Origin of the sequence: Brevibacterium atlanticum, assembly GCF_011617245.1 — a bacterium.
In the GTDB taxonomy this organism is placed as follows: domain Bacteria; phylum Actinomycetota; class Actinomycetes; order Actinomycetales; family Brevibacteriaceae; genus Brevibacterium; species Brevibacterium atlanticum.
Genome location: NZ_CP050152.1, coordinates 1,553,322 through 2,011,785, shown reverse-complemented (window position 1 = coordinate 2,011,785; position 458,464 = coordinate 1,553,322). Strand labels below are relative to the sequence as shown.

At 65.4% G+C, this 458,464-nt stretch carries 421 protein-coding genes, 7 tRNA genes, 1 pseudogene and 1 riboswitch (2 of these 430 only partly in view); of the genes and pseudogenes, 152 read left to right on the top strand and 277 right to left on the bottom strand.

What is annotated here, in order from left to right; genetic code table 11:
* The 8 genes from GUY23_RS08955 to GUY23_RS08920 form a co-directional block, all read right to left on the bottom strand.
* On the bottom strand, positions 1–224 hold the beginning of the coding sequence (locus tag GUY23_RS08955; RefSeq protein ID WP_166971589.1) for an amino acid ABC transporter ATP-binding protein. Its footprint begins 526 nt before the window's first position; the window shows 224 of its 750 coding nt (coding positions 1–224); its start codon is at positions 222–224; the stop codon falls past the left edge of the window.
* 148 nt (positions 225–372) lie between these two features.
* Positions 373–2,064 carry an AMP-binding protein gene (locus GUY23_RS08950; protein ID WP_166971587.1) on the bottom strand — a complete coding sequence of 564 codons (1,692 nt, stop codon included), beginning with the start codon at positions 2,062–2,064 and terminating at the stop codon, positions 373–375.
* A gap of 32 nt (positions 2,065–2,096) precedes the next feature.
* Entirely contained in the window at positions 2,097–3,788 is a 1,692-nt protein-coding gene (locus tag GUY23_RS08945; protein WP_166971585.1) for an ABC transporter permease, read from the bottom strand.
* Complete coding sequence (modA, locus tag GUY23_RS08940; RefSeq protein ID WP_166971583.1) at positions 3,788–4,558, bottom strand: molybdate ABC transporter substrate-binding protein; 771 nt, start codon at positions 4,556–4,558, stop codon at positions 3,788–3,790. Before modA ends, GUY23_RS08945 begins: the two co-directional genes overlap by 1 nt.
* A 95-nt stretch (positions 4,559–4,653) precedes the next feature.
* The gene (locus GUY23_RS08935; RefSeq protein WP_166971581.1) at positions 4,654–5,055 is read right to left on the bottom strand and encodes a TOBE domain-containing protein; all 402 of its coding nucleotides are present in this window, start codon (positions 5,053–5,055) and stop codon (positions 4,654–4,656) included.
* Positions 5,052–5,519, bottom strand: coding sequence for a molybdenum cofactor biosynthesis protein MoaE (locus tag GUY23_RS08930; protein WP_166971579.1), 468 nt, complete (start codon positions 5,517–5,519; stop codon positions 5,052–5,054). The genes GUY23_RS08935 and GUY23_RS08930 overlap by 4 nt, the downstream gene beginning before the upstream one ends.
* Positions 5,501–5,971 (bottom strand): cyclic pyranopterin monophosphate synthase MoaC, encoded by a 471-nt coding sequence (gene moaC, locus GUY23_RS08925; RefSeq protein ID WP_166975864.1) that lies wholly within the window; start codon positions 5,969–5,971, stop codon positions 5,501–5,503. The genes GUY23_RS08930 and moaC overlap by 19 nt, the downstream gene beginning before the upstream one ends.
* Positions 5,968–7,197 carry a molybdopterin molybdotransferase MoeA gene (locus GUY23_RS08920; RefSeq protein ID WP_228282815.1) on the bottom strand — a complete coding sequence of 410 codons (1,230 nt, stop codon included), beginning with the start codon at positions 7,195–7,197 and terminating at the stop codon, positions 5,968–5,970. Before GUY23_RS08920 ends, moaC begins: the two co-directional genes overlap by 4 nt.
* Positions 7,198–7,237: 40 nt before the next feature.
* On the opposite strand from GUY23_RS08920, the gene moaA reads away from it, so the two are divergent.
* Both moaA and GUY23_RS08910 read left to right on the top strand, forming a co-directional pair.
* Entirely contained in the window at positions 7,238–8,326 is a 1,089-nt protein-coding gene (gene moaA / locus GUY23_RS08915) for a GTP 3',8-cyclase MoaA (RefSeq protein ID WP_166971577.1), read from the top strand.
* Positions 8,327–8,572, top strand: coding sequence for a MoaD/ThiS family protein (locus GUY23_RS08910; protein WP_166971575.1), 246 nt, complete (start codon positions 8,327–8,329; stop codon positions 8,570–8,572). It abuts the gene before it with no gap.
* A 14-nt stretch (positions 8,573–8,586) separates the two neighbouring features.
* Here the strand turns inward: GUY23_RS08910 and GUY23_RS08905 are convergent, their stop codons facing one another.
* Entirely contained in the window at positions 8,587–9,861 is a 1,275-nt protein-coding gene (locus tag GUY23_RS08905; protein WP_166971573.1) for a ThiF family adenylyltransferase, read from the bottom strand.
* A gap of 98 nt (positions 9,862–9,959) precedes the next feature.
* The gene (locus GUY23_RS08900; RefSeq protein WP_166971571.1) at positions 9,960–11,171 is read right to left on the bottom strand and encodes a molybdopterin molybdotransferase MoeA; all 1,212 of its coding nucleotides are present in this window, start codon (positions 11,169–11,171) and stop codon (positions 9,960–9,962) included.
* A gap of 86 nt (positions 11,172–11,257) precedes the next feature.
* Here GUY23_RS08900 and GUY23_RS08895 point away from each other — a divergent pair, with 86 nt between their 5' ends.
* Positions 11,258–12,106, top strand: a complete 849-nt coding sequence (locus tag GUY23_RS08895; protein ID WP_228282814.1) for a CPBP family intramembrane glutamic endopeptidase — start codon at positions 11,258–11,260, stop codon at positions 12,104–12,106.
* A gap of 86 nt (positions 12,107–12,192) precedes the next feature.
* Here GUY23_RS08895 and GUY23_RS08890 read toward each other — a convergent pair whose 3' ends face one another.
* Together GUY23_RS08890 and GUY23_RS08885 are read right to left on the bottom strand one after the other, a co-directional pair.
* A complete protein-coding gene (locus GUY23_RS08890) occupies positions 12,193–13,662 on the bottom strand; it encodes a peptide MFS transporter (protein ID WP_166971569.1) in 1,470 nt (489 codons plus the stop codon).
* A 192-nt stretch (positions 13,663–13,854) separates the two neighbouring features.
* Positions 13,855–15,156 (bottom strand): MFS transporter, encoded by a 1,302-nt coding sequence (locus tag GUY23_RS08885; protein ID WP_166971567.1) that lies wholly within the window; start codon positions 15,154–15,156, stop codon positions 13,855–13,857.
* A gap of 301 nt (positions 15,157–15,457) precedes the next feature.
* On the opposite strand from GUY23_RS08885, the gene GUY23_RS08880 reads away from it, so the two are divergent.
* Entirely contained in the window at positions 15,458–15,877 is a 420-nt protein-coding gene (locus GUY23_RS08880; RefSeq protein WP_166971565.1) for a phage holin family protein, read from the top strand.
* A gap of 74 nt (positions 15,878–15,951) precedes the next feature.
* The gene (locus GUY23_RS08875) at positions 15,952–16,182 is read left to right on the top strand and encodes a hypothetical protein (RefSeq protein ID WP_166971563.1); all 231 of its coding nucleotides are present in this window, start codon (positions 15,952–15,954) and stop codon (positions 16,180–16,182) included.
* 72 nt (positions 16,183–16,254) lie between these two features.
* On the opposite strand, the gene GUY23_RS08870 is transcribed toward GUY23_RS08875, so the two are convergent.
* Both GUY23_RS08870 and GUY23_RS08865 read right to left on the bottom strand, forming a co-directional pair.
* Positions 16,255–17,124, bottom strand: coding sequence for an alpha/beta fold hydrolase (locus tag GUY23_RS08870; protein WP_228282813.1), 870 nt, complete (start codon positions 17,122–17,124; stop codon positions 16,255–16,257).
* Between the two features lie 14 nt (positions 17,125–17,138).
* Entirely contained in the window at positions 17,139–18,044 is a 906-nt protein-coding gene (locus GUY23_RS08865; RefSeq protein ID WP_166971561.1) for a universal stress protein, read from the bottom strand.
* Between the two features lie 818 nt (positions 18,045–18,862).
* On the opposite strand from GUY23_RS08865, the gene GUY23_RS08860 reads away from it, so the two are divergent.
* The 5 genes from GUY23_RS08860 to GUY23_RS08845 all read left to right on the top strand — a co-directional run bounded on the left by GUY23_RS08860 (position 18,863) and on the right by GUY23_RS08845 (position 21,085).
* Positions 18,863–19,090, top strand: a complete 228-nt coding sequence (locus tag GUY23_RS08860) for a hypothetical protein (protein ID WP_166971559.1) — start codon at positions 18,863–18,865, stop codon at positions 19,088–19,090.
* A gap of 114 nt (positions 19,091–19,204) precedes the next feature.
* Positions 19,205–19,277: transfer RNA gene (locus GUY23_RS08855), tRNA-Ala, on the top strand.
* Between the two features lie 352 nt (positions 19,278–19,629).
* Entirely contained in the window at positions 19,630–19,758 is a 129-nt protein-coding gene (locus GUY23_RS18780; RefSeq protein ID WP_266096813.1) for a hypothetical protein, read from the top strand.
* A 90-nt stretch (positions 19,759–19,848) separates the two neighbouring features.
* Complete coding sequence (locus GUY23_RS08850; protein ID WP_166971558.1) at positions 19,849–20,094, top strand: hypothetical protein; 246 nt, start codon at positions 19,849–19,851, stop codon at positions 20,092–20,094.
* A 607-nt stretch (positions 20,095–20,701) separates the two neighbouring features.
* Positions 20,702–21,085: a hypothetical protein gene (locus GUY23_RS08845; protein ID WP_166971556.1), complete on the top strand. Its 384-nt coding sequence runs from the start codon at positions 20,702–20,704 to the stop codon at positions 21,083–21,085.
* A gap of 950 nt (positions 21,086–22,035) precedes the next feature.
* On the opposite strand, the gene GUY23_RS08840 is transcribed toward GUY23_RS08845, so the two are convergent.
* The 7 genes from GUY23_RS08840 to GUY23_RS08810 all read right to left on the bottom strand — a co-directional run bounded on the left by GUY23_RS08840 (position 22,036) and on the right by GUY23_RS08810 (position 28,358).
* Complete coding sequence (locus GUY23_RS08840; protein ID WP_166971554.1) at positions 22,036–23,151, bottom strand: hypothetical protein; 1,116 nt, start codon at positions 23,149–23,151, stop codon at positions 22,036–22,038.
* Positions 23,152–23,220: 69 nt separating this feature from the next.
* On the bottom strand, positions 23,221–23,910 hold the full coding sequence (locus tag GUY23_RS08835) for a CPBP family intramembrane glutamic endopeptidase (protein ID WP_166971552.1): 690 nt from the start codon (positions 23,908–23,910) through the stop codon (positions 23,221–23,223).
* A 53-nt stretch (positions 23,911–23,963) separates the two neighbouring features.
* A complete protein-coding gene (locus GUY23_RS08830) occupies positions 23,964–24,911 on the bottom strand; it encodes a SagB/ThcOx family dehydrogenase (protein WP_166971549.1) in 948 nt (315 codons plus the stop codon).
* Positions 24,901–25,554: a hypothetical protein gene (locus GUY23_RS08825; protein WP_166971547.1), complete on the bottom strand. Its 654-nt coding sequence runs from the start codon at positions 25,552–25,554 to the stop codon at positions 24,901–24,903. Before GUY23_RS08825 ends, GUY23_RS08830 begins: the two co-directional genes overlap by 11 nt.
* A 156-nt stretch (positions 25,555–25,710) precedes the next feature.
* Complete coding sequence (locus tag GUY23_RS08820; protein WP_166971545.1) at positions 25,711–26,637, bottom strand: hypothetical protein; 927 nt, start codon at positions 26,635–26,637, stop codon at positions 25,711–25,713.
* A gap of 33 nt (positions 26,638–26,670) precedes the next feature.
* Positions 26,671–27,003: a hypothetical protein gene (locus GUY23_RS08815; RefSeq protein ID WP_166971543.1), complete on the bottom strand. Its 333-nt coding sequence runs from the start codon at positions 27,001–27,003 to the stop codon at positions 26,671–26,673.
* Positions 27,004–27,083: 80 nt separating this feature from the next.
* Positions 27,084–28,358, bottom strand: coding sequence for a YcaO-like family protein (locus GUY23_RS08810; protein ID WP_166971541.1), 1,275 nt, complete (start codon positions 28,356–28,358; stop codon positions 27,084–27,086).
* Between the two features lie 1,029 nt (positions 28,359–29,387).
* Here GUY23_RS08810 and GUY23_RS08805 point away from each other — a divergent pair.
* Positions 29,388–30,335 (top strand): ABC transporter ATP-binding protein, encoded by a 948-nt coding sequence (locus GUY23_RS08805; protein WP_208085528.1) that lies wholly within the window; start codon positions 29,388–29,390, stop codon positions 30,333–30,335.
* Positions 30,322–31,128 carry an ABC transporter permease gene (locus GUY23_RS08800; RefSeq protein WP_166971539.1) on the top strand — a complete coding sequence of 269 codons (807 nt, stop codon included), beginning with the start codon at positions 30,322–30,324 and terminating at the stop codon, positions 31,126–31,128. Before GUY23_RS08805 ends, GUY23_RS08800 begins: the two co-directional genes overlap by 14 nt.
* A 328-nt stretch (positions 31,129–31,456) precedes the next feature.
* On the opposite strand, the gene GUY23_RS08795 is transcribed toward GUY23_RS08800, so the two are convergent.
* The 5 genes from GUY23_RS08795 to yczR all read right to left on the bottom strand — a co-directional run bounded on the left by GUY23_RS08795 (position 31,457) and on the right by yczR (position 36,694).
* Positions 31,457–31,936, bottom strand: coding sequence for a methylated-DNA--[protein]-cysteine S-methyltransferase (locus GUY23_RS08795; protein ID WP_228282812.1), 480 nt, complete (start codon positions 31,934–31,936; stop codon positions 31,457–31,459).
* A 143-nt stretch (positions 31,937–32,079) separates the two neighbouring features.
* The gene (locus GUY23_RS08790; RefSeq protein ID WP_166971537.1) at positions 32,080–33,540 is read right to left on the bottom strand and encodes a DNA-3-methyladenine glycosylase 2 family protein; all 1,461 of its coding nucleotides are present in this window, start codon (positions 33,538–33,540) and stop codon (positions 32,080–32,082) included.
* Between the two features lie 32 nt (positions 33,541–33,572).
* Positions 33,573–34,550, bottom strand: a complete 978-nt coding sequence (locus tag GUY23_RS08785) for an arsenic resistance protein (protein ID WP_166971535.1) — start codon at positions 34,548–34,550, stop codon at positions 33,573–33,575.
* A gap of 13 nt (positions 34,551–34,563) precedes the next feature.
* Positions 34,564–35,124, bottom strand: a complete 561-nt coding sequence (locus GUY23_RS08780) for a YggS family pyridoxal phosphate enzyme (RefSeq protein ID WP_166971533.1) — start codon at positions 35,122–35,124, stop codon at positions 34,564–34,566.
* 121 nt (positions 35,125–35,245) lie between these two features.
* The gene (gene yczR, locus GUY23_RS08775) at positions 35,246–36,694 is read right to left on the bottom strand and encodes a MocR-like transcription factor YczR (protein ID WP_228282811.1); all 1,449 of its coding nucleotides are present in this window, start codon (positions 36,692–36,694) and stop codon (positions 35,246–35,248) included.
* An 88-nt stretch (positions 36,695–36,782) separates the two neighbouring features.
* On the opposite strand from yczR, the gene yczE reads away from it, so the two are divergent.
* On the top strand, positions 36,783–37,466 hold the full coding sequence (yczE, locus tag GUY23_RS08770; protein WP_166971531.1) for a membrane protein YczE: 684 nt from the start codon (positions 36,783–36,785) through the stop codon (positions 37,464–37,466).
* 9 nt (positions 37,467–37,475) lie between these two features.
* On the opposite strand, the gene GUY23_RS08765 is transcribed toward yczE, so the two are convergent.
* Positions 37,476–38,849: a pyridoxal phosphate-dependent decarboxylase family protein gene (locus GUY23_RS08765; protein WP_166971529.1), complete on the bottom strand. Its 1,374-nt coding sequence runs from the start codon at positions 38,847–38,849 to the stop codon at positions 37,476–37,478.
* Positions 38,850–39,010: 161 nt separating this feature from the next.
* Here GUY23_RS08765 and GUY23_RS08760 point away from each other — a divergent pair, with 161 nt between their 5' ends.
* From GUY23_RS08760 to GUY23_RS08745, 4 genes are all read left to right on the top strand, one after another.
* Positions 39,011–39,925, top strand: a complete 915-nt coding sequence (locus tag GUY23_RS08760) for a TetR family transcriptional regulator (protein WP_166971527.1) — start codon at positions 39,011–39,013, stop codon at positions 39,923–39,925.
* Positions 39,922–40,833 (top strand): BKACE family enzyme, encoded by a 912-nt coding sequence (locus GUY23_RS08755; protein WP_166971525.1) that lies wholly within the window; start codon positions 39,922–39,924, stop codon positions 40,831–40,833. Before GUY23_RS08760 ends, GUY23_RS08755 begins: the two co-directional genes overlap by 4 nt.
* Positions 40,830–42,383: a 3-hydroxyacyl-CoA dehydrogenase NAD-binding domain-containing protein gene (locus tag GUY23_RS08750; protein ID WP_166971523.1), complete on the top strand. Its 1,554-nt coding sequence runs from the start codon at positions 40,830–40,832 to the stop codon at positions 42,381–42,383. The genes GUY23_RS08755 and GUY23_RS08750 overlap by 4 nt, the downstream gene beginning before the upstream one ends.
* A gap of 141 nt (positions 42,384–42,524) precedes the next feature.
* Positions 42,525–43,076 (top strand): YdeI/OmpD-associated family protein, encoded by a 552-nt coding sequence (locus GUY23_RS08745; protein WP_166971521.1) that lies wholly within the window; start codon positions 42,525–42,527, stop codon positions 43,074–43,076.
* Between the two features lie 22 nt (positions 43,077–43,098).
* Here the strand turns inward: GUY23_RS08745 and GUY23_RS08740 are convergent, their stop codons facing one another.
* The 3 genes from GUY23_RS08740 to GUY23_RS08730 are packed head-to-tail and all read right to left on the bottom strand — an operon-like array spanning position 43,099 to position 46,946.
* Positions 43,099–44,379: an MFS transporter gene (locus tag GUY23_RS08740; protein ID WP_228282810.1), complete on the bottom strand. Its 1,281-nt coding sequence runs from the start codon at positions 44,377–44,379 to the stop codon at positions 43,099–43,101.
* Positions 44,376–45,728 (bottom strand): GH1 family beta-glucosidase, encoded by a 1,353-nt coding sequence (locus GUY23_RS08735; RefSeq protein WP_166971520.1) that lies wholly within the window; start codon positions 45,726–45,728, stop codon positions 44,376–44,378. Before GUY23_RS08735 ends, GUY23_RS08740 begins: the two co-directional genes overlap by 4 nt.
* A gap of 12 nt (positions 45,729–45,740) precedes the next feature.
* Positions 45,741–46,946, bottom strand: a complete 1,206-nt coding sequence (locus tag GUY23_RS08730) for a PEP/pyruvate-binding domain-containing protein (RefSeq protein WP_228282809.1) — start codon at positions 46,944–46,946, stop codon at positions 45,741–45,743.
* Between the two features lie 47 nt (positions 46,947–46,993).
* Between GUY23_RS08730 and GUY23_RS08725 the strand changes: the two genes are divergently transcribed.
* Together GUY23_RS08725 and GUY23_RS08720 are read left to right on the top strand one after the other, a co-directional pair.
* Positions 46,994–47,392, top strand: a complete 399-nt coding sequence (locus tag GUY23_RS08725; protein ID WP_166971518.1) for an RNA polymerase sigma factor sigma-70 region 4 domain-containing protein — start codon at positions 46,994–46,996, stop codon at positions 47,390–47,392.
* Complete coding sequence (locus GUY23_RS08720; RefSeq protein WP_166971517.1) at positions 47,389–48,048, top strand: transcriptional regulator; 660 nt, start codon at positions 47,389–47,391, stop codon at positions 48,046–48,048. The genes GUY23_RS08725 and GUY23_RS08720 overlap by 4 nt, the downstream gene beginning before the upstream one ends.
* A gap of 51 nt (positions 48,049–48,099) precedes the next feature.
* On the opposite strand, the gene GUY23_RS08715 is transcribed toward GUY23_RS08720, so the two are convergent.
* Both GUY23_RS08715 and GUY23_RS08710 read right to left on the bottom strand, forming a co-directional pair.
* Complete coding sequence (locus GUY23_RS08715; RefSeq protein ID WP_166971515.1) at positions 48,100–48,453, bottom strand: DoxX family protein; 354 nt, start codon at positions 48,451–48,453, stop codon at positions 48,100–48,102.
* A gap of 118 nt (positions 48,454–48,571) precedes the next feature.
* Positions 48,572–48,644: transfer RNA gene (locus GUY23_RS08710), tRNA-Ala, on the bottom strand.
* Positions 48,645–48,808: 164 nt separating this feature from the next.
* Here GUY23_RS08710 and GUY23_RS08705 point away from each other — a divergent pair.
* Positions 48,809–50,020, top strand: coding sequence for an NAD(P)/FAD-dependent oxidoreductase (locus tag GUY23_RS08705; RefSeq protein ID WP_166971513.1), 1,212 nt, complete (start codon positions 48,809–48,811; stop codon positions 50,018–50,020).
* Between the two features lie 46 nt (positions 50,021–50,066).
* The gene (locus GUY23_RS08700; protein ID WP_166971511.1) at positions 50,067–50,783 is read left to right on the top strand and encodes an alpha-ketoglutarate-dependent dioxygenase AlkB; all 717 of its coding nucleotides are present in this window, start codon (positions 50,067–50,069) and stop codon (positions 50,781–50,783) included.
* A 47-nt stretch (positions 50,784–50,830) separates the two neighbouring features.
* Here GUY23_RS08700 and GUY23_RS08695 read toward each other — a convergent pair whose 3' ends face one another.
* Genes GUY23_RS08695 through GUY23_RS08670 form a run of 6 tightly spaced genes read right to left on the bottom strand, consistent with a single transcriptional unit; the run spans position 50,831 to position 56,744 of the window.
* Positions 50,831–51,238: a cation:proton antiporter gene (locus GUY23_RS08695; RefSeq protein ID WP_166971509.1), complete on the bottom strand. Its 408-nt coding sequence runs from the start codon at positions 51,236–51,238 to the stop codon at positions 50,831–50,833.
* The gene (locus GUY23_RS08690) at positions 51,238–51,498 is read right to left on the bottom strand and encodes a monovalent cation/H+ antiporter complex subunit F (protein ID WP_166971507.1); all 261 of its coding nucleotides are present in this window, start codon (positions 51,496–51,498) and stop codon (positions 51,238–51,240) included. Before GUY23_RS08690 ends, GUY23_RS08695 begins: the two co-directional genes overlap by 1 nt.
* A complete protein-coding gene (locus tag GUY23_RS08685; protein ID WP_228282808.1) occupies positions 51,495–51,872 on the bottom strand; it encodes a Na+/H+ antiporter subunit E in 378 nt (125 codons plus the stop codon). Before GUY23_RS08685 ends, GUY23_RS08690 begins: the two co-directional genes overlap by 4 nt.
* Positions 51,869–53,386, bottom strand: coding sequence for a monovalent cation/H+ antiporter subunit D family protein (locus GUY23_RS08680; protein WP_166971505.1), 1,518 nt, complete (start codon positions 53,384–53,386; stop codon positions 51,869–51,871). The genes GUY23_RS08685 and GUY23_RS08680 overlap by 4 nt, the downstream gene beginning before the upstream one ends.
* A complete protein-coding gene (locus GUY23_RS08675; RefSeq protein WP_166971503.1) occupies positions 53,383–53,715 on the bottom strand; it encodes a sodium:proton antiporter in 333 nt (110 codons plus the stop codon). The genes GUY23_RS08680 and GUY23_RS08675 overlap by 4 nt, the downstream gene beginning before the upstream one ends.
* Positions 53,712–56,744 (bottom strand): DUF4040 family protein, encoded by a 3,033-nt coding sequence (locus tag GUY23_RS08670; protein WP_166971501.1) that lies wholly within the window; start codon positions 56,742–56,744, stop codon positions 53,712–53,714. Before GUY23_RS08670 ends, GUY23_RS08675 begins: the two co-directional genes overlap by 4 nt.
* Before the next feature lie 112 nt (positions 56,745–56,856).
* On the opposite strand from GUY23_RS08670, the gene GUY23_RS08665 reads away from it, so the two are divergent.
* Positions 56,857–57,996 (top strand): glycosyltransferase family 4 protein, encoded by a 1,140-nt coding sequence (locus tag GUY23_RS08665; RefSeq protein WP_208085525.1) that lies wholly within the window; start codon positions 56,857–56,859, stop codon positions 57,994–57,996.
* A gap of 12 nt (positions 57,997–58,008) precedes the next feature.
* On the opposite strand, the gene GUY23_RS08660 is transcribed toward GUY23_RS08665, so the two are convergent.
* The 12 genes from GUY23_RS08660 to GUY23_RS08605 form a co-directional block, all read right to left on the bottom strand.
* The gene (locus tag GUY23_RS08660) at positions 58,009–58,608 is read right to left on the bottom strand and encodes a histidine phosphatase family protein (RefSeq protein ID WP_166971500.1); all 600 of its coding nucleotides are present in this window, start codon (positions 58,606–58,608) and stop codon (positions 58,009–58,011) included.
* Positions 58,605–59,012, bottom strand: coding sequence for a ribosome silencing factor (rsfS, locus tag GUY23_RS08655; RefSeq protein WP_228282807.1), 408 nt, complete (start codon positions 59,010–59,012; stop codon positions 58,605–58,607). The genes GUY23_RS08660 and rsfS overlap by 4 nt, the downstream gene beginning before the upstream one ends.
* Positions 59,013–59,049: 37 nt before the next feature.
* On the bottom strand, positions 59,050–60,633 hold the full coding sequence (locus tag GUY23_RS08650) for a hypothetical protein (protein ID WP_166971496.1): 1,584 nt from the start codon (positions 60,631–60,633) through the stop codon (positions 59,050–59,052).
* On the bottom strand, positions 60,626–61,231 hold the full coding sequence (nadD, locus tag GUY23_RS08645; protein ID WP_166971494.1) for a nicotinate-nucleotide adenylyltransferase: 606 nt from the start codon (positions 61,229–61,231) through the stop codon (positions 60,626–60,628). The genes GUY23_RS08650 and nadD overlap by 8 nt, the downstream gene beginning before the upstream one ends.
* A gap of 1 nt (position 61,232) precedes the next feature.
* A complete protein-coding gene (locus GUY23_RS08640; protein ID WP_166968546.1) occupies positions 61,233–61,394 on the bottom strand; it encodes a hypothetical protein in 162 nt (53 codons plus the stop codon).
* Between the two features lie 174 nt (positions 61,395–61,568).
* On the bottom strand, positions 61,569–62,858 hold the full coding sequence (locus GUY23_RS08635) for a glutamate-5-semialdehyde dehydrogenase (RefSeq protein WP_166971492.1): 1,290 nt from the start codon (positions 62,856–62,858) through the stop codon (positions 61,569–61,571).
* Positions 62,859–62,861: 3 nt separating this feature from the next.
* On the bottom strand, positions 62,862–64,028 hold the full coding sequence (gene proB, locus GUY23_RS08630) for a glutamate 5-kinase (RefSeq protein ID WP_208085523.1): 1,167 nt from the start codon (positions 64,026–64,028) through the stop codon (positions 62,862–62,864).
* The gene (gene obgE / locus GUY23_RS08625) at positions 64,025–65,593 is read right to left on the bottom strand and encodes a GTPase ObgE (protein WP_166971490.1); all 1,569 of its coding nucleotides are present in this window, start codon (positions 65,591–65,593) and stop codon (positions 64,025–64,027) included. The genes proB and obgE overlap by 4 nt, the downstream gene beginning before the upstream one ends.
* A 100-nt stretch (positions 65,594–65,693) precedes the next feature.
* Positions 65,694–65,945 carry a 50S ribosomal protein L27 gene (rpmA, locus tag GUY23_RS08620; RefSeq protein WP_166971488.1) on the bottom strand — a complete coding sequence of 84 codons (252 nt, stop codon included), beginning with the start codon at positions 65,943–65,945 and terminating at the stop codon, positions 65,694–65,696.
* A 15-nt stretch (positions 65,946–65,960) separates the two neighbouring features.
* A complete protein-coding gene (gene rplU, locus GUY23_RS08615; protein WP_166971486.1) occupies positions 65,961–66,269 on the bottom strand; it encodes a 50S ribosomal protein L21 in 309 nt (102 codons plus the stop codon).
* 252 nt (positions 66,270–66,521) lie between these two features.
* On the bottom strand, positions 66,522–66,839 hold the full coding sequence (locus GUY23_RS08610; protein ID WP_166971484.1) for a chorismate mutase: 318 nt from the start codon (positions 66,837–66,839) through the stop codon (positions 66,522–66,524).
* 98 nt (positions 66,840–66,937) lie between these two features.
* Positions 66,938–68,467: an alanine/glycine:cation symporter family protein gene (locus GUY23_RS08605; protein ID WP_166971482.1), complete on the bottom strand. Its 1,530-nt coding sequence runs from the start codon at positions 68,465–68,467 to the stop codon at positions 66,938–66,940.
* A gap of 142 nt (positions 68,468–68,609) precedes the next feature.
* Here GUY23_RS08605 and GUY23_RS08600 point away from each other — a divergent pair, with 142 nt between their 5' ends.
* Complete coding sequence (locus tag GUY23_RS08600) at positions 68,610–69,887, top strand: SPFH domain-containing protein (RefSeq protein ID WP_228282806.1); 1,278 nt, start codon at positions 68,610–68,612, stop codon at positions 69,885–69,887.
* A 165-nt stretch (positions 69,888–70,052) separates the two neighbouring features.
* On the opposite strand, the gene GUY23_RS08595 is transcribed toward GUY23_RS08600, so the two are convergent.
* Positions 70,053–73,013: an Rne/Rng family ribonuclease gene (locus GUY23_RS08595; RefSeq protein ID WP_208085521.1), complete on the bottom strand. Its 2,961-nt coding sequence runs from the start codon at positions 73,011–73,013 to the stop codon at positions 70,053–70,055.
* A 301-nt stretch (positions 73,014–73,314) separates the two neighbouring features.
* On the opposite strand from GUY23_RS08595, the gene GUY23_RS08590 reads away from it, so the two are divergent.
* The gene (locus GUY23_RS08590; RefSeq protein ID WP_166971478.1) at positions 73,315–73,962 is read left to right on the top strand and encodes a vitamin K epoxide reductase family protein; all 648 of its coding nucleotides are present in this window, start codon (positions 73,315–73,317) and stop codon (positions 73,960–73,962) included.
* 72 nt (positions 73,963–74,034) lie between these two features.
* On the opposite strand, the gene ndk is transcribed toward GUY23_RS08590, so the two are convergent.
* The 6 genes from ndk to GUY23_RS08560 form a co-directional block, all read right to left on the bottom strand.
* On the bottom strand, positions 74,035–74,448 hold the full coding sequence (gene ndk / locus GUY23_RS08585; RefSeq protein ID WP_166971476.1) for a nucleoside-diphosphate kinase: 414 nt from the start codon (positions 74,446–74,448) through the stop codon (positions 74,035–74,037).
* An 82-nt stretch (positions 74,449–74,530) separates the two neighbouring features.
* Positions 74,531–74,896, bottom strand: a complete 366-nt coding sequence (locus tag GUY23_RS08580; RefSeq protein ID WP_166971474.1) for a DUF4233 domain-containing protein — start codon at positions 74,894–74,896, stop codon at positions 74,531–74,533.
* Complete coding sequence (locus GUY23_RS08575; RefSeq protein WP_166971472.1) at positions 74,893–76,278, bottom strand: bifunctional folylpolyglutamate synthase/dihydrofolate synthase; 1,386 nt, start codon at positions 76,276–76,278, stop codon at positions 74,893–74,895. Before GUY23_RS08575 ends, GUY23_RS08580 begins: the two co-directional genes overlap by 4 nt.
* Positions 76,275–79,541, bottom strand: coding sequence for an isoleucine--tRNA ligase (gene ileS, locus GUY23_RS08570; RefSeq protein ID WP_166971470.1), 3,267 nt, complete (start codon positions 79,539–79,541; stop codon positions 76,275–76,277). Before ileS ends, GUY23_RS08575 begins: the two co-directional genes overlap by 4 nt.
* A 354-nt stretch (positions 79,542–79,895) precedes the next feature.
* The gene (locus tag GUY23_RS08565) at positions 79,896–80,651 is read right to left on the bottom strand and encodes an SDR family oxidoreductase (RefSeq protein ID WP_166971468.1); all 756 of its coding nucleotides are present in this window, start codon (positions 80,649–80,651) and stop codon (positions 79,896–79,898) included.
* A gap of 59 nt (positions 80,652–80,710) precedes the next feature.
* Complete coding sequence (locus tag GUY23_RS08560) at positions 80,711–81,847, bottom strand: acyltransferase (protein WP_166971466.1); 1,137 nt, start codon at positions 81,845–81,847, stop codon at positions 80,711–80,713.
* 127 nt (positions 81,848–81,974) lie between these two features.
* On the opposite strand from GUY23_RS08560, the gene valS reads away from it, so the two are divergent.
* Together valS and GUY23_RS08550 are read left to right on the top strand one after the other, a co-directional pair.
* On the top strand, positions 81,975–84,620 hold the full coding sequence (gene valS, locus GUY23_RS08555) for a valine--tRNA ligase (protein WP_166971464.1): 2,646 nt from the start codon (positions 81,975–81,977) through the stop codon (positions 84,618–84,620).
* Positions 84,621–84,847: 227 nt separating this feature from the next.
* Positions 84,848–85,540: an AIM24 family protein gene (locus GUY23_RS08550; RefSeq protein ID WP_166971462.1), complete on the top strand. Its 693-nt coding sequence runs from the start codon at positions 84,848–84,850 to the stop codon at positions 85,538–85,540.
* 97 nt (positions 85,541–85,637) lie between these two features.
* On the opposite strand, the gene GUY23_RS08545 is transcribed toward GUY23_RS08550, so the two are convergent.
* From GUY23_RS08545 to GUY23_RS08515, 7 genes are all read right to left on the bottom strand, one after another.
* Entirely contained in the window at positions 85,638–86,924 is a 1,287-nt protein-coding gene (locus tag GUY23_RS08545; RefSeq protein ID WP_166971460.1) for an MFS transporter, read from the bottom strand.
* 12 nt (positions 86,925–86,936) lie between these two features.
* Positions 86,937–88,223 (bottom strand): ATP-dependent Clp protease ATP-binding subunit ClpX, encoded by a 1,287-nt coding sequence (gene clpX / locus GUY23_RS08540; protein ID WP_166971458.1) that lies wholly within the window; start codon positions 88,221–88,223, stop codon positions 86,937–86,939.
* Between the two features lie 220 nt (positions 88,224–88,443).
* Positions 88,444–89,088, bottom strand: a complete 645-nt coding sequence (locus tag GUY23_RS08535) for an ATP-dependent Clp protease proteolytic subunit (protein WP_166971456.1) — start codon at positions 89,086–89,088, stop codon at positions 88,444–88,446.
* 26 nt (positions 89,089–89,114) lie between these two features.
* Positions 89,115–89,711, bottom strand: coding sequence for an ATP-dependent Clp protease proteolytic subunit (locus tag GUY23_RS08530; RefSeq protein ID WP_166975828.1), 597 nt, complete (start codon positions 89,709–89,711; stop codon positions 89,115–89,117).
* A gap of 204 nt (positions 89,712–89,915) precedes the next feature.
* Positions 89,916–91,277, bottom strand: a complete 1,362-nt coding sequence (tig, locus tag GUY23_RS08525) for a trigger factor (protein WP_166971454.1) — start codon at positions 91,275–91,277, stop codon at positions 89,916–89,918.
* A 213-nt stretch (positions 91,278–91,490) separates the two neighbouring features.
* Entirely contained in the window at positions 91,491–92,882 is a 1,392-nt protein-coding gene (locus GUY23_RS08520) for a hypothetical protein (RefSeq protein ID WP_166971452.1), read from the bottom strand.
* Between the two features lie 93 nt (positions 92,883–92,975).
* Positions 92,976–93,049 (bottom strand) — tRNA-Gly (locus GUY23_RS08515).
* A 135-nt stretch (positions 93,050–93,184) separates the two neighbouring features.
* On the opposite strand from GUY23_RS08515, the gene GUY23_RS08510 reads away from it, so the two are divergent.
* Positions 93,185–93,258, top strand: a tRNA-Pro gene (locus GUY23_RS08510).
* A gap of 102 nt (positions 93,259–93,360) precedes the next feature.
* Here GUY23_RS08510 and GUY23_RS08505 read toward each other — a convergent pair.
* The 4 genes from GUY23_RS08505 to GUY23_RS08490 form a co-directional block, all read right to left on the bottom strand.
* Entirely contained in the window at positions 93,361–93,810 is a 450-nt protein-coding gene (locus tag GUY23_RS08505; protein ID WP_166971450.1) for a hypothetical protein, read from the bottom strand.
* A gap of 332 nt (positions 93,811–94,142) precedes the next feature.
* Positions 94,143–95,255 (bottom strand): alcohol dehydrogenase catalytic domain-containing protein, encoded by a 1,113-nt coding sequence (locus tag GUY23_RS08500; RefSeq protein ID WP_166971448.1) that lies wholly within the window; start codon positions 95,253–95,255, stop codon positions 94,143–94,145.
* Between the two features lie 84 nt (positions 95,256–95,339).
* Positions 95,340–95,813: a ribose-5-phosphate isomerase gene (locus GUY23_RS08495; protein ID WP_166971446.1), complete on the bottom strand. Its 474-nt coding sequence runs from the start codon at positions 95,811–95,813 to the stop codon at positions 95,340–95,342.
* 77 nt (positions 95,814–95,890) lie between these two features.
* Entirely contained in the window at positions 95,891–96,496 is a 606-nt protein-coding gene (locus tag GUY23_RS08490; protein ID WP_166971444.1) for a mycothiol-dependent nitroreductase Rv2466c family protein, read from the bottom strand.
* 204 nt (positions 96,497–96,700) lie between these two features.
* On the opposite strand from GUY23_RS08490, the gene pepN reads away from it, so the two are divergent.
* From pepN to GUY23_RS08475, 3 genes are read left to right on the top strand one after another with little or no spacing between them, the layout of a single operon-like run.
* Positions 96,701–99,355: an aminopeptidase N gene (gene pepN, locus GUY23_RS08485; RefSeq protein WP_166971442.1), complete on the top strand. Its 2,655-nt coding sequence runs from the start codon at positions 96,701–96,703 to the stop codon at positions 99,353–99,355.
* 12 nt (positions 99,356–99,367) lie between these two features.
* Positions 99,368–100,549, top strand: a complete 1,182-nt coding sequence (locus GUY23_RS08480) for a mechanosensitive ion channel family protein (protein ID WP_228282805.1) — start codon at positions 99,368–99,370, stop codon at positions 100,547–100,549.
* Complete coding sequence (locus GUY23_RS08475) at positions 100,533–100,937, top strand: globin (protein ID WP_166971440.1); 405 nt, start codon at positions 100,533–100,535, stop codon at positions 100,935–100,937. The genes GUY23_RS08480 and GUY23_RS08475 overlap by 17 nt, the downstream gene beginning before the upstream one ends.
* Before the next feature lie 19 nt (positions 100,938–100,956).
* Here the strand turns inward: GUY23_RS08475 and GUY23_RS08470 are convergent, their stop codons facing one another.
* Positions 100,957–101,619 carry a hypothetical protein gene (locus GUY23_RS08470; RefSeq protein ID WP_228282830.1) on the bottom strand — a complete coding sequence of 221 codons (663 nt, stop codon included), beginning with the start codon at positions 101,617–101,619 and terminating at the stop codon, positions 100,957–100,959.
* A gap of 2 nt (positions 101,620–101,621) precedes the next feature.
* A complete protein-coding gene (locus GUY23_RS08465) occupies positions 101,622–102,164 on the bottom strand; it encodes an acyl-CoA thioesterase (RefSeq protein ID WP_166971436.1) in 543 nt (180 codons plus the stop codon).
* A gap of 97 nt (positions 102,165–102,261) precedes the next feature.
* Between GUY23_RS08465 and GUY23_RS08460 the strand changes: the two genes are divergently transcribed.
* Together GUY23_RS08460 and GUY23_RS08455 are read left to right on the top strand one after the other, a co-directional pair.
* Positions 102,262–103,170: an acyl-CoA thioesterase gene (locus GUY23_RS08460; RefSeq protein WP_166971434.1), complete on the top strand. Its 909-nt coding sequence runs from the start codon at positions 102,262–102,264 to the stop codon at positions 103,168–103,170.
* Positions 103,167–103,400, top strand: coding sequence for a hypothetical protein (locus tag GUY23_RS08455; RefSeq protein ID WP_166971432.1), 234 nt, complete (start codon positions 103,167–103,169; stop codon positions 103,398–103,400). Before GUY23_RS08460 ends, GUY23_RS08455 begins: the two co-directional genes overlap by 4 nt.
* 159 nt (positions 103,401–103,559) lie before the next feature.
* On the opposite strand, the gene ettA is transcribed toward GUY23_RS08455, so the two are convergent.
* From ettA to GUY23_RS08410, 9 genes are all read right to left on the bottom strand, one after another.
* On the bottom strand, positions 103,560–105,242 hold the full coding sequence (ettA, locus tag GUY23_RS08450) for an energy-dependent translational throttle protein EttA (protein WP_166971430.1): 1,683 nt from the start codon (positions 105,240–105,242) through the stop codon (positions 103,560–103,562).
* 126 nt (positions 105,243–105,368) lie between these two features.
* Entirely contained in the window at positions 105,369–106,052 is a 684-nt protein-coding gene (locus GUY23_RS08445; protein ID WP_166971428.1) for a DUF6993 domain-containing protein, read from the bottom strand.
* Positions 106,053–106,129: 77 nt separating this feature from the next.
* A complete protein-coding gene (locus tag GUY23_RS08440; protein ID WP_166971426.1) occupies positions 106,130–106,816 on the bottom strand; it encodes a single-stranded DNA-binding protein in 687 nt (228 codons plus the stop codon).
* A 169-nt stretch (positions 106,817–106,985) separates the two neighbouring features.
* The gene (locus GUY23_RS08435) at positions 106,986–108,566 is read right to left on the bottom strand and encodes a GTPase (protein WP_166971424.1); all 1,581 of its coding nucleotides are present in this window, start codon (positions 108,564–108,566) and stop codon (positions 106,986–106,988) included.
* On the bottom strand, positions 108,563–110,260 hold the full coding sequence (locus tag GUY23_RS08430) for a dynamin family protein (RefSeq protein ID WP_166971422.1): 1,698 nt from the start codon (positions 110,258–110,260) through the stop codon (positions 108,563–108,565). The genes GUY23_RS08435 and GUY23_RS08430 overlap by 4 nt, the downstream gene beginning before the upstream one ends.
* Positions 110,261–110,384: 124 nt before the next feature.
* Positions 110,385–110,458: transfer RNA gene (locus GUY23_RS08425), tRNA-Arg, on the bottom strand.
* 108 nt (positions 110,459–110,566) lie between these two features.
* A complete protein-coding gene (locus tag GUY23_RS08420) occupies positions 110,567–110,773 on the bottom strand; it encodes a hypothetical protein (protein WP_166971420.1) in 207 nt (68 codons plus the stop codon).
* A gap of 81 nt (positions 110,774–110,854) precedes the next feature.
* Positions 110,855–111,169 carry a thiamine-binding protein gene (locus GUY23_RS08415; protein ID WP_166971418.1) on the bottom strand — a complete coding sequence of 105 codons (315 nt, stop codon included), beginning with the start codon at positions 111,167–111,169 and terminating at the stop codon, positions 110,855–110,857.
* Positions 111,170–111,280: 111 nt separating this feature from the next.
* Positions 111,281–112,471 carry an acetyl-CoA C-acetyltransferase gene (locus GUY23_RS08410; RefSeq protein ID WP_166971416.1) on the bottom strand — a complete coding sequence of 397 codons (1,191 nt, stop codon included), beginning with the start codon at positions 112,469–112,471 and terminating at the stop codon, positions 111,281–111,283.
* A gap of 228 nt (positions 112,472–112,699) precedes the next feature.
* Here GUY23_RS08410 and GUY23_RS08405 point away from each other — a divergent pair, with 228 nt between their 5' ends.
* Both GUY23_RS08405 and nucS read left to right on the top strand, forming a co-directional pair.
* Positions 112,700–114,439: a cell division protein gene (locus GUY23_RS08405; protein WP_166971414.1), complete on the top strand. Its 1,740-nt coding sequence runs from the start codon at positions 112,700–112,702 to the stop codon at positions 114,437–114,439.
* A 536-nt stretch (positions 114,440–114,975) separates the two neighbouring features.
* The gene (gene nucS / locus GUY23_RS08400) at positions 114,976–115,671 is read left to right on the top strand and encodes an endonuclease NucS (RefSeq protein WP_166971412.1); all 696 of its coding nucleotides are present in this window, start codon (positions 114,976–114,978) and stop codon (positions 115,669–115,671) included.
* A 161-nt stretch (positions 115,672–115,832) separates the two neighbouring features.
* Here the strand turns inward: nucS and GUY23_RS08395 are convergent, their stop codons facing one another.
* From GUY23_RS08395 to guaB1, 31 genes are all read right to left on the bottom strand, one after another.
* Positions 115,833–116,711, bottom strand: coding sequence for a hypothetical protein (locus GUY23_RS08395; protein WP_166971410.1), 879 nt, complete (start codon positions 116,709–116,711; stop codon positions 115,833–115,835).
* A gap of 497 nt (positions 116,712–117,208) precedes the next feature.
* Positions 117,209–118,522, bottom strand: a complete 1,314-nt coding sequence (gene murA, locus GUY23_RS08390) for a UDP-N-acetylglucosamine 1-carboxyvinyltransferase (protein ID WP_166971408.1) — start codon at positions 118,520–118,522, stop codon at positions 117,209–117,211.
* Positions 118,522–118,989, bottom strand: a complete 468-nt coding sequence (locus GUY23_RS08385; RefSeq protein WP_135538628.1) for a DUF2550 domain-containing protein — start codon at positions 118,987–118,989, stop codon at positions 118,522–118,524. The genes murA and GUY23_RS08385 overlap by 1 nt, the downstream gene beginning before the upstream one ends.
* A gap of 22 nt (positions 118,990–119,011) precedes the next feature.
* Positions 119,012–119,272 carry a F0F1 ATP synthase subunit epsilon gene (locus tag GUY23_RS08380; RefSeq protein WP_166971406.1) on the bottom strand — a complete coding sequence of 87 codons (261 nt, stop codon included), beginning with the start codon at positions 119,270–119,272 and terminating at the stop codon, positions 119,012–119,014.
* Positions 119,273–119,275: 3 nt separating this feature from the next.
* The gene (atpD, locus tag GUY23_RS08375; RefSeq protein ID WP_166971404.1) at positions 119,276–120,724 is read right to left on the bottom strand and encodes a F0F1 ATP synthase subunit beta; all 1,449 of its coding nucleotides are present in this window, start codon (positions 120,722–120,724) and stop codon (positions 119,276–119,278) included.
* 26 nt (positions 120,725–120,750) lie between these two features.
* The gene (locus GUY23_RS08370; RefSeq protein ID WP_166971402.1) at positions 120,751–121,683 is read right to left on the bottom strand and encodes a F0F1 ATP synthase subunit gamma; all 933 of its coding nucleotides are present in this window, start codon (positions 121,681–121,683) and stop codon (positions 120,751–120,753) included.
* Between the two features lie 31 nt (positions 121,684–121,714).
* Complete coding sequence (gene atpA / locus GUY23_RS08365) at positions 121,715–123,349, bottom strand: F0F1 ATP synthase subunit alpha (protein ID WP_166971401.1); 1,635 nt, start codon at positions 123,347–123,349, stop codon at positions 121,715–121,717.
* Positions 123,350–123,430: 81 nt separating this feature from the next.
* Positions 123,431–124,237 carry a F0F1 ATP synthase subunit delta gene (locus tag GUY23_RS08360; RefSeq protein ID WP_166971399.1) on the bottom strand — a complete coding sequence of 269 codons (807 nt, stop codon included), beginning with the start codon at positions 124,235–124,237 and terminating at the stop codon, positions 123,431–123,433.
* The gene (locus tag GUY23_RS08355; protein WP_166971397.1) at positions 124,237–124,788 is read right to left on the bottom strand and encodes a F0F1 ATP synthase subunit B; all 552 of its coding nucleotides are present in this window, start codon (positions 124,786–124,788) and stop codon (positions 124,237–124,239) included. The genes GUY23_RS08360 and GUY23_RS08355 overlap by 1 nt, the downstream gene beginning before the upstream one ends.
* A gap of 19 nt (positions 124,789–124,807) precedes the next feature.
* Positions 124,808–125,032 (bottom strand): F0F1 ATP synthase subunit C, encoded by a 225-nt coding sequence (atpE, locus tag GUY23_RS08350; protein ID WP_166971395.1) that lies wholly within the window; start codon positions 125,030–125,032, stop codon positions 124,808–124,810.
* A 79-nt stretch (positions 125,033–125,111) separates the two neighbouring features.
* Complete coding sequence (gene atpB, locus GUY23_RS08345) at positions 125,112–125,858, bottom strand: F0F1 ATP synthase subunit A (protein WP_166971393.1); 747 nt, start codon at positions 125,856–125,858, stop codon at positions 125,112–125,114.
* Positions 125,859–126,212: 354 nt separating this feature from the next.
* On the bottom strand, positions 126,213–126,659 hold the full coding sequence (locus tag GUY23_RS08340) for a hypothetical protein (RefSeq protein ID WP_166971391.1): 447 nt from the start codon (positions 126,657–126,659) through the stop codon (positions 126,213–126,215).
* The gene (locus tag GUY23_RS08335) at positions 126,656–127,765 is read right to left on the bottom strand and encodes an MraY family glycosyltransferase (protein WP_166971389.1); all 1,110 of its coding nucleotides are present in this window, start codon (positions 127,763–127,765) and stop codon (positions 126,656–126,658) included. Before GUY23_RS08335 ends, GUY23_RS08340 begins: the two co-directional genes overlap by 4 nt.
* Entirely contained in the window at positions 127,766–128,416 is a 651-nt protein-coding gene (locus GUY23_RS08330; protein ID WP_166971387.1) for an L-threonylcarbamoyladenylate synthase, read from the bottom strand. It lies immediately after the preceding gene.
* A gap of 39 nt (positions 128,417–128,455) precedes the next feature.
* Complete coding sequence (gene prmC, locus GUY23_RS08325) at positions 128,456–129,343, bottom strand: peptide chain release factor N(5)-glutamine methyltransferase (protein ID WP_166971385.1); 888 nt, start codon at positions 129,341–129,343, stop codon at positions 128,456–128,458.
* Between the two features lie 25 nt (positions 129,344–129,368).
* Positions 129,369–130,445 carry a peptide chain release factor 1 gene (gene prfA / locus GUY23_RS08320; protein WP_166971383.1) on the bottom strand — a complete coding sequence of 359 codons (1,077 nt, stop codon included), beginning with the start codon at positions 130,443–130,445 and terminating at the stop codon, positions 129,369–129,371.
* A gap of 1 nt (position 130,446) precedes the next feature.
* A complete protein-coding gene (gene rho / locus GUY23_RS08315) occupies positions 130,447–132,483 on the bottom strand; it encodes a transcription termination factor Rho (RefSeq protein ID WP_166971381.1) in 2,037 nt (678 codons plus the stop codon).
* 223 nt (positions 132,484–132,706) lie between these two features.
* Entirely contained in the window at positions 132,707–133,609 is a 903-nt protein-coding gene (gene thrB / locus GUY23_RS08310) for a homoserine kinase (RefSeq protein ID WP_228282804.1), read from the bottom strand.
* Between the two features lie 2 nt (positions 133,610–133,611).
* The gene (thrC, locus tag GUY23_RS08305) at positions 133,612–134,697 is read right to left on the bottom strand and encodes a threonine synthase (RefSeq protein ID WP_166971379.1); all 1,086 of its coding nucleotides are present in this window, start codon (positions 134,695–134,697) and stop codon (positions 133,612–133,614) included.
* A 2-nt stretch (positions 134,698–134,699) separates the two neighbouring features.
* On the bottom strand, positions 134,700–136,043 hold the full coding sequence (locus GUY23_RS08300) for a homoserine dehydrogenase (protein WP_166971377.1): 1,344 nt from the start codon (positions 136,041–136,043) through the stop codon (positions 134,700–134,702).
* Positions 136,040–137,482, bottom strand: a complete 1,443-nt coding sequence (gene lysA / locus GUY23_RS08295; protein WP_166971375.1) for a diaminopimelate decarboxylase — start codon at positions 137,480–137,482, stop codon at positions 136,040–136,042. Before lysA ends, GUY23_RS08300 begins: the two co-directional genes overlap by 4 nt.
* Complete coding sequence (locus tag GUY23_RS08290) at positions 137,482–138,261, bottom strand: DALR anticodon-binding domain-containing protein (protein WP_166971373.1); 780 nt, start codon at positions 138,259–138,261, stop codon at positions 137,482–137,484. Before GUY23_RS08290 ends, lysA begins: the two co-directional genes overlap by 1 nt.
* Positions 138,262–138,383: 122 nt before the next feature.
* Positions 138,384–139,559 (bottom strand): MFS transporter, encoded by a 1,176-nt coding sequence (locus tag GUY23_RS08285; protein ID WP_166971371.1) that lies wholly within the window; start codon positions 139,557–139,559, stop codon positions 138,384–138,386.
* Between the two features lie 45 nt (positions 139,560–139,604).
* Positions 139,605–142,154 carry an ABC transporter permease gene (locus GUY23_RS08280; RefSeq protein WP_166971369.1) on the bottom strand — a complete coding sequence of 850 codons (2,550 nt, stop codon included), beginning with the start codon at positions 142,152–142,154 and terminating at the stop codon, positions 139,605–139,607.
* Positions 142,151–142,996: an ABC transporter ATP-binding protein gene (locus tag GUY23_RS08275; protein WP_166971367.1), complete on the bottom strand. Its 846-nt coding sequence runs from the start codon at positions 142,994–142,996 to the stop codon at positions 142,151–142,153. The genes GUY23_RS08280 and GUY23_RS08275 overlap by 4 nt, the downstream gene beginning before the upstream one ends.
* Before the next feature lie 122 nt (positions 142,997–143,118).
* Positions 143,119–143,194: transfer RNA gene (locus tag GUY23_RS08270), tRNA-Arg, on the bottom strand.
* A gap of 113 nt (positions 143,195–143,307) precedes the next feature.
* Positions 143,308–144,351, bottom strand: coding sequence for a M15 family metallopeptidase (locus GUY23_RS08265; RefSeq protein WP_166971365.1), 1,044 nt, complete (start codon positions 144,349–144,351; stop codon positions 143,308–143,310).
* Between the two features lie 306 nt (positions 144,352–144,657).
* Positions 144,658–145,719: a hemolysin family protein gene (locus GUY23_RS08260; RefSeq protein WP_166971363.1), complete on the bottom strand. Its 1,062-nt coding sequence runs from the start codon at positions 145,717–145,719 to the stop codon at positions 144,658–144,660.
* A complete protein-coding gene (locus tag GUY23_RS08255) occupies positions 145,716–147,053 on the bottom strand; it encodes a hemolysin family protein (RefSeq protein ID WP_166971361.1) in 1,338 nt (445 codons plus the stop codon). The genes GUY23_RS08260 and GUY23_RS08255 overlap by 4 nt, the downstream gene beginning before the upstream one ends.
* Entirely contained in the window at positions 147,053–147,175 is a 123-nt protein-coding gene (locus GUY23_RS18775) for a hypothetical protein (RefSeq protein WP_266096812.1), read from the bottom strand. The genes GUY23_RS08255 and GUY23_RS18775 overlap by 1 nt, the downstream gene beginning before the upstream one ends.
* 9 nt (positions 147,176–147,184) lie before the next feature.
* A complete protein-coding gene (gene guaB1, locus GUY23_RS08250; protein WP_166971359.1) occupies positions 147,185–148,642 on the bottom strand; it encodes a GMP reductase in 1,458 nt (485 codons plus the stop codon).
* Between the two features lie 102 nt (positions 148,643–148,744).
* On the opposite strand from guaB1, the gene GUY23_RS08245 reads away from it, so the two are divergent.
* The 3 genes from GUY23_RS08245 (at position 148,745) to GUY23_RS18935 (ending at position 153,251) form a co-directional block, all read left to right on the top strand.
* Positions 148,745–152,491, top strand: coding sequence for a multifunctional oxoglutarate decarboxylase/oxoglutarate dehydrogenase thiamine pyrophosphate-binding subunit/dihydrolipoyllysine-residue succinyltransferase subunit (locus GUY23_RS08245; RefSeq protein ID WP_166971357.1), 3,747 nt, complete (start codon positions 148,745–148,747; stop codon positions 152,489–152,491).
* Positions 152,488–153,102, top strand: a complete 615-nt coding sequence (locus tag GUY23_RS08240; RefSeq protein WP_166971355.1) for a GDSL-type esterase/lipase family protein — start codon at positions 152,488–152,490, stop codon at positions 153,100–153,102. Before GUY23_RS08245 ends, GUY23_RS08240 begins: the two co-directional genes overlap by 4 nt.
* A 74-nt stretch (positions 153,103–153,176) precedes the next feature.
* Positions 153,177–153,251, top strand: a complete 75-nt coding sequence (locus GUY23_RS18935; protein ID WP_373563657.1) for a 50S ribosomal protein bL37 — start codon at positions 153,177–153,179, stop codon at positions 153,249–153,251.
* Between the two features lie 117 nt (positions 153,252–153,368).
* On the opposite strand, the gene rsrA is transcribed toward GUY23_RS18935, so the two are convergent.
* Both rsrA and GUY23_RS08230 read right to left on the bottom strand, forming a co-directional pair.
* Entirely contained in the window at positions 153,369–153,635 is a 267-nt protein-coding gene (rsrA, locus tag GUY23_RS08235; protein WP_166971353.1) for a mycothiol system anti-sigma-R factor, read from the bottom strand.
* Positions 153,632–154,240, bottom strand: coding sequence for a sigma-70 family RNA polymerase sigma factor (locus GUY23_RS08230; protein ID WP_166971351.1), 609 nt, complete (start codon positions 154,238–154,240; stop codon positions 153,632–153,634). Before GUY23_RS08230 ends, rsrA begins: the two co-directional genes overlap by 4 nt.
* Before the next feature lie 194 nt (positions 154,241–154,434).
* Between GUY23_RS08230 and GUY23_RS08225 the strand changes: the two genes are divergently transcribed.
* Genes GUY23_RS08225 through GUY23_RS08205 form a run of 5 tightly spaced genes read left to right on the top strand, consistent with a single transcriptional unit; the run spans position 154,435 to position 159,385 of the window.
* Positions 154,435–154,932: a DoxX family protein gene (locus GUY23_RS08225; RefSeq protein WP_166971349.1), complete on the top strand. Its 498-nt coding sequence runs from the start codon at positions 154,435–154,437 to the stop codon at positions 154,930–154,932.
* Positions 154,925–156,259: a 3-phosphoshikimate 1-carboxyvinyltransferase gene (aroA, locus tag GUY23_RS08220; protein WP_166971347.1), complete on the top strand. Its 1,335-nt coding sequence runs from the start codon at positions 154,925–154,927 to the stop codon at positions 156,257–156,259. The genes GUY23_RS08225 and aroA overlap by 8 nt, the downstream gene beginning before the upstream one ends.
* Position 156,260: 1 nt before the next feature.
* Positions 156,261–157,319: a ribosome small subunit-dependent GTPase A gene (gene rsgA / locus GUY23_RS08215; protein ID WP_166971345.1), complete on the top strand. Its 1,059-nt coding sequence runs from the start codon at positions 156,261–156,263 to the stop codon at positions 157,317–157,319.
* Between the two features lie 9 nt (positions 157,320–157,328).
* Positions 157,329–158,120, top strand: coding sequence for a histidinol-phosphatase (gene hisN, locus GUY23_RS08210; protein WP_166971343.1), 792 nt, complete (start codon positions 157,329–157,331; stop codon positions 158,118–158,120).
* Positions 158,120–159,385 (top strand): aminotransferase class I/II-fold pyridoxal phosphate-dependent enzyme, encoded by a 1,266-nt coding sequence (locus GUY23_RS08205; RefSeq protein WP_166971341.1) that lies wholly within the window; start codon positions 158,120–158,122, stop codon positions 159,383–159,385. The genes hisN and GUY23_RS08205 overlap by 1 nt, the downstream gene beginning before the upstream one ends.
* An 85-nt stretch (positions 159,386–159,470) precedes the next feature.
* On the opposite strand, the gene GUY23_RS08200 is transcribed toward GUY23_RS08205, so the two are convergent.
* Positions 159,471–160,019: a YceI family protein gene (locus GUY23_RS08200; RefSeq protein WP_166971339.1), complete on the bottom strand. Its 549-nt coding sequence runs from the start codon at positions 160,017–160,019 to the stop codon at positions 159,471–159,473.
* A gap of 199 nt (positions 160,020–160,218) precedes the next feature.
* Here GUY23_RS08200 and GUY23_RS08195 point away from each other — a divergent pair.
* A tRNA-Met gene (locus GUY23_RS08195) sits at positions 160,219–160,292 on the top strand.
* Between the two features lie 340 nt (positions 160,293–160,632).
* Here GUY23_RS08195 and GUY23_RS08190 read toward each other — a convergent pair.
* A complete protein-coding gene (locus GUY23_RS08190; RefSeq protein ID WP_166971337.1) occupies positions 160,633–163,665 on the bottom strand; it encodes a UPF0182 family membrane protein in 3,033 nt (1,010 codons plus the stop codon).
* Positions 163,665–164,804 (bottom strand): YlbL family protein, encoded by a 1,140-nt coding sequence (locus GUY23_RS08185; RefSeq protein WP_166971335.1) that lies wholly within the window; start codon positions 164,802–164,804, stop codon positions 163,665–163,667. Before GUY23_RS08185 ends, GUY23_RS08190 begins: the two co-directional genes overlap by 1 nt.
* A 171-nt stretch (positions 164,805–164,975) precedes the next feature.
* Between GUY23_RS08185 and GUY23_RS08180 the strand changes: the two genes are divergently transcribed.
* Positions 164,976–166,424: a zinc-dependent metalloprotease gene (locus GUY23_RS08180; RefSeq protein WP_166971334.1), complete on the top strand. Its 1,449-nt coding sequence runs from the start codon at positions 164,976–164,978 to the stop codon at positions 166,422–166,424.
* Positions 166,425–166,979, top strand: coding sequence for an NUDIX hydrolase (locus GUY23_RS08175; RefSeq protein WP_166971332.1), 555 nt, complete (start codon positions 166,425–166,427; stop codon positions 166,977–166,979). It begins immediately after the preceding gene.
* Positions 166,980–167,069: 90 nt separating this feature from the next.
* On the opposite strand, the gene GUY23_RS08170 is transcribed toward GUY23_RS08175, so the two are convergent.
* On the bottom strand, positions 167,070–167,621 hold the full coding sequence (locus tag GUY23_RS08170; protein ID WP_228282803.1) for a M48 metallopeptidase family protein: 552 nt from the start codon (positions 167,619–167,621) through the stop codon (positions 167,070–167,072).
* A gap of 534 nt (positions 167,622–168,155) precedes the next feature.
* Here GUY23_RS08170 and GUY23_RS08165 point away from each other — a divergent pair.
* The gene (locus GUY23_RS08165) at positions 168,156–169,058 is read left to right on the top strand and encodes a hypothetical protein (RefSeq protein WP_166971330.1); all 903 of its coding nucleotides are present in this window, start codon (positions 168,156–168,158) and stop codon (positions 169,056–169,058) included.
* Here the strand turns inward: GUY23_RS08165 and GUY23_RS08160 are convergent.
* Positions 169,035–171,074: an ATP-dependent DNA helicase UvrD2 gene (locus GUY23_RS08160; protein WP_166971328.1), complete on the bottom strand. Its 2,040-nt coding sequence runs from the start codon at positions 171,072–171,074 to the stop codon at positions 169,035–169,037. The genes GUY23_RS08165 and GUY23_RS08160 overlap by 24 nt on opposite strands.
* On the bottom strand, positions 171,071–172,048 hold the full coding sequence (nudC, locus tag GUY23_RS08155) for an NAD(+) diphosphatase (RefSeq protein ID WP_166971326.1): 978 nt from the start codon (positions 172,046–172,048) through the stop codon (positions 171,071–171,073). Before nudC ends, GUY23_RS08160 begins: the two co-directional genes overlap by 4 nt.
* A gap of 171 nt (positions 172,049–172,219) precedes the next feature.
* Between nudC and GUY23_RS08150 the strand changes: the two genes are divergently transcribed.
* Positions 172,220–173,578 carry an aminoglycoside phosphotransferase gene (locus tag GUY23_RS08150; protein WP_208085519.1) on the top strand — a complete coding sequence of 453 codons (1,359 nt, stop codon included), beginning with the start codon at positions 172,220–172,222 and terminating at the stop codon, positions 173,576–173,578.
* Positions 173,579–173,644: 66 nt separating this feature from the next.
* Here the strand turns inward: GUY23_RS08150 and GUY23_RS08145 are convergent, their stop codons facing one another.
* Together GUY23_RS08145 and GUY23_RS08140 are read right to left on the bottom strand one after the other, a co-directional pair.
* Complete coding sequence (locus GUY23_RS08145; protein ID WP_166971324.1) at positions 173,645–176,830, bottom strand: ATP-dependent helicase; 3,186 nt, start codon at positions 176,828–176,830, stop codon at positions 173,645–173,647.
* The gene (locus GUY23_RS08140) at positions 176,830–180,174 is read right to left on the bottom strand and encodes a PD-(D/E)XK nuclease family protein (protein WP_166971322.1); all 3,345 of its coding nucleotides are present in this window, start codon (positions 180,172–180,174) and stop codon (positions 176,830–176,832) included. Before GUY23_RS08140 ends, GUY23_RS08145 begins: the two co-directional genes overlap by 1 nt.
* Positions 180,175–180,286: 112 nt before the next feature.
* On the opposite strand from GUY23_RS08140, the gene GUY23_RS08135 reads away from it, so the two are divergent.
* Together GUY23_RS08135 and GUY23_RS08130 are read left to right on the top strand one after the other, a co-directional pair.
* Positions 180,287–180,880: a TetR/AcrR family transcriptional regulator gene (locus GUY23_RS08135; RefSeq protein WP_228282802.1), complete on the top strand. Its 594-nt coding sequence runs from the start codon at positions 180,287–180,289 to the stop codon at positions 180,878–180,880.
* Between the two features lie 95 nt (positions 180,881–180,975).
* Positions 180,976–181,197: a DUF3107 domain-containing protein gene (locus tag GUY23_RS08130; protein ID WP_166971320.1), complete on the top strand. Its 222-nt coding sequence runs from the start codon at positions 180,976–180,978 to the stop codon at positions 181,195–181,197.
* Between the two features lie 245 nt (positions 181,198–181,442).
* Here GUY23_RS08130 and GUY23_RS08125 read toward each other — a convergent pair whose 3' ends face one another.
* On the bottom strand, positions 181,443–182,075 hold the full coding sequence (locus GUY23_RS08125) for a ferritin-like fold-containing protein (RefSeq protein WP_166971318.1): 633 nt from the start codon (positions 182,073–182,075) through the stop codon (positions 181,443–181,445).
* Between the two features lie 61 nt (positions 182,076–182,136).
* On the opposite strand from GUY23_RS08125, the gene GUY23_RS08120 reads away from it, so the two are divergent.
* Both GUY23_RS08120 and GUY23_RS08115 read left to right on the top strand, forming a co-directional pair.
* A complete protein-coding gene (locus GUY23_RS08120; protein WP_166971316.1) occupies positions 182,137–183,666 on the top strand; it encodes a DEAD/DEAH box helicase in 1,530 nt (509 codons plus the stop codon).
* Positions 183,667–183,806: 140 nt separating this feature from the next.
* Positions 183,807–184,943 (top strand): acyltransferase, encoded by a 1,137-nt coding sequence (locus GUY23_RS08115; RefSeq protein ID WP_166971314.1) that lies wholly within the window; start codon positions 183,807–183,809, stop codon positions 184,941–184,943.
* A 9-nt stretch (positions 184,944–184,952) separates the two neighbouring features.
* Here GUY23_RS08115 and GUY23_RS08110 read toward each other — a convergent pair whose 3' ends face one another.
* Positions 184,953–185,810: a PHP domain-containing protein gene (locus GUY23_RS08110; RefSeq protein WP_166971312.1), complete on the bottom strand. Its 858-nt coding sequence runs from the start codon at positions 185,808–185,810 to the stop codon at positions 184,953–184,955.
* A gap of 79 nt (positions 185,811–185,889) precedes the next feature.
* Here GUY23_RS08110 and GUY23_RS08105 point away from each other — a divergent pair, with 79 nt between their 5' ends.
* Both GUY23_RS08105 and GUY23_RS08100 read left to right on the top strand, forming a co-directional pair.
* Positions 185,890–187,404: an aminopeptidase P family protein gene (locus tag GUY23_RS08105; RefSeq protein ID WP_166971310.1), complete on the top strand. Its 1,515-nt coding sequence runs from the start codon at positions 185,890–185,892 to the stop codon at positions 187,402–187,404.
* Positions 187,401–188,486, top strand: coding sequence for a P1 family peptidase (locus GUY23_RS08100; RefSeq protein ID WP_166971308.1), 1,086 nt, complete (start codon positions 187,401–187,403; stop codon positions 188,484–188,486). Before GUY23_RS08105 ends, GUY23_RS08100 begins: the two co-directional genes overlap by 4 nt.
* 131 nt (positions 188,487–188,617) lie before the next feature.
* On the opposite strand, the gene GUY23_RS08095 is transcribed toward GUY23_RS08100, so the two are convergent.
* A complete protein-coding gene (locus tag GUY23_RS08095) occupies positions 188,618–190,543 on the bottom strand; it encodes a calcineurin-like phosphoesterase C-terminal domain-containing protein (protein ID WP_166971306.1) in 1,926 nt (641 codons plus the stop codon).
* A gap of 265 nt (positions 190,544–190,808) precedes the next feature.
* Between GUY23_RS08095 and GUY23_RS08090 the strand changes: the two genes are divergently transcribed.
* From GUY23_RS08090 to GUY23_RS08075, 4 genes are all read left to right on the top strand, one after another.
* Positions 190,809–192,083 (top strand): magnesium transporter MgtE N-terminal domain-containing protein, encoded by a 1,275-nt coding sequence (locus GUY23_RS08090; protein ID WP_166971304.1) that lies wholly within the window; start codon positions 190,809–190,811, stop codon positions 192,081–192,083.
* A gap of 2 nt (positions 192,084–192,085) precedes the next feature.
* Positions 192,086–192,637 carry a DUF1003 domain-containing protein gene (locus GUY23_RS08085; RefSeq protein ID WP_228282801.1) on the top strand — a complete coding sequence of 184 codons (552 nt, stop codon included), beginning with the start codon at positions 192,086–192,088 and terminating at the stop codon, positions 192,635–192,637.
* Between the two features lie 52 nt (positions 192,638–192,689).
* On the top strand, positions 192,690–193,811 hold the full coding sequence (locus GUY23_RS08080) for an Mrp/NBP35 family ATP-binding protein (RefSeq protein ID WP_166971302.1): 1,122 nt from the start codon (positions 192,690–192,692) through the stop codon (positions 193,809–193,811).
* A 103-nt stretch (positions 193,812–193,914) separates the two neighbouring features.
* Complete coding sequence (locus tag GUY23_RS08075; RefSeq protein WP_166971300.1) at positions 193,915–195,360, top strand: polysaccharide deacetylase family protein; 1,446 nt, start codon at positions 193,915–193,917, stop codon at positions 195,358–195,360.
* Between the two features lie 40 nt (positions 195,361–195,400).
* On the opposite strand, the gene GUY23_RS08070 is transcribed toward GUY23_RS08075, so the two are convergent.
* Positions 195,401–195,877 carry a twin-arginine translocase TatA/TatE family subunit gene (locus tag GUY23_RS08070; RefSeq protein ID WP_228282800.1) on the bottom strand — a complete coding sequence of 159 codons (477 nt, stop codon included), beginning with the start codon at positions 195,875–195,877 and terminating at the stop codon, positions 195,401–195,403.
* A gap of 79 nt (positions 195,878–195,956) precedes the next feature.
* Between GUY23_RS08070 and GUY23_RS08065 the strand changes: the two genes are divergently transcribed.
* Complete coding sequence (locus GUY23_RS08065) at positions 195,957–196,292, top strand: MGMT family protein (protein WP_228282799.1); 336 nt, start codon at positions 195,957–195,959, stop codon at positions 196,290–196,292.
* A gap of 36 nt (positions 196,293–196,328) precedes the next feature.
* Positions 196,329–196,964, top strand: a complete 636-nt coding sequence (locus tag GUY23_RS08060; RefSeq protein WP_166971298.1) for an O-methyltransferase — start codon at positions 196,329–196,331, stop codon at positions 196,962–196,964.
* Between the two features lie 77 nt (positions 196,965–197,041).
* Here the strand turns inward: GUY23_RS08060 and GUY23_RS08055 are convergent, their stop codons facing one another.
* From GUY23_RS08055 to dapE, 6 genes are all read right to left on the bottom strand, one after another.
* Complete coding sequence (locus tag GUY23_RS08055) at positions 197,042–197,212, bottom strand: DUF3117 domain-containing protein (RefSeq protein WP_135538791.1); 171 nt, start codon at positions 197,210–197,212, stop codon at positions 197,042–197,044.
* A 117-nt stretch (positions 197,213–197,329) separates the two neighbouring features.
* A complete protein-coding gene (locus tag GUY23_RS08050) occupies positions 197,330–198,565 on the bottom strand; it encodes a hypothetical protein (RefSeq protein WP_166971296.1) in 1,236 nt (411 codons plus the stop codon).
* Positions 198,562–199,005: a DivIVA domain-containing protein gene (locus tag GUY23_RS08045; protein ID WP_166971294.1), complete on the bottom strand. Its 444-nt coding sequence runs from the start codon at positions 199,003–199,005 to the stop codon at positions 198,562–198,564. Before GUY23_RS08045 ends, GUY23_RS08050 begins: the two co-directional genes overlap by 4 nt.
* A gap of 63 nt (positions 199,006–199,068) precedes the next feature.
* Positions 199,069–199,968 (bottom strand): dihydropteroate synthase, encoded by a 900-nt coding sequence (folP, locus tag GUY23_RS08040; protein ID WP_228282798.1) that lies wholly within the window; start codon positions 199,966–199,968, stop codon positions 199,069–199,071.
* The gene (locus GUY23_RS08035) at positions 199,965–200,741 is read right to left on the bottom strand and encodes an LOG family protein (RefSeq protein ID WP_166971292.1); all 777 of its coding nucleotides are present in this window, start codon (positions 200,739–200,741) and stop codon (positions 199,965–199,967) included. The genes folP and GUY23_RS08035 overlap by 4 nt, the downstream gene beginning before the upstream one ends.
* Before the next feature lie 5 nt (positions 200,742–200,746).
* Positions 200,747–201,913: a succinyl-diaminopimelate desuccinylase gene (gene dapE / locus GUY23_RS08030; protein ID WP_166971290.1), complete on the bottom strand. Its 1,167-nt coding sequence runs from the start codon at positions 201,911–201,913 to the stop codon at positions 200,747–200,749.
* A gap of 41 nt (positions 201,914–201,954) precedes the next feature.
* Between dapE and dapD the strand changes: the two genes are divergently transcribed.
* Complete coding sequence (dapD, locus tag GUY23_RS08025) at positions 201,955–202,899, top strand: 2,3,4,5-tetrahydropyridine-2,6-dicarboxylate N-succinyltransferase (RefSeq protein ID WP_166971288.1); 945 nt, start codon at positions 201,955–201,957, stop codon at positions 202,897–202,899.
* A gap of 187 nt (positions 202,900–203,086) precedes the next feature.
* Here dapD and GUY23_RS08020 read toward each other — a convergent pair whose 3' ends face one another.
* The 3 genes from GUY23_RS08020 to fdxA all read right to left on the bottom strand — a co-directional run bounded on the left by GUY23_RS08020 (position 203,087) and on the right by fdxA (position 206,033).
* Positions 203,087–204,370: a citrate synthase gene (locus GUY23_RS08020; protein WP_166971286.1), complete on the bottom strand. Its 1,284-nt coding sequence runs from the start codon at positions 204,368–204,370 to the stop codon at positions 203,087–203,089.
* Between the two features lie 214 nt (positions 204,371–204,584).
* Positions 204,585–205,706 (bottom strand): succinyldiaminopimelate transaminase, encoded by a 1,122-nt coding sequence (dapC, locus tag GUY23_RS08015; protein ID WP_166971284.1) that lies wholly within the window; start codon positions 205,704–205,706, stop codon positions 204,585–204,587.
* Between the two features lie 3 nt (positions 205,707–205,709).
* A complete protein-coding gene (fdxA, locus tag GUY23_RS08010; protein WP_166971282.1) occupies positions 205,710–206,033 on the bottom strand; it encodes a ferredoxin in 324 nt (107 codons plus the stop codon).
* Between the two features lie 190 nt (positions 206,034–206,223).
* Between fdxA and GUY23_RS08005 the strand changes: the two genes are divergently transcribed.
* Entirely contained in the window at positions 206,224–207,303 is a 1,080-nt protein-coding gene (locus tag GUY23_RS08005; RefSeq protein ID WP_166971280.1) for a GNAT family N-acetyltransferase, read from the top strand.
* Between the two features lie 2 nt (positions 207,304–207,305).
* Here the strand turns inward: GUY23_RS08005 and GUY23_RS08000 are convergent, their stop codons facing one another.
* The 7 genes from GUY23_RS08000 to GUY23_RS07970 form a co-directional block, all read right to left on the bottom strand.
* Entirely contained in the window at positions 207,306–209,066 is a 1,761-nt protein-coding gene (locus tag GUY23_RS08000; protein ID WP_228282797.1) for a VanW family protein, read from the bottom strand.
* Positions 209,067–209,113: 47 nt separating this feature from the next.
* A complete protein-coding gene (locus GUY23_RS07995) occupies positions 209,114–210,472 on the bottom strand; it encodes a PIG-L family deacetylase (RefSeq protein WP_166971278.1) in 1,359 nt (452 codons plus the stop codon).
* Between the two features lie 38 nt (positions 210,473–210,510).
* Positions 210,511–212,421: a translational GTPase TypA gene (gene typA / locus GUY23_RS07990; RefSeq protein WP_166971276.1), complete on the bottom strand. Its 1,911-nt coding sequence runs from the start codon at positions 212,419–212,421 to the stop codon at positions 210,511–210,513.
* Between the two features lie 105 nt (positions 212,422–212,526).
* Positions 212,527–214,449 carry an ABC transporter ATP-binding protein gene (locus GUY23_RS07985; protein ID WP_166971274.1) on the bottom strand — a complete coding sequence of 641 codons (1,923 nt, stop codon included), beginning with the start codon at positions 214,447–214,449 and terminating at the stop codon, positions 212,527–212,529.
* Positions 214,449–215,480 carry an ABC transporter permease gene (locus GUY23_RS07980; RefSeq protein WP_166971272.1) on the bottom strand — a complete coding sequence of 344 codons (1,032 nt, stop codon included), beginning with the start codon at positions 215,478–215,480 and terminating at the stop codon, positions 214,449–214,451. The genes GUY23_RS07985 and GUY23_RS07980 overlap by 1 nt, the downstream gene beginning before the upstream one ends.
* The gene (locus GUY23_RS07975) at positions 215,477–217,021 is read right to left on the bottom strand and encodes an ABC transporter permease (protein WP_166971270.1); all 1,545 of its coding nucleotides are present in this window, start codon (positions 217,019–217,021) and stop codon (positions 215,477–215,479) included. Before GUY23_RS07975 ends, GUY23_RS07980 begins: the two co-directional genes overlap by 4 nt.
* A 105-nt stretch (positions 217,022–217,126) precedes the next feature.
* Positions 217,127–218,932 carry an ABC transporter family substrate-binding protein gene (locus tag GUY23_RS07970; protein ID WP_166971268.1) on the bottom strand — a complete coding sequence of 602 codons (1,806 nt, stop codon included), beginning with the start codon at positions 218,930–218,932 and terminating at the stop codon, positions 217,127–217,129.
* A 309-nt stretch (positions 218,933–219,241) separates the two neighbouring features.
* Here GUY23_RS07970 and GUY23_RS07965 point away from each other — a divergent pair, with 309 nt between their 5' ends.
* Positions 219,242–219,781, top strand: a complete 540-nt coding sequence (locus GUY23_RS07965) for a hypothetical protein (RefSeq protein WP_228282796.1) — start codon at positions 219,242–219,244, stop codon at positions 219,779–219,781.
* Here the strand turns inward: GUY23_RS07965 and GUY23_RS07960 are convergent, their stop codons facing one another.
* From GUY23_RS07960 to GUY23_RS07945, 4 genes are all read right to left on the bottom strand, one after another.
* Positions 219,782–220,435: an MBL fold metallo-hydrolase gene (locus GUY23_RS07960; RefSeq protein ID WP_166971266.1), complete on the bottom strand. Its 654-nt coding sequence runs from the start codon at positions 220,433–220,435 to the stop codon at positions 219,782–219,784. It lies immediately after the preceding gene.
* 52 nt (positions 220,436–220,487) lie between these two features.
* The gene (locus tag GUY23_RS07955; protein ID WP_166971264.1) at positions 220,488–221,558 is read right to left on the bottom strand and encodes an NADH:flavin oxidoreductase/NADH oxidase; all 1,071 of its coding nucleotides are present in this window, start codon (positions 221,556–221,558) and stop codon (positions 220,488–220,490) included.
* 28 nt (positions 221,559–221,586) lie between these two features.
* Positions 221,587–222,405, bottom strand: a complete 819-nt coding sequence (locus tag GUY23_RS07950) for an alpha/beta fold hydrolase (RefSeq protein ID WP_166971262.1) — start codon at positions 222,403–222,405, stop codon at positions 221,587–221,589.
* Positions 222,406–222,469: 64 nt separating this feature from the next.
* Positions 222,470–223,111 (bottom strand): thymidine kinase, encoded by a 642-nt coding sequence (locus tag GUY23_RS07945; protein WP_166971260.1) that lies wholly within the window; start codon positions 223,109–223,111, stop codon positions 222,470–222,472.
* A 172-nt stretch (positions 223,112–223,283) separates the two neighbouring features.
* Between GUY23_RS07945 and GUY23_RS07940 the strand changes: the two genes are divergently transcribed.
* From GUY23_RS07940 to GUY23_RS07930, 3 genes are all read left to right on the top strand, one after another.
* Positions 223,284–225,512 carry an NADP-dependent isocitrate dehydrogenase gene (locus GUY23_RS07940; RefSeq protein ID WP_166971258.1) on the top strand — a complete coding sequence of 743 codons (2,229 nt, stop codon included), beginning with the start codon at positions 223,284–223,286 and terminating at the stop codon, positions 225,510–225,512.
* A gap of 121 nt (positions 225,513–225,633) precedes the next feature.
* On the top strand, positions 225,634–226,104 hold the full coding sequence (locus GUY23_RS07935; protein ID WP_166971256.1) for a LapA family protein: 471 nt from the start codon (positions 225,634–225,636) through the stop codon (positions 226,102–226,104).
* Between the two features lie 3 nt (positions 226,105–226,107).
* Positions 226,108–226,752, top strand: coding sequence for a 4'-phosphopantetheinyl transferase family protein (locus GUY23_RS07930; protein ID WP_166971254.1), 645 nt, complete (start codon positions 226,108–226,110; stop codon positions 226,750–226,752).
* A 228-nt stretch (positions 226,753–226,980) separates the two neighbouring features.
* On the opposite strand, the gene GUY23_RS07925 is transcribed toward GUY23_RS07930, so the two are convergent.
* Both GUY23_RS07925 and pdxR read right to left on the bottom strand, forming a co-directional pair.
* A complete protein-coding gene (locus tag GUY23_RS07925; protein WP_166971252.1) occupies positions 226,981–227,400 on the bottom strand; it encodes a hypothetical protein in 420 nt (139 codons plus the stop codon).
* The gene (gene pdxR, locus GUY23_RS07920) at positions 227,397–228,821 is read right to left on the bottom strand and encodes a MocR-like pyridoxine biosynthesis transcription factor PdxR (protein ID WP_166971250.1); all 1,425 of its coding nucleotides are present in this window, start codon (positions 228,819–228,821) and stop codon (positions 227,397–227,399) included. Before pdxR ends, GUY23_RS07925 begins: the two co-directional genes overlap by 4 nt.
* 233 nt (positions 228,822–229,054) lie before the next feature.
* Here pdxR and pdxS point away from each other — a divergent pair, with 233 nt between their 5' ends.
* The 3 genes from pdxS to GUY23_RS07905 are packed head-to-tail and all read left to right on the top strand — an operon-like array spanning position 229,055 to position 232,126.
* The gene (pdxS, locus tag GUY23_RS07915; RefSeq protein WP_166971248.1) at positions 229,055–229,936 is read left to right on the top strand and encodes a pyridoxal 5'-phosphate synthase lyase subunit PdxS; all 882 of its coding nucleotides are present in this window, start codon (positions 229,055–229,057) and stop codon (positions 229,934–229,936) included.
* On the top strand, positions 229,930–230,535 hold the full coding sequence (gene pdxT / locus GUY23_RS07910) for a pyridoxal 5'-phosphate synthase glutaminase subunit PdxT (RefSeq protein ID WP_166971246.1): 606 nt from the start codon (positions 229,930–229,932) through the stop codon (positions 230,533–230,535). The genes pdxS and pdxT overlap by 7 nt, the downstream gene beginning before the upstream one ends.
* Positions 230,525–232,126: a helicase HerA-like domain-containing protein gene (locus GUY23_RS07905; RefSeq protein WP_166971244.1), complete on the top strand. Its 1,602-nt coding sequence runs from the start codon at positions 230,525–230,527 to the stop codon at positions 232,124–232,126. Before pdxT ends, GUY23_RS07905 begins: the two co-directional genes overlap by 11 nt.
* On the opposite strand, the gene GUY23_RS07900 is transcribed toward GUY23_RS07905, so the two are convergent.
* From GUY23_RS07900 to GUY23_RS07875, 6 genes are all read right to left on the bottom strand, one after another.
* Entirely contained in the window at positions 232,109–233,098 is a 990-nt protein-coding gene (locus GUY23_RS07900) for a diacylglycerol/lipid kinase family protein (protein ID WP_166971242.1), read from the bottom strand. The genes GUY23_RS07905 and GUY23_RS07900 overlap by 18 nt on opposite strands.
* A 12-nt stretch (positions 233,099–233,110) precedes the next feature.
* Entirely contained in the window at positions 233,111–234,220 is a 1,110-nt protein-coding gene (locus GUY23_RS07895; RefSeq protein ID WP_166971240.1) for a winged helix DNA-binding domain-containing protein, read from the bottom strand.
* Between the two features lie 122 nt (positions 234,221–234,342).
* A complete protein-coding gene (locus GUY23_RS07890; protein ID WP_166971238.1) occupies positions 234,343–235,650 on the bottom strand; it encodes a carboxylesterase family protein in 1,308 nt (435 codons plus the stop codon).
* Positions 235,651–235,659: 9 nt separating this feature from the next.
* Positions 235,660–236,163, bottom strand: a complete 504-nt coding sequence (locus tag GUY23_RS07885; RefSeq protein WP_166971236.1) for a phosphoribosyltransferase — start codon at positions 236,161–236,163, stop codon at positions 235,660–235,662.
* Positions 236,164–236,222: 59 nt separating this feature from the next.
* Positions 236,223–236,660, bottom strand: a complete 438-nt coding sequence (locus GUY23_RS07880; protein WP_166971234.1) for a DUF2087 domain-containing protein — start codon at positions 236,658–236,660, stop codon at positions 236,223–236,225.
* 219 nt (positions 236,661–236,879) lie between these two features.
* Positions 236,880–237,263: a YchJ family protein gene (locus tag GUY23_RS07875; RefSeq protein WP_166971232.1), complete on the bottom strand. Its 384-nt coding sequence runs from the start codon at positions 237,261–237,263 to the stop codon at positions 236,880–236,882.
* Positions 237,264–237,317: 54 nt separating this feature from the next.
* Between GUY23_RS07875 and GUY23_RS07870 the strand changes: the two genes are divergently transcribed.
* From GUY23_RS07870 to GUY23_RS07860, 3 genes are all read left to right on the top strand, one after another.
* Positions 237,318–237,905, top strand: a complete 588-nt coding sequence (locus GUY23_RS07870) for an HhH-GPD-type base excision DNA repair protein (RefSeq protein ID WP_166971230.1) — start codon at positions 237,318–237,320, stop codon at positions 237,903–237,905.
* Positions 237,906–238,038: 133 nt separating this feature from the next.
* Positions 238,039–238,680, top strand: a complete 642-nt coding sequence (locus GUY23_RS07865) for a hypothetical protein (protein WP_166971228.1) — start codon at positions 238,039–238,041, stop codon at positions 238,678–238,680.
* Between the two features lie 284 nt (positions 238,681–238,964).
* Positions 238,965–239,525, top strand: a complete 561-nt coding sequence (locus GUY23_RS07860) for a hypothetical protein (RefSeq protein ID WP_166971226.1) — start codon at positions 238,965–238,967, stop codon at positions 239,523–239,525.
* Positions 239,526–239,586: 61 nt separating this feature from the next.
* Here the strand turns inward: GUY23_RS07860 and GUY23_RS07855 are convergent, their stop codons facing one another.
* Positions 239,587–241,095, bottom strand: a complete 1,509-nt coding sequence (locus tag GUY23_RS07855) for a DHA2 family efflux MFS transporter permease subunit (protein WP_228282795.1) — start codon at positions 241,093–241,095, stop codon at positions 239,587–239,589.
* Between the two features lie 126 nt (positions 241,096–241,221).
* Here GUY23_RS07855 and GUY23_RS07850 point away from each other — a divergent pair, with 126 nt between their 5' ends.
* Positions 241,222–242,448, top strand: a complete 1,227-nt coding sequence (locus GUY23_RS07850; RefSeq protein WP_166971224.1) for an oleate hydratase — start codon at positions 241,222–241,224, stop codon at positions 242,446–242,448.
* Here the strand turns inward: GUY23_RS07850 and GUY23_RS07845 are convergent.
* Positions 242,418–243,086: a hypothetical protein gene (locus GUY23_RS07845; RefSeq protein WP_166971222.1), complete on the bottom strand. Its 669-nt coding sequence runs from the start codon at positions 243,084–243,086 to the stop codon at positions 242,418–242,420. The genes GUY23_RS07850 and GUY23_RS07845 overlap by 31 nt on opposite strands.
* Before the next feature lie 100 nt (positions 243,087–243,186).
* Between GUY23_RS07845 and GUY23_RS07840 the strand changes: the two genes are divergently transcribed.
* A complete protein-coding gene (locus tag GUY23_RS07840; protein WP_166971220.1) occupies positions 243,187–243,903 on the top strand; it encodes a PIG-L deacetylase family protein in 717 nt (238 codons plus the stop codon).
* An 83-nt stretch (positions 243,904–243,986) separates the two neighbouring features.
* Here the strand turns inward: GUY23_RS07840 and tpx are convergent, their stop codons facing one another.
* The 5 genes from tpx to GUY23_RS07815 form a co-directional block, all read right to left on the bottom strand.
* On the bottom strand, positions 243,987–244,487 hold the full coding sequence (tpx, locus tag GUY23_RS07835; protein ID WP_166971218.1) for a thiol peroxidase: 501 nt from the start codon (positions 244,485–244,487) through the stop codon (positions 243,987–243,989).
* A 116-nt stretch (positions 244,488–244,603) separates the two neighbouring features.
* Entirely contained in the window at positions 244,604–246,793 is a 2,190-nt protein-coding gene (locus tag GUY23_RS07830; RefSeq protein WP_166971215.1) for a bifunctional metallophosphatase/5'-nucleotidase, read from the bottom strand.
* A 115-nt stretch (positions 246,794–246,908) separates the two neighbouring features.
* Positions 246,909–247,307: a DinB family protein gene (locus GUY23_RS07825; RefSeq protein ID WP_407647388.1), complete on the bottom strand. Its 399-nt coding sequence runs from the start codon at positions 247,305–247,307 to the stop codon at positions 246,909–246,911.
* 57 nt (positions 247,308–247,364) lie between these two features.
* Positions 247,365–247,736 (bottom strand): VOC family protein, encoded by a 372-nt coding sequence (locus GUY23_RS07820; RefSeq protein WP_166971211.1) that lies wholly within the window; start codon positions 247,734–247,736, stop codon positions 247,365–247,367.
* Between the two features lie 105 nt (positions 247,737–247,841).
* A complete protein-coding gene (locus tag GUY23_RS07815) occupies positions 247,842–248,660 on the bottom strand; it encodes a thioesterase family protein (protein ID WP_166971209.1) in 819 nt (272 codons plus the stop codon).
* Positions 248,661–248,815: 155 nt separating this feature from the next.
* On the opposite strand from GUY23_RS07815, the gene GUY23_RS18600 reads away from it, so the two are divergent.
* Positions 248,816–249,796 carry a GNAT family N-acetyltransferase gene (locus GUY23_RS18600; RefSeq protein ID WP_228282793.1) on the top strand — a complete coding sequence of 327 codons (981 nt, stop codon included), beginning with the start codon at positions 248,816–248,818 and terminating at the stop codon, positions 249,794–249,796.
* A gap of 72 nt (positions 249,797–249,868) precedes the next feature.
* Here GUY23_RS18600 and GUY23_RS07800 read toward each other — a convergent pair whose 3' ends face one another.
* The 3 genes from GUY23_RS07800 to GUY23_RS07790 all read right to left on the bottom strand — a co-directional run bounded on the left by GUY23_RS07800 (position 249,869) and on the right by GUY23_RS07790 (position 256,529).
* On the bottom strand, positions 249,869–252,205 hold the full coding sequence (locus GUY23_RS07800; RefSeq protein WP_166971205.1) for an LPXTG cell wall anchor domain-containing protein: 2,337 nt from the start codon (positions 252,203–252,205) through the stop codon (positions 249,869–249,871).
* A 267-nt stretch (positions 252,206–252,472) separates the two neighbouring features.
* The gene (locus GUY23_RS07795; protein ID WP_166971203.1) at positions 252,473–254,347 is read right to left on the bottom strand and encodes an LPXTG cell wall anchor domain-containing protein; all 1,875 of its coding nucleotides are present in this window, start codon (positions 254,345–254,347) and stop codon (positions 252,473–252,475) included.
* 259 nt (positions 254,348–254,606) lie between these two features.
* Positions 254,607–256,529 (bottom strand): LPXTG cell wall anchor domain-containing protein, encoded by a 1,923-nt coding sequence (locus GUY23_RS07790; RefSeq protein ID WP_166971200.1) that lies wholly within the window; start codon positions 256,527–256,529, stop codon positions 254,607–254,609.
* 265 nt (positions 256,530–256,794) lie between these two features.
* On the opposite strand from GUY23_RS07790, the gene GUY23_RS07785 reads away from it, so the two are divergent.
* The 3 genes from GUY23_RS07785 to GUY23_RS07775 are packed head-to-tail and all read left to right on the top strand — an operon-like array spanning position 256,795 to position 258,554.
* Complete coding sequence (locus GUY23_RS07785) at positions 256,795–257,274, top strand: META domain-containing protein (protein WP_166971198.1); 480 nt, start codon at positions 256,795–256,797, stop codon at positions 257,272–257,274.
* Entirely contained in the window at positions 257,271–257,591 is a 321-nt protein-coding gene (locus GUY23_RS07780) for an META domain-containing protein (protein ID WP_166971196.1), read from the top strand. Before GUY23_RS07785 ends, GUY23_RS07780 begins: the two co-directional genes overlap by 4 nt.
* Positions 257,592–258,554, top strand: coding sequence for a DUF808 domain-containing protein (locus GUY23_RS07775; protein WP_166971194.1), 963 nt, complete (start codon positions 257,592–257,594; stop codon positions 258,552–258,554).
* 75 nt (positions 258,555–258,629) lie between these two features.
* Here the strand turns inward: GUY23_RS07775 and GUY23_RS07770 are convergent, their stop codons facing one another.
* The 6 genes from GUY23_RS07770 to GUY23_RS07745 form a co-directional block, all read right to left on the bottom strand.
* On the bottom strand, positions 258,630–259,442 hold the full coding sequence (locus GUY23_RS07770; RefSeq protein WP_166971192.1) for an ABC transporter ATP-binding protein: 813 nt from the start codon (positions 259,440–259,442) through the stop codon (positions 258,630–258,632).
* Entirely contained in the window at positions 259,439–260,506 is a 1,068-nt protein-coding gene (locus GUY23_RS07765) for a FecCD family ABC transporter permease (protein WP_166975788.1), read from the bottom strand. The genes GUY23_RS07770 and GUY23_RS07765 overlap by 4 nt, the downstream gene beginning before the upstream one ends.
* Before the next feature lie 32 nt (positions 260,507–260,538).
* Complete coding sequence (locus tag GUY23_RS07760; RefSeq protein WP_166971190.1) at positions 260,539–261,606, bottom strand: iron chelate uptake ABC transporter family permease subunit; 1,068 nt, start codon at positions 261,604–261,606, stop codon at positions 260,539–260,541.
* Between the two features lie 84 nt (positions 261,607–261,690).
* On the bottom strand, positions 261,691–262,182 hold the full coding sequence (locus tag GUY23_RS07755) for a SufE family protein (protein WP_166971188.1): 492 nt from the start codon (positions 262,180–262,182) through the stop codon (positions 261,691–261,693).
* A complete protein-coding gene (locus GUY23_RS07750) occupies positions 262,182–263,090 on the bottom strand; it encodes a sulfurtransferase (RefSeq protein WP_166971186.1) in 909 nt (302 codons plus the stop codon). Before GUY23_RS07750 ends, GUY23_RS07755 begins: the two co-directional genes overlap by 1 nt.
* A 73-nt stretch (positions 263,091–263,163) precedes the next feature.
* On the bottom strand, positions 263,164–263,952 hold the full coding sequence (locus GUY23_RS07745) for an alpha/beta fold hydrolase (protein WP_166971184.1): 789 nt from the start codon (positions 263,950–263,952) through the stop codon (positions 263,164–263,166).
* 35 nt (positions 263,953–263,987) lie between these two features.
* On the opposite strand from GUY23_RS07745, the gene GUY23_RS07740 reads away from it, so the two are divergent.
* A complete protein-coding gene (locus GUY23_RS07740; RefSeq protein WP_166971182.1) occupies positions 263,988–264,446 on the top strand; it encodes an NUDIX hydrolase in 459 nt (152 codons plus the stop codon).
* A 45-nt stretch (positions 264,447–264,491) separates the two neighbouring features.
* Here the strand turns inward: GUY23_RS07740 and GUY23_RS07735 are convergent, their stop codons facing one another.
* The 3 genes from GUY23_RS07735 to GUY23_RS07725 all read right to left on the bottom strand — a co-directional run bounded on the left by GUY23_RS07735 (position 264,492) and on the right by GUY23_RS07725 (position 268,409).
* Positions 264,492–265,451 (bottom strand): ABC transporter substrate-binding protein, encoded by a 960-nt coding sequence (locus tag GUY23_RS07735; protein ID WP_166971180.1) that lies wholly within the window; start codon positions 265,449–265,451, stop codon positions 264,492–264,494.
* A gap of 105 nt (positions 265,452–265,556) precedes the next feature.
* Positions 265,557–267,035, bottom strand: a complete 1,479-nt coding sequence (locus GUY23_RS07730) for an amino acid permease (protein ID WP_166971178.1) — start codon at positions 267,033–267,035, stop codon at positions 265,557–265,559.
* Between the two features lie 120 nt (positions 267,036–267,155).
* On the bottom strand, positions 267,156–268,409 hold the full coding sequence (locus GUY23_RS07725) for an alpha-hydroxy acid oxidase (protein WP_208085516.1): 1,254 nt from the start codon (positions 268,407–268,409) through the stop codon (positions 267,156–267,158).
* A gap of 179 nt (positions 268,410–268,588) precedes the next feature.
* On the opposite strand from GUY23_RS07725, the gene GUY23_RS07720 reads away from it, so the two are divergent.
* Positions 268,589–269,785 (top strand): Fic family protein, encoded by a 1,197-nt coding sequence (locus GUY23_RS07720; protein WP_166971174.1) that lies wholly within the window; start codon positions 268,589–268,591, stop codon positions 269,783–269,785.
* Between the two features lie 55 nt (positions 269,786–269,840).
* Here GUY23_RS07720 and GUY23_RS07715 read toward each other — a convergent pair whose 3' ends face one another.
* Positions 269,841–270,515 carry a response regulator transcription factor gene (locus GUY23_RS07715; protein WP_228282791.1) on the bottom strand — a complete coding sequence of 225 codons (675 nt, stop codon included), beginning with the start codon at positions 270,513–270,515 and terminating at the stop codon, positions 269,841–269,843.
* A complete protein-coding gene (locus GUY23_RS07710; protein ID WP_166971172.1) occupies positions 270,512–271,696 on the bottom strand; it encodes a sensor histidine kinase in 1,185 nt (394 codons plus the stop codon). The genes GUY23_RS07715 and GUY23_RS07710 overlap by 4 nt, the downstream gene beginning before the upstream one ends.
* 152 nt (positions 271,697–271,848) lie before the next feature.
* On the opposite strand from GUY23_RS07710, the gene GUY23_RS07705 reads away from it, so the two are divergent.
* A complete protein-coding gene (locus GUY23_RS07705; RefSeq protein WP_166971170.1) occupies positions 271,849–273,162 on the top strand; it encodes a DedA family protein in 1,314 nt (437 codons plus the stop codon).
* On the opposite strand, the gene GUY23_RS07700 is transcribed toward GUY23_RS07705, so the two are convergent.
* Together GUY23_RS07700 and thiE are read right to left on the bottom strand one after the other, a co-directional pair.
* Positions 273,116–274,105: a ketopantoate reductase family protein gene (locus tag GUY23_RS07700; protein ID WP_166971168.1), complete on the bottom strand. Its 990-nt coding sequence runs from the start codon at positions 274,103–274,105 to the stop codon at positions 273,116–273,118. The genes GUY23_RS07705 and GUY23_RS07700 overlap by 47 nt on opposite strands.
* Positions 274,102–274,785, bottom strand: coding sequence for a thiamine phosphate synthase (gene thiE, locus GUY23_RS07695; protein ID WP_208085514.1), 684 nt, complete (start codon positions 274,783–274,785; stop codon positions 274,102–274,104). The genes GUY23_RS07700 and thiE overlap by 4 nt, the downstream gene beginning before the upstream one ends.
* 11 nt (positions 274,786–274,796) lie before the next feature.
* Positions 274,797–274,900, top strand: a riboswitch (TPP riboswitch).
* Between thiE and thiO the strand changes: the two genes are divergently transcribed.
* From thiO to GUY23_RS07675, 4 genes are all read left to right on the top strand, one after another.
* Entirely contained in the window at positions 274,890–276,074 is a 1,185-nt protein-coding gene (gene thiO, locus GUY23_RS07690; protein ID WP_166971164.1) for a glycine oxidase ThiO, read from the top strand. (Overlaps the previous riboswitch by 11 nt.)
* Complete coding sequence (thiS, locus tag GUY23_RS07685) at positions 276,071–276,328, top strand: sulfur carrier protein ThiS (protein WP_166971162.1); 258 nt, start codon at positions 276,071–276,073, stop codon at positions 276,326–276,328. Before thiO ends, thiS begins: the two co-directional genes overlap by 4 nt.
* Position 276,329: 1 nt before the next feature.
* A complete protein-coding gene (locus GUY23_RS07680; protein ID WP_166971160.1) occupies positions 276,330–277,097 on the top strand; it encodes a thiazole synthase in 768 nt (255 codons plus the stop codon).
* A complete protein-coding gene (locus GUY23_RS07675) occupies positions 277,094–278,281 on the top strand; it encodes a ThiF family adenylyltransferase (RefSeq protein ID WP_166971158.1) in 1,188 nt (395 codons plus the stop codon). The genes GUY23_RS07680 and GUY23_RS07675 overlap by 4 nt, the downstream gene beginning before the upstream one ends.
* Before the next feature lie 103 nt (positions 278,282–278,384).
* Here the strand turns inward: GUY23_RS07675 and GUY23_RS07670 are convergent, their stop codons facing one another.
* Positions 278,385–278,873: an SRPBCC family protein gene (locus GUY23_RS07670; RefSeq protein ID WP_166971156.1), complete on the bottom strand. Its 489-nt coding sequence runs from the start codon at positions 278,871–278,873 to the stop codon at positions 278,385–278,387.
* A 23-nt stretch (positions 278,874–278,896) separates the two neighbouring features.
* Here GUY23_RS07670 and GUY23_RS07665 point away from each other — a divergent pair, with 23 nt between their 5' ends.
* On the top strand, positions 278,897–279,541 hold the full coding sequence (locus GUY23_RS07665; RefSeq protein ID WP_228282790.1) for a mismatch-specific DNA-glycosylase: 645 nt from the start codon (positions 278,897–278,899) through the stop codon (positions 279,539–279,541).
* Between the two features lie 75 nt (positions 279,542–279,616).
* Here GUY23_RS07665 and GUY23_RS07660 read toward each other — a convergent pair whose 3' ends face one another.
* The 11 genes from GUY23_RS07660 to GUY23_RS07615 all read right to left on the bottom strand — a co-directional run bounded on the left by GUY23_RS07660 (position 279,617) and on the right by GUY23_RS07615 (position 289,056).
* Positions 279,617–281,281, bottom strand: coding sequence for an HNH endonuclease (locus GUY23_RS07660; protein ID WP_166971152.1), 1,665 nt, complete (start codon positions 281,279–281,281; stop codon positions 279,617–279,619).
* A 184-nt stretch (positions 281,282–281,465) separates the two neighbouring features.
* A complete protein-coding gene (locus tag GUY23_RS07655) occupies positions 281,466–282,086 on the bottom strand; it encodes a thymidine kinase (protein ID WP_166975782.1) in 621 nt (206 codons plus the stop codon).
* 31 nt (positions 282,087–282,117) lie between these two features.
* Positions 282,118–282,579 (bottom strand): VOC family protein, encoded by a 462-nt coding sequence (locus tag GUY23_RS07650; protein ID WP_166971150.1) that lies wholly within the window; start codon positions 282,577–282,579, stop codon positions 282,118–282,120.
* Positions 282,576–282,707 carry a hypothetical protein gene (locus GUY23_RS18770; RefSeq protein ID WP_266096811.1) on the bottom strand — a complete coding sequence of 44 codons (132 nt, stop codon included), beginning with the start codon at positions 282,705–282,707 and terminating at the stop codon, positions 282,576–282,578. The genes GUY23_RS07650 and GUY23_RS18770 overlap by 4 nt, the downstream gene beginning before the upstream one ends.
* A 61-nt stretch (positions 282,708–282,768) precedes the next feature.
* On the bottom strand, positions 282,769–283,482 hold the full coding sequence (locus tag GUY23_RS07645; RefSeq protein WP_166971148.1) for a dual specificity protein phosphatase family protein: 714 nt from the start codon (positions 283,480–283,482) through the stop codon (positions 282,769–282,771).
* A gap of 121 nt (positions 283,483–283,603) precedes the next feature.
* Positions 283,604–284,101 carry an HXXEE domain-containing protein gene (locus tag GUY23_RS07640; protein ID WP_166971146.1) on the bottom strand — a complete coding sequence of 166 codons (498 nt, stop codon included), beginning with the start codon at positions 284,099–284,101 and terminating at the stop codon, positions 283,604–283,606.
* A 68-nt stretch (positions 284,102–284,169) separates the two neighbouring features.
* On the bottom strand, positions 284,170–285,627 hold the full coding sequence (locus tag GUY23_RS07635) for an ATP-binding cassette domain-containing protein (protein WP_166971144.1): 1,458 nt from the start codon (positions 285,625–285,627) through the stop codon (positions 284,170–284,172).
* A 1-nt stretch (position 285,628) separates the two neighbouring features.
* Complete coding sequence (locus tag GUY23_RS07630; protein ID WP_166971142.1) at positions 285,629–286,519, bottom strand: energy-coupling factor transporter transmembrane component T family protein; 891 nt, start codon at positions 286,517–286,519, stop codon at positions 285,629–285,631.
* A complete protein-coding gene (locus tag GUY23_RS07625) occupies positions 286,516–287,400 on the bottom strand; it encodes a histidine kinase (protein ID WP_228282788.1) in 885 nt (294 codons plus the stop codon). The genes GUY23_RS07630 and GUY23_RS07625 overlap by 4 nt, the downstream gene beginning before the upstream one ends.
* Positions 287,397–288,548 (bottom strand): nucleoside hydrolase, encoded by a 1,152-nt coding sequence (locus GUY23_RS07620; RefSeq protein WP_166971140.1) that lies wholly within the window; start codon positions 288,546–288,548, stop codon positions 287,397–287,399. The genes GUY23_RS07625 and GUY23_RS07620 overlap by 4 nt, the downstream gene beginning before the upstream one ends.
* Before the next feature lie 43 nt (positions 288,549–288,591).
* Positions 288,592–289,056, bottom strand: coding sequence for a DUF2695 domain-containing protein (locus GUY23_RS07615; RefSeq protein WP_166971138.1), 465 nt, complete (start codon positions 289,054–289,056; stop codon positions 288,592–288,594).
* A 118-nt stretch (positions 289,057–289,174) separates the two neighbouring features.
* On the opposite strand from GUY23_RS07615, the gene GUY23_RS07610 reads away from it, so the two are divergent.
* The gene (locus GUY23_RS07610) at positions 289,175–290,080 is read left to right on the top strand and encodes a carbohydrate kinase family protein (RefSeq protein ID WP_166971136.1); all 906 of its coding nucleotides are present in this window, start codon (positions 289,175–289,177) and stop codon (positions 290,078–290,080) included.
* Here GUY23_RS07610 and GUY23_RS07605 read toward each other — a convergent pair.
* From GUY23_RS07605 to GUY23_RS07595, 3 genes are all read right to left on the bottom strand, one after another.
* The gene (locus GUY23_RS07605; RefSeq protein ID WP_166971134.1) at positions 290,070–290,567 is read right to left on the bottom strand and encodes an SRPBCC domain-containing protein; all 498 of its coding nucleotides are present in this window, start codon (positions 290,565–290,567) and stop codon (positions 290,070–290,072) included. The two genes, GUY23_RS07610 and GUY23_RS07605, sit on opposite strands and share 11 nt — an antisense overlap.
* The gene (locus GUY23_RS07600) at positions 290,560–290,892 is read right to left on the bottom strand and encodes a VOC family protein (protein ID WP_166971132.1); all 333 of its coding nucleotides are present in this window, start codon (positions 290,890–290,892) and stop codon (positions 290,560–290,562) included. The genes GUY23_RS07605 and GUY23_RS07600 overlap by 8 nt, the downstream gene beginning before the upstream one ends.
* A 236-nt stretch (positions 290,893–291,128) precedes the next feature.
* The gene (locus tag GUY23_RS07595; RefSeq protein ID WP_166971130.1) at positions 291,129–291,620 is read right to left on the bottom strand and encodes a winged helix-turn-helix transcriptional regulator; all 492 of its coding nucleotides are present in this window, start codon (positions 291,618–291,620) and stop codon (positions 291,129–291,131) included.
* Positions 291,621–291,740: 120 nt separating this feature from the next.
* Here GUY23_RS07595 and GUY23_RS18840 point away from each other — a divergent pair, with 120 nt between their 5' ends.
* Together GUY23_RS18840 and GUY23_RS07590 are read left to right on the top strand one after the other, a co-directional pair.
* Positions 291,741–291,929: a hypothetical protein gene (locus GUY23_RS18840; protein ID WP_323127159.1), complete on the top strand. Its 189-nt coding sequence runs from the start codon at positions 291,741–291,743 to the stop codon at positions 291,927–291,929.
* Positions 291,930–291,953: 24 nt separating this feature from the next.
* Complete coding sequence (locus tag GUY23_RS07590) at positions 291,954–292,379, top strand: dihydrofolate reductase family protein (RefSeq protein ID WP_323127158.1); 426 nt, start codon at positions 291,954–291,956, stop codon at positions 292,377–292,379.
* Between the two features lie 135 nt (positions 292,380–292,514).
* Here GUY23_RS07590 and GUY23_RS07585 read toward each other — a convergent pair whose 3' ends face one another.
* The 3 genes from GUY23_RS07585 to GUY23_RS07575 form a co-directional block, all read right to left on the bottom strand.
* Positions 292,515–293,201, bottom strand: a complete 687-nt coding sequence (locus GUY23_RS07585) for an SDR family oxidoreductase (RefSeq protein ID WP_166971128.1) — start codon at positions 293,199–293,201, stop codon at positions 292,515–292,517.
* Positions 293,202–293,298: 97 nt separating this feature from the next.
* The gene (locus GUY23_RS07580) at positions 293,299–293,442 is read right to left on the bottom strand and encodes a hypothetical protein (RefSeq protein WP_166971126.1); all 144 of its coding nucleotides are present in this window, start codon (positions 293,440–293,442) and stop codon (positions 293,299–293,301) included.
* A gap of 106 nt (positions 293,443–293,548) precedes the next feature.
* Positions 293,549–293,812 carry a hypothetical protein gene (locus GUY23_RS07575; RefSeq protein WP_166971124.1) on the bottom strand — a complete coding sequence of 88 codons (264 nt, stop codon included), beginning with the start codon at positions 293,810–293,812 and terminating at the stop codon, positions 293,549–293,551.
* A gap of 60 nt (positions 293,813–293,872) precedes the next feature.
* Between GUY23_RS07575 and GUY23_RS07570 the strand changes: the two genes are divergently transcribed.
* From GUY23_RS07570 to GUY23_RS07555, 4 genes are read left to right on the top strand one after another with little or no spacing between them, the layout of a single operon-like run.
* Positions 293,873–294,493, top strand: coding sequence for a hypothetical protein (locus GUY23_RS07570; RefSeq protein ID WP_166971122.1), 621 nt, complete (start codon positions 293,873–293,875; stop codon positions 294,491–294,493).
* Positions 294,494–294,526: 33 nt separating this feature from the next.
* Entirely contained in the window at positions 294,527–295,132 is a 606-nt protein-coding gene (locus GUY23_RS07565) for a 1-acyl-sn-glycerol-3-phosphate acyltransferase (protein WP_166971120.1), read from the top strand.
* A 1-nt stretch (position 295,133) separates the two neighbouring features.
* Complete coding sequence (gene arfB / locus GUY23_RS07560) at positions 295,134–295,577, top strand: alternative ribosome rescue aminoacyl-tRNA hydrolase ArfB (protein WP_166971118.1); 444 nt, start codon at positions 295,134–295,136, stop codon at positions 295,575–295,577.
* Positions 295,578–295,637: 60 nt separating this feature from the next.
* On the top strand, positions 295,638–296,132 hold the full coding sequence (locus tag GUY23_RS07555; protein ID WP_166971116.1) for a mycothiol transferase: 495 nt from the start codon (positions 295,638–295,640) through the stop codon (positions 296,130–296,132).
* Positions 296,133–296,156: 24 nt separating this feature from the next.
* On the opposite strand, the gene GUY23_RS07550 is transcribed toward GUY23_RS07555, so the two are convergent.
* From GUY23_RS07550 to GUY23_RS07540, 3 genes are all read right to left on the bottom strand, one after another.
* Entirely contained in the window at positions 296,157–296,669 is a 513-nt protein-coding gene (locus tag GUY23_RS07550) for a GNAT family N-acetyltransferase (protein WP_208085512.1), read from the bottom strand.
* Between the two features lie 243 nt (positions 296,670–296,912).
* Positions 296,913–297,410 (bottom strand): GNAT family N-acetyltransferase, encoded by a 498-nt coding sequence (locus tag GUY23_RS07545; RefSeq protein ID WP_166971114.1) that lies wholly within the window; start codon positions 297,408–297,410, stop codon positions 296,913–296,915.
* Positions 297,411–297,489: 79 nt separating this feature from the next.
* The gene (locus GUY23_RS07540; protein WP_166971112.1) at positions 297,490–297,885 is read right to left on the bottom strand and encodes a hypothetical protein; all 396 of its coding nucleotides are present in this window, start codon (positions 297,883–297,885) and stop codon (positions 297,490–297,492) included.
* Positions 297,886–297,967: 82 nt separating this feature from the next.
* On the opposite strand from GUY23_RS07540, the gene GUY23_RS07535 reads away from it, so the two are divergent.
* Positions 297,968–298,441 (top strand): phage tail protein, encoded by a 474-nt coding sequence (locus tag GUY23_RS07535; protein WP_166971110.1) that lies wholly within the window; start codon positions 297,968–297,970, stop codon positions 298,439–298,441.
* On the opposite strand, the gene GUY23_RS18930 is transcribed toward GUY23_RS07535, so the two are convergent.
* The 4 genes from GUY23_RS18930 to GUY23_RS07515 all read right to left on the bottom strand — a co-directional run bounded on the left by GUY23_RS18930 (position 298,416) and on the right by GUY23_RS07515 (position 302,385).
* Positions 298,416–298,625, bottom strand: a complete 210-nt coding sequence (locus tag GUY23_RS18930; protein ID WP_228282787.1) for a YtoQ family protein — start codon at positions 298,623–298,625, stop codon at positions 298,416–298,418. The genes GUY23_RS07535 and GUY23_RS18930 overlap by 26 nt on opposite strands.
* A 190-nt stretch (positions 298,626–298,815) precedes the next feature.
* Positions 298,816–299,169: a DUF1801 domain-containing protein gene (locus GUY23_RS07525; RefSeq protein ID WP_166971108.1), complete on the bottom strand. Its 354-nt coding sequence runs from the start codon at positions 299,167–299,169 to the stop codon at positions 298,816–298,818.
* A gap of 221 nt (positions 299,170–299,390) precedes the next feature.
* Complete coding sequence (locus GUY23_RS18595; RefSeq protein ID WP_228282786.1) at positions 299,391–300,620, bottom strand: alpha/beta hydrolase; 1,230 nt, start codon at positions 300,618–300,620, stop codon at positions 299,391–299,393.
* Between the two features lie 817 nt (positions 300,621–301,437).
* Entirely contained in the window at positions 301,438–302,385 is a 948-nt protein-coding gene (locus GUY23_RS07515) for a LysR family transcriptional regulator (protein WP_166971104.1), read from the bottom strand.
* 123 nt (positions 302,386–302,508) lie between these two features.
* Here GUY23_RS07515 and GUY23_RS07510 point away from each other — a divergent pair, with 123 nt between their 5' ends.
* On the top strand, positions 302,509–303,501 hold the full coding sequence (locus tag GUY23_RS07510; protein WP_166971102.1) for a putative oxygenase MesX: 993 nt from the start codon (positions 302,509–302,511) through the stop codon (positions 303,499–303,501).
* Between the two features lie 17 nt (positions 303,502–303,518).
* Positions 303,519–304,559 (top strand): methionine synthase, encoded by a 1,041-nt coding sequence (locus tag GUY23_RS07505; protein WP_166971100.1) that lies wholly within the window; start codon positions 303,519–303,521, stop codon positions 304,557–304,559.
* Between the two features lie 174 nt (positions 304,560–304,733).
* Here GUY23_RS07505 and GUY23_RS07500 read toward each other — a convergent pair.
* The 9 genes and pseudogenes from GUY23_RS07500 to ychF form a co-directional block, all read right to left on the bottom strand.
* Positions 304,734–305,022: pseudogene (locus GUY23_RS07500) on the bottom strand (DUF933 domain-containing protein); the annotation flags it as partial.
* A 125-nt stretch (positions 305,023–305,147) separates the two neighbouring features.
* Positions 305,148–305,741 carry a helix-turn-helix domain-containing protein gene (locus GUY23_RS07495; protein ID WP_166971098.1) on the bottom strand — a complete coding sequence of 198 codons (594 nt, stop codon included), beginning with the start codon at positions 305,739–305,741 and terminating at the stop codon, positions 305,148–305,150.
* 22 nt (positions 305,742–305,763) lie between these two features.
* Positions 305,764–306,513, bottom strand: a complete 750-nt coding sequence (locus tag GUY23_RS07490; protein ID WP_228282785.1) for a phosphotransferase — start codon at positions 306,511–306,513, stop codon at positions 305,764–305,766.
* A complete protein-coding gene (locus GUY23_RS07485) occupies positions 306,510–306,812 on the bottom strand; it encodes a HigA family addiction module antitoxin (RefSeq protein ID WP_166971096.1) in 303 nt (100 codons plus the stop codon). The genes GUY23_RS07490 and GUY23_RS07485 overlap by 4 nt, the downstream gene beginning before the upstream one ends.
* A complete protein-coding gene (locus GUY23_RS07480) occupies positions 306,799–307,080 on the bottom strand; it encodes a type II toxin-antitoxin system RelE/ParE family toxin (RefSeq protein ID WP_166971094.1) in 282 nt (93 codons plus the stop codon). The genes GUY23_RS07485 and GUY23_RS07480 overlap by 14 nt, the downstream gene beginning before the upstream one ends.
* A 93-nt stretch (positions 307,081–307,173) precedes the next feature.
* On the bottom strand, positions 307,174–307,740 hold the full coding sequence (locus GUY23_RS07475; RefSeq protein ID WP_166971092.1) for a GNAT family N-acetyltransferase: 567 nt from the start codon (positions 307,738–307,740) through the stop codon (positions 307,174–307,176).
* Positions 307,722–308,147: a type II toxin-antitoxin system VapC family toxin gene (locus GUY23_RS07470; protein ID WP_166971090.1), complete on the bottom strand. Its 426-nt coding sequence runs from the start codon at positions 308,145–308,147 to the stop codon at positions 307,722–307,724. Before GUY23_RS07470 ends, GUY23_RS07475 begins: the two co-directional genes overlap by 19 nt.
* Positions 308,144–308,377: a FitA-like ribbon-helix-helix domain-containing protein gene (locus GUY23_RS07465; RefSeq protein WP_166971088.1), complete on the bottom strand. Its 234-nt coding sequence runs from the start codon at positions 308,375–308,377 to the stop codon at positions 308,144–308,146. Before GUY23_RS07465 ends, GUY23_RS07470 begins: the two co-directional genes overlap by 4 nt.
* A gap of 125 nt (positions 308,378–308,502) precedes the next feature.
* Positions 308,503–309,588: a redox-regulated ATPase YchF gene (gene ychF / locus GUY23_RS07460; protein ID WP_166971087.1), complete on the bottom strand. Its 1,086-nt coding sequence runs from the start codon at positions 309,586–309,588 to the stop codon at positions 308,503–308,505.
* Positions 309,589–309,660: 72 nt separating this feature from the next.
* Here ychF and GUY23_RS07455 point away from each other — a divergent pair, with 72 nt between their 5' ends.
* The 3 genes from GUY23_RS07455 to GUY23_RS07445 all read left to right on the top strand — a co-directional run bounded on the left by GUY23_RS07455 (position 309,661) and on the right by GUY23_RS07445 (position 312,628).
* The gene (locus tag GUY23_RS07455) at positions 309,661–310,854 is read left to right on the top strand and encodes a DNA recombination protein RmuC (RefSeq protein ID WP_166971085.1); all 1,194 of its coding nucleotides are present in this window, start codon (positions 309,661–309,663) and stop codon (positions 310,852–310,854) included.
* Between the two features lie 145 nt (positions 310,855–310,999).
* Complete coding sequence (gene xseA, locus GUY23_RS07450; RefSeq protein ID WP_166971083.1) at positions 311,000–312,298, top strand: exodeoxyribonuclease VII large subunit; 1,299 nt, start codon at positions 311,000–311,002, stop codon at positions 312,296–312,298.
* 90 nt (positions 312,299–312,388) lie between these two features.
* Positions 312,389–312,628: an exodeoxyribonuclease VII small subunit gene (locus GUY23_RS07445; protein ID WP_166971081.1), complete on the top strand. Its 240-nt coding sequence runs from the start codon at positions 312,389–312,391 to the stop codon at positions 312,626–312,628.
* A 26-nt stretch (positions 312,629–312,654) separates the two neighbouring features.
* On the opposite strand, the gene GUY23_RS07440 is transcribed toward GUY23_RS07445, so the two are convergent.
* The gene (locus GUY23_RS07440) at positions 312,655–313,305 is read right to left on the bottom strand and encodes a DUF4245 domain-containing protein (protein WP_228282784.1); all 651 of its coding nucleotides are present in this window, start codon (positions 313,303–313,305) and stop codon (positions 312,655–312,657) included.
* Positions 313,306–313,422: 117 nt separating this feature from the next.
* On the opposite strand from GUY23_RS07440, the gene glpX reads away from it, so the two are divergent.
* From glpX to GUY23_RS07425, 3 genes are all read left to right on the top strand, one after another.
* Entirely contained in the window at positions 313,423–314,547 is a 1,125-nt protein-coding gene (glpX, locus tag GUY23_RS07435) for a class II fructose-bisphosphatase (protein WP_166971079.1), read from the top strand.
* 75 nt (positions 314,548–314,622) lie between these two features.
* On the top strand, positions 314,623–315,249 hold the full coding sequence (locus GUY23_RS07430; RefSeq protein ID WP_166971077.1) for a carbonic anhydrase: 627 nt from the start codon (positions 314,623–314,625) through the stop codon (positions 315,247–315,249).
* Between the two features lie 100 nt (positions 315,250–315,349).
* Complete coding sequence (locus GUY23_RS07425; RefSeq protein ID WP_166971075.1) at positions 315,350–316,753, top strand: class II fumarate hydratase; 1,404 nt, start codon at positions 315,350–315,352, stop codon at positions 316,751–316,753.
* A 78-nt stretch (positions 316,754–316,831) separates the two neighbouring features.
* Here GUY23_RS07425 and GUY23_RS07420 read toward each other — a convergent pair whose 3' ends face one another.
* Complete coding sequence (locus GUY23_RS07420; protein ID WP_166971073.1) at positions 316,832–318,139, bottom strand: PhoH family protein; 1,308 nt, start codon at positions 318,137–318,139, stop codon at positions 316,832–316,834.
* Between the two features lie 257 nt (positions 318,140–318,396).
* On the bottom strand, positions 318,397–319,158 hold the full coding sequence (locus tag GUY23_RS07415) for an isoprenyl transferase (protein WP_166971071.1): 762 nt from the start codon (positions 319,156–319,158) through the stop codon (positions 318,397–318,399).
* A gap of 103 nt (positions 319,159–319,261) precedes the next feature.
* Between GUY23_RS07415 and trhA the strand changes: the two genes are divergently transcribed.
* The gene (gene trhA / locus GUY23_RS07410) at positions 319,262–320,047 is read left to right on the top strand and encodes a PAQR family membrane homeostasis protein TrhA (protein WP_166971069.1); all 786 of its coding nucleotides are present in this window, start codon (positions 319,262–319,264) and stop codon (positions 320,045–320,047) included.
* A gap of 73 nt (positions 320,048–320,120) precedes the next feature.
* Here the strand turns inward: trhA and GUY23_RS07405 are convergent, their stop codons facing one another.
* Both GUY23_RS07405 and mca read right to left on the bottom strand, forming a co-directional pair.
* Positions 320,121–320,468, bottom strand: coding sequence for a hypothetical protein (locus tag GUY23_RS07405; RefSeq protein WP_228282783.1), 348 nt, complete (start codon positions 320,466–320,468; stop codon positions 320,121–320,123).
* On the bottom strand, positions 320,465–321,490 hold the full coding sequence (gene mca / locus GUY23_RS07400; protein WP_166971068.1) for a mycothiol conjugate amidase Mca: 1,026 nt from the start codon (positions 321,488–321,490) through the stop codon (positions 320,465–320,467). The genes GUY23_RS07405 and mca overlap by 4 nt, the downstream gene beginning before the upstream one ends.
* A 123-nt stretch (positions 321,491–321,613) precedes the next feature.
* Here mca and GUY23_RS07395 point away from each other — a divergent pair, with 123 nt between their 5' ends.
* The gene (locus tag GUY23_RS07395; RefSeq protein WP_166971066.1) at positions 321,614–322,039 is read left to right on the top strand and encodes a DUF4307 domain-containing protein; all 426 of its coding nucleotides are present in this window, start codon (positions 321,614–321,616) and stop codon (positions 322,037–322,039) included.
* A 161-nt stretch (positions 322,040–322,200) separates the two neighbouring features.
* The gene (greA, locus tag GUY23_RS07390) at positions 322,201–322,695 is read left to right on the top strand and encodes a transcription elongation factor GreA (RefSeq protein ID WP_166971064.1); all 495 of its coding nucleotides are present in this window, start codon (positions 322,201–322,203) and stop codon (positions 322,693–322,695) included.
* Between the two features lie 104 nt (positions 322,696–322,799).
* On the opposite strand, the gene GUY23_RS07385 is transcribed toward greA, so the two are convergent.
* Positions 322,800–324,287: an AI-2E family transporter gene (locus GUY23_RS07385; RefSeq protein ID WP_166971062.1), complete on the bottom strand. Its 1,488-nt coding sequence runs from the start codon at positions 324,285–324,287 to the stop codon at positions 322,800–322,802.
* Positions 324,288–324,351: 64 nt separating this feature from the next.
* Here GUY23_RS07385 and GUY23_RS07380 point away from each other — a divergent pair, with 64 nt between their 5' ends.
* The 3 genes from GUY23_RS07380 to GUY23_RS07370 all read left to right on the top strand — a co-directional run bounded on the left by GUY23_RS07380 (position 324,352) and on the right by GUY23_RS07370 (position 327,881).
* Positions 324,352–325,272: an SGNH/GDSL hydrolase family protein gene (locus tag GUY23_RS07380; RefSeq protein ID WP_228282782.1), complete on the top strand. Its 921-nt coding sequence runs from the start codon at positions 324,352–324,354 to the stop codon at positions 325,270–325,272.
* Positions 325,269–325,946 carry a Maf family protein gene (locus tag GUY23_RS07375; RefSeq protein ID WP_166971060.1) on the top strand — a complete coding sequence of 226 codons (678 nt, stop codon included), beginning with the start codon at positions 325,269–325,271 and terminating at the stop codon, positions 325,944–325,946. Before GUY23_RS07380 ends, GUY23_RS07375 begins: the two co-directional genes overlap by 4 nt.
* 123 nt (positions 325,947–326,069) lie before the next feature.
* Complete coding sequence (locus GUY23_RS07370) at positions 326,070–327,881, top strand: acetyl/propionyl/methylcrotonyl-CoA carboxylase subunit alpha (RefSeq protein WP_166971058.1); 1,812 nt, start codon at positions 326,070–326,072, stop codon at positions 327,879–327,881.
* 74 nt (positions 327,882–327,955) lie between these two features.
* Here GUY23_RS07370 and GUY23_RS07365 read toward each other — a convergent pair whose 3' ends face one another.
* From GUY23_RS07365 to GUY23_RS07350, 4 genes are all read right to left on the bottom strand, one after another.
* The gene (locus GUY23_RS07365; protein WP_166971056.1) at positions 327,956–329,233 is read right to left on the bottom strand and encodes an RNA polymerase sigma factor; all 1,278 of its coding nucleotides are present in this window, start codon (positions 329,231–329,233) and stop codon (positions 327,956–327,958) included.
* Entirely contained in the window at positions 329,233–329,574 is a 342-nt protein-coding gene (locus tag GUY23_RS07360; RefSeq protein WP_166971054.1) for a YciI family protein, read from the bottom strand. The genes GUY23_RS07365 and GUY23_RS07360 overlap by 1 nt, the downstream gene beginning before the upstream one ends.
* 142 nt (positions 329,575–329,716) lie before the next feature.
* Entirely contained in the window at positions 329,717–331,138 is a 1,422-nt protein-coding gene (locus GUY23_RS07355) for an NAD(P)H-quinone dehydrogenase (protein ID WP_166971052.1), read from the bottom strand.
* Between the two features lie 89 nt (positions 331,139–331,227).
* Positions 331,228–331,779 carry a gamma carbonic anhydrase family protein gene (locus tag GUY23_RS07350; protein WP_166971050.1) on the bottom strand — a complete coding sequence of 184 codons (552 nt, stop codon included), beginning with the start codon at positions 331,777–331,779 and terminating at the stop codon, positions 331,228–331,230.
* Positions 331,780–332,041: 262 nt separating this feature from the next.
* Here GUY23_RS07350 and GUY23_RS07345 point away from each other — a divergent pair, with 262 nt between their 5' ends.
* Entirely contained in the window at positions 332,042–332,290 is a 249-nt protein-coding gene (locus GUY23_RS07345; protein ID WP_009374875.1) for a WhiB family transcriptional regulator, read from the top strand.
* A 152-nt stretch (positions 332,291–332,442) separates the two neighbouring features.
* Here the strand turns inward: GUY23_RS07345 and GUY23_RS07340 are convergent, their stop codons facing one another.
* Positions 332,443–333,957, bottom strand: a complete 1,515-nt coding sequence (locus GUY23_RS07340; protein ID WP_166975768.1) for a sensor histidine kinase — start codon at positions 333,955–333,957, stop codon at positions 332,443–332,445.
* 128 nt (positions 333,958–334,085) lie between these two features.
* Complete coding sequence (locus GUY23_RS07335) at positions 334,086–338,966, bottom strand: NAD-glutamate dehydrogenase (protein WP_166971048.1); 4,881 nt, start codon at positions 338,964–338,966, stop codon at positions 334,086–334,088.
* A gap of 141 nt (positions 338,967–339,107) precedes the next feature.
* Here GUY23_RS07335 and GUY23_RS07330 point away from each other — a divergent pair, with 141 nt between their 5' ends.
* A complete protein-coding gene (locus GUY23_RS07330; RefSeq protein ID WP_166971046.1) occupies positions 339,108–339,572 on the top strand; it encodes a DUF2505 family protein in 465 nt (154 codons plus the stop codon).
* Positions 339,573–339,592: 20 nt separating this feature from the next.
* Here GUY23_RS07330 and GUY23_RS07325 read toward each other — a convergent pair whose 3' ends face one another.
* The 3 genes from GUY23_RS07325 to GUY23_RS07315 are packed head-to-tail and all read right to left on the bottom strand — an operon-like array spanning position 339,593 to position 341,950.
* Positions 339,593–340,069 carry a DUF6912 family protein gene (locus tag GUY23_RS07325; RefSeq protein ID WP_166971044.1) on the bottom strand — a complete coding sequence of 159 codons (477 nt, stop codon included), beginning with the start codon at positions 340,067–340,069 and terminating at the stop codon, positions 339,593–339,595.
* Positions 340,070–340,079: 10 nt separating this feature from the next.
* Positions 340,080–341,303 carry an AAA family ATPase gene (locus tag GUY23_RS07320; RefSeq protein ID WP_166971042.1) on the bottom strand — a complete coding sequence of 408 codons (1,224 nt, stop codon included), beginning with the start codon at positions 341,301–341,303 and terminating at the stop codon, positions 340,080–340,082.
* The gene (locus GUY23_RS07315; protein WP_166971040.1) at positions 341,303–341,950 is read right to left on the bottom strand and encodes an SAF domain-containing protein; all 648 of its coding nucleotides are present in this window, start codon (positions 341,948–341,950) and stop codon (positions 341,303–341,305) included. Before GUY23_RS07315 ends, GUY23_RS07320 begins: the two co-directional genes overlap by 1 nt.
* A 141-nt stretch (positions 341,951–342,091) precedes the next feature.
* Here GUY23_RS07315 and GUY23_RS07310 point away from each other — a divergent pair, with 141 nt between their 5' ends.
* Entirely contained in the window at positions 342,092–342,313 is a 222-nt protein-coding gene (locus tag GUY23_RS07310; RefSeq protein WP_166971038.1) for a helix-turn-helix domain-containing protein, read from the top strand.
* Between the two features lie 33 nt (positions 342,314–342,346).
* On the opposite strand, the gene GUY23_RS07305 is transcribed toward GUY23_RS07310, so the two are convergent.
* Positions 342,347–342,862, bottom strand: a complete 516-nt coding sequence (locus tag GUY23_RS07305; RefSeq protein WP_166971036.1) for a hypothetical protein — start codon at positions 342,860–342,862, stop codon at positions 342,347–342,349.
* Between the two features lie 148 nt (positions 342,863–343,010).
* On the opposite strand from GUY23_RS07305, the gene GUY23_RS07300 reads away from it, so the two are divergent.
* Together GUY23_RS07300 and GUY23_RS07295 are read left to right on the top strand one after the other, a co-directional pair.
* Positions 343,011–343,712 carry a LysM peptidoglycan-binding domain-containing protein gene (locus GUY23_RS07300; protein ID WP_166971034.1) on the top strand — a complete coding sequence of 234 codons (702 nt, stop codon included), beginning with the start codon at positions 343,011–343,013 and terminating at the stop codon, positions 343,710–343,712.
* Positions 343,709–344,167, top strand: coding sequence for an Rv3235 family protein (locus GUY23_RS07295; RefSeq protein WP_166971032.1), 459 nt, complete (start codon positions 343,709–343,711; stop codon positions 344,165–344,167). Before GUY23_RS07300 ends, GUY23_RS07295 begins: the two co-directional genes overlap by 4 nt.
* A 15-nt stretch (positions 344,168–344,182) precedes the next feature.
* Here GUY23_RS07295 and secA read toward each other — a convergent pair whose 3' ends face one another.
* From secA to mtrA, 7 genes are all read right to left on the bottom strand, one after another.
* Positions 344,183–346,873: a preprotein translocase subunit SecA gene (gene secA, locus GUY23_RS07290; protein WP_166971030.1), complete on the bottom strand. Its 2,691-nt coding sequence runs from the start codon at positions 346,871–346,873 to the stop codon at positions 344,183–344,185.
* Between the two features lie 54 nt (positions 346,874–346,927).
* On the bottom strand, positions 346,928–348,169 hold the full coding sequence (locus GUY23_RS07285; RefSeq protein ID WP_166971028.1) for a winged helix-turn-helix domain-containing protein: 1,242 nt from the start codon (positions 348,167–348,169) through the stop codon (positions 346,928–346,930).
* 93 nt (positions 348,170–348,262) lie between these two features.
* The gene (hpf, locus tag GUY23_RS07280) at positions 348,263–348,922 is read right to left on the bottom strand and encodes a ribosome hibernation-promoting factor, HPF/YfiA family (protein ID WP_166971026.1); all 660 of its coding nucleotides are present in this window, start codon (positions 348,920–348,922) and stop codon (positions 348,263–348,265) included.
* A 66-nt stretch (positions 348,923–348,988) separates the two neighbouring features.
* Entirely contained in the window at positions 348,989–349,711 is a 723-nt protein-coding gene (locus GUY23_RS07275) for a ComF family protein (protein ID WP_166971024.1), read from the bottom strand.
* A 28-nt stretch (positions 349,712–349,739) separates the two neighbouring features.
* Positions 349,740–351,464 carry an LpqB family beta-propeller domain-containing protein gene (locus tag GUY23_RS07270; protein WP_166971022.1) on the bottom strand — a complete coding sequence of 575 codons (1,725 nt, stop codon included), beginning with the start codon at positions 351,462–351,464 and terminating at the stop codon, positions 349,740–349,742.
* A complete protein-coding gene (gene mtrB, locus GUY23_RS07265) occupies positions 351,461–353,494 on the bottom strand; it encodes an MtrAB system histidine kinase MtrB (protein WP_166971020.1) in 2,034 nt (677 codons plus the stop codon). Before mtrB ends, GUY23_RS07270 begins: the two co-directional genes overlap by 4 nt.
* On the bottom strand, positions 353,491–354,171 hold the full coding sequence (gene mtrA / locus GUY23_RS07260) for an MtrAB system response regulator MtrA (protein WP_166971018.1): 681 nt from the start codon (positions 354,169–354,171) through the stop codon (positions 353,491–353,493). The genes mtrB and mtrA overlap by 4 nt, the downstream gene beginning before the upstream one ends.
* Positions 354,172–354,362: 191 nt before the next feature.
* Between mtrA and GUY23_RS07255 the strand changes: the two genes are divergently transcribed.
* From GUY23_RS07255 to GUY23_RS07235, 5 genes are read left to right on the top strand one after another with little or no spacing between them, the layout of a single operon-like run.
* Positions 354,363–355,412, top strand: coding sequence for a hypothetical protein (locus GUY23_RS07255; RefSeq protein ID WP_166971016.1), 1,050 nt, complete (start codon positions 354,363–354,365; stop codon positions 355,410–355,412).
* Positions 355,409–356,122, top strand: a complete 714-nt coding sequence (locus tag GUY23_RS07250) for a hypothetical protein (protein ID WP_228282780.1) — start codon at positions 355,409–355,411, stop codon at positions 356,120–356,122. The genes GUY23_RS07255 and GUY23_RS07250 overlap by 4 nt, the downstream gene beginning before the upstream one ends.
* The gene (locus tag GUY23_RS07245; protein WP_166971014.1) at positions 356,119–357,372 is read left to right on the top strand and encodes a DUF4350 domain-containing protein; all 1,254 of its coding nucleotides are present in this window, start codon (positions 356,119–356,121) and stop codon (positions 357,370–357,372) included. Before GUY23_RS07250 ends, GUY23_RS07245 begins: the two co-directional genes overlap by 4 nt.
* A complete protein-coding gene (locus GUY23_RS07240) occupies positions 357,369–358,376 on the top strand; it encodes an AAA family ATPase (RefSeq protein WP_166971012.1) in 1,008 nt (335 codons plus the stop codon). The genes GUY23_RS07245 and GUY23_RS07240 overlap by 4 nt, the downstream gene beginning before the upstream one ends.
* Positions 358,377–359,663, top strand: a complete 1,287-nt coding sequence (locus tag GUY23_RS07235; protein WP_166971010.1) for a DUF58 domain-containing protein — start codon at positions 358,377–358,379, stop codon at positions 359,661–359,663.
* Between the two features lie 45 nt (positions 359,664–359,708).
* On the opposite strand, the gene GUY23_RS07230 is transcribed toward GUY23_RS07235, so the two are convergent.
* Positions 359,709–360,707 carry a stage II sporulation protein M gene (locus GUY23_RS07230; protein ID WP_166971008.1) on the bottom strand — a complete coding sequence of 333 codons (999 nt, stop codon included), beginning with the start codon at positions 360,705–360,707 and terminating at the stop codon, positions 359,709–359,711.
* A gap of 64 nt (positions 360,708–360,771) precedes the next feature.
* Between GUY23_RS07230 and GUY23_RS07225 the strand changes: the two genes are divergently transcribed.
* Positions 360,772–361,596 carry an RDD family protein gene (locus tag GUY23_RS07225; RefSeq protein ID WP_166971006.1) on the top strand — a complete coding sequence of 275 codons (825 nt, stop codon included), beginning with the start codon at positions 360,772–360,774 and terminating at the stop codon, positions 361,594–361,596.
* A 13-nt stretch (positions 361,597–361,609) separates the two neighbouring features.
* Here the strand turns inward: GUY23_RS07225 and ahcY are convergent, their stop codons facing one another.
* From ahcY to GUY23_RS07210, 3 genes are all read right to left on the bottom strand, one after another.
* Positions 361,610–363,070, bottom strand: coding sequence for an adenosylhomocysteinase (ahcY, locus tag GUY23_RS07220; RefSeq protein ID WP_166971004.1), 1,461 nt, complete (start codon positions 363,068–363,070; stop codon positions 361,610–361,612).
* A gap of 103 nt (positions 363,071–363,173) precedes the next feature.
* Positions 363,174–364,658 carry a phosphohexomutase domain-containing protein gene (manB, locus tag GUY23_RS07215; protein ID WP_166971002.1) on the bottom strand — a complete coding sequence of 495 codons (1,485 nt, stop codon included), beginning with the start codon at positions 364,656–364,658 and terminating at the stop codon, positions 363,174–363,176.
* Positions 364,655–364,990: a DUF3499 family protein gene (locus GUY23_RS07210; protein ID WP_407647387.1), complete on the bottom strand. Its 336-nt coding sequence runs from the start codon at positions 364,988–364,990 to the stop codon at positions 364,655–364,657. The genes manB and GUY23_RS07210 overlap by 4 nt, the downstream gene beginning before the upstream one ends.
* 130 nt (positions 364,991–365,120) lie before the next feature.
* Here GUY23_RS07210 and GUY23_RS07205 point away from each other — a divergent pair, with 130 nt between their 5' ends.
* Entirely contained in the window at positions 365,121–365,483 is a 363-nt protein-coding gene (locus GUY23_RS07205; RefSeq protein ID WP_166970998.1) for a metallopeptidase family protein, read from the top strand.
* A 27-nt stretch (positions 365,484–365,510) separates the two neighbouring features.
* Here the strand turns inward: GUY23_RS07205 and GUY23_RS07200 are convergent, their stop codons facing one another.
* The 3 genes from GUY23_RS07200 to GUY23_RS18975 are packed head-to-tail and all read right to left on the bottom strand — an operon-like array spanning position 365,511 to position 370,482.
* Positions 365,511–366,968 carry a DUF5719 family protein gene (locus GUY23_RS07200; RefSeq protein WP_166970996.1) on the bottom strand — a complete coding sequence of 486 codons (1,458 nt, stop codon included), beginning with the start codon at positions 366,966–366,968 and terminating at the stop codon, positions 365,511–365,513.
* A complete protein-coding gene (locus tag GUY23_RS07195) occupies positions 366,965–370,045 on the bottom strand; it encodes a glycosyl transferase (RefSeq protein WP_166970994.1) in 3,081 nt (1,026 codons plus the stop codon). Before GUY23_RS07195 ends, GUY23_RS07200 begins: the two co-directional genes overlap by 4 nt.
* Positions 370,042–370,482: a WhiB family transcriptional regulator gene (locus GUY23_RS18975; protein ID WP_456061968.1), complete on the bottom strand. Its 441-nt coding sequence runs from the start codon at positions 370,480–370,482 to the stop codon at positions 370,042–370,044. Before GUY23_RS18975 ends, GUY23_RS07195 begins: the two co-directional genes overlap by 4 nt.
* Before the next feature lie 349 nt (positions 370,483–370,831).
* Between GUY23_RS18975 and GUY23_RS07185 the strand changes: the two genes are divergently transcribed.
* From GUY23_RS07185 to GUY23_RS07170, 4 genes are all read left to right on the top strand, one after another.
* Positions 370,832–371,959, top strand: a complete 1,128-nt coding sequence (locus GUY23_RS07185; RefSeq protein ID WP_166970992.1) for a coenzyme F420-0:L-glutamate ligase — start codon at positions 370,832–370,834, stop codon at positions 371,957–371,959.
* An 85-nt stretch (positions 371,960–372,044) separates the two neighbouring features.
* A complete protein-coding gene (locus GUY23_RS07180; RefSeq protein WP_166970990.1) occupies positions 372,045–372,785 on the top strand; it encodes a hypothetical protein in 741 nt (246 codons plus the stop codon).
* Entirely contained in the window at positions 372,773–373,543 is a 771-nt protein-coding gene (locus GUY23_RS07175; RefSeq protein WP_166970988.1) for a CoA transferase subunit A, read from the top strand. The genes GUY23_RS07180 and GUY23_RS07175 overlap by 13 nt, the downstream gene beginning before the upstream one ends.
* Before the next feature lie 12 nt (positions 373,544–373,555).
* Entirely contained in the window at positions 373,556–374,218 is a 663-nt protein-coding gene (locus tag GUY23_RS07170; RefSeq protein WP_166970986.1) for a CoA transferase subunit B, read from the top strand.
* A 250-nt stretch (positions 374,219–374,468) separates the two neighbouring features.
* On the opposite strand, the gene manA is transcribed toward GUY23_RS07170, so the two are convergent.
* The 9 genes from manA to GUY23_RS07125 all read right to left on the bottom strand — a co-directional run bounded on the left by manA (position 374,469) and on the right by GUY23_RS07125 (position 386,905).
* A complete protein-coding gene (gene manA / locus GUY23_RS07165) occupies positions 374,469–375,800 on the bottom strand; it encodes a mannose-6-phosphate isomerase, class I (RefSeq protein ID WP_166970984.1) in 1,332 nt (443 codons plus the stop codon).
* A 286-nt stretch (positions 375,801–376,086) separates the two neighbouring features.
* Positions 376,087–378,828, bottom strand: a complete 2,742-nt coding sequence (locus tag GUY23_RS07160) for an NlpC/P60 family protein (RefSeq protein ID WP_166970982.1) — start codon at positions 378,826–378,828, stop codon at positions 376,087–376,089.
* Between the two features lie 264 nt (positions 378,829–379,092).
* Complete coding sequence (locus GUY23_RS07155) at positions 379,093–380,613, bottom strand: LCP family glycopolymer transferase (protein WP_166970980.1); 1,521 nt, start codon at positions 380,611–380,613, stop codon at positions 379,093–379,095.
* Between the two features lie 251 nt (positions 380,614–380,864).
* Complete coding sequence (locus GUY23_RS07150; RefSeq protein ID WP_166975759.1) at positions 380,865–382,013, bottom strand: acyl-CoA dehydrogenase family protein; 1,149 nt, start codon at positions 382,011–382,013, stop codon at positions 380,865–380,867.
* A gap of 37 nt (positions 382,014–382,050) precedes the next feature.
* A complete protein-coding gene (gene purE, locus GUY23_RS07145; RefSeq protein ID WP_166970978.1) occupies positions 382,051–382,575 on the bottom strand; it encodes a 5-(carboxyamino)imidazole ribonucleotide mutase in 525 nt (174 codons plus the stop codon).
* 64 nt (positions 382,576–382,639) lie between these two features.
* The gene (locus GUY23_RS07140; RefSeq protein WP_166970976.1) at positions 382,640–383,836 is read right to left on the bottom strand and encodes a 5-(carboxyamino)imidazole ribonucleotide synthase; all 1,197 of its coding nucleotides are present in this window, start codon (positions 383,834–383,836) and stop codon (positions 382,640–382,642) included.
* 98 nt (positions 383,837–383,934) lie between these two features.
* Positions 383,935–385,137 carry a methyltransferase gene (locus GUY23_RS07135; protein ID WP_208085507.1) on the bottom strand — a complete coding sequence of 401 codons (1,203 nt, stop codon included), beginning with the start codon at positions 385,135–385,137 and terminating at the stop codon, positions 383,935–383,937.
* Between the two features lie 2 nt (positions 385,138–385,139).
* Positions 385,140–386,318, bottom strand: a complete 1,179-nt coding sequence (locus GUY23_RS07130) for an alkaline phosphatase family protein (protein WP_166970974.1) — start codon at positions 386,316–386,318, stop codon at positions 385,140–385,142.
* Complete coding sequence (locus GUY23_RS07125; RefSeq protein WP_166970972.1) at positions 386,318–386,905, bottom strand: DUF5998 family protein; 588 nt, start codon at positions 386,903–386,905, stop codon at positions 386,318–386,320. Before GUY23_RS07125 ends, GUY23_RS07130 begins: the two co-directional genes overlap by 1 nt.
* A gap of 101 nt (positions 386,906–387,006) precedes the next feature.
* On the opposite strand from GUY23_RS07125, the gene GUY23_RS07120 reads away from it, so the two are divergent.
* The 3 genes from GUY23_RS07120 (at position 387,007) to GUY23_RS07110 (ending at position 393,461) form a co-directional block, all read left to right on the top strand.
* A complete protein-coding gene (locus GUY23_RS07120; protein ID WP_166970970.1) occupies positions 387,007–389,679 on the top strand; it encodes a bifunctional acetate--CoA ligase family protein/GNAT family N-acetyltransferase in 2,673 nt (890 codons plus the stop codon).
* A 328-nt stretch (positions 389,680–390,007) separates the two neighbouring features.
* Complete coding sequence (locus GUY23_RS07115) at positions 390,008–390,562, top strand: TetR/AcrR family transcriptional regulator (RefSeq protein WP_166970968.1); 555 nt, start codon at positions 390,008–390,010, stop codon at positions 390,560–390,562.
* 148 nt (positions 390,563–390,710) lie between these two features.
* Positions 390,711–393,461 carry a DNA gyrase/topoisomerase IV subunit A gene (locus tag GUY23_RS07110; protein ID WP_166970966.1) on the top strand — a complete coding sequence of 917 codons (2,751 nt, stop codon included), beginning with the start codon at positions 390,711–390,713 and terminating at the stop codon, positions 393,459–393,461.
* Positions 393,462–393,469: 8 nt separating this feature from the next.
* Here the strand turns inward: GUY23_RS07110 and GUY23_RS18590 are convergent, their stop codons facing one another.
* Positions 393,470–395,110: an adenylate/guanylate cyclase domain-containing protein gene (locus GUY23_RS18590; protein ID WP_228282779.1), complete on the bottom strand. Its 1,641-nt coding sequence runs from the start codon at positions 395,108–395,110 to the stop codon at positions 393,470–393,472.
* On the bottom strand, positions 395,107–396,039 hold the full coding sequence (locus tag GUY23_RS07100; RefSeq protein WP_166970964.1) for a biotin--[acetyl-CoA-carboxylase] ligase: 933 nt from the start codon (positions 396,037–396,039) through the stop codon (positions 395,107–395,109). The genes GUY23_RS18590 and GUY23_RS07100 overlap by 4 nt, the downstream gene beginning before the upstream one ends.
* 68 nt (positions 396,040–396,107) lie before the next feature.
* Here GUY23_RS07100 and GUY23_RS07095 point away from each other — a divergent pair, with 68 nt between their 5' ends.
* Positions 396,108–397,688 (top strand): acyl-CoA carboxylase subunit beta, encoded by a 1,581-nt coding sequence (locus tag GUY23_RS07095; protein ID WP_166970962.1) that lies wholly within the window; start codon positions 396,108–396,110, stop codon positions 397,686–397,688.
* The gene (locus GUY23_RS07090; RefSeq protein ID WP_166970960.1) at positions 397,685–398,017 is read left to right on the top strand and encodes a hypothetical protein; all 333 of its coding nucleotides are present in this window, start codon (positions 397,685–397,687) and stop codon (positions 398,015–398,017) included. The genes GUY23_RS07095 and GUY23_RS07090 overlap by 4 nt, the downstream gene beginning before the upstream one ends.
* Positions 398,018–398,071: 54 nt before the next feature.
* Here GUY23_RS07090 and GUY23_RS07085 read toward each other — a convergent pair whose 3' ends face one another.
* From GUY23_RS07085 to GUY23_RS07070, 4 genes are all read right to left on the bottom strand, one after another.
* Positions 398,072–399,865 (bottom strand): MDR family MFS transporter, encoded by a 1,794-nt coding sequence (locus tag GUY23_RS07085; protein WP_166970958.1) that lies wholly within the window; start codon positions 399,863–399,865, stop codon positions 398,072–398,074.
* Positions 399,862–400,572 (bottom strand): TetR/AcrR family transcriptional regulator, encoded by a 711-nt coding sequence (locus tag GUY23_RS07080; protein WP_166970956.1) that lies wholly within the window; start codon positions 400,570–400,572, stop codon positions 399,862–399,864. The genes GUY23_RS07085 and GUY23_RS07080 overlap by 4 nt, the downstream gene beginning before the upstream one ends.
* 121 nt (positions 400,573–400,693) lie before the next feature.
* The gene (locus tag GUY23_RS07075) at positions 400,694–401,491 is read right to left on the bottom strand and encodes a nitrilase-related carbon-nitrogen hydrolase (RefSeq protein ID WP_166970954.1); all 798 of its coding nucleotides are present in this window, start codon (positions 401,489–401,491) and stop codon (positions 400,694–400,696) included.
* A 139-nt stretch (positions 401,492–401,630) separates the two neighbouring features.
* A complete protein-coding gene (locus GUY23_RS07070; RefSeq protein ID WP_166970952.1) occupies positions 401,631–402,827 on the bottom strand; it encodes an MFS transporter in 1,197 nt (398 codons plus the stop codon).
* Positions 402,828–402,947: 120 nt separating this feature from the next.
* Here GUY23_RS07070 and GUY23_RS07065 point away from each other — a divergent pair, with 120 nt between their 5' ends.
* Both GUY23_RS07065 and GUY23_RS07060 read left to right on the top strand, forming a co-directional pair.
* Complete coding sequence (locus tag GUY23_RS07065) at positions 402,948–404,618, top strand: DUF885 domain-containing protein (protein WP_166970950.1); 1,671 nt, start codon at positions 402,948–402,950, stop codon at positions 404,616–404,618.
* Between the two features lie 12 nt (positions 404,619–404,630).
* Positions 404,631–405,341, top strand: a complete 711-nt coding sequence (locus tag GUY23_RS07060; protein WP_166970948.1) for a GntR family transcriptional regulator — start codon at positions 404,631–404,633, stop codon at positions 405,339–405,341.
* 3 nt (positions 405,342–405,344) lie between these two features.
* Here GUY23_RS07060 and GUY23_RS07055 read toward each other — a convergent pair whose 3' ends face one another.
* From GUY23_RS07055 to GUY23_RS07030, 6 genes are all read right to left on the bottom strand, one after another.
* The gene (locus GUY23_RS07055; RefSeq protein ID WP_228282778.1) at positions 405,345–406,133 is read right to left on the bottom strand and encodes an aspartate/glutamate racemase family protein; all 789 of its coding nucleotides are present in this window, start codon (positions 406,131–406,133) and stop codon (positions 405,345–405,347) included.
* A 70-nt stretch (positions 406,134–406,203) separates the two neighbouring features.
* Entirely contained in the window at positions 406,204–407,727 is a 1,524-nt protein-coding gene (locus GUY23_RS07050; protein WP_166970946.1) for an NCS1 family nucleobase:cation symporter-1, read from the bottom strand.
* A gap of 259 nt (positions 407,728–407,986) precedes the next feature.
* Positions 407,987–409,441 carry an MFS transporter gene (locus GUY23_RS07045; protein ID WP_166970944.1) on the bottom strand — a complete coding sequence of 485 codons (1,455 nt, stop codon included), beginning with the start codon at positions 409,439–409,441 and terminating at the stop codon, positions 407,987–407,989.
* A gap of 99 nt (positions 409,442–409,540) precedes the next feature.
* The gene (locus GUY23_RS07040; protein ID WP_166970942.1) at positions 409,541–410,797 is read right to left on the bottom strand and encodes an MFS transporter; all 1,257 of its coding nucleotides are present in this window, start codon (positions 410,795–410,797) and stop codon (positions 409,541–409,543) included.
* 143 nt (positions 410,798–410,940) lie between these two features.
* A complete protein-coding gene (locus tag GUY23_RS07035; RefSeq protein ID WP_166970940.1) occupies positions 410,941–412,317 on the bottom strand; it encodes an LLM class flavin-dependent oxidoreductase in 1,377 nt (458 codons plus the stop codon).
* A 101-nt stretch (positions 412,318–412,418) separates the two neighbouring features.
* Entirely contained in the window at positions 412,419–413,750 is a 1,332-nt protein-coding gene (locus GUY23_RS07030) for an MFS transporter (protein WP_166970938.1), read from the bottom strand.
* A 294-nt stretch (positions 413,751–414,044) separates the two neighbouring features.
* Between GUY23_RS07030 and GUY23_RS07025 the strand changes: the two genes are divergently transcribed.
* From GUY23_RS07025 to GUY23_RS07015, 3 genes are all read left to right on the top strand, one after another.
* Positions 414,045–414,575: a flavin reductase family protein gene (locus tag GUY23_RS07025; RefSeq protein ID WP_166970936.1), complete on the top strand. Its 531-nt coding sequence runs from the start codon at positions 414,045–414,047 to the stop codon at positions 414,573–414,575.
* A 96-nt stretch (positions 414,576–414,671) separates the two neighbouring features.
* Complete coding sequence (locus GUY23_RS07020) at positions 414,672–415,769, top strand: Rv2578c family radical SAM protein (protein WP_166970934.1); 1,098 nt, start codon at positions 414,672–414,674, stop codon at positions 415,767–415,769.
* Positions 415,770–415,903: 134 nt separating this feature from the next.
* The gene (locus tag GUY23_RS07015) at positions 415,904–416,623 is read left to right on the top strand and encodes a DsbA family oxidoreductase (RefSeq protein ID WP_166970932.1); all 720 of its coding nucleotides are present in this window, start codon (positions 415,904–415,906) and stop codon (positions 416,621–416,623) included.
* Positions 416,624–416,706: 83 nt separating this feature from the next.
* Here the strand turns inward: GUY23_RS07015 and GUY23_RS07010 are convergent, their stop codons facing one another.
* Positions 416,707–417,363: a TetR/AcrR family transcriptional regulator gene (locus tag GUY23_RS07010; RefSeq protein WP_166970930.1), complete on the bottom strand. Its 657-nt coding sequence runs from the start codon at positions 417,361–417,363 to the stop codon at positions 416,707–416,709.
* Between the two features lie 115 nt (positions 417,364–417,478).
* On the opposite strand from GUY23_RS07010, the gene GUY23_RS07005 reads away from it, so the two are divergent.
* Positions 417,479–419,923 carry a DUF3533 domain-containing protein gene (locus tag GUY23_RS07005; protein ID WP_166970928.1) on the top strand — a complete coding sequence of 815 codons (2,445 nt, stop codon included), beginning with the start codon at positions 417,479–417,481 and terminating at the stop codon, positions 419,921–419,923.
* A gap of 96 nt (positions 419,924–420,019) precedes the next feature.
* Entirely contained in the window at positions 420,020–420,757 is a 738-nt protein-coding gene (locus GUY23_RS07000) for an MgtC/SapB family protein (protein ID WP_166970926.1), read from the top strand.
* Positions 420,758–420,830: 73 nt separating this feature from the next.
* Here GUY23_RS07000 and GUY23_RS06995 read toward each other — a convergent pair whose 3' ends face one another.
* A complete protein-coding gene (locus tag GUY23_RS06995) occupies positions 420,831–421,397 on the bottom strand; it encodes a TetR/AcrR family transcriptional regulator (RefSeq protein ID WP_166970924.1) in 567 nt (188 codons plus the stop codon).
* A 124-nt stretch (positions 421,398–421,521) separates the two neighbouring features.
* On the opposite strand from GUY23_RS06995, the gene GUY23_RS06990 reads away from it, so the two are divergent.
* Positions 421,522–422,781, top strand: coding sequence for an ABC transporter permease (locus GUY23_RS06990; RefSeq protein ID WP_166970922.1), 1,260 nt, complete (start codon positions 421,522–421,524; stop codon positions 422,779–422,781).
* Positions 422,782–422,864: 83 nt separating this feature from the next.
* Positions 422,865–423,728, top strand: coding sequence for a hydrolase (locus GUY23_RS06985; protein ID WP_228282777.1), 864 nt, complete (start codon positions 422,865–422,867; stop codon positions 423,726–423,728).
* Between the two features lie 134 nt (positions 423,729–423,862).
* On the opposite strand, the gene GUY23_RS06980 is transcribed toward GUY23_RS06985, so the two are convergent.
* From GUY23_RS06980 to GUY23_RS06970, 3 genes are all read right to left on the bottom strand, one after another.
* Positions 423,863–425,014: a fatty acid desaturase family protein gene (locus GUY23_RS06980; RefSeq protein ID WP_166970920.1), complete on the bottom strand. Its 1,152-nt coding sequence runs from the start codon at positions 425,012–425,014 to the stop codon at positions 423,863–423,865.
* 140 nt (positions 425,015–425,154) lie between these two features.
* On the bottom strand, positions 425,155–425,859 hold the full coding sequence (locus GUY23_RS06975) for a response regulator (protein ID WP_166970918.1): 705 nt from the start codon (positions 425,857–425,859) through the stop codon (positions 425,155–425,157).
* The gene (locus tag GUY23_RS06970) at positions 425,856–427,112 is read right to left on the bottom strand and encodes a sensor histidine kinase (protein WP_166970916.1); all 1,257 of its coding nucleotides are present in this window, start codon (positions 427,110–427,112) and stop codon (positions 425,856–425,858) included. Before GUY23_RS06970 ends, GUY23_RS06975 begins: the two co-directional genes overlap by 4 nt.
* Positions 427,113–427,321: 209 nt before the next feature.
* Here GUY23_RS06970 and GUY23_RS06965 point away from each other — a divergent pair, with 209 nt between their 5' ends.
* Positions 427,322–429,451 (top strand): acyltransferase family protein, encoded by a 2,130-nt coding sequence (locus GUY23_RS06965; protein ID WP_166970914.1) that lies wholly within the window; start codon positions 427,322–427,324, stop codon positions 429,449–429,451.
* Between the two features lie 37 nt (positions 429,452–429,488).
* Here the strand turns inward: GUY23_RS06965 and GUY23_RS06960 are convergent, their stop codons facing one another.
* Positions 429,489–430,673 (bottom strand): cytosine permease, encoded by a 1,185-nt coding sequence (locus tag GUY23_RS06960; protein WP_228282776.1) that lies wholly within the window; start codon positions 430,671–430,673, stop codon positions 429,489–429,491.
* 306 nt (positions 430,674–430,979) lie between these two features.
* Here GUY23_RS06960 and GUY23_RS06955 point away from each other — a divergent pair, with 306 nt between their 5' ends.
* Positions 430,980–432,230: an SLC13 family permease gene (locus GUY23_RS06955; RefSeq protein ID WP_166970910.1), complete on the top strand. Its 1,251-nt coding sequence runs from the start codon at positions 430,980–430,982 to the stop codon at positions 432,228–432,230.
* Between the two features lie 137 nt (positions 432,231–432,367).
* Here GUY23_RS06955 and GUY23_RS06950 read toward each other — a convergent pair whose 3' ends face one another.
* On the bottom strand, positions 432,368–432,790 hold the full coding sequence (locus GUY23_RS06950; RefSeq protein WP_166970908.1) for a winged helix-turn-helix transcriptional regulator: 423 nt from the start codon (positions 432,788–432,790) through the stop codon (positions 432,368–432,370).
* A 133-nt stretch (positions 432,791–432,923) separates the two neighbouring features.
* Between GUY23_RS06950 and GUY23_RS06945 the strand changes: the two genes are divergently transcribed.
* A complete protein-coding gene (locus GUY23_RS06945) occupies positions 432,924–433,796 on the top strand; it encodes an oxidoreductase (protein WP_166970907.1) in 873 nt (290 codons plus the stop codon).
* Between the two features lie 118 nt (positions 433,797–433,914).
* Here GUY23_RS06945 and GUY23_RS06940 read toward each other — a convergent pair whose 3' ends face one another.
* On the bottom strand, positions 433,915–435,261 hold the full coding sequence (locus GUY23_RS06940; RefSeq protein ID WP_166970905.1) for an amidohydrolase: 1,347 nt from the start codon (positions 435,259–435,261) through the stop codon (positions 433,915–433,917).
* The gene (locus GUY23_RS06935) at positions 435,182–436,606 is read right to left on the bottom strand and encodes an MFS transporter (protein ID WP_166970903.1); all 1,425 of its coding nucleotides are present in this window, start codon (positions 436,604–436,606) and stop codon (positions 435,182–435,184) included. The genes GUY23_RS06940 and GUY23_RS06935 overlap by 80 nt, the downstream gene beginning before the upstream one ends.
* Positions 436,607–436,747: 141 nt before the next feature.
* Here GUY23_RS06935 and GUY23_RS06930 point away from each other — a divergent pair, with 141 nt between their 5' ends.
* Positions 436,748–437,680, top strand: a complete 933-nt coding sequence (locus GUY23_RS06930; protein WP_166970901.1) for a LysR family transcriptional regulator — start codon at positions 436,748–436,750, stop codon at positions 437,678–437,680.
* 14 nt (positions 437,681–437,694) lie between these two features.
* Here GUY23_RS06930 and GUY23_RS06925 read toward each other — a convergent pair whose 3' ends face one another.
* Positions 437,695–438,711, bottom strand: a complete 1,017-nt coding sequence (locus tag GUY23_RS06925) for a formylglycine-generating enzyme family protein (RefSeq protein ID WP_208085505.1) — start codon at positions 438,709–438,711, stop codon at positions 437,695–437,697.
* Between the two features lie 70 nt (positions 438,712–438,781).
* Between GUY23_RS06925 and GUY23_RS06920 the strand changes: the two genes are divergently transcribed.
* The 3 genes from GUY23_RS06920 (at position 438,782) to GUY23_RS06910 (ending at position 441,199) form a co-directional block, all read left to right on the top strand.
* Complete coding sequence (locus tag GUY23_RS06920; protein ID WP_166970899.1) at positions 438,782–439,525, top strand: 3-keto-5-aminohexanoate cleavage protein; 744 nt, start codon at positions 438,782–438,784, stop codon at positions 439,523–439,525.
* Positions 439,526–439,556: 31 nt separating this feature from the next.
* A complete protein-coding gene (locus GUY23_RS06915; RefSeq protein ID WP_166970897.1) occupies positions 439,557–440,348 on the top strand; it encodes a fructosamine kinase family protein in 792 nt (263 codons plus the stop codon).
* A 116-nt stretch (positions 440,349–440,464) separates the two neighbouring features.
* Positions 440,465–441,199, top strand: a complete 735-nt coding sequence (locus GUY23_RS06910) for a phosphatase PAP2 family protein (RefSeq protein WP_228282775.1) — start codon at positions 440,465–440,467, stop codon at positions 441,197–441,199.
* A gap of 33 nt (positions 441,200–441,232) precedes the next feature.
* On the opposite strand, the gene GUY23_RS06905 is transcribed toward GUY23_RS06910, so the two are convergent.
* Positions 441,233–443,089, bottom strand: a complete 1,857-nt coding sequence (locus tag GUY23_RS06905) for an acyl-CoA dehydrogenase (RefSeq protein WP_166970893.1) — start codon at positions 443,087–443,089, stop codon at positions 441,233–441,235.
* 134 nt (positions 443,090–443,223) lie between these two features.
* On the opposite strand from GUY23_RS06905, the gene GUY23_RS06900 reads away from it, so the two are divergent.
* The 4 genes from GUY23_RS06900 (at position 443,224) to rraA (ending at position 447,032) form a co-directional block, all read left to right on the top strand.
* On the top strand, positions 443,224–444,621 hold the full coding sequence (locus GUY23_RS06900) for a dicarboxylate/amino acid:cation symporter (protein ID WP_166970891.1): 1,398 nt from the start codon (positions 443,224–443,226) through the stop codon (positions 444,619–444,621).
* A 292-nt stretch (positions 444,622–444,913) separates the two neighbouring features.
* Positions 444,914–445,369: a hypothetical protein gene (locus GUY23_RS06895; protein WP_166970889.1), complete on the top strand. Its 456-nt coding sequence runs from the start codon at positions 444,914–444,916 to the stop codon at positions 445,367–445,369.
* A 127-nt stretch (positions 445,370–445,496) separates the two neighbouring features.
* Entirely contained in the window at positions 445,497–446,525 is a 1,029-nt protein-coding gene (locus GUY23_RS06890; RefSeq protein ID WP_166970887.1) for a D-cysteine desulfhydrase family protein, read from the top strand.
* 39 nt (positions 446,526–446,564) lie between these two features.
* Positions 446,565–447,032: a ribonuclease E activity regulator RraA gene (gene rraA, locus GUY23_RS06885; protein WP_166970885.1), complete on the top strand. Its 468-nt coding sequence runs from the start codon at positions 446,565–446,567 to the stop codon at positions 447,030–447,032.
* 57 nt (positions 447,033–447,089) lie between these two features.
* On the opposite strand, the gene GUY23_RS06880 is transcribed toward rraA, so the two are convergent.
* Both GUY23_RS06880 and GUY23_RS06875 read right to left on the bottom strand, forming a co-directional pair.
* Positions 447,090–447,605, bottom strand: a complete 516-nt coding sequence (locus GUY23_RS06880) for a hypothetical protein (RefSeq protein ID WP_166970883.1) — start codon at positions 447,603–447,605, stop codon at positions 447,090–447,092.
* A 43-nt stretch (positions 447,606–447,648) separates the two neighbouring features.
* A complete protein-coding gene (locus GUY23_RS06875) occupies positions 447,649–449,238 on the bottom strand; it encodes an acetolactate synthase large subunit (protein WP_166970881.1) in 1,590 nt (529 codons plus the stop codon).
* A gap of 168 nt (positions 449,239–449,406) precedes the next feature.
* Between GUY23_RS06875 and GUY23_RS06870 the strand changes: the two genes are divergently transcribed.
* Positions 449,407–450,348, top strand: a complete 942-nt coding sequence (locus GUY23_RS06870) for a VOC family protein (RefSeq protein ID WP_166970879.1) — start codon at positions 449,407–449,409, stop codon at positions 450,346–450,348.
* An 83-nt stretch (positions 450,349–450,431) separates the two neighbouring features.
* On the opposite strand, the gene GUY23_RS06865 is transcribed toward GUY23_RS06870, so the two are convergent.
* Complete coding sequence (locus GUY23_RS06865) at positions 450,432–451,157, bottom strand: CPBP family intramembrane glutamic endopeptidase (RefSeq protein WP_166970877.1); 726 nt, start codon at positions 451,155–451,157, stop codon at positions 450,432–450,434.
* Between the two features lie 61 nt (positions 451,158–451,218).
* Positions 451,219–452,010, bottom strand: coding sequence for a MerR family transcriptional regulator (locus tag GUY23_RS06860; RefSeq protein ID WP_166970874.1), 792 nt, complete (start codon positions 452,008–452,010; stop codon positions 451,219–451,221).
* Positions 452,011–452,290: 280 nt separating this feature from the next.
* Between GUY23_RS06860 and GUY23_RS06855 the strand changes: the two genes are divergently transcribed.
* The gene (locus tag GUY23_RS06855) at positions 452,291–453,352 is read left to right on the top strand and encodes a 2,3-butanediol dehydrogenase (protein WP_166970872.1); all 1,062 of its coding nucleotides are present in this window, start codon (positions 452,291–452,293) and stop codon (positions 453,350–453,352) included.
* Between the two features lie 427 nt (positions 453,353–453,779).
* Positions 453,780–455,243: an amino acid permease gene (locus GUY23_RS06850; RefSeq protein ID WP_228282774.1), complete on the top strand. Its 1,464-nt coding sequence runs from the start codon at positions 453,780–453,782 to the stop codon at positions 455,241–455,243.
* Between the two features lie 53 nt (positions 455,244–455,296).
* Here GUY23_RS06850 and GUY23_RS06845 read toward each other — a convergent pair whose 3' ends face one another.
* Together GUY23_RS06845 and GUY23_RS06840 are read right to left on the bottom strand one after the other, a co-directional pair.
* On the bottom strand, positions 455,297–456,187 hold the full coding sequence (locus GUY23_RS06845) for a universal stress protein (protein ID WP_166970870.1): 891 nt from the start codon (positions 456,185–456,187) through the stop codon (positions 455,297–455,299).
* Entirely contained in the window at positions 456,184–457,662 is a 1,479-nt protein-coding gene (locus GUY23_RS06840) for an APC family permease (protein WP_166970868.1), read from the bottom strand. Before GUY23_RS06840 ends, GUY23_RS06845 begins: the two co-directional genes overlap by 4 nt.
* A gap of 375 nt (positions 457,663–458,037) precedes the next feature.
* On the opposite strand from GUY23_RS06840, the gene GUY23_RS06835 reads away from it, so the two are divergent.
* Positions 458,038–458,464: the 5' end (the start) of an MFS transporter gene (locus GUY23_RS06835; RefSeq protein ID WP_166970866.1), read on the top strand. Its footprint extends 953 nt past the window's final position; the window shows 427 of its 1,380 coding nt (coding positions 1–427); it begins with the start codon at positions 458,038–458,040; its stop codon lies off the right edge, out of view.

Below are 458,464 nucleotides of genomic sequence, written 5' to 3'. Positions count from 1 at the left end.
TCGGCCGGCAGCTCCTTGCCGTCGATGGTGATGCTGCCCGAGGTGATGGTCTCCAGACGGTTGATCGTCCGGCACAGTGTCGACTTGCCCGATCCCGAAGGGCCGATGACGACGACGACCTCCCGCTCGGCGATGTCGAGGTTGACGTTCTTCAGGGCGTGGAATTCGCCGTAGTGCTTCTCGACGTTCGTCACCGACACCAACGGTCGTGATTCATCTCTCATGTGAAGTGATCCTAGTGAACCAGAGCACACAAGAAAAACTCAGGCCCTTGTCAGAAAGAACTGCAACCGACTTGTGACCTCGAACTCGATCCGGCCGCGACCGCGGCCGGATCGTGCCCACAGCCCGTCAACACCGTGCTCTGCGGCCTTACGCGGAGGCGCCGTGGGCGATCTTCTCGCCTTCCTCGCGCAGCTCGATCTTGCGGATCTTGCCCGAGACCGTCATCGGGAAGGACTCGCGCACCTCGACGTAGCGCGGGATCTTGAAGTGGGCGAGCTTGCCGGAGCAGAACTCACGCACCTCTTCGGCGCTCAGCGCATCGAATCCGTCCTTGAGGATGACCCAGGCCATGAGCTCTTCGCCGTATTTCTCGTCGGAGACGCCGATGACCTGGACGTCGCGGATGGCCGGGTGGTGGTAGAGGAATTCCTCGACCTCGCGCGGGTAGACGTTCTCGCCGCCGCGGATGACCATGTCCTTGATGCGTCCGGAGATGTCGACGTAGCCGTCGTCGTCCATGATCGCCAGGTCCCCGGTGTGGATCCAGCGGGCGGCATCGATCGTCTCGGCGGTCTTGTCCGGCTGCTCCCAGTATCCCAGCATGACGGCGTAGCCCCGGGTGCAGAACTCTCCCTTCTGTCCGCGCGGAACCGTCTGCCCGGTGACCGGATCGGCGATCTTGATCTCGAGGTGGGGCATCACCCGGCCGACCGTCTGCGTCCGCTTCTCGAGCGAATCGTCGACACGGGTCATCATCGACACCGGAGCAGTCTCGGTCATGCCGTAGCAGATCGCGACCTCGGACATGTTCATGTCCTCGATGACTCGGCGCATGGTGTTGACCGGGCAGGGCGAGCCGGCCATGACTCCGGTGCGCAGTGTGGAGAAGTCGAATTCGGAGAACTGGGGATGTTCGAGTTCGGCGATGAACATCGTCGGCACCCCATAGAGGGAGGTCGCCTTCTCCTCTGTCACGGCGGCCATGGTCTTCACCGGATCGAACCCTGGGGAGGGCAGGACGATGGCCGCTCCGTGGCTGAGTGCGGCCAGGTTGCCGATGACCATTCCGAAGCAGTGGTAGTAGGGAACGGGGACGACCACGGCATCGGCGGGTGTGTAGGCGAGCATCTCACCGATGAAGAACCCGTTGTTGAGGATGTTGTGGTGGCTGAGCGTCACGCCCTTGGGGAACCCTGTGGTGCCCGAGGTGTACTGGATGTTGATCGGTTCGTCGGCCGAAAGGTCGTCGATGACCTGCTGCAGCCGCACCGCGTACTTCGCACCTTCGTCGTCGAGCAGCTTCCTGCCCTGGCCGATGAGATGTTCGAAGGATTCGTGCTCGCCGATCGCCGCTCCCCCGGTGAGGTCCTCGGGCACGGTGTCGAGGAAGACGAGATCGAGCGACGGGACCTTCGCGGCCACCTCGGTGGCGATCGCGCGGAAATCCGAATGCGGAGGTGCCACGATCTGCGAGATCATCAGCGTCATGCCCGACTGTCCGACCACGTATTCGAGCTCGTGGCTGCGATAGGCCGGGTTGACGTTGACGAGGATCGCCCCCATCTTCGCCGTCGCGTACTGGACGAGCGCCCATTCGGCCACATTCTGCGCCCAGATCCCGACCCGGTCGCCCTTCTTCACCCCGCGCTCGAGGAGGCCGATGGCCAGAGCGTCTGTGTCGCGGTCGAACTCGGCGTAGGTCCAGCGCCGCGCCGAGTGCCTGTCGACCAGCGCCAAGGCCTCGGGGTGCGCCGTCGCAGTGCGCTTGAAGTGTTCGGCGATCGTGATCCCCAGCAGGGGTTCGGTCGATGTTCCCGAGGAATAGGACAGTTCTGCCATGTCGTGATGCTCCCTTGCTTCGATACGCAGGACTACTGTGATCTACTGCACAGTATTCCTTCTCGGTCCTCAGCGCAAAAGCTTGCGAGGAAGTCTCCGCCGGGCACCTGAGTCGTCGTGTCGACGGCCCCCACACGGGACACGTAGGTGGCGCGTCCGGAATCGATGAGCACGAGTGAGGAGGCCAGTTCGATGACGTCTTCGACGTCGTGGGTGACGAGCATTGCGGTGCGTCCTTCGAGTACGCGGCGCATGACCCGTCTGGTCTCGATCCGCACGTCGACATCGAGTGCGGCGAGCGGTTCGTCGAGGAGGAGCAGGGTGGGATCGATGACGAGGGCACGGGCCAGGGCGATCCGTGCCGCCTGTCCTCCGGAGACAGCGGTCGGGCGGCGCTTGGAGGTGCCGCCGACACCGAGTCGGTCGAGCATCTCCTGGCCGCGTCGGCGCGCCTCCTGCTTTCCGGCGCCGCGGCAGCGCAGACCGAAGGCGACGTTGTCGATGACGTTGAGGTGCGGGAACAGCAGCGGATTCTGGGCGAGGTGGACGATGCCGCGGGCGTGGATGGGCGGCCAGACTCCTGCGTCGACGTCGAAGATGACGTCATCGCCGATCCGCAGGCTGCCCGTATCGGCGGCCAAGGCGCCGGTGAGGATCTGGAAGAGCGTCGACTTCCCGGCCCCGTTGCGGCCGATGATCGCCGTCGTCGCGCCGCCCGGCACCGTGATGTCGAGTTGGCACCCGCGTTCGGCCAGTGACGCCTGCAGGCTGAGGTCGGGGTGGGCATCCGGGAACTCCCGCCGAGGCGGCCGTGAGGTCGCTGCCGTCGGAGCGGTGGAGCCGGCGCGGCTCTTGTGGGCTGTGGGCGCGGAATCGGTTGCGCGGGCGTCGTCGAGGTTCGCCGGTGACAGCGGTGCGGGACGGCGCACACGCGGGGCATGCGGCGAACGGTAGGCGAGGACGATGATGATGAGCGCTGCGAGGACGAGCAGAAGTGAGAGTGCGATGGCCGACTGCGGATCGGATTCGCGCACGAGGTAGATCTGCAGAGGCATCGTCCGCGTGACACCCTCGAGCGAGCCGGCGAAGGTGAGTGTGGCACCGAATTCGCCGAGCGAACGGGCGAAGCAGAGCACGGCACCGGTGATGATGCCGGGGCGCAGCAGCGGCAGACTGACGGTGAAGAACACTCTGGCAGGGGTGGCGCCGAGCTCAGCGGCGGCGAGCTCGAAGCGTGATCCCTGTGCCGCCACCGCGGTCTCGACCGACATCACCATGAACGGCATGGACACGAAGATCTGGGCGACGACGACGGCGGCCGTGGTGTACGCCAGGCCCAGCCCCGCCTCGGTGAGGGCGGAACCGAGCGGAGCCGAGCGCCCCCAGGTGTAGAGCAGGGCGAGACCGCTGACGACCGGCGGCAGGACGAGCGGCAGCAGGATGAGGGTGCGCACGATGCGCTGTCCGGCGAATCGCTTCGTCGCCAGCAGGTACCCGAGAGGGAACCCGATGGCGACGGAGACGATCGCGGAGACGGCCGAGGTCAGCAGCGACAGTCCCATCGCGATCCGCGACTCCGGTGCCGTGGCGACCGCGGAGAGGGTGCCCGGCTCGATCCTCGAGATCATCCCGATGATCGGCAGGAGCAGGAAGGCGATGCCGAACGCCGCTGGAATCCACAGCCAGGACGGCGCTGTGTCGTGTCTGCGGGTGCGTCTGCTCATCAGGGCGTGGCGAACCCGGCGTCCTTGAGCATTTTCACGGCGGTGTCGGACTGCAGGTAGTCGACGAAGGCGTCGGCTTCATTCTGGTGTTCACTGTCCTTGACGGTGGCGGCCGGGTACTGGTTGACGACCTTGTCCGCGCCTTCGAGGTCGACCATTTCGACCTCACCGTCACCGCGCGGGATGTCGGTGACATAGACGATTCCGGCATCCGCCTGCCCGGAGCTGACCTTGCCGAGCACATCGGTGACCGAGTTCTCTTCGCTCTTCGGGTCGAGTTTCACGTCGTTCTGGTCAGCCCACTTCTCCGTGGCCGAACCGCAGGGCACCTGCGGGGCGCAGATGACGAGATCCTTGCCCGCGAAGTCCTTGGGCGTCGTGATCTTCTCGGGGTTGCCCTTGCCGACGGCCAGGGCGAGGGTGTTGGAGGCGAAGATCTTCGGCTCGCCGGCGAGCAGGTCGTCGCCTTCCAGCGTCTTCATGTTCTTCTCATCCGCAGTGGCGATGACGTCGGCAGGAGCGCCCTCGGAGATCTGGGAGACGAGGTCGGAGGACCCGGCGAAGGAGAACTTCACGTCCGAGACCTCGGGGTTCTGCTTCGTGAACTTGTCGGCGATGTCGGCGAAGACATCGGTGAGCGAGGCGGCGGCGAAGACGGTGATCTCAGTCTTCTCTGCCGAACCACCACCCGCATCGGTCGAAGAGCCGGAGGAGCATGCGGTCAGGGTCAGGGCTGCGACGGCGCAGAGCCCGATGAGAGTCTTCTTCATGCTCCTATTGAACCCGCAGATGCGGCCTATTGTCGATTTCAGCACCCGATTTGAGACTCCACCTGTGGTCGAGATCCGAATTCACGGCACAGGGATCAGTCCGTGGGCACCGTGTCGACCGTGACCATCGTCGCCTTCACCGAGGCGGTGGCGAGGCTGCCCGGCTGCAGGTCGAGTTCGCGGCAGGCTTCGGCCGACATCAGGGACACCACCCTGAATGGCCCGCACTGCATGCCCACCTGGGCCATGACACCGTCCACGGCGACGTCGGTGACGAGTCCGGCGAAGCGGTTGCGTGAGGAGCTCTTGACACCGCTCGGGTCGGCCAGTGAGGCCGCCGACGATTGGGCGAGCTCGGCGAGCTCCCTGCCGTCGACGACCGCACGGTTCGAGGAGTTCTTCAGAGCGCTGAGGCGTCCGTCGCTGATCCAGCGCCGGACGGTGTCGTCGCTGACGCCGAGGAACTGTGCGGCGTCGCTGATGCGCAGCTGGGTCATTCGAGTGCTCCCACCCATTCGTCGGTGCCGTCGGTGAAGTGCTGATGCTTCCAGATCGCCACTCGTGCCTTGACCTCGTCGATGAGTTCGGCGCAGGCGAGGAAGGAGGCCTTCCGATGGGCAGAGGCCACGACGGCGGCCAGTGCGACGTCACCGACCTCGAGGTCTCCGACTCGGTGGACGACGGAGAGCCGCACTTCGGGATGGCGCGAGACGATGTCGGCGGCCGCCTCGGCGATCTGCTGGGCCGCTGATGGGTGGGCCTCGTAGTGCAGGCCCCGGACTCCGCGGCCGTCGTCGTGATCGCGGATGACCCCGGAGAAGCTGACGACGGCACCGCAGACGTCGGTGAGCACATCGGGTTCGAGGGCGGCGGTCGAGATCTCGGTCTCGACGACTCCGGTGGTGATGACGGTGCCGAGAGTCTCACTGTCGATCGCGGAGGTCAAACCTGTCGTGTCCAATCTCCGCTCCTCCCTCCGGACTTCTCGGTGACCTTGATGTCGCTGATCACAGCCTGGTTGTCGACGGCTTTGATCATGTCGAAGATCGTCAGCGCGGCCGTGGTCACGGCGGTGAGCGCTTCCATTTCGACTCCGGTCTTCGACACCGTCTTCACCACGGCAGTGATGGCCACCGCGTCGGTGAGGAGTTCGAAGTCGACGTCGATGCCGGTCAGCGGCAGCGGATGGCACAGCGGGATGAGATCGCTGGTGCGTTTGGCCCCCATCACCGCGGCGATGCGCGCCACGGGCAGGGCGTCGCCCTTGGGCAGCCCGGCCTGTGCGATCATGTCGATGACCTCGGCGCGCGTCGTGATGGTCCCGGTGGCCACCGCTCGCCGTTTCGTCACGTCCTTGTCTCCGACGTCGACCATCTGCGCGGTTCCGGTCTCATCGACGTGCGAGAGCTTCATGCGATCTTCCACGTCATCAGCCTATCGCCCGCGGCTGAGAACGGATCGTCCGGTCCCGGCGCCTCGGGTGAGACGAACACGAGGTGGGTGGCCTCGGCATAGCTGTGGAGCAGGTGCGAGCGGGAGCCGCCGATGAATTCGAGTCCTTGGTCGGTGAGCCTGGCCCGTCGGATCTGGAGCTTGCCGGCAGGCGGGGTCTCGTCGAAGCCGTGGGCCAGACGATGGTAGCCGACCTCGCGAGGGGGTTCGTCGCTGGGGATTCCGAGCAGCGCGGGACGGATGAACATCTCGAAGCTGATGAGCGTGCTCACCGGGTTGCCCGGGAGCGCGACCCAGGGGTGGTCGGCGAGTCGTCCGCAGCCCTGCGGGCCTCCGGGCTGCATGACGATCGGCTCGAAGACCATCGCCGATTCCGGGTCGGCTTCGGCTGCGAGCTTGACGACCTCGTGCGCTCCCTTCGAGATGCCGCCGGTGGAGATGACGAGGTCGGCCGAGCTTCCCCGAACCGTGGCGAGCAGCGCCTGCGGGTCGTCGGGAACGAACGCCACCTCGGTCTCCGCACCGAGGCGGCGCAGCCCGGCCGACAGTGTGACGGAGTTCGCATCGTTGATCCCGGCGGCCGCCTCGGCGGTGATCTCGTCCCCAGTGCTGACGATGAGGATCCGTGGCAGCGATCGGACGGGGAGTTCGGTGATGCCGCAGGCCGCGGCGACGCCGAGGTGGGCGGGTCGCAGCTGTGTGCCCGCCCTCAGCACGGTCTGACCGGCTCGGACATCGCTGCCAAGGGGCCGGACGAAGTTCCCCACCCCGGGAATCTCGGCGCCGGTGGGAAGCTCGAGGGTGATCGAGGCCGCCCCGAAGGCACCGGGCGCGGTGTCCTCGATGCGGACGATCGTATCGGTTCCCGGCGGCAGCGGGGCTCCGGTCATGATCTCGACCGCGGTGCCGGGTGCGACGGTGTCCCCTCGGGCGCCGGCGGCGACGCGTCCGCGCACCGGAATCGGAGCGGGGTCCGAAGCCCTTGTGTGAGCCTCCAGTGTGGCCGCGGCCAGGGCATAGCCGTCCATGCTGGAGTTGTCGAACCCGGGAACGTCGATCGGTGAGACCACGTCCGCATCGAGCCTGCGCGGGCAGTCGAGCAGGCCCGTGAGTGGGAGGCTCCGCGTCTCGGTCAGCGGATCGATCGTCTCGTATACCCGTGCTCGGTGCATCTTCGCCGTAGTCATGGGACGATGATACGAGAGGTTCTGTAAGGAGGATGCCGCTATGTCGACGATCGGACTGCCGATGCCGGTGCTGAGGACTCCGACACTCGACCCGGGCGACGCGTTCACCGCGCACGATGAGGACTCTCTCCTCGATACGTATGGCCGTCGCGCACGGGACCTGCGGATCTCGCTGACGGACTTCTGCAATCTGCGCTGCACGTACTGCATGCCCGCCGAAGGCGTCGAGTTCATGTCCCGCGATGCTGCGATGACCCGTGAGGAGATCGTGCGCTTCGTACGTATCGCGGTCGAGAAGTTCGGGGTCGATCAGGTGCGATTCACCGGTGGTGAGCCTCTGACCCGCAAGGACATCAATGAGATCATCGCCGATGTCGCCGCGCTCGCCCCTCGGCCGAACATCGCCCTGACGACGAATGCGATCGGCCTGGACAAGCGTGCGGCGAAGCTCAGGGCGGCCGGGCTCGACCGGATCAACGTGTCTCTGGACACCGTCGACCCCGAGACCTTCGAGACCATGGCCAGGAGGCCGTTCCTCCACCGAGTGCTCGAGGGCATCGACGGGGCACAGGCAGCCGGGCTCGATCCGGTGAAGATCAACGCGGTCCTGCTGCCCGGCATCAACGACCACCAGGCCCCGGATCTCCTGCAGTGGTGTCTCGACCGGGGTCTGAGCCTGCGCTTCATCGAACAGATGCCCCTCGACGCCGGCCATTCGTGGGACCGCGGCGAGATGATCACCGCCGCCGACATCTTCGCCCTGCTCGAACCCCGATTCGTGCTCACCCCGGATTCGGCGCCGCGAAACGGCGCTCCGGCGGAGAAGTTCCTCGTCGCCGATCGCCGCGATCCCGAGACCGTCCTCGGGACCGTCGGCATCATCGCCTCGGTGACCAGGCCGTTCTGCGCCGACTGCACCCGCACGCGACTGACTGCCGAGGGCCGGGTGCGCACCTGTCTGTTCTCACACACGGAGGTCGATCTGCTCACGGCTATGCGGCAGGGTGCCGATGATGAGGCGATCGCGAACCTGTGGAAGGGCGCGCACTGGAAGAAGCTCGCCGGGCACGGGATGGACACCGACGACTTCGTGCAGCCCCAGCGTCCCATGAGTGCCATCGGAGGATAAGTGCCCACCATCACCGTCCGCTTCTTCGCCGCCGCCCGTGACGCCTTCGGCGCCCGGGAGACCCGCCTCAGCGCGGGAACCGTCGACGACCTGGTCGACACCCTCGCCGAGGCAGCCGATGAGCAGGCGACGACCGTGCTGTCCCGGTCGAGCTTCCTCGTCAATTCCGTGGCCGCGACCGATCGCGGTGCGGCACTCTCCGAGGGGGACACCGTCGACGTCCTGCCGCCGTTCGCCGGCGGCTGAGACGGTTCGGCCCGTCAGCCTCGTCTGTTGTGCTGAACCGGCTGGGAGGTGTGCTGAACCGGCTGGGAGAGGTACGCGAGGTATCCCCCGCTGACCGAGCTCACGGCGATCCCGCGGGAGCGCAGGGCCGCTGCGGCACGGGCCGAGCGCACCCCGGAACGACAGTAGAGGGCGACACTCACTCCCCCGCCGCTGTTCCTGCCAGCGTCGGGTCCGCCAGCGCGGTTCCGGCTCGCGGCGAATTCGCTCGCGGCGAGATATCGTTGCGGGTCCTCAAGCAGGTCGTCCAGCGGAATATGGATCGCGCCGGGCACCATGCCGGCTGCCACCTCATCGTCCTCACGGATGTCGACGAGCAGGCGGTCTGCCTCCAGATCGGGCCATCGCAGCTGCGCCGGACCGAGCCCGGACTCGACCTCACCGTCGCCGGCCGGTCTTTGAGCGCCACCTGCCGGTGTTTCGGAGCCAGCGGCAGTTGCCTGCGCGCGCTCGGAGGCCGGCTGCTGCCCATAGTCGCCGAGGTGGACCCGCAGATCGGTCACACGTGAGCGGTCGGGTCGCCTGGACACCGGGACTCTCTCCCAGCTCGCGTCGAGACTGTCATAGATCGCGACCGCGTTCGTCAGGGGCGCTCCGATGCCGGTGAGCATCTTGATCGCCTCCATCGCCATGGCCGAACCGATGCTTCCGCACAATGGTCCGAGCACTCCGGCGGTCGCACAGTCGGGGACGGTACCGGGGGCGGGAACGTCCGGGTAGAGGTCGCGCAGCGTGGCTCCGGTGCGAGCGTCGAAGACCGCGACCTGGCCGTCGAAACCGAGGATGGTCCCCCAGACGAGGGGGATGCCGAGGATCTCGCAGGCGTCGTTGGCCAGGTACCGGGTGGCGAAGTTGTCGCTGCCGTCGATGACGATGTCGACGCCGTCGAGCACCTCGAGGGCATTGTCGGGGGTGAGCAGGTACGGCATAGTGCGGATCTCGATGTCCGAGTTGATTCCGCGCATCCGCTCCTCGGCCGAATCGGTCTTGCGGGATCCGATGGCCGCCTCGGTGTGGATCACCTGACGGTGGAGGTTGCTCCGCTCGACGATGTCCGGGTCGATGACCGTGATCGTCCCGATTCCCACGCCGGCAAGGTAGCTGAGCACCGGCGCGCCGAGGCCGCCTGCGCCGATGACGAAGACATGCGATTCCAGCAGCGCCTGCTGCGCGGTCTCGCCGAATCCGGCCAGACGGATCTGGCGGGCGTAGCGGGCCCGTTGCTCGGAATCGAGACGAGGTTCTGTCATGGCTCCATCCTAGTTCGGTCGGCCTGAGGACACTGCGGACGGTAGGCGGTCGATTCGGACTCAGATCAAGTCGGTCGGGCCGGGAACAGAAGGCGAGATCAGATGTCCAGACAGTCGATGATCGTTCCGGCGGCGAGAGTCCCCGTACCGCGCGGAATGCGGGCGATGACGTCGGCGATGGCGAAGTTCTGCAGACGAGTGCGCCCGAGGTCGCGGACCTCTCCCCCGGCGGTGAAGGCACCGGGACCGAAGGTCACAGCGCGAGGGTGCTCGGCGAGGTCGGGGCCCTGGTAGACACGCTTCGTCCATCGCTCGCGCAGCGAGTGCCCCGTCAGAAGTGACCGGACGAACAGATGGAACGACAGGAACGCGCCCTGCGGGGTGCCGGGGAAATGGAGCAGCGGAAGCGAACCGAATCGCCCGAACCCCTGCGGGGCACCCGGCCGCATACCGAGTCGGATGAATGTCGAATGCTCGCCTTCGAGTGCCTGCCGCACGACCTCGAAAGCACCGGCACTGATGCCTCCCGTGGTGATCGCCAGGTCGACCGTGTCTTCCATTCCGCGCAGAATCGTCAGGAACTCGGTCGTGTCGTCCCCACAGGTCGCTTCGACCGGTTCACAGCCGAGTGCTGAGATCGCAGAAGAGAGCATCGGCAGATTCGAATTGCGAATGGTCGGACCGGAGGAATCGGCAGCCTCTGTTCCGGGTTCGGGCGTCGCGGAACCGCCGGTGCACAATTCGTCTCCGGTGACGATGAGTCCCACGCGTGGTCGCCTTTGCACCTCGACCTGGGAGAGCCCGAGCATGGCGAGAGTGCCGACACCGGCCGCGGTCAGTCGTGATCCGCTCGGCACGACGAGCTCGCCGGCCGCGATGTCCTCCCCCACCGACCGGATGTTCCACCCGTGGACGGCGCTGGGCGGCACAGAAGCGACACGGATCGACTGCGGGGCCGAGCCCGTCGGCCGGGCGTCGGTGAATTCGACGGGGACGACTACCTCGGCGCCGGTGGGCACCGGTGCGCCGGTCATCACCCGCACAGCCGAACATCGACGCAGCGGCACGGGATGGTGGCCGGCGGGAACATCGCCGATGACGGGAACCATGTCTCCCCGACGAACCGCTGTCCATGCCTGCCGGTCGAGGGCGAAACCGTCCATCGCCGAGGTGGGGAACGCGGGAACGCCATGTGCGGCCGCGACATCTCCTGCGGTGGTGCGTTCGATCGCCTCGTGCGCCGGCACGATCTCGGTGCCGAGTCGGGGCGCGAGATCGGCGAGGAGATCGCTGTAGTCCTCTGGATCCACTGAAGTCCTTTCGATGACTCCGATCCTACGTGTCGGATCGAGTCGGTACGACGCGAGGCGGTCTCTGCTCGTCTACAGTGTGCACCGTGGAGAACAATCACGCGCCCGCTCTGGAGACACCGCGACTCGGGCTGCTCAGCTGGGAGGCCTGCGCGACGGCCCTCATCGCGATCTCGGCGATCGTCCTCTTCGGCATCGGGACCACGTTTCCCGAGGTGAGAGGCTTCGGCTATGTGCCGATGCTGGCGGGACTCGTGGTGGTCTGGAGTACTAACCGGGCCTTCGCCCGCGATCTCAGCGTCATCATCGCATGCCTGGCGCTGATCTCAGCGATCTCGGTCGAGGCCGACATCTCCTGGACGAACATCGCCCGGATGGGAGTCGTCCTCTCAGCCGTGGTCGTCGGTCCGTGGCTGGTCACCCGGTACCTGTTCGATGACCGCACGATCGTATTCCCGCTCAGGCGAGGTCAGCCGTGGTCGCGGCTGGAGTGGGGATGGCTGGCCTTCGTCGTCGTGGTCGCGTGGGCGGTGCTGCCGCAGTACTTCCTGCGCACCGGCGTCTACCTCAATTGGCCGCCGTTGACGAACTGGTCGGAGATCATCCGCCTCTTCTTCGGCGTGAACGCGGTGGGCATCTGGGACGAGCTGTTCTTCATCTGCACGGTCTTCGCCCTGCTGCGCAAACACTTCCCGTTCTGGACGGCGAACGTGTTCACCTCGATCATCTTCGTCTCGTTCCTGTGGGAACTCGGTTACCGCTCGATCGGACCGCTGCTGACGATTCCCTTCGCCCTCGTGCAGGCCTTCATCTTCACCCGCACGAAGTCGCTGCCGTATACCGTCACGGTGCACCTGCTCTTCGACGCACTCGTCTTCCTCACGATCGTCCACGCCCACCACCCGCAGGCCTTACCGATCTTCGTCGGCGTCTGACACTCGACGCCGAAGGCCCCCGCGCCCACTCCATGGCGGGTGGGTTCCAGGGGCCTTCAGGCAGTCGTTCGGACAGCAGGCTGCGATCAGCGGATGCCGCGCAGCAGCTTGAGCATCGGCTTCGTCAGCGTGAGCGCCAGCAGGCCGAGCACAATCGAGGCTCCGCCGATCGACGTCCAGTAAGGTGCCTGGTTGGCCGTGTCGAAGTAGCCGCCGAGCACGCCGGACAGTGCGGTGCCCACACCGGAGGCGAGGAAGAAGACGGCGATCATCTGCGACTGGAACACCTTCGGAGCCACCTTCGTCGAGAACGACAGACCCACCGGGGAGATCAGCAGCTCGCCGAAGACGAACACCGCGAGTGTCAGCACGACCCACAGCAGCGGGGTTTCGTTCGCGCCGGCGCCCGAGAACGGCAGGAACATGAGGAAGCCGATGCCGATGAAGACCAGGGACAGACCGGCCTTGACAGGCGTCGAGATCTGCTTCGGACCCAGCTTCATCCACATCGTCGCGAACAGCGGTGCGAAGACGATGACGAAGAATGCCGGAATCAGCTGGATCCAGTTGATCGGCATCTCCCAACCGAAGATCGAACGGTTGAGCTGCGTGTCCGAGTACACGGTCAGGACACCGAAGATCTGCTGGTACATCGACCAGAAGATGACGACAGTGATGAAGAACGGAATGTAGGCGAGCACCCGGGAACGTTCGTCGGAGCTCGTCTTCGGCGAGGTGCCCATGACGACGAAGTAGCAGACCGCTGCACCGGCGGAGATGCCGGCGATCCACCAGTCGAGGTTCTCGGGATTGACGAGCTTCGTCATCCACAGCAGGGTGGCGGCGAGCACGACGACGAGGACTTCGATGATGAAGAGGTAGAGCTTGTTCTTCGGCAGCGGGTTCACCACGATCCGGGACTCCGGAGGCAGGTTCTTCCTGCCGGTGAGGTAGATGACGAGACCCAGGGCCATGCCGACGGCAGCGGCACCGAAGCCCCAGTGGAATCCGATGTTCTGCTGCAGGAGGCCGGTGAGCAGCGGGCCGATGAGCGCACCGATATTCACCCCCATATAGAAGATCGTGAAGCCGGCGTCACGGCGCGGATCCTTCTCTTCATAGAGTTCGCCGACGAGTGCCGAGGCGTTGGCCTTCAGCCCGCCCGATCCCAACGCAACGAGGATGAGTCCGACCGCCACTCCTCCGAAGCCGGGGATGAGAGCCAAGCAGACGTGGCCGACCATGATGATGATCGCCGAGTAGAAGAGCACTCGCTCTGCCCCGGCCAGTCGGTCGGCGACCCAGGCTCCGAGGATGGTGGCGAGGAACACAGAACCGCCGTAGGCACCGACGATCCCCACGGCTGTGCCCTGCTCCATGCCCATTCCGCCGTCGGTGACGCTGAAATAGAGGTAGAGGGCGAGGATCCCGTTCATCCCGTAGTAGGAGAAGCGCTCCCACAGTTCGAGGCTGAACAGCTGCATGAGCGGCAGAGGATGCCCGAAGAAGCGAGTATCGCTGGAGACGGCCTCGGTCGTCGAGGTGCTAGATGACATGATGTGCTTTCCGTAGTGGTGTGAGAGCGCACGCTTCGTGGTGTGCTTCACGGTGGACCAGCGGACATCCTACTCTCCGGTCGGACCGCGGTCACACCGCGCGAACACTGGGACGCAACGTCCCAGAAAGCGGGCCATCCGAGTGATTCAGATCTCGTTCCAGCCGGCCTGGACGGAACCGAATCCACCGCGTCAGGTCACGGTGCGACGGCGGGTGGGCCCGCCTCGGCGCTGTAGGACCGAGACCAAAAGGTTGAGCACACCCGCGAGGAAGACGATCGCCGAGGCGGCCACCGGTACGGCCATCGCCGTGGCCGTGCCCTGATCCTCGGCGAGGATCCCGTTGATCGCCGAGGCCACGGACTGGCCGACGATGATCGCCGAACCGGCCATCGACATCACCGTCGCCGAACGTCCCCGCGGGGACCGTTCGGCCGCGAGGCTGAAGAGGGTGACGAGGCTCGGGCCGATGGCCGAGCCCATGAGCAGAAGCGCGATGACGATGATCGGCATCGACTCGGTCGCGGCGAGAACGACGGCACCGATGAGCAGGACCGGGGCGAAGCACAGCAGCCGTGCCCAGAGTGCGAACCTGGCCGGGAAGAGCGCCACGGAGATCGCGAGGATCGCGGATCCGATGCCCATGACGCCGTAGACGAGCCCGGCCTCTTCCGGGCGGCCGATGTCGTTCGTCAGCGCGGTCAGCGCCGTCAGAGTCGAACCGAAGACCATGCCGATTCCGAAGACCCCGAGGATGACGACGAAGACGCCGGAGGTGAACATGTCCTTGGCCGGGGCACGCTCGCCGACTGCCGCGCTGCTGCCGGCGCTGCGGGTCCGTCCAGTGGCGTGCAGTGCGAAGGCCGAGACGAAGACGATGGTCATGACGATGGCGCCGATGATCGGGGCAACCGGGTCGAACAGTGTCGCGAGCAGGCCGACGATGAACGGACCGAAGACGAAGATGACCTCATCGGCGGCGGATTCGTAGGCCATCGCGCCGTTGAGCACTTTCGGTCGCCGCGCCTGCGGCAGCACGGTCAGCACGATGTCGACGATCCTCGAACGCGACATCGGCGCGACCTGCGGTGAGGTGGCGCCGATCGCGAAGGCCGCGATGAAGACCACGACGTCGGGCAGCGGGCTGAAGACGACCCAGGCCATGAAGGTCAGTGCCGCGCAGTTGAGGACACCGACGACGAGCAGGACATAGCGCTGACCCCAGCGGTCCGCGGCGGCACCGATGAATGAGCCGAAGACCGCGGTGCCCAGTCCGACCATCGCCGAATTGACCCCGCCGAGGCTGAGCGAGCCGCGAGCGGCGACGACGAGGGTGAGCACGCCGACGACGATCATGGCGAAGGGCATCCGGGCGACGAACGCGATCGGGAAATAGCTGCGGCCGACCGCGGAGAACAGGGTCGGTTCGTTCGCCGTACCGACCGGTTCCTGTGCTCGGGATCCGGCTTCTGCGGGGAGGTCTCTGTCAGTCATACCAATCCAGTTTCTGCGCCCGCCGGTGCGGGCTCTGTGCCGCCGTGGTGACCTGGATCAAATCACTCGGTAGATGCACGTCGTTGTCGGGACCGTCAGGTCCGTGTTTCAGGCTACTGGTTCTGCGCTGCGGATTGAAGCCTCAGGCGGCGACATCGGTTTGAGGTTGGTCACCATCCCGGCGACGGACGGCACGAACCGCTCGCGACGGTCGGCCTGAACCGCTCGCGGTGGACGGCACAGACCTCATTCCCATCCTCGACTCAGAAATAACGCAGATCGGTCTGCGAGGATGGCGAGCATGAACTTCTTCGCTCGAGTCGTCGTCAACGCGTGTGCGATCTGGGTGGCCGCCTGGATCCTGCCGGGCGTGACGATCACGGGTAATCATGTCGTCGAGGAGCAGGCCGGGCCGATCCCGGCCATGATCATCTCCTACCTCGTCATCGGGCTCATCTTCGGATTGGCCAATGCCTTCATCAAACCGATCCTCAGCTTCGTCTCCGCACCGATCACCTGCCTGACCCTGGGGCTGTTCTCGATCGTGATCAATGCGCTGATGCTCGCACTCACGAGCTGGCTCAGCGGCTTCACCCCGTTCGAGTTCACCATCGATTCGTTCTTCTTCTCCGCCATCCTCGCCGCGATCATCGTCTCGATCGTCTCTGCGCTGCTCGGATGGCTCGTTCCGGAGCGAAGCGCCGAACGCGACCGGAGATGAGCAAAGTTCTCTACGCGATGTAGACTGGCTGACGAGTGTCAACGTGACCACCAGGAACATCTGCCGGAGGAACCATGTCCAATACTGTCGCCGCGAAGCGGACCCGCAACTCGGCATCCTTTGCCGACGTCATCGTCTTCATCATTGCGTTCGCTCTCTTCGTGTTCGGCCTCTACCTCTTCGGCGCGGCCTTCTCCTCGCCCGAGGGAACCGAATTCTGGGTGTTCTGGGGCGGTCTGCTCTCCGCCTGCTTCGCCTTCCTCGTCCCCATCCTCTACCGTTGGGCCCGCGATTCCCGTCGCTGATCAGTTCAGCCGGCGAACATCGAGGGGCCGCTGCGCTGATGCGCAGCGGCCCCTCGTCTATTCACTCGCAGGTCAGTCCCGCGCAGCGACGAAATCAATGATCGCCGAGGCGGCTTCCTCGGACCGCTCATAGTGCACCAAGTGCCCGACCCCCGCCAGTTCGACGAAACTGACCTCAGGCAGCGCAGCAACGAACTCCCTGGTCGGCCCGATGGGAGCGATCGCGTCCCGATCCCCGGCGATGACGAGAGTGGGCATGATCAAGGAAGGGGCCACCTCGGTGACGGTATGAGCGACGGACGTCGCGTACGCCTCCGCCAGCGAGTCCCGATCGGCAAATGACGAGAAGTAGCGTGCGTGCTGATCGTGGATATAGCGACGCAGCCCCGGATCTCGGGTGGTCGACATCACTTCGCTCATTGCGCGCACGATGATCCGACTGTCCAACAGAGCACGCCCCGCACGTTCGGGCAGTCGCGCGCCGAGGTCGTAGTAGGCGCGAGTGAGGGCGGTGAGGAACCGCGCCGATCCCTCGAGCGCAGGACTCGTGATCGGGTTGATGAGGACAAGCTCGGGAACCGCGTCGGGGTGCGCGTCACCGAGGTGACTGACGAGGATCGAACCGAACGAATGGCCGACGAGGATCGGTTCGGTCTCCCACCGGCGAGCCACCTCGGCGCGCAGATCCAACAGATATTCGACGTACGAACTCAGTCCGGATCCGGTTTCCAGCGGCGGGGTGGCGCCGAATCCGGGCAGGTCGGGCACGATGACCTCACGGTCAGGGATGCTGCCGGCGATGAGATCCATCCCGTGGTGGTCGCCGCGGAATCCGTGCACCATGAGCAGCGGCCGTCGGGTGGAGCTGCCCGGGTGGACCCATGCGGCAGTGGTGTGAGCGCCCAGACGCAGTTCGACCTGGTGCGAGTCTCGTGTCTTCACGGAGACGCAGGCCCTCAGTTGGCGTCGGTCGGTCGGCTCGGGCTCACCGCTCGTCGCGGGACGACGACGACCGGCACAGGCAGCACCCGCAGCAGTCTCCGCGCCCGGGCGCCGATGGCGACCTTGCCCCCGCGTCCCAGCCGACTCGACCCGATGAATGCGAGATCACCCGCCTGCCAGTCGATCCTCTCGGCGGCCTCTTCGATGTCGGCCCCGACATGAGACGTGACGGCGGCACGACCCGATTCGAGCATCTCAGAGGCGCGTTCGGCCAAGACCGCTCCGCCGTACTGTTCGGCGAACTCGGTGACCTCGGCGACTTCGTCGTCGTAGAGTCCTTCGTACTCGATCAGCGAGAGCAGGCGCAGGTCGACATCGAGGCCGGCCGCTGAGGCCACTGCAGCGCCGATGAGCGTATTCGCTCCGGGGCGTGCCCCGAAGAGCGCGGTGACACGAGAGATCGGGCCGATGTCCGACCTGCCGGGAGGTGCGAGGACAACCGGGACTTCCGAGGAGTGCAGGAGCGCCGAGGCGACTGTGCCGATGCGCAGCTGACGCATCAGTGACGCCGCGCGTGCTCCGATGACGATGCCCAGGGCGCCTTCGGCCTCGGCGACCTCCATGAGCCCCTTCGACTCATTCGCTGCGATATGGATGACTCCTTTCGCGGGGATGTCATCGGGGATGAGGGCGAGGGCCTCGTCGAGCCAGTCGTCGATCTGCTGAGCCACGATCCCCGACCCGTCCTGGGGCACAGCGCTGCCGGCGATGACGGTCGACGACTCCGGCCGGACGATGGTCACGACGAGTTCGATGTCGATCGAGCGGGCGATCGATATGGCCAGTGCGATCGCATCCCGTCCACGATCGGTGGCGATGTATCCGACGACAAGACGTCGGGCTGCGGCGGTCTCTGACATTCTGGGCTCCCCTGTAGATGCGCGTCTGGCTCGATTCTACGTCGGGGCCCAGACACGGTTGGACTCAAGCGCACGGACGTGGCGCACCTCATCCGCCGAGTCGACGCTATCCGCCCGCCCGCCGTATTCTCGAATCAATTTGAGAAAATAATGAACAAAACTTCCGAGCACAATGAATACTGTGCTAGATTCGACAGTGCAATTACGGATTCGCAGCTAAAACCTCCGATTGCATCCTGACCATTGTGGACGCTGACGCCGTTCACGCGAGAACCACGACCATGAAAGGAGCGCAGCTTCGATGATGAATATTCCATTTGCAGGGCCCGACCTTCGAACGCCCGAGTGTGGACATGCTGCCTGCCTGCATGGCGGATCGGGACTCGTCGGCTGACCACCAGCCGTCATTCGCGTCTGTCTCCGCAGGTAGGCTTCCGGTCGACTGTCGGTTCAAAGCCGCTCATCGCCCGGATTCCGGCTTGTCTTCCGCTGGCCCGTTGACTTTCTTCGGTCCAGCAACGCCCCATTCAGATGATGCTTCCCAAGCAGCTCGTCTGTCGATGTGACCTGTCGAATCGTTGAATCTTCGCCGTCTGCGGCTTCAGTCCGCTGGTGACCTGCAGAACCGTGAAGAGAACTCCCCCTTTCGACAGAGACATTCCTTTTCGCATCACCTGATTCGGGTTCATCACACCATTCTGATTCGACGCACCTCTCATTGATCTGCGCATTTTCAGAATTATTTCGCTCATCGCCATTCCGGGATATCTCCTGCCCAAATACGGATATCCCCTGCCTTTGACCATGAAGGAATCATTGTGTCGACTACATTCCCATTCACCTATCCACGCCGCTGGGCACTGAGCACCGGGATGAAGCTCATCCGGTGGGCTCGCCGCCCAGCCACCACTGCCGAAGACCGCCGCCGGAAGTCGGAGCGCAAGCGCGACGCTCGGCTGCGCGCCTATGCACGAGACCAGCGCATCCGCGAGCTGCGGGAGCGTGACATCGTCCGCTATCTCAGACAGGTCAGGCCGTACGTGTAGCCGCAGGTGGCCCGAGTCTGCCGACCTCGGGCCGCCTGTGCACCCCTGTGGCGAGCGTCACCTTCGCTCGATTTGGCCTGACACCCACACCTGGGTAATATTGATCAGGCACAAGGGGGTATGGCGCAGTTGGTAGCGCGTCTCCATGGCATGGAGAAGGTCAGGGGTTCGAATCCCCTTACCTCCACAGAGAGATTAGCCCTCTCACCAGGCACTACTCCTGGCGAGAGGGCTTGTTGGGGCATAACTTGGGGCATTTCGTGTCCAAAAATAGGTATAGGGGTAGATCTCCCTTTACCTTGTTCGAAGGCCACTACTCCCCTTTCCGTTGCGGCGCCGACCGCACGCTTGCAACGTTTTTCGGCCAGAGCGCGCCATGATTTCGTCTTCGAACTAGTCCCCTGCGCGTCCCGAACTGCGCTCACAATCAACGTCACGAAGCTGCTCCTGGAACTGCCAGTACGCGATGTCTGGCTTTGATCGAAGTCGAAAGATGCCGCGACGGTCCACTGCACGGCGCTTCTCGAATGATCGACAGCATGAAGATCGATGAGCAGGTGCTCTCAGCCTTCAAGCAACCTCGACCAAGGCATGAATCTATCGATTACCGCTTGCCGGGATCAGCGACCGAAGCAGAACCCGCCGCCGAGGAGCCCCATCTTGGCTGAGAGGCCACCGATCGAACCACGATTGCCCGCCCTCCTGCATTACGTACCGCTCGGTTTCTGGTCGACTATTCCGTCGGCGTCGGAGGCTTGATGCTCGCAAGGACGATCCTCGCCGTCTTCCGCGTCATCGAGCAGTCCACCACCCACGCCAAGCAGCTGCAGCCTGCCTTGGGTAATACCTGGTGCCATCGCGGCTCGGCCTGTGTGGCGACGATCTCTCGCATCGAGCGGAACCAGAGCCGCCGGGAGTGCGTCGACAGTTCGCGCGGACCCAGGACCGACTCGGCGTGGCTTCCCCACTCGACCAATTTCCTCGATCACGAGGCTCCGGACTAATCCCACGTCCAACGCAAGACTCGGCATCAGCACGTCACAGCGATAGTGACCGCCGATGTCATTTCTATGAATCGACCATGCACAACATGCGTCGGACAGGCAACACTTTTTGCCGCATCGATCGGCCGTCCAAAATCTCTGCGTATTCTCAAAAGCGTCACAGAAATATACGTGTGATCTGGTTCGAGCTCAGGCTCCCAACCTTGGTCCAAATATTGCACTACCTAATGGAGCACAATTGCGATGAACCTATCTTCACCTCTCGCCCGCACAGCAACCGCGGCTGTTCTCACGGTGGCTGTCTCCACCATCTCTCACGCACCGATCGCCTCGGCCGCCGAACTAACGTCCACCTCGACATGAGACAGCGGCTCCTCATCGAGAGCGGAGAAGCTCGAAAGAATCACACTGGACCATTCGGTGGTCCGAAGACGCTCTTTGAGAAGGCCGAGTCGGAGGATGTCGTACTGAAGACCGTTGAGCTGGCAGTCGGCGATAATGCTGGAGGGCTGTACAGCTACGATCCCACCTCGACTCCCTCGCAGAACGCATCATCTCTCCTGACAGGCGTTCAAGATGCCGGCGCAAGGACGCAGCGATTCTGTCAGTGGAGATCGTCTCCCGTGATTCGAAGGCATCGGTGGCCAGACAATCGGCCCCCAGCGAGGACCACGCCAAGAAGATCTTCTCAAAGTTGCCGGAAAGGATCACTGCCAAGAAGAGCATTCCGAGCATCGTAGATCGCAACGCCAAGGATCAACCCTCGGACGGCCGCATAGAAGCACAGGTTGCGAAGCCCGTCCCTGCACAGACAGAAGCGCATCCCAATTCCGTGAAGTTCAGGACCGACGACAATGTCGATGGCAAACGAAAGGTGACGATCGATGCGATCTGGAAGGGAGACAACTCGGCCCGTAAGAATCCGCTCGACTGGGGCATCGAAATTTCTCTCTACCAGTGGAACTACAAGCTATCCCAGACGGTTCATTGACCCGCGTGTCCGGCCGATACGGATGACAAATTCTGGGCAGATGCTCGGCTGCACAGCGCAACTATCATCTATATGTACAACGATGGGGTCAAGTTCAAACCGGGTCACTCCATCGAACCTTACCTCGACCAAAATCACTGGTCCGACCCCTGCGCACGGGGACGATAGGCTTCGGAGTCGGCCATCCAGAAAAGATCCCCTACTGGGGACTGAACGTTCCCAACATGCGATGGAACCAGGGCCTTTCGGCAGTCATGTACCTCAAGAAGGGCAGAGCCTCGTGGAGCCACATCAGCGCGGCATCCAAATTCGTGAAGGACAACTGTGCAGGTAAGCCCGCATCGACGGACTGCATGGGTATCGGAGGTTCGTGGCCCGCCAAAGACATGGGAGGCGATTCGGATATGTTGTTGTTGCACCCCGACAGAAAATGGAAGACTCCGACATACTTCACCTGGGACGCTGAAGCGACCAAGAGACCACAAGGTCTGAAACGGTAGTCTCGTGACCATGATCTTCAGGAAATTCGTCACTCCGCTGAGCCTCGGAATCATCGGAATCCTCATCATCATTGCCGAAATGGCGTACATGTGGTCACTTCGAATGATCCTGCTCAAGCGCGGTGGCACTAGCCCCGAGTGGTGCCCTGTACCTCCGGACAACGTGCCTCCGGAGACCGGATTCTCTTACGAGGTATCGTATTTCCCTGCGACCGTTGACTGCTCAGTCAAACTCAAAGGAAGCGAACTGGGAATCAGCACAATCCACAATGCTGAACGGATGTGTGATCATGCTCGTGCTGGGAGCTGCCCTCATCGTAGGATCGCTGGTATGGGCACTGATTCGAGAACGCCGCACCCGGAAGTCGTAGATCCAACGAGGCGGCCGGTCAGCATGGTGACCGGCCGCCGTAGTAACTATCTGTATGTCGCATCAAACACTTGTACGCCCTATTGCGAAGTAGCCACTCGAAGAGAGAGAAGGTATCGCGTCGGATCGTCGTCCTGACCTGTTTCATTAGAGATGAGTCGTTGCTCTGCGTCCTCAGGAATATCAAGAAACGTCCTCGCACCGGCTGTGGCACTGTCGAGCACGTAGTCGAGAGAACAGCCCAGATGCGCAAGCATCGCTAATTCTTCCTTGAAGCTGTATCCGGGAACGGTGGTGATCTGCGGCGCGCGACTTCCTGGAAGCAGGCGCACGGACTGATGTGTGGCCTCGCACGCCTCGAGAACGCCGTTCCAGCCGTCCTGTGCGCGTTTGGCCAGCTGGCGGTTGGGTTCCGCCAGTCCGGTGCTCTTCTTCAGCTCTCGTTTGCCGGCGAGATAGCCTCCCGTGCGATTCATCTCTCTGATGTGTCGGGTGTGCGGAAGAATCGGCTCCAGAGTCTCCAGAAACGGAGTGTTCAGGCCTTCTCGGATGAACACCGATCGTCGATGACTGACCAGCTCGGTGGTGATGCCGACTCCCCGTGTTCCCAGCCTCTGCGCCAGTTGTCGGGCACGTTGAACTCCGTCGGGGGACTCCCACTCCACAAGTGTATCGAGAGGATGTGAGACCGCTGACCGAGACAGCAACCGGACGAAGCCGAGAAACATGTCGCCTTCTGCCAGACAGTCAGCACAGTCACCTGAGCCTCGCAAAGCGACTCTTACATCATTCTTCTGCGCCTCGGTCAATACGGCCTGGACGAAGTCCGGAGAGGAGCTCTGAACTGTGATCCATGCACGATCTTCGCTGCGAGTCGTGGCTACTGCTCGTCGGATGTCACCCTGCGAGCGAATCCAACGAAGGCGGTGAGATGCCGGTAGTTCGTCGGTGACAGCTGCCCCTCCACCGCTGACGACCGGTCCGCCGCTCTCGGCCGCAATCTGACGAAATGACCAGTACTCTTCCCACGTCGAACTCGTCGAATGGATAGCGCCGACTCCATGGCGGCCCAAAGCCTCGACGATGGCCGTCGGCGCGGCGACCACCGAATCCGTCAGCCGTTCACGATATCCGCCCAGACCCATGGAGCAGTCGACCATGGGACCTACAGTGTGCTGAATGTTCGATGTATTCACGAGATCCAATCCTTCTTCCTGACATGCATGCTCCAAGAACCGGAACAGCTCATATCGAGGTCTCGACTGTCAGGGGTGAGACTTCTGCTTGCGTAGTGGTTCGAACTGCCGGTAGACCCAGTACTGATAGACGGCGTGCCCGATGATGGCGACGAACAGTCCGGCGACCATGGCTCCTACTCCAAGTCCGATCCCGAGCACGATCTTGCCCGCCACGGTGGCCGCGCCGAACACCACGTGGGTCAGGGCGTAGAGGACTGCTTGGACCGCGATGACGAGCAGCAGGCTGTGTGCGTCTGGTCCGAACCCATGAGTGAGGAACAGCCCTCGGAAGAACAGCTCTTCACCGATCACGGTCACAGCGGTCAACAGGCTGAACAACAGAGGACGAGTCGCCACTCCTGCGATCCCGAGCATGCTTTCGCCTCTGTTCGGGATGTCGAAGCCCTGCAGTGCCGCAGGGAGATTGGCGTCCTCGTTCGTCTGTCGGCGCAGCGACAGCAGCCACCGCTCGAGAGCGAAACTGAGCCACCCGATGACTATTGCGACGATCACCATCAGCGGGAACTGCCACACCAGGTGGACGCTGGCCCCAGCCAGCCCGGTGATGACTTCAATCGACCCTCGTGTGGGTAGCAGCACGGCACTGACCACCATGCAGACGACACCGAGAACGAGAGGGGCGATGACCGGGAGGCTGGGACGCGCGCGGGGGACCACCCAGATGCATACGATGGTCGCCACTCCGAGGGCGATCATCGGAATGCTCCACAGACTCAAAGACGATGACATCCATGGAGGCAGGATCCCGGTCATTCGAGGTCTGGTCTTCCGTACTCCAGAGGACGCCCCATCGCCACCAGTGCAGAGACGAACTGATCGGTTCCCGCATTGCCCAGGGCCTCATCGATGTCGTCGTCGAGGAAACCGGCGACTGCGCACGCACCGAGCTTATGAGCAGTTGCTGACAGATAGAGGTTCTGCAGCAGCGCTCCCTGATCCATGTGCGAGATTCGGTAGCCGCGCGTCATGTACTTCCAACTCACCTTGGATTGGCAGTTGTTGAGTACGAAGACGACGGGCGCGAAGAAGATCCATTCCGTCTCGAACGTGTTCCGCTGAAGGATCAGTCGCATATCGCCGCGCATGAGTGGCACCAGCCCGTGACCGATCGCGTCATATCGGTAGTAGCCGGGTTCGACACCTTCGACGTTGTTGATGATGACGCCGAGGACATTGCTGTCGAGACCGCCGATGCTCGGATAGGGGACCAGCGGAAGATCGCGAGTTCCGTACCCGTCTTCGCTGCCGTTCTTGGCGGCCGCCATGCGCAGAACACCACTGAGTTCGCTCTTCTCAAGCGGACCCTTGGCGAAATCTCGCACCGACCTCCGATCGGCAAGCACATCGGTGAGACTGACGTCGGGCAGATCGACGTCGCCGAGATCCAGTGCCGACGGATCAGAACGAGCAAATCGGATCAGGTCCTCAGGCAGCTGGGTGCTCATCGACTTTGAGGTGAAGAACTCACCGACCGATCGCCCGAGGACCCTTCTGAGGACGCGCGAAAGAGTGGGGTCCTGCTCGGACTCGAGGAGATCCTCGAGACTTCTGAGCAGCTCTTCCGCCACCTCCCCCGTCTCGGTGGTCCGAGAGTTCGTCCGTGCCTGAATCCACTCATCCAGGGCCTTCGCCAGCACATCATCCGTGCCACGCCTGCGCTCTGCCGAATCGGTTTCCGCGGTTACATCAGTGGTCATGGGGTTCGCCTCCTGCGCGAGAGCTGTCGTCGGAGTCCGAGCTTGCTGGCAGGAGAATCACTGCCATGACGGCGCGCTCCACCCCGTCGCAGCGAAGTGCCTCATTGACCGACGCATCGATGAATGTGTTCGCTGTGGCGATGGGGAGCTGAGCTGCCCGAGCCTGCTCCCAGGCGACTCCGAGCAACATGCCGCTTGCCAAGGTTGAGTTCCGGAATGACCGGTCACCGGTCAGATAGGACGACCTGCCGAGATGGTTGACCAGGAAGATCACCGGCCGGAAGGTCTCGGTGTCCGTCTGGAAGAGTCCCGCATCGAGCTTCTCGGCATCCGCGTCTGTGAAATCACCCTCGAGGACGGATCCTGGCCGATTGGGAACGACCCTCCACAGCTTGCCCCGATCAGTGAAGAGCACTTCGGTCGAGAACAGCGCAGCGATCAGGGCCGGGTTCTCGTTCAACGGACGAAGAAGGGCTTGCACAGCGGGCGGATACTCTCTCTGCGGCAGCAGCCAACGCGACTCTTGGGATGTCAGCTGGTCGAATCCGGAACCGGCAGTCGTGAAGTAGAAGTCCGTGATGGTCTCCACTTCCTCGCGAACTGCGATCCTCTTTGCCGACGCATGGGTGAGCACAGAATTCACGGAGTATGTCTCCGCGAGGTTTCCGGTGGAGCTTCCCCAGCGGCTGGTGGCTGCATCGATGGTGTCCGGATCCAACTCGTCGACTGTGGTCGGAGGCACCAATGTCTGCTCAAGCATTCGCCTGAGCTGGTCTTCTGGTCTACGCACAGGTCCTCCTCAGATGAACGGATGGCGCAGGTCGGGTCGCGATCCCACGGTCACAGGGTTTCGGGCCAGGCGAAGTACTCGATCGCGGATGACCTGCATCCGCTCGAGGTCGATGCGCAGTACATGGTCTTCGAGGAATGATCCCGGTCCCCAAAGGTGCTGTGCGACTGCCGCCGTCGTCCATCCTGCAGCCATCTGCGCGATGAACAGGGGAATCTCGGCGTCAGCTTCGATATCCGGGGTGGCCGACGCCATGTACTGGTGCTCAAACCGCAGAGTACGTGCGGACTCATCCAGAGTGTCGCGATCGAAGTAGTTCGTCGTCGAGCCGGGGACGAATGTCGGACCGACGACGATCTCGGCTCCATCGAGATACGACAGGTGCCACGGAGTCTCAGAGGCCCGAGCGTATTCGTCAGCGTCATAGAAGAACGCCTGATCGAGCCGGTCAGCGCACACGACGACGAAATCGCTCTCGTCGAATGCTGCTTCGGCGTCGTGGCTGATCTCGATCTCAGACGATGTGAGATCGGTGAGATTCGCGGCGACGGATTCGGCGATGCGCCCCGTGCCGACGACGGTCAGGATCTGATCATCGCGGTCTGGGGTGATGTGCATACCACTGATGAGCTGGCTGTACCGGGCTTGCTCCGGCGCGATGAGGAGGGAGCCCTCAGTGAGCTTCTCAATGAACTCGTCTCGTGTGTTATCGCTGATCCCGAAGTGTGCCGCGACCTCAGTAGGGTCGGCTGGGCGCACGAATGCTCGAACGAAGTCGGCGAGCACTCCGTGCCCATTCGTGTCCGTGATGCGGTAGGACGTGCGCGACCGCGATCCGAATCGAGACATGATCTCGTCATCGCTGCCGCGGATGATCGAGACGGCGGGATTGATAACAAGCTGATCCTGCGGACTCAGCGATTCTGTTTTCAACATGAATTTCCTCTGTTCAGTGACAAGTCGGTCGGATTACCAGCGAGAGCCGCGGAGCGCACCCGTGACCAGCGCCCATACGATGCCTATCGCCGCAAGCGCATTTGTCGCGAGTTGGAGAGCGCCCCACACTGTGGAGCCGTCGTTCAGCAGCTGGATTCCACCGATCGTGGAACCGATGATCAGCACAGCTGCCACAGCCATTCCCACCCACCTGCGCAAGTAGACGAGCACTGCCGCAGACAGGAGGAATGCGGCGTTTCCCAGTCCGCTGACGACAGTTCCACCTGAGTCAGGCACGATGTCGCCTGCTCCGGTCGGGTACACCGCAGTCAGCACGACGAGCGGGAGCTTGAGAGTGAAGGCCACGAGGATCAGGATGATTCCTGCGTTCCAGCGACGATTCTTGGAAGTCGTTTCGGTCGTCTGTGAGGTCGAATGTGTATTCATCATGGGTAAGGAAGGGGGTCGGTCGGCATGTCATCGAACGTCCATGGACGATCGACCAGGCCGAGCTTCTGCGGGACGTCACGGTATCGGCGATGGCCGAGCTGCGGATTGTTCGGCGGGAATGCCGGGGCAAGTTCGGGCACGAAGACCTTCGTCGTCTTGATCCGGTCGAAGTCACTGGGGGTCAGATCGAAGGCGATCGGTGTGAGACCGTGCTTCTCGTACAGAGCGAGGATGTCGGTCAGTTCTGAGTTCGGTGACTTCGGCGGTTGGTTCTCGCTCAGCTTGATGCGCGCCATATCAGGGTTCCTGAAGAACCAGTCGAGCTTGCTCTGATTCTGCGGATATCCGTAGTAGTCGACGACCTGAATGAAGTTCGTGAAGTCGGAGGGCACCGCATCCGGTTCGATCCCGAATCGCTTCTCCACACCCATCGTCAGCTCCCAGTCAGGAGTCAGCTGAGCGCTTCGTGCCATGCGCTCGGCCTGCACGACCTCAGCCAGCGCGCTTCGGATGGCGTCTTCGAGTCGCAATCCGACTCCGCCGCCTGAGACGTACATACCCGAGCTCAGCCCCGGCTCGATGCCAGCGGCTGTGACGACGAAGAACTCCGGCATGTCCATGCGATGGACGTAGAAGGTGATGTCGAGCCCGACCCTGCGCGCGCTGTCGAGCCATTCGTCGATGAGCGGATCCTCGAAGTCGGTGTCGATGTCGACGACGGAAAGCGGAACCTTCGAGAACCACGCGACGTTCAGCCCATCGCGCTCAACGACTTCCAACAGCCCATGCGCCAGTGACTTGTCCCTCGAGACATGGGTGGCAAGCCCTCCGGAGCTCGACGAGCCCACGCGAAGCTCCTCCGGTGAGGAGATGTAGAACAGGTGCACAAACTGAGCGGGCACCCAATGGGCTTCGCCAGTGATAAGGTTCTGTCCGCGATGCCAGACCAGCCTCGTCTCATCCGTCCATCTCTCGAAGAGGAATCCGGGGGAGTCCAGCTGCTCATCGGAGTACGAGTCATAGTCCTCGGGGCCAACATGGTGAAGGCCGGCTGCTCGCATCTCCGCGGCGGATGCGGTCATTCGATCGCGGGAGTCCACGGTCTGCAGCGACGAGAATGATCCGAGCATTCTCTCGACTGCCTCTCCGAGGGACGATGCTACGGAATCTGCGAAGATCAGTCCCTTGCCTCCGCCATAGATGTCGCGATCCAACCCAGCCGATATGCCGGACATGCCCAGCATCCGACGCAGCTGATGGTCGAGCGACATCGGTGTCGCTGAACCCTGGTAACCGTACGGCCCCACACTCGAGCGAAATGAGGTCAACACGTTGCGGATTGCTCCGAACGGGCTATATACCGTCAGTAGTTCTTCGAGACCTCGTGCACGTTCACCTGTGTTGTGAGCCGGTGCCCATGGGAGCGAATGGTTGATGACCCGTTCCTCAAGCATCAACAACGTCCTTTCAGCATGTTCCAAATGTCTTGGATGTCATCGTCTCTCTCTTCGACCCTGGAGAGTGGCTGGGTGGAGTTTTTACACCCCACCCAGCCACACAGCATCAGAATGAGAAGATGCTGTTATTGCACCAGCAGCAGCAGGTGCAGCACCAGCCGCCAGGGGCAACTGTGTTCTCAGTGGTGAAGTGCTTGTCTTCTGCTCGTCCGAGTGAACTCAGCATTGGATTGCTCTCCTAACTTTGATAGTTGTTTCACTGTGGTGGTGCACGTAGTTCGTAAACATCAGCTCTTGAACTACGCATCGATCACTTTATAGACGGCGGCTAACCCATTCAACCGTAGAATTGAAAGACAAATTCTCTCGTCAACACGACTGGCGCTGCCCAACCAAGTCTGTGACCTGGGAGCTTACTTACTCACTACCATTATGATCGAGCTCTCAAGCTATCGTTAATTATAGATGAACAGCCAAATCCACTTGCCGTCACGATGCCTGTGGATCTGGTAACGTTCGTGCATTGGTCTCTGGACTGGCTCGACCGCTCAACAATGTGCCGTTGCTGCCGGAATCCGGGTGTACGCGATGTGAGAGTACCTCCAGCTGAGCGCGGCTTGCAATGTCGCGATGTGTTCAACCACAGGTGAACTAATTTAATGCTTGATTAGATATCGACATTTCACGCGCGTCCAGCAGCCTGCCAGTGATCAACCCGGGAGCGCATCTCAGATTAACGGATCGTGAATTGCCGTCAACGGTGAGGTAAAGCTTGATATAGATAACTACCGTAGATCGGAGAAATACATCGATTCGCGCAGGTCTTCTCGATAGGGTGACCCCATGACCTTTACAGACCACCCTGTCGGAATGCTTGATTCAGTCACGAAGAGGTACGGCGCGAAGACTGCAGTCGATTCCGTCGATCTCGATGTTCACGCCCGTGAAGTGCTCGTCGTGGTCGGGCCGAACGGATCGGGCAAGACCACATCGTTGGAGATCCTGTCGGGTCTGCGGAGTCCGGATTCCGGTCGTGCGCGAATATGCGGCCAGCTCGAGCCTGGTGGCCGCGACGCTCGACTGACGACTGGTGTCCAGCTGCAGGAATCACGACTTCCGAGCGGAATCAAGGCGAAGGAAGCGATTCAAGCCAAAACTTGCCTGTTCAAGGATCCAGGCCCCGTCGACGCAGTGGTCGACGCCATGGGGCTCGGGCCGCATATGGGCAGATCCGTCGACAAGCTCTCAGGAGGATGGCAGCGACGTCTGGATGTCGCCATCGCCTGCATAGGCCGCCCACGACTGCTGATTCTCGATGAGCCGACCAGCGGTGTCGATCCAGATGGACGAGGGGAGATGTGGCGTTTCTTCCGCGAGATCCGGAGTGCGGGGACTGCCATCGTCACCTCGACTCACGACCTCGCTGAAGCGGAGGCCTTTGCCGATCGCATGACTGTCATGTCGGCCGGCCGTGTGGCCGACACAGGCACCGTGGCCGAGATACTGGACCACGCTGGCGGTGACTGGCGAATGCGCGTGGATACGCCCGATGCACGAGTCGAGCGCGTGGTGCAGGCCAGTGGCCTTGAGGTCGGACGCTCCCCGAATTCGCTGTCCGTGTTCGGGCCGCGCGAGGAGGTCAAGCAACTCAGCCGTACGCTGGAGGATCAGTACGAACAGGGTGAGGTCCGCTATCGAGACCTGCTGACTGGAGCAGTGCGACTCGAAGATGTCTTTGCCACCATGGTGGACACCACCAAAGCAGAACGGAGTGATCATGGCCGCGACTGAGAATTCCCTCTTTGTCCCTTCGCAACAGCCCCGCGCGGCATCCGGCGCGGCGATTCTTCGAACATGGTTCCTGCAAGAGCTGCTGCTTCTGTTGCGCCAGCCGATCGCCGTCTTCTTCAGCCTCGCCTTTCCACTGGTGATCTACCTGTTCATCGGGCTTCCGTTTGCGGAGCAGCAGGTCGATGAAGGGGTGCGGTACATCGACCTGATCTTTCCCGCTCTGCTCGGCACGGCGGTAGCGAATCTCGCCGTCATGGGACTGCCGATCTATCTGTCCGAGCTGCGCACTCGACGGTCGGATATCAGGTACCGGACGTTGCCATTGCCCCTCATCTACTTCGGTACTGCTCTCGTTCTTTCGATGCTGGTTCTCTCTATCCTGGGTCTGCTGGTCGTGTCGATCGTCATCGGAATTGCCCACGGACTCCTCCCTACTGCGGCCAATCCGTTCTTCTGGCTACTCATCTTCTTGATGATCGGTTGGCTGAGCTGCATCGGATTCTTCGTCGGCTCGCTGCCTTTCGATGCTCGAGCGATCCAGGGTATTTCCGCGGTCCTGTTCTTCGTCATGTACTTCGGCTCGGGCGCTGCCGTACCGATCACCGAGCTCCCGCAGGTCATGCAGAATATTCTCGAGTGGAACCCGCTCAAGCAATGGTTCGAGGCGCTCGGCAAGATCTACACAGGTCAAGAAATCGGCACGACTCTTGCAGCCAAGCTCTTCATCGCCTTGCCCCTCTCTGCGGCTGCAATTGCCGGCGGTCTGCTCCTGTGGAGAAAGCGCCAGGTGTAGCTAAAATCTAGTTCAAAAGTCGATGACGTACTTGGCACTCAACCCAGTTGGAAGCGACAGAAATCCCGGGGCATCATGCCCCACAGACGGCAGTTGGATTTCGCACAGATCTACAAGGATCTGCGAGAACTCGGGCTTCTCTGCACGTCATAATTGGCAAATTTTCTCTGAAACCGGCCCAAAAGGGGTTCGAATCCCCTTACCTCCACAGCAGAAGGGCCGAGTTCCGAAAAGGATCTCGGCCCTTCGTCATTCCCCATTTGCTACCTGACGGCGGCCCAGCAACCTCGCGCGAGGTTGCTGGGCCGCCGTCAGGTAGTAAGAGGGGTCAGGGGTGGGATTCTAAGGTGAGCAATCGGCGTTTCTTGTCCTCTCCCCAGGCGTAGCCGGTCAGTGAGCCGTTCGCTCCGATGACCCTGTGGCAGGGCACGATGATGCTGATCGGGTTCTTGCCGTTTGCGGCACCCACGGCCCGCGCGGCCTTGGGCCGACCCACGGCTTCGGCCAGTTCGCCGTAGTTCGCCGTGGACCCGTAGGGAATCTCCAGCAGTCCCTGCCAGACGCTGCGCTGGAATTCGGTCCCGTGCGGCGCCAACGGCAGGTCGAATCCTCGTCGGTGACCGGCGAAGTACTCCCCCAGCTGCGCCTCGGTGTCGGCGAAGACCGTCAGGTCGTCGTTCGTCTCCGGTTCTGTGCCGGAAGCGGCTGCCACCCTCGCCAGAACCGCGTCCGTGACCTCGAGATACAGTCCGGTCAGGTGCGCGCCGTCAGAGGTCAGCATGATCGGACCGACGGGTGAGTCGATCACCGTTCGATGTTGGCGGGCGGTCAGATCCGGGACTGCGAGAGCGGTCAATCGGGCCGGCGCGTGATGTGTCGCAGCGGTCGGTGACGACGCGGCCCGCGCCTTCGGCCCGGTCTGTGTCGGCATCTTCTGTCTCGGCGTCGTCCTCATGGGTCGTTCCTTTCGGCAGTGTGAGTTCGGGCGTGTTCGGCCCACAGCAGATGGGTGAGATAGGACCCCCATGGGCTGGATCGTTCCGCAAGCGTCTCGACCTCGTCAGTGAGATCGAGACCCGCCAGGGCCTTCTTCACTCCCAGATCGGTGTGGAGGAAGACATCGGGATCCCCGAGGGCACGCATGCGGATGTATCCGAGGCTCCACGGCCCGATCCCCGGCACAGCGAGCAGCGTACGACTGGCGTCCTCACGGTCACAGCCGGCACCGAGGTCGATGTCCCCGTCGGCCAGTGCGCGAGCCAGCCCACGGATGGTGGCGATCCTCTTCTGCGGCAGTGCCCACTGGTCGTCCGGGAGTTCGGCGATCACCTCGGCAGAGGGGAAGAGCGAATCGACCCCGTTCACGTACAGCTCCGCTGGAAGCGTCTCCCCCGTCCCGGCGACGAGGCGGCCCAGGTGGGTGCCTGCGGCGGCCAGCGAGATCTGCTGCCCGAAGACAGTACGAACGGCCAGCTCCACCGGATCGGAATGCCCGGGTGAGCGGATACCGGGATGCCGGTCGACCAGCTCGGCCAAGCCCGCTGCGCGCAATGTGGCGGAAACCGCTGTGGGATCGGCATCGAGATCGAGGATCCGCCGAGACCGCGCTGCCGCACTTCCCAGATCCCGGGTGTCGGCCAGGCGGAGTCGGCAGTCGATGTAGTCGCCTGTCCCCTGACTCAGCGTGACGACCGCCGGCCCGTGGGCCAGACGCATCGACCGCGTATAGGCTCCGTCTGCGACGGATTCGACTCCGGGCACCGCACGCACGCTGAGATAGTCGAGGAGGTGGTCGAGATCGAGCGGCGGGCGATAAGCCAGCCGAAGCACGAGCTCCGACGCTGCGGCACCGGACGCACTCGCGCCCCGCAGCTGCCGGGGGTTCGCCGAGTACACGTCCCGGACGGTGTCGTTGAACTGTCGGATGCTCGAGAATCCCGACGCGAAGGCGATCTCGCTCATCGGCAGCGCTGTGGATTCGATGAGGGTCCGGGCAGTGCGCACACGTTCGGTCCGCGCCAACGCCAGCGGTCCGGCACCGAGTTCCTCACGCATCAGTCGGCCGAGCTGGCGGGCACTGTAGCCGAGTTCAGCGGCGAGGCCGTCGACTCCGACCCGGTCGATGCAGCCGTCACGGATGAGCCGCACCGCGCGGGCGACGACATCGCCGCGGGTGTCCCACTCCGGCGAGTTCGGGCTGGCGTCGGGCAGACAGCGCCGGCAGGCGCGGAAGCCGGCTTCGGCGGCGGCCGCGGCGCTTCTGAAGAAGTCGACGTTCTCCCGTCGTGGGGTTCTGGCAGGACAGGACGGGCGGCAGAAGATGCCGGTCGTGCGCACCGCCGTGAAGAACATTCCGTCGAAGCGTCTGTCACGAGAGGTGACCGCCTGATAGCACTGGTCGGTGGTGAGCATGGTCCCATTCTGGTCTCTGCCGACCACGAATACTAGCGGTTTTCGGACACCGCAGTATCCGGGATGAGTTTCGGCAGGAACCGGGTGAGGACGAGGAGGAAGAGGACCTCGACCAACGTCTGCGCGACCACTGCGGCCGGGCCGATGCCGTCGCCGGTCGCGGCGCGCACGATCGGCAGCACGACGAGAGAATTCCTCGTCACCGCCGACAACACCACCGCCCGTGAGGAACCGGCCTCGAGTCGCATCCAGCGCGCCACCACCCACCCGAGGCCGACCATGATCACCGCGAAGACCACGAAGACGAGGACAACGCCGCCGAGGTGGCTCATCGAGCCGCCGATCAGCGGAGCCACCGAGGCGGCGATGACCAGCAGGGTCAGCGTCATCACGAGGTCCACCAGTGACGAGGCCGCATCCACGCCACTCTGCACACGCCCCGACCGTCGTGCCGCCAGACGAACGACGATCGCGGCGAGGAGCGGGATGATGATGAAGAGCATGAGCGCTGAGACCAGCGGACCCACCGGCAGTGCGGCGCTCAGCCTGCCCCCGGTGATCGCCCAGATGCTCACCGGCAGGACGAGAAGCTGGGCGATCATGAGGACAGGAGTGAGGGCGAGCAGCTTCTCAGCCCTGCCGTCGACGGCGCGAGTGAAGACGATGACGTAGTCGATGCAGGGACACAGCAGCACGACGAGCACGGCCAACAGCATCGGTTCGGGGAAATCGACGAGGTCACCGAGGTCGACGACCGTGACCAGTCCCGCCACAACGAGAGGCACAACGAGGAAATTCGCGCCCACCACCGCCGCCAGGAAACGCAGGTCCCCGAACGCCTTCACCGCCCCTTCGAACGGAAGATCGAGGAAAGTGAGGAAGAGCAACACGATGAGGCAGGGCGTCAGTGCCCATTCCGCTGCCGGCCCGACCCCGGGCACGACCGACCCGGCCACCAGACCGAGAGCGAGGCCGGCGACCCACCAGATGACCTTCGATGATGTGGCCAACGAACCGCTGCCCTCAGCCGTTCTCCGGCCAAAAGTCCGAATCGGGCAGAGAGCGCCTGCCGAAGATCGCCTGACCGACTCGCACGCAGTCCGCGCCCTCTTCGGGAAGCATCCCGAACTTCGAGTCTTCGGCGGACGTGTTGACCTGCACGTACACGTCAAGGCTGCGTCCCTCACTTTCGAGGCGACGGTCGAGAGCGCGGGCGACCTTGATCCGGTCGAGGGCGTGGAATTCACTCGCGAACATCTTGACGTCCTTGGCTTTGTTCGACTGCAGATGGCCGATCACGGCCCAGTCGATGTCGAGATCGGCCATCTCCTCGGACTTGCGATGGGCCTCTTGGACCTTGTTCTCTCCCAGCTTGTGACACCCGGCCGCGACCGCTGCGCGGATGCGCTCCTGGGGCACCGTCTTGCTCACCGGCAGCAGTTCGATCTCCTGCCGGTCGCGACCGGCCCGCTGCGCGGCAGCCGAAATGCGACGTTCCACCTCGGCGAGGTTGTCGCGGAAGTCCTCGACGGTCACCGCCGTCGAGTACTGCTCATCGTGAGTGAGACCGTTGTTCTCTGCCATGTTCTCATCGTACGCAGACTCGGCAGGCTCGCTCTCGGCGCCCGGTCTGCGGACTGCCCCTGCGTTCCGTCCCGCGGACCGCCTCGCAGATCGTCGCGGACGGCGTGCGTCTGTGCTGAACTCACGCGACGATGCGGGCACGCTCCTGCCGCTGCGGCGCGCGGCGTTCGAGCGCGTCCTGCCAGGCGGCGGCCAGTCGCGGAGCCACCTGGTCGAGTTCATGCTCGGCAACCGTGTAGGGCAGCCTGATCCACCCGTCGAGCCCTCCTGCCGGAGCGAAGTTCGGTCCCGAGACCAGAGCAAGCCCGTGCCGAGCGGCCGCGGCGGTGAGCGCGCCCGACCGCTCTTCGGGCAGACGCACCCACAGCGCCATCCCGCCCGAGGGGACGACGACCTGCCAATCCGGGCAGTGGGCGCGCACGGCGGCTGCGAGTCGGTCGCGCGCATCGCGCAGCCGCCGTCGAAAGTCGCCGACGATCGCATCGTGATCGCGCAGCAGTTCCACAGCGGCGAGCTGTTCGATCACGGGAGCACCGAGGTCGAGGGCGAGGCGCGCTGAGGCCACCGCGTCGAAGCGGTGCCGGGGAATGCGCATCCATCCGATCCGCAGACCGCCCCAGAAGATCTTGCTCGTGCTGCCGACGGTGATCGAGTCGGGAACGAGAGCCGCCAGCGGCGTCGGGGCCGGGGTGTCATCGAGGCCGAGTTCGACGAGTGATTCGTCGATCACCGGCACAACCGCATTGCGCTCGAGCTCTGCGGCCAGGGCGGATCGCTGTGCCTCGGGCAGGAGCGCACCGGTGGGATTGTGGTAGTCGGGGATGAGATAGGCCGAACGCACCCGGTTCGCCCGCATCACCTCCCCCATCGCCGAGGTGTCCCAGAAATGCCGTCCGGCACTGTCGATCTCGAGGGGATAGGACACACCCCGGCCGCCCGCGGCCTCGATCGTCGCGATCGCATTCGGGTAGCTCGGGCTTTCGATGAGCACGCGGGCAGGCGACGTCAGCAGTGCCCGCAGGCCCACGGCCGCACCTCCCAGGGCACCGGCGGTGATGAGGATCTGGTCAGGGTACGTCGGTGCCCCGCGGGCGGTGAAGCGGTCGGCGACGAGCTCCCGGAGTGCGGGGATGCCCGAGGGATAGTAGCCGGTTCCCGGCAGGTAGGCGGGAAGGGCGTCCAGCGCGGCGGCGAATGCCTCGCGCACTCGGGCCGGGGCGGTGGTCGCTGTGCAGGTGAGATCGATGAGACCCTCGTCGGGTCCGACGGGTGAGAGCAGGTGATCGATCCGGCCGCCGGGCACAGCGGGAATCTCCACGATGCTGCCGGAACCGCGGCGGGTGCGGATGAAGCCGTGCTCACGCAGCCGCGCGTACACGCGAGCGGTCGTCGTCCGCGACACGCCGATTCCGGCGGCGAGCTCGCGCTCGCTGGGCAGTCGGATGCCCACCGGCACCCGACCGTCGCCGATGGCGCGCACGACCGCCTCGGCGACGGATTCGTTGGCGGGGCTCGCCCAGGGCCCGTTGCCGATGATTCCTGCCAGTCGCCGCGCGCTCATCGTCGTCATGGGACCACTTTCTGACAATTGGCTATTCTTTGCAAGGCCAATCGAGGTGAGAATGGGAACGACAGTCACCTCCTCACGAAAGAGAACCATGCCACGGTCCCGCTCCCCACGCCGGGAACTCGCCAATGTCGGCCCCCTCAGCCAGCTCAGAGGCGGACGGCTCGCACGGCGACTCCCCCAACTGCTCATCGGCCTCTACCTCTACGGGGCGTCGATGGCGATGGTCGTCCTCGCCGGTCTCGGCATGATTCCCTGGGATGTTCTGCACTCCGGGCTCCTGGCGCATGTCCCGCTGACCTTCGGCACGATCGTGACGATCACCTCGGTGATGGTGCTGCTCGCCTGGATCCCGCTCAAGCAGATGCCGGGGCTGGGCACCGTTCTCAACGCACTGTCGATCGGCCCGGCACTCGACCTCACGCTCCTCTTCCTCCCGCATCCGCAGGGACTCGGCTGGCAGATCGCGTACATGGTCGCAGGGGTCGGTCTCAACGGTGTCGCTTCGGCGATGTACATCGGCTCCCAGTTCGGACCGGGGCCGCGAGATGGACTGATGACCGGACTCTCCCGCGTCACCGGGCGCTCGATCCGACTCGTACGCACCGTCATAGAGGTCAGCGTCGTCGCCCTCGGTTGGGCACTCGGCGGGGTCATCGGCATCGGCACGGCGCTCTACGCGCTGAGCATCGGGCCGGTCACTCAGGCCCTCCTGCCGTTCTTCACCGTCGCCCTGCGCCCGCAGCCGGCCGAAACCCCGACCCAGAGTGACTGAGCGAGACCGTCACTCCATGGTGTCGAGGATGTCGACGAGGTCATCGAACGTCGTCAGTGGGTTGACGATCGCGAACCGCGCGTTCGGGCGCCCCGCATGTGAGCTCGGCACGACGAACGCCCGCTGGTCGTTGAGCAGTCGGTCCGACCAGGCCTCATAGTCCGCCCGCGTCCATCCGTCGCGTTCGAAGACGACGACGGAGAGTTCGGGTTCGCGCACCAGGCGCAGGTGTTCGCGCTTCCGGATCTCCGTGGCGATCTGCATGGCCAGGTCGATCGAGTGTCCGATCGCCTCACGGTAGGTCTCGGCACCATAGCTCGCCAGCGAGTACCACAGCGGCAGCCCGCGCGGACGCCTCGTCAGTTGGATGGCGAAGTCCGAGGGACTCCACTCCTGGGCCTCGGTGAGCGTGTCGAGGTATTCGGCCTTCTGCGTATGCGCTCGCCGCCCCGCATTCGGGTCACGGTAGATCAGGGCGCACGCATCGAAGGGGGCGAAGAGCCATTTGTGGGGATCGACGATGAGCGAATCGGCCGCTTCGACGCCGGTGAACTTGTGCCGGGCCTGTGGGGCCAGCATCGCAGCGAGACCATAGGCGCCGTCGATGTGCAGCCAGAAGTCGAACTCGTCCTTGAGTGCCGCGATTCCGGCGATGTCATCGATCGTGCCGAAGTTCGTCGTCCCCGAGGTGGCCACCACCGCGATCACGGCATCGCCGTGCTCGTTCAGCGCATCACGCACCCCGTCCGGGCGCAGGATTCCGTCCTCCCCGGTGGGCACGGGAGCGATGTCGACATCCATCACCTCCGCCGCCGAGGTGATCGATGAGTGGGCCTCGGCACTGCAGACGATCACCCATCGTCCCGGACGGGAGGCACCGAGCTTCTCCTTCTGCGCGTTGCGTGCGGCCACGAGCGCGGAGAGGTTGCCGATCGTTCCGCCTTGGACGAAGACACCCCCAGCGGTCTCGGGCAGGTCGAACTCACCGGCCAGCCAGCGCAGCACCTCGTTCTCCGCATGGACGACGCCGGCGCCCTCGAGCCACGACCCGCCGTAGAGTGCACTGGCGGAGACGACGAGGTCGAAGGCGACGGCGGCCTTCGTCGGCGCGCTGGGGATGAACGACAGATACTTCGGGTGGTCGGTCGAGATGCACGCGGGGGCGAAGATATGCTCGAAGATCGCCAATGCTCGGGCCGATCCGAGCCCCTCCTCGGTCACGGTGGGACCGGCCAGTCTGCGCAGCTCCGCCTCCGAGGTCGGGTGATCGAGCGGAGTGTCCTCGGCCAGGGTGCGACGTCGGGAGTATTCGAGGACCAGATTGACCAGGTTGCGGGTCTCATCGGAGACGACGTGCATGCGGGAATGAAGACTGTCGGTCATGGGAACTCCTCGAAGGCTGATGATGGCGATGGGGATCGCCCTCCGAGTACGAGACTATCGGCAACCGAGACGTTTGCGAGGCATGCCTCAACCAATCGCAAGTTCTGATTATCAGTCATATCTCCTTGCGATCTGTCGGTGTGCTCGGGTACATTCGCCGTATGAGCGCCGACCACCCTCCCGGGTCGACACCGAGCCGGGCCAAGGAAGCCATCACCGGTGCCGGGCTCTCCCAGCGCCGCGTCGCCGAGGCGATCGGCATCGATGAGACGAAGCTGTCGAAGGCGCTGTCGGGGAGACGCCGGTTCACCGCCGACGAGCTGCTGGGCCTGGCCACCGCGACCGGCGTGACCGTGCGGTGGCTGCTCGGTGACGAGTCACGGGTGTCGGCCCCACCGCCGAGCCGCGCCGTCCTCGACTCCGACGAGGAGGCCGCACCGAAACGCGACATCGCTCAGGCGGCCTGGACGCTGTTCGGCCGGCACGGTTTCGATGCCGTGCGCATCTCCGACATCGCCGAGGCCTCGGGAGTCTCGGCGCCGAGCATCCACTACCACTTCGCCACGAAGTCCGATCTCTTCGAGGCGGCCCTCGACCATTCGGTCAAACTCGCCTTCGACCGGCAGATCGCCTGGCTCGACGGCATCGACGATCCCGCGCAGCGGCTGGCACGACTGCTCGAGCTGCAGTCACCGCTCGGGCGGGAGTCGCGCGGCGAATGGTCGATCTGGCTCCAGACCTGGGCTCGCCTGTCACTGACGGACACTTCCCTGTCCGACTATCCCCGCAGCTATGAGCGTTGGTCGCAGACCGTGCAGACCACCCTCGAGGAGGGCCAGAGGCTCGGCTGCTTCCGATCCGGCGACGCTCGTGCGATGGCCGATGAGCTGACCTCTCTGCTCGACGGGCTCGGCATCAAGGTTCTCACCGGTGTCATGGACACCGCGACCTTCACCACTCGTCTGCAGTCCTACCTCGACCGCGCCATCATCCGCACGTCCCGACCAGAGTCACAGACAGCAAAGCAGCAGACAGCAACGGCACAACCAGAACCACGAACAGAGGAGCCATCATGAACCGCACAGTCATTCTCACCTGCGCCGTCACGGGAGCCGGCGACACCACGGGCAAGAGCGAACACGTTCCGGTCACCCCGGAACAGATCGCGAACGACGCAATCGCCGCGGCCCGCGCCGGCGCCTCGGTCGTCCACATCCACGTCCGCGACCTCGAGACCAAACAGGGCTCACGGGAGATCGCCTACTACCGGGAGGTCGTCCGCCGGATCCGTGCCTCCGACGTCGACCCGGTCATCAACCTCACTGCCGGGATGGGCGGCGACCTCGTCGTCGACCCGCAGGATCCGCTGACGACGATGCCGGGCACCGACCTCATCAACGCCCTCGACCGCCTCCCCCACGTCGAAGAACTGCTCCCCGAGATCTGCACGATCGACTGCGGCACCCTCAACTTCGGCGAGGGATCGAATATCTACGTCTCCACCCCCGACATGCTCCGCGAAGGATCGAAGCGGATCCAGACCCTCGGGGTGCGGCCGGAGCTCGAGATCTTCGACACCGGCAACCTGTGGTTCGCGAACGTCCTCGTCGAGGAAGGGCTCATCGACGCTCCACCGCTGTACCAACTGTGTATGGGCATTCCCTACGGCGCACCCGCCGACCCCGGCCTGCTCGCGGCGATGGTGAATATGCTGCCGAAGGGCACCGAGTTCACCTCCTTCGCCATCGGCGCCAATCAGCTGCCGTGGGTCGCTCGGTCGGTGCTCGCCGGCGGGCACGCCCGCGTCGGGCTCGAGGACAACCTCTACCTGTCCAAGGGAGTCAAGGCCACGAACGCCGACCTCACGGCCCGGGCCGTGGCGATCATCAACAGCCTCGGCGCGTCCGTCGCCACACCTGATCAGGCGCGCGAGATCCTCGATCTGCGCGTGCAGACCCCGACCATCACGGGAGCCGATCTATGACCGAATCCACCGCACCCGATACCATCGACGCCGCAGTCCCTCCAGAATCCGCAGTCTTTCCGGACTTCGCCGCGATCACCACCGTCACCTGCATCGGCGCCGGCACGATCGGCGGCGGATGGGCAGCGTACTTCCTCGCCCAGGGGTACCGGGTGAAGATCTGGGATCCGGCCCCCGACGCCGCAGAGAAGTTCTCCCGCCTCCTCGACGCGGCCTGGCCGGCGCTGGCCGAACTCGACATGGTCGCCGGCGCCGATCCCACCGCCTGGTCGATCCACACCGACCTCGCCGAGGCGGTCGCGGGCACCGGCTTCGTCCAGGAGTCCGCACCGGAGGACCTGGCACTCAAGCGCGGACTCCTGGCCCAGATCGACGCCGTCTGCGACCCGAGCGTCGTCATCGGTTCGTCCACCTCGGGCTACAGCATGACCGAGATGGCCACCGAGGCGGTCCACTCGGAGCGTCTCGTCGTCGGCCACCCGTTCAACCCGCCCTACCTCATTCCCCTCGTCGAGGTCGTCGGAGGCGAGCAGAGTTCTGCCACAGCCGTCGACTGGGCCGCCGGATTCTATTCGCACATCGGCAAGTCCGTCATCCGCATGGACCGGGAGGTCCCCGGGTTCATCGCCAACCGCCTCCAAGAGGCACAATGGCGCGAAGCGCTGCACATGGTGGAGCACGGTGAGGCCACCGTCGAACAGATCGACCGCTCGATCACCGACGGCCCTGGTCTGCGCTGGCCCTTCCAGGGACCGATGCTCACGTTCCACCTCGCCGGGGGCGAAGGCGGAATGGCACATATGCTCGACCATTTCGGTCCCTCGCTGAAGTCGCCGTGGACCAGGCTGACGGCACCAGAGCTCAGTCAGGCGCTGCGCGACGACGTCGTGGCAGGATGCGATGTCGAAGCCGGAGAGCGAACGATTCCCGAGCTCGTCGCCCATCGCGACGCCGGGATCATCGCCCTGCGCCGGCTCACCGCCGAGCTCGCCGAAGACCCGACCACGCAACGAACCGAAGCTCGGGATGCGATATCTGCCGAGGCGGTGGAACCTGCAGGGGCGGCGGATCCGGCAGGCACCCCGCCGGCGGCGACGGCACCGGTCGCATCCGCGTGGCTCGATGACTACACCACCGAGGTGGTGCCCGAGTGGATCGACTACAACGGGCACATGTCCGAGACCTTCTACGTCCTCGTCTTCGGGTTCGCCACCGATCAGGTGATGGATCAGCTCGGCCTCGACGCGGCGTACCGGACAGCGACCCATGCTTCCCTTTATACCGTCGAGTCGCATATCCGCTACCTCGACGAGGTGGCCCTCGGCTCGCGACTCACCGTCACCGCACACCTAGTCACCGCTGGTGAGAAGAAGCTGCACCTGGCGTATGAGATGTCGGTCGATGATCGGCTCGTCGCCACGGAGGAGATCATGGCTCTCCACGTCGACCAGGACGCTGACCGAGTGGTTCCGTTCCCCACCGCCATCGCCGAGCGGATCGCGGCGATCGTCCTGTCCCGTCCCGACTGGGTGGGCCGCTCCATCGGATGATGACCGAGCGCTCCGGTGGCCCCTCCCTACCGGTCAGGAATCGAGAAGTCGATCGGAGCTCGAACCGCTATTCTGAATACGACGCTCCGACCGGCTGACCCGCGGGCGATCGTGGGTCGGCACTCATCAGAAGGATCACCGATGTCTCGCACTGCTGCTCCAGCAAAGACGATCAGTTTCTCGGCGACCGCCGAGGTGCTGAATGACCGTCCGATCCTGCGCCTGCCGCAGGACGCCAGCGATGAGCTGCCTTCTCGGGGACAGGTCGCCGTCACCGGCCAGGTCGCGGGTACCGACTTCTCCACGGTCCTCGAACCCGATGGCCGGAAGGGCCATTGGATCAGTCTCGACGATGACCTGTGGACCCACCTCGGCGAGGCCGAAGACACAGCTGTCGACGTCACCGTCACCCCGTCCAAGGAATGGCCGGAGGTCACGGTCCCCGACGACTTCGCGTCCGCGCTCGAAGCGGCCGGCGATCTCGACGAGGTGTGGCAGAGCCTCACGCCCATGGCCCGCTGGGAATGGGTGCGGTGGATCAAGGCGACGAGAAACGCGGACACGCGTGCCCGTCGCGTGGAGGTCGCGATCTCGAAATTGGAGAACGGCAAGCGCCGTCCATGCTGCTTCGACCTGTCCTCGTGCACTGACCCGGAGCTGTCGAAGAGCGGGAAGCTCATCGGCCTCTCCTGAGCCGACGGAAATCGCCAGTCGCTCACTCCCCAGCAGGGGCTGCGATGCGCGCTCGCCGCGGATGTACCGACAGTGTCAGACCGGCGCCGAGGATCGAGACTACGGTCGCTGCCAGGAACAGCAGCCAGAACCCTCCGACCAAGGCGACGAGACCGGCACCCACAAGCGGTCCGATCAGCTGTCCGAGGTTGGCAGCACTGTTGACGAGGCTGAGATCGCGGGCGTGGTCGTCCGGGTCGAGCAGCAGATCCGTGGCCAGAGCCAGACTGACTGCCATATAGGCCCCGTACCCGGCACCCATCACGCCGGCCGCGACCGCGGTGGCGGTGAAGTCCGGGCTGATGAGGATGATCACCCCCGAGGCGGCCTGCACGAGTGCCGCGACCATCGTCCACGTTCGTCTGTCGCCCGATCGGTCGGTGATCATGCCGACGACGATCGAGGCGAGGACGACGAAGATCGTGTAGATGACGATGAGGATGAGCAGTCTGTCCTCCGCCTCGGCGGCAGGGACGATGATCCCGTAGAGCAGGAAGAACAGCAGCAGAGATGTGCCGAAGGCATTGCCGACGTTGACGATGAACCTGCTGACCAGCAGCCGTGTGAAGCTGGGATCGACGAGGGAGGAGATGCGGGCGCGGGTGAGCTCACGGCGTTCCCGCAGAGCGATGACCGCCTGATGCGGCGGACGCGGATCCGGCAGCAGCACGGCTGTGGCCGAGCCGACGACGAGGATGAAGCCGGCCAGCACCACATATGATGCGGCGGTGCTCAGCCCGAGCAGAACGATCGCTCCGACACCGACGACGATGCCGACCGCCTGCGCCGAACTCGCGGCGGCCGATGCCGCTCCACGTTGGTCATCGAGCTGATCGGCGATGAGGGCGGTCAGTGCCGCCGACGCCACGGACACTCCCACCGAGGTGACTACCCAAGCAGCCCCGACGAGTGCGGGACCGTCGGCAGCACCCGTGATCAAGAGGCCGATCGCGGCGAGGATCGAGCCGCCGATCGCCCAGGGTCGGCGCCTGCCGAACCGTGAACGTGTCCGGTCCGAGAACCGGCCGGCCAGTGGGGCGACGATGATCCCGGCCAGCCCGCCGACCGAGAGCACCAGCCCCGACCACACGACTCCGTCGATCCAGTGCCCGCTCTGGGTGTCGAGCTGCAGCGGCAGCAGCAGCTGAACCGGGGTGAGCTGCACTGTCCAGATGGCCAGCCAGGCGAGAGTGAACCACACCATCCACATCCGGGTCACGCGCGCGCTTGGTGCGGTGCCGCCTCGGCGAAGGTGGTCGCTCATGCGCGTGCCGCGGTGATGAGATCCCGATACCAGCGGTACGAGGCCTTCGGGGTGCGGGTCCCGGTATCCATATCGACGTGGACGAGTCCGAAGCGCTGGGTCCACCCGTCGGCCCATTCGAAGTTGTCCAGCAGCGACCACACCGTGTAGCCGTCGATGCGGACGCCGGCTTCGATGGCTTCGAGCACGGCGCCGAGGTGGGTGCGCAGGTAGTCGATGCGTTCGGTGTCAACGATCTCGGTCGTCGTGGTCTCGGGCTCAGGAAACGATGCACCGTTCTCGCTGATGATGATCGGCGGCAGCTGTGTGCCGTAGCGGCGGTCCATGTCGATGAGGAAGTCGCGCATCGTATCGGGTCGGATCGGCCACATCGGACCGAATCCGGTGGTCGCGGCTTCCGGAGTGGGCACCATCTCGAAGGGCGGGACCCCGTCGGCGGCACGCACCGTGATCGGGTTGTAGTAGTTGAACCCGTAGACCTCGTTCGGGGCGCAGATGAGGCCCATATCCCCGTCCACGACCGGCATCTCGACGCCGAAGGCACTGAGGTCTGGATACTCGCCCAACAGCAGCGGGTCGGTGAAGAGCCGATTCATGATCGCGTCGAGCAGACCGGCTGCGCGGAGGTCGGCTTCCGTCTCAGATGCGGGAATGATGAGGCTGTGATTGAGCGTCGGTGCGGCCTGCACAGCACCGTGTTCGCGCAGCATCGGAGCGACGAGCCCGTGGGCAAGGAGCTGATGGTGGACGGTGGGCAGGGCGTCGAAGAGGAGGGTCCGCCCCGGGGCCAGCTCCCCCAGCGCGTAGCCCTGCAGGGAGGTCGAAGCGGGTTCGTTGATCGTAAACCAGTGCCGTACACGGTCGCCGAGGCGGCCGGCCACGACCGCGGCATAGTCGGCGAAGTAGTGAGCTGTGTCCCGATTCAGCCAGCCGCCGTCCGCTTCGAGGGCGACAGGAAGATCCCAGTGATAGAGCGTCGGTTCCGGTGTGATGCCGGCGGCCAGGAGACCGTCGACGAGGCGGTCGTAGTAGTCGAGACCGGTGTCGTTGACCGATCCGTTCGTGCCGGCGTCGGGGATGATACGGGTCCAGGAGATCGAGAAGCGGTAGCGATCGACACCGAGGTCGGACAGCAGGGCGATGTCCTCATGGACGCGGTGATAGCTGTCGGGACCCGGCTCGGCGGTGCTGCCATCGCTGACATTCCCAGGGATGTCGACGAAGTCATCCCAGATGCTGCGACCGCGACCCTCGGCAGTGCGAGCTCCTTCGGTCTGGAAGGCGGCAGTCGCCGCTGAGAAGTGGAGGCCCGACAGTGCCCGGGCATCGTACGGAGAAGTCCCGTCCATTCAACGAATATGTCACGGACGGATGGCGTGTGCAATAGTCCCGCCGCTGGTGAAGCTGACGGTTCCGGACGAGCCGTTCATCGTGATCCGATCACCGTCGGCGATGCGTTGGGTCGCATCGGTGACGCCGAGAACGGCCGGTATGCCGTATTCGCGCGCGACGATCGCGGCATGGCTGAGCACCCCGCCGGTCTCTGTGACGACGCCGGCCGCGATGCCGAAGAGAGGGGTCCACGCCGGGTCGGTGGAGGGGCACACCACGACATCGCCACGCCGCACCGAGGCGAAGTCAGACGGACCTCGAACGACCCGCGCCTCGGCTGTGACTGTTCCGTGCGAGCCGGGAGTACCACTCAGGGTGTTTGCCTGTTCGGGCGCGGTGAGGGGTCTTGTCGCCGGAAGAACTGCGGTGATCGGGCGGGATTGCAGGATCCAGACTGTTCCGTCCGCGATGGCCCACTCGACGTCCTGCGGCTCTCCGAACACTTCGGCGATCCGATCGCCGAGTTCAGCCAGCGCGACGGCAGTGTCGTCGTCGAGAGTCCTCGCTTCTTGTCTATCGGTGTCCACAGCAGTGGTGATAGTACTCCCCCGCTCATGATCCAGGTCGATTCGCGTCCGTTTGCTCCCGACTGAGAAGACGATCGATCCGTCCGACCAGGCCTCATACGCATCAGGAGTGACCGATCCCGCCACGACGGACAGACCGAGCCCCCACGATGCTTCGATCCGGGTGCGTTCTCCGGGCGCACGCGGAGTGAAGAGCACCCCGGACACTTCCGCCTCGATCACGGGCTGAATGATCACTGCCATCTCCGCCGAACGATGGGTCTGGTGCCCGGTGCGAGACCGATAGTCGACTGCGCGCGGGGAGTGCGCGGAGTCTCTGCATGCCGCGATCGCCCGGCAGACCTCATCTGGCCCCTTCACGCCGATGATGCTGTCGTACTGTCCTGCGGCCGACGCCGCCGCAGTGTCTTCGTCGAGTGCCGAGGACCGGACTGCCACGACGGGATCTCCCAGTCTCTCCAATGCGTGCGCAGTCGAGTCGCACAACGCGCTCTCTGCCATCGGACCGACTGCCTGTCCGCGGCTGGAGACAACGAATCCGTCAGGCACAGAGAATCCTGCACGCAGAAGCGCTCCGAGTGCGGCCGCTTTGCCGCCCGAGTCCCTCTGCATCGCCTCAGCGAGGTCGGTCAGCATCACATCACCCATCAATCGATTGTTGACAACATTATGTTGACAGTATGAGGATGTCTGTCATGGATAGCAAACACGCCCCCAACCCGAGTGGAAACACCGACCGTCGGGCGAATTCACCACAGCCGGACGCTCGCGGACTCCTTCTCGACAAAGGAGCAGATCAGCTGGAGCCGCGCCCCTGGCAGCACTACCCCGGCGGCTCGCCGACCGCCGCCGATCTGACGCAGTACGCCCTCTGGCGATCGTCCGAACTGACCCAGAATGAACTGCTCGGCGCGTTGTCACTCCTGCCGACCGCTCGTGCCGAGGCCGAGAGCGTGGAGATCGGTCTGCTGTTCGCCGCTCGCGCCGATGGGCTGACATGGGCGCAGATCGCCGAGGCCATGGGATTTCGGTCTCCGCAGGCCTGCCAGCAATACGTGAGCCGGCTCAGCGCGAAGCAGGACACCCGACCATGACTCGACTGTCCTCACCTGATCTCATGGTTCTTCACGCCGTCCGACTTTTGGGATTCGCCGACTTCGACGCTGTCGCGCAGCGCGCAGGGGCCCGGGACTCGGAGGTGATCCGTGTGCTCAGCGTCGCGGAACGCAAAGGCTGGGTGCAGCACGCCGAGTTCGCCGACCTCGGCGGTTGGTCACTCACTGATGCGGGCAGGGTCGAGAACGAACGACTGCTCGCGACAGAACGTCAGGACGCAGATCCGAATGGCATCGTGCAGGATGTCTACCGCGCGTTCCTGCCGCTCAACGCTCGTCTTCTCAAGGCAGTCACTGACTGGCAGATCAGGCCGAGCCAGGCAGACAGGTTCGCGCCCAACGACCATGCCGACGGCGTTTGGGACGCACGTATTCTCGACGAACTCACGACGCTCAATGTGCTCCTCGCTGCGCAGAACGAACGTCTGACCGAGATCCTGCCGAGATTCGCCGACTATGCGTCCCGATTCGAGTCTGCACTGACCCGAGCGAAATCCGGTGAACTCGACTTGATCGACAAGACCGACCGGGATTCCTGCCACCGCGTCTGGTTCGAGCTGCACGAGGATCTTGTTGCTACTCTCGGCGTTGACCGCGGAGGCGAGTACATCTCAGAGGCCGATTCGGAACCCTGATTGCGAAGCCCGCAACGAACCGCGGTGCACACCGGTGGACGGCACCGAACCTCAGTCCTCGGTGGCCGCACTCACCGACATCCACACCAGCGGGATCTGCAGCGGCAGCCGAGCGATCGCGATGGCGCGGGCCCTGGGTTCGTCCCAGTGTTTGACCACGGTATAGATATTGGCAGGGAACACCCCGACCATCAGTGCTGCTGAGGCCATTCCTCCGAGTCGCCGAGTGGCAGGCACTGCCAGGAGAGCGGAGCAGCCGACCTCGGCGACACCGCTGGCGTAGGTCCAGAATCGCGGGTTGCCCAAACGAGGAGGCACGATCGAGTCGAAGGGCTTCGGCCGAATGAAGTGTGTGATCCCTGCGGCTCCGAGGAGTCCGGACATGATTCCGGTCTGGATCTTCATCGCTGGTCCACCTCCGCAGCTGACGCGGCCACCTCTGTCGATGACGTGTATTCGTGCCGCTTCCACGGCGGCACCCGGCCGATCAGACCAGGACCGTTTTTTGCGCCAAGGACTATTGTGGAGCTTAGGGGAATCGAACCCCTGACCTTTTCATTGCGAACGAAACGCTCTACCAACTGAGCTAAAGCCCCTTGCGGAACATAAGCTTACGCCTTCACCCGGGCGCTGACCAAAACGACGTCCACACCCTCCGACCCGCGCTCCCACCTGGGGCCGAACCCTCCCGGGCTCCCTGGCCACTGTTCGCTTGCCCGAGTACAGTCGGGACTGAGTCCCCTCAACGAAAGGACGTGTTATGGCAGAGGAATTCGGAACCGTCATCATCGGTGCTGGCATCGGCGGCGGTACCGTCGTCGAATCGCTGCGGGACGCCGGCTACGCCGGTTCGATCGCGCTGGTCGGTGCCGATCCCGCCGCACCGTATTACCGGCCCGACCTGTCGAAGAAGGTGATGCTCGAGAATTCGGATCCTGCCGACTCGGCGCTGCGCGGCGAAGACTGGTACTCGGCCCACGATGTGACCACGCTCTTCGGCACCGCTGTCACCGCGATCGATCCGGCGGCCCAGACGGTGACGCTCGATGACGATCGACAGCTCACCTACGGACAGGCGATCCTCGCCACCGGCTCCACTCCCCGCTCGCTCGACGTGCCCGGCGCGCAGCTGGGCAACATCCACACTCTCCGCGATGCCGGTGATGCGGTGGCCATCCGTTCGCAGTTCGGCGACGGCAAGAAGGTCGCCGTCATCGGCGGCGGCTGGATCGGACTCGAAGTGGCCGCGGCAGCGAAGACCCAGGGCTGTGATGTCACGGTCATCCTGCATTCCGATGCTCCCCCGCTGGCTTCCGTGCTCGGTGATGAACTCGGCGAGTACTTCGAGCAGCTGCATTCGTCGAACGGCGTGAACTTCCTCAAGCAGGCGGATACGACCTCCTTCACCGGGACCGATGCCGTCGAATCCGTCGAGACCAGCGCGGGGAGCGTTCCTGCCGATCTCGTCGTCGTCGGCATCGGAGCGGACCCTTCCGTCGACCTCGCCGCCTCGGCGGGGCTGACCGTCGACAACGGCGTGATCGTCGACGAGCAGATGCGCACCTCAGACGGCAGCATCCTGGCCATCGGTGACATCGCGAACGCGCAGAACGTCCTCAGGAGCGAACGACTTCGAGTCGAGCACTGGGACAACGCGGTGCGCCAGGCCGAGGTCGCCGCCTCGACGGTCAGCGGCGGTTCGAAGGTCGAGGACTGGCAGCCGTACTTCTACACCGACCAGTTCGACCTCGGCATGGAGTACGTCGGCCTCGGCAGCGCCGACGACGAGGTCGTCATCCGCGGCGACAAGTCCAGCGGCGAGTTCATCGTGTTCTGGCTGCGCGGAGGCATCGTGACCGCGGCGATGAACGTCAACGTCTGGGACTACGGCGATGAGCTGCGCGCGCTCATCGGCAAGGAAGTCTCCGCCGAGCGTCTGGCTGATGAACAGGTGGCCGTCGGCGACCTCTGATCGGCACGGCACATCGGGTGAGACCCGCTCTGGCATCCTGGTAGACATGGATTCGCTCTTCGCCGATGAGGCATTCGACCGCCGGCCGCAGATCCTCGCCCCGGGCGCGGTCTGGGTCCCGGGGTTCCTCTCTCCCGAAGCACAGACGTGGATCATCGACCGGTACGCCGAATGGCAGTCGGGCCCGGTTCCACCACATGCGACGACGATCGCCGGGCACCCGATGAGCGTGAGAACGATCGGACTCGGATGGCATTGGCGTCCGGGCCGCTACGACCGACGGGCCGTCGACGTCAACGATCAACTCGTCCTGCCGTTCCCTGATTGGATGACCCGACTGGGACGACAGGTCCTGCAGGCCGCGAACACGGTCGTCGACGACGAGCTCCCAGTGGGCACGGCCGCCGACTGGGGATTCGCTCCCAGTGCCTACCGTCCTGACGTCGCTCTCGTGAACTACTACGACGAACACGCGAAGATGGGCATGCATCAGGACAAGGACGAATTCGATCCCGCACCGGTCGTCTCACTGTCCCTCGGAGATACCTGCCTGTTCAGATTCGGCAACTCAGATAACCGCAACCGCCCCTTCGACGATCTGAGGCTGGCGTCCGGGGACGCCTTCGTCTTCGGCGGTCCCGCCCGCTTCGCCTATCACGGGGTGAGATCGATCCAGCCGGGAACCGCACCTGAGCACGGACGGCTCGACCACCTCGGCGGCGGCAGGATCAACATCACCATGCGCACCACCGGCCGGGACTGAGTCCGCGGGATCAGCCTTCGTCTGCGGCCGGGACTGAGCCGACGTGATCAGCCTTCGTCGGCGTCCGGGTCGACGACGGCATCCGGATCGACGTCGATGACGCCCGTCGGCGGGTGAGCCAACCGGTTCGGGTTCGTCTTGCGGTACACAGGCTGTCCGGAGAGCACGGTCGAGCGGGCGAGCGTGTTACTGGCCACCGAGGACACGATGATCAGACACAGCACGGCGACGACGGCCATGAGCAGCGACGGCCACGAGAAGCCTGTCGAGTACAGGTCGAAGACGTAGGCGGCGGCCACGATGAGCGGCATGCCCAGGCCGGTGGCCGGGGAGAACACATTGATCCGTGACAGGGCGTCGCGGACCCGGAACATCGCCAGCGCGGAGGCGAGCAGCAGCAGCGAACCGGTGATCCCGAAGATCCCGACGAGGACGGTGGCCAGTGTTTCGCTCATCAGCGGTGCCCCCTGGTGAGGATGCGCGAGAGTGCGATCGTGGCGAGGATACCCACCATCGAGGCGAGGAACACGACGTCGATGACGATCGAGGAGGACACCGCGATGCCGAGCATCGTCACGATCGCAATCGACGAGAAGTAGATGAGGTCGGAGACCACGGCGCGTGACCCCTGGTCGCGCGCCGTCAGCACCCGGATGAGGCCGATGATGATGGCGGCGGCGAGGATGATCGCACAGATGCTGACGACGATGGTCATGACCGGTCCCCTTCGCTCTCGGTCTGCGTTCCCGGGGCCCGTCCCCTGGTCATCGCAAGCAGACGTGTCTCCATGTCGATGAGCCCGGCGAGTGCGGCTTCTTCGGAGTCCTCGAACAGAGCATGGACGAAGATCACCGGCGGACTCGCCGAGGTGCCCGCGGCGATCGCCGTGACGAGGGTGCCGGGCGTGATGGTGATCGAGGAGGCGAAGAGAGTGACTTCGAGGTCGGTGGCGCACCGCATCGGCAGCTCGACGATCATCGGTGCGGCATAGTCGGTGCGCACCAGTCGGGCGACGATGGTGAACGAGCCGGTGAGGACGGCCCAGAGGATGTAGGCCACGTAGCCGATGCCGTGGATGATGCGCATCATGGAGTCATCACCGCCTCGATGTAGTCACTGTGGTCGAGCAGGCCGTCGGCGGCCCGGTGGGTGATGTCGAGCAGCGGCTCGGGGAAGGCGAAGAGTGCCACGGAGAGTGCGATCATGATCGTGGCGGGCACGAGCAGGCGAGCGGGGATGCGCACGCTGCGCATGATGGGTTCGGCGGGTGCCCGGCCCGTCTCGGCCGAATCGGGTCGGTAGCTCTGCATGGGCGGGCCCCAGAACGTGTTGCGCCAGGTCCTCTGCAGAGCGAGCAGGCTGATCAGTGCGCCGAGGACGATGGCCGCCACCAGGGTCCAGCCGAGGCCGCCGCCGGTGTCCGTGGCGGCGGTGATGAGCCCGACCTTGCCCCACAGCCCCGAGGTGGGCGGCAGTCCGATGAGGGAGAAGAGCCCGAGGATCATCAGCACGCTCGCCCACCGTTCGCGTGAGGCCAGTCCGGTCAGTTTCGTGAACGATCCCGTGCCGTAGGTCTGTTCCACCGCGCCCATGATGAGCAGGATTCCCGACATCGTGATCATGTGGTGGATCATATAGAACGCTCCGGCGCCGAGGGCGGCCGAGGTGAGCAGGGTGACGCCGAGCAGGATGTGCCCGACTCCGGCGGTCATCTGGAAACCGAGGACGTTGCGCACGCGGCTCTGCCCGAAGCCGGAGACGGCACCGACGAGGATGCTGGCGACGGCGAGGACGAGCAGAACACTCACCCACGGTGCCGGTTCGCCGTAGATCGTGGTGCAGATGCGGTAGATCGCGTACAGCCCGACCTTCGAGTGCAGGCCGGAGAACAGGGACATCATGCCCGCCGAGGTGTTCGGATAGCTGCGCACGAGCCACCCGTGGAACGGTGCGCCTCCCGCCTTGATGAACAGGGAGAGCAGCACGATCCCCAGTGCCAGACCCGCCTGCCCGGTGGGTGTGCCCATCTGCGCGAGGACGGCGAGGTTGACCGTGCCGGTGGCGCCGTAGACGAAGCCGACGCCGATGAGCAGCATCGTCGAGGTGAGCAGGTTGACCATGACGTAGATGCGGCCGATGCCGAGCCTGCGCCACGTGCCGGTGACGGCGATGAGCGCATAGGCCGGCAGCATCATGACTTCGACGAAGACGAAGAAGTTGAACAGATCCCCGGTCAGCAGGGCGCCGTAGACGCCGGTGAGCATCATCAGGATGAGCGCGGGAACGAAGCGGTACTGGTCCTCGCCGGTGGTGATGAGGAACAGGCAGCTGATGAGGGCGACCAGGGAAGTGAGCACGAGCATGAGCGCGGTGAATGTATCCGAGACGAACACGATCGCCAACCCCGGCACGTAGTCGCCGACCGAATGGGCGATGACCGGGGTGTCGCGGTGGAGTCCGAGGAGTCCGATACCGCTGCTGCCGACGAAGAGAGGAACACCGAGCAGCAGCACGCGGTCAAAGGTGCGGGAGGTGATGAGCACGCTCAGCGCCGAGGACAGCAGCGGGATGCCGATGAGCAGAAGCAGCAGTGCGGAGCTCATGAGTCACGCTCCTCTCCGGTCTCGGGATTGCGCTTCTGGTCATCGTCGTGGCCGAGGACGGCCAGGGCGAGCATGAAGATCGTCACAGCCAGGGTGATGACGATGGCGGTGAGCACGAACGCCTGCGGCAGTGGGTCTGCGGCCGCCTCAAGGCCGCCGCGCCCGGCCAAAGGTTCGCCCCTCCAGGCGCCGACACCGGCCGAGAGGAGGATGAAGTTCGCGGCGTGGGAGATGAGGGTGAGCCCGAAGACTCCCCTGACCATCGACCGCTGCATCATCAGGTAGACACCGCCGGTGGTGAGGACTCCGATCGTGAGTGCGAGGATCATGGCCTCTCCTCCCCGTCGGTGGGCGGATCCCCACGGAGGATGTGTCGCGATCTCGCTCGCACCTTGTGCTCGGTCGAGGCCTCCGACCTCCGTCGGCTCTGCTCGGGTCGTTCCCCGCGGATCGCATCCATCGGGCCGGCGAGTTCACCGTAGAGGAGTTCGTCGGCGCGTTCGCGAGTGCGTTCGACGTCGCGGCGGATGATGCCGTTGGTGAGCACATCGTCACCGGCCGGCGTCGCGGCCGAATCCGAGACGCCGAGGATGTTGAACGACAGCAGCATGAGTCCGAGCACCGCGAGGTAGACGCCGACGTCGAAGAGCATCGACGTCGTCCAATGCTGGCCCGCGAAATCCGCATGCAGCGGCTCGAGGAAGGACCCGGCGAAGACGAGGCCGAGGATTCCTGTCACCACGGCTGTGGCCACGCCCGAGCCGATGAGGTAGAGAGGTGCGCGAGGTGGACCGATCGCGCGGTCCTTCGCCGTCGACAGATAGGCGAGACCGATGACGGCCGAACCGACGAGGGCGGCGATGAAGCCGCCGCCGGGCGAGTTGTGCCCCCGCCAGAAGATGACGAGCGAGGTCACGGCCAGAAGCGGTCCGAGGACTTTGATGGTCAGCTGCAGCGGGACGACATTCGGCCAGGCCTCGTGGACGGCGCGATAGGCCGTGGTGCCCTTCGGCCGGATCGACACCCACGGCGGGCGCGGAGGTTCAGGGATGTTCTCCGCCGGCGGATCGATGAACTTGTCCTTGACCGTCGACATCACCGCGACGATGGCGATGCCGGCCATCCCGAGCACCGTGAGTTCGCCGAGGGTGTCAAGCGCGCGGAACTCCACGAGGATGGTGTTGACGATGTTGTGACCGCCGCTGATCTCCGGTGCCCGATCGAGATAGTACCGGCCGAGGTCGGAACGTTCCCGCCGTCCGTTGAGTACGAGCGTCAGCGCGGTCACCGAGGCTCCCACGAGGATCGCGAAGATCAGCCGGGGGCTCTGCTGTCTCTTCGGGTAGCGCCAGAAGGACCGCGGCAGCTTCTGCAGCACGAGCATGATGACGATGATCGTCATCGCCTCGACGAGCAGCTGGGTCAGCGTGACGTCGGGGGCGCCGAGAGCGAGGATCTGCACCGTGGCCAGGATCCCGACGGCAGACAGCGCCACGACTGTGGTCAGGCGCGAATGCGATGAGCACACGACGAGGACGGCGACCGTGATGAGGATGAGGAGGATGATGTCGACCGGTCGGCTCAGCCCCTCCTGGAGTCGCGGCAGATCCGCGTACACGGCAGGGATCGCAGCGAGGGCGAGCAGGCTCAGCCCGGCCAGCGACATCGCGAGATACGGTCCGGAGTTCGCCGGGCGCACGAACGCCGAGAGTCCGTGCCCGAGGCGGCGCAGCCCCGAGTCGAGCCCGTCGATGACATCGGCGCCGTCGAAGCCAGGGGTGGCGCGGTGGAAGAACGCGAACACCCGGGACCGGCGGAGGATGATGACGATGCCGATCGCGATGATGAGCACTGAGGCGAACAGCTCGATGGTCAGACCGTGCCACAGAGCCAGGTGTACGGCGGAGTCCGCGGTCGGGATCGCCGCGGTGACGACCTGGTTGAGCGGGGTGTCGAAGACGAAGAGCACGAAGCTCAGCGGGATCGACGCGAGGATCGGCAGCGCCGCCGCACCGAGCATGACCGGTGAGCCGCTGTGGATCCGCTGCGGCTCCGGTTCCCGACCGTCGATGAAGCTGCCCCACACCGTCTTCGCGCAGTAGGCGAAGGTCAGCACGGAGGCGCCGACGGCGACGAGGAGGGCGATCCATCCGCCCCAGGCCCCACCGGGTGCATCGCGCAGCGCGGTGAACAGGGATTCCTTCGAGACGAACCCGAGCAGCGGCGGGATCCCGGCCATCGACGCGCAGCCGATGATCATCACGGCAAACGACACGGGTGCGGTGCGCATGAGTCCCGGGATCCGGGCGAGGTCGCGGGTGCCGGCGAGGTGGTCGACGACGCCGACCATCATGAACAGTCCGGATTTGAACAGCGCGTGGGCGATGACGTGGAGGGTCGCGGCGGCGATGGCCGCCTCGGTGCCGACTCCGATGACGGCGGTGATGAGGCCGAGCTGCGAGACCGTCGAATAGGCCATGAGCTTCTTCACGTCGTGCTGGTTGAGTGCGAACCAGCCTCCCAGGCACGCGGTGATGAGCCCGGCGACGATGAGCAGTGCGTTCCACGCGGGTGTGGCGTGGAAGGTCGGTGAGAACCGCAGCATGAGGAAGATGCCCGCCTTGACCACGGCGGCGGCGTGCAGGTACGCGGACACGGGTGTGGCCGCAGCCATGGCGTCGGGCAGCCAGGGGTGGAACGGGAACTGTGCGGACTTCGTCATCGCCGCGATGCCCACGAGCAGGGCGACGAGCGTGGTCACGGCCGGCTGGCCAGCCCATACGGGTGAGCCGATGGCGTCACTGAGACGGGTCGTGCCGGTGACGGCGATGACCACTCCGGTCGCGACCAGCAGGCTCAGTCCACCGATGAAGGTGAAGAGCATGGTCCGCAGGGCTGGCGCCTGGCCGGGTGATCCGGAGCGGGCGATGAGGAAGAACGACGCGAGGGAGGTGAGCTCCCAGCTGACGAAGAGCACGAGGATGTCGTTGCTGAGCACGAGCGCGACCATCGAGAAGGTGAAGATCACCATCAGCCAGTAGAAGCTCGTATTCCGCCCGTGTGGCAGATAGCTCGTCGAATACGCGAACACGAGCGCACCGATGATCAGCGCGATGTAGGTGAAGATCACGCCGATGCCGTCGGCGCGCAGCGCGAGATCCACGCCGAGGCTCGGAATCCACGGATAGGAGACTTCCGGAGTGTTCCCGGCCATCACCTCGGCGGCGGTGGGAGTGAACAGAGCCGCCACACCCAGATAGGCAACGGCCAGCGGCCAGCCGCTGGCCCGCCCGGCGATGCGGGTGAGGAAGGGTGTGAGGATGACGAGCGCGGCAAGTGCGATAATGGTGAGGATCATGACCGGGCCTCAGCGGCCGCGGACACAGGTGACGGTTCCTTCACTCATTGATCCTTCATCGCGATGTGCGCAGACAGACTTTCGAAGAATCACACTATCGACTCGGAGTTCCATGAGCAAAAGCACAATCAGGTCCCAACAGGCGCGACGGCTGTCGGTGTTCTTCGATGCGCGCTTCACTCGCACGACGCATCACGATGGGATCTCCCGCTACGGATCGTGTCTGCTGGCCGCCCTTCTCGAGGCCGTCGAGGGCACGGAGATCGATGTCACGGCCATCATCAGCGATGAGGCGCAGCTCGCGCTCCTCCCCGACTGTCGGTGGGTCAGGCTGAGCGATCCCACCTCCCCCGCCGAGGTGGCGATCGCCGGCCGACTCAATGCGCTGGGCGCCGACGTCGTGTTCTCCACGATGCAGACCATGGGGTCGACCGGCCGCCGCTACGGACTCATCCTCACCATCCACGATCTCATCTACTATTCCCATCCGCAGCCTCCAGCAGACCTGCCGCTGCCGATCCGACTGCTGTGGCGCGCCTACCATCTCAGCTACGGGCCGCAGCGGCTGCTGCTCAATCGCGCCGATGCCGTCGCCGCCGTGTCGGAGACGACGAAGGACCTCATCGAGGACCACCGGCTGACGAAGCGCCCGGTGCAGGTGGTGTCGAATGCCGCCGAGGTGCCCGCCGCGCAGCCGCGCACCGTGAGCCGTCATGATGCGCAGAAGCTCATCTACATGGGTGCGTTCCTGCCGTACAAGAACGTCGAATCCCTCATCCGGGCCCTCGAGCACCTGCCGGGCTGGACCCTGCACATCGCCAGCCGGATCGAGGGCAGGCGGGAAGCGCAGCTGCGTGCGCTCATCCCCGATCGGGCGCGAGTCGTCTTCCACCGCGGAATCAGCGATGAAGACTATGCGACGCTCCTCGATGAGGCGACCGCACTGGTGACGGCGTCGAGGGAGGAGGGTTTCGGTCTGCCGGTCATCGAGGCGATGGCCCGAGGAGTGCCCGTTGCGGTCTCGGACATTCCGATCTTCCGGGAGATCGCCGCCGAGGCTGCCGTCTACTTCGATCCCGACGATCCGGCCTCGATCGCCGAGGCGGTGCGTGCGCTCACGGACGAGCAGGTGTGGGAGCGTCATTCGGCGGACGGGCGTGAGCGCTCACAGGCCTTCGACTGGGACTCTTCGGCGCGTTCCCTCATCGAACTCATCCGCTCGGTCGCGGCGCAGCGGGAACAGCGGGGCTGACGGGGATGCGCCTCAGCGCAGCGTCGTGCCCCAGCTGCGCAGCACCCATCCGCGTTCGGAGAATCCGAATTCGCCGTGCCCACAGTTGCCGAGGACTCCGATCCGACCGGTGCCGGTGAGTCCGAGGAGGATCTCGGCGGCGCCGCGCAGCACGGCACCGTGGGCGACGATGGCGATCGTGTCGACGGTCGACTTCTCGACGATGTCGGTGATGGCCGCGGCGACCCGGTGTCCGGACTCGGACCGCGATTCACCGCCCGGGGGTGCGACATCGGCCCCGGAGATCCATTCGGCCAGCTCATCGGGCCAGGTTTCGGCCACCTCGGCGCGGGTCGATCCTTCCCACTGCCCGAACGCGGTTTCACGCAGCCGCGCGTCGCGGACTGTTGCGATGCCGACGATGTCAGCCAGCTTCTCGGCGGTCTCCGCGGCGCGGGAGAGATCGGAGGCGACGATGAGTTCGGGGCTGAGCTCGGAGAGACGTCGAGCCGTCTCTTCGGCCTGCCTGCGGCCGGTGTCGTTGAGCGGGACGTCGGTCTGTCCCTGGAAACGTCCCTCGACGTTGCAGTCGGTCTGGCCGTGGCGCCAGAACAGAACCGTCTTCGCGGTCATCGGGGTGCGTCGGCGCTGGTCTCGTCAGAATCCTGCTCGCCGGGCTCCTGCAGCTGGAGATCGATGACGGGTACGTCCTTCCACAGCCGTTCGAGCGCATAGTATTCGCGCTGTTCGGCGGAGAAGACGTGGACGACGATCTCACCGAAGTCGAGGAGCACCCAGTCGCCGCCGCGGCCTTCGCGCCGCAGCGGCGTGAGGTCGTGTCCGCGTTGGACCGCTTCTTCGACGGCGTCGATGATCGCGCCGATCTGGCGTTCGTTGTCGGCGGAGACGATGAGGAACGCATCGGTGATGTAGAGCGTGGAGCTCACATCGAGTCCGATGATGTCGGTGCCGAGCTTGTCGTCCGCGGCTTTCGCGGCGGTTCTCAGCAGTTGGGTGGAATCGGCGATCTCGCTCACAAGATCCTTTCGCATGGATGCGGGTGTGGAGGTGTCATCAGAGGAACATGACGAGGGCGATGACGATGAGTGCCAGGGCGAAGAACGCAGCGACTCCGAGAACGATGTACGGCATCTTCGAGGGCTCTTCGCCCATGAGGATCTGCCCGTCGTGGCCGGTCACCGAGCTCGCCCTGATGCGGTTGCCGGGAGGATTCTCGGTCTCTTCGTCCTCGTAGTCGGAGTTCGGCAGCGCCCAGGCTTCGGGCACCGCGTCCATCGGACGGGTCTCCGGATTCGCTGCGAGAGCGCGGGCGGCGTCGTCGGAACCGGTCGCGGCACCGTCGTCGGTCGCGGACCGGCCGGTGGCCGCACCATCGCCGGCAGTCGGAGTCGACGGCGCGGCGTCCGCGGACCGGTTCGAGGGCGAGTTCGGTGCCGAGCCGCGGCTGTCATCGACCTCAGGGATCTGCGCCGAGGCGGCGGTGACGACCCGCACGCCCGAGGTCGACGGGGGCTGGACGATCGGCATCCGTCGCGACCGGGAGGCCGGCTCGGCATCGTCGGCGTTCGGAACCGCAGCGGAGTCCGGTGTCGACTGCTGGGCCGATGTCGGCTGCAGGGTCGAAGATGCTGAGTCGTCGGCCGAACCGCTGGATCTGGCGGGCTCTGCACCGCCCTTGTCGGCGGTGGCCTGCGCCGCCGCCTCCGGCTCTGCGGAGGTCGAGCTTGAGCGGTCTTTCGGGTCGGTGCCGTCGAGCGCCGAGTACGGCATCGACAGCGCATCATAGGGTTCGTCGTCGAGGGTCGTCGGGCGCGGCGCGGAGGTCGGGGTCACCGGAGCTTCGAAGTCACGTGCGGCGACCTCGTCGGAGGCACCGCCGAAACCGGCGGCGTCATAGGATTCGTGCTCCGTCTGGGCGGGGTCGGCAGCCGGGGCGGCAGCCTCCGTCTTCTCCGCCGTCGTCGCGGCCTTCGCATCCGCGGCCTTGGTGCTCGTCGAGACCCTCTTCGACGGCTTCTTGCCCGCCGACGGCTTCGCCTCAGGCGCTTCGGCAGCGGAGGTCTGCTGCTCACCGGGAGCCGACGACGAAACGGCAGCGTCGTCGTCGCCGGTGGATTCGACGACTTCGGGCACAGGGCCGGTGAGTCGACCCTCCGCGGCGGCCTGGCGCTCAGCGAGTTCCTGTTCGTCAGCGACGACGGGCATCGCGCCGGTGGACAGGTCGCCGTTGAGTGAGAGTCCGTGTTGTTTGAGGTAACGCTTCTTCTCTGCCCGCGACTCGAAGTGCGGCAGGGGCGTGCGCTGCGGGTCGAGGCGATCCTCAGCCTGGACAGGAGGACGCGTCTCGACGGGATGGTCGGACGCCAGCGCTCCGCGTTCGTGGCTGGTCCGCGGTGCGGGGTTGGGGTCGATGCGCGAACTCCGGCCGTCGTCTGATGCGTCCGACTCGTCCCCGGATGCTTTCGCGCGGGGCACGGCGTCCGGTTTCTTCGGAGGCAGCGGACTGAGGAGGTCGGCTCGAGGGTTCGGAGCCTCATTCGGCTGCTCAGGAACCTCTTGTGCTTCGAACGCCTGTTCCGCCGCCAACCGTTCGGCTTCCCGCCTCGCTCGACGTGACGTGAACTGCTCCTCAGCCATTCTCACTCCTGTACAACTCGTATTTCGCGATGTACTGCACGACTCCGTCAGGTACGAGGTACCAGACGGGCGCACCATCCATCACCCGTTGTCTGCAATCCGTGGACGATATCGCCAGTGCCGGAATCTGCACGAGGCTCAGCCGATCCACCGGCAGTCCCTCGCCTCGGAGTTCGTGCCCCGGACGACTGACCCCGACGAAGTGCGCCAAGGAAAACAGCTCATCCACATTCTTCCACGTCAGGATCTGAGCCAAAGCGTCCGCGCCGGTGATGAAGAACAACTCCGTCTCCGGACCGTAGCTGCGGGCGAGGTCGCGCAGCGTGTCGATCGTGTAGGTCGGACCGGGCCGATCGACATCAGCCCGGGAGACCGTGAACCTCGGATTCGAAGCCGTCGCGATCACCGTCATCAGGTACCGGTGTTCGGGGCTCGTGACCTCTTCGACATCCTTCTGGTAGGGGCGCCCGGTGGGAACGAACACCACTTCGTCGAGGTCGAAGGTCGCTTGGACCTCACTGGCCGCAACGAGGTGGCCGTGGTGGATGGGGTCGAAGGTGCCGCCCATGACACCGACTCTGCGTCTGTGCTCTGCCATATCAGTGGCGGTGCGAAATGCCCTTCCACGACCGAGTCACAATGCCCATCGTGAGGAAGATCGCCAGGGCGGTGAGTCCGAACCAGATCGGATCCATCGGCAGCTCGTGGTGAGCGGCATGCTCCGCACCTTCGGCTGCGGCGGCCATAATGGCTGCGTTCACGTCATAACTCCTTCTGCTTGCTTCCGACGCCGTCCGGGCGACGTCGATCTCATTGCCTTCTCAGTTTCTCATGAACGACCCGGGATTCCGGCATCGACATGAATTCGTCCGTCACCGTGAACCGAGCCTGCGGCCCGATCGGGCCCATACGCCCATGTCGGTGCCGGATGAACCTCAGGAACGGATCTGCCCGTTGCCCATCATCACCCACTTCGTGGTCGTGAGCTGCTCGAGACCCATAGGACCGCGGGCGTGGAGCTTCTGTGTCGAAATCCCGACCTCGGCGCCGAATCCGAGCTCGCCGCCGTCGGTGAAGCGTGTCGAGACGTTCACACCCACCGCCGCGGCGTCGATGGCGGCGACGAAGGTGTCGGCGTTGTCGAGGTCCTTCGTCACGATCACCTCGGTGTGTCCGGAGCTGTAGGCGCGGATGTGGTCGATGGCCTCTTCGATGCCCGAGACCAGTTTGATCGCGATCTCGAGGCCGAGGTATTCCTTGGCCCAGTCCCGACGGGATACGCGCTTGATCTTCATCGACGACGGCGCATGCACAGCGACGTCGGAATCCGCGTGGACGATGACGCCTTCGGCGTCGAGACGGTCGAGGACCTTCGGGAGCACACGCTTCGCCGCCTTCTCGTGGACGAGCAGGGTCTCGAGCGAGTTGCACACGCTGGGCCGCTGGGTCTTCGAGTTGAGCACGAGGTCGACGGCGGTCTTCACCGTCGCCGTCGAGTCGATGAACATATGCACGTTGCCCACGCCGGTCTCGATGACCGGAACGATCGACTCCTGGACGACCATGTTGATGAGTTCGGCACCGCCGCGGGGAATGAGCAGATCGACGAAGTCGCGGGCATGCATGAGCACGTTGGCCCCGTCGCGTCCGTACTGGTCGATGCCGTTGATCGTATCGGCGGGCAGACCGGCGGAGGAGACCGCGTCGCGGAGGATGGTGATGATCTCGGCGTTCGAGTTCTGCGCCGCCGATCCCCCACGCAGCACCGAGGCGTTGCCGGCTTTCAGAGCGAGGACGGCGATGTCGACGGTGACATTGGGGCGAGCTTCGTAGATCGCACCGATGACGCCCAAGGGCACGCGGGCCTGGGTCAGGCGGATGCCGTTGGGCAGGGTGCGGCCGAGGACGACGTCTCCGACAGGGTCGGCGAGGTCGACGACGGCATCGACGGAATCGGCGATCGCTGCGATGCGATCGGCGTCGAGGCGCAGCCGATCGAGCAGCGCCTCGTTCATGCCGTTGTCGATGCCGGCGGCGATGTCGGCTTCGTTGGCGGCGACGATGCGGTCGGTGTTCGCCCGCAGGGCTGCGGCGACGGCGGACAGTGCCGTGTTCTTCTCCGCCGTCGGGGTCGTTGCCAGCCGGCTCGCGGCGGCTTTGGCATTGCGCGCGATCCGGGTCACACCGCGCACGGTCTTCGGGTGGATCTCGGCTGCTGCTGTCATGAGTTATCTCCCCCCGCTCACATGTGTGAGAACGAGATCGTTTCGATGGATGACCTCTTTACGGTAGTCACTTCCCAGACGGGTGCCAAGTTCCTCGGTCGTGGCCCCGAACATGCTCGGCAGCTCGTCCGAGGAGAAGTTCGTCATTCCACGCGCGATGACCTCACCGTCGAGGTTGCGGATCTCGACGGGGTCCCCCGCTTCGAAGTCCCCCTCAGCTCCGGTCACGCCCGCCGCCAGCAGCGAGGTCCCGCGGGAGAGCACCGCGTGTTCGGCTCCCTCGTCGATGGTCACCGACCCGAACGTCCGGGCCAGGTGACGCAGCCACAGCAGCCTGGTGCCGCGGCGACGATGGGTGACCGCGAAGTAGGTACCGACCTCGTTCCCGGCCAGCGCTGAGGCGGCATGCGGTGCCGATGTCAGCACAGCGGGGATCCCGGAGTCGGCGACCATGATCGCCGCATCGACCTTCGTGGCCATGCCGCCGGTCCCCGTTCCCGCGGCGCCGACCCCGCCGATGGCGATGTCGGTGAGATCATCGAGGCCGTGGACCCGATCGATGTGGCGTGAGTCCGGCCGATCGGGCGGGCCCGAATAGAGGGCGTCGACGTCGGAGAGGAGGATCAGGGCGTCGGCGTGGGACAGATGGGCGACGAGAGCAGCGAGACGGTCGTTGTCTCCGAACCGGATCTCCTCGGTGGCCACGGCATCGTTTTCGTTGACGATGGGAAGCGTGCCCAGGGCCAGCAGCTTGTCGATGGCACGCTGGGCGTTCTTGTACTGGGTGCGCCGGATCAGATCGTCGGCACTGAGCAGCACCTGACCGGGAACGAGGTCATACCGGCCGAGGGCACGAGTGTAGGCGGCCATGAGCAGACCCTGCCCGACCCCGGCGGCGGCCTGCTGCGTGGCGAGGTCTCTGGGGCGACGGTTGAGCCCCATGGGTTCGAGGCCCGCCGCGATCGCACCCGAGGACACGAGGATGACCTCGTGACCGGCCGCACGGTGAGCGCCGATGACATCGGTGAGTGCGATGAGTTTGGCCTCGTCCAGACCGCCGTCGATCGTCGTCAGCGAGGACGAACCGACCTTGACGACGATCCGGCGGGCCGAGGCGATGTCCTCACGGGCACGCGGGGCGGAGCCGAGCCCGCCGACTGCAGCGCTCACGCCTCGTCGGTCCGGTTCGCAGCGCCGGCATCGGGCTCGGCCGCGGATCGGGCCTCGCTCTGCCCACGTTCGGCCAGCCGCTCCTGCTCGAACTCGGCACGCACCGCTGCCTTCGCGTCCATCCGTTCGTGGTAGGCGGCCTTGCGCTCTTTGCGAGTCGCACGGGCCTCTTCCTCGAGTCGGGCGTCCGAACCGCGGGAGCCCAGCAGCTCGGCACCGCCGACGGTCGTCGGGTCCCAGTCGAAGACGACACCGTCGTCTCCGCCGATGACGATTGTGTCCCCCGGCTTGGCTCCGGCCTTGAACAGGGCTTCTTCGACGCCGAGGTGTTCGAGGCGGTCGGCGAGGTAGCCGACGGCTTCGTCATTGCCGAAGTCGGTCTGCCGCACCCAGCGGGCTGGTTTGTCGCCGAGAATCCGGTACACCGGGCCGTCGGCGTCGCGTTCGGCGCGGACCTCGAAGCCGCGATCGTCGACGGCCTTCGGGCGGATGACCACTCGCTGCGGCGTCGCTTCGACGGCTTCCCGGCGGGCGCGTTCGGCGAGGACGAGTTCGGCCATGGCGAAGGAGAGTTCGCGCAGGCCGGCGTGACTGACTGCGGAGATCTCGAAGACGCGATAGCCCGCGGCTTCGAGGTCGGGGCGGACGATGTCGGCGAGGTCGCGCCCGTCGGGGATGTCGACCTTGTTCAGCGCCACCAGCTTGGGTCGTTCCGAGAGTGGAAGAAGTCCGCTGCCGTCGTCGAGATCGACGGCATAGGCGGCGAGTTCGGATTCGATGATCGTGAGATCGGAGACGGGATCGCGGCCGGGTTCCCACGTGGCCATGTCGATGACGTGGACGAGTCCGGCGCAGCGTTCGACGTGGCGGAGGAATTCCAGTCCCAGACCCTTGCCTTCGGATGCCCCGGGGATGAGACCGGGCACGTCGGCGACGGTGTAGCGGGTCTCCCCCGCCTGCACGACGCCGAGGTTGGGCACGAGGGTGGTGAAGGGGTAGTCGGCGATCTTCGGCTTCGCGGCAGAGAGAGCGGCGATGAGGCTCGACTTTCCGGCCGAAGGGTAACCGACGAAGGCGATGTCGGCGATCGTCTTGAGTTCGAGGACGAGGCTGAGGCTCTCACCGGGTTCGCCGAGAAGGGCGAAGCCGGGAGCCTTGCGCTTCGTCGAGGCCAGCGCGGCATTGCCGAGACCACCGCGACCACCGGCGGCCGCGGTGAGCTCCGTGCCGTCTTCGACGAGATCGGCGACGACCGAGCCGTCGAGCGTCTTGACCACGGTGCCCTCGGGCACGGGGACGATGAGATCCTGCCCGTCGGCGCCGTGGCGCAGATCACCCTTGCCGATTCCGCCGCCGTCGGCACGCAGATGCGGACGGTGATGCAGCGGCAGCAGGGTCGTGGTCTGACGATCGACGCGGAAGACGATGTTGCCCCCGTTGCCGCCGTCGGCACCGTCGGGCCCGCCGAGCGGTTTGAACTTCTCGCGTCTGATCGAGGCACAGCCGTTCCCACCGTCGCCGGCGGCGAGGTGAACGGTGACGCGGTCTACGAACTCGGTGGCCATAGTGTCCTTATATCAGATGAAGGGTGAGTCATGTGACTCACCCTTCATGGTCCCCGCGAGGGGAGAAAAATAGTGCGATCGGATCAGATCCTGTTAAGGATCAGGCTCCGACGATGTTGACGATCTTACGACCGTTGCGCTTGCCGAATTCCACGGCTCCCGCAGTCAGGGCGAAGAGGGTATCGTCTCCGCCGCGGCCGACGTTGGCGCCCGGGTGGAACTTGGTTCCGCGCTGACGGACGATGATCTCGCCGGCCTTGACGACCTGGCCGCCGAAGCGCTTCACACCGAGGTACTGTGGGTTCGAGTCGCGACCGTTGCGGGTCGAGCTGACTCCCTTTTTGCTTGACATGTGAGAAGTCTCCTCTTACTTGATGTTCGTGATCTTCAGGCGGGTGAGGTCCTGGCGGTGGCCCTGACGCTTCTTGTACCCGGTCTTGTTCTTGTACTTCTGGATCACAATCTTGGGACCGCGGAGCTCACCGGCGACCTCGGCGGTGACCGAGACCTTCGACAGAGCGTCGGCATCGGTCGTGACCGTCTCACCGTCGACGAGAAGTACGGCATCGAGTTCGACGCTGTCTCCAGCCTTCGCCTTCATACGGTTGACTGTGATGATATCGCCGACGCTCACCTTTTCCTGGTGACCTCCGGCGCGAACGATGGCATAGACCATTGTCGAACTCTCTTTCTGCTAAAACTCAGATGAACAGCGGTTATCCCTTGGCCGCTGCGGAGTCTCCCCCGCAGGCGTCCCATTGAGAGGAATCACCAGCCGTGATGCGTCTCGCGCACCGACGCTCAATATTAGTCGAACCGGCAGGTGAACGGCAAACCCGCGAGTCGTCGATCGCGCCCGGAACCGATGACTGTGAGGCATCTCTCGTGCCCTGTCCGATTCGTTCTGCTGACGAGGGTCGGCCAGTCCTCAGCGTTCCCGCGATTCTGCGATGCGTTCGTGCCGGCGGATGACCTCGGCGACGGTGAACGCGAGGAACTTCTCTGCGAACTCGGGGTCGAGGTGTGATTCCTCGGCGAGAACCCGCAGACGGGCGACCTGGCGGGCCTCACGGGATTCGTCGGCCGGGGGAAGCCCGTGGTCGGCCTTGAGTTCGCCGACCTTCTCGGTGAGTTTGAACCTCTCGGCGAGCAGATGGATGAGGCTGGCATCGATGTTGTCGATGCTGTCGCGTAGCTCCAGCAGGCGCTGCTGGGCACGTGTCTTGTCATCAGTATTCGGATCCACGCCCTCATTGTAACGATGCCGGACGCGGAGGTGCGCCGCAGTCTCACCGGGACTGCTGCGCACCTCCGCAAACCTTCGGGGCCGGTGATGAACCGGGCTCAGACTGGTTCTTCGACAGGTACCGCGTCCTTCGTATCGGGGTCGTTGAGAGTGCCGGCCCTGCGGTCGGCCAGATACTTCTTCATCTCCTTCTTCACGACCGGCATGAGCATGTAGAGGCCGAGGATGTTGATGAAGGCGCACATGAACAGTGCGGCATCGGCGAACTCGACGACCTTCGAGAACGTGGCCACACAGCCGACGACGACGAAGAGGCAGACGAGGGTGCGGAAGACCATCACGCTGGCCTTGGCACCGCCGAACAGGTAGCTCCACGCCTGTTCCCCGTAGTAGGCCCAGGTGATCAGGGTCGAGAAGGCGAAGAGTGCGACGGCGATGGCGAGCAGGATCGGGTACCAGGAGACGACGGTGGAGAAGGCGTCGGAGGCCAGTGCCACTCCCCCGATCTCGCCGGCCCCGAGATCCTCTCGGTAGGAGGCCTGATCGGCAACGATGATGGTCAGCGCGGTCATCGTGCAGACGATGACGGTGTCGATGAAGGGTTCGAGGAGAGCGACAAAGCCTTCCGAGATCGGACGGCGCGTCTTGACCGCCGAGTGGGCGATCGGCGCGGATCCGATGCCTGCCTCATTGGAGAACGCCGAACGCTGGAACCCGATGATCATCACGCCGACGATGCCGCCGGCGATACCCTGCGGATTGAAGGCGCCGACGAAGATCTCAACGACGGCGTTCGGAATGTTGTCGAAGTTGAGAGCGAGGACGAGCAGGCAGGAGACGACGTAGAAGATCGCCATACCCGGCACCAGCTTGTCGGTGACCTTCGCAATCGAGCGGATGCCGCCGAGGATGACCAGGGCCACGAGGGCAGCGAAGACGATGCCGAAGACGAGCGAGGCGAAGGGCCCGGCGAGGAATCCGTCATCGCCGCCGGTGGCTGTGCGGACCTGTGCGAAGGTCTGGTTCGCTTGGAACATTCCGCCGCCGACGATGCCGAAGACGAGGATGGCGACAGCGAAGAGACCGGTGAGGATGGTGGCCACCGGCTTCGAGAAGCGACGGAAGGCAACGGGCAGGTATTTGAACGGGCCGCCGTGGACGACTCCGTTCTCGTCGATCTCACGGTACTTCACACCGAGGGTGCATTCGACGAACTTCGTGCACATGCCGAGCAGTCCGGCCACGATCATCCAGAATGTCGCACCGGGACCGCCGAGGGCGATGGCCACACCGACACCGGCGATGTTGCCCAGCCCCACGGTTCCCGACAGGGCGGAGGCGAGAGCCTGGAAGTGGGTGACCTCACCCGGATCGGACTTCGACGAGAACTTCCCGCGGATGATCTCCAGCGACAGTTTCGCCCCGCGGACCTGAACGAAGCCGAAGTAGATCGTGAAGACGGCGGCCGCGAAGATCAGCCAGATGACGACGAACGGGAACGAGAAGTCGCCGAAGGTGAGTGGAAAGAAGATGATGTTGCCGAACCACGTCGCGATCGGATCGAACCAGGTGTTGATGGCATCGTCGACCGGAGAGACCGGCTCTGCTGTCAGTTGTAAGGTGTTCATGGTCAGCCAAACTTCCTGAGATCCATGTCACATTCAAGCAATCTCGGAGGTCGCCCCCGGTTCGGTTATGGAAACGTTATCCAACTCCGTCGGTCCGCCGTATCTGAGACCCGCGTCTCATTCGCTGACCTAGACTGGGAGCATGACTCAGAACCCACAGCAGCAAGGTCCCCCACCGAATCAGCCCCCGCATCGCGGCCCTGCCCCAGCGGTGAGTCAGACCCCGCATTCGCAGGATGGCCATGCTCAGCCCGCCGCGTATCCGGGTGCCGAACCTGTGTCGAATCCGAACGGTCATTTCGGGTCGCAGGGTTCTCAGGTCGGTTCCTCGGCATCGGCCGACTCTCCTCATGCGTACGGCCCACCCGGCGGCGGTCAGGCACAGCCCGGCCCGGCCGGTCAGCCCGGTGCTGATCCGCAGCGGGGGAACCGCACCCCTCGTCGGTCTGCTCAGCCCGGCCCCACCTCCGCGGCGGGACCGAACGGATCGGCCCCGCCGCGCATCGTCTCCCCCGACGGTGAGCGTGTGCGCGAGAAGCCCGCAGGCGGCGTGTCCGGCTACTTCGCCATCATCGGTGCCATCGCCCTGCTCCTCCTGGCCGTGCTCCTCGCCGTCATCGGCTTCGTGCTGACATTCGCGCAGGCCGCGCTCGGGGTCATCCTCATCGTCCTCGGTGTGATCTCCTTCATCGCGTCGATGTTCCTGTTCAAGGGCTGTACTTCGGTGGCACCCGGCCATGCCGTCGTTCTCCAGCTCTACGGAAAGTATGTCGGCACGGTCCGCCAGTCGGGACTGCGCTTCGTCAATCCCTTCTACACGAAGGACCAGGTGTCGACCCGCATCCGCAACCACGAGACGTCGACGCTCAAGGTCAATGATCTCGACGGCAATCCGATCGAGATCGGCGCCGTCGTCGTCTGGCAGGTCAAGGACACCGCGCAGGCGATGTTCGAGGTCGACGACTTCGAGGAGTTCGTTGCCATCCAGGCGGAGACAGCAGTCCGTCACATCGCGAACTCCTATGCCTACGACTCCTCGGATCCGCGGCGGATGTCCTTGCGCGACAACGCCGATGAGATCACGTCGCGCCTCTCCGACGAGGTGGCCGCGCGAGTGATGGCAGCAGGGGTGACGATCATCGAATCCCGCATCACGCAGCTGGCCTACGCCCCGGAGATCGCCCGGGCGATGCTCCAGCGGCAGCAGGCGACTGCGGTCGTCGCCGCCCGGCAGCTCATCGTCGAGGGTGCAGTGGGAATGGTCGAGACCGCCATCGAAGAGATCGAGGGCCGACAGATCGTCAGGCTCGGTCAGGCCGAGCGCAGCGATCTGGTCTCGAACCTCATGATCGTCCTGTGCGGAGACCAGGCGGCACAGCCGACGATCAGCACGACGCGCAATCAGCAGTCGGCAGGCTGAGTCGGTCGCGGTCGTCCGGCGGCTGCGTCGGAGACGGCCGAGCGCGCCGGGCCGATGCGGCTCATCATCACCGAAGCGCCCCGTGACGGAGTCTCCGTCGCGGGGCGCTTCTGCGCTGTCGGGCCGGCACCGGGGCTCGGTCCCGAACCGATCACTCGGTCGGACTCAGTCTTCGCCGATGATGACGAACGAGGCGGGCAGCTGCTCCTGCTTGGGCTCTGCAGCCTTCTTCGGCGCCTCGCTCCGCTTCGGGACCGGACTGCGCTTCACGGGAGCGGCGGCCGCGACCTTCGTCTCGGTATCGGCGCCGATCATCAGCGGCAGATCCTTCGGCTCCTCAGGGACCGGCGCAGGAGCCGGTGCGACGGCCGGTTCGGCATTCTCAGCGGCCTTCGCGTTCTCATCGGCCTTCTTCTCGATCGTGGCATCGGCGCCGTGGTTCGCCTCGGAGGCGGCGCCGGTCTCGGTGTCCGGATTCGACTCCGCATTCCGGGAGTTCGAGCGGCGACGACCGTTGCGCGAGCGTGAACGGCCCTTGCCGCTGCCTTCGCCGCCGGACTTCTCGTCGCCGTTCCCGGCATCGGATTCGTCCTTCTTCAGGGTGGCTTTGGCGATCGCGGCGACGGCAGAGCGCGAAGCGTCCGAGGACACGGAGTCCTCCTGCGGCTCACTCTCGTTCTGCTTGGACTTCGCCCCGGAGTCCCCCCGCCGCTTCCGATCGCGACGGCCCTCACTGTTCGACGAACGGTTCCCGCGGTGGGCCTTCGTACCGTCCTCTTCGGATCCGGGCAGCAGGAGTCCGCGTCCGCTGAGGTCAGCGCCGGCGCTGACCATCGACTCGGCCAGTCCCGTGCCGATGCGCTTGCGGGTCATCTGCACGAGTCCCAGCGAGGTCACCTCGGCGACCTGATGCTTCGTCCGGTCACGGCCCAGGCATTCGACGAGGCGGCGCACCACGAGGTCACGGTTCGATTCGAGGACCATGTCGATGAAGTCGACGACGATGATGCCGCCGAGGTCGCGCAGACGGACCTGTCGGATGACCTCTTCGGCCGCTTCGAGGTTGTTGCGGGTCACGGTCTCTTCGAGGTTGCCGCCGGAACCGGTGAACTTGCCGGTGTTGACGTCGACGACCGTCATCGCCTCGGTGCGGTCGATGACGAGCGAACCGCCTGAGGGCAGGTTGACGGTGCGCTGCAGGGCCTTCTGGATCTGCTCTTCGATCCGATAGTGATCGAAGATGCCCTCGTCCTCGTTGTAGCGGTGGACCCGTTCGAGGAGATCCGGGGCCACGGATTCGACGTATTCGTGGATGGTGTTCCAGGCTCCGTCGCCGTCGATGACGAGCGAGTTGAAGTCTTCGTTGAAGACGTCGCGGATGATGCGCACGATCATGTCCGGCTCGCTGTAGAGCAGCTGCGGGGCGAGCACCTTCGTCGACTTCGACTTCTTCTCGATCGTCTCCCAGCGCTTGGCGAGTCGCTCCACATCGCGGGACAGGTCGGTGTCCGCGGCACCTTCGGCTGCGGTGCGCACGATGACGCCGTTCGAATCGCCGACGAGTTCCTTGAGCAGCTTCTTCAGCCGTGCTCGCTCATTGTCCGGAAGCTTCCGGGAGATCCCGGTCATCGAGTTGCCGGGGACGTAGACGAGGAACCGTCCCGGCAGCGAGATCTGACTGGTCAGACGCGCACCCTTGTGCCCGATCGGATCCTTCGTCACCTGGACGAGGACGGAGTCGCCGGGGCTCAGAGCGGTTTCGATGCGGCGTGCCTTGCCGTCCATGCCGAGAGCGTCCCAGTTGACCTCACCGGCGTAGAGCACGGCATTGCGGCCCTTGCCGATGTCGATGAACGCCGCTTCCATGCTCGGCAGCACGTTCTGGACCTTGCCCAGGTACACGTTGCCGATGAGGGAGGCCTGCTGGCGGTTCTCCTTGAGGTAGTGCTCGACGGCGATGCCGTCTTCGACGACGACGAGCTGCGTCTGGTCGCCGCTTTCGCGCACGAGCATCGTGCGTTCGACGGATTCCCGGCGAGCGAGGAACTCTGCCTCGGTGATGATGGGGCGGCGACGTCCGGCTTCGCGACCTTCCTTGCGACGCTGGCGCTTGGCCTCCAGTCGGGTCGAGCCCTTCAGCGAGGTGACCTCGTCACGGTCGGTTCCGCGGTTGCGCGACCGGCGACGGCGACGACGACGCGATCCGCCCTCGGAGTCATCGTCATCATCGGCGTCATCGGACTGCGAATCGTCGTTCTTCGATGCTTCGGACTTCTCGTCGTCGGATTTCGCGTGATCGTCCTGCGATTCGGAGTCGGACTTGTGCTTCGAGGCGCGGGAATTCGAGCGCGAACCCCGTCGCGAGGAACGTGAGCCGTCCTTCTCGGACTCGTCATCGTCGGAGGAGTCGTCCGCGGCGTCCGCGGTCTTTCCGTCTGCGTCGTCGTCGGAGTCATCGCGGCTGCGCGAGCGGCGCCCGCGTCCTCCACGGCGACGACGCGGGCCGTTCGAGGTCTCGTCGTCCTGGTCGTCACGACGCTCGGACGCGGTGTCGTCGGTGTCCTCGGAGTCGTCCCAGTCGTCATCGGAGTCATCGTCCTCGATCTGCACGACCTCGGCGTGTTCGGCGCTCGGGACCTGGAAGATCAGACCGCCGGCCGGAGGCACGGACGGAGTCGACCGCGGTTCTGCCGGGGTGGCCGCTGCAGGTGCGGGTGCGGCGAAAGGGTTGCGCGGATCGAAGCGCACCGGACTCTGTCCGGCCGCCGAGTCCCCGGCGTCGTCGCTCTCGTCTTCCTCGTCCGTATCGGTCTCATCGTCTGCCGCATCTCCGCGGACGAAGGATTCGAATACGAGTCCCCGGTTGGCGACGGCGTCGCGGGCGGGTTTCGGGTCTCGGCTGCGCTGCGCCGGCTCAACCGGTCCGTCTTCGTCATCATCGGCTTCGCCCGTACGCAGCGATTCGGCCGCCTCGGCGATGTCATCGAGTCGCGCACGCACGCTGTCGTTGACGTCGTCATGGGCATTGCCCTTGGCGTGTGCCGACTGCTGCAGATTCGCCAGATCGGCGAGGATGCCTTCGGTCGGATCGGTCGACTCTGTGCCGTCGTTCGACGTATCGTTCATCGTTTCTCCCAGTCCGAAGACGCCGTCCACACCGTACGGATCTTCGGATCCTTGCATGGTCCTCGGACGGACCGAAACTTGTGGATGGCACGTCCGGCTCGCGCTCAGCGCGTAGGCCTTCGGTGCTGCCTCATCTTGTTGTCGACCTGCGAGGTCGTACCCTCGACTCGGTGGAGGCACTTCTCCTGCTCGGTGTGAGAGCAGGTATCCGTCATCCCATTATGTCACACATGTCCGCTTCCGCTGAGGTGTCGCCGGGGCGGGGTTTGCCGCTCGGGTCGTGGGCAGGCATTCTTGAGGGGTGAACAGTGAACAGACTCTTTCCGCCGACGTCGAAACCGAATCGGCCGCCTCGGCGTGGGTGCTCCGACGCGCTCCCTTCGGCATCTTCCTCATCGTCGCCTCTGTGATCGGCTTCCTCGCGTCGTTCTCACTCTCGGCGGAGAAGTACGACAAGCTCGCTCATCCCGACGTCGTCCTCTCCTGCGACCTCAACCCCTTCTTCTCGTGCGGTTCGGTCATGGAGCATCCGGAGTCCGAACTCTTCGGCTTCCCGAATCAGCTGCTGGGCATCGCCGCCTTCGTCTTCCCGCTCCTGCTCGGAGTCCTCCTCCTCGCCGGGACGAAGCTGCCCGGATGGGTGATGGTCGGGCTCAACATCGGACTCGCCCTCGGCGTGGTCCTCGTGATGTTCCTCTTCTACGTCTCGATCTATCGGATCGGCGTCGGCTGTCCCTGGTGCATCATCGTATGGACGGTGACGATCCCGATGTTCGTCGCCGTCACCGCGCACAACGTGCTCGCCGGACGATTCGGTTCGGGTGCGGCGCAGTCTCCGATCGTGCGCGTGCTGGCCAAGGAGAACGTCGCCTTGTCGGTGCTGTGGATGCTCATCATTGTCGCCTGCATCGTCGTCCAGTTCTGGTCCTTCTTCTCCACCCTGATTTGAACAGCTGACCGAAGCGGAGAAGCTGAGGGCGCCCCACCACGTGGTGGGGCGCCCTCAGCTTTTCGGCTTGTCTCAGGCGGGGTACCAGATGCCGATCTCCCGTTCGGCGGACTCTTCGGAGTCGGAGCCGTGGACGAGGTTCTTCTGCACCTTCTCTCCCCAGTCACGTCCCAGGTCGCCGCGGATCGTGCCGGGCGCCGCCGAGGTCGGGTCGGTGGCGCCGGCGAGCGAGCGGAAACCGGGGATGACACCCTGCCCCGAGGCGATGATGGAGACGATCGGGCCCTCCGACATGAAATCGACCAGCGGCTGGTAGAACGGCTTGCCTTCGTGTTCGGCGTAGTGGGCGGCCAGCTCCTCGGACGTGGCCGTGCGCAGATTCAGCGCATCGATCCGGTAGCCCTTGGCCTCGATACGGGCGACGATCTGCCCGACGAGTCCGCGGGCGACCCCATCGGGTTTGATGAGAATGAGAGTGCGTTCCATTCCGGTCCTTCCAAGTTCGAGTGGACGTCGGTCCACAGTTTACCCGGGCGCCGAGGCGGCACTGACCGGGTGTGAGCAGGTGTCATTCGCGTGCGGCGACCTCACGGTCGATCCGCGCCGACCAGTACACCGCCACCGCCCACAGGGCGATGAAGAGGGCGGCGACGAAGAACATCGACGTGACGACGAACCCCGAGGCCAGCAGCAGAACCTGCACGATCCAGCCGATGATCACGCCTGGCCGTCGCTGCCCGATGCGACGCGGCAGCATGACCACACCGACGATCGCAAGCACGGCGATGACCGAGGCTCCGATGAGCAGCTGGCCGAGAGTGAGCGTCTGCGCCGCTTTCACCTGCAGCCCGAAGGCCGTGAGCACGGCGAAATAGACGACGAAGAGTTCGCAGATGAGGATCGATCCGCACAGAACGGGATACTTCGACTTCACTGGTCCTCTCCCTTGCCGAGCAGCAGGCGGGCTTCGGCGACGGTGTAGAGCGACCCGGTGACGACGATTCCCGGGCTCTTCGCGTCGACGGAGTTCGCGAGATCGATGGCCTTCATCAATGCGGCGTTGAGGTCGGGGGTGACGATGACGGAATCCTCATCGACCCACTCGCGGGCCGCCTCGGCGAGTTCCTCCGCCGGCAGCGCACGAGCGCTGAGCGTCTCGCTGACGATGAACACGTCGGCGCTGCGGTGGAGCTCTTCGAGCACTCCGCCGATGTCCTTGTCGCCGAGCATCGCCATGACCATGACGACGTAGTCGAAGTCGAACGCCTCGTCGAGGGTGTCGGCCAGCACGTGCGCCGCATCGGGGTTGTGCGCCCCGTCGACGACGACGCTCGGTCCGGTGCGCACGAGCTCGGCCCGTCCGGGGGACGTCACCCGTGCCAGGCCCTCGGCCACCGTTTCGGCGTCGAGAGGCTTGTCCTCGGCGCCGAGGAACGCTTCGGCGGCGACGATCGCTACCGCGGCATTGTGTGCCTGGTGGATCCCGTGCAGGGGCACGAACAGGTCGGAGTAGACGTCCCGGCGCCCCTGCACCGTGATGAGCTGGCCGTCGACGGCGCGCTGCCGGTCGAGGAGTCGGAAGTCCCGGTCCTCGCTCAGCAGCGGGACCTCACGTCGGGCCGCCTCGGCGTCGAGCACGGTCTGCGCCGCCTCGTCCTGCACCGCGCTCACCGCCACGGGGGCCGGGGCCGGGGAGGGATCGACGCTGCGATCGAGGATGCCGGCCTTGGTGGCGGCGATCTCCTCGATCGTGTCTCCGAGGAACGCCTGGTGGTCCAGTCCGATCTTCGTGAACACGCACACCTGAGCATCGGCGACGTTCGTCGAATCCCATGCTCCGCCCATCCCCACCTCGGTGACGACGACGTCGACGGGCGCGTCGGCGAAGACCGCGAAGGCGAGGACGGTGAGGGCCTCGAAGTACGTGAGCTTCGCTCGTCCTTCGGCTTCCAGCTGCTCATCGACGATGTCGAGGTACGGAGCGATCTCGTCATAGATCCGCACGAACGTCGCCTCGGGCACCGGTGCGCCGTCGACGGAGATCCGCTCGGTCACCGAGTGCAGGTGGGGGCTGGTGAACCGGCCGACCCGCAGATCGTGTGCGGTGATCAGCGAGTCGAGCATCCGAGCCGTCGACGTCTTGCCGTTCGTTCCGGTCACCGTGATGACAGGAGCCGCCGTGTGGATGTCGCCGAGGACCTCGCATGCGCGTCGGGTGGCGTCGAGGCGCAGCTCGACCTGAGTCTCTCCTGCCCTGGCCAGCAGCAGGGCGTAGACCCGAGCGAGTTCGGCGCGGGTGGCCTCCTCCTCACTCATGCCCGAGCCACCGCCAGACGGGTTCCCGCGGGCAGCTCCTCAGGGACGAAGAGATCCCCGGCCCCCTCGGCCGAGCCGAACGTCAGCGACGTGGTCAGGGTCTCCCCCGCGATGAGGTCGGCATGGGGTTCGAGGGCAGCAGCCACCTCGGGGGTGGTCTCGATCGTCACGGAGATCCGGTCGGAGATGTGCAGGTCGAGCTGTTTGCGGATGCCCTGGACGGCGCGCACGGTGTCGCGGGCCATGCCTTCGGCCTCGAGCTCCGGGGTGACCCGCGTGTCGAGCGCGAGGAATCCCGAGTCGAGGGCGGCGAGCTCCATCCCGTCGGTGCCCGATTCGGCGACGGCCTCAAGGGTGTATTCGCCGTCGAGGAGTTCGATTCCGCCGCTGACCACGGTGCCGTCGGCCGCGACCGACCAGTCGCCTGTCTTCGAGGCCTTGATGACCTGCTGGACCTGCTTGCCCAGGCGAGGTCCGGCGGCGCGGGCGTTGACGACGAGGTTCTGCGACAGCGAGAACCCCGCGGCTTCGGCCTCGGCGACATCGAGGACATCGACGGTGCGGACGTTGAGCTCATCGGCGATGATCGTCGTGAAGTCCTCACCGAGGTCGGTGTCCGTGGCCACGGTCAGGCTCGCCAGCGGCAGGCGCACACGCAGCTGGTTGGCCTTGCGCACCGAGGACGCCGTCGAGCAGATGTCGCGAGTGAGGTCCATGGCCGCGACGAGATCGGCATCGGCGGGGAACGCCTCGGCGTCGGGGTAGTCGGCGAGGTGGACGGAGCGCTGCCCGGTCAGCCCGCGGTAGATCTCTTCGATCGTGAACGGCAGCAGCGGGGCGGCGACGCGGCAGAAGGCCTCGAGGCAGGTGAAGAACACGTCGAAGGACTCGTGCGTGTCAGCCGTCCCGTCCCAGAACCGACGGCGCGAGCGGCGCACATACCAGTTCGTGAGCATGTCGAGGTAGCTGCGGACGAGTTCGCAGGCGGCCCAGATGTCGAGGCCCTCCATCGCTTCGGCGAACTCGGCGATGAGGTCGTGGGTCTTCGCCAGCAGGTACCGGTCGAGGACCTGGGTGGAGTCGTATCGGGGCTGTGCCTGATAGCCGGACTGCTCACCGTCGGGGCCGTCGGCGGCGTTGGAGTAGGTCGCGAAGAACTGCCACGTGTTCCACAGGGGCAGCACGACCTGCCTGACGCCGTCGCGGATGCCCTGTTCGGTGACGACGAGGTTGCCGCCGCGCAGGATCGACGAGGCCATGAGGAACCAGCGCATCGCGTCCGAGCCGTCGCGGTTGAACACCTCGTTGACGTCGGGGTAGTTGCGCAGCGACTTCGACATCTTCTGCCCGTCGGAGCCGAGCACGATGCCGTGGGAGATGCAGTTCGTGAACGCGGGGCGGTCGAAGATCGCCGTAGCGAGCACGTGGAGCAGGTAGAACCAGCCGCGGGTCTGACCCACGTATTCGACGATGAAGTCGGCCGGGAAGTGGTTGTCGAACCATTCGGAGTTCTCGAACGGATAGTGCACTTGGGCGTAGCTCATCGACCCCGAGTCGAACCAGACGTCGAAGATCTCCGGAATGCGGCGCATCGCGGACTTACCGGTGGGATCGTCCGGATTCGGCCGGGTGAGGTCGTCGACCCACGGACGGTGCAGGTCGACCTCGCCGTCGTCGTTGAGGGGGAGGCGACCGAAGTCGGCCTCGATCTCGGCCAGGGAGCCGTAGACATCGGTGCGCGGGTAGGACGGGTCGTCGGAGATCCACACCGGGATGGGAGAGCCCCAGAAGCGGTTGCGGGAGATCGACCAATCGCGGGCGTTCTCGAGCCACTTGCCGAACTGGCCGTGCTTGACGTTGTCGGGCACCCAGTTGATCTGCTCGTTGAGTTCGACCATCCGGTCCTTGAACTCCGTGACGCGAACGAACCAGGACGACACCGCACGGTAGATCAGCGGGTTGCGGCAGCGCCAGCAGTGCGGGTAGGAGTGCTCGTAGGATTCGTGGCGGACGAGCAGGGCGTTGCGGCCGGAGACCGGTCCGGTGTGGTTGCGCAGGTCCTTGATGATCGCCTTGTTCGCGTCGAAGACCTGCTCACCGGCGTAGTCGGGCACGGTCGAGTCGAAGCGTCCCGCATCGTCGACGGGGCGCGCGGCGGTGATGCCGTAGGAGTCGGTGAGTTCCTTGTCCTCCTCACCGAAGGCAGGTGACTGGTGGACGATGCCGGTGCCGTCCTCGACGGTGACGAAGTCCGCGGCGAGGATCGTGTGCATCCGCTCGCCGAACTCCTCCTGACGGCCCTCGAAGTATCCGAACGGAGGTTCGTAGGAGCGGCCGACGAGTTCGCTGCCTGGGAAGGTGCGCAGCACCTGCGGGTTCTCGCCGAGTTCGCGAGCGTAGGCGCCGAGGCGGGCCTGCGCGAGGATGAGGGTCTTGCCCTGGAGCTCCTCAGCACCGTCCTCATCGGCAACGACCGCGACGAGCGGGATGTCCGGGTTGACGGCCACGGCCTGGTTCGAGGGCACGGTCCATGGTGTGGTGGTCCAGATGAGGACCCATTCATCGGCGTCGGTGAGCTTGTAGCCGACCGTCACTGCCGGGTCCTGACGCATCTTGTAGACATCGTCGTCCATGCGCAGCTCATGGTTCGACAGCGGTGTCTCGTCCTTCCAGCAGTAGGGCAGGACGCGGTACCCCTCGTACACCAGCCCCTTGTCCCAGAGCTGTTTGAAGGCCCAGATGACGCTTTCCATGTATTCGACATTGAGCGTCTTGTAATCGTTGTCGAAGTCGACCCAGCGACCCTGACGGGTGACGTATTCCTCCCACTCCTTCGTGTAGCGCAGCACGGAGGAGCGGCAGGCGTCATTGAAGGCGGCCAGACCCATACGGCCGATCTCCGACTTGTCGGTGATGCCCAGCTGACGTTCGGCCTCGAGCTCGGCAGGCAGTCCGTGCGTGTCCCAGCCGAAGCGGCGGTCGACCTTCTTCCCGCGCATCGTCTGGAAGCGGGGAACGACGTCCTTGACGTAGCCGGTGAGCAGATGACCGTAGTGGGGCAGGCCGTTGGCGAAGGGAGGGCCGTCGTAGAAGACGAACTCGTTCTCGCCGTTCTCACCGGGATCGCGCTGGTCGATCGAGGCTGTGAAGGTGTCGTCCTCCTGCCAGTAGGCCAGCACGGCATCTTCGATGGCTGGGAAGTTCGGAGAACTGGAGAGGCCGAAGGCCGAGGTCGAAACCTTGGGATAGAGAGGCTGGGTCATGAGCGTCCTTCTGGGTCACTGCGGTCACTGTCACGAGGACGACAGTTGCCGCGGTACCACCTCGCTTATCCGCAGCCCGCCCCGATGGGGCCGTGCCGTGGATCGCTCATTCTCAGGACGCTGACGGGTCCACCCGTCCGGTTCTACTGAGGTCGCGGCGCATTCGTCCGCCGAGGCGGTCGTGTGCAGCCGTGGACCCGTTCTTCCGGATGCTCCCCGGTGATGGCCGGATCGACGCACTCCAATCGTATACCGTCGACTCCGCCGGAGACCACTCGGCAGGGGCTGTGCTGTTTCGACACCGAGTGGTCTCCGGTGATGGTCGGCGGACGGCCTCAGTGGAGCGGAGAGGACTCACAGCCCCTTGTTGCGTGCCACCTTGTGCTGAGCTGCCTGCGCGATGGGTCGGATGACCATGAGATCGACGTTGAAGTGGTGTGGCCGAGTCAGGGTGTAGACCACGGCATCGGCGACGTCCTCGGCGGTCAGCGGCTTCTCGACGCCCTCGTAGACCTTCGCCGCCTTCGATGCGTCGCCGCCGAGGCGTTTGACGCTGAATTCGTCGGTGGCGACCATTCCGGGGGCGATCTCGATGACGCGCACGGGTTCGCCTGCGAGTTCGAGGCGCAGTGTCGCCGCCATCGAGTGCGAACCGTGCTTGGCCGCGACGTAGCCGCCTCCGCCTTCGTAGGCCTGGTGTCCGGCGGTCGAGGACATCACGACGATGTCTCCGCGACCGGACTCGATGAGGGCGGGCAGGAGCGCCTTGACCGTCCGGAGGACGCCGAGCACGTTGATCTCGAACATGTCCCGCCATCCGTCGACGGAGGCCTCGGCCACGGTGTCGGTGCCGAATGCGGCACCGGCATTCGCGACGAGTGAGTGCACTGCTCCCCCGGCCAGGACCTGCTCGGCCATGGCTGCCACGGCGGCGTCATCGGTGAGGTCAGCGACGATGTAGTCGGCTCCGGTCTCCTCGGCGAGGGCCTTGAGCCTGTCCTCACGTCGGGCCACGGCCACAACGTCCCATCCTCGTTCACGCAGCTGCCGCACCGTGGCCGCACCGATGCCTGAGCTGGCACCCGTGACGACTGCCCTGAGAGTCTCCATCTGTGTTCTCCTTCTTCGCGGTGTCCGGTCGCGCGGGCGACCTGGTGTCGCGTTTCAGTCTACGAGTCCTCCTGCAGCTGCGCGGCGGGTTCCGCGGATCGACGCCGCATCAGTGGTGCCCTGGGCCGGGAGTGTGGATTGCGCGGTCCACCCTCGCCGAAGACCGCGCGGACGCCGGGTATCTTCACGGCCACCCAGGTGATCGCCGCGCACACGAGCGCGTACGCAAGCGGCATGACGACGGCATGGAGCAGGACCCCGGGAATCGTCGTCGGCAGTCCCATGTGATTGCGCACGGGGTAGAGGATGAGCGGATGGAGGAGGAAGACACCGAAGGAATACGGGTAGAAGCGGTGCAGCAGACCGAATCCGCGACGCAGATGGAAGTGCAGCAGCAGATAGGCCGCCAGCGACGAGACGACGACGCCGGGGGCGAGATACTCATAGGGGAACATCCACGGTTTGTCTCCGGGACCGAGTCCCGCCCACACGGCGGTGCCCGTGATCGCGGCGAGCAGAGCAAGCCAGGCGAGCACTGCCCCGCGCACCGACAGGACGATGTCGCGCAGCACCCACCCGAGGATGTAGAAACCGGCCATGGGCAGGAACCGTGTGGCGATATTGGCCTCACCGACGTCGAAGATCATCGACACCCACTGGTCGAGCATCCCGATGCCGAGGAAGATCAGGCCCGTGCCCCACTGCAGGCGTCGAGAGCCGTGCACGCTGAGCAGCCGGAAGAACGGGGTGAGCAGGGTCAGGCCCGCGAGCACGTAGAGGAAGTAGAGCTGGACGAACGGCGAACCGGTGAGGATCGCGATCCCGGGATTCCAGTCGCTGTCCGGCTGGAGGTAGAAGCGGCGGAAGAGCACATACACCAGCGTCCAGAAGACGAGCGGGATGCCGATTCGCCAGACACGCTTGGACAGAAACTTCCGCGGCTTGTTTCCGCGCTCGGGATCCAACGCCAACGCGCCGGAGACCATGATGAAGACGGGCACGGACCACCGGCAGGCGGAGTCGAGAACGTTCGCCAGCCACCAGTCCGGGCCCATATCCGCGAAGTTCGTCTCGACGATGGTGCCGAGGGAATGGATGGCGACGACGGCGACGATCGCGATCACTCGGGCAGGATTCATCCAGACCGTCGAGGTGGCCGGCGGATTCTCGGTCGGAATTCGGTCCAGGGGCGCCATAGGGCAATAATCTCATTGTCCTTCACCTTCTCGTCTCACCTGCTCTTCAGGATGTGAGACGGGCCACCTGGCCGACGGGCGCTGACCGGTTTGGCCGAATGCTCACCGGGTGAGAAAATCAGCAGTTATGAACACACCTGCCTTTTCGGACTCGACGCACGAGTCAGTGAATCTGCCTGACAAGCCGGCCCTCGAGGGCCTGCGGGACAAATGGGATGCCCAGTGGAGTGAGTCGGGCGTCTACGCATTCGATGCCGAGACCGATCGTGCGCAGGTCTACTCGATCGACACTCCCCCGCCGACAGCCTCGGGGTCGCTGCACGTCGGCCATGTGTTCTCCTACACGCAGACCGATATCATCGCCCGCTACCAGCGGATGCAGGGCAAGAACGTGTTCTACCCCCTGGGCTGGGACGACAACGGACTGCCCACCGAACGCCGGGTGCAGAACTACTACGGCGTGACGTGCGATCCCGGCCAGGCCTATGATCCGGACTTCCAGCCTCCGGAGAAGGCTCCGAAGAACTCGCGCGACTTCGTGAAGATCTCCCGCCGGAACTTCATCGAACTCTGCGAACGGCTCTCGGCCGAGGACGAACAGGTCTTCGAGGACCTCTTCCGCTCCACCGGCCTGTCCGTGGACTGGACGTACACCTACCGCACGATCGACGATGATTCGCGTGCCGTGAGTCAGCGGGCGTTCCTCACCGATCTCGCCCGCGGCCACGCGTATTCCCAGGACGCGCCGACGATGTGGGATGTCACCTTCGGCACCGCTGTGGCACAGGCCGAACTCGAGGACCGGGAGAAGGAAGGCGCCTACCACAAGGTGAAGTTCTTCCCCGAGGGAGCCGACGGACTGGCCGACACCTCATCGGAGCCGATCATCATCCTCACTTCGCGACCGGAGCTCATTCCCGCCGTGGTCGCCCTCGTCGCCCATCCCGATGACGAACGCTATGCGTCGCTGTTCGGAACGAACGTCGTCTCACCACTCTTCGGCGTCAGCGTCGAGGTCCGCGCTCATGAGCTCGCGAAATCCGACAAGGGCACCGGCATCGCCATGGTCTGCACCTTCGGCGACCTCACCGACGTCACCTGGTGGCGCGAACTCGACCTGCCGACCCGCGCGGTGATCAACCGCGGCGGTCGTCTGGGACTCGAGGTGCCCGAGTGGATCGCCGCCTCGCCGAAGCCCGACGCTGTGGCCAACTACGAGGCCCTGGCCGGCAGGACGACGTTCACTGCGCGCAAGGACATCGCCCAGATGCTCATCGACTCCGGTGACCTCATCGGAGAGATCGAGCCCATCACCCATCCGGTGCCGTTCTATGAGAAGGGCGACAAGCCTCTCGAGGTCGTCACCAGCCGTCAGTGGTACATCCGCAACGGCGGTCGCTCGGCGGAGCTGCGGGATGCGCTCATCGCTCGCGGCCGTGAGATCGAATGGCACCCGTCGTTCATGCGCTCTCGCTACGAGAACTGGGTGGAGAACCTCAACGGCGACTGGCTCGTCTCCCGGCAGCGGTACTTCGGTGTGCCGATCCCCCTGTGGTACCGCCTCGATTCCGATGGGACCCCGGACTACGACAACCCGATCGTGCCCGAATCGCTGCCGGTCGATCCCATCGCCGAGGCGCCAGCCGGTTTCACAGAGGACCAGCGTGATGTGCCCGGCGGCTTCACCGCCGACCCGGACGTCCTCGACACCTGGGCGACCTCGTCGCTGACTCCGCAGCTCCTCGGCGGCTGGTCGCGTGACGAGGAGTTCTTCGACAAGGTCTTCCCCTTCGATCTGCGTCCGCAGGGACACGACATCATCCGCACCTGGCTGTTCTCGACCGTCGTCCGGGCGAATTCGCTCAACGACGCGGCTCCGTGGAAGCATGCGGCACTGTCCGGCTGGATCCTCGATCCCGACCGGAAGAAGATGTCGAAGTCCAAGGGCAATGTCGTCGTCCCCTCCGACATCCTCGCCGAGGCCAAACCCGGCTACGGTCCCGACGCCGTGCGCTACTGGGCCGCCAGCGCCAAGCTCGGCGCGGACACCGCCTATGACGTGACACAGATGCAGATCGGCCGACGCCTGGCGATGAAGCTGCTCAATGCTTCGAAGTTCGCCCTCGCACAGGGCGTCCATGAGGGGCTCATCGGGCAGCTGGGGTCCGTCACTCACGACCTCGACCGGGCGCTCCTGGCGAAGCTCGCCGAGGTCGTCGATCAGGCCGGTACCCACATGGCCGCGTACGACTATGCTCATGCCCTCCGCGCGGCCGAGAGCTTCTTCTGGGAGTTCACCGACGACTACGTCGAACTCGTCAAGGACCGTTCGTACGGGGCGACCGGCAGCGATGACCAGGTCTCGGCGCATGTCACGCTCGCCACCGCGCTCGATGTGCTGCTGCGCCTGTTCGCGCCGTTCATGCCCTTCGTCACCGAAGAGGTCTGGTCGTGGTGGCGCACCGGCTCGGTCCACCGCGCGACCTGGCCGGCCGATGAGTCGCTCAGCGTCCCGGAGGCCTCGGTGGATCCGGAGCTGCTCGCCTCGGTCGCGGCCGCGCTCACCGAGATCCGACGGACGAAGACCGAGGCCAAGGTCTCGCAGAAGACCGGCGTCGCCGCAATCACGATCCAGGCTCCGGCCGCGATCGTGTCGGCGATCCGCTCGGCGGAAGGCGATCTTCGCGCCGCCGGCCGCATCGAGAAGCTCGTCACCGAGGAGTCCGGGGACACGATCACGATCGGCGATGTCAGCTTCGTCGAACCGGCCTGATCGCCGGACTCGGCTGGGAGACCCCGCGGTCTTGCGCTTCCCGTTGTAGGCGGGAAGCGCAAGACCGCGGGGTCTCCTGCATCTGTGTCACAGCGTCAGACCGCCTCGGCGCGCTTGTTCCCGGATCGGCACACGAAAGCCGCTCTCACCGTTCGGGCGTCCACGTAGGATGGATCCGACAACCGAAGAAGTACGGAATTCCGTCCTGACCGAAAGGCCTGTGGAACATGAGAAGCGAACTCTTTTCCCAGCGCAATGCCGAAATCCAGAACCAGGATCGCTGGACCCTGCAGTCGAAGAAGATGCTGCGCACGGTGATCACCCCGAACGCTCCGATGATCGCCACCAAAGGCGCCATGGTCGCCTATCAGGGCGATGTCCGCTTCACCCACCAGGGTTCGAAGTCGGTCGGGCAATTCATGAAGAAGGCCGCGACCGGTGAGGGCGGCAACGTCATGCGCGTCGAGGGTCACGGAGAGATCTTCTTCGCCCGCGAGGCCTCGAACATCTTCATGATGGCCCTCGAAGGACCCCAGGATGCCCTGACGGTCAACACCTCGAACCTGCTCGCCTTCGACGATGCTCTGAACTGGGAGATCAAGCGGATCAAGGGCGGAGTCGGTGCCATGGTCAGCGGCTCGGGACTGTTCAACCTCGAACTCGCCGGGCAGGGCACCGCTGCCATCTGCTGCAAGGGCGAGCCGATGGTGCTCGACTGCTCTCAGCAGCCGACGTTCGTCGACCCGCAGGCGGCCGTCTGCTGGTCATCGGCCCTGGCCCCGCAGATCAAGACCGATGTCAGCGTCGGCACGTTCTTCGGCCGCGGCTCCGGCGAATCGATCCAGCTGGCCTTCCACGGTCCGGGCTTCGTCGTCGTCCAGCCCGCCGAGAACGCCGTGTATTCAGCCGCTCAGGGCTGACCCCGGACTCTTCGAGACACCGCCGGAGCGCCGAGACCACTGTGCACACGCCGTGGTTTCGGCGCTCCGGCGGTGTCTCGCAGTCTGCGGGCAGCGGTCAGTCGGCGACCACGGTATGGTCGCGGCCGCCGCGTTCGACTCGGTACTTCACGAAGGCGGGGAAGATGACTGCACACGTGAGGACGAGGACGATGACGGCGATTCCGCCGCCGGCCGTGGCGATGGTGGTGTTCGAGACGGCGGCGACCGAACCGTGCAGCACGTCGGCGATCCTCGGTCCTCCGGCGACGACGACGATGAACACACCCTGCATGCGACCGCGCATGTCATCGGTGGCCGCCTCCTGGAGCATCGTCGACCGGAAGGCCGAGGAGATGATGTCCGCTCCCCCGCCGACAGCCAGGCCGCAGAGCGCAATGATGAGTGCGGCCAGCCAGAAGCCCGAGGCGAGTTCGAGGGAGAGCCCGAAGACTGTCATTGCGCCGCCCCAGACACTGATCGCGACGATCACTGCCAGCCCCTGGCGTTCGACCTTCGAGACCCAGCCGGAGAAGATCCCGGCCAGGGCGCTGCCGCCGGCCAGCGCGGCGAAGAGCAGGGAGAAGACGATGCCGCCTTCGGGTGGTCCGCCGAAGGTCTCGGCGGCGATCTGGGGAAACAAGGCGCGAGGCATGCCGAAGACCATGGCGATGATGTCGACGAGCAGGGAGACCATGACGACGGTGTTGGTCCCCAGGTACTGGAATCCGTCGACGATGCCTTTGAACCCTGAGCGTGTATCCGGCTGCTTCTTCGGCAGCAGCGACGGCAGCCGGATGACTGCGTAGAGCGTCGCGAAGAGGAACACCGCGTCGAGGATGTAGAGCAGCTGGTATCCGAAGAGAGGGATGAGCGCCCCGCCGATGACCGGGCCGACGACCGCGCCGAGGGTCATCACCGTCATGTTCAGCGAGTTCGCCGCCGGCAGCATGTCAAGCGGGATGATCGTGGGAAGCAGTGCGCCTCGGGCAGGCTGGTTGAGTCCGAAGAAGGCCTGCTGCATCGAGAACACCGACAGCAGCAGCCAGACGTTGTCGACGGCCGCCACAGCGAGCACAGCGAGGATCGCACTGGTGACGATCAGCCCGACGGTCGAGATCACCAGCAGCCTGCGACGGTCCATGACATCGGCCAGGGACCCGCCCCACAAGCCGAACACGACGAGCGGAACAAGTCCGAACGCGCCGGCGAGTCCGACGTATCCGGAGGACCCTGTGATGTGGAAGATCTGCGCGGGTATTGCGACGACCGTCATCTGGGCACCGATGACGGTGACGATGTTGGCCAGCCAGAGCCGCCGAAATGCGGCGTACTTCAGCGGGCGGGTATCAGCGATGAGCCTCATGGACTACGAGGCTCAGGCGGACTTCTTGTTCGTCCTGTTCCGCGTCTTCGGCACCAGGGTCGGTGCGACGTTGGATTCGACGACCTCCTTGGTCACGACGACCTCGGCGATGTCCTCACGCGATGGCACGTCGAACATGACCGGCTGCAGCACCTCTTCCATGATCGACCGCAGGCCACGGGCTCCGGTGCCGCGCAACAGAGCAAGGTCGGCGATCGCCTCGAGGGCTTCGGTCTCGAACGTCAAGGACACGTTGTCGAACTCGAACATGCGCTGGTACTGCTTGACCAAGGCGTTCTTCGGTTCGGTGAGGATGGACATGAGGGCCGCACGGTCGAGGTTCGACACGGTCGCCAGCACCGGGAGGCGTCCGATGAACTCGGGAATGAGTCCGAACTTGAGCAGATCCTCGGGCAGGATGTCGGCGTAGAGGTCCTCTTCGTCGTTCTTCGACTGGAGCAGGGCACCGAAGCCGATGCCGTGCTTGCCCTTGCGACCGGCGACGATCTCCTCCATCCCGGCGAACGCGCCGGCGACGATGAAGAGGACGTTCGTCGTATCGATCTGGAGGAAGTCCTGGTGCGGATGCTTGCGTCCCCCCTGCGGCGGCACGGAGGCCTGAGTGCCCTCGAGGATCTTCAGCAGCGCCTGTTGCACGCCCTCGCCTGAGACGTCGCGGGTGATCGACGGGTTCTCGGACTTGCGGGCGATCTTGTCGATCTCGTCGATGTAGATGATGCCGTGCTCGGCGCGCTGAATGTCGAAGTCCGCGGCCTGGATGAGCTTGAGCAGAATGTTCTCGACGTCTTCGCCGACATAGCCGGCCTCGGTCAGCGCGGTGGCATCGGCGACCGCGAACGGCACGTTGAGACGCTTCGCCAGTGACTGGGCCAGGTAGGTCTTGCCCGAACCGGTGGGGCCGACGAGCAGGATGTTCGACTTCGCGATCTCGACCTCGGCGTCGCTGCCGCCGAGAGTCTTCGTGTCCTCGTTCGACTGCAGTGAGCGGATGCGCTTGTAGTGGTTGTACACGGCCACGGACAGTGCCTTCTTCGCCGGCTCCTGGCCGACGACGTATTCCTGCAGGAAGTCGAAGATCTCCCGCGGTTTCGGCAGCTCGAGTTCGGCCTGATCGGTGCTCGAATCGCTGAGCTCCTCTTCGATGATCTCGTTGCAGAGACCGATGCATTCATCGCAGATGTAAACACCAGGTCCGGCGATGAGTTTCCGAACCTGCTTCTGGGACTTCCCACAGAAGTTGCATTTGAGCAGGTCTGCTCCGTCCGCACTGCGAGCCACTGTCACAACCTTTCGCCAGGGCGCTTGGCCCCAACTCTACCGCTCGTGTTTCCTGTACCTCAATAGCTTCCCATACGTCGCTGACACGAGACCCCAGCGGCGTCATTCGGTGTGTCGCTCAGCGACGGCGACCGCGACGGATCGGATGCGGGAACGGGTCCGCACGTGCACTGTCGTGCGGACCCGTTCCTCACTGCGCCTCAGTGCGCGGCGACGGTGCTCAGTCCGCGTTCTTACGCGAGGACAGCACCTGGTCGACGAGGCCGTAGTCCTTGGCCTGTTCGGCCGTGAGGAAGAGGTCGCGTTCGATGTCGTTCGACACCTGAGTCGCCTCCTTGTTCGAGTGCTTGGCCAGAGTTCCCTCGAGCCATTCCCGCATCCGCAGCACCTCGGCTGCCTGGATCTCGAGGTCGGACGCCTGGCCCTGCCCCTGCCCCTGCATGGCCGGCTGGTGGATGAGCACTCGTGCGTTCGGCAGCGCCAGTCGCTTGCCGGGGGTTCCGGCGGCGAGCAGCACGGCCGCTGCGGAGGCGGCCTGGCCGAGGCACACGGTCTGGATCTCGGGCTTGATGTACTGCATCGTGTCGTAGATCGCCGTCATCGCGGTGAATGAGCCGCCGGGAGAGTTGATGTACAGGGTGATATCGCGGTCCGGGTCCTGCGATTCGAGCACCAGCAGCTGGGCCATGACGTCGTCGGCGGAGGTGTCGTCGACCTGCGCGCCGAGGAAGACCACACGGTCGTCGAAGAGCTTCGTGTACGGATCCTGGCGCTTGAAGCCATAGGGGGTCCGCTCTTCGAACTGGGGCATGACATAGCGTGACTGCGGCATGTTCGACGCCGTCGAACCCGGCATAAAGTTCATTGAATTCATTCTTCCCTCACTCCTGCTCAGTTGTTCTCGACGTCGGATGCGCGGGTGACCATCTTGTCGATGAAGCCGTATTCCAAGGCCTCTTCGGCGGTGAACCAGTGGTCGCGATCGTTGTCCTTGAGGATCTGCTCGAGCGACTTGCCGGTCTGCTCAGCGGTCAGCTCCGCCATCTGCTTCTTCATGTGCAGAATCAGCTCGGCCTGGATCTTGATGTCCGTGGCTGTGCCTCCGATGCCGCCCAGCGGCTGGTGCATGAGGATGCGGGCGTGCGGGGTCGCGTACCGCTTGCCCGGGGTGCCCGAGGACAGCAGGAACTGGCCCATCGAGGCGGCCATGCCCATCGCCACAGTCGAGACGTCGGGCTTGATGTACTGCATGGTGTCGTAGATGGCCATGCCTGCGGTGACCGAACCGCCCGGGGAGTTGATGTAGAGCGAGATGTCCGCTTCCGGATCCTCAGCGGCCAGCAGCATCATCTGCGCACAGATCGCGTTGGCGTTGTCGTCGCGCACCTCTGAGCCGAGCCAGATGATGCGCTCCTTGAGGAGGCGGTTGAAGATATGGTCGTCCAGGCCCATTCCCCCACCGGCGTCGAGGCCGACGGGCGCTGTCATGTCGTGTGCGCTCACGTTTCACTCCTGTGTTCTGTGGATGGCTTGATATGGACTCTAACCTCTGACCATCGGGATTTAGTCCGTGGCGGTGCCTGTGTTCGCCCTCAGCGTGAAAGGCTGGCTGACGGATGCGAAGACGGTGGGCGCGGAACCGAATCCGCACCCACCGTCTGATCAGGAATCCACCGCCGAGGCGGCTCTCCCTCAGTTCTCTTCCGCGACCTCCGCGGTCGCTTCGTCCGCGTCATCGGCTGCCTCGGCCTCGACGGCCTCGGCGTCCTCATCGTCTCCGGCGGAGGTGAAGGCCTCCATGTCGACGACGTTGCCGGCGGTGTCCTTGACCGTGGCACCGGCGAGGACGGCGGCCAGAGCCTTGCGGCGCGAGACCTCTCCGACCAAGGCGTTGACCTGTCCGGAGCTGTCGAGCATCTGGGCGAACTCGTTGGGGTTCATGCCGTACTGCTGCGAGGCGGAGATCAGGTACTCGATGAGCTCGGGCTGACTGACCTCGACGTTCTCGGCTTCGGAGACGGCATCGAGGATGAACTGGGTGCGCAGGTTGCGCTCGGTCTCCTCGGTGACCTCCTTGCGGTGTTCGTCGTCATCGACCCGGTTCTCGGACTCGAGGTGACGCTCCACCTCATCGCTGACGATCTTGGCCGGAACGGGGACCTCGAGGGTCTCGATGAGGTGCTCGAGGACCTTGTCGCGGGCCTGCACACCCTGGTCGGTCTCCTTCTGCTTGGCGGCCTGCTCACGCAGATCGTCACGCAGTTCGGCGATGGTGTCGAACTCGCTGGCCAGCTGAGCGAAGTCGTCGTCGGCCTCGGGCAGTTCGCGTTCCTTGACCGCACCCAGGGTGATCTTCACGGTGCCCTGTTCGCCGGCGTGCTCGCCGCCGGCGAAGGTGGTCTCGAAGGTGGTGGTCTCCCCGGCGGAGAGGCCGTCGAGGGCCTCGTCCATGCCCTCAAGCATGGTTCCGGCACCGACCTGGTACGAGATGTCCGAAGCGGTGTCGATCTCTTCCTCACCGATGGTGGCGACGAGGTCGAGGGTGACGAAGTCGTCCTTCGCGGCGGGCCGATCGACCGCGGTGAGGGTGCCGAAGCGGGTGCGCAGCTGCTCGAGCTCGGCATCCACGTCTTCGTCGGTGACCTCGATGGGATCGACCTCGACGGTGATCGAATCGTAAGCGGGCAGTTCGATCTCGGGGCGGACGTCGACCTCGACGGTGAAGCCCAGGTCGCCGTCTTCGGTGCCGTCGAGTCCGGGCACCTCGGAGATCTCGACCTCGGGCTGACCCATCGGCTTGAGCTCGTTCTCATCGACCGCAGTGCGATAGAAGTCATCGAGGCCGTTGTTGATGGCCTCCTGGATCACTGCCGGGCGGCCGATCCGCTGATCGATGATGCGGGCAGGGACCTTGCCCTTGCGGAAGCCGGGGACGGTGACCTGCGCACCGATGGTCTTGTATGCCTCGTCGACGCTCGGTTTGAGTTCGGCGTATGGGACTTCCACGCTGACCTTGACCCGCGTGGGGTCGAGTTGCTCGACGGAGCTCTTCACAGTGCGACCTTTCAATTTCGACAGTCATGCATTTGCGGCCATCTTCCGACCTGACCGGCCCAGTTCGTGACCACAAACGGTCAGCTCACAGCCTGATCGGCCATCTCCTGGCCTGAGGGGGAGCGAAAGTCCACGAATACTTCGCGCACGTCCGCAAGACGCAATCACCCATATTACGCGAAACCCCAACCGATACGCGAAACCGGGCGCATTTCATCCGCCGCCCCCGCGCGAGGGTCCATAGAGCTCGTCGAGGGTGATGATGACATTCGCAGCCGTCCAGGACAGCGGAGCCACCGAGACGGCCCTGCCGTCGGCGCTGATCTTCTCGGGATAGGAACCGGCGACGGTGCGGTTCGCACTCAGCCAGTCGAGGACCGCCTCGCCGCGTTCGACGTCTCCGAGACGGGCGAAGCCGAGCCCCATGAGCGAGGTCGACGGTGTCCAGCTGGACCGGTCGATGATCCACCCGTGTCCGGGTTTGATCCCTCCGGCCGGCTGTTCCAGCCGGTCCCAGACGCCCGCGAGCATCGGTGACTCGAGCACGGGCGGATCCGCTCGTGGACCGTGCCCCGTCGCCGAGGCGGTCGAACCGTCGTGCGCGCCCGCCCCGGACAGCGCGAGGTAGGCGATGGCCGAATCGGGTCCGCCCGATGTCGGGTAGCGCTGCAGCCCGTTCGCCCCGAAGGTCCGGGCGAACGTCGAGGCGAAGGTCTCCGCGATCTCCGGCACCGCGTCCGCTCCCTCGCCGAGGTGGTCCCCCAGTTCCTGTGCTGCGGTGCAGAGTCCGGCCAGTGCGCCCAGACCGACGAGTGTCGGAGCGGCAAGGCCGAGTGTGACCCGGGATTCGACGACCTCCCAGTAGTCCGGACCCGCCGGCGGCAGGCTGCGCCCGTGACCGGTGTGGTCGATGAGGCGGTCGGAAGTGAGGCGCAGCAGGCGGCGAAGGTCGCCCAGAGCGAACGGTTCACCGCCGGCAGTCGACGCGGAGTGGACCTCGGAGATCGACCACAGGACCAGGCCGAGAGAGTCGAACTGCGACTGTCGGTCATCGGGTGCCAGACCCGTCTCCGGTATCACGCGGGCGGCGAACGATCCGTCTGCCGCCTGCAGCGATTGGAGGTGGAGGAGCTGCTTCCAGCCGAGTTCGGCGAAGCCGATGCGGGAGAACGCGACAGCGGCGAATGCGGCGTCGCGGGCCCAGATGTAGCGCCACGGGCCGACGCCTCCGGCCACCGTTGCGGGCAGTTCGTCGCTGAGCACCCAGAGGTCGAGCAGGGCCGAGACCGCTGACTCCCGTCGCTGTGCAGGCAGGGCGGCGAGCCAGGGGGCGCATCCGTCGAGGAAGTCCTGCTGACGGCGTGCGGGGCCCGGGTCGGCGAGGTCGGGCATCACCCGAGAGGAGGCGGGCAGGTCCCGTGCCTCGTCGGCTTCGAGACCCATGCGCTGGCCGGAAGCGGTGTAGGCGACTGTGACCGAACGGACCGGATCGGGGCGTCCTGCCTCGGCCACACTTGCGACGATTCCCCCGCCGAGCCCGAGCAGGCCCAGCCCAGCGGCGCCGCCGGTGAGGACCTGGCGGCGGGAGAGTCGCGCAGTCGGCATCCGCCTCTGTCCTCGTCCGTGCATGGCCGCATCCTACCGGGCGGAGCATGTGGGCATGAAGAAACCGGCCTGACCCGAAAGTCAGACCGGCTGTGGAGGGGATGACGGGAATCGAACCCGCACCATCAGTTTGGAAGACTGAGGCTCTACCATTGAGCTACATCCCCGTGGTGCGAGATCGACTATAGTCGAGACTGCGCACCGGCACCAAATCGGCCTTTCATGAACTAGGTCACATCGCCGTCGAGACCCGAGTTCGAGGTGCGATTGTCGACCCGGCTGTGGTTAGATAGTAGCCGTCGCGGGATGTGGCGCAGCTTGGTAGCGCATCTGTTTTGGGAACAGAGGGTCGCAGGTTCAAATCCTGTCATCCCGACGCACCGAAGCCGCCCGGACCATCAGGTCCGGACGGCTTCGTCATTCGCTCACGCCTCGGGTATCGAGGGCCGCGCAACGTCGACTAAGCTCCCTCCCCGAGTCACGAAACGATGCGGTATCCACGTCCGGCTCGCTCCTGCCAGGTGAGATAGACCAGTCCCACGAGGCCCAGAGGAATGGCGAGCAGCCACGTGTAGATGAATGCGGCGAACCGCACGATGAGGAGGAGGAGTCCGAAAGTCATCCATAACGGACTGCCGCCCCACGCGATGACTCGCGGGATGAAAGCCGTCGCCCGGAAGTAGATCTCGCGCGAGAATGGATAAAGCAGGGCGTTGGCAACGCCGAATCCCGCCAGCAGGATCAACTCCGATGGCGGCGCACTCCCGAGAATCACGGGCGGCCACGTGCACTCGAAGACCGTGAGCCAAAACCACAGGGCCGTAAGCCCGGCGTCCAGCACGAGGGTTGCAGTCAGGCTGGTGCACTTCCGATTGGCAAAGGTCCTGAGAAACAACGGAGTCTCAGAGGGCCCAAAGTCATCGCTCATGGCCAGAATCCTACCTGGTGTTCGCGAACGATCAGGGGCTCAGACCGCATCGTGACTGAGTCTGTCCGGGCCGAACGATACACAGCCGGGAAGTCAGTGCACCGCCTCACACCTGCTGACTGACCCACGACCAGCACAGCACCTCCGCCGCAGGCGTGCTGCCATCCGCACTTACGTCCGTATGATCCATGAGCACAGACCTCACCGTCGAGGTCGTACTCTGCAAACACCTCTCTGCAGTGTTGGGAACAGAGGGTCGCAGGTTCAAATCCTGTCATCCCGACGCACCGAAGCCGCCCGGACCATCAGGTCCGGGCGGCTTCGTCATTCGCTCACGCCTCGAAGTCGATGATCTGTCGCACGACCCGACCGTCGGACAGGGCGTCGAAGGCCGAATTGAGATCGTTCAGACCGATGGTGTCGGAGATGAGTTCCTCGACCGGCAGCCGGCCTGCCCTCCACAGATCGGCGTAGACGGGGATGTCCCGGCTCGGCACCGCCGAACCGAGGTAGGAGCCGATCACCGTGCGCGCCTCGGCCGTCAGCGTCACCGGGGTGATGTGCGACTGCGCATCCGGGGCGGGCAGCCCCACCGTCACCGTCGTCCCGCCCACGGCCGTCGCTGCGAACGCGGTCTCGAATGCGCGGGCATGTCCGACGCATTCGATGACGATCGGAGCCTTCCGGTCTCCGAGCTGCTCCGGGGTGTAGACCTCGTCGGCTCCGAGCTCCTTCGCTCGCACGAGTTTGTCCGGGTTCGCGTCGACCCCGATGACTCCCGCGGTGTCGATCGACAGCGCGGTGATGAGCGCGGCCATGCCGACACCGCCGAGGCCGACGATCATCACCTCGTCATCGGGGCCGGGACGGCCGGCGTTGAGCACCGCTCCCCCGCCGGTGAGCACCGCACAGCCGAGCACCGCGGCGATCGGCGCTGGAATGTCATCATCGATCGGCACGAGTGAGGCACGGTTGAGCACCGCATGGGTGGCGAACACGGACGCGCCGAGGTGGTGGAGCACCTCGGTGCCGGTGTGATCGTGCAGTCGCACCTTGTGTTCGTCGAAGGGCAGGGTCCCTGCGCCGTTCGTCGCGCTGCCCGGAGAGCACGGGAGTTTGCCGTCGGTGCGGCAGTTCGCGCATTCCCCGCAACGGGGCAGGAACACCGTGACGACCTGCTGTCCGATCTCGAGGTCGTCCACCCCCTCCCCGAGCGCCTCGACCACGCCGGCGCCCTCGTGGCCGAGCAGCATCGGCAGAGGTCGGGGCCGGTTGCCGTCGACGACGGAGAGGTCCGAGTGGCAGACGCCGGCGGCGCGCATCCGGATGAGCACTTCACCGGGGCCGGGCGAGTCGAGTTCGAGGGCCTCGATCGTCATCGGCTGCGAGGTGGCGAACGGACGGGGCCGCCCCATCTCACGCAGCACTGCGCCTCGGATCCTCACAGCGCTCCTCCGTCCGCAGCGTTTCCCGTTGCCATCGCGACCATCTCGGTTCTCGCGCGTCCCCCAGTCATGGCGGCCTGTCTGTCACAGGGCCTGCTGGCCCTGCTCCTCGTAGTCGGCCATGATGGCGATGCGGCGTGAGTGACGGTCGTCGCCGGAGAAGGGTTCGGCCAGGAACGCGTCGACGATCGCGATCGCTTCGGCCTCCGGGTGCTGGCGGGCACCGACCGCTACGATCTGCGCGTCGTTGTGCTGGCGGGCCAACTTCGAGATCTCCGGGTTCCAGGCCAAGGCCGTACGTGCACCCTTGACGAGGTTGGCCGCCATCTGCTCGCCGTTGCCGGAGCCGCCGATGACGACGCCGAGTGCGTCGATGCCGGCAGCCCGGTCGTCGACGACGCCCTGGGCGGCGGCGATGCAGAACGCCGGGTAGTCATCGAGGGCGTCGTATTCGAGGGCGCCGTGGTCGACGATCTCGTGCCCCGCCTCGTCGAGGTGGGCCTTGAGGACCTCTTTGAATTCGAATCCGGCATGGTCGGTGCCGAGGTGAACCTTCATCTGTGTGCCTTTCGGTGTCTGAGCGGTCGGGTCGGTGTCTGAGCGGTCGATGTCTGAGCGATCGAGAGGGTGGGTCTTCAGTCGAAGATCGGTCCCACGTCGCGAGTGCGCTTGAGCTCGAAGAAGCCGGGTGTCGAGGCGACCGCGAGGACACCGTCGAAGAGACGGCCCGCGGCTTCACCCTTCGGCGCCGGAGTCACGACGGGTCCGAAGAACGCGGTGCCCGCGACGCGACAGATCGGGGTTCCGACATCGTCGCCGACGAGCGACAGAGCCTCATCGTGGGAGGTCTGCAGCGCCGCATCGTAGTCGTCGGTCTCGCCGTACTTCATGAGATCTGCCGGCAGCCCCACCTCTTTCAGGGCCTCGGAGACGGCCTTCTCGAAGTCCTTCTCTCCGCCCGGGTGGATGCGGGTGCCGATGGCGGTGTAGAGCGGTTCGGCCACCTCGTCGCCGTGTTCGGCGATGGCGGCGGTGACGATCCGCATCGGAGCCAGCGCACGATTCATCAGCGCTCGGTAGTCACCGGGAATGTCCTTGTCGCGGTTGAGGAAGTTGAGGCTCATCGGCCGGAACTTCACCTCGACGTCGCGCACCTTCGCCACTTCGAGCCCCCAGCGGGAGGTCATCCAGGCCCACGGGCACGCAGTGTCGAACCACAGATCGAGTGTTTCCTTGCTCACTGTCTCTCCTCATTCTCGGGTTGTGCACGTGCCGCGGAGGGCACCCGCTGTTCTGATGCTCAATCTACCAACAAGGTCCGAACGCATTGAAAGCGGTCGGATCGCGGTCGAGTCATGCCGGGGAGAGGAATTCGGCCGCCGTGTCGGTCGTCCATGAAAGAATGGCCGAGTACACCCGGTTCCCGAAGCGAAGGTCACCTCACTGTGCCGCAATACAACCTCACCCGCGACGAAGCACGCGAACGGTCAGCCCTGGTGGACGTCTCGAGCTACGAGCACACCCTGATCCTCACAGGGGAGGGTGAGAGCTTCCGCGTGCGCTCCCGGATCCGGTTCACCGCCGCACCGGAGTCGACGACCTTCATCGATGCCATCACCGCCAGCGTCGAACGCGTGCGTCTCAACGGTCTCGACCTGGAACTCGCCGAGGTGGTCTCCCCCGCCCGCATCAGCCTGCCCGGTCTCGCCGCCGAGAACGAGCTCGTCATCGACGCGCACTTCTGGTATATGAACACTGGAGAGGGCCTGCACCGCTTCGTCGACCCGGTCGATGACGAGGTCTATCTCTATTCGCAGTTCGAGGTGCCCGATGCCCGGCGCGTGTTCCCCGTCTTCGAGCAGCCGGACATCAAATCCCCCTTCTCCTTCACCGTCGTCGCCCCCGAGAAGTGGACGGTCGTCTCGAACTCCCCGACTCCGACCCCGGGCGACCCGAAAGAGACGTTCACCGACCTCGGCGAGGTGCCGATCGAGGGAATGGCCGTGTGGCAGTTCGCTCCCACCACCCCGATCTCGTCCTACATCACCGCGATCATCGCCGGACCCTACCGGTCGGTCCATTCGGAGCTCACCTCCTCGGACGGGTCTCCGGTCCCGCTGGGCCTGTACTGCCGGTCCTCGCTGTTCGACTACCTCGACGCCGACGAACTCTTCGCCGTCACGAAGGCCGGCTTCGAGTTCTTCGAACGCGAGTTCGGAGTCTCCTACCCCTTCGAGAAGTACGATCAGCTCTTCGTACCCGAGTTCAATGCCGGGGCGATGGAGAACGCGGGCGCCGTGACGATCCTCGAGAACTATGTGTTCCGATCCCGTCCGACCGGGGCGCTCGTCGAGCGGCGAACCGTCACCGTCCTCCACGAACTCGCCCATATGTGGTTCGGCGACCTCGTGACCATGCGCTGGTGGAACGATCTGTGGCTCAACGAGTCCTTCGCCGAGTTCATGTCGACGCTGGCCACGGCGGAGGCGACGAAGTTCGCCGATGCATGGACGACCTTCGCCACGATCGAGAAGTCCTGGGCCTACCGTCAGGATCAGCTGCCGAGCACCCACCCGATCGTCGCAGCGATCGAGGACCTCGCGGATGTCGAGGTCAACTTCGACGGCATCACCTACGCGAAGGGTGCCTCGGTGCTCAAACAGCTCGTGGCCTGGGTCGGTCGCGACGAGTTCTTCACCGGGCTCAAGCGCTACTTCGACAAGCACGCCTGGTCGAACACGGAGCTTGTCGATCTGCTCGATGAGCTCGCCGCCACCTCGGGTCGAGATCTGACCAGCTGGTCGAAACTGTGGCTCGAGGAGTCCGGTGTCAATCTCATCGAAGCCGACCTCGAGACCACGGGTGAAGCCGACGCCGAGGTGATCGAGAGCCTGCGCGTCACCCAGGCTCCGTGGTCGCTCGAAGGGCAGCCGACCCCGTCCCTGCGTCCGCATCGACTCGCAATCGGCTTCTACTCCGATTCCGGCGACGGACGCCTGACCCGCACCCATTCGTTCCCCATCGACATCGACTCCGCCGCCGTCACCGTCGACGAGGCGAGGGGACTGCCCCGCCCGGACGTCATCGTCGTCAACGATGCCGACCTCAGCTACACCAAGGTGCGGTTCGACGATCGCAGCATGGCCACCGCTGCCCGCCGGCTGAGCGACTTCGACGATTCGCTCACCCAGCTGCTCGTGCTGGCCACCCTGTGGGACGAGGTCCGCGACGGACAGCGTCCGGTCCAGGACTACCTCGACACCGTCATCACCCATCTGGGTGCGATCACCCATTCGTCGGGACTGCTCACCCAGATGCGCCAGCTCGACACCGCAGTCTCGTCCTATCTGCCGCCCGAGCAGCGCACCGCGACGCATGCGCGACTCGCCGACCGGTTCATCGAGCTGCTCGGAACCATCGAGGAGGGCACCGATCAGGCCTTCCAGTTCGTCCGTGGGTTCATCAGGCACGCCGTCACCGAGGAACAGCTGCACCGGCTGAGATCATGGTTCGACCCCGCACGCGAAACGGTCTCCGGGATCGCCCTCGACACCGATCTCACCTGGGAGATCCTCATCGGCCTGTGTGCCAACGACGCCGTCGACGATTCGGCCGTCGAGGAGATGAGCCGCCGTGATCCCACCGCCACCGGCGCCCGCCAGGCCGCGACCGCCAGGGCCTCCCGCCCTACCTCGGCAGCGAAGTCCGAGACCTTCACCCGCCTCGTCGACGATCTGGACCTGCCGAACTCCGAACTCGGGGCCCTCGCGCTCGGCTTCGGCTCCGGGCTGCAGCGACCCGATGGCGGGATCATCGCCCCGCAGTCGCCGCTGCGGCCGTTCGCCGATGAGTACTTCGACCGCGTCGCCGGCTGGTGGGAGACCAGAACCCTCGAGACCGCGCAGACGATGACTCTGCGACTGTTCCCACCGGTGAGTTCCGTCACGGTCTCGGCCGCCCAGAAGTGGCTGGCTGATCATCCCGCGGCACCGAAGGGCCTGCTGAGGCTGATGAGGGAGAACCTCGCCGAGGTCGAACGAGCGCTGGAGGTTCAGCGAGTGTCCAGCGCTTCCAAGGGATCATTGAACCTCGAGGGCTAGTCTCGAGAGATCATGACTTCTGACGCAATGGATACCACTGTTCAAGCCGCAAGTGACTTCGATTGGTCGTTCCTCCTCGGTGCTCCGCTGCAGATCACGGTCATCGTCATCTTGGCCTTCGTCGTCAACCTCATCGTCCGGTACTTCATCCGCCGCTTCACCACCGCGGTCGCGAAAGGCACTGTCGGCAGCGAGAAGGCTGACGGAGCAGGGCTGACGAAGTTCTCCGCCACCGCGCTCGAAGCACAGCGGACGGGCATCGATCAGCAGACGATCAAGGAACGGCGCGCGCAGCGGGCGAAGACCGTCGGACGCATGCTGTCCTCGGTGACGACGATCCTCATCAGCGTCATCGCCGCGCTCATGATCCTCGACGCATTGAACTTCAACATCGCGCCGATCCTCGCATCGGCCGGTATCGCCGGTGTCGCCATCGCCTTCGGTGCGCAGGAGCTCGTCCGCGACTACCTGTCGGGATTCTTCATCGTCATCGAGGATCAGTACGGAATCGGCGACACCGTCGATCTGGGCGAAGCCGTCGGCGAGGTCGAGGACGTCGGTCTGCGCCGGACCCAGGTCCGCGACCTCACCGGCACCCTGTGGCATGTGCGCAACGGCGAGATCCTGCGAGTGGGCAACCTCTCCCAGGGCTGGGCCCGCGCCGTCCTCGACATCCCCATCGACTACCGGACCTCGATGGACGACTACCGTGAGATGACCGCGAACGTCACCCGCACACTGAAGAAGGACCCCGAGATCGCTCGGGCCATGCTCGAGGATCCGGAGATCGCCGGCGTGCAGTCCCTGTCCGGGTCGTACCGGGTCATCCGCACGATGGTCAAGACGAAACCGAACCAGCAGTGGATGGTCGAACGCGCTTTCCGAGCCGAGCTGATGACGGAGCTGGCCGAGCGCGGAGGACAGATCGGAATGGTCCAGGAGACCGTTCTGCGCACACTGCCGGCCACAGACGAGGAGTCTTCCGAGGAGGGCTCCGCAGAGAGCTCCGTGACCGGATCCGTCGTCACCACCTCGGTGCGGGACGAGCGTGGCCGGGACGAGCGTCGGGGGCAGAGGTCCTCGACCGCGAACAGCGACGAATCCCCCTCCCCTCTGCCCAGCGAGCAGGAGATCCGTGCCACCGCGCAGGAGGACTCACCGAGCGAAGGGTCGAGCGATGACGCAGACGAGTGACGATTCGATCTTCGCGGCCGTCGGCGGACACGGGACATTCACCCGCCTCGTCGATGTCTTCTATGAGCATGTCGACAAGGATGCTCAGCTCATTGCCATGTACCCCGACGGACATGAGCTCACCGGGGCGAAGCACCGCCTGCAGACCTTCCTCGAGCAGTACTTCGGCGGACCGTCGACCTATCAGGAGCAGCGCGGACATCCGCGCTTGCGGATGCGTCACTTCGACTACCCCATCGACTTCGACGCACGGGACCGTTGGCTGCGTTGCATGCGCGCGGCCCTCGACGACGTCGCTCTGCCTCCGCTCTACGACGAGATGTTCTGGGACTACTTTCAGCGGGCGGCGACCGCGATGGTCAACTCCGCGAACCCCAACATCCGCTGATCAGGTGAGCACGGGTGCGTCACCCGCGGGCGCGGGTGAGCAGATGGCCTCCCGGTGCGGCGATGCGCAGCCAACCCGAGGCTTCCATGACGCTCAGCTCCCGGTCATCGTCGCGCCCGGCTGTCGGGATGAAGCGCAGCGCTGCGGCCGCGAAAGCCAGGCCGCCGGGCAGTCCGGTGCCGGCGGCACCCGTCATTCGGCGTGACCACACCCGGGAACGCAGCGCTTTGACCGCATGACCTCCCGAACCCTGAGGCGCACCGGCGCTGATCTCTTCGATGCCCTCGGCCGCGGCGCTATGAAGGTCGCCCACCGTGATCGTGTCGCGCATCTGCCATCCGGTGCGCGGCGGCGCGATGCCGGTCCAGGACACAAGCACCGAATTCGGAGGCACAGGCAGCGAGGCGCCGTTCTCCTCCCGGGCGAAGCGATCGAGCAGGTTGGACAGGGGCACCGCCTCGTCGAGTCCGTCGAGTTCCGATCCGCGCAGCCGCAGCATCCGCATGCCGAGGACGAGCGGGGTCGGGTCGCCGATCCCATGCGGAAACAGCGGTGCCACCGAAGCGGCGAGGACATCGGAGAAGACCTGCAGGCGCATCACCCCGTCGGAGTCGGCGCGGTGGGCCAGCGAGGTGAAGGCGGACAGGTCGCGCATGGCCAGCGGGTCGGCGATCTCGAGCATAGTCACCGGCGCGTCCTCCGCAGCGGAACCGGGCCGCCGAGCACGGATTCCATGGCTTCGGTCTCGCCTTCGCTGAGCCGCCTCGGTCGACCGGAGGCCTTGTCGATGAAGACGACGACCGTCTCGGCGACGGTGTACGCGCGGGAACCGTCGGGTTCGCAGATGACGTAGCCGACCGTCACCGAGGCCGGGCTGACGGCACTGATGACCAGATCGACGGCGATCGGTCCGGAACGGTACGGAATCGGGGTACGGTATTCGATCGCATGAGAGGCCACGAGCAGCTCGGTCGTCGCCGAGGCGGCCGCGAAGACGTCAGGGATCTCCACCCCGCTGATCGTTTCAGAGACGCCGAACCGGCCGGGTGTGGTCGGTGCATCCGTGCTGTGTGTCGGGGACCCGATGGTGCGAACGCGTGCCTCCTCGAGCAGCCGCAGCTGGGTGACGTTGTTGACGTGCCCATAGACATCCATGTCACCCCATCTCAGGTCCAGCAATACGCGGGTGAAATCGTCGAGCAGGGGGTCGGTGGCGCCTGAGTGCATGCGTCCCATCATGCCACCTACCACCCCGTGGTGTCGCACGCGATAGGATCGTGACTCGTACGTACGAAACGGCACTGCCGTCCGAGGGAGAGAACCTATGACCGAAGAAGCACCCACCGAGGCTGAGGCGAATGTTGCACGCTTGCACGAGATCCTCGACCTGCGGCGGCTCGACTTCACCGCAGCGTCGAGCGAATCGGATTTCTTCATCGGCCACAGCCAGTACAAGCCGGACGGACGCGTCTACGGCGGCCAGGTGCTCGCTCAGTGCGTCGTCGCGGCTGCCGCAACGCTGCCCGAGGATCGACTGATCCATTCCCTGCACGGCTACTTCCTCCGCGCCGGAGACGTCAGCGAGCCGATCGAGTTCGGCGTCGAACGGCTCCGTGACGGCCGTTCCTTCTCCGCCCGCCGTGTGCATGCCTATCAGAAGGGCGCACCGATCCTCTCCCTCATCGCCTCCTTCCAGGACGAACAGCCGGGCCTCGAACACGCCGAAGAGATGCCGGCCGGGCTGCCGGCACCTGAGGACTGCCCCGAGGTGCTCGACCTCATCGGCGACGACGATTCCCCGGTGACGACGGAGTGGCTGGCCAAACGTCCTTTCGAGATCCGACCCGTCGAGACGTCCCTGCACGCTCCTCAGACGGCAGGAGCCGCGTCACGCGAGCAGCATTCCTGGATCCGCACCAGCGCCCCGTTCGGTGACGACCCGGTGCTCAATGCCGCCGCTTTGGCCTATGCCAGCGATTTCAACCTGCTCGAGCCCGTGCTTCTGCAGCACGATCTGACCTGGCGGACTCCCGGTCTGCGGGTGGCCAGCCTCGATCACGCGATGTGGTGGCACCGGCGAGTCCGTGTCGACGAGTGGATGCTCTACGTCCAGGAGTCCCCGGCATCACAGGGCGGTCGAGGCCTCGGCTATGGACGCATCTTCGCCCAAGACGGAACCCTGCTCGCCACGGTGGCCCAGGAGGGCATGGTCCGAGTCAAGGAGTCACGATGAGCGACGAAACCACGATGATGGACATCATCGGCACCATCCTCCTCCGACTCGTCACTGTGGCTCTCTTCATCGTCATCGCGATCCTCGCGCTGCTGTTCATGCGGTCGAACACCGACATGCACATGGGACTCGTCGCGGTTCTGTCCATCGTGGTCGGCGTCGTCGGCGCGGTGCTCCTCCGGCTGCTGTTCGCCGGTCTCTCCCGCCTCGGACGGCGAAGCAGTGGCTGACCACACTCGGTTGCCGGTGCGGGTCGACTGCAGAGCCGCTGATCGCGGGTGAGCGGATCGATGCCGACTTCGGAAGTTGCATCTGCCCCAGAGCCTGACACAGCGATGCCCCGGTCATGGTGACCGGGGCATCGCTGTGTCAGGCTCTGGGGCAGTCGATCAGTCGCGGGTGAGGCGACGATGCGTGACGCGATGCGGCCTGGCCGCATCCTCGCCGAGGCGCTCGACCTTGTTCTTCTCGTAGGCTTCGAAGTTGCCCTCGAACCAGTACCACTTCGCCGGGTTCTCCTCTGTGCCTTCCCACGCAAGGATGTGAGTGGCCACGCGGTCGAGGAACCAGCGGTCGTGCGAGACGACCACAGCACAGCCCGGGAAGTCGAGGAGAGCGTTCTCCAGAGAACCGAGCGTTTCGACGTCGAGGTCGTTGGTCGGCTCGTCGAGCAGGAGCAGGTTGCCGCCCTGTTTGAGCGTCAGCGCCAGGTTGAGACGATTGCGCTCACCGCCGGAGAGGACACCGGCCTTCTTCTGCTGGTCCGGGCCTTTGAATCCGAACGCCGAGACGTACGCACGCGAGGGCATCTCGACGGCACCGACCTGGATGAAGTCTAGTCCGTCCGAGACGACCTCCCACAGGGTCTTATCCGGGTCGATGCCGCCGCGGGACTGGTCGACATAGGAGATCTTCACGGTTTCGCCGATCTTGAGATCTCCGCCGTCGAGCTCTTCGAGGCCGACGATCGTCTTGAACAGGGTCGACTTGCCGACGCCGTTGGGGCCGATGACACCGACGATGCCGTTGCGCGGCAGTGAGAAGCTCAGACCGTCGATGAGCTGACGTCCGTCGAAGCCCTTCTCGATCTTGTCAGCTTCGATGACGACATCACCGAGGCGGGGCCCGGCCGGGATCTGGATCTCTTCGAAGTCGAGCTTGCGGGTCTTCTCGGCCTCCGCGGCCATCTCCTCATAGCGGGCCAGACGGGCCTTCGACTTCGTCTGCTTCGCCTTCGGGTTCGACCGCACCCATTCGAGTTCGTCCTTGAGACGTTTGGCCAGCTTCGCGTCCTTCTTGCCCTGCACCTGGAGCCGTTCGCGCTTCTTCTCCAGGTACGTGGAGTAGTTGCCTTCGTAGGGGTAGAGGTGGCCACGGTCGACCTCGGCGATCCATTCGGCGACGTGGTCGAGGAAGTACCTATCGTGCGTGATGGCGATGACGGCACCGGGGTACGACTTGAGATGCTGCTCGAGCCACAGCACAGACTCCGCGTCGAGGTGGTTCGTCGGCTCGTCGAGGAGCAGCAGGTCCGGTTTCTCGAGCAGCAGCTTGCACAGGGCCACGCGGCGACGCTCACCACCCGAGAGCACGGAGACGTCGGCGTCAGGCGGTGGGCAGCGCAGGGCGTCCATCGCCTGTTCGAGCTGAGAGTCGAGGTCCCATGCGTCGGCGGCGTCGATGGCTTCCTGCAGCTTGCCCATCTCTTCCATCAGAGCGTCGAAGTCCGCATCGGGATCCGACATCTCCTCAGAGATCGCATTGAAGCGGTCGACCTTCGCCTTGATCTCGCCGACGCCTTCCTGAACATTGCCGAGGACGGTCTTCTCCTCGTTCAGCGGGGGTTCCTGCATGAGGATGCCCACGGTGTATCCGGGGCTGAGCCGAGCCTCACCATTCGATGGCTGCTCCAGGCCCGCCATGATCTTGAGGATCGTTGATTTGCCGGCGCCGTTGGGGCCGACCATACCGATCTTCGCTCCGGGATAGAACGACATCGATACATCGTCGAGGATGACTTTGTCACCGTGCGCCTTACGCGCCTTATGCATGGTGTAGATGAATTCGGCCATAGTGGTCTCAGGCTATCGTTTTCGCACACCCCAGCGCGAATTGACGATCACCGTGAGACCGGTGCCCGGCGTGACGCTGCGGCGATACCACCGGCGGTCAACTGCACTGGCGCCTCCGGTGGATGCTCATCCCCCGCCGAGAGACGGAGCCTCACCGTCGCTGTCTCCGCCCTCTGCCGACCCCGAGGTGGAACCGCCGTCGTCTGACGATCCCTGCGAACCCGTCGATCCCTGCGAACCCGTTCCGTCATTCGATCCGGACGAGTCATCGCTGGGCTGAGGAGACTCCGTCGGGCCATCCTCCCCGTTGATGTCTTCGCCCGGCAGGTGACCGGCACCGTTCGAGTCGCCGTCCTCATCGCGCTTCTCCCCCTTGGGCGCCTTGACGCCTTCGGGCCTGTCGACTTCGCCGAACAGGCACGAGCCCGTCGATTCTGTGGGCTGCATGAGTTCAGCCGTGGCTTTGCCCGCGCGGATCTCTCCGACGACGCAGCCCTTGTCGGTCTTGACGCCGAACATCTTCGACGGCACATCGTTGCCGAGGGGCGACTCATCGAGGGTGGCTTCGAGTTGTTCGGGCTTGTACCCGGCTTCGAGCATGGTGCTGAAGAACTTCTTCGTCGACGGTACCGAGTCCTTATCGCCGGTGATCGGCTTGACTGCCTTGAGCACCTTGTCCACTTCCGCGACCGGTGTCGGATGGGTCTTCTTCGGCTCCGGCTGGGAATCATCTGAGCCGAAGCCCAACAGCGAGCAGCCCGACAGTGCCAGTGTCAGTGCTGCGGCACCCAGCACAGGAACGAGACGCATCTGAGACCTCGGCGGGAGGGGACGATTGACAGTCTCACTCTAACCGATCGGATCGATCTCTGCGGGCAGCGAATCGGTCAGAACGGCGCGGCGGCCGCCGCGGTTTCTCGCGCGATCGCATCATCACTTGACTCCGACTCCGGATTCGTCTCCGACGATCCGCTCTCCCCGGCACCCGTCTCGACGTCGGCGTCGTCGCTGGCAGCTGACGATTGCCTGCGATCATCGTCGTTCGCCTCGTCGGCCGAATAGGCACCGGGAACAGCGTTCGAGTAGCCGCCTCGCACGCCGTCCGATCCGGCAGATGCGGTCACGGGCGACGAGTCGAGTCCGTCCCAACCCTCGCCCTGAGTCGTTTCGGCATCAGTCGACGCCTGCTTTCCCGGATTCTGGGCGCGATCGGGGGTCTTCGACCTCCGGTAGTGGGCGGTGCCGTAGCGCAGATCGGGTCCGATGTGCTCGGCGACGACGGTCGGGGCGATCCCGCTGCGTTCGCCGTTGTCCCACTGACGGATCTTCAGGCTGCCGGTGACGATCACCGCAGTACCCGGCTGCAGTGACATCGAAGAATTGCTGGCCAGGTCGCCATAGCAGTCGACGCTGAACCACGAAGTGCCGTCGTCGATGAACTCGCCGGTGTCTTTGTCGATGCGCCAGTGGTTGACTGCCAGCCGGAAGGACGCACAGGCTCGCCCGGACGGCAGTGTCCGGGCAGCGGCGGCGGTGGCGATGGTGCCGGTCAGTGTGATCGGAATGGCGGACATCGGAGACTCCTTCGGGTTGTCGAGTGCACTCGCCCGTCGGTGGACGCGTGCATCATCAGTCAGCCCGGGACTTCGTCATCGTGTCCAGAGACACCGAATGCCCTGTGGACAGACGATCTCTGTCCACAGGGCATCGACGCGCGAGTCAATTCACCCGTGTGTGCAAGTCTCAGCTGAGCATCTCGAACGCCTGCCGGTGTTCGCCGATGACGCGTTTGACCGGATCGAGGTAGGAGCTCCGGGCGACCTGCCCCACAGCATCGCGCAGCTTTCCGTCGACATCGGCAGCCGCTTCCTTCGCGCCTCTGCTGCGGGCGGACTTCGACATCAGCGAGGTGACGAGCGAGCCGATGAGTCCGATCACGAGGATGCCGATGCTGAGAATCCAGCACCACGTCGGAAGCGGTCCCGAGCCGAGAGCCGCAACCAGAGCGGACACGATGACTCCGATGATGCCGACGATCGTGGCCACGAAGAAGATGATCTGCAGGGCGTTGGCCACTGACCACCAGCCCGGACTCTGCCGCGTGATATCCACAGCGGTGACGGCCGAGTCGAGGTTCTCCGAGAGTTCGGCTGTGCTCGTCTTCTCGGCCTCGGCGGCGTCGTTCTGCCACGCCTGCGGCATCGTCGCCACCGATTCGCTGATGAGTTCGTGCGCCATCAGTCTCACATGCGAGTTCTGGGCTTTCGTCGTGGCCGGAACCGAGGCCCGCACAAGCTCGTCGCGGCCCTGTCCGTGCTTGGCCCCGAGCGGGTCGGGGGCGTTGCGCTGCATCCAGGCGAGCACCGGGTAGCCGGTCCTGCGGTACGCGCGGCGGATGTAGTCATCGTGGACAGTCTGCGCCACTGCCTCGACTCCCGCGGCGTCCGACATCGTCTCCACCAGACGCGATGCTCCCGGCAGCTCGTCCGGCGGTGCCACCGGCTCCCCGAGCTCGGTGCGGATCCGTTTGGCCATCGCCTGCATGTCGGCGAGCAGACGCTCGGCCGCTGCGTCCTTCGAATCGACCGTGTCGGCGAGAATGCTGCGCAGTTCCGGAATCCCGTCGCGAGTCACTGCCGAGGACACACGGACATTCGTCTCGCTCAACCCGTCTTCATTGAGCAGATGCCGCAGGTGATCGACCGCCGCATTCTGCTCCTCGGGACTGAGTTTGTCGATCTGGTTGAGGACCACGACCATGTTCGAACTGTTCTCGGCGAGCTTGGCCAGGTAATCCGAATGCAATGAGAAATCCGCATACTTCTGTGGGTCGACCACCCAGAAGACGACGTCGACGAGCCCGACGAGGCGGTCGGACTCGACCCGGTGCTCGACGGCAGTCGAGTCGTGGTCGGGCAGGTCGAGGAGGATGAGTCCGTGCAGTCGCCGCTGGTCGTCGCCGTCGAGTGCCGATTCACGCCACGTTCGACTGCGCTCGGGCACGCGCAGCCAGTCCAGAACATCGTTGCCGCCCTCGCCCCAGACGCAGGCGGTCGGCCGCGACGTCGTCGGGCGGCGGACTCCCACACGAGCGATCTCGAGGCCGGCGACCGCGTTGAACAGAGAGGATTTGCCCGATCCGGTCGACCCGGCGAACGCGACCACGGTGAAGTCCTCCCCCAGTCCGAGGCGGTCTTCGGCACGGTCGAGCAGATTCTGAGCATCTGCACGCACGTCACCGGCGAGCTTGTCCTGACTCAGCGACAGCGAGTGCCGGATGCCTTCGGCCAGACGTCGGATCTCGGTCTGTGCGGAACTGTTCACAATGCCACCTCAAGTCGTTCACCGGACGAACGCAGCGCGTCCGCTTGCCGCGCCGGTACCGCGGATAGTCTCAGTGCGTTGTCGAAAGGCGCCCGGCAGTCGGCGACGATTCCCGCAGCGGCAGAATGGAAGCGCTGCCGGATCGAGGCGATGAGATCATGTGCCTCCGCCTCGCCGAAGATCGTCTCCGCCAGGCTCAATGCCACACCTGCGCCGTGGCGGGCGGCCGGCTCGGCGGTACCTGAACGCTGCGGATCCCAGAAGGCTGCGTATTCGAGAACCGCGCAGACGCCGGCGACGCCGAAGGAGAGGATACGCGCCTTGGACTTCTTGCCCTGGCCGAGATCGCGCACGAGCGCGTTCACATCGTCCGACCACCCGCTTACGGCCGATTTGACGGCCTCTTCGAGGCCGGAACCGACATGTCGCAGCTCCGGCTGCTCATCGATGAGCGCGGCTCCTGCCGCTGTATTGCGCCATTCGGCGTTGACGTCATCGACCACACGGATCGCCTGCTCGCGCAGAGACACGGCCGCACTGCGCAGAATGGCGATGTGCAGCGGGGTGGCGGCATCGTGCTTACCGGTCACCGCCGCAGAGATCCGGTCGCGCATGCGGGCCATGGTCGGTTCGAGTCCGCGGAACAGCTGCCCCGTTCCGACGAAGTCCTGCCACCTGGCATTCACCTCACCGTGCAGCACTCGGCCATCGGAGAACACCTCGGCGAGCCGGGAGTCGGCTGTGCGGAAGACCTCGTCCACGGAGGAGGCCAATGCGGCGTGAGCCTGTTCCTGAGCCTCGGCGTGGTCGGCGAGCGAGCGCACCCTTCCGGGCAGCGCGGCGACCGCCCCGCTCAGGGTTCGCGATCGAATGCGCTGGAGCGATCCCCCCTCTGCTCCCACCTGCGCGACCCACGAGCGGATCGGATAGATCGCCGCATGCGGAAGCAGACCGTCTTCGAGCTCGAGTTCGGCCACGGAGAAGATGGGAGAGTTGGCCAGCCCCGCCTCGGCGAGCAGACTAGAGAGGTGGTGTCTGACCTCGCGGTTGGCCTCGGGCGGAACCCTGTCCAGAACGATGGCCACCGAGGTGCTGCGCGCTGCCGCCGTCTTCAGCAGCGCCCACGGTGCGGCGTCCGCGTACCGGTTGGCTGTGGTGACGAAAAGCCACAGGTCCGCACTGAGCAGCGTCCGGCGCGAGAGTTCGCGGTTGGTCGCAGAGATCGAATCGATGTCGGGGCAGTCGAGGATCGCGGATCCCGCCTCGACGCTGTCATCGGGAATGAGGACGACGCCCGGCTGAGTGGACTCGGGGTCCGTGCTGCGCGGCAGATCCGGCAGGAAGTGCTCGGGGTCGAAGAACTTCGCATCGGCCGGATTGTGGACCACGACCGGATTGCCGGTCGTCGGTCGACGGACGCCAGCGGGGCTGACGTTCCGACCCACCAGTGAGTTCACGAGGGTCGATTTGCCCGCTCCGGTGGATCCTCCCACGGCGATGAGGAAGGGGGTGCGTGCACGGTTGATGCGCGGCAGCACATAGTCGCCCAGTTCCACGGTCAGCGCCGAGTGCGCAGCGCGACCGTCTTCGAAGTCATCGGTGCGCAGGGTGAAGCGCGTCTCGGATACGCGCTTGACGATATCGTTCAACGCTTGGCCGACCGGCGGCGTCACGGCACTCTTGCTCTCTGTCATCACGCATCCACTCTCTATGGTTTCCCAGCTCGGCACCAATTGCCACGCCGTATCCGCGCAGAATTGCCGGTACCGACCTGAGACGTCGGGAGCAGAACGATTGAGAAATTCCACGCATGAGAAGCGCCCCCGGCGGGGCTCGAACCCGCGACCTACCGCTTAGAAGGCGGTTGCTCTATCCGACTGAGCTACGGAGGCTCACACATCGTAACCGATGGCCGCGGAAGAACAGAAAGCGGCCCCGGACGGAGCGGGACTCTCTGAGTCCGCGCTCACGAACCGGGGCTCAACGCTGAAATCGGTCGGTCAGTAGCGGCGCGCCGCCTGCTCGAGGGCTTTGCGCACAGTCACGAAGGACACCACTGCGACACCGGTCAGAGCGAGGATCACTGCGACGGCTTCGATGCCGAACGCGAAGTCGACGATGATCGGAAAGAATCCTGCGAGCATGAAGCCCAGCAGAGCCAACAGGGTCAGGCCCGTAGCGATCGAGAAGCACTTGGCACCGTTCATAGTTCATCTCCTTTGTCCCGTTGGAAAAAAGGGTAGTCCTCAGCGTGAGCCTCGTCACTGTGAAAAGCCTGAAAATCAGGCTCAGTCCTCGCCGCGGGCCTCGATCGCCTTCTCAAGGCGTTCGAGCTTGCCGTCGAGCTCCCCGGTGTATCCCGGCCTGATATCCGCCTTGACCACGAGCGACACCCTCGTGCCGAATTCCCCGACGGCATCGGTCGCCGCTTTGATGACGGCGAAGACTTCGTCCCATTCGCCTTCGATCGTCGTGAACATCGCATCGGTGCGGTGCGGCAGCCCGGAACGGCGGACGATGTCCACGGCCGCTGCCACGGCGTCGTGGACCGATGCATCCGAACCCTCTCCCCCGCTGGGGGCGACTGAGAATGCTGCGAGCATGGTGTCTCTCCTTCTTCTGTGGAGTCGGGGAACCAGAACGGTCCCCCGCGGTGCCGACCCCGGTCACCTCGGGAGGACGATGCCGACGGCACCGTCCTCCCGAGGTGAGCCTCAGGCCTGCGGCGGAACGGCGACGATGAGCGAGTCGCCCTGACCTCCGCCTCCGCACAGGGCGGCGATTCCAGAGCCTCCACCTCGGCGCTGGAGTTCGAGCGCAAGGGTGAGCACGATCCTCGCCCCGGAGGCGCCGATGGGGTGGCCGAGGGCCACCGCGCCGCCGTTGACGTTGACCTTCTCCTCGTCGACGCCGAGGTCCTTCGAACTGGCCAGGCCGACGGCGGCGAACGCTTCGTTGATCTCGTAGAGGTCGAAGGAGTCCGCGGCCACGCCTTCGCGCTCGGCGGCGGCCTTGATCGCCTGCGAGGGCTGGTGCTGCAGGGTCGAATTGGGTCCCGCCGTCCAGGCGTGGGACCGGATCTCCGCGAGGATCGGCGCGCCGAGCTCCTCGGCCTTCTCACGAGACATCACCACGACGGCGCACGCACCGTCGGAGATCTGCGAGGCATTGCCGGCGGTGATCGTTCCGTCCTTGCGGAACGATGGGCGCAGCTTGGACAGTGATTCGACGGTCGTCTCCGCTCGCACCCCCTCATCGGCCGAGACCGTGACGTCTCCCTTGCGCGAGGCGATGGTGACGGGGACGATCTCGTCATCGAAGGCACCGGCTTGCTGCGCCCGGGCCGCACGCTGGTGTGAACGAGCGGAGAACGCGTCCTGTTCCTCGCGGGAGAACTCACGGTCTCCGGCATTGGCGTCTTCGGTCAGACCGCCCATCGCCTGATCGGTGAACGCATCCCAGAGTCCGTCGTAGTCCATATGGTCCTTGGCGACGACATCGCCGTACTTATACCCCGAACGCGACTTCATGAGCATGTGCGGGGCCTGGCTCATCGATTCCTGTCCGCCCGCAACGACGACGTCGTACTCACCGGCGCGGATGAGCTGGGCAGCCTGGGTGATCGTGTTGATGCCCGACAGGCAGAGTTTGTTGACGGTCACGGCAGGCACCGACATGGGGATGCCGCCGGCAACGGCCGCCTGCCGTGCCGGTCCCTGGCTGTTTCCGGCCTGGAGCACCTGGCCCATGATGACGTAGTCGACGTCGTCGCCCTTGATGCCGGCACGCTCCAGCGCCCCGGCGATGGCGTTTCCGCCGAGCTCGACAGCGCTGAGTTTCGACAGCTCTCCCTGCAGCCGTCCGAATGGTGTGCGCGCTCCGGCGACGATCACTGCGTCTGCCATTGTTCCTCCTCGGATCCGCGCGCCGGAAACCTGATCCCGGCACGTGTGGTCATCGATACCACCCAGCGTAGTCGAGGAGACTGTGGCCTCGGTCACGGGGTCCCGTCTTACGCCTTCGATCGCTTCTGACCACTGTCGAGCATTCGCACCCAACACTCATGGAGTCTCCGTTAGAGTAGGACGAGGACAGCCCAGATCACCCCTCCCAGACGACAGGAGTTCGCTTCAGTGACGCCCACCGAAGAATTCCGCACAGCGATGCGCGGCTACGAAAAGAGTGAAGTCGATTCGCGCCTGCAGCAGCTGCGCACCGAGGTCGAATCGGTCCGCAAAGCGCTGGCGGATGCGCGGAGTCAGGTCATCAATGCCGACCGGGCGAAGCTGCAGATCGCCGGTGAGCTTTCGGAGGCGAAGGCCCAGCTGAAGAAGGCCGCGAACGACAATGCCGAGGCCTCGGGTCCTCCCGGCAGCCGCATCGACCACCTGCTCAAGATCGCCGAATCCCAGGCCCGTGAGACCTTGGCCCAGGCCAACTCCGATGCCGAGACCATTCGCAACAAGGCCCGCGCCGAGGCGGCGTCCGCTCGCGCTCGGATGCACACCGAGAGCAATGACACCCTGTCGAATGCGCGGTCCGAGGCCGATGCGATCATCTCCTCGGCCGAGCTGCGTGCCGAGGAGACCGTCAAGGCCGCAGAGAAGCGCGCCGCCGAGCTCAAGGCGACGACCGAGCGGGAGACCAACCAGGCCCGGGAGGCCAACGCCGCTTCGGCCAAGGAGGCCCGCGAGAGCCTCGACCTCGAACTCTCCGAGCTGCGTGCGACCGCCGAGAAGGAAGGCGCCGATCTGCGTGCCGCGGCGAAAGCCGAGGCCGAAGAGACCGTGGCGACCGCGCAGGCTCAGGCCGATGAACTCCTCGCCACCGCGAAGGCCCGCGATGAGGCTTCGAAGAAGGCCAGCAACGACTTCGACGTCGAGCTCGCGGCCAAGCGCAAGGACGCCGAATCCGAACGTAAGAAGCGCTACGAAGAAGCACAGGCCGAGAACAAGAAGCTCATCGATGATGCCCAGGCACGCGCCGCGAAGGCCGATGCCGAGGCCAAGGAGGCGGCGGAGCGCGCGGAGGCCACGCGCACGGACGCCGTGAAGAAGGCCGACGAGATCATCGCCGACGGAAAGTCGCGCGCCCAGACTCTCATCGCCGAGGCTCGCGCCACCGCAGAGGCCACCATCGAGGAGTCGGCCGCCGAAGCCAAGCGCAATGTGGCTTCCGCTCAGTCTCAGGTGGATCTGCTCACGAAGCAGCGCAAGACCATCACGGCACAGCTCGATCAGCTGCGTTCGCTGTTCGCCATGCCAGGTGTCATGGGTGGCGACAGCATCGATCCGGCGAAAGCCGAGTCGGCCGCCCACGCAACCGAACAGATCGCCGATGGTCAGGAGCTCGAGGACCTGCTGGCCGACGACCCCGCCGAGTCCGACGGAGGAGACTCCGAATCGACCGCTGCCTCATCGGGCGACTCCGCTGCGAAGAGCGACGCGTCCGCCGAGTCCGCTGCCGTCGGCACCGAGTCCGCGGGTTCGCAGAACGCTCAGACCGGCACGACCGGTCAGAACGTCGCGAAGTCACAGGGACACCAGGACAAGAGCACCAAGGACTCGAAGGACTCCGCCGGCGCGACGGCCGGCGAAGCCGATGCGAAGACGGCAGGTGCCAAGGCGCAGGCCTCCGGCGCCCAGTCGACCGATTCGGTGGCCTCGTCCGATTCCGCAACCGCGGACTCGACGTCCGCTGAGGCGAACGGTGAGTCCGCTGAAGCCTCTGATGAATCCGCTGACAAGAGCGGGAAGGGCGAGAACCTGCCCAATGGAGCCACCGACGAGGACACCATCTCGATCGATGCCCAGGTGTCAGGTTCGAAGAACGGCAGCTCGAAGACGACACGATCACGCAACTCGCTGCGCTGAGCGCCGGGCGATCGCATCGCCGGCGCTCGCATCGCTGAGGGTTGAATAGTCCGAAGGGACCCGTTCGCGGGTCCCTTCGTCATTGCGCTGAGTCGTACGTCGGCCCACTCGGTCCTTCGGGAAATCATCGCGCCGTTCGTGAACTCGTGGGCCCACCTCGTCACTCACGAACTCGCTGCGTCGCGGTCAGGCCCCGTCGGCCGTGCTCATCACCTGAAACGATCGAAACAACGCGAATGCCAGTGCCGCCGGCTGTCGACTCCGATCTCCACTCCGTGCCTGGCTTCCTCCCGCCACGCGACGATGTGAGTCGAAGCCGCACTGACCTCACGTCCGCAACCGGGGCAGACGTAGACCTTGCCGGAATCGCTGCCTCGCACCGTCTGCACCGACCATGTCCCGTCCGAGAGCGAGCGGCTCGTGCGCATCCCGGACACCGCATCGGAGAGGTCTCTGGGACTCCGCTGCCATTTGTTCGTGCGACGCGAGGATGAAGATCGTGGCATTGGCCCATTGTCTCACGTAGGCTGAAGCGCGTGCGTCTTGTCATTGCCGAATGCTCCGTTGATTATGCCGGTCGTCTGACCGCCCACCTTCCGATGGCTACCCGCCTCATCATGCTCAAGGCAGACGGGTCGATCCTCATCCATTCCGACGGCGGTTCGTACAAACCGCTCAACTGGATGACTCCCCCGTGCACGATCCGGCACCTCGAGCCGGACGCCGAGCAGACGGCCGCGGGTCTGACCGAGTTGTGGGAGGTCTCCCAGACGAAGACCGGGGACCGTCTCATCATCTCCATCGCCGAAGTGATCTCCGATGACAGCTACGAGTTCGGTGTCGATCCCGGACTGGTCAAAGACGGCGTCGAGGCGCATCTGCAGGAGCTGTTGGCCGAGCATATCGAGACACTCGGCACCGGTTACAGCCTCGTGCGTCGCGAATACATGACGGCGATCGGTCCCGTCGACATCCTGGCCAAGGATCATGTCCAGAGATCGGTAGCGATCGAGATCAAGCGTCGCGGAGACATCGACGGAGTCGAACAGCTCACGCGCTACCTCGAGCTGATGAACCGCGATCCCCTGCTCAGCCCTGTCGAAGGGGTCTTCGCAGCTCAGGAGATCAAACCCCAGGCACGTACGCTCGCCGAGGACCGGGGCATCCGCTGCGTCGTCCTCGACTACGACGCGCTGCGGGGTATGGACGACCCGGACTCGCGCCTGTTCTGACCGGATAGTTCGCCCCGCCTCGGTGGGGTTTCTGCCGTCGTTCAAGGCCACGCGCATCCGTCGCCTGTACGCGCACGTCTCTGCGGTCGTTCAAGGCGGAACACCTCTGTCGAGTCGCGCTCCGGTCCACAGGTGCTGTCCGCCTTGAGCGAGACCGGGGATCACACTTCCCGCTGCCGTCGTTCGTCGACGACCATGCGCCGCCGCACAGCTTCTTTGATGCGCAGGAAGACACCGGCGGAGAACAGCTCGCTCCAGCGAATGCGAAAGACCATCCACCCTTCGTTGCGGAGTGCATACTCGCGACTCCTCTCGCGTTCGAACGACTGCTGTGGATCGGCTCCGTCGAGGTGATACTTCGCCGCTCCGTCGACCTCCGCGATCACTTTCGCGTGGACATCGGCGAAATCGGTCCGTGCCAGATGTCTGCCGCTCTCGTCGAAGATGTCGACCTGCGGTTCGAATCCGGACATCGAATGCTCGACGAAGCGCACCGCGCAGATCGATTCCGCCACGCTCTCCCGGCGACCGTCGACGTTGTCGAGGGCGGTGAGCATCTTCCGAGTGCCGGTGCGAACCGGGTGAGACTCGAAATGGGTCCGGATCTCGCCGAGCGTCAGGACCGACTCACGCACCGCCGAATCGAGCACTGCCACGGAGAATGCCAGCGGGCAGTCGCGAGCGATGTCGTGCACCGTCTGAAGCACGGTCGTGACCGGAATCCCATTGACGATCTCATGTGTACCGGAGTCCAGCGCTCGGCGCCTGACCAGCATGTTCGCCAGTCGCACGCCGTAGCGAGGGTTGACGGATTCGGCGAACACCTCACCCTTTTCGAGATACGGAATCGGAAGGCCGTGGACGACGAGTGCGCTGCGATGGGAGAACACCGAGTCCTGAGGAATGCGATCGACATATGACCTGAGCAGGATCCTCAGATCCTCTGCGCGCTTGCGCTGGCCCCTCGTCTCCTTGGGCAGAGTGGTCGTCGCCGCCTCGGCGATCGCAGCGACGAAACTGTGTTCCGGCTTGTCACACACCGACGCGACGAGGTATCGCCCACGCTCCAGACGCCGCAGACAGCATCGCTCAGCCGTTTTGATTCGATGACAGTCCCACCCCGCGGCGTTGAGAGCGGCCGTCGTCAGACATCCATACATGCCACCAAGCATGAGCGACCAGACCTTGTCGAGGCCACCCCGAGATTCCGTCCTGTGGATAACCGTCGACTCGTGCGCACAGATGGCGAATTCTCCGGCCCGCGAGCAGATGAGACGGCGCTTGAAGGCAGTCTGCAGGTTCAGATGTGGCCGTCGTCAAACCTCATTCAAGGCCGAGCGCACTTGACGAGCCGTCCACCGTTCCACAGACGCGGTACGTCTTGAACGAGCAAAAGAAGTCTAGACAGAAGAGCGCCGGCTTGAACGAGCGCTGCGTGGACGATCGCGCCGGTGCCGGGAAAGTTGGCTGCGGGCCGACGCCGTCGGGCAGGTTCGGTTCGAGACGGATCGTAGGTTGCCGGGGCGAAAATGGTGGGCTATTCGAAGCTGAGGACGTCGCGCTTCTCCACGCGTTCGATATCGACGCCGAGGCTGCGCAGGTTGGGCACGAAGTTCTCGTAACCGCGTTCGATGTGGTCGATGCCCGACACCTCGGTCACTCCCCCGGCGCGCAGAGCCGCCATGACGAGTCCGGCACCGGCGCGGATGTCCGAGGCTTCGACTTCGGCACCGGAGAGGCTCTCACTGCCGGTCACGAGCGCGTGGTTGCCGTCGATGCGCACCTTCGCACCGAGGCGGGCGATCTCCTGGACGAACCGCCACCGTGCCTCGAACAGGTTCTCCGACAGCAGTCCGATGCCGTCGGAGACCGAGTTGAGAGCGATGACGAATGGCTGGAGATCGGTGGGGAATCCAGGGAACGGCATGGTCGCGACCCTGATCGCGTGCGGGCGTTCGGCTCCGACGACGCGGAATCCCTGTCCGATGGTGCCATCGCCGAGGCTGATCTCCCCGAGGTCGTCGACGCTCGCCCCGGAATCCCTGAGCTTGAGTCCGATGTTCGGCATGAGATCGAGTCCGACTCCGCGGACGGTGACGTCGCCGCCGCTGAGAGCGGCGCCGAAGGCGAATGTCCCCGCAACGATGCGGTCGCCGACCGTGCGGTGCGTCACCGGTCGCAGATCCGAGACACCGGTGATCGTGAGTTCAGAGGTTCCGATGCCGTCGATGTCCGCGCCCATCTCGACGAGCATCGTGCAGATGTCGACGATCTCGGGTTCGCGGGCCGCATTCGAGATCGTCGTCGAACCGTGCGCCAGCGTGGCGGCCATGACGAGGTTCTCGGTGGCTCCCACCGAGGGAAATTCAAGGACGATCTCGGTTCCGCACAGACCGTCGGGAGCTTCGGCGACGAAGTAGCCGTGATCGAGATGCACCTCGGCGCCGAGGGCCTCGAGCCCGGCCTGGTGCATGTCGAGGCCGCGCGAACCGATGGCGTCGCCGCCGGGGAGGGCAACGTGAGCTGCGCGCATCCGTGCGGTCAGCGGACCGAGCACGGAGATCGACGCCCGCATTGCGCGGACCAGTTCGTAATCCGCCTGGATCCCGACCTCTTCGGGCACATCGATGCTCACGACACCAGCATCGGAATCGTAGTCGACTTCGCACCCGAGCCGCACGAGGAGTTCGACCATGATCCTCACATCGAGGATCGCCGGAACATTCGTGATCGTGCTCCGACCGACTGCCAGCAGGCTGGCCGCCATGAGCTTGAGGACACTGTTCTTCGCGCCCCTGACGTCGATGACACCGCGCAGACGCGTCGGACCTGTCAAACGGAAGACATCCATTAGGTGAAACGTCCCATCGTCGGGTTGAAACCTGGAGGTGAGGACTCCAGCCACGAGGCCATCGTGGACAGCGACTCGGTATCCATCGCCAACGACACCGAGCGAGGACGACCGTCTGCTTTGCCGTAGGAGCAGTCAACGACGACGGCATCGGGCAGAACGGAATACTGCTCCCCCGAGGTCGGCTTGCGACGCACGAGGATGTCGAGGTCGGCCCGCGGCAGCCGGAATGCCGCCCGGCGTGTCAGGGCGAAGACCGGGTACCAGTCCAGGGACGCCACCGAGAACACTGCGACGCCCAAACGCCAACGTGGGCGAGAAGAATACTCCTCGCCCACGTTGATGGAACAGTCGAAAGCACCCGAGAGCTTCGAGATCGACCTACGTCGGATCGTCACGACGACGATCAGAGCAAGCGCGAGTCCTACCAATGAGAGCAGAACGATCAGCAGGACAGAAGGGTTCACGGTTGCCAGTGTAACGTGCAGATCAGAGAAGTTCGGCCTGATCAGCGGCAATGATCACGCGATTGTTCTCCACCGAGAGGAAACCCCCATCGGCCTTGACCCTGATGGTCTCCTCACCGGTGGTGAGAATCCGCGCCTCGCCATCGGCGACGACACCCAGGACAGGCTCATGACCTGCCAGGATGCCGATCTCGCCATCGAGAGTGCGGGCGATGACGCGCTTGGCCTCACCGACCCACACCTCGCGATCGGCAGCCACGACATTCACTTCGAGTGTCGCCATGGCTTACTTCTGCATCTCTTCGTAGTTGCGCATCACATCGTCCAGGCCGCCGACGTTGAAGAACGCCTGCTCCGGGATGTGGTCGACCTCGCCGGAGCAGATCTTCGAGAATCCTTCGATCGTGTCGGCCAGCGGCACGGTCGAACCGGGAACCTGAGTGAACTTCTCAGCCATGTAGGTGTTCTGCGAGAGGAACTGCTCGATGCGGCGGGCACGGTGGACGACGAGCTTGTCCTCTTCACCGAGTTCGTCGACACCGAGGATGGCGATGATGTCCTGCAGCTCCTTGTTCTTCTGCAGGATCGCCTTGACCTCGTTGGCCACGCGGTAGTGCTCGTCACCGACGATCATCGGATCGAGGATGCGCGAGGACGATGCCAGCGGGTCGATCGCCGGATACAGACCGCGTGAAGCGATGTCACGGCTGAGCTCGGTGGTCGCATCGAGGTGCGCGAACGTCGTGGCCGGAGCGGGGTCGGTGTAGTCATCGGCGGGAACGTAGATCGCCTGCATCGAGGTGATCGAGTGACCACGCGTCGAAGTGATCCGTTCCTGCAGCAGACCCATCTCGTCAGCCAGATTGGGCTGGTAGCCCACGGCGGAGGGCATGCGACCCAGCAGGGTCGAGACCTCGGAGCCGGCCTGGGTGAAGCGGAAGATGTTGTCGATGAACAGCAGCACGTCCTGGTTCTGCACATCGCGGAAGTACTCCGCCATGGTCAGGGCCGCCAGGGCCACGCGCAGACGGGTGCCTGGAGGCTCGTCCATCTGTCCGAAGACCAGTGCGGTGTCCTTGAACACGCCCGCCTCGTCCATCTCCACGATGAGGTCGTTGCCCTCACGGGTACGCTCACCCACACCGGCGAACACCGAGGTGCCCGAGTGGTTGTGAGCGATGCGGAAGATCATCTCCTGGATGAGCACGGTCTTGCCGACGCCGGCGCCGCCGAACAGACCGATCTTTCCACCCTGGACATAGGGGGTCAGGAGGTCGATGCTCTTGATGCCGACCTCGAGCATCTCGGTCTTCGACTCGAGCTCGTCGAAGGCCGGTGCCGGACGGTGGATGGGCCAGCGCTCGGAGATCTCGAGCTCCTCGCCGTCGGCGAGGTTGAGGCAGTCACCGGTGGTGTTCCACACGTGGTGCTTGGTGACGTCACCGACGGGCACCGAGATCGGTGCACCGGTGTCGACGACTTCCTGACCACGGACGAGGCCGTCGGTCGGCTGCAGCGACACGGCTCGGACGAGTCCGTTGCCCAACTGGAGGCCGACCTCGAAGGTCAGCTTGCGCGTGCCTTCGGACAGCTCCACCGAGGTGGTCAGTGCGTTGTAGATCTCAGGCACGGAGTCGAGCGGGAACTCGATGTCGACAACCGGGCCGATGACTCGGGAAATCCGACCGAGGGCGGTGCCCTGTGCCGGAGAGGTTTCCGTTGCTGTGGCAGTCATGGTCTCTTTCTCTCTGCTCTCGCCGGTCAGTCGCCGGCTGCCGATGCCGCGAGGGCATCCGCCCCACCGACGATCTCGGTGAGTTCCTGGGTGATTTCCGCCTGGCGGGCCGTATTGGCCAACCGGGTGTAGGTCTTGATGAGATCGTCCGCATTGTCCGTGGCCGTCTTCATCGCGGCCTGGCGCGAAGCCTGCTCGGATGCCGATGCGCTCAGCAGAGCCGAAAGGATGCGCGAATCGATGTACCGCGGCAGCAATGCGTCGAGGACGGCCTCAGCGCTGGGTTCGAACTCATAGAGAGGGAATGCAGCAGCATCATCGGTCGACTCGGCCGCTCCACCCGTGGCCGCCTCGTCGGCGTCGACGACCTCGAGCGGCAGAAGGCGCCGGTACTCGGGATCGTGATTGACGCTCGAGACGAACTTCGTGAAGACGATGTAGATCTCGTCGAGACCTGCGTCAGGATTCTCCGGATCGAAGTCCTCCAACAGTGCCTCACCGATCTCCCTGGCCACCTCGGCGGTCGGGTTCTCGGAGAAGCCGGTCCAGGCGCGTTCGATCGGACGATCGCGGAAGGTGTAGTAGTTCTTCGCCTTGCCGCCGACCGTGAACAGCCTCACGTCCTTGCCTTCTTCATGCAGAAGCCGGACAAGCTCTTCGGCCTCGCGCAGGAGGTTCGCGGAATAGGCTCCTGCGAACCCACGGTCGGGTCCCATGACGAGCACTGCGGCCCGTTGCACGTTCTCCGATTCCGTGGTGAGCACGTGATCGACGTTCGACTCGCTTGCGACCGCCGAGACCGCGCGGGTCAGGGCGTTCGCATACGGGCTCGCCGCCTGCGAGCGGGCGATGGCCTTCTGAATCCGCGAAGCAGCGATGAGCTCCATCGCCTTGAAGATCTTCCTCAAGGACTGAGTCGAGCGGATCTTCTGTTTGAAGACCCTCTGCTGGGCTCCCATCAGTTCTTCCTTTCGCCGTTACGGAACAGGTTCAACGCTTCTGCCGAACGATCTGCTCCTGCTCGACATCATCCGCGGAGGCAGCGGCGGTGTCTTCGCTGCCGGCCTTCGATCCACCCTGGTCCGAACTGACGAACTCCTCGGAGAATCCGGCCAGAGCCGACTTGAGCTCTTCGGTGGTGTCGTCATCGAGCTTGAGGGTCTCACGAATGGTCGTGAAGATACCGGTCTTGCGTTCGATGTAGTCGTGCAGCTCGGATTCGTAGCGCAGCACATCGTCCACGGGGATCTCGTCGAGGTACCCGTTGGTACCGGCGAAGATCGACACGGTCTGCTTCTCGAACGGCATCGGAGCGAACTGGCCCTGCTTGAGCAGCTCGGTCAGACGTGCACCGCGAGCGAGATCGCGCTTGGTGGTCTCGTCGAGGTCCGAGGCGAACATGGCGAATGCCTCGAGCGAACGGTACTGGGCCAGCGAGATCTTCAGCGTACCTGAGACGCCCTTGAGCGCCTTCGTCTGTGCGGCGCCACCGACGCGGGAAACGGACACACCGACGTCGACAGCGGGGCGCTGACCGGCGTTGAAGAGGTCCGACTGGAGGAAGATCTGACCGTCGGTGATCGAGATGACGTTGGTCGGAATGAACGCGCCGACGTCGTTGGCCTTGGTCTCGATGATCGGCAGACCGGTCATCGAACCGCCGCCGAGCTCGTCGGAGAGCTTCGCGCAGCGTTCCAGCAGACGCGAGTGCAGGTAGAAGACGTCACCCGGGTAGGCCTCGCGGCCCGGCGGACGACGCAGAAGCAGCGACACTGCACGGTAGGCTTCGGCCTGCTTCGACAGGTCGTCGAACACGATGAGGACGTGCTTGCCGTCGTACATCCAGTGCTGACCGATGGCAGAACCGGCGTAGGGCGCCAGGTACTTGTAGCCAGCGGGGTCGGAAGCGGGCGAGGACACGATCGTCGTGTATTCGAGCGCGCCGGCCTCTTCGAGGGAACGGCGGACTCCAGCGATCGTGGAACCCTTCTGGCCGACCGCGACGTAGATGCAGCGGACCTGCTTCTTCGGGTCGCCGGTCTCCCAGTTGGCCTTCTGATTGATGATCGTATCGATGGCCAGAGCGGTCTTACCGGTCTTGCGGTCGCCGATGATCAGCTGACGCTGTCCGCGTCCGACCGGGATCATCGCGTCGATGCTCTTGTAGCCCGTCTGCATCGGCTCGCGCACTTCCTGGCGATCCATCACGCCTGCGGCCTGGAGCTCGAGCTCACGGCGACCGTCGGCTTCGATGTCGCCGAGACCGTCGACGGGACGACCCAGCGGATCGACGACGCGACCGAGGTATCCCTCGCCGACCGGGATCGAGAGGACCTCGCCGGTGCGGTAGACGTTCTGTTCTTCGGCGATTCCGGAGAATTCACCGAGGATGACGACGCCGATCTCCCGTTCGTCGAGGTTCTGGGCCAGGCCCAGGGTGCCGTCCTCGAAACGGAGGAGTTCGTTGGCCATGGTTCCGGGCAGACCGGAGACGTGGGCGATGCCGTCACCAGCGGTGACGACCTTGCCGACCTCGGTCTTCTCCGAGCTCTCCGGGTTGTACGAATCAACGAACTTCCCGAGAGCGTCCCGGATCTCTTCCGGGCGAATTGTCAGTTCCGCCATCTGGTTTCCCTGCTTCCTTTACTCAAATCTTGCGTCCGACGACCGGTGGGCCGCCTATGCCGGAGGAGCCGGCCACTTGTGTCAACCTGCGAGCTTGCGCTGCACATCGGCCAGTCGATCGGCCACGGTGGAGTTCATCATCTCGTCGCCCACCTGGACCCGGACTCCCCCAAGGACACTCGGGTCGACCTGGACATTGAGCACGAGTTCACGACCGTAGCTCGCCGACAGCGCCGACTGCAGCTTCTCGGTCTGGGCCTCGGTCAGCGGTTTGGCGACGGTGACGTCCGCAACCGAGCGCTGCTGCCGGGCCGCGAGGATGTCGCTGTACTGATCGAGCGCGGTCGCCACGCGGAGGCCGCGCGGATGCAGTGCCGCCTGAACGATCAGGGTGATGGTGTCGGGGCTGGCCTTGCCGGAGAGCAGATCGGAGACAAGGCTCCGCTTGGTCTCCGCCGGCGCGTCCGAATCGAGTGCACGAGCGAGTTCGTGCTCCGATTCGAGCAGGCGCGCAAAGCGGAAGACTTCCTCTTCGACCTGACCGAGTTCGCCATTGGCCTGGGCAGCGGCTGCCACGGCGGTCACGCCTGCGACCTCGAGGCTCGTGACCAGATCCTGGGTACGAGCCCAGCGCTGGCCGACGGCCGCATCCGCGATGCGCAGAACCGCATCGGCTGTCCGAGTCGAGAACAGAGTCCGCAGCAGCTGCTGCTTCTTCTCGGCCGACTCGGACGAGTCCGCCAAGGCCTTGCGCAGACCGACGTTCTCCGCCAGCACTCCCACGACGGCGAGTGTGCCTTCACCGATGCCTCGGGCGTCGCCCGCCGAGATCTCGGAGTTGGCGGTTTCGAGAACGGCCTGCAGGGACAGTCTGCTCGACTGGAGCATCACGCCCCCTTGACCGGCTGTGCGGAGGAGTCGGACTCGAGATCGGCGATGAAGCGATCAACCACGTTGGCCGAGCGCTGATCATCGGTGAGCGACTCTCCGACGATCCGCGAAGCCAGGTCCGTGGCCAAGGCGCCGACCTCGGAACGCAGCTGCACCATGGCAGCCTGACGTTCGGCGTCGATCTGGGTCTGTGCCGTTGCAATGATGCGATCAGCCTCGGTGTGAGCCTGAGCCTTCATATCGGCGATGATCTGAGCGCCCTCTTCCTGAGCCTCGGCGCGCAGTCGTGCAGCCTCTGCACGACCGTCGGCGAGCTGCTTCTGATACTCGGCCAGAGCCTGATCGGCTTCGGCCTGAACCTTCTCGGCCTTCTCAATGCCACCCTGAATGCGCTCGGCGCGCTCGTCGAGGGTCTTGTTGAAGGCCGGCAGGACGTACTTCCAGACAACCAGGAAGACGATCAGCAGGCAGACGGCACTCCAGACGATGTCGTACAGCGCGGGGAGAAGCGGGTTCTCCTCGGACGCGACGATGGTAACCGGAGTCATCTTTCAGTCCTCTTCGAGATCAGGGCAGGAAGAACGGGGTGGCGATACCGATGAGGGCCAGGGCCTCGATCAGAGCGATACCGAGGAACATGTTTCCGCGCAGGGCGCCTGCCATCTCGGGCTGACGAGCGGTTCCCTCGATGGTCTTGCCGATGACGATACCGACACCGATACCGGGACCGATGGCCGCGAGGCCGTAACCGATCGTCGAAACGCTACCTGACACTTCGGCGAGCATATCCATAGGATGCTTTTCCTTTCATAATGGAGTCGGGTGGTTGGCCCGACCGTGCAACTCGTGAGTTACGGTTCTGGGAGCTATCTCAGTGGTCGTCCGAGATAGCGGCATTGATGTAGACGCAGGCGAGCAGGGCGAAGATGTACGCCTGCAGGACGACGACCAGCATCTCGAGAAGGAAGACGAACATTCCTCCAGCGAAGGTGAGGATCGAGAAGAACTGGAACCCGTTCGACGCATCGAAGAGGAAGAAGCTGGTCGCCGAGAAGCAGAGGACGAGCAGCAGGTGGCCGACCATCATGTTCGCGAAGAGTCGGATCGCCAGCGTGAACGGCTGGGTGACGAACTTCGTGATGAACTCGATCGGGATGAGCAGGATGTGCATGGCCGGCGGAACGCCGGGAAGGATCAGAGAATCCTTGAGGTAGCGGCCGAGGCCCTTCTCGGCGATGCCTGCCCAGTGATAGGTCACATAGACGACGAGGGTGAGGACGATCGGCAGTCCGATGACACCAGTGCCGGGCATATTGAGGAACGGAATGAGCTTCGTGACGTTCCAGAACAGGATGCCGAAGAAGATCGCCACGATGAGCGGCATGAACTTCTTCGCCTTGTCCTTGCCCATCGTGTCCTCGGCGATGCCGACGGTGACGAACTCCATGGCGAGTTCCATCGCCGACTGGAAACGGCTCGGGATGAGCTTCATGCGCTTGGCCCACACCGCGAGAAGGATGACGACAGCCACCGTAGCGAGGATGCGGATGGCCATCACGCGGTTCATCTCGAATGGGGTGCCCTCGAAGAGGAAAGCCGCCGGGAAGAATTCCGCCATCGATGGCGCGTGAAAGCCGCCTTCAGCAGCACTGATCGTTGTGTTCGCGGCGTTGAGTGTTCCCACGTTGTTATTTCTCTCCCATGGTCAAGGGCCTTGATGGCCTGGCCTTGGCCGCGCAGTCGACGCACGGCTTTTGGTTCAGGAGCGACAGAGGGCGAACTCGCGCCCTAGCACCGCAACTACTCTACCAATTGTAGAGAGTCACCGACAAATTCATCAGGCTTCTCTGTGCAATTTCTGTCAGCGATTTTATCCAACACGTCACCACTCGGTCGACGAGGGCAGCGGGTGTGTGACCGATGCGTCATCTGATCGGCTGTTCGAGCCCCAACGAGCCCGGTGCCGAACCCTCTACTTCGCCTCCGGATCGACATAGGGCACGCGCCCTTTGACGACGGTGACCGCCTCGACGATGGAGCTGCCGAGCACGGCGACGACGATAGTCAGGAACGCCGTGGTTCCGTCGAGCCACGTCGCGTCCTTGATCCGCCAGATGACGATCATGAAGATGAAGGCCTTGAACAGGAAGCCGACGCCGAGCAGTCCGGCGATCGTCGTCAGTCCCATATTCCGGCCCAGATACATGGTCACCAGGGTGATGACGATGAAGACCGCGGCCAGTCCCCCACCCACGGCTCCCCCGACGAGGCCGGGCGCTCCCGCGGCGAGCCAGCCGATGCCCATACCGAGCGCGGCGACGACGATGACGAGGACGATGCCGCGTACGAGCAGCGTCCTCCAGACCCTGGTCCAAGCGGCTTCGACTTCGGTCTCGGGTCGCGGTGTCGGGTCTGTCACGAGATTTCCTCTCTGGCTTTCTGACGCATTCGCAGGGGGTAGAACGTGAAGATCAGGGTGATCGCAACGAGGCCGCCGATGACGCACGCGACGAAGAACCACCCTTTGAAGAGGAGCAGCACCGAGCCGAAGGCGATGAGCGCGGTCCAGGTGTAGAGGATGAGCACGGCACGGGCGTGTGAGTGACCGAGCCGCAGCATCCTGTGGTGGAGGTGCTTGGCATCGGCGGAGAACGGCGACTGGCCGGCCCGCAGACGGCGCACCACCGCCAGCCCCAGGTCGAGCAGCGGCAGGAACATCACTGCGATCGGGAGAATGATCGGCATGAAGGTGGCGAAAGCCCTCTCCTGTCCGATCAGGGCAGGATCGACCTGACCGGTCACCCGAATCGTCGAGGCGGCAAGCAGCAGGCCGATGAGCATCGACCCCGAATCGCCCATGAAGATCCGCGCGGGGTTGAAGTTGTGCGGCAGGAATCCCAGGCACGCTCCGACGAGGATCGCGATGATGAGCGAGGCGAGGTTGGCATACGACTCCGGTGAGGCGTCGCGGGCGAGCCAGTAGGAGTAGATGAAGAACGCGATGCCGCCGATCGCGACCACGCCGGCGGCCAGTCCGTCGAGTCCGTCGACGAAGTTGACGGCGTTGATCGTCACGAGGACGACGAGGACGGTGATGATCAGCGACATCCGCGGGGAGCCGATGATGACCCCGCCGAAGGGGATGGACAGCAACGCCACGCCCTTGATCGCCATGAAGCCGGCGGCCAGCGCCTGTCCGGCGAGCTTGGCCATCCAATGGAGGTCCCAGATGTCGTCGATGACGCCGAGCAGGCAGAGGAGCCCAGCGGCTCCGGCGATGCCGATGATCGGACCGGGTTCGACGAAGATCCGCTGCAGGAACGGCGTCTGGGAGGCGAAGACGAGGCCGACGATCAGCCCACCGAACATCGCGACTCCGCCCAGCCTCGGCGTGGGGACGGAATGCACGTCGCGGGCACGCAGAGGTGAGAAGATCCGCCCCCGTTCGGCCACCCGCTTGACCATCGGGGTCAGCAGGTACGCCACGAGGGCGGAGACGATGAGGATGAACAGGTAGGCGCGCACTCAGCCGTCCAGGTCGATGAGGTCGGGGACGATCTCGCGCAGCTGATCGACCGTGATCGGTCCGCGTCGGACGATGCGCGGGGTGTCCCCGCTGAGGTCGATGATCGTCGAGGACATGCCCGACTCGCGCACTCCCCCGTCGACGTAGATGTCGACGTCGTCGCCGAGCATGTCCTGCGCGTCGTCGGCGGTCTGGGCGGCCGGCTGGCCGGAGATGTTCGCACTCGAGACGGCCAGAGGTCCGGTCCGGGCGAGCAGGGCCAGGGCGTATTCGTCGTCGGGCATGCGCACGGCCACGGTTCCGTGGGTGTCGCCGAGGTCCCAGTCGAGCGAGGGCTGCGCGTTCGCGATGATCGTCAGCGGACCGGGCCAGAATTCGGCGGTCAGTGCCAGCAGAGTCTCACCGACGCCGTCGACCAGACCGAAGATCGTCTCCGCCCGTGGAACGAGGACCGGTGGAGGCATATCTCGCCCCCGCCCTTTGGCGGCGAGCAGCGCCGCCACTGCGGAGGCGCTGAAGGCATCTGCGGCGATCCCATAGACGGTGTCAGTGGGGATGACGAGCAGACTGCCCGTGTCGGCCACACGCGCACACTCGTCGAAGACGAGGTCGCGGATATCGGCTTGGCTGACGTCGAATCGTCTCGACACGAGTTCTCCGTTTCGAATCTCTGGGCAGTGGTTGAGCGGTCAACAGCCGTCGCTCGCCGCACGGCGAGCGACCGTATAGCGGTCGCGTCCAGTGTAGTCCGGGTAGGTCGCAGCCTGTCTCAGACTGGCCGTGGCATCGAACAGTTCGCGTGTTCCGGGCCCCTGCTCCTCACCGTGCTCCATGAGGAACAGGCCCCCGGGTCGCAGCAGCGCAGCGGCCTCGGCGATGATGAGAGCTGGAATCTCGAGTCCGGTGCTGCCGCCGTAGAGCGCGGCCGCGGGATCGTGTTCGGCGACTTCGGGATCCCTCGGGATCGCCGCATCCGGCACATACGGCGGGTTCGTCACCACGACATCGGCCCGTCCGATGAGCTCGGGATGGCTCTGTGTGATCGTCGTCGCGTCGCCGGGGAGGAATTCGACAGTCGATTCGCCGAGGCTGACCCTCCCCAGGTTCGTCTGCGACCACTCCAGGGCCGCGGGTTCGCGTTCGATGCCGAGGACGTCGACGCCCTCGGACTCGGTGGCCAGTGCCAGCGTGATCGCGCCTGATCCCGAGCACAGGTCGATGACGAACGGCCGGCCGGGTCCGTGATGGTCGGCGAGTTCGTCGAGGACAGCGCCGACGAGGAGTTCGGTCTCCGGTCTGGGAACGAACACTCCCGGTCCGACCTGCAGTTCGAGGTGTCGGAAGTGGGCGATTCCGGTGAGGTGCTGCAGGGGGATCCGCTGCCGCCTGGACTCACAGAGTTCGGCGAAGACTCGAGTGATCTCGGCCGGCACCGCCTCGTCGAAGAGCCGACGGCGGCTCAGCGTCGCTGAATCGATGCCCCATGCGTGAGCGAGCAGTGCGGAAGCGTCGGCCTCCGGTGCGGGGACCTCGGCCTCGCGCAGCAGTGCGACGGCGCCGCGAAGCAGAGCGCTCACGCGTGCAGACTGTCCGGTGTCCAGTTCAGTCCCCCAGGGCGTCGAGGCGCGCGGCCTTGTCGGTGTCGCGGCAGGATCCGATGACAGGATCGAGTTCTCCGGCGAGCACCTGGTCGAGGTTGTAGGCCTTGAACCCGGTGCGGTGGTCGGTGATCCGGTTCTCCGGGAAGTTGTAGGTGCGGATGCGCTCGGACCGGTCGACGGTGCGCACCTGCGAACGGCGGATATCGGCGGCCTCGGCTGCGGCCTCCTCGGCCTGTTTGGCCAGGATCCGGGCGCGCAGCATGCGCATGGCGGCCTCTTTGTTCTGCAGCTGGGACTTCTCGTTCTGGCAGCTCGCCGTGATCCCGGTCGGCAGGTGGGTGATCCGGACGGCCGAATCCGTCGTATTCACCGACTGTCCGCCCGGCCCGGAAGAGCGGTAGACGTCGATGCGCAGATCGTGTTCGTCCAGGTGGACCTCTTCGGGCTCGTCGACTTCGGGGAAGACGAGGACTCCGGCGGCGGAGGTATGGATGCGGCCCTGGGACTCGGTGACAGGTACGCGCTGGACCCGGTGGACGCCGCCTTCGAACTTCAACCAGCCGTACGCTCCCTCATCCTTGGCCTTCACGGCCAGGGTGACGTCCTTGTAGCCGCCGAGGTCGGAGTGAGTGGCGTCGAGGAGCTGACTCGACCAGCCGCGCGAGTCGATCCACCGCTGGTACATCCGCAGCAGATCGCCGGCGAACAGTGCGGACTCCTCGCCGCCCTCACCGGCTTTGATCTCGATGATCGCATCGCGGGCGTCATCGGGGTCGCTCGGGACGAGGAGGTCTCTGAGCTCACCTTCGAGGGCAGACATCTCCGCGGAGAGCCGTTTCGCCTCGGCGGCGAAGTCGGCATCGTCCTCGGCCAGCTCGAGGGCGGCCGAATGGTCGGCCTCGAGCTGGGAGAAGCGCCGGGCGGCCTCGGCGACCCTATTGAGTTCCGCGTACCGCCTGGTCAGCTTCTTGGCCCGGCCGGCGTCAGCGTGGACGGCGGGATCGGAGAGTTCCTCCTGCACCCGCGCATGCTCATCGAGCAGAGCGCTGACGCTGGCCGTGAGGGTGGAATCGGCCATCTCAGTTGTTGTCGGTCGAGGACTTCGGCAGAGGCGTTGTCTTCTGAACCTGCATGAGGAACTCGGCGTTCGAGCCGGTCTCCTTGAGCTTGGACATGAGCAGTTCGACGGCCTGCTGCTGCTCGAGACCCGAGAGGAGTCGACGCAGCTGCCACATCACCTTCGTCTCTTCGCCCGTCATCAGCATCTCTTCGCGGCGGGTGCTCGACGCGTTGACGTCGATGGCCGGGAAGATGCGCTTGTCGGCGAGCTGACGGCTCAGGCGCAGCTCCATATTGCCGGTGCCCTTGAACTCTTCGAAGATGACCTCGTCCATCTTCGAACCGGTCTCGACCAGCGCGGTGGCGAGGATGGTCAGCGAACCGCCGCCCTCGATGTTGCGCGCGGCACCGAAGAACTTCTTCGGCGGGTAGAGTGCGTTCGCGTCGACACCGCCGGAGAGGATGCGGCCCGAAGCCGGCTGCGCGATGTTGTAGGCGCGGCCGAGGCGGGTGATGTTGTCGAGCAGAACGACGACGTCCGAGCCCATCTCGACGAGGCGCTTGGCCCGTTCGATGGCGAGTTCGGCGATCGTCGTGTGGTCGTCGGCGGGTCGATCGAAGGTCGAGGCGATGACCTCACCCTTGACCGCGCGTTGCATGTCGGTGACTTCCTCGGGACGTTCGTCGACGAGGACGACCATGAGGTGCGCTTCGGGGTTGTTCTCGGTGATCGCGTTCGCGACCTGCTGCATGATCGTCGTCTTGCCCGCCTTCGGGGGTGCGACGATGAGTCCGCGCTGTCCCTTGCCGATGGGCGTGATGAGGTCGATGAGACGCGTCGAGTGCAGCTTCGACGTGGTCTCCAGACGCAGTCGCTCCTGCGGGTAGAGCGGGGTGAGCTTGGAGAACTCGACACGCGAGCGAGCGTCGTCGACGCTCAGACCGTTGACGGAGTCGAGGCGGACGAGCGCATCGAACTTCTCACGCTTGTTGCCCCGCTGTTCGTTCTCACGCGGCTGACGGATCGCACCAGCGACGGCGTCGCCCTTGCGCAGGCCGTTCTTGCGCACCATGGAGGCCGAGACGTAGACGTCATTCGGGCCCGGCAGGTAGCCGGAGGTGCGGAGGAAGGCGTAGTTGTCGTGGACGTCGAGGATGCCGCCGACGGGGATGAGCACGTCGTCGTGACGGATGTCCGGCTCGTCGTTGCCGCGGCCGCGACGCTTCCGGTCCCGCCCGCGTCCGCGGCGGTTGCCGCGGTCGTCATCGTCGTTGTTGTTGCGGCCGCGACGATTGTCACGGTCGTTGTTGCCGTTGTTCCGGTTGTCGCGATCGCCGCGGTTGCCGCGATCCTCACGACCGCGGCGGTCGTTGCCACCCCGGTCGTCACGGTCATTTCCGCCGCGATCATTGCGATCGTCCCGGTTGCTGCCGCTGCCGCTGCGGTCATTGCCACTGCGGTCATCGCGGTCGCTGCCGTCGCGGTCGTTCTGCCGGTTGCGGCGATCGGTGTCGCGTCCGTTGCGGTTCTCACGGTCACCGCCTCGATCCTGGCGGCCCGAACGCTCGGACGAGTCATCCTGCTCGCGGGACTCGTTCTGATCGGATCCGCGTGAGCGCGAACGGTTCCGGCGGGAGCGCTGACGGTCCTGGTCGCCGTCCTTGTCCTCGTGAGATTCCGCCGCCGACTTCTCGGGGGCGGCCTCGCCGGCGGCGGGGGCCTCGGTGCGCGGTTCGACGATGAGTGCCGGAGCATCTTCGGACTCGGCGGGCGCGGCCCGACGCGAGGAGCGACGGTTCGCCGGTTCCTGCTTGGCCTCGTCCTTCTTCTCCGCTGACTTTCCGCGAGCGGCGGAAGCGGCGGACTTCTTCTCGGCGGGGGCAGAAGCGCCCGATCCGCCCGAATGGCTGTTGATGGCGTCGATCAGTTCGCTCTTGCGAAGTCGACGGTAACCCTTGATTCCCAGGCCTGCTGCCATTTCCTGGAGCTGGGGCAGCCGAAGCGCAGTGAGGCTGCCGCTGCGCGGCGTGGAATCGTGAGTGGTGGTTTCAGACACGAAGGTCCTTCTCCCTCTTTCGGCCGTGCGGCATGTGCCGTTTGCTCACGGCGACGGAAACACCATTGACGGTGCGTTGTGAAAGAAAACCTGCAAAAGAATGAGCAGGAGATGTTCCGGAATGTATGACATCGGCATCGGACCTGTGAAGAACAGCGGGAAGCCGTGCACGTCGGAACACCGTCAGTCTACTTGTTCGTCGACGATGATGCGAATCGTTTCGTCAACTTTCTCGGAACACCCGATATCCGTCGAGGTCAATCAAGGTCCGCCTGGACACGACGCCGTCGGGTACCGCCGTGTCGGGGACGTTGTTCGCGAGCACGAGCACCGTGGGGCCGGCCCCCGAGATCACCGCCGGCAGACCGTGGGCGCGCAGGGCGTCGACGAGCGCCATGGACTCCGGATAGGCGCTGCGCCGGAATTCCTGGTGGAGCCGTTCGTCGGTGGCCGCGAACAGCGCCGAGGCATCGTTGAGGAGTCCGTGGACGAGCAGCCCCGCGCGGGCGGAGTTCTCCGCCGCGACCTGGTGAGCGATCTCCGCGGGGATGAGGCCCCGGGCGATGTCCGTGTCCAGGCGCACCGACGGCACGAGCACCGTGACCGCGTCGAGCGTGCGCACGGGTACCTGCCAGGACCTGGCCGGACCTGAGAGGGAGATCGTGAATCCGCCGAAGATCGCCGGGGCCGCATTGTCGGGATGGCCCTCGTAGTCCGTGGCGATCTCGAGGATGCGTTCGCGAGTGAGTTCTTCCCCGGTCGCCCAGTTCCCGAGTTCAGCCGCCAATGCGATTCCGGCGACTACCGCTGCCGCCGAGGAGCCCAGGCCGCGTGAGTGCGGGATCCGATTGACGCAGTCGAGGGCGATGCGGTCGAGCAGTCCTGGGTCCGCAGTGGGGAATTCTGCGGCGAAGACCTCGGCGAAGACTCGCATGACGAGATGGGTGCGGTCGCGCGGCAGACCGTCGGCGCTCTCCCCCGTCACGGTGACGCATCCGGCAGGGTCGACGGGGTGGTCGTGGACGCTCAGGGTGAGCGTGTCGACGATGTCGAGCGCGAGGCCGAAGGCGTCGTATCCCGGTCCCAGATTCGCCGAGGTGGCCGGGACCTCGAGTCGCAGGCGCACGCTCAGCTGTCCTCGAGGCCCAGGGCACGGGCGGCGCTGACGGCGTCGACCGAGACCCGTACGGGTTCGATCTCGGATCCGTCGGTGGTGTGCAGGGCCCAGGAGGGATCCTTCAGCCCGTGTCCGGTGACGGTCACGGCGATCGTCGCGCCCGCGGGGATGCTGCCGGCTTCCGCCTTCTTCAGCAGTCCCGCCACCGAGGCGGCCGATCCGGGCTCGACGAAGATGCCCTCTTCGCGGGAGAGGAACTTGTGGGCAGCGAGGATCTCATCGTCGGTGACCGATTCGATGAGTCCGCCGGAGTCCTCACGGGCGGCGACGGCCTGAGTCCAGCTGGCGGGGTTGCCGATGCGGATCGCGGTGGCGATCGTATCGGGTTCGTCGACGGGATGGCCGAGGACGAGCGGCGCGGCGCCGGCGGCCTGGAAGCCCCACATCTGCGGCAGCTTCGTCGCGACGCCGAGCTCGCGGTACTCGTTGTAGCCCTTCCAGTAGGCCGTGATGTTGCCGGCGTTGCCCACGGGCAGGACGTGGATGTCGGGAGCGTCTCCGAGCACGTCGACGACCTCGAAGGACGCGGTCTTCTGGCCCTCGATGCGGTCGGGGTTGACCGAGTTGACGAGGTGGACGGGGTAGGACTCGGAGAGTTTGCGGCACAGGGTCAGGCAATCGTCGAAGTTGCCGTCGACCTCGAGCAGCGTGGCACCGTGGGCGATCGCCTGGCTCATCTTGCCCGGAGCGATCTTGCCCGTGGGCACGAGCACCGCGCACGTCAGTCCTGCCTTCGTCGCGTAGGCCGCGGCCGAGGCCGAAGTGTTGCCCGTCGATGCGCAGATGACGGCCTTGGCCCCGTGGGCCACGGCCTTCGTGATGGCCATCGTCATCCCGCGGTCCTTGAACGATCCCGTCGGGTTGAGCCCTTCGTACTTCACCCACACCTGGGCGCCCGTGACCTCGCTGAGCTTCTCCGCTCGAATCAGTGGGGTGCCGCCCTCACCGAGAGTGACTGCGGGGGTGGTCTCGGAGATGTCGAGAAGGCTGCGGTATTCCTCGACGACGCCCTGCCACTGGTGTCTGGGGTAGTTCATTCTCACTGTCCTTCTACGCGGATCACGGATTTGACGGCGTGGACGACGGGCAGATCGCTGAGTCGATCGACCGTCTTCCTCAGTATCGAGTCGGTGTTCGAATGGGTGGCGAGCACGAGCTTGGCGTGCTGCACGCCCGCATCATCGATCTCACCGACCGTCTGGCGCATGAGCTCGATCGAGGCGCCCTCATCGGCGAAGACCTCGGACACCGCTGCCAGCACACCCGGCCGGTCGACGACGTCGAGCGTGATGTGGTACCGGGTGGTGATCGACGAGATCGGCAGGATGCGCGAGTCCGAGTGGAAGGGCCGCTCGTACTGTCCGCGTCCGCCGAGCACCTTGCGTCGGGCCACGGAGACGAGGTCGCCGAGCACGGCCGAGGCGGTCGGTGCTCCACCGGCCCCCTGTCCGTAGAACATCAGCTCACCGGCGGCTTCGGCCTCGATGAATACCGCGTTGAAGGCTCCGCGGACCGAGGCCAGGGCGTGGCTGCGGTCGAGCAGTGCGGGATAGACACGTGCCGAGAGACCCGCGCCCGTCGGGGAAGAGGCCACGCGCTCGCACACGGCCAGCAGTTTGATGACGAAGCCCTGGTCGCGGGCGGTCTGGACCATCTCCGAGGTGATCCCCTCGATGCCTTCAACGTGGACGTCATCGATCGACACCGGAGCGTGGAATGCCAGCGAGGACAGGATCGCCGCCTTCGCGGCAGCGTCGTGTCCGCCGACGTCGGCGGTCGGGTCGGCCTCGGCGAAGCCGAGCTCCTGAGCAGTCGTGAGCGCCCGGTCGAAGCCCCAGCCCTCGGAGTCCATCTGGTCGAGGATGAAGTTCGTGGTGCCGTTGACGATGCCGATGATGCGTTCGATCCGGTCCCCGGCCAGCGAATCGCCGACGGGACGGATGATCGGGATGGCCCCGGCCACGGCGGCTTCGTGCTCGAGGCGGACCCCGGCGGCGTCGGCCGTGGACATCAATTCGCCGTAGCTGGCGGCCAGCAGTGCCTTGTTCGCGGTCACCACCGACGACCCCTGCTTGAGGGCTGAGAGGATGAGTGATTTGGCCGGTTCGATCCCGCCCATGAGCTCGACGACGATGTCGGCACCGGTGATGGCCGCCTCGGCGTCGGTCGTCAGCAGTGTCGGGTCGACGCCGGGACGGGGCTTCGACGCGTCCCGGACGACGACGGCACTGAGCTCGAGCGGCGCACCGATGCGTTCGGCCAGACCGTCTGCGCGGTCCTGAATCCGTGCGGCGACCTCTGAGCCGACGACACCGCATCCGAGCACGGCAACTTTGAGTGCCTGCATATCCTCACCTTTTCCGCTGTTGAAATCGACGCTCATCTGCCCTCCGCCTCTCCCCCGGACATTCCGGGGTCGGTGGCGAACATCAGCGAGTGGTCTTCGGGCTTGACGATCCACTCAACTCTATCGGCAGCGACCGCGAGGACTCCCGGCCGGGGCAGATGGTTGTAGTTGCTGGCCAGGGAGCGGCAGTAGGCACCGGTGGAGGGCACGGCGACGAGATCGCCGGCGGCGACGTCGGCGCCCATGTATTCGTCGCGGACGATGATGTCGCCGGATTCGCAGTGCTTGCCGACGATGCGCACGATCGCCGGTTCGGCGCTCGAGGCGCGATTGGCCAGGGTGCACGAATAGTCGGCGTCGTAGAGGGCGGTGCGGATGTTGTCGCTCATTCCGCCGTCTACGGCGACATACGTCCTGATCCCGCTGTCGGTGCTCACCTGCTTGACGGTGCCGACCTCGTAGAGGGAGAACACTGCCGGGGAGACGATGGCGCGACCAGGTTCGATCGAGATCCGCGGCACGTTCGTACCCAGACCGCGGCACTCCTTGGCCACGACGGCGGCGAGCTCGGACGCCATCTCCGCCACCGGGATCGGGGTGTCCTGACTGGTGTAGCGGATGCCGAAGCCGCCGCCGAGGTCGATATCGGGCAGGTCGATTCCGTGCTCGGCCATGACCTCGGCGCGGAAGGCGAGGACTCGGGAAGCCGCGACCTGGAAACCGGAGATGTCGAAGATCTGCGAGCCGATGTGCGAGTGCAGTCCGTCGAGACGCAGGTGCGCGGAGTCGGCGACCAGCTGCGCGGCGCGGGCCGCGGTGCCGTCGGAGAGGGACAGGCCGAACTTCTGATCTTCGTGAGCGGTGGCGATGAAGTCATGCGTGTGGGCCTCGACGCCGACGGTCACCCTGAGCATGACCGGTGCGAGCTCTCCCCTGACTGCGGCGATCGCTTCGAGCCTGGCCACCTCGTCGAGGCTGTCGACGAAGATCCGCCCGACTCCGTAGTCGAGGGCGTATTCGAGTTCCGCGACGGATTTGTTGTTCCCGTGCAGACCGACTCGCTCACCGGGGACGCCGGCGGCGCGGGCGATCATCATCTCCCCCATCGAGCAGGTGTCGAGGCCGAGACCTGCTTCGTGGACCCACCGCGCCACGGCGGTGCACAGGAACGCCTTGCCGGCGTAGTAGACATCGGCGCCGGCCAGTCCCTTCTCTGTCGAGAAGGCGGCGGAGAAGGTCGAGACATAGGTCTCTGCGCGGGAGCGGAAGTCCGCAGCGTCCATGACGAGGGTGGGTGTCCCGTATTCGGCGGCAAGGTCGATCACCGAGTGGCCGGCGACTGTGAGCACGCCGTCGGCGCCCTTGTCCACATTGTCCGACCACAGACTCGGCAGCAGGGCGTTGACGTCATCGGGATAGGGCAGCCACACCGGGGCCGGGGTCGCGTGGAGCGTTCCTGCGATATGAGCGGGCATCAGATCCTCTCCGGCGCCGAGGCGCCCAGTTGTCTCAGTCCTGTCGCGAGGACGGTGATGGCGGCACTGACCAGGACGAGCCTGGATGCGTGCCGGACGGTGATGGGTTCGTCGACCGTCGGTGTGACCGGGCACCGGTGCAGCCAGTCCTCGACGGCGTCCGCGACCTCGCGCAGTGCGGTGACGAAGAGCGCCGGATCGCCGAGGCGCAGCGACCGGTCGAGGCATCCGGGGACGGCAGCGAGACCATTGAGCAGGCGGGTTTCGCTGGGGTCGACGAGGACCGAGGCGTCGCCGGTCTCGACCGTGATGCCGGCGGCATCGGCGCGGCGCCTCTCCCGAGAGGCTGCCGCATGTCCCTGTTGGAGGACGCCGACGATGTCGGCGTCGGCGGGTCGGTGGGACCACCTCGGTGCCGGTGCGACCTCTCCGTGGGCTGTGGCAGAGGTGACCGAGGAGTCTGCGGCGAGGAGGTCGAAGGCGACCCGTGCGCGGGCGGCCGGAGTCAGGGTGATGTTGATGAATCCCGGTCCGGCGACGGCGACGGCGGCCACCTCGGGACAGGTCCGCAGATGTGCGCTGATCTGCGCGGCGAGTTCCAGGCGGTGGTGAGCATCGGAGGCGGCGTACAGTGCGACTGCGCTCGTCCAGTCCCCGAGTTCCGGACGGGGCGGGGAGGTGACGGTGATGTCGGACTCCACCGGGTGAGTCGCCGTGAGATCGGTGTCGGCCAGCACCAGTGCGCGCGCGAGTGCGGTCTGCAGATCTTCCGGGGTCACTCGAACAGAGTACTCGGAGCACCGATGTCGGCACGAATCAACCGTCATCTTCGCTCTCATGACGAGACACGGTCCCGACGAGACCTCGTCGACAGGCTCAGGCATTCCGCCTCGTCGCCGCCTCAGATCGCACCCGGACGGCACGCCGCACGGCTGACGAGGAGCTTCACGACCACCGAGGCGAGCACCACGGCGAAGGCCGGGGCCACGCTGTCGAAGCTCTGGATGAGGAACGCGAAGATCAGCGGACCGGTCGCGGCCAGCAGATAACCGCCGCCCTGAACGAATCCCGACAAGGAGGCCGCCGACTCCGCGTCTCTGGAGCGCAGCGTGATGAGCGTGAGCGCCAGGGGGAATGTCGAGATTCCGATGCCCAGCAGCACCGTCCACAGCACCGGTGCGGCAGTCGGCAGCAGCCAGAGCCCGATATAGCCGACGGCCAGGCTGAGGCAGAAAGCGACGACGATGAGGTAGGCGGAGGTCAGCTTCTGCGCGAGGGCCGGCAGCACGAAGCCGAGGACCAGCGGGATGGCGGTGACGAGCGCGAGCATCGCACCGGCGAAGGCGGCGTCGAAGCCCGACCGAGTCAGCAGGGGCGGCAGCCAGGTGAAGAGGATGAAGTTGTTGAACGAGGTCAGTCCCGTCATCGTCATCAGCGCCCAGGCACGGCGGCTGCGCAGCAGCCGGGCCAGCTCGTTGCCGCCGACGACCGCAGCGGCCACCTCGGCCGACGGCGCCGGGCGGAGGAGCAGGACGACGATCCACACGCACACACCGAGGCCGGCGAAGCCGGCCCAGACGAGAAGAGAACCGCGCCAGCCGACACCGTCGGCCAGCGGCACCGCCACGAGGGGCGGGATGAACGTGCCGAACTGGAGCAGTCCGACGTGGACTGTCGACATGAGTGCCACACGGTCGGGGAAGTACGACTTGACCAGGGGCGGGAGGACGACGTTGCCGATGCCCATGCCCAGCAGCGCGAGCACGCTGAGTCCGAGGAACAGCAGCGGGGAATCGATGAGTGCCCTGACTCCGAGGCCGACCATCACCATGGCCATTGCGGCCGAGGTCAGCCCCAGGCCGGAGAAGCGGGAGTAGAGGCGCGGGGTGAGGAAGCCGCTGAGACCGTAGAGCAGCGGAGGAAGCATGCCGATGACCGCGAGGAACACCGCATCGAGGTGGATCTCTCTGCCCATGACGTCGAGCAGCGGGGAGAGACCGGTGACTCCGGGCCGCAGATTGAATGCGGCGATGACGATTCCGAGGATGATCAGAATACGAGTCCACGCAGAGTTCATGACCTCTTTCCTATCAGACCGGTGGGCCGGGCCTGCCGCGCGGGGTCAGTAGTCGAGTTTGAGACCTTCGACCGGGGACAGCCTGGCCGCGCGGCGCGCCGGGGCCAGAGCCGAGAGGATCCCGGCGACGATCGCGACGCCGAGGATGCCGATGAATGACAGCGGCGAGAAGTCGACGATGAGGTCGGTGGAGTAATCGGTGGTGAGCAGGCGGGTGCCGACGAGTCCCAGCGCACCGCCGAGGGCGAGCCCGATGAGCGCGGCGACCGACGAGATGAGCACGGCTTCGAAGGCGAGCAGGGCACGCAGCTGACCGATGCTCAGTCCCAGGGCGCGCATGAGGGCGTTCTCCCTCCGACGTTCGATGACCGAGAGGCTGACGGTGTTCGAGACGCCGATGAGGGCGATGAGGACGGAGACGAACAGCAGCGCCACGGCACCGGCGAGCATGACGTCGATGAGTTCGGAGTAGGCTCCGCGGGCGACGGCCGAACCGTCGACATCGTCGCTGGGGACATCGAGCGCCTCGGCGACCGATTGCCGGATCCGATCGATCTCGCCGACATCGACGTCATCGTCGAGGCGGATGAGCACGGCCGAGGTGGTGGCCGAGATCCCGAGCGAGTTGCCCACATCGGGCGTGGTGAAGAAGGCGAGACTCGACAGGCCCTCCCGGTGGACCGCAACGCTGCGTTCATTGAGTCCCTTCACCCGCACCGTCGCATCCGGATAGTCCTCGGGTACGACGACCCGACCGGGAACCAGATCGGCAGCGGAGTCGCCGAGGACTGTCGTCGCGGTCGCGGGGTCCAGCACGAAGACCTCCGGACGGTCGCCTTTGAACTCCTCGACCGCCTCGGCGCGGTGGGCCGACACGGCGTGCGCGACTCCGGGAATCTCCCGCACCTTCTCAAGCTGCTCGTCGTCGACGAGGCCGGACAGCGCCACGGACACATCGACGGGATAGCGCTGGTCGAGCCCGTGGCTGAGCGTCGCCTTCGTCGACATGCCGCCCACCAGGATGGTCGCGACGAGGGTCACGCCGATGATCAGCGCGGTCGCGGTGGTGGCGGTGCGGCGCGGATTGCGCAGAGTGTTCAGGGTCGCCAGCTGGCCGGGCACTCCCCACGGGCTGAACAGGACCTCACCGATCCAACCGACCACAGGTGGGATGATCTTCGCCGAGCTGACGATGAGGCCGGTGACGATGAGTCCCCCGCCGACGGCGCCGCCGATGACCCAGGCCTGAGTGGTCGAGATCGCGTAGAGCGAGACGACGATGAGCGCGACGCCGGCGATGATGAGCGCGATGCCGACGATGTGCCGCGGTCTGCTGCGTGTCGACGGCGCGAAGGAGGCGTCGAACGGCTGGAGCGCTGCGAGCGCTGTCACGGCGATCGCGCTGCGAGCGGGGCGGATCGTGGCCAGGATCGTCAGCAGCGCACCGACGGCGACACCGGCGACGAGGGCGGACGCGGGGACGGTGAGGGTGTCGTAGGGGAACTCCTCGGGCCACCACCGCACGGCGGCGGCCATCAGACCGCGGCTGACGCCGATTCCGGCGAGGACACCGACGATCGACCCGATGAGTCCGACGACGAGTCCTTCGGCGACCACCGAGGCGTACAGCTGGGCACGCGAGGCGCCGAGACATCGCAGCAGCGCAAGCTCACGACGTCGACCGGCCACGATGACCGAGAACGTGTTCGACACCACGAGGATGGCGACGACGACCGAGATGCCGGCGAAGATGAGAAGCAGCGCGGTGACCACGGCGTTGCCGCCGGAGAGCCGATCGGTCTTGACGTCCACGGCGTCGGCGACGGTGAGGACCTCGAGGCTGCCGCCGAGGTCCGAGGAGTCGACGACCGACTGCAGTTCGGAGCGCACCCGTTCGGGATCGGCACCGGCGGAGAGCGCGATCTGGATGGCGACGACGTCACCCTGCTGAGCGAAGTACTCCTGGTAGCCCGCTGCGGTCGTGAGTGCACGGTCGGTGCCGGGCAGCGCCGGGTCCTCCCCCATCTCGGCGAGGCCGACGACTGAGAAGGTGACGCTGTTGTGGCTCGGACCGCGGTAGATCGGCATGTCGTCGTCGCCGGACTCCACCGGCACCGCGTCCACGGTGAAGCGGATCTCGTCGCCGATGTCGACGCCGAGGCGCTCGGCGGTGCGGGTGTCGAGGACGAGATCGGTCGTCGAGGCGGGACGGTGGCCGGAGACGAGCGCGAAGGTGTCGAGGTTCTCATCAGCGGGAACCGGGGAGAGCGCGAAGGAGTTCTCGGAGAATTCGGTGGACCGTCCCGTGGTCACGGTCCTCGCGGAGAGGGAGGCAGAGCGGACTCCGTCGATCTCGGACATGGGCGAAAGCAGCGGGGCCGCCGAGTCCCCGCCGACGAACACATCCTGCTCGGGGATGACCGCGAGGTCGGCGTGGGAGAACGACCGCCCGACGGCGCCTTCGAGGCTCGTCTGCAGGGAGGAGTTGATGATGAGCGTTGTGGCGACGAATCCGGCGGCCAGGGCGATGCCCAGGCCGATCGCCAAGAAGCGCGCCCAGTGGATCCGGATCTGCGCCAGAGCGACAGCGATCACAAGGAGCTCAACTCGCTCAGCGCCGTCACGACGCGTTCCCGGGTGGGTTCGCGGACCTCACCGGTGGCGTGTCCGTCCTTGAGCAGAACGACGCGATGGGCGTGCGAGGCCGCCATCGGGTCGTGGGTGACCATGATGATCGTCTGGCCGTAGAGACTCGTAGCGCGGCCGAGCAGGGAGAGCACCTCGGCGCCGGCATGGGAGTCGAGATTTCCGGTGGGTTCGTCGGCGAAGATGACGTCGGGACGGGTCAGCAGCGCACGCGCCACAGCGACTCTCTGCTGCTGACCGCCCGAGAGTTCGTGCGGACGGTGTTTCAGCCTGTCGCCCAGTTCGAGCCGTTCGACGACCTCCGCCTTCCACTCTCTGTCGATCCTCTTCCTGGCCAGCGACACGGGCAGCTCGATGTTCTGCTCCGCGCTCAGCGTCGGGACGAGGTTGAAGGCCTGGAAGATGAATCCGACTCGGTCGCGGCGCAGCTGCGTCAGCTCTCGATCATTGAGGCGGGTGATGTCCTTCCCGCGCATGATGATCGACCCTGAGTCGACGCGGTCGAGTCCGGCCAGGACGTGCATGAACGTCGACTTGCCCGATCCCGAAGGGCCCATGATCGCGGTGAAGCGGCCCATCTCGAAATCGACGCTGATGTCGTCGAGAGCGTCGACAGCGGTGTCTCCGCGCCCGAAGGACTTGCGCAGATTCTTCGCCTGCAGAATCACGTCGGGAGTGGCCGAGACAGGGGTCGGCGATTCGGGCGTGGCCGAGGCGGGAGCCGAGTCGTCGGCAGAGGACGAGTCGACGGCAGGAGCCGTACGGTCGGTCTCATCGGTTCGGTTCGACATCGAGGCCTCACATCGCTTCTCACTGTTCGTCTCCGACCACCTTAGGCCCTGGCGACGTCGTCGACCACTCGATGCGGATATGCAGAACCGCCCACCTCAGCTGGTGAGATGGGCGGCGTGCGTGGTGCCCGCGACAGGATTCGAACCTACGACCTTCTGCTCCGGAGGCAGACGCTCTATCCACTGAGCTACGCGGGCAACGGATGCAATGCTATCACCGAAATGCGGCACCGCCCAAAACGACGCCGCGTGCGATCGACTCTCGATCACACGCGGCGGAAGTCGGTGCCTATCGGCTCTGAGCTCGCAGGTCAGGCGCCTTTCATGGCCTTGCGGCCGGGCACATATTCCCAGTGCCAGAGTTCGTACGAGTTGCGCTTGGCCCAGTCGGGGTTCTCCCAGCCGTACTTCTTCGCATGCGCCACCAGCCACTCATACTGCTCTCCCGAGCCGGTCTGGGTGCCACCGCCGAGGTCGAGGGCCAGGCCCCAGCCGTGATTCGACGTGCCGGGGCGTGCCGCGAAGCCCGGCTTGCGGGCAGCGACGGAGACCTGCGATTCGAGCGAGCGGTAGGAGTCGGTGACGGCGAGGTCCTTGCCGGTGTCCTTCTTGAACGCGGCATTCATCTTCGCAAACGACACGGCGGCGTCGCTGCGCAGCTTGTGGTTGCCCACGCCGATCTCGCACAGCCAGGAATCCGGGAGCTCTCCGTTGCTGACCTCACCCTTCGGGGCTTCGCCGTCGCATCCGGGCAGCACGGTCTTCGTGATCGCTCGGGAAGCGGCCTCGACCTTCGTCTGCTTCGCGCTCGGAGCACCGATCGTCATCGAGGTCTTGTCGTCTTTGTCGACCTTGATGTCGGCGGAGACGGATTCGGCCTTGATCGCCCGCGGCTGCGATTCCGCAGTCGTGTCGTCGACCTTGACTTCCTGGTTGCCGCCGAGGTTGCCGGCGACCATGACCGCCGCGATGGCGGTGCCCGTGACCGAGACGGTGGCCAGTGCGGAGAAAGTCGTGACCTGACGGCGACGAACCGAACGCAGCAGCGAACCGTCGGAACCCCGACTGCCGAGTCGGGCGGCCGCCAGCGTCGAGGTGTGTCCCGCGGGAGTCGTCACCGGCGAACCGGCGGCTTCCTTGGCCATGGCCTGACGTCGAGGCGAACCCGCTGCGGCCCTGGCCTCGGCGGCCATGGCTGCCCGGCGCGGGGACAGAGTGGTGTGAGAATCGGTGACACGTGACGGCGATGTCGCGGTCTGCTTCCTGGAGAAGATCGTCTGCGTCGATGCGTTCTGGTTGCGCAGGTCGCGCCTGCGCACAGGCGGCTCCTCGACGGTCGAGAGCTCACTCGACATAGTGCTCCATACTGTTGGCTGCGATTGTGCGGCGGGCGCCCTCCCCGGAGCGTCCCCAAAAGCTGATGTCACAACACTATAACGACCTCGTTACAGAATGTCACTTCTCCATCATGCACCGAGTGTGACCTGGGCATATGCTGTCCCAGCGATGGTCACCGAGCACTACAGATGGCCTATCTCAGGTGCCGTGGATCCCCAAGTCGTTATCATCCGTTACCAAAGTCGTTGAGGCGGTGCCCCGGCCGAAACCGGTGAACACCGCCTCAAGGCCGCCTGACCTCAGGCCGCGGACGCCGACCGGGTTCAGCTGCGGGAATCGAACCGACCCCGCTGCATGGCGTCCTGCACCTCGCCGACGAGCTCTTCGAGCACATCCTCGAGGAACAGCAGACCGAGCACCTGAGCCTGGGCATCGATGACCCTGGCGACGTGGATGCCGACTTTCTGCATCTGCGCCAGCGCCTCTTCGACCTCGTCATCGGCGGTGACCGTGAACAGCGGCCGGAACCGCTTGCCGGGGACAGGGGCGTCGAACGCGTCGTCGCTGTCGGCGTAGAGGACGTCCTTGATGTGGAGGTAGTCCCGCGGGTACCCGTCGTCGCCGACGACGAAGTAGCGCGAGAAGCCGGTCTTGCCCACGAGCGTGACGAGTTCGTTCGGGGTGACCTTGTCCGAGATCGTCACCAGCTCCGACATCGGGACCATGATGTCGGCGGCGGTCTTGTCGCTGAACTCCAGCGCCCCCTTGAGCAGTCCCGTGTCGTCGCTGAGCAGTCCTTCGCGCTTCGACTCGGCGACGATCGATTCGACCTGCTCGATCGTGTACGCCTCGTTCACCTCGTCGCGGGCCTCGATCTTGAACAGATGGAGGATCCCGTTGGCGAGACCGTTGAGCGGACGGATGACGAAGCCGAAGACACGGGCGAGGAACACCAGCGGAGTCGCCAGCACCATGATCGCCTGCCCGGAGACGGCCAGCGCAATGTTCTTCGGCACCATCTCACCGATGACGACGTGCAGGTAGGTCACGACCCCGAGGGCGAGGACGAAGGAGATGGTCGACGACAGGCCGGCCGGGATCCCGAGGCCCTCCAGCGGTCCCGCGAGCAGATGGTGGATGGCCGGTTCGGCCACATTGCCCAGCAGCAGCGAGCAGACCGTGATGCCGAGCTGACAGATCGCCAGCATCAGCGACACGTGCTCCATGGCGAACAGCGCAGTCTTCGCGGCCGAGGACCCTTCGGCCGCGCGCGGCTCGATCTGCGAGCGTTTGGCGGCGACCACGGCGAATTCGGCCGCGACGAAGAAGGAGTTGCCCAGCAGGAGGACGACCAGCCAGACCAGTCCGAACCAATCGGCGCTCATCGGCCCTCACCTTCTGACTCTGTCTCGTAAGCTGCGGCATCGGTCGCCCGCAGAACCACCCGGAGCCGTTCGATCCGACGGCCGTGCATCCGTTCGACGCGGATGAGCGCCTCATCGGTGCGCACTTGGTCCCCTGGTTCCGGGATCCGACCGAGCTCCTTGAGCACGAAACCGGCCAGGGTCTCGTAGTCGGAGTCCTCGGGGATCGAGATCCCGATCGTCGAGGAGATCTCATCGGGGCGCAGCTGACCGGGAACTATCCAGGACCCGTCCCGCGCGGGACGGGCGGCGACCCGCATCCGATCATGTTCGTCGGCGACCTCGCCGACGAGTTCTTCGACGACGTCTTCCAAGGTCACAACTCCGGCCGTACCACCGAACTCGTCGACGACCACGGCCATCTGCAGTCCGGTGGCGCGCAGTTCCATGAGCAGGGGGTCGAGCCTCTGGGTCTCCGGGATCTCCCTGACCTCGGTCATCAGACCGCCGGCATAGGCGTCGTCTCGGTTGGCCAGGGGCACCGCGAACGCCTGTTTGACGTGGACGACACCGACGATGTGGTCCTTGTCCTCTGCGGCGACGGGAAAGCGGGAGAACCCGGTCTCGCGCGCCTGTTCGATGATCTGGCGGGCAGTCGTGTCCTTCTCGACCGTCGACATGCGGGTACGCGGGGTCATGACGTCCTCGGCGGTGCGTTCGGAGAAGCTCAGCGTCCGCTCGAGCAGGTCAGCGGTCTGTTCGTCGAGCATGCCTTCGTCTGCCGAGTGTCGAACGAGGGAGGTCAGCTCCTCCGGGGACCGTCCGACCGAGCCCTCCTCCTGCGGTTCGATACCCATCGACATGAGGATCTTGTTGGCCGTGCCGTTGAGCACGGCGATGATCGGCTTGAAGACGATCGAGAATACGTACTGGATCGGTGCGGCGATCCGCCCGGTGGCCAGGGGGACCGCGATCGCGAGATTCTTCGGCACCAGCTCGCCGAAGATCATCGATCCCACGGTGGAGATGATGAGGGCGATCGTCAGAGCCAACGGCGCCGCGAGCCCGGGGCCGACGCCCCAGGCCTCGAACACCGGTGCCAGCAGCTTGCCCAGCGACGGCTCCATGAGATAACCGGTGAGCAGAGTCGTGATCGTGATGCCCACCTGAGCTGCGGAGAGCTGGGTGGACAGGTGCGTCATCGACTGCCGCAGCGTCTTCGCGCCGACGACCCCGTCTTCGACGGCCTTGTCCGCAGTGTGCCGATCGAGGGTGAGGAGGGAGAATTCAGCCGCGACGAAGACGCCGGTGCCGAGGATGAGGATCAGCGCGAGAGCGAGGAACAGCCATTCCATCAGCGGCGATCCCCGCCGATCGCGGTGTCGGGAACCAAGTGGGTGAAGGGAGTGACCCTCACGGGGTGAGGGTCGTCATCTGGGGCGCCGGCTTCCCGCCGGCCGGGACTGTCACTGGTCATGAAGAGATCTTACCAACTTCCCGACAGCGGACGGCCCTCTTCGTATCCGGCGGCGCTCTGTACGCCGACTGCGGCGCGCTGGGCGAATTCGCCGAGGTTGCGCGCCCCCGCGTAGGTGAACGAGCTGCGCACGCCCGAAGTGATCCCGTCGAGCAGATCTTCGACGCCGGGAGACTGCGGGTCGATGTACATCGTGGACGAGGAGATTCCCTCCTCGAACAGCCCCTTCCGGGCGCGTGAGAACGCCGATTCGGTGCGGGTGCGGTTGGCCACCGCGCGTGCGGAGGCCATGCCGAAGCTCTCCTTGTACTTACGTCCCTCGCCGTCGACGAGGAGGTCGCCGGGAGACTCATGGGTCCCGGCGAACCACGAACCGACCATCACCTGTGACGCACCTGCGGCCAGCGCCAGTGCGACGTCGCGGGGATAGCGGACCCCGCCGTCGGCCCAGACATGGGCACCGAGCTCACGGGCCGCCTCAGCGCATTCGAGCACCGCGGAGAACTGCGGGCGGCCGACCGCGGTCATCATCCGAGTCGTGCACATCGCACCCGGGCCGACACCGACCTTGACGATCTGCGCGCCCGCGGAGACGAGGTCGCGCACTCCCTCGGCCGTGACGACGTTGCCGGCCACGATCGGCACGCCGAGGTCGGCGTTCGCGATCGTCTGGAGCACGTCGATCATCTTCGCCTGGTGTCCGTGGGCAGTGTCGATGACGAGCACGTCAGCACCGGCTTCGACCAGAGTCTTCGCACGATCGAGAGCGGCGCCGTTGACGCCGATGGCCACGGCGATCTTCAGCCGGCCCTCGGCATCGAGGTTCGGCGTGTAGATCGACGACCGCAGCAGTGCCTTCGGGGTCAGGCTGCCGAGCACGATGCCGTCATCGTCGACGACGGCGGCGAACTCAGCCCTCGCCTCGGTCATCGATTCGAAGAGCGCCTCGAGCCGCTCGTCGTCGGCCCAGTCGATCTCACCGGCGCGGATCACATGCGGCGAGGACACGAGGAGCTCGGAGACCGAGGTGAAGCGATCGACTCCGCGCAGATCGGCGGCGTCGATGATGCCCTCGAGGCGTCCTGACCGGTCGACGACCACGCCGAAGCCGTGGGGACGCTTGGCCAGAACATGGAGAGCGTTGAGCACGGTGTCCTCCGGGGAGAAGCGCAGGGCGGATTCGAAGATCCGGTCCCGACTCTTCACCCACTCGATCGTCTCGCGTGCCGCAGTCAGCGGAATGTCCTGCGGTAGCACCGCGAGGCCGCCTCGGCGGGCCATCGTCTCGGCCATCCGCCGTCCGGAGACGGCCGTCATGTTCGCGGCGACGAGCGGAGTCGTCGAGCCCGTCGGATCGGTCGTCGCGAGGTCGACGTCGAAGCGCGAGGTCAGCGCCGACGAGTTCGGGACGAGGAAGACATCGGAGTAGGTGAGATCGCTGCTGGGATCATTTGAGATGAAACGCATAACACTATTGTCCCTTATGTGCACTTTGCGGGGCACATCGCGTTAGGCTGGGAGTTGTCGTTAAGCAGCAAGTCTTGAATCAGGAAGTAGGCGATCAACGCCGTGTCCGTCAATACTCCGAACCGCACCGTTGAAGACTTCGGGTCCAACGAGTGGTTGGTCGAGGAATTGTATGAGCAGTACAAGTCAGATAAGAATTCGGTCGACAAGTCCTGGTGGCCGTTCTTCGACAAGTACGAGAAGAACAGCGGCGGTCAGAACGCTGCTGCCCAGTCGGCTGAGAAGTCCGGCACGAAAGCTGCCGAGAAGTCCTCGGCGCAGAAGTCCGCTCCGAAGTCGGAGCCCAAGGCCTCTGCTCCCGCGCAGGCCCCTGCCGCGCCGCGCGAGACCTCGCGCGGCGTCTCGCCCTCATCGGCCGAGTCCGAGACGCTGAAGGCCGAGACGAAGTCCGTTCCGCAGGTCACCCCGAAGGAGACGGCCCCGCAGCCGGAGCCCGAAGAGACGATCACTCCCCTGCGCGGTCCTGCGAAGCTCATCGCGAAGAACATGGACGAGTCCATCGAAGTCCCCACCGCCACCTCGGTGCGGGCACTGCCTGCCAAGGCGCTCATCGACAACCGGATCGTCATCAACTCCCACCTCAAGCGCACCCGCGGCGGGAAGGTCTCCTTCACCCACCTCATCGGCTATGCCGTCATCCGCGCGCTGCAGAACTTCCCATCGCAGAACGTCTCCTATGACATCCGCGACGGCAAGCCTGTGATGGTCTCGCCCGCCCACATCAACTTCGGCCTCGCCATCGACGTCCCGAAGAAGGACGGCACCCGCACTCTGCTCGTGCCGAATGTCAAGAAGGCCGAGACGCTGACCTTCCGCCAGTTCGTCGATGCCTACGACGGACTCGTCGACAAGGCCCGCAAGGGCAAGCTCACTGCTGACGACTTCGCCGGCACCACGGTTTCGCTGACCAACCCGGGCGGCATCGGCACCGTGCACTCGGTGCCGCGGCTGACAAAGGGCCAGGGCTGCATCATCGGCGTCGGCGCGCTGGACTACCCGGCGGAATTCCAGGGTGCGAGCCAGAAGACCATCAACGATCTGGCCGTATCCAAGGTCCTGACCATGACCTCGACCTACGATCACCGCGTGATCCAGGGCGCCGGTTCGGGTGAGTTCCTCAAGCTCGTCCACAGCTACCTGCTCGGTGAGGACGGCTTCTACGACGACGTCTTCGAGTCGCTGCGCCTGCCGTACGAACCGGTCCGCTGGGTTCCCGACGTCTCCGCCGAGGACCAGGACGATGTCAACAAGACCGCGCGCGTCATCGAGCTCATCGATGCCTACCGCACCCGCGGCCACCTCATGGCCAATATCGACCCCCTGGTCTACCGTCAGCGTTCGCACCCGGACCTCGACATCAACCAGCACGGTCTGACCCTGTGGGACCTCGAGCGCGAGTTCCCCACCGGCGGATTCGGTGCGAAGCCGATGATGCCCTTCCGCAGCATCCTCGGTCTTCTGCGCGAGAGCTACTGCCGGACCATCGGCTTCGAGTACATGCACATCGCCGATCCCGTGCAGCGCCGCTGGTTCCAGGCGAAGATCGAGGTTCCCCACCAGGAGCTGACCCGATCCGAGCAGGGACACATCCTCGGCCGGCTCAACGCCGCGGAAGCATTCGAGACCTTCCTGCAGACGAAGTACATCGGGCAGAAGCGCTTCAGCCTCGAAGGCGGAGAGTCCGCGATCGTCCTCCTCGACGAGATCCTCAACCAGTCCGCTGACACCGGACTCGACGAGGTCGCCATCGGCATGGCCCACCGCGGACGCCTCAACGTGCTCACGAACATCGCCGGCAAATCATATGCGCAGATCTTCCGCGAGTTCGACGGCACCATGTCTCCCGACACCGTGCAGGGCTCAGGCGACGTGAAGTACCACCTCGGCACCCAGGGCTCGTTCACCTCGCCCTCGGGCAACACCACCGGCGTGTACGTCGCCGCGAACCCCAGCCACCTCGAGACCGTCGACCCGGTCCTCGAAGGCATCGTGCGCGCGAAGCAGGACCTCGTCGATCAGGGCGAAGCCGGCTTCACGGTGTTGCCGGTCCTCGTGCACGGCGATGCCGCCTTCGCCGGCCAGGGAGTCGTCACCGAGACGCTCAACCTCTCGGAGCTGCGCGGCTACCGCACCGGCGGAACCGTCCATGTCATCATCAACAACCAGGTCGGGTTCACGACTCCCCCCGCCTCGGCACGGTCGTCCTTCTACTGCACCGACGTGGCGAAGTCGATCAACGCCCCGATCTTCCATGTCAACGGCGATGACCCCGAGGCGGTCGTGCGGGCGGCTCGCCTGGCGTTCGAGTACCGCCAGGAGTTCAACCGCGACGTCGTCATCGACCTCGTCTGCTACCGCCGCCGCGGTCACAACGAGGGCGACGACCCCTCGATGACGCAGCCGCTGATGTACTCGCTCATCGAGAAGAAGGGATCGGTGCGCAAGCTCTACACCGAGTCCCTCGTGGGCAGGAAGTGCATCACCGACGAAGAGGCCGCCGAGGCGCTCAAGGACTACCAGTCGAAGCTGGAGTCCGCGTTCGCCGAGACGAAGGAAGCCGAGACCGGACCCTACGACGGCGAGGCCTTCAACGCTCCTTACGAGCCCAGCGACATCGAGAGCCACAACGATGCCGAGACCGCGATCAGCCCCGAGACGCTCACCCGCATCGGCGAGGCCTTCGTCGAGGTGCCCGAGGGCTTCACGATCCACAAGAAGCTGCGGGCTCTGCTGGAGAAGCGCAAGGAGATGGCGCTCTCGGGCGGCATCGACTGGGGCTTCGCCGAGCTCATCGCCTTCGGTTCGCTGCTCATGGACGGTGTGCCCGTACGTCTGGCCGGCCAGGACTCCCGCCGCGGCACCTTCGTCCAGCGCCATTCTGTGCTCATCGACTCGATCAACGGCAACGAATGGACCCCGCTGCAGAACCTCACCGAGGATCAGGCACGCTTCTGGGTCTACGATTCGCTGCTGAGCGAATACGCGGCCGTCGGCTTCGAGTACGGGTACTCCGTCCAGCGCAAGGACGCCCTCGTGGCCTGGGAGGCCCAGTTCGGCGACTTCGCCCAGGGCGCCCAGTCGGTCATCGACGAGTTCATCTCCTCGTCCGAGCAGAAGTGGCAGCAGAACTCCGGTGTCGTCATGCTTCTGCCCCATGGCTACGAGGGGCAGGGCCCCGACCACTCCTCGGGACGCATCGAGCGCTACCTGCAGCTGTGCGCGGAGTCGAACATGACGGTGGCTCAGCCGTCGTCCGGTGCGTCGTACTTCCACCTGCTGCGTCGGCACGCCGCTGCGTCGAACAAGCGGCCGCTCATCGTCTTCACACCGAAGTCGATGCTCCGGCTCAAGGCCGCCGCGAACTCGCCGGAGGACTTCACCTCCGGTCGGTTCGAAGCCGTCGTCGACGACACCGACGTCGATGCCGCTCAGGTCGACCGCGTCGTGCTCGTGTCCGGCAAGCTCTACTGGGAGCTCAAGGCCAAGCGCGAGGCGGACAATGACACGAAGATGGCACTCGTCCGCCTCGAGCAGCTCTACCCGCTCGACGAGGCGGCCATCACCGCCGTCCTCGATCGCTTCCCGGCCGACGCCGAGATCGTCTGGGCTCAGGAGGAGCCGGAGAACCAGGGCGCATGGCCGTTCATGGCGATGAACCTGCCGCAGCTGCTCGGCGACCGCCCCGTCACCGTCATCGCGCGCGCCGCCTCCGCAGCCACCTCGACGGGTCTCAAGCACTTCCATGAGGCCCAGCAGAAGGATCTCGTCGAACGGATCTTCACCCGGTGAGCAGCGACACGACCACAACCATCGCCGTGGTCGGCGGCCCTCTGGTCGCCGGCCACGGTGACGGCCGTGGTCTCGGATGGGTCGGTCGGGTGACGGCCAGGACCCTGCCGAGTCTGCCCGACCTCAAGGTCTATCCGCTGGCCGTTCCCCGTGAGGACTCCGCCGAGCTCCACGCTCGCACCATCGCCGAGGCGTCCCTGCGGTTCACCCCGGACGGGGACAATCGTCTGGTGCTGGCCTTGGGCTCCGGCGATCTCGATTCGGGTCGTTCGGTGGCCAGGGCCCGCCTCGATGTGGCCAACGTCCTCGACGAGGCTCTGGCCCGGAAGGTCTCGACCTTCGTGCTCGGACCTCCGCCCGAACACGACGGCGACCGCAATCGACGCATCGCCGAACTCAACACGAGCTTCTCCGATGTGGCCAAGCGACGCGGCATCACCTACGTCGACGCGTTCACTCCCCTGCTCGGACACCCTGTCTGGCAGCGTGAACTCGCATCCTCACGGGATCATCTGCCCGCACAAGAGGGCTACGGGCTGCTGGCCTGGCTGGTCCTCCACCGCGGATGGTTCAGCTGGCTGGGCGTCCGCGACGTCCTCGGCGACAACTGAGCGATCCCACGCTCGCGTCTTTGCCCTGTCAGGGCGAACATGAGAGAATTAACCGTCTATCGAAGGAGAACACTATGAGCAAGCGTGGCCGTAAGCGTCGCGATCGCCGTCGCAACAAGGCGAACCACGGCAATCGTCCGAACAGCTGATGCGCTGATTCGTTCAGTACACGACGAGGGCGGGAAGAGATCGAATCTCTTCCCGCCCTCGTCGTCTCTGCGAGCCTGATCAGGCCGGCCGAGTCAGTTCGATCACTCCGACCCGGATCAGCTCTGCCACATCGTCTGTTCGAGAGCGATCCGCTGCCGGATCTTCTCGCGCAGACCCATCGGGGCTCGATCATGGCTGCACGAACGTCGCACCAATTCCTTGAGCAGCGCTTCGATCTCGTACTCGTCGTGGCACGACGGGCACTGTTCGAGGTGGATCGAGATCTCACGGATCTCGGTCGTCGTCAGCTCGCCGTCGAGGTAGTGGTAGATGCGCATCAGGGATTCGGTCCTGACGCTTTCGCAGCATCCTTCGTCGCTCATTTCGCACCTCCCTCGGGATTCGCGAAACCGCGGTCGGCGGCGTAGTCGGCCAACATCTCCCGCAGCTGCCGTCGCCCACGGTGCAGACGCGACATCACGGTGCCGATCGGTGTGTCCATGATCTCGGCGATCTCTTTGTACGGCAGCCCTTCGACATCGGCATAGTAGACGACCATGCGGAAGTCCTCGGGCAGCGCCGACAGCGCGTCTTTGACGTCGGAGTCGGGCAGGTGATCGAGTGCCTCGAGCTCCGCGGAGCGTCCTCCCGAGGACGAATGGCTGTCGGCCTGGGCGATCTGCCAGTCCTCGATGTCCTCGCTGCCGTGCTCCTTCGGCTGCCGCTGCTTCTTGCGGTAGTTGTTGATGAAGGTGTTCGTGAGGATCCGGTACAGCCACGCTTTGAGGTTCGTTCCGGGCTTGTATTGGTGGAAGGCGGCATAGGCCTTCGCGTACGCCTCTTGGACCAGGTCCTCGGCATCGGCAGGATTGCGGGTCATCCGCAGAGCAGCCGCGTAGAGCTGGTTGACATATTCCAGAGCATCGCGCTCGAAACGCTCCGACCTCTCGGCCGCCGTTTCGGGGACTTCTTTGACTGATTCGGTCATCGCAGTCAATGGTACGCCCGTTCTCTCTAGGACGGCAGTGGCACTCATAGACCTTCCCTTCTGCCGATCGTTGCCAGGCGGGTCCGACCCGCCTCGTGTCTTCACCGTCTGTAACATCGTCCCGAGGTGCCACTATTCCCCGAACAGCAGTTATGCTTGCCAGTGAGATGCCCGCCACTCAAGGAAGGACCACAGTGTCTCCCATCCGTTTCATCGCACGGCCCATGTTGGCCGCCGGATACCTCCTCAACGGCGTCGACCGTCTGCGTCGGCCCGAAGCCGCAGCCGCTTCGGTCACTCCTCTTCTCAACCAGGCCCGCAAGCAGATCGATGTGCCCGTGGATGCGACGACCCTCGCACGCGCCACCGGTGTGGCACAGGTCGCCGCCGGCTCGCTTCTGGCCATCGGCCGCTTCCCGCGCATCAGCGCCACGATCCTCGTGGGCACTTACCTGCTCGACACCGTCGGAGAGCGCCTCGCGGCCGAGAAGACGACCTCGAAGGAGGAGAAGAAGGCCCGCAACGAGCGGACGCTGCTGCGGACCTCGATGCTCGGCGGTGCTCTGCTGGCCAGCGTCGACACCGCTGGACGCCCCGGACTGTGGTGGCGCACCCAGCATGCCGCCGAGGACCTCTGGTCAAGCGTCGAAGACACCTCCAAGCAGGCGCTGAACGCACTCGGAGTTGACTGACATCCCCACGCAGACTCCCCCGGCGACCGGCGACTGGCAGGCACCAGTCGCCGGTTCGTCCATCACCGCCGCCGTCACCGTTCCCGGATCGAAATCGCTGACGAACCGCTATCTCGTCCTCGCCGCCCTCGCCCAGTCCGGATCCGATCTCAAGGGCTGGCTGCGCAGCCGCGACACTCTGCTCATGATCGAGGCGCTGCGCGCGCTCGGAGCCGACATCGACGACGACGGAGATGTCCTCCACATCGAGCCGATCGACTTCGCCGCGGCCGCGGATTCACCCGCCGAGGCGGCCGAGCCGATCACGATCGACTGTGGTCTCGCCGGGACCGTCATGCGCTTCATCCCGCCGCTGGCCGCCCTGACCGGACGCGAAGTCGTCCTCGACGGCGATGAGCAGGCCCGGGTGCGACCGATGTCGGTGACCGTGGACTCGCTGAGCCGCCTCGGCGCATCGATCACCTCCGCAGACGGCCTGCTGCCGCTGTCCATCCGTCCCAGCGCCCAGCTGCGCGGCGGTCACCTCGAAATCGACGCCAGCGCCTCGAGTCAATTCGTCTCCGGACTGCTGCTGGCCGCCCCCGTCATGCCGTTGGGGCTCGAACTCATCAACACCGGCACCGGCGTGCCCAGCCGCACCCATGTCGACATGACCCTCGAGGTGCTCAGGGACGCCGGGGTCGACATCAGCGAACCCGAACCGGAACGGTGGATCGTCGAACCCGGCCTGCCGCGGGGACTCGACGTCCTCGTCGAACCGGATCTGTCCAACGCGGCCGCCTTCGCCGCCGCCGCTGTGGCCACTGACGGAACGGTCACGATCACCGACTGGCCGGTCCACACCACACAGGCCGGAGACGGCTTCCGCGACATCGCCGAGGCCTTCGGCGCGCAGGCGATCCTCGATCGAGACGGACTGCACGTCACCGGGCCCTCCGCACTTCGTGCCGTCGACCTCGACCTCTCCGCGGTCGGAGAGCTCACCCCTGTCGTCGCGGCATTGGCCGGGCTGGCCGAGGGCACCTCGCAGCTGCGCGGAATCGGCCACCTGCGCGGACACGAAACGGATCGTCTGGCCGCGCTGACACGCGAACTGAGCGCCGTCGGCGTCGACGTCGTCGAACACCCCGACGCGCTGACGATCACCGGCGGCGCCGAACTGCGTCCGGCTCTCTGGCACACCTATCATGACCATCGCATGGTCATGGCCGGGGCGATCCTCGGTCTCCGCATCGAGGGCCTGACCATCGAGAACGCAGGCACCGTGGCCAAGACCCTGCCCGCATTCACCCAGCTGTGGGAAGCCATGACCTCTCCCGGGGCCTGAGATGGCGAAGATCTACCGCGACGAGGACTACCGACCGCGACCGAACCGTCGCGGCTCCCGCCCTCGCACGAAGAACCGACCCGACCACAGCGACGCCGTGACCGGCATGGTCACCGCCGTCGACCGTGGGCGCTACCGGGTCATCCTCGCCGACAGGTCCGGCGGCTTCACCTCCCCCACTCACGTGCGCGGAGGAAAGGGGAAGAAGGACCGACGAGCCACCTCGGTGACGGCGGTGCGCGCCTCCGGCCTGCGGAAGCAGGCGATCGTGCCCGGTGACATCGTCCGCCTCGTCGGCGACACCTCTGGACAGGAGGGTTCCCTGGCCCGGCTCGTCGAGATCGTGAAGCGGCGGAATCTGCTCCGCCGCAGCGCCGATGACACGGACCCGACCGAACGTGTCATCGTCGCCAATGTCGACGTCATGGGAATCGTCACCGCGACCATGGACCCGGAACCCTCCTACGGACTCATCGACCGGGCCCTCGTCGCCGCATACGATGCGGACATCGAGCCCCTGCTCATCGTCACCAAGACGGACCTGGCTTCGGCCGAGGAGATCCGCCGCCGGTTTGCCGCCAGCGGTGTCGACATCGTCGAATCGGCCATCGGAGGCGAGCACAACACCGTCGACGCCGAGGTGCTCGAGCGGCTCACCGGTCGGATCAGCGTCCTCGTCGGCCATTCGGGAGTCGGCAAGTCCACGCTGACCAATGCGCTCGTGCCCGCCGCCGAGCGCGCGACCGGCCACGTCAACGACGTCACGGGTCGCGGACGCCACACCTCCTCCTCGGCCGTCTGCCTCCCCCTCGACGGCGGAGGCTGGCTCATCGACACCCCCGGTGTGCGCAGCTTCGGCCTCGCCCATGTCGACCGGGAGACACTGCTGTCGGCCTTTCCCGAACTCGTCGAGGCCATTGCGGACTGCCCGCGCGGCTGCACTCATCTTCCCGACTCCCCCGGCTGCCGACTCGACGAGTGGGTGGCGGCCGACCGGGCCGGAGCGGGCGGCGTCTCACGGCTGGAGTCGCTGCGCAGGCTGCTGCCTCCGACTGGATAGGCTGAGGGCATGAACGACCTCGACCTGGCGAGCGAACTCGCCGATCTCGCCGACGACATCAGCCTGGCCCGATTCACCGCTCAGGACTTCACTGTCGAGACCAAACCCGACCTCACTCCGGTCACCGAATGCGACCGCGCCGTCGAGCAGGCGATCATGGCCCGGATCGAGCAGGAACGGCCCGACGACAGCGTCCTCGGGGAGGAATTCGGCTCCCACGGTCAGTCACCTCGGCGTTGGATCATCGACCCGATCGACGGAACGAAGAACTTCGTCCGCGGCGTGCCCGTATGGGCCACGCTCATCTCCCTCTACGACGGTGAGACCCCGCTGCTGGGGATGGTCTCGGCCCCGGCACTCGGCCGGCGCTGGTGGGCCGAACGCGGTAAGGGAGCCTTCGCCTCGGTGCTGGGAGCACCCGCGAAGCGGATCTCGGTGTCCGAGGTCGACCGGCTCGCCGACGCTTCCCTGTCGTATGCGTCGCTGTCGGGATGGAAGGAACTGGGTGCCTTCGACGGGTTCCTCGAACTCTGCGAGAGCCTGTGGCGGACCCGCGGATACGGGGATTTCTACTCGTATATGCTGCTGGCCGAGGGAGCCGTCGACCTCGCCTGCGAACCCGAATTGGCCCTGTACGACATGGGTGCGCTCGTGCCCATCGTGCTCGAGGCCGGGGGCACGTTCACGAACACGGCGGGCGTGCCCGGGCCCTTCGGCGGCAATGCCGTGGCCAGCAACTCCCGCCTCCACGAGGCGGCGCTCGACCTGCTCGGTCGGGTCGAACCGAAGGAGATCTCCTGATGCCGGATGTCCGCAGGGCTGATCTGTGGCACGCAATGGCCGAGTCCGCAGGGCTGACGAATCCCGATGGGTCGATCGGTGAGACGATCTACGGGCAGATGACCAAGCTCGCCGCCCGCGTGGGAGCGATCAACCTCGGCCAGGGCGCGCCGGGTACGGAGCCGCCTCCCGAACTCATCGACGCCACCACCGAGGCGATGCGCGCCGGGTTCAACCAGTATGCCCCGGGCCAGGGTTTCCCTCAGCTGCTCGAGGCCGTCGCAGCACAGCGCGGACGGGACTTCGCGCAGCGCGTCGACCCCGCCGAGGTGCTCTACACCGCCGGTGCCACTGAAGGACTGACGGCGGCGATCCTCGCCCTCCTGCCCCGCGGCGGTGCCGTCCTCGCGTTCGAACCGTTCTATGACTCCTACCCGGCGGCGATCACCGCGGCCGGAGGCAGCCTGCACACCGTGCCGATCCTGCCCGACGGCAACGGCGGATTCGCCCCGGACTGGGAGCTCTTCGACCGCGTCGTGGCCGAGACCCGACCGGCGATCATCCTCGTCAACACCCCGCACAATCCCACGGGCTATCTCTTCACCGCCTCCGAGCTCGCCCACATCGGGGCGGCCGCCGACGAAGTCGATGCCTGGGTGCTGACCGACGAGGTCTACGAACAGCTCGTGCTCACCGAACAGGGACATGTCCCGCCGGCAGTCGCGATCGCGGATCGCGATCGGGTGGTCACCGTCTCCTCGGCCGGCAAATCGTGGAACACCACCGGGTGGAAAGTCGGCTGGGTCATCGCGGCTCGCGAGGTGCGCGAAGCCATCCAGGCGGTCAAGCAGTTCCTCACATTCACCGCCGGCGGGCCGATGCAGATCGGTGTGGCCCGGCTGCTTAACGGGGACTCTCACTTCGTTGAGGACAATCGGGCCTCTCTGGCCGCCCGCGCCGAGGTGCTGGTGCCCGCCTGCAGGACGGTGCCGGATGCGATCTCCTCCACCCCGCGTGCCGGATACTTCACTGTGATGGACTTCTCCGCCCTGACGGATCTCGATGCCTTCGCGCTCAATGACCTGCTTGCTCGCGAGTTCTCACTCGTGGGCATTCCGGTGCCAGCGCTCTGTCGGCAGGGAAGCCCGGCATATGAGGCCTACCGGTCCTCGATCCGGTATTCGTTCTGCAAGTCCGTTGAGGACGTCGACAAGGGCGCTCAGCAGTTCATCGCGCTCGGCGAGCACCTCCGGGATCATCCCGACGCGCTGAGGTCTGTGCACTGAGGGGAGAACCGCGGCGCACAACGGCAGAAGGGGCGACCACGCGCTGCGTGGTTCGCCCCTTCTTTCTGTCGTCGCCGCGGGTCGGTCAGGCCTTGACGAGCTCGAGTTCGAGTTCGATCTTGATCTTGTCGGACACGAGGAGCTCGCCTCCGCCGAGGACGGCTTCGAAGGACATGCCGAAGTCCTTGCGGTTGACGTCGGCGGTTGCCGAGAGGCCGGCGACCTGGTTGCCGTTCGGGTCGGTGGCGACACCGGCGAACTCGGTCGAGAAGGTGACTTCCTTGGTCACGCCGCGCATCGTCAGCTCGCCGACGGTCTCGAACTCGTCAGCGCCGTCGGCCTTGATGCCGGTGGAGGTGAAGGTGAGCTTCGGGTGCTCGTCGGCGAGGAAGAAGTCACCGCTCTTGAGGTGACCGTCGCGCTGTTCGTTGCGGGTGTTGATCGAGGAAGCGGCAGCCTCGGCCTTCACCGAGCTGTCTTCGAGGGTCTCACCCACGTTGACCGTACCCGCGATCTCTTCGAAGTGTCCGCGGACCTTCGAGACGCCGGCGTGGCGGGCGGTGAAGGTGAACTCCGAGTGGACGGGGTCGATGGTCCAGGTTCCGGCGGTGAGTCCCTGAGGCAGTGCAGTCATGATGTCTCCTTTAGTTGAAATTTGAAGTACGAGTGTCACTCTAGTTGAGCTTTCAACCATATGCAAGCCCTCACTCGAAGAATGTCACCCTCGAGTCCCTTCGACCGCCGAAAGGTGAATGGCAAGTGGACATGTGGCGGAGGTCACCTGTCCGCGGTTTGGCCAGCAGGTGACGGTTCATGTAGAGTTGAGAACACGCCGCGGGGTGGAGCAGTTCGGTAGCTCGCCGGGCTCATAACCCGGAGGTCGAGGGTTCAAATCCCTCCCCCGCCACGACAGTGGCAGAACCCTCAGTCAGTCAATCTGGCTGGGGGTTCTTCTCATTCACAGCCCTGTTCGGCCCGGCCCCCATGCATCAGCGCGACTGTATGCCCAGGGCGCACGCGCAGCGACGAAAATCAGTACGCGACGCTCACACTTCTCATGCACAGTCACGTGCCCGTCGCGAGCTGCACGTCGTGCGCTGATCGGCCATTCGCACACGCTCCGAGTACGACGAACGCCCCTGGGGTAACCCAGGGGCGTTCGTCTCACTCTGGCCGAGCCCAGCCGGCCCTACCCGAACGGGTCCAGCGCAGCCTCGCCGCACCGGACCCGTTCGGCAGGAGCCGACTCAGTTGCCCGAATCGCCGCCTTCGTCGGCCGGCTCCGAGGCGGGCGCTGAGGAGCTGTCCCCGGCGCCGTCCTCGGCGATCGAGGGATCGGCCGCAACTGCGTCGTCGATGGCGTTCTTCAACCGGTCCTGCGCCTTGCCGTACTCTTCGAAGTCGCCTTCCTTGAGCGCGGCATCGGAGTCCTCCATCGCCTTCCTGGCTTCCTGGAGCGCATCGTTGAGAGCCTTGTCCGACGAACCGCCGGATCCGGAACCCTCGTCGCCGGAGTCTCCGCCGGAGGAGGACGAACCGGATTCTCCATCCCCGCTGTCTTCGGTTCCTGCGTCGCCGGCCTTGGCGCCGGAGTCGCCGCCGAAGACCTGATCGAGTGCCTCGTCGAGGGTCGGAGCGAATCCGATGTCCTCACCGAAGGCCACGAGCACGTGCTGCAGCAACGGGTAGGAGGTCTCACCGGCGGACCGGACATAGACGGGCTGCACGTAGAGCAGACCGCCGCCGATCGGCAGGGTCAGCAGGTTGCCGTTCTCCACCTCGGACTCGCCCTGGCGAAGCAGGTTGAGGCTGCGCTGGACATCGGGTGCGGTATTGAAGTTGTTCTGCGCCTGACCCGGTCCGGGCACCGTCGTATTGCGCGGCAGCTGCAGAAGTCTGAGCTTGCCGTAGTTCTCCGACGTCTCGCCCTTCTTGTCACCGGCATCCGCATCAGCGGACAGGAAGCCCGTGAGGTTGTTGCGCGACTGCCCCTCTGAGGAGCGTTCGGGGATGTAGGAGCTCGTCAGCGAGAACGAGGGCGACTCCTGCCCCGGCATCTGCAGAGTCATGTAGAACGGCGGCTGTGTCAGACCGCTGCTGGCCCGCTTCGTCGGATCCGTCGGAAGGGTCCAGAAGTCCTGACCGGTGTAGAACTCACTGGCCGAGGAGACGTGGTACTTCGCGAGCAGGTCGCGCTGGACCTTGAACATGTCCTCGGGGTACCTGACGTGGCTCATGAGGTCACTCGACATCTCCGATGAGGATTTGATGAGACCCGGGAAGACCTTCATCCAGGTCTTGAGGACCGGATCGTCCTTGTCCCACTGGTACATGTCCACGGAACCGTCATAGGCGTCGACCGTGATCTTCACCGAGTTCCGGATGTAGTTGACCTCGTCATCGGGCAGTGTGGCCACGTTGTTCGGGGCGGTCGCCGTCGTCGAATCCTCGGTCGCCTGCTGCAGCGGCTGCGGGGTCGAGTACGGGTAGTCCTCGGCCGTGGTGTAGCCGTCGAGGATCCACTTGATCTTCCCGTCGACGACGGCCGGGTACGGGTCGCCGTCGATCTTGAGGAAGGGCGCCAGCTTCTCCACGCGCTCCCGCGGATGACGATCGTAGAGGATCTGCGACTTGTCGTTGAGCGCGTCCGAGAGCAGGATCTGCTCGTCCTGGAACTTCAGCGCGTAGGCGAGTCGGTTGAACAGGTTGCCCACGGTCGGGCCGCCGTTGCCGGTGAAGGTGTTGTTGACCTGGCCGGCGCCGCCCTCTTCGTCGGAGGGGTAGTCGAGTTCGCGCGGTTTTGCGCCCTCCTCGGCACCGACGATCGAGTAGTCCGGTGACGACTCACCGAAGTAGACCCGCGGTTCGTACTCGGGGAAATCACCCTTCGGCGGGATGTCGGACTCCATGAAGGTCGGTTCGCCGTCGGAGTTGCGCTGGTTGCCGTTGGCGGCGACGACACCGAAGCCGTGGGTGTAGACGATGGCGCGGTTGAACCAACTCTGATTGTTCACCGAGCTCGGAGCGAGTTCACGCACGGCGATGACGGTGTCTCGCCTGTCTCCGTCCATGTCGTAGCGATCGACGTCGAGCTTCTGTGGGAACGAGTAGTAGGGGCGGACCTGCTGGAGCTGACGGAAGGTGTCCGAGACCAGGTTCGGGTCGAGCAGTCGGATCGAGGCCGCGGTCTCCGCGTCCTTCCGCAGCGCGCCCTTCTCACCGGTCGTGCTCGGTTCGTACGGAGTCACCTCGATGTCATCGAAGTCGAAGGCGTCACGGGTGGCGTCGATGTTGTGCTGGATGTACTTCGACTCGAGGCTCTGCTGCGAGGGGTTGACCTGGAACTGCTGGATCAGCGCCGGGTAGCCGATGATCGAAACTCCGCCGAGGACGATGAGCGTGAGCGTCGCGATGATCGAGATCCGCCAATTGCCCTTCCACGCGGTGTAGACGAACAGCAATGCGACGAGCACAGCGGCGATCGCCACGATCGCCATCGCGGGCAGCGCCGCACGGTCGTCGACGTAGGTGACGCCGGGGACGATTCCCCCGGCTGCGGTGAGTCGGTCGTAGCGGGCGAGCCAGAGACGACCGGCCTGGGCGAGGATGAGCACAGCCACGGTGATGCCCAGCTGCCATTGCGCCGTCTTCGTCAGGATGACGCCCCTCTGCTCTCCCGGACGGATGCCGCCGAAGAGATAGTGGGCGACGACGGCAGCGATGAGGGACAGCAGCACAGCCATTCCCACCTGGTCGCCGATCAGCCGCAGACCGGGCAGGACGAAGACGAAGAAGGACTTGTCGAGTCCGAACTGCGGATCACTCGATCCGAACGACGTGGAGTGGAACCACTCGAGGACCGTGTTCCAATTCGCCGAGGCGGTGATGCCGGCGAGAACGCCGACGACGGCGGGAATCGCGATCGTCGCGACCTTGCGCAGCGGTTCGATGGCCTCACGGTACCGGTCGAGGTTCTCCTGACGCGGAGTCGTCGGCGCGTAGACGGGCCGATTGCGGTAGGCCAGGTGCAGGCTCACCCACACCGGGACGGCCATGACGATGAAACCGGCGAGGAAGGTCAGACCGCGGGTGATCCACATAGTGCGGAAGACCTGAGAGGCGTCGATCTGCTTGAACCAGAGCACCTCGGTGTAGACCTGTGTGAAGGAGATGAAGGCGATCAGCAGGATCGCCACCGATACGAGGGTGAGCAGCAGCGGCGAACGTCGTGGCCGATTCGCCGGCATGCGTGCGGAGGTGGGTGAGGACGAGGTGCTCACTACTGCCCTTTCTCATTGGGGTCGGCACCGTCGGCGGGGCACTTCGGAAGGTCCGAGGTGTCGCCTGCGGCGTACTGCTCCACGGTGGTCTTCGCGTCATCGAGCGTGTCGATGCGCGCCACCGTGATCTTGGACTGGTCGGCGGCCGCCATGACTTCGGCGCAGTTGTCGGCCGGGGAGAGGAACAGAGTCGCACCCTTCTCCGTCGCCGCGGCCACCTTCTGGCGCGCCCCGCCGATGGGGCTGACGGTTCCCGAAGGGTCGATCTCCCCGGTTCCTGCGACGTGTTTGCCGCCGGTCATCGCCCCGGGGGTGAGTTCATCGACGATGGCGAGGGCGAACATCGTGCCGGCAGAGGGCCCGCCGACGCCCTCGACATTGAACTTCACGTCGACCGGGAAGTCGAAGTCCTGTTTCATGTTGATCCCGATCGCCTTGCGGCCCTCGATGTCGGCGGGTTCGACGGTGATGTCTTCGGTCTTCCCGTCACGGTCGACGACGAGGTCGACGGACTTCGCCCCCTGCACCGTCTGACTCATGATCGCAGCGGCTTCGGGATCGGTGTCGAGCTTCTTGCCGTTGACCGACATCAGCCGGTCTCCCTTGCGCAGCTTTCCCTGGGCGGGTGAGTCGGTGACGATGTCGTCGACGAGCAGATGCACCGAATACTTCTTGCCGAGCTCACCCATCGCAGCGGCGATGGCGACGTCCTGGCTCGAGGACATCTCGACGGCGTTCGTCTGTGCCACTTCTTCGCGTGAGGTGTCGAGCGGATAGTACGCTTCGGTGGGAATCACGGTCTCCTGACCGTTGAGGAGCGCTCCGAGCGCCTGCGAGGCGAACACGTCGCGTCCGGGTCCCCCGCTGACGGCCACTGTGAGCATGTCGATGCGTCCGGCGGTGGGATAGGTCTTCGCCCCGGAGACGCTGATCATCGGATCACCCTGATAGTCGCCGAGAGTGTTGAAAACCGGTCCCGGCAGCTGAAGCATGTACGGAACCGGCAGGAGCACGGCCAGAGCGATGAGGACGTAGGTGAGGACACCCGAGGTCGTGGACAGACGTGGAGTTCGTCGTCGTCGCGGGCCGCGAGGTGGCTCCGCTGGCACCGGCAGGGCCCGGGGGGCGTTCTCTGTCATGTGTTCCTTTCGCTGCACCGCCCCACCAGTCTAATCGAATGCTGAGGACCGAATTCACAGACTCCTTTCGCCGGGTGCGAACATCCTGCGAAACCTCGCCGAATTGGGAAGCTTCGCACATTCGGAACCGTTAACGTGGGTGTCAAACCGATTCATGGGGGCTGGAGAACAATGACCGACGACAACAACAATGAGCAGAATCCGTTCGAGCAGATCTTCGGCATGCTCTTCGGTGCCAATGGCCCCGGCAGCGGTCAGGGCGATGACAAGAACGAGTCCGGGATGCCGCAGGGCTTCCAGATCGACCCGGCCATGATGGCCACGATCATGAACCAGATGCAGGGACTGTTCGGACAGGGCGCAGACCCTCAGGCCCAGGCCGTCTCGATCGCCCAGAAGGCCGTCCCTACCCCCGACCCCGCGGTGACGGATGAGGCCGAGCGCGCCACCGTCGACGCCTTCCGACTGGCCGAGCTGTGGCTGGCCGAGGCAACGGAGTTCTCCGTGGCCAACCGCTCCGCCCGCCCGCTGCGTCGAGCCGACTGGGTGAAGGAGACGATGCCCGGTTGGCAGAAGTTCGTGCTCCCCATCAAGGAGAACATGTCCACGGCCCTGACCGAGACCCTCGAGTCTCAGGTTCCCGCCGAGATGAAGGGCATCCTCGCTGGGGCCTCGTCGATGTTCGGCTCGATGAGCGATTCGATGTTCGCCATGCAGATCGGTCAAGCCGTCGGGGCGCTGTCGGAGAGCGTCCTCACCGGCACCGAGGTTGGACTGCCTCTGCTTCCGCATGACGCTGCCGTGCTCGTCGAGACCAATGTCGAGGCCTTCGCTGCCGAGATCGATGTCGACGTCTCGGAGGTCCGCATCTATCTCGCCGCGCAGGAGCTCGCACACTCGGCCCTGTTCGAACGGGCGCCGTGGCTGAGCGCCCAGGTCGAGACCGCACTGACCCGGTACGCACAAGGGCTCAAGGTCGACACCTCGCAGATCGAGGACATGGCCTCGAACATCGACCCGTCGAACATCTCCGAACTCAGCGACAACATCCGTCAGGGCCTGTTCAACCCGCCGACCACCGACGACCAGAAGAAGGCACTGACCTCTCTGGAGAACCTGCTGGCCGTCATCGCCGGATGGGTCGATGTCGTCGTCTATGAGGCCTGCAGGCACCTGCCCGGCCGCGACCAGATCCGAGAGGCGCTGCGCCGCCGTCGGGCGACGGCGGGACCGGCGGAGAAGACCTTCTCCGCGCTCGTCGGTCTGGAGCTCAATCCGCGCAGGCTCCGTGATGCCGCTGCCCTCTTCGCCTATCTCGAGTCACAAGGCGGGCCCGAGGCCAGAGACAAGGTGTTCTCGCACCCCGACCTGCTGCCGACGACTCAGGACCTCGACGACCCGCTCGGGTATTCGGAGCGACGCCACGCCGAATGGACGAACGAGTCGAGCATCGACGAAGCGCTCAGCCGCATCCTCGCCGAAGGTCTCGACGGAGCCGGCGATGCTGCGGCCGAGGATTCTTCGTCCGAGGATACGTCGTCCGAGACCACGGACGATGACTCCGATGACACCGGTGCCGCAGAGGACACAGACGCCTCCGACGACACCGATGATCGCTGAATGATCGATCTCGCCACTGCCCGCCGCGAGGTCGGCCTCGCACCCGCCGGTGAGTTCACGGCGGACTTCGGCGAACTCTTCGACCAACACGGCGAGGACGCACTGCATCGTAACGGCGGCGGCCGGCACGTGACGGCCAGCTGCCTCGTCTTCGATCCCGACGCGGATTCGGTGCTGCTCAATCATCACGGCAAGGCGCGGCTGTGGGGTCAGTTCGGCGGGCACCTCGAACCGGTCGACGACTCACTGCGTGCTGCCGCCCGGAGGGAGGCCGAGGAGGAGAGCGGGCTGACCGGCTTCTCCTGGGTCTCCCCCACCCCCATCGATCTGCACGTACACGACCTCTCAACCGCTTTCGGCTCCTGCTCACGACACTTCGATGTCGTCTTCGCCGCCGCAGCCTCCGTATCCGAATCACCGAACGTGTCGGCCGAGTCGCTCGACGTCGCCTGGTTCCGGCTCGATGAGCTGCCGAACGACCTCATGCCGGATCTCCCGGCTCGATTGCCTGACCTCTATCACGCCGCTGCGGCCGCCGTCGCCAACCAGACCTGAGAGGCCCCGGCGGCTCCTTCGATACGTCTCAGCCTCTTTCGAGGCGCCCCAGCCTCTGCGATGGGTGTTCGGCCGCCTCGCTGATCGGTCTCAGCTTCCTCGGCGGAAACGCTCTCCGTCGTTGAACCCAGCGAGGTACAGCTGCGCGTCGGCCTGCCGGGGGTGCCTGTTCGCCAGATCGTGGAATTCCTTCGAATGCGGACCGATCTGCAGGTGGACGAGCTCGTGGACGACTACTGTCTCGAGCACCCACCGCGGCACGGACTGGAGGCGATGGGAGATCCGGATGTCTCCGGTCGATGTCGTCGTCGACGCCCAGCGGCTGATGTTCTGATTCGTCACCCACCTGATCGAGGTCGGACTCAGTCGTCCTGCGAAATAGCGTCGGTTCATCTCCTCCGCGAGCTCGACGAGGTCGGCGGCGGAGGAATGGTCGCGGGCCGCCAGCCGGTTGAACAGTGCCGTGAGCGACCGGATGTTGCTCTCCACGCTGTAGCGGGCCGGCGCCCGCAGCACGAAGGTGTCGATCTCCTTCGACACGGCGACGGTCTTCTTCCGTCGAGTCGACCGTCGGACCTCGATCTCTCCACGGGCGATGGCCCGCAGCACCTCTTCTTCACTCCAGCTCTGTCGATTGGCCACGGGTCAATGATAGGGAACGGTTCTGACATCGCGTCACCGGGCGACCGACTCCGATACTCCTTGTGAGTTTCCTGAGTATCGTGAAGATTCTTTCCCTCATCGGCCCGTCCACAGCCGCTTCTGCGTTCGACGAACCCACCCACCCGGGCTTGAGCTCTTCGGAACAGGTGCTTATCAACACCCTCCAGCTCCCTCAAGGCACCTTTCCTCCACAGCCTGTGCGGCGATTTCCACACGTTATCCACACGGTGTTGACGTGTCTGTGCATGACGACGCATTGACGCGGGGGCGAATGCGGAATAGGTTCTATGTTTGACCCCGGAAAACCCGGAGATGCGTGCGGAAGGGGAAGCCGCACGAGTCTTCGCGAGCGCCTGGGGCACAAAGCGGTCGAGGGGAGGCCGGAACACGTTTTCCGGCCTCCCCTCGGTCGTTGTCCACAGAGTTTTCCACAGATCGCGGCACCCTCTGGCGATCCCCTCCTCCACTGACTACCGTAGAAGTCTGCAGCGGAGTCGAGGCGAAGGGTCCACGATGTTCAGAATCTTTCCCAGCGTTCCCATTACGTGGCGCTCGTCCTCGTGCATTCAGTTCGGGGCCGATGATCCGGTCCTCATCGACGGCTTGCTGCCCGCTGACGTCAGCCTCATCGAAGACCTCCGCCTCGGCATCGGCTCATCGCAGTTCTATGCTCGGGCGCAGGAACTCGGAGCCGACCTCAGCCGCGCGAGTTCGCTCATCACCCTCTTGGGCGAGGCCGGCGTACTCATTCCCGACGGATCGGACGCCGAGGAGGTCCCGAGGGGCTCCCCTGTCTTCGCCGCTGCCCGCACCTACGGTCTGCCTCCTCATCGCGTCTCCCGAGCTCTGGGTGCCCGTCCCGTCCTCGTCACCGGTCCCCTGCGTTCCATCCTCGAGGGACACCTCGGGTCCGCGGGATTCGCCGTCTCCTCGGCCCGGCGGGTCGAAGACCTCGATCTCATGTCTGCTCCGCTGGTGATCACGACCTCATATCTGGTTGCCGACCTGAATTCGGCGATGTGGCTCAATGATCGAGAGGTCGACCACTGTCAGGTCGTGCTCGGTGAACACGCGGTGGAGGTCACCGGCCTCATCCGTCCGGGACGCACCCCGTGTGCCGTCTGTTCCTGCCTGCATCGCAGGGACGTCGATTCCGGATGGTTCGAACAGTATCCGCGCCTCTGCGCTCTGCCCGAACGAGAAAGCCTGGCCGACCCGGTAGCTCGCGTGCTCGGTGCTGCCCATGCCGTTCAGCTTCTGCGCAACGCGCTGCTTGCGCATGATCCTTCTCCTGCCCGAAGGGTCATCACCCTCGATGCGGGGTCGGTCAGCGAAATGGAGCTGTCGTATCACGAGCAGTGCCACTGCCGCGCACCGGTGCCCGATTTCGGTTCAGTCGGCGAGCAGGCCCAATAGGCTCGCCCCGTAGAGTTCGAGCTTCGTCGCTCCGATTCCCGGAACCCGGGAGAGTCCGTCGAGGTCGCGAGGACGATTCTCTGCGATGACCGACAGAGACGTGTCGGTGAGCACGAGATAGGGAGGCAGACCCTGCTCCATCCCGACTCGAGTCCGCCACCGGCGCAGTCGGTCGAGCAACTCGAGATCGACCTCGGCGGGGCAGCGGGAGCAGCGTCCGAGCGCTCGATCGATCTGGGAGACGAGTGCACCGCCGCAGCGACGGCAGCGGTTGAGCCCTGCCGTGGTCGCAGTCGCCTGCGCTCTGCCCATCGACTGACCGACCTGCCCCAGCTCGGAGAGGAAACGCGAGGATCTGCGGGGCTTCTGCTCCGAATCGAAGCGGGCAAGCGACCAGCTCATCCGCAGTTCCCTGCCCGCACGGGTCAGCGCCACGTAGAACAGGCGTCGCTCCTCGGCAACGGCCCGAGGGGTCTGCGCATAGCTGATCGGCAGCAGTCCCTCACTCAGGCCGACGAGATGGACGCTGTCCCACTCCAGGCCCTTGGCCGCGTGGAACGAAGCCAGGGTGACGCCTTCGATGTCGGGGGCGAACTGGTGTTCGGCACGATCGGCCAGGTCGTCGAGGAAGGCCTCCATCGGCACGGGGAGGCCCTGCCCCGCCTGGTGCTCCTCTGCGAGATCCACGAGGGCCTTGAGCGACTCCCACTTCTGTCGGCTCGCTCCGGGGCCCGGCGGTTCCGTGGTGAAGCCGAGGGAGCCCAACACTTCGATGACGGCGTCGGGCAGCGGGCGACCATTCGAGGTGACGCGGGAAGCCTTGAGCATGAGGACGGCTTCCTTGACCTCCTTACGAGCGAAGAAGCGTTCCCCACCGCGCAGCACGTAGGGAATGCCGGCGGCGGTCAGTGCCTGCTCATAGGCGGGACTCTGACCATTCGTGCGAAAGAGCACGGCGATGTTGCGCGGACGACGACCCGCGTGGATCTCGGCCGAGATCGCCTGGACCACTCCCGTCGCCTCGGCCTCATCGGTGGGGTATTCGGTCATGCTCGGCGGCCGACCTTCGGCGTTCTCGGTCCGCAGCGTCAGCGCGGTCTTCGAGGTGTGTCTGAGCAGACTGTTGGCGGTGGACACGATCGACTGGGAGGAGCGGTAGTTGCGGACGAGGCGGATGGTCCTGGCGCCCGGCATCGCCGCGTTGAGGGAGCCGAGCAGGCTCGCATCGGCTCCGGCGAAGGAATAGATCGTCTGCGCGGGGTCCCCGACCACGCAGAGGTTGTCGCGCGGACCCAACCAGCGGGAGAGCACATCGAACTGCAGCGGCGAGACGTCCTGGAACTCATCGACGACGAAGTGCCGGTACTGGTCCCGGATCTCCGCAGCGATCGCCGGGTACTCCGCGAGGACCCCGGAGAGAACAAGAAGCACATCATCGAAGTCGAGCAGCCTCCCGCGGGTCTTGGCCTCGCCATAGGCGTCGATGATGCGAACCATATCTTCGACACCCAACTGTCCCGGCAGGTCCCGTGCGGCCGCCTTGGTCGCATAGTCGTCGACGCCCAGCAGCGAGGCCGCAGCGAATTCGATCTCCGAGGCGACGTCACGGGTGAGCTCCCGACTGGTCTCCATGCCCAGGCTCTGCATCACCGATCCGATGATGCCTGCCTTGTTCTCGATGATGCGAGGGAACTCGCCTTCGGCGAAGCGGTCCCAGAAGAAGCGCAGCTGGCGCAGGGCAGCAGAGTGGAAGGTGCGGGCCTGGACTGCCGGCACCCCGAGCCCGCGCAGCCGTGAGCGCATCTCCCCCGCCGCCTTCGCAGTGAAAGTCAGCGCCAGGACGTGGTTGGGAGGGAACACGTCGGTGGCGATTCCGTAGGCGATCCTGTGAGTCATGGCGCGGGTCTTGCCCGTTCCGGCACCGGCGAGGACGATCACCGGGGAGTCGAAATGGGTGGCGACCTCCCTCTGCTCCTCATCCAGGGCCTCGAGAAGGGCCGTAGCCGCAGCTCTCACTCGTTGTCCAACCAGCTGTACAGGAGCTGACCGGCGATGGACACAGTCGACGGCGATCTGACCGTCTCCTCGGCGATGGCCGTGCGCAGCTCATCCCGGGTGAACCACCGCAGCGAGGCGATCTCCGCTTCGTCGGCAGCGAAGTCACGGCTGAGTGCCTCGGCGGAGAACCCGAGCATGAGCGAGCACGGGAAAGGCCACGGCTGCGAACCGAGGTACCGGGGATCGGTGACCTCGAGGTGGGCTTCCTCCCAGATCTCCCTGATCACCGCGTGTTCGAGGGTCTCGCCGGGTTCGACGAAGCCGGCGAGAAGCGAGTAGCGGTCGGCCTCCCACGCGGCGTTGTTGCCCAACAGCACCCGTTCGATCCCGTCGTCGTCGGTGTTGACGATGACGACGATCACCGCGGGGTCGGTGCGGGGGAAGTGTTCGCTGCCGGTCTCGGGATCACGGCGGACCCATCCGCCGAGGACGGGAACGGTCGGTGACCCCGTGCGCGGGGAGTAGCGGTGGGCGCGGTGCCAGTTGCCGACGCCGACGATCTCACACGCCAAGGACACCTGCACGTCGTCGAGGGACTCCGCCAGGTGCCGCAGCGGCAGCCAGACGGGTTCGGAGCTGTCGACGCCGTCACCGGGCGCGGTCAGCAGATCACTGGCGTCACGAGCACGAGAGGCCTCCAGCGCCGCATCGAGGACGCCGCGACCCTCGTCGTCGAGCGAGATGCCGATGTAGCGGGTGCCCTGCGGGTCGAGACCGAGATAGACCTCCGTCTGCGCCGTGGGAACGAGTGCGTGATCGCCGAGGAAGAGTCCACCGGAGGCCACGAGCAGGTTCCCCCGATGCTCGAACACGGGCACGGCACCGGCCGCCCAGATCTCGGACAGGTCCCCGTCCTGGCCTCTCGTGAGATGATCGCGATCGATTCCGTGACGGGCGAGGCTGATCGGCTGGACCGGGGGCATTGGCTTCATGCCCTCCACGATAACTCAGGCCCCTGACGTGCCTGCAGGCACGATCGACTCGGCTGAGGGCACGGATCAACGCCGGTCCCACGACGGGACGAACCGGCGCCGGGAGAGCCGCTGACACGCTCGGCGGCGAGTCCCGTGTCTCAGCGGGACGCAGGCGGTAGATTGGGGAAGGTGGATATCAAGGCGCTCAAGTTGACTGCGATCGCGGCGACGATGCTCGACGGCTTCGCCCCGACGAAATGGACTCCTCTGCCGCCCTTGGGCGAGGGTGTCAGAGTTCTGCTCAGCGATGACCGACAGCAGCTCGTGGCGACGGCTCAGACACAGCTCGATCGCACTGCTGACATCGGATCCGCCGCCGAGGCCGGCCGCCTCTACGATGCCATGTATCCGCACGCCGACTTCGCCTGGCCGCATCTGCGAGCCATCACCGAGGTCGAGGCCGAGTACTTCGAGACTGAGACGCCGACGACTGTGACCCTGTCCGATCCGCTGCCGGGCGCCCCGTTGGGCGATGTGCCCATCGCCGACACGGCCCGTGCCAGTTCTTTGGCGCAGGCCCTGGCGACCCTGCACTCGGCTGCTCCGGAAACGGTCTCCGAAGCGAGCTTCCCGGTCGAGGACCCGGCTCGTGCGCAGTTCCTCATCCTCGAACGCCTCGACCAGGCCGCGAGCACTGGGCGAGTTCCCTCGGCGCTGCTGCAGCACTGGGAGGAGGAGTTCGAGAAGGTCGCGCTCTGGCATTTCCTCGCCACTCCGATCCACGGCTCGATCGACGAGACCAGCGTCTACACCGACCAGGAGCGGGTCCTCGCACTCTCTGAGATCGGCCGACTGCGGGTCGCTGATCCTGCGATCGATCTGGCAGCCGCCTCGGCGCTCATCGATCCCGCCGCCCTGCCGACATTCTTCGAGGAGTACCGCAACTCCCGCCCCCGTGCCGATGAACACGTGATCGATCGTGCCGAACTGCTCGCCGAGTTCGCGGTCCTCGACTGGCTGCTCGAAGCCGTCGATTCCGGCGACGAGACCGCGGTGGAGGACGCCGCCGATCTCCTGACCTCCTTCAGCAACGTCCTCTTCTCCGGTGCCGCCGGCGTGGACACGGCGGATTCCGGCATCAGAGCTTCGAAGTCTCCGGACTCCGCTGCGCAGGCCACGACCGCCGAGGCGTCCGCTCCCGTCTCGACGGACACGGCCGAGGACGTTGCCGCCCCGACAGCGCCCCGACGCGGCGCGGCAGCCGCCGACGAGGACACGACCGATGTCGAAGCCGCGATCACCGAGAAGGAACGCGGCGACGTCTACATCCCGCAGGCTCACCCGACCAGGTCCTCGGATGGCTCGCCGGACTCCGACGACACCGGTTCGGATACCGGGCCGTCCTCGGATGACACCGGAGCGGATACCGAATCATCGTCCGATGATGAACCCGGATCACCCACGGAGCCGACCGCACGTGAGCACGAGGCCACGAGCCCACGGGAGCGCGAGGACACCGGGCGAATCGCTCGGCCCGACCACGACTGACCCGTTTGCCGGCGGCCGCGCACCGCTGACCCGCGATCTCTGACCTGCGAACGTGCCCACGGATCGTCAGGCCATGTCGTTGGCCTCCAACCATCGGATGATGTCGTCCTCATCAGGCAGTTCGGTGAAGCGCACGATCTCGTCGCTGCCGACGAAGTAGAACGTGCCGGTCACCTCGGTGATCTCCGGATGAGCTCTGAGGATCGCGAACCGGTAGAGAGCCAGCTGCCACTTCATCACCTCGAGGACATCGGCAGCCGGCTTCTTCGACGTCTTCCAGTCAACGACCTCCGCATGTCCCTCGGTGATGAAAACGGCGTCGATCTTGCCGGGGACCCGGAAGCGGCCGAGGACGAGTTCGAAGGACATCTCCACATGGTCTGCCCGTCGGGTGGCGAACTCAGAGGCCAGGAACGTCTCCTGCAGCCGCTCGATCGTGGCGGCGTCGCTGCGTCGGATGATCTCGTCGTCGCCGATGTCGATGCTCGACTGTCCGAAGTGCTGTTCGACCCACGCGTGGAAACCGGTGCCGATCTCGGCTGCTCGGCTCGGAGGGGTCGGAATCGGTCGCAGCGTCTGCGTGCGGAATTCCTGTGGGTCCCGCCGCCACGCGACCAGCGCGGTCGCCGACAGGCGGTCGGGCATGCCGGACGCCGAGGCCGGCTCCGGCCGGTCGCCGATGCGCAGCGCCTGTTCCGCATACCGTCCGACGGGACCGGGCTCGTGGGCCAGGTCGTGAAGCTCTCGGACCGGGGTCGTCTCGACCCAGGCCGCGGCGCGTTCGGCGGCTGCGACCTGGCGGGTGCGCGGCACCGGCCACGGCGTCGTCTCGATCCTGTCCTCGGCGGATTCGTCCGCCGGTTCGGGAATCTCGACGTCGATGCCCAGGGCTTGGGCCGCCTCGGTGAGGAACGGTGAGGGTTGGTCGGGAACGGCGCGTGCTCCCATCAGCTCGGCACCGAGCCACAGGTGGCGTCTGGCGCGGGTGAAGGCGACATAGGCCAAGCGTCGCTCCTCGGCTTCGTGGGCGTCGGCGATCTGCGGCTTGATGAAGTCGTTGATCCATTCGTCGAGGGCCTTCTTCGTGTCGAATTCGGCGTTGCGCAGATCGAAGTCGACGAGGTGGGCGCGATCCCCGCGCAGCGGATACGGCAGGGCTGTGCGGTCCATCCACCCTTCCTTGTCACGCGGTTCGGTCGGGAAGTCCTTGACCACGAGGGACGGCACCGCGACCGCGTCGAATTCCAGTCCCTTCGAAGCGTGGACGGTCATGATGTTGATCGCATCGGCGGCCGTCGTCGGTTCTGCGGTGCTCAGCGCATCGTGTGTCTCCATGAGACTCAGCCAGGTCAGGAAGCCTGCGATCGAGGGCAGTTCGTCACCCGCAGAATACTGGCTGGCAGCGGACAGGAACGCGTCGACGGCGGAACGGTGCAGGTTGCGCAGTGAGTCGCTCAGGCCCCAGATGTCCGAATCGATTCCGGTCTCGGCCATGGCCGTGCGGATGACGGAGGTGACGGTGCCGGTGCCCGAGCGCACGGTGCGCAGCGCCTTCGCCAGTCTGACCAGACGGCCGAGTGCCTCCCGGCTCAGTCCGGCGTCCCGACAGTCGGCGACCGCGGTCTTCTCTCCGGTCGAACGGACCCCCTGGTCGAGGGCACGTTCGACGTCGATGAGCTCATCGATGCCTTCGATGATCGTCGCCTGGTCGATGGCTTCGACGATGGTCTCGTCGGACTCGAGTCCGTCTCGGGCACGTTCCGCCTGACGGCGGTCGGTCTGAGCGCGGGTGAACGCCTGCAGCGCGGCGATGTCGCCTGCCCCGAGTCCGAGCATGCGGCCGCTGATGAGTCGCATGATCTCGTCCCCGGCCATCGGGTCGACCGCGGCGGTGAGCACGGCGCGCAGGTCGGCGACGAACGGGTCGCTGAGCAGACCGGAGGAGCCGTGCACATGAACGGCGAAGCCGGCGGCTTCAAGGGCCGCGGCGATCGGGGCGAAGTGGGCGCGTTTGCGACACAGCACAGCTTTCGTGGCCGCCTCGGGGACGGTGCGGAACCAGTCGGCGAGAGCGCGCTTGCCGTTGGTCAGGTAGTCCGGGTCGTGGGCACCCGAGCTGACCTCGATGCCCACCTCGCCTTCGCCGGCTCCGTCCCGGGCCGACAGCGGAGTCTCGCTGCTGTCGGTGAGTCCCTCGGCGATGCGATTGGCCGCCTGCAGGATCGTTCGGTCATTGCGCCAGCTGGTGCTCAGGGTCAGTGATTCGACGTCGGCGAAGTCGGAGGAGAACCGGATCATGTTGTCCGCACTGGCCCCGCGCCACCCGTAGATGGCCTGCCGTGGGTCTCCGACGGCAGTGACGGCGGTGGAGCCGAAGAGGTCGCGCAGCAGCCCGAGTTGGGCGACCGAGGTGTCTTGGAATTCATCGAGCAGCACGATCTTCCAGCGGGCGCGCTCGGCTGCGGCGGCGGCCGGCACTTCGTCGACGATGCGCTGGGCGAAGCGCACCTGGTCGGAGAAGTCCATCGCAAGGTTGCGTCTCTTCGCTCGCATATAGGCATCGGCGAGACGCGCGGTCCTGATCTTCGCTTCGAGCTTCGCCCGGCGACCGTTGGGATCAACCGGCTTTCCCCTGCTCGACACGAGCGCGGCGAGGCACTGGTCGAGATAGGCGGTCACCTCGTCGACGTCGCGACCGTGGTCGTTCATCGCCGCGGCCAGGGCGATGACGTCGTCGATCATCGTCTCGCGGGAGTAGTTGCCCGGGATCTCGTCCGGGGCGGCAGCGTCGATGAGTCCCCCGGCGATGGTGTGCGCAGCCGCCTCGTCGAGCAGCACCGTCTCGGGCTCGATTCCAATGCTCACTCCGTGTTCGCTGACGATCGAGGCGGCGTAGGAGTTGTACGTCGACACCGTCGGGTTCTCCAGCCCCGGCAGGGACAGGTCTCTGCCCCGCCCGAGGTTGTGGCGCAGTCGCGACAGCAGCACCCGGATGCGTCCGCCGAGCTCTCCGACGGCTTTGCGGGTGAAGGTCAGCCCGAGGATCTCTTCGGGTGAGACGTAGTCGTTGGCGACCAGCCACACCACTCGCTGGGAGATGACGGTGGTCTTGCCGGATCCGGCACCGGCGGTGACCTTCATCGACTGGCCGGGGTCGGCCTCGATGATTACTCGCTGTTCGGGGCTGGGCGGGAACGCCTGCGCGGGATCGGCGGCGGTGAGTCGTGCGAGTTCGTCGGCGCTGAAGCGCATCAGTTCTCCTCCAGCATCTTCGGGCCGATGGCCGGGCACGATGAGCGCACCTGGCAGCTCAGGCACTTCTGCGGGTCCACCCGGGCGGGGAAGGTCGCCGCGCGCATCCGACCGGATACGTCGTCGATGAGTTCCCTGGCCCAGCCCGGGTCCTCGTCGATCTCCAACGCCCGCTGCTGCCGGACGGTGCGGGACGAGTTGCGCAGGAAGACGAGCTCGGCGCCGTAGGCACGCGCGTCAAGGGTCTGGTCCTCGCCGATGGTGATGGTGCCGGAGTTGATCGCCTCCTGGTAGACGCCGAGCTGTGCGTGGCGGTCCATCTCTTTGCCGGCGACGACGTTCTTGCCGGTCTTGAAGTCGACGATGCGCAGTCCGCCGTCGACCTCCTCGACTCGGTCGAGACGGCCGGTGACCTTCCACTGTCGGCCTTCGGCATCCTCGCCCACCGCGTAGACCTGAGCCTCCACCCCCACGAGCGCTCCCGGGGCATCGGCAATGTACTCGCCGAGGCGGTCGGCCATCTTCATCGCCACCTCGAGTTCGCGTTCGCGCTGCCATTCGGCGTCGAACTCGAGTGAGGCGAATTCGGTCTCGACATAGTTGCGGATCGCCGAGGTCGGCCCGGAGGGGAAGTTCTCCGCCGCGGCGTGGATGATGGTGCCGAGATTCTGTGCCGTCGAGCTGGGTCGGTCGCCGCCGTTGCGGGTGAGGAACCAGCGCAGGGAACAGTCGGTGAAGGATTCGACCTGGGATGGTGAGACCCGCACGGTGTCGGAGTCGGAGAAGAGCGGCTCGGTCGAAGTGATGTCTTCGGATTCGCGCCACCGGCCCGGCGGTTCGACTGCCGGACTCGCGGTCGAGAGCGCACGCATCAGCTGCGCCCATGTCTGCGTCTCGGCATCGGGGGCGGGATTCTCGGTCGAGGCGGGGTCGATGTCGGCGGCATGGAGCAGGTGGGCCCGGGCATGTGCGGCCATCTCCGGCAGTGTCAGCGGGGGCAGTTCGTCCTCGTGGGTGATCGCGTATCCGTCGGCCGCCTCGGTGCCTTTCGCCGTTCCTGCCGCGATGACGTCGAAGAATGGGGAGGGTTCGGTCTCCGAATCGGTCACTGCGGTGACGATGACCCTCTCCTGTGCCCTGCTCAGAGCGGTGTAGAAGAGCTCTCCCTCCTCTCGCAGGTTCGTGCGCTTGGCATGTCCGTGATAGCCGGGGTCCCCGGTCACCGTCTCACCGGAGGACAGCACTGCGACGAGGTCGGTGAGGCCGAGGATGCCGCCGCGCAGCTTCGGATTCGGCCACACGCCCTCGTTGACCTCGGCGATGATGACCAACGGCACGCGCACATGTGCCAGGGATGACGGTGTGCCCACCCGGACGTGGTCGGCGAACCCTGCGGTATCGGCCAGCGAATCCTGGGCGATGTCCTGTTCGGCGACGATTCCGGCGAATGACCGGGCGGTGAATCCGCCGCGGTCGGCGATCTTCTCGGCCAGGGCGAACAGCCGCAGCACCGAGTCGAGGTAGCCTCCCGTCACCGATTCGGGGTCCCGAAGCGCTTCGGACTGCCATCTCTGCGCCACTCCGGCGGCCTCCCAGATCGACCACAGCGCCTGATGCGGGTCGACCGCTCCGACGTCGGCTGCGGCGCGGAGCATGCGTGAGATCGTCACGAGTGCCTGTGGCGAGTCCTCCTCGACGGGATGGCGCAGCGCCTGAGCGAGTGACGCCGTGCTCGATGCGGCGGGGAATCGTCGCCGCACCGCGCGACGGAAGCGACGGATCTGCACGGGATCGAGCCTGACATAGATGCTGCCGGCCAGGGACAGGGCGAGTTCGGCGATGGACTCGTCGTCGTCGAAGTCCGGGGTCGTCGACAGCAGCTGCAGCAGCGGGGCGGTCGCCGGGTCCACGTTGAGCGGCTGCATGAGAGTCGCAATGGAGACCCCCGAGGCACGCAGCTCGTTCGCGATCGTGCGGGCCGTCGAGGAGTTCCGGCAGATGAGCGCGACATCGGACCAGGAGTGCCCGTTCTCGACGAAGTTCGTGATTCGGCGGGCCAGATACCGATGCCCCGAGGCGTTGCCTTCGAAGACGTGAGTCTCCACCCTTTCGTCGCGCTCAGCTGTGGGGAGGGACGCGTCAACAGCCGGGACGGTGCTGGCTGGGACAGCCGCGTCGGGAGCGTTCGGCGTTGCGTCCGCGGCATCTCCGACGTCGTGCGGGCCTGCGGCCACGGAGGTTCCTATCCCACCCGCGGCTTCGTCCGCGGGCTCGCCGGGAGTGTTCGTCCCGGGCCTGGGCATATGTCGAAGCGACCAGCGGCTGGTGATCCGGGCGCCGAACCCATCGACGACCGTCGCCAGCTCGGCATCGACATCCCATTGCCGCTCGAGGACGATGGTGCGGAAGTGGGGGTCGCCGGTGCTGCGGTCGATGATCGAGGCGTCGGCACCGTGGAAGCGCCCGGTCACGGTCTCGGGACTGCCGAACAGTGCGAGGGCGCTGCCGCGCCTGCGCAGCTGCTCGAGGATCCCCCAGCCGGCGGCGGGGAAATCCTGCACCCCATCGGCGAGCACGACGGTGGGCACCCGATCGGGGGCGAACGTCCACGGCCTGCCCGCGGTCACCTCGGCGGGTTCGCGGAAGACCTCGAACGCGGCCAGAGCCAGAACGGTGGCCGAATCGATCCCACCGTAGCCGGGCATGGACATGATGCCCAGATATTCGTCGAGGACCTCGGCCACGGCCGCCCACCTGGGATCGGGATTGTTCGCAAGCACCCGTTCCAGGGCGCTGCGACCGTAGTCGAAGACGTGCTCGCCGGCGTCGGGGCCGGACACCGACGGTTCGGGCACTCGCAGTCCGAAGTCGAACTCCATCACCCGGTTGAGGGCGTCTCTGACCTCGGTGCGGAATGCCGAGGTCGCCCGCACCTCGGCGGTGATCTCCGTCGGCCAGGCGGGGGCTCGCCCATGGCCGAGCTCATGACCGGCCAGCAGGTCGGCTAGGAACACGTCCTGATCGGCGCCGGAGATGAACTCGAGGTCCTCCCCCGTCCGAGTCGTGTGTGCGGCGCGGGCGATTCCGTAGGCGAAGGCGGACAGGCTGCGGGCGGGAGCGGCCGACAGCACTGCGTCGGCGGGCACCGGCAGCCGATTGCGCAGCACATCGGCATGGTCGCGATCCGGGGTGAGCACGAGCACCGAGGCGGGGCTGATCCGGGACACCAGCCGTGCGTAGACGGATTCGAGCTGCGTCGTCTTTCCCGTCCCCGGCCGGCCGACGATGCTCAGGTTCTGTCCGCCCAGCAGGGCGGTGCTCATCTCCTCGGGCATCTCATCCATACCCGTATTCCATCACGAGGCGCTGACACGACTCCCCCGCGGCCGGATCCGGCGCGTCGCCGAACAGACGCGGATGCAGTTACCCGACAGTGACGTCGCGTAACATTGAAGAATGTCGAGTCCACAACAGAGATTGCCCCGTGACCAACGCCGCGACCAACTGGTGGGAGTGGCCCGCTCCGTCTTCGCTACCCGTGGATATCGCACGACCTCGATGGACATGATCGCCGAAGCCGCTGGTGTGTCCAAACCTGTGCTCTACCAGCACTTCGATTCCAAACAGGATCTCTACCTCGCGCTCATCGATGCCTCGGCCTCACACCTCGATTCCAGGCTCGCCGAGGCGCTGGAGCTGACGAAGGATCCCCAGGAACAGGTACGTGCGACCTATCGCGCCTATTTCGACTTCGTCGTCTCGCACCGCGAAGAGTTCGTCATCATCTTCAACTCCGATGTCTACGAGCCGAAGGCCGAGGAGAAGCTGCGCGCCCTGCGCGAACGCTCGGCGGCACGCGTGGTCACGGCGCTGCAGCACTTCGCCAGGCTGGGCGATGATGAGGCCCGGCTGCTGTGCCGGGCCCTGATCGGGACCGCCGAGGTCGTCGTCAGGCAGATCGATTCCCAACGCGGTGTCGACGTCGACTCCGCGGTCGCCCTGCTCACGCAGATGAGCTGGGGCGGACTGCAGTCCTTCGCTCAGCGCTGAGCGGAATCCGGCGGGAAGAAAACGCCCTCCGACTGACGTTAAGCTGAGGACAGACCAACCCATCAACCATCCCGAGGATCCGCACAAGGAGCACCATGGAAATCAAGATCGGCGTCAAGCAGACACAGCGTGAGATCACCCTCGAAACCGACGAGGATGCGAAGGCCCTGGCCGCGCGCATCGAGGAGAAGATCCAGTCCGACGGGCTGCTGACCTTCACCGACACGAAGGGACGCCAGATCTTCGTCCCCGCCGGCTCGCTCGGCTACATCGAGGTCGGCGCAGAGTCCGCTCGCCGGGTCGGCTTCAGCGCCTGAGCGCTGCGCCTGCGCGCTCCCGCTCGGTACAGACCTCCGACGGGACGCGAACTCCGCACCGATACGGCAGGGCCCCGGTCACATGACCGGGGCCCTGCCGTATCCGCGGGTAATGGGCCGACATGTGAGTCGGCATCGCGTGTCGACGCTGGTCCTGTAGGCCAGAAGTGCACGCGTCACACAAATGCAGTGGGCATGCACTTTCGACGCACAGTCGTGATGTGCCCAGCCGCAGAGCGAAATTCTCAGGCGACGAGTCCGAGGGCGGACATCCGCTTCGAGTGGTTCGACGTCACCGATGGGATGAGGTCGACGACGAGGCCTTCGTCGATGCCGAGGAACGGATCGGTGAGCAGGCTGCGGGCCCGGCCGAGGGTCTCGGCGACGAGCTTGCGTCCCCACAGCGCCAGACGCGATGCCAGCTGCGTGTCCTGGGCCACTTCGGAGGTCAGACGATTGCGCGCATAATCGCTGGCCCGTGTATCATCGAGAATTGCAATAGCCAGGCTGTATCCGGGCTCCGCGAGTTCGTCCACAGCAGTGCGGTAGAAATCATTCATGATTCCGTCGAAGACGAATCCCTTCATGAGGCTTTCGTACCAGTCGCGAGGGCGAGTCCTTTCAGCCAGTGTGCTGAATGTCGGCTCGAAGTGCTGACAGAGCTCGATCACATCCTGGCCCATCTGATCGATGTGCTGTGAGAGCTGTTCGAAGTTCGCGAATGACTGAGAGGCCAGCCGCGCCAAGATGACCTTGTCATCGAGATCCGCTGCGGTCGTTGCGTTGGTGGCCATACGTTCGAAACCGGTCAGCTCGCCGAACGCCACAAGTGCGAGCGTCGCAGCATCATTACCGGCCAATGGGACAGAATCGGGCATAGTGCAAGACTACCGGTTCGCACCCATGACAAGCGCTCATGCGCTCAAAGGAGTTTGGAATATGGCGGAGACAGAAGCGGATTTCGCGGACCTGGGAGTCGCCGGACCCATCGTGGCCTCACTTGCCGCAGCAGGAATCACCCATCCCTTCCCGATTCAGGCGCTGACGCTGCCGGTCGCGCTCTCGGGCGCCGACATCATCGGGCAGGCCAAGACCGGCACCGGAAAGACCCTGGGATTCGGCATCCCCCTGCTCCAGCGGGTCGTCGGCAGGACCGAGGACTCCTCGGTCACGTCGAACCCTGAAGCCACCCCCGACAGCGTCGGCGATGCGACGGAGCAGCGGCTGCCGCAGGCACTCGTCGTCGTTCCCACCCGTGAGCTCGCGAAACAGGTCGCCGCCGATCTCGTCACCGCCTCGGTGCAGCGCGATATCGACATCATGACGATCTACGGCGGCATGGACTTCGATCCGCAGATCAACCGCCTCAAGGCAGGAGTCGACGTCGTCGTCGGCACCCCGGGTCGCCTCCTCGACCTCTACGGGCGCAAGATCCTCAAGCTCCACCGGGTCCGCACCGTTGTCCTCGACGAGGCCGATGAGATGCTCGACCTCGGGTTCCTGCCCGATGTGGAGAAGATCATCAACGCGGTGCCCGCTCACCGGCAGACGATGCTGTTCTCCGCGACGATGCCCGGCGCGGTCATCACCCTGGCCCGCCGCTACATGAACCAGCCCACCCACATCCGCGCGCAGGATCATGAGGACCTGTCGCTGACGGGCAAGAACACCACCCAGTTCGTCTACCGCGCCCATTCGATGGACAAGAGCGAGCTCGTCGCCCGCATGCTCCAGGCCGAGGGCCGCGGACGGACCATCATCTTCACCCGCACCAAGCGCACCGCCGACAAGCTCGCCGCCGAACTCGAAGACCGCGGATTCGCTGTCAAGGCGCTCCACGGCGACCTCGGCCAGGCGCAGCGTGAGAAGGCCCTGAAATCGTTCCGCGACGGCAGGGTCGATGTCCTCGTGGCCACCGATGTCGCCGCCCGCGGGATCGACATCGACGACGTCACGCACGTGGTCAACTACCAGTGCCCCGAGGATGAGAAGACCTACGTCCACCGCATCGGCCGCACCGGTCGCGCCGGGCACTCGGGCGTCGCCGTCACCCTCGTCGATTGGGACGACATGCCGCGCTGGCGGCTGATCAACAAGGCTCTCGGCCTCGATTTCGACGAACCCGCCGAGACCTATTCGACGTCACCGCACTTCTTCTCCGACCTCGGCATCCCGAAGGGGACGAAGGGCCGTCTGCCGCGCCAGCATCCCGAGGGCGGGGACGAGGGTTCGGCTGAGAAGTCCCACGGCTCAGATCGTCGACGCTCGAGTCGCTCCCGTTCGTCCGACCGCTCATCCGATCGCCGAGGCGGCTCCTCCGACCGTCGCGGCGGGTCCTCCGACACCGGTGACGGTGAGCGCAAGCCGCGCCGCCAGCGTCAGCGTCGTCGCACCCGCGGCGGCAGGACCGTCAACCGCGGCCAGGGCGGACAGGGTGGCCACTCGTCCACCGAGGCCGGCGAAGGCTGAAACCACCGTTGACAGGGCCCCGGCCGAGAGATCGGGGCCCTGTCGTTCATCCTGCGTTCAATTCGACCCCCGACACTGTTCAATTCGCTCCTCGATACTGACCGGACGTCCTGTCGCCGATCACGAACGAGAGTGAGTCATTGTTGGGTTCACGCCGCTTCGCCGCCCAGCCCCCGGAAGCACCCACCCGAGTCGTCGACTCCTCCCCTGCCGGCGAACAGCTCGCCGAGCCTTCGACAACCGACGGTGCCCCCCGGGTTGCGGCTCGCCCCCGGAAGGCCCACCGCCATGACATCGACGTCATGCGCGTCCTCGCCGGAATCACCGTCATGGTCGGCCACTCCGGAGGTGTGCTCATCGGCCGCAGCGAGGAGGGCAGCAATGCCTGGTGGCTCGGTCACCTCGCCGAGGCGGTCAATCCCTGGGCCGTGCCCATGTTCTTCATGATCGCCGGTTGGGCGGTCCTTGCGGGTGCTCCGCCGCGCACCGAGGCGAAGATGTGGGATCGCATCGTCCGGCACCTGGTTCCTCTCGCCGCATGGTCGGTGATCTTCGTCCTCGGTTTCAACCTCTTCGACACCGACGAGGTGAACGTCCGGCACGACCTCGTCCGCAGCCTCCTCGAAGCCGGTCGTCCCGCATTCCACCTGTGGTATCTCTATGCGTATATTCCGCTCATCCTCGTCTTCGGCACTCTCGTCCTGTTCTGGAAGGGCGGACGCCCCTGGAAGCTCGCGGCGTTGGCACTCGTGCTCGGGGGATCGACCGTCTGGGCCCCCTTCGTGCTCGAGATCATCGGGTCGGAGCAGAACGCGTGGAAATGGGGCTTCGCAACCTACCAGGTCGTCTACTTCGTCATCGGCGCCTTCGTCATCCAGCACGCTCATGAGCTGCGTCCGCCGATCTGGACGCTGTGCCTGCTCTTCGCCGTCTCGGCCCTCGGGGTGCTGTGGTGGGAGTCCCAGCGGGAGTATCCGATTGCGAATGCGAACCCGCTCATCATCGGCCTCGCGATCAGCGTCATCCTCATCGTCTCGCGGATCCGCCTCGGCGATCGGACCAAGAAGGTGTTCACACGACTGGCCTCGGCCTCATTCGGCGCGTTCCTCGTCCACGTGTTCTTTCTCGAGCTCTTCTTCGAGCACCTCTACGACGTCGAGGCCGGACCTGTTCTCCTCGTCGTCCAATACCTCGGATACCTCACCCTCATGGCGGCAGTGTCCTACACACTCAGCCTCGCCTGGGGCAGGCTCCACCTGCGCCGACTCCTCGGCTGAGCCTGGCTCTCAGCCCTGGATGAAGTCGACGCCGCCGGGGCGTGAGGACGCACGCTCGATGAGCTTCGCGAGCATGTGATCGGTGGTGACGTGCTCGCCGAGGCGGTTCGGCTTTCCCGTCCCGTGGTAGTCGCTCGACCCGGTGATGATGAGATCGTGTTCGTGGGCGAGCCTGCGCATCGACTCACGTTCCTGCGGTGGATTGTCCCGGTGGTCGACCTCGAGCCCGTCGAGGCCCGCCGCGATGAACTCGGCCATCGCCGAATCGGGCACCACTCGTCCGCGCATCGCCGCACGGGGATGGGCGAAGACCGAGACTCCCCCGGCCTCTCTGATCAGGCCGATCGCGGTGATCGGGTCGATCGTCGGCAGCGCCACGTGATATTTGCCGTGGCTGGACAGGATCGACGAGAACGCCTCTGTGCGATTGTCCACCACGCCCGCGGCGACCAGGGCGTCGGCGATGTGCGGGCGGCCGATCGTCGCGTCTTCGCCCGAGACCGAGAGTACGGCGTCCATGTCGATGGGATAGTCCTCGGCGAGACGCTCGATGATGAGGTGAGTGCGCTGGACCCGCGCCCTGCGCGTCTCCTGCACCACCTCGGCGAGCCCGGTGTCGTACGGATCATGGAGGTAGGACAGCAGGTGCACGCTGATGCCCTCGTAGCGACAGGAGATCTCCATTCCGCGGACGAGACCGAGCCCGTAGACCCGTGCTGCGTCGACGGCCGGCGTCCACCCCGCAGTGGTGTCGTGGTCGGTGATGCCGAGGACGTCGATGCCCTCCATCGACGCTTCGGAGATGAGTTCGGAAGGGGTCTGGGTCCCGTCCGAGAATGCGGTGTGCACATGGAGATCGATGACCATGGTCACAGTCTATCTGCAACTGTCGTTCCCGCTTTCCACCCGCGGGCGCGATGTCGGTGAGTCCGCCTAGACTGGGGTCATGACTGAGCAGAACCCCGACACTCAAGAGTCGACTCAAGCACTCGCAGACCGCGTCAACAACCGCTCGCATCGCCCGAACTCCCAGGCCTTCCGCGACTTCGTCGCCTCCGGTTGGGATCGGACCCCGCTCAACGCAGAGGCCCTCGCCGCCGCCGGCTTCACCCCCGCGCGTCGTGCCCAGGTCTCGGCCGCCTTCCCCGGCGAGCGCCTCGTCGTTCCCGCCGGTGGGCTCAAGGTCCGCTCCAACGACACCGACTACCGCTTCCGCGCACACTCGGCGTTCATCCACCTCACCGGCCTCGAGACCGATTCCGAGCCCGACGCCGTGCTCGTCTTCGAACCGAACGAGGACGGCCACGACGTCACCCTTTACTTCCGCCCTCGCGCCGGAGCCGACACCGAGGAGTTCTTCTCCGATGCGCGCTACGGCGAATACTGGGTCGGTCCGCGTGCCGATCTGCAGGCCATGTCGACGATGACCGGCATCGCCACAGAGAACTCCGCGATCGTCGACGATGCCATCACGAAGGACCTCGGGGCCATCTCGGTGCGCCTGGTCCGCCAGGCCGATGCCCGCATCGACGGCGTCATCGACCTGGCCCGGACGCAGGTCCAGGCCGATCTCGAGACGTCCGAGGCCGGTGACGAGGAACTGGCGCAGATGCTCTCCGAACTGCGACTGATCAAGGACGACCACGAGATCGACGCCCTGCGCGAGGCCGTCGCGATCACCCGTGCGGGCTTCGACAACGTCGTCGCCGCGCTGCCGAAGGCGGTGGGTCACCGCCGCGGGGAGCGCATCATCGAAACCGCGTTCGAGACCGCCGCCCGCTCCGACGGCAACGGCGTCGGCTACGACACCATCGCAGCCTCCGGTGACCACGCCTGCACCCTGCACTGGATCCGCAACGACGGGGTGGTCAGGGACGGCGATCTCGTCCTCGTCGACGCCGGAGCCGAAGCCGACTCCCTCTACACCGCCGACATCACCCGCACGCTGCCGGTCTCGGGCACCTTCACCGAAGTGCAGGCGAAGATCTACGACGCCGTCCTCGCCGCCTCCGACGCCGCGTTCTCCGTCGCCGCCGAACATGCGCAGCGTCCGGTGAAGTTCCGGGAGGTCCACGAGGCGGCCATGGAAGTCATCGCCGAACGTCTCGAAGCCTTCGGCATCCTGCCCGTCTCCGCCGCCGAGTCCCTCTCCCCCGAGGGCCAGCAGCACAGGCGGTGGATGGTCCACGGCACCAGCCACCACCTCGGACTCGACGTCCACGACTGTGCTCAGGCCAGGGCCGAGATGTACCTCGATGCCACGCTCGAACCGGGAATGGTCTTCACCATCGAACCCGGCCTGTACTTCAAGGCCGATGACCTGCTGCTGCCCGAGGAGTTCCGCGGCAACGGGGTGCGCATCGAAGACGACGTCCTGGTCACCGGCGACGGGGTGGAGAACCTCTCCGCCGCCTTCCCGCGCACCCGCGCCGAGGTCGAGGCCTGGGTCCAGGGACGATGACCGAGGACGGCGGAACGACGGCCGACCCCAGACCGGGCCCCGTCCGCGGTCGCGGGATCCTCGAGATCCCCGGCATCCGCCTCGGCCATGCCGACGAGTTCAAGCGCACCCGACTGACCGGGCTGAGCGTCGTCCTGCCTCCGCCCGGATCCACCGTCGGCGTCGATGTCCGCGGTGGCGGGCCTGCAACCCGGGAGACCGATGTCATCGCCCCGGGCACCCATTCCTACGGCGCCGATGCCATCGTCCTCACCGGCGGGTCCGCCTGGGGACTGAACGCCGTGGGCGGGGTCGTCGACACCCTCGCCGAGGCGGGGCTCGGGTTCCCGGCTCCCGGGCTCTCCGATGCCGTCGTTCCCATCGTTCCCGCGGCTGCGATCTACGATCTCGGACGCGGCGACGGCACCGTCTCCCCTCCGACTCCGGCCGAGGGAGCGCTGGCCGCGCGGACGGCGCTGTCGCAGGCGGAGGCCGAGGTGCGGGGCAGCCTCGGTGCCGGCACCGGGGCTCGTTCGGGGTTCCAGAGTCTGCGCAGCGGACTCGGGTCCTTTGCGATCCGACTGCCCGGAGGCATCACCGTCGCCGCTCTCGTGGCCGCGAACTCCCTGGGCACGATCGGCACACCGGCGGGCGGCCTGTGGTTGGATCCGCTGCTGCGATCACTGCACCTCGACCTTCCTTGCATCCACGACCTGCCGGCTGCTCCCGTGCCGGATGCCAAGACCGCAGCGAAGAACACGACGATCGCGGTCGTCGCCACCGATGCCCGCCTCGATCCGGCACAGGTGACGCGGATGGCCTCGGGGGCACATACCGGAATCGCCCGCGCGGTGCAGCCGTCGCACACGCTCTACGACGGCGACACGGTGTTCGGCATCGCCACCGGTTCCCGCGCTCTGCCATCGGACTTCGACTCCGCCAACCGCGAACTCGTGAACATCACCGCAGCCGCCGCCGACGCCCTGGGTCTGGCGATCCTCGACGCCCACTCCTCGACAGTCCCGGCCGACCCCACATGGCAGCAGCCGCCGAGCCTGAGCGAGATCGCCCCGGACTTCACCTCCGCGTTCACCGCACTCTGACCGCCACGCTGTGTCCACCGAGGTCCGGGCGTGAAGACCTGAACATGAAGGCCTGCCCACGAGAGGTCTGCTCACGAAAGGTCTGAGCACGGCGACGGGGCCCGCCGTTCGGCGGGCCCCGCTACTTCGCGTCAGTCGTTGCGAGCCGACTGTGCTTCGTCGGAGTCGAGACCCTTCGGTTCCCTGATCTCCTTCTTCTGCTGGGCGTCGAAGCCGTCCTGGCGCAGCAGCTTCTGCGATTCGGACTGTGCTGCGGATTCGTCCTCGACCACGGTGAACCTGACTGTCTGCGTGAAGTCACGACCGTAGCGGTCGGTTCCGGTCACCTCGGCGGTGTGGGTTCCCAGGTCGAGATCGGAGGGAATCGCCGTCCGCCACAGGTGCGAACTGGACTGTCCGACGTTGCCGGAGGTGCGCAGGTTCTGCGAGGCCGTATACGGGTCGGTGTACTCCCACCCCTTCGCCAGGGCCTCGCCCTTGCCCGGCTGAGTGTGTTCGGACTGTTTCGGGCTCGTGCCGTCGAAGCTGACTTCGACGCGGGCATCCGAGGTTCCGGCCAGGAAGCTCGAGGTCAGCCAGGTCTGGCCCTGCTTGAGGTCGTCGCGGGTGACGACGCGTTCGGAGATGGCCTCCGGGGCGGTGCCCTCCTTGTCCGCGTCCTGCCAGTCCTGAGCCTTCTGCGCCCAGTCGCGCCACTCCGGCGAGTTCACACCGAGCAGCAGCTGGTGGTCATCGGACTCATTGCGCACGGTGTAGCGTTCGCTGCGCGAGGCGCCGTCGAATTCGAGGGTGAGCACACCCGGTTCGGATCCGTCCTGCGTGAACGAGTACGGCAGTCCGTCGGCGTTGAGCCCACCTGAGTACCAATCGCCGGAGACGGCACCGGCGACGATCTGTGTGTTCGGCAGCTTCTCGATTCCGGCTTCCGCCCATTCCTTCCGCGTCTCACCGGCCACGAGGTTCTCCTGCGTGTGCGTGTGACCGCCGATGGTCACGGCGTTCGGGTAGTCGGCGATGACATCGTAGAAGGCCTTCGCATTGTCGACGACGACTTCTTTGTGGGTGAGGATCGGCGCATGGGTGGCGATGACGACCTGCGCGTTCTTCGGCACGTTCTTCAGGTCGTTGGCCAGCCAGGTGAGCTGCTCGTCGGTGATGTTCTCCTTGTACTTCCTATTGTTCGCCTTGCCCTCGTATTCGATGCTGTCGAGGACGACGAAGTGGGTCTTGCCCACATCGTAGGAGAAGTGGTCGGGACCGAACTGATCACGGAACGTGTCGAGTGCGTGGGCATCGTCGACGGCGTCGTAGTCCTGGTCGTGGTTGCCGGGGGCGACCCGAACGGGTCCGTTCGTCTGCGAGTAGATGTCGCGCAGTTCATCGTTGAGGCTGAGGTCGTCACCGACGTTGTCGCCGAGCAGAAGCACTCCGCAGGCACCGTAGTCGTTCCGGTCGGCCAGGTCGCCCACAGCACCGTCGCGAGCGTAGCCCATCTCGGTCTTGTCATAGCCCTGAGTATCGGCGGCGATCGGGCAGTTCTGCGCCGAGGCGGCAGAGGCCTTCGATTCGATCATCGGGAAGTTCACGGCCTTCGGAGTCTCCCCCGTCGGTTCGATGCCGCCGTACTTGAGGTCCCCGGAGCCTTCGGGCAGGTGGTTGTAGCTGAACTGTGCGACCTTGTCCTCATCGACGGGCACCTGCCATCCGGCGGGCTGGGTGATCGAGACGGTCATGTTGTCGCGCACTGGCAGTTCGTAGCGGCCTTCGCCGTCGGTCTGGACGACATCGATCCCGTTGGAGACCGCGACTCCGGCCACGCCCTTCTCGTCGCCGTCGAGCTTCGAGTTCTCGTTGACGTCGTCGAAGACCTGACCGGTGAACTTCTGTGGGTCCGCCGCCTTGCCGCGGTCGACCTGGACATGGCCTTCGTACATCTCAGCCGGCGTGTTCGCCGCCGTCGCTGCGGTCGGTGAGAGCAGCGGAGCGAAGAGCGCAAGGGCCGCGCAGGCACCCAGACCTGCGGCGGCGCTGCGGGGACGGATTCGTCGTGTCTGCATGGATTTCTCCTGTATTCGACTGTGGCGGAATGTGCCGAGTCCTGACATTAGGGAGACGGGGCGACAACGAAGTGAAGCAGGCAGGACCGCTTGATGAATAGGAGAAGTGCCTCCGTGGAACCGGATGCCCATCCACTCGCCTGCCGTGAGACGTGCGGCGCTTTCTCGGTGTATCGCACCGGCGCACAGCCGTCCCAGGGTGTGATCTGGGTTCAATTCGCGGCATCGGCGGCGCAATCACCCGGCCAGCACGTAGTCTGAGGATATGAGTGGTCCACCGAAAAGAGTCTTCGTCGCCCGACTCGTCTCCGCCCCCGTATTCGACCCGCTCGGCGATCAGGTCGGCAGGGTCAGAGACGTCGTCATCGTCTACCGGGCGACCATGCGGCAGTCCCCCCGCGCCATCGGCCTCGTCGTCGAGGTCCCGGGTCGACGCCGCGTCTTCGTCCCGATGGGCCGAGTCACCGCAATCGACTCCGGACAGGTCATCACCACCGGATTGGTGAATATGCGCCGCTTCGAACAGCGGCAGTCGGAGACTCTCGTCATCAACGACCTCCTCGATCGCCGACTGCGACTGCGCGAGGACAACTCCCCCGTCCTCGTCGAAGACGTCGGCATCGAACAGCAGGTGAACAAGGACTGGGAGGTCACTCGCCTGTTCGTGCGCCGTGTGCCCGAACGCACCGCCTTCGCCGCATTCCGCCGCCGCGGTGAGACGAAGCAGATCGATTGGACCGACGCCGACCATCCCGCCGATTCCGAAGTCGACCAGGAAGCCACCCAGGTCATCGCCGCCTACCAGGACACGAAGCCGGCAGACCTCGCCGATGTGCTCTTCGAGATGAACCCCGGCAGGCGCCTCCAGGTCGCCCGCGCCCTCGACGACGAACGTCTCGCCGACGTCGTCGAGGAGCTGCCCGCGGAGACCCAGATCGAGGTCCTCACCGGATTGGAGACCCAACGCGCTGTCACCGTCCTCGAGGAGATGGAGCCTGATGACGCGGCCGACCTCCTCGGCGAACTCAGCGACGAACAGGCCGAACGCTTCCTGGCGCTGATGGAACCCGACGAGGCCGAGGACGTGCGCACCCTGCTGGCCTATGACGATGACACCGCCGGCGGTCTGATGACGACAGAGCCGGTCATCCTCACCCCTGAGGCCACCGTCGCCGAGGCGCTCGCCCATGTCCGCCGCGAGGACCTGCCCGCCGCGCTGGCGGCCGCCGTCTTCGTCTGCCGCCAACCCGTGGAGACCCCGACGGGGAAGTATCTCGGCCTCGTCCACATCCAGGAGATGCTCCGACATCCCCCGCACGAAGCGGTCGGGATCATGCTCGACACCGAGGTCGAGCCGCTGGCGCCGAACGCTCCCCTCGGTGAGGTGTCGAAGCTGCTGGCCGCGTACAATCTGGTCTCGGTGCCGATCACGGATGAGAACGACCGCCTCGTCGGCGTGGTCACCGTCGATGACGTCCTCGACGAGCTGCTGCCCGAGGACTGGCGCACCACCGGTCGCGATGAGCCCAGGAAGGGGTAGACATGGCAGTCGATGACTTCGAAATCCCTCGGTCGAGCAAACGCAAGCTGCCGAGCTTCACCGTCTCCCCTGAGACCTTCGGTCGCGGCGCCGAGGCCTTCGCCCGCTTCATGGGCACCCCGGCGTTCCTCGTCGGGATGACCGTCTTCTGCGCCGTGTGGCTGCTGTGGAACACTCTGCTGCCCGAGTCCTGGCAGTTCGACCCGCGGTCGTTGAACTTCACGCTGCTCACACTCATCCTGTCCCTGCAGGCCTCGTACGCGGCACCCCTGATCCTGCTCGCGGAGAACCGCAGCACCGACCGAGACCGGGTGGAGTTCGAACACGACCGGCAGCGTGCCGAACGCAATCTCGCCGACACCGAGTATCTGGCCCGTGAGGTCGCGGCGCTGCGCATCGCGATGCGTGAGGTCGCGACTCGCGACTTCATCCGCTCCGAGCTCAAGGATCTGCTCAAGGAGCTCGAGGAGGAGGCGCAGCCGAAACCCGCCCCGGGGCGCAGCGGTACCGCCGAGGGTCACGGGAGTTCCGCGCATGACGGTGCCGATTCCTAAGAGGTAGTGTTGGAGCCCCGGATGCACTGAACCGGGAGGAAAGGACATGGGCATGACTGGTCTGGATACGGATGCGGTGCGAGAGGCTCTGACCGGCGTCATCGATCCGGAGATCCGCCGCAGCATCGTCGAACTCGACATGGTCGACGACATCAGGATCGACGGCGGAAAGGTCACGGTGACGGTCCTGCTCACGATCGCCGGCTGCCCTCTCAAGGACACGATCACGAAGGACACGAAGGCCGCAGTCTCCCGCCTCGACGGGGTCACCGAGGTCACGGTCGTCCTCGGCACGATGACACCGCAGCAGCGCAAGGCGATGAAGGAGAAGCTGCAGGGCAGCGGAACCCGGGAGATCCCCTTCAACCGTCCCGATTCCCTTACCAAGGTCTACGCCATCGCCTCGGGTAAGGGCGGCGTCGGCAAGTCCTCGGTCACGGCCAACCTCGCGGTCGCCCTGGCTGCCAAAGGCCTGCGTGTGGGCGTCGTCGACGCCGACATCTACGGATTCTCAATCCCCGGCATGCTCGGTCTCTCCGGCAAACCGACCCGCGTCGATGAGATGATCCTGCCTCAGGTCGCCCACCATGTGAAGGTGATGAGCATCGGCATGTTCGTCCCGCCCAGCCAGGCCGTCGTGTGGAGAGGTCCGATGCTTCACCGGGCCCTGCAGCAGTTCCTCACCGACGTGTTCTGGGGTGATCTCGATGTGCTCCTGCTCGACCTGCCTCCGGGCACCGGTGACATCGCGATCTCCGTCTCGCAGCTGCTGCCCGGCTCCGAGCTCCTCGTCGTCACCACTCCGCAGGCGGCAGCCGCACAGGTCGCCGAACGAGCGGGATCCATCGCCACGCAGACGAAGCAGGATCTCATCGGCGTGATCGAGAACATGTCATGGATGGAGATGCCCGACGGCACCCGTATGGAGGTCTTCGGGTCCGGTGGCGGGCAGAGCGTGGCGACGAACCTCTCACGCACGCTCGAGAAGGATGTGCCTCTGCTGGCGCAGGTTCCCCTCGATACTGCTCTGCGCGAAGGCTCCGACGCGGGCACCCCTGTCGTCCTCGGTCGTCCCGAGTCTCCGGCCGGTCGGGCATTCGACGACCTTGCCGAGTCCCTGCGCAGGCGCTCACGTGGACTCGCCGGGAGGTCGTTGGGGCTCAGCCCGGTCTGATCCGACGCAGCTCAGCGACAGTGATGTGCTCTAGACTGGACGGCGGGTTCCCCTTTCCCCTCCTGTCCCTCATCCCCCATGCGTTTCTGACAAGGACCAGAACTTGGCGTTCTCCCCCGATCGCAGAGACACGATCGTCTACACCGTCTTCGCCTATGCCAATGCGCTCCTCGTACTCGTCCTCCTCGCCGGAGCCATCGTCACAGCGAGGAGACCTGCCCCGCCCGATACGGACTCGATCGCGGAGGAGCAGAGAACGACCGCCGAGGCGAACCTCGCCCACCTCGCCGCGTCACTGCGCAGCTACGCGGTGGTGTCGCAGAAACGCCGACCGCAGCTGGACATCCACATCTTCGGTCTGCCCGGAGCAGCATCGCTGAACTCAGCGATCGAGACCCGGGTGCTCGAGGCGATCGACGATGCCGGCGGATTCGACGGCCGGGCGGCATTCGAACCCACCGCGACGGCACCGTCGCACCGGTGGTCGACGACGAGCTTCACATCTCCCGGCTCGCACGGAGGAGGATCGCCCTCTTCGGAGAGCGGAGAAGCGGAGCGGGCAGGCGACCCGCACACCCTGGACATCCGCACCACGGTGCTCACATCCGGCGGCAGGTTCGTCGTCACTGCCCTGCGGCAGGCGTCGCCCCGGACACACACGACCGTTCTCCTCACCGATCTCTCCGCCGACACGACAGTCGATGCCAAGAGTCTGTTCTCCGCACGCGTGGACCCGGCCGCGATCTTCGCCGATGACACCGGTTCGCTGACCGTCGACGGTCAGCCCGTCGCCGATGCCGATCTCACCGCTGCGGGCCAGGCGGTGGCCGCAGACCTGCACACTCCGCTTGAGATCCCACGCCCAGGCGATCTGCGGACCCCCGACTACTCGTGCACACTTCTGCCCTGTGTGGCTCTGACCTACGACGACGGACCTGGAGAGCCGAAGACCGAGGACGCCCTGCTCGATGCCGCCGATGAGGCGAACATCCGACTGACCTACTTCCTTCTCGGGCAGAACATCCACGAGTTCCCGGACGTCGCCGAACGGATCGCAGCAGCCGGCCACGAGGTCGACAACCACACCTTCAAACACCAGCGCCTCGACCTCCTCAGCAAAGACGCACTCACACATGAGATCGGACGCACCCAGAAGTCACTGTCCCACGTGGGCGGCGACGATCCGGCTCTGGTCCGTCCGCCCTACGGTGCCCTGGACAAGTCTGCGGCGCACGCTCTGGGCGCTCCGGCGATCATCTGGGACGTCGACACCGGCGACTGGAGGAACAAGAATCCGAAGAGGACGGTGAGGAACGTCCACTCACACACGCGTCCGGGCTCTGTCGTCCTCATGCACTCCATCCACCCGTCGACGGTGAAGGCGGCTCCGAAGGTATTCGCGACCGTCGCAGACAAGGGACTCTACGCGGTGACCGTGCGCGAACTCTTCGCCGGGATCACGTGGGAGAAGGGCGGTTCGTACTTCTGTCGCGGATACTGGGACGAGCTGTGTTCGAATCCCGAGCACCCGTCCGTGCACAAGAACTGACCTGGCCTGAAGAACTGAGCCGGCGGCGGAGGATCAGGCCTCAGGTGGCCTCGGAGTCGAATGGGGCCGTGGTCGAACGGTCGCGCAGCTCGACCTGAGCCTGGAAGCGCTCGATCGGGGACTTCTCGCGGATGTCGACGGTCCCACCTGCATCGGCTGCGGCGTCCTCATCCCCCGTACCCTGCGTCTGTGCATCCGCTGTGGGGGCCGCGGACTCGAGCGAGGAGCGCTCCCGACGCTTGGACTCACGGATCGCAGCATCCTCTTCGACGAGGGCTTCACGGACGATGCGTCGCGGATCGTACTGCCTGGGATCGAGCTTCTGCCAGTCGACGTCTTTGAAATCGTCACCGAAGTCGCGTCGGACGCTGTCCTTCGCGCCCTCGGCCATCCGCCGCATCTGGCGGACGAAGTCGCGCAGCTTCTGTGCGTATTCGGGTAGGCGCTTGGGTCCGATGACGACCAAGGCCACAACGACGAGGATCAGCATTTCGGTGCCGTTGATACCCATGAACATGCCACCAAGTCTACCGTGGCCGAAGGTAGCATCGACTCATGGTCAACTCAGGTTCGGCACTCGGCTCCGTTCGGTGCGCATGATGGACGAGGCAGCGGTCGAACGCGTCCTGCGCATCGTCGAACTCGTCCCCGCTGCGCGCGTCGTCGCCTACGGGACAGTCGGCGCCGTCGCCGGCTGCTCACCCCGGTATGTCGGGCGAGTGATGAAGGAGTTCGGTTCGAATGTCACGTGGTGGAGAGTCGTCAACGCAGCCGGAGTGCTGCCGCCGGAGATCCACGCCCGGGCGCGCCTCGAATGGGAGTCGGAGGGGACCCCGCACTCGCACCGGAAGGTCGAGCGCAGCGCATTCCTCGGGGCCGACGAACTCGATGAGCTGTGGCACACCCACGGAATCGACCCCGAATGCGGTTAGACTTGGGTGCAGTCAACACCGGAGAGAGAGGGCCGATTGTCACGCGAAAACGCAGGTGATCTCACCTTCTCCGAGCAGTACAACGGGCCCGATCCCCTGCTCGACGCGGCCAGAACGCACTCACACGAGTTCGGGCTCGCCCCCGTGTCGCAGACGACCGCATCGACGCTGACGCTCCTCGCCCGCCTCCTCACGCCTGTGGCCGCAGTCGAGGTCGGAACCGGCGTCGGCACCTCGACGCTGGCCCTGCTGCGCGGAATGCCGACCGCCGGAATACTGACCTCGATCGATACGAACTCCACTGCGCAGGGTGCGGCTCGCGACCTCGTCGAGATGGCAGGCATCCGACCCGGTCGACTGCGACTGATGAACGGCCGCGCCGAGGAAGTGCTCAAGAAGCTCGCCCCGGCTGCCTATGACATGGTCTTCATCGATTCCGAGCCGACCAACCTCGAGCGGATGATCCGACCGTCCCTGCGGCTGCTCGACTCCCATGGTCTCCTCGTCATCCACCAGACGCTGCTCAAGGGTGCCGTGGCTGATCCCGTCGACCGCAGTCCCCGCACTCAGGCAGCCCGAAGTCTGCTCAATCGCATCGCTGAGCAGGAGAACCTCCACCGGGTGCTGATGCCCATCGGAGAAGGTCTGCTGCTGCTCCAGAAGAGCCTGTGAATAGGACGACAGCAGAGACTTGAAGAAGTCTCTGCTGTTCGTGCGATGCTGTGCCGGCCCGCTTCCGGGCCGTCCGCTCAGAGTCCCAGCGTCTCGGCCAGAGTATCGTGCAGTCCGGTGGCTTCGTCTCTGCTGAGTTCGATCACCAGACGACCTCCGCCTTCGACAGGAAGCCGCATCACCATGCTTCGGCCTTCTTCGGTCACTTCCAGAGGTCCGTCGCCGGTGCGGGGTTTCTGGGCTGCCATGTGGGCTCTTCCTTCCGTTGTCATGCAAAGACGGTCCACACCAGGTGCACCGAATGTTGTACTCAAGATTATTCCACGATCCCGACGATCCGGGTAACTTTCCTTCACAAGCGGTGATCACGGGGGAAGGTCTGCCGGCGGGGTGAAGTGCCACAAGTACCCCACCCAGATGATCTGGAGGAGGATGTAGGCGACCAGCATCGCCGCCCGATATCCGCGTGAACGCACCAGGGCGAGGGTCAGCGCCATCGGGAACAGCGGCAGCAGCAGCCGCAGCGTCGACGTCTGCGGATTGAAGAAGATGAGCAGATACGCCCCGTAGCCGAGGCAGAACATCTGCATCGTCCGTCCCATGTGTGCTCCCGCCGGGGAGAAGATCAGCGCGAGCATTCCTGCGACGACGACGATGAGCAGCACCGGACCCAGCGGTCCGATGAGGCTGATCGACTGCGCCACCCATTGGACGACGAACGAGGTCTCACCTGTGTGCCAGGCCGCCTCGGTGTCGGTATAGGCGGTCAGGGATCCTGTTGCCCACCATGCGTGGACGGGGTGGACGAGGGCGGCGGCACATGACAGCACGCCCAGCGTCCACGATCGGGCCACCTCGGCGGCGGGATACGGGTCGTCCCGGCGGCGCAGGAAGCGGTCGATGAGGTGCAGGAGCATGAAGAAGGAGAACGCCACCCCGATCGGCCGCGACAGATCCATGAGGACGACGACCGGAAGAGCCAGCAGGTAGCGGCGCTCGACGACGAGGAACAGGGCCATGGCCTGCAGCAGCAGAGTCAGCGATTCGGCATAGCCGGTGGAGAAGATCGCCGCAGGCGGGAAGAACATCACCAGCGCGAGTCCCATCAGCGCCTGATCGGCGGCGACGTATTTGCGGAACAGGGAGAGGATGACGATCGCGGCGAGCCCGGCGGCCACCGTCGACACGATCGGCGAGATCACCTCATAGCTGACCCCCGTCAGTTCCGACAGGGTCGCGACCACGGAAGGATGCAGCGGGTAGAAGGCCCACTGGTTCTCGGTGACGGCACCGCTGTCGTCGACGGGCAGGACCCGCGGATACCCTTCCTCGGCGACGCGTGAGTACCAACCTCCGTCCCAGAAGTTGAGGAAGTCGTTGAGCGTGGTCGTCACCGGCGAGGACGACCAGTTCGCCGGGTCCTGACGTTTGAGCACAGCGGCGAAGATCGACAGACTCACCACACGCGAGACGAAGTACACGGCGAGAGCCTGCAGCCAGACGGGCAGTGTGAGGAACAGTGCGCCGAGGCGGGAGAGGCGGGAGGAGTCGAAGACTTCGGGGGCGAGCGTGATCCCGGGCAGGTCTGCGGGACGGCTCATCGTTCTCCGGCGGTCGTGTCCGGTGGGGTCGTCCCGTCGGTGGCGGCGGCAGCCGACGGGACGGGAGCAGCGGTGGCGGGCGTCTCGCTCGTGGGGGCGGCGGCGGGCGTCTCGCTCGCGCCGCCGGCTGCTGACGAGGCAGGCGGGGCCCATGTTTCCGGTGGCGCTGCGGAAGGCTCGTTCACGGCGGCCTCCAGTTCGCGCAGGCGATCCTGCAGGACAGCCATGGCTTCGTCGACGTCGTCCATTCGGTAGCCGCGCAACGCCGGCCGGAACGTCGCGGCTGCGAGGTCGTCGCTGGTGAAGTCCTCGGGCAGTCCGGTCCACCGGTCTTCGGCTTCGTCGCGGGTCTCGGAGGAGAAGACGTCGAAGCTCGCCGCGATGACGATCACGAGAACGAAGATCGCGGCAGCGACACCGATCACAATCCACACAGGCATGGGTTCATTTTCGCATAGGGACCTGGGCGCAGCGTTGAGCGCGGACCGCACACGGTGTGTTGTTCAGCGCAGTCCGCGCACGGTGTGTTTCGGTATGGCCTGTCCCGTGACGGCTAAGGTGACAGCGATGGCGTCGGCGGTGGCGCGGACGTCATGGGTGCGGATCATCGCCGCTCCCCGTTCGATCGCCAGTGCGGTCGCAGCGATCGTGCCGTACAGCCGGTCCTGCGGGGCGACGTCGCCGATGGCTTCGCCGACGAAGTCCTTGCGGGAGATCGCCAGCAGCACGGGGTGTCCGGTGACGGCGAAGCGGTCGAGTTCGCGCAGCAGACGCAGGGAATGGTAGGTGTTCTTCCCGAAGTCCGGGGTGGGGTCGATGACGATCCTGCTCTCGGGCACGCCGAGAGAGCGGGCCGCCTCGGCGAGTTCGATCACACCGGTGAGGGTCTCGTCGACCACGTCCCCGGCGGTGAGTCCGTAGCGGCTGCGGTGGGCATCGGTGCGCGGGCTCAGTCCTCCGGTGTGGGAGCAGACGATGCCGGCGTCGAACCGGGCGGCCACCTCGGCGAGTTTCGGGTCGACTCCGGCCCAGGTGTCGTTGAGCAGCCCGGCTCCGGCCCGGCAGGCGGCCTCGGCGACCTCGTGCCGCCAGGTGTCGACGCTGATGAGCACGTGCGGATGGGCTCGGGCGACGGCGTCGATGGTCGGACACACACGGTCGATCTCCTCGGCCACGGAGATCTCCCTCCCGCGGCCGGCCCGCACTCCCCCGATGTCGACGATATGGGCACCGTCGGCGGCGGCCGCCGCGACGGCGGTGATCGCCTCGTCGAGGGTGGCCGCGGATTCGTAGAACGAATCCGTCGTGCGATTGATCACGGCCATGATCGCCGGCGTCCCCGGCTTCGCTCGGGAGAGATCGAAGCGCTCGGTCTCCGGCTGTCCTGCGGCTGCGTCTCTCACGCCCGACCGCCCGGCCCGATCGTGTCCACGACCTCGTCGATGTCGTCGGTGAGGGTGAACAGATCGAAGTCCTTCTCGCTGATCGTGCCCGTCGCCAGCAGGGAACCGCGCATCCACTCGACGAGGCCCTGCCAGTAGCTTGTGCCGAAGAGCACGATGGGAAACGAGGTCACTTTGCCGGTCTGGACCATGGTGAAGGCCTCGAAGAGTTCGTCGAGGGTCCCGAAGCCACCGGGCATGACGACGAATCCGCGCGAGTATTTGAGGAACATGGTCTTGCGGACGAAGAAGTAGCGGAAGTTCACGCCGAGTTCGACGTAGTCGTTCAGTCCCGATTCGAAGGGCAGCTCGATGCCCAAACCGATGGACACTCCCCCGCCTTCGACCGCGCCGAGGTTGCCGGCCTCCATGATTCCCGGACCTCCGCCGGTGATCACGGCATTGCCCGATTCGGCGAGGCGTCGAGCGATCTCCCGGGCCTCGGCGTAGGCCTGAGTGCCCGCGTGCAGCCTCGCCGAGCCGAAGATCGAGACGGCCGGCCCGATCTCGGCGAGCGAACCGAAGCCCTCGACGAACTCGGACTGGATTCGCATCACGCGCCACGGATCCTCGTGGACCCAGTCCGCGTTCGACCCCGATTCGAGCAGCCGCTGATCCGTCGTGGTCTCCGGCACCTGGTCGCCGCGCAGCTGCAGCGGTCCCTTGCTGTAGTACCCGGATTCCGACTCGTGAAGGTCCGCCTCGCGGGGGTCCCGCGCGTCTCTGTCCGCCATCGTTCTCACTTGCCTTCGAGGTAGCTGCGCAGGGCTGAAGTGGCCTGCTCCACCTCGGCGACTCTCACATGCTCATCCGACTTGTGGGCGTACAGCGGGTTGCCGGGGCCGAAATTCACAGCCGGAACCCCGAGTGCACTGAACCGCGAGACGTCGGTCCAGCCGAGCTTCGGGGCCGGGGACAGCCCGAGGGTGTCGATGAAGGCCCGGGCGATCGGTCGGTCGAGACCGGGACGAGCACCTTCGGCCGCATCGGTGACGACGACGTCGAAGCCGGTGAAGAACTCGCGCAGGAATGCTTCCGCCTCAGCGGCGGACTTGCTCGGGGCGAACCGATAGTTCACGGAGACGCGGCAGGCGTCGGGCACGACATTGCCGGCGACTCCCCCGCTGATGTCCACCGCCGACAGCGATTCCCGGTAGTCGAGTCCGTCGACGGTGACGGTGTCCGTCTCGTGTTCGGCCAGCCGGGTGAGCACTTCGGCGGCGGCGTGGATCGCGTTGACGCCCATGAACGCGCGGGCGGAATGGGCACGCACTCCGGTGGTGGTGACGTCGACGCGGATGGTGCCGTTGCACCCTCCCTCGACCGAAGCGTTCGAGGGTTCGCCGAGGATGGCGAAGTCGCCGGTCAGCCAGTCCGGGTGGCTGCGCGCGACGCGGCCGAGCCCGTTGAGGGAGGCGTCGACCTCCTCGTGGTCGTAGAAGACCCAGCTGACGTCGCGGGACGGTGTGCGCAGCGCCGCCGCGGTGACGAGCTGCATGGCCACCCCGGCCTTCATATCGCAGGCTCCGCGACCCCAGATGACCTCGTCGGCGGGGTAGTCCTCACCGGTCATGGTCGTGCGCACCGGCGGCAGGTTGTCCTCGACGGGAACCGTGTCGAGATGCCCGGCCACGGCGATCCGCTCGGCCAGGCCGAGGTTCGTGCGGGCGACGACGGCATCACCGTCGCGGAGGATCTCGAGTTCGGGTCCGTCACCGTCGCTGATGCGCGTGAGCACGTCGACGACGGCATCGGTGATGGAGGTCTCATTGCCGGACACGGATTCGATCGCGCACAGGCGACCCGTGAGCTCGGCAGGGTCGTCGAGGGCGGCGAAGAGGTAGTCGCCGAACCCGGTCGTAGGCGCGAAGAGGGAATCGGTCTCAGCAGATGGATCGACAGTCATGTCCCTTAGCCTAGTACGCCGCCACCGACTAGGCTTGAGGCATGACAGAACGCATCGTTTCCGCACGTGGACTCGCCACGATCCATTCCGACACCGTCCTCTCCGTCTGGTACCCGAGGCTGAGCACGGGTGAGACACCCGAATCCGCCGAGGCGGCCGCCGCACCCCATGTCACCGACGACGGTCTCGACGCCCTCGTCGGCATCGACGATGCCCGCGGAACCCACGCCAAGGTCGTCACCACGACGATCGACCTCGACGCCGCCCCCGCCTCGGCGGCCGACGCCTACCTGCGCCTGCACGCACTGTCCCACCGCGTGGTCACACCCAACGACGTCAACCTCGACGGCATCTTCGGCCACATCGCCAACGTCGTGTGGACGTCTTTCGGCGCGTGTTCGCCGGAGGGCTTCGAGTCCACCCGCGCGAAGCTGTTGGCGCGCGGACCCGTCGCCGTCTACGGACTCGACAAGTTCCCGCGGATGACCGACTTCGTCATCCCCTCCGGTGTGCGCATCGCCGATGCCGACCGTGTCCGCCTCGGCGCTCATCTTGCTTCGGGCACCACTGTGATGCACGAGGGCTTCGTCAACTTCAACGCCGGCACCCTGGGTTCGGCCATGGTCGAGGGACGCATCTCGCAGGGCGTCGTCGTCGGCGACGGCTCGGACATCGGCGGCGGCGCTTCGATCATGGGAACGCTCTCCGGCGGCGGAACGCACCGGATCTCGATCGGATCGGGCAGCCTGCTCGGTGCGAACGCCGGTGTCGGCATCTCCATCGGCGATGACTGCATCGTCGAGGCAGGCCTCTACATCACCGCAGGCACGCGCGTCTCCGTCCCCGGCGAGGACAACGCTGTGGTCAAAGCCTCCGAACTCAGCGGTCAGAACAACATCCTGTTCCGCCGCAATTCGGTCTCCGGAGCCGTCGAGGCCATCGCCCGCGACTCCAAGGGCATCGAGCTCAACCCCGACCTGCACTGATCACCGGCCGCCGGTATCGCGGCCGGTGTCCTGAGAGGGCGCGTTCACACAACGTGGACGCGCCCTCCTCGCATTCACCGCGCGGCTGCTCGTCGCTTCCACCGCGCGGCTGCTGGTGAATGCGCGACGGCGCCGGGCAGAGGATTCTGCACCGACGCCGTCGCGTGGTTCGCCCAACCGCAGAGGCTCAGCGGTCGCTGATGTCCTTGTAGTCGCGGGAGTATTCGCCCGTGTAGATCTGACGCGGGCGACCGATCTTCGTCTCGGGATCCTTGATCATCTCGCGCCACTGTGCGATCCAGCCGGGCAGTCGGCCGACGGAGAAGAGCACGGTGAACATGTTCGTCGGGAAGCCGAGCGCCTTGTAGATCAGACCCGTGTAGAAGTCGACGTTCGGGTAGAGCTTGCGCTCGACGAAGTAGTCGTCTGCCAGGGCGATCTCCTCAAGCTGCTGCGCGAGCTCGAGCAGCGGGTCGCCGCCGGAACGGGCGAGCACCTCGTCGGCGGTCTTCTTGATGATCTTCGCACGCGGGTCGTAGTTCTTGTACACGCGGTGGCCGAAGCCCATGAGACGCACGCCGTCTTCTTTGTTCTTCACGCGCTCCATGAACTTCTTCGGTCCGTCGTCGGAGGCCGAGATCTGCTGCAGCATCTCGAGCACCGCCGAGTTCGCGCCGCCGTGCAGCGGTCCGGCCAGGGCGTTGACACCGGCCGAGATCGACTGGAAGACGTTGGCCTGCGAGGAGCCGACGAGGCGCACCGTCGACGTCGAGCAGTTCTGCTCGTGGTCGGCGTGGAGGATGAACAGCTGGTCCATCGCCTTGACCGCCAGCGGATCCGGCTCGTACTCCTCGGCGGGAACACCGAAGTTCACCCGCAGGAAGTTCTCGACCAGGCTCAGAGAGTTGTCCGGATGGATGACCGGCAGTCCCATGTTCTTCCGATGCGCCAGAGCGGCGATCGTCGGCATCTTCGCGAGCAGCCGGAACGACGAGGTGTCGATCTGGTCCTCGTCAAAGACATCGAGGTCATCTTGGTAGAACGTCGACAAAGCCGCGACCGCAGCTGCAACCATAGGCATCGGATGCGCATCGTACGGGAAGGCGCGGAAGAAGCGCCGCAGGTCCTCGTGCACGATCGTGTGTCCGCGCAGACGGGCGTCGAAAGCATCGTACTGTTCCTGCGTCGGCAGCTCACCGTAGATGAGGAGGTAGCAGACTTCGACGAAGTTCGACTGCTCAGCGAGCTGTTCGATCGGGTAGCCGCGGTACTGCAGAACACCTTCATCCCCATCGATGAATGTGATGGACGACGAGGTGGATGCGGTGTTGGCAAAGCCTGGATCGTAGGTCACGGATCCTGTCTCATTGAGCAGCGAGCCGATGCGGTATCCGTTGTTGCCTGCGGACGATGACACCTCGGGCAGTGTCAGCTCCGTGTCAGCGATCCTGAGGTTCGCCTCCGAAGTCATACGATCTCCTCACCGTAGACGCACCTCAAGAACTTCCTGAGGTGTCTTGCACAGTTCCATCAAAGACTACCGACATCTGCAGGAATGAGAAAATCACTGCACCCTGCATCTACTGGTCGGTAATACTTTTGACCTGGTCAGACGCTAGTTTTTTCAAGCTGAACGTGGCCCTAGCGTCACCTTGGCGAACGCTCAGCAGACAGCCCGCAGCGACTCAGTCGGCCGCTGCGCGGAGCCTGTCCGCGGCCGCTTCGATCCGTTCGTCGCTTGCGGTCAGGGCCACCCGGACATGATCGTCCGCAGCCTCTCCGTAGAACTCCCCCGGACCTGCAATGATGCCCAGTTCGGCGAGGTCAGCCAGGGAGTCCCAGCAGTTCTCGTCCGCCGTGGACCACAGATAGAGGCCGGCCGTCGAGTGGTCGATACGGAATCCGAAGTCCTCGAGGCCGGAGCGCAGCAGCTCCCGCCTCCGGCGGTAGATCTCCTTCTGCTCACGAACATGGTCCGTGTCGCGCAGTCCAGCGACCATCGCCGCCTGAATCGGGAATGGCACGATCATTCCCGCATGCTTGCGGGAGCGGGTGAGATCGGCGATGAGCTCAGCGTCTCCGGCGACGAAGGCCGCCCGGTATCCGGCGAGGTTCGACTGCTTCGACATCGAGTACACGCTGAGCACACCCTGATGGGTCTCCCCCGCCGCCGACAGCACGCTCGGCGCGGGTTCGTCGGACTCCCAGTTGAGCAGGCCATAGCACTCATCGGAGGCGAGCACGACTCCGGCTTCGCGGGCACGACGGACCACCTCGGCGAGGGTGTCGGCGTCGAGGACCTCGCCGGTCGGGTTGCTCGGGGTGTTGATCCACAGCAGACCGATGCCTTCGAGCGAAGCGCCGGCAGCCACCTCGGCGGCGTCGATGCGCATACAGTCGACACCGGCGATCGTCGCGCCCATCTCGTAGGTCGGGTAGGCAGCCGCGGGACAGGCCACGGACAGGCCGCGCTGTCGCAGCCCGAGCAGCGTCGGCAGCCAGGCCACGAGCTCTTTCGAGCCCACGGTGGGCAGGATCTCAGCAACCGGGTCGAGGGTCACCGAATGCCAGGTCTCGTACCACCAGGCGATGGCTTCGCGCAGCTCGGCGGTGCCGGTCGTCGTCGGGTATCCGTGGGCGTCGCCGGCGTCGGCCAGTGCCCGACGGATGACCTCGGGAGTCGGGTCGACGGGCGTGCCGATCGACAGATCGCACACTCCGCCCGGGTGCTCGGCCGCGCGCACGCGGAAGTCGGTGAGCCGGTCCCAGGGGTAGTCCGGCAGGTTCAGGCCGAAAGAGTTCGTCATCGCTCAGTCGTTGTTCTGGGGAGGCAGCGCGGAGATGATCGAGTGGTCCTTGTGCGTATTGCCGAGCTTCGCGGCGCCGCCGGGCGAACCGAGATCGTCGAAGAACTCGACATTGGCCTTGTAGTACTCTTCCCATTCCTCGGGCACATCGTCTTCGTAGAAGATCGCCTCGACGGGGCAGACCGGTTCGCAGGCTCCGCAGTCCACGCATTCGTCGGGGTGGATGTAGAGGCTGCGTTCGCCCTCGTAGATGCAGTCGACCGGACATTCGTCGATGCAGGCCTTGTCTTTGATATCGACGCAGGGCTGGGCGATGATGTACGTCACTGGACTGACTCCTTGGAAGACTCATGGATGGTGCGCATATACCCCCAACGATACGCCCTCACCCCTTGCCGGTGACCACCGGCCCGAGGTGATTCGCATTGCATCTGCGGTCCCTCCTCATGCCTGCGGCTGACCCGCCGCGCAGTGTCATAGGGTGGGAGGGCACACGTTCGACGTTGGAAGGTACGAAGTGGACGATCTGCAGCCCGGCAGACGAGTGGTCATCCGGTATTCGCTCGAACCCGGCGACACCCATTCGACCTCGGATGCGCTCGGTGTCGTCACCTCCGCCGACGAGGCGGCCGTCGAGATCGACACGAAGCGCGGTCCGCTGCGCATCCCCCGCGCCCAGATCCTCCTCGTCCACGAGGTGCCGCCTGCGCCGACCCGAGCCGGCCGCACCCACGAGATCGTCTCCGCCGTCGATCTGCGCCGCATCTCCGCGGCCGCGTGGCTGCCCGACGACGTGTCCTGGCTGCACGTGGAGAACCTGCGCAATGAAGGCGGCGAGTCCGACGCCGACCTGCTGCAGAAGGGCTGGCTGCTGCGCAGTTCGGACTCGACCACCCGACGCGCGAACAGCTGTCTTCCGGTGACCGATTCGGGTCTGGGGTGGGAGCAGGGCCTCGATGCTGTCGAGGAGTGGTACCGGAGTCGGGAGAAGCCGAGCCGGGTCCAGATCTACTCCGCCGACGATTCCTCGACCTTGGCTCCCGAGTGCGAGGGGCTGGCACCGCTGCTCTCGGCCCGCGGGTACTCCCCCTCCGAGGCCGTCCTCCTGCTCACCGGATCCACCGCCGAGGCGGCCGACGGAGCCTCGAACCCCGCCGAGGCGGCCGCGGCCGGCCTCATCATCGACGTCGCCGATGCGCCGACTTCCGAGCATTTCGCGGCGTGGACGAGTCAGCGCAGCCCCGGCGATGCGCCCGGTTCGGCCGCGGCCTTCCGCGGCCTGATCGAAGCCGACCAGCCCTGCGAGTTCGTCACCGCCTACGCCGAACATCCTGACGGCTCCCGTTCGATGGTCGCTGTCTGCCGGGTCGTCGAACGCAGCAAATGGGGCGTCATCACGAATCTCATCACCCGCCCGGACCTGCGTCGGAGAGGGGCCGGTCGTTCGGTCGTCCGCGCCGCTGCGGCACTGCTCGCTCAGCGCGGGGTGCGGTCCTACCTCGTCGACATCGAGCTGGGCAACGAGGCTTCGCTGAGTCTCTTCACCTCACTCGGTGCGACGGTGCGCCACCGTTCCTGGTACGCCGAACAGGGCTGATCTCAGCCCTTGCACTCGACCTTGTTCACCGGTCGGTAGACCGTGGTGAAGCCGTCCTTCGACGTCCGTCCTGATTCGATGTCCTTGAGCGTGCGGGTGATCCTGATCGACCATCCGCCCTTGGGTGCCTGCGGTGTGCACGATGAGCCGCTCTCGGTGATCGATCCGGCCGATGTGTGGTTGAAGCGGTCCGAGGCGTCGGCCTTGACGTCGTACTTCTTGACGCCGAAGACCTTCGCGTGGACCTCTCCGCCTTTGAGGTACATGTCGAGGACGACTGGTGTCTTCGAGTTGTTCGTGAACTTCAGGTCGATCGAGGACCAATCGAGTGTCGTCTCCCGACCCTCCGGATAGCGGGAGATGTACCGCGAGTGCGCCCGATGTTCGTCGAGATCGAAGCCGGCGAAGAAGGCGGCGTTGAACAGGGTCGTCGACACCTGTGAGACTCCCCCGCCGAAGTCCTCCTTCATCTGTCCCTCGGAGATCACACCGGCGGGCTTGTAGCCGTTGGCTGCGGTGCGCTGTCCGAGTGCCTCGTTGAGGGAGAACTGCTCTCCGGGCTTGAGCACGGTCCCGGAGACCTTCTTCGTCGCCACCCGCAGATTGTTGTCACGGTTGGGTTCGGAGTTATACCCCGTGGAGAACTCGGACACGGTGTCGGAGACGTCGGCCTTCTTCGCGTCCTTCGTCGTGAAGTCGGGTTCGACGGAGGCCAGACTCACGGTGGGCGTCGAGGAATCGTCTTCGATCGCATCGGTGACGGCCTTCGTCAGTTCCTTCGCCTTGATTCCGATTCCGTCAACGGCGGGGACGACCTTCGGCTTGCCGTCCTTGATCGTGAAGCTCGCATCCTTCGCGGGCTTGCCGATGTCCTTGTTCGCCGAGAGGACCGCTTCGGCCAGCTCGTCCTTGTCGAAGACGGGCACCAGCTTCGAGTCCTTCTTCTCGAAGGTCAGTGTCTTGGCGATGGTCTTCGGGGACACCGTCAGGTCACCGCCTTTGACCTCGGAGTCCGCATCCTTCCCGGGCTTCGCAGTGATGGTGAGGTCCTTGCTCACAGCGTCCTTCGCGAAGCCGGACGCCGTCTTCTTCGCCTCCGCGGTGGTGATGTCCGGATCGACCTTCGTCGGTTCGACCGGCAGTGCGTCCTCGTTGCGCAGCCAGTGCTCGTCGACGGCGGCGCGCACCGCGTCGGCGTCGACGGTCTGTCCGACCACTCCGTCCTTGACCTTCGGCTTCGTCGTCTCAAAGCTCAGTTCCGCGTCCTTGGGCTCGACGGCCAGCGATTCGGTGACCTTGTCGGTGGCCGTATCGAACTTCTCCCCATCGACGTCGATGACCGGGGCGACCTCATCGTCGCCGAAGAGGCGATGCCAGATGACGGTGGGATCGAGACTGAAGCCCGTCACCTTCGACACCGTCGCCTCGGCATCGAAGGTGATGCCGGCCTCGGCGGGCTCGAGCTTCGCGGTGGGCTCTCCGGCCTGCAGGGTGATGTCCTGCTCCGCTGCGTCCTTGAGGTCGTTGCGCAGAGTGTTCTCGGCCTCGGTGGCGCTCTTGCCGCCGATGTCGATGCCGGCGACGGTGGTTCCCGGCGTGAGCACCCGTCCGCTGAAGAACCCGATGACGATATAGATCGCCGCCAGGACGACCACGGCGCCGAGCACGAAAGGCCAGATCCTCCGCTTCTTCACGTCATCGCCGGCTGAACGCGGCCCTTCGGGCTTCGGGGTTCCGTCGGACAGGGTCTGGGTCGGCATCATTCTCCCGAGTGTGTCGAGACGACTGGTTCGGTTCTGTTCGGATGAGTCTAACGAGTCCGATCCGCGCGGTGCACGTCGGTCACGGGACCGACCTTGATGAAGGAGAACACGGCGGCCAGAATCATCGGTCCCAGCAGCCAAGCCACGGAGCGCAGCATGCCGGTGACGATCATATCCGCGCCCGGCAGCCAGTTCGGCTGCCCGAACACGTACGAGATGACAGCGATGACGATTGCTGCGACCAGCATCGGTGAGCTGGAACGATACATCGTCTTCACATGCCACAGGCCGGCAGCGGCGAGCAGCAGCGACAGTGCGAGTCCCCAGGGCAGGATGACAGGGGTCCCACCGAGGTGGGCGACCGTGACGTTGAGGTGCTGCATAGCGCCGAGGAAGGCGATGAGGAGTCCGAGGACGGCGGCGTGGAGGTAGGCGAAGACGCCGGGCCGCCTCGGCGACCGATCCCTGCGCAGCGGTGCGGCCTGAGCGGAGCGTGCCTGCCCGGCATGATGATCCTGCGCGTCGACGGCGGCGAGATCGAGCCCGGTGAGCACGTGCGCGGCCTGCCCATCTGACAGGGCGTCGGTGGGGACTTCGGTTCCGGCGCCGACGGAGAAGTATTCGTGGTCGCCGATCCGCTGACCGACGCCGTTCGAGAGTGCGAAGAAGTCCCCGGCCACGCTCACCTGCGTTCGGTGCGCCTCGAGGGCGGCCCGCTTGGCGGGAAGCTGGGAGGTCACGTCCTGGCCGATGACGATGCGATCGACCGGGGGTTTGGCGGGAATGTGTTCGGCGGGGGCGAACCCGGCTGCGGCGAATCCGTCTTGGTCGGGGTCGAAGGCCGCGCGGGCCACCTCGGCGGGGGTGTCGACGTAGAGCAGCCGGCCGGTGCGCCACTCGGCGAGGTCGACCGCGACGGTGGTGGCTTCATGGACGCGCACGTGGTCGGGATGACCGTACCCGCCGTTGCCGGCATAGGTGATGACCGCGTGCGGTTCGAAGGCGTCGATGACGGCGGCGATGTGCCTGGCCACAGTGGTCATGTCCGTCGCGCAGAGGGCATCGGCACTCATGGACTGTGCCGGGCGGGCGTGACCGTCCGAGCCCCACTCCATGCCCGAGTCCTCGAAGGTGCGGGTGGTGCCGCCGAGGAACGCATGCGTCCGCACTCCGAGGGCACGCATCGCCTCGGCGATCTCCTGTTCGCGGACCCGTGCCAGTCCCTGCCGGTCACCCTCGAGGTGCCCCAGCTCGTCCGGGATGACTTCGCCGCCCTCACCGCGCGTGGCGGTGAGCACCATGACCTCGGCACCCTCGGACACCAGTGCGGCGATCGTGCCTCCCGTCGTGATCGTCTCATCGTCGGGATGAGCGTGCACGAAGAGGACGCGTGGCGTGACTGACATGGGATCCTGGGTGCTCGAGGTCATTCGGTGGTGTCGGATCAGGCGTTCTGGCGACGCAGCTTGGCGTAGAGCTTTGCCCGCTCCTTCTGATCGAGTTCGACCTTGCGGATGCGGATCGAACCCGGGGTGACCTCGACGCATTCGTCCTCGCGAGCGAATTCGAGGCTCTCCTCAAGGGTGAGCTTGCGCGGCGGGGTGAGGTTCTCGAAGGAGTCCGCCGAGGCCGAACGCATGTTCGTCAGCTTCTTCTCCTTCGTGATGTTGACGTCCATATCATCGGCGCGCGAGTTCTCGCCGACGATCTGGCCCTCGTAGACCTCGGAGGTCGGTTCGACGAAGAAGGTTCCGCGATCCTGCAGGTTGATCATCGCGTACGGGGTCACGGCGCCCGCACGGTCGGCCACGAGCGATCCGTTGACGCGGAACTCGATGTTGCCGGCCCACGGACCGTATCCGGCGGAGATCGTGTTCGCGATTCCGGTGCCGCGGGTCTCGGTGAGGAACCGGGTGCGGAAGCCGATGAGGCCGCGGGCGGGGACCTTGAACTCCATGCGGACCCAACCGGTGCCGTGGTTCGTCATGGTCGACATGACGCCCTTGCGGGCGGCGAGCAGCTGGGTGACGGCGCCGAGGTAGTCCTCCGGAACGTCGACCGTGAGCTCCTCGAAGGGTTCGTGAACCTTGCCGTCGACCTGCTTGGTCACGACCTGCGGCTTGCCGACGGTGAGTTCGAAGCCCTCACGGCGCATCTGCTCGACGAGGATGGCCAGTGCCAGCTCTCCGCGGCCCTGCACCTCCCAGGCGTCGGGGCGCTCGGTCGGGACGACCTTGAGTGAGACGTTGCCGACGAGTTCCTGGTCGAGGCGGTCCTTGACCATGCGGGCGGTGACTTTCGTGCCCTTCTCGCGTCCGGCCAGCGGCGAGGTGTTGATGCCGACGGTCATGGAGATGGCGGGATCGTCGATGACGATCGCGGGCATCGGCTTCGGGTTGTTGATGTCGGTGAGCGTGTCACCGATCATGATGTCCGGGATGCCAGCCACGGCGACGATGTCACCGGCCGAGGCTTCGGTGGCAGGAACTCGGTCGAGGCCCTGCGTCTCCAGCAGCTCGGTGATCTTCACCGAGCTGATCTCGTCTCCGCGTGCCCAAGCGACCTGCTGACCCTTCTTCAGCGTGCCGCCGAAGATGCGCAGCAGCGCCAGACGGCCGAGGAACGGCGAGGCGTCGAGGTTGGTCACATGCGCCTGCAGGACACCGTCCTCGTTGATCTCCGGAGCCGGGATCGTCTCGAGGATGGTCTTGAACAGCGGTTCGAGGTCGGGGTTGTCCGGCACGGCTCCGTCGGCGGGCTGTTCGAGGGAGGCGGCGCCGGCCTTCGCAGCCGCGTAGACCACGGGCACGTCGAGGACGGAGTCGACGTCGAGGTCGGGGACCTCAACGGCGAGGTCGGAGGCCAGGCCCAGGAGCAGGTCCTGAGACTCCTCGACGACTCCGTCGATGCGGGCATCGGCACGGTCGGTCTTGTTGATCAGCAGGATGACCGGCAGCTTCGCGGCCAGCGCCTTGCGCAGCACGAAGCGGGTCTGCGGCAGCGGGCCCTCGGAGGCATCGACGAGGAGGACGACGCCGTCGACCATGGACAGGCCGCGTTCGACCTCTCCGCCGAAGTCGGCGTGGCCGGGGGTGTCGATGACATTGATGACGATGGGTTCGTCGCCGGCCGAGGGACCGTTGTAGAGCACCGAGGTGTTCTTCGCGAGAATGGTGATGCCCTTCTCGCGTTCGAGGTCGCCGGAGTCCATGATGCGTTCGGCGTAGTCGCCGTGTTCGCTGAACACACCGGTCTGCCGGAGCATGGCATCGACCAGAGTGGTCTTGCCGTGGTCGACGTGCGCGACGATTGCTACATTGCGGCGGTTTTCCCGTCGCGTGATGGCTTCAGTCATCAAGAACCTTTTGAGATAGAGAGATCGGTCCAGCCCGGACCCAACAGACAATTATACGGCCACCCGCACACTCTCGCGTGCAGGTGGCCGTATGGGTGAGTGAACTCAGGCGTTCATCGTGGCTTCGAGGACGGCGTCCCTGGCCTCCCGACGCTTACGCTGCTCCTTGGGATCCGGAACTGGAACCGCCGACAGCAGGCGCTGCGTGTAGGGGTGAACGGGGTTCGACACGACCTGAGAGGACTTGCCGATCTCGACGAGGTAGCCGTGCCGCATCACCGCGATGCGTTCGGCGATGCGCTCGACGACCGCGAGGTCGTGGCTGATGAACAGGCAGGCGAACCCGTAGTCCTTCTGCAGCCCCTCGAACAGGTCGAGGACCTTCGCCTGCACCGACACGTCGAGTGCCGACGTCGGCTCATCGGCGATGAGCAGCTTCGGTCGCAGAGTCAGGGCTCGGGCGATGCCGATGCGCTGCCGCTGTCCGCCCGAGAGCTCATGCGGGTACCGGTTGCGCATCGAGGTGGGCAGCTCGACCGCGGTCAGCAGCTCCTCGACCCGCTTGCTCAGCGCCGGTCCCTTCATCTTCTCGTGCAGGTAGAGCGGTTCGCCGATGGACTCACCGACGGGCAGACGCGGGTTGAGCGAGGAGCCGGGATCCTGGAATACGATGCCGACCTCCTTGCGCAGAGGACGCATCTGCTTGTTGCTCAGACCCTTGATGCTCGTGCCGTTGACGACCATATCGCCTTCGACGGTGGGCAGCAGACCGAGCGCGGCACGCCCGATCGTCGTCTTGCCCGAACCGGATTCGCCGACCAGCCCCACGACCTCACCGGGTGCGATCATGAGGTTGATGTGGTGGGCGGCGCGGAAGGCCTTCTTCCGTCCGATCGCCGGATACTCGATCGCGGCGTCGCGCAGCTGCAGGGCAGAGGGCTTCGAGAAGTCCGCCTGCGAACCGGGATGGTAGTACGTGTCCGTCGAATCCATCTCGATCTCGGGACGGTCCGTCTCGGTCGCCTGTTCGCGGGCTTCGGCCAGCGCCATGTCCGCATCTGCTGCCATCGAGATCTTGTCCGTGCCGGGTCCGGTTTCCGAGCGACCCACGGGATCCGAAGCGTGTTCGGCCTGATCCGTACCGATATCGCTCAGCGATGCTTCGACATCGTCGATGTTCGCACCGAAGGCCTCCCCCTCTGCGCCGGCGCCGAGGTGGGGCACCGCGTCGAGGAGCTGCTTCGTGTACGGGTGCTGCGGGTGGTAGAAGATCTCCTCCGCTGTGCCTGCTTCGACGACCTTGCCCGCGCGCATGACGATGATGCGGTCGGCCATATCGGCCACCACACCCATGTCGTGCGTGATGAGGATGATGCCGGCGTCGAGCTTCGACTTCAGCTCACGCATGAGCTTGAGGATCTCGGCCTGCACCGTCACATCCAGTGCCGTGGTCGGCTCATCGGCGATGAGCAGCTTCGGTTGGCACGCCAGAGCCTGCGCGATCATGATGCGCTGTCGCTGACCACCCGAGAGCTGGTGCGGGAACGAGTGGAACCGGTCCTCGGGGTCCGGGATCTCGACGAGGCGCATGAGCTCGAGAGCCCGTTCCTTCGCCTCGGTCGGGCCGATGTCGAGGTGGACCCGCAGGGTCTCGACGATCTGATACCCGGCGGTGTAGACCGGGTTGAGCGCGGTCATCGGCTCCTGGAAGATCACGGAGATCTCGTTGCCGCGCACATTCTGCATCTTCTCCGGCGGCATCCCGATGAGCTCACGGCCGCCGAGCTTCGCCGAACCGGTGGCCCGGCCGTTGCTCGGCAGGAGTCCGAGCAGAGACATGCTCGACTGTGACTTTCCGGAGCCGGATTCACCGACGATCGCGAGCACCTCACCGGCGTTGACCGTGTAGTCGAGGTGTTCGGCAGCCATCCACCATTCGTCGCTGACCCAGAACTGGACGCCGAGGTCCTTGACCTCGAGGATCGGAGATCCCTTCTTCGGCTGGGTAGCTGCTGTCTTCTCAGCCATCACTTCGCCCCTTTCTGCGCCATGCGCTCGGCCCTCTTCATCTTCCGCCAGCTCGGGATGGTCTTCATCCGCGGGTCGAACGCGTCGCGCAGACCGTCGCCGATGAAGTTCACGCACAGAGCGATGACGATGATGAACAGACCGGGCCACCAGAACAGCCACGGACGGGTGGCGAAGGAGGTCTGATATTCGCTGATGAGCTGGCCCAACGAGATGCCGGGCGGCTTGATGCCGAAGCCGAGGTAGGAAAGCGAAGCCTCGAGCACGATCGCCTGGCTCATGATCAGCGTCGTATTGACGATGATCACGCCCATGGCGTTGGGCAGCATGTGCTTGAACATGATCCGGAAGTCGCTGGCTCCGGCCACACGTGCCGAATCGACGAATTCGCGTTCGCGCAGAGACATGAAATCACCGCGGACGAGGCGGGCGAGACCGACCCAGAGGATGCAGCCGAGTGCCACGCCCAGCAGGGGGCCGTTCGCTCCGCCGACGAGCACGCCGAGGATCGAGCCGACGACGATCACCGGCAGGATGACGAAGCCGTCGGTGATGCGCATGAGCACCGAATCGACCCAACCGCGGTAGTACCCGGCGACGGCGCCGACGATCGTGCCGATGATCAGGCACACGATGCCGATGACGAACATGACGACGAGCGAGATCTGCGTTCCCTTCATCACTCGGGCGAAGTTGTCGCGGCCGATCTCGTCCTGTCCGAAGGGATGGTCACCGGGAGAGAAGATGTTCGACAGCGACCAGGTCGGCGCGCCGCCGGGGTTGACCACGGGGCCCGAGGCGGTGTGGGAGAACTTCCACCACCCGGGCACGGCTCCGAAGCCCTGTGCGCTGAAGGCGAAGATCGCCACGAGCACGAGGACGACGATGCTGATCATCGCGCCTTTGTGGCGGAGGAATTTACGCAGGACGATCCTGCCCTGAGACAGGCCTTCGGTTTCCTTCGACTCGATCGCGTTGTCCCCGACGTCGTCGAGAGCGAGAGCCTTCTGATTGTCGTTGTTGGTACTCATGCGTTCACTCGGATTCTCGGGTCGAGGACGGCGTAGAGGAAGTCCGCGACCAGGTTGGCGATGATGGCGAGCAGGCCCGTGATCAGGATGTAGGCCATGACCGGATCGAGCTCGGCCTGCCGCAGCGAGTCGATGAAGAGCTTGCCCATGCCGTTCCAGCCGAAGATCGTCTCCGTGATCACGGCACCGCCGATCATCGTGATGATGTCGACAGGCACGACCGAGGCCAGCGGCAGCAGAGCATTGCGCAGCGCATGTCTCATGACCACCGTGCGCTCGTTGAGGCCTTTGGCCCGAGCCGTGCGGATGTAGTCCTGCCCCATGACCTCGAGCATCGAACCCCTTGTGTAGCGGGTATACGAGGCGAAGGAGATGAGGACGAGGGCGATCGAGGGCAGCAGCAGATGCGTGAACGAGTCGAGGTTCGTGATCCAGAAGTCTCCGTCGATGTTCGGCGCCGAGGCGCCGATCGTGGCGATCGGACGATTGTTGATGGCCGGATCGTCCGAATACTCCTGCCATCCCTGCAGCACGCGATCAGAGAAGATGAGGACGGCGATGATGATGGCGGTGAAGCTGGTCGTGCGTGCGGTGTCCCACGGGTCGGGGCCGCGGAAGGCCAACCCGACGCCGATGGCGATGGCAACGGTGATGATGAGAAGACCGAACATCCACAGCCAGTTCATTCCGACGTAGTAGAACAGGTTCTGCAGAGGCCAGTACAGCAGTGCACCGATGACGACCGTGGCCAGCGAGGCATAGAGCACGCGACGGTTCTTCAGACCGGTCGACAGATACGTCATGACGATGGCTGCGCCGGCTCCGATGACGATGACGCCGACGAGACCGATGCTCGGATGCTGGAGCCAGCCGCTCGCGAGAATGTAGTAGATCACGGCGAAGGTCACGAGCGTGGCGGACGCGAACGTGATGATGCGTCGTCTCCCGCTGCCGCCGAGTGCACCCATCCAGAACAGCCCCATCGCCACACAGGCGATGATGATCGGCCACCAGGAGTCGAGCGTCGGATCGTTGATGAAGTTGTTGATGTCGATCGCACCATACTGCTTGAGCAGCACTGCCACCCAGAAGACCGGCAGCGAGTAGAGGAGGAACGAGACGAAGGTGATGAAGTAGTCGAAGCCCGAGTACTGGCGGATCGCCGAGATCATTCCGACGGCGATGCCGAGGACGATGGCCACGAGCGTCGAGGCGGTGATGAGCTTGATGGTATTGACGATCGCACCCTGGAGCTGGTCGGTGACCTCTTGACCGGACTTCCAGGCGATGCCGAAGTCACACTGGCCGATGGCGCATCCGCCGACTCCGGCGAGCCACTTGAAATAGCGCACGACCGCAGGGGTGTCGAGGTCGAGGAGTCGGCGTCGCGACTCGTAGAGTGCCTCGATGTTCGGGGAGGTGCTCGCACGCAGGTCCCAGAAGAAGTCGAGGGCGACGTTGAGCAGCAGGTAGAGGACGAAGGTGACGACGAGGAGCACGAGTGCCGTCGACAGCAGTCGTCTGAGAATGAATCTGATCATATTGGGGGTTCCTGTTTCAATCTTCCGAAAACGCCGCTGTGGGGATCACACAGTGATCCCCACAGAAGGCTTGGGTGGAGAAGAACCGATCGCGTCAGTCGCGGATCAGTTGACTTCCCACTCCCAGTAGTTCCAGAACATCGTCGGCGAGACAGACGTCGACTTCACGTTCTTGACACTGTCGCGATAGATCGTCAGTTCGGGGAACTGGAAGATCGGGGCGCCGAAGGCGTCCTCGCTCAGCTGCTTCTCCAAGTCGATGAGCAGATCCTGTTGCTGGTCCTCCTCGGACACGAGGAGCTTGTCAAGGATCTTGTTCGTCTTCTCGTTCGAGTAGCCGCCGTAGTTGTTCTGAGCCCCGGTGCGGAAGTTCGCATCGTTCTCCGTCACTCCCGTACCCTCGGACTGCCAGCCGAACAACGAGACATCGTAGGTGCCGTCGCCGAGGCGGGTGCCCCAGTTGACGTCTCCGACGTCCTTGATCTTGAAACCGGCCTTCTCGGCCGATTCCTTGATCAGTTGGAATTCCTGCTGGCGACGCGAGTTCGTGTTGTCGTACATGACTCGGACCGTCGGAGCGTCGGCACCGGCCTCCTTGAGAAGCTTCTTCGCTTCGTCGATGTCGACCGTGGTCGCGTCGACCACACCGTTCTCCTTCGTGATCGCGTCATACATCGGTGAACCGGGCACCTGCGAGTAGGAGTCACGGGTGACGGCCTTGTCGTTGAGAGGCTTGATGATCTTGTCGACGATGTCTTCGCGTGGAAGAGTCTTGAGGAACGCCTGGCGGACCTTCTTCGCTTTCTCCTCGTCACCGCCGTTCGCCTCGGGGTCGAAGGGGCCCTTGTTGTCGAACGTGAAGTCGACGTGCTCATAGGTGGCACCGTCGGCGGCATCGACGTTGACTCCGTCGAGCTTCTCGGCGGCCGAGAGCACATCGGCGGTGGCCTGCGGCTGGGTCATATCGACCTCACCGTTCTCGATCGCCTGGATCATCGCCATCGGATCGCCGTTGTAGCGGATCGTGACGGTCTTGACCTTCGGTTTGACGGGGCCGGTGTACTTGTCGTCGAGTTCGAGGGTGACGTACTGACCCTCTTCGAACTTCGTCATCTTGTACGGACCGTTGTGGACGAGCAGGTCTTCGTCGTCCGGCATCGAGGTGAAGTCGAACCCGGTGTTCCAGGTGTTCGAGATCTTTGAGAGCTTCGCGGTGTCCTTATCCTTGATGGCTTTGAGGATCGCTTCCTTGCCCTTCTCCGGATCGTCGACTCCGAGGGCCTTCTTCGCGACGATGTGAGCGGGAACGCCGACGCCGTCGGCACCGGTACCGAATTCGGTCTGCCAGTCAGCATACGGCTTCGAGTATTCGAGCGTGATCTCTTTGCCGTCGTCGGAGATCTCCGGGAACTTCTTCACCAGAGCCGAGCCGGCGGTCGAGGAGTCGAAGTAGACGGTCTTCGCGTCGTTCTTCTTCACCGATCCGTCATCGTTGTTGTTCGCTTCGACGGTGTTGAAGTTCGCTGAGGTGCCTGCCCAAGTCAGGGCGAGATCCGCTGCATCGACCGGGGTGCCGTCGGACCACTTCGCATCATCGTTGAAGGTGTACTTGACCTTGAGAGGATCCTCCGAGACCTGTTCGACCTTGCCGAGGGCTCCGTCCTGGACCTCGAGGTCACCGTCGTAGTACCCGAAGTTGTCATTCATCATGTAAGTGAGAATGGCGTTCGAGGTCGCATTGCCGTTCGCGGTCAGAGTGTTCATCGAACGGAAGGATTCGTTCCATCCGATGTTGACGGCGGTGTCCTTCGATGAGTCACTGTCGTCGCCTCCGCCAGGGGGTGTGCAGGCGGTGAGCACCATAGCGGCTGCGGCAACCGAGGCGCCGGCCGCGAGGAAGCGCTTGTTCACGTTCTCTCCTTGTTGTCTTAGGGCGAGTCACCCTCGAATGTGCACCCCGGACCGGGGTGCATTCCGATCACTGCGTCCCGAACGGAATGATCCGACCCGGATGTGATCGCGTTCATGCTTTTCACATGGATTGCCTCAAAGTTAATTCACCCGCGACTGTGACCGAGTCCACATAATGAGCGAAAATCCGAATCGTTACCGTTTCGAGACCAAGGAAACATCCAAGAAATCTCAAGTCTCAATGGATAGGATGGACAGGTGGTTAACAGTGAGATGGATCGCAATTCAGCGGGTTTTCAGCCGACGTCCGTGAGGACGACGAGTTCGACCGTGCTGTTCGTCATCGTCGGCGGACTCTGTGCTCTCGGAGTCGTCTCGATCGCGATCGGCGACTTCACGCTGCGCGGGCTCGCCATCGCCGGGATCCCCATCGCTGTCGGCGTCCTCGTCTACGTGCTCTACCGGTACCCGCGGGTCGAGCTCCACCATCGCCAGCTCGTCCTCGTCAATCCGCTCCAGACCGTGACCGTGCCGTGGAACCTCGTCGACGGCTTCGACACGCACTTCGGCCTCGGAGTACGCACGCATGAGAAGACCTTCTCCTCGTGGCCGCTGGCCGGCAAGGGGAAGAGATGGGAGAAGGACGAGCACGATATGCGCCGGCTCGTCGACGATCCGAATCCGGCTGTGGACACCGTCCTCGACCGCTACGCCGGGCTGAGCGACGACGACTTGGCCAACCCCGGCGGGAAGCGGACGATCCAGCGGGAGTGGAACCTCGGCATCATCGTCGCAGGCCTGCTCGCTCTCGTCTGGGCAGTGCTCGGCATCGCGGCTCTGCCGAGCTGATCACCAGCCGCGTTCGCGCCACTCCCCCAGCTTCGGGCGTTCCTCACCCACGGTCGTCGAGGCACCGTGGCCCGGCAGCACCAGCGTGTCATCGGGCAGCTCTGTGAAGACCCGCTCCTCGAGATCGTCCATGAGCGAAGTGAAGTCCTCCCGCGACCAGGTCTTGCCCGGCCCGCCGGGGAACAGGGAATCCCCGGAGAACAGAATCGACTTCCCTCCGTCGCGCAGCAGCAGCGCGACCGAGCCCGGGGTGTGCCCGCGCAGCCCGATCGCCTGCAGGACGAACCCGCCGAAGTCTCCGACGTCGAGGTGGTCGACCGAATGTGCGATCTCCACGCCTTCGGCCTCGGTGATGGCGGCCGCATCGTCGGCTCCTGCGATCGTCATCGCCTCCGGATACTTCGCCGCGGCGGCCGGCAGAGCGCGGATGTGATCCCAGTGCTGGTGGGTGGTGATGATCGCTCGCAGCTCCGGCTGCGCTTCGGTGTCCGCGGCTCCGGCGGTGACGAGGTCGGTGATCGCATCGATGTCGTCAGCGGCGTCGATGAGCACCTGGGAACCGGTCTCCTTCGCCGTGATCAGGTAGACGTTGTTCTCCATCTCGGAGACCGCTGCCCAGCGGATGACGACGTGTTCGGTCTCGATCGTGTTCATTTCCGTACTCCTCTTCTCACTGTGATCCGACGTTTCGCTGTGGACTGACGCTTCACCAGGCTCCGCGCGTGTATTGGGGCGGATAGGGACCGGGTTCGACACCGAGGATGTGGGCGGCCTTCTGCGGCCACGAGGGTTCGCGCAGCGCGGCGCGGGCCATGAAGATCGCGTCGGCCTGGCCGGTGCTGAGAATCGTCTCGGCCTGCTGCGGGTCGGTGATGAGTCCGACGGCGCCGGTCGGCACGCCCTCGGCACGAACTGCAGCGGCCAGGGACACCTGATATCCGGGGCCGATGGGGATCCGCACGGGATAGTTCCCGCCGGAGGAGACGTCGATGAGGTCGACGCCTGCCTCGGACAGGCCGCGGGAGACCTCAGCCGCCTCGGCGACGTCGAAGCCGCCCTCGTGCCATTCGCTGGCCGAGATGCGCACGAAGACGGGAACCTCCTCGCCGACCTCGGCGCGGATGGCCGCGTACACCTCGTTGAGCATGCGGGAGCGTCCAGCGAGGTCACCGCCGTAGTCGTCGGTGCGCTGATTCGACAGCGGTGAGAGGAAGGAGTGCAGCAGATAGCCGTGGGCGGCGTGGATCTCGACGAGATCGAACCCGGCGTCGATCGCACGGCGTGCGGCGGCGGCGAAGGCGGCGACCACCTCGGCGATGTCCTCACTCGTCATCTCCGTCGGTTCGGCCAGCTGCGGGTAGGCGATCGGGCTGGCGCCGAGCGTCGGCCATCCGCCGTCGGATTCGGCGACGCTGCCCTTGGGCTCGCCGGCGAAGGGACGGTAGGTGCTCGCCTTGCGGCCGGCGTGGGCGAGCTGGACGCCGATGACGCTGCCCTGGGAATGGACGAAGTCGACGACGGCCGACCAGGATTCGGCCTGTTCGTCGTTCCAGATCCCCGCGTCCTGTGGAGAGATGCGCCCCTCGGGGACGACGGCGGACGCCTCGGTGAGGATGAGTCCGAACCCGCCCTGTGCTCTGGCCCCGAGGTGGACGAGATGCCACGGACCGGGCATGCCGTCCTCGGCCTCGCAGGAGTATTGGCACATCGGGGCCAGCCAGATGCGGTTGGGGATCTCGATGCCCCGCAGAGTGAGCGGTTCGAACAGCTGAGTCATGGCTCAAGTCTGCCAGTTCGCGGCCAGGTCAGACAGTGTCCGTCACATTCCGGACCGCGTCGTCCTCGCCGAGTCCGCTGCAGAACTCAGCCACATGGTCGACGACGATGTCGGGGTGTTCGACCATCGGCAGATGCGCGGAGTCGGGAACCGTGACGAAGCGTGCACCGTCGACTCGGTCGGCCATCGCCGACATCGCTTCCGGGGTGCAGCCGGGATCCTGGGCTCCGGCGAGGAACAGGGTCGGCGTCGTGATCGCCTGCAGCGATCCGCTCACGTCGTAGGTCTTGAGCGCAGAGGCGGCCGCGATGTAGGCCGCATCGTCGAGCAGTGCCAGGTCGGTGAGCACGAGGTGACCCGTCGCGATGTCTTCGGAGAGGAATCCTGCGGCGAACCAGCGGTCGGCGGTGTCGTCGACGAGTCCGCGGGTGCCGTCGGTGCGCACCTGTTCGATGCGCTCGTCCCAGGACTCCGGTGTGCCGAACTTCTCGGCCGTCGCGCAGGCGATGAGCCCGGTCAGGGAGTCGGGATGGTTGAGGGCGAGTGTGAGGCCGATGCCGCCGGAGATCGAGACTCCGCAGTAGGCGAAGGTCTCCACTCCGATCCCTGAGAGGGACTCGACGAGACCGGAAGCGAGCTCATCGAGCGTCAGCGGTGCGGCCGCCTCGGCGAGTGTATCTTCTGCCGGGAGCGTGTGCCCGGGCAGGTCGGAGAGGTAGATCTGGAAGTCGTCGGTCAGCCGTGCGGCCACGGAGGACCACAAGGACATCCTCGTGCCCAGCGCATTGCCGAAGACGAGGACGGGAGAACCGGGATTGTCGTTGAAGGCACGGATGGCGATGCGCATATCAGGCTCCTCGGCAGGGTCGGTCGACCGGCGGGACATCGGGTCGAACAGGATGAAGGGATCGTCAGGAGTCTTCCGTGATCAGCCTACCGCCGGAGAAGTCGAGATAACAGCGGGGACACAGCGACTCATAGGTCACCGCGTTGCCGTCGATCGCGACCTGATCGCCGTCGAAGATGAACTCCCCGTCGACGAGGCGACCGTTGAACATCGCCTTCCGACCGCACCGGCAGATCGTCTTGAGCTCTTCGAGGGTGTGGGCGATCTCGAGCAGGCGGGCCGAACCGGGGAATGCTCGCGTCTGAAAATCTGTGCGGATTCCGTAGCACATCACCGGCACCGAGGCATAGGTGGCGATGCGCATGAGCGAATCCACCTGAGTCGGGGTGAGGAACTGCGCTTCGTCGATGAGCAGGCACGCGACCGGGGTCTTCGGGGCGTCGATGGACTCGAGCAGAGCGTCGTGATCGACGTAGTCGGCGTGTTCGGCGTAGATCGTCTCCACATCGCCGTCCTCAGGGATGAGGAAGTCGACTCCCCGGGTGACGCCGAGCCGGGAGACGATCTCCGAGGCTCCCTTCGTGTCGATGACCGGCTTGGCCAGCAGGACCCGCTGTCCGCGTTCTTCGTAGTTGAAGGCGGCCTGGAGCAGAGCGGTCGACTTGCCGGAGTTCATCGCCCCGTAGCGGAAGTAGAGTTTGGCCACTGTCGTCCTCTTTCTGTTGTCCGTGCCGACACAGAAGACTACCGGGTGAGGCGACGGCTGGGCGGTGAGGGCAGGTGTGAGCACAGTCATCGGCCCGTACCGACTACCAAAATCGTCCGGAAGGTAAGATGTCTGTGACAAACCCCAAGACGATGCGGAGTAGTCCATCACTATGGCTAAAATCATTTACACGCGCACGGATGAAGCACCGCTTCTGGCGACATACTCGCTCAAACCGATCATCGAAGCCTTCGCCACCTCGGCCGGTGTCGATGTCGAGACGCGGGACATCTCTCTCGCCGCGCGCGTGCTGGCGCAGTTCAGTGACCGTCTCCCCGAGGATCAGCAGGTCGGCGACGCCCTGGCTGAACTGGGTGCTCTCGCCCAGACTCCGGACGCGAACATCATCAAGCTGCCCAACATCTCGGCTTCCGTGCCGCAGCTCAAGGCCACCATCGCCGAGCTGCAGGGCCAGGGCTACGATCTGCCCGACTACCCGGAAGAGCCTGCGACGGATGAGGAGAAGGATGTCCGCGCCCGCTACGACAAGGTCAAGGGTTCGGCCGTCAACCCTGTTCTGCGCGAGGGCAACTCCGACCGTCGCGCTCCGGAGGCTGTGAAGAACTTCGCCAAGGCCCACCCGCATTCGATGGGCGAATGGTCAGCGGACTCGAAGACTGAGGTCGCGACCATGGGTTCGGATGACTTCCGCGACAACGAGCAGTCGGTCATCATCGACGGCGACGATACGCTGTCCATCCGCCTGCGCACCGCCGCCGGCGAGACCGTCGTGCTCAAGGAATCGCTGCCGGTCCTCGACGGCGAGATCATCGACTCGACGAAGATGAACGTCGCCGCCCTCGACGAATTCGTCAAGGAGCAGATCACCCGCGCCAAGGAGACCGGAGTCCTCTTCTCCGTCCACCTCAAAGCGACGATGATGAAGGTCTCCGACCCGATCCTCTTCGGCAAGGTCATCGAAGCCTTCTTCCCCGCCGTCTTCGCCGAGTACGGCGAGGTCCTCGCCGAGGCGGGACTGACCTCCGACAACGGACTGGCCGCCATCCTCGGCGGGCTCGACGCCCTGCCTGCCGACGCCGCCGCCGGCATCAAGGCCGGAATCGAGAAGGGCCTGGCCGAGGGACCCGACCTGGCCATGGTCAACTCCGACAAGGGCATCACGAATCTCCACGTGCCCTCCGACGTCATCGTCGACGCCTCCATGCCCGCGATGATCCGCGTCGGCGGAAAGATGTGGAACAAGGACGACGCAACCCAGGACACCCTGGCCGTCATCCCCGACTCCTCGTACGCCGGGGTCTACCAGACCGTCATCGAGGACTGCAAGGCCAACGGCGCTTTCGACCCGACGACCATGGGCACCGTGCCCAATGTCGGTCTCATGGCGCAGAAGGCCGAGGAGTACGGCAGCCATGACAAGACCTTCGAGATCCCCGAGGCCGGTGTCGTCGAGGTCGTCGACTCCTCCGGTGATGTGCTCATGAACCACGAGGTCGCCGCCGGTGACATCTGGCGCGCCTGCCAGACCAAGGACATCCCGGTCCGCGACTGGGTCAAGCTCGCCGTGACCCGTGCCCGCCTGTCCGACACCCCTGCCGTGTTCTGGCTCGACGAGACCCGCGCGCATGACAACAACGTCCGTGCGAAGGTCGAGGAGTACCTCAAGGACCACGACACCGAGGGCCTCGACATCCGGATCATGAACCCCGTCGATGCGACCCAGTTCTCGATCGACCGGATCCGCGAGGGCAAGGACACCATCTCGGTGACCGGCAACGTGCTCCGCGACTACAACACCGACCTGTTCCCGATCCTCGAACTGGGCACCTCGGCGAAGATGCTCTCCGTCGTCCCGCTCATCGCCGGCGGCGGGCTGTTCGAGACCGGCGCCGGCGGCTCGGCTCCCAAGCACGTCCAGCAGCTCGTCGAGGAGAACCACCTGCGCTGGGACTCCCTCGGTGAGTTCCTCGCCCTGGCCGAATCCTTCCGCCACGAGTTCAACGTCCACGGAAACGAGCGAGCCGGAGTGCTGGCCGACACCCTCGACGCCGCTACGGGCAGGTTCCTCGAAGAGAACAAGTCGCCGTCGCGCAAGGTCGGGGAGATCGACAACCGCGGCAGCCACTTCTACCTCACCCTCTACTGGGCGGAGGAGCTGGCGAAGCAGACCGCCGACGAGGCACTCGCTGAGGCCATCGCACCCGTGGCGAAGGCTCTGACCGAGAATGAGGAGAAGATCGCGAACGAACTCCTCGAGGTGCAGGGAAGCCCCGTCGACCTCGGTGGGTACTACTACCCGAACGATGAGAAGGTCAACACGGCGATGCGTCCGTCGGCCACGCTCAACGACATCATCTCCTCCCTGAGCAAGACGGTCTGATCCTCTGATCGACACCGCCTCTCTCCTGATCGGCATCATGTGAGAAGCGTTGGGCAACGGTTTCCGAACACTTGTCTCACACCCCGACTCATGCGCCCCATCAGCAGTTATGATGGGGCGCATGAGTACTCAAGACCCCCGCGGCGAATCGCAGACGCCCGAAGAGCTCCTGGCCGAGACCGACTCCGTGCTCGGGGAAGAGACTTCCACCGAGGCCGACCTCGGTGCCGGTGACACTCGTGAGATCTCCCCGCACGAGCAGTCGCAGGCGCCTGCCGGTCACACCGACGAACAGTCACAGCCCCAGACCGGCGAGCTGCCGTCGACGCAGGCCGGACCCGGAATGTCGGCAGGCATGTGGGTCTCCCTCATCCTCGGCGCGATCATCGTCGTCCTGCTCCTCATCTTCATCCTGCAGAACAACGTGCCTGCGGAGTTCGAATACTTCGGCTGGCAGTTCGAACTGCCGCTGGGCGTGGCCATGCTCTTCGCCGCGATCGGCGGCATCCTCATCGCCGGAATCATCGGTTCGGTGCGGATCTTCGTCCTCAACCGCAAACTGAAGAAGATCCACAAGGCGCTGGGCCGCTGATCGATGCCGTTCCACTCCAGCTTCACCGAGCTGCCGACCGATCTTCCCACTGCCCTCGTCCTCGCGGACACCGCGGCATCTGCCGCTTGGACTCGTGAGGACGATTCCGTGCTCACCGAGCAGGAGCGCAACTACGCGAAGGAATTCGATGCCGAGGCGGCCGCCACCTGGACTGCCGGTCGTGTCGTCCTGCGCCACGTCCTCGGCGCCCATCTCGAGCGGGATCCGGCCGGAATCGAGATCCGCCTCGATTCGGCGGGCAAACCCCGTGTCGACGACTGCGAGTTCTCCGTCACCCGGGCCCGCCGCCTCGTGCTCGTGGCTGTGTCCGAGGATCCGGTGGGAATCGACCTCGAGGCAGTCCCCGAACACGCTGTGGCCGCCGAGGCGATGCAGCTGCTCCACGTCAAGGAGCGCGCCGAACTTGAGGCGCTGCCGGAAGACGAGCTCGCTGCCAGCTTCGTCCGGGTATGGGCGCGCACCGAGGCGTTCCTCAAGGCGCTGAGCACCGGCCTGGCGAGAGATCCGGGCATGGACTACATCGGCACCGGCGCACAGCCGGACTCACCGCACCCGGACGTCGACATCCACGACCTCGGCGAGGGGATCCCTGCGGGCTACAGCGCCGCGATCGCCTTCAACCGCTGACCCGCCGCCCACCCCGCCGGCGCTGCTGCCACGGCATCTGCAGCGGCGTCGTTCAAGCGTCCCAGCGGCGTTCGAACCTGCCAGCGGCGCCATACGCTCGATCAAGGCGGAGCGCTGTTGTCGATCGGCGCACGGTTCCACAGACGCGCTGCGCCTTGAACGAGCGTGCTATCGCGCCCGCTGTGGTGCCAGAGCGTGCGGCGTTCAAGAGTCCCAGCGTCGCGTTTCTCAGCGCTGGGTGCCGCCCTCGTGCTCTCCGGCATCCGTGCCGTTCTCGTCGTCGCCGAAGTCCGGGCCGTTCGCTCCGGTGGTGAAGACCACCGCGAGGAACAGCGAAGCCAATCCCGTGTAGCCGAACCAGACATAGCCGGCGGCTGCGTTTCCGGCGAAAGCGAAGACGATGCCGACAACCGTCGCGATGATCCACAGGCTGTCGAAGATCGCCAGGTGTCTGACGTAGCGCTTCTCCCCCTTGCGCACTCCGAACGAGATCTCCGTGGCAGCGCTGAGGAAGAGCAGTACGGCAGCGACGATGACGAGCCACCTCGGCGAGAGGAAGAACTCCTCGAGTGCGGGCATGAACACCACGATTGCCACGGCGACAAGCAGTTTGAACACGCCGTCGGCAACGAAACCGAACCTCTTCATGACTCGATCCTACTCAACAGGGACTGCACGACTGTCAGTGCGTTCCGCAGCACCTCGGCCTCGACATTCGAGTGGGCGATGACGAGTCCGTGGCGGGCCTCATCCCCGCCGGTCCAACCACGGGCCAACGAAGCGACGAGGATCCCGCGATCAGCCAATCGACGCAACAGCCACGCGGCCTCGTCACGGCTCGTCTCGATCACGAGGGTGCGCCCCTCGTGGACGAGACCGGGGATCTCTCCGACCTCGGCGACGACCTGCTCAGCGGCTCTGAGGCGGCGCCGTCCGCGAGAGATCCGTCGGCGCAGTCCCCCTGATCCCAGGTACGACCCGATGGCTGTCTGCAGGATCGGTGAATACGCCGGGCCCAGCGCCGTGCGCATCTCCACGAGGCGGTCGGCGATCTCGCCGTGACTGACGAGGTATCCCGTCGACACCGACGAGGTGAGCAGGGTCGAGAACGTGCCGATATGGACGACCTGCGCCGGGCTTCCTGCCGACGAGGCGAGGTCGTAGAGTGTCGGCAGCACTGTGCGGGTGAAGCGCGCTTCGCTGTCGTAATCGTCCTCGATGAGGATGATGTCGTGCTCCGCTGCCCAGTCCAGGAGGCGTACACGCTGATCGACAGGCATCGGGGTGCCGTGCGGGAACTGGTGGTTCGGGGTCACGACGGCGGCACCCACCCCGACCGGTGCCGGGGCTTCTTCGGCGACGTCGAGCGGCACGAGTTCCTGGTCGGCCATCGCCTGCCGCAGGCCAGGGAATCCGGGATTTTCCACAGCGATCGACCCGTTCACGCCGATGCCCAGCAGCAGGCGCAGACCATCCCGGGAACCGCTGGTGAGGATGATCTCGTCGGGATCGACGGTCATCCCCCGAGCCAGCCGTAGATAGTCGGCGATGGCCCACCGGGCACCCGGCTGGCCCACTGGGTCGATCGGTCCGGGATCGAGGTCGAGCGATTCCCGCCACGCCCTCCGGAAGGCGGGTTCACGCAGCGGATCGTCACCACCGAAACCCGGGCGGAGGTCGATGTAGCTGCGCAGGCGCCGCCTCGGCGAAGTGGGAACACGGGGTCTGGGCTGCGGTGACCGTGCTGCGGCGGGCAGGTCCGGGTTGACCCGGGTCGCAGAGCGTTCCGCTCCGAGGAGGAATCCTTCGACCCCGAGCTGAGCATAGGCGGTCTCGACACTGCCGCGAGAGACGCCGAGGTGGCCGGCAAGGCGACGACTCGACGGAACCGCATCACCAGGGCGCAACGTCCCATCGGCGATGAGGGCTCGCAGTCCCTGAGCGATCTGATCGGGCAGAGGAGTAGCCACGCGCTTGTCCACGCTCAACGGCAGGGCGATGCCTTCGGCCCGGCCCTTGTCCTTGCTGCCGGCACCGATCACCTGCACTCGTTCGCTCCGCGCTCCCATGGCACGATGATAGTTCTGCCGAGGCAGACTGGCCTAAAATACTGAAACTCTGCTGGCCCTCTTTATAAGCCACATCTCGTTCTAGCCTGGAAGCGAACGGCCGTTCACCCCTGTCATCATCCGATCCATCGACCCGACATCCGACCGCATCGACTCGCCACTGATTGAGGCGAGGCGACGCTGTGCGCATGGTCGACCGGGATCGTGACCGCACGAGTGAATGGAAGAACCCAATGACCGAGACTCAGACCCTCCTCAACACCGGCCTGGCGCAGATGCTCAAGGGCGGTGTCATCATGGACGTCGTCAACGCGGAGCAGGCCCGTATCGCCGAGGCCGCCGGCGCGGCGGCCGTCATGGCCCTCGAACGCGTCCCCGCCGACATCCGCGCCCAGGGCGGAGTCGCCCGGATGAGCGATCCCGACCTCATCGACTCGATCGTCAACGCGGTGTCGATCCCGGTCATGGCCAAGGCCCGCATCGGACACTTCGTCGAAGCACAGATCCTTGAAAATCTCGGCGTCGACTACATCGACGAGTCCGAGGTCCTCTCTCCCGCCGACTACGTAAACCACATCGACAAGTCCGTCTTCCAGGTGCCTTTCGTGTGCGGTGCGACCAACCTCGGCGAGGCTCTGCGCCGGATCACCGAGGGCGCTTCGATGATCCGGTCCAAGGGTGAAGCCGGAACCGGTGACGTCTCCGAGGCGATGCGCCACCTGCGGACCATCAATTCCGAGATCCGTGCGCTCACGGCCAAGAGCGAGGACGAGCTCTACGTCGCAGCCAAGGAGATCGCGGCTCCCTACCACCTCGTCAAGCAGGTTGCGAGCCTCGGCAGACTGCCCGTGGTGACCTTCGTCGCCGGCGGCATCGCCACTCCCGCGGACGCGGCGATGATGATGCAGCTCGGCGCCGACGGCGTCTTCGTCGGCTCGGGCATCTTCAAATCCGGCAACCCCGAGGCCAGAGCGAAGGCCATCGTCGAGGCGACCACCCACTACGACGACCCGGCGGCAGTCGCCGCGGCCTCCCGCGGACTCGGCGATGCGATGGTCGGCATCAATGTCGCCGACGTGCCTGCCCCTCACCGACTGGCCGAACGCGGATGGTGAGAATCGGGGTCCTCGCCCTCCAGGGAGCTTTCCGTGAGCACCTGAGTGTGCTCGGCTCCCTGGGCGTCGAGGCCCGAAAGGTCACCCGGGCCGAGCACCTGACCGATCTCGACGCGGTCGTCCTGCCCGGCGGGGAATCGACGGCCATGGTGCGCATCGCCGACGGCACGGACCTCTTCCCCCAAATGCGGACACACATCGACGACGGCCTGCCCGTATTCGGCACGTGCGCCGGCCTCATCCTGCTGGCCGACCGCCTCAGCGATGATTCGCTGGGAGGGTACGGCCGCCTCGGCGGGCTCGACATCACCGTGGCTCGCAACGCCTATGGACGCCAGCGTGAGTCGTTCACCGCGCCGCTGACCGTCTCGGGCCTCGACGAGTCCTTCGACGGAACGTTCATCCGTGCACCGCAGATCCTCGACATCGGATCGGACGTCGAGGTGCTCGCCTCGCATAACAGTCAGCCCGTCCTCGTGCGACAGGGACACGTGTGGGGCGGCAGCTTCCATCCGGAATTGGGCGGGGATCCACGATTGCACGCACAATTCCTCCACCACCTCGGCGCCGTTGTGCAAAGATTGAGCCATGACAGCTGAAGCCTTGCAGACGCTCAAAGACGGATACGCATTCGACGGTGAGACCCTGGAGCTCGGGGTCGCCCTCGACGGTGAGGAGCCGTCGAAGGACACCCCCATCTCCATCCCACTGGCCATGCTCAACCGACACGGGCTCGTCGCCGGTGCCACCGGCACGGGCAAGACCGTGACGCTCCAGGTGCTCGCCGAGCAGCTGTCGAAGGCAGGTGTGCCTGTGTTCGCCTCGGACATCAAGGGCGACCTGTCGGGCGTCGGCGCTGCCGGCGTCGAGTCGGACAAGCTGCGCAAGCGCCTCGACGCCGCCGGGCAGGACTGGGCGCCGAGAGGCAATCCCACGGAGTTCTACACTCTCGGCGATTCGGGGCTCGGCACGCCGCTGCGCGCCACTGTCACCTCCTTCGGACCGATCCTGCTGTCCAAGGTGCTCGAGCTCAACGACACGCAGGAGTCCGTGCTCTCGCTGGTCTTCCACTACGCTGATCAGGCCGGACTGGCCCTGCTCGACCTCTCGGACCTCAAGGCGGTGCTCACCTTCCTCACCTCGGCCGAGGGCAAGGAGGATCTCGAAGGCATCGGCGGAGCGTCGAAGGCCACCGTCGGTGTCATCCTGCGCAAGATCTCGGAACTCGAGGCGCAGGGCGGCGATGTCTTCTTCGGTGAGCCCGAGTTCGACACCGCGGATCTGCTGCGGGTCGATGACAACGGCGCCGGCATCATCTCCGTCCTCGAGCTGCAGAAGCTCAGCCAGTCCCCCGCTCTGTTCTCCACCTTCCTCATGTGGCTGCTGGCCGACCTGTTCCAGGACCTGCCCGAGGTCGGCGATGCCGACAAGCCGTCCCTCGTGTTCTTCTTCGACGAGGCCCACCTGCTCTTCGCCGATGCGTCGAAGGCGTTCCTGCAGTCCGTCACGCAGACCGTGCGGCTCATCCGGTCGAAGGGGGTGGGCATCTTCTTCGTCACGCAGACGCCGAAGGATGTGCCCGACGATGTGCTCGCGCAGCTCGGGTCCCGCATCCAGCATCAGCTGCGGGCGCATACGCCCAATGATGCGAAGGCACTCAAGGCGACGGTGCAGACCTTCCCGAAGTCCGACTACGACCTCGAGGAGCTGCTGACGTCGCTGGGCACCGGCGAAGCCGTGGTCACGGTGATGGATCCCGATGGGGCTCCGACTCCTGTGGCACCGACGCGGATGCGTGCCCCGGAGTCGAAGATGGGCCCGATGAGCGAGGACGAGATCAGATCGGCTGTGGCCGCCTCGCCGCAGCACGAGAAGTACGGCACCGTCATCGACAACGAATCCGCTCGCGAGATCCTCGCCAAGCGGCTCGAAGGCGGGTCCGAAGCCCATGCGGAAGAGCAGCGCTCGGCATCGGCCGATTCGGCTCGCGAACCGGCCGGCGGCTCCACATCCTCGGACACGATCGACTTCCCCGAAGAGAAGGGTGCGGCAGAGAAGAAGTCGGGGAAGAAGGAAGACGAGAACATGTTCTCGCAGGTGGTGAAGTCCTCCGCGTTCAAACAGTTCACCCGCACCGCCGCTCGTGAGATCGCCCGCGGCATCTTCGGAACCTCACGGCGCCGGCGCTGACACCAACAGCTGCCTCATCCCGGCACGCACGTGCAGCTCGACGCAGTCCTCGATGAGGTCGCCGTCGAGCTGCACCGGCGCCGAGGTCCGCAGTCGGACCGTGACTCCGGTGGCCTGACGGCAGTCCATGAGCGGGTTCGATCCAGGACTGCCGCTCAGACAGTCGAGGCCGATTGACCACCACGCGCGCATCCGCTCGACAGCTGTGCGGGGCAGAGGTCCGACGCCGAGCACGGAGAATGTCTCAGCGTCGATGCGGGCATCGGGGAAGACCGAGACCGGTCCGGCGGGACGAGCAACCTTTGAGGCCATCATCGACCACATGCGCTCCGGCCGACGAGCGTTTTCGGTCGTGGCCGCCTCCCCGTCGACGGTGATGCCATCCGCAGTGAGCGTGAGGTCGGTGGCGAAGAGCGCCCTGGCCGCGCCCCAGGCGTAGCCGAGCAGTCCCGGCGCGACGTGATGGCGGGCCACCGCTCGGGCGTCCCCGCCGATGCCGGCGAGGCAGAGGAACACCGTCTGCCGTCGACTGCCGTCGCTGTGACGGATGTCGACCTCATTGATCGGCACGAACCTAATTCCGCTCGAGTGAAGTCCGGTTGCGAGGACGCGCAGGCAGTGCGCGATCGCGTGTCGAGTCGAGGTGATGCCCACGTGGCGACTGAGCACGTTCGCCGTCCCCGTCGGAATGAGGAGCACTGGTGTTTCTGCATCGGCAAGCACCGGACCGGCTGCCCTGATGGTCCCGTCGCCGCCGAGGATGATGACGACGTCGGCACCCCACGCCACGAGTTGTGCTGCCTGCCATACACCGTCGCGTTCGCTCGTCGTCGTCATCGTCCGGTAGCGGATATCAAGGGGACGCATCGCCTCGACCAGATTCGAGTAGGCCCGGTGAGTGCTGTGGTGTTTGAGGTTGACGATGATGCCGACTTCCGGCGTCGTTCGCCCTCGTTCTCTCCACCTGTGCATGGGAAACGCCGATCAGGCGAAGGCCGGGTGCGTGGCGGCCGCCGCCTCGACAGCGTCGGTGTCGACGCTCAGGCCGGGGAAAGCATCGGTGACGACGCGCGGCCCGTTCTTACGCGGTGAGCGTCTCCAGGTTCCGCACGCGCGGGCCTGGCTGATGACAGTGTTTTTGAACATTCCGTTGCCGCCGGGCACGACGAGCTTCTCGTGTTCCGGGTCGAGTGTGGCGCTGCGGTCCTTGTAGCCGAGGATGACCTCGTCGAAGCCCGGCAGCAGCAGCGTGTCCTGGGCGTCGGACTCCCATGCAGCCAAGCGGTCGTCGAGGTCGGGAGCCTGAACGTAGTCGATGTCGCCGATCTTCGTGGCGATGATCTCGCCGGCGTCGACGGCAGCGTTGACGGCGGCTCTCACCGTCGTCTTCGGCAGGCCGGTCCACCGTGTCGCGTCGTCGATGGTCACCGGTCCGTGGCTGAGGACGTAGCGTCTCATCCATTCGTGCAGGGCCGCCTCGGCGTCGAGTTCGGTGGGTGTCGGCACCCAATCGGCGGTGAGAACGTACTTCATGTCGTCCTTGCCCGCGATCATCGGGGCCTGCACGATGAGGTTCTGCAGGCACAGTGAGGTGATGAGGTACCGGGCGTGACCGTATTCATCGCCGGCCCCCACAGGGGCGAATGCCTCGAGCAGCTCTTCACGTGTCAGCATTCCGCGTTCACGGATGGCGTCGGTGGCCAGCTCGGCAGCAGTCTCGAGCATGGCATCGGTGATGCCGAAATGCTCTCGGCGCTTCGCGGTGGCCTTCATCGTCCGTGGGCCGGTCAGGCTGAGGATCCACCCGATGTCTTTGGCAGTGGTGAGATGAATGGTGCCGCGTTGAGTCCACGAACGCACGACCTCACCAGCATCGATGGCTGCTCGCACGGATTCGAGGCCGGAGGAAGGATTGTCTCCGCTGCGCAGCGCCACCGATGCCAAGGCTCCGCCGAGGGCCTGCGCTTGGACGCAGCCGAGATGTTCGACGACCGCACCCGCTGGCGATAGTCGCGTACCGGTCGGTGATTCCGGTGCTGGTCCGACGAGTCCCTGGGAGATGAGCCGGGCGGCGGAGATCTGGTGAGCGTCCATGGTCCAACGGTAGTCGACGCCGGTGACACGGGGATTGTGAAAACGCGACTCCGATCGGCTCCATCGTCAGAACGCGTGCGGCCGAGTCCGTGCGATGGGCCCGGGTGACTACGTCAGCCCCGTCAGCCCATGATGTCGATGAGCCCCGGGACGGGCACTCGCGGCAACGACCCCGAGGTGGCGAATCGGCCCCAGACCCGTCGCAGTTCGGGTCCGGCGATGGCGGTGGTCTTGCCATAGTCGAGGAAGGAATCGTGCCAGATCTCGCCCGGGAAGATCAGCGGCAGATCACCCGAATGTGCGGCGTCGAAGAAGCTGCCGTCGCCGCGGGAGACGATGAGCAGGCGTGCGCCCTGCCCGCCGGACATGCGGTGTCGGTCGTAGAACTCCCGGCCGGCTCGGGTGTAGACCGCCGAGGTGATGCCGGAGATGAGGGATTCGAGCATCGGCGAGGTCAGGGACCGATTGTGCAGCCGGCGCAGGGCCGGAACGAATCCGGCGAAGAACGCGATCTCGCGTTCGGTGCGGGTCATGAGGACGTCGAAATTCGGCGCGACGTCGGCCCATGCGGCCGCCGCCTTCGCGCGAGACGGCAGAGGGTGCCGACCGTAGTGGACTCCGAAGCACATCCCCGCGTGCAGGCCCCCGACGAGGGCCGCTCTGTGGACTTCCTCCTGGGCGTCGAGGATCTCTTTGATGCTCGCGTCGGGGTCGATCCTCTGGGCGACCTTCGCCATGGCCCAGTTCATCGGATCGGTGCCGCCGGCCAACCCCAATGGAGCTGAGGCCATGAGCACGCGGCGGAAGAGCCCTGCCGTTCCCTCGGCGATCATGAGGTGGGCGCAGGCGTCGGCACCGGCGCTCTGTCCGGCGATCGTGACGTTGTTCGGGTCTCCGCCGAAGGAGGCGATATTGGTCTGCACCCACCGCAGGGCCGAGATCTGGTCGAGCACGCCGAGGTTCGAGTGCTCGGGGTCGCCCGTGCCCAGATAGCCGAGGACGCCGAGGCGGTAGGTGACGGAGACGACGATGATGTGCTGTTCTGCCGCGAGGGTGTGCGGGTCGTAGATCTCCGCGTCACCGGCACCGGCGACGTAGGCACCGCCGTGGATCCAGACGAGGACAGGAAGCCCCGCCTCGGCGCTGGGATCGATGTCCTGGGGCATCGTTACGCTCACACGCAGGCAGTCCTCGCTGATGGGAAGCCCGCCGAGCTGGTCGAACGTCATCCCCGCGTTGGGGTCGCGACGCAGCTGCGGGCTCGCTGGTCCCGGATCAGCACCGTCGATGAAGACGACGGGCGGTTCGTCGACGGGAGGACGGAAGCGCTCGGCGCGGGCATAGCGGATGCCCCGTGCGCGGATCACGTCGCCGTTCAAGTAGGCGCGGACCCGTCCGCACGGGGCGACGAAGTCCCGTGTCTCCGTCACCGTCTCAGGTCACTTGCTGGGTTCGACCGGGGGCTCGGCCGACCAGGGGAAGACGATCCACTGATCCGTGCGCTTCCACACGAAGTCGGGGTCGACGATCGAGGCCGACTTCGCGTAGATGACGGCCGACTGGGCCTCGGCCCCGTGCTTGCGCAGGAGTTCGAGCACGAGGGCGAGGGTGCGACCGGAGTCGGCGACATCGTCGACGACGAGCAGCTTCTTGCCCTTGATCGCCTCGATGTCGAGCATAGGTGCGAGCAGGATGGGATCGGGCAGGGTCTCGTGGACGTCAGTGTAGAACTCGACGTTGATGGCGTCGGAGAGCTTGAGTCCGAGGGCATAGGCCAGGGCACCAGCGGGAAGCAGGCCTCCTCGAGCGACGGCGATGACGATCTCCGGGTCATAGTCGGAATCCGCGATCGTCTGGGCCATCTCGCGCGCCGACTGGCCGAACAGATCCCAGCTGAGGATCTCTTTGTCGTCGAGGTCGGTCGAATCGGCGTGATAGGCCATGGATGCTCCTTGTGTGTGCCCAGTGGTGGTCCGAGCTTCAAGGATACGCCGTCGCGAACTCAGCGCAGAAACGCCGTGAGCCCCGCCATCTCCTGTGCTTGGGAACCGGTATGGACGCGTGGATGCGGGTTCACCCAGTAGCTACCGGTGCCGGAGTTGCGTTCGAGGAGGCGATAGTCGATGAGTTCGCGCCGCAGGAGGGCGAAGTCAGGGTGGAAGCCGAGGAGGATCGTGTTGACATCCTTCTCTGTGTACGTCCGATCGGGTTCGAAAGCCTGGAGCACCTCGATGAGGAGGACGACGAGGGCTCGACGTTTCGTCGGAATGGCCGTGATCCGCCCTGCAGGCATGAACGTGCTCAGCGTCTTGGTGCGGAATCGTTCGATCTGGGGATCGATCTGCGAGTCGAGCAGGGCCGCGCGCGCGGACATGAAGTTCTTACCGGTCGCTGTCATCCGCGCCCGCACGAGCTTCTTGAAGTCTTTGTCCTTGGTCATGGTGTCGCTTCCTTCAGCGACCAAGTCTCCCCCAGCACGAAACCTGGTCAGGAATTCTCACCGTGCCGGTTTCGTCCGAGGATTCTCTCCCCTTCGCCATGCGGTCGATGTGCTGGGACCACGACCTCGGCTGGGCGTTGGATGCGCCGGAGACCAGTATAGGCACGCGCGCATCCGGTTTTCGAATGCGGTGCCGTCAGCGACTCAGGGTTCGGCGACTCAATGGTTCAGGGCGTCGAGATACATCCATCGGCCGGCCCTCCGAACGAATGACGAGTTCTCCTCGAGTTCCTGTTCGCCGAGGTGGTCCCGGAATCGCGCACGGAAGTGCACCGTCCCCGTGGCATCGTCTTCGCCACCGTCGGTGGTGTCGATGATGTCGAGACCGAGCCATTGCGTCTGCTCGTCGACGCCGAGGTCGGCGGGACGGGTCTTCGGGTGCCAGGTGCGGAAGAGGTGGTTCTCGTCCCCGCGGACGAAGGCGGTGTAGCGGGAGCGCATGAGCGCCTCGGCGGTGGCTGGCCAGGTCTCACCGTCGAGGGCGGGTCGGCAGCATCGGTCGAAGTCGGTGCCTGGGGGCAGTCCTGAGCAGGGGCAGATCATGGGTCGATGATAACTGGGGATGATCGACGGGCGATTGCGTGCGAGGATGGAGCAATGAGTTCAGTGTTTCTCTCCGGTGATCCCAAGGCCGATGCCCTCCTGACCGAAGACCGATTCGCCCTGCTCGTCGGTATGCTGCTTGACCAGCAGGTGACGATGGAGAGCGCTTTCGCTGGCCCGGCGAAGCTCAAGGAGCGTTTGGGCCGACTCGACGTCGAAGAGATCGCCGAGATGAATCCGGACGACTTCCTCGACACGTTCGCCGCCACACCTGCCGTACACCGGTTCCCGAAGTCGATGGCGGCGCGAGTGCAGAAGCTGGCCGCTGCCATCGTCGATGACTATCACGGTGAGACCGAAGCGATCTGGACCGATGGTGATCCCAGCGGAGCCGAGGTGCTCAAACGGCTGAAGAAGCTACCGGGGTTCGGCGATCAGAAGGCGAAGATCTTCCTGTCGCTGCTGGGCAAGCAGTTCGGGCTCACTGCCGAGGGGTGGCGTGAGGCCGCGGGTGACTACGGTGACGAGGATGCGCGACGATCCATCGCCGATGTCGTCGACGCTGTCACCCTGCAGGAAGTACGCGCTTTCAAGAAGCAGCAGAAGGCTGCGGCGAAGGCCGCGAAGGCGGCAAAGAAGTAGGTCGCTCACTCCCGCGTAAGTTATCCACAGATTCCACTTCGCCTGTTCTAAAACGGGCTGTTGTCGAATAATGTAGGGATTCCGGGTGCTGGGCGAGGGCTCGCACCGCAGTTGCAGACCACAGAGGCGTGGAATGAGAACTGGACCATCCCGAGACATTCGTCGACCTGGCTTCATCGTTGTTGTGCTTTCTGCCGTCCTCATCCTTGTTGCTTTAACGGGGTGTGACGACAATTCGCCCGTTGCCGCGCCGACATCGACCCTGCCCGAGCAGGAGCCCGATGACGATGCCACCGATGCCGGCGCCGAGGTGGACATCCCCGACTATGAGACCGACCTTGATCTCTCGGCTGAGGAAAAAGAGGCGGTGGACGGTGCGTTGGTGGCGTTCGTTGGATACATCGAAACGATCAATCGGGTGTTTTCGTCCGGCGGTGAAGATACCAATGATGACGACAAGTTTGCACACGGGGACTCGCTTCAAGCTCTTCGAGAGAGCGCGAACGATTTGAAAAAAGAACGCCAGTACATGGCCGGAGAGTACGACTTCTACGACGTACGGATTCATGAAGTGGAGCTGGATTCAGAATCCCACAAACAGCGAAGCGTTCAGATTCTCTATTGCTCTCATGATTCCGACCACGCAGTGGTCAACGTTGGTGAGACTATGCCTAGCCAAAAGAAGCGGAGCCTGACGATACTGCAGACTGCCACTTTAAAAGATGGCGACTGGAAGATCTCCAACCAAGAGCTTTGGAGCAAAAAGTGCGAGTAAGCGGGCGCGTCCTCCCACTATCACTCCTCATTGTGATGGCGACGTGCTTTTTCAGTCTTCCAGCAAATGCCACGAATGGCCCTGCGTGCAGCTCACTTCAAGAACGTGCGTGCAACGTGGTCAAACCCCCGGCTCCCGCTCCCCCGCCCGGCGGAGGCGGCGATTCCGGAGGAGCCGGAGGCGGCGGTGGCTCAGGTGGAGGAGGCACTGGCGGCGGTGGTCGTGGCGGTTCAGGTGGTGGCGGCGGCGGAGGCGCCGAACTCCCCGATTGCAGTTACGAGGAGATGGGACACATCTGCGCCAGCCTGCCCGGTCCAGGCGGCGGAGGTGGCGGTGGTGGACCGACCGCTCCAGTCCGCCCGGATCCTCCCACTCGCATTCCGGAGTCGCAGTTCCAGACCTTCGATATTCCGGCCCCGACGATCTACGCCTGGCCGAAAGACTGGGCCGTCGTCGGCAAACCTGCCGCGTTCTGGACGAACACCGAGGTCAGCTACATCGACATGACCCTGTTGACCTACGCCGTCACCGTCAAGGTCACCCCGGAGAAGTTCCATTGGGATTTCGGAGACGAGACAGGCAAGACCACCTCGTCGAAAGGGGCGAAACCGCGACCCGGAGGTGCCCCGCAGATCGGACACGAGTACCAGAAGTCCGGGAAGGTCTCGGTGTCGATGACCGCTACGTTCAGTGGAGAGTTCTCCGTCGACGGCGGACCATGGCTGCCGATCGACGGCTACGCCCACGTCGCCAGCAACAACATCGGCATCGACGTCTACCGATACCACCGCTACCTCGTCGATGAAGACTGTTACTCCGACCCTCGCGGACCTGACTGCACCTGACTGACTGCACCTGACCGACTGCTCCTCATCGGCTGCGCTCGCCCGCCCTGACAGTGAAGATTCAGCCTCCCACCCGCGATTTCGGCCGTTCGAAGAACAGAACTGCGACGAAACCGATGATGATGAGGGCCGCCGGCACCCACAACGACTGTCCCATCGCATGCGCGAATCCCGAGGCGATCGCGTCCGGCATTCCTGCCGACGCGCCTCCCGCGCCGTCGATGGACGACCCGGCCCCCGCCTCGGCGCCGGCACCGCCGACCGACCCCGTCGACGAACCGATATTCGCAGCCAAGCGCGACTCCATCGCCTCGGCGATCGCCGCACTGCCGAGCACCGCCCCGACCTGCCGAACCGTGTTGTACACGCCCGACCCGGCCCCTGCATGATGCAGCGGAAGGTTCCTCGTCGCCGTCGAACTGATCGGCGCCCACATGAATCCGTTCGCCACACCCAGCAGCAGAAGCGGCGGAATGATGGCCCACAGCGATGTGTGCGCGTCAAGAATCGCCCCCAGCCAGAACAGAGCGATCGAGAACGAGCCCAGTCCGATTCCGGCCAGGACTCGCGGGCTGCCGTGATCGACGAGGCGACCGACGAACGGGGCGAGCACACCGGAGAGGACCGCCATCGGTGCCATCAGCAGAGCCGATTGCGTCGGCGTGTATCCGAGCACGGTCTGCGCCCACAGCATGAGCGGAAACGCCATCGAGGTGATGCCGAATCCGACCGTGATCATGGCGATCGCCGCGAGCGTGAAGTTCCGATCCTTGAACAGCGAGAGCGGGACGAGCACCTCGGAGGTGTTGACCTTCTGCCACAGGACGAAGCCGATGAGGAACACGACTCCCCCGCCGATGACGAACGGTACGGTCACCGGTCCGATGAGCGGGCCCCAATCGGCACCATGCGCCTGCTGGATGCCGTAGACGAGCAGGAACATGCCGCATGCCGACAGCACCACACCGAACCAGTCGAAACGGTGCGGATGCGTCTGAAGTCTCGGTACCAGCCATACGGCCATGACGAAGGCGATGATTCCGACGGGAACGTTGATGAAGAAGATCCACTCCCACCCGAACGCATCGACGAGCACTCCCCCGAGGATCGGGCCGACCAAGGTGGCGATGCCGGCAACGGCACCCCACATGCCCATCGCAGCACCGCGCCGATCGGGTGGGAAGATCCGCGTGATCACTGCCATCGTCTGCGGTGTCATCGATGCGGCACCGATGCCCTGGACGACTCGAGCGATGATGAGGCCTCCGACGCTCGTGCTCAGTCCGCACCACAGTGAGCTCAGAGTGAAGATGACGAGTCCGACCAGATAGACCCGTTTGGGTCCGAAACGGTCACCGAGGCGGCCGGTGATGAGCAGCGGCACCACGTAGGCGAGCAGATACGCCGACGTCACCCAGATGACGGCGTTGATGTCCGCATCGAGGGAGTCCATGATGTCGCGGATGGCGACGGATACGATCGTCGAATCGACGAGGATCATGAAGAAGCCGAGACAGAGGGCCCACAGGGCTCGCCAGGGGTTGCCCACGGCATTCGTTTCAGTGCTCACCGGTTCATCATTGCCCTCCCCGTCTCCCCGGTCAATCCGGACCGCCACCTCGGAGGCGAGTGTGACGGATTCGGACGGCAGCCCCACGCATCACCGCCGTCGACGCGAACCTGGGACAATGGGCTCATGGTGTGCCGAATCAACGAGCTCCTCGTCGACTCCCACTGGTCCGTCGTCATCATCGGTGCCGGTCAGGCGGGTCTGTCCGCAGCGCACTATCTGTGGCGCGATGGCATGGTCCCGGGAAGGGACTTCGTCGTCCTCGATGCCGGAGACGGGCCCGGCGGCGCATGGCGCGAGCGGTGGGACTCTCTGACACTGGGCAGAACGAATCACGTCGCCGATCTGCCAGGATTCCCTCTCGGCCGCCCGGACCCGAATGTGCCCGCCTCCCAGATCGTCTCCGACTACTACTCACGCTTCGAACGTGAACTCGAGCTCTGCGTCGTCCGTCCCGCCGAGGTGGCCACCGTGACTTCGCGGGAGCGTGGATCCGGCCGACTCGACATCGTCGCCGACATCGACGGTGAGCGGGTGACGCTGTCGACTGACTTCCTCATCAACGCCACCGGCACGTGGACCCAACCCTATGTGCCCTTCGTCCCCGGAATCGGTGAGTTCGAAGGACACCAGCTGCACACCGTGAACTTCCGCGACGTCGAGGACTTCCGCGGTCTGCGCACACTCGTGGTCGGCGGCGGCATCTCCGCCACTCAGTTCCTCCTCCAGCTCGCCGAGGTCACCGATACGCTCTGGGCCACCCGCCGTCCCCCGAACTTCACCGCCAGAGAGTTCGACGGCCAGTGGGGACTCGAGGTGGAGCGAGCAGTGCGTGAGCGCACCCTTGCCGGCCTCGCCCCTGCCAGCGTCGTCCGCACCACCGGGCTGCCCATCCGCAGCGAGTTCCGTGACGGCGTCGAGTCCGGTGTGCTCGTCTCCCGCGGCATGTTCGACCGGGTCCTCCCCCACGGCGTGCACTTCCCCGGCACAGTCGAGGCTGCGACGACGACTGCCGAAGGATTGGGCCCCTCGGCGAGTGATCGTCTCGCACTGCCGCAATCATGGGCGCCGTTTCCGACCGAGCAGGTCGAGGACGTCGACGTGATCTTCTGGAACACCGGCTTCCGGGCCGCCCTCAAACATCTTGCCCCACTCCACCTGCGCACCCCCGACGGCGGGATCTCCATGGACACCGAGGTGGCCGTCAAGGACGATCCCCGCATCTTCCTCGTCGGTTATGGTTCCGCAAGTTCCACCGTGGGTGCCACTCGGGCAGGCCGTATCGCCGCGCGGGAACTGCTCAAACGCCTGGGCAGTACACGTCAGCGCAGGTCCGGGACCTTGAGTTCCTGATCGTCGAGGCGGACGGTCGGCAGCATCTGTCTGAACTCCTCAACGGCCTTCTCATCATCGGCAGGAGCGAGCATGTCGACGCTGACCTTGAACAGTCGGCCGTCGACAGAGATCCCGGCGACGACACCGAACATCGCCGTCTCCTCGTCCTCGACCGCACGCATGTCCTCGGGAGCGAGTGTGCCGTAGACCGTCCAATACTCTCCCCCGTCAAGGGAGCCCGAGGCTTCGCCGACTTTGGTCGATCCGGACGTGCTGAACATCTGTTCACGGGCCTTGTCCATGAGCTCCTGAACCGAAGCGTCATCCTCGTCGAGGCAGTTGACCGTGACAATCGCGTCTGTGTCGGTTTCGTAGAGCCGGTAACCGTCATACCCCTCTCCATCCGACCAATCCGCACTGATCGCCAGACTCACGTCGACCGGGCACGCACTGCCGAGATCCACCGTGGTCTCGATCATGCCTTCCGGAATGATCGGACCCGTCGGGCTCGGTGACTGGCTCGCCGAACCGTCGCTGATGCCGACTCCGGCCGGCTTCGACCCAGCCTCATCGGAGCTGCTGACTCGCAGCGCCGAGCATCCTCCGAGCACCAGACTCGCGGCCACCACGCCCACCAAGAGCAGTCTCTTCTTCATCGTCAGCCTTCACTCGCTCGGACGGTTGCCATCATCGTACCCATCTCCAGGGTGCCATCAAGCTCTGGCGCAACCGATTCCCGCGGCCTAGCCTGGTGTCATGACTGAACTCCCGCTCTTCGACGACTCCGACATCGACCGTGTGCTCTGCGTCGTCGCCCACCCTGACGATATGGAGTACGGCGGCTCGGCCGCAGTCGCGAAATGGACCGACGAAGGCAAGGAGGTCGCTTACCTTCTCGTCACCCGAGGTGAGGCCGGGATCCGCAGCATGCCTCCGGAAGAGGTCGCGCCGCTGCGAGCCGGAGAGCAGCGCCATGCCTGCACCATCGTCGGTGTCGATGACCTCGAGATCCTCGACTTCCCTGACGGACTGGTCGAACCCACGCATGAGCTGCGACGGGCCATCGCGAGGAAGATCCGCGAATTCCGACCGCAGGCCGTCGTCGTGACGAACTTCGATCTCAACACCGGATGGGGACTCAACCATGTCGACCACCGCAATGTCGGTGTCGCCGCCGTCGATGCGATCCGTGATGCGGACAATCCGTGGCTCTTCACCGAGCTCACAGACGAGGGGCTCGCGGCGTGGAAAGCGGACCGTCTCCTCATCAACGGCGCCGACCCGACTCATGCGGTAGCGCTGAGCGCCGAACACGTCGACCGGGGTGTCCGCTCGCTCGAAGCACACACGATCTACCTCGACGCTCTCAGCGATCATCCCGCGCCGAATGAGATGATCCCGTCGATTGCGACATCCGGAGGAGAGCGAGCGGGCATCGACTACGCCCTGCCGATCCGAGTCGTGGACATGTGAGAACCGGGTGGAACGCACTAGTGCATTCCACCCGGTTCGTCTGCTTATCCGCCGGTCAGTCGAGCCCGACCTGCGGCTGTTGATCAGGCGTTGACTGCAGCGATCGCCGCGTCGTAGTCGGGTTCGGTGGTGATCTCGTCAACGAGCTGTGTGTAGACCACGGTGCCCTTCTCGTCGAGGACGACGACGGACCGGGCCAGCAGTCCGGCGAGCGGTCCGTCGACCATGGTGGTTCCGTAGTCCTTGCCGAACGAGCTGCGGAATCCCGAGGCGGTGATGACGTTCTCGATGCCTTCGGCTCCGCAGAAGCGCGCCTGCGCGAACGGCAGGTCGTTGGAGATGCAGAGCACGGTGGTGTTGTCCAGACCTGCGGCGAGTTCGTTGAACTTACGCACCGAGGCGGCGCAGACTCCCGTGTCCAGGCTGGGGAAGATGTTGAGCACCACGCGCTTGCCGGCGTTGTCCTGCGAGTTCACCTCACCGAGGTCGGCCCCGACGAGGCTGTATGCCGGAGCCTGCTCGCCCTTGGCCGGCAGCTCGCCGACCGTCTTGACCGGTGATCCCTGAAATGCTGTGTTGGCCATACTTGACTCTCTCCTTCTTCAGAGCGGACTTGTCGTCCCCACTCTACGTGAGTCACTGCACAGGGGAACCCGACGTCCACCTCCTGTCCGTTGTCCCTCATCTCTGTCCGACGGTTTCAGCTGCGCCGGCGTCGAGCGAGGATGACCAGGGTGATGCCGAGGGCGATGGCCGCAGCAGCGATGCCGATGCTCGTGGCGATCTCGACGCCCGTCCGCGGCAGATCGGAACCACCGTCGGCGTCGCCAGAAGCGTCCGCGGTGTTTCCCTCCGCTGTGCCCGAGTCCCCGGCACCGCTGTCGATATCGGCAGAGCTGTCGTCTGTCCCGGCACTGCCTCCGCCGGCATTGTCGGCACCATCGGTCCTGCCATCAACCTCGGCGCTGGTCGACCCATCCTCGGTCGCTCCGCTGCCAGCGTCGGAACTGCCGGCATCGGAGCTGCCGGACGTGTCCGCTTCCGCGGAATCAGCACCGGACGAATCCGCATCGGAATCGTCATCGCCGGGAACCTGGCTGCTCGTGACGACCTGCCAGTTCTTGTCGAAGAAGTCGGCGGGGTCGACCACTTTCTGCTCTTCGACCCAATCGATGAGAGCCTGACGGACTTCGACCTGCTCGTTGTAGACCTCGTTCAACCCATCGACCGGGTAGGCACCTCCACCTGACTGGCGGTAGTTGTTGATGGCCAGGATGAACCGATCGTCATCTCCGATGGGATCGCCCTCGGCATTCGTGAGGTTTTCGATCCTCTCTCCCACGGGCTTTGACACATTGATGTCGTAGTCGACTCCGGCCAGGGCGTCGTAGTTGTAATCCGGGATCGGTGCGTCGGTGGTCTCATCGATGGCGTTGGTGCCGTCGACGGGGTCGAAGTCGGCGCCTTCGCCGGTCTGTTTGAAGTAGCGAGCCGAATATTCGAGGTAGTCGCGCAGCTGTCCGCCGTTGATCTCGACTCCGGAGAGGGTGTTGTCGTAGACATAGAGCCCGGCCACATCGCGAATGGTGATGTCTCCGGCGGGGAACTCTGCCGTGCGGCTGAACGGTGATGCCTGGGAGATCACCGGGACGTCCTCATAGTCGGTGCCCTCCAGTCCGTCTTCGACGGTCTGCGTCTGGACGTGGGAGATGAAGTCGAGGATTGCCGTGTCCTCGTAGTACGAGCTCTTGGCTGACAGAGTCTCTGTCACCGAGCCGATCTTCGTGTTCACATAGTCGATGGTCTTCTGATGCTGATCATCGACGAGATCCTTGATCTCCGGATCCTCAGCGACCTCGCCCTGAGTCACGAGCGGATCAGCCTTCGGCTCGTCCTCGTCCCAGTCGACATGGCCGGTGTCGAGATTGATCGGCAGGTTCACCTCGGAGACCGAGCGGGCCCAGTAGTTCGGTTGAGTGATGAGCGCCTTGCTGCCGTCGTCTCGGGTCACGACCTGGCTGGGTTCGTTCTGATGGGTGTGTCCGGCGACGAGGACGTCGACTCCTGGGACGGTCGCCACCGAGGTGCTCACGTTCTCCTGCAGCTTGTCCGGATCCCAGGTCTGTCCCTTCGGGTCCTTGCCGGAGTGGGAGAGCACGACGATGACGTCGGCTCCCTTCTGCTTCATCTCCGGTACGTACTTCTTCGCGGTCTCGACCGGATCGTCGAAGTGCACCTTCCCGGACAGATTGTTCTTGTCCCAGATGCGGCTGCCGGGAGTCGTCACACCGAGCACTCCGACGGTGATCTCTTGACCGTCGACCTGCTTCTTGACCATGGTGTACGGATCCAGGTGGGTCTCATTGTCGTCATCATCGATGACATTGGCGCCGAGCAGTGGGAAGTCGAGCTGCTTCTCATACGCCGAGAGCAGGTCGAGTCCGTAGTTGAACTCGTGGTTGCCCACGACCTGGGCATCGTAGTCCAGATGGTTGTAGGTCTTCGCCAGCGGATGTGTCTCACCGGTGTCAGTGATCGGCTCCTGCTTCGCGTAGTAGTAGGCAAGAGGACTGCCCTGGATGGTGTCTCCGTTGTCGACGAGCAGCACGGAGTCTGCACCCTTGTCCTCTCGGACTCCATTGATGAGAGTCGAGGCGCGCGACATACCGAGTTCCTCACCGTCAGGATAGGGCTTGTTCGCGAAGTAGTCCCAGTTGAGGACGTTTCCGTGGACGTCCGTGGTCGCCAGCAGGGTCAGTTCCCCGGTGTCGCCGGCTTGAGGATCGGCGGTCGTCGTCGCGTCGCCGAGCTCGGCTGCCGAAGCGGCCGCCGATCCGGCGACGATGAGGGTGAGCGCGAGAACCGATGAGGCGAAAGCGTGCAGTCGCATGAGTCTCCAGAGATCCGAACAGTGAGTATGAATGTGATTCAGATCTCCTACCCTAGTACGTGCTGACCGTTTCCTGGGTGGAACGTGAGCAAAATTTGAACAAACTCTGTTGTACTCAGTCGCCTGTCTGCCCGTCGATGTCTTCGCGGATGAGATCGGCGTGGCCGGCGTGCCGGGCATATTCCTCGATGAGATGGATGAGGATCCACCGGACGTTGAATCGCTGCCCCCTCGAGTCACTACGCACGCTCAGCGTGTCGAGGTCGGTCGCCTCGGCGAGGATCTCACGTGATCGAGTACAGGCCTGCGCATGGGCGGACAGGAGCTCGTCCGCGTGCGATCCGGCCGCAGTGTCGAAGTCCCAGTCGGGATCGGTCTTCCAGTCCACGCTCGACCATGGTTCTCCGAGGTCGTGGCCCAACAGAACCTCCGAGAACCAGGACTCCTCGACGAGCGTGAGGTGGCTGATCATGCCGCCGATGGTCAGCGACGACGAGGCCACCGTGTGCGAGATCTGGGCAGCGCACCCGAGTCTCGAGCAGGACGCCCTGCCAGCCAGCAGAGCTTCCTCTCAGGCTACAGTGCGCCGACCGATGTCGAAGAGGTTCCCTTCGGGATCCTTCAGCGTCGTCCACTCGATGCCGTACTCGTCGAAGGAGGCGAGCTTCTCTGCCCCCAGCGCCACCGCTCGCTCGACGTCGGCAGGATAGTTCGGATCGTCTAAGTCGATGTGGAGTGGATTCTTGCCTGCAGCACGGTCATCGACCTTGATGAAGAGCATCCCCGGTGTCAGAGAGTCCGAATTATGCACACCGCCGATGCTCGCAACGAACTCATCTGCGCCTTCGTCGAGTTCCGTTCCGAGCAGTTCGGCCCAGAACAGTGCCTGCCTTGCGACGTCGTGGCAGTCGAAGGTGATGCTCAGAGATGACAGCGACGCCATGGGTGATCCTTTCGCCAGAGGTACGCCGGTGCCTCCGACTCTAGACTCACGCACTGACGCGGAAGCTGTGCTGTTGTCATCAGAGGTTATCCCGCGTCATCTCGCTCAATCGCGCGGTTGCCGAGCCAGCTGGCGGGACTGCGCCACGAGGCGGCCGGTCGAGTCCCAGAGCTCGCAGTCCTCTTCGAACATTCCTCCGGCGATGTTGCGGGTGGAGATCCTCGCACTGATCCATCCGGGGGCCGGCAGGGCGCGCAGGTGCGCGGTCAACTCCATCGTCGGAGCCCAGTTGAATCGCCCGAGGTCGAACATCACCGGCGGGAAGGCGTCGAGGAAGCTCAGCAGCGACAGCGGATCGGGGTCGGTGTCGTCGATCAGTCGAATCCACCCCTGCAGCAGTCCGCGGCCGCTCGGCTTGCCGACAGCGAAGCCCGCCGTGGCAGGGTCGAGTCGCATATCGAAGCGGTCGATGAGCGGAGCTGCCTGGTGGAAGTCATCACTGGCCTCGGCGACGCTGATGCATTCCTCCGGTGGTGGCAGCTGGGGAGGTTCCGCAGTGGTGGCGACATCGTCGGGAAGTGCGCCGAGGTTGCCCATCGTGGCCATCGCCGAGATCGTCGGTGCCCCGTCCTGGGACAGGTCGATGCCGTAGTTCGCCGTCGAGCGCCCCTCCCGCAGGGTGCGGGTGGTGATGTCGGTGGCGCCCTCCGCGCTCGGGCCGAGGTAGAAGGTCGAGATCACGAGCGGGTCCGGGTTGGCAGGGTTGAGCGCCCTCAGCGCTCGTCCGGCGACTGCGAGGAGGTATCCGCCGTTGATGGCGTTGCCGACCTTCCACTTCCCGTCGAGTTCGGCGGTGAAGGTGGTCTCGGAGAGGCGTTCGACGGCAGTGGCACGCGCGAATTCGCTCGCGATCGTTTGACTCATGTCACATACAGTATCAATAACTTAACGATCGTACAGCCAATTTCAGGGGCGGCGAGAGCGGCATTCGTTGCCGTGGCGATAGTTTCCCGTGATCCGGGCGAGCAGCTGCTGGTCGAAGTCGTCGCTGAGCCCGAGTGGGTTCTAGTGTAGACACTATGAGAATCGAGCTGACCCGCATTGATCCGGCGGGGCCGGACGCAGCAGGGCTTGTCGACTTCTTCACCTCGGAGGACTTTCCTTTTCATGTGTATCAGGCGGCATGGTCCGATGGGATGGTCAGGGAGCGCATCGACTCCGGGTACTTCCATGACGAGGAGAATGAGTCGTTCTGGCTCGATCATCATCGATTCGGCCGGGTGGGCTTCACTCGGCTCGAGGACATCCACGACGAGACGGTGATGGTCGATCTGCGCCTGGCGAGCCGTTTCCGCGGCCGTGGTCTCGGAAACGAAGTGGTAAACGCGATCACCGATCATCTGTTCTCCGCGACGGGAGCGTTGCGGGCAGAGGGTCAGACCCGCGACGATAATCAACCGATGCGCACGGTCTTCGAGCGTGCTGGGTGGACGAAGGAGGCGCATTATCGTCGGGCCTGGCCGGTCAATGGTGCGGCGCCGAGGGATTCGGTCGCCTATGCGCTGCTTCGGGAGGAGTGGCTGACCGGCCGTCGGGTCCCGCTTCACTGGCATGACGGTCGGCGCTTTCGGGAGTCGGCTGATTCGGCGATCACGTACTCATCGAATGCTCTGCCCCCGCAAGAGGCGCTGATGGTCCTCTATGACTCGGTCGGGTGGTCGGCGTACACTGCCGATCCGGCACGGCTGGATCGGAGCATTCGGGCGTCCGCTCATGTCGTGAGTGCGTGGATTGGGGACAGCCTTGTCGGGTTGGCTCGAGTCCTCAGCGATTTCGACACTGTGGTGTACGTGCAGGATGTCCTCGTCGATCCGGAGCACCGACGCCAAGGTATCGGTGCGGGTCTCATGCAGAGAGTGCTTGAACCGTTTGCCGACGTCCGACAGACGGTCTTGCTCACCGATGACGAAGCTGGCCTGGCCGCATTCTATGTCTCACTCGGATTCAGCGAGGCATCAGTGACGGCCGGGTCGTCTCTGCGCGCATTCGTCCGGATGTGACGAAGTGCCCCTGGCCAGATGGCCAGGGGCACTTCGGTTCAAACGATCACGTGTGCATCGTTCGCGACATTCTCAGTTGTTCTTCTTGCGACGCAGGGTCAGAACAACGGCGGTTCCACCGACGAGGAGGAGTCCGGCTCCGGCAGCCAGGCCGGTGAGCTCGGCACCGGTGCGAGGCAGATCGGATCCACCATCACCGTTTCCGTCATCGTTGTTTCCGTCGTCGCTGCCGTCACCGTCGTCTCCGCCGCCGTTGCCGTCTTCGTCGGCAACAACTTCGAACGAACCGGTCAGCGCCGACTCATCGTCGGTGTCGTTGGCTCCCGTGACTTCGACGTCGTACTTGCCGAGGTAGGCCGCGGGGTTCGAGGCGCTGGTGCCGTAGATCGAGAATCCGACGACGCCGTCAGCGTTGGCGGTCTCTTCGAGGGTGATTCCCTCGACGTTCTCCGGACCGGAAGCAACCTTGAGAGTCACCTTCTCACCCTCGTCGAAGCCTTCGCCCGTGATCTGCACGCCCTTTTCCTTCTCAACGAAGTCGGAAGCGGTGACTTCCTTCGGGTCGACAGTCAGCTTGCGCTCGGCCGGAGCCTCTTCGGCTTCAACCGTCACGACGAACTCAGTGGCAGCTGAGTCCTGGCCGTTGGCGTGGACGACTGCAGTGTAGTTGTAGTCACCGGCTTCAGTGGGAGCATCTGCAGCGAACTTGCCGTCAGCATCGGTCTTGACGGTGGCACTGCCCTTGGCGGGAGCAGCCTGTGCCGCGGCCTGCGAGGAGCCTGCGTTGGCGTCGGCGGGTGCCCAGCTCAGCTTGACCTCAGCGTTCGGCTCAGCCTGGCCGGTGATCTTTCCGCCCTCGACGACGGTCTGGTCGCCGACCTTCGGAGCTTCGGGCTTCTCGTTGCCATCGGCGTCCGAGTCGGCCTTGTCGTCCTTGCCGTCGGCGTTGTCGGATCCATCGGAGTCCTTGCCGTCGGCAGCGGAACCGCCGTCAGCCTCGTCCTTGGCATCCTGGTTCGCGTCATCACCGTCGGCCTGAGCACCGGCGTCCTCGCCATCGGCCTGAGCACCGGCGTCCTCACCATCAGCCTGAGCACCGGCGTCCTCGCCATCGGCCTGAGCTCCGGCGTCCTCACCATCAGCCTGAGCACCGGCGTCCTCGCCATCAGCCTGAGCTCCGGCGTCCTCACCATCAGCCTGAGCACCGGCGTCCTCACCATCAGCCTGAGCGCCAGCATCCTCGCCGTCAGCCTGAGCTCCGGCGTCCTCACCATCAGCCTGAGCGCCAGCATCCTCGCCGTCAGCCTGAGCGTCAGCGTTTTCGTCGTCGCCACCGTCGTCAGGGTTCTTCAGAGTGAACGATTCACCGGACTTCGCCAACGAGTTTTCGAGGTCGGCAACCCACGACCATTCGCCGGTCTCGGGTCCCCCCGAGATGACACCGACAGCAGTGTCGCCCTGGTAGACGGCACCGCCCGAATCACCGTGGTCGGAGAAGCGCTTTGAACCAGATGTCACTTCGAATCCGTGCACGGCACGACCGCCGATGTTGGCGTATTCGAAAGCTTCAGGATCGTCGAGCACCGTTCCTTCGGTGACTCCGGTGGTACGACCCGACTTCTGAATTGCCGCGCCGGGCGTGACAGCGCCAACTTTGGTCACCTTCGAAGTGCTCTTCGACAGGTCATCGTCCTTGGCCGTCGTCCAGTCAGTGACCTCAGCCTTATTGGTGAACCCGTCAGCGACCTTGATCACTGCGAAATCGATGGCCTTATTTTCATCGGCCACCTCGCCGTCGACGATGTCCGAGCCGTACTGGTTGAATCCCCACGACCCTGGAGCACCGGTCCCGGCAGGCTGGAAGCCCTCTCCGCCTACTGCCTCCGCGATCGAGGGCTTCTCAAGATCGATGATCTCGTTCTGAGCTCCATTGTTGGAGTCGACGGCGCAGTGCCCGGCGGTGACAACCACCTGGTTACCCTGACCGTCCCAACCGGCGAATCCGGTAGAGCAGACTGACTGGTACTTGTCGTCCGACGGCACCGTAAACAGGTAACCTGCTCCGCCGACCAGGTCAGTCGCAGCCTGCGGTTCAGCTTTCACAAAGCGCGGATCGACGACGACCTCGACATTGTCGTATTTGGACGAGAACGTCTTGACCTGCTCGCTCTTCTTCGACACACCGATGACAAGCTTGTCACCGTCGACGCCGAAACGACCGACTTCGGAAGCCAACTGGCCGGTCTTGTCCGCGAGGTTCTCGTAGACGGCAGCCTGCACAGCGTTATCGCTGGAGACTTTCACTTCTGGCTGATCTGCAGCCGCGGGGCCGGCGACGAAGGCGCCTCCGAGGCCGAGTGCCGTCGCTGCTGCCAGCGCCAGCGAACTCTGCACGAGTTTCTTCTGCATAAGTAGTTGTCTCTCTTGTCTGAGGGATCAATGTCACGAATCGATGACCTAAGTCACGATAAGGTTACGGGCTCGCCTCAGTGACTACCAAGAAAGTGGGCCGGAAACTGTGAACTAAATGAACGAAACTTCACCAGATGTAGACAGTGCGATGTGGCGGAGTGTCGACCGGCTGCGCTCGTCAATAGACGATGCCCCCGGTCACCTAACCGGGGGCATCGCCTCTGAGTGCTCAGCAGACCGTCACAGGGCCTGACTTCACTGAACTCAGTTGTTCTTCTTGCGACGCATGGTCAGAACAACTGCGGTTCCACCGACGAGCAGGAGTCCGGCACCGGCGAACAGGCCGGTCAGCTCGGCACCGGTGCGGGGCAGATCGGATCCGCCGCCACCGTTGCCTCCGTCATCTCCGCCGCCGTTGCCGTTTTCGTCGGCAACAACCTCGAACGAACCGGTCAGCGCCGACTCATCGTCGGTGTCGTTGGCGCCGGTGACCTCGACATCGTACTTGCCGAGGTACGCCTCGGGGTTCGAGGCGCTGGTGCCATAGATCGAGAAGGCCGTCGCACCATCCGCATTTGCAGTCTCTTCGAGGGTGATTCCCTCGACGTTCTCCGGACCGGAAGCAACCTTGAGAGTCACCTTCTCACCCTCGTCGAAGCCCTTGACAGAGATCGTCACACCTTTGTCTTCCTTCACGAAGTCGGAAGCGGTGATCTCCTTGGGGTCGACGCTGATCTCCCTCTCGACAGGAGCAGGAGGCTCAGTGTCCTGCTTCTCGACAGTCACCGTGAATTCGGTGGTGTCCGATTCCGCTCCGTCGACAACAGCGACTGCGGAATAGTCATACTTGCCTTCAGCGGAGGGACCTTCAAGGCTGAAATTGCCGTCCTCATCGGCCTTGACTGTCTCGGACCCTTCCTTTGCCGCCTGCGCACCTGAGTTCGGTGCCCATTTCACCTCAACCTCGGCACCGGGGTCGGCCTTACCGGTCACCTTGCTCTTCGGAACGATGGTCTGGTCCTCAGCGACTGGAGCCTTCGGTGCATCAGGGGTCTCGTCACCCGGTTCCTTCAGCTTGAAGTCGACACCCGACTGCTCGATCGAGTGGTCCAGGTCGGCGACCCAGGTGAACGAGGTGTTCGCGTCATAGTCACCCCCGCCAGAGATCACACCGACGGCGGTGCTGTCCTGGAAGACAGCGCCGCCCGAGTCGCCGGGCTGAGAGAACGGCTTGCTGATCGGTGAAGTCACACCGAATCCATGCACCCAGTAGCCGCTGACGTTCGCGTACTCGAATTTGTCGTTGTAATCCGAGAACACCTCACCGTCGGTGAGTCCTGTGGTGCGCCCCGACTTCTGAATACCGCCGTTCTTGTGCGCTCCGACTTCGGAGATGTCGGCGGCAAGGCTGCTGGACAGGTCCTCGGAATCGGCTGACGACCAGTCGGTCACACCGTTCTTCACAGCATATTTCGAGTCGTCGACCTCGATCACAGCAAAGTCGATGTCGCTGGGCTTGGCGTTTGCCGTGTCTTCGTCATCCCCGACGAATCCACCGCTGCCGAAGCTGGTGAATCCCCACTTGCCGGCGATTCCCTTACCTGACGGCTTGAAGCCCTCTCCGCCATTGGCCGGTGCCGTCGATGGCTGCTCGGTCTCATCCACCGAAGTGTCGCCCTCGATGAGACCCGACTCTTCGTTGATGATCTTCGAGCAATGGCCGGCGGTCAAGACGACAGGGTTGCCGTCACCGTCCCAGCCTGAGAAGCCCGTCGAGCAGGCACCTGTGCCGCCTCCGGCGTCCACCAGGTAGCCGGCACCGCCGACGAGGTCGGTGTCGGCATAGGCTTCGAGCTGCTTCACCCCTTCGGTGACGGTGACATTCTCGAACTTCTTCTCAAGCTCCTCGATCTCAGGCGTCTTCTTCTCAACACCGATGTTGAGTTCGCCGCCCTGAGTTCCATATGCGTTCAAGCCCTCGACGTCGGCGAGTGCTTTCTGAATCTGAGCATCGCTCTGTACGTCGAGCTGCCGGGGAGCATCGTCAGCCATCACCGGTGATGCGACGAAGGCACTGCCGAGCCCGAGGGCAGCGGCGGCAGTCATTGCGAGCGAACGCTGCACGAGTTTCTTCTGCATGTGTGGTCGTCTTTCTGATAGGGACCAGCGAAGATCACATTTTCATGATCTTGGTCACAGTCAGATTACGGGCAGTGTTCAGCAAATGCCAAGAAGATGGCTAAGAACCGGTGATCTAAATGAACGAAACTGCGGACGCCGTCGGTAGAGGCAACCAGTTCATCAGGATTGATGTGACATGACGATGCCCCCGGTCACAGGACCGGGGGCATCACCTCTGAGGGCTCAGCAGACCGTCACAGGGTCAGCTTCACTGAACTCAGTTGTTTTTCTTGCGACGCATCGTCAGAACCACAGCGGTTCCACCGACGACGAGGAGTCCGGCTCCGGCAGCGAGGCCGGTGAGCTCGGCACCGGTGCGAGGCAGATCGGATCCGCCGTCCCCGTTTCCGTCATCGTTGTTTCCGTCGTCGTTGCCGTCTTCATCGCCGCCGTTGCCGCCGCCGTTGCCATCTTCGTCAGCGACGACCTCGAAGGAACCATTGAGGGCGTCTTCGTCTTCGGTGTCGTTGGCGCCGGTGACATCGAGGTCGTACTTACCGAGGTAGGCCGACGGGTCCGAGTCACTGGTTCCGTAGATGGAGAAGGCAGCAGCACCATTCTCGTTGGCGGTCTCATCGAGGGTGATGCCCTCGACGTTCTCCGGGCCGGAGGCAACCTTGAGGGTCACCTTCTCGCCCTCGTCGAAGCCCTTGACGGTGATCGTCACGCCCTTGTCTTCCTTCACGAAGTCAGAGGCGGAGATCTCCTTGGGGTCGACGCTGATCTCACGCTCGACGGGAGCAGGCGACTCGGACTCGTCCTTCTCAACGGTCACGGCGAACTCGGTCGTCTTGGACTCCTGCCCATCAACGGTAGCCGTTGCGGAGAACTTGTAGTCACCTTCGGCCTTCGGGCCTTCGAGGGAGAACTTGCCGTCCTTGTCAGCCTTGACCTTCTTGGAGCCGTTCTCGGCGGCCTGGGAGGAGTTCTGTCCGCTCTTCGCGGCTTCCCACTTCACCTCGACCTCGGCGCCGGCCTCAGCCTTGCCGGTGATCGTGCCTGCGGGTTCGATGGTCTGGTCGTCGACCTTCGGAGCGGCGGGAGCTTCAGGGGTCTCGTCGCCCGGCTTCTCGAGGTTGAAGTCCGTTCCGGTCTCTTCGAGCGAGTGGTCCAGGTCAGCAACCCAGGTGAACGAGGTGTTCGCGTCGAGGTCGCCGCCGCCGGAGATCACACCGACAGCGGTGGATCCCTGGTAGACGCCTCCACCGGAATCGCCCGGCTGCGAGAACGGCTTGTCGATCGGAGCGGTCACACCGAAACCGTGAACCCAGCGTCCGCCGACGTTCTGGTAATCGAAGTCGTAGGCTTCGCGCGGCAGGACTTCACCCTCGGTCTGACCGGTGGTGCGGCCCGACTTCTGGATCGAGCCTTCCTTGTGCGCACCGACCTTCGTGATCTCCTGAGTGGACTTCGCGAGATCGTCCGAGTCGGCGGTCTTCCAGTCGGTGATGCCGTTCTTGACGTTGTACTTCGACTCGTCGACGTTGATGACGGCGAAGTCGATGTCGGACTCACTGGGGCTGGGCCACTGGTCCTGGTCGTCACCCTCGAGGAGGTCGCCGCCGAACTTGTGGAAGCCCCACTTGCCGATGACGCCGGCGCCGGAGGCCTCGAAGCCTTCGCCGCCGTTGGCCTCGGAGGTCGAAGGCTTCTCAGTCTCGGCGACGGTGCTGTCGCCTTCGAACTCATTCGTCTCTTCGTTGATGATCTTCGAGCAGTGTCCTGCGGTCAGAACGACGGGCTTGCCGTCGCCGTCCCAGCCGGAGAACCCGGTCGAGCAGGCCCCGCCGCTCTCGCCGGCCTTGACGAGGTAACCGGCACCGCCGACGAGATCGTTCTTCTCGTAGGGCTTGAGTTCCTTGACGCCCTCGGTGACGTTGACGTTGTCGAACTTCTTCTCGAGATCCTTGATCTCGGAGGTCTTCTTGGCAACGCCGATGTTGAGCTCGCCGCCGTCGGCACCGTAGGCGTTGACGCCTTCGATTCCGGACAGTGCCTTCTGGATCTGCGCATCACTCTGAAGGTCCAGCTTCTGCGGGGCGTTGTCGGCCATCGCGGGAGAAGCGACGAAAGCGCTGCCCAGGCTGAGCGCCGCAACGGCGCTCAGTGCCAGTGAACTCTGAACGAGTTTCTTCTGCATACTGTTGTTTCCCTTGATCGTTGTCGGTGCTTCGATTGTCCGGCTCCTCAACACGGCCTGCCGTTCACGGCGGTCGCGCCTCCGGTGTCAGAATTTCAACCGTGTGAAAGGTTACGGTTTGGTCACGGTGCAGTGCAAGAACAATGAGTGTTGTGCGTGAACACAACTTACAGAAGTCGCCGTCTTGCTCGCGGCGGAAGTCTCTGCCGCCCCGACATCAGCGTTCTTACAGGTGACGGAGAATCCTTCCCGCTATGATCAGGGCATGCCGAACCACACTCTGCTTCGCTCCCTGCCGACGTCACGCTCGGTCTCCCGGCTCGCTCTGGGGATGGCCGCGCTCGCGTTGGCCCTGCCCCTGGCCGCCTGCGATACCGGTGTCGACCCGCGCGATCCCGATTCAGCCTCGCCGAGCGAATCGGCCTCCTCCGCCTCGCCGAGCGATGACGCCGCCGACACCGACCCGGTCGGAAAGTGGTCCTCCCCCGAAGCCGGCGATCCCTTCCTCGAATTCGCCGAGGACGGATCCCTCAAGGGCTCCGACGGATGCAATGCGATCGTGACCTCTTGGAAGGCCGAGAACGGCAAGATCACCATCGATTCCTTCATGAGCACACAGAAGGCCTGCGCCGGGGTCGACACGTGGCTGAGCAAGGCATCGTCAGTCACGATCGAAGGCGATGTCATGAAGGTCAAGGACAGCAACGGCAAGGTCATCGGCGGACTGGAGAAGGAAGACAAATGACACACGATGCGATCGGCCGCTGGGTGGCCGAGGACAACGACCGAGCATTCCTCGACTTCCAGGAGGACGGCACTCTGCGCGGCAACGACGGCGCCAATGCCCTCGTCACCTCGTGGACCGATGATTCCGAAGGGGTGACGATCAAGTCCTCGCTGACGACTCTTCGCGCCGCCCCGAATATGATCAAGTGGATCCCCAAAGCCCGCCGCGTCGAACCCGATGGAGATCGACTCCACGTGTTCGACTCAGCCGAGAACCACCTCGGCGATCTGCTCCGTCAGCCGCCGGCCGGCTCCGGCACCGACGAAGGCCGATAGATGGCCGGAGGACTGTTCGCTCTCCTCGATGACGTCGCCGCACTCGTCAAACTCTCCGCAGCCAGTCTCGACGATGTCGCCGCAGGAGCCTCCCGGGCAGGGGTGAAAGCCGCCGGAGTCGTCGTCGACGACGCAGCAGTGACCCCGAAATTCGTCGAAGGGGTCAGCCCGAAGCGCGAACTGCCGATCATCCAGCGCATCGCCCTCGGATCCCTGGTCAACAAGATCGTCATCATCCTGCCGATCATCCTGCTGCTCAGCCAGTTCCTGCCCTGGCTCCTCACTCCGCTGCTCATGGTCGGCGGCACCTACCTGTGCTACGAAGGCGCGGAGAAGATCTTCGAGAAGTTCGGGTGGATCACCCACCACGAGGAGCACAAGGACGACGACGAGCGACCCGCAGACGGTGCCGCTGCGGAGAAGAAGATCGTCCGTTCGGCCATCACAACCGACTTCGTCCTCAGCTGCGAGATCATGGTCATCGCCCTCAACGAGGTGGCCAGTGAGGCACTGCTCCCCCGGGCGATCATCCTCGCCATCGTCGCCCTCGCCATCACCGTCGGCGTCTACGGAGTCGTCGCGCTCATCGTCAAGATGGATGACATCGGCCTGCATCTGGCAACCAAGGATGCACCGGGGCCGCAGAAGTTCGGCCGATTCCTCGTCGGGGCCATGCCGAAGCTGCTCGCGCTGCTGTCAGTGGTAGGCACGTTCGCGATGCTCTGGGTCGGCGGGCATATCATCCTCGTCGGCACCGATGAACTCGGCTTCCACACGCTCTACGGATTCGTCCACCACCTCGAGGAACCCGTCGCCGTTATCGCCGCGGTCGGAGGTTTCCTCGGTTGGCTGGTCAACACCTTCTTCTCGCTCATCCTCGGCGCGATCTGGGGCGCGATCGTCGTCGGTGTGATTCTCGGGGCCAAAGCTCTCTTCCGCTCGGGGAAGCGCACCGGGCATTGAGCACGCGGCTGAGGAGGACACCGCTCGCTGAGGCAGTTGAGGCGCAAGCCTGCTGAGACGCAGCCTTATTGAGCCTCAACGCTGGGCGAAGGTCTTCTTCGGCATGCCCGCCACGATCATCGGGGCGCCGGTGACGGGATCGTCGATGACGGTGCAGTCGATGCCGAAGACTTCGTGGACGAGTTCGGCGGTGACGATCTCCTCTGGTGCGCCCTGCGCGATGATGACTCCGCCTTTCATGGCGATGATCTCGTCTGCGTAGCGGCACGCCTGGTTGAGATCGTGGAGAACCGCAACCATCGTGTGCCCGTATTCGTTGTTCAGCTGTGAGAACAGGTCGAGCAGTTCGATCTGGAAGGCGACGTCGAGGAATGTCGTCGGTTCGTCGAGCAGCAGCAGCGAGGTCTCCTGTGCCAGCACCATCGCCACCCAGACGCGCTGCCGCTGGCCGCCGGAGAGCTCGTCGACGTGCCGAGAGGACAGTTCCTCGGTGTTCGTCGCCCGCAGGGCTCGCAGCACGGCCGCCTCGTCCTCATCGGTCCACTGTTTGAGGAAAGACTGGTGCGGATGACGTCCCCGGGCGACGAGTTCGCCGACGGTGATGCCTTCGGGGGCGATCGAACTCTGCGGAAGCAGTCCCAGACGTCGCGCGATGGTCTTCGTCTTCATCTTCGCGATGTCGGTGCCGTCGAGGAGCACGTTTCCCTGTGCCGGAGGCAGCAGTCGGGCCAGGGCCCGCAGCAGCGTCGACTTCCCGCAAGCGTTGGGTCCGACGATGACGGTGAACTTCCCGTCGGGGATCGACACGTCGAGGTTCGTCACGACCTGCCGGTGGTCATAGGCCAGGTCGAGGCTCTTTGCGACGAGAGGAGCTGCTGTTGTGGTCATTGTGCCTTCCGAGCTTCTTGGACGAGGAGCCAGATGAGATAGACGCCGCCGATGCTCACGGTCACGACGCCGACGGGCAGTTGGACGTCGCCGAGCGCATGCTGGGCGATGAGATCGGCTCCGACGAGCAGCAGCGCACCGACCGCGGCGGAGGCCAGCAGGCTGGTGCCCTGCGCCTTGGCGATCCGCCGTCCGATCTGCGGGGCCGCCAAGGCGACGAAGGCGATGGGGCCGGCCGCTGCGGTGACGACCGCGACGAGGGCGACGGCGACGAGGATGAGTGCGGCACGCACCGGTTCGTTGCGGACACCCAGGGCCTTCGCCGTGTCGTCGCCGAGTTCGAGGGTGTGGAGATCTCGGGCGAAGAGCCCGCAGGCAAGGGCGAGGGCGACCGTGACGATCGCGGCCGGGGTGATCGTCGACCAGCCCATACCGTTGAGCGACCCGGCGCCCCAAGTGGCCGCGGCCATCGCGAGTTCGAGGTCGGCGCGCATGATCAGCCAGGTGTTGAAGGCGTTGAGCATCGCGGTCAGAGCGATGCCGACGATGATGAGCCGGAACCCTTGGACTCCGCCCTTCCACGTCAGCAGGTAGACCAGGGCGGCAGTGGCGATGCCGCCGATGATCGCGCCGAAGGCGGTCGAGATGTAGCCGGAGCCGAAGACGATGATGGTCACGATTCCACCGGTGTAGGCGCCGGTGGAGAAGCCGATGATGTCGGGGCTGCCCAACGGGTTGCGGGTCAGTGACTGGAAGACCGCTCCCGAGACGCCCAGCCCGGCACCGAGGACGATGCCGGCGATGATGCGCGGGGCACGCCATTCTCCGACCACGGTGTTGACGATGCGGCGGTCGGCCTGACCGAAGAGTCCTTGGAACACCTCACCGGGCGTGAGGGAGAATTTGCCGAGCATGAGGCCGGCGAAGCCGCACGCAAGGGCCAGGAGCGTGACGATTCCGACGGTGATGACCACACGCATGTCGATGCGCTGGCCGAAGATGCGCAGCATCGGCCGTCCGAAGTCGATCTTCTCTCCGGGCAGAACGGACTGTTCGATGTTCATCGGGGTCGATTCGAGTCGGATCGGTGCAGTCTTCACAGTCCGCTGGCCTTCTTTCGGCGTACGAGGGCGATCAGGACGGGCGCTCCGACGAAGGCCGTGACGACTCCGACCTGCAGCTCTCCGGGTTTCATCACCACACGACCGATGACATCGGAGGCCAGCAGGAGGATGGGCGAGAGGAGAACGGAGTAGGCGAGGATCCACCGCTGATCGGGTCCCACGATCCAGCGGGCGATGTGCGGGATCATCAGTCCGATGAAGCCGATCGGCCCAGCAGCCGCGGTGGCTGCCCCGGCCAACAGCGTCACCGCGAGGATCGAGAGGACTCGAGTGCGATTGACCGAGGTGCCCAGGCTCGCAGCGAGGTCGTCGCCGAGCGCGACGGCGTTGAGCGAATGGGCCAGGGCGAGGGCCAGCACAGTGCCGACGGCGATGAAGGGCAGAACCGCGGTGACCGCGTCGAAGTCTCGACCGGCGATCGCGCCGACATCCCACGAGCGGAAGGAGTCGAAGGCGCGTTCGTTGGTGAGCAGGATTCCCTTCGTCAGTCCGGTCAGCACCGCAGCCATGGCGACTCCGGCCAGTGTCAGGCGGATCGGGTCGACGGTGCGGGTGGGTCCGGAGGACCCGATGATGTAGACGCCGACGGTGGTCAGAAGCGCACCGATGAAGGCGAACCAGATGTAGCCGTTGATCGAGGTGATGCCGAAGAAGCCGATGCCGATCGTCACTGCGAAGGAAGCACCGGCGTTGACTCCGAGGATTCCGGGATCGGCCAGCGGGTTGCGCGTCAGAGCTTGGATGAGGCCGCCGGCCAGCCCCAGGCCCATGCCGACGAGGATGCCCAGCACGGTCCGGGGCAGACGGAGCTCGAGGACGACGAGCTGGTCATCGCTGCCGGTCGGAGCGAAGAAGGCGTCGAGCACCTCAGAGACGGGCATGTCCCTGGCACCGATGGCCAAGGAGGCGAGCACCACGAGGACTAGGGCGATGACCGCCGCAACCAGCCCCGTGGTGCGCTTGAGAAGCAGAGCCCGGCCGGAGATGCGACCGGTATCCGCGTCCTCCTTCGCCGAGGAAGGTGTGACGGATACGGTCATCGAGGTGGTCCTTTGAATCGCGGGCTAAGGGCAGGCTAACCACACTGTAGCTCACCGGACCACGTCAGCCAAGCAGAACCGATCTCACTCGGCTGTGATCTTGCCGATCCTTTCGGACACCTGACGTTGGATGCGCGAGAGCATTCCGCTCATTCCCCTCAGCCTCAGGGGGCTGACGATCTCGGACATCGACAGACGAAGCGGCAGGTCGGGGGGAATGCCGAGGATCACCTCGGCGGTCGCTCCGTCGAGCCCTTCGTGGAGGATCCCGGCGAAGCCACGCGTCGTCGGAGCCTCGGGCGGGGCGGAGAAGTGCAGGTGCACGATCGGCTGGTCCCCCGCCGCGGCGTCGTCGACCTCGGTGACGAGGAAGATGGGCGATTGGCATTCGGGCACCGGTTCGAGCAGCTCGGGGTGATCGGCATACCTCTCCGGCAGGTCGGGCAGGTCGGTGGCCAGTTCCAGCAGAAGCTGGAGTCGGTCATCGGCCGGTGTTTCGGCGAAGTCGGTGACGATCTCGGCCAGCGCCTCCGGCAGATCGTCGGTCTTCGGTGCGGTGTCGGTCTCAGCGGCCATCAGCGTCCGGGCACCTCTCCGGGTTCCGAGCCGGTGACGATCGGCACGCCGACGACGTTGCCCCACTCGGTCCAGGATCCGTCGTAGTTGCGGACGTTGGAATAGCCGAGCAGATGTTTGAGGACGAACCAGGTGTGACTCGAACGTTCACCGATGCGGCAGTAGGCGATGACCTCGTCGCTCTGCCCCAGACCGGCCTCGTCGGTGTAGAGGGCCTTGAGTTCGGACGCGGACTTGAACGTGCCGTCCTCGTTGGCCGCTTTGCCCCACGGCATCGACTTCGCCCCTGGGATGTGGCCGCCGCGCAGGGCGCCCTCTTCCGGGTAGGCCGGCATGTGGGTGCGTTCGCCGGAGTACTCCTCCGGGCTGCGCACGTCGATGAGGGGAAGGTCGCCGAGGCTGTCGCGGACGTCGGGCAGGAAGGCGCGGATGACCGAGTCGTCGCGGTCGATCACCGGGTATTCGGTGGGTTGGGGGTGCGGCTTCTCGGTGGTCATGTCCCGTCCTTCGGCTTCCCACTTGGACCGGCCGCCGTCCATCAGCCGGACGTCTTCGTGGCCGAAGAGGGTGAAGACCCAGAGTGCGTAGGCGGCCCACCAGTTCGACTTGTCGCCGTAGACGACGATGGTGTCCTCGCGTGAGATGCCTTTGGCGGACATGAGCGCTGCAAAGCCTTCGCCGTCGACGTAGTCGCGCGTCACAGAGTCGTTGAGTTCGGTGTGCCAGTCGACCTTGACCGCTCCGGGGATGTGCCCGGTCTCGTAGAGCAGCACGTCTTCGTCGCTTTCGACGATGACGAGTCCGGGATCACCGGCATGCTCAGCGACCCACTCGGTGCTGACCAGTCGTGCTCCGTCCGCATACTCGGCGAACTTCGGTGCGGGATCGGCCGGGATCGAAGTGCTCACGCATTCCTCCTGAGAGCTTGTGATGGTGACGTTCTGTTCTGGGCAACGTCGGACCCATTCAGCATATTCCCTTTCACGGCTTGCTGAGGAAGGTCGTCAGTGCCGAGACGAAGGCCTGCGGCTTCTCCGAATGCACCCAGTGCCCCGAGCCCTTGACGGTGAGAAGGGTGGTGCGGGGGAAGAGCGTGCGCATCTGCGGCAGATCGTCGCGGCTGACGTAGTCCGATTTCTCCCCTGCCACCCACAGGACTGGGTGGTCGAAGACGGCATCACCCGTGTCCGGGAAGTCTCCGATGACGTCGAGGCTCGAATGCAGGAGCGTGAGGTTGGGCTGCCAGGCATACCCCGCCGAGGTGGGGCGCAGGTTCTGCAGCAGGAAGCCTCTGACTGCGTCTTCCGGGATGGGCTCCCGCAGTGCGGCATCGGCGTCGGTGCGCGATTCCACCTGGTAGAGGTCGAGGGCGGCGAGGCTCGAGAGCAGATGGTTGAAGACCCCGGTCGATCCTCCGGCGTTCGGGCCGATGTCGACGACGACGAGGCGGTCGATGAGTTCGGGGTGGCGCAGTGCGAGGACCATGGCGACCTTGCCGCCGAGGGAATGGCCGACCAGGTGCACCGGCTGATCGTTCGCTTCGGTCACCTCGGCGATATGGGCGGCGACGGCATCGGCGAGGTCGACGTAGTCGAAGGTCTCCGTCCAGTCGGAGTCGCCGTGGTTGGGCAGGTCGATGAGCAGGCTCGAGAATTCGGGCTCGATCGCCTTGGCGATCTGGGTGAAGTTCTTGCCGCGGCCGAAGAGTCCGTGGAGGAAGACGACGAGGCGCCCGGTCTCGCCGATACGTCTGCTGAAGATGGAGGTCACCCCTCCAGCCTATCCGGCCCGGGTAGGGTGAGTGCATGCACTTCTCCGAATATGACACCCGCCTTGCCGGTTATGCAGTGATCGTCAATGACGACAGAGAGATCCTGCTCAGCTGGTTCAACGGCGGCGCCGACAACGCCCACGCGATCTGGACCCTGCCCGGCGGCGGCATCGAATACGACGAGTCGATCGAGGACGGGACGGTTCGCGAAATCAAGGAAGAGACCGGTTTCGACGCCGACCTCGTGCGCCCGCTCACGACGCATTCGTTCACCGATGGGCGGCGCAGTCCGTCGTTCGGCGAATCCTCAGGGCGTCCGTTCAAAGGGGTGCGCGTCGTCTACGAGGCGCGGATCATCGGAGGCACGCTGGGCACACTCGAGGTCGACGGGACGACGGACCGGGCAGAGTGGCTGGCGATCGACTCGCTGACAGACGTGCGGCACGCCCGCATCATCGACGTCGGTCTCGATGCGTGGCGTGCCGCTTCGTAGCATTCGCGGTATGGCGGAGAGCAGCCGGCAACCGCGATGCGTCTGCTACTTGACGATCTTCTCGAGTTCGTCGGGCAGGTGTTCTGCCGCGTACTTGGCCGAGAGGATGGAGTTGAGCGAGAACGCCATCCGCAGGTCATCCATCTTGTCTGTGAACACGAGCGAGCGACCGTCTTTGACGGCGGGGATGCGCTTATAGCCCTCGTCCTTAGTGACGTCGGAATCGGGGATGTAGATCGGGAACGTCAGCAGCACATCGGCGTCGAGGGTCTTGAGGTTCTCCTCTGAGACCGGGACGGAGAATCCTTCGGCCTGGCTCTCATCGACATTCGGCGACTGCTTGAAGCCGAGTCGTTCCATGACCTGCACGCGGCTCGACTTCTCAACGTAGGCGCCCCAGCCGTCCGCTGTCTTCGCCGCGACCGTGGCGGTCTTGTCCTTGAACTCGGGATGGGCCTCTGCCTGATCCTTGAACGTCTTGTCGAGATCGTCGAGCAGCTTCTGGCCCTCGTCGGGCTTGCCGAGAGCCTCAGAGACGAGTTCGACCTGCTGGTCCATCGTCGTCAGGTAGTTGTCCCCGCCTTCGGGAACGCCGACGGTCGGGGCGATCTCGGAGAGGCGATCGTAGCGCTTCTGCTCCCCCGAGCTGTTCGTGTCGAGGATGAGGTCAGGTTCGAGCGCGGCGATCTGCTCGTAGTCGGGTTCCATCGTCGCGATGATCTCCGGGTCCTGGTCATAGAGGTCCTCGGCCCACGGCCCCACACCCTTGCCGCCGAACTCCACCCAGTCGGAAGCGCCGACGGGCTGGACTCCGAGCGCCAAGGCGGTCTCGGCGTCGCCCCATCCCACGGCCACGACCTTCTGCGGATCGGCGGGCACCTCGATGGCACCGAATTTGGTGTCGACGGTGGGGCCGGAGGCGGAGTCCGCCGAATCCGATCCTCCCCCGCCGCAGCCGGCGAGGACGAGAACGGAGGCGAACAGGGGGGCAAGAATTCTGCGCATGGGAGGGAGTCCTTCTTCAAGTATTAGGCGAGCCTAGCTTAACCCATCATCGCACGAACGATTGCAGCGGGATCCGCCCACACACCGGAGTTCCCGCAGCGTGGTTCAGGAAGCCTTGATCTCCAAACCGTCGACGTCCATGTCGTCAAGCTCGATCATGCGTGAGCGGCGGCCCGTGACGACACGGTGGATGAGCCACAGCAGCAGGAACGCGGGCAGGCCGGCATATGCACTGGCGACCTCGAGGAGGTGGCCGTTGACGATGGCCTGCACGTTCTGTCCGATGATGACGACGATGAGCATGATGAGTGCGATGACCGGGCCGATCGGGAACAGCGGCGCCCGGTAGGGCAGGTCGTCGATCGAATGCCCCTGGCGCACGTAGGCGCGGCGGAATCGGAAGTGACACCAGGCGATGCCGACCCAGACGATGAATCCGGAGAGACCCGACACGTTCATCAGCCAGGTGTAGGCACCGCCGTCGCCCATCACTTCGGTGAGGAACCCGAACAGGCCGATGAAGGCGGTGGCCAGGAGGGCCATGACGGGGACTCCGCGTTCGTTGAGACGGGCGAACAGCCTCGGCGCGGTGCCTTCCTTGGCCATGGCGTAGAGCATTCTGGTCGATGCGTAGAGGCCGGAGTTGCCGGCCGAGAGGATGGCGGTGAGGATGACGGCGTTCATCACGCCGGCGGCCACGGCGATGCCGGCGCGTTCGAACACGAGGGTGAACGGTGAGGCCGTGACGTCTTCGTTGTTCGCCGAGGCCAGCAGGGACGGATCGGTGTAGGGCAGGAGGAAGCCGATGATGACGATGGCGCCGATGTAGAAGAGCATGATGCGCCAGAACACCGTCCGGATCGCTCGCGGCATGTCCTTGCGGGGGTTCTCCGATTCTCCGGCGGTGACGCCGACGAGCTCGGTTCCCTGGAAGGAGAATCCGGCGATCATGAACACGCTGATCACCGACATCCACCCGCCGACGAACGGGGCCTCACCGGTCGTCCAGTTGCTCATCCCCGGTGAGTCTCCGCCGATGATGCCGACGATCATGAGCACCCCGAGGACGAGGAACGCCAGCACAGCAGTGACCTTGATCGCCGCGAACCAGAACTCGCCTTCGCCGAAGGCCCTGGCCGAAAGGAAATTCAACGTCCCGAGCAGGATGAGGAAGACCGCCGCCCAGATCCAGGACGGCACGTCGGGCAACCAGAAGGACATGATCACCCCGGCCGCGACGAGTTCCGCAGCGAGGGTGATCGCCCAGTTGAACCAGTAGTTCCAGCCCATCGCGAAGCCGAAGGACGGGCTGACGTACTTCGTGCCGTAGGTGTGGAAGGAACCGGCCACGGGCAGGTGGGTCGACATCTCCCCCAGCGACTGCATGACGAAGAGGACCATGACGCCGATCGCCGCGTAGGCCAGCAGCGCACCGCCCGGGCCGGCCTGAGAGATGGTACCTCCGGAGCCGAGGAAGAGACCGGTGCCGATGGCGCCGCCGATCGCGATCATCTGCAGGTGCCGGGACTTCAGTCCCCGTCGCAGATGACGTTCGTCGGGCGCCGAGGCGGTGGGTGTTCTCATGGTCGTCCTTGCTCGTGGATCGGCAGGTCCACGCACGAGGACCCGGGCCATTCCTACCACATGCGCGGCCGACATGGACCGTCGTCGACTTCGAGTGGGACCAGGGTCACACCTGGTCGGTCACGCCTGCTCTGAGGAGACGGGAGCCTCTGTATACGGAGCCTGCGGCAGTCCGCGTGCGAGCTCGGGTCCGAGGTCGGCGATGCTGCGGGCTCCCATGAGGCCCATGGCGGTGCGGATCTCCTGCCCGATGAGGTCGATCGCCTTCTCAACGCCCCGCTGCCCTCCGGCCATGAGGCCGTAGAGGTAGGCGCGGCCGATGAGCACGAAGTCGGCTCCGGCACACAGCGCGGCGACGACGTCGCAGCCGGACATGATGCCGGAGTCGAGGATGAGTTCCATCTCCGGCCCCACCTCGGCGCGGACCTCAACCAGTGAGGACAGCGAGTCGGGGGCACGGTCGAGCTGCCGGCCTCCGTGATTCGAGATCACGAGCCCGTCGGCTCCCACCGACTGGGCACGTCTGGCATCGTCAGCGGTGAGGATGCCCTTGACGAAGAGCTTCCCCTTCCACTGCTCACGGATCCATCGGAGGTCCTCGAGGTCGAGGGTGGGGTCGAACATCGTCGCGGTCATCTCGGCCAGGGATTGGGAGGTGTTCGACAGTGAGGCGTACTTCGGCGGTTCGGTGGTGAGGAAGTTGAACCACCAGCCGGGCCGGTAGGACGCGTCGAGAACCGTCTTGAGAGTGAGTTTCGGCGGGATCGACAGTCCGTTGCGGTGATCACGCAGGCGCAGCCCGGTGATCGGGGTATCGACGGTGACGAGCAGCGTCTCGTAGCCGCTGTCCTGGGCTCGCCGCAGCAGGTCGAGGCTGCGCTGTCGGTCCTTCCACAGGTAGAGCTGGAACCATCGGGTCGAATCGGGAGCCGCCTGCGCGACGTCTTCGACGGAAGTCGTTCCCATCGTCGACAGTGAGAACGGGATGCCTGCCTTCGCAGCCGCACGCACTCCTGCGACCTCCCCTTCGGCGTGCATCATCCTCGTGTACCCGGTCGGAGCGATGCCGAAGGGCAGTCGTGCCCTGGCCCCGGCGATGGTCGTCGAGGTATCGGGGGCATCCACGCCGTGGAGGATGCGCGGCAGCAGCACCACCTCGGCGAACGCGTCACGGTTCTTGGCCAAGGTCCGCTCGTCCAGGGCGGCACCGTCGACGTAGTCGAACGGCGCTTTCGGTGTCACGCGCTTGGCGATTCTGCGGAGGTCCCAGATGTCGGCTGCGGAATCGAGTCGCGCCGCCACTCGGTCGAGCTTCGGCAGTCCGAACTGCAGAAGTGGGGCCAGCTCTCTCACATCGGGCAGCTGCCGTTTCATGACTCTCCTCGGGTGCGACGTCGACTCTCCTCGGAACTCGGACATTCGCGACTGAGGCGAGCGCCCGGCTGTCCCTCGGTCCGAGTCTAACGAGGCCGTCGTGATGGTCTGAGGTGGGATCACAATCGGAGATATTCCCACTTATTCACTTAAGTGGGAATAACGGTTAAGATATTCCCATGTCGAGCGCTCCCGTACCTATCCCATCGGCACAGTCGGAAACCCGCCCGTGGCGACAGGAGTTCCGCGGGGGCACGATCGATGACAGGAAGTTCGCCGAGGTAGCTGTTTCCATCCCCGCGAACATCGGTACGGTCGACCTCCAGCTTCCGACTGATCTGTCGGCCCTCTCCGAAACGGCGATCCGAGCGATCTCCCGTCTCGACGCCGATCACGGCCACACGCTCATTCCCCTGTCATATCTGCTCCTGCGCAGCGAATCCATCGCCTCATCGAAGATCGAAGCGGAGGAAGCACCCATTGATGACTTCGTCCGTGCGCTTCACGGCGTGAAGTCCAATTCCTCGGCGACAGCCATGGCTGCGGCTACGGGAGCACTGGATCTGCTGAGTTCAGGCGAAATCAGCTCCGATTCGATCGCTCGCGCCCACCGGCTGCTCATGGCCGACGATCCCACCGAGGCTCACCTTGGCGGCCGTTATCGGCCGATGCAGAACTGGATCGGCGGATCTGATCATTCACCCCGCGGCGCGCTCTATGTTCCACCTCCCCCGGAGTATGTTCCACCGCTGATGAACGATCTGTTGGCCTTCTCACTGCGCAGCGACATACCCGCTCTCGCCCAAGCCGCGGTGGCGCATTCTCAGTTCGAGGCGATCCATCCGTTCACCGACGGCAACGGCCGTATCGGACGGGCACTGGCCGCCGGAATTCTGCAGGCACGGGCAGTGACGACCGGAATCACTGTGCCGCTGGCAGCCGCCCTCGTCGAAGTCAGAGACCGTTACTTCCGCGCGCTGAATTCCTACCACTCGGGCGATGCCGGACCGGTTATCGCCCTCTGGTGCAGATCGTCGATCATTGCCGCTGAGGAGGCGCAGCTGACCGCACAGCGACTCTCCGGTCTGCCGGACGAGTGGCAGGAGCTGACCGGTCGTCCACGTGCGAAGAGCTCGACTGCGCGGATACTCACATACCTTGCGTCCACGCCGGTCTTCACTATCGACGACCTCGAGGACTCCTTGGGGCTATCCAGCACCGCGGCCAGCAGATCCGTCACCGTGCTGGCCGACGCCGGAGTGCTGCGTGGGATGACCTCACGGAAGCGCAATCAGATCTGGGGCGCCAGCGACATTCTGGCCGAACTCGAGGACCTCAACATTCGAATCGGAGCACGGGCACGTTCCGAACTCTGATGGCCGCACCTACCTGGACGAAGAGTCGGCTGCCTTCACGCGGCGGGCATATCCCTCAGGATTTGTCGAGGTAGGCGAGGACCGCCGCAACCCTGCGACTGCGTGTCTCCCCTGCGTGCAGGTCGAGTTTGTCGAAGATCGCGCTGATCGCCTTCTCCACGGCACTGATGGAGACATAGAGCCGTTCCGAGATGCCGCGGTTCGACAGCCCCTCGGCCATCGCTTCGAGCACTTCGCTTTCCCGCGGGGTCAGCGACGATAGGGTGTTCTGCTTCTCCGAGGTGCTCAGCAGCTGTCGGACGACCTCGGGGTCGATGACGGTCCCGCCCTCGGCGATGCGGTTGACCGATTCGAGGAACCTGTCGATATCGGTCACGCGGTTCTTCAGCAGGTAGCCGACTCCCACCGACTCGGTGCTCAACAGCTCCGTCGCGTACTCCCGCAGCACATACTGGCTGAGCACGAGCACACCGATGTCCGGGAAGCGATGTTTGATCGCCAGGGCCGCCTGCAGGCCCTCGGTGGTGTGGGTCGGCGGCATCCTGACATCGACGATCGCAAGATTCGGCCGCAGCGCTTCGACGGCCGCCAGCAGCTCGGTCCCATCGCCGACGCTGGCCACGACGCTGATGCCCTCGTCCTCGAGCAGACTGCGCACGCCTTCTCGCAGCAGGACTGCGTCGTCGGCGAGGACGACGCGCAGGGACGACTCGGTGGTGCTTTCGGTCATGGCTTCCTCTCTGGTTCGCCGGAGGGAACCGGCAGTCCGTGGGGTATTCGAGCGCTGATCATGGTTCCCCCGTCGTCTGGCGAACCGACGGTGAGGCTGCCGTCGAGGGCGCCGACACGCCGGACGAGGCCCTGCAGTCCGCTGCCGTTCGGATCAGCCCGTCCATTCCCGTCGTCGACGACCTCGGTGCACAGCGCCGGGCCGTCATCGACGACCGTGACCGTGATCGATGCCGCCTCGGCGTGCTTGACGACATTCGTCACCGCTTCCCGGATGACGAAGTACGTGGCCGATTCCACGGCAGGCGGAAACCTCCGCTCGGGCACCGCGGCCAGCGTCAGCGGCACCGGGCTCCGGGCGGCGATCCGTTCGAGAACGGGGCCCAGTCCGCGTTCGTCCAGGGCCGTGGGGTAGACCCGCCACGCGACCTCGCGCATCTCATCGATGAGGTCCTGGGACTGTGCGAGCGCGTCATCGAGCAGACTCTGCGTCTTCACCGGGTCGCTTGCCCGCTGGGCACGAGCGATGAGCACGGAGAGGGACACGACGTTCTGCTGCACTCCGTCATGGAGGTCGCGTTCGATCCGCCGCCGTTCGTCGTCGATGGCCAGGACCACTCCCCTCCGGGTGGTCAGCAGCTCCGTGATCCGGGTGTGCAGGGCGAAGGGACGAGCCACCTCGGCGAAGTTCGCATCGATGCGACCGTGCATCCAGTTCGCCGCTTCGGCGAGCGCGATCGCCCCGATGAGGTTCGCCGCCCCGTAGAGGACCCCGACGAAGAGGGTGGGCTGGGAGATCGTCCACATGTCGAAGCCGATGTCGACGGCGCCGCCGATGAACAGCCCCTGGATCAGGGAGCCGAGGGTCACGACGAGGAATCCGCTGAGCAGGTTGAGTGTCGGGATGATGGCCACACCGGCGATGAGTCCGTTGTACAGGAGAAAGCGGCGCTGCTGCGGGGGATCTGAGAGGACGAGACCGAAGCCGCAGGAATGTCGAGCCAGCTCCCAGCCGCGGACCCGCGCGGCGAGTCCCGATGATGGAGAGAAGACCGCAGCGACGAGCACCGGCAGGAACAGCAGTCCGCCCCACAGCACGCCGAGCAGCGAATGAGCCCACCGGGTGGCGAGCATGCGCGATTCGCGGGGAATGCGCGCAGTCAGTGAGCTGGGCCAGGGCATGGATCGATCGTAGCAACGCGCCTCCTGCGCTCACAGGGGTCAGACCGCAGACTCGACTTCCGGTTTTCCGCAGAGGTGTCCCCGGTCGTTCGTCAGCGCCGTACGCTCGACCGCATACCCCCACTTCGGCGAAGTCCCTAGCGTGGATGAGTATGGATCTCGCATTCGAGCTGCTCTCCGACGTCCTCACCTCGCCGTGGGTCTACCTGCTCATCGCCGTGGCGGCGAGCCTCGATTCTCTGTTGCCCGTCGTCCCTTCGGAGACGCTGCTCATCAGTGCTGCCGCCTTCGCTGCTTCCGGCATCCCTCATCCGACCGGTCTCGTGCTCGCCGCTGCGGTCGGGGCCCTGATCGGGGACCTGGCCGCCCACCTGGTCGGGAGGTTCGCCCGGTCGCGCATGAGTCGGTCGCGAATTCACCGGATACGACCACCGCAGCCACGACCACAGCGGGCACGGTTGCAGTGGGCACGACTGCAATGGGCGCGAGTGTCGAAGCGGGGCGCGGTGATCGCCGAGACGGCCCGGCCCGTCTTCACAGACCGCGGCGATTCCGCTCTCATCGCCGGTCGCTTCATTCCCGGGGGCCGCACACTGACGACGATCGGTTCAGGGATGCTCGGGTTCCCGCTCCGGAGGTTCCTTCTCTGGGACGGAATCGGGTGCCTGGTCTGGGCAGTCTATTCGACAGGGATCGGAGTGCTCGGAGGCACGGTGTTCGACGATCAGCCGCTGCTCGGCGTCGCCCTCGGCATCGGCATCGCGCTGGTCATCACGGCGGCGGGAGAGGTGTTCCGGCGTCTCCGTTCCAGTAGGACTCGACGGCCCACGGTCCGACAGACCACCGCCCGAATCGACATGGCCCGGAGCCGAGATGGCATGATGGAGACGATGTCGAATACGCATGTGTGGTACGTCAGCTACGGATCGAACATGGCCCGCGATCGCCTCGCCTGTTACCTGCAGGGCGGTCGGCCGCCGGGTGCGCACGTGACCTATCCGGGTGCCAGGGACCAGACTCTGCCCCGCAAGGAGGCCGGAGTCGAACTGCCCGGCCGCATCTACTTCGCCGGTGCCTCGACGGTGTGGGGCGGCGGGATGGCCTTCTACGACCCGGCTCTGCCCGGGCCGACCCCGGCCAAGGCGTATCTCATCACAGCCGAGCAGTTCGCCGACGTCGCGGCGCAGGAGATGCATCGCCGACCGGCACCCGGCAGCCCGCTGGAGACTCTCGTCTTCGACCTGCCCGTCGGTGCCTCGCATTCGCTGGGCCCCGGAGGCTACGAGACGCTGCTCGTCGTCGATGACGTCGACGGTGTCCCCATGGTCACGTTCACTGCCCCTCACGGTTCGGCCGAGGTCGAGCACACTCAGCCCAGCGAACCGTACCTGGCGATGCTGCGCACCGGAACAGCCGAGGTCAGGGACGGCGCAGCGCTTCCCCGGCCCGCAGCTGCACAAGGGTGAGATCGAGCAGCGGAGTGTCGACTCCCAGGTCAGCGGCCTTGCGCGCCAGATCGCCGAGGATGTGCTCGGCTTCGCTGGGCAGACCGGCCGTGACATCTCGGTAGAGGGATGACGTGAATGACGAGCCCTCACCGGTGAGCATCGAGACGGTGGCGACATGAGACTTCTCGGACACCGCGTGACCGGCCGCTGCGGCCACAGCCTCAAGCTCGTCGATGATGCGCAGCACATGGTCGTGCCCGCCGGCCGACATGATCGCGCCGACCGGTGCCCGGAACAGGCAGGTGACGACTCCGGCGGCGGCGATGAAGATCCACTTCTCCCACAGCCCGCCCGTGATGTCGTCGATGACCTGGAGTCGGAAACCCGGCACGTCGAGGACGGCGGCGATCGATTCGGGCACTTCTCCCCCACCGAAGTCGCCGATGGTCATCGCGGACATGTCCGTGAGCTGGTGGACCGCATCACCGTCGATGGTGCCGACGATCTTGACGAGTCCGCCGAGGACCTGCCCGGGGTAGTCCTCCTGCAGCCGATCGATCTGAGCCATACCGTTGAGGAACGGAATGATCCGCGTCCCCGCACCGACGGCGGGCCGGATGTCGGTGAGGACCGAATCGAGGCCGCCCGATTTGACTGCGATGAGCACGAGATCAAAAGTGCGCGGATCCTCGGCGAGTTCGGCGGCGGTGACCACCTCGACGGTGTTCGTCCGGTCGTTGCCCGGTGAGACGAAGCGCAGACCGTCGGTGCGGATCCGCTGTGCCTTCGCCTCCCGCAGCAGGAACGTCACCTCGCGACCGGCTTCGAGCAGGTAGGTCCCGAATGCCCCGCCCGTGGCTCCGGCACCGGCGATGAGGATGCTCGGCCCGTGCGCGCCCAAATCGTTCGCGTCCTGTTCGCCCGTACCCGTGCCGGTGCTGCCCTCGATGGTGTCGTTCATTCCAGTTCCTCCTTGAGTTCCCGTGCGGCTTCTGCGGGATCGCCAGCCGAGGTTATCGCACGCACCACCACGGCGCGCGTGGCGCCCGCCTGTCGGATCTCGTCGAGGCGTTCTCCGACCGCGACGCCGCCGATGGCGAACCACGGGGTGCGCGACGAGGCGGCCACCGTGCTGAGCAGGCCCGTGCCGACGGCGGCGCGGCCGGGTTTCGTCGGGGTCTCCCATACGGGGCCGACGCAGAAATAGTCGGTCTCCGGATCCGCATCGGCGGCGAGAGCCTGCTCGTGCGAATGGGTGGAGCGGCCGAGGAGGACGTCGGGTCCGAGGACGGCCCGCGCCTGAGCACTGGTGAGGTCGCCTTGCCCGGCGTGGAAGACGTCGGCTCCGGCCAGCAGGGCGACGTCGGCACGGTCGTTGACCGAGAAGAGCTTCCCGTGCCGGGCCGCAGCGTCCTTGAGCACGTCGAGGGCTGCGATCTCTTCTCTGGCTTCAAGCGTCTTGTCGCGCAGCTGGATGATGTCGACTCCCCCGGCATAAGCGGCGTCGAGGAATTCGGGCAGATCGCCCTGGGCGGTTCTGGCATCGGTGCACAGGTACAGTCGAGCTTCGGCCAAACGGGCGTCCCGCCAGGCTCGCCTGGATTCGGAGCCTGCGGTGTGCGGTGGAATATCGAAGGTCATGGTCATAGAGTAGAGGAGTTCGCGGGAGCCTCCCACTGAGGCTGAGAGGGCGTAGGAGCCGACCGTCAGACCTGATGCGGATCATGCCGCCGGAGGGAGAATCCATGCATGTCATCGTCGTGGGCGCCGGAATCATCGGCCTGGCGACAGCGTGGCACCTGCGCAGCCTCGGTGCCGGTGTCACCATCATCGATCCTGCTCCTGGTCAGGGAGCCAGCCATGCGGCCGCGGGGATGCTCGCGCCCGCCGCCGAGGTGGTCTGGGGTCAGTCACCCCTGTACCCGTTGATGCGCGCATCGGCGCAGATGTATCCGTCGTTCGCCGCCGAGGTGGCGAGCGCGGCGGGTGCGGATCTCGGGCTCACGGACTCGGGAACCCTGGTGTGCGCTGGGGACCGTGCCGATCTGCAGGCTCTCCGTGAGCTGCGCACCGCGCAGACCGCGGCAGGATTCCCCACCGAACTCATCACCGGATCCCGCGCCCGGGAGCTCGAACCGGCGCTGTCGCCGTCGGTGGCCGGTGCCGTGCGCATCCCCGACGACCAGTCCATCGACCCCAGGAGGACGACGGCCGCCCTGCTGTCCGTCGTCTCGGACACGACCGTCCGCCGGCAGGTCACCCGGCTCACCCGTCGAGACGGAGTCACCGTGGGCGTCGAGTTCTCAGGCGGCGACGAGCTGACAGCCGACCAGGTCGTCATCACCGCCGGGACCGAGGCTGCCGCGATCACCGGCATGCCGCCCCTTCCCCTGCGAAAGGTGTGGGGTGATGTTCTGCGTCTGCGGGCACCGGCCGCACTCACCCCTCTGCTGCACGGCACGGTCCGCGGACTCGTCAACGGTCGACCGGTCTACATCGTTGCTCGTGATGACGGGGAACTCGTGCTCGGAGCGAGCTCCCGGGAGGACGGCCGCAGCGGCACCGATGCCGGAGCCGTCCACCGGCTCCTCCAGGACGGTCAGCGCCTGGTCCCCGGCATCCTCGACTGCGAGATCACCGACATCACCACGCGTGCCCGCCCCGGTTCGCCCGATGACCTGCCCATCGTCGGTCGCATCGACGAGGGCTGCCTCGTCAGCACCGGGTATTTCCGGCACGGCATCCTGCTCGCCCCGCTGGGCGGACGGCTCGGTGCCGAACTGGCCATGGGGCTCACCCCCGACTGGATGCCTGCAGGAGGACTCGCGTCCGTCTCCCCCGCGCGCTTCTCTGACGGACCGTCGTCTGCCGACTCGACCTCTGACCCATCAATCCTCCACCCAACGACCCTGTACAGGAGCACATCATGACCGACACTGCGCACGCACCGACCATCGTCGTCAACGGCGACGAACGCGAACTGGGAGGAACCACCTCGGTGCTCGACCTCGTCGCCGAGGTGATCGGACGGGAACTCAGCACTGAGGGGACACCGGCGGATGGAGGTCGCCTGGGCATCGCCGTGGCCGTCGACGGCGAGGTCGTCCGCCGCGGACGCTGGGCCGATTTCGCATTGGCCGACGGGCACGCCGTCGACATCGTCACCGCCGTGCAGGGAGGCTGACATGACCTGGACGATCGATGACGTGGATCTGACCTCTCGCCTGGTCATGGGCACGGGTGGGGCGAGCTCGCTGAGCATCCTCGAAGATGCGCTGGCAGCCTCGGGCACCGAGCTGACGACCGTAGCGATGCGCCGCTTCGACGCGGCCGCCGGTGATTCGGTGTTCACCCTGCTGCAGCGTCTGGGCATCCGCATCCTGCCCAACACTGCCGGATGCTACACGGCCCGGGACGCCGTGCTCACCGCGCAGCTGGCCCGAGAAGCGCTCGAGACGAACTGGGTGAAGCTCGAGGTCATCGCCGATGAGGACACGCTGCTGCCTGATCCGGTCGAGCTCTTCCGTGCCGCCGAGGAACTCGTTCTCGACGGGTTCACGGTCTTCGCGTACACGAATGACGACCCGGCCATGGCCAAACGCCTCGAGGACGCGGGCGTGGCGGCCGTGATGCCGGCAGGTGCTCCGATCGGCAGCGGTCTGGGCATCCTCAACCCGCACAACATCGAGACCATCGTCAGCCGGGCAGGGGTGCCGATCATCCTCGACGCGGGTGTCGGCACGGCCTCCGATGCCGCCCTGGCCATGGAGCTCGGGTGCAGCGGAGTGCTGCTGGCCTCGGCTGTGACCCGCGCCCACGATGCGACTGCGATGGCTCGAGCGATGGCGCTGGCCGTGGAATCCGGGCATCTGGCCGCGGGTGCGGGTCGGATACCTAAGCGGCCGCTGGCCCTGGCCTCGTCGACCTTCGACGGAATGGTCGCAGCGCAGTGACCGGCGCTGGGCTGCCTCCCCTGGTCGAACCGGTCGAGGCGCTGAGCCGTGAGGAGATCGAACGCTACGCGCGGCACCTCAGCCTGCCGGGCATCGGACTCGAGGGGCAACGCCGGCTGAGGGCCGCCTCGGTGCTGGTCATCGGCGCCGGCGGTCTCGGTTCTCCGGTGCTCAGCTATCTGGCGGCCGCCGGGATCGGATCGCTGACGGTCATCGATGACGATGTGGTCGAATCCTCGAATCTGCAGCGTCAGATCATCCACCGCGGTGCCGACGTGGCCCGGCCGAAGGTGGACTCGGCCGCCGCGGCCCTGTACCGGCTCGACCCGACGATGCGCGTGCGCCCACTCGCGGATCGGCTGAGCCCGGACAATGCTCTCGAACTCTTCGCCTCCCACGACATCGTCATCGACGGAGCCGACAACTTCGCCACCCGGTATCTGTCCAATGATGCCGCCGAACTCACCGGCACCCCACTGGTGTGGGGCACGATCTTCCGGTTCGCCGGGCAGGTCAGCACCTTCGTGCCCGGTCACGGACCGATGTTGCGTGATCTGTTTCCCGATATCCCGGAAGCCGATTCGGTGCCCAACTGCGCCGAGGGCGGGGTGCTCGGGGTGCTGTGCGGGACCGTGGGTGCGGCCATGGCCACCGAGGCGATCAAGCTCATCTGCGGCATCGGCACACCGTTCATCGGCAGGCTGCTGCGCTACGACGCTCTGGACGGGGAGTATTCGACTCTGCGGTTCTCCCCCGATCCGGACCGACCACCGGTGACCGACCTCGCCGAGGTGGCCGCCGCCTGTGCTGCGACCGCATCGTCCGGTGCGGGTTCCGATGGTGCTGGCTCCGGGGTCGAGGAGATCGACCCGGCCGAAATGACCGACTCCGGAGCGCAGGTGCTGCTCATCGATGTGCGGGAGGACTGGGAGCGGGAACTGTCCTCGATTCCCGGCTCCGTCCATGTTCCTCTGGCGCTCATCCGCGAACAGGGGTGGGACGCGTTGGGTGGAGTGATCGACGAAGTCAACGAGTCCGGCAGTGTGGTGGACGATCTCGTCATCCACTGCAAGTCGGGGGTTCGCTCGGCCGAGGCCGTCGGAATCCTTTCCGCTACGACCCCGGGCGGGGTGCGACTGCGGTCGCTGGCCGGCGGCATCGATGCGTGGGCCGCTCAGGTCTGACGCTGAACTGACCAAGCATCAGTACTGAGTCGGGCAACCTCGTGTCTGACATCGGTCCGCTTCGGAGATCCTCGGGTCCGGGTCAGGCAAGAACGGCGGTCGATCATGGGTGAGCACGCGGGTCGGTCAGTCGCGCCGCGAGACCGCGCTCTCCGGCTCGCATCACAATCGCATGCATGAGGCTCGCGACGGGCCGAAGGATTCTGATCATCGTCCGCGTCGAGGTCACACACCAGAGGGAATCGACGTGGGTGGTCCCGTCGTGTTCGCTCACGGTCCACACGCCCTCGCCGCGCAGGTCACCGTGGGCACGGAGCACAACGAGGTTCGGAGCAGTCAGGGCCTCGACTTCGAGGGTGAACCGCAGCGGCACCCCGATCGGTGTGCGCACGACGACCTGCGCTCGACTGCCCGGCCGCACCTTGTCCCCGACGGGTTCGACCGCGGCAAGCCCCGGCCACCACTGCGGCCACTCATCGACCCGTTCGAGTACCGCCCAGACAGTGTCGATATCGGCGTCCACGCTCCAGCGATCGTCGAAATGGAAGGGCGATGATTCGCCCGCCCGCGGTGTCACATGATCGTGGCTCATGGTACGACGGTAGTGTGAAAGACGTGAGTGAGAAAAGCAATGTCAGCAGACGTCGCCCGCCTCCCCTGGGTGGTCGCAAACCGACGAAGGACGATCTCGCAGCTTTCGCCACCGACGATCCGAACGCGATCGACGATATTCTGCCCACCGATTCTGCCGGACTGAGGCTGCTCATCGTCGGCATCAACCCGGGTCTGTGGACGGCGGCGGTCAACGCCCCCTTCGCCCGTCCCGGCAACCGATTCTGGCCATCGCTCTTCGAAGCGGGACTCACCGACCACCTCGTCGATGCCTCCCGCGGACTCGACCCTGCCGATGAACAGCAGCTGCTGGCCCGCGGCATCGGGCTGACCAACCTCGTCGGACGTGCCACTGTCCGCGCGGATGAGCTGTCCCGGCAGGAGCTGCGCGATGGTGCCGCCCATCTCGTCGAGCGGCTGGCCGACATTCGACCGCGCGCCGTCGCGATCGCCGGCATCACCTCGTTTCGGACCGGCTTCGCACTGCCGAAGGCACAGTTCGGCAGGCAGGACACGTCGCTCATCGCAGAGTGGCCGAACTCAGTGGCCCTGCATGTGGTGCCCCAGCCCAGCGGCCTCAACGCCCACTACCAGGTTGCCGACCTCGCCAGGATCTGGCGTGAGGTGTGGGAGAGCATCGACGACTGACGCTCATCGTCCTCCGGGAGTCGACACGTCAGTGTGCGTGGGCTCAGTCAGCTCGGGAACATCTCGGTCCCCGGCTCATCGGGAACCGAGATGTTCCCGGATCCCAGTGAGCAGCAACTCCTCCACCGGGCTCAGCGGCTCGTAGTCGGCGTCATAGACATCGACATTGACGGTCGTCCGCCCGATCCTCAACGGTGGGGGTTGCTCGGCCCGGCGGAGGTAGCGCCACGGCAGGTGGATCTGCCACTGCTGGTCGCCGACATTGTCGCCGTCGGCACCCGCTGCTTCGACCTCGTCCGTCGGTGTCGTCGTCTCCCCGACCTTCGCGGTCGGTGGTGGTGTTCCAGCCTCAGCGGCTGGTATGTCGGTCGATGGTGGGTCGGAACCGACCGCCGGGTTCAGCGGACTGGTTCCCGCCGAGTCCGGCGGACCAGTTCCCGCCGGAACCCCCGGCGGACCGGTCGACCCTTCGACGATCTCACCATGGACCCAACCCGGATCAGGCTCACTGATCGGTCTCGTGCGCGAACGGTACCGGTGACCCGTAGGCGTAACCACCTCAAGCCCATCCGGGGTCGCGTTGTGGCGCCACCCCGCAAGTTCCTTCACATAATTGCGGGCCGCACACAAACCGGACGAGTTCTCCCAATCGGTGTCTCCACCGTCGGCGAAGGACACCACGTGATCAGCCTGCTTGATCGCAGCCTCACACCACGGCGAACGACACACATCATCACGGATGACCACCATGCGCCGAAGCAGACCAGCGAACTCCCTGCGGCGCGAATCCATACGCACCAACTGTCCATCCTCCGGCCGGGTATAGAGACGACGCAGGAACACCGCGGCATCGTTCTCGGCCACGAAGTCCCGCGCCGCCTTGGCCGGAATCGGACCGACTCCGGGGAACCATGCTGGCTCCTCCCCTGGTCCGAACAGGCTGCTGGCCTGCATGATGAGGTGAACCTCGGTCGGCACAGCCGCAGCCGATTCCTGCCCGGTCAGGCGCTCAACCAGCAGGTCAGCAGCAATCTGGCCCTGCGACCGCCCGTCAGCGTCGCCGGTGGCGATGACGGTTTGTGCCGACTTCTTCAGGTTCGCAAAGGCAGCAACCGCCTGCGGCATCGGCAACAACGCAGTCAGATAAGCCATGTTGCCCGGAGCAGGACGCACACTCACCGACCGCTCCTGAACACACCGCTCCAAATGCTCAACCGCGGCCCGCTGATCGAGCTTCTGAGCCAACGCCCGCACCTCGTTTCCCAGACGCCTCACACCCACCACAGGCAGGCGCTCAGCCATACGCTCATCGAGCTCCTGCTTCTTCTCCCGCGGCAACCAGTCAGACTCCTTGGCCACCACCCGCGCCTTCTCTTCGGAGATGTCACCGCCCTTCATCGCCTGATACGTCTTGGGCAGATCCATCAGCAGGGTACGGGAGAACTTCAACAGGGCAGCACCCCGCGAACGCGAGACCTTCCTCGCCAAAGCCACCTCAGCACCAACACCGCGACCCTGCTTCCTACTGACCACACCATCCTCGGCTTCGCGATTGCGGCGAAGCATATCGAAAGTCAGAGTCTCACGCGCCTGCGCCGCCGCACTCGCCGAGTTCAGTTCCTCAAGCGCAGTGATACGATCAACGGCCTCTTCCTCAGTCGTCGCCGGCGGCAATTCGGACAGGCTACGACGCCACCGATGAATCTCGGTGACAACGTCCGGAACCTGCTCTGCTTCCATACCCACCACACTAGAGGTCGCCACTGACACGAGATTTCAGGCGAGTGTTCCTCCAGGTCAGAGCCTAAACGTGAGATCAGAACCGAATCGCGAGGTCAAAGCCGATTGCGCAGTCTCAGGAAGGCCTGCGCGGCAAGGGCAGAGCCAGCACCCCACAGGCAAAAGGCGACAGTCCCAGCACTGGCTATGCCTGAGAACTGCTGACGGCTGACATTGTGGAGCGGCCCCGGCTGAAGTGCTCGCGACAGCGAGCGACATAGGCGTCGAGACCACCGACGTGGCTGGCATCGATGGCGGTTGCGGCGGGACTCGGTGAGTCCTCGTCCGAGGCCGCCTTCGCTGCCGCTGCAGCGCCCGATCCGCTCTCCGAGTCCCTCAGCCGCTGATGGAAGACGGCGTCGCGGCCGCAGATCGTGCACACTGCGGTGAGTCGGAGCACCTCTTCGGCCACGGCCATGAGGCTCGGCAGAGGTTCGAACGGTTCTCCGTCGAAGGTTACACACAGCCCTTCGACGATGACGTCGACTCCTCTGTGCAGGAGCTCGTCGACGGCGGGGATGAGACCGGGTCCGAAGAACTGGGCTTCGTCGATGGCGACGAGATCGTAGTCTGCGGATCGGGCAGCCTCGGCGAGGGACTCCACGTCGGACAGCGGCACCGCAGGGATGTTCGCTCCGATGTGGGAGGTGATCGTCGAGATCGACGACCGAGTGTCGAGTGAATGGGACACGACCAAGACGGTGATCCCGGCGATGGTAGCCCGCCGCACCCGACGCATGAGTTCCTCGGACTTGCCGGAGAACATCGGTCCGGCGATGACGATGAGGCGACCGGTGTCAGTCAAGGCAGAATTCGTTGTCTTCGGGATCGGCCATGACGATGAAGCCGTGCTCCATCGGCGGGTCGGGTTCGACCCGTCTCAGCCGGCTTGCTCCTGCCTGCGCCAAGCGAACGCATTCGGCTTCCAAGGCCTCCATCCGTTCCTCACCTTCGAGACCGGGTGCAGCTCGGACGTCGAGATGGATCCGGTTCTTCACTGTTTTGCCTTCGGGGACGGCCTGGAAGAACAGTCGCGGCCCAACCCCTCCGGGATCCTCGATGACCGCACGCATATCCTCTGGCCCCAGTTCAACGCCGAGGTCGGCGATGAAGCTTCTCCATGCGTCGAACGGATCATCGCCATCGGCGAGTTCAACACCGGGTGGCCCCGGAATGATGTACCCGAGTGCCGACGCCCAGAATCTCGCGACAGTCTCCGGGTCACGGCAGTCGAATGTCACCTGGACGGTTCTGATCATTTCAGTCTCTCCTTGGCCGACTCACCGTCGGGACTCAGACCCTCGGAGTTTCGCGGGTCGTCTGCGGGACCGACCCACATGTCAGGGTAGACGGTGGCGACGGTCCATCGCTGCGGTGGGGTGGACATAGCTGGAATTCTGCTCTCATCCGTCCGTGATTACCAGGGGGCGTGCTCGGATCCCCGGTGATCACACAGCCAACGGCTCGTCGAGGGAGAACAGACTCGGAACCTCCTGCCTGATCTGATCCCCAAGGGCAGGGGCCCCGCCGAAAAGTCCTTCGACGGCGTCGACCGTCCGCAGCACCCGATCACGTGAGATCGGGGGCATGAGGTCCCCGTCCTTGAGGTAGCCCTTGAGCGATCCGGCCGCCGCCGACCTCAGACCGAGACGACCGGAAATCAGCCACGTGATGCATTCCGTTTCGAAGCGCACCTGAGCCTGATCGAGCCCAAGGTCGCTGGCAACGATGTTGTGGTCGGGACGGTCCCCGCGGTGACCGGCGAAGACGAGCGCGAGCTCTTCGATGAGGTAAGTGAGCATGACGGTGGGGCTGCGCGTCGTCGGCAGCGTCACGTGCAGCAGGTCCTGTCCGCGCAGATCCGCGATCACCGTATCGAGGCCGTCCCACGTCGGTGCACGGTCCGCAATCTCGGGGTCCTCCGCCTCCGCGAAGACCATCGGCCCCGCGATACCGGCGACCATCGACTGACCAGTCCCGTCGACTGCCTCTGGAGTCCCAGCGGTCGCCTCCGGGCGCGATCGGGCGAGCATCGCCGCGTCGAAGGCTGCGAGCTGCGGGCGCCGGCGCACGCAGACGAGCAGCTCGTCCCACGGCGGGAGTGAGCCGCGCTCGAGCGGTTCGCTGTAGAGAGCGTCGAAAGAGTACCGGTTGTCATCCATATGCTCAATCTAGGTCTCGCCCCTGACACGAGATCCGCCAGTGCCCGGGCCTGCCCGCACGGCCGGAGGAGACGTAGGCGCGTATGGCAGAGTCTGCAGCGGTTCCGCGGGTCCGGCGCCGTCACCGCGGACTCGAGCCTCGATGTCTGAGTCGAGAGGCCCAATCGATTCTGACGATGAGGTGAGCGGCGAGCGCGATCGCGCCCATCGTCGGCGCACCGAGCCGCCGGTCGGAGGCGGTCAGCGGCTTGCCGAGCGAAGCGAGTTCGCTTCTGGCGAAGGCGGCTCCCGGCCACATGATCGGCAGTGCCGTGAGCGCCCCTGAGGTGTATCGGCGGGCTGCCGCCGCCGACAGCAGATGAGTGAACACATGTGCTTCGAGGCCGGCGACGGAGGCTCGGTAGAACCGGGACGCTCCGCGAGTTCTCGCTCCTCGGATTCCTGCGACGGCGAGTGCGGCTCCCACCAGACCGATCGCGGCCACACTCTGCTTCGTGCTCATCCGCAGGGAGTCGATTCCAGTGAGGTCGGCCAGCTGGTCAGCCGTGGTTGGAAAGGTCAGCGCCTCCTCCGCATCATGGAGAGCCCAGGAGGCGAAGAGCACCAATGGCCCGCGCATTGCGATCCCTTCCGACGACGGTTCTCACCCCCATTGCATCACACGACCGCATCAGTGACGCGTCTTCCTCAGAGTGAGTGAACTCGCCCTTCGGCGAGGTGCAGGCGACGGTGGGACGAATCCGCAGCCCACCGCTGGTCGTGGGTCGCCGCAAGGACGGCACCGCCTCGGCGCAGGACACGATCGATGATGGCGGTGAGCCGGTCCATCCCCGCCTGATCACGCCCGATCGTGGGTTCGTCGAGCAGCAGGACGTCAGCACCGGTGACCAGGGCCGAAGCGATGACGAGGTCCTTCCGTCGGGGGCCGTCGAGGTCGAACGGATGTTCCTCGTCGACGGCAGCCAGATCGACCTCGTGCAGCACCGCATCGACGATGCGGCGACGGTCCTCGAGCACTCGTGTGCGTTCCCGCCGCCGGTGCCGCGGCAGCGGGAACGCATGCATGAGTTCGGACCGCACGGTCGCCGCCGAGAGCTGGATGCCCGGATCCTGCCCCACCCAGCCGAGGTGAGCGCTGCGTGCGTGAGCGGGCATATCCAACAGGTTGATTCCTTCGCCGAGGCGGCTCATCGTGACCGTGCCCGCACAGTCTCCGGAGCGCCCGAGGAGCCCGATGAGTCCGCGCAGCAGAGTCGACTTCCCCGCTCCGTTGGCACCGGTGAGCGTGGTCAGTTCGCCGCGATGCAGATCGACGTCGACACCGTCGAGAATGGTTCGGCCCGCGCGTCGCACGCTCAGGCTCCTCACGCTCAGCACCGGTTCGGCCCGCGGAGGTTCGACCGACCGGCTCCCCGTCATCGACGCGCCTCGTGACTGGCCCGCGTGGTCTGGGCGGGTGTCCCAGACTCCCCGCGCTCGAGCCGATTGTGCCGGCCCGTCACCGTCAGCGCTGCCCTGGGCCAAACCGTCACCCGCGCCGAGGAAGCGCACCTCGTCGCAGGCGAGGGTGAGCTCGTCGATCTGATGGCCGGTGATGAGCACCGAGCCTCCACGCTCGCAGTTCTCACGCAGAAGCCCCGCCAGACGTCGACGCATAGCGGGATCGAGCGACTGCGAGGGCTGGTCGAGGATGAGCAGATCGGGGTCCAGTGACACGATCCTCGACAGTGCCACCAATTGGCGCTGACCGCCGGAGAGGGTATCGAGACGCCGGTTCCACAGATCGTCGATCCCAAGCCTGGCCAGTACATCGCGTGCCCGGATCTCGGCGTCGGCGGGAGCGACGCCGCGCAGTCGGCACGCCAGCTGAGTCTCGTCGTCGACTCGGCTGGTCAGTCCGCTCAGCTGGGCCTCCGGATCGTCCCCGAGGAAACCGACCGTGCCGGTGACGTCGACGCGACCAGTCGTCGCCCCTCGAGTCTCGAGCAGACCGGCCAGTGCCCGGCTGAGGGTCGATGTGCCCGAGCCGACGGGACCGAGCACCGCGGTCATCGATCCGGCGGGCAGTTCGAGATCGACTTCAGTCAGCGCTGGGTCGTCTTCGCCGTCATAGGTGAAGCCGAAGCCTTTCATGCTCGTCGTCATCTCAGCTGATGCCGATCAGCTGCACGGTGTCCGGCAGCGGGAGCACACCGGCCACCGAGCACGCGATGAGTCCGACCACGAGGACGGGGATGAGGAGCCGGAACAGTCCCTGCCTGCGACTGTCGTGGTGGTCATGCAGTTCGACGGTTCGGCCCTGCGTTCCCAAGCCGCTCTGTTCGAGCACCTCATGGCGCTGTTCGACCTCGATGAGCATCGAGGTGAACAGGCCGGTGACGATGCCCGGCATCAGCCGCATCCTCACCCGCCAGCGTCCCGTCGCCCAGCCTCGTGCCCTGCGGGCCTCGATGACGTTGCGGGTCCGAGTACCGATGAGGGGGATGAGTCCGATCGCGGAGGCGCATACGTAGGCGATGCTGTCGGGCAGTCGGAGTCTGCGCAGTCCGTCGAAGAGTCGGGCGGAGTCAGTGCCGAGCCCGAAGAGGGCGCACAGTCCGATGAGTGCGGTCACGCGCAGCCAGATCTGGACGGCGATGCTCAGTCCTTCGACGCTCAAGTGTGCGGGTCCGGCCACCCAGAGGACATGTGCGTTCGCGCCGGGATAGAACAGTCCCTGCACGATGATGAGCACGAGCAGCGTCGGCAGACACAGCACGCCGACGCCGAGTGCCCACGACCGCAGCCGCACCGCTGGTGAGGAGGCGACCGCGAGCACTGTGGCGACGATGACGGCGATGGGCACCACGGGCGAGGGGATGCCGAAGACGAGCAGCAGACCGGCAGAGAGGATGACGATCTCGGTCGCCGGGTGCAGCCGATGCCCCTCTCGGCCGGCAGTGTCGTCGCCCGCCCCGTGCTCACGTTCGACCCGGTCGGCCCCGGAGCGCCCGGTGGCGTCTCCGGTCGTCCCGGGCTCGGTGCCGGTGGTGATCATTCCGCCGTAGGAGCCGACTCGACCGGCGCACCCGACTGCGGCGTCGAACCTGTTCGCACTGCTTTCGGGCGGCTGTATGCAGCGAACGGGTAGCGTCCGATGATGCGTTTGGGCAGGGACCGAATGACGACGTAGGCCAGAGCGAAGATGAGCGCCTTGTCGACGATGTCGGAGAACATGCTCTGTGCGAAGGTTGCGTTGAACATCTCGACTCCCGCGGCCTGGAGGATCGCCACGACTCCCCCGGTTCCGGCACCGAGCCCGCCGCCGAACACATATGCGGCGACCGGGGCTCCGATGGCTCCGGCGGGGACTCCGGCGACCGCGCCGACGATGACAGCGGTCCAGGGTGTACGGAAGACGCCGAGACGGGCGGCCCACCCGGCGGCGGCGCCGATGAAGGCTGCCCCGGAGCTGAAGGCGATGACGCTGGGGCTCAGCGTGACTCCCCAGATGAGATTCGAGATGATCCCGGTGAACGCACCGGCAGCGGGACCGGCGAGGACGCCGATCATCACAGTGCCGATGGAGTCGAGGTAGAGCGGGACCGGAGTGTAGTTGCCGATGATCTGCCCGATGATGATGTTCAGTGCGATGGCGACGGGGATGAGCGCGAGGACGCGGCGAGGAATGAGCGGAAGGGTGCCGGCGGCCAGGAGGATTCCGCCGAGCAGGTAGCCGAGCATCACCCACAGGGTGGTGTGGCCGAGATCGATGCCGAGGTTGGCAGGTTGCGTCAGGAGCACCGAAAGGTAGGTGCCGATGACGACGAGGGTTCCGAGCAGCGTCAGAGTCAGGGGAAGTGCGGTTCTGCGACTTTGTCCGGGACCGACCGAGGAGGTGGTCGGCCCCTGCCCAGGCTGTGGGGAGGGTGCAGTCACGAGGATGGTCCTTTCATCAGTGTGGAGCTGAGGTGGTCTAAGAAGGCCCGGGCGTCGACCGTTCGGATGATCTCGGCGTTGACGGGTCGATCCCACCGACCGAGCCAGTCGGCGACGGTTTCGCCTCGTGTGAGTGTACCCGTGAGTTCGACGTCGACGGGTGCGAACAGAGTCCGTGCCCAGGGCAGCGTGCCGTGCGTTCCCCTCACCGGCGCCGAGGCGGTCACCGGGTCGTCGTCGACCGTGGCCTCCCCTCCGGTGGCGGGATCCGTCGGCGCCGGCCAGACTGCGGACGTGGTGTTCTGCCGTGCCCAGGTGAGAGCGCAGGCGAGGACGAAGGGATCGTGGATGTGAGCGAGATAACCGAGTCCGTCGGATGCGTGGAATTCGAAGTAGAACCGCAGCGCCGCGGCCAGCTGGGTGAGCATCCGCTGCCAAGCAGCATCGGTGTCCGTTGCCCCGCCGAGGATGTCGCTGACTCGGTCAGGCGTCATCTCGACGGCCTCGGTGGCTTCGATCGGCGCGATGACCGGCAAATGGGCGAGCTGGCCGTGCGCGTGTGCCTTGCCGAAAGCCGCGAGCACCCGGGCCGTGGATTCCGGGTCGAAGGTGACGTTCCACTCGGTCGTCGGATGGGTGTTGCCGCGATAGTTGAAGGCGCCTCCCATGATGAAGAGCCGTTTGAGCAGTCGCGGCAGCGCAGGTTCGATCTCGAGGGCGAGCGCAAGATTCGTCGTCGGGCCGATGACGACCCCGATAAGCTGGCCGGGGTGGGCATGGGCCGCATCGACCCACGCTTGGGCCGCCGAGACGGGGTGTGCATGTCCGCTCGGTTTCGGCAGGACCGCGTACCCGGCGCCGGTGTCGCCGTGTGTGAGGTCGGCATATTCAAGAGCTTCGGCCGGTGTCGTCTCCTTGTCGTGCCGGATCAGCGGCAGTGCGTGTCCGACGTGGATCGGGATGTCGTTGCGTCCGGCCAACTCCAGCCATCCGCGAGTATTCGCTGCCACCTGTGCGGTCGGAACATTTCCGCCGGAGGCTGCGATGCCGACGACATTGACGTCAGCCTGGCAGCACAGATAGGCGAGTGCAATTGCGTCGTCGATCCCCGGATCGCAGTCGAGGAAGAGCGGAAGAGTGTCGGCCATGGTCTCCATTGTGCCCGAGGGCCGAGCGTATGCGCGCCCGAACTCAGTCCCGTCCTGACTGTCGTACCCAGTTGCCGCAGGGCTGAGTCGAACCGCGGCGCACGATCTTGCAGCACAGATATTTCACCGTCATCTGCGTCTCATCGATGTCCTCGATTCTCATGTTCTCATCGACGTCGACGATTCTGATCGGAGTGCCGAGGGCTTCGGCGAACGGGCCGGGGTCGAGAATCCACGGATGAGGCCCGAGGGTGAAAGCGTCGAGGATGATCTGCCCATCACAGCAGCATGCGCCGAGGCTGCTGAGACGATCGAGCAGGGCCGTTGCCCTGGGTGCCGTCTGGTCCCGGAAGGTCAGCGCGAAACGGCGAGTGCCGTTGCAGCCGAATTCGCTGAGTTGGCGGTGCACGTAGCAGACCAGGCATTCGCCGGGTCGTGGAGCGAGGATGCGGTCCGAGGCCGTGTCGATGATCGTTCTGATGTCTGTGTCAATCGTGTTCTTGTCCATGGCCACACACTGCCAGGCGCCACTGACACGAAATTGCCTCTATCATGTCGGATCCTCGATTGCTGTCCTATTGCTGCAGGTCACACTGCCGGTCGTTGCTCATCGTAGAATCGCAGGCATGGGCATTCTCGTCATCGGTGAGTCACTCATCGACATCGTCAGCACCGCCGGACACCGTGATCGGTACTCCCCGGGCGGGGCCCCGGCGAATGTCGCTCTTGGATTGGGCCGCCTCGGCGATGAGGTCGAGTTCCTCACCGACGTCGGCGATGATTTCCACGGCGGATTCCTCCTCGCGCATCTGCGGGAATCGCGGGTCGACGTTCTCACCCGCCCGACCGGCGCCACATCGACGGCACTCGCGCGACTGGCCGCAGACGGCTCCGCCGACTACGACTTCCGACTGCGATGGGATCCCGACGACTCGCTGGTCGCAGACGATGAGCGTTCGGTGCTGCATTTCGGGTCGATCGCCGCGTTCCTCCAGCCCGGCGCGGCCGCGGTGGATCGGCTGCTCGAGCGGGCCGCCTCGGCGACAGGAGCGGCACCCCGATCTCCTCTCGTCACCTTCGACCCGAACATTCGACCCTCGATCATCGGCACTCACACCGAGGCACTGCACCGGTTCGAGGAGTTGGCAGCCCGGGTCGATGTCGTCAAGCTCAGCGATGCCGATGCCGATTGGCTCTACCCCGAACTCGACGAAACCGCTCAGATGGACCGCATCCTCGACCTCGGTGCGGGGATGGCGGCGATGACACGCGGTGGAGATGGGGCAATCGTGGCGACCGCCTCGGCGCGGGCGGAGGTCGATGCGGTCCGGGTCGATGTGCGGGACACGATCGGGGCCGGGGATACGTTCATGGTCTCGCTCATCCACGAACTGCACGCGAACGCAACCGAGGTGAGCACCCTCGGAGAATCCGCACTCACCCGCCTGGCCGAACGGGCCGTGCGGCTTGCCGCGATCACGGTCGGGCGCGAGGGCGCCGATCTGCCCTGGGCCGAGGACCTCACGAACTGAGGTATGCGCCGAGCTGGCGCAGGCAGATCTCGTGGCCATTGCGGTGGCCGTCGATCATTCCCTGGCCGACGAAGGAGACGACCTGGTCGATGAGGTCGACTCGGGTGCCGCTCGAGGTGGCCGCGAAGGTCCAGGTGATGATCGCGGTCGACAGGATCTGACCGTCGCGGCTCAGCGTCTCGGTGGTCACGAGCCAGCGTTCATCTTCGACTGCGCAGTACTGTCCCGCGGAGTCGAATTCCAGTGCTCCCGGCGTTCCACAGCGGGCACGAATCGATCCTCCCGGCCGGAATTCGTCCTCATCGCAGATCATCTCCTCTCCCGCAGGAACACCCCATCGCACTCGCTGGTCGACCTCGGCGAAGGCCTCCCACACCACTGAGGTCGGGTGGTCGATGTCGGCGCCGAGGCTGATCGTGGCGGTGATCGGGCCGGGCGGATCCGAGAGGAACGACGGGCCGGGCGAGTCCGAGGTGGGCTCACTCACCGAAGAACACCACCTGATTTCCATCCGGGTCGCTGACCGGGAGGATGCGCTGTCCGCCACCGGGACTCGGTTCGTCGTGGTCGATTCCGACCGCTCGCAGATGCTCGGCCATTGTGTCGAGATCGTCCACGTCGATGACCACGTTGGAGCCTCCGGCTCGCTGCGGGTCTTCCCAGATCTGGATGCCGAACTTCTCGTCGAAGCACCATTGCGCCAGCCCCGCCATCGGCTTGTCATCCGGTTCCCTTTCGAAGAGTCGGGAATACCATTCGGTCGCTTCCTCTTCGCCGGTGACAACGATATTGGCCATGAGTCCTGTGAACATGATCGCTCCTTCGGGATCAGTCTTGACATCGAGTGATTGCAGATTGCAATCACTTATTCCATGGAAGCACACTTCAGCCTCGAGGACAAGAGCGTTATCCAACTCAGCCGTCAAACGGGGCCAGCGCACGTTACCTCTCCTTTGACAGCACGATCTGCAAGGCTCCGCCGATGCCGAAAACCATTGCCATCGCAGCCAAAGGCGCATGGAGTCTTCAACGTCGGCCGCAACGCGGTTCACCTGTCGGCGATCTCCGCCTCGTACGCGGCCTGCAATCGCTGCGAGGAACGCGGAGCATCTGGGTTCGGGCGAGGCACGCCGAGGTGGGTCTCCCGGAGTTCATCCATGAGACCGTCCACGAGCTGCGGATCGCCTGCCATGAGGCGGGAGCGGATCGTCAACTCCCGCGAGGTCTCCCGGTGGGTCATCCCCCAGGTCCCGAGAGCGACCATGACCGGCAGAGTCTGGATTCCAGCCTCGGTGAGGGAGTACTCGGCTCGCTGCCCGCGTGCAGCATCCGCCCTTGTCAGCAGCCCTTCGTCAATGAGCTTCTTCAGACGACTGGCGAGCATATTCGAGGCTATGCCCTCATTATTGCCGGTGAGCAGCTCGCGGAAGTGCCGACGATTGCCGAAGATGATATCGCGGAGGACGATGAGCGACCAATTGTCGCCGAGGACCTCGACAGCGGCATTGATCGCACATCCCGAGCGCGGCTGTGCAGGCATCGATCCACCCCCAGTGATTGCATTCTGAAACTACTTTATCTTACACTTGGTCCACTTCGCGGGAACCGACGCCGTTCATCCGACAGCCGACATCAGCCGAACCACCACACTGGAGTGCTCATGGCCAAAGCATGTGTCAACAATCTCTTCGTCTCACTCGACGGCTTCGCCGCCGGAGAGTTCGTCACGCTCGATCAGCCGATCGGGGAGGCACAGGCACTGTTCTCCTACTTCGACGGCCAAGGGATCAAGGGCGTTCACACCGTCGACGGCCCCATCACAGCCGACCGCGCGCTGTTCGCCATGTGAGGTCAGGGCAACGGTGCCGAGATCATGGGGCGAAAGAAGTTCGGACCGCAGTCTGGGCCGTGGCCCGATGACGGGTGGCGCGGCTGGTGGGGTGAGGAACCGCCGTTCCGAACCCCGTGCTTCGTCCTCACCCACCATCCGCGTGAGCCGATGGAGTTCGACAACGGCACGAGCTTCCAGTTCATCGACGCCTCCCCCGCCGAGGCTCTCGCCGAGGCGACCGCAGCGGCCGACGGCCTCAATGTCCGCATCGGCGGCGGACCGTCGACGGTCAGGCAGTTTCTCTCCGCCGGTCTGATCGATTTCCTCCACATCGTCATCGTGCCGGTCGCCCTCGGCCGGGGTGTCTCACTGTGGGAGGGCCTCGATGGAGTGGAGAAGGATTTCGCGATCGAATCCTTGACCACCGCGAGCGGACTGACCCACCAACTGTGGAATCGCCGAGGCTGAGCCTCCCGAGATCCCTGCCGGCCGATCGTCGCCGGCGTCACAGACCGATGGCCCGTCGCTCCTTACTGAGCGACGAGCCATCGGGTTGGTGACCCTTCAAACCTGCGGGCATTCGAGCCCGCATGGCGATTGAGGTCAGCGGATCGCCTCGGCGATGGGGGTCTGACCGTCGTAGAAGTTCACGGTCTCACGCACCGCCGCCGATTCAGAGACGACGTGGGTGACGACATCGGCGACGAGTTCGCGTGACGTCACGCGCACATCGTCGGCCGGCTTCTGTCCGTCGAGGTCACCGGCAGCATCGGCGATGAGCACCTGGCCGGTCGAGGGTTCGAGGGTGAGTCCGCCGGGGCCGAGGATCGTGTAGTCGAGCGAGCTGGCGCGCAGATGCTCATCGGCTCCATGCTTGGCCTGCACGTAGGGGTAGAAGGAGCTCTCCGGGTCAACACGGTCGGAGTCGACGGAGGCGCTGGCGTAGGAGACCAGAACGAAACGCTTGACTCCGGCCTGTTCGGCGGCGTCGACGGAGCGCTTGGCGGCGTCGAGGTCGACGGCCTTCGTCCGTTCCGGGCTGCCTCCGCCGGCACCGGCGGAGAAGACGACCGCTTCGGCTCCGGAGAACAGGTCGGCGAGCGCCTGCGTGTCGGCGGTTTCGATGTCGAGGACGACCGGGTTGGCCTGTGCGGCTTCGACATCGGCCGACTGGTCGGGATTGCGGATCACGGAGTCCACCGTGAAGCCGGCGGCGTTGAGCTTGGGTGCGGCCAGGAGGGCGATCTTCCCATGGCCGCCGAGAATGACAACACGAGCTGAATCAGACATATCTTCCTCTGCTGTTGGTGATGGTCGTACTTCGCACAGCGATCAGGCTGCTGCGATTATTCCCGTCGGACTCCAACCGAGATCGCAGACTCGGTGATCACCGCCCGAAGAGCCGTGAGAAGAGCCCCTTCCGAGCAGGCTCGGCGCCTTCTGCCGGTGCCCCAGCGCTGGCGGTCGGACCGGCCGAGGCTCGCGTGTACGCGGTGCCGGTGAGGGCGAAGAGGTCGGTGTGCGCATCCATTCCTGCCACCACGGGAAGCCGTTGGATGAGCAGGTCGCCGTCGATCTCGACAGTTCCGGCGACTGTGCTGTCTCCATCGACTGCGCCGTCAGCGCTCTCGTCCTCATCAGTCTCGGCACACGGCAGCCGCAGACACGATCCGTCCAGGCAGGGTGATCCCCTCCTCGTCGATCGCCTCGGCGAGCGCATCGGAGCCGTCGATGATGATCGTGCGACCATCAGTCCTGACCACGCAGGCACGGTCTTCGGACGGGGTCAGCAGGACCGCCTCGGCGGTCAGATCTTCCTCTGTCGGGTGCAGGTCGATCCCGGCGAGGTCGGAGTCGGTCAGTGTCGTATCGGCGATGATGATATTGGCGCTGAAACCCATGGAACTGAGCCTACCGTCCACGCTCGCGCGGCGATCCCGGGCCGATGGGATTGTGTCCGAATGATCACGTCGATCATGGTGCCCGGTACTCTGATGCCTATGCCCGAGGACCTCTCACCCGCAGCCGTGATGCGCCGATTGGAGCGCGGACAATCCGTGTTCATCCCCTCGTCGACCCGACACATCGTCCTCACCCTGTTCCTCGCGCTCATCATCGGATTCGGGCTGCTCGTCGCCTTCATCTGGATCACCGCCGGCACGATCAGCGAGGGTCGCAGCTGGTGGCTCATCATCGCCAATCTGCGCATGTGGGCCTTCGTCGTCGGCATCATCGGCTGCCTCGTCGTGGCTCCGATCGGCGTGGTGCTGCGGCTGCGCCGCCGTGAGGCACTCGTCCTCTCCCCCGCGGGCGTCGCCCTCGCCAGACACGGGAGAGTCCTGCCCGGAACCCTTCTGCCGTGGCACGACATCTCGGAGGTCGTGTTCGAACGTGCCGTCTCCCGAGGGCCGAAGGTGCTCGCCTACATCCTCACCGAGGAGGCAACCCGGCGACTGCGCGGTCGCGGGCTCAATCCCCGTATCGTGGTCCGCAGCGGATTCGTCCTCAACCACCGCCGCCTCCATCCGATTCTGGTGGCCGCACATGCACGCTTCACTGTTCACACACAGGGACGCCAGTAGGTTCACTCACTGCGGTGCTCTACCGTTGAGTTCATGATCCGACGCCTCATCGCCCGCGCCTTCTGGACCTTCAGCCGGTGGAGACTCGTCACCGAGCCTGCCCCGAACCGTCCGACCGTGCTCGTCGGAGCGCCCCACACATCCAATTGGGACTTCGCCATCATGCTCGCCATCGCGTGGAGCCTCCGTGTCGAGGTGCACTGGCTGGGCAAGGATTCCCTGTTCACAGGGTGGCGGGGCCCGATCATGCGCAGCCTCGGCGGAATCCCCGTCGATCGATCCGACCCCAGCCGCATCGTCGCCGAGGTGATCGATCGTGTCCGCGCCGGCGAGGTCTTCGGCCTCGTCATCACCCCCGACGGCACCCGCGGCGGACACACACACTGGAAATCCGGCTTCCACCGCATCGCCGTGCACACCGGAATGCCGGTGACCATGGGATACCTCGACACCGCGACCCGGACGACAGGACTGGGTCCGACCATCGAGATGACCGGAGACATCTCTGCGGACATGGACCGCATCCGCGGATTCTATGCCGACAAGCACGGTATTCGGCCGCACCTGCAGATCACGCCGAGGCTGCGCGAAGAGGACGTCGCAGGTGAGAGTCGCGAAGGCGGCTCGGAGCCGAACTGAGATGAACGGTGATGTGCGTGTTCCCGCAGGACCAGGAATTCCGACCGGCCTGGTCATTCCCGCCGGCGAACTGAGCGAACAGTTCTCCCGTTCCTCGGGCCCGGGCGGGCAGCATGTCAACACTGCCGACTCTCGGGTGCAGCTGAGCCTGGATCTGGCGAGCGCGTCCTTCCTCACTGAGACCCAGCGCGATCGGGTGCTGAGTTTCCTGGCACCGAGGCTGACCGGCACCGTGCTCACGGTGACCTCCGAGTCGCAGCGATCTCAGGTGAAGAACCGGCAGGACGCGAGAGTCCGACTGGCACGACTGCTGCGGGAGGCCCTGGCACCGCCGACTCCCAGGCGAGCGTCGAAGCCCTCGCGTAACTCCCGTCGCCGCCGAGTCCGGACGGAACAGCGCAGATCCGAGATCAAACGCAACCGTCGCCGACCACGCCCGGACTGACATGTCGTGACAGGGCCGGTTTCCGTGACAGGACCGATGTCGAAGAGCAGAATGGGCGACATGAACAGCATCGAACTCCTCACCGACCTGGCACAGCGTCCCCTGCAGGCGGCCACCGCCCTCCCCCGACTGTCCGCCGATCAGCTCAACGACCACCTCGGCGGTCATCCGAATTCGGTGGCATGGCTGCTGTGGCACAGCGGCCGGGAGATCGACGTCCAACTGTCCGACCTCACCGGTCGCCCGCAGCAGTGGGAGGACTTCCGGGAGCGGTTCGACCTCGGCCAGCCCGGTGACGGCTTCGGCCTCGGGCACACTCCCGAGGAGGCCGCGCAGATCAGGGTCGACGATCAGCAGCTTCTCGTTAACTACCTCAAGGCGGTGCTGAACGCGTTCACCGACTATGCCGCCACACTGTCCGAGGCCGACCTCGGCGAAGTCATCGATGAGAACTGGACGCCCGCAGTCACCCGCGGGGTGCGGATGGTCTCGATCGTCGACGATGCCATCCAGCATGTCGCTCAGGCGGCTTTCATCGCCGGCGCCGAGGCCTGACCGCCCTGTCTGCCGTCGGCTCGGTCAGGGACGGCGGAAGTCCGTGACCTCGCCGAGGCTGTCCATCCCGGCCGCACGATAGGTCGCCACGGCGGCGGTATTCGATGAGGGTGTGGCGACCGTGACACTCGAGGCTCCCATCGCCCGCAACGTCGAGGCCGCTGCCTGTGCCATCGCGACGCCGAAGCCGTGTCCGCGGTGGGCGCTGTCGACCCCAAGTGGTTCGATGAGACCCGGGCGTCCCCGACCGGCCGACCAAACGGTCGTCGCCTCTGCCGCGTCCCCGGTTTCGGTGTAGCCGACGAGGCACCGAGCCTGCCGGTAAGCGTACCCGTCTGCCATCGCAGCCCACCGCTTGAGGGTCAGTGAAGATCCGGGGAAGGCTGCGGCTTCCACGCCGATGCGGTCCTCGACGCGGTCGGGGGTCACGACGTCGAATCGCAGAGGTACGGGAGGGACCGGGTCTGCCAACTCCCGACGCAGCTGAGTCCACGGTTCGTCGGTCGTCCATCCCGCCTCGGCGAGGATGCGCCTCATGGGCGTGGAAAGGCGAAACGGCCATGCGGATGAGTTCGGATTCGTCGAGGAATCCGACGGCGACGATCTCATCGTCTAGAACCCAAATTCGCAGGGCGGAGTCGAGCGCGGCGGCGCCGAAGCGCTGGTACCACCCGAGGTCGCCCGGATGGACCTGCACAGGCTGGCCTTCCGCCTGCCAGGTCGCGACGGTATCGATGATATCGGGCAGGTCGGTCACGGACGGTTCTCGCATGGTCATTCTCAGGTCCTGTCATCAGTGCGCCAGATGATCTCACCGTCGTCGAAGTCGTCGCTCGGGTGCAGCCCCAGTCGCTCGGCGACGCGATTCGACGCCACGTTGCCGGGATGGATTGCCGCCCGGAGATCGGTCACCGCGCGTTCGCCCAACCATTCGACCATGGCAACAGCCGCCTCGGTGGCCAATCCCTGCCGCTGTCGGTCGGGGGCGATGACCCAGGCGATGTCGGCCTGGTACCGCCCCTCATCAGTGGTCAGCGTGGCTTGGACGTATCCAACGGTGTTTGTCTTCACCTTGTCGCGGACGATCCAGTTCAGCCAGCCTGCGTCACCGGACGGTGCCCGGCCGGCCGCCTGCAGAGAGTACAGGCGCTGCAGTTCTGGCAGCGTCGGTGGGGTCCCTCCGATGAACTCGTAGAGTTCCGTCGCGGACAGGGTCTCGACCATCTCCTCGGCATGGTCGGGGGTCAGCGGTTCGAGGCGGAGACGCTGGGTGGACAACGGCACAGCTCGCGGCCAGTCCGGCGCGGGTGATCGGTTCGCTGTGCCATTCCTGGCGGTCTCTGACGAAGTCATCGGCTCAGGTCCCGTCTGCCCGGGTTGCGGCCATCTCATGCCACGTGAGTCGCACGTCTCCCGCTCCCGCGCGCAAGGCCTCGACGAGGTCTTCGGTCGCCCCCATGACGGAACCGATTCCGTCTTCGCCCGCCGATTTCAGCAGGATCTGCCACCCGTCTCCGTCGGCCGCCTTCGACGTCTCCGCGGTGTAACCGCCCCAATAGTGAACGCTCGTGCCGTCAGCGACTTCAGCGTCAGGCACTGCTGTGAGGGATGCGTGGAAGGAGTTCACCGCACGATCCGCCGCGGTACCAGTGACCGAGGCTCTGGCCTGAACCACGGTCTCCTCGTCGTACGGCCAGTCCTCGCGCCAGTGTCGTGACGGGGTGAAGGGTCGGACATCGGAACTGCTGTGCATGCACTCCTCCTTCGACGCACCCGGAGAGCGGGATGATTGGTGCCATCGTAGTCGCATGTGCGATCGGGCATATCCTTAGCCCATGCCCATCGAACCAGTTTCATTCACCGATGTCTCCGCCGAGGGACTCGAATCCTCCCCCGTCGCAGAGGCGCTCGCCGGTCTGCGCGCCAACGAGGCGCGGTACTTCTCCAACAAGTACAAACACACGTTCGCCGTGGCCCCGGCGGCTGAGGCGCAAGAGGCCCTGGACTGGGTGGAGGAGATCCTTGCCTCCGAGCGTGAGATCGCACCGACCTCGCCGGCTCTCGAAGTCAGCATCAATGATGTCGACGGCATCTATTGGGTGCACGTCTTCTATGAGTCCGGGCTCGCAGTCAATGTCCTATGGACACGAGCAGACGATGGCAAGCGGGCTGTCGGTTTCAAACTTTCGGAGGGCATGGAGGTGCCTCCCGAATTATCGGCGTTCAAGTTCGCCCGTCAGAAGTCGAAGCTCGCCGGAGAGATCCGTGGATCCTTCTTCAAGATCAAGGGTGATCATCCCCTGCCGTAGCGTCACGACGCGCAGCGCCTGAGGCCGCGAACGACCGTTTTTGCTCCTCGGTCGATTGGCACCAGGCTTCGGCCTCGGCATCGACTGCTTTGAGCGGGTGCACGATGTCGGCATCGTCGAGGGTCACATAGGGTGTGCCGAGTGCCGCCGTTGATCTCCTCGCGCCACTCGGTGTGGATCTCACCGGACAGGTAGACGGAGAAACTCATGTCGATCACTCCTCCCTCTTATAGCAGATTGGACTGCTTTTCCCCCTCAAGCACCACCATAGCCAATCGGAGGTCAGATTCTCGGAGCCGACCGCGGGGCTGAGCCCCGGACACAGACGGCGCACGCAGTGTCGTCTGCGGGCTCAGCCCCGGCGGTTGTCACCGTCAGGAGGTTACCGTCCTGACGATCTCGGCGATGCGCTTCTCGGCGACCTCGTCGATGGTCTCGAAGTACCATGCGGCGGGCATCAGCGATCCGTCGGAACCACCGGCTGGGGTGAGTTCGACCTTTTCCGTGAGGGCCAGGTTGACCCGGTCGTCATTGCGCAGTGTCACCAGTGCAGGAGTGCTCGCGGACAGAGCATAGGCAGGCATGCCGTACCAGATCCGCGGCTTGAGACTGGGGGCGACGGTCACGATGATCTCGTGCGCTCGCTGCATGAGCGATCGTTCCGGTTCGTCCATCTTCGCGATCTTGACGGTCACCTGGGACAGGTTCTTCTCGTCTTTGGTCGTCATCTCATGTCCTTACGTCGGCCGGTGTCTCGCACCGGCAGTTGAAGACGGCGCAAGAATGCGCCACACCCCATTTGGACATGTTCCGGACCGACCCGGAGCTCTCCGCAATGATTCAGGCTTAGGTACCTGGAAGTGCTGGCCACCGTACGTGCTGCCGATTTCCACAATACCTGCATCGACGCCTCCCGCCAGGACAGCCGAGATCCACAACAGACGTGTGGCTAGCGAAGTTGCTCGGATAAGTAGGCCTCTGCGATGCTCAGGTGTCCCTGGCTGCCGATTGAGTTCTTCGCCTTCTGCGTGTACGCATGATTGGCGAGGGGAACTTTCACGGTCGTGACGTCGACTCCGCGGCTTCGGGCCGATTCGGCCCATGAGAGCTGGTCGGTTGGGGTGATCACGTCATCGCGCATCGCTGTCATCATGAGCATCGGCGGCGCGGGTGCTTTCAGATGCGTGACGGAATCGGCCGCTGCGTAGCGTTCCGGATATTCCTCTGGTGTGCCACCCGTGTAGCTGGTCGCGAACAGGCGCGTGCCGGATCCCGCGCCTGGCCCGGTGGGAGCGTTCTCGTAGAGGCCCGTCACGTCGAACGCGGGGTAGTCGGCAATGACCGCTGCCGGAACCGGAACCTTCCCACCGCAGGACGACTCGGCGTCGCCTTGCGCTGCGGCACCGGCGGTGTTGGCGACCATGTTGCTGCCCGAACTCTCGCCCCAGAACGCCAAGCGGTCAATGTCCGCGCCGAGTGACGCTGCATGGGCCTGAATCCAGCTTGCTGCACATGCCACCTGCGAAGGTGCGCTCTGCCAGGTCGCGTTGTCCAGGGTGGCGAGTTCGTATTCGACCGAGACGACCAGATAACCGTGATCAGCGAGTTCACGAAGCTCTGAACTCGCTGCGTTCGGTTCGCCGGCGATCCAACCACCTCCGTGGACGTACATGATCGTGGGAGCTGAACCCTTCGCTCTCTCGGGTTCGTAGATCGATACGGAGAGGTCATCGCCTGAGCTGGATTTGTCGTACACTTCCTTGCGATCAGGCGATGCCGAGTCGATCGCCGAGAGTCCGAACGTCGCAGTGAACAGGTTCACCGAACCACCGGCCGAGGTGATGGCAACGAGGAGCACTATGCCGACAGCCAGATTCGCGATCGTGCTCACCGCTCCGAATCCTGTCACTGCAGCTCCGGTCCGTCGATGGCCTCGACGCAGCCAATCGATTCCGAACCCGAGCACAATCGCTCCGATCACAGTCGCTATCGGCGCAATCGTCGGCGCAAACCGAGCCGCAGCGGAACTGACTGGGCCAAGCCCGGGGATGAGCGATGCCAGGCCGATGACCGCGACGATCGCACCGAGCAAGAGCGCGAGGATGAGGCCCGTTGCCCGAATTGTATTGGCCACGCGCTGGGGCACCGCGGGCTGTGACGAACTTTTGCTGGCTGTCATCGTCGGTCCTCGCCTTCCGATCTTTCGGGTTGAGATTCCCTCTGCAGCAGATCTCATCGTGGCGGTCACCTGCTGACGCCAGGGGTCACTCTAACGCAGGCAGATTCTCATGACCTTGATGAATCGACCTGCGTCCACAGCCATGGGATCGCAATCAAGTCCTGCAGGAAATCCGGGATCGTAGCCAGCCTCATCGATGCTGCGAGGCTAGTCGGACACCCTGAACGATCTGCAGAGGTCATCGAGCAAGAATGCGGTTCGGCGGTCGCGATCGACTCGAGGCGGTCTTCAAGCGAGGGGCGAAGCGAGCCGTCGGCCTGCCACCACTCAGCAGCTGCGATGACTGCCACGATCCCCCGCATGTTCGCGATTCCGTTCAACACGAGCCGGTCTTCGGTTCACGAGCATCTGTTTGACGATCTCAAGCAAGGATCTCTCCGGATTTCACATCGCATCGAGTTTGCTTGCGAGCGGGACAGTGGCGTCGGCTACGCGTTCGGGGATGAGGTCACTGCGGGAAGGTGATGATTTGCTGGTCCAGCTGCTCGGCTTCATCCAGCGCCCTTGAGACGTGCCAGTATTGATCGACTGCCGCTGAAACGGCGTGGCCCGGTTCAGTCCGGCTCGCCGCGTACCGTGCCAGTCAATCCGGGTAGAGCACGCCGGAGCGTTCAGAGATGGCGATCGGGCGTTCCCCCGCATCATTGTCGGTCACATCTTCCATATTCACACGAGAACTGAAGCGGCCTTTGCTGCGGGAGCGCTGACGATCTGACGGCCTCGTGGGTCGAGGGAACCGCCTCGGCGCTGTCCTCGGTCACGCCTGATCGAGCAGCGCAATGCCGAAACCGCCGACGACGGCCCGAACTTCGTCGAGGTAGCGTTGCGCCTGTTCGGTCAGAGGGATCCCGGAATGATCGATCCAGCCGATCTCGATGCGTTCCTCGACCTCAAGTGGAATCGCGACGATGGCCGGATCGAGATCGTCGCTGATGATGCCCGTCGAGATGGTGTAGCCGTCGAGTCCGATCATCAGGTTGAAGATGGTCGCACGGTCAGAGACCCGGATCTCCTGCTTGCTCGACAGGGTGGAGAGAATCTCCTCGGCAAAGGAGAACGAGTTATTCGCACCCTGGTCGAAAGTGAGCCGCGGCAGGGCGGCAAGATCGTCCAAGGTGACGCGGTGGCGGGAGGCAAGCGGGTTCGTACGAGAGATGAAGATGTGTGGGGAGGCGAGGAAGAGCGGGTGGAACGCAAGTCCGGAATCTCGCAGCAGTTTGTCGATGACCTTCCTGTTGAAGTCGTTGCGGTAGAGGATGCCGAGCTCACTGCGGAGCGTGCGAACGTCTTCGATGATGTCCCAGGTACGTGTCTCTCGCAGTGAGAACTCGTACTCGGCAGCATCGCTGGCCTTGACCATCCGAACGAAAGCATCGACGACGAACGAGTAGTGCTGCGCCGAGACTCCGAGCAGACGCCGTGACGGTGGTCGCCCTAGATAGTGCTGTTCGAGGAGTTCCACCTGCTCGACGACCTGCCGGGCATAGCCGAGGAACTCCACACCGTCGTCAGTCAAAGTCACCCCGCGGGCGGACCGAACGAGCAGAGCGCGATCCACGCGAGTCTCCAGGTCCTTCATCGCAGCAGACATGGTCGGCTGGGAGACATAGAGGAGATCGGCGGCGGCGGTGATCGACCCCTCCGACGCGACCTCGATGAAGTACTGGAGTTGCAGCAGCGTGATGTTCTTCAGACCTCGAGACATAGTTCAAGGCTATAGGAATCCATAGTTCCCTCGAGTTACCCGATGACTGCCGGGGACGGGCAGGATGGATCACAGACATGCAAGCGACCGCAACCGGCCGAACACCCACCGAATTGGACGTCCATGACACCTGGGTTCTCATTCAGCATCACCACGACTCGATTCGACGAGGACTACTCGCCGTCAGAGAGCACCCGAGCGACGACGAACTTCGCCAACCTCGCCAGGGGCGAGGACCGTCAGCAGAACCTCCGCACTGCTCTGAGCATCATCAATCGCCGCTTCAACGAACTCGCGTCTTGGGACAATCCCGACCAGGATCGCTATGTCCTCGAACTCGACATCGTCTCCGGAGGACTTCACTTCACCTCGGGCGGTCGGGAACAGGAATTCCCCCTGCTCGAAGTCCTGGATATCCAGATCATCGACAGACTGACTGGAAAGCGTCACCCCGGGATCGTGGGGAACAATCTCTCGTCCTTCGTCCGCGATTTCGATTTCAGCGTGCGGCTGCCGGCTGCCAATGAGGCCGCAACCGAGTTCACGGTCCCCGATGACTTCGGTGACCTGCATGGCAAACTGTTCCAGCACTTCCTCGATTCTGCTGCCTATCGGGAACGGTTCCACACGGCACCCGTGATCTGCATCAGCGTGTCCACGAGCAAGTCGTACCGTCGGACCGAGAATCACCACCCGATTCTCGGATTCGAATACCAGCAGGACGAGTACTCGCTGACCGATGACTACTTCGCGAAGATGGGACTCCAGGTGAGGTATTTCATGCCACCGGGCAGCGTCGCACCGCTGGCCTTCTACCATCGCGGCGACCTCCTCGGCGACTATTCCGATCTGGCGCTCATCGGCACGATCAGCACGATGGAGACTTTCCAGAAGATCTATCGACCCGAGATCTACAACGCGCATACCGCCGCCGGAGAGGTCTACCGGCCGACGCTGGACCGGCACGACTTCTCGGAGATGCCTGTCACATATGATCGCGTCGAACGCAGCCAGCTCGGCATCAGACAGGGGAAGTTCACGGAGGAGTTCTTCGTCAACCCGCACCGAGAGATGCTCGAGCAGTGGGCTTCCGACCGACCCGTCCCAGTCGCATGACCGCAGGAGAAGAAACGATGACGCAGCCGCTGTTGCCCACCTCAATCGTCGGCAGCCTGCCGAAGCCGTCCTGGCTCGCGCAGCCCGAAACCCTCTGGTCCCCCTGGAACCTCCAGGGCGATGCCTTGGTCGAGGGCAGGCACGATGCCCTGCGCATCTCGACTCATGAGCAGACCACCCGCGGCATCGACATCGTCAGCGACGGAGAGCAGACCCGCCAACATTTCGTGACGACGTTCATCGAGCATCTCAGCGGAGTCGATTTCGAGAAGCGCAAGACGGTTCGGATCCGCGATCGCTACGACGCAAGCGTACCCACAGTCGTCAGCGCCGTAAGCCGCGAGAAACCGGTCTTCGTCGACGATGCGAAGTTCCTCCGCCAGCAGACCGATCAGCCGATCAAGTGGGCGCTGCCGGGACCGATGACGATGATCGACACACTCTATGACGACCACTACAAGAGCCGCGAGAAGCTGGCCTGGGAATTCGCCACGGTCCTCAATCAGGAGGCAAAGGAGCTGGAGGCGGCGGGGGTGGACATCATCCAGTTCGACGAGCCCGCTTTCAATGTCTTCTTCGAGGAGATGAAGGACTGGGGAGTCGCCGCGCTCGAACGGGCAGCGGAAGGTCTGCGGGCCGAGACCGCAGTACATATCTGCTATGGCTATGGGATCAAGGCGAACAACGACTGGAAAACGACTCTCGGGTCCGAGTGGCGCCAATACGAGGAATCGTTCCCCCTCCTGCAGCGCTCGAGCCTCGACATCGTCTCGCTCGAATGCCACAATTCCCATGTCCCGATGGACCTCATCGAACTGATCCGCGGCAAGAAGGTCATGCTCGGCGCCATCGACGTCGCAAACAAGACCATCGAGACGCCGGAGGAGGTCGCCGCTACTTTGCGCAAGGCACTGAAGTTCGCCGACGCGGACAAGCTCATTCCGAGCACGAACTGCGGCATGGCCCCCTTCGCGCGCGACGTCGCCCTCGCGAAGATGAGCGCCTTGAGTGCGGGAACAGCGATCGTCCGCGAGGAGCTGGTCGCGTCAAGGGTCTGACCGCCGCCGCACTCCGTCCGCCCAGGTCCCAAGCCGTCGTGCCCTTCCGCAATGATTCGGGCGTTCCGAGCCCGGGAAGTGCAGTGACAGCGCAGGCTGTCGTTGCCACAGTACCCCCAGCCTCTGCCGCAGACGCAGGGCAGAACGGAGAGTGGCTACCTATCAACGTTTGCCTCAGACGTTGAAGCGGAACTCCACGACGTCCCCGTCGACCATGATGTAGTCCTTGCGTTCCATCCGGACCGTGCCGGCGGACTTCGCGGCTGCCATCCAACCGGTTCGCATCGAGATCATCGAAGGACACGACCTCGGCCTTGATGAAGCCCTTCTGGAAGTCGGTATGGATGACTCCGGCCGCCTCGGGGGCGGTGGCGCCTTTCGGAATCGTCCACGCACGGGAATCCTTGGGACCGGCCGTCAGATAGGTCTGCCTACCGGAGTTGTCGAAGCCCGCTGCCGCGATCCCGGTGTTGCGATGAGCTCCGCCGACGGATATGGCGTTCTGCGGTCACGACCACAGCCAGAGCATGCTCACGATTCCGCTCTACACGCTCCAGTCTTCGATTCAAGACCATCTGCTTGACGATCTCAGGCAAGGATCTCACCGGATCTCACATCGACTAAGGGTCGTGACCGAATCGTCGAGACGAACGGCGACGGGTCCTCAGAGTTCCAGTCAACCGGTGCGATACGCGTGACGTTCACGGGCAAGTCGAGCTTGTCGCCTGCTTCGGCCGCAATCCCCGACAGCGTCCTCCGCGGCGCCTCCCCCACGACGAGGACGTCTAAGTCGTTGGGAAACTCACCGCTTTCCCCGGACCGGCGTGCGGCCCAAGATCCGTAGATAAGCAGCTCCTCCACCCCGTCGATCCCGGCGAAGAGCTCACGCAACACCGGCACCGGCCCGTAGGTCGCCGCGATCAGATCTCGCATCAGAGCGAACAATGGGCGGTCGGCATTAGCGCTCACGAGACGGTTTCGCCCCTCGTACCGGTCACGAAGCACGGCGGATTCGACCAGTCGCCCCACTTCGCGGTGCACGACCGGGCCACTCGTGCCGGTCCGCCGCCCAAGCTCTGCCAGCGTAAACTCCCGATCAGGGTGCCCGAGAGTCTCGGCAAGAATCGCCCCAACGGCATCCGAGCGCACGAAAGGCGTCAGCTGCGGTGCCATATTCTTCATAGAACACGAAGATATCTTCCGCTTATAGGAAGAGTCGAGAGTGTGCCACCGCTCGCCAGTGATCGCCGTGGCCGTTCAGAAACATGGTCCCCCAGGGTTCCACTCCGTCGCGATGAGCATCTCGAAGCATCTCATACATCGCCCAGGTTCGCTGCACCAGCACGTCAGGAATAACGCTGCGCAGCTCCGCCTCGGCGCGGTACCCGTCAACAAAGGCGCGGAGTGACTGCCCTGCCACGTTGGGATCAACCGACGTGTCGTTGAGCGTGAAGGCCTGCGCGGAGTACGCCAGGTCCCACAACTGGGTACTCGCAGCCGCACCATCCCAGTCGATAAATACCCAGCGCTCACCCAGCAGAAGGTTCCAGGGCGTGAGATCTCCGTGACACACCCAGTCGGGCGCTGGCACCGGTATCAGTGCAGGAGCCAGTCCAAGACCATCAGCGTCGAGCCCAGCGCTCGCATCGTGGATGTCCCTGACCATCCCTCCGACTCGCTCGAGTTGCGCATGAGTCATGGGCGGCGCATCCATCGCAAGAACGCCGTCGACGAACTCCGCGACCAGCCGCCCCTGGGAGTCCCGCCCCATCGGTAACGGCACATCCACACCACGCTGACGTAGAACTCGCATGAAATTGAGAACGCCAGACGCGCCGTCAAACCACGGTTTGCGCACTGTCCCACCGACCCGGACGACGAGAGCCGCCGCGTTACCACCCGACAGTGGTTCTTCCGGCACCCTGCCCACCTGATCGGAGTGCTCGCCGTTCACGCCACCTGCAGCGGAACGATCGAAGCGATCTGCTCACCTGCCTGGTCCTCGGCGCGGTCGAGCTCGTAATGACTCTGCAGGTTGATCCAGAACTCCGCCGACGTGCCGAAGTACTTCGCCAGCCGCAGCGCGGTGTCCGCCGTGATCCCGCGCTTGCCGTGCACGATCTCGTTGATCCGTCGAGGCGGCACACCGATCGAGACCGCGAGCTTGTTCTGCGTGATCCCGAAGCCCTCGATAAAGTCCTCCATGAGAACCTCCCCAGGGTGGATCGGCTCGATCCTGTCAGTTGTAGTCAACGATCTCCACCTCCTCCGGTCCGGCGTCCGTCCATGTGATACAGACTCGCCACTGGTCGTTGATCCTGATGCTGTACTGCCCGGCCCGATCACCCTTGAGAGCTTCGAGCCGGTTGCCAGGTGGGTTGCGAAGGTCCTCAAGGGGCTCCGCGGATCCCGCCTGAAGAAGCTTGCGCAATGCGACCCGATGGATCCTCGGATCGATGGACCGCACGCGCTCACGACGCCACAGCCGTTCGGTCGCCTTGTCGCCGAACGATCTGATCACGAGTCGAGCTTATAACGGAAGCCGTCAATAACGCTAGACGTTAAACCGGAACTCCACCACGTTCCGGCACGCACGGCCATCTGCAGTCAGCGACTACCAAGCCCGTCCGCTCAGGTCGATGTCTCCCTCGGGCCACAGCTCGAGCGGGGCTATTGGCAGGATGACGATCGGCGGGCCGGGCTCGTCCACAACCGGTTCGCTATCACGCCCGATCGACCTCACGCGGGCAAGGATCTTCTTCCGACCAGATGACTCGTAGAACGGGACGACCTGCTCTCGACAGCCCAAGTAGTCGCACGCGACGCGGCCGCGATCGCGCATCCACTGCACTGCCCAGCCCATGAGTTCGCGCCCGCGACCCTTCCATCTTGCGTCAGCGGAGAAAAAGACACCGCCAACTCCCGCGATTGCAAGGGTCTCCGTACCGACAGCGATCTCGCGGCGCGCCCAGCCCACGTGGCCAACGATGCGACCTTCGATCCGCGCCATGAGGTGGACATCGTGTGACGCGTAACCGTAAGGCTGTTGTGGATCCCACTCTCCGAACTCCTTGAGATACTCGCTGTCGAAGGGCTGTCGAAAACCATCCAGAACGGCCTCAGTGAGCTCCTGGTGGACGAGGACCTCGATCGAATGACGCTTTACGCGTCCACATTCCACGGGTCGAAGAGTTCGACGCCGGTGTGCTGGAAATCCTTCACATTGCGCGTAGCGCAGGTTGCCCCGTGCGCCAGGCAGATCGCGGCGATCTGGGCGTCGGGGGTACTGACCGGCGTACCTGCCGCCTCACGCGACGCGAGCACCTCCGCGTATCGCTCCGCCGCGTCAGCATCGAATGCGAGCACCGACTGGCTCCCCCGATACGGCGCTACCGCCTCTTCGATCCCGTGCGCCAGCTCGTCTTTGCGTCGGCCGTCCGGGAGCCTTCGAACACCGGCAAGCAACTCCGCAAGAGTGATGGACGTGATCGCGACGTCGCCCGTCAGCGACACGAGCCACTCGACGACACGAGGCTCCGGAGAGGGCCGAAAGATCTCCGAGAGGACGTTCGTGTCGAGGACGATCATTCGAAGTCCGCCGCCCGTGCGACATCATCGCGCGTCGGAATCGGCAGCTCATCGACCCCACCGACATCCCGCGCCACACCCAGAAGAGCCATGCCGATGTGCGGCCGTCGAGCCGCCTTCGTCAGGATGTCGCGAACCTCGGCCTCCATGGACCGCCCGTGCTCCTTCGCCTGAGATGCGAGCTGTTGCTTCACGTGGTCATCGAGACCACGCACGATGATGGATGACATGAGCCCCCCCTTCTGCTATCAACTATGATAGCTCTGATTGCGCGATGCGGAAAGACAAGGACGAGACATCGAAGCCCCGCCGATCACGAAGATCGACGGGGCCCGCGGAGCAGAATCAGCTCACATTACACGTTGAAGCGGAACTCCACGACGTCCCCATCGACCATGATGTAGTCCTTGCCTTCCATCCGGACCTTGCCGGCGGCCTTCGCGGCAGCCATCGAACCGTTCGCATCGAGATCATCGAAGGACACGACCTCGGCCTTGATGAAGCCCTTCTGGAAGTCGGTGTGGATGACCCCGGCCGCCTCGGGCGCGGTGGCACCCTTCGGAATCGTCCACGCGCGGGATTCCTTGGGACCGGCGGTCAGGTAGGTCTGCAGACCGAGCGTATCGAATCCGACGCGAGCCAGCTTGTCCAGACCGGCCTCGTCCTGGCCGGTGGATTCCAGCATCTCGAGAGCTTCCTCCGCGTCGAGCTCAGCGAGTTCGGACTCGAACTTCGCATCAAGGAAGATCGCCTCGACCGGCGCCACCAGGGCACGCATCTCATCCTTCTTCGCCTCATCGGCCAGAACATCGTCGTCGACGTTGAAGACATAGAGGAACGGCTTGACGGTCATCAGCTGCAGTTCACGGAGATTGCTGACATCGAACTTATCCGCCTGCATCGCCTGATACAGGGTCTTGCCGCTCTCGAGCACCTCGGTGGCGGCATCGATCGCGGTCAGCTGCTCGGCCGGGGCACGCTTGCCCTTGACTTCCTTCTCGATCCGCGGCCGGGCCTTCTCCAAGGTCTGGAGATCGGCGAGGATGAGTTCGGTGTTGATCGTATCGATGTCGTCGGCCGGGCTGATCTTACCGTCGACGTGGACGACATCGTCGTCGACGAATCCACGGATCACCTGGCAGATGGCATCGGCCTCACGGATGTTGGCGAGGAACTGATTGCCCAGGCCTTCACCCTCGGACGCGCCGCGCACGATGCCCGCGATGTCGACGAAGTCGACCGTGGCGTTGAGGATGCGCTCGGAGGAGAAGATCTCCGCCAGCCGACCCAGCCGGGCGTCGGGCAGAGGCACCACGCCGACATTGGGTTCGATCGTCGCGAACGGGTAGTTCGCCGCGAGAACTTGGTTCTTGGTCAGTGCGTTAAACATGGTCGACTTGCCGACGTTGGGCAGTCCCACGATTCCGATAGTCAGAGCCACGGTAGTCAAGTCTAGCCGTCGCCGAGGTGGTCCTCGAATTCTCGCGTCAGTGCCCTCTGTCACCCTGGAATCATGAATGCTTTCCCCGCCTCCGGTGTCATCATCGCCTTCGTCGTGACGATCGTCCTCGCCTCCGCCCTCGGCTTCCTCCTCGGGCGCGCGCTCACCCGCTCCCGCTACCTCGAGAGACTCACTCGCGCCGAAACCACGTCCCGCATTCTGTCCGAACGGACGGAGGACCTCGAGGCCGATGCCCAGATGGCCGGCGAGATCACCGCTGCCATCGGCCCCCTAGCCGCGAGTGTGAAGAACTTGCAGGAGAATCTCCATGCCCAGGATCGGACCCAGATCGAACAGATCACCCGCCTGAACTCACAGATCGGACACCTCAGCCAGCAGAACCTGCGTCTCCAGGAATCCACCGGGACCCTGGCCAATGCCCTGAACTCGACCACCCACCGAGGCGACTGGGGCGAAGTGCAGCTGCGACGCATCGTCGAATACGCAGGGCTCCTCCCCCACGTCGACTTCGACACCCAGGTCAGCAGCGACCGTGACGGCAAACGGCATCGCCCCGATATGGTCGTGCACCTGCCCGGCGGCGGCACGATCATCATCGACGCGAAGACACCGCTGTCGGCGCGGATGGGCAGTGCGGACTCGGATGCGGCGGATGGCTCGGATGCTCAGGATCATGCTCGGGCTCTCCTGCGCCACGTCGATGCGCTGGCGTCGAAGGAGTATTGGAAGTCGTTCGACTCCTCACCTGACTTCGTCGTCTGCTTCGTACCCACCGACGGGCTGCTGTCCTCGGCGGCCGCAAGCTATCCGAAGATGATCGATCATGCGCTGGGCAAGAACGTCGTCCTTGCCTCCCCGGCTACCCTGCTGGTCCTGCTCAAGACGGTGGCGCTGAACTGGCGCCAGGCCGACATGTCCACCTCGGCGAGCGAAGTCCTCCGCCTCGGGACGGAGCTCTACGAGCGCATCGGTACGCTCGTGACGCATGTGTCGCGGATGGGAGCCAGTCTCGACCGGTCTGTCGAGGACTACAACCGATTCGTCTCCTCGTTGGAATCGCGCTTCCTCGTCACCGCCCGAAAGTTCCCGTCGACGGGGATCGTCGCCGACGAACTCGACGCAGTCGCCGAACTCGATGCTCGCGCCCGCGGAATCAGCGCCGAGGAGCTGACCCGCCCTCGCTCCGGACGATTCGACGAGCGCCGTCCCACCGACCTGCGCGACCGTCACACAGGGACGAGCTGACTCGCCTCCGAGGTCTCAGCGGAGTCTTCGCAGCTCCTTCGGCGGGGCAGACGTCGGTGTGGGAACGGTGACGGCACCTAGGCACAGCGATGTGGGTCTACGTCAGTGGTGTTCGTTAGGCTGGGGGCTCGGAAGGGGACACACCATGGCACAACGCATCTCCGGGACTCCCGGCACGCTCGGCGAAGCCGTCGCACCGAAGGAGCTCGCCGCTACAGCCGCCGAGACCACGGCGGAGAACCCGTGGCCGCTGAGCCTGCTCTCGTCGAAGATGAAATCCTATATCGACCGCATGTCGAGCGTGTGGATTGAGGGACAGGTCGTCGAGCTCAACCACCGCGGCAAAGCCAGCTACCTCACCCTGCGCGACACCGATGTCGAGATGTCTCTGCCCGTTCAGATCTGGAAGAACGTTCTCGAACGCACAGGCGCACCCCTGACCGAAGGCAGCCACGTCGTGGCCAACCTCAAGGCCGATTTCTGGACGAAGACCGGACGGCTGACAATGCGGGCCAACGACATCCGCGCTGTCGGCCTCGGCGAACTGCTCGCCCGACTCGAACGGCTGAAGAAGCAACTGGCCGCCGAAGGACTCTTCGACCCGGGCCGGAAGCTCCGACTTCCCTTCCTGCCGAACCGGATCGGCCTGATCACCGGACGTGACTCGGACGCGCAGAAGGACGTTGTGCGCAATGTGCACCTGAGGTGGCCCGCGGCAGAGTTCGAGATCCGCAACTGCGCCGTGCAGGGCCCGGATGCGGTGCCCGGGGTGATGAAGAACCTCGCCGAACTCGACGAAGACCCGAACATCGACGTCATCGTCATCGCCCGCGGTGGGGGCAGCATGGAGGATCTCCTGCCGTTCTCGAACGAGGCGCTCGTGCGCGCCGTCTCCGCGGCCCGGACGCCGGTGGTCTCGGCGATCGGGCACGAGGCCGACCGCCCGATCCTCGACGAGGTCGCCGATATGCGCGCCTCGACGCCGACGGATGCGGCCAAGCGCATCGTTCCCGATGTCGCTGAGGAGGGGATGAACCTGCTGCGGGCCCGTGCCGAACTCGAAGCCGCGGTCAATCGCATTCTCGACCGCGAGCAGGAGATGCTCACTGCAGTACGCTCTCGACCGGTGCTGGCCGAACCGCAGACGCTGATCACCGCACACGAGAACGAGCTGACGACGACCCGGCGGCGCGGCCTGCAGGCGATGAACGGGCTGGTCATTCAGGCCCAGAACGAAATCCATCACCTGCGATCGCAGGCACGGTCGCTCTCGCCGCTGCGCACCCTCGAACGCGGCTATGCCGTCGTTCAGACCGACGCGGGGCAGGCGGTCCGCGATGCCGCCGAGGTGGCTGCCGGGGACACGGTCCATGTGCGTGTTGCACATGGACGCTTCGATGCCGATATCACCGAGGTCACGCCCGACACCGAGCCCGACGACTGACCAGTACGCCGCATCACTGCGAATCGACCTCACACCACCAGACCGACGCCGTCCAAACAGCCGACACCGCACCACGAGAAGGAGCCCACGATGACCGAACCGACGACCGCGCAGGACCAGCCCGATATCAGCACGCTGAGCTACGAACAGGCGCGCGAGGAACTCGTCATGACCGTCAAACGACTCGAGACGGGCAATCTGCCCCTCGAGGAATCCCTGCGACTCTGGGAACGCGGGGAAGCCCTGGCCGACCGCTGCCAGTCATGGCTCAACGGCGCCCGCGAACGGCTGGACAAGGCACGCGAAGAAACCTCCGACGACGCGGAGTGAACGCGGACGCGGAGTGAGCCGGCGGCTCACTTCAGCTGCGCAGCGACCTGGTCGGCGAAGGAGTTGATCGTGTCCGGGGCGGCGGTCGCCGTCATGACGACATATACGTCGCCCTTGTGCGTGACCCAGTATTCCTTAGCATCATCGGTTCGGTAGATCTGGAAGTCGGCTCCGCCGACGGTGACCTTCTCCGCGGCGACGGCGTCATCGGTCTTCTTCTTCGCCCAGTTCGCGCTGGCCTTGGACTGCTCGATGCTCACCCACTGATCGTCGGTGCCGATGAAGGACATGTACCAGGAGAGGAACTCTGAGTCATTGAGGCGATCGAGGGTCGCTTCATTGGCCGACCAGCCTTGAGGGATCTGCGGCACGATGAGGTCGAAGTCCGCGTTGCCCTCGGACTGCTCGGCGATGCCCTGATAGTCGACGACACGTTCGGAATCGACCTCCGGCTGCGGAGCAATGAACAGGATCCCCACTGCCACCGCCAGACACGCGAGGATGGCAATGACCATGTTCACCCAGTTCGAGTTCTTCCGCAGGAAGCGCATCTCTTCCCGGGAACCCGGCAACATCGCTCCGGACTCGTCAGCCATGGTCTCTCCCTTGGGGCCCGAGTTCGTGTCGTTGACGACCGTTCGGGTACCCGCCTCCTCGGCAGCATTTCGGACATTCACATCGCCATTGTCCTCGGCTGGGGCACCAAGAGCCAATCCCCACGCGCCGAGGTGGCCGACGCCACAACCCGATGCCACTGTCGCGACCCTCATCACAGGGGTGGCACAATTGGAGGCATGAGTGACTCCATAGAGCCTGTTGACGTGAAATCTCACCATGACCGCGGACGAGTCGACGACGAGACTCCCCCCGTTGCTGTGACCGATGCGTGGTCGCAGAATGCACAGGTCAGCGAGGACGCGCCTGACCGCAACCTCGCTCTCGAACTCGTCAGAGTCACCGAGGCCGCCGCAATCGCCGCCGCTCCCTGGGTCGGCCGCGGTGACAAGAACGCCGCCGACGGAGCCGCCGTGGCAGCGATGCGCAACGTCATCTCCACTGTCCGCATGGCCGGCACCGTCGTCATCGGAGAAGGCGAGAAGGACGAAGCCCCGATGCTCTTCAACGGTGAGCAGGTCGGCGATGGCACCGGCCCTCACTGCGACGTCGCCGTCGACCCCATCGACGGCACCCGCCTGACCGCACTGGGCATGCCCAACGCGATCTCGGTCATGGCTGTCACCGAAGACGGCGCGATGTACGACCCTTCCGCAGTGTTCTATATGGAGAAGCTCGTCACCGGCCCCGAGGCGGCCGACGCCGTGGACCTGCGCCTGCCGATCGCCGAGAACATCCGCCGCGTAGCCAAGGCGAAGGGGACGAAAGATCCCGGATCCGTCACCGTGATGATTCTCGACCGCCCCCGCCACCAGCAGATGATCGATGAGATCCGCGCCGCCGGCGCCCGCATCCAGCTCATCACCGACGGTGACGTCGCCGGCGCCATCGCCGCGTGCCGTCCCGGCACCGGCGTCGACATGCTCATGGGCATCGGCGGCACCCCGGAAGGCATCATCACCGCTTGCGCCATCAAGGCACTCGGCGGTGTCATCCAGGGTCGTCTCTGGCCGCAGGATGACTCCGAACGCGAAGCCGCCGCCAAGGCCGGACTCGACGTCAACCAGGTGCTCAACACCGACGACCTCGTCACCGGCGACAACAGCTACTTCGTCGCCACGGGCATCACCAACGGCGACCTGCTCGACGGTGTGAAGTTCCAGGGCGGTCACGTCACCACCCATTCCCTCGTCATGCGGTCGAAGTCGGGCACCGTCCGACAGGTCTTCGCCGAACACCAGTCCGCAAAGACCCACTCCTATGTCGAGGCCGCCGAGGAAGCGGCACGCCGCGGACTCGTCTGAGTCGGCACCTTTGCCACCGGCACACGCCGCGCAGCCCATCCGAATCCATCACCACCGGAAGCAGGTCCGATCACGATGCCCAACAATGCATGGAACCGCTTGCTCGAGGGCAATCGCCGCTTCGTCAACGATGAACCCGAGCACCCGAACCAGGACACCGCCCGACGTGAGGCGGTCACCGGCGATCAGGACCCATTCGTCACTCTCTTCGGCTGCTCGGATTCCCGGGTAGCGGCGGAGATGATCTTCGACGTCGGCCTCGGCGACATGTTCGTCGTGCGCAATGCCGGCCAGGTCGTCGACCCGGTGACACTTGGTTCGCTCGAGTACGGGGTCGAGATGCTCGGCACTCCGCTGCTCGTCGTCCTCGGCCATGACAGCTGCGGAGCTGTCACCGCCGCCTACAATGCCTATGACACCGGAGAGACTCCCCCAGGATTCATCTCCGACGTGGTCGCGAGGATCCTGCCGACCGTGGCCCGCGCACGGAAGAACGACCGCACCACGGTCAACCAGACCGTCGTGCAGAACACCATCGACACCGTCGACAAGATCATGCAGCTCTCCTCCCTCATCGCCCGCGCGGTCGATGAGGGACGGCTGATCATCGTCGGACTCACCTACCAGCTCCACGACGGCCGCACCACGGTCGTTGCCCAGTACGGAGGCAACGAGACGGCCGTCTCGACCTACGCGTCCTGACGCGGGCCTGCGGGCCCATGCGTGACGTCGTTACGACGTCACCACACAGAACCATCACGCCCCGGAACCATTCCACGGCAGCAAATCGGAAAGGACAGACATGAGCGAAGAGTTTCGCATCGAACACGACACCATGGGAGAAGTGAAGGTCCCCAAGGACGCCCTCTACAGCGCGCAGACACAGCGGGCGGTGGAGAACTTCCCGATCTCCGGCAAGACCCTCGAATCAGCGCACATCGCTGCCCTGGCCCAGGTCAAGAAGGCCGCGGCCAAGGCCAACCTCGAACTCGGCGTCCTCGATGAGGCTCGCGCAACCGCGATCCAGAACGCCGCCGACGAGGTCATCGCCGGCAAGTACGACGCCCACTTCCCCATCGACGTGTTCCAGACCGGTTCGGGCACCTCGTCGAACATGAACACGAACGAGGTCCTCGCGTCGCTCGCGACGAAGGCCCTCGAGGCCGACGGCGTCGACGTCCACCCCAACGACCATGTCAATGCTTCGCAGTCCTCGAACGACGTCTTCCCCACCTCGGTGCACCTGGCCGTGACCAAAGCCCTGGTCAACACCCTCATCCCAGCCATGGATACGCTGGCGACTTCGCTGGAGAAGAAGGCCGAGGAGTTCTCCTCCATCGTCAAGTCCGGGCGTACCCACCTCATGGACGCCACCCCGGTCACCCTCGGCCAGGAGTTCGGCGGCTACGCCGCTCAGGTCCGCTACGGCATCGAACGCATCGAAGCCTCGCTCCCCCGCGTCGCCGAGGTCCCCCAGGGCGGAACTGCCGTGGGCACCGGCATCAACACCCCGGACGGATTCTCCTCCCGCGTCGTCGAGATCCTCGCCGAGGAGACCGGACTGCCGATCACCGAGGCACGCAACCACTTCGAGGCGCAGGCCAACCGCGACGGACTCGTCGAAGCATCCGGCCAGCTGCGCACCATCGCCTACGGCTACATGAAGATCTGCAACGACCTGCGCTGGATGGGTTCGGGACCGAACACCGGCCTCGGCGAGATCGCGATCCCCGATCTGCAGCCCGGTTCGTCGATCATGCCCGGCAAGGTCAACCCGGTCATCTGCGAGGCGACGATCCAGGTCGCGGCCCAGGTCATCGGCAACGACACCTCGGTGTCTCTGTCCTCGACCAACGGGGCCTTCGAACTCAACGTCGGCATTCCCGTGATGGCCTCGAACCTGCTCGAGTCGATCCGTCTGCTCGCCAACGCCTCGACCGTCATGGCCGAGAAGATGATCAACGGCCTGACCGCCAACGAGGAGCGCGCCCGCTTCCTCGCCGAGGCGAGTCCTTCGATCGTCACTCCGCTCAACAAGGTCATCGGCTACGAGGCAGCGGCGAAGATCGCCAAGCACGCCGTGGCCAACAAGATGACCGTCAAAGAGGCGACGATCGACCTCGGCTTCGTCGAGAACGGTTCGATCACCGAGGCCGACCTCGACAAGGCCCTCGACGTCACCACGATGGTCGGCAGCTACAAGTAGGCTTCAGACCTGCCTGATCAGCACAAAACGGGCCCGGACGAAACCGTCCGGGCGCCGTTTTGTGCCTCTGCACCGAGTTCAGGACCGGAACGGGTCGAACTCCTCGAGCACATCGGTGACCAGCGCTGCGATCTCCGAGCGCTCCGACCTCGTCAGCGTGACGTGGGAGAAGAGCTCGTGGCCCTTGAGCTTCTCGATCACGGCAGCGATTCCGTCATGGCGTCCCACGCGCAGGTTGTCACGCTGGGCGACATCGTGGGTGAGCACCACCTTCGAATTCATCCCGATCCGCGAGAGCACCGTGAGCAGCACGTTGCGCTCCAGCGACTGCGCCTCATCGACGATGACGAACGCATCGTGGAGTGACCGGCCGCGGATGTGGGTGAGCGGAAGCACCTCGAGGATCCCCCGATTGACCACCTCGTCGATGACGTTTTTGCTCACCAGAGCGCTGAGCGTGTCGAACACCGCCTCGGCCCAGGGATTCATCTTCTCCCCCTCGCTGCCGGGGAGGTAACCGAGGTTCTGCCCGCCGACGGCATAGATCGGGCGGAAGACCATGATCTTCGAGTGCTTGTTCTCCTCGAGCACCTTCTGTAGGCCCGCCATGAGGGCCAGCGCGGACTTCCCCGTTCCGGCTCGCCCTCCCAAGGACACGATTCCCAGCGCATCGTCGAGCAGCATGTCGATGGCGATGCGCTGTTCGGCCGACCGTCCGTGGACTCCGAAGATGTCCCGGTCCCCGCGCACCATGCTCACCCGGTTGCCCGGCTGCACTCGTCCGAGCCCGGAGCCGCGAGGCGAAGTGATGACGACTCCGGTGTTGACGATCTCGTCTGACACGTCCTCGGTGACCACCGAGCCCGAATCGTAGAATTCACTCATCTGCTCGTCGTCGAAGCCGATCTCACTCATCCCCGTGAATCCGGAGTCGGTGGCGAGTTCGGCGAGGTACTCCTCGGCGTGCAGTCCCAGCGCCGAAGCCTTGACGCGCATCGGCACGTCCTTCGTCACCACCACCACATCGTGGCCCTCAGCCGAGAGGTTGCGGGCCACGGCGAGGATGCGCGTATCGTTCTCCGTCCGGTCGAATCCGATCGGCATCGTCGAAGCGTCGATGTGGTTGAGTTCGACCCGCAGGGTCCCTCCTGCCTCTCCGACGGGGATGGGCTCATCCAGCCGGTCGAAGTCCGACCGGAAGTCGTCGAGGATGTGCAGGGCCTTACGCGCAGTGAAGCCGAGTTCGGGGTGGTTGCGTTTCGCCTCGAGCTCGGAGACGACGATGAGCGGGATGACGACATGGTGTTCGGCGAAGCGCAGAAGCGCGCCGGGATCCGAGAGCAGCACCGAGGTGTCGAGAACGTAGGTGTGGACATTTTCAGCCATGAGGACCTCTGTGGCGTGAGTTCCGCCGAGATCCGGTTCTGACATCCCCCGATCTCGGGTTGGTGTCGACCAACTACTGCCAACCTAACCCGGTTCGCGGCTGTGATCGGTACCGGCACGCGCGTTCGGGAAAGTCGGCGTCATGAACTTCGCATGAATGGGCGACGCGTGCACCGCCGCCGAGGCGATTCGCCCACCGCCATCGGCGCGACGTTCGCACGATGGTGCCGCCCGCACCGCCGCCGAGGCGGTTCGTCCTATCTGCCGAAACGTCGTTGGCGAAGGCCGTAGTCACGCACAGCGCGGAGAAAGTCAGTGCGCCTGAAATCGGGCCAGTAGGCCTCGCAGAAGTAGAACTCGGAGTAGGCGCTCTGCCACATGAGGAAGCCGGAGAGACGCTGTTCGCCGGAGGAGCGGATGATGAGGTCCGGATCCGGCTGCCCCTTGGTGTAGAGGTGTTCGCCGATCTGCTCCGGAGAGAGTTCGGAGATGATCGTCTCGAGGTCCGTGCCCTCGTCGCTGCGGGTGCGCAGCAGTGAGCGCACCGCGTTGACGATCTCCTGCCGACCTCCGTAGCCGACGGCGACATTGACACGCATTCCGCAGTCGGTGTTCGTCGTCACCGCTTCCAGGCGCGTGCGCAGGTCGGGTGGCAGGATGTCGAGGTCGCCGACGAGCTGTACACCGACGCCGTCGAGGGCTGCAATCTGCTCGACGAGGTCGGAGATGATCTCGATGAGGATCTCGACCTCGTCCGCCGAGCGGGCCAGGTTCTCCTTGGACAGGACGTAGAGAGTGACGATCTCGACGTCGATCTCGAAGCACCAGCCGAGGAATTCGACGATCTTCGCCGCCCCTGCCCGGTGCCCGTCGGCGGTGGTGGCCCCGAATTCCTTGGCCCACCGGCGATTGCCGTCGGTGATGACACCGACGTGGCGCGGAACCGGCACCGACTTGTCGAGCTCACGCTTGAGCCGTCGCTCGTACAGCCGATACAGCAGGTTCACCGGTCGAGCCACAGCTGTCCTCTTTCACATTGATCGCGGGTCGGTTCGAACACCTTACAGACTACTAGCCGGATTCACTGAATGAGGCCACAGGCCAGCTCGGTACGATAGGGACATGAATGCTCCGGTCACCGAATCCTCAGCACTCGTCCCCGATGACTCCCGTTCAGCCGATGCGCTCGGCCGAGACGCTGCGCTCCCTGCCTATCCGGACCGCGTCGCCCGCCGGCGATCCGCTCTGCGTGCCGAACTGGCGAAGCTCGCCGGACATGTCAAGCCGAAGCTGCGCGGCTGGTTCCACGCCGGCGCGTTCCCGCTGGCGATGCTGGGTGGGCTCGCCCTCGTGATCATCTCGCCGACGATCGAGTCGCGGATCGCAGCCGCGGTCTTCGCGGTCACAGGAATGCTCCTCTTCGGCACCTCCGCCGTCTACCACCGTGGTCGCTGGCGCACCCGAGTCCGCCTCGTCCTGCGCCGCCTCGACCATGCCAACATCTTCCTCATCACCGCCGGAACCTACACTCCCCTGGCCGTGCTCATGCTCCGCACGGATCAGACGATCCTGCTCCTGTCGGTTCTGTGGGGCGCCGCCGCCCTCGGGGCGGCGTTCCGTACGATCTTCACCACCGCGCCGAGGTGGCTCTTCGTTCCCATCTACGTCGGCTTCGGTGTGGCCGGAGTCGGGTACATCCCGCAGATCTGGGCGACGATTCCCGCCGTCGGCCTCCTCGTCGTCCTCGGCGGAGTCTGCTACATCGCCGGAGCCGTGATCTACGGGATCAAACGCCCGAACCCGTCACCGAAGTGGCTGGGCTTCCACGAGATCTTCCACATCCTGACGATCTTCGGCTACGGCTGTCACCTCGCTGCGCTCATCGTCGCCGCCGTCGCGGCGTACTGAGAGAGTCGCGCTGAGAGAGCCGCGGCGCACGTGTCGGACTGAGCTCCGGCGTTTCAGCCCTGCTCGTGTGTGCTCATGACCTCGAGTCGGAGCCATCAGCGTCGTCCGACTTCATGACAGCGCCGTCAGCGTCATGGTCCGGGGCCGCCTCGGCGGATGTCTCCTCGGGTTCCGGCTCCTCCGGGCCCGAGAGCGTCGACTGATTCGGCACCACGTGCTTGCGCAGCGGAATCGGGTAGGCGTCGCTGGTGCCGGAGCGTGCCCGCACCCGGCGGACGCGGCGGAGGGCGTCACGGATGAGGAAGATCACCACGATGACCACCGCCAAGGTGACGAGGAAGCCGATCGTTCCCGGAGTCACCAGGTCGGGGTCCGGGGCGGTGCCGTCGGGCGTCGGTGCTGGAGTGGAGGCGAGGATCATGCGGGGGAATCGCTTTCTGTCGGCGTCGTGGCCTCTGCACCGGTCTCGGACCCGGTCCCTGTCTCGGTCTCCGGCGACTTCGGAAGCATTCCTTCGGCGGGGACGAGGCGGCCGTCGTCGAAGGTCACCGCGGCGAACAGGTCATCCTCCTGGAAGTCGACGCCCGGCGTCAGCGGCTCCCGGCCGGTGAGGTCGGTGGCGAGTTCGAACTCCTCTGTGGGCCAATAGGTGCGGGCGGCCTTGCGCGAGGCGGAGAAGAATCCGCCCTCCGGGTCGATCTGGGTGGCATGGGACAGCAGCGCGCGATCCCTGGCCGGGAAGAACTCGCCGCAGTCGATCCTGGTGCTCAACCAGTTGTCGCGCTGATTGTCCCGCTTCTTGAAGTCCTCGAGGTGGTCGGCGAACGGGGACTCCAGTCCCGCCTCGATCATCTTCTCGTGGATGGTGATCCACTTCTTCGCCGACAGATCCTGGTTGTAGTAGACCTTCTGCACCTGCCAGGCCTCCCCCAGTTCGGGGTGCGCCGCAGGATCGGCGGCCGCAGCGACAGCGGCCATGGTCACCGCGTGGTTCTTGATGTGATCGGGATGCGGGTACCCTCCGAGCTCGTCATAGGTGGTCACCACCTGCGGGCGGAAGGTGCGGATGATGTGGACGAGCGGCAGCATCGCCACCTCGTCGGGGACGCGGTAGAAGCATCCGGGCGGGGTCTGATTGTCGAAGTCGCCGTCGGGCAGGCCGGAGTCGACATGTCCGACCCAGATGTGCTCGGCCCCGAGCGCGGCGGCCGCGGCAGCCATCTCCTCGCGGCGAAGGCCGGCGATGTCTCGGCTGGCCTTCGGGGACTGCAGCAGTGCGGGGTTGAGGATGTCGCCTGCCTCGCCGCCGGTCATCGTGGCGATGAGGACCCGTGCCCCCAGTGAGGCGTACTTCGCGCTCGTGGCCGCACCCTTCGAGGATTCGTCATCAGGGTGGGCATGGACTGCCAGCAGACGCAGCCCATGGTACGGAAGCGAAGTCATGTCCTTGATCGTCCCTTTCGAATCAGCCGGTGGACCCTCACTGCCCGCACCGCGGCTGACATGATCGCGGGCAGAGAATCGACTACTCTAGGTTAGTGCGCGATGTTCTCAAAAAGGAATTCAATGACTGAGGTAACAGTGGACAGGCCGCTGCACGACAATCGGTACGGCCGGACCCGGACGCCCAAGCGCGGCCTGAGCCGCACGTCGAAGATCGTCGCCGCAGCAGTCGTTCTCGCCGTCGCCGTGGTCATCGCCGTCTGGGCATTCCGTCCGCAGACCGATCCGACGACGCCGCGCACACTCGACTATTCGGTTGTCGACTCCTCTTCAACGCAGGTCACCGTCGGAATATTTCCCGACCGGACCCGTGATGTGCACTGCATCGTCCAGGCCACGAATGACAAGGAGGCGATCGTCGGCTTCACCGAGGTGACCGTGCCTGCCTCTGCCGACAACGACCCGAATTCGCCGAGGCAGCTCGACGTCGATCTGGCCACGACGCAGCTGGCCGCATCGGGACATGTCGACTCCTGCTGGTTCGAGTAGCGTTTTCCCCCGCTCGACATACCGAGCGTGACACAGCTCATCGTCTTTCACGACAGATGCGTTACACTGTAGTTTCATTCAACTTCCGGGCGTGCCCATACGCCCGGTTTTTTCGTTGCCTGACACGCCCGTCAGTGCACCGAACCGAAGAAGGAGAAGTCATGACCGAGGAAGTCACCCAGGAAGAAACGTGGTTGACCCAGGAAGCCTTTGACCGACTGTCGAAGGAACTCGAGCATCTCTCCGGACCGGGTCGTGCAGAGATTGCTGAGAAGATCGAAGCCGCCCGTGACGAGGGTGACTTGAAGGAGAACAGCGGCTACCACGCTGCCCGCGACGAGCAGGGCAAACAGGAAGCACGCATCCGTCAGCTCGAAGTGCTGCTGCGCAACGCGAAGGTCGGTTCCAGCGAGGGCGACGGCAAGACCGTGGCCCCGGGAACCGTCGTCACCGCCGAGGTGGCAGGCAACTCGATGCGGTTCCTGCTCGGCAACCGGGAGATCGCCGGCGATTCCGATATCGACGTCTTCTCGGAGAAGTCACCGCTCGGTGCCGCCGTGCTCGGCGTCAAGGCCGGAGACACCTCGTCCTACGAGGCGCCCAACGGCAAGACCATCGAGGTCAAGGTGACCTCCGTCGAGGCCTTCACCGGCTGACCTCGACGACGCGACCAGAGCGCAGACAGCAGTGGGCGGGTGTTCGCACCCGCCCACTGCTGTATGCGTCTGCTGTCGTCACCGTGGTTCCACAGTGACGGCGCCTACTTCTTCCGGCCGCCGGATCCGCGCGATCCATTCTCCTCCGGCCCCGTCGGCGTGGAGTCCGCGGATTCCGCGGCGTCCGAGTCTGAGGCGTCCGAGTCTGAGACGTCCGCGGCTGAGTCTGCGGCGCGGGTCTCACCCGTCGACGACCTGCGTTCGGTCTCCGCAGCGGAGTCCTTGACCACCTCGGTGGGTCGATCCTCGGCGGCATCGAGCACCTCGGCGGCCTCTCTCGCATCCGGGTCCGTCGGCGGATCACCCGCCGCGTCGGGACCGCCTGCGCGGACGATATAGCTGACCACGCTGTTGAGCACGGCGACGAACGGAACGGCGAACAGGGCGCCGACGATGCCGAAGAGGAAGCCGCCGCCGGTGACCGCGAGGATCACGGCCAAGGGGTGGACGGACACTGCCTTGCCCATGAGGAAGGGCTGGAGCACCTGGCTTTCGATCTGCTGCACGGCGATGACGACGGCGAGCATGATGACCGCGGCGACCAACCCGTTCGAGACCAGGGCGACGAGCACGGCCACAGCACCCGAGGCGATCGCACCGACCACAGGGACGAACGAGGTCAGGAACACGAGCACCGTCATGGGGATGACCAGCGGAATGCCGAGGAACGCGGCACCGATGCCGATGCCGACGGCATCGACGGCAGCGACGAGGACCTGGACCCGGACGTACTGGACGAGGGTGGTCCAGCCGCGCTGTGCGGCACCGGTGGCGACGGGACGCGCCGGGATCGGCAGCAGCCCCATCACCCACTTGAAGATGTTCTGCCCGTCGTAGAGGAAGAAGAACGTCGTGAACAGGCACACGGCCATCCCGGTGAGGAACGTCCCGACCGATGAGGTGGCTTCGAGGGCGCCGCCGAGGAGTTGGCTGCTGTTGTTCTGGAAGAAGTTAGTGGCGGTCTTGATGCCCTCGTCGATGTAGCCGGAGATCGTCGAGGAATCGATCCCGAAGGGACTCGTCGCCAGCCAGCTGCTGATGCCGGAGACTCCGGCGATGACCTGCTTGACGAGGTCGGGCATGCCCGAATAGATCTGCTGACCGACGAGGCCGAAGAGGCCGAGCACGACGACGATGAAGCCGATGAAGGAGATCGCCGCGGATCCGGCTCGGGGGATGCCCTTCTTCACCAGCCATCCGGTCAGGGGCGCGAGCAGAGCCGAGAGCAGCAGCGCGATGAGCACAGGGAGGACGACGCTCGAGATCTTCGACAGCAGCCACAGGGCCACGCCGATGGCGACGAGGACGACGATCGACCGCCAGGACCATGCTGCGGCGAGCTTGAGGCCGGGAGCCACATAGGGTTTGGCTTCGGCCTCGATGCGGCTGAGCGCGATCTCCTCGGGGCTGACCTCCTGCGGCCCCTGGGTTTCGGGTTCGGCCTGGGTGCGGGAGGAATCACGTCCGCGGCGGAACGCCTCCCAAGCCCCACGGAATCGGTTAGGGGATTGCTGTTGGTCGTTATCGGTCATGACTCAACAATAGTTGTTGATGCGCCGACAAAGGTGCAATGATGACCGCTGAGGAGGGAAATCCGTGGGAAAACGCATCATCTACACGCTGGCCACCATGGGCGCGACGGCCTTCGGTGCCGGGGCGTCGGCGGTGGGCCTCCTCCGCCACCAGGCAGGCTCGCTTCGTCGTGCCTTCGACGATGACGAGAACCGCCCCTACTCCACCATCGCCGAGGCGATCGCCGCCCCGCCGCACCGTGACGACGGCGATTCGGCCGCTCTGGCCGTGATCGGAGACTCGTGGCTGTGCGGGGTCGATGTCGACCCCGAGCAGGCACCGCCCACTCTCATCGCTCGCGGCCTGGCCCGTATGCTCGGGACCACCGTGAGAGTGCAGTCCACTGCACGACCGTCGGCGCTGTCGGAGGATGTGCACCGTCAGGTCGACGAGGTGCTCCGCTCCCCCTGGCTCTCACGCCAGCTCTCGGAGCAGTGGAGCGAGTCCCGACGATTCGCCGTCATCTCGATCGGCACCGGCGACATCATCCACCCGATCCAGGCCACGATCGGCATCCCGATCCTCAACCAGGCCATCAACCGGCTCCAACGCGAGGGCCGCTATACGGTCTTCGTCCTCGTCTGTCCCAACCTCGGCGGCCTGCCGGGCCTGCGCGATCCGCTCAAGACGTCCATGCGGCGCACCTCACGGGTCCTCGCCGGTTCGCAGTGGCTGGCCGCGCTGTCCGCACGGGCGGTTCCGCTGGGAGCGACCGGTTCCCTGAGCGGAACGACGCGGAGGTCTCTGCTCAACGAATCGGGTCGCTATCCCAGTGAACTCGGCTACGCGCAGCTGTCCTCGACCCTGCTCGCCGCGATCGCCGAACGCATCGAGGCACCGGTCGTCGTCGACCGCAGCCTCGATGTGCCGGAGAAAGGCGAAACGGCACGGCGGCACGAGTTCTCTCCGTCACCGGCACCTGACACTCCGGTGGTCGCCTCGTGATCCCGGTCGTCCTGGCCTCGCAGTCCCCGGCCCGCCGCCAGATCCTCACCGCCGCCGGGATCGACCCGCACATCATCGTCTCCGACGTGGATGAACGCGCCATCGAGTCCGACTTCGCCGGGTCGGTCGGCGACCTCACGATCGCCCTGTCGCGTGCCAAGGCCCGGGCCGTCGTCGACCGGCTCACCGTCTCCCCGCCGGAGGGACTCTCGAGCGCCGACACGATCGTGGTCATCGCCGGCGATTCCCTCCTCGAATTCGACGGTCAGCCCATCGGCAAGCCCGGCGACGCCGAGGGAACCCGCGCTGTGTGGGCGCGGATCGCCGGGCAGTGGACTCAGCTGCATTCAGGCCACACCGTCGCCGTGCTCAGACGTCGGCACGCTGATGAGGCGTCGGCGGCCGGCCTCGAACTGTCCGATCTGCGCTCACGGAGATCGACCACCTCGGTGCTCATCGGCACCCCGACCCCGGACGAGTTGGAAGCGTACGTCGCCACCGAGGAGCCTTTCCACGTCGCCGGCGCACTGACCATCGACGGCTACGGCGGCGCCTTCGTCGACCGCCTCGACGGCGACCATCTCACTGTCCTCGGGCTCAGCCTGCCCGTGGTGCGCGAAACCGTCACCGACATGGGCCTGTTCTGGCCGGATCTGTGGTCGTCGAGACGCTAGAATCGGCCAAGGCGGCATGACACGCCCGATCCCTTTGAAGTTTTCGCTCGAACTTTTTATCGCTGTCCTACAAAGCCTTGGTGAGCTTCTCTAAATTGTTCTGTGATCATACAAAGGAGCGCCATGACCACAGTCCTCCCCGACACGACGACCGCAGATCTGAGCACCACGGTGCCGACCGCAGCCGTCCGCCGAGTCCTCATCGCCAACCGCGGTGAGATCGCTCTGCGCATCATCCGGGCCGCCCACGACCTCGGCATCAAGGCCGTCGCCGTGTACACCCGCGCCGATTCCGATGCCGATTTCGTCGACCTCGCCGACGACGCCTGGCTGCTCGACGGATCCGGAGCCGGGGAGACCTACCTGGATGCCGACAAGATCCTCGCGCTGGCCAAACGCTCCGGCGCCGACGCCATCCACCCCGGATACGGATACCTGGCCGAGAACGCCCTCTTCGCTCAGGCGGTCATCGATGCGGGACTGACCTGGATCGGCCCTCCCCCGGCCGCGATCGAACTGCTCGGAGACAAGTCGGGTGCCCGAACCGTCGCCGAGGCGGTCGACGCACCGGTCGCCCCCGGTTCCGACGGCGCCGTCGCCGATCTCGCCGAGGCAGCCGAGGTGGCCGACCGGATCGGGTATCCCATCGTGGTCAAGGCCGTCCACGGAGGCGGAGGACGCGGCTTCCGCGCCTGTGCCTCCGCCGAGGACCTCGAGGCCGCCTACACGGCCGCGACCCGTGAAGCGCAGAGTGCCTTCGGCCGCGGCGACTGCCTCATCGAGAAGCAGATCGTGCGCCCCCGGCACATCGAGACTCAGTGTCTGGCCGATGCCCACGGCGCTGTCCGCATCGTCTCCACCCGCGACTGCACCCTGCAGCGTCGCAACCAGAAGATCATCGAAGAGGCGCCTGCTCCGTACTTCTCCGCCGAGCAGGAACGCATCGTCTCCGAGGCCTCGGCACGTCTGCTCGCCCACGTCGGCTACGTCGGCGCGGCCACCTGTGAGTTCCTCCTCGGCAAGGACGGAACGATCATCTTCATGGAGGCCAACGCCCGCATCCAGGTCGAACACACCGTCACCGAGGAGATCACCGGAGTCGATCTCGTCGGCTGGCAGATGCGCATCGCCTCGGGCGAATCGCTGCCGGATGAGTTCCCGGCTGTGCGCGGACATTCCTTCCAGTTCCGGATCAACGCCGAGGATCCGACGACGTTCTTCCCCGCCACCGGCACTGTGAAGAGCTACCGTGCTCCGTCGGGGCCCGGGGTGCGTCTGGACTCGGGCATCGGTGAGGGCAGCGTCGTCGGAACCGACTTCGACCCGATGCTCGCCAAGCTCATCGTCACCGGCGCCACGCGCGATGAGGCCCTTGCGCGGGCCCGCCGGGCACTGTCCGAATACCGCATCGAAGGAGTGTCGACGCTGCTCCCGCTGCATCGGGTGCTCGTTTCCGACAAGGCCTTCGCCACCGACTTCCAGGTCTGGACCAACTGGCTCGAGACCGCTTTCGTCAATCCGCTCACCGATCCGCATACGGGAGATCACATGAGTACTGCAGCCGACAGCTTCAGCGTCGTCGTCGAGGTCGACGGCCGACGGATGACCGTCTCGGTGCCCAAGGACGTCATCTCCGATCTCGGCCACGTCCCCAGCCCGAGCGTGCCCCGCCGCAAGCGCGGTCTCACCAGCCACAAAGGTGCCCAGCTCGCCGACGATTCGAACGCACTGGCCGCCCCCATGCAGGGCACCATCGTCTCCGTCGCCGTCGGTGCCGGTGACACCGTCGAGGCCGGGGACACCTTGGCCGTGATCGAGGCGATGAAGATGGAACAGCCGCTCAAGGCCGGACATTCGGGCACCGTCTCCGAGGTGCTCGTCGACGCCGGTGCCGCTGTGAAGTCCGGTGAGACGATCATCCGCTTCGCCGCCTGAGCCGGCCCCGCTCCTGACTTCCGTTCGCACCGGCCTGAGGTCAGGAGTCACGAACACAGAGGTCCCTGCCCGGGTCACCGTCGAAGATCGGTGATCCGGGCAGTGATGTACTCGGATTCGGCATCGTTGCCGGGGCATTCCAGACCGGCGGCATAGGCGTTCTCGGCCTCCGCCGGGCGACCCAGTTCATCGAGGGTGATCGCCCGTGCGATGTGGAAGGGCCGGTAACGCAGCAGCTGCGGATCGCCGGCCAGTTCGTCCAGTGCCCGCAACGCTGCCTTCGGGCCTGAGACCTGCCCGAGGGCGATCGCGGTGTTGAGGGCGACGACCGGCGACGGGTCGATGTCGGAGAGCATCCGATAGAGCACGAGGATCTGCTCCCAGTCCGTGTCGGCGAATCGCAGGGCATCGGCGTGAAGTGCGGCGATCGCCGCCTGGATGGTGAAGGTCCCGGCCCCCGGTTCGCCCGCGGCTGCATCGACGAGTCCGGTCCCCTCGGCGATGAGGCGCGAGTCCCACAGGCTGCGGTCCTGCTCGGCCAGCGGCACCGGCCGGCCATCCGGCGTCACACGAGCGGTCTCACGTGCCCGTGTGAGCAGGAGCAGGGCCAGCAGTCCACGGGCTTCGGTATGCTCAGGCAGGTATCCGACGAGCAGTCGGGTCAGTCGGATGGCTTCGTGCTGCAGATCGACTCGAGTATGTGCATGTCCTGCCGTGGCGTTGATGCCCTGAGTGAAGATGAGATAGAGGACGCGCAGCACTCCGGGCAGCCGATCACCGACCTCAGCGGGCGCAGGACGGCCGAAGGGAATCCCGGTCTTGAGGATCCGCTGCTTGGCACGGACGATCCTCTGCTGCATCGTCGCGGTCTCGATGAGGAACCCGGCGGCCACCTCGGCGGTGGTCAGTCCCGAGAGGAAGCGCAGGATGAGCACGATGCGTTCGTCCTCGCGCAGGGTCGGGTGGGAGCAGGTGAAGAACAGTCCGAGGCGCTCGTCGGGCAGATCCGCGGCATCCATCTCCTCGCCGAGGCGCTCAGCGTGATCGTCGTGGTCACCTGATCGCAGCTCGTCCTCGATGCGCAGGCGGGCGAGGTGCCGGGTGCGCACGTCATCGGAGCGGATGAGATCGATGGCGCGGTTCTTCGCCGTGGCCATCAGCCACGCCTGAGGGCGTTCGGGCACTCCCCTGCCCGGCCAAGTCTCGACCGCGCGCAGCACGGCGTCGTGGAGGGCCTCCTCGGCGAGGTCGAAGTCACGGAACCGGGTGACCAGCGCCGCGAGCAGCCGCCCGTAGTCCTCCTCGCCGATGGCGCTGAGGATCCGGGCGGCCGCCTCGGGGTCGGGCTTCATCAGTAGTCGGCGACGGGGCGGATCTCGATGTGTCCGCCTCTGGCCCCGGGGCTCTTCTTCGCCCAGGCGATCGCTTCGTCGAGGTCGGGCACCTCGATGACGTAGCTACCGCCGACGAACTCATTCGATTCGGCGAAGGGACCCGAGGTGACGATCGACTCACCGTCGGATTCGGTGACGCGGACGCCGAACTCGGGTCCGTCGAGGGCGAATCCGCCGACGACGACTCCCGCCTCGGTGATCTCCTTGTCGAAGGCCATGAACTCGCTCGGGTCCGCGCCGCCGGTCTCTCCGCATTCGGGGTCATCGTGGCGTCCCATGAGCAGAAGTGCGTACTTCATGTCTCTCTCCCTATCCTCTCTGATGTCGGGCCGGGCGGCCTGACACCATCATGACGGGCGAGGTGGTCCGAGATCGACAGCGCGGGGAGGGAAATTTCGGAATTTCCCTCCCCGCGCTGATAGGCGCCCCTGCCGCCGGGGCTCAGAGGTGCCGGTGGAGCTTCCGTGCCGCTTCGGTCAGCGAACCGCTCACCGAGGGGTAGACGACGAACGATGCAGAGAGCTGATCGACTGTCAGCCGGTTCTCCACGGCCATCGTGATCGGCAGGATGAGCTCGCTGGCCCGCGGTCCGACGACGACGCCGCCGAGGATGGAGCCGGATCCGCGACGGGCGAAGATCTTGACGAAGCCGTCCTCGATCCCGAGCATCTTGGCCCGCGGATTCGTGTCCAGCGGCAGCATCACGGTGTCGATGTCCGTCGGGTTCTCCCGGTAGTTCTGCTGGGTGAAGCCGACCGTGGCGATCTCCGGGGCCGTGAACACATTGGAGGCGACATTGCGCAGCTTGAGCGGCTGCACCGCATCTCCGAGCGCGTGGTTCATCGCGATCCGGCCCTGCATCGCGGCCACCGAGGCCAGCGGCAGGACGCCGGTGCAGTCGCCGGCGGCGTAGATGCCGGCGCGGGAGGTCCGGGACACTCCGTCGACGACGATGTGACCGGAGTCGTTGACGCGCACGCCGGCCTTCTCCAGCCCGAGGCCCTCGGTGTTCGGGATCGAGCCGACGGCCATGAGGCAGTGGGAGCCTTCGACGCGTCGACCGTCGGCGAGCACGACCTCGACGCCGGAGTCGGTGCGGGTCACGGATGCCGCGCGCGAGCGGGAGAGGACGTTCATGCCCTTGTTGCGGAAGACGAATTCGAGCACATCGGCCGCATCCTCGTCCTGACCGGGCAGCACCTTCTCACGCGAGGACACGAGTGTGACCTCGGTGCCCAGTGCCCGGTAAGCGGAGGCGAACTCGGCGCCGGTGACACCGGAGCCGACGACGATGAGATGCTCGGGCAGCTCGTCGAGGCTGTAGAGCTGGGTCCAGGTGAGGATCCGTTCGCCGTCGGGCTGAGCGCTCGGCAGTTCGCGCGGATGGGCGCCGACCGAGAGCAGGATCGTCGAGGCGTCGAGGGTGTATTCGGTTCCTCCGGCCTCGACGACGTGGACCTGGTCGCGACCGGCGAGTGTCGCCTTGCCCTGAATGGCTTTGACTCCGGCGCGGATGAGTCCTTCGTAGATGTCATTGGCCTGGGCGTCGGCCAGGGCCAGGATGCGCTTGTTGACTGCTTCGAGGTCGGCGGTGACGGTGCCGCCGTCGTCCTCGGAGGCGTCGTCGGAGATCCGGATTCCCAGACCGCCCGACCGGCCGATTTCGTCCATCATCTCCGCCGTGGCGATGAGGGACTTCGACGGCACGACATCGGTGAGCACTGCGGATCCTCCGCAGCGGTTCTCCTCGATGAGCATGACATCGGCGCCCAGCTGTGCGGCGACGAGAGCGGCTTCGTAGCCGCCGGGGCCGCCGCCGATGATGACGACACGATCTGCAGTGGAATCAAATTCTGTACTCACACTGAGATTGTCTCAAATCGCCCCCGACCTGGCGAATGGCGGAGGGGCGATGATCATGTCGTTTCGATCACCTCGGCGAGGCCCGAGGATCAGCCCTCGTCGACCACCTCGGCGGTGTCCTTGTGCAGGGCCGACAGTCGTACGTACGACTGGGCGTTCGCACGCACCTTCTCCACACCGTCATCGGTCATCTCCCGGCGCACCTTGGCCGGGATGCCGGCGACGAGGGAGCGTGGCGGGATGTCGGTGCCTTCGAGGACGACGGCGCCGGCGGCGACGAGTGACTCGCTGCCGATGTGGGCGTCGTTGAGCACCGTCGAGTGCATGCCGATGAGGACGTCGTCGTCGACGCTCGCACCGTGGACGAGCGCCTGGTGGCCGATCGAGACGCGGGCGCCGATGACGACGGGTTTGCCGGCGTCGGTGTGCATTACGGTGTTGTCCTGGACGTTCGAGTCCTCACCGATCGTGATCGGCGCGGCCTCGGCGCGGAGCACGCAACCGTAGAAGACGCTCGCTCCCTTCTTCACACGGACGTCTCCGACGAGGGTGGCGCCGGCGGCGACGAAGGCCCCGGGATCGATCTGCGGGGTGTGCCCGGCGACGGAGATGATGCGGGGGCGGGCGAGGTCGTTTGTCATGAGTCCTCCATTGGTTCACGTGCTGTCTGCTTGGCAGTGACAGTCTAGGCGGAGCGCCTGTGACCAGGACCTGAAGACGCATCTCGGACCGATTTGCGCGAAGGCGTCCATAGCAGGACAATGGGGAAAATATTTGTCAGAAATTTCACACTGCCGGACCCTTGTGCGCCCAATTGGCGTATGTGAACCTTGTCTGAGAGAGTTGCGCGCCCGGAATTCGGGCGCAGTCAACCGCGTTCACTGAATTCGTCGAAAGGTCACCATGGATTGGCGACACCGTGCAGCATGCCTCAATGAGGATCCGGAGCTCTTCTTCCCGATCGGCAACACCGGACCCGCGCTGCTCCAGATTGAGGAAGCAAAGACTGTCTGTCGCCGCTGTGAAGTAGCAGAGACCTGCCTGCAGTGGGCTCTCGAGTCCGGTCAGGATGCCGGAGTCTGGGGCGGACTGAGCGAAGACGAGCGTCGCGCGCTCAAACGTCGCGCCGCTCGCGCCCGCCGCGCCGGCTGAGACACTTCGGCCCGCACGCCGACTCCCGCAGACGCAGCTGAGTCCCTTGTCCGGACGGCGAATCATCGTCATCCGCACAAGGGACTCAGTCGTGTCTGCGGGGTTCGACTGTGTCTGCGGGCACTCGGGCGTCGCCCGTGGCACAGGACTGCTCAGTCGTACGAGTCCGGGCGCAGCGGGACATCGAGGACGGCGACGGTTCCCCCTCCCTCGCGTGCCTGCCATTGGATGGAACCGGCCAGGTCCGCCGAGACCAAGGTCTTCACGATCTGCGTACCCAGGCCGTTGCCCGGGCTCTGCGTCTCACCGAGTCCGATGCCGTCATCGGCGATCGTCACCTGCAGGTGGTCGCCGTCGCGCTGCGGGGTCACCCACACGTGGCCGTTGAGCGTCTCCCCCGGACCCAGGTTGTCCAGATCGTCGGTGGGGAATCCGTGTTCGATCGCGTTCGTGATCAGCTCGGTGATCGCCAGGGCCAACGAGGTCGCATCGGCAGAGGAGATCGCGCCGAAGCTGCCGCAGCGTTTGAGTTCGATGTGCACCAGCGGACTCGTCAGCTCCGGGGTCAGGCGCAGACCCTTGTCGACGACCTCGTCGAAGTCGACTTCGGACTCGACTCCCTGACTGAGCACGTCGTGGACGACGGCGATGATCGAGACCCGACGCATCGCCTCCGTCAGAGCGCTCTTGGCTTCGGGGCTGTCGATGCGCCTGGTCTGCAGCCGCAGCAGAGCGGAGACGGTCTGCAGGTTGTTCTTCACCCGGTGGTGCATCTCCTTGATCATCGCATCACGGGAGAGGAGTTCGCGTTTGCGACGGCGGATCTCGGAGACGTCGCGGGCCAGGACGATCGCCCCGAGCCTCTCCCCCTCGTCGGTCAGCGGGATCGCCCGCAGGGAAATGCTCGTGCGGCCGACCTCGAGCTCGGTGCGCCAGGGGGCCCTGCCGGTGAGCACCAGCGGCAGCGTCTCATCGACCTGCCGCAGTTCGGCGCCGAGGCTGGAGACCACCTCGGCGAGGTAGCTGCCTTCGATCTCCCCGCCGTGTCCGAGTCGGTGCATCAGCGACACGGCGTTCGGGGAGGCGTACTGGACGTGCGAATCCCGGTCGAGGATGAAGATCCCGTCGCCGACGCGGGGCTCGCCGTGTCGGACTCCGCTCGGGGCGTCCCGGTCGGGGAAGGTTCCCTGGACGATCATCCGCATCAGCGCCATCGCCGTCTCCCGGTAGTACTTCTCCAGGCGGGACGAACCCCGGCGCCGAACCTCCTCGGAGTAGCGGACGACGATCGCGATCGTCTGGGAATGCCGGACGATCGGAACCGCCTCGGCGAGGATGGCGACCTCGTCCGAACCCGCGCTGACGCCGAGCTCCCTGGCCTTCGATACCCGAGTGACGTAGGCGCGGTCAGCAGCCGCCTCGTCGAGCAGCTCCCGTTCCAGACCGGTCGCGCGGGCGCCGATGAGGTCGCGGTTGAACAGCGTCGCCCCGGTCGTCGAACGCGCATGCGCGACGACGGTGTAGGCACCGCTGGGCGAGGGCACCCACAGCACGAGGTCGGCGAAGGAGAGGTCGGCGAGCAGCTGCCAGTCGCCGACGAGCAGGTGGATCTGTTCGACGTCCGACTCGTTCGTCAGCCCCTCCGCCGCGAGCAGTTCATTGAGCACCATGTGTTCCTCTCAGGTGAGAACAGCAGACCCGGGAGTCCCCCGGGTCTGCTGATCATTCGATGTTCAGACGCTACCACTGATCGTCATCGGCCCGGGTCCTGCCTCGCCCCGAGCGATCGCGAGGATCAGGCGCTGTGTTCGCTCTCCCACGCCGAGGACCGGACCATCGACCGCAGGGACCGCAGCAGCACCGACAGGGGCGCCTGTGTGACGGTGTCGAGGCCGAGGATCGTCTCCGTGGTTTCGAGCACCCGGCCGACGACGGTCTCGTTGCGCTCAAGCCATTCGGCCAGACGCTGCTGCGCACGGTCGTCGGGAGTGCCGGAGATCGGCGAATCCGTAGCGTCGAGGACGCTGCCGGCGACCGAGAGGATCGCGGCGTAGAAGTCATCACGCATCGACCCGCGGGCCAGCGCCGACCACCGATCGCTGCGGTCGAGGTTGCCGATGAGGGTGAGCACCTGCGAACCGGAGAACCGTTCGTTCACGGCGTAGTAGACTTCGGCGACGTCCTCCGCGGATTCGTTCGCGTGGGCGGCCAGCTGGGTGATGTCGAGCAGCACGAACTCGTCGAGGAGTGCCGAGGCGCGCCAGGCCAGCTCCTCCGGCACGCCGCGTTCGATGTAGTTCTCGGCCTTCGCCTGCATGGTCTCCGCATCGTATCCGTCGACGAGGTCCGGCACGCGTGAGCGCAGCGCCTCGACGACCTTGCCGTACATGTCGATGCCGGAATCGACGTCGAGGGTGTCGGGGGCCTGCTGGACGAGCCACCGCGAGGAGCGGTCGAGCAGGCGGACATAGTCGTGCTGGAGCGCCACCTGCACCTCGGTAGGCACCGTGTTGTCGAGGTCGCACACCGCTTCGAAGTAATCGTCGAGTCCGAAGATCGCCGAGACGACGACGAAGACGCGCGCGATCTGCGGCACCGAGGCCGGGGTCTCTTCGAGCATCCGGTAGACGTAGGTCAGTCCGCCGCGGTCGACGAGGCGATTGACGAGCTTCGCCGTGGCGATCTCCCTGTGCAGCGGGTGTTCGGGAATGAGCTCCCCGTATTCCTCCTGCAGCGCATCCGGGAAGTAGGACACGAGCTCCCTGCGCATCCACGTCTCGTCGGGGACGACGCTGTCGAGGATCTCGTCGGCAACGTGCATCTTGACATACGCCAGCAGCACAGCCAGCTCCGGTGACACGTAGCAGCTGAACTCGCGTTTGGCCAGTTCCTCGGAGTTCGGCAGGAACTCCACTGCACGGTCGAGGTCGGCGTGCTTTTCGAGGTAGCTCAGCATCCGTCCATAGGTGCCCGACATCGCTTCGGTCTGCGCTCTGGCCTCGCCGAGCACGACGTTCTGGGCGTAGTTGTTCGCCAGCACCCGGTCCGCGACCTGGTCGGTGAAGGACAGGAGCACATCCTCCCGGTCCTCCGCGGCGAAGGCACCCTTGTGCAGCAGGGTGCGCAGCAGCAGCTTGATGTTGACCTCGTGGTCCGAGCTGTCGACGCCGGCGGAGTTGTCCACCGCGTCCGTGTTGACCTCGACCCCGCCGAGCGCGGCTTCGACGCGACCCAGCTGAGTCACGCCGAGGTTGCCGCCCTCGCCGATGACCCGTGCGCGGACGTCCTCACCGTTGATGCGGATCGCGTCGTTGGACTTGTCTCCCACCTCGGCATGGGACTCCTGCGAGGACTTGATGTAGGTGCCGATGCCGCCGTTGTAGAGGAGATCGACAGGGGCTTTGAGGATCTCGCACATGAGCTCGGCGGGGCTGCGTTTGCCGGGTTCGACACCCAGTGCGGCAGCGGCCTGATGGCTGAGGTCGATGGACTTCGCGGAGCGGGAGAAGACTCCGCCGCCGTCGGAGATCAGCTCCCGATCGTAGTCCTGCCAGCTCGACCGCGGCAGGTCGAAGAGTCGCCGGCGCTCGACGAAGCTGCTCGCGGCGTCAGGATTCGGGTCGAGGAAGATATCGCGGTGGTCGAAGGCGGCGACGAGGCGGATGTGCTCGCTGCGGAGCATGCCGTTGCCGAACACATCGCCGCTCATGTCGCCGATGCCGACGACCGTGAAGTCCTCGGCCGCAGTGTTCAGGCCGAGCTCACGGAAGTGCCGTTCGACCGATTTCCAGGCCCCGCGCGAAGTGATCGCCATCGCTTTGTGGTCATATCCGACGGAACCGCCGGAGGCGAAGGCGTCGCCGAGCCAGAAGCCGCGGCGTTCGGCGATCGCGTTGGCCACATCGGAGAAGCGCGCCGTGCCCTTGTCCGCGGCGACGACGAGGTAGTAGTCGTCGCCGTCGTGACGGACCACGCGGTCGGGGTGAACGACGACCGAGGAATCATCGGCACCGTAGGTGAGGTCGTCGGTGACCTCGAGCATGCTCTCGATGAACACCTCGTAGGCGGCCTGTCCCGCCGCCATCCAGGCATCGCGGTCGCTCATCGGGGGCAGCTGCTTGGGGAAGAATCCGCCCTTGGCGCCGGTCGGCACGATGAGCGCGTTCTTGACCATCTGCGCCTTGACGAGGCCGAGGACCTCGGTGCGGAAGTCATCACGACGGTCCGACCAGCGCAGTCCGCCGCGGGCGACGGTGCCGAAGCGCAGATGCACACCTTCGACCTGGGGCGAATACACCCACATCTCCAGGGACGGCTTGGGCTTGGGTACGAAGCTGAGTTCGGTCGGCCGGATCTTGAGCACGAGCGCTGTCGGCAGGCCGCCCGATTCGTCGATGTAGTAGTTCGTGCGCAGCGTCGCTCGCAGCAGCTCGAGCGAGGAGCGCAGCACACGGTCGGCGTCGAGGCTGGCGACGTCACTGAGCGCGGCCTCGATCGCGTCGTCGATCGTCTGCATCCGCTCGTCGCGACCGGCATCCTCGGCCGCGGGGTCGAACTTCGCGTCGAAGTAGTCGACGAGCAGCTTCGAGATCTCGGGATTGTCGCTGTAGACCTCACCGACATAGGTGTCGGAATAGGTGAACCCGGCCTGGCGGAGATACTTTCCGAGCGCGCGGATGATCGTCACATGCTGCCAGCTGAGACCGGCGACGACGAGGCGGTCGAAGACTCCCGCCTCCTTCTTGCCTTCCCATCCGGCCATGAACGCATCAGAGACGCGTTCGCAGGCGTCCTCGGACAGCTCCTCGTCGAAGCTGAGACCGAAGTCGTAGATGTAGCGGTGGCTGCCGTCGGCGAGATCGAGTTCGTGTGGGCGCTCGTCGACGACGGTGGCACCGAAGGCGGTGAGATAGGGCAGGACCTTGGAGAGGCCGACCCGGTCGCGACGGTAGAGCACGAGGCGAACGGACGCGTCGGCCGAGCGTTCGGGCCGGTAGAGACGGACGGCAGGACCGGTGCCGGCGTCGAGGGCCTCGAACCGTGCGACGTCGGCGACCGCCTCGGTGGGGGTGTGATGCTCACCGTAGCTGGGAGGGAACGCCTTCGACCACAGATCGGCGCGGGCACTCGTGCCCCCGGTCTCGCCGGTCTCGGACGGGGTGAGGAAGGCATGGACGTCCTCCGACCACGACCGCACAGCACCGACGATGCGGGATTCGACCCGTTCGGGATCGATCTCCGGCAGCTTCGCATCGCGGGCGACGCGGGCGACGAAGTGGATGCGGGCCAGCGCGGATTCGCTCAGCAGCACGTCGAAGTCGACGCTCTCGGCGTTGTAGAACCCCCGCAGCACCTCCTGCACGCGCACACGGGCATCGGTGTTGTAGAGGTCGCGCGGCAGGTAGAGGATGACCGAAGCGAAGCGCTGATAGGGGTCGGCGCGGACGAACACGCGCGATTCGCGTCGCTCCTGCATGTCGACGATCTCCATGACGACGTCGAAGAGCTCTTCGGTGTCTTCGTGGAGCAGGTCCTCGCGCGGGTAGTTCTCCAGCACCCCGAGCAGCTCATTGGCCGAGTGGGAGCCGGAGGGGAAACCGCTTGCCGACAGGATCCGGCGGACCTTACGGTCGATGACGGGGATATTGAGGACGCTGTCGTTGTAGAACTCGGGTTTGAACACACCGACGAAGCGGCGTTCACCGACGATCTCGCCGGATGCGTCGAAGGTCTTCACGCCGATGTAGTCCATGAACGCCGACCGGATGACCCGCGACCGGGAGTTCGCCTTCGTCAGCACCAGCACGTGCGGTTCGAGCGCCTTCGCGGCGACCGCGCGGCTGAGCGGTGACGCGGCGAGGGGGCGCAGCGCGGAGATGCCCAGCGAAGTGTGTTCGATCGGCTCGAGGGTGCTGTGTTCGGCGTCGTGAGTGTAGTCGTACTCGCGGTAGCCGAGGAAGGTGAAGTGACCGTCCAGCCAGTTCAACAGTTCGGCGGCGGCTTCGGCTTCGGAGGCCAGTTCCGGACGCGGCGGCCGGCTGCTGAGTTCGGCCGCGATGTCCTTGGCCCTGCTCGCCATCGCCTGTGCGTCCCGGGCGGCGGCCGTGACATAGTCGAGGACTCCGCGCAGTCGCTGTTCGAGTGCGGCGAAGTCCTCCTCGGGGATCCGGTCGATCTCGAGGCGGATCCACGACTGCTGCTGCGGAGCGTCGGGGGTGCTCGCATCGGGGGCTTCGGAGACCTGCGGGATACTCGCGGTGTCCGCCGTCAGCTCCGGCGCCTCGGCGGGAGAGACGATCGATTCGTTCGCCCCGGAGCCGATGACGGTGATGATCGGATGGTGGACGCGGCGGATGGCGCGCCCGTTCGCTGCCAGATCGCTGACGATCGAGGAGACGAGATGGGGCATGTCGGCGAGCACCATGGCCACGACGGTGTGGTTGTCCTTGAACTCCGGGGAGTCGACGGCAGGATTGTAGATCTCGATGGCCGGGGACTCACCGTCGTAGCGCGTGCCCAGAGCGAAGTGTCGTGCAGCTGCGGCGGCATAGGCCTGGGGGTCGATGGCTCCCGATTCGAACCGCGGATAGTACGCGTCGAGGAAGTTCTCCGGGGCACTCTGCCCTCTCAGCTTCCTCCACTCTTCTGCAATGTCCGAAATTGAGACCTGAGTCACCTTGTCACCTCTATGATCAGCGGGCAATCGTCTTGCGGTTCACCGTCGAACCGCCATCACCAACACTATGCCCAAATATCGAGAAAGGCACGCCGAGCGGCATGCCGTGGAGTACTGCCGATTCGCTGGCAGACTTGAGTCATGCGAACTCTGACCCTCAATCATGACTATGCGGAAGATCTGACGACTTTTCTGGCCAAACTCGCCGATGTCGCGGTCTGGGAGAAGCTCGGTTCCGAGGCCAGTGCCGAACACATCGACCCCGACACAGAGATGACCGTGCGGACGCCGATGCCCAAGGCCGAACTGCCCTCTGCGCTGGCGTCGCGGCTGCCGTCGGAGACCGAGCTCGTCGAGGTCTACATGATTCCCGGGGACGTCCTCGGCACCGATGCCGAGGTCCGCATGACCGCGCGTGCCGCCGGTGTGCCCGTGGAGATCGATGCGGTCCTCGAACTCCACGAGGTGGCTTCAGCGACGAAGCTCACCGCTCATGCCGAGATCAGCTCGTCGATCCCGATGTTCGGGGCGATGATCGAACAGGCAGTCGTGCCGATCCTGCAGAAGCGGCTGAGCGATCGGCTTCAGCGCTTCGAAACGGTCTGAGTCGAGGTCTGCTGATCGTCTCAGCCGCGTTCGCACAGCAGCTGATCGAGCTCAGTGGCGTCGTACCAGAGCAGATCCGAGTCGCCGAGGTGGTCCTCGGCAGCCGTCGCCCCTGATTCCCGGGCGAGCGACACGGCTTCATCCCAGATCTCCACCTCGTCGAGGTGGAAGCTCGCCACCGCGTCCATCTCGACCTCGGCGAGTGCGAGGAGTTCGAAGCCCTCGGTCAGCGGTTCGCGCGGGCTCGCATCCGGAGCGTCGTAGGCGACGACGACGCGGGGCCCGAATCCGGTCAGCGCAGTGTCCGTCTTCCCAGCGGGTTCGAGAGCCGCATCGGCCGCAAGCGCGGCGGCGATGCACAGCGCATCGAACTCGGCGGATTCGGCCTCTTCGCCGCGCAGCCCGCGGCCCGCCTGGTCGGGGGCGACCGCCCGGACGTCGGTCAGCCTCGAACGCAGCGCGGTCAGAGTGGTCGGGATATAGCAGCGGATGGCCATGCATTCCATCCTAGACCTCTCGGGAACCGTGCCGAACCCGACGGGACCGGCGGGCGCGCTTGCGACTCGGTACGAGGGATTCGGCCACCTCGGCGATTTCGGCCGCGAGCACCGAACGGGGATTCTGCTCGTGCAGGGTCTTCCCGGCCAGCATCGCCGCATCCGCGGTCGCACGGTCGTCGCTGAGCACGAAGTCGGGCACCACGCGGACGAATCGATCGAGGACCTCCCGGATCCGGGTCTCGGCCGGCGAACCGACCGCGCTGGAGCGTTGCTTTGTGATCACCAGACGCATCTTCTCCCGCATGGATTCTGCCCGCTGAGTGTCCAACAGCTTCACCAGACGCTGCAGTCCGATCGGCTCACCGGCGGCAACCACGAGGACGATGTCGGCGGTGTCGAGAGCCGCCCGCGTCGCGCAGTGTCGATCGTAGAACGGATCGGCGAGGTCGTCATCGGGGTCGATGCGGTCGCTGACGTCGACGATGACGAGGTCGTAGATCTTCGCGAGCCGTCGGAGCACCGTGTCGAGTACGGAAGCACGGATCTCCGGCCAGCGCTCCGGCCGCGTCAGCCCGGTGATGACGTGGAAACCGTCTCGGATGACAGCATGCGGCACCGAGTCCGGATCGAGCCGGGGCGGCTGCTCACTGAAGGAGCGGCACAGGCTTGCCAGATGCGAGGACTCCTCGGTCAGCCCGAGCGTCGCAGCCACCATCCCCGAGACGGTGTCGGCATCGACGATCACGCTCTTCTGCCCCTGTCGCGACGCCTGGTCGGCGAGGTTGACCGCGAGGAGCGTCCGCCCCGGAGACGAACCGGTCCCCCACACAGTGACGATCGTCCCCTGCCCGCCCGCGGGCCCCGGCGGCACAGCCGGCCTGGGCGGAACGATGGTGGAGTCCCGGACGTCCTCGAGGGCAGCCGCCAACGCGACGGCATCCGCATCGGTCCGCACCGAGGAGCCGATGCCCAGTCCGGTGAGCGCCTCGGCGTCGTTGCCGAAGCCGAGCACCTTCGCTCCGGTGGCTGTGATCGCAGCGACCACCTCGGCGTCGAGCCCGGGAAAGTAGCGGCCGATGATGACGACGTCGGCGTCTCCTGTGCGGCAGTGGGCGAGCAGCTCCACCTCGTCGGCGGGACGGGCCACGATGGTGACGTCGTCGATGTCGCTGAGAAGCTCGAAGAGGATGGGATCGAACTCGAAGTCGACGGCCAGCAGGACCTGCGTCATCACTGCCCGCTGTCGTCCGAGGTCGGCGAGGGCGCGCCGACGACGGACAGCACGCTGCGTCCGTCGAGTGCGGCAAGCACGGCGGGGAGGTCTGCGGTGCCGACGAAGACTTCGATCCGCGCTCCGTCGCCGACGCCGAAGCTGCCGACGTCGCGAGTGATCTGGGCGACGGGTGCGGAGTCGACGATCTGCTCGGGTTCGGTCCCATCGTCATCGAGCCCGTTCTGTTCGGGCTGCGACCAGACGTCGACGAGGCTGCCGGCGTCGACGACGCTCGGCACCGAACCGGCGACGTCGATCGCGACCACTCGACCCTTGAGCTCGGACAGCGGCGCGACCGTCGAAGCGGCGAGCAGCTCGCCGGCGGCAACGACGCTGCGGACGCTCGAGCCCTCGGGCAGGGCCGCCTCGGCGGACAGGTACCTGCTGCCGAGGTCGGCGAGGTTGACCTCGGCCACCGTCAGGTCCGCCGGATCGAGGACCTCGCCGGGCACGAGCGCCCGCGCACTCGCCCAGACCCGAGTCGTCGAATTGGCCGAATCGACGAGCAGATAGGTCGCGACGACGGCGAGAACGACGAGCATCGCACCCACGAGGAGCCTGGCATCGGTCCATTTGGGTCGGCGGATACGTTTCGAGAGCTCCATTGCATCTCCAGATCGGACGAGATTTCCATGACAGAAACTGTTTCCCAGTGATAGTATTGGGCATCAAATGATGCCAAAGCAATGTTTTTGGCAAATGAGATCAACAAGCAGACAGACATCTGGAACGGGAGAAGTCATCTCATGGTCGTCGAAAACCGCTTCCTGCCACTGACCGATGTGGCCGAACTGCTCAATGTCTCCATCGCTCAGGCCCGGGCATTGGTCCGCTCGGGCGACCTCCGCGCGATCAAGGTCGGCGGCCGCGGACAGTGGCGCGTCGAGAAGTCCGAGATCGAGGCGTACATCCAGCGCATGTACGAACGCACCGAATATCAGATCAAGACCGGTTCGATCGAGGACTGACTCCCCTCGCCCTTCCGCCGCCCACATGCGATCTCACCCGAAGGGATTGACTCGGGAGTGGACGGCGCTGATCGCGGTGAACGGAATGATCCGCCCCGCGATCTCGACATAGTCCGCACCCACGAGGGCGCAGAGTCCGCGGACGGGGCCCGGCCTGTCGGCGATGTCGACGGCGACCTCCGCGTGTTCGGCTGCGAGCCGACGCAGAGCTGATCCCATCCCCAGACGTTCGAGCGGACCCGCACCGAATCGGTGAGCCCGAGAGGTCGTCCGCAGACTGCGGATGCCATCGATCGCGATGACGGACGCCTCCGCCCCGACCACGACGATGATGTCTCGACCGAGGAAGTCCGCGACGCCGACGATCTCCCGCATCGGCAGCACCACCTTCACCGTCTGACCGAGAGCTCCGCGCAAGCGCTCGACGAAGGTGCGTTCGGCGGACTGAGCCGCCACCTCGTCGCCGAGCTCGCCGCGCCGCGCATGCTGTCGCGCGACCGCATCGGCGGCTTCGATGTCGGCAAGGAGCGCATCTATGCGATCATCCATAATCGCAAGCCTGCCCCAGCTGTAGTCGACATTCAAGAGCCGAGAGGAAGGTCGAACGAACTACAACGCTGTAGTTAGAGGAGGTCTATTGACAGCAAATTGCATCTAATAGCATCATTGAGATCAATATCCAATGGAGGATGTCTAGATGTATCGTCTTATCGCATGTGCCGTCTGCTGGCTGGTTCTGCTCGGTTCCTTCGTCACGGCGTGGGACCGAATCCCCCGGCCATGGACCGCGACCGACCTCGTCGTCCTCGCCGTCATCGGTGCGACGGCCGTTGCTTTCGCCCGACTCGGCCTCGTCTCCGTCGCCGCACTGCTGCTGCGGATTCTCCCCTCCGGTCGCATCCGAACACTGCTGGCCGGGGTCGTCGTCCATGCGATGCCGCGCCTTCTGACGTCGAGCGTTCTCGCCGTCGCCTCGACCGCCGTCGTGGTGCAGGCAGCCGACGCGGCGCCTGGGGTGAGCATGTCGTTCGTTGATTCCCCGCACCCGACGGGCGCCGAGGCGGTGGCCACATCTCCCGTCGACCCCGGCTGGCCGACCATCGGAGACAGCCCTTCGTCGCCGAACTCCCCCGACTCCTCGTCGCAGCGGCCGGCCGACGAGTCAGCCGATGACGGACTGCACGACCCGGGATGGCCGGACGATTCCCCCGAACAGGCACGAGAGCACGTCCATGAGGTCGACGACGGTGAGAGTCTGTGGTCGATCGCTGAGGGGATCGCCGACGACGCCACCGACGTCCCCGAACTCGTGCAGGACATCTACACAGCGAACCGCGACACGATCGGGCCGGATCCGAGCCTCATCATCGCCGGACAGAGACTGGAGATTCAGCAATGACCGCCCCGCTCACTCTCACCAGACCGCAAGCGCAGACCGCACCTCTGCACACCCGCACACCGCTTCGGACGTCGGCGCCCGCCGATCCCGACGGTGCTGATGCCGACGACAGGCAGCGAATCGCGGCCACGGCCACCTCGTTGGCGGTCGCGTGCCTCGAGATCCTCTCCGGGGTACGACGCTGCGAGACGATCTCTCGCTGGGTGGACCCGGAGCTGTTGGCCCGGCTCGATCAGCGGGCCCAGCTGCGCGCCGAGGTCGCCCCGGCACGGGCGCCCGCAGAGGTGACGTCGCCGCGGGTGATCCAGCCCGGAACCGCGCACGTCTGTCGGGTCAGCCCCGCCGTCGCGGAGGTCACGGTCATCGTGCGCACCCCGAACCGCTGTCGGGCGGTGGCTGTTCGACTCGAACTGCTCACCGCCCGATGGATGATGACGGCTCTCCAGACGATGTGAGGACGGCCGGAGAGATCAGCTCTTCGCCTTCTTCTTCGCGCGGCGCTCGGCGCGATTGGCCGGAGCCGGTTCGTCATCGTCCTCGGATTCCGAAATCGACGAAGAGCCGTCCTCCGACGGGGCCGACAGCTGCATCTTCGGGGTCGTATGACGCAGCTCTGCGGCGTCCACCTCGACCTCGGAGTCATCGCCGGACTCGGCCGCGCTCGTGCTCACCTGCACCTTGAGTGTGTTCGTCAGGCGCACGACGTCCTCTTTGATGCCGTCCTGCATCGTGGTGAACATTTCGAAGCCCTCCCGCTGGTATTCCACCAGCGGGTCGCGCTGGGCCATCGCCCGCAGACCGATGCCGTTCTTGAGGTAGTCCATCTCATAGAGATGCTCACGCCAGCGCTTGTCGATGACGGAGAGCACCACGCGACGTTCGAGTTCGCGGGTGGCCTCCGCTCCGAGTTCCTCCTCTCGCTGAGCGTAGAAGAGTTCGAGGTCCGACTGGATCTCCCGATTGAGCTGGTTCTTCGACAGATTTCCCAGGCCGCCGACTTCCTCGGCGAGGTCCTCGGAGGTGATCGAGGGTTCGTAGATCTTGCCGAGGGCTTCGAAGAGCTCGTCGATCTGCCAGTCCTCGACCGGGCCGGTCGTGGCCTGAGCGACGTAGGCGTCGATGACCTCCTCGCGGAAGCCTGCCACCTGCTCCTCGAGGTCGGCTCCGTCGAGGACACGACGGCGTTCGTCGTAGATGACGGTGCGCTGACGATTGAGGACGTCGTCGTATTTGAGGACGTTCTTGCGCTGCTCGGCGTTGCGCTGTTCGATCTGGGACTGCGCTGAGAGGATCGCGCGGGAGACCATCTTCGATTCCAACGGAACATCGTCGGGCACGTTCGCGGTCGCCATGATCCGCTCGGCCGCTCCCGAGCCGAACAGCCGCATGAGGTCATCGGTCAGCGACAGGTAGAAGCGGGACTCACCCGGATCGCCCTGACGGCCGGAACGACCGCGCAGCTGGTTGTCGATGCGACGCGATTCGTGACGCTCGGTGCCGAGCACGTAGAGCCCGCCGAGTTCGACGACCTCTTCAGCCTCTGCCTTGACCTTGTCCTCGGCGGCCTTGAGCACATCCTGCCATTCGGCCTCGTACTGCTCTTCATTCTCGACCGGGTCGAGTCCGCGCTTCTCCATCTCGGCGACCGCGAGGAACTCGGCATTGCCGCCGAGCATGATGTCGGTACCGCGACCGGCCATGTTCGTGGCCACTGTGACCGCGCTCTTGCGGCCTGCCATCGCCACGATCGAGGCTTCGCGAGCATGGTTCTTCGCGTTGAGGACCTCGTGCCTGACGCCGCGCTTGGCCAGATGCTTGGAGAGGTATTCGCTCTTCTCGACGCTGGTGGTGCCGACGAGGACGGGCTGACCGGTCTCGTGACGTTCGACGATGTCGTCGACGACGGCAGCGAACTTCGCGACCTCGTTCTTGTACACGAAGTCCGACTGGTCGACTCGCTGCATCGGCTTGTTCGTCGGAATCGGCACCACGCCGAGCTTGTAGGTGGACATGAACTCTGCGGCCTCGGTCTCGGCCGTACCGGTCATACCCGACAGCTTCTCGTAGAGGCGGAAGAAGTTCTGGAGCGTGATCGTGGCCAGGGTCTGGTTCTCGGCCTGGACCTTGACGTTCTCCTTGGCCTCGATCGCCTGGTGGAGGCCTTCGTTGTATCGGCGGCCCTTGAGCACACGACCGGTGTGTTCGTCGACGATGAGGACCTCTCCGTCGAGAACGACGTAGTCCTTGTCCTTCTTGAACAGCTCCTTGGCGCGAATGGCGTTGTTGAGGAAGCTGATGAGCGGAGTGTTCTCGGCATCATAGAGGTTGCCGATGCCCAGGTAGTCCTCGACACGTTCGATGCCGGGCTCGAGGACGCCGACGGTGCGCTTCTTCTCATCGACCTCGTAGTCGCGATCGGTCTTGAGCCGCTTGACGACCTTCGCGAATTCGTCGTACCAACGGTTCGCATCGCCTTCGGCGGGGCCGGAGATGATGAGCGGGGTGCGTGCCTCATCGATGAGGATCGAGTCGACCTCATCGACGATGGCGAAAGCGTGGCCGCGCTGGACGAGCTCCTCGGCCGACCACGCCATGTTGTCACGCAGGTAGTCGAAGCCGAATTCGTTGTTCGTGCCATAGGTGATATCTGCGGCATACTGCTTCCGCCGCTGATCCGAGGGCATGTTCGCTTGGATGCAGCCGGTCTCCATGCCGAGGAAGCGGAAGACACGTCCCATCAGCTCGGACTGATAGGTGGCCAGGTAGTCGTTGACCGTGATGATGTGGACCGGGTCCCCGGTCAGGGCGTTGAGATAGGCCGGGGCCGTGGCGACGAGGGTCTTGCCCTCACCGGTCTTCATCTCTGCGATGTTGCCCAGGTGCAGAGCGGCACCACCCATGAGCTGCACGTCGAAATGGCGCAGTCCCAGAGTGCGGCTCGAGGCCTCGCGAACGGCGGCGAAGGCTTCGGGCAGCAGAGAGTCGAGCGACTCGCCGTCCTTGTAGCGTTCCTTGAACCGCCCGGTTTCCTCGCGCAGCTCGGTATCCGACATCTCACTGAACTCATCGGACAGCTGGTTGATGGCTTCGGTGTATCGGCGAAGCTTCTTCAGAGTTCTGCCTTCACCTGTGCGCAGAAGCTTCTCGAGGAAATTAGCCACTTTTCTCCTAATCGGCATGACTGCCGGACAACGACTCGAACGACTGTATAGTCTCTAGCTTAATGGCAGGTGAGTGCCTTCGAGCTCCACGGCGCCCAGTCCCAGCCACTTCGCCATCTCGCACAGCTCGGCGACGAGGTCCTCGGTGTGCTCCTCCCCCGGTTCCCACGTCACCCGGTGGGCGCGCAGGATGCCTGACCTCCGATCCCGGTGAAGGTCGACCCGGCCGACGAGCCGATCGCCGAGGAGGAACGGGGTGACGTAGTAACCGTGCACCCGGCGGTCCGCCGGTGTGTAGATCTCGATCCGATAGTGGAAGTCGAAGAGCCATTCGAGGCGCGGACGGTAGAAGACGAGCGGGTCGAACGGCGCCAGGAGGGCACGTGCCGAAACGCTGCGCGGGGTGCGTGCTTCGTGCCACCGCAGGGCCGGGGTGCCGGCGACCTCGACCTCGCGCAGCTCTCCGGTCGACAGCAGTTCGGCGATGGCCTCATCCGTGGGAGCGCGCAGCTGTCGGAAGTAGTCCGCCAAGTCATCGGGACGAGCAATGCCCAGGGCACGAGCGGCGATGCGGGTGAGTTCGAGGACATCGTTGTCCGTGCCGGAGACCCCGCGGCGCCGTGCCGCCGCCGGATCGAGACCGAGTTGTGGCTGCTCGCCGGTGCCGTAGGACAGGGGGATCTCCGGCAGTTCCGCACTGACGTCCCTGGGCAGAGCGTAGATGCGTTCGAAGTGATCGTTTCTCCCCGAGCTGCTGACGATGCCGCCGGCGAACAGGGCTTCGAGAGCGATCTTGACCTGGCTGGGATTCCACCCCCAGTGCCCGCGATGGCGTTCGGGCAGGTCGTGGTCGACGAGATCGGCTACACCGCGCGCCGATTTCGGTCCCTCGGCGAGGACCTCGAGCACCGAGGCCTGCAGATCCCGGAAGCCCTCCCCTGTCTCCGGATGACGCTGACCGTAGTCGTTGCGCCACCATTCGGTGCGGGTGCGTTCGAAGTGCTTCCAGGTCTGCGGCGGGACGAAAGCCGCCGCATGTGCCCAGTACTCGATGCCCATTCGCGGCGAGGAGTAGAGGAGACGGTCGAGCGTCTCGCGTGGGTAGGGGCCCAGGCGGGAGAAGAACGGCAGATAGTGAGACCGGACCACCCTCGCGACCGAGTCGATCTGGGCCAAGCCCATAGTCGCGAAGACGGACTTGAGGTGACGGGCGGTGACGGTGTCAGGACGAGGCCGGTCGAGACCCGTGGCGGCGATCGCGGTTCGGCGTGCTGCCGCCGAGGTCATCTTCTGCATACCCCTACGCTAACCCCTCCCATTTGCTACCTGACGGCGGCCCAGCAACCTCGCGCGAGGTTGCTGGGCCGCCGTCAGGTAGCAAATGGGAGGTCAGTCGATGGCTTCCTCGAGGTCGTGGTCGAGGGCGATCACGCCGTAGCTCCAGCCCTTGCGGCGGTAGACGACGGAGGGTTTGCTCGATTCCTCGTCGATGAACAGGTAGAAGTCGTGACCGACGAGCTCCATCCGGTTGAGCGCCTCTTCGATGCCGATGGGTGAAGCGGCGAACGTCTTCTCTCGCAGCACCACGGGTGAGTCGCCTTCGGCCTTGATCCGCCCATTGGTCTTGTCAGCGTTCTCGTTCGCAGACACTGCGGACTCGGCTTCTTGGCCGGGATCCAGCGGTTCGGCCACCGGCATCTTCGCCAGCACCTCGGCGGTGGATTCCTTCCGGTGATGCCCCGAACGCGGGACCTTGTGCCGATCACGAGCCCGCCTGAGGCGTTCGACCAGCTTCGCCCAAGCCAGATCGAGTGCCGCATATTTGTCGCTTGCCATGGCCTCTGCCCGGATCGCCGGTCCCTTCGCCACTACCGTGAGTTCGACCCGCTCGCTCGTCTCCGGCTGACGGGTGTTCTTTTCGTGGGTGACGTGCACCTCGACACGCTGAGCCCGAGGAGCAAGTTGTTCGACCTTCGCGATCTTGTCCTCGATGTGGGCTCGAAAGCTGTCGGAGATGGTCAGTTGACGGCCGTTGACAACAATGTCCATGATGTGTCCTTAGCGACTCGTTCTTCGGATTCATCCGATCCCATGCCCTTGGATGGGTAAACACCGTTATACAGTAAAGGGAGAGACAAATCGAGTGCCCCCGCGCCCGAGACCGAGAACGGCTCCGGCAGCGGGTCTGATCTGCACCGATGCTAGTAAACGTGCGCTTTCTGCCATGGTTGCGCCGGTGGTCGAGAAGTCATCGATGAGAAGATCCGCCGGCCCGTCCGCTGAGGCGCCGGCAACGTCGTCGGCCACGATCCGCTCGAGCTCGCTGCGGTTGAGATACTGCGTTCTCTCGGTGTTGTCCGCCCGGTCCTTCGCCCCGAGCCCGACCTGATCGCGAGACCGGCGTGCCAGCAGCACATCGTGGACCTCGAGCGGCAGCTCCGGGGCGAGTTCTGCCGCCCGTCTGGCCAATGAGACCGTGTGGGACCCGCCGCGTCGACGTCGAGCGCGGTCGGAGCTCGGCGCGGGGAACAGGCGGATCGGACCGCCCGCATACCCGATGAGGTCGAGAGCTGCGACGATCGAGCGTGCCATAGCCAGCGCCAGCGGGTCGCGGATGTCGCGTCGTCCCTCGTCTTTGAAGCCGACGACCATCCGGGAGATCCGCGAATTGTATTCGCACACGCCGACCACAGGGATCCGCCCGTAGCGGGGTTCCATGGCTCGCGGGATCCCGGCGAGCAGCTGCAGGCAACCCGTACACAGCGAGACGTTCTCCCGCCCGCAGCCGGCGCACCGTCGGGGCAGGAGCAGTTCGCCTAACTCCCCGAGCAGCCCCATGGGAGAAATCTACTATGCCGGCGAATTCTCAGCCTGGATAGGACGGTTCCTTGGCTACGACGTCGACGAGTCGCTGCCAGGCGTTGGAGTTGTACGAGTAGAGGGCGCCGTCGGAGCTGGTCACGAGGATCGATCGCCCGTCTGCCCCGCCGGCGATGCGAGAGCCGTCGGAGACCTCTCCGAGCTGAGCGGAGGGACCGGTGACGCCGATGCGGAAGGGCTGGGCTTTCTCCCCCTCCTCCGCGGCCAGCGCGACGAGGGAGGTCGAACCCGCCCAGGACACGTCCTTGACCTCATCGAAGTTCGCGCCCACGGTGATCGGTGTCTCTGCGAACGCGTCGGAGGGATTTCCCGCCTTGTCGCGAGGCACACCGACGACGTCGACCCGATCGGGTTCGCCCTTGTGCCGGCTGAGCAGCGCCACCCTGGTGCCGTCCCGTGAGACCTCGACATCGACCAGCTGTCGGCCGGAGAGGAAGTCAGCGGCGACGGTGAAGACCTGTCCGTCCCGACCCACTGCCTTGAGTTCGCCCTTGTTCTCGGCTTCCCCTGTCCAGGTGGTGTTGAATCGGTCGATGCTCGGCCGCACCAGCTTCTTGCCCTTGAGGATCGGCGTCGAGTCCACGGCGTCGGACTTCAGCCTCATGAGTTCCTTGCCGTTGTTCTGCAGATACACGTAGAGCGAATCGTCGAGGGAGACGGCCGGATCGCTCGCCTTCGCCTTCTCCAGGTTCGGGCTGTTCTCGACCTTGGCCACGGTCGTCCCCGACACCCGTGAGATCCGATCATCGGCGAGGACGACGGGCGGACCGTCGACCTGCACCGAGGAGTCGGTCTTCGGCTGCAGGCTCGCCGAGACCGCCTGTCCGCCGATGGTCAGCTCAATGCTCGAGATCGATGGGATGACCTGCAGAGTCGAGGCGATCTGTTGCCGGATCAGCCCCTTCTCCCGATCCGAGGGGGCCGGACTCTGCGGTCCCAGGGACACGTGGGCGACACCGTTCTCGATCGTCACCACGTTCGAATCGCTGAGTTTCGCGCCATCGGGGGCGGCCGTGATCACCGCTCCCGACAGGTACGGGGCCGGTCCGCTCAGCAGTTCATTCATCAGCGCCGTCGGCGTCGAGGAGGAGCGGAGGAACCAGCGTGAATCGGGCACGAGATATGAGTAGTCGGAGGTGAAGAACTCGAGCGAATAGTTGAGGAAGATCGTCTGGAAGTCGGTCTGGCTGATCAGCAGACCGTTCGGCGCCGAGGAGATCCTCCATTCTCCGTTCTCCTGACGCAGTGAGAACTCCAGGGTCGATTGGGTGCCGGGCTTCGTGGAGCTGTACACACCCGATGCGTCGACGAGGCCGACGACCGGAGCCGACATCGTCAGTGTCTTCTGGTCGGTGGTGATATCGGAGTTGAGCGACTCGAGGTCGGTGCCGTTGGGCATCACCGACACCGACTCCTGCGGGCTCCACTTCTGTGCCTCGGCCTCGGTGAGGAAGGACCGGGCCACGGAGAAGTTGTTCCCGGTGCCCGCCCCTGCGGCGAGGAAGCCGTTGACGATCTCCGACACGCTGGCCCCGGGTTCCGGACCGTCGGGGATCCGAGCATTGTTGGCGGCTGGATCACCGGAGTCGTCTTCGATGTGTCCGACGGGAGAGGATGTCGGAATCGATGAGCAGCCGACAAGGGCAAGGCAGGCACATACCGACGCCAGGATCATCGCGGGCCGGAATCGCCGGTCTCTCGAAGCCTTCATGACCGTCCTCCTTCGCTGCTCCCCTGGCGGCTGGGCCCGCCGCCGGTGACTTCCTCGGTTCTGAGATCATCCCCGGTTTCGGGGTCGGAATCGGGACTGGAATCGCCCTGAGTCACGGAATCGGTCCCGACCTCAGGATCCGTACCGATCACCGAGGAGGCTCCCTCAGTCGATGGCCGATCGGACGGTCCCACCTCGGCGAGGCCCGGCCGCAACCGCGCATCGACGGCCGATCCCTCTCCCGATTCCTCAGCAGACGCCTCCGCCGCATCGGCGTCAGAGTCGTCGCCATCGGCATCATCGACGAAGCCGGTGTCCTCGGGGATATCCTGGTCGGTCTCGACGACGATGGGGATCGAACCGGTCTGGATCCGCACCGAGCCGTCGGAGGACAGCGGGCCGGCGACGAGCGCGGCTCCCGTGATCTGCGCATCGCGCGGCGGCAGCGGCAGCGGCGAGGAGGTGATCTCCTGTTCCGGGCGCCGGGGAATGGTCAGGCGGAAGCATGAGCCTTCGCCGAGTTTGCCCCAGACCTGCAGCCAGCCGCTGTGCAGGTGGGCGTCCTCGAGCGAGATCGCCAGGCCCAGCCCGGATCCGCCGAGAGTGCGCTTGCGTGCGGGATCCGCGCGCCAGAACCGGTCGAAGACGTGTTCGACCTGTTCCTCGTTCATGCCCACGCCGTGGTCGCGGACGCTCACGGCCACCGCTTCGGCGTTCGAGGCGACATAGATGTCGATCGGATTGCCCTCACCATGCTCGATGGCGTTGACCACGAGGTTGCGGATGATCCGGGTGATGCGCACCCGGTCGACCTCGGCCATCACGGGCGAGGACGGGGCATGGACGACGATCTCCGTCGACATCTGTTCGGCGACCATCGACACCGTTTCGATGACGGAGGTGACGATGGCGCCGATGTCGACGGGTTTGGCCACCAGGGCTGCAGCACCGGCATCGTAGCGGGAGATCTCGAGCAGATCGGAGAGCAGATTGTCGAAGCGCTCGGCCTGCGAGTTCAGCAGCTCCGCACTGCGCGCGGTGACCGGGTCGAGTTCGTCTCGGGAGTCGTAGATGAGGTCGGCGGCGGCGCGGATCGTCGTCAGCGGGGTCCGCAGCTCGTGCGAGACGTCCGAGACGAACTGCCGCTGCAGCACCGAGAGTCGCTCCATCTGCTGGATCTGATGCTGCAGGGTATCCGCCATGTCGTTGAAGCTCTCACCGAGGACGGCGATCTCGTCATTGCCGTGGACGGGCATGCGCTCGTCGAGGTCACCATCGGCGATGAGGCGAGCGACCTCGGCCCCGGTGCGGACCGGGGTGACGACGAGGCGGGTGACGATCCAGGCGACCGCACCGATGAGGACGACGAGGACGAGGGCGGCCACGAGCATCGAGCGCTGCACGAAATTGAGGGTGTCCTGCTGTTCGGTCAGATCGCCGAGGTAGTAGAACTGGAACTGTCCGGCACCGGGGATCTGCAGCTCCTGAGTGATCAGCAGGCCCGGACCGGTTCCGTCGGGCAGGTTCACGGACTGGTAGAGCTTGTCATCGGTCGGAGCCTTGCGCATCGCTCCACGGAGTTCGTCGCTGACGGGAACCGAAGCCGACTGCCCATCCCTGCTCGACTCTCCCGCAGTGATCGTTGAGAACGACGAATTCGGGTCCTTCGGTTCCAGGGTCAGCGAGTACACCGAGCCGGCGGAACGGTTGTAGATCGAGGACAGCTGCGAGGACAAAGTGTCCTGGGTGACCGCTTGGCCGTCGACCGGGGCCAGGGACCGCAGCTCGGCAAGGATCGACCGCGTCTGCGAGGACAGGGAGTCGAGCCGGGTGTCGAAGAGACCCCGTGCGATCTGCTGGGACATGTAGGTTCCGACGCCGAAGATCGCCACCGAGGTGAGCACGATCGTGAGGACGACGATCCTGACCTGCAGGGAGTGGCTGAACGATCGGAGAATGAAATTCCAGAACGTCTTCAGTGCCGAAGCCGCGGTGCGCAGAGAGCCGCCCGCAGCCGACTCGGAACTCACGCGGCTCTGCCGGCCTTATAGCCGACGCCGCGGACGGTGACGATGATGTCGGGCTTCTCCGGGTCGCGTTCGATCTTCGACCGCAGACGCTGCACATGCACGTTCACCAGCCGTGTATCGGCGGCATGGCGGTAGCCCCACACCTCTTCGAGGAGGGTCTCTCGCGAGAACACCTGCCAGGGTTTGCGCGCGAGCGCCACCAGCAGATCGAATTCGAGCGGAGTCAGTGACACTGGGGAGCCGCCCTTCGTCACGGTGTGACCGGCCACGTCGACGACGACATCACCGACGGTGAGCAGCTCAGGAGCCTGTGGTTCGGAGATGCGCAGACGGGCCCGAACCCGAGCGACGAGCTCCTTGGGCTTGAAGGGCTTGGGCACATAGTCATCGGCACCCGACTCGAGCCCGAGGACTACGTCGACGGTGTCGGATTTGGCCGTGAGCATGATGATGGGCACCGAAGACACGTCGCGGATCTCTCGGCAGACTTCGAGCCCGTCCTTACCCGGAAGCATGAGGTCGAGCAGGACGAGGTCGGGACCGACCTTCTGGAACTCCTCGAAGGCCTGATCGCCCGTGGCACAGAAAAATGGCTCGAAGCCTTCGCTTTTGAGCACAATGCCGATCATCTCGGCCAGAGCGGTGTCATCGTCAACTACGAGGATTCGAGCGTTCATGCTCCCATTGTCCCTTATGTTCGCCTGTTCTTCGGTTCCCGACACTCCTACCCTATCGGGCCGATGCCCGACCGCAGCGCAACAGGTGCCCGAGAACGACGCATCACCTGCCGGACGACCGTCGCGAAGGGCCGAACAACCTCGGCGATCTCCACCAACGAAGAGGCGAAACATGGCAGGATTGTGCGGTGATGGGACGATCGAACGCATGGACCTCCGAGGTCGACTGGCACACGGGTCGGTGGCAGATGCGCTCTCCGAGCCCACACCGCCAGGGCTGGCGCCCGCCTCCGCCGCGGGGACTGCTGCCCAAACGGCCGCTGACGTTCATCGAAGCCCTCGACTCCGGGTTCCGCCTGCTGCGATTCGTACCCGGCCTGAGCATCGGATCCTCGCTCATCGTCTTCACCCTCTGGACCCTGCTCCTCACGGCCGCCGGCACCCTCATCGCCCTACGTTTCCTGCCCTTCCTCAGCGACCTCGGCGCCAACGATGACGCACTCAACGGGTTCCTCCTGCTGGCACAGCTGGGATCGGCGGTCCTCAGCCTGCTCAGCCTCGGCCTCGCCCACCTGCTCTCCGGCCTCATCGCTTCGGGCACCCGCGCCTCGTTCGGCGCACGGAAGACCACGTTGTCACAGGGCTGGCAGGACCTCGCCGGACGCCGCCGGCGGCTGATTCTGGCCACGCTCCTGATGTCGGGAATCAATCTCGGTCTGCTGCTCACCCTCGCCGCACCCACCGGACTCTTCGCCCTCATCGACTCCCCGGCGGCGGCGATCGTCTGGGCAGGGTTGGCCACGCTCCTCTGGGCGGTCGCTCTGCTCTGGCTCAATCTGCGCCTGTCCTTCCTCGGTGCCGCGATCGCCGCCGAGGGCCTGAGCATCCGGGCCGGCCTGAAGCGATCGTGGCGGCTCACCGGGCGCGGCTTCTGGCGACTGCTCGGCCAGCTCGCCCTCGGGTACTTCCTGTCCAATCAGCTCGTCCAGCTCGTCATCTCCCCGCTCGTCCTCATCGTCACGGCGGTCCTCGGAGTGGGAATGGTGACGACAGAGGACTCGCCGGCCGCGCAGGTCGCCATCGGGGTCGCCGCCGCCGGACTCCTGCTGGGACTGACGCTGATCTCCTCGGCCGTCCTCTTCGCCTATTTCTCGTGCCTGGTCACCGTGTGCTTCTTCGACCAGCAGATGCGCAGCGAGGGATTCGATCTCGTCCTCATCCGCCATGAGGAGGAATCATGATCTCGGTGCTCCCGTCCCCCACCTCGGCGCTGGCCTCGGTTCTCGACGGCACCGGCTTCGCGGCCGTCGATCGACGCACGGGCCGAGAATGGGTCGAACACGAACTGTCGAAGTCGGAATACTCGGCGAACGATCTCACCCCGCTCGAACAGATCGGCCGGTGGCTTTCCAACCTGTGGGAATCCCTCGTCGGAGCGGCCCTGCGTGCGAACTCGCCGTGGCTGCTGATTCTTGTCGTGCTCGCCCTCGCCGGAATCATCGCGCTCATCGTCTGGCGCGTCCGCCGGGTCGGTCTGCGCCGCACCGGGGTTCCCCTGTCGGCGTTCGACCCCGTGGTCTCGCTGCCCGAACCGGGCCCGTGGCGTGAGCGCGCCGCCCGTGCCGCTGCAGCCGGCGACTTCAGAACCGCGGTCCTCGACGAATCCCGAGCGATCTTCGCGGTGCTCTCGGTCAAGCAGATCGTCTCCCTCGAATCCTCGGCCACGGCCAATGAGATCGCCCAGGACGCCGAGGCGGAGCTGCCCGACCATGCCGCGGTGCACAACGTCGCCGAGGTGTTCAACGACCTCCTCTACGGCGATGAGACCGGCCTCTCCGCCCGTCCCGACCGGGACCTGCCGACCGTGTACACGGACCTCTGCGGCCTCGATCACACGCTCAGCGCCCTGCCCGCACACCGCCGGTCGCAGGGTGACGAGGTGCGAGCATGAGCGCGCAGCTGGACGTGGCCACCCGCGGCACCCGGTCGAGCGTCCGGGTGCCGCTGCGTGCGCGTCTGCGTTCGGCCGGAGTCTGGATCACCGCGGCGATCGTCATCCTCATCACCGTCATCGCCACCCTGCTGATGACCACGGATGACGAGACCGAAGCTCCGCTGCACTACGATTCGACGGCCAGGGACGGCACGAAGGCCATGGTCGAGACGCTGCGCGCCCACGGCGTCGAGGTCACGACCACCGAGGATTTCAAGGAAGCTCGCAGCGCCGCAGCACAGCCCGACACCACCATGCTCATCCCGACCAACACCGACGCGATGTCGGCCGGGGACGTCGACGGGATCGAGTCCGCACTGGCCACCCATGACAACCGCCTGGTGCTCGTCGACCCGGGCTCGGCGATCGCCGAGTTCACCGACCGGATCACCGTCAACGACAACCTCAGCCCGCTGGCCTCCCCCGACCCGCAGTCCCAGCCGAACTGTGCACTGCCGAGTGCACGCACGGCCGGTGCCGTGACCACCGGGGAGAGCGAATATGCGGAGGCGAAGAAGGGCACCGACGGCATCACCGCGTGCTATCCGCTGGCGGGTCCCGGTGTCGATGAGATCGACGGCGCCGAGGTGGCTCCCGGCTCCGCCCGCGGACAGCTGATCACCGACTCCGACGGTCACGTTCCGCTGACCGTGATCGGCAATGCCGAATGGGTGACGAACGAGCACATCGACGAGGAGGGCAATGCCTCCCTCGTCCTCTCCCAGCTCTCGGAGACCGACCGCCTCGTCGTGTACTACCCGACCTTCGATGACTCCGAGGAGCCGCCGCCCTCGACGATCGACTTCGTGCCCGACTGGTTCCTCGCCGGAGTGCTGTGGCTGGCGCCCACCGTGCTCGTCCTCCTGCTGGTGATCGGCAGGCGCTTCGGGCCGCTGGCGATCGAACGACTGCCGGTGATCGTCCCCGCCGTCGAGACCGTCCACGGCCGAGCGGCGCTGTCGGCCCGCAGCCACGACCGTGCCGGAGCGCTGCACACACTGCGCACCGCGTCACTCCTGCGGATCGCGAAACGGCTCGCTCTCGGGCCCGACGCCGGAACCACACAGATCATCACCCGCATCGCCGAGGTCACCGGCCGCGATCCCGGAGAGCTCCACCACATCTTCGTCTCGGCGACCGTGCACACGGACGCCGAGCTGACCGACCTCGTCCATCAACTCACCCAGATCGAAAGTGAGATCCCATGACCCAGTCGCCCCAGGCAGAACCGAACCCCACCGGTGGGCTCACCGCCCCGGGCCCGGACCCGCTGCGCGATTCCTTCAACGGTGTGCGCGCGGAGATCGGCAAGGCCGTCGTCGGTCAGGACCAGGCGGTCACCGGCATGCTCATCGCCCTGCTGTGCAGCGGACACGTCCTCCTCGAGGGGGTGCCGGGCGTGGCCAAGACGCTCCTCGTGCGCAGCTTCGCCGCAGCGGTCAGCCTCGAGAGTTCACGGGTGCAGTTCACCCCCGATCTCATGCCCAGCGACGTCACCGGCTCGCTCGTCTACGATGCTTCGGCATCGGACTTCTCCTTCCGGCCGGGCCCCGTGTTCACCAACGTCCTCATCGCCGACGAGATCAACCGCACCCCGCCGAAGACCCAGTCGGCCCTGCTCGAGGCGATGGAGGAACATCAGGTCTCGGTCGGCGGACGTTCCCGGTCTCTGCCGGATCCGTTCATGGTCACGGCCACGCAGAACCCTGTCGAATACGAAGGCACGTACCCGCTGCCCGAGGCACAGCTCGACAGGTTCCTGTTCAAACTCGTCCTCGACCTGCCCGAGCGCGACCACGAGTTCGAGATCCTCGACCGCCACGCCCGCGGCTTCGATTCCGGCCGGCTCGCCGCCGCGGGGCTGCGCCCGGTGGCGGATGCCGCACTCATCTCCCGGGCGAGGGAAGCCATCGCGGGGATCTACATCGCCCCGCAGATCATCACCTACATCGTCGACCTGGCCCGGGCCACCCGACAGGCCCCGTCACTGGCCCTCGGCGTCTCACCGCGCGGTGCCACGAGAATCCTCGGCGCCGCCCGCGCCCACGCTTGGCTCAACGACCGCAACTACGTCACCCCCGACGACGTCAAAGCGCTCACGCACATGGCGCTGGGACACCGGGTCATCCTCCGCCCCGAAGCGCAGATGGACGGACTCGACGTCACCCAGGTCCTCGATTCGATCCTCGCCACCACCGAAGTGCCGCGCTGAATGACTGCCCGGCTGTTCCTGCTCACCCTCCTCGGGGCCGTTCCCGTCATGCTCGTCCCCGGCTGGCCGACGGCGCTGATCACGGCCGGCGTGATCAGCGTGGCCGCGGTCGTCGACTTCTTCCTCGTCCCCCGCGTCCACGGGCTGTCCCTGCAGCGGACTCCCGGACCGATGGTCCGCCTCGGCGACGACACCCACAGCACGCTCAGCCTCATCAACGACTCGACTCACCGTCTGCGTCTCGAGGTCCGTGACGCCTGGACGCCGAGCGCCGGTGCCGTACGGACCCGCTCACGCCATGTCCTCGATCCCGGTGACGAGACGCAGGTGCGCACCGAACTGCGCCCACGCCGGCGCGGTGCCCTGGCCGCCGATCTCGTGACCGTGCGATCCTCCAGCGTGCTCGGCCTCATCGCCCGCCAGAAGAGCATCGAGGTGCCCGCCGCCATCCGTGTGCTCCCGCCGTTCGCGTCCCGCCGGGAGCTGCCGTCGAAGACGCAGAAGCTGCGTGAGCTCGAGGGCCGCTCCGCGGTGATGATCCGGGGTATGGGCACCGAATTCGACTCGCTGCGCGACTACGTCGACGGTGACGATGTGCGCTCCATCGACTGGCGGGCCAGCGCCCGCGCCCAGGACCTCGTAGTCAAGACGTGGCGTCCGGAGAAGGACCGCCGGGTCATCATCGTCGTCGACTCCTCCCGTTTCGCAGCTCGCCGGTGCGGCGAGGGAACGGTCTTCGATGCCGCACTCGAGGCCTCCCTCCTGCTCACTGCACTGGCCACGGGAGCCGGGGACCGCGTCGACGTCATCGTCGCCGACGCACGCGTGCGAGCCATCGCCTCGAGTCGGCGGGCTCATGACCCGGTCCATGATCTGTCGGTGGCACTGACTCCGGTGGATCCGGAGCTCTACGACGCGAACTGGGAGACGATCGCCGCGACCGTGCTCCAGACCTCACGCCAGCAGGCCCTCGTCGTCCTGGTCACCGAACTCGACGAGGCGACCGTCGCGAACGACATCCTGCCCGTCCTGCCCACGCTGACCTCGCATCACCGAGTGGTCGTCGCCGGAGTGAAGGATCCCTTCCTGCACGAACTCGCTGGATCACGCGGTGATGCCGCTGAGATCTTCACTGCCGCCGCGGCCGAGGAAGAGCAGCTGAGGCAGGAGTCGCTGCGGACGCGTCTGCGCGGACTCGGCATCGCCTCGGTCCAGGCGCTGCCCGAGCAGCTGCCCGGGGCGCTGGCGGACCTCTATATCCGGCTCAAGGTCACCGGCGGGCTCTGAACCGGTCCGAGTCGCCGGTGACGGCAGCGACCGTGCCCGCCGCGCTCAGCGGTCGGTGGAGATGACGGAGTACCCTGCCTCATGCGCGTCGAGATCGGCGCTCAGCCCCGCCTCGGCCGCGCGTTTGCCGAAGTGCCAGGCATAGGCGATCACAGCCGCCGTGTAGGCCACGCCGATGGCGATCTTGAGTGCCGGAGGTATCGGATTCGGGGTGACGAAGCCTTCGATGAGGCCCGAGCCGAACAGCAGCAGCACGAGCCCGCCTGCGACGATGAGCAGCGATCTGGCCTCGGTGGCGAGTTTGTCCCGACGCGGCCTGGGCCCCGGCACGACCCACGCGAAGAAGAGCCGGAGTCCGGCCGCAGCGGCGAGGATGATGCAGCTGATCTCCGGGATGCCGTGCGGCAGGATGTAGAGGAAGAAGTCGGAGGCCCGGTCGAACTCGAACATCATCGCCCCGGAGAATCCGACGTTGACGGCGTTGGAGAACAGTCCGGCGACGACGTAGACGCCGGTGATGCCCAGCAGCACGAACTGGACGGCGATCCAGGCGTTGTTCGTCCACACACCCACGGCGAAGAATCCGTTCGGGTTCTCCTTGTAGTAGTCGACGAAGTCGTGCTCGGCGAACTGGCGGCGGAACTCCCGGTCACCGAACGTCTCGAGCACTTCCGGATGCGTGCCGGCCCAGATCCCCGCCACGACGGCGACGGCGAGGAAGGACGCTGCGACGATGGCGAAGTCCCACCGCAGCCGATAGAGCGAGAGCGGGAGACTGATGACGAAGAAGCGCGACAGACCGGACAGGCCTCCGCCGGGAACGGCGGAGAGGTGGTTGCGCGAGCGGTGGACGATCGCGGAGAGCCGTGCGGCCCCGAGCGAATCCGGCGCGACGGTCATGATCCGCGACAGGTCCTTCGACGCGCCACGATAGAGATCGAGGAACCGTCCGGTCTGGTCCGGGCTCAGCGTGTTCTTCTTCGCCAGCACCGCCAGCTCCTGCCACTCGTCGCCGTGCAGCTCGGCCAGAAGGTTCGGGTCCATGCCTCAACCCTAACGGAGTCCCCGGCCACCACACGCGGCCGCCGAGATATGACACGATGGTCGGGTGAGTACTCTGGTCACCGGGGAAGCCGTCGAACTCAGCGTCCAGCCCGCCGCTTTGGCGGCAAGGGCGCTCAGCTGCCTGATCGACTACATCGTCTACACGCTCGTCGACATCGGGCTGCTCATCGCGATGTTCTGGCTCCTGATCAGCACCGCCGAGCTCAACGGGCTCCTGCTCGGCTCGGTGATGACGGTGATGAGCATCGGCGTGTTCGTGCTGCTGCCGATGCTCATCGAGGTCCTCAGCCATGGGCGTTCGCTCGGCAAGCTCATCCTCGGGCTGCGCATCGTCCGCGACGACGGCGGGGCCGTGCGGATCCGTCACTCCTTCATCCGGGCGCTGCTGTGGCCCTTCGAAGTCGTCTCCACCGGCGGTGGGATCGCCGCCCTGTCCGGGCTCGTGTCCCCGCAGGCGAAGCGCCTCGGCGACTACCTGGCCGGGACGCTGGCGGTCAGTGAGCGCAGTGCACCCGTTCCGCCGGTGCAGACCCATGTCGCCCCGCAGCTGCATGACTGGTTGGCACGCACGGATGTCTCCGCACTGCCCGACGGTCTGCACCGTCGCATCGTCCAGTTCCTTGCGATGGCGCCGAAGCTCGGTCAGGAGTCCCGATGGCAGAGGGCGATCGAGCTCGCCACCGAGCTCAATCCGTATGTCGCTCCCGCCCCGCCAGAGGGGACGTTTCCCGAACAGTTCCTCTCGGCCGTCATCCACCGCCAGCGCATCGCCGAGGTCGAGAAGGCCAGGACGCGGTCGGCCAGGGCGGAGTCATTCCGCGCCGGAGTCGATGTCCTCCCGCACGGGCTGAGCCTGCACGGACGCTGAGCCGTCGGGTCGCTCAGTACCGGTAGTGGTCGGGTTTGTAGGGCCCGGCGACGTCTACCCCGATGTATTCGGCCTGTTCCTTCGTCAGCTCCGAGAGCTTTGCGCCGAGCGCCGGCAGGTGCAGGCGCGCGACCTTCTCGTCGAGTTCCTTGGCCAGCCGGTGCACCGCATCGTCATAGCGTTCGTGCGCGGTCCACAGTTCGATCTGCGCCAGCACCTGGTTGGCGAACGAGGCGCTCATGACGAACGAGGGATGTCCGGTCGCGTTGCCGAGATTGAGGAGTCGACCTTCGGAGAGGACGAGGAAATCCGTGCGCTCCCGGTCGAGCCCGGTTTCAGGGGGCACCGGGACGTTCCACTCATGGACCTGCGGCTTGATCTCGATCTTCTCCACCCCGGGCAGGCGGGACAAGCCGGCCAGGTCGATCTCGTCGTCGAAGTGGCCGACATTGCCGACGATGGCGCCGGGTTTGAGGGTCTGCAGCACCTCGACGCCGACGACCCGGGTGTTTCCGGTCGTGGTGATGATGATGTCGGCCTGCGCAGCCACCTCGGCGAGGTGGGAGACCTGGTAGCCGTCCATCGTCGCCTGCAGCGCGCAGATCGGGTCGATCTCGGTGACGATGACGCGCGCCCCCTGTCCGCGCAGCGCCTCTGCCGCGCCCTTGCCCACGTCGCCGTAGCCGACGACGACGGCGATCTTGCCGCCGATGAGGACATCGGTGGCGCGGTTGAGTCCGTCGGGCAGCGAATGGCGGATGCCGTAGCGGTTGTCGAACTTCGACTTCGTCACGGAGTCGTTGACGTTGATCGCGGGGAACGGCAGTGCGCCCTGTTCGGCGAGGCGGTAGAGACGGTTGACTCCGGTCGTCGTCTCCTCGCTCACTCCCTTGATGCCGGCGGCGAGGCGGGCGAACCGACCGGGGGCGGTTTCGATGGCGGACGCGATCTTGGTCAGCAGGACCTTGTACTCCTCCGGATCGTCCTCGGCAGCGGTGGGCACTCCCCCGGCGGCTTCGAACTCGGTGCCCTTGAGCACGTACATGGTCGCGTCGCCGCCGTCGTCGAGGATGAGGTTCGGGCCGTCTTCGAAGTCGAAGATCTTGTCCGCGGCCCACCAGTACTCTTCGAGGGTCTCACCCTTCCACGCGAACACCGGCACTCCGGCCGGGGCTTCGGGGGTTCCAGAGCCGACGACCACTGCGGCCGCGGCTTCGTCCTGGGTGGAGAAGATGTTGCAGCTGGCCCAGCGGACTTCGGCTCCGAGCGCGACGAGGGTCTCGATGAGGACCGCGGTCTGCACGGTCATGTGCAGGCTGCCGGCGATGCGGGCGCCGGCCAGCGGTGCGCTCGAGGCGAATTCCTCGCGCAGGGCCATCAGCCCGGGCATCTCCCGTTCGGCGAGTCGGATCTGGTGGCGACCGGCCTCGGCGAGAGACAGATCGGCGACCTTGAAGTCAGTGGAATCGAGCACGGTACCTCCATACGGCGGACAGTCGGATCGTCCCCGAGTCTATGGCCCGAGCAGCAGGCTTGTCCCATTCCGCTCGGTCTGCGGACGGGCCGGATGCGCTCGGTCAGGCTCGGGCGGTGACGAAGTCTTCGGCCCGGCGTGTCAGGGCTCGCATGTGCGCCTCACTCGCGGCTTCGACATTGAGCCTGACCAGGGGCTCGGTGTTGGACTTGCGCAGGTTGATCCACCAGTCCTCGCCCTGGAGGCCGATTCCGTCGAGGTCGTCGACGGAGTTGGTGGGAAAGTCCTCCGCGTGGGCGGCGAAGTCGGCGAGCACGGCGTCGGGGTCGGCGACGGTGAAGTTGATCTCCCCGGACTGGAAGAACCGGTCGTAGGAGTCAACCAGCCGTGAGGCCGGCGCGTCCGATTCGGCGAGGGCGGCGATGAGGTGGCAGGCGGCGAGCATGCCCGAGTCCGCGCCGAAGAATTCGTGGAAGTAGAAGTGCGCGGAATGTTCGCAGGCGAAGACCGCTCCGGTCTCTGCCATGAGCGTCTTGATGCCCGAGTGACCGACCTTCGACCGCAGGGCCCGCCCTCCGGCAGCCGTGATCGTCTCGGCCACGCTGCGGGAGGTGATGAGGTTGTGGATGACCGTCGGTTCCGCGACTCCTGCCGCTCTGGACCGCGCGATCTCGCGCTCTGCGACAAGCGCGCCGACGGCCGAGGGGGACATCGTCGCTCCCGCCTCGTCGATGAAGAAGCACCGGTCGGCGTCCCCGTCGAAGACGAGTCCGAGGTCGGCTCCGGTCTCGACGACAGCGCGAGCCGCATCGACGAGGTTCTCGGGTTTGAGCGGGTTCGCCTCGTGGTTGGGGAACGTACCGTCGAGTTCGGTGAACAGACCGATCACGTCGAAGGGCACCGCGGCGGCTCCTGCGTCGGTGCCGAAGACCTCACCGAGGAGGCGCCCGGCCATGCCGTTTCCCGCGTCGAGGACGATCCGCAGTCCCGTCACCTCGTCGACGCGGGTGAGGTCGCGGATGCGGGCCGCATACTGCTGACGCATCTGAGCCGCGGCGGATTCGTCGACCTCGATGCCGCCGTCGCCCGATGCGGGAGCAGTGGGGGCGAGTTCCCTGATCCGGCCGAGTCCCGAGGCGAGGCTGACGCCTGCGGCTCGCGGCCCGCAGATCTTGATGCCGTTGTAGTCGGCGGGGTTGTGGCTGGCGGTGATCATCGCACCGGGCAGATCGACGATGCCGGAGGCGAAGTACAGCTGATCGGTCGAGCACAGCCCGAGCAGGATCGGTCGCGATCCGGCGGTCTCGACACCGGCGGCGAAGGCTCGGGCGAAGCCGGGCGAGCTCGGACGCATATCGTGACCGATGACCACCTCGGTGCTGGTGTGGAGTTCGGACATCGTCACTGCCGTCGCCCAGCCGAGGGAGAAGACGGTGTCCGCATCGAGCTGGTCCGGGATCCGTCCCCGGATGTCGTAGGCGCCGACCGCCGCTTCCACAGCGGTGGCGCGGGTGCGGGTCAGCTGCGGGTCCGTCTCTGCAGGACTAGGGACAGCACCGGCAGAGGCGTCGCCTGCGGCTTCGCTCATGAGTCGCCGATGATGCGCAGGTGGCCGTGCTTGCGTCCGCTCTGAGCCTGGTCGGATGAACTGGTCCGCTCGGGACCCGCGGCGCCGGTCTCGGTGTGTGTCGACCTGACGTCTGCCCGGTCGGCGGCCTCGCGGACGGCATCGGCGATGGCCAGCAGATCGTCTCGGCTGCGTTCGGGCGGCGCCTGGCCCGACTCGATGCGGATGAGCTGCCAGTCCACCGGAGGGGTCAGCTTCGCCGCATGCTCGGCACACAGATCGTGGGCACCCGGCTCGGCTCGTCGGCCCAGCGGGCCGATGACGACGGTCGCATCAGCGTGCACGTACGTCATGGTGGCGGCGGCGGGGCGCGAGCAGCTGACTTTGGAACACATTCTCACGGCTGACACAGTCCACCACTCTACACGCCGCAGGTGCCCGATTCGCTCAGGCAGGGCGGTCTCGCCCGTAGAATGACGTGCTATGAGATCGAGGCGGTATCGCGACCGGCACGGCCGGGGGCTGCGTTCCCCGTTGCACCGTGCCCAGGTGCCTGCGCGGCTGTCTCGGGCGCAGAGCTTCGCCAAGGTCGCAGCCGCGGAATTCGCGCGGATGCGGGAGCGGGAACCCGCCCTTCTCGCCGAGGTGATCTTCGCCATCGACGGCGTCCCCCCGGCGAGTTCGACCGAGCCGTGCTTCGGCCGGGTTTTCCCCGCAACGTCGAACCGTCTCACACACATCGTCCTCTACCGCCGGGTCATCGAGGACCACGCCGAGGCGGACACGAGGGATGCGCTCATCGCCGAGGTCGTCGCCGATCAGGTCGACATCCTCCGACGCACCTGATCATCAGCCGGCCCGACTGCCTGCCTGTCAGCCGAGGCGGATGTCGCGGTAGGCGACTCCGGCCGGCGCCGGGGCGGGAGCCACGGATGAGATGCCGTCGTCGGTGGTCACGACCAGGCTCGCATGGACGCCGTCGGACTGTGACCCCGAGGCCTGCGCACCATGGATCACCAATGCCCGCACGGGTTCGTCGGACACCTCGTTGGGGTCGAGCACGGTGGTGCCGGTGGGGTTGAGGTCGACGGTCTGCGGATCGGACAGTGATCCGTCGTCGAGCATTCCCTGCACCTGCACCTGGCCTTGGCCCGGAGAGATCTGCAGGGAGCTGCTGCCGGTGCGGGGCAGGGCCATGATCTGGGTCTCGGCGAGGTCAGGTGTGCTCTGAACGCTGCCGAAGTCGGCCGCCCCCTTCTGCCCGTCTCGGCCGATGAACGCTCCGGCCTGGACCTGCCGGTTCGCGTCGAGCACCACACTGGTGGCGTCGAGATCGCCGAGGTCGGCCTCGGCGACACCGCGACCGACGACGGTCATGGAGGAACGGGGGATGTCGATCTCGCCGTCGGGCCCGTAGGCCTTGAGCGAGACCTCGGCGAGGTCCTCACCCGGGTTGGCCACGCGCACCCGCACGTCCTTGCCGCTCAATCCGGTCAGTACCTGCTGCCGAGCTGCATCGGCTCCGGCGGCAGCCAAGTCGATGCCCTGGGGCCGGAGCCCGTCGAGGACGGTCTCCTGCACGGACCCCGCGAGGACGCCCCCGTCGACGGTGACGTCGACCGCCAGGGCTTCGGCACCGGCGGCCAGTCCGGCCAGCCGCACGGCGCGCTGTTCACCGGCTTTGATGCTCACCTCTGTCGGGTCGGTCGAGGATCCCGAGGGAGTCATCAGCGTGACCTTCGCCTGGACGGGCACGTCGCCCGGGTTGCTCAGCAGGAGTTGGGAGTTCGACCCGGTCGCTCCCGAGCCGGCGAGGATCCGGAAGCTGCTCGAGGCCTGTGCGCAGGTGAGCGCGGCCAGACCCGTGAGGTCGCCGGAGCTGCCTTCGACGGTCTCGAGCCCGGTGGTCAGCGCGGGTGCCCCCGGACGGGCGAACCCCGTGACCCGCTTCGTCGAGCCGATGGTGTCATCGCCGGAGACGAAGCCCTGGCCGACGGGGTTGTCGAAGTCGACGGAACCGCCGAGGTCGGCGACCTGCAGGCGCGCCGAGGAGGTGGATCCGTCGGCTGCTCCGATCGGTGCCGAGGCCGAGACGACACGAGTCGAGACCTTCGAATCGTCGACGAACTCGGCGTCCGTGCCTTCGGCTTCACCGTCGGTGAGCAGCGGCCCGGGGCAGATGGCGCGGGTATCGGCCGTCGGCATGCGCACCTGTTCGGGGCTGCGGTCGAGGGTGCCGGGGGTCAGCGGGGTGAGGAAGGAGGTCGTGGCCACGAGCACTCCGGGCACGGCGATGGCCGCGAAGGTCACGATGCTGCGCAGATGCTTCATGCTCTCGTCTCCTCGCTGACACGGGCTGTTGTGTCGCTCTTCGTCCTCGTTCGCTGCCGGGTGCGGTTCGTCTCGCCGAAGGGAATGGCGACGATGACGGCCAGCGCTCCGAACACCCAGCCGATGACGACGCCGACGGGGTAGAGCGGTGAGTTCAGGGAGATCTCGACGGTGCCTCCGGAGGCGGGGAGGTCGAACTCGCTCATCCAGGTCTCGCCCGCGTTCTTCGGCGTCGGCAATGTTTCGCCGTCGAGGCGTGCGGAGATGCCGTGGGAGGCGTCGGCGACGATGAGGGTGCGATCGTCCTCACCGGCAGGCACCTCGGCGGTGGTCGTTCCGTGCATCCGTGCGGTGCTCAGCGCTCCCTCGGAATCGCGGATGAGGAACCGTCCGCTGTAGGGTTTGTCGACCCGCCACAGCTCACCGGATTCGGTGGGCCCGACCGGCAGCAGCCCCTGTGCCGCGGACACGGAATTCTGCAGCCCGTCGGCGCCCGAGTCGACGAGGACGAAGTCGACGCCGAGTTCTCCGAGGATGTCGCTGACGTCACCGGCGTCGTCGGCCGACAGGGCGGCCGCGGCCTGGGCGACGAGCACCTGGTCCTCGGGGATCGGCAGCGGACGCCGCTGCCACGGCCAACCACCGACGGTGTCCGCGTCGGTCACGGTGGAGGTGCCCAGAACGGTTCCGTCCGCGGCCGAGACGAGCGTGGCCATGACCTCACCGTCGACGTTGTCCAGGCGCAGTGTCCGCGCCTGTGATGCACCGTCGGCCCGGTCGGCCGCCAGTGCCGGCACGGTGCTGTCCTCGGTGGCGGTGACGGCGTCGGTCGAGACCTGGGCCCGGCCGGCACCGATGGCGATGAGTCCGACGGCGGCGACGGCGACGAGCCCGACGAGGCCGCGCATCGGCAGCCGCCCGCCGGTTGGGCCGGAACCGCGGATGGCGGCGGTGCGGTCGGCCCCGAGGGCGAGCAGCAGGATCGAACCGAGGCTGACCAATGTCAGACCGGCAGCCGGATAGGAGCCGATGAGGTCGAAGGGGCCGGTCTGTGCGGGCAGGTGCACTTGGGCTGCGGCGACGATGAGGCCCGTCAGGTAGAGGCCGACGGCCCAGGTCAGTCGGGACAGGTCGAGTCTGGCCTCGATGAGGGTGAAGAAGGCGAGCACGAGCATCGGCAGCATGAGCACCGGCGCCCACAGCTGGAGGATGCTCGGTGAGACCGCATCGATTCCGATGCGGGCGGCGAGATCGGACAGCCACGACATGTCGATGGGGCCGGGGAATCCGACGGCCAGCAGGTACGTCGGCGCCGCCTGCGGTGCCAGTGTCTGTCCGGGCATGGTCAGCAGCGCCCCGGGTTCGCGGACCAGCGCCCACAGCCACGGCCATCCGAGGAACACCGTCGGTGCGAGCAGCCACAGATGACGCAGCCCGCGTCCGGCCGACAGCAGCACGACGGTGCCGAGGACGGCCGCGATCAGCAGCAGCGGGATGCCGGAGACGATGAGGAACAGCAGCAGTCCGCTGCCCGCCGCGGCCGCGATCGACCCGGTGCGCAGGCTGCGTCGCAGTGTCATCGCCAGCAGCGGCGCGGCGATCCAGACGATGACCACGCCGAGGCGGCCGTCCGAGAGCGCAGTGGTGAACAGCGGTGAGGCGACCCACAGCAGGGCCGCGAAGCCGCGCACCCATTTCCGCGGTACGACGGTTCCGGCGCCGGCATACGCGGCGATCCCGGCGAGGACGGGAGCGGCGAGCAGAAGCGTCCTGACCATGATGTCGACATGGCCGAAGAAGAGCAGGGAGAGGACCCCGATGACGAGGTGGTAGGGGTCTGCGGGCACCGCGGAACCCGTCGAGATGTCGAGGTGTCGACCGAGCAGCCGGGAGAAGATCTCGCCGATGCCGACGTCGGTCGAGCCCAGGGCACCGCCGACGAGGTGGCCCGGACCGAAGAGTCGGTAGGAGATGAACCCGCTGATGACGAGGGCGGCGAGCACCACGTAGGTCAGCGGCATCCGCAGCAGGCTCGATCCGCCCGAGACCTCGAGGCGCGAGAACGAGTCGATGGCCTCCTCGGTGTCGCCGATCGGGTTGAGTTCGGCGTCGGGGTCGACCCCGCCGGTGGGGACTTCGGCCGGGCGCGGGTCCTCGGCCTCGCCGCTCATCGAGCGTCGTTGGACGGCCAGTTCGTCGTCATCGGCGAACAGCGCGGCCACATGGGAGGTGCTTGTGCGTTTGGCCAGGCGGCTGCGGCGGGCGTTGGCCCGGCGCAGGGGCGCCGTGGTGGTGATGTCGGCGGCGAGCCCGAACAGGGCGCTGAGATGCCAACCGGCAGAGCGGAGGTTGTTCGACAGCAGCCCGCCGAGGATGTGCCCGAGGTTGACGACGACGAGCAGCCCGAACAGCGAGGCGGCTCCGGGACTGGCGAGGCTGAGTCGGTAGCGCTGCTCGGTGCGGATCTGGAACTTCGACACGGGCGGCTGCGGGGACGATCCCAAGCCGGCGGCCGCCTCGGCGGAGATCTCCATCCGTGCGCGCGGGGCGAGGATGACACGCCGGCCGAGGTCGCGCAGGCGCCGGGAGTATTCGATGCCGCGGTAGGCGGGGCCGAGCACGCGGGAGGGCGCACCGATCCGGGTCAGTTCGGCGGTGGCGATGAGCATGCCGGGCAGGTCCAGTCCGAGGGTCTCCGTGCGACCGTCGCGCTGACCCTGATCGATCTCGCCGGAGCCGACGGGGTTGAATCGCTCCCCCGCCGAGGTGGTGCTCACTCCGGCGGAGACGATGCGGTCGCCGCGCATGAGCTTGGGTCCCACGGCGGCCACGGATTCGGTTTCGCCGATGGCGTCGAGGAGTGCGTCGAGACAGTCGGGCTCCGGACGGGAGTCAGGGGTGAGGAACCACAGGAAGTCCGATTCCGCGACGGCGGGAATCTCGGAGGCATCGCGTACCGACAGGCCCACGAGATCCACGACCGGGATCTCGGGGTGAAGCGGATGCAGAGCTGTTTCGAGCTCGACCTTGCTCGCCGCGTCGCTTGAGGCGACGACGACGGTGACGGCTGGCCTCACACGACCTTTTTCTTGAGCCGACGGCGTTCGCGTTCGGACATTCCTCCCCAGATGCCGAACCGCTCATCGTTGGCCAGAGCGTATTCGAGGCATTCGGAGCGGACTTCGCACGAGGCGCAGACTCGCTTCGCCTCACGAGTCGATCCCCCTTTTTCCGGGAAGAAGGCCTCGGGGTCGGTCTGTGCGCACAGCGCCTGATCCTGCCAGGACAGTTCCCCGTCCTCGGCGGCTCCGAGCAGCAGCGACAGCGGCGAGACCGCGGAATTGTCCGACGGCAGCGGAGTCAGGTCGTTCGGATCGACGGCCAGCGGATCGGGCAGCGTCTCGGGTGCGCGCGCTCCTGGTTCGACGTACCAGTCTTCGGCACGTCGGGAGGTGACTCCCGGTACGGCGGAGAGATCTTCTCTCTCTCGCCATTCTCTCTGTGCGCTTTGCACGGTCTTCCCCTTTCTCACGCTTGAGCAGGTCCGTCACCGTGACTGAGCCGATCAGTCCGATGTACGGTCGAATCCTTGAGGATTCATGCTCGGCGCGTTCCCCTTAGGTATAAATTACACGCGTGTCATTACCGCCTCGTCAAGCCCTGATGGAGTATCTAAGGACTGCCTGAGAGCGTATTCGAACACACTTTCTCATGCACACGCGACGACAACACCATATGTAGGGAATCCGCATGAGCACGGCCACAAGCTGTGGGGTTCTCCTGAGCAAATCTGCAGAATTTCGAAATGAGTCGCCGTGGATGGGATTATGGAGCAATGAGAGTCGAATCACCGGCGGCCCGGCATGAATGACCGCCTCCTCACCGTCTACGCCCCTCCTGTCGAGGAGGACATCGTGCCGGGATCCGACCTCGCCGCGATCCTCATCAACGCCTTGCGCCGCAACCGCATCGACCTCAAGGACGGCGACATACTCGTCGTGGCATCGAAGGTCGTGTCTAAGGCCGAGGGGCGACTGCGCACCGTCGCCGACCGCGCCGAGTTCGAAGAGCTCGTCGCCCGTACCGGCACCCATCTCGTCGCGGAACGCTCCTATGGCTCAGGCACCACGGTTCAGGTCGTGCGCACCCCGGCCGGGACGGTGCAGGCCGCGGCCGGACTCGATCAGTCGAACTCCGCAGGCGCCGTCGTCCTCCACCCCCTCGACAGCGACCGCTCGGCCGATGCGCTGCGGGCCCGGGTCGAGCATGCGTTCTCCGTGCGTATCGGCTTAGTCATCTCCGATACGAGCTCCCGGCCGTGGCGGGTCGGCGTCGGCGACATCGCACTGGGTCTCTCCGGTTTCTCCGGCCTCGACGATCAGCGTGGCCGGCCCGACGACGACGGTCGCGTCCAGACCGTGACGGTGCGTGCCGTCGCCGATGAGATCTCTGCGGCCGCCGATCTGGTCAAGGGCTCCTCCCGTGGTCTGCCGATGGCTCTGGTGAGAGGCGCCGGCGGATACCTCGACAACGGTCGGGACGGGGCGAAGGCACTGTCCCGCGAACTCGGTGACGACTGGTTCCGCTACGGGCACGTCGAAGCCGTGCAGCGTGGGCTCGGGGTGACCGAACTGCCGGGCAGCGCCCCCGCCGGAGACAACGGCGACGACATTCTCGAACGCGTCTCCCGAGCCATCCGCGTCGTCCGCGCCGGCCAGTCGCGGACCCCCGGACATGCCGCCTGGAGGATGCGCATCGAGGGCTCAGGCTCGCGGATCACGCTCAGTCCTTCGGACTCCCCGGCCACCGCACAATCGGGCGGCCCCCCGCTGCTCGAAGCCATGGTCGGACTCGGTTCGCTCGTCGAACGACTCCATACGGCGCTCTTCGCCGAAGACCTCAGCGCCTCCTCCCACTACCACTGGGTCGACGGCGAACTCGGAGCGTTCCCCCGCGGGGTGACCATCGACATCGGCCTCATCGTCCCCTGACCAGTTCACCAGGCCGATCCTCACCACTCGCTCACTGCCCAGCGTCCCCTGACCGCCCACTCACCGCCATCGAAGGACAACGGATATGGATCTGACTGCCATCGCGCACACCGGCGGGCCCGTTCTGCTCTGGCGCGGCCCCGACTACGACAGCCTCGATCTCACCGGGCCGGTCATCGCGAACTGGGTGAATAAGGGCGTCGGCCTCTTCGGCGACTACGACCTCGGTGAGGACTTCACGCTCTTCGCTCCCCTGCCCCAGGGGCTGCACTGGCGAGAGCTCGTCTCCGTCCTCAGCGTCCTGCTCGCCGGCGGACGTGTGGTCATCGGCAGCGCCGCGGCCGACGGCTCCACCGGCACCGCCGACGGCTCTCCGGTTCCTCCGGACGAGGAGCACGTCGCCATCGTCCCGCTCGGGCACGAGGATGATCCGGCCGTGGCCGATGCCGACGAGGTCTTCGTCTTCAATCCCCCGGCTCTGGCCCTGAGCACCCCTGTCGACGAGGACTTCATCGACATCAATTCAGCTATCCGGGCCTACCCCGACGTCACGCACCGACGACTCGACGGCTCGGGCACGCTGACCGTCGACGGCGAGGACGTCGCATGGAATCCGGAGGAGGGATCCGACCGACCGGCCGGGCGCCCCCAGGGCCTCCTCGTCTCGAACTCGACCCCGCTGCCCGGCGAGTGGCCGCAATTCCTGCACCACCTCCTCGGCGGCGGTGAGGTTCTTCTCGCCAACGGAGTCGATGATTCCCGCATCACGGACCTCGCGGATGGCCTCGGCGTGGTCCATGGCACACTGGGCACATGGACAAAGTAGTTGATTCACCCGCTGAAGCGGTGGCCGACATTGCAGATGGATCTTCGATCGCCGTGGGCGGCTTCGGTGTCGTGGGCGTACCCGAATTCCTCATTCGGGCGCTCCAGGACCAAGGGGCCACAGACCTCGAAGTGATCTCGAACAACGCCGGTGTCGACGGACGCGGCCTCGGCATTCTGCTCGCCGATGGTCGACTTCGTCGCATCATCGCCTCGTATGTCGGTGAGAACAAGGAGTTCGCCCGGCAGTATCTCTCCGGCGAACTCGAGGTCGAACTCACCCCGCAGGGCACGCTCGCGGAGAAGATGCGCGCCGGCGGTGCGGGAATCCCCGCGTTCTACACCATCACCGGTGCCGGCACCCAGGTCGCCGACGGCGGAATGCCGTGGAAGTACGATTCGGACGGCAACGTCATCAAGGAATCCCCCGCCAAGGAGACGAAGGTCTTCGACACCTTCGGCGAGGAGAAGGAATACGTCCTCGAGAAGTCACTGGCTCCCGACTATGCCCTGGTCCGGGCCGCCGTCGGCGACCGTCACGGCAACCTCGTCTTCCACTCTTCGGCCAGGAACTTCAATCCCCCGGCCGCGCAGTCGGCCCGGATCACCATCGCCGAGGTCGAGAAGCTCGTCGAGCCCGGCGAGATCGACCCCGATGACGTCCACGTCCCGGGCATCTTCGTTCACCGCGTGGTCCCGCTGACGGCGGAGCAGGTGGCCGACAAGCCCATCGAGAAGCGCACCGTGCGAGAAGCCTGAGGAGAGCAAGTTATGTCATTGACAAGAAATCAGATGGCGGCCCGCGCTGCCCAGGAACTCGAAGACGGCAGCTACGTCAACCTCGGCATCGGCATGCCCACCCTCGTGCCGAACTTCCTGCCCGAAGGCGTCGACCTCGTGCTCCAGTCCGAGAACGGTCTGCTCGGTGTCGGCCCCTACCCGACCGAGGACGAGATCGACCCTGACCTCATCAACGCCGGCAAGGAGATCGTCACGATGCTCCCCGGCGCCTCCTATTTCGATTCCGCTGCGAGCTTCGGCATGATCCGCGGCGGCAAAGTCGACGCCGCGATCCTCGGCGCTATGCAGGTGGCCGTCAACGGTGACATCGCGAACTGGATGATCCCCGGCAAGATGGTCAAGGGCATGGGTGGGGCCATGGACCTCGTCCACGGTGCCAAGCGCGTCATCGTGATCATGGACCATGTGGCCAAGGATGGCTCGCACAAGCTGCTGAACAGCTGCGACCTGCCCCTGACCGGCGAAGCCGTGGTCAGCCGGATCATCACCGACATCGCCGTCCTCGACGTCACCGGAGACTCGTTCGCGCTCGTCGAACTCGCCCCCGGGGTCACCGTGGACGAAGTCAGGGAGAAGACCGGCGCCGAGGTGGTCGTCCCTGCCGACGTACCCACCATCGACGTCGCCGCCTGAGGCGACCCCCTCGCGGACAGAGAAGCGGGCCGGGTCTCCGATCGGAGACCCGGCCCGCTTCTCTGTCCGGATCCCGCCGCTGAATACCGAATTGTTTGGGCGATCCGCCTTGATCTCTTCGAAGAAATCACGGCGGATCGCCCAAACAATGTGCTCAACAGTCTCTGCGCGAGCGCTCCGGCGTTCGGCGGCACCGCAGAATAGAGCTATGGATCACCTCGGCGCGCAAGGCGCTGCGCGGTGGGCACCGTCAGACGAGAGGTGCCGCCGGTTCCAACCCGGTGGTCGCAACGAAGAGGTCTCCATGCCCGTCCGCCGTCACTGTGGGTTCGTTGGCTGAGATGAACACGCTCTCCCCGCGTTCGAGTGTCACGGTCGACCCGAGCGAGGTCAGTGTGATCGTGCCCGAGGTGCACAGTGCGATCGCCGCTCCCCTGCGCTCAAGGTTCGTCAGACGCGGGCAGCGCAGCGCCTGCAGAGCGAAGTCCTCGGTGGCCCCGCGCAGGACTCCGGCACGGTCGGGTTCGACCATGTGCGGCATGCCCGCGCGGAAGTCAGCGACCTTCGACAGCTCTGTGATGTCGACGTGCTTCGAGGTCAGCCCTCCGCGCAGGACGTTGTCGCTCGAGGCCATGATCTCGATGCCGGTGCCGAAGAGGTACGCGTGAAGGACACCGGCTTCCATCGTCAGTGACTCCCCCGGCTGCAGATGCACCCGGTTGAGCATGAGAGCCACGAGCACTCCCGGGTCGTGCGGATAGTCGTCGACGAGTTCGCAGAACGTCTGTGCCGGGTCGACCGCGCTGCCGAGTCGGCTGACGTGCCCGGTCGGCAGTTCGTCGATTCCATGCGCGGCCACCTCGTCGACGAGACCCGCGGCGCGCGGATCGCCGAGCAGCAGTTCGACGGTGCGTGAGAACGCCTTCGCCTCGTTCAGGGATTTCAGGGCGCCGATCACAGAGCCGAGGAAGTCCAACGAGGGCGGTGTCAGCGGCTGAGAGAGCAGTCGTTCGAAGGTGGCCCGCACGGCCTTGCGGGGTCGGAATCCCGTGAGGGCGTGGAAATCGGTCAGGGCGTAGATGAGTTCGGGTTTCGCCGAGGCGTCCTTGTAGTTGCGATCGGGTGCGTCGAGGGCGGGCCCTGCCGCCTCTTCGCGGGCGAAGCCGGCCGCCGCCTGTTCGCGGTTCGGGTGGACCTGGATCGACAGCGCCTTGCTGGCCGAGAGGACCTTGAGCAGGAACGGCAGTCGAGCGCCGAAGGCTTCGACCGAATCGTGTCCGAGCAGACCGTCGGGATCACCGGCGAGGTATTCGATGAGGTTGGGGCCCCGTCGTGTTCCCGCTTCGGCGACGGCCCCTGCGGTCGTCGATCCACCGGACACCGCAGCGCCGAGGCGGCCGCCGCGACTGCGTGTGACGCTCCTCCGCTCCCCGGCGAGGTCGAGCTGAGAGGGGCTCATCGGGTGGGCGCCGAGCCAGAGTTCCGCGCACGGGGTCCCGTCGGGGACGGTGCCGAGGATCGCGGGAATCGCGTCCGTGCTGCCCCAATCGAAGTTCTTGACCGTATTGTGCAGACGATGCACTGTTCTGGCCCCCTAGGTCGGATCGTAGGAACGACGCTCGGCAGTTCCGGGCGTGCACTGTCCACGATAGCCCCCAGGATCAGGCACCGACATCCACTTCACTCACTGTTCAGACGAAGACACATACTATTCACCGCTTACCACCTGCGACGATGCGCACGAGACCGTCGTGCCCGCCGAAACGGATAGGAGGGGAACCCGACAGTGCCCCGCCGGAGATCCGCAATCGGATCCCGGCGGGGCACTGTCGTTGAGGCGCTGAGACTCTGTCTGTCGAAGCGGGCGGTCAGCCGACGACGCGGATGACCTTCGCACCGCGACTGAGCATCCAGCTGTAGCTGCGCTTCGTCGTGTTCGTGCGGGTCGATCCCGCATCGTACATCTGCCCCTTGGTCTCGGAGATGATTCCGATGTGACCGGGGATCCAGATCAGGTCGCCTGCCTTGGCGTCCTTGACGGAGATCTCCTTGCCGGCGTAGCGCTGCTGGCTCGTCGTGCGCGGCAGCTTGATGCCGTTCTTGCCGTAGACGTACTGGGTGAAGCCCGAGCAGTCCCAGCCGTTGGTCGGCGAGGTTCCGCCCCAGACGTATTTCACGCCGAGGTGGGCCTTCGCTTCCTTGACGATGGACGCGCGCTGAGCAGCGATCTTCTCAGCCTTGGTCGGCGTGTCCTTCTTCTTGGAGTCGTCCTTCTTCTTGGAATCGTCCTTGGACTTGTCGTCCTTCTTGGAATCGTCCTTCTTCTTGGAGTCATCCTCGGACTTGTCGTCCTTCTTCGAGTCGTCCTTCTTCTTCGAGTCGTCCTCGGACTTGTCGTCCTTCGAGCCCGTGTCGTCTGCAGCACCTTCCCCGGAGTCTGCAGGCGACTTGCCATCGGTCGAGTCGTCTCCCGGACCATTGCCGTCGGTCACTCCGCCGGCGATCTTTCCCTTCGGGGAGAACTCGGTGGTTCCGTAGCCTTCGGCCCACACCAGGCGTGCTCCTTGGAACAGCTGCTCGCCGCGGCCGTTCTTGTAGACCACGTCGGACTTGGGGTAACCCAGATGACCCTTGACGGCCCCCTTGTCACCCCAATACTTCATGACCACGCCTGTGGTGTAGTGGGCACCGGTCTTCTTGGACCAGTAGATCGAGCCCTTCTGGAAGCGCTGCGCAGCGCCCCCGTCCTTGAGGCCGCCCTTCTCTGCAGAGGTGGGCAGCCCCAAGTCGGTGATCGCGTCGCCCTTGTACGACGACGCGATCGCTCCGGACAGGTGGTAGGCGCCGGTCTTCTTGGACCAGTAGACGACACCCTTTTCGAACTTCTGAGCCTTGGCACCGGAGATGCCCTTGACCGAGTACTCCTTGCCGAGAGCCTTGCCGAGCTTGTTCTTCTCGGCGTACTTCTCGATCGAGGTCTTCGCCTTCGGCTTCTCGGTCTTCTTGTCATCGTCCTTCTTGGAGTCGTCCTTCTTGGAGTCATCCTTGCTGTCGCTGGGCTGCTCGCCGGTCTTCAGGATCGAGTTGACCGTCGAACGGACCTCGGGCAGCTTCGCGTAGAAGGCATCGCCGGGGCAGTCGGTCTGTCCCAGGTCGCGGTGTCCGACCAGGTTCGACTTCGTCGCCTTCGAGATTCCATTGATGGAGAACTTCCAGGCGATCGCCGAGGCGACAGCGTCGCGGGTCTTCTTCGGCGGGGCCGCACTGTTGTAGGTACCCAGCACGGAGATGCCGAACGTTCCCGTGTTGTGTCCCTGCACGTGCGCGCCGATGACAGCCTTCGAGACGTCACCGCCGCGGGCCTGCCAGAGGCGTCCGTACTTGTCCGCGACGACGTTGTAGCCGATGTCGTTCCAGCCGCGTCCGTCCTGGTGGTAGGCCTGGATACCGCGGATGATTCCGGGGACGTCCTCGGCAGAGTAGCTGTTCGACCCCGAGGTGTGGTGGACGACGGCCTGCTTGATGCCGCTGGCGTACTCCGGGCTCCCCCGGTAGGACTTCGCGCCCCAGGAGCTGCGCGAGCCGATCTTCGGCTTCGAGACCTTCTTCGCCACGGTCGAGACCGAGGACGATCCGGGAACGTAGTTCTGGTTGGAGACGGTCGCGCCCTGAGCGGCGGACACGTTTTCGGCGGAAGCCGCCGCGGCGTCGGTGGGCTCATCGGTCGCAGACTCCGAAGCGTCCGCGGAACCCTGCGAAGCCTGCTGATCGAGCTCGACAGGGGCGTTCTCGGACACTGCCCGGGAGTCGCCCGCGTCGCGCTTGGGATCGACGAGCACGAGCTCCGCGTCGCTCGGTGCGGAATCACCGAGGATGCGCATCTGCACACCCGAAGCGTTCGTCACCGTCATCGGTTCGGAGCCGTTGTTCTGCGCTTCTTCCTGCTGCTCCTCGTCGAGTGTGTCCCAACTGCCCCATTCGGACCCGTGCTTGATGCGGACCTGGATGCGGATATTGGACTTCGCTTCGGAGAAGGTGAAGCCGACAAGGCTCGGATTGTTCGTCGGAACATCGAGGACGTCCGAGATCAGTGCGATGTTCACACCGTCCTCGGTCTTCTGCCGGACCGAACCGGAGATGTCCTCGTCGTCGGACTTCTCGTCCTTGGACTTCTCGTCCTCCGACGTCGACGGATCCTCGGTCTTCTCGTCCTCGGCGGGCGACTGCTCCGCGTCAGAGGGTGCCGAGGATTCCGAGGGCTCGGTCTCGTCAGACCCGGACGTCAGCCCGGCAGAGACATTGTTGACCGTGCCGGTCGCAGCCGTGGCGGAGGCGTTGACGACATCGGGCACCTTGGCCGAAGCGAGAGCGGTCTGCGACTTGAAGATGTTCGGCAGGTTGCTCGTGGCGCTCTGGTTGGCGGCGGTGGCGGTGGAATCACTGGAATCGCGGGCACCGGGGACGTCGAGTCCGTCCTTGCTGACGTCGAGCGCCTCTTTGGACACTTCAGGCGATGAGGTGGCCGCGGAGGCCGCCGGCGCCGTGACCGCCAAGGTGCCGACGAGTGCGACAGATGCGCAGCCCGCGACAGTGGGCAATAGATATTTCATCGTTACAGCCTTTTCGAGGAAGACAGGGAAGTTCAGGCCTCGAGGTCCCCTTCACCGTTGGCAGAACGGTGGGCAACCCCAACATCTCAAAATTGTTACACATTTTCGGCGTGTCAGACTAGCCACAGGCAGGAATATTCTAGTTACACCGTTGTGGTTCCCAGTATTTGCAAGGGACACACCGAGCAAAAGTTTTTCCCGGAAGACACCTCGGCAGACCGGTTTCGGTCATCGCAGCTTCCGACCCACCGCGCGTCCGTGGCCTCAGGGCACGTAGCAGATCGCCTTTGCGTCGGCTTCGTCGCCGCTGTCAGCAGAGGATCCTCCGGCGCCCTGCGCCAGCAGCTGCGGCCCTGAACCGACCTCCGGATCGAGTCCCGCATCGACTCCGGCGGCGGCTGACTGTTCGCCTCCCGGGGTCGAGAGTGCACCCTTGTCCTCATCGGAGGACTTGGATGCTTCCTCGATCTTATCGGCTACGAGCTTTCGTGCCACATCGAAGTCCGGATTCGACGGAGTGATCCGCGGCGGAGTGAGGTCGACGGACTCGATCTTCTGCGACTTGACCTTGAGAGCGAGATCGACGAACGAGTCGACCTGCGAAGACGGAATGTCCGTCGAAACGGCTCCCGGGGTCGCCTTCGCGATCGCCTGATAGCGGGTGAGCACCGTCGAGGGGTCGAGTTGTTTGACCATGGCCGTCTGCACGCAACGCTGGCGCACCATACGCTCGTAGTCGCTGGCGAACTCACGGGAGCGGGCGAACCACAGCGCATGGAAGCCGTCGAGCTTCTGCTTGCCCGGTTCGATCCACCCCTTCACGGGTCCATGCTGGCCGGTGGTCGGATCGACCTTCGAAGAGATGGGCACGCGCTTGCCGGAGACCAGAGTGATCCCACCGAGGGAGTCGATGAGGTTCTCGAATCCTTTGAGGTTGATCATCGCGTAGTACTGGACCTCGAGGCCGGTGGTCGCCGACACGGCATCCATCGTGGCCTGTTCGCCTGCGGTCTTCGGGTCCTCGAATTCGTCCTTGTGCTGCTCGCCCTGCTGGAAGACGGCGTTGAGCAGGCATTCGTCGCCGCAGTTGTAGCCCTGCGGATAGTGCTTATGCAGCGGTGAGTCCTCCGGGAACGGCACGTTCTCCATGTTCCGGGGCAGGCCGATGATGACTGATTTGCCGGTCTCCGCGTCGATGGAGACCAGGGACAGCGAGTCCGGGCGGATCCCTGTGCGTCCCTTTCCCGCGTCGGAGCCCAGCAGCAGGATGTTGTAGCGCCCGTCCACGGGCTTGAGCGCCTTGCCCGATGCGAAGAGGTCGCTCATCAGGCCCCGCTGGGAGTTGAGGACTGTCGTCCCCCACGCGAGCGGCCCGACGACGATGAGCAGGAGGGCGCAGAAGGCGGCGATGAAGCGCTTGCGGGCCCGCTGTGAGATCGTCACGAGTCGGATCCGTCGCAGCGTGTCGAAGAGGCACACGACCCAGTTGATCGCGATGACCGGAATCCAGATCGTGAGGAACGTGAGGATGACCGGGTTGGTGCCGATGGTGAAGAGGAACGTCCGGTCGATGAGGATGATCACTCCGGCGATGATCACCAGAATCCAGCTGATGGCTGTGATCGACAGCGAGATTCGCGCCCAGCGGCGATGGCGGAACAGAAGCTGGACCCCGCCGGGAACGATGACCGTGACCAGAAGCAGCAGCCAGGCCCGCACGTCCCGTGTCGGCTGTGAGGCATACGACGGGTAGCGGATCGGGTCCACATATCTCGTTTCGGCCACTGCCTTCCCTTCGTCTCGTCCGCGGTCGCGTCGGCCCTGTGCGGCCTGATGGTCACCGGACCAACTGTGCCAAAGGATGCTCAGAGTCCACTGTGTTCATCCATTGTGTCGCCTGCGGGCCCGCGATCGATGCACATCCGCGCCGTGCATGTCGGATTCGCCCCATGTGCGATTCTTCACAGACGATGAAGGGCACTGCGGTCCGTCCTCAGCGGTCGGATCGCAGTGCCCTTCGGCCCTGTGGGCTGAGCTCAGCGGATCAGTTTGCGCCCCATCACCATGCGCTGGATCTGGTTCGTACCTTCGTAGATCTGGGTGATCTTCGCATCGCGCATCATCCGCTCGACGGGATGGTCGACGACGTAGCCGGCACCGCCGAGCAGCTGCACGGCGTCGGTGGTGATCTCCATGGCCGCATCGGAGGCGAAGGCCTTCGCCGCGGCACCGAAGTACGTGAGATCGTCATCGCCGCGTTCGCTCTTGGCGGCGGCGGTGTAGGTGAGCTGGCGGGCAGCCTCGAGCTTCATGCCCATATCGGCGAGCATGAACTGGATGGCCTGGTTCTCCGCGATCGCCTTACCGAACTGCTGACGTTCCTTGACGTAGCCGAGCGCATAGTCGAGCGCACCCTGAGCGATGCCGACGGCCTGGGCGGCGATCGTCACACGGGTATGGTCGAGCGTGCGCAGGGCGATCTTGAGGCCCTCGCCGGGTTCGCCGACGATGCGGTCGCCGGGCAGACGGACGTTGTCGAAGAGCAGCTCACGTGTGGGCGATCCCTTGATGCCGAGCTTGCGCTCCTTCTCACCGAAGGTGAAGCCCTCATCGGACTTCTCGACGACGAAGGCGGAGATGTTGCGTCCGCGGGCCCCATCGGGGTCGGTCACGGCCATCACCGTGTAGTACTCGGATTCCCCGGCGTTGGTGATCCAGGTCTTGACCCCGTTGAGGATCCAGTCGTCGCCGTCGCGGACGGCGCGGGTCTTCATCGATGCGGTGTCCGAGCCGGCTTCGCGTTCGGACAGACCGTAGGAGAAGCCGGCCTCGCCCGCGGCCACCGCTGGGAAGTACTTCTGCTTGATCTCTTCGCTGCCGCCGAGCTGGACGGGCAGGCTGCCGAGCTTGTTGACAGCAGGGATGAGTGAGGACGAGGCGCAGCCGCGTGCCACCTCTTCGATGATGATCGCCACGGCCAGTGCGTCAGCGCCCATGCCGCCGTATTCCTCGGGGATGTGGGCGGCGAAGAAGTCCGTCTCCACGAGAGCATCGTGGGCCTCCTGCGGGTAGCGGGAGTCGGCGTCGACCTCGGCTGCGAACGGCGTGATCTTCTTCTCGACAATATCGCGGACGGCCGTGCGGATCTCTTCGTGCTCTTCACTGGGCTGATAGAGGTCGAACATCATTCTCCTTCTACTGAACAATCGTTAAGTAGTTCCATTATCCCCGGAGAGCACGTCCTTTGTCGAGAGCGACCTGCCGCAGTTCGTGACGATAGTCATCGAGGCGGCTGCGCAGGGCCTCGGCCTCCGCGCTGTCCCCGGCCCCGAGGATGCGCGCGGCCAGCAGGCCTGCGTTCTTCGCTCCGCCGATGGACACGGTGGCCACGGGAACCCCGCCGGGCATCTGGACGATTGACAGGAGTGAGTCCATTCCGTCGAGGTGTTTGAGCGGTACGGGGACGCCGATGACCGGCAGCGATGTCATCGATGCGATCATCCCGGGCAGGTGCGCCGCTCCCCCGGCTCCGGCGATGATGACGCGCACGCCGCGCTCGGCGGCTGTCTTGGCCCAGTCGACCATGTCCTCGGGCATGCGGTGGGCCGAGACCACCTCGGCGCTCGATTCGATGCCGAGGTCCTCGAGTGCCTCGGCGGCGGCCTTCATCGTCGGCCAATCCGAGTCCGAACCCATGACGATCCCGACCGGGGCGGCCGGGCTCGAGTCTGCGTGTGCTGTGCTCATCTGTGCTTCCTTCGTCTCGGGAGGTGTTCGGATCGTTGTCTCTGCGGGGGCCGTCGTCTCCTGCTCACGCGGTGTCGGAATCGGCGACGAGGTCGCCGGGAGTCGGCATCTCGGGGTGCGGATCGACATCGACTCCGGCGATGAAGTCCGCAGCGTGGCGGGCCCGCGCGACGACGAGGTCACGGTCCTGCCCATAGGCGTTGACGTGGCCGACCTTGCGGCCCGGACGCACGCCCTTGCCGTAGAGATGGACCTTGACGGACGGATCGTGGGCCATCACGTGCAGGTAGGGCTGGTAGAGGTCCTCGTGCTCGGCGCCGAGGATGTTGACCATCACAGACACCTCCTCCCTGGCCGCGGGGCTGCCCAGCGGCAGGTCGAGGACGGCGCGCAGATGCTGCTCGAACTGGCTGGTGACAGACCCGTCCTGTGTCCAGTGTCCGGTGTTGTGGGGGCGCATCGCGAACTCGTTGATGAGGAAGCCCTCAGAGGTCTCGAACATCTCCATGGCCATCACACCGGTGACCTCGAGCGTGCCGGCGACGGTGAGGATGGCCTCGGTGATCGCACGGGCCTTATCCGCGGGCAGGTCGGGAGCCGGGGCGATCGCCTCTTTGCACACACCGTTCTGCTGCCACGTCTCGACGACGGGCCACACGGCCGTCTGCCCCATCGGGGACCGGCCGACCATGACCGCGAGTTCCCGGGTGAAGTCGACCTTCTCCTCGGCGAGCAGCTGCGGGACCTCGCTCAGCCATTCGACGGCCTGCTCGAGGCGATCGATGACGCGCACGCCCTTGCCGTCGTAGCCGCCCCGTGGGGTCTTGAGGATGAAGGGATAGCCGACGCGGGCGGCGAAGGCTTCGACGTCGGCGGTCGAGGTGATCTCGGCCCATGCCGGATTCGGCAGTCCGAGTTCGTCCATCTTCGCGCGCATGCGGATCTTGTCCTGGGCGAAGATCAGCGCCTGCGGTCCCGGGCGGACAGCGTGGCCGTCTGCGGCAAGCGCCTCGAGGTGCTCGGGTGGGACGTGCTCGTGGTCGAAGGTGATGACGTCGACGGTCTCGGCGAAGGCCCTGAGCGTCGGATAGTCGGTGTAGTCGCCGACGGTCACCTCGCTGATGACCTGAGTGGCGGGGGCGTCGGCGGTCTCCGCGAGGACGGAGAACCGAACGCCGAGGGCTTCTGCGGCTGGGGCGAGCATGCGGGCCAGTTGGCCGCCGCCGATGACGCCGATACGTGGAAAAGTCACGTTCGTCATCCTATCGTTCGCTGCGGGCCCGTCGTCCCCCGGTTCAGCATGCGTACCCCGAGCGGTCGGCCCTCGACTGTCGGCGATGTGCTCTCCATCAGCGGAACTCAGGCATTCCGTCTCAGTCGCCACAGGGATGTCGTCTCGACGCTCCGCGCCTGATGAAGTGCATCGTCGGCGTCCGAGGCCCGACGGTGACGGGGAGCCGTGTCATAGCGATCGCACACATGCAGGCCCGCGGCCCGGAGGAGCTCTTCGAACTCCTGACGAGTCCGCAGACCCAGGTGCTCGGCAAGGTCCGACAGGATCAGCCACCCCTCACCCGAGTCAGTGAGATGCTCGGACAGTCCCTCGATGAACCGGCGGAGCACGAGAGAACCGGGATCGTAGATGCCGAGTTCGAGGGCAGACGTCGGGTCGGCCGGCAGCCACGGAGGATTGCAGACGATGAGATCTGCTCGGCCCGGCGGGAACAGATCGGCTTCGACGACTGAGGCGGATCCGGCGAAACCGAGCCGCTCGAGATTCTCCTGCGCACAGGCCACGGCCCGCGGGTTGATGTCAGTGGCGACAACCGTTCCGACGCCCCGGCGCAGAAGAACGGCGGCGAGCACGCCGGTGCCCGTGCCGAGGTCGAACGCCGTCGCAGGAGGTGCGGACCCGAACGGCGTCGTGGCCACGAGGTCGACGTACTCACCGCGGATCGGGGAGAACACGCCGCAGCGCGGGTGGATGGTCACCCCCAGCGCGTCGATGGCCACCCCTCTCAGCTGCCATTGGTGCGCGCTGAGCACTCCGCCGAGCTCGGTCAGTGAAACGCACATCGACCCGTCCGAGACTCCGTAGGCGGCTTCGCAGGCCGGCCTGACATCCGGCGCACGACGCAGGTCGAGCGCGTAGTCCTCCCCGAGTTCGACGAGCAGAAGACCAAGGAGTCGCGAGCGCTCAGCGTTGAAGGCGCGCTCCGCTGAGAAGATCTCCGCCGCGTCGGCTCCGGCAACACCACGACCGATCTTCCGACCGCGACGAGGCGTCCCGCGGCCCCGCCCGCGGCCGGCTCGGCCGGCGTGTTGCCGTGCGAACCGCCGATCGAGGGCCTGCAGGAGTCGGCGCCCGTTGTGATAGTCCCCGCGCCACAGCAGTCCGATTCCCGATCGGGCCAAGCGGAAGGCAGCGTCGGCGGTGATGTCATCCCCGATGACCTTCACCTGGCTCGGCGCGGCGGACCGGTTCTCCGACCGCCACCCGGCTGAGAGTTCCACACCGTCCTCGGTCCACGTGATCGTCGACCCCGCGATGTCGTCGGCCACCGTCACACCACGAGCAGGGGAATGTGGAGCTCACGCTCGGTGGTCGAACCGTGATGGCCGATGAGGGCGATCGCTGAGGGGGATTCGGTATCCGAGTCGACGACGGCGAACTCGTCGCGGCAGACGACCAGGAGGTCTCCGATGCGCGGTCGGAACCGCGGGTCGACGGGTCCGAAGTAGCCGCGGCGGATGGCCTCGTCACGGGTGAGGATGAGCGCCCTGTCCCCGACCGTCTCGGTCCAGGCCGATGCCACATCCGCCTCGGCGCCGGCTTCGGCGTAGAGGTGGACCGCGCGCGGTTCGCCGCCGACGTGTCTGACCCCCGAACGCAGCGCCGGAGCGTCGGCGAGGTCGAGCCGCAGCGTGTGATCGATGTCGACCATGCCGTGGTCGGCGGTGACGATCATCGTCGAATCCGAAGGCAGGTCCGAGGCAAGCTGCGACAGAGCCAAGTCGACGCTCTCGAGCTCCTCGGTCCACTGCGAAGAGTTCGAACCGTGGACGTGACCGGTCTTGTCGAGGTTGCCCCAGTACAGATAGACCAGTCGGCGACCGGGAGCCTTCGCCTCCTCGACGGCCTGAGCGCAGCGCTGCTCGAGTGTCTTGGACGCCCGGAACCGTCCGCCTCGCAGAGAGGCACGATTGAGTCCGCGACCGGCGAACTTCGCCTCCCCGAGGCTGACGACATCGACATCGGCATCCGTGAGGCGTTCGAACAGGGTCGCATCGGGCACCCACGCGACGGGGTCGACGTCGAGGTTCCAGGTCAGCTGGTTGAATACGGCATCCTTGGCCGGGTCGAGGACCCGATAGCCGACGACTCCGTGGCCGCCGGGCAGTCGTCCCGTGGCCAGTGAGGACAGTGAGTTCGCGGTCGTCGAGGGGAATCCCGCCGACAGAGTCCGCCGGGACTGCGCAAGGGACCGGAAGAACGGCGTGTACCCACTGTGCTGACGCAGCTGGCTCTCGCCGAGACCATCGATGAGCACGACGACGGCAGTGCGGGTGTCCCGGTCGAAGCCCAAGTTCCGTGCCCGCTCCCGTGCGGCCTCGGCGAAGATTCCACCCGCACCGAGGCTGAGCGCCGCTGCCGGGATGACATCGGAGAGGATGGGACCCGAATAGTCCGGGGGGCCCAGCAGGTCGGCGTCCACGGCCGATTCGGGTGTCGTCTCGCTCATCAGCGCCGCGACCGGAGCCGGGCGTGGAAGACCGCGGCCCGCAGTTTGGCCGCGAAGTCGGCGATCCGGTCGACGGAGGCCTGCCCCTCGGCTTCGGCGGAGACCCTGAGCATGACATCCTCGGCGAAGATCGATCCGCCGTAGCCGTGATCACCCATGCAGTTGGGATCCCCGCAGGTCTCCGGGAAGGCCTCGACCCGCTTCGAGGCACCCCAGGACAGAGTGAGAGAGACCTCCACGGGCTTGTCGCCGGGCGTGTAGGCGGCCGGGTCGGCATAAGTGCGACCGACCATGACCGTGCCGAGGCGATCGAGTTCGATGTCCTCGCTGCTGGTCACCGCGCGTGGCTTCGATCCCGGTGCGGCGTTCGGGTCGTCGTCGACGTGTGCCAGCAGCAGCCGGGTCTCGGTGAGGACGAACGCGGTGACGTGCCGGTGGATGGATTCGATGTCGACGTGGGTGTCGATGTGGACGAAGTGCGCGAGCACCGGTTCGTCGTAGAGGGAGTCGGCGAGTATGCCCTGAGTGAGTTGGGGGTAGTAGCCGGCCGACTGCAGATCGTGAACGAGAACCTCGGGTAATGCCATGCGTTCCATTGTGCCCCACTACCCGGGAGACTTCCCAGTGCGGTCGTGGCTGCTCCGAGCGCCGAGGTCCGCTTCCTCGCCGTGACCCCTATGCTGGAGCCATGGAAAACTATCCTGCCGGCTGGGAAGCCGATGTCGTCCTCCGCGACGGCGGCACCGCCCATCTGCGCCCGATCACTCCGGCCGATGCCGATGCCCTGGCCCGCATGCACGAGGCCCAGTCACCGGAGTCCGTCTACCTGCGCTTCTTCGCCCCGCTGCCGCGTCTGCCCAAGCGGGACCTCGAACGCTTCGTCAACGTCGACCACCGCGACCGGGTTGCGCTGATCATGCTCATCGGCGATGACATCATCGGAGTGGGCCGCTTCGACAAGGTCTCCGACACCGAGGCCGAGGTCGCGTTCAACATCGCCGACGCCCATCAGGGCCGGGGCATCGGGTCGATCCTCCTCGAGCACCTGGCCGCCGCGGCCAGGGAGTCGGGGATCCAGAGATTCACCGCCGAGGTGCTCCCCCAGAACCGTTCGATGCTCCAGGTCTTCCAGGCCGCCGGCTACGAGGTCTCCCGCGGATTCGACGACGGCGTCGTGGCGGTGAAGTTCGACATCGACCCCACGGCACGCTCGATCGAGGTGCAGGCCTCTCGCGAGCACAGGGCCGAGGCCCTGAGCGTCCGCACGGTCCTCCACCCCACCTCGGTGGCGGTGATCGGCGCCAGCCGCAAACGCAACTCCACCGGTCATCTCCTCATCCGCAACATCACCGCGGCGAAGTTCGCAGGCGACCTCTGGGTCGTCCACCCCGAGGCCGATCAGATCGCCGGCGTTCAGGCCTATCCGAGCCTCGACGCGCTGCCGGGCAAGGCCGACCTCGCCGTCATCGCGGTCCCGGCCGAGTCCGTCACCGAGGTGGTCAAGGACTGCGCCGTGCATGGGGTCAAGGCTGTGCTCGTCATCTCCTCCGGCTTCGCCGAGACCGGTCCCGACGGCGCCGAGCTGCAGCGCCGAGTGGTCGCGACCGCGCGGGCCTATGGAATGAGGGTCGTCGGTCCGAACTCGTTCGGACTGGTCAACGAGGCCACGGACGTCTCACTCAATGCCTCTCTCGCCCCGTTCCTGCCGGCCTCGGGCACGCTCGGCCTGTTCAGCCAGTCCGGAGCACTGGGCACCGCACTGCTCGCGGCGGCCAAAAAGCGCGGCCTGGGCGTGTCCACCTTCGTCTCCGCGGGCAACCGCGCCGACCTCTCCGGCAACGACCTGCTCCAGTACTGGGAGGAGGATCCGGCCACGCAGACCGTCGGACTCTATCTCGAGTCCATCGGCAATCCGCGGAAGTTCTCCCGCATTGCGCGCAGGGTCTCTCGCGTCAAACCCGTCGTCGTCATCAAATCCGATCTCACCGGACGGGAGCTGCCTCCCGGACACATCGTCCGCACCTCCTCCTTGGCACCGAACACCCTCGACCAAGTGCTCGAACAGGCGGGAGTGATCAGGGCCGACACCATCCATCAGCTCTTCGACTTAGCGCAGGTCTTCGCCACGCAGAAGCTGCCGGCGGGACGACGGGCCGGCATCGTCGGCAATTCCGCGGCGATGGGTACGCTGCTCATGCAGCGTGCCCGCTCCGAGGGACTGCACGTGAACATCGACCCGGTGGCTCTGCACCCGGAAGTCGACGCGCAGACCTTCCGCGCCGAACTCGATGCGATGTACGCCCGCGACGACATCGACTCGGTCATCGTCACCTTCACCCCGTCGGCGGGAGCCGAGGAGTCGGAGATCGCGGCTCTGCTGTCCGAGGCCGCCGCCGGGTCGGACAAGACCACGGTGGCCTGTTTCCTCGGCATTCAGGGCGTCCACGACGAATTGACCAGCTACCTCAAGGACACCGACGGCAACCGTGTCTCCCGCACGGTGCCCAGCTACATCGGTCCGGAGGACGCCGTGTGGGCGCTGGCCAGGGCGACGGACTACTCGCGTTGGCGGGCCGCCGACCACGGTCGCTACGTCGAACTCGACGACATCGACGACAAAGCGGTGCGCTCGATCATCGACTCGGCTCTCGACGGAGCGCCGCTGGGCGCACCGGTGCGACTCGAACGCGATGCCACGAGGCAGCTGCTCAGTGCCTATGGGATCGAAGTCCTTCCCTATATCGCCGCCGCCTCGGTCGGGGAGGGGCTCGCCGCCGCCGAGGAGATCGGCTATCCCGTGGCGCTCAAGGCGGTGACGAACGTGCTCCGGCACCGCATGGAGCTCGGCGGGGTGCGCCTGAACATCGATTCGCCCGAAGAACTGGCCGAGGACTTCGCTGCCGTGCAGCGGATCATCACCCAGGTCATCGGCGATGACGAACCCCTCGTCGACGTCCAGGCCATGGCCCCCCACGGTGTCCCGTGTGTCATCCGTGCCGGTGAGGACCCGCTCCTCGGACCGCTGCTGTCCTTCTCTCTGGCCGGGGACACGACCGAGCTGCTCGGCGACGTCTCGCACCGGGTCGCGCCTCTGACGGACCGTGAGGCCGACGACATGATCCGCACGGTCAAGGCCTCCCCGCGCCTGTTCGGCTACCGCGGCCTTCCGCCGATGAACATCGAGCCGCTCAGCAATGTCCTCGAGAGGCTCTCGGTGCTCGTCGAACGCCATCCGCAGATCGTCGAACTCGTCATCCATCCGATGATCGCCACGGAGACTGAGGGACACGTGCTCAGTGCCCGAGTCGATCTGCTGCCGGATCCGACCCGCATCGACGGCACCCGCAGGCTCCTCAGCTGAGCGGTGATGACGTCGTCCGATCCGCATCCGCGGTTCCTCGCCCGGAGGTCCTCCTCGGTCCGTGACGATGCGACGGAGCCGGGCGGCACCTCGGCGATCGAGAAGAAGGAGAGGCAATCAGACGAATCCGACCGACCGCCTGGCGAGTCTTATACCAATTCGCAGACTCGACAGGTAGTGTCTGTATCCGTTCACCACGAAACGTTATGATTTCGTGCTTTACCGAGTGGTCGCTCAGGCGGCCGCAGTCTGTGGCCAGTCACTGGCCGTCCACCGTCCCAGGCGTCCGCATCCGGCGGGTGTCCCATGAGAGCGAGGCCTCACAGTCATGATTTCGCGCAGAGACGTCGTCACCGACTCAGCGATCGCCGTAGTCGCCGAACAAGGAGTCCGCGGGCTCACGCACCGAGCCGTCGACGCCCTGGCAGAGCTGCCGGTGGGTTCGACGTCGAATGTCTACCGCACGCGCGATGCCCTGATCACCGGAATCATGGAGCGCATCGGCGAACTCAACTCCCAACAGCTCGAGCGCCTGCCCGAACAGATGCGCGCTCAGGGGGCCGATCCCACCGAGGTGGCCGTCGAGTTCTGCATGAACTGGCTGACCACAGACCGCAACCGGTTCTACACGATGATGATGCTCAGCCTCGACCCGGCGCTGCCGCCCGAGGCCGTCGTCGCCAAGGAGAAGAACCTGCGATCGATTCACGACTTCATCATGCGCATCGCGGGAATCGACGCCGACTACGCCCGCAGGGTCAACAGCTCCGTCGCCGGCATGATGCTCTCCGAGCTCGTCTCGGGGACTGCCGACCGTGACCACGTCGAGTCCTACATGAGGGAGTTCCTCCAGTGGCTCAACGCGAGCCGCGAAACCTCCTGAGACTCCGACACGAACCCTCCGGGAACGCCCGATTGAGCAGGAGTTCGCAAATCGAACGCTAGAATCGACGGGTGCCCTCCCCCGCTGAGGTCAGGCCTCGGCGCGGGCGGGTGTTCGAATCGAACAGTTCGTGCGTCAAAGGAGTTCCATGCCCGAAGGCAGAGTCATCGAAGTCGACGTCTCCTCAGAGATGGAGAGTTCGTTCCTCGAATATGCGGTCTCGGTCATCCACTCCCGCGCACTGCCCGATGCCAGGGACGGCCTCAAACCCGTCCAGCGTCGCATCGTCTACCAGATGGGCGATATGGGGCTGCGCCCCGACCGCGGACATGTGAAGTCCTCGCGCATCGTCGGCGATGTCATGGGCAAGCTCCACCCCCACGGCGACACCGCGATCTACGACGCCCTCGTGCGCCTCAGCCAGGGCTTCATCATGCGTGTGCCCCTGGTCGACGGCCACGGCAACTTCGGCTCCCTCGACGACGGTCCTGCGGCCCCGCGCTACACCGAGGCCCGACTGACCACCGCATCGATGCAGATGATCGCCGGGCTCGACGAAGACGTCGTCGACTTCGTGCCGAACTACGACAACACGCTCACTCAGCCCGAGGTCCTGCCCAGCGCCTTCCCGAATCTGCTCATCAACGGCGCCTCGGGCATCGCCGTCGGCATGGCCACGAACATGGCCCCGCACAATCCCGGCGAAGTCATCGCCGCCTGCGCCCACCTCATCCGCAATCCGGACGCCGGACTCTCGGAGCTCATGCGTTTCATCCCCGGCCCGGATCTGCCCACCGGCGGGCGGATCATCGGCCTCGACGGCGTGCGCGAAGCCTATGAGACCGGTCGCGGCACCTTCCGCACCAGAGCCACCGTGTCGATCGAGAACATCAGCGCCCGCCGCAAGGGAATCGTCGTCACCGAGCTGCCCTACCTCGTGGGACCGGAGAAGGTCGTGTCGAAGGTCAAGGACGCGGTCGGGGCGAAGAAGCTGTCCGGAATCGCCTCGATCGATGACTATTCGGATCGCAAGAACGGCATGCGTCTGGTCATCGGGATCAAGAACGGCTTCAACCCCGAGGCGGTGCTGGCCGAGCTCTACCGCCAGACCCCCCTCGAGGAATCGTTCAGCATCAACAACGTCTGCCTCGTCGAGGGGCAACCGCGGACCTTGGGACTGCGCGAGCTGCTCATGGTCTACCTCTCCCATCGCATCGACGTGGTGCGCAGGCGCACGGTCTTCCAGCTGCGCAAGGCCAAGGATCGGCTCCACCTCGTCGAAGGTCTGCTCATCGCGATCCTCGACATCGACGAGGTCATCCAGCTCATCCGCTCCTCCGACGATGCGGCGACGGCCCGCACGCGGCTGATGGACGTCTTCGAGCTCTCCGAGCTGCAGGCGACCTACATCCTCGACCTGCAGCTGCGCAGGCTCACGAAGTTCTCGCGGCTCGAGCTCGAGGCCGAACGGGACGAACTGAAGAAGCGCATCGACTATCTCGAATCCCTGCTCGCCGATGAGGCGAAGCTGCGTGAACTCGTGGCCGCCGAGCTCGAAGCGACCGCCGAGGTCATCGGCTCGCCTCGGCGCACGGTACTCATCGAGGGGTCGATGAAGGAGCTGAGCGCCAAGGGCAAGAAGGCGCCGACGAACCTCAAGATCGCCGACTCCCCCTGTCGGGTGCTGCTCTCGACGTCCGGGCGAATCGCCCGCACCTCTGATGCCGCGCCGCTGGCACGTGAGGGACGCCGTTCGAGCCACGACGCGCTGCGCTCGGAGATCGTGACCACGACGCAGGGCAAGGTCGGCGCCGTGACCACTACCGGTCGGCTGCACATGGTCGATGTCGTCGACCTGCCCGCACTGCCGCCCGCGGCCGCGCGACCGAACGTCGCCGGCGGGGTGAAGATCGCCGAATACGCGGCACTGGAGAAGAACGAGAAGATCCTCGGCCTCATCGACCTCGACCGGGAGTTCGTCCTCGGCACCGCCCAAGGCGTGGTCAAGCGCGTCTCGGTGGCGGGGCGGCCGAACAAGAACGAGTGGGAGGCCATCACCCTCAAGGGCAAGGACGCCGTCATCGGCGTCGCTCAGCCCGAGGACATCGATGACTCCCTGGCCGTGTTCGTCACCTCGAACGCCCAACTGCTCGCCTTCGATGCCGCCGGCCTGCGCGCGCAGGGGTGGAATGCCTCGGGTGTGGCCGGGATCAAGGTCGCTGCCGAGGCGCAGGTGATCTTCTTCGGGATGACGCCGAAGGCGGCGAAGACCGATGAGGACGGCGACGCCGACGCTGGGCTCGGCAGCTTCGCCGTGGTCACCGTCGCCAGCGGTGAGAACTTCTACGGCGCCCCGTCGTCGTCGATCAAGGTCAGCGAGTTCTCCGAGTTCCCGACCAAGGGCAGGGCCACCTCGGGGGTGCGTGCGCACAGATTCCTCAAGGGAGAGTCCGAGCTGTCGCTGGCCTGGGTCGGCGATTCTCCGCAGGCCGCTGCCGCCGGCGGCGGCGCACGCACACTTCCGGCAGAACTGTCGCGACGAGATGGCACGGGTTCGCCTCTCGAGTCGAAGATCGATGTCATCGGCACGCTGCCCCGCCTCGGCGGCGCGGAGGCCGTGGACCACTCAGCCGTGCCAGGGGCCCCGCCGGATGATGCCGGCGCAGCGGGCGGTATCGGCGGAAGCGACGACGGACCGGGAGCACAGACGCCGTCGAAGCGGACGCCTGCAGATACGGGTAAGCGCGGTCAGCAGGGACTGGCGACGAGCTTCGACGGACTCGAGCCCGATCTCGATGAGGCCAAGGACGAGATCGCGCGATCGAAGTTCGACGACGAGGATGCGGTCATCGTCTCCCACGACCATGATGACGGAGACGACGACTCAGCTCTGTTCTGAACCGGGCCTCAGGCCTCGGTGTCGTCGTCGAGGTCGAGGCGCATCCGTGTCGCGGTGCCGCGCTTCATCTCCCCCACCGAGGTCTCTCCCAGCCCGTGCAGCGAGATCGACTGTCGCGGTTCGAAGACGTAGTCGTCGGAGGCCGAGAGCACACGTGCGGTCTCCTCGTCGGTGAAGATCGTGCCCGGCTCGGCGACGGCGGTCAGACGCGCGGCGAGGTTGACGCTCGAGCCGAAGATGTCGCCCAGGCGTGAGAGCACCCGTCCCCACACGAAGCCGACTCGGGCCTGGGGCAGGTCTTCGGCCGCGGTGACGCGTTCCATCAGCGTCATGGCGATCTCGGCTCCGGCCAAGGGCGTGGAGGCGGCGAAGAAGACTTCATCGCCGACGGTCTTGATGACGCGGCCGCCTCCGGTGGCGACGATGTTGTAGGCCATGCCTTGGAACTCCTGGACCATGTCCGCCAGCTGCCGGGGCTCCATCTGCTGGGACAGACGCGTGAAGGAGACGAGGTCGATGAATCCGACCGCGCGGGCCAGCGGCATCGAGGAGTCATACCAGCCCTGCCGGTTGTCCATGGCCAGTCCGTCGGAGACGTTGACGTTGAGACGGCCCATGACGTCGGCGAGGTTGCGTCGCCACGAGTAGGTGAGCATCTTCTGCAGCGGGTCGATCATGTCCTCGACGACCTGCAGGGCGTCGCGCCGGGCCTCCGGGTCGGTCAGTCCCTTCTCCTCGGTGAGGAACTCGACGAGGGTCTCCATCTGCCAGACGACGAGGCGGTCGGTGGTCTGTCCGATCGCGCGGGCCAGAGACAGCGCGGTGGTCTGGTCGATGAGTCCGTCGGCGACGGGCTTCGCCCAGATCCGCAGGGCGTGGGCGTCGCTGACGGTGTAGGCCTTGTCCGTCTCCTTGGCTTGGGACATGCCCAGTGCGCGCCACATCTTGCGCGCCGAGACGGTGGAGATGCCTCCGAGTTTGGCTGCTTCCCGACGGTCGAGGACGCGTTTGCCGTCGAGGAGGATCTCCTCGAGGCGTTCGGCCGCGGTGCGCGTCTCGTAGATCGTGTCGTCGAAGTCGGGGCCATCGTCCTCAGCCGCCTCGGCGTCGTCGGTATCGGTGTTGACGATGGGAATCGCCGAGGTTCGCGGGTCCTCGCGCAGTCCTCCGAAGAAGTCCTCGGCGTCGGGGAAAGAGTCGTCGGTGTCGGTGTCGGCCCCAGAGCCGTCAGACACAGGTTCATCGGGCGCGGGACCGTCGGACGTGGTGCCGTCGGCGACGGTGTCGGATGCAGGATCGTCGGTGACGCTGTCCGACGCCGGGTCATCGGGCGTGAGCATGTCGATGTCCTCGTCGGCGTCGATGATTTCGGCGTCCTCGCTGACGTCGGCGGTTTCGGCGTCCTCGTCGGGTACGGAGGCGTCGAAGACCGCCGAGTGCGAGGGTGCTGCAGAACGGGCCTGTGCTGCCGAGGATGCCTGTGCTGTCGAGTAGGCCTGTGCGGCCGAAGGGACCGCGGTCTGCGCAGCCATCGCCGAGGACGCCTCTGGGCTCACGTCATCGGTGTCGTCCACCTCGGCGATGGCGGATGCGGCGGTGTCGTCCACAGTGGTGCCGTCCTTGCCGGCGGCGTCGTCGATCGGCATCATCGCTCACCTCCGTCGGGACCGGGCCGGACGGTGCTTTGCGTGACGGTGCCGGGTGGGACAGTGCCATGCGGGACGGCACCGGGTGGGACGGAGACGCGACGTAGATGATGGACGTCTCCGGCGCTGACGGATACCCGGTCATCGATGATGAGGTCGGCTCCGGAGTCGAGTCCGGTGGCGGTGCCGATGAGCTCCGAACCGTCGGGCTTCTCCACTCTCACCTGCGTCCCCAGCGTCACCATGTGCTCACGCACCCGGTGGGAGGTGGGGCTGTCCCGGAAATCCGTCTCGCCATATTCCGTCAGCTCTCTGTAGCAGGGAATCAGTGTGCTCAGGATGGAGACTAGCAATGCTTCATGATCAATCTCTGAACCGTCCACATCGGTCTCGATGGCCAGCGAGCTCGCGTCGGCCCGAGGCAGGTCATCCGGCTCCAGCCTGGTGTTCAGTCCCATCCCCAGGACGATCTGCGGCCCCTGAGGCAGCGGTTCGACACGTGCGAGGATCCCGCACAGCTTCTTCCCATCGGTGGTGAGGACATCGTTGGGCCACTTGGTCACGGCGGGCACCCCCGCCTCGGCGACGGCGGAGCGCACGGCCTCACCGGCGATGAGCGGGATCCACCCCCAGCGCGAGAATCCGGGCGGCGGGGTGAGCAGGATCGACCAGGTCAGGGAGCGTCGGATGGGGACCGTCCAGGCCCGGCCCAGCCGGCCGTGACCGGAGCTCTGGAAATCAGTGCCGCGGATGGTGAACTCAGCCGGGGTCCCGCCGCCGGCGACCTGCTCGCGGACCAGCGAAGCCAATTCGTCGTTCGTAGACGAGCAGGTATCGTCCCAGATCAGACGCGGGATCGAAATTCCGCGGTCCGCAGCTGCGCGGATCACCGAGGTCGAATCGACGAGCAGAGGATTGTGTTGGCTGTTCACCAGTCTACTCTAGATTCTTTTGGTGAGAGTGCACAATGAAACGCTCACGCGTCGTTATTGTGGGAGGTATGACGGATACTCCACGGACTACAGCCGAGCGCATCGACGCTTTCACCGAGCGCCGGGACGCGGCCCACACCGGCAACCAGCGCTCGGTGGACAATCAGCACAACCGCGGCAAGCAGACCGCCCGTGAACGCATCGATGCTCTCCTCGACGCCGACTCCTTCCAGGAGATCGACGAGTTCGCCCGCCACCACAACCACCAGTTCGGAATGGAGAACAACCGCCCCGACGGTGACGGAGTGGTCTGCGGTCTGGGCACGATCGAAGGCAAGACCGTCGCCGTCTTCGCTCACGACTTCACCGTCCTCGGCGGATCCCTGGCCGAGGCGAACGGTCGCAAGATCGTCAAGGTCCAGAAGCTCGCACTCAAGCTCGGCTGCCCGATCATCGGCATCAACGACTCCGGCGGCGCCCGCATCCAGGAAGGCGTGGGATCGATCGCACTGTTCGCCGAGATCTTCCGCCTCAACGTCGCCTCCTCCGGCGTGATCCCGCAGATCTCGCTGATCATGGGACCCTCGGCCGGCGGTGCGGTCTACTCCCCTGCGCTGACCGACGTCACGATCATGGTCGACCAGATCAGCCACATGTACATCACCGGCCCCGACGTCATCAAGACCGTCACCGGCGAAACCGTCGGGCATGAGGAACTCGGCGGCGGACGGACGAACAACACGGTCTCCGGCAACGCCCACTACCTCGCCAGCGACGAGGAGGACGCGGTCAACTATGTGCGCGACCTGCTCTCCTTCCTGCCCCAGAACAACCTCGACCCGGCCGACGCCGACGAATTCGAATCCGATCTGTCGCTGAGCCCGGAGGACGAGGCGCTGGACACACTCATGCCGGACTCGCCCTCACAGCCCTACGACATCCTCGACGTCGTCACCACGATCCTCGACGACGGTGAGTTCCTGCAGGTCTCCGAGCTCTTCGCGCCGAACGTCGTCACCGGTTTCGGCCGTGTCGAAGGGGTGAGCGTCGGAGTCATCGCCAACCAGCCGATGCAGCTGGCCGGCACACTCGACATCGACGCCTCGGAGAAGGCGGCTCGCTTCGTCCGCCTCTGCGATGCCTTCAACATCCCGATCCTCACCTTCGTCGACGTGCCCGGCTTCCTCCCCGGAACCGACCAGGAGTACGGCGGCATCATCCGCCGCGGGGCGAAGCTCATCTACGCCTACGGGGAAGCGACCGTCCCGCTGGTCACGCTCATCACCCGCAAGGCCTACGGCGGCGCGTACTGTGTGATGGGCTCGAAGCAGCTCGGCGCGGACATCAACCTCGCCTGGCCGAGCGCGCAGATCGCGGTGATGGGAGCCCAGGGCGCGGCGAACATCGTCTACCGTCGCACACTCAAGGCCGCTGAGGAGGCCGGCGAGGATGTCGAAGCCAAGCGCAGCGAGCTCATCCAGGACTACGAGGATGCTCTGCTCAACCCGTACCTCGCGGCCGAAGAGGGCTACATCGACGCGGTCATCAAGCCCAGCGAGTCCCGCAACCGGATCGTCCGCGCTCTGCGTGCCCTGAAGAACAAGCACGTTGACGCGCCCGCGCGCAAGCACGGTAACATCCCCCTATGAGCGAGGAAGCGCAGACCGGCACCGAGGCGGACGCGCCCACAGGCACGGATCCCGAGCCCGTTGATGACGCACTGAGAGTGCCCTCCGTCGAGGGACGGTCCCAGGTGCACTCCGATGACGGCGAGCCGATCAGCGATGAGATGGCCAGTGCCGCCGCGGTGGCCGCCGTCGTCGCGATCCGGCAGGTCGCGATCGCGTATGCCGCGCAGCAGGCCGCTGCCTCGGACGCGTCCGAGACCCGCAAAGGCGACAGGGCCGGCTTCCGAGCACCTCGCCGCAACGTGCGCAGACGACTCCCTCAGACCTGGGATCAGCACCTGGGTCGCTGAGGCACTCACTGGTGCCATCGTGTTGCCGCTGTCGGGTATCCCCTCGGGGACCGATCACTTCAGCCGGTACTGTTCCTTGGTCGGATCGAGCCACAGACCCTTCGCCTGCGCGGTCGTACCGGTGCCGCTGACCTCGGACGTGCTGACTTCGGCACGGTGGATCGTGGCTGTATCGGTACCGAGGTCCGGCTGTGCTCCCTCGGCCACGGAGATCGTGGACAGGCGCGGCTCGCCCGGGGCCGCCTCGGCCTCGGCGGCGTGCCCGCCCATGTCCTCTCCGTAGACGGCTTCACCGCGGGCCACCATGCCGGCGACGTCGGAGAGCTTGAGCTGCGGGAGGAACCAGGCGAGGACGAAGGCGACGAGGAAGACCGGGACCATGTACCAGAACGACGGTGCCAGGGCATCGGCGTAGGCCCCCACCACGAGGTCGTGGATCGGACCCGGCAGGTCCGCCACCGATTCGGGCGTGAGCGAATCGGTCGACGGCGCTCCGGCGGCGGCATTCGCCGCGTCCGAGGGCAGACCGTGCATCGCCTCGGCGATCTTGTCCGACAGGCGCGTGGTGAAGATCGACCCGAACAGGGCGGTGCCGACCGAAGCGCCGATCTCGCGGAAGTAGTTGTTCGTCGAGGTGGCCGTGCCGACGAGCTTCGGATCCACCGAGTTCTGGATGACGAGGACGATGATCTGCATGACCAGGCCGAGACCGAAGCCCATCGTGAAGATCATGGTGCCGATGAGGACCATCGAGGTGTCCGCGGTCATCGTCGTCATCCACGCCAGCGCGGAACCGGCGATGAGGGTGCCAGCGAGCGGGTAGATCTTGTACTTGCCCGTCTTCGACACGATGATGCCCGAGACGATAGAGGTGAGCATGACACCGGCCATCATCGGCAGCATGAGCAGCCCCGATCCGGTGACGTCGGTGCCCCCGGCCATCTGCAGGAAGGTCGGCAGGAACGCCATCGCGGAGAACATGCCCAGCCCCAGCAGCAGGCCGATGGTCGTCGAGAGGACGAACGTCGGATTGCGGAACAGGTGGATCGGGATGATCGGGTTCGACACCTTGGACTCGGCGAAGACGAAGAGCACACCTGCGACGATGGTGCCGATGATGAGGCTGATGATCGTCGGTGAGTTCCAGTCGTAGTCGTGGCCGCCCCAGCTGGTGACGAGGATGAGCTGCGAGGTCGTAGCGACCATGAGGACGATGCCGAGGACGTCGACCTTCTGATCCGAGCGATGGCTCGGCAGCCTGAGCGCGAAGAGCGCGATGAGGAAGGCGATGATGCCGATCGGCACGTTGATCCAGAAGCACCAGCGCCAGTCCATGTGCTGGGTGAAGAACCCGCCGAGGACGGGTCCGAGCACGCTCGAGATCGCGAACAGGCCGCCGAGCGGACCCATGTACTTTCCGCGTTCGCTGGCGGGGATGATGTCGGCGATGATCGCCTGGGACAGGATCATGAGTCCGCCGCCGCCGAGACCCTGGAAGCCGCGCCAGGCGATGAGCTCCCAGAAGTTCTGCGCCATGCCCGAGCCGAACGAGCCGACGACGAAGATCGCGATAGCGACGAGGAAGATGATCTTCCGGCCCCACATATCGCCGAACTTGCCGTAGAGGGGCATGACGATGGTCATCGCCAGCAGATAGATCGTGACCAGCCATGCCTGGTGCTCGACGCCGTCGAGTTCGCCGACGATCGTCGGCATCGCCGTGGACACGATCGTCTGATCGAGGGTCGCGAGGAACATCGCGGCCATGAGCGCGGAGAAGATGAGGATGATCGTCCGTTTCGTGAGGACGATCGGGGCCTTTTCGGCCGTCGGTGGTGCAGCACTCATGCTGATTCCTCCTTGAAGATTGCACGCAGTTCGTCGAAGAGCTCCGCGATGATGGGGTTCGGATCCCCTTCCGCTCGGCGCAGCCGGGTGAAGGTCGCTTTGAGCGCTATCATCGCCAGCGCCGCCACGGCTTCGGCCCGTGTGGACACCGGATCCTCGTCCTGCTCTTCCGAGCGGGGCGACGTGGCGGCGTCGTAGGGTGGCACCGGCGCCGAGGCGGTCCGCGGGCGGCCGTCGAGACGACGTTGGATGATCTGGCGGAAGAGCCGTTCGTTGTTGCCCATCCGCGCCATCTGCATCTGCAGCAGAGAGGGATCCTGTTTGAGCATGAGGTGGTACTGGTGCATCTCCTCACGCTTGCTCATCCGGGTGGCGACGATGAAACCGAGGAGGTGTTCGAGGTCGGCGATGAGGCTGCCGTGGGGGCCTCCGGCTTCGAATTCCTCGATGGCCGGCTGGTCCTCTTCGTCGAACACGGTGTCGGCGCGCCCGAGGAGGGCTTCTTCCTTCGACGAGTAGTAGTTGAAGAACGTCCGCCTCGAGACGCCGCAGCGTTCGCAGATGTCTTCGACGGTGACGTTGTGGTAGCCCTTCTCCAGGGCGAGATCGACCGCGGCGCGGCGCAGGGCCTGACCGCGTTCGCGCTTCTTGCGTTCGCGCAGCCCCTCTGCCGGAGCCGGGGTCGCGCTGCTTGAACTGGAAGTCATGACCCCATTGTTGCACTCAGTGCATTTTTTCCTCAAGTGCAATTATTGTGTGATCGGACACAGCCCTCCGGGGACACAGGCGTGCGAGGCCTGTCGATCACGGGAAACGTTCCCGCGCGGCTCAGTAGCCGAGCTTGGCGTTGGCGAGGACAGGCACCGCCTCGGCGGCCTTGTCCGCGCCCGCCAGGTCGAGGTCGACGATCTCGAGGCGCTCAGCGCCGTCGAGTGAGGTCAGCACCGCGCCGAAGGGATCGGAGACGAGGCTGTGGCCGACTCCGGTCGGGCCTTTCTTCGGCACATCGACCCCGGAGTCCTCGGGATCGGCCTGACCGAGAGCCGCGACGAACATATTCGAATCCAGTGCCCTGGCTCGGGCGAGGAGCTCCCACTGCTCGACCTTTCCGGGGCCTGCTCCCCATGAGGCGGCCACGACGGCCAGCCGCGCTCCGCGTCGGCTGAGCTCGGCGAAGAGTTTGGGGAAGCGGATGTCGTAGCACAGGGCCAGTCCGATGTCCTCACCGTCGATGGTGAGGACCGCGGGTTCCTCTCCGGCTTCGACGGTGTCCGACTCCTTGAAGCCGAAGGCGTCGTAGAGGTGGATCTTCGCGTAGTCGCTGCGTTCGCCGGTCGGCGTGTAGACGGCGAGTAAGTTGATGACCTTGTCCGCGGTGGTGGCGAATTCGCCGACGATGACGGTGATGCCGAGCTCGGCGGCCAGCTCGGTGACTGCACTCCGCCAGGTCTCGGCATTGTCCTCGGCGATCGCCCGCAGCCCGGAACCGAAGGCGGACATCGTCGCCTCGGGGAAGACGATGAAAGCCGCCCCCGCCTCGGCGGCCGAGCGTGCATAGCTGCGGACCTTCTCGAGGTTGTCGGTCACCGAGGTGGTCGAGTTGATCTGGGCGAGCGCGAACTTCATCCTCATCCTCCGGTCAGCGGCAATACCACCTCAAGGCTATCGCCATCCCACTCCCCACAAAACCTCCATTTGCTACCTGACGGCGGCCCAGCAACCCCGCGCGGGGTTGCTGGGCCGCCGTCAGGTAGCAAATGGAGGTTCAGGCGACGATCTCTCGTCCGGGACGGCCGCCTCGGCGATGTCCGTGCACCCAGATGTAGACGCCGATGGCGACGACGACGAGCCCCGCGCAGACGAGGAACATGCCGTTTCCTCCGGTCATCGGGTAGAGGAAGCCGAGGACGACGGGGCCGATGCCCGAGCCGGCGTCGAGGAGGAGGAAGAACGAGGCGGTGGCGACGGGGACGCGGTTCATCGGCACCGATTTGACCGTGATCGCCTGCATGCAGGGCATGAGGGAGCCGAAGCCGAGGCCGATGAGCACTCCGGCCAGGATGATTCCGCTCATCGTCGGCCACATGGCCAGCAGGATGTTCCCGGCGATGTCGCAGACGAAGACGGGGAAGATCACCGCATTGTCTCCGAAGACGTCCTGCAGCCGACCGACGAAGAGACGCGCCACCAGTGAGGCGGCGGCGAAGGCGACGAAGAACAAGGAGGCCGCGGGTGCGGCCCCGTGTTCGGCGGCGTAGCCGGCGAGGAAGACCAACGCTGCGGCGTAGGCCGTGCCGGCCAGCAGCATGACCGAGCCGATCCGCAGCCCGTCGCGATCGACCAGCGTGCCGAGCTTGAGGTGCCATTTGGTGCGCCGCTGATAGTCGCTGAGCTCCTGGACGGGCAGCCGGATGAGCAGGCAGCACGCGAGTGCGATGACGGACATGATCGCCGAGGCGACGAAGAGCATCGCGAAGTCGAACTGGCGGGGGATGATGACACCGAGGTAGGGGCCCAGCGCCGTCGACAGGGTCGTCGCCGTGCCGAAGTATCCGGTCCCCTCGCCGCGACGGGAGGAGGGGATGATGCTCTGGATCGCGGTCATGATCGCCGTGTTCCCGGCTCCGAAGGCGATGCCGTGGACGATGCGCAGTCCGAGCAGAACAGGCAGGTCATCGGCGACCAGATACGCCAGCGAGGCGAGGACGGAGGCCGCCATGGTGATGACGAGGAGTCGGCGACGTCCGATGAAGTCGAGATATTTTCCGGTCAGCACGCGGGCGACGACGGCACCGAGGACGAACGACGAGGACGCGAATCCTGCGGCGGCCTCCCCTGCGGCGAAACGCGCAGCCGCATACCCGGCCATGGACGTCATCAGGAGGTAGAACACCATCGACATCGACAGGTTGAGCCCGATCCCGACGATGAAGTCCTTCGTCCACAGCTTCGCTCGTGCCACGGTAGATCGGTCTCTCTTTCTGTCGTCAGTCGTCGAACACTGACACATTAGCGGGTTCGGTGAGAAGAAGATGCAGGTGTCCGGGCCGAACGTGACGCAGCTCGCGATAGGGTGGGATCCATGACCCAGAAGAGAACCCCCTCACCTGTCGACGCCGTCGCCGAAGACTACGTCGACCGCTCACTCGCTCTCTCTCCCTCCCTCGCCCTCTACCTCGGACTCGACGGTGCGAAGGGATTCGACGACTTCTCCCCCGCCGGACTGGCCGCAGCCAATGACCTCACCGTCGAGACGCTGGCGAAGCTCGATGAGGTGGAGGCGACGAACGAACTCGACGAGGTCGACCGTGTCACGGTCGATGCGATGCGCGACCGCCTCGGCGTCGACCGGGATCACTTCGAGACCGGGAACCGGCACGCGAGCCTCAACGTCATCGCCTCGCCGGTCCAAGACATCCGCGATGCCTTCGACCTCATGCCCACAGCGACGACCGAGGACTGGGAGCAGATCGCGACGACTCTGTCCGCCGTGCCCGCCTCCATCGCCGGGTACCAGGAGTCTCTCGGTCTCGCGGCCGAACAGGGCCGGGTCTCCGCGCGGATCCAGGTCGAGAAGGTCATCGAACAGGCGCGTGCCCTCGCCCGGCCGGGCAGCAATTTCGACGCCCTCATCGCCGGGGCGGCCGCAGTCCCGGAGACCCTGCAGTCCACCCTGAATGACGGCGCCGAGGCGGCTCGGGCCTCCTTCGGTGAGCTCGCTGACTTCCTCGGCGAGACGCTGCTGCCGCAGGCACCGGAGAACGAAGCGTGCGGACGCGACGCCTACGCGCTGCACTCCCGCGACTTCCTCGGCGCCGAGGTCGACTTCGACGAGACCTACTCCTGGGGACTCGAGGAACTCGCCCGCATCGACGCCGAACAGCGCACCGTGGCCGAGAAGATCGCTCCGGGCGCCGATCTCTTCGAGGTCATGGACATGCTCAATAGGGATCCCGAGCGGACCCTGCACGGTGCGGAGGCGCTGCGCGAATGGATGCAGCAGGTCGCCGACGAGGCGATCACCGAACTCGGGAAGTCCCACTTCGACATTCCCGAGCCGGTGCGCACCATCGAGTGCATGATCGCCCCCTCGGCGACCGGCGGTATCTACTACACCGGCCCTACCGACGATTTCTCCCGTCCGGGCCGGATGTGGTGGTCGGTGCCTGAGGGCGTCACGGAGTTCGCCACCTGGCAGGAGAAGACGACCGTCTACCACGAGGGCGTGCCGGGCCACCACCTGCAGGTCGGTCAGGCCACCTATGTCTCCGACACTCTCAACCGCTGGCGACGACTGATGTGCTGGGTCTCCGGTCACGGTGAGGGCTGGGCTCTCTACGCGGAGAAGCTCATGGCCGACCTCGGCTTCCTAGACGAACCGGGCGACTACCTCGGCATGCTGGACTCACAGAGGCTGCGCGCCGCCCGCGTCGTCCTCGACATCGGTTTCCACCTCGGACTCGAGGCTCCGACCAGCCTCGGCGGCGGAATCTGGAACCGTGAGAAGGCCTGGCAGTTCCTCACCGACAACGTCGCGATGGACCGCTCATTCCTCGCCTTCGAACTCGACCGCTACCTCGGTTGGCCCGGCCAGGCGCCGAGTTACAAGATCGGGCAGCGCCTGTGGGAGCAGTTCCGTGACGAGGCTGCCGCCGAGGCGGGTGCCGACTTCGATCTCAAGGCCTTCCACACGAAGGCGCTGGGACTCGGCTCCGTCGGCCTCGACGTGCTCGGCCGCGCGATGCGCCGCTGAGGAGGTGCCCCGATGAACAGCGCAACGCCGCGCTCCGAGACGGTGCGAGTCACCGATATCCTGCGCAACCAGATCATCGACGGCATCCGCCTGCCGGGAGAGCGACTCGTCGAACGCAACCTCGCCGACGAGCTCGGCGTCTCCCGCGTACCGATCCGTGAGGCCCTCAAACAGCTGGCCTCGGAGGGCCTGGTGACGACGCGACCGAACACCTGGTCGACCGTGCGCGAGTTCTCCCCCAGCGACATCGCCGACCTCAACGAAGTGCGCGCAGTCTTCGACGTGCTCATCTTCGAACTCGCCGCACAGCGCCACACGCGGGAAGGCCTCGCCCGTCTCGAATCAGCGATGCGCAGGGGCCGGGAGCTGTCGCAGAACGGTGATGTCGTCGGCGCTCATCGCAGTGCCGCGGAGTTCCACGCCATCGTCACCGAGCTCACCGGCAATGAGCTGCTCGGGGAGATCGGTGCCCTCCTCGACTCCCGGATGCGCTGGCAGCTGAGCCAGCATGACGACCTCGACGTCGTCGCGACCGAGCATGCCGAACTCTTCGACGCCATCGCCCGGCGCGACCAGACGAAGGCCGGGGAACTCGCCGGCCGACACCTGGGCACCAGCCAGGACCAGCATGACAAACACACCGAGCGCCTGGCTCGGGCCATCGAGGAGAAACGGTCAGAGCCGGAGGACTCCCCCGAACAGGACTCACCCGAGGGGGAGTGAGCCTCAGTCCCCGACGACGACGTCCGAGGCGTCCCCCACGTCGCCTCCCGCACTGCCTGCCAGGCCGCCGACGCCGGGGAATGGCCATCCGCTCACCTGCTTCGGCCGGGCGGGGGCATAGGTCCTCACCTTCGATGTCCGAAGATCCAGTCCGACGAGGGATTCGGCGAGCCTGACCGCAGCCGTGACGCCGTCGACGACGGGGACCTCGCACCGCTCGGTGATCGTCCGGCCGAGATCGGCCATTCCGCCGCACCCGAGAACGATGACCTCGGCACGGTCACGGTCGACCGCCTCGGCGGCCTGGTCGGCGATCGCGGCGACGGCACGATCCGGGCTCTCTTCGAGCTCGAGGACCGCCATACCCGACGCTCGCACGGAAGCGCAGTGAGCGTCGAGTCCGGACAGGCGCAGGCGGTCCTCGATGAGCGGGACGGTGCGATCGAGCGTGGTGACCACCGAGTACCGGCGGCCGAGGAACATCGCCAGCGCGGCACCCGCCTCGGTGATGTCGACGACGGGGACGTCGAGGAGCTCCTGCAGAGCCTCCCGCCCGTGCTCGCCGTAGCCGGCCTGGATCACGGCGTCGTAGTCGCCCTCGTAGTTGAGCACGGCATCCATGACGCCGATGGCTGCGAGGTGGCTCTCGACGTTGCCTTCACAGGACTCGGCACCGAACCTCGGGGTGAGTCCGATGATCTCGGTGTCCGGCGAGGCGGCCGTGCGCGCGGCTCGGGCGATGCCCTCGGTCATCGACTCCGTCGTGTTCACGTTGACGACGAGTATTCTCACTGGTGGCTCCATCAAGGTCGGCGGGTGGTGTGGCGGGATTGCGGAGGGATCGGTCAGTGGCGCGGTGGGATCAGTGGGTGGTCGGGACAGCGATCTCCTCACCGTCGACCTCACGGAAGGTGAAGTCCCGGCGGGCGATGACGAAGTAGATGATCGCAGACAGGGCTGCTCCGGAGAACCACGAGAACTCGGAGAGTCCGGCGAAGGTCGGGACCAGTGCGAACACGAGGGAGATCGCGGAGGCGGGGATGAACGCTCCGATCGCCCTCCAGTTCACACCGTGGTGGTAGAAGTATTCGCCGTCGCCGGCCTCGGTGTAGAGCTGGGGAACGTTGACCTTGGTCTTCCGCACCACCCAGTAGTCGACCATGATGATGCCGAACAGGGGTCCGAGCAGAGCGCCGAGCCCGCCGAGGAAGTAGACGATGACGACGGGTGAGTCGTAGAGGTTCCACGGCAGGATGACGAAGCCGATGATCGCCGAGACGATCGCCGCCGAACGGAAGTTGAGGTGGCGGGGGAAGAGGTTGGTCAGGGCGTAGGTCGGAGCGACGAAATTCGCCATGAGGTTGACCGCGATCGTGAGGATGAGCAGGGACAGGGAGGCCAGGGCCAGCAGGATCGGACTGCCGATGGTCTGCACGATGTCGGCAGGCGAGGTGATGACGGTGCCGTCGAGTTCGTACTGGGCTCCGGCCAGGGAGATGACGACGAGGCCGAAGACGAGCATGTTGATGGGGATCCCCCAGAAGTTGCCGACGACGATCGACCCCTTCTTCTTCGCCGCCCGGGTGAAGTCGGAGAAGTTGAGGACGAAGGTGCCGTAGATCGAGACCCACAGAGCACCGCCGCCGAGGATGTGCATCCACATGGGCCATCCGGACAGGGCGCCGTCCCTGGACCAGGAGATCGAGAAGTCCACCCGGGACAGCATCCACACGGCGAGGGCGAGGAAGGTGACGAGGATGATGGGGCCGGCGATCGCCTCGTACCTGCGGATCATCTCCATGCCGTAGCTGACGATGATGACCTGGACGATCCAGAGCAGAGTGAAGGAGAACCAGCCGAGTCCGGACAGGCCGAGGAATTCCGTGTCTGCCCAAGTCTGAAGGCCGGGGATGAGAGTGAGGAGGAGGACATTGAGAACGCTCGAGGCCAGGTACGTCTGAATGCCGAACCAGGCGATCGCGACGATCCCCCGCACCGAGGCGGCCAGCTGGGCACCGTGGATGCCGAAGGCGATGCGGCTCATCACCGGGTAGGGAACCCCGGTCTTGTGTCCCATGAATCCCGAGAGGGTGAGGAGGAAGAAGAGCAGGGCGGCGCCGACGAGGAGGGCGACGAGGATCTGCCAGGCGCCGAGGCCGAGCGCGAAGAGGCCGAGGGCGAAGCCGTAGTTGCCCAGGGAGTGCACGTCATTGGCCCACAGGGTGAACACGCTGTACGCGGTCCAGCTGCGTCCTTCCTTCTTGCTCGGAGCGAGGTCGGCATTGTAGAAGCGCGGACTGATCCGGTGTGCGGCCAACTGGTCCGGGCTCGGGCCCAGCCGCGACGGCACGGACTCCTCCGCGGTCTCGTTCTCGGTCTTCCTCATGCGGCTCACAGCTCCTGCGTGACGAGCACATCGCCGGGATACCAAATAAGGGATCCGGGCGCTGCGACGGCGAAATCCTGTCGCCTCAGAGTAACGCGGGTCACACTTGCGCCGCAAGACCAATGCACCGGAAGAGCACACGTCATTCGCGGTCTCACACGGTCAGGCCCACGAGATACGGCACCTCGGGACCGCCTCGGCGATCATCGACCTGCACTCGGCAGTAATGGTATTCCATCTCTACCGAGCGCCCACGGAGTCATTCTTCGCGTTCGACGTCCTTGGCCGTCGGATCCCACGCCACGATGCCTACCGCGATGGCTCCGGCCAGCGGCGCACAAGCGACGATCCAGAACACGCCGGTGCCGAGTGAGGCCGCGAGGATCGGGAACATGATGAGCGAGACGATCGAGAAGGCTCGGAGCACCGATTGGTTGAAGCCGATGCCGATGCCGCGCAGCCTCGTCGGATAGGACAGGGTCGCGTAGTTCATGAGGTTGGCACCCGGTCCGCCTGCCTGAGCGAAGACGAAGGCGGCGAGCATCGCCACCGAGACGAGGACGAGTGCCCCGTTCGGGATGCCGACGATGGCGAGGAGGCCAAGGGCGAGCGCCTGGATGACGAAGCCGATGAAAGTGATCTTGCGGGTGCCGAAGCGGTTGACGATCGACATGCCGAGGAGACCTCCGAGAGCACCGAAGCCCAGATTGATGATGAGCGAGGAGACGATCGTGATCAGCGGAGTCTGGTGGAAGAGGGTGGTGATGATGAGCGGCGTTCCATAGGCCACGGCGTTGTAGCCGAAGGTCGAGAAGACGGAGACGCAGAGCGCGACGATGGTGCGCACGCGGTATTTCGGGGAGAAGAGCTCGGCGAACCCTCGCCACCGTCCGGCCGCGGGCTTGCCGGTCTCCCCGGCCGGTTCCTCTGACTCACCGCTCGCCGCTTCGGGGGCGAGTGTGACGTCGAGGTTGTGGTGGGAGCGCATGACGTCGACGGCCGCACGCAGGTCGCCCTGGTTGGCCAGCCATTCCGGGGACTCGGCGAGGTAGCGGCGGCGCACGAGGAGCACGACGAGGGCGGGCACGGCGCCGAAGCCGACGACGATGCGCCAGAGGATCGCGTGCTGGTCATACGGCAGAGTCACGAAGATGATGAGGACGATGAGGTAGCCGACGCCGGTGGCGATGTACCAGGCAGGCGACCACGAGTTCACGCGCTGTGAGCGGTTGCCCTTGCCCTTGAGCTTCGAGAATTCGGCGAGGAAGGCCATCGCCACGGGCAGATCGAGGCCGACGCCGATGCCCATGACGAAGCGGAAGGCGATGAGCACCCATTCGTTGGGAGCCAGGGCGCAGCCGATGGCCGCGATGACGAAGAAGACCATATCGGCCATGAACAGCCGGTAGCGGCCGAAACGGTCGACGAGGTAGCCGCCGAAGAGGGCACCGATGACCGCACCGATCATGATCGATGCGTTGACAAGGCCGGTCATGAACCCCGAAAGCCCGAACTGCTCCTGGATTGCGGTGATGCCGAAGGCCAGCGAGGAGAAGTCGTAGGCGTCCATGAAGATTCCGCCGAGGGCGAGGATGATCACCGCCTTCGTCTTCGTTCCCTGTGAGCCGAATTCGGCGAGGACCGAGTGGATGTCGGATGCGGTGGAGATGATGCGTGTGGTCGCCTGGTTCGCGGCGGTGTCTGAATTGCTCACAAGCGTCGATTATGACGGCGTGTGTCATGCTCTCCCGGCTCTGCTGTCACAGAGCGTCACGCATGTGCGCGGCCTCACAGAGACTGCAGGAGGGTCGGTTCAGGTGAGTTCGGCCCCACGTTTCTCCGGCAGCAGGAACATCGCGAGGAACTGGATGACGTAGATGGCGGGCAGCAGTGCCAGGGCGAAGCCGAAGCCCAGGGATCCGGCCAGCAGGGCGATGACGACGGGGGCCAGGCCGCCGATGGCGCGGCCGACATTGAAGATGACGTTCTGTGCGGTGGCTCTGACCTCGGTCGGGTACATTTCGGCGAGTAGGGCTCCGTGTCCGCCGATCATGCCGTTGGCGAAGGCGCCCATGAAGAAGCCGCCTGCCAGCAGCGCGCTCGGATCACTCATCTGGGAGTAGACGAGGATGGAGACGATGGCTCCCACCTGGAAGATCCAGAAGGCCGGACGTCGGCCGAGGCGGTCGGCGAGCTGTCCGAAGACGAGGATTCCGGTGAGCATGCCCAAGACCGTCACTGCCGTCCACAGGGATCCCTTCGTCACGCCGAGCCCCATCTGCCCGGAGAGGTAGTTCGGCAGCCAGGTGATGATGCCGAAGTAGCCGAAGTTCTGCACGCTGGTGAGGATGGTCAGCGCCACCGTGGTTCGCACCGTGGTCCGGTCCTTGATCAGCGCCCCGAGCTTCGCGCCGAAGTGCCCAGTCGCCGCACCGGACTCATCGTCTCTGCCGGTCTGAGCGCGGACGAAGGTCTCGGGTTCGGAGACTCCGCGGCGGACGACGAAGGCGAAGACAGCGGGGAACAGACCGATGAGGAACAGCGCCCGCCAACCCCAGAGGGCGATGACCGGGGCCGAGACCATGGCCGCGGCGAAGACGCCGAGTTGGAAACCCACCCCCACCCACGAGGTGGCCCGCGCCCGCTGGTCGGCACGGACCGCCTCGGCGGCCAGCGCCATGCCGATGCCGAATTCTCCGCCGATGCCGATGCCGGCGATGAACCGATAGGCCGCGAGGTCCCAATATCCCTGGGCGAGTGCGGAGAGTCCGGTGAACACAGCGAAGAGGAGCACCGTCCACGTCAGCACGCGGACTCGGCCGAAGCGGTCGGCCAGTGCGCCGAAGACGATGCCGCCGAGCACGGCACCGAACAGGGTGATCGTCGACAGCGAACCGGCCCGGACGTCGCTGAGACCGAAGGTGGCGATGATGCCCGAGAGGGCGAAGCTGAGGACGAGGAGGTCGAAGCCGTCGAGTCCGTAGCCGATGGCGGCGGCGAAGAGCGCCTTGCGCCGGTAGCCGCGCTCTGCGTCGGACTCGGTGGTGGTCAGCGGCGTCGAAGCACTCATACACGGTCTCTGTTCGGTCGACGGATCGGGAAACGGCCGCAGACCATTATGCCCGAGGCGGGGCAGGCGGGGTCAGCTCCCCCGCCGCCGGACGGCCGCCTCGGCGACATGGACTGCGTCGGTGGCCGGGGCGGTGGTGGGACTCAGATGCGGGCGGCGTCGAGGCGGAAGCCCGCGCCCTTGTGGTCGTCGGCCAGTCGCGGGCCGCCTCCGGTGAGTGCTTCGCGCACCGTGGCTCCGGGAACCGCCTCGGGCAGCAGTCTGCGCCGGCGCAGCTCGGGTGAGACATACTTCGTGAAGCGTTCGGCATCGGCCGGTCGGACGGCTGCGGCGATGTTGAACCCGTCGATGTCGGCCTCGGCCATCCAGCGTTGGAATTCGTCGACAACGGTCGCGGGCGACCCGGTGATGACCGGTCCGCGACCGCCGAGGGCGACGAACTCTGCCAGATCCCGAATCGTCCACGCTTTGTCCCCTGCCATGGTCGTGAACGAGGCGAGCGCGGACTGGTTGGCATCGGTGGACACGTATTCGAGTGTGTCCTCCGGGTTCGCTCCCGACAGGTCGACTCCGGTCCACCCGCCGAAGAGCGAGAGCGCGGACTCCGTGTCGACGTAACTGCGGTAGTCGGCCAGGCGCGCCTCGGCAGCTTCGTCGGTGTCGTCGACGATGACGGTGGCCAGAGCGAAGATCTTCACAGAATCACGGTCACGTCCGCGCGCCTCGAGGCCGTCGCGGACCTTGTCGACCCAGGTCCGCAGGATCTCAGGCGTCGGACCGGAGAAGAAGATCGCCTCGGCGTGGTCGAGGGCGAACTCCTGACCGCGCTTGGAAGCACCGGCCTGGAACAGCAGCGGAGTGCCCTGAGGGCCGGGAACGGCGAGCGCCTGGCCGGGCACGGTGAAGAACTTTCCCTCGTGACCGATGTCGTGGACCTGTTCGGGGTCGACGAAGACGTTCGCTTCGGCGTCGGCCCTGAGCGCGTCGGGGGTGATTGATCCTTCGAAGAGTTTGTACATGACGTCCATGAACTCATCGGCCCGGTCGTAGCGCTCGTCGTGCGGGATCTGGCCGGACAGACCGAGGTTGCGGGCGGCGGAATCGACGTAGCTGGTGACGATGTTCCAGGCCACCCGACCGTTCGTGAAGTGGTCGAGGGTCGTCAGTGTGCGGGCGAGGAGGTAGGGCTTCTCATACGTCACCGAGGCGGTGACGCCGAAGCCGAGGGTCTGGGTGGCCGCGGCCATGGCCGGGATCGCGACGAGCGGGTCGAGCAGCGGGAACTGGACTCCCCCACGGTTCGTGACATCGGCGTTGCCGCCGTAGACGTCGTAGACGCCGAGGATGTCGGCGAGGAAGAGGGATGAGAATCCGCCCTCTTCGAGCGTCTTCGCCAGATTCGTCCAGAACGAGAGCTGGGTGAACTCTCCGATGCGTGATTCGGGGTGGCGCCAGAGGCCTGGCGACTGATGGACCGGGGTCATCATGTCGAAGGCGTTGAGCACGATCGGTTTCGTCATCAATTGTCTCCAGTTTCAGTGGTGCGTGTTGTTGTGTCGGCGTGTCGCACCGGCCCCGCAGGGGGCTTACGTACGAATGCACTGTCGGCTCAGGCGGCGGCTCAGGCTGCGCTGCGGGCGAGGTCGCGTGCCGGGTCCTTGGCCGCCACGGCAGCGATGAGCGAGATCGCGCACAGCAGGGTGAGGTAGCCGCAGATCAGCCACGGCGAGTGCCCGCCGGCGACGTAGAGCAGCGCGGCGACCATCGGCATGATTCCGCCGCCGATGACGGTGCCCAGTTGGTAGCCCATGTTCACTCCCGAGTAGCGGACCTCGATAGGGAACTGCTCGGCGAACCAAGCGGCCTGGGGCCCGTAGACGGCATCGTGGGCAAGGTTCATGCCAAGAATGACGATGATAGGCAGGAAGGCCAGCGGACCCGCGTCGAGGTAGGCGAAGAAGATCCACCCGAACACGGCGATGCCGATGAAGCCGCCGATGGTCACGGGCTTGCGGCCGACGCGGTCGGAGACCCAGCCCCACGCCGGGCCGGTGACCAGACCGATGGCCGAGGCGATCATCACAGCAGTGACGCCGGAGGTCGAATCGTCGCGGTTCTCCGACAGATAGCTGAGCATGTAGACGGTGATGAGGTAGAAGACGCTGTTCTGGGCCAGGCGCAGACCGATCGTGATGAGCAGGACCCGAGGGTGGTCGATGATGACCGTGCGCAGCGGAGCCTTGGCGACCTTGCCGGAGTCCTTGAGCTCTTGGAATTCCGGGGCGTCGGAGACACCGAGGCGGATCCACAGACCCAGTCCCACAAGCAGTGCGGAGGCTAGGAACGGGATGCGCCACCCGAATGCTTCGAACTGTTCGGTGCTCAGCAGATTCTGGACGATGAAGAAGGCGCTGGTGGCCAGGAGCATGCCCGCAGCGGAGCCGATCTGGGTGAAGGAACCGAAGAATCCGCGCTTGCGGGCCGGCGCGTGTTCAACCGACAGCAGAGCGGAACCTCCCCATTCGGCTCCGGCGGACAGCCCCTGGACGATGCGCAGGACGACGAGCGAGACGGCGGCCCACCAGCCGATGGCGGCGAAGTTCGGGACGAGACCGATGAGCGTCGAAGCAATGCCCATGGACAGCAGGGACACGACGAGCAGGGCCTTGCGTCCGACCCGATCCCCGAGGTGGCCGGCGAGGATTCCGCCCAGCGGGCGGGCGAAGAATCCGACGGCGAGGGTGGCGAAGGACGCGAGTCTGCTGCCGAGTTCGCTGTCGGAGGGGAAGAACTGAACGTTGAAGATCAGAGCCGCCGCGGTTCCGTAGAGGTAGAAGTCGTACCACTCGATCGTCGTTCCGGCGAAGGCCGACGCCAGCACCCGTTTCTTTCCATCGAGGAATCGCCGAGGCGGGTCCTGGTTGGTCGGATAGGTGACCGAGGTCTGGGTCATGGAAGGCTCCTGCTGCGCTCACCGGGTGAGACACATGAGTCGGGTCATCAGTATCGCTGAGCAATCTATGCCCCAGCACCGACATTGACGTCGCACCGCGTCATGGTCCGACTTTGTCTGTCACAGAGGGTCACAATGAGTCGCCATATGGCCCCGATCACCGCGTTTCACGTGGACTTTGCAATGATCGGGGAACACGACTGACGCATATCGACGAGCGGTCCCAGAGTCTCGAGCCTCGCACGACTGGAGATGCCGATCCGGATCGCTCAACAGAGCATATGAGGTGAAGGAATGACGATCTTGACAAACCCTTCGGCCACACCGTCCACGGCCGCCGCTGCCGCCTCGCCGGAGAACCTCCGCGAGACCTTCTCCCACTTCCCGCAGGGAGTCGCCTTCATCGGCGCAACCATCGACGGTGCCCCCGCGGGGCTCGTCGCCTCCACGCTGACGGTCGGAGTCTCACTCGATCCGCCTCTGGTCAGTGTCGCGGTCCAGAAGTCGTCAGCGACCTGGCCCACCCTGCGCGAGGCACCCGAGCTCGGTATCTCGCTGCTGGGCACGGACCAGGAGGAGCTGGCCAGACAGCTCGCCTCGAAGGACCGCTCCCGCCGCTTCGACGGCGTCGATCCCGACCTCACGCCCGCAGGCGCGGTGACGATCCCCGGCAGCTCGGCATTCCTCTGGACCCGCCTCTACAACGAGGTCGAGGCCGGCGACCACACCGTCGCCCTGCTCGAGATCCTTGCCACGCGCAGCCCTGACGGCCCGGAGGCACTCGTCTTCCACCGCAGCGAGTTCAAGGGCATGCGCGTATCCTGACCTCCGCCACGCCATAGCTGCTCGCAGGCGCTTGCCTCCCCGCAACTGCTGCTCGCGGGCCTTGACGCACGTTCGAACACATGTTCGAATTGTTCTATGAGGTGGAACGAACTCGCTGACCCCGCTCCAGACGGCGGTGCCCCGGCCGCAGGCGGGCAACCCGGCGCGGCGACAACGCCGGAGCTCTTCGGTATCCGAGGGCTCGTCCGCACCGTCCGCACACCCGAGTTCTCCGGTATCACCTTCCACGAGGTGCTCGCGAAGACCGCACTCAATCGGGTGCCGGCGGCCAGCTCGATGCCATTCACCTGGACGATCAACCCGTATCGCGGCTGTTCCCACGCCTGCGTCTACTGCTTCGCCAGGAACACACACCGTTATCTCGACCTCGATTCCGGCGAGGACTTCGACCGACAGGTCTTCGTCAAGATCAACGCCCCCGATGTGGTCGCCGCCGAGGTGGCCAAGCCGCAATGGTCGCGCGAGCTCGTCGCCCTCGGCACGAACACCGACCCGTACCAGCGGGCCGAGGGCAGGTACGCGCTCATGCCCGGTGTCATCACCGCCCTGGCCGAGCACGGCACCCCGATGTCGATCCTCACCAAGGGCACGCTGCTGCGGCGGGATCTGCCGCTGCTGGCCCACGCGGCCGAAGATGTTCCGGTGGAGATCAGCATGTCGATCGCCGTCCACGATGACGAGCTTCAGCAGAGCCTCGAGCCGGGCACGCCGACCACTGCGGCCAGGCTGGCTACCGTCCGAGCCGCCGCCGAACTCGGCTTCGATGTCACGGTCTTCATGATGCCGATCCTCCCGAAGCTCACCGATTCCCGCGACCACCTCGATTCAGCGCTGCGCGCGATCAGAGACGCCGGCGCTTCGCGGGTGGTCTACGGCGCACTTCACCTGCGCCCGGGAGCACGGGAGTGGTTCTTCTCCTGGCTGGAACGCGCACACCCCGAGCTCCTCCCCCGCTACCGCCGCATGTACGCGACCTCCTCGTATGCCTCGAAGGATTATCATCGCTGGCTGGGTGAGCGCATCAATCCGCTCATCGACGGCTATGGACTGCACGGACGCAGCGATGACGACTACCCCGCCACCACTCGACGGCAAGGTCGACGACACCAGGCTCCCCTGACACCGCCACCGGCCGCCTCGTTGAACGCCCCTGCGCAGCAGGCACTCTTCTGACCCACACACAAGCCGCCCTATTGCTACCCGACGGCGGCGCAGCAACGTGGCGCCAGGTTGCTGGGCCGCCGTCGGGTAGCAATAGGCGGTGCGAAGTGTGGAATAAGCCGCTGGCGAGCGCGGTTGCTTCTGTCATGAAGATTGAGATCTGGTCGGACATCGCCTGCCCCTGGTGCTATATCGGAAAACGTCGTTTCGAAACGGCCCTCGACGCTTTCGCCCACAAAGACTCCGTCGACGTTTCCTGGCGCAGCTTCCAGCTCGACCCGAGCCTGCCCGAGCACTTCGACGGCACCGAGACCGAATACCTCAGCCAGATGAAGGGCATGCCGCCCGAGCAGGTCCGCCAGATGTTCGACCATGTCACGCAGCAGGCAGCCGGCGAAGGCCTCGACTACGACTTCGATGCGATCGTCGTGGCCAACAGCTTCACCGCCCACCGATTCCTTCACTTCGCTCACTCCCACGGACTCATGCCCGAGGCGAAGGAGGCACTCCTGTCCGGTCACTTCGAACAGGGTCGTGATATCGGTGACATCTCCTACCTCGCCGAGGTGGCTTCCACCCTCGGTCTCGACGCCGAGGAGACACGGCGGGTGCTCGACTCCGATGAGTACACCAAGGAGGTCAGGGCCGATATCGCCGAGGCCAGGCAATTGGGCGCCAACGGTGTGCCGTTCTTCGTCATCGACCGCAAATACGGCATCTCCGGCGCACAGCCGGCAGCAGCCTTCAGTCAAGCTCTCGAGACCGCCTGGGACGAGAGCCAGAAGCTCACCGTCCTCGCCGACCCCCAGGCCACAGATGACGAATACCCGAACGGAGCCGTCTGCGGCCCCAACGGCTGCAACTGACTCCCATTTGCTACCTGACGGCGGCCCAGCAACCCCGCGCGGGTTGCTGGGCCGCCGTCAGGTAGCAAATGGGAGTATCCGGGTCAGAGCAGCGGAACGTTCGGGTACCGTACCGCACCGTCCGGATCGGTCACGGGCGCGGCGAGCATGCCCGCGGCGGCGTCGATGAGGAACCGGCCGACCTGCTCCCAACTACCCTTGTTCGCATCCTCGTTCATCTTCGCCTCCTGATCGGCGCAGACGCCGACGACCATAGACCCCAGCAGGTAGGCTCGCCCGCGCAGGACCCCCTCAGGGATGCCCTCGACCGCACCGTTGATGAAGCGAAGATCCTCGGGCACATCCGAACCCCCGATCACCTCTTTTGCCACTTCGACAGCCGAGGGCACCGCCGAGATCTGAGAGATGAATTGTGCACGCCAGCTCGGCCGAGGGAGACTGTCGAGCAGTTCGATGAGCGGGCGCAGTCGGCAGGTGATGAGTTCGTGGATGCTCGGCGCATCAGACAGCTGCGCAGTGAGCTCACTTCTCCGGCGGGACATCTCGTCGTTGTGTCGAACCACGAGCGCACGCAGCAGTCCGTCGCGTCCCCCGAAGTGATAGGCCACCGCCGAGTGGTTGGCAGCTCCGGCGTGTTCGACGATCCGCCGGTTCGACACCGCATCGATCCCGTGTCGGGCGAAGAGCTCTTCGGCGGCATCGAGCAGTGCCTCACGCGCTCGGTCGGTCTGAGTTCCCATACTTTCATCTTTCCACTCGTTCTCGATTTCACCATTTTAAGTCATGTGTCTTAATCTGGGTATGCACATGGTGGTCGACGAGGATCACAGTCCATCCACCCGCAAGGAGCAGACAATGCCGGACCGACCGCCGCAGACCAGGAGAGAGGCCCGCGAGTTCGACCATCAGAGCTCGCAGGAGTTCCACAACGAGGGAGCTCACCCGCACGATCCATCCTCGACAACTGCCACGACCCCTGAGTCCGCCGACAGCGGTGAGGCGGCAGCGAAGCGCGCGAAAGCCGAAATGATCGGACGCACCGTCGCGATCTTCGTCATGCCGCTCATCTTCGTGGGCATGATGATCACGAGCTACCTCGGTACCATGCACTCCCCCACGCCCAAGGACATGCCCATCGCTGTTGCGGGCTCCTCGTCGGCCGCGTCCGATCTCGCCTACGCACTCAACGGCGCCGAGCCCGACGCCCTCGATGTCGACCAGGTCGCAGACGCACACACCGCGCGTGAGCGTGTCATCGATCGGGAAGCCTCGGCGGCGGTCGTCGTCGAGGGACGACAGGCGACTCTGTACACCGCCGGCGGAGCCGGAAGTCAGCAGGCAACGACCGTGACCGGTCTCGTCATGCCGGTGCTCCAGGAGGAGGGACTCGATGTCGAAACCGACGATCTCGCACCGCTGCCCGACAATGATCCGACCGGGATGGCCGCGATGTTCCTCATGACGGCGATCGTCATGGCCGGCTACCTGCCGTTCAGCGTGCTGCGGTCGAACTCCCCCGAGCTGTTGAAGTTCAAACGGATCGTCCCCATCATCGGTGCCTGGGCGGCCGTCATCGCGGGCCTCGTATGGACGGTTGCCTGCCCGATCCTCGATGTCGTCGACGCCGGAGACACTGTCGCCGTGCTCGGCATCGCCTGGCTCGGCGTGTTCGCCATCGCCGCCGTCCAGCTCTTCATCACCCGCCTCGTCGGGGCGATGGGAGTGATCGTCGGGATCCTCTTCCTCATGGTCCTCGGCATGCCGTCGTCGAACATGGCGATGCCGGTGACCACGATGCCGAGGTTCTTCCGGTTCACCCACGAGTTCCTGCCGATGCCGGCGATCGGCGAATCTCTGCGCTCGGTCCTCTACTTCGGCGGCCGCGGAGTCACCGAACACCTACTCGTCCTCGCCATCGGCGCCGTCGTCGGCCTCCTGCTCACGAAGCTCTACGACACCATCTCGCACAGACGCAACCCCGATCCGGCACCGCTGGACGTGAACATCCCGTCCATCCACGGAGGTCGCCGCCCCGATTCGAAGATCGTCCGCTACATCTCGCTCGTGATCTTCCCACTGGGCATGGTGACGATGATGATCTCGTTCATGCTCGGTGCCATGCACTCGCCAGCGCCGAAAGACATGCCTGTGGTCGTCGTCGGCTCCTCGACCGAGCAGGCGAAGGACACGATCGGCAAGCTCGACAAGCAGATGGACGGCATGTTCGACTTCACCGCCTCCGACGACGAAGACGAGGCTCGCGCTCTCGTCCACGACCGCGATGAGGTCGCCGCACTCGTCCTGCCCACCGAGAAGAACCCCAAGTTCGAGCTCATCGCGAATCAGGCGGCCAACAACGCTTCCTATCGGGTCGTCAACCAGGTCTTCGAGCAGGTCGCCTCGGCGCAGGACATGGACCTCGACGTCGACGACATCGCCCCGCTGCCCGACCGGGACAAGAACGGCGTAGTCGTCATGTACGTCGCCATGGGTTGGGTCCTCGCCGGATTCATGGTCGTCATCGTGGGCGCAAACGCGAACCCGTGGAGCCGACCGCTCAAGCGGATGCTGCCCCTCCTCACCCTCTATGCGCCGTTCATGTCGCTGGTCGTCGCACTCATCGCGGGACCGATCACCGGTGCCGTCGAGGGTCACTTCGCGGCCCTGTGGGGAGTGGGCATCATCGCGATCGCGTGCATCTCGATGTTCGCGATGGTCTTCGAGAGACTCATCGGCATGTTCGCGGTCATTCCCGTCATCGGCACACTCATGTTCGCCGGAGTACCCGCCTCGAACGGAGCGATCTCGGAATACATGGTGCCGTCGTTCTTCTCGACCCTGCACGACTGGCTGCCCATGGCCGCCGCAGTCGAGACGATCCGATCGATCATCTACTTCGACGGCGATGTCGTCGCCGAGCATCTTCAGGTCCTCGCGCTGTGGGGACTCGTCTCCCTGGCTCTGGTCTTCCTCATCGACGGCATCCGGCCGCCGCGCACCGAGCACGATTTCGGCAATCTCCACCTCGAGAGGGAGCGCGAACGCAGGAAGCAGCTGCGCAAGCAGACGAAGGCTCTCGATGTTCCCCGGGAGACTCAGGAGACTCAGACCGTGCAGAGCACGATCGTCGAGGACACCGATTCTGCCGATCGCCCGGGGGCCACCGAGGAGTCGGACTCGACGTCGTACTCGCTCGAACCGCGCAGAGCCCCGACTGCCGGCGACGGAATCTCACGCAGCACACCGGAGGAAGACAACAGTCGGGACGACGATCACACCCCGATCCCGTCGACCGTCTGACACCCTCCCATTTGCTACCTGACGGCGGCTCTGCAACCTCGCGCGAGGTTGCTGGGCCGCCGTCAGGTAGCAAATGGGGCTAGTGTGAAGAGCACTATGGGTTCACAGATCGACTTCTTCAGCTCGTCCGGCCTCGTCGAGGCCGGGCTGCTGCTGGCGAGCTTCATCCTCTGTTCGCTCATCGGCTTCGAGCGCCAGTTCCGGCAGAAGGCCGCGGGCTATCGCACCCACGTGCTCGTGGGCATCGGCACCTGTGCCTTCACCCTGGTCTCGGCGTACGGCTTCGCAGGCGTCCTCGACAGCGATGTCCGTCTCGACCCCTCGCGGATCGCCGCACAGATCGTCTCGGGCATCGGCTTCCTCGGTGCCGGCGTCATCTTCAAGGGCCGCAATATGGTCCGCGGACTGACGACGGCCGCTACGATCTGGGTCACCGCCGCAGTCGGCATGGCCTGCGGGGCGGGCATGCTCTCGCTGGCGACCATCCTCACCGCCCTCCACCTGCTCACGCTCTTCATCGTCGCACCGCTGATCCGCAGAATCCCCAACAGTGACCATCGCAAACTGCTGCGCATCGCCTACCAGGACGGCTCCGGGGTGCTCCGAGACATCCTCGCGCTGGCCAGCCGCATGGGGTTCTCGAATTCCATTGTCGATTCGCGACGGTTCGAAGACGACGACGGCAGACGCATGGTCCAGATCGACGTGAAGTTCGAAGGCAAACGACCGCTGCACCTCCTCGTCGCACCGCTCATGGATCTGCCCGGCGTCGGGACGGTGAGCATGCGCGAGGACCGCGTCCATTCCTTCGACGACGACGGCGACTCGGTCTGACCGATTCGCCGCTGCGGGTTTGGAACTCCGATTCGCCGCAGCGGACTCGGAGCGCCAAACCGCCGCAGCAGACTCAGAGTGCGAATCTGGAGAGCACGCCTTCGATGCCGGCCCGGACGCGCTGCCGTGAGGAGTCCCCGAAGACTGTCGCTTGGACCACGGCACCTTGGAGCATGGCGAGAATCGCCGGCACCAGCGCAGCGGCCTGCGCCCGCGCGGACTCTGATTCGATCCCTCGCTGATCGCGCAGATAGACGGCGAGGTAGTCGGTGAACTGTTCGAGCAGGGCTTCGAAGATCGTGCCGACGAAACTCGCGAACTCCTCGTCATACGACGCCTCACCCCAGACCTGCACCAGAACCGAGGAGAACGGGTTGTCGAGCAGAGAATCGAGGAGCTCCACGAACACCACGTGAGGTTCCGGCACCTCGATCTGCGACTGCGCCGTCTTCAGCACCGCAAGGCGCGGTTCCATCACTCTGCGGGCGACATCGATCATCAGATCGCCCTTGGAAGCGTAATAGACGTAGACGGCACCGGCCGACAGATCAGCCTCCTTGACGATCTCGGCCATCGACGCTCCGGCGAATCCCCTGCGGGCGAAGCAGGACAGTGCGGCGTCCTGAATCCTGCGACGCATCGCCTGCCTGTATTCTTCGGTGACCTTCGGCACATCTCTCCCATAAAACGAATGACCATTCTTGATATATCATAGTCTACGGCTTCATAATGAACGAGCATTCGTTTTCGATGATTGGACAGACATGAGCACGAGGATCCTCAGCAGCTCGACTCCAGAGGCGAACCCGGCGGCGACTCCGCCGGACACAGACTCTCGGTCTGCCGGGACAGAGCAGTCCGCCTCGTCGCAGGGCTCCGGAGATCCCGCGGCACCCTCCGACGACAAACTGCCGAAGCACAGCATCGGCAACGCCATCGGCATCGCCGTCTTCGCAGCCGCGATCGTCAGCGCCATCCTGCTCGCGTTCAGCTGGCCGACCGTGACGGCCGAACCGAAGGATCTGCCCATCGCGGCCATCGGCGACGAGAAGCAGATCGACCAGGTCGTCGACAATGCCCCCGACGGCATGCTCGATCTCAAGGACGCCGATTCGCGAGCCGACGCCGTGGACATGATCAAGCAACGCGAGGTCTATGGAGCGCTGGTCCTCGGCGACGAACCCGAGATCCTCGTGTCCTCGGCCGCCTCGCCCGCGGTCGCCCAGCAGCTGCGAGCCATGGCCGCGCAGATGCAGCAGCAGATCGACAAACAGGCTATCTCGGGCATGCAGGACGGACTCGAAAAGCTCCAGGGGGCGCTGAAAGCCGCCTCGCAGGCCCCCGGTGTCGGACAGCCGGGCCAGTCGGGAGCAGAACAGAACTCGCCTGCCGCTGAGGCCGGACAGGACGCCTCGGCCACGGAGGTGCCTGAAATCACGGTCACCGACGTCGTTCCCCTCTCCGATGATGACTCCACCGGCGCTGGCCTCGCGATCGCCGGACTCCCGCTGACCATCGGCGGCATCATCGGCGGTGTCCTCACCAGCATGCTCGTTCACTCCCGCCGGATGCGAGCGGTCGCCGTGGTCGTCTACGGGGCCGTCGGCGGTCTGGCTCTCACCCTCATCCTCCAGTCCTGGTTCGGCATCCTGCAGGGCAACTTCGGTCTCAATGTGCTCGCCGCCGGCCTCGCAGTCGCCTCGACCGCGGCACTCATCAACGGCTTCGTCTCGCTCACGGGGGCGGGCGGCATCGCCATCGGCGCCATCCTCACGATGTTCATCGGCAATCCGATCTCCTCTCTGCAGCAGCCGAAGGAGTTCCTTCTCGGATCGTGGGGTGACATCGGTCAGTTCTTCGTACCGGGCGCAGCAGGGACACTCCTGCGTGACCTCTCCTACTTCCCTGACGCTGCAATGGCCGCCCAGTGGTGGGTGCTCATCGGCTGGTTCGTCCTCGGCATCGCGCTCATCCTCATCGGCCATGTCCTGGCCCACCGGAAGAAGCGAGCAGCCGCGCACTGACCCCTCGCCCACCCGGCGCACTTTCCCCACCCTGACTCCCATCGACACTGGTCATCGTTTCTCGCGACGACTAGGGTCGGTGGGTGTCAGTGGTCTCCGACATCGAGACCGAGGAGGAATCCATCGTGGCATTCGACGATGTGACGATCTGCCGCACCTGCGGAGTGGAAACGACGACGCCGCCACGGCTGTGCCCGATCTGCGATGACGACCGCCAGTGGGTTCCGGCTTCCGGTCAGGCGTGGACGACCCGGGACGAACTCGAAGCCGAGGGCCATTCTCTCAGCATCGACGAATGCGAGCCCGGGCTCTTCGCGCTGCGGATCGAGCCGAAACTCGGAATCGGCCAGACCTGCTACCTTGCGTGCACAGACGAAGGGAACATCCTCTTCGACGTCCCCCCGTATATCGACGCCGAGGCGGTCGATGCAGTCACCGAGCTCGGCGGAGTCGCCGCCATCGCCGCCAGTCACCCGCACATGTTCGGCACCCAGATGGAATGGAGCGCGGCCTTCGACGACGCCCCTGTGTTCGTCTGCCGGGCCGATGTCGACTGGGTGCAGCGCCGAGGCAGGACGATCACGACCTACTTCCACGAGGCGACCCCGCTGCCCGGGGTCAGCATCCGCCGCACCGGCGGCCATTTCCCCGGCAGCGCCGTCGCCGTGTGGACGGGTGCGGATGGTGCGGGCGTTATGCTCAGCGGCGATTCCATCGGCCCCGTCCCCCGAACGGGGTGGGTGACGTTCATGCGCAGTTTCCCGAACTCTCTGCCGTTGTCCGCCGCCGTCGTCAGACGCATCGCCTCCACGGTCTCCGATCTCGATTTCGATCGGATGTACGGCAATTTCGGTCAGCAGATCCCCAACGGCGCCTATGACGCCGTGCAGACGTCGGCCGAACGCTATGCACAGTGGGTCTCAGGCGTCCACGACGATCTCACATGACGACAGGGTCTTCGCATACCCGACGACGACGTCGGAGTTGACGCGAGCTGCGGCGCCGTCTCGGTGACTGAAACCCTGAGGGTGTTCCCCACCTCGGTGAGGGGAGGCTCGGCCGCACCGAGGTTGTTCCCCGTTCAGCGGGAGCGGAACTGTGCGGTGACGGGGCAGTCGAAGGGATCGGCCTGGCCGAGTCCGACGCGGTTGAGGTAGCGGACGATGATCCGGTAGGACTCGAACAGTGTCGTCTCCGCGTAGGGGATGTCCTTCTGTCGGCAGTATTCGCGGACGAGCGGCTGCACCTTGTGCAGGTTGACGCTCGGCATGCTGGGGAACAGGTGGTGTTCGATCTGGTAGTTCAGTCCGCCCATGAGAAAGCCCATCGGGCGACCGCCGGAGATGTTGCGTGACATCAGGGCCTGCCGACGCAGGAAGTCGATCTTCACGTCCTTGGGCACGATCGGCTGGCCCTTGTGGTTCGGAGCGAAGGATCCACCCATGTGGACGCCGAAGACCACCACCTGCACGATGACGAAGACGAGCCCGATGAGCGGTCCGGCGTCCCAGATCGCCAGCAGCGGGAAGCCGAGGAGTCGGATGGCGATGAGAGTGCCTTCGGTCCAGCGCCGTTTGATCGAGGACTGTCCGCGGAGGATCGCCTGGACCGACTGCACGTGCAGCTGCAGACCGGCGAGGGTGAGCAGGGGGAAGAACGCCCAGCCTTGGCGGGCGGCGAACCATTTGGCCACGCCGGTGCGTTCGCGAGCATCCTCGGCGACGAAGACGAGGGTGCCCGGTGCGATGTCGGGATCGACACCGGCCTTGTTCGGGTTCGCGTGGTGGAGGGCATTGTGCTTCTTCAGCCACCATCCGTAGCTGAGTCCGATGAAGAGGTTGCCGATGATCGTCGAGACCCACTCCCCGACCTTGCCGCTGGTGAAGATCTGCCGGTGTGCGGCGTCGTGGGCGACGTACGCCGTCTGGGTGAACAGCACACCGAAGACGACGGCGGTCGCCATCTGCCACCAGCTCTCGCCGATGAGGAAGAGCATCGCGAAGGCACCGACATACGCTAGGCCCAACAGGCCGAAGCGCAGCGCGTTCCACCCCGGACGCCTGGCCAGCAGGCCAGCGTCCTTGACCTGAGCCATCAGGGCGCTGAAGTCACTGGTGAACTCCTGCTGCGCGGTGCCGCGCCGGGCACGCCTGTTTTCGAGGACCTGAGCGCGGGTGACCGCATCGGGCTGCGGAGTCGGCAAGGGGGTGCTGATGACATCGGTCGGATTCATACTCCTCACGGTAGAGAATCGACCGTGGTCGCCGCGTCACCCCAGAGAGCGGTCTTCGACCCCCTACCCGGGTATGGGGTCACCGCGCAGCCTCGATTGGACGAAGACCCTGCGTCGGCGACCCCTCGATCGCGAGAGACTCAGTGCTGACTGCCGGGGACGACGAGACCCGATTCATACGCGGCGATGACGGCCTGGGCGCGATCCCTGGCGCCGACCTTGCCCAGGATCCGTGAGACGTGGGTTTTGACGGTCTGCACGGCGATGCACAGCGAGGAGGCGATCTCCTTGTTCGTCGCACCCCGGGCGACTTCGACGAGGATCTCCCGCTCCCGGTCGGTGAGCTCGGGCAGGGCAGTGAGACTCGGGGCCTGCGGCCCGGCGGCGAAGTGTTCGATGACGCGACGGGTGACGCTCGGAGCGAGCAGCCCCTCCCCTGCGGCCACCACTCGCACCGCCTCGGCGAGCTCATCGGGTGGGGCGTCCTTGAGCAGGAAGCCGCTGGCCCCGGCGCGGATCGCATCGAAGACGTAGTCATCGATGTCGAAGGTCGTGAGCATGATGATCCGCGGTTCGCGGCTCACGGACTCCCCGCCTGCGTCACGGCCGCCTGCGTCACGGCCGGCCGCCTCGGCGATGATCGCTCGCGTCGCTTCGATGCCGTCCATGAGCGGCATGCGCACATCCATGAGGATGACGTCGGGTCGCAGGTCGGCGGCCATGGCCACACCCTCGGCGCCGTCCTGGGCCTGACCGACCACGTCGATGTCAGGGTGGGCGCCGAGCAGCGCGGCGAAACCGGCGCGCACCATCGCCTGATCGTCGGTGATGAGTACGCGGATCATGACCGCTCCTCTCCGTCGTCGGTTTCGGGGTCGAGTGGCAGGGTCGCCACCACTTCGTACGTGTTCCCGGGAGTCCATCCGCTGCGGAGCTGTCCACCCACCGAGGCGGCTCGCTCGCGCATGCCGATCAGTCCCTGCCCTTGATCGGATGAGTGCCCGACCGGTTCTGCCGGGCCATTGCCGCGGGTGTTGACGACGCTGATCGTCATTGTGTGACCGTCGCCGTAGACATCGACGTCGATCTCCGGGTCGCGGATGTGGCGCACGGCGTTGCTCAATGCCTCCTGGACGATGCGGTATCCCGCCAGTCCCGTGCTCTCGCGCAGTCCGGAGCCGACGTCGTCTCCGTGCTGACGGAGGCGCACGTGGATCCCAGCCTGCTGAGCCTGACTGATGAGGTCTCCGATTTCAGAGAACCGCGGTTGCGGGGCGAGTTCATGGCCGGAGTCGTCGTTGCGCAGCACGCTGAGGAGGCCTCGCATCTCCGTGAGGGCGTGTCGGGCCGAGACCGAGATCGTCTCGAACTCCTCGGCCACCTCGGCGTCGATGCCGGCGTGGCGGAACGGGGCGCTCGAGGCCTGGATGTTGATGATCGACATGCTGTGGGCGACGATGTCGTGCAGCTCCCGGGCGATGCGCGTCTTCTCCTCGACCGCGACCCGCTTCGAGTGCTCGACCGCTGTGTTCTCCTTCTCCCGGACGAGCTGGGACCGGATGAGATTCCACTGCCGGACGATGACCGCGGCGACGTAGACCCCGCCCGCGATGCACGAGAAGACGACGATGGTCACGACGGTCGATTCCGACCGGCGGATCTCGAGCAGGAAATGGCCGACCGCGGCCGCAGCCGAGGAGGCCGCGATACTGCCGAGCAGAGCACCGAGGGCGACACCCCAATGTGCCCGGAGTCCGACGATGAGGATGACGAGGACCTGGGTGATCATCATCGGCACCGTCCACGGCCACGGCAGTCCGACCGCCGTGGGAGCCAGCAGCGGGAGAACCCCGCAGACGAGCGCCGAGGTGATCGTGGCGAAGAGGGGACGCAGCATCGCCAGCGGCAGGCAGCCGACGTGGACGAGGCTGAGGGCGAAGGCGAGCGCGACCGGTGCTCCGTAGACGCCGACGGCGATCGAGGATTCGATCGCGAGCATCGCGATGGCGGCGAGGATCACCGCCACCCATGCCAAGGCCCGGGGATCGAGCGAACGGTCGGGAGGCAGCAATCTGTCGAAGAGTCGGCTGATCACCACGTCTGCAGGTTCCCTTTCTGCGATCCCGGTCGATCCTGGGGATCATCGAACCCGGCGCGCGTCGTCACGTCGACAGTAGCAAACGCGCGCGCCCCGCCCTCACCGAGGAACTCGCGTATCATGGTGGGCGCGCAGGTTCGGCGTCTCCATTCGGCGAGCCACATCCGCCGTCCGCCTGCACCGCCCGTCCCGACGACCCGCGTGAGAGTATGACCCCACCTGCACAGGCGAGGAGCCACTACGCCCACCTCGACGGAATCCGCGGTCTGGCGATCGCGCTCGTCGTCATCTTCCATGTCTTCGTCGGCAAGGTGTCCTCCGGCGTCGACGTCTTCCTCTTCGTCGGCGGTCTCCTGCTGGTGTCCTCACAGCTGCAGAACGCCGCGAACCCTCACGGGCGCAACCCCCTGCGGTCTCTGACCCGGATTCTGCGGCGGCTGCTGCCGGCACTGGTCACCGTGGTCGGGGCGAGTACGATCGGCGTTCTCCTCCTCTACTCGCGAGTGGAGCTGAGCTCGCTCTTCGCCGACGCCTCCGCGTCTGTGCTCCATGTCCTCAACTGGCGACTCATCGGCGTCGAAGCCGACTACGATGCCGCCGGGGCCACGACCACGCCGTTCCAGCACCTGTGGTCGATGTCCGTTCAGCTCCAGTCGTACCTCTTCGTCCTCGCCCTCGTGATCGCGGCGAGCCGTTTCGGGACCCGGATCGCGAATGTGCGGACCCGTGGGTGGCAGCGTGGCGTCGTCATCGTCCTCCTCGTCCTCACGCTCGCGTCCCTGGCGTACGCGAGCTGGCTCAATCTCTCCGGGCAGCAGGCGATGAACTATTACTCGACGTTCTCACGGTTCTGGGAGATCGGGACCGGAGGACTGCTCGGACTCGTCATCTTCTCCGCCCGAGTGCCCGCAGCGCTGAGAACGGTTCTTGCGTGGCTCGGGCTCGCGCTCATCCTCTCCGTGGGGTTCCTCTTCGACGGAGCCGAGCAGTTCCCCGGTCCCCTCGCGCTCGTCCCCATCCTCGGCGCGCTCTGCCTGGTCCTCGCCGGCATCGGCGAATCAGGGAGCGTGATCATCCGGTGTCTCGAGTCGCCACCGGCGATCACACTCGGCCGACTCGCCTACAGCCTCTACCTGTGGCACTGGCCGCTGCTCATCCTCGGCGTCAAGGCCACCGGGCTCGAGGCGAAGGATCCCCGGCTCGGGATTCCCGTCATCCTCGTCTCCCTCGGTGCCGCCTGGCTGACCCACCGGTTCATCGAACTGCCGCTGCGCCAGCTTCACTCGTCCCGCCCTCTCCCAGCCCCCGCCGGGTCCGGTGCGCCGCGTCAGCCGGACACACCGCCGCGCCCGGCAGGGGCACGCCGGGCGCCGATGGTCGCAGTCGCCGCAGGCTCCGCCCTCCTCGTCCTCTCACCCCACGCCGTGACAGCAGCGGCGACCGCGCAGAAACGCGCCGACGAGGACAGGATCGCCGAGGTCATCGCCGAGGGTCGGGCTGACTCCTATCCCGGTGCCGCCGAACTGCTCGACGGCGTTGTCCCCCGCTCGGACGTGCCTGTCTACCCCAGCCTCGTCGACCGCACGGACATGATGCCGCCGGCCACGGCCGACTCATGCGTGACCGACAAACCCGGCAACGAGATCACGACCGTCGGCGCCGATGGATCGGCCTGCGAATACGGGGACCCCACCTCGGCGAAGGAGCTCTACGTCGTCGGCGGATCGCACAGCGAACAGTGGCTCGGCGCGCTCGACCGGATCGGCAGAGACCGTGGGATCCGCATCGTCCCATTCCTCCGTGCGGGATGCCCGCTGCGCTACGGCGGTCCCGACGACCCGGAGTGCGACACCTGGTCGGAGAAGGTCTTAGAGCACATCACGGAGGAGCCTCCCAGCGAGGGGGTGTTCATGGTCTCGACCCGTCCCCGAGGTGGCCAATCCGCGTTCACGGACTATGTGCCCGAGGAATACCGGGAGGTCTTCACCCGCATCGCCGCCGCCGACATCCCGGTCTTCGCCATCCGCGACAATCCGTGGCTGACCGACGAGCGCGGAGAGCAGGTCGATCCTCGCGCCTGCATCGTCCAGCACGGAGATGAGGAGGCCTGCGCCGTCGCGTCCGCGACCGGTGCGGACAGCCCCAACCCCGCCGAGGCGGCGCTGACCGAGGATGGGATCGTCCACCTCGATCTCACTCCGGCCCTGACCGCTGACGATGCGATCCGACCGGTCGTGGGCAATGTGCTCGTCTACCGCGACTGGAACCACCTCACGGACCAATACGTCCGCACGCTCTTCCCTGAGCTCGAACGTCAGATGTACCCGAGCGAGGGGTAGTTCTCGGACCACGGCAGAGCTCAGAGCCGGGCGGATCTCAGACCTGGGCTGAGAGGTGACCCGCGGACACGGCTGCGAACCGGCCCCTCGTGTGCCAGGAGAGTCCGAGGTAGAGCGCGAATGAGGCGATGAACGACGGGATCGTCGCGCCCACGGGGCTCGGATAGGCGTAGGTGAGCAGGTAGGACACGAGCGCCCCGACCACCCACACGACCACCGCGACCCAATTGATGCCGCGGGCATACGAGTAGAGTCCGCCGGAGTCGCGGAGGATGTCGCGGGTGTAGACGCGACGTTTGATGATGTAGTAGTCGACGATGAGGATCGCGAAGACGGGGACGAAGAAGGCCCCGATCATCGTGAGGAAGTCGGTGTACTGATCGAGCAGGGCCAACCAGGTCGAGCCGATGATCGAGATCGCCCCGAGCACCAGAGCGACAGGGAGGAAGCGCAACCGGGTCCGGCTCTGCGCCCCCACCACCGAGTTGACCATTCCGTAGACGACCATCGTGTTCGTCGCCATCACGGAGAGGAAGATGACGATGGCCAGCGCCCAGCCGAATTCGTCGGCAAGCCCGGTCGGGTCGAAGGCCGCAGGCCAGTCACCGGTGTCGCCGGACCCGGCCGATCCGTTTCGGTCGATGAGGATATAGCTGAAGGCCGTGAGACCGAGGACCATGGCGAGCACCGTCGAGGTGAAGTAGCCCAATCCTGAGCCGACGACGCCCGCGCGCTGGCTCTTTGCGAGCCGGTTGAGATCCCCGGAGAGCACGGTCCACGAGATCGCGGTGGAGATGACGATGTCGAGGGCGAGGGCCGGGGTGAATTCGAGCGAGGGGTCGGCGCTCATCTGCACATACTCGCTCGGTGCGTGCCCGGTGAAGGCCGTGACGAAGACGAACGCCATGACGAGGAGGATGAGCAGAGCGAACCAGGGTTCGGCCTTCTCGATGCCTTCGTGGCCGAGGATGGCCAGACCGACGACGAGGGCCTGACAGAGGACGGAGAAGAGGATCGGGTTGGAGAAGCCGGTGGTCTGCTCGACGACGTAGTTGACGCTGATGCCCGCCAGCATGGCCTGCACCCACGACCATCCCATGAGGATGATGACGTTGACGGCGACGGGCAGATAGCTGCCTTTGGCACCGAAGGCACCGCGGATGACTCCGGAATCGTCGCTGCCGGACTCCAGTCGGTCCTCGAGCCTGCGGTACCAGTTCACTGCGGGACCGCCTCGGCGCCGGTGTCGGCCTCGGCGGGTGTCTCGGGTGCGTCTTCGGACATGAGATCGCTGCCTTTCGACGGGGTGGGATGGGGCGATTGGGTGACACTCTAGCTCTCTGGTGATCCAGCGCACTGTCCAGCGTGGAGCGTTTGACCACCTGTTTATCCGCCCGGGAACACAAGGGACGCATTGCGAGACGCGGCGGTCACAGTGTGAGATCGACCGTAGAGTAGTACCACCTGGCATGCAGGTAGGGAGCGCGTACGATTGCGCGTGATCGAGCGCGAGGGAGAAGAGACTGGGATGAGTCCGGAACTGATCTGCATCATCGTCCTCGGACTGATGTTCGTCATCGGAACCTGGAGAGATCTGAATATGGGTCTCCTCGGTTTCATCGCCGCGGCCGGGGTCGGCGGCCTCGTCCTCCATCAGGCTCCCGAGGAGTTCCTCTCCGGGTTCCCGGTCGATCTGTTCCTCACTCTTCTGGGGCTGACGTATCTGTTCGGCTTCGCTCAGAACAACGGTGTCATCGAGGTCATCGTCCACTGGTGCGTCAGGCTCGTCGGCGGTCGGGTCTCCCTCATGCCGTGGATCTTCTTCGCACTCACTGCCGTCCTCATCGCCCTCGGCGCGCTCTTCGCCGTGGCCATCATCGCGCCGCTGGCCCTGACGTTCGCGCGCCGGAACCGGATCAACCAGTTCATGACCGGCCTCCTCGTCGTCCACGGTGCGCTGGCGGGAGCGTTCTCCCCCATCAGCGTCTACGGCATCTTCATCAGCGACTATCTCGCGAAGAACGGGCTGACCCCGACGCCGCTGTCGCTGTTCCTCGCCCCGCTGCTGTTCAACTTCGCCTTCGCCCTCGTCGTCTACCTCGTCCTGCGCAGGCGCCCGGGCCTGCGTGCCGAAGCCGAAGACCAGGAACACGCCGAGGATGAGGCGCAGGTCCGGCTCTCCCGCTCACAGATCCCGACTCTCATCGGCCTCGCCGCCATGGCCGTCTCCGTGATCGCCTTCGGCTGGGACGTCGGATTCGTCACCATCACGATCGCGATCGTCCTCGCCATGATCAACCCGGCAGCCGGCAAGGCGGCGATGTCGAAGGTCTCCTGGTCAGTCGTCGTCCTCATCACCGGTGTGCTCACCTATATCGCCGTGTTGCAGGAGGCGGGCACCGTCGAATGGGTCTCGGCGGGAATCTCCTCGATCGGCATTCCGCTGCTGGCCGCGCTGCTGCTGTTCTACATGTCCGGCCTCATCTCGGCGCTGGCGTCATCCCTGGCGATCATCGGCGTCGTCATCGCCTTGGCCGTGCCGTTCCTCGAATCCGGAGACGTCCATGTCGGCGGCTTCGTCGCGGCACTGGCGATCGCGGCCACCATCGTCGACATCAGTCCGTTCTCGACCAACGGTGCGATGCTGCTGGCCAATGTCGATGCGTCGATCCGTGACCGCTACTACCGGCAGATGATCGGCTATGCGGGCCTCATGTGCCTCATCGGCCCGGGCCTGGCCTGGGTGGTGGCCGCGGTTCCGACGTGGGTCGCGACCTGAACCAGCCGTCTCGACCTGAACCAGCCGCCTCGGCGCGTTCGCCTCACATAGTCCCGTCGGTCTGGAAGTTCCCGTTCCTCAATGTCAAGCGCTGGCGATGCGCAGGGGCATATCCCGCTCCGCAGTAACGAACGGGATCAGTCCTGGGTGTCGTAGATATCGCGATGGGTTTGAACGGCATCCATATGCTCCTGGGCCCAGGCCCGGAGCTGGCGTGTGGTGTGGTGGAGCGACAGGCCGAGGTCGGTGAGTGCGTAGTCGACGGTGACGGGGACCGTCGGGGTGACCGTGCGGGTGATGAGGCCGTCTCGTTCGAGGGATCGGAGAGTTTGGGTGAGCATCTTCTGGCTTACGCCCGCGATGAGGCGGGAGAGTTCGGAGTACCGCATCGATGTCGGCTCTCCGGTACCGCCGGTGCCGTCGCCTCCGAGAGCGCAGAGGATGAGCGCGACCCATTTGTTGGCGATCCGGTCGAGGAGCTGACGACTCGGACACACCGCGAGGAACGCGTTATACGCATTCTTGTCCTGCTCGCGTTTGTCGGCTGCGGTCGTCGTCATGTTGACCACCTTTCGGTTATGGGGGAGTAACGCACTCTGAAGTGCGTACTTCCCTCTGGAGAGTTACTTTCCAATACTGATACAGGAAGGGGCGTACCACCAGCCCACGATTCAACAAGAAGGACATGACTCGATGACCATCGCATCAACCACCCTCCCCGGCGGCACCTGGAATCTCGTCGACCGCACCGTCACCCGCTTCGGCTACGGGGCGATGCAACTTGCAGGACCCTCGGCGATGGGGCCTCCGGCCGACCATGATGGCGCGATCGCCGTGCTTCGCGATGCCGTCGAGCAGGGCATCACGCACATTGACACGAGCGCTGCCTACGGGCCCCGGGTGACCAACCAGATCATCCGGGAGGCGCTGCACCCGTATCCGGAAGCGGTCATGATCGCGACGAAGGTCGGCGCGAATCGTGATGCCGAGGGTGGCTGGCCGACCGCACGCACGCCTGCGGATCTGCGTGCGCAGGTTCACGATAACCTGGAATCACTGGGAGTCGAGCGTCTCGACCTCGTGAATATGCGCATGGGCGACGCCAATGGCCCTCAGTCCGGCTCGATCACCGAGGCCATGGAAACACTCGCCGGCCTCCAACAGGAGGGCCTGATAGGACAGCTCGGTGTCAGCAATGTCACCGCCGAGCAGGTCGCCGAAGCCCGCGCGGTCACACCGATCGTCTGCGTGCAGAACCTGTACAACCTCGCCAGCCGGTGGGACGACCGGCTCGTCGACGACCTCGCTGTCAACGGCATCGCCTACGTCCCGTTCTTCCCACTCGGCGGGTTCACCCCCGTGCAAGCTGATGCCCTCACCGCCGTAGCGAACCGCCTGGAAGCGACACCGATGGCCGTCGCTCTTGCCTGGCTGCTGCAGCGTTCGAAGAACATCCTCCTCATCCCCGGCACCTCCAAAGCCGCGCACCTACGCGAAAACATCGCCGGCGCAAGCGTCTCCCTCACCGACCAGGACGTCGCCGAACTCGACAACGTCGCCCCCTGACACCCGATGCGACCGATGGGACGGTTCACGCGGCCCGGCGTATGGCCGGTGGAGACGATGAGGAAACGCAGGTCAGGGCGGGTGATTCTCGACATTCACATGAGTCTGTCGGGCGCTCTCACGTGGTCGACTCGGGCGCTTGCGCAGCGAGGAACGCCGGTGTGCCCAGGGCGATCCTGGCTTCGGCGAGGACCCCGAGGCCGAGCATGTCCTCGTCGACGTCGAAGTCCTCGGTGTGGTGGCCGGCGGTCGTATCCATGCCGATCTGAACGTAGGTGGCCAGTCCCCCGCGCTCCTTCACCCGCTTCATCATGGCCGTGGCGTCCTCCGAACCTCCGACGCCGCTCGAATCGCGGATCTCGGCGACTCCGGGGACTCCTGTGAAGCTCTCGCGGATGAAGGGCAGGAGTTCGGGGCTCGGGTCCTCGCGGTCGGCACGTCCGACGACCGTGAGTGTGCAGTCGACTCCCTGCATCCGCGCGGCTCCCGCGATGACGTCCTCGGCGCGGGCGAACATGAACTCGTTGATCTCGCTCGTCTGTCCCCGAGTCTCGACACGGATCGTCGCCGCCCGGGGCACCACGTTGCGGCCCTCCCCCGCACAGAAGGTGCCGACGTTGATTCGGCTGGCGCCGGCCGAATGGCGTGGGATCGCGTGGAGACCGAGTGTCGCCGAGGCGGCTGCGAGCAGGGCGTTCCTGCCCCTCTCGGGATCCCCGCCGGCGTGGGATCCGACTCCCGTGAAGGTGACGTCGAACTTCGTGCTGGCGAGGTATCCGTCGGACCCGGTGACGATGTTCCCCTTGCCGTCATCGGACTTCAAGTGGGTGGCGACGAAGAGGTCGACATCGTCGAACCAGCCGGCGGCAACGATCGAATGCGCCCCGCGGACCCCCTCCTCGGCGGGTTGGAAGATGATCTTCACCGTCCCGGTCAATGCCTCAAGACTGTCGCTGAGGACGGTGGCGAGTCCGAGTCCGATCGCCGCGTGCCCATCGTGGCCACACCCGTGCATGGCCGCCTCGTTGACCGAGGAGAATCCCTCGGCGAAGGGGCGGTGCGCTTGATCCTGCGATTCGACGAGGTCGTTGGAGTCGATGTCGAAGCGGAAGCACACGATTGGGCCCGGGCGACCTGTCTCCAGGATGCCGAGGACACCGGTGAATCCGTCGCCCATCGCCTCGACGAGTTCGGAGTCCGCACCCTGGGCCACGGCACGTTCACGTTCGGCGGCGAGCACCTCGGCGGCGGGCACACCCAAACGCTCATTCGCGTCGTGGAGCTCAGGGCCGAAGACCGTGTCCCAGCCCAACTCGCGCAGCACGGTGATGATCGCCGAGGTGGTGCGGAACTCCGTCCATCCCGGTTCGGCGAACCGATGGAAGTCACGTCGCCAGGCGACGAGTCGATCCTCCAGTCCCTCCGGCAGCGCTGTCACGGTCGATTCGGGTGCTGACGATGTCATTCTCGTGTCCTCGGATCGGATCGATGGGCTCTCCCGATCCTAGTCCCCCACCAAAGCTGACAGGCACAGATGTCCGCACCGGCTCCGAGGTCCGCAACGGCTCCGCTGCCTGTACCTGCCCCTTGCCGCTTCGTGACTGTCGGATCGTCGTCAGCGCCAGGCTGGGGACGGGAATGAACGCGATCGTCGTGAGCAGAAGCACGAGGGTGACGATCATGATCGCGTCGACGAGCCTCATTGTCAGCGACAGTGCGCCGACGAGCACCGCGGGCGCTCCGGCTCCGGCGTAGAAGGCGAGATAGAGAGCGGCCGTGATGCCCGCACGGTTGCGCGGCGGCGTGAGATCGTCGATCTCGCGGTTGGCTCCCCAGTAGCTGAGCCCGTGTCCGAACCCGGTGGTCGCAGCGGCGATGGCCATGAGCGTGGTCACCGTGGCGTCCCCGAGCTCGGGCAGATTCGAGCTCAGCAGCAGTGCGGCTCCGAGGCCCATGAACATGAGTCCGAGCGTCTGGGCGGCGCGGGGCCGGAACTTCGGGGCCAGCAGATGGCTGCCCGTCGACACGACGAGGAGGGCTCCGACGATGAGCCCGGAGGCCAGGGGACCTGAGGTCGGCAGGATCTCCGCGGCCATCGAGGGCAGCAGCGCGAGGAAGAGTCCGAGTGCGGCCCAGCCGATGAAACCCGTGATGGCGGCGATGTTGAAACTCACCCGCATGGGGCCGGGCACCGCCGGCCAGGTCGGCCGCCACCGCTGACGGGTGAACGGCCGGTGCAGCGGCATGACCGCGGCGAGGACGGCGGAGACTGTGAGGAAGGCAGCCATGACGACGAACGGGGTGACCAGCGGCGCCTCGGCGTACTGGGCGATCGCTCCGGACAGGATCGGACCGGCTCCCGCGCCGAGGACGAAGGCCATGGTCGCCAGTGTCGACCCGAGCCAGGCGCGCCGGGCCGGAGAAGCCTCGACCATGAGCGCGATGCCCGCACCCGTGCCCAGTCCGAGTCCGATGCCGATGAGCATCCGCCCAAGGAAGAGGCCGATGACTTCGCCCGAGGTGAGGCCGAACAGCGTCGTGCCGAGGATGACGAGAACGATTGCCACGACGAGCACAGGTCTGCGACCGAAGGCGTCGGCGGCCGAACCGAAGAGGAGCAGGGACGGCAGGCAGCTGAGCACATAGGTCGCATACAGCGCGGTCATCGTCGGATCCGACATCCCCAGGGACTGCTGAAACAGGGGATAGAGCGGGCTGGCGAGGTTGGCCGCCGCGGAGAGTCCGAACAGCACGATCGCGCCGATCCACAGCTGTCGCCTCGATCCTCTGATCTTCGCGTATTCGGGCAAGCAGAACCTCACTCTCTCACTGAGAACTGTGCGTCCGATGGACTGAAAAGGGAGCCGATTCGGCCTCCACCATCCATGATGGGGCCATGGAGTAGTGTTGTCTATCGCAGGAAACAGCACCACATCGTTCGATAGGATCGCATGATTGACAACCGGCTGGTGATGCTCAGCATGATCGATCGACACGGCACAGTGACCGCGGCGGCACACGCGCTGCACTATTCGCCGTCGACGGTCTCCCACCAGATCAGACAGCTCGCCGCCGAACTCGGAGTCACGCTGCTCGAACAGCGGGGGCGGACCATCCGCCTGACCGCGGCCGCCCTGTCGCTGCTGCGTCATGTCGATGCCATGTCGACCGAATGGGAACGCGCCCTGGCCGAGCTGGGCGAACACTCCGACGAGGTCGCCGGCTCGATCGGGCTCTGTGGGTTCTCCACCGCCGCCGGACTGCTCCTGCCGCCGACGATGAAGGCGCTGAATGAGCGTTTCCCTCGGCTTCGGACTCAGACGATCGAGGCCGAGCCCGGCGAATGCTTCGACTTCCTGCTCGCAGGGGATGCCGATGTCGGCGTGGTCGTAGCCACCTCCGACATACCGGCTGGAGCGGATGCACGGTTCCACCAGCGTTTCCTCATCGACGACCCCCTCGACCTCATGGTGCCCCTCGACCATCCGCTGGCCGAACGGGAGTCGGTGACGATCGCCGACACGGCCTCGCAGACGTGGATCCTCGGCCGGCCCGGCACCACCTACCACCAGCTGGTCATGGCCAGCTGCACGGCGGCGGGGTTCACCCCGATCGTCGGCCACTATGCCAACGACTGGAACACCGGCACCGCCCTCGTGCACAGCGGATTCGGCATCTGTGTGGCCTCTCGGCTCTCGCGGTCCCAGGACCTCCATCCGGTTCGCCGGATCCCGCTCAGCGGGGAGAATGCTCCGACCCGACACATCTCGGCGGTCACCCGTGCCGGCGCCGAGGAACGTCTGACGATCCGCTTCACTCTCGATGCGCTCAGTGAGGAGACGCAGCGTCTCATGGCACGCCTCGAACGCGATCTGCTGAGCTGATCATCGCAGCGCCGTCAGACGTCCCGGACCACCCGGAAGCCGATGTTCGAGGCCGAGGAGTCCGGAGTGTTCGATGACCGGGCCGCCACGCGATAGCGGTTGCAGTACGAGTCGTGGCAGAGGAAGGATCCTCCGCGCATGATCCTCTTCTCCCCCGTCTCGGGACCGCGTGGGTCGATCTGCGGCGAGCGGTGGTAGTAATCGCGGTCGAAGTAGTCGGCGCACCATTCCCACACGTTCCCGACGGTGTTGTACAGCCCCAGGCCGTTCGGGGCGAAGTGTCTGGCCGGCGCGGTCCCGATGTACCCGTCATCGCGGGTGTTGGTGCTCGGGAACTCTCCCTGCCAGATGTTGCAGTTCCAGTCTCCGTCGATGAGCACCCGGTTGCCCCATGGGTAGCGACGCCCCTTGAGTCCCCCGCGGGCGGCGCATTCCCATTCGGCTTCGCTCGGCAGTCGGGTGCCCGACCAGGCACAGTAGGCGACCGCGTCCTCCCAGCTGACGTGGACGACGGGATGGTCACGCCGGTCGGTGACATCGGAGCCGGGTCCTTCGGGCGCCGCCCAGTGTGCTCCGGAGACCTCCACCCACCAAGGCACGCCAGGTGCCCGGCCGAGGATGTGACTCGATGCCTGCGGATTGTCCTCGAGCAGCATCGCGAACACCGCCGATGTGCCCAGCCTCTCCGCGGTGGTGACGAAACCGGTCGCCGAGACGAAGTGAGCGAAGTCGTCATTCGTCACCGTCGTCGCAGCGATCTCGTAGTCACTGAGTCTCACGCGGTGGCGGGGCCCCTCCCCGTCTGCCGGATGACCGTCGCCGAACGGGTCCCCCATATCGAAGGTCCCACCTGTCGTGACGAAGTCGAAGCTGAAGGCGAGGGCCCCGGTGGCATGTGCAGTCGGCATCGTCGCACCCGCGCCGCCGACTCCGGGGCGTTCGACCGCGGGTGCGCAGCAGGAGTGAGCACCATCGCCGAGGCTGCCGTCCTTACCGTCGACCGCTGCGTTCACGTGTGCACCTCTCTGCATCGATTCTCCTTGTCGCACCACTTTACGATGTCGGCTGTACTCGGTGCCGTGAGTGCGAGAAGGTGAGGAGATGAACGCACAATCTTCGTCAGTTCCACGGCTGCACGTCGCTCTCAACGGCGGCCGCGATCATCCGGCGGCCCCGCGCACCCCGGAGACGATCGCCGCAGAAGCCGGCGCGGCCGTGGCTGCCGGCGCCGAGGTGGTTCATCTCCATCCCTTCGACGACGCGGGCAGGCAGACGTTCGACGCGGCGGTCACGGCCGAGACGATCAGGGCTGTGCGCCGCGCGTGCCCGGGCGTGCCGATCTCCCTGAGCACCGCCGCCGAGATCGAACCCGACCCCGAACGACGCTCGGCTCAGATCGCAGAATGGACGGAGCTGCCCGATCTCGTCAGCGCGAATCAGGGTGAGACCGGGATCGTCGCGCTCTGCGAACTGCTCCTGGGCCGCGGCGTCCGGATCGAAGCAGGACTGCTCGAACTCGATGATGCCTCGGCTTTCGTCGACTCGGGTCTGGCCGCATCCTGTCACAGGGTGCTCATCGAACCCGGTGATTCCGATCCGGATGCCGCGATCGCGCATGCGGCGGCGATCGAGCAGGTCCTCACCGAGGCACGGATCGCTCTGCCGCAGGTCCACCACGGTGACGGAATCGCATCCTGGGTCGTCAATGCCCGTGCGATCCGGCGCGGGCACGCGGTGCGGACCGGTCTCGAGGACACGCCCGTACTCATCGACGGCAGCCAGGCGACGGGCAATGCCGAACTCGTCGCCGAGGCGGCGGGACTCATCGCCGAACTACACACCTGACCGCAGAGCTGGCGAGCGCTAACCTGGAGTTATGAACGTCCATCACCTCAAGAGTCACAGCGACGCACCGGAGGGTTTCTTCGCCGCCGAGGCGGCCGGGCTGAAGTGGTTGGCCGAACCGGGGGTGATCCCCGTCGTCGAGGTCATCGACGTCGGTGCAGATCACCTGCGGCTCGAACGCCTCGAGGAGGTCGGGCCCGACGCGGATGCTGCCGCGGTGTTCGGCCGCGGGCTCGCACGGCTCCATGATGCCGGTGCTCCTGGGTTCGGCTGGTCGCCGTCCGAGTCGGCGTTCTTCGGTCCCCTCGACGCCCCGTTCGCCGTTGCCAACGATGCAGTCTCGCGCTTCTCCGACTATTGGGCCGATCAGCGACTGTCACCGATTCTCACCTGGCTCGACGGACAGCTCACGGATGATGAGAAGGACACGGTCGCCTCGGCGATCGCGGTGATCCGCAGCGGAGCCTTCGACGGTATCTGCGGCGACGGGGTCGAAGCGCCGGCCCGGGTGCATGGTGATCTGTGGGCCGGCAACCTCATGTGGACTCCTGACGGGTGCACGCTCATCGATCCCGCCGCCCACGGCGGGCACCGTCTGGAGGATCTCGCGCTGCTTGCCCTCTTCGGCACCCCGTTCCTCGAGGAGATCTTCTCCGGCTACGAGGAGGCTCATCCGATGCCTACCGGGTGGCGGGAGGACCTGCCTGCGCACAGCTTCTTCGCGCTGCTCGCCCATGTGCGGCTCTTCGGACGCGGTTTCCTCGCTCAGACCCTGGGCGCGGCCCGGTCGATCACTGCTCGCGCACGGTCACTGGGGAACTAGCCACCGTCGTCGTCAGGGTTCAGACGAGCTGGATCGACGAAATCCATTGCAGAATTCATCGTTTCTTTATCGCCAATCGCAGAAGTGATTGTCTGCTCCGTCTAAGATCAGCAGTGATGGTTGCTGAGTCTTATGTCGAATCGAAGGACACGATCGGCAGCCCCTCCGAACCCAGTCCCCGGACGGCTCGACGACAGGGGCTGCTCCTTCGGGCAACCTCGATCTGGGTTCTGGCCCCGGCCTTCGTCGTGGTCACCGTGCTCGCTGCGGGGCCGTTGCGAGTCTGGGACTACAAGCTCAACCGCCGGTGGCTCTACCTCTTCAATCAGGATCTCGTCTGGTTCGTCCAGCACATCCTCGACCCCATCGCCGGGCAGGCCGTCTGCCTTCCGGTACTCGTCATCACGGCGATCACGCTGGCCCGCCGGCGGCGGTCATGGCGGCCGGTCGTCATCGCCGTCGCTGCCGAGGCCGCGTTCTACCTCGGCGTCGGATCGTTCAAGCTGCTGCTCGCCCGCCCGGCGACGACGCTGCACGACCCCCGATTCTTCCAGGGCGGTCTGCTCGACCTCGGCGGGCGCGGAATCAGCTACCCCTCCGGTCACGCCGCCGAGGCGGTGCTCATCTACGGCACGGTCGCCTACCTCATCGCCACCTACAGCAGCGCCTCCACCCGGACCGTTCGACTGCTGTGGTGGGCAGTCGCAGCGGTCAGCGTGAACTCGGTCGCTGTGTCGTTCGCCCTCGGATGGCATTGGGTCACCGACCTCGTCGGGGGCCTGTTGGCCGGTGGACTGTTCCTGCGGATCATCATGAACGTCGATCGAAGAGTGCCGCCATTGAGAAGCTGAACATCCCAGCAGCGCGTCACCGCTGACACTGCGTCACAGCCACGAGTCTTCGAGGTCGCGAAACGTCGTCGTGCGGGCTTCGACGAGGTCGAACCACGGCCCGGTCAGCGGCAGCTCATGGGTGAAGAAGTATCTGGCCGTTGCGATCTTGCCGCGCAGGAACGGTGAGTCACCGCGGTGCCGGGCGGTCACCTCGGCGGCCATTCCCTGCTCCAACCACAGCCAGGCGATGACGGTGTGCCCGACGGCCTCGAGATAGGTCCACGCATTCTCCAACGCGAGGGTGGGATCCTGCTCGGCCCAGACGGTCGCGGTGACGGTTCCGATCCGCTCGACGGCGGCACACAGCGCCGCGGCTTCGGCGTACCATGCGGATGTCTCGGCCGCCTCGGCGACGGTCTCTTGCATCCGCTCGAGGAGGGTCGTCAGCCCGGCACCGCGGGCCATGATCATCTTCCGACCGAGCAGATCCTTGGCCTGGATGCCGTGGGTGCCTTCATGGATCGGGTTGAGTCGGTTGTCGCGGTAGAGCTGTTCGACGTCGTGGTCGCGGGTGTATCCGGCACCGCCGAGCACCTGAATCGCGTGATCGTTGGCCTTGAGGCACCACACGCTCGGCCAGGTCTTGACGATCGGGGTAAGCACGTCGAGCAGCAGCGCCGCACGATCACGGTCGGCTGCCTCGGGCGCGGTCTCGGATTCGTCGAGCAGACGTGCGGCGTAGAGGATGAGGCCGAGCCCGCCTTCGACGTAGCTCTTCGACGCCAGCAGCATGCGCCGGACGTCGGCGTGCTCGACGATCGGAACCTGGCCGGCATCCGTGCCCTTCGCTCCGTCGGGTCGGCCCTGTCGACGGTCACGGGCATAGGCCAGGGCGTCGAGATATCCGCGGTAGCCCAGTGCGACGGCGCCGGCCCCGACACCGATGCGCGCCTCGTTCATCATGTGGAACATGCAGGTCAGGCCCTGCCCGCGCTCCCCCACGAGGTAGCCGATCGCACCCGCGGAACCGGCAGGGCGGTGGGTGCCCTCACCGAAGTTGAGCAGCGTGTTCGTCGTTCCCCGCCAGCCCATCTTGTGGTTGAGACCAGCCAGGACGACGTCGTTGCGCTCGCCGAGGCTGCCGTCGGCTTCGACGAGGAACTTCGGAACGAGGAAGAGGCTCAGCCCTTTCGTGCCCGGTCCGTCGCCTTCGGCGCGGGCGAGGACGAGGTGGACGATGTTGTCCGAGAGTTCGTGATCGCCGCCGGAGATCCACATCTTCGTGCCGTGGATGCGGAACGCGCCATCGCTGCCGGCGGGATCGGGCACGGCCTTCGTCGTGACGTCACCCAAGGAGGAACCGACCTCGGGTTCAGACAGGCACATGGTGCCGAAGAACCGCCCGTCGAGCTCGGGGCCGACATACCGCTCCACGAGAGCGGGATCAGCGTACTCGCGCAGCAGATTCGCGTTCGCCATGGTCAGCATCGGGTAGCTGGAGGTGGCGATATTGGCGGCCTGGAACCATACGAAGCACGCCTTCGCCACCGTCTGCGGCAGCTGGATTCCACCGACCTCGTCGTCCATCGTCGCCGACAGCAGCCCGATGTCGGCAAATTGGTCGAGGGCCGCTTTGATCTCCGGGATCAGGGTCACCCTCTGTCCGTCGAAGGTCGGTTCGTTGAGGTCGGACTTGCGCGAGTGCGTGGCGAAGCTCGCCTTGGCCAGGTCCTCGCTCGCTGACAGGAGCGAGTCGAAGACCTCACGAGAGTGGTCGGAGAAGCGGTCCCTGTCGGTCAGTTCGTCGACCTTGAGCCAGTCGTAGAGGAGGAATCCGATGTCCCTGGCCGACAGGAGGGATTCCGGGGCGGTCGGTTCGGCGCCGTTGCCTGGGTTCTCTTCAGTCACGTTCCTCAGTCTAGACTAATCGTTCGTTCAGTGTAGAGAGCGCAACTTTCCTTCCTGACAAGATGTGTGCGCACCAGCTCATCCCGACCAGTAGGATCGCTCCGGCAGAACGCACTACGTGAAAGGCAGACCCTATGGCCTCCCCCACCGACGCGGACACCGCCGCTGACTCACGATCCGGCTCGAGGCTCGCCCGGATCCTGCGCAACTACCGCTTCCCGCTCTTCATCCTCACCGGTGTCGTCATCGGCGCGATCATCGGGCTGATCTTCGGCGAGAGTGCGACCGTCATCAAACCGTTCGGCACGCTGTTCATCAACATGATGTTCACCCTCGTCGTTCCCCTCGTCTTCTTCTCCATCTCCTCGGCCGTGGCGGGGATGTCCTCAGCCAAACGCCTGGGCACAATCCTCGGCGGAATGCTCGGAGTCTTCGCCGTCACCGGCATCATCGCCTCGCTCGTCATGGTCGCCGCCCTGTGGATCACGAAAGCCACCGAGGGCGTACAGGTCGAGATGACACAGCCGAAGGACGTCGAGGAGGTCGGTTCCATCGGCGACCAGCTCGTCCAGACCTTCGTCGTCGACGATTTCACGAAGATCCTGTCGGCCGAGCACATGCTCGCCCTCATCGTCTTCGCCGTCATCGTCGGCATCACCACCAGCAGCATCGGTGAGAAGGGCAAGCCCTTCGCCGCATTCCTCGAATCGGGCTCCGAGGTGTTCCTCCGGTTCACCTCGATCATCATGTACTACGCCCCGATCGGCCTGGGTGCCTACTTCGCCGCTCTCATCGGCGAACTCGGGGCTCAGCTCGTCGGCGACTACGTCCGCGCCTTCCTCGTCTACTATCCCGTGGCGATCATCTACTTCGTCGCCGCATTCACGCTCTATGCGTTCCTCGCCGGAGGTCGCCGAGGTGTCACGAAGTTCTGGTCGAACATCATCGAGCCGACGGCGATCTCTCTGGGCACGTCCTCCTCGGTGGCGGCGATCCCTGCGAACCTGCGTGCCGGCGAGCGCATCGGAGTCCCCCGCGACATCAGGGAGACGATCATTCCGATCGGGGCGACAATCCATATGGAGGGGTCGAGCCTGTCTGCGATCCTCAAGATCGCGTTCCTCTTCGCCGTCTTCCAGCGGGACTTCTTCACACCCGGCAACATCCTCATCGGCATCGCCGTGGCTCTGCTCGCAGGGATGGTCATGGCCGGCATCCCCTCAGGCGGGTTCATCGGCGAGCTGATGATCATCACGCTCTACGGCTTCCCCGCCGCAGCTCTGCCGATCATCCAGATCATCGGCACCGTCATCGACCCACCGGCCACGACGGTCAACTCCGTCGGCGACCAGGCGAGCTCGATGATGGTCGCGCGCATCCTCGACGGCAAGGACTGGATGGAGAAGTCCGATGACGATGCGGACACCCTCACCGAGGCGGCCCCCACCGCTGTGGACGAATCCGCCGATCGTGAGGCTCCCGCAGCCGCGCGTCCTTCCTCGGCACAAGCGGCTTCGGCACAAGAGTCCTAGTCACGATGGCATCTCATTGCATCGACGAATCTGTTGCATTCGTCCCCCGCCGGCGGCCGGTCCACGCTGCATCAGCCCGCGGGCCCGCCGTCGGCCATCGGCCGAATCACTGTCAAGGGGCTCTGCCGTGTAACGGTCGTACGCGCAGGACTGCAACATTCGGTTCTCCCAGCCGTGACCTGTTCTGACGGTCTTCACAGATTCCGCTGTCGGCCTCTCACTCACGATGGCGATACTGGTCTGCGTCGACGGCACATCCGATGCCGGATCACCGAGGAGAAAGGCCATCACTGTGAACACCACGATCCGCAACAGGGCGGCAGGTTTGGGAATCGCCACGATCATCGGCTTCGCCGGAGTCGCGGTCACCGACGGGACCGCTCTGGCTTCACCGGGAACGCAGACGGCTGCCGGCGACACTGCGGCGACCGCTGCCTCAGCGGCACAGAGCACCGGTCATCCGTCGGCGGCCGCCGACTATGCCGATGAGCTTGTCCGTGCGTGGGGCACCGGCTCTGACATCGACGTCGGGGAACGTGCCGCGAAGAGTGTCGTCGACGCGCTCGACGACCACGGCGACGCTCATGTGACTCAGTGGGATCGCGTCGCTGCCGACGCCGACTCGAGCTGGACTCGTGTGGTGTATACGAACAGAGTCACTGCCGAGATGATGACTGTGACCGTCGCCAACAAGACGGCCGCCGACGACGAAGAGCAGGCAGTCCGCTCCGTCGAATTCGACGATTGAGTTCGGGTGCCCCGCCGGGACAGAGTCGACGACGGCGCGGGCTCTGACGAACCGCAGCTCGCAGGGTGCGGTCGGAGTACAGAGGTCCGCAGCCAACAGAGGTCCGTGATCAGTAGACTGAGGAACCATGGTCGACCTCAACGCATTTCCCCGCCGCAGCTACACCGACGGTCCGACCCCGCTGGAGCATCTGCCGAGACTGTCGGCAGAGCTCGGCGGGCCGCAGATCTGGGTCAAACGCGATGATCAGCTCGGCCTGACTCAGGGCGGGAACAAGACGCGCAAGCTCGAGTTCCTCATCGCCGATGCCCTTGAGCGGGGTGCCGATTGCCTCATCACCGTCGGCGGTGTGCAGTCCAACCACTGCCGTCTGACCCTGTCGGCCGCGCGCAGGGAAGGGCTCGACTGCCATCTCATCGTCGAGGAGGATCTCGGCCCCGACGGTTCGCCGCTCGGTCCTGCAGGGGCGAACCCGCCGGAGTTCACGGGCAATTTCCTGCTCTTCGACCTCCTCGGCGCGGATTCGGTCGAGGTGCTCGGAAACGGTGCCGACCTCCTGGGTGAGGCTGAGAAGCTCGCTGAGACTCTGAAAGCTGAGGGGAAGAATCCGTACGTCATTCCCGTCGGCGGTTCGAATCCAATCGGTGCGCTCGGGTATGTCGATTGCGCCCACGAGATGCTCGCTCAGTTCGCCGAGGCGGGGCTCGAGTCGGAGTCGACATCGATCGTGACTCCCAGCGGGTCGGCGGGGATGCAGGCGGGCCTCATCGTCGGCCTTCACGCCGCCGGCAGCGACGTCCCCGTCATCGGAATCAACGTCAGCCGCTCTCGCGCCGATCAGGAACCCAAGATCACCGGCCTCGTCGACTCCACCGCGGAAATACTCGAACTGCCACCGGTCCCCCGCGACCGCACTGAGGGACTCGGCGACTACGTCGGTACCGGCTATGCGCTGCCGACCGAGGGCATGGTCGAGGCCGTCAGGCTCTTCGCCCGCACCGAAGGAATCCTCCTCGACCCCGTCTACACCGGCAAGGCAGCCGCCGGTCTCGTCGGCCTCGTCCGCGGCGGCCGGTTCGGACCCGACGACACGGTGGTCTTCATCCACTCCGGCGGAGTGCCCGGGCTCTATGCTCGAACGCAGGCATTCGCCTGAGCACTTCAGGTACGCATACCATCAGCGGAAGGCACAGATATGACAGTTTCGACGGCAGACCTCTGGGACGAACGCGGCGATGAGCTGTACTCGATCGCTCTCAACTTCGGTGATTTCGGAGCCAAGGTCGCGTTCTCCGGCCCGGCCCGCACGATTCGCTGCTTCCAGGACAACGGTCTGGTCAAGAAGACGCTCAATGAGCCCGGCGACGGCGCTGTCCTCGTCATCGACGGCGACGGGTCGATCGCCACCGCATTGATGGGTGACATGATCGCCGAGGCTGGGGTGCACAATGGCTGGTCAGGTGTCGTCATCAACGGAGCCGTTCGCGACCGCGAGGCCCTGGCCGAGATGGATTTCGGCATCAAGGCCCTGGCCAGCAATCCGCGCAAGAGCGCGAAGGACGCCGTCGGTGAGATCGATGTGCCACTGGAGATCGGTGGGGCGATCATCCGTCCCGGAGCCATGATCTTCGCCGACGCCGACGGGGTCGCAGTCGAGAAGTAGTCACTCGGGAGATGCCGGTCTGGCCGGTCGAACGATGCCGACGCGACCCGGACCCACTTACCGGTGGACGGTGTCGAAGCTCTGATCGGATGCGTCCCAGACGCCGGCGACGGCGATGCTGTCATCTGCCGTGAGATCGGCCACCGTGTCCCGGTGGTAGAGGTACGACCATTCTCCGGCGGACAGGTCGCCGGTGACCATGAGGATGTCGTAGTCGAAGGCTGCCTGTGACACAGCTTGGACGATCTGCGCCGTGGCCTCCATGTCCGCCGCCTCGTCCTCATCGGAGGCGAATTCCACGTGGAGCCGGTCGGGTTCGTTCTCCTCATCGAAGTCCGGGTTCGCCTCGGACTCGAGGTAGACATCGACGTCATCCAAGGGCTTCGCCAGATAGTCCGCAAGGTCCTCGGTCGAGTCGAACCCCTGCGCCACGACTTCCAGTGTCTGCGTCGGGGTCGATGCTGCCTCTGGTGCGTCTCCTGTGTCGGTGCCACAGCCGCTGAGCGCGACGAGAGAAGCAATGGCCAGTCCAGCGGCCAGGGCGACCGGGGCAGACTTCGAAACGGACCTCATGCACTCCACCCTATCGGCGGAGTGACCGACGGACTGTATCGGCCTACACCGCCACCTCGATGAGCCGCGGACCCGAGTCGGCCAGACCGGCTGCGAAATCACGATCGAGGCTCTCGATGGTCTCCACGCGTGTCGCCGGAACGCCCATTCCTTTTGCCAGGCTGACCCAGTCGATGTCAGGGCTGCCGATGTCGAGCAGCGACTGTGCCTTGGGCCCGAAGTCCGGCACACCGACGTTGGACATCTCGTTGCGCAGGATCTGGTACTTCCGGTTGGCGAAGATGAGCACGACGACATCGAGCTGTTCCCGGGCATAGGTCCACAGTGCTTGAGGCGTGTACATCCCCGAGCCGTCGGATTCGAGCACGACGACCTTTCGGTCAGGATTCGCGACCGCCGCTCCCACTCCGACCGGCAGCGCCCACCCGATCGATCCTCCGGTGCCGCCGAGGTAGTCGTGCGGGGCCGATGTCGCCGTCTGAGCGTAGAAGTCGCGTCCTGTGGTGATCGACTCATCGAGCACGATCGCATTCTCGGGGATCGCTCCGGAGAGCCACGCCGCGAGCTTGGCCGGAGTGATCGTCCCGTCGGGCCTCGGAGGTGGAGCCAGCTCCGCCCGCACCGTGGGGAAGACGGATCCGCTGTCGGCAGCCTCGGCGAGGTTATGCTCGTTCGATCCTGCACCGATCGCCTCGCGCAGCGCCTCGAGCGCGTTGAGCGAATCGGCGCCGATGGGACTGAGATGGAAGAACGTCGATCCCGGTTGAGTGAGCACGCTCGGCTTATCGGGGTAGGCGAAGAAGGCGACCGGCGGTTTGGCATCGACGAGGATGAAGGCGTCGAAGTTCTTCAGTAGCTCGACCGAGGGCTCGACGGGGTAGGGGATCTTCGTCACCGTCGGACGGCCGGCACCGCGCTCGGTGCGTGGGGCGAAGGTCTCCGCCAACACCGAGGCACCGGTGGCCGACGCGATCTGCGCCGCAGCCTCGAGCTGCTCGGTCCGCAGAGCCCGCCCACCGAGGAGGATGGCAGTCCGACGCCCCGATTCCCTCAGCCGCGCCGCAGCGGCGTCGACCTCGGCGGGATCGGTCGTGCGCGGCGTCGGGACGACCGCTGTCGGTGGCCCCTGGTACTCATCGGCGGCATTCCACGCGATGTCGGCGGGAAGAATGAGCGAGCTGATCCGTCCCGGCAGGCTGAAGCCGAGGGCGTCGGCGGCATCGGCGGCGATGGAATTCGCCGACGGTGATGTGCGCACCCAATTGCTGAACGGCCGCAGCGCCCCTTCGATATCCGAGGTCAGAGGCGCATCGAGGCCACGGTGATAGCCGGCGTGATCGCCGATGATATTGACGATCGAAGCTCTGGCTCGCAGCGCATTGTGCAGAGCGGACAGCCCGTTGGCCGCACCCGGCCCGAGGTGCAGCAGAGTCGCGGCCGGCTTGTCGAGCATCCGCGAATAGCCGTCGGCGGCGCCGGTGACGATCCCTTCGAAGAGCCCGAGCACACCGCGGACATGCGGCTGCCGGTCGAGTGCCGCCACGAAGTGCATCTCCGAGGTTCCGGGATTCGCGAAGCACACCTCGATCCCGTTGTGCCCCAGCGCCTCCAACAGGCTCTCGGCCCCGTTCATGCCATCATCTCCTTCGACGTCAATCATGGATGCCATCGCATCCACGAGCAGCATTCGCTCTCTGTCGTATCACATCACAGGGAGCGTCTTGATTTCCTCGACGTCTCAGCGTAGAGTTTTGGTTGAATATTCAACTACTTACGCGGATCCTCTCGAAGGAATGAGACCATGACTGCCATCGACACCACTACATCCGTCGCCCCGGTCAACAACACCACACTCAGCGCGGCCACCGGTATGGACGCCGTCACCCTTCGCGTCGGCGACCTCGAGAAGATGTCCTCCTACTACTCCAACGCCCTGGCCATGGAGCCGCTGGAGGAGTCCTCGCGCGGCTCCGAGGTCCACCGGGTGCTGGGTCGCGGCACCACTCCCCTCGTCAAACTCGTCGCCACTCCCGGCCTGCCCGGCGTCGACCCCCGCCAGGCCGGCCTGTTCCACACGGCATTCCTCTTCGAGGACAAGGCCGCGCTGGCCGCGACGGTCGCTCACGCCGCGCAGAATACGAACAGCCGGTTCGTCGGCTCCAGTGACCACCTCGTCAGCCAGGCGTTCTACTTCACCGACCCCGAGGGCAACGGCATCGAGCTCTACGTCGATCGTGACCGATCGGTGTGGACGCATTCGGTCGACGGTGAGGTCCAGATGGACTCGCTCTACCTCGACCCCAACAAATTCCTCGAACGCCACCTGAGCAACGAGGTCCTCGCAGCCACCTCGGCGGAACCGGGAATCGTCGGCCACGTCCACCTGCAGGTCGGCAATGTCCCGCGGGCCCGTGAGTTCTACGTCGATGCCCTCGGCTTCGAACCCACCCTGGCCTCAATGCCGGGTGTGCTCTTCGCCTCGGCCGGCGGATACCACCACCATGTCGCGATGAACACGTGGAACAGCCGCGGCGCCGGTCCCCGTGCGGCCAGCCTCGGTCTCGGCAATGTTGCCATCAGTGTTCCCGGCCGCGAGGACCTCGACGCCCTCGTCGCCCGACTGCGTGCCCGCAAGATGGACTTCGCCGACGATGGACGTCAGGTGCGCCTCAACGACCCATGGGGCACGCAGGTGACACTGTCCATCGGGACCAGCTCCATCGACGAGACGCTCGCCCGGTAGTTCGTCGTCGACAGCGAGTACTCCCCTGGCAGAGCAGCGTGCGGCCCGGAACGCTCAGTGCGTTCCGGGCCGCACTCATCGCCTCATCCGCTCAGCCCGAGGATCACCGGGACGAAGAGTGCCGTGGCGTTGTTGAACGCATGGACGATCACACCCGACCAGACGGACCCTGTCTTGTGGAAGAGGATCCCGTTGACGATCCCGACGATGAATGCCACCGGAAGCACAGGGTTGATCCCGTGGGCGAGCGCGAAGATCGCGGCGCTGACAAGGACTCCCACCCATGGGCCGAACCTCAGCAGACCGGAGGTGAGGACGCCGCGGAAGAAGAATTCCTCGCCGATCGGCGTGAGCACGGCCCCCATGAGGGCGGTGAGGATCACGGTGAACACTCCCCCTGCTGCGGCGGCCGCCTGGTAGTCGCCCTGGACGTTGCCGATGCCTCCGTTGATCGCATAGGAGATCAGCGACACGATCGTTCCGAGCACCCAGCACCCGATGCCGAGCAGGGCGGCGATGATCAGTGACCGCCTGGAGGCGCGCTTGAGGCCGAAGGCTGAGAATCCGCGGATTCGTATGGCGACGGCGACAGCGAAGGCGAAGAGCCCCATGAGTCCCGAGAGCCCGAGCTGGACGATGCCGTTGATCACTGCCAGGTCGTCCGGGATCGCCTTGAGGATGAGATAGACCGCCCCGAAGGCGACCACGTAGGCGATGAGCCCGATGATCATCTCGGGCCAGCCCGGCCGCGACGGTGCCGAGTGTCCACGGGTGAGGTGCGGTTGAGGTGAGCTGAGTGAGACATTCATTCTTCTGCCCTTTCTGATATCGACTGATGACGACAGTCGAAACCCTGCCCCAAGGGCAGGGTCAAGGGGTCTGCTGAGATTTCTCTGCGATGATCGGCTCCATCCGGACGAGCACGTCGAACTGAGCCGGATTGTAGAGCTCGATCATGGCCTTCCCGATCATTTCGTCGACCTCCCGGCGTCGATGGTGGGGAATCTCGCCGAGGCGGCCCGACCATCCGTACCGCTCCTGGATATCTCTGACCTCTGGGCCCAACCGCCTGGCCAGGTCCGCGCGTTCCCGCTCCCCCGCCTCGGCGGGCAATGCCTGAAACCGTCGGGAGGCTTCGGTGTGGTTGATCTCGGTGAGCATCGTCCGCATTGAGTCCAGCGTGGCCTCATCGAGGAAACGCGAATAGACGAGCAGCAGACCGCGATCGGCTGCGGTGAGCTCATTTCTGACGTGGCCGAATCCGCTCGGCAGGTCGACTGCCGACCCGTGCTCGAGGATTGCCGCGATGTCCTCCCGCATCTGCTGCTGTCTGGCGACGCTGATCTCGAGTTCGCGGTCAAGAGCTCGCAGCGTCTCGCGCTGGGAGGAGTCGCCGTCTCCCTCTGCCGGTCCCCCATCGTCGCCGCTCTCCTTGTCACCGCTTCCGGGATCTGGGTCCATCTCCCCGATCTGATGGAGTGAGAACCCCAGTTCGCTCAAACGTCGAATCTGCAGCAGTCGAACGAGGTGGTCGATCTCGTAGCGCTTGTACCCGTTCGGAGCTCGCTCGGGCTGGGCCAACAGACCCCGCGAATGGTAGTGGCGAATCGTCTTGACCGTCGTCTCGGCCAAGATCGCGAGTTCACTGGTGCTCCACGCCATCGCCCCACCTCCTCAGCGCCCCGTGAGATCGGCGTACCCGACCCCGGCATTGGGACCATTATCGCAGGCGCACTCCGGCGTCCGGCAAGCTCGAGACATTGCAATCAACGTCGAGTCGATGCAATCGGGCGCAACCCTGTCCCCGTCGGTGATCGACTCCTTAGGGTGGGGCGGTGAGCCGCCGATTCCGGGCACCGACGCCCGGAATCGCCCGCGCCTGTCGGTCGCGCTCAACCGATCGGCCATCACGGCTCCGCCCACCGCGTCGAGAGGACACACTATGAGAGCAGCACGTTTCCACGATCGCAAGGACATCCGGATCGAGGACATCCCCGAGCCCGAACTCCTGCCGGGCACCGTCGCCATCGACGTCGCCTGGTGCGGCATCTGCGGCACCGACCTCCACGAATACCTCGAAGGCCCGATCTTCGTCCCACCCGCAGGACATCCCCATCCGATCTCCGGCGAGGATGCCCCGGTGACGATGGGACACGAATTCTCCGGCACGATCACCGCCCTCGGCGAAGGAGTCACGGACCTCGAGGTCGGAGCGAACGTCGTCGTCGAGCCCTACATCATCGCCGACGACGTCGACACGAGCATCGGTGAGAGCTACCAGCTGTCGAAGGACATGAACTTCATCGGACTCGGCGGCCGCGGCGGCGGACTGGCCGAGAAGATCGTCGTCCAACGCCGCTGGGTCCATCCGATCGGTGACATCCCCCTCGACGAGGCGGCCCTCATCGAGCCCCTGTCGGTGGCCCACCACGCGTTCGTCCGCTCAGGAGCACAGGCTGGGCAGATCGCCATCGTCGGCGGCGCCGGGCCGATCGGCCTCCTCACCGCAGCCGTCCTCAAAGCAGAAGGGCTGACGGTCTTCATCTCCGAACTCTCCGAAGCACGCAAAGCCAAAGCGCTCTCAACCGGGGTGGCCGACGAGGTGTTCGATCCCAGGGACGGCGACGTCGCCGAGGCGGTGCGGCAGCGCACCGGCGGCCGCGGTGCCGATGTCGGCTTCGAATGCTCCTCGGTGCCGGTCGTCCTCGACATGCTCCTCGACGCGGTGCGCCCCGGCGGAGTCATCGTCAACGTCTCCATCTGGGGCCACAAGCCCGAGGTCGACATGCCGAAGCTCGTTCTCAAAGAGATCGACCTGCGCGGCACCATCGGCTACTCCGGAGATCACCCGGCGACGATCGCGCTGGCCGGCAGCGACGAACTCGATCTCTCCGCGTTCATCACCGCCAAGATCGGCCTCGACGACCTCATCTCCGGCGGGTTCGACGAACTCATCAACAACAACGAACAGCACGTGAAGATCATCGTCGACCCGCGCGCCTGAGATCCCGGTCGCCTGAGTCCCCGGAGACCTGTTCGGCGCTCCTCCACGAGCTCCCCGCAGATTCGATGGAGCAGAATGTAGATTCCTTCCGCTTGAATCTACATTCTGCTCCCTCGATTTCTGCATTCACGCGCACACCTCCGCACGGGGGAGCTGGCGCCACACTTTGCAGGGATGCGCAGTTGTGCCACGTGGTTGAGAATCGTCCATCACGACGGCACCTATTCGGCCGCCGAGAAGAAGTGGTACGGGTGAGTCCCTCACACCGACAACACCGTCGGAACTCCGGGTGCGGCCAGTGGGTGGGCGCATGAATTTCCGTTGAGCATTCTTTGTGTAGAATCCCGGAGGCAGTGTCAACAGAGACTGCCTGGAAGCTCGGAATCCGACACCGGAGCCGGGCACTGGTTCACAAGGAGATTGCTCGATGAGCGAACCTACCGACACCGGCAGCACCGGCACGGAAGCGGCAGCAGGCGGCAGTGCGAAACTGCGCAATCGACACATCACCATGATCACCCTCGGCGGGATCATCGGCGCCAGCCTGTTCGTCGGCTCTGGAAACGTCATCCGCTCAACGGGACCAGCCGCAATCATCTCCTACCTCCTCGGCGGCCTCCTGGTCTTCCTCGCCATGCGCATGCTCGGCGAGATGTCCGCCCGCAGACCCTCGGTCGGATCGTTCATGGACTACGCGAACGAATCGATGGGCGGTTGGGCCGCCTACCTCGTCGGCTGGCTGTACTGGTATTTCTGGGTCGGTGTCATCGCCTACGAGGCCGTCGTCGGCGGAGGCATCCTCTCCGGCTGGTTCCCGGCCGTCCCGACCTGGCTGTGGTCGCTCCTCCTCGTCCTCGTCTTCATCGGCACGAACATCCTCTCGGTGCGCGTCTTCGGTGAGGTCGAGTTCTGGCTGGCCAGCGTCAAGGTCATCACGATCGTCGTCTTCCTCGTCGTGGGTGCGCTCTTCGCCCTCGGCCTCTGGCCGCACGCGACGAACTCCGTGTCCAACCTGTGGAATCACGGCGGCTTCATGCCGATGGGCTTCAGCGCAGTGATGATCGGTGTCGCCACCGTCATCTTCAGCTACTTCGGCACCGAGATCGCCGTCATGGCCTCCGCCGAATCCGTCGATCCTGCCCGTGGCATCACGCAGGCCACGCACACCGTCATCTGGCGCATCCTCCTCTTCTTCGTCGGCGGAGTCCTCATCGTTGTCACCGCGGTCCCTTGGGACAAACTTCCCGACCCTGATGAGATCGCACCATTCGCCTACGTCTACGGACTCTTCGGTCTTCCCGGCGCTGCACAGATCATGACGATCGTTCTGTTCACCGCCGTCATCTCGGTCCTCAACTCCGGCCTCTACTCGGCCTCCCGCATGTTCGCCTCCCTGGCCGATAAGGGATACGCACCGCGCATCATCCGCAGACGGTCGAAGACGAATGTGCCGGTCGCCGCCCTCATCGCCTCGAGCCTCGGCGCACTGGCCGCCGTCGTCGCGAACTTCACCGTGCCAGCGTCGGGCATCTTCGACTTCATCATGAACTCCGGCGGCCTCGTCGCACTCTTCGTCTATGTCTTCATCTCCCTCGCCCAGTGGCGCATGCGGATGAAGCTGACGCCTGCCGAACGCGCGACCCTGACCCTGAAGTCGTGGCTGACACCGGTGCTCAACATCTTCCTCATCGCCGTGGTGATCGGGGTCGTCATCATCATGCTGCTGAGCGAAGACGGCCGCGCCCAGGTGTGGACGAGCCTCGTGGCCACCGCTGTGCTCTTCGCCGTATGGCCGCTGGTCAAGCGCAAGCTCAACGCCCGCGGAGTCGATACCTCACCGGCGATGGACCAACGCGCAGCCGCCGCGAAAGCGGACTCGGCCTCGTCCTGATCCGAGTCGGGACGACCCGGGGCCGGGCCTTCCCCAGTCGCCCCGGCCCGACGTCACCGTCTGGGTCGCGGCAACATGACCATCGGCACCGGCGAGTGCCGCATGATATGTGTGGCCGTGGATCCGAGGAACACTCCATGCAGCGCGGATTCGCTCGATCCGACGACGAGGACGTCACCGTCCTGCCAGTCGAAGTCACTGACCGCCGCGGACCAGCGCTCCCCCGTGACGATCCCGGTCCCCGTGACCGTTGTCCCGGACTCGGCGTCCTTGAGTGCACTCACCACCGTCGCCTGCCCGTTCAGGACCTGCTCCTTCCACGTCGCGAACACACCCTGATCGCTGAAGGCCCCCAGGCCGCTGGGCCGCGACGGACGGACAGCGAACGTGACGACGTCGACTCCGACGCCCAACCACCGGGCCAGTCGCGCCACCGAGTCGTAATACCTCTCCGTGCGACGAGACGGGTCGACGGCGAAGACGAGACGCCTCACCTCGGTGCGGTCCGAGGAATAGCCACGCGGGACCAGCGCAATCGGCAACGGCGAAGAATGGACCAGCCGGTCCGTCGTGCTGCCGAGCACGATCCGACCCAGCGGACCGCGCACGGACGAGCCGGTGACGAGCACCTGCGCATTGCGGTCGACGGACTCGTCGTGGAGCACCCGGGTCACCGACCGACCGGATCGGATGACCACCTCGGCGCTGACATCATCGGGCACAGCCGCCTTCGCATTCTCGACGGCCTGAGCCGTCATGGACCTGATCTCCTTCTTCCAGTCGTCCGAAACGCCTGAGAAGTCCGACATCTGGGCAGCCGAGAAGCGGTCCTGGACGACGCAGCAGAGGATGAGCGGCTCGTTCGAGGTGCGAGCGAGGTCGGCGCCGAACCTCACGCTCGCTCGGCTCTTCGTGTCGACGCCGAATCCGACGAGAACGCTCATTTCGCGGCTCCTTCCTCGCGCTCCCTCCGTGCCAGGCGGGACTTCCTGTTTCCGTAGGCGAAGTAGACGACGAAACCGAGCAGCAGCCACACGAGGAACCGCAGCCAGGTCTCGACCGCGAGGCTGGCCATCAGCCCGAGGCAGGAGATCACGGACACGACCGGCAGGAACGGCACCCATGGGGTCCGGAAGGGCCGTTTCATGTTCGGTGAGGTCTTGCGCAGGACGATGACGGCGATCGAGACGACGAGGAAGGCGAAGAGCGTACCGATGCTCACCATCTCCGCGAGCACCGAGATCGGCACCAGCCCGGAGAGCAGGACGACGGCACCGACCGTCAGACCGGTCATGAGGACCGGGGTGCCCCAGCGCGGGTGGATGCGGGAGAAGATCCCCGGCAGCAGTCCATCGCGGGAGAGCGCGAAGCCGATGCGGCCCATCGCGACGATGTCGACGAGGATGACCGAACTCAGCCCGGCGACCGCGGCGATGCCGATGAGGATCCCCGCCCAGCCGAGACCGTTCTGGGTGAACACATCGGCCACAGCGTCGCCTTCGGACAGTTTCGAGTAGTGGACCATACCGGTGACGACGAGGCAGACACCGACGTAGAGGAGCGTGCAGATGGCAAGGGTGCCGAGCAGCCCCATCGGCATGTCGCGCGACGGCTTCTTCGTCTCCTCGCCGAGGTTGGCGATCGCTTCGAACCCCGAATACGCGAAGAAGACGACGGCGGCGGCGACGAAGATGCCGACGACGCCGAAGCTCGAGGGTTCGATACCGGTCACCCACTGCCACAGCGGAGCCTGCAGGCCCGAAGCGGTTCCTTCCTCGACGGGTTTCGCCGGCGGAATGAACGGCACGAGGTTGGCCGTCTTGATGTAGAAGACACCGACGACGATGACGAAGACGCAGATGAGGACCTTGATGACGACAAGACCATTCGTCACCCACTTCGATTCGCGGATGCCGCGCATCGCCACCCAACCGAGGACGAGGGAGATGAAGATGGCGCCGAAGTTGACGATCGACCCCTCTTCGGCAAACCACTGCGAAGGCAGATCGAAGACGCCGGCGATATATCCCGACCACCCTCTGGCCACGACCGAGGCCCCGAGGGCGAATTCGAGGATGAGGTCCCACGCGATGATCCAGGCGAAGATCTCACCGATCGTCGAGTAGGCATAGGTGTACGAGCTGCCCGCGGTCGGCACCGCAGCGGCGAGCTCGGCGTAGCACAGGGCCGCCAGCAGAGCCACGACGCCGGCGACGACGAAAGAGATCATCACGGCCGGCCCGGCGTGTTCCTTGGCTTCGAGACCGGTGAGGGTGAAGATCCCCGTGCCGATGACGATGCCGATGCCGAACCCGATGAGGTCCTTGGCGCCGAGATTCTTGCGCAGATGCTCTTTCGCATCGCCTTCGGCGTCCTGGTTGATGACGTCGTCGACGCTCTTCTTCCTCAGCACTCCCATGAGTGGTCCTCCTTGTGACGGTGACATCTGCTGCCGGGTCGAGCATGCTCCAGATCACATATGCGGCACATTACCACCGCCGCCGGGCATTGGGAGGACGAAACGTTGAGCAGTGAAGGGACGAGACGTCGACTGTCAACCGACTCGAGATAACGATATCTGGAGCATCTCCTGTGAATGGAACCCTGCCGGAATGAACCCTGCCTACAAATCATCACTGCAGGTGAGAGACCTAGCATCCAAGAACATCTGAAGTGACACGCCGAGGGTTTGACACGCTTCCGGCTTTGAAACGTTCAGTGAATGCTCGTAGCGTGACAACGCACTTCTATTGCAGGGCCTCCTGCTCGGCGGCCCGCACGAACGGAGGAGAACGTGAGCAACTCCAATACCCACGGTGCACAGGCACCGGCATCCCCAAAGGAACCCGACCTCAAGACCGTCCGCAAGGCCGTCGCCGCCTCGGCGGTCGGCAATGCGACCGAATGGTTCGACTACGGCCTCTATGCCGTCTCGGTCACTTACCTCGCCCAGCATTTCTTCCCCGGCGAGCATGCCCAACTCATGGCGCTGCTGGTCTTCGCCGTGTCCTTCATCTTCCGACCCCTCGGCGGAATCGTCTGGGGCCCGATGGGTGACCGCCTCGGTCGCAAGCGCGTACTGGCGCTGACGATCCTGCTCATGGCCGGCTCTACCTTCTGCATCGCGCTGCTGCCCAGCTACGCCACCATCGGCATCGCAGCACCCATCATTCTCGTCACCCTCCGAGTCATTCAGGGCTTCTCCTCGGGCGGTGAGTACG

Coding starts and splice junctions, on each gene's coding strand:
- GUY23_RS06840 (WP_166970868.1), bottom strand. CDS start 457,662: ATGGGAGTGCTGAGGAAGAAGAGCGTCGACGACGTCATCAACCAGGAC.
- GUY23_RS07515 (WP_166971104.1), bottom strand. CDS start 302,385: ATGTCTCGAGGTCTGAAGAACATCACGCTGCTGCAACTCCAGTACTTC.
- GUY23_RS07080 (WP_166970956.1), bottom strand. CDS start 400,572: ATGACTTCCAGTTCAAGCAGCGCGACCCCGGCTCCGGCAGAGGGGCTG.
- GUY23_RS07030 (WP_166970938.1), bottom strand. CDS start 413,750: ATGACCCAGACCTCGGTCACCTATCCGACCAACCAGGACCCGCCTCGG.
- GUY23_RS08695 (WP_166971509.1), bottom strand. CDS start 51,238: ATGAGCGAAACACTGGCCACCGTCCTCGTCGGGATCTTCGGGATCACC.
- GUY23_RS07615 (WP_166971138.1), bottom strand. CDS start 289,056: ATGGACAAGAACACGATTGACACAGACATCAGAACGATCATCGACACG.
- GUY23_RS07875 (WP_166971232.1), bottom strand. CDS start 237,263: ATGATCTGCCCCTGCTCAGGACTGCCCCCAGGCACCGACTTCGACCGA.
- GUY23_RS07275 (WP_166971024.1), bottom strand. CDS start 349,711: ATGGGGCTGCTCGGGGAGTTAGGCGAACTGCTCCTGCCCCGACGGTGC.
- GUY23_RS08430 (WP_166971422.1), bottom strand. CDS start 110,260: ATGACAGAGAGCAAGAGTGCCGTGACGCCGCCGGTCGGCCAAGCGTTG.
- GUY23_RS07635 (WP_166971144.1), bottom strand. CDS start 285,627: ATGACGACGAGCATGAAAGGCTTCGGCTTCACCTATGACGGCGAAGAC.
- GUY23_RS07940 (WP_166971258.1), top strand. CDS start 223,284: ATGGCTAAAATCATTTACACGCGCACGGATGAAGCACCGCTTCTGGCG.
- GUY23_RS08000 (WP_228282797.1), bottom strand. CDS start 209,066: ATGATGCCGACCCAGACCCTGTCCGACGGAACCCCGAAGCCCGAAGGG.
- GUY23_RS07960 (WP_166971266.1), bottom strand. CDS start 220,435: ATGAACACGATCGAGACCGAACACGTCGTCATCCGCTGGGCAGCGGTC.
- ileS (WP_166971470.1), bottom strand. CDS start 79,541: ATGACCCAGCCTCTCTATCCCAAGGTTTCGACCTCGGCCTTCGGCCTC.
- rraA (WP_166970885.1), top strand. CDS start 446,565: ATGACAGTTTCGACGGCAGACCTCTGGGACGAACGCGGCGATGAGCTG.
- GUY23_RS08475 (WP_166971440.1), top strand. CDS start 100,533: ATGACGCAGACGAGTGACGATTCGATCTTCGCGGCCGTCGGCGGACAC.
- rpmA (WP_166971488.1), bottom strand. CDS start 65,945: ATGTCAAGCAAAAAGGGAGTCAGCTCGACCCGCAACGGTCGCGACTCG.
- GUY23_RS07725 (WP_208085516.1), bottom strand. CDS start 268,409: ATGAAACGGCAGCTGCCCGATGTGAGAGAGCTGGCCCCACTTCTGCAG.
- GUY23_RS07350 (WP_166971050.1), bottom strand. CDS start 331,779: ATGACAAACGACCTCGCCCGCCCCCGCATCATCTCCGTCGCCGGGCAC.
- GUY23_RS07610 (WP_166971136.1), top strand. CDS start 289,175: ATGGGCATTCTCGTCATCGGTGAGTCACTCATCGACATCGTCAGCACC.
- GUY23_RS07570 (WP_166971122.1), top strand. CDS start 293,873: ATGATCACGTCGATCATGGTGCCCGGTACTCTGATGCCTATGCCCGAG.
- GUY23_RS07850 (WP_166971224.1), top strand. CDS start 241,222: ATGGTGTGCCGAATCAACGAGCTCCTCGTCGACTCCCACTGGTCCGTC.
- hisN (WP_166971343.1), top strand. CDS start 157,329: ATGAACGACCTCGACCTGGCGAGCGAACTCGCCGATCTCGCCGACGAC.
- GUY23_RS07365 (WP_166971056.1), bottom strand. CDS start 329,233: ATGAAGCCCGACCCCGAGGCGGCCGCCCGGATCCTCAGCGCCATCGGC.
- GUY23_RS08050 (WP_166971296.1), bottom strand. CDS start 198,565: ATGAGCCGTCCCGCAGACCTGCCCGGGATCACGCTCGCCCCCGAAGTC.
- GUY23_RS07730 (WP_166971178.1), bottom strand. CDS start 267,035: ATGAGAACACCCACCGCCTCGGCGCCCGACGAACGTCATCTGCGACGG.
- GUY23_RS08745 (WP_166971521.1), top strand. CDS start 42,525: ATGTCTCGCACTGCTGCTCCAGCAAAGACGATCAGTTTCTCGGCGACC.
- GUY23_RS07395 (WP_166971066.1), top strand. CDS start 321,614: ATGACTGAGGTAACAGTGGACAGGCCGCTGCACGACAATCGGTACGGC.
- mtrA (WP_166971018.1), bottom strand. CDS start 354,171: ATGAACGCTCGAATCCTCGTAGTTGACGATGACACCGCTCTGGCCGAG.
- ettA (WP_166971430.1), bottom strand. CDS start 105,242: ATGGCCGAATTCATCTACACCATGCATAAGGCGCGTAAGGCGCACGGT.
- murA (WP_166971408.1), bottom strand. CDS start 118,522: ATGGATGTCTTCCGTTTGACAGGTCCGACGCGTCTGCGCGGTGTCATC.
- GUY23_RS07085 (WP_166970958.1), bottom strand. CDS start 399,865: ATGAGTGCTGCACCACCGACGGCCGAAAAGGCCCCGATCGTCCTCACG.
- GUY23_RS07680 (WP_166971160.1), top strand. CDS start 276,330: ATGACCTGGACGATCGATGACGTGGATCTGACCTCTCGCCTGGTCATG.
- lysA (WP_166971375.1), bottom strand. CDS start 137,482: ATGCCCGCTCATATCGCAGGAACGCTCCACGCGACCCCGGCCCCGGTG.
- GUY23_RS07980 (WP_166971272.1), bottom strand. CDS start 215,480: ATGAGTACCAACAACGACAATCAGAAGGCTCTCGCTCTCGACGACGTC.
- GUY23_RS06990 (WP_166970922.1), top strand. CDS start 421,522: ATGAGCACGAGGATCCTCAGCAGCTCGACTCCAGAGGCGAACCCGGCG.
- GUY23_RS07900 (WP_166971242.1), bottom strand. CDS start 233,098: ATGCACAGGTGGAGAGAACGAGGGCGAACGACGCCGGAAGTCGGCATC.
- atpD (WP_166971404.1), bottom strand. CDS start 120,724: ATGACTGCCACAGCAACGGAAACCTCTCCGGCACAGGGCACCGCCCTC.
- GUY23_RS08550 (WP_166971462.1), top strand. CDS start 84,848: ATGAGAAGCGAACTCTTTTCCCAGCGCAATGCCGAAATCCAGAACCAG.
- GUY23_RS08260 (WP_166971363.1), bottom strand. CDS start 145,719: ATGAGCGCCGATTGGTTCGGACTGGTCTGGCTGGTCGTCCTCCTGCTG.
- GUY23_RS07620 (WP_166971140.1), bottom strand. CDS start 288,548: ATGGCCGACACTCTTCCGCTCTTCCTCGACTGCGATCCGGGGATCGAC.
- GUY23_RS08130 (WP_166971320.1), top strand. CDS start 180,976: ATGGAAATCAAGATCGGCGTCAAGCAGACACAGCGTGAGATCACCCTC.
- GUY23_RS07950 (WP_166971262.1), bottom strand. CDS start 222,405: ATGCGCATCGCCATCCGTGCCTTCAACGACAATCCCGGTTCTCCCGTC.
- GUY23_RS08140 (WP_166971322.1), bottom strand. CDS start 180,174: ATGGATGAGATGCCCGAGGAGATGAGCACCGCCCTGCTGGGCGGACAG.
- GUY23_RS07065 (WP_166970950.1), top strand. CDS start 402,948: ATGACCCAGAAGAGAACCCCCTCACCTGTCGACGCCGTCGCCGAAGAC.
- GUY23_RS07660 (WP_166971152.1), bottom strand. CDS start 281,281: ATGGAAGCAGAGCAGGTTCCGGACGTTGTCACCGAGATTCATCGGTGG.
- GUY23_RS07640 (WP_166971146.1), bottom strand. CDS start 284,101: ATGCGCGGGCCATTGGTGCTCTTCGCCTCCTGGGCTCTCCATGATGCG.
- GUY23_RS08890 (WP_166971569.1), bottom strand. CDS start 13,662: ATGTCATCTAGCACCTCGACGACCGAGGCCGTCTCCAGCGATACTCGC.
- obgE (WP_166971490.1), bottom strand. CDS start 65,593: ATGGCCACCGAGTTCGTAGACCGCGTCACCGTTCACCTCGCCGCCGGC.
- GUY23_RS08950 (WP_166971587.1), bottom strand. CDS start 2,064: ATGGCAGAACTGTCCTATTCCTCGGGAACATCGACCGAACCCCTGCTG.
- GUY23_RS08850 (WP_166971558.1), top strand. CDS start 19,849: ATGCTCGCAAGGACGATCCTCGCCGTCTTCCGCGTCATCGAGCAGTCC.
- GUY23_RS06995 (WP_166970924.1), bottom strand. CDS start 421,397: ATGCGTCGCAGGATTCAGGACGCCGCACTGTCCTGCTTCGCCCGCAGG.
- thrC (WP_166971379.1), bottom strand. CDS start 134,697: ATGAACTACCCCAGACACCAGTGGCAGGGCGTCGTCGAGGAATACCGC.
- GUY23_RS06950 (WP_166970908.1), bottom strand. CDS start 432,790: ATGACGACGACCGCAGCCGACAAACGCGAGCAGGACAAGAATGCGTAT.
- GUY23_RS07935 (WP_166971256.1), top strand. CDS start 225,634: ATGAGTACTCAAGACCCCCGCGGCGAATCGCAGACGCCCGAAGAGCTC.
- GUY23_RS07895 (WP_166971240.1), bottom strand. CDS start 234,220: ATGGACGCTCACCAGATCTCCGCCGCCCGGCTCATCTCCCAGGGACTC.
- GUY23_RS08230 (WP_166971351.1), bottom strand. CDS start 154,240: ATGACCGAATCAGTCAAAGAAGTCCCCGAAACGGCGGCCGAGAGGTCG.
- GUY23_RS06860 (WP_166970874.1), bottom strand. CDS start 452,010: ATGGCGTGGAGCACCAGTGAACTCGCGATCTTGGCCGAGACGACGGTC.
- GUY23_RS07885 (WP_166971236.1), bottom strand. CDS start 236,163: ATGGCCTATCACGCCGATTCGACCGACCTCGACGACAAAGAGATCCTC.
- GUY23_RS08095 (WP_166971306.1), bottom strand. CDS start 190,543: ATGCAGACACGACGAATCCGTCCCCGCAGCGCCGCCGCAGGTCTGGGT.
- GUY23_RS08635 (WP_166971492.1), bottom strand. CDS start 62,858: ATGACAGCAGCAGCCGAGATCCACCCGAAGACCGTGCGCGGTGTGACC.
- GUY23_RS08660 (WP_166971500.1), bottom strand. CDS start 58,608: ATGACCGCGAAGACGGTTCTGTTCTGGCGCCACGGCCAGACCGACTGC.
- GUY23_RS08765 (WP_166971529.1), bottom strand. CDS start 38,849: ATGACCGACAGTCTTCATTCCCGCATGCACGTCGTCTCCGATGAGACC.
- tpx (WP_166971218.1), bottom strand. CDS start 244,487: ATGGCCAACACAGCATTTCAGGGATCACCGGTCAAGACGGTCGGCGAG.
- GUY23_RS08545 (WP_166971460.1), bottom strand. CDS start 86,924: ATGAGGCTCATCGCTGATACCCGCCCGCTGAAGTACGCCGCATTTCGG.
- GUY23_RS07315 (WP_166971040.1), bottom strand. CDS start 341,950: ATGGAGCTCTCGAAACGTATCCGCCGACCCAAATGGACCGATGCCAGG.
- GUY23_RS08715 (WP_166971515.1), bottom strand. CDS start 48,453: ATGAAGATCCAGACCGGAATCATGTCCGGACTCCTCGGAGCCGCAGGG.
- GUY23_RS07210 (WP_407647387.1), bottom strand. CDS start 364,990: ATGACGTACGTGCACGCTGATGCGACCGTCGTCATCGGCCCGCTGGGC.
- GUY23_RS07185 (WP_166970992.1), top strand. CDS start 370,832: ATGAATGACCGCCTCCTCACCGTCTACGCCCCTCCTGTCGAGGAGGAC.
- GUY23_RS07600 (WP_166971132.1), bottom strand. CDS start 290,892: ATGTTCACAGGACTCATGGCCAATATCGTTGTCACCGGCGAAGAGGAA.
- GUY23_RS06855 (WP_166970872.1), top strand. CDS start 452,291: ATGAGAGCAGCACGTTTCCACGATCGCAAGGACATCCGGATCGAGGAC.
- GUY23_RS07495 (WP_166971098.1), bottom strand. CDS start 305,741: ATGAAGAATATGGCACCGCAGCTGACGCCTTTCGTGCGCTCGGATGCC.
- GUY23_RS07360 (WP_166971054.1), bottom strand. CDS start 329,574: ATGAAGTACGCACTTCTGCTCATGGGACGCCACGATGACCCCGAATGC.
- GUY23_RS08125 (WP_166971318.1), bottom strand. CDS start 182,075: ATGCCCGATTCTGTCCCATTGGCCGGTAATGATGCTGCGACGCTCGCA.
- GUY23_RS08520 (WP_166971452.1), bottom strand. CDS start 92,882: ATGCCGACTGCGCGACTCTCCCGCCGCCAGGTCCTCACCGGCGGCGCC.
- GUY23_RS07420 (WP_166971073.1), bottom strand. CDS start 318,139: ATGGCTGAAAATGTCCACACCTACGTTCTCGACACCTCGGTGCTGCTC.
- ndk (WP_166971476.1), bottom strand. CDS start 74,448: ATGGAACGCACTCTCATTCTCATCAAACCCGATGGGGTCGCCCGCGGA.
- GUY23_RS07095 (WP_166970962.1), top strand. CDS start 396,108: ATGACGGATACTCCACGGACTACAGCCGAGCGCATCGACGCTTTCACC.
- GUY23_RS06875 (WP_166970881.1), bottom strand. CDS start 449,238: ATGAACGGGGCCGAGAGCCTGTTGGAGGCGCTGGGGCACAACGGGATC.
- GUY23_RS07655 (WP_166975782.1), bottom strand. CDS start 282,086: ATGTTCTCCGGCAAGTCCGAGGAACTCATGCGTCGGGTGCGGCGGGCT.
- GUY23_RS07540 (WP_166971112.1), bottom strand. CDS start 297,885: ATGCACAGCAGTTCCGATGTCCGACCCTTCACCCCGTCACGACACTGG.
- GUY23_RS07930 (WP_166971254.1), top strand. CDS start 226,108: ATGCCGTTCCACTCCAGCTTCACCGAGCTGCCGACCGATCTTCCCACT.
- GUY23_RS07670 (WP_166971156.1), bottom strand. CDS start 278,873: ATGAGCCACGATCATGTGACACCGCGGGCGGGCGAATCATCGCCCTTC.
- GUY23_RS07755 (WP_166971188.1), bottom strand. CDS start 262,182: ATGGCCGCTGAGACCGACACCGCACCGAAGACCGACGATCTGCCGGAG.
- GUY23_RS08085 (WP_228282801.1), top strand. CDS start 192,086: ATGGCAGTCGATGACTTCGAAATCCCTCGGTCGAGCAAACGCAAGCTG.
- GUY23_RS18840 (WP_323127159.1), top strand. CDS start 291,741: ATGGCCAAAGCATGTGTCAACAATCTCTTCGTCTCACTCGACGGCTTC.
- GUY23_RS07115 (WP_166970968.1), top strand. CDS start 390,008: ATGATTTCGCGCAGAGACGTCGTCACCGACTCAGCGATCGCCGTAGTC.
- GUY23_RS07830 (WP_166971215.1), bottom strand. CDS start 246,793: ATGCGACTGCACGCTTTCGCCTCATCGGTTCTCGCGCTCACCCTCATC.
- GUY23_RS08255 (WP_166971361.1), bottom strand. CDS start 147,053: ATGGAATGGCTGTTCCTCGCTCTCGCGCTGATCCTCATCCTCGGCACC.
- GUY23_RS18595 (WP_228282786.1), bottom strand. CDS start 300,620: ATGACAGCCAGCAAAAGTTCGTCACAGCCCGCGGTGCCCCAGCGCGTG.
- GUY23_RS07285 (WP_166971028.1), bottom strand. CDS start 348,169: ATGCAGAAGATGACCTCGGCGGCAGCACGCCGAACCGCGATCGCCGCC.
- GUY23_RS07300 (WP_166971034.1), top strand. CDS start 343,011: ATGTATCGTCTTATCGCATGTGCCGTCTGCTGGCTGGTTCTGCTCGGT.
- GUY23_RS07790 (WP_166971200.1), bottom strand. CDS start 256,529: ATGCAGAAGAAACTCGTTCAGAGTTCACTGGCACTGAGCGCCGTTGCG.
- GUY23_RS07405 (WP_228282783.1), bottom strand. CDS start 320,468: ATGATCCTCGCCTCCACTCCAGCACCGACGCCCGACGGCACCGCCCCG.
- GUY23_RS08875 (WP_166971563.1), top strand. CDS start 15,952: ATGTCCAATACTGTCGCCGCGAAGCGGACCCGCAACTCGGCATCCTTT.
- GUY23_RS08145 (WP_166971324.1), bottom strand. CDS start 176,830: ATGCGCTTCAGCGCCGACGAACTCGCACGACTCACCGCCGCCGATCCC.
- GUY23_RS07505 (WP_166971100.1), top strand. CDS start 303,519: ATGACGCAGCCGCTGTTGCCCACCTCAATCGTCGGCAGCCTGCCGAAG.
- GUY23_RS07905 (WP_166971244.1), top strand. CDS start 230,525: ATGACAGCTGAAGCCTTGCAGACGCTCAAAGACGGATACGCATTCGAC.
- GUY23_RS07775 (WP_166971194.1), top strand. CDS start 257,592: ATGGCCGGAGGACTGTTCGCTCTCCTCGATGACGTCGCCGCACTCGTC.
- GUY23_RS08600 (WP_228282806.1), top strand. CDS start 68,610: ATGACTCAGAACCCACAGCAGCAAGGTCCCCCACCGAATCAGCCCCCG.
- GUY23_RS08410 (WP_166971416.1), bottom strand. CDS start 112,471: ATGGCAGACGCAGTGATCGTCGCCGGAGCGCGCACACCATTCGGACGG.
- GUY23_RS07040 (WP_166970942.1), bottom strand. CDS start 410,797: ATGAGTGCTTCGACGCCGCTGACCACCACCGAGTCCGACGCAGAGCGC.
- GUY23_RS08080 (WP_166971302.1), top strand. CDS start 192,690: ATGACTGGTCTGGATACGGATGCGGTGCGAGAGGCTCTGACCGGCGTC.
- GUY23_RS07050 (WP_166970946.1), bottom strand. CDS start 407,727: ATGAGGAAGACCGAGAACGAGACCGCGGAGGAGTCCGTGCCGTCGCGG.
- GUY23_RS07580 (WP_166971126.1), bottom strand. CDS start 293,442: ATGGATGCGCACACCGACCTCTTCGCCCTCACCGGCACCGCGTACACG.
- GUY23_RS07955 (WP_166971264.1), bottom strand. CDS start 221,558: ATGACTCAGCTGTTCGAACCGCTCACTCTGCGGGGCATCGAGATCCCC.
- GUY23_RS07120 (WP_166970970.1), top strand. CDS start 387,007: ATGGAAAACTATCCTGCCGGCTGGGAAGCCGATGTCGTCCTCCGCGAC.
- GUY23_RS18770 (WP_266096811.1), bottom strand. CDS start 282,707: ATGTCCACCCCACCGCAGCGATGGACCGTCGCCACCGTCTACCCTGAC.
- GUY23_RS08045 (WP_166971294.1), bottom strand. CDS start 199,005: ATGCCTGTGTGGATTGTGATCGGTGTCGCTGCCGCGATCTTCGTTCTC.
- rsrA (WP_166971353.1), bottom strand. CDS start 153,635: ATGAGCGACGAAGGATGCTGCGAAAGCGTCAGGACCGAATCCCTGATG.
- atpB (WP_166971393.1), bottom strand. CDS start 125,858: ATGGCGGAATTCTTCCCGGCGGCTTTCCTCTTCGAGGGCACCCCATTC.
- GUY23_RS08605 (WP_166971482.1), bottom strand. CDS start 68,467: ATGAACACCTTACAACTGACAGCAGAGCCGGTCTCTCCGGTCGACGAT.
- GUY23_RS07975 (WP_166971270.1), bottom strand. CDS start 217,021: ATGATCAGATTCATTCTCAGACGACTGCTGTCGACGGCACTCGTGCTC.
- GUY23_RS06965 (WP_166970914.1), top strand. CDS start 427,322: ATGACCCCACCTGCACAGGCGAGGAGCCACTACGCCCACCTCGACGGA.
- GUY23_RS08800 (WP_166971539.1), top strand. CDS start 30,322: ATGGCCGCGACTGAGAATTCCCTCTTTGTCCCTTCGCAACAGCCCCGC.
- GUY23_RS08665 (WP_208085525.1), top strand. CDS start 56,857: ATGAGCAAAAGCACAATCAGGTCCCAACAGGCGCGACGGCTGTCGGTG.
- arfB (WP_166971118.1), top strand. CDS start 295,134: ATGAACGGTGATGTGCGTGTTCCCGCAGGACCAGGAATTCCGACCGGC.
- GUY23_RS07780 (WP_166971196.1), top strand. CDS start 257,271: ATGACACACGATGCGATCGGCCGCTGGGTGGCCGAGGACAACGACCGA.
- GUY23_RS07840 (WP_166971220.1), top strand. CDS start 243,187: ATGACTGAACTCCCGCTCTTCGACGACTCCGACATCGACCGTGTGCTC.
- mca (WP_166971068.1), bottom strand. CDS start 321,490: ATGACTTCGCTTCCGTACCATGGGCTGCGTCTGCTGGCAGTCCATGCC.
- GUY23_RS18780 (WP_266096813.1), top strand. CDS start 19,630: ATGAAGATCGATGAGCAGGTGCTCTCAGCCTTCAAGCAACCTCGACCA.
- GUY23_RS08905 (WP_166971573.1), bottom strand. CDS start 9,861: ATGACAGAACCTCGTCTCGATTCCGAGCAACGGGCCCGCTACGCCCGC.
- rsgA (WP_166971345.1), top strand. CDS start 156,261: ATGGCGAAGATCTACCGCGACGAGGACTACCGACCGCGACCGAACCGT.
- GUY23_RS07565 (WP_166971120.1), top strand. CDS start 294,527: ATGATCCGACGCCTCATCGCCCGCGCCTTCTGGACCTTCAGCCGGTGG.
- GUY23_RS08470 (WP_228282830.1), bottom strand. CDS start 101,619: ATGCTCGAGATCGCCGACCCGCTGGCCATGCGCGACCTGTCCGCCTTC.
- GUY23_RS08100 (WP_166971308.1), top strand. CDS start 187,401: ATGACCGAGGACGGCGGAACGACGGCCGACCCCAGACCGGGCCCCGTC.
- GUY23_RS08165 (WP_166971330.1), top strand. CDS start 168,156: ATGTTCAGAATCTTTCCCAGCGTTCCCATTACGTGGCGCTCGTCCTCG.
- glpX (WP_166971079.1), top strand. CDS start 313,423: ATGAGTGACTCCATAGAGCCTGTTGACGTGAAATCTCACCATGACCGC.
- GUY23_RS07075 (WP_166970954.1), bottom strand. CDS start 401,491: ATGAAGTTCGCGCTCGCCCAGATCAACTCGACCACCTCGGTGACCGAC.
- rplU (WP_166971486.1), bottom strand. CDS start 66,269: ATGGTCTATGCCATCGTTCGCGCCGGAGGTCACCAGGAAAAGGTGAGC.
- GUY23_RS07235 (WP_166971010.1), top strand. CDS start 358,377: ATGACTGCCCGGCTGTTCCTGCTCACCCTCCTCGGGGCCGTTCCCGTC.
- GUY23_RS07130 (WP_166970974.1), bottom strand. CDS start 386,318: ATGAGCGAGACGACACCCGAATCGGCCGTGGACGCCGACCTGCTGGGC.
- GUY23_RS06920 (WP_166970899.1), top strand. CDS start 438,782: ATGAACGCACAATCTTCGTCAGTTCCACGGCTGCACGTCGCTCTCAAC.
- GUY23_RS07555 (WP_166971116.1), top strand. CDS start 295,638: ATGAACAGCATCGAACTCCTCACCGACCTGGCACAGCGTCCCCTGCAG.
- GUY23_RS07590 (WP_323127158.1), top strand. CDS start 291,954: ATGGGGCGAAAGAAGTTCGGACCGCAGTCTGGGCCGTGGCCCGATGAC.
- GUY23_RS08560 (WP_166971466.1), bottom strand. CDS start 81,847: ATGGCGCCCCTGGACCGAATTCCGACCGAGAATCCGCCGGCCACCTCG.
- GUY23_RS08935 (WP_166971581.1), bottom strand. CDS start 5,055: ATGACCCAGCTGCGCATCAGCGACGCCGCACAGTTCCTCGGCGTCAGC.
- prfA (WP_166971383.1), bottom strand. CDS start 130,445: ATGGCCGATTCCACCCTCACGGCCAGCGTCAGCGCTCTGCTCGATGAG.
- GUY23_RS08730 (WP_228282809.1), bottom strand. CDS start 46,946: ATGGGTGATGTGATGCTGACCGACCTCGCTGAGGCGATGCAGAGGGAC.
- GUY23_RS07770 (WP_166971192.1), bottom strand. CDS start 259,442: ATGACCACAACAGCAGCTCCTCTCGTCGCAAAGAGCCTCGACCTGGCC.
- GUY23_RS07020 (WP_166970934.1), top strand. CDS start 414,672: ATGAGGTGGAACGAACTCGCTGACCCCGCTCCAGACGGCGGTGCCCCG.
- GUY23_RS07370 (WP_166971058.1), top strand. CDS start 326,070: ATGACCACAGTCCTCCCCGACACGACGACCGCAGATCTGAGCACCACG.
- GUY23_RS07865 (WP_166971228.1), top strand. CDS start 238,039: ATGAGAACTGGACCATCCCGAGACATTCGTCGACCTGGCTTCATCGTT.
- GUY23_RS08740 (WP_228282810.1), bottom strand. CDS start 44,379: ATGAGCGACCACCTTCGCCGAGGCGGCACCGCACCAAGCGCGCGCGTG.
- GUY23_RS08275 (WP_166971367.1), bottom strand. CDS start 142,996: ATGTCGAACCGAACCGATGAGACCGACCGTACGGCTCCTGCCGTCGAC.
- GUY23_RS07845 (WP_166971222.1), bottom strand. CDS start 243,086: ATGAAGAAGAGACTGCTCTTGGTGGGCGTGGTGGCCGCGAGTCTGGTG.
- GUY23_RS07705 (WP_166971170.1), top strand. CDS start 271,849: ATGGATCTCGCATTCGAGCTGCTCTCCGACGTCCTCACCTCGCCGTGG.
- GUY23_RS07140 (WP_166970976.1), bottom strand. CDS start 383,836: ATGACGAACGTGACTTTTCCACGTATCGGCGTCATCGGCGGCGGCCAA.
- dapD (WP_166971288.1), top strand. CDS start 201,955: ATGACAGAACGCATCGTTTCCGCACGTGGACTCGCCACGATCCATTCC.
- GUY23_RS07870 (WP_166971230.1), top strand. CDS start 237,318: ATGAGTTCAGTGTTTCTCTCCGGTGATCCCAAGGCCGATGCCCTCCTG.
- GUY23_RS08690 (WP_166971507.1), bottom strand. CDS start 51,498: ATGACCATCGTCGTCAGCATCTGTGCGATCATCCTCGCCGCCGCCATC.
- GUY23_RS07170 (WP_166970986.1), top strand. CDS start 373,556: ATGTCATTGACAAGAAATCAGATGGCGGCCCGCGCTGCCCAGGAACTC.
- GUY23_RS08300 (WP_166971377.1), bottom strand. CDS start 136,043: ATGAGCGTCGATTTCAACAGCGGAAAAGGTGAGGATATGCAGGCACTC.
- GUY23_RS06945 (WP_166970907.1), top strand. CDS start 432,924: ATGACCATCGCATCAACCACCCTCCCCGGCGGCACCTGGAATCTCGTC.
- GUY23_RS07060 (WP_166970948.1), top strand. CDS start 404,631: ATGAACAGCGCAACGCCGCGCTCCGAGACGGTGCGAGTCACCGATATC.
- GUY23_RS08445 (WP_166971428.1), bottom strand. CDS start 106,052: ATGCGTCTCGTTCCTGTGCTGGGTGCCGCAGCACTGACACTGGCACTG.
- GUY23_RS08055 (WP_135538791.1), bottom strand. CDS start 197,212: ATGGCAGCCCAGAAACCCCGCACCGGCGACGGACCTCTGGAAGTGACC.
- GUY23_RS08480 (WP_228282805.1), top strand. CDS start 99,368: ATGACTTCTGACGCAATGGATACCACTGTTCAAGCCGCAAGTGACTTC.
- GUY23_RS08530 (WP_166975828.1), bottom strand. CDS start 89,711: ATGACAGCGCCCGTCGGCCTCGACGCCGGTGGGGGAATGGGCCTGGAC.
- GUY23_RS07740 (WP_166971182.1), top strand. CDS start 263,988: ATGCACTTCTCCGAATATGACACCCGCCTTGCCGGTTATGCAGTGATC.
- GUY23_RS07000 (WP_166970926.1), top strand. CDS start 420,020: ATGGGTTCACAGATCGACTTCTTCAGCTCGTCCGGCCTCGTCGAGGCC.
- GUY23_RS07325 (WP_166971044.1), bottom strand. CDS start 340,069: ATGGCCATCCGCTGCTATATCCCGACCACTCTGACCGCGCTGCGTTCG.
- GUY23_RS07035 (WP_166970940.1), bottom strand. CDS start 412,317: ATGACGAAACCGATCGTGCTCAACGCCTTCGACATGATGACCCCGGTC.
- GUY23_RS07250 (WP_228282780.1), top strand. CDS start 355,409: ATGATCTCGGTGCTCCCGTCCCCCACCTCGGCGCTGGCCTCGGTTCTC.
- GUY23_RS08360 (WP_166971399.1), bottom strand. CDS start 124,237: ATGCTCCAGTCGAGCAGACTGTCCCTGCAGGCCGTTCTCGAAACCGCC.
- GUY23_RS08780 (WP_166971533.1), bottom strand. CDS start 35,124: ATGGCAGAGAACAACGGTCTCACTCACGATGAGCAGTACTCGACGGCG.
- GUY23_RS07385 (WP_166971062.1), bottom strand. CDS start 324,287: ATGACCGATAACGACCAACAGCAATCCCCTAACCGATTCCGTGGGGCT.
- GUY23_RS07305 (WP_166971036.1), bottom strand. CDS start 342,862: ATGGATGATCGCATAGATGCGCTCCTTGCCGACATCGAAGCCGCCGAT.
- GUY23_RS18590 (WP_228282779.1), bottom strand. CDS start 395,110: ATGATGCCGATCGACGACGCCGCCGGCAAGGACGGCACCACTGTGGAC.
- xseA (WP_166971083.1), top strand. CDS start 311,000: ATGGCACAACGCATCTCCGGGACTCCCGGCACGCTCGGCGAAGCCGTC.
- GUY23_RS07310 (WP_166971038.1), top strand. CDS start 342,092: ATGGTCGTCGAAAACCGCTTCCTGCCACTGACCGATGTGGCCGAACTG.
- GUY23_RS06975 (WP_166970918.1), bottom strand. CDS start 425,859: ATGATCCGCGTACTCATCACCGACGATCAGGCGATGGTGCGCGCCGGT.
- GUY23_RS07005 (WP_166970928.1), top strand. CDS start 417,479: ATGCCGGACCGACCGCCGCAGACCAGGAGAGAGGCCCGCGAGTTCGAC.
- GUY23_RS08705 (WP_166971513.1), top strand. CDS start 48,809: ATGGCAGAGGAATTCGGAACCGTCATCATCGGTGCTGGCATCGGCGGC.
- atpE (WP_166971395.1), bottom strand. CDS start 125,032: ATGGATATGCTCGCCGAAGTGTCAGGTAGCGTTTCGACGATCGGTTAC.
- GUY23_RS07785 (WP_166971198.1), top strand. CDS start 256,795: ATGCCGAACCACACTCTGCTTCGCTCCCTGCCGACGTCACGCTCGGTC.
- GUY23_RS08720 (WP_166971517.1), top strand. CDS start 47,389: ATGACTCGACTGTCCTCACCTGATCTCATGGTTCTTCACGCCGTCCGA.
- GUY23_RS06955 (WP_166970910.1), top strand. CDS start 430,980: ATGAGTCCGGAACTGATCTGCATCATCGTCCTCGGACTGATGTTCGTC.
- GUY23_RS07025 (WP_166970936.1), top strand. CDS start 414,045: ATGACGATCTTGACAAACCCTTCGGCCACACCGTCCACGGCCGCCGCT.
- guaB1 (WP_166971359.1), bottom strand. CDS start 148,642: ATGCGTTTCATCTCAAATGATCCCAGCAGCGATCTCACCTACTCCGAT.
- GUY23_RS08265 (WP_166971365.1), bottom strand. CDS start 144,351: ATGTCGAGTGAGCTCTCGACCGTCGAGGAGCCGCCTGTGCGCAGGCGC.
- GUY23_RS08175 (WP_166971332.1), top strand. CDS start 166,425: ATGATCGATCTCGCCACTGCCCGCCGCGAGGTCGGCCTCGCACCCGCC.
- pdxT (WP_166971246.1), top strand. CDS start 229,930: ATGGTGAGAATCGGGGTCCTCGCCCTCCAGGGAGCTTTCCGTGAGCAC.
- GUY23_RS08650 (WP_166971496.1), bottom strand. CDS start 60,633: ATGGCTGAGGAGCAGTTCACGTCACGTCGAGCGAGGCGGGAAGCCGAA.
- GUY23_RS07715 (WP_228282791.1), bottom strand. CDS start 270,515: ATGACCGAAAGCACCACCGAGTCGTCCCTGCGCGTCGTCCTCGCCGAC.
- GUY23_RS07630 (WP_166971142.1), bottom strand. CDS start 286,519: ATGATCACCACCGGCACCGAGCCCGGGACGACCGGAGACGCCACCGGG.
- GUY23_RS07090 (WP_166970960.1), top strand. CDS start 397,685: ATGAGCGAGGAAGCGCAGACCGGCACCGAGGCGGACGCGCCCACAGGC.
- GUY23_RS07465 (WP_166971088.1), bottom strand. CDS start 308,377: ATGTCATCCATCATCGTGCGTGGTCTCGATGACCACGTGAAGCAACAG.
- GUY23_RS06880 (WP_166970883.1), bottom strand. CDS start 447,605: ATGAGGTCCGTTTCGAAGTCTGCCCCGGTCGCCCTGGCCGCTGGACTG.
- GUY23_RS08575 (WP_166971472.1), bottom strand. CDS start 76,278: ATGAGTGAGGAGGAGGCCACCCGCGCCGAACTCGCTCGGGTCTACGCC.
- GUY23_RS07995 (WP_166971278.1), bottom strand. CDS start 210,472: ATGTCAGTCACGCCACGCGTCCTCTTCGTGCACGCTCATCCCGACGAT.
- GUY23_RS06870 (WP_166970879.1), top strand. CDS start 449,407: ATGACTGCCATCGACACCACTACATCCGTCGCCCCGGTCAACAACACC.
- GUY23_RS07765 (WP_166975788.1), bottom strand. CDS start 260,506: ATGAACATCGAACAGTCCGTTCTGCCCGGAGAGAAGATCGACTTCGGA.
- GUY23_RS07650 (WP_166971150.1), bottom strand. CDS start 282,579: ATGATCAGAACCGTCCAGGTGACATTCGACTGCCGTGACCCGGAGACT.
- GUY23_RS08945 (WP_166971585.1), bottom strand. CDS start 3,788: ATGAGCAGACGCACCCGCAGACACGACACAGCGCCGTCCTGGCTGTGG.
- yczE (WP_166971531.1), top strand. CDS start 36,783: ATGCCACGGTCCCGCTCCCCACGCCGGGAACTCGCCAATGTCGGCCCC.
- dapE (WP_166971290.1), bottom strand. CDS start 201,913: ATGACTGTCGATCCATCTGCTGAGACCGATTCCCTCTTCGCGCCTACG.
- pdxS (WP_166971248.1), top strand. CDS start 229,055: ATGACCGAGACTCAGACCCTCCTCAACACCGGCCTGGCGCAGATGCTC.
- GUY23_RS08370 (WP_166971402.1), bottom strand. CDS start 121,683: ATGGGAGCCCAGCAGAGGGTCTTCAAACAGAAGATCCGCTCGACTCAG.
- GUY23_RS07880 (WP_166971234.1), bottom strand. CDS start 236,660: ATGACCAAGGACAAAGACTTCAAGAAGCTCGTGCGGGCGCGGATGACA.
- GUY23_RS08090 (WP_166971304.1), top strand. CDS start 190,809: ATGAGTGGTCCACCGAAAAGAGTCTTCGTCGCCCGACTCGTCTCCGCC.
- GUY23_RS08185 (WP_166971335.1), bottom strand. CDS start 164,804: ATGACAGAGAACGCCCCCCGGGCCCTGCCGGTGCCAGCGGAGCCACCT.
- GUY23_RS07295 (WP_166971032.1), top strand. CDS start 343,709: ATGACCGCCCCGCTCACTCTCACCAGACCGCAAGCGCAGACCGCACCT.
- GUY23_RS06930 (WP_166970901.1), top strand. CDS start 436,748: ATGATTGACAACCGGCTGGTGATGCTCAGCATGATCGATCGACACGGC.
- GUY23_RS07255 (WP_166971016.1), top strand. CDS start 354,363: ATGGGACGATCGAACGCATGGACCTCCGAGGTCGACTGGCACACGGGT.
- GUY23_RS07245 (WP_166971014.1), top strand. CDS start 356,119: ATGAGCGCGCAGCTGGACGTGGCCACCCGCGGCACCCGGTCGAGCGTC.
- GUY23_RS07700 (WP_166971168.1), bottom strand. CDS start 274,105: ATGAACGACACCATCGAGGGCAGCACCGGCACGGGTACGGGCGAACAG.
- modA (WP_166971583.1), bottom strand. CDS start 4,558: ATGAAGAAGACTCTCATCGGGCTCTGCGCCGTCGCAGCCCTGACCCTG.
- GUY23_RS08200 (WP_166971339.1), bottom strand. CDS start 160,019: ATGACTGCACTGCCTCAGGGACTCACCGCCGGAACCTGGACCATCGAC.
- GUY23_RS08790 (WP_166971537.1), bottom strand. CDS start 33,540: ATGCTCACCACCGACCAGTGCTATCAGGCGGTCACCTCTCGTGACAGA.
- GUY23_RS08675 (WP_166971503.1), bottom strand. CDS start 53,715: ATGATCCTCGCACTCACGATCGGAGTCCTCACCACCGGCGGTGTCTAC.
- GUY23_RS06910 (WP_228282775.1), top strand. CDS start 440,465: ATGGTTGCTGAGTCTTATGTCGAATCGAAGGACACGATCGGCAGCCCC.
- GUY23_RS07010 (WP_166970930.1), bottom strand. CDS start 417,363: ATGGGAACTCAGACCGACCGAGCGCGTGAGGCACTGCTCGATGCCGCC.
- GUY23_RS08885 (WP_166971567.1), bottom strand. CDS start 15,156: ATGACTGACAGAGACCTCCCCGCAGAAGCCGGATCCCGAGCACAGGAA.
- GUY23_RS08180 (WP_166971334.1), top strand. CDS start 164,976: ATGACCGACGACAACAACAATGAGCAGAATCCGTTCGAGCAGATCTTC.
- GUY23_RS08465 (WP_166971436.1), bottom strand. CDS start 102,164: ATGCACTCAGGCGCCACCGACCCCCTGCTCGACGATTTCACCCGCGTA.
- GUY23_RS06890 (WP_166970887.1), top strand. CDS start 445,497: ATGGTCGACCTCAACGCATTTCCCCGCCGCAGCTACACCGACGGTCCG.
- GUY23_RS07815 (WP_166971209.1), bottom strand. CDS start 248,660: ATGAGTCAAACGATCGCGAGCGAATTCGCGCGTGCCACTGCCGTCGAA.
- GUY23_RS07205 (WP_166970998.1), top strand. CDS start 365,121: ATGAGATCGAGGCGGTATCGCGACCGGCACGGCCGGGGGCTGCGTTCC.
- GUY23_RS07735 (WP_166971180.1), bottom strand. CDS start 265,451: ATGCGCAGAATTCTTGCCCCCCTGTTCGCCTCCGTTCTCGTCCTCGCC.
- hpf (WP_166971026.1), bottom strand. CDS start 348,922: ATGGACATTGTTGTCAACGGCCGTCAACTGACCATCTCCGACAGCTTT.
- GUY23_RS08865 (WP_166971561.1), bottom strand. CDS start 18,044: ATGTCAGAGACCGCCGCAGCCCGACGTCTTGTCGTCGGATACATCGCC.
- GUY23_RS07575 (WP_166971124.1), bottom strand. CDS start 293,812: ATGGGTTTCAGCGCCAATATCATCATCGCCGATACGACACTGACCGAC.
- GUY23_RS08820 (WP_166971545.1), bottom strand. CDS start 26,637: ATGTTGAAAACAGAATCGCTGAGTCCGCAGGATCAGCTTGTTATCAAT.
- GUY23_RS08835 (WP_166971552.1), bottom strand. CDS start 23,910: ATGATCGCCCTCGGAGTGGCGACCATCGTATGCATCTGGGTGGTCCCC.
- GUY23_RS07535 (WP_166971110.1), top strand. CDS start 297,968: ATGCCCATCGAACCAGTTTCATTCACCGATGTCTCCGCCGAGGGACTC.
- GUY23_RS08760 (WP_166971527.1), top strand. CDS start 39,011: ATGAGCGCCGACCACCCTCCCGGGTCGACACCGAGCCGGGCCAAGGAA.
- valS (WP_166971464.1), top strand. CDS start 81,975: ATGAACACACCTGCCTTTTCGGACTCGACGCACGAGTCAGTGAATCTG.
- GUY23_RS08920 (WP_228282815.1), bottom strand. CDS start 7,197: ATGACTACGGCGAAGATGCACCGAGCACGGGTATACGAGACGATCGAT.
- GUY23_RS06925 (WP_208085505.1), bottom strand. CDS start 438,711: ATGCAGAGAGGTGCACACGTGAACGCAGCGGTCGACGGTAAGGACGGC.
- GUY23_RS08455 (WP_166971432.1), top strand. CDS start 103,167: ATGAGCGACGAAACCACGATGATGGACATCATCGGCACCATCCTCCTC.
- GUY23_RS07820 (WP_166971211.1), bottom strand. CDS start 247,736: ATGGCGTCGCTGTCATCTCTGAGCATCACCTTCGACTGCCACGACGTC.
- GUY23_RS07710 (WP_166971172.1), bottom strand. CDS start 271,696: ATGCCCTGGCCCAGCTCACTGACTGCGCGCATTCCCCGCGAATCGCGC.
- GUY23_RS08355 (WP_166971397.1), bottom strand. CDS start 124,788: ATGACTCCGGTTACCATCGTCGCGTCCGAGGAGAACCCGCTTCTCCCC.
- GUY23_RS07595 (WP_166971130.1), bottom strand. CDS start 291,620: ATGCCTGCACAGCCGCGCTCGGGATGTGCGATCAATGCCGCTGTCGAG.
- GUY23_RS08805 (WP_208085528.1), top strand. CDS start 29,388: ATGACCTTTACAGACCACCCTGTCGGAATGCTTGATTCAGTCACGAAG.
- GUY23_RS08120 (WP_166971316.1), top strand. CDS start 182,137: ATGGCGGAGACAGAAGCGGATTTCGCGGACCTGGGAGTCGCCGGACCC.
- GUY23_RS07230 (WP_166971008.1), bottom strand. CDS start 360,707: ATGGACCCGAACCTTCTGGCCGAGCTGCACGGCGACGAGTGGCAGGAG.
- GUY23_RS07525 (WP_166971108.1), bottom strand. CDS start 299,169: ATGACGACCAAAGACGAGAAGAACCTGTCCCAGGTGACCGTCAAGATC.
- GUY23_RS06845 (WP_166970870.1), bottom strand. CDS start 456,187: ATGAGCGTTCTCGTCGGATTCGGCGTCGACACGAAGAGCCGAGCGAGC.
- GUY23_RS08285 (WP_166971371.1), bottom strand. CDS start 139,559: ATGAACTCTGCGTGGACTCGTATTCTGATCATCCTCGGAATCGTCATC.
- moaC (WP_166975864.1), bottom strand. CDS start 5,971: ATGAAGCTCTCGCACGTCGATGAGACCGGAACCGCGCAGATGGTCGAC.
- GUY23_RS06915 (WP_166970897.1), top strand. CDS start 439,557: ATGAACGTCCATCACCTCAAGAGTCACAGCGACGCACCGGAGGGTTTC.
- GUY23_RS08440 (WP_166971426.1), bottom strand. CDS start 106,816: ATGTCCGCCATTCCGATCACACTGACCGGCACCATCGCCACCGCCGCC.
- pdxR (WP_166971250.1), bottom strand. CDS start 228,821: ATGGGAGCGCGGAGCGAACGAGTGCAGGTGATCGGTGCCGGCAGCAAG.
- manB (WP_166971002.1), bottom strand. CDS start 364,658: ATGAGCGAAGCCGCAGGCGACGCCTCTGCCGGTGCTGTCCCTAGTCCT.
- GUY23_RS06980 (WP_166970920.1), bottom strand. CDS start 425,014: ATGAATCCGACCGATGTCATCAGCACCCCCTTGCCGACTCCGCAGCCC.
- GUY23_RS08735 (WP_166971520.1), bottom strand. CDS start 45,728: ATGGACGGGACTTCTCCGTACGATGCCCGGGCACTGTCGGGCCTCCAC.
- GUY23_RS07430 (WP_166971077.1), top strand. CDS start 314,623: ATGCCCAACAATGCATGGAACCGCTTGCTCGAGGGCAATCGCCGCTTC.
- GUY23_RS07240 (WP_166971012.1), top strand. CDS start 357,369: ATGACCCAGTCGCCCCAGGCAGAACCGAACCCCACCGGTGGGCTCACC.
- thiE (WP_208085514.1), bottom strand. CDS start 274,785: ATGACCTTCGATATTCCACCGCACACCGCAGGCTCCGAATCCAGGCGA.
- GUY23_RS07800 (WP_166971205.1), bottom strand. CDS start 252,205: ATGCAGAAGAAACTCGTGCAGAGTTCGCTGGCGCTGGCAGCAGCGACG.
- GUY23_RS08680 (WP_166971505.1), bottom strand. CDS start 53,386: ATGAGCTCCGCACTGCTGCTTCTGCTCATCGGCATCCCGCTGCTGTCC.
- nadD (WP_166971494.1), bottom strand. CDS start 61,231: ATGGCAGAGCACAGACGCAGAGTCGGTGTCATGGGCGGCACCTTCGAC.
- GUY23_RS06940 (WP_166970905.1), bottom strand. CDS start 435,261: ATGACATCGTCAGCACCCGAATCGACCGTGACAGCGCTGCCGGAGGGA.
- GUY23_RS07550 (WP_208085512.1), bottom strand. CDS start 296,669: ATGAGGCGCATCCTCGCCGAGGCGGGATGGACGACCGACGAACCGTGG.
- GUY23_RS07180 (WP_166970990.1), top strand. CDS start 372,045: ATGGATCTGACTGCCATCGCGCACACCGGCGGGCCCGTTCTGCTCTGG.
- GUY23_RS08830 (WP_166971549.1), bottom strand. CDS start 24,911: ATGACCACTGATGTAACCGCGGAAACCGATTCGGCAGAGCGCAGGCGT.
- GUY23_RS07150 (WP_166975759.1), bottom strand. CDS start 382,013: ATGTTCGACCTCTATCAGCCCAGTGAAGAGCACGAAGAGATCCGCACG.
- GUY23_RS07445 (WP_166971081.1), top strand. CDS start 312,389: ATGACCGAACCGACGACCGCGCAGGACCAGCCCGATATCAGCACGCTG.
- GUY23_RS06900 (WP_166970891.1), top strand. CDS start 443,224: ATGGCCTCCCCCACCGACGCGGACACCGCCGCTGACTCACGATCCGGC.
- GUY23_RS07320 (WP_166971042.1), bottom strand. CDS start 341,303: ATGACGCAGGTCCTGCTGGCCGTCGACTTCGAGTTCGATCCCATCCTC.
- GUY23_RS08105 (WP_166971310.1), top strand. CDS start 185,890: ATGACTGAGCAGAACCCCGACACTCAAGAGTCGACTCAAGCACTCGCA.
- GUY23_RS08110 (WP_166971312.1), bottom strand. CDS start 185,810: ATGGTCATCGATCTCCATGTGCACACCGCATTCTCGGACGGGACCCAG.
- GUY23_RS07645 (WP_166971148.1), bottom strand. CDS start 283,482: ATGGATGACAACCGGTACTCTTTCGACGCTCTCTACAGCGAACCGCTC.
- GUY23_RS07160 (WP_166970982.1), bottom strand. CDS start 378,828: ATGAAATATCTATTGCCCACTGTCGCGGGCTGCGCATCTGTCGCACTC.
- GUY23_RS08420 (WP_166971420.1), bottom strand. CDS start 110,773: ATGAACGGTGCCAAGTGCTTCTCGATCGCTACGGGCCTGACCCTGTTG.
- GUY23_RS18600 (WP_228282793.1), top strand. CDS start 248,816: ATGAGAATCGAGCTGACCCGCATTGATCCGGCGGGGCCGGACGCAGCA.
- GUY23_RS08565 (WP_166971468.1), bottom strand. CDS start 80,651: ATGGAGACTCTCAGGGCAGTCGTCACGGGTGCCAGCTCAGGCATCGGT.
- typA (WP_166971276.1), bottom strand. CDS start 212,421: ATGACTGAAGCCATCACGCGACGGGAAAACCGCCGCAATGTAGCAATC.
- moaA (WP_166971577.1), top strand. CDS start 7,238: ATGTCGACGATCGGACTGCCGATGCCGGTGCTGAGGACTCCGACACTC.
- GUY23_RS18775 (WP_266096812.1), bottom strand. CDS start 147,175: ATGACCAGTGACAGTCCCGGCCGGCGGGAAGCCGGCGCCCCAGATGAC.
- GUY23_RS06865 (WP_166970877.1), bottom strand. CDS start 451,157: ATGAATGTCTCACTCAGCTCACCTCAACCGCACCTCACCCGTGGACAC.
- GUY23_RS07760 (WP_166971190.1), bottom strand. CDS start 261,606: ATGACCGTATCCGTCACACCTTCCTCGGCGAAGGAGGACGCGGATACC.
- GUY23_RS08670 (WP_166971501.1), bottom strand. CDS start 56,744: ATGATCCTCACCATTATCGCACTTGCCGCGCTCGTCATCCTCACACCC.
- thiO (WP_166971164.1), top strand. CDS start 274,890: ATGCATGTCATCGTCGTGGGCGCCGGAATCATCGGCCTGGCGACAGCG.
- GUY23_RS08535 (WP_166971456.1), bottom strand. CDS start 89,088: ATGAACTTTATGCCGGGTTCGACGGCGTCGAACATGCCGCAGTCACGC.
- dapC (WP_166971284.1), bottom strand. CDS start 205,706: ATGACGAACTCTTTCGGCCTGAACCTGCCGGACTACCCCTGGGACCGG.
- GUY23_RS08415 (WP_166971418.1), bottom strand. CDS start 111,169: ATGCTCGCAGCATTCTCAGTCGCCCCCAGCGGGGGAGAGGGTTCGGAT.
- GUY23_RS07510 (WP_166971102.1), top strand. CDS start 302,509: ATGACACCTGGGTTCTCATTCAGCATCACCACGACTCGATTCGACGAG.
- GUY23_RS08750 (WP_166971523.1), top strand. CDS start 40,830: ATGACCGAATCCACCGCACCCGATACCATCGACGCCGCAGTCCCTCCA.
- GUY23_RS08135 (WP_228282802.1), top strand. CDS start 180,287: ATGTCGAGTCCACAACAGAGATTGCCCCGTGACCAACGCCGCGACCAA.
- GUY23_RS07345 (WP_009374875.1), top strand. CDS start 332,042: ATGGATTGGCGACACCGTGCAGCATGCCTCAATGAGGATCCGGAGCTC.
- GUY23_RS07200 (WP_166970996.1), bottom strand. CDS start 366,968: ATGAAGCATCTGCGCAGCATCGTGACCTTCGCGGCCATCGCCGTGCCC.
- GUY23_RS07330 (WP_166971046.1), top strand. CDS start 339,108: ATGCGAACTCTGACCCTCAATCATGACTATGCGGAAGATCTGACGACT.
- GUY23_RS06850 (WP_228282774.1), top strand. CDS start 453,780: ATGAGCGAACCTACCGACACCGGCAGCACCGGCACGGAAGCGGCAGCA.
- GUY23_RS08065 (WP_228282799.1), top strand. CDS start 195,957: ATGATGGACGAGGCAGCGGTCGAACGCGTCCTGCGCATCGTCGAACTC.
- GUY23_RS08880 (WP_166971565.1), top strand. CDS start 15,458: ATGAACTTCTTCGCTCGAGTCGTCGTCAACGCGTGTGCGATCTGGGTG.
- GUY23_RS08070 (WP_228282800.1), bottom strand. CDS start 195,877: ATGTTCATGGGTATCAACGGCACCGAAATGCTGATCCTCGTCGTTGTG.
- GUY23_RS07860 (WP_166971226.1), top strand. CDS start 238,965: ATGGGACACATCTGCGCCAGCCTGCCCGGTCCAGGCGGCGGAGGTGGC.
- atpA (WP_166971401.1), bottom strand. CDS start 123,349: ATGGCGGAACTGACAATTCGCCCGGAAGAGATCCGGGACGCTCTCGGG.
- greA (WP_166971064.1), top strand. CDS start 322,201: ATGACCGAGGAAGTCACCCAGGAAGAAACGTGGTTGACCCAGGAAGCC.
- GUY23_RS07175 (WP_166970988.1), top strand. CDS start 372,773: ATGGACAAAGTAGTTGATTCACCCGCTGAAGCGGTGGCCGACATTGCA.
- GUY23_RS07470 (WP_166971090.1), bottom strand. CDS start 308,147: ATGATCGTCCTCGACACGAACGTCCTCTCGGAGATCTTTCGGCCCTCT.
- GUY23_RS07925 (WP_166971252.1), bottom strand. CDS start 227,400: ATGAAGAGGTTCGGTTTCGTTGCCGACGGCGTGTTCAAACTGCTTGTC.
- GUY23_RS08035 (WP_166971292.1), bottom strand. CDS start 200,741: ATGGCGGACAGAGACGCGCGGGACCCCCGCGAGGCGGACCTTCACGAG.
- GUY23_RS08495 (WP_166971446.1), bottom strand. CDS start 95,813: ATGAAGGTTCACCTCGGCACCGACCATGCCGGATTCGAATTCAAAGAG.
- trhA (WP_166971069.1), top strand. CDS start 319,262: ATGAATGCTCCGGTCACCGAATCCTCAGCACTCGTCCCCGATGACTCC.
- GUY23_RS08460 (WP_166971434.1), top strand. CDS start 102,262: ATGACCGAAGAAGCACCCACCGAGGCTGAGGCGAATGTTGCACGCTTG.
- GUY23_RS08205 (WP_166971341.1), top strand. CDS start 158,120: ATGCCGGATGTCCGCAGGGCTGATCTGTGGCACGCAATGGCCGAGTCC.
- thiS (WP_166971162.1), top strand. CDS start 276,071: ATGACCGACACTGCGCACGCACCGACCATCGTCGTCAACGGCGACGAA.
- GUY23_RS07720 (WP_166971174.1), top strand. CDS start 268,589: ATGTCGAGCGCTCCCGTACCTATCCCATCGGCACAGTCGGAAACCCGC.
- GUY23_RS07270 (WP_166971022.1), bottom strand. CDS start 351,464: ATGAAGGCTTCGAGAGACCGGCGATTCCGGCCCGCGATGATCCTGGCG.
- GUY23_RS08505 (WP_166971450.1), bottom strand. CDS start 93,810: ATGAGCGATGACTTTGGGCCCTCTGAGACTCCGTTGTTTCTCAGGACC.
- GUY23_RS07585 (WP_166971128.1), bottom strand. CDS start 293,201: ATGTCTGATTCAGCTCGTGTTGTCATTCTCGGCGGCCATGGGAAGATC.
- GUY23_RS07110 (WP_166970966.1), top strand. CDS start 390,711: ATGCCCGAAGGCAGAGTCATCGAAGTCGACGTCTCCTCAGAGATGGAG.
- GUY23_RS07425 (WP_166971075.1), top strand. CDS start 315,350: ATGAGCGAAGAGTTTCGCATCGAACACGACACCATGGGAGAAGTGAAG.
- GUY23_RS08810 (WP_166971541.1), bottom strand. CDS start 28,358: ATGTCGCTCGACCATCAGCTGCGTCGGATGCTGGGCATGTCCGGCATA.
- GUY23_RS08380 (WP_166971406.1), bottom strand. CDS start 119,272: ATGGCGACACTCGAAGTGAATGTCGTGGCTGCCGATCGCGAGGTGTGG.
- purE (WP_166970978.1), bottom strand. CDS start 382,575: ATGAGCACAGCACACGCAGACTCGAGCCCGGCCGCCCCGGTCGGGATC.
- nudC (WP_166971326.1), bottom strand. CDS start 172,048: ATGAAGCCAATGCCCCCGGTCCAGCCGATCAGCCTCGCCCGTCACGGA.
- GUY23_RS08755 (WP_166971525.1), top strand. CDS start 39,922: ATGAACCGCACAGTCATTCTCACCTGCGCCGTCACGGGAGCCGGCGAC.
- GUY23_RS07985 (WP_166971274.1), bottom strand. CDS start 214,449: ATGGCTGAGAAGACAGCAGCTACCCAGCCGAAGAAGGGATCTCCGATC.
- GUY23_RS08595 (WP_208085521.1), bottom strand. CDS start 73,013: ATGAACGATACGTCGAACGACGGCACAGAGTCGACCGATCCGACCGAA.
- GUY23_RS07455 (WP_166971085.1), top strand. CDS start 309,661: ATGAATGCTTTCCCCGCCTCCGGTGTCATCATCGCCTTCGTCGTGACG.
- GUY23_RS08700 (WP_166971511.1), top strand. CDS start 50,067: ATGGATTCGCTCTTCGCCGATGAGGCATTCGACCGCCGGCCGCAGATC.
- GUY23_RS08725 (WP_166971518.1), top strand. CDS start 46,994: ATGGATAGCAAACACGCCCCCAACCCGAGTGGAAACACCGACCGTCGG.
- GUY23_RS08020 (WP_166971286.1), bottom strand. CDS start 204,370: ATGACTTCGGAGGCGAACCTCAGGATCGCTGACACGGAGCTGACACTG.
- GUY23_RS07795 (WP_166971203.1), bottom strand. CDS start 254,347: ATGCAGAAGAAACTCGTGCAGCGTTCGCTCGCAATGACTGCCGCCGCT.
- GUY23_RS08685 (WP_228282808.1), bottom strand. CDS start 51,872: ATGATGCGCATCATCCACGGCATCGGCTACGTGGCCTACATCCTCTGG.
- yczR (WP_228282811.1), bottom strand. CDS start 36,694: ATGACGACGATGAGCGCGCGGCGACTGGCAGGAATCATCGGCAACGGG.
- GUY23_RS07015 (WP_166970932.1), top strand. CDS start 415,904: ATGAAGATTGAGATCTGGTCGGACATCGCCTGCCCCTGGTGCTATATC.
- GUY23_RS07125 (WP_166970972.1), bottom strand. CDS start 386,905: ATGGCATTACCCGAGGTTCTCGTTCACGATCTGCAGTCGGCCGGCTAC.